Source organism: Isoptericola cucumis, assembly GCF_014635665.1.
Taxonomy (GTDB): Bacteria; Actinomycetota; Actinomycetes; order Actinomycetales; family Cellulomonadaceae; genus Isoptericola; species Isoptericola cucumis.
The window spans coordinates 1-412348 of sequence record NZ_BMDG01000004.1; the positions used below are offsets into that span (position 1 = coordinate 1).

Annotated in this window: 389 protein-coding genes, 3 tRNA genes, 1 rRNA gene, 4 pseudogenes and 2 riboswitches; of the genes and pseudogenes, 241 read left to right on the top strand and 156 right to left on the bottom strand. The window is 74.0% G+C overall.

Features of this window, described 5'->3' with window-relative positions:
* Positions 1–118 precede the first annotated feature (118 nt).
* The 17 genes from rrf (at position 119) to IEW03_RS06295 (ending at position 20353) form a co-directional block, all read left to right on the top strand.
* A 5S ribosomal RNA gene (rrf, locus tag IEW03_RS06215) occupies positions 119–235 on the top strand.
* 291 nt (positions 236–526) lie between these two features.
* Positions 527–2026 (top strand): FAD-linked oxidase C-terminal domain-containing protein, encoded by a 1500-nt coding sequence (locus IEW03_RS06220; RefSeq protein ID WP_443093549.1) that lies wholly within the window; start codon positions 527–529, stop codon positions 2024–2026.
* Positions 2026–3291, top strand: a complete 1266-nt coding sequence (locus tag IEW03_RS06225) for an FAD-binding oxidoreductase (protein WP_188522811.1) — start codon at positions 2026–2028, stop codon at positions 3289–3291. The genes IEW03_RS06220 and IEW03_RS06225 overlap by 1 nt, the downstream gene beginning before the upstream one ends.
* A 16-nt stretch (positions 3292–3307) precedes the next feature.
* A complete protein-coding gene (locus IEW03_RS06230; RefSeq protein WP_188522812.1) occupies positions 3308–4675 on the top strand; it encodes a (Fe-S)-binding protein in 1368 nt (455 codons plus the stop codon).
* Between the two features lie 136 nt (positions 4676–4811).
* On the top strand, positions 4812–6656 hold the full coding sequence (locus IEW03_RS06235) for an L-lactate permease (RefSeq protein WP_188522813.1): 1845 nt from the start codon (positions 4812–4814) through the stop codon (positions 6654–6656).
* 96 nt (positions 6657–6752) lie between these two features.
* Complete coding sequence (locus tag IEW03_RS20345; protein ID WP_229737647.1) at positions 6753–7979, top strand: tetratricopeptide repeat protein; 1227 nt, start codon at positions 6753–6755, stop codon at positions 7977–7979.
* Complete coding sequence (locus IEW03_RS06245; RefSeq protein ID WP_188522814.1) at positions 7976–8989, top strand: HAD-IIA family hydrolase; 1014 nt, start codon at positions 7976–7978, stop codon at positions 8987–8989. The genes IEW03_RS20345 and IEW03_RS06245 overlap by 4 nt, the downstream gene beginning before the upstream one ends.
* Positions 8990–9189: 200 nt before the next feature.
* On the top strand, positions 9190–9417 hold the full coding sequence (locus IEW03_RS06250) for a hypothetical protein (RefSeq protein WP_188522815.1): 228 nt from the start codon (positions 9190–9192) through the stop codon (positions 9415–9417).
* Positions 9417–10325, top strand: coding sequence for a TlyA family RNA methyltransferase (locus IEW03_RS06255; protein WP_188522816.1), 909 nt, complete (start codon positions 9417–9419; stop codon positions 10323–10325). Before IEW03_RS06250 ends, IEW03_RS06255 begins: the two co-directional genes overlap by 1 nt.
* A complete protein-coding gene (locus IEW03_RS06260; protein ID WP_188522817.1) occupies positions 10322–11266 on the top strand; it encodes an NAD kinase in 945 nt (314 codons plus the stop codon). The genes IEW03_RS06255 and IEW03_RS06260 overlap by 4 nt, the downstream gene beginning before the upstream one ends.
* Position 11267: 1 nt before the next feature.
* Positions 11268–13034 carry a DNA repair protein RecN gene (recN, locus tag IEW03_RS06265; protein WP_188522818.1) on the top strand — a complete coding sequence of 589 codons (1767 nt, stop codon included), beginning with the start codon at positions 11268–11270 and terminating at the stop codon, positions 13032–13034.
* Positions 13035–13039: 5 nt separating this feature from the next.
* Complete coding sequence (gene steA, locus IEW03_RS06270) at positions 13040–14233, top strand: putative cytokinetic ring protein SteA (protein WP_188522819.1); 1194 nt, start codon at positions 13040–13042, stop codon at positions 14231–14233.
* Between the two features lie 81 nt (positions 14234–14314).
* On the top strand, positions 14315–15349 hold the full coding sequence (locus IEW03_RS06275; protein WP_188522820.1) for a copper transporter: 1035 nt from the start codon (positions 14315–14317) through the stop codon (positions 15347–15349).
* Positions 15346–16266 (top strand): hypothetical protein, encoded by a 921-nt coding sequence (locus IEW03_RS06280; RefSeq protein ID WP_188522821.1) that lies wholly within the window; start codon positions 15346–15348, stop codon positions 16264–16266. The genes IEW03_RS06275 and IEW03_RS06280 overlap by 4 nt, the downstream gene beginning before the upstream one ends.
* Positions 16263–17939, top strand: coding sequence for a murein biosynthesis integral membrane protein MurJ (murJ, locus tag IEW03_RS06285; protein WP_188522822.1), 1677 nt, complete (start codon positions 16263–16265; stop codon positions 17937–17939). The genes IEW03_RS06280 and murJ overlap by 4 nt, the downstream gene beginning before the upstream one ends.
* A gap of 84 nt (positions 17940–18023) precedes the next feature.
* Entirely contained in the window at positions 18024–19709 is a 1686-nt protein-coding gene (gene pyrG / locus IEW03_RS06290; RefSeq protein WP_188522823.1) for a CTP synthase, read from the top strand.
* Positions 19706–20353, top strand: a complete 648-nt coding sequence (locus IEW03_RS06295; RefSeq protein WP_371870596.1) for an NUDIX domain-containing protein — start codon at positions 19706–19708, stop codon at positions 20351–20353. Before pyrG ends, IEW03_RS06295 begins: the two co-directional genes overlap by 4 nt.
* Before the next feature lie 77 nt (positions 20354–20430).
* On the opposite strand, the gene IEW03_RS06300 is transcribed toward IEW03_RS06295, so the two are convergent.
* From IEW03_RS06300 to IEW03_RS06310, 3 genes are all read right to left on the bottom strand, one after another.
* Complete coding sequence (locus IEW03_RS06300) at positions 20431–21405, bottom strand: COX15/CtaA family protein (protein WP_229737649.1); 975 nt, start codon at positions 21403–21405, stop codon at positions 20431–20433.
* A gap of 92 nt (positions 21406–21497) precedes the next feature.
* A complete protein-coding gene (locus tag IEW03_RS06305) occupies positions 21498–22298 on the bottom strand; it encodes an ABC transporter permease (protein WP_188522824.1) in 801 nt (266 codons plus the stop codon).
* Positions 22295–23287, bottom strand: a complete 993-nt coding sequence (locus IEW03_RS06310) for an ABC transporter ATP-binding protein (protein WP_188522825.1) — start codon at positions 23285–23287, stop codon at positions 22295–22297. The genes IEW03_RS06305 and IEW03_RS06310 overlap by 4 nt, the downstream gene beginning before the upstream one ends.
* Positions 23288–23344: 57 nt before the next feature.
* On the opposite strand from IEW03_RS06310, the gene IEW03_RS06315 reads away from it, so the two are divergent.
* From IEW03_RS06315 to IEW03_RS06355, 9 genes are all read left to right on the top strand, one after another.
* On the top strand, positions 23345–23980 hold the full coding sequence (locus IEW03_RS06315; RefSeq protein WP_188522826.1) for an HdeD family acid-resistance protein: 636 nt from the start codon (positions 23345–23347) through the stop codon (positions 23978–23980).
* Positions 23981–24251: 271 nt separating this feature from the next.
* A complete protein-coding gene (locus tag IEW03_RS06320; protein ID WP_188522827.1) occupies positions 24252–25034 on the top strand; it encodes a helix-turn-helix transcriptional regulator in 783 nt (260 codons plus the stop codon).
* Positions 25031–26491, top strand: a complete 1461-nt coding sequence (sufB, locus tag IEW03_RS06325) for a Fe-S cluster assembly protein SufB (protein ID WP_229737651.1) — start codon at positions 25031–25033, stop codon at positions 26489–26491. Before IEW03_RS06320 ends, sufB begins: the two co-directional genes overlap by 4 nt.
* Positions 26491–27726 (top strand): Fe-S cluster assembly protein SufD, encoded by a 1236-nt coding sequence (gene sufD / locus IEW03_RS06330; protein ID WP_188522828.1) that lies wholly within the window; start codon positions 26491–26493, stop codon positions 27724–27726. The genes sufB and sufD overlap by 1 nt, the downstream gene beginning before the upstream one ends.
* Positions 27723–28070, top strand: coding sequence for a non-heme iron oxygenase ferredoxin subunit (locus IEW03_RS06335; RefSeq protein WP_188522829.1), 348 nt, complete (start codon positions 27723–27725; stop codon positions 28068–28070). Before sufD ends, IEW03_RS06335 begins: the two co-directional genes overlap by 4 nt.
* A 46-nt stretch (positions 28071–28116) precedes the next feature.
* Positions 28117–28884: a Fe-S cluster assembly ATPase SufC gene (sufC, locus tag IEW03_RS06340; RefSeq protein ID WP_188522830.1), complete on the top strand. Its 768-nt coding sequence runs from the start codon at positions 28117–28119 to the stop codon at positions 28882–28884.
* 25 nt (positions 28885–28909) lie between these two features.
* Positions 28910–30232, top strand: a complete 1323-nt coding sequence (locus IEW03_RS06345; protein WP_188522831.1) for a SufS family cysteine desulfurase — start codon at positions 28910–28912, stop codon at positions 30230–30232.
* Between the two features lie 19 nt (positions 30233–30251).
* Positions 30252–30740, top strand: a complete 489-nt coding sequence (gene sufU / locus IEW03_RS06350) for a Fe-S cluster assembly sulfur transfer protein SufU (RefSeq protein ID WP_188522832.1) — start codon at positions 30252–30254, stop codon at positions 30738–30740.
* Positions 30741–30757: 17 nt separating this feature from the next.
* Positions 30758–31117, top strand: coding sequence for a metal-sulfur cluster assembly factor (locus tag IEW03_RS06355; protein WP_188523144.1), 360 nt, complete (start codon positions 30758–30760; stop codon positions 31115–31117).
* 123 nt (positions 31118–31240) lie between these two features.
* Here IEW03_RS06355 and IEW03_RS06360 read toward each other — a convergent pair whose 3' ends face one another.
* Positions 31241–32431, bottom strand: a complete 1191-nt coding sequence (locus IEW03_RS06360) for a zinc-dependent alcohol dehydrogenase (protein ID WP_188522833.1) — start codon at positions 32429–32431, stop codon at positions 31241–31243.
* 189 nt (positions 32432–32620) lie between these two features.
* Between IEW03_RS06360 and IEW03_RS20700 the strand changes: the two genes are divergently transcribed.
* Positions 32621–32938, top strand: coding sequence for a metallothionein (locus IEW03_RS20700; protein ID WP_503826687.1), 318 nt, complete (start codon positions 32621–32623; stop codon positions 32936–32938).
* A 37-nt stretch (positions 32939–32975) separates the two neighbouring features.
* Positions 32976–33395 (top strand): CBS domain-containing protein, encoded by a 420-nt coding sequence (locus tag IEW03_RS06365; protein ID WP_188522834.1) that lies wholly within the window; start codon positions 32976–32978, stop codon positions 33393–33395.
* Between the two features lie 44 nt (positions 33396–33439).
* On the opposite strand, the gene IEW03_RS06370 is transcribed toward IEW03_RS06365, so the two are convergent.
* Positions 33440–34054 (bottom strand): DUF2231 domain-containing protein, encoded by a 615-nt coding sequence (locus IEW03_RS06370; RefSeq protein WP_188522835.1) that lies wholly within the window; start codon positions 34052–34054, stop codon positions 33440–33442.
* A gap of 286 nt (positions 34055–34340) precedes the next feature.
* On the opposite strand from IEW03_RS06370, the gene IEW03_RS06375 reads away from it, so the two are divergent.
* Positions 34341–35699: a cytochrome P450 gene (locus tag IEW03_RS06375; RefSeq protein WP_188522836.1), complete on the top strand. Its 1359-nt coding sequence runs from the start codon at positions 34341–34343 to the stop codon at positions 35697–35699.
* A 179-nt stretch (positions 35700–35878) separates the two neighbouring features.
* Here IEW03_RS06375 and IEW03_RS06380 read toward each other — a convergent pair whose 3' ends face one another.
* Together IEW03_RS06380 and IEW03_RS06385 are read right to left on the bottom strand one after the other, a co-directional pair.
* Positions 35879–38008, bottom strand: a complete 2130-nt coding sequence (locus IEW03_RS06380) for a catalase (RefSeq protein ID WP_188522837.1) — start codon at positions 38006–38008, stop codon at positions 35879–35881.
* A 117-nt stretch (positions 38009–38125) separates the two neighbouring features.
* A complete protein-coding gene (locus IEW03_RS06385) occupies positions 38126–38335 on the bottom strand; it encodes a hypothetical protein (RefSeq protein ID WP_188522838.1) in 210 nt (69 codons plus the stop codon).
* 148 nt (positions 38336–38483) lie between these two features.
* Here IEW03_RS06385 and IEW03_RS06390 point away from each other — a divergent pair, with 148 nt between their 5' ends.
* From IEW03_RS06390 to IEW03_RS06455, 14 genes and pseudogenes are all read left to right on the top strand, one after another.
* Entirely contained in the window at positions 38484–39254 is a 771-nt protein-coding gene (locus IEW03_RS06390) for a PAS and ANTAR domain-containing protein (protein WP_188522839.1), read from the top strand.
* A 63-nt stretch (positions 39255–39317) separates the two neighbouring features.
* Positions 39318–40184, top strand: coding sequence for an SDR family oxidoreductase (locus IEW03_RS06395; RefSeq protein WP_188522840.1), 867 nt, complete (start codon positions 39318–39320; stop codon positions 40182–40184).
* 11 nt (positions 40185–40195) lie between these two features.
* A pseudogene (locus IEW03_RS06400) lies at positions 40196–40666 on the top strand (DUF6098 family protein).
* A 461-nt stretch (positions 40667–41127) separates the two neighbouring features.
* Positions 41128–41973 carry a hypothetical protein gene (locus tag IEW03_RS06405; protein WP_188522841.1) on the top strand — a complete coding sequence of 282 codons (846 nt, stop codon included), beginning with the start codon at positions 41128–41130 and terminating at the stop codon, positions 41971–41973.
* Positions 41970–43001 carry an SRPBCC family protein gene (locus tag IEW03_RS06410; RefSeq protein ID WP_188522842.1) on the top strand — a complete coding sequence of 344 codons (1032 nt, stop codon included), beginning with the start codon at positions 41970–41972 and terminating at the stop codon, positions 42999–43001. The genes IEW03_RS06405 and IEW03_RS06410 overlap by 4 nt, the downstream gene beginning before the upstream one ends.
* Positions 43002–43064: 63 nt before the next feature.
* Positions 43065–43520 (top strand): gas vesicle protein GvpJ, encoded by a 456-nt coding sequence (gene gvpJ / locus IEW03_RS06415; protein ID WP_188522843.1) that lies wholly within the window; start codon positions 43065–43067, stop codon positions 43518–43520.
* Positions 43517–44302, top strand: a complete 786-nt coding sequence (locus IEW03_RS06420; protein WP_188522844.1) for a GvpL/GvpF family gas vesicle protein — start codon at positions 43517–43519, stop codon at positions 44300–44302. The genes gvpJ and IEW03_RS06420 overlap by 4 nt, the downstream gene beginning before the upstream one ends.
* 2 nt (positions 44303–44304) lie before the next feature.
* Positions 44305–44562, top strand: coding sequence for a gas vesicle protein GvpG (locus IEW03_RS06425; RefSeq protein ID WP_188522845.1), 258 nt, complete (start codon positions 44305–44307; stop codon positions 44560–44562).
* A complete protein-coding gene (gvpO, locus tag IEW03_RS20550; RefSeq protein ID WP_188522846.1) occupies positions 44559–44999 on the top strand; it encodes a gas vesicle protein GvpO in 441 nt (146 codons plus the stop codon). The genes IEW03_RS06425 and gvpO overlap by 4 nt, the downstream gene beginning before the upstream one ends.
* A gap of 3 nt (positions 45000–45002) precedes the next feature.
* Positions 45003–45344: a gas vesicle protein gene (locus IEW03_RS06435; protein ID WP_229737655.1), complete on the top strand. Its 342-nt coding sequence runs from the start codon at positions 45003–45005 to the stop codon at positions 45342–45344.
* A complete protein-coding gene (locus tag IEW03_RS06440) occupies positions 45337–46116 on the top strand; it encodes a GvpL/GvpF family gas vesicle protein (protein ID WP_188522847.1) in 780 nt (259 codons plus the stop codon). Before IEW03_RS06435 ends, IEW03_RS06440 begins: the two co-directional genes overlap by 8 nt.
* The gene (locus IEW03_RS06445) at positions 46113–46346 is read left to right on the top strand and encodes a gas vesicle protein (protein WP_229737656.1); all 234 of its coding nucleotides are present in this window, start codon (positions 46113–46115) and stop codon (positions 46344–46346) included. The genes IEW03_RS06440 and IEW03_RS06445 overlap by 4 nt, the downstream gene beginning before the upstream one ends.
* Complete coding sequence (locus IEW03_RS06450) at positions 46343–46636, top strand: gas vesicle protein K (RefSeq protein WP_188522848.1); 294 nt, start codon at positions 46343–46345, stop codon at positions 46634–46636. The genes IEW03_RS06445 and IEW03_RS06450 overlap by 4 nt, the downstream gene beginning before the upstream one ends.
* 48 nt (positions 46637–46684) lie before the next feature.
* Entirely contained in the window at positions 46685–47182 is a 498-nt protein-coding gene (locus IEW03_RS06455; protein WP_229737665.1) for a nitroreductase family deazaflavin-dependent oxidoreductase, read from the top strand.
* A 16-nt stretch (positions 47183–47198) separates the two neighbouring features.
* Here IEW03_RS06455 and IEW03_RS06460 read toward each other — a convergent pair whose 3' ends face one another.
* Complete coding sequence (locus tag IEW03_RS06460) at positions 47199–48671, bottom strand: DUF2809 domain-containing protein (protein ID WP_188522849.1); 1473 nt, start codon at positions 48669–48671, stop codon at positions 47199–47201.
* An 87-nt stretch (positions 48672–48758) separates the two neighbouring features.
* Here IEW03_RS06460 and IEW03_RS06465 point away from each other — a divergent pair, with 87 nt between their 5' ends.
* The gene (locus IEW03_RS06465) at positions 48759–49496 is read left to right on the top strand and encodes a Type 1 glutamine amidotransferase-like domain-containing protein (protein WP_188522850.1); all 738 of its coding nucleotides are present in this window, start codon (positions 48759–48761) and stop codon (positions 49494–49496) included.
* Between the two features lie 116 nt (positions 49497–49612).
* On the top strand, positions 49613–51211 hold the full coding sequence (locus tag IEW03_RS06470; protein WP_188522851.1) for an ABC-F family ATP-binding cassette domain-containing protein: 1599 nt from the start codon (positions 49613–49615) through the stop codon (positions 51209–51211).
* On the opposite strand, the gene IEW03_RS06475 is transcribed toward IEW03_RS06470, so the two are convergent.
* From IEW03_RS06475 to IEW03_RS06480, 3 genes are read right to left on the bottom strand one after another with little or no spacing between them, the layout of a single operon-like run.
* Positions 51184–52209: an SURF1 family cytochrome oxidase biogenesis protein gene (locus tag IEW03_RS06475; RefSeq protein ID WP_229737667.1), complete on the bottom strand. Its 1026-nt coding sequence runs from the start codon at positions 52207–52209 to the stop codon at positions 51184–51186. The two genes, IEW03_RS06470 and IEW03_RS06475, sit on opposite strands and share 28 nt — an antisense overlap.
* Positions 52206–52442, bottom strand: coding sequence for a hypothetical protein (locus IEW03_RS20355; protein WP_229737668.1), 237 nt, complete (start codon positions 52440–52442; stop codon positions 52206–52208). Before IEW03_RS20355 ends, IEW03_RS06475 begins: the two co-directional genes overlap by 4 nt.
* A complete protein-coding gene (locus IEW03_RS06480; protein ID WP_229737670.1) occupies positions 52442–52891 on the bottom strand; it encodes a DUF3099 domain-containing protein in 450 nt (149 codons plus the stop codon). The genes IEW03_RS20355 and IEW03_RS06480 overlap by 1 nt, the downstream gene beginning before the upstream one ends.
* Positions 52892–53150: 259 nt before the next feature.
* On the opposite strand from IEW03_RS06480, the gene fabG (IEW03_RS06485) reads away from it, so the two are divergent.
* The 3 genes from fabG (IEW03_RS06485) (at position 53151) to IEW03_RS06495 (ending at position 55387) form a co-directional block, all read left to right on the top strand.
* Positions 53151–53936: a 3-oxoacyl-ACP reductase FabG gene (gene fabG / locus IEW03_RS06485; protein ID WP_371870597.1), complete on the top strand. Its 786-nt coding sequence runs from the start codon at positions 53151–53153 to the stop codon at positions 53934–53936.
* 105 nt (positions 53937–54041) lie between these two features.
* Positions 54042–54806, top strand: a complete 765-nt coding sequence (fabI, locus tag IEW03_RS06490) for an enoyl-ACP reductase FabI (protein WP_188522854.1) — start codon at positions 54042–54044, stop codon at positions 54804–54806.
* Between the two features lie 35 nt (positions 54807–54841).
* The gene (locus IEW03_RS06495; RefSeq protein WP_229737683.1) at positions 54842–55387 is read left to right on the top strand and encodes a SixA phosphatase family protein; all 546 of its coding nucleotides are present in this window, start codon (positions 54842–54844) and stop codon (positions 55385–55387) included.
* Between the two features lie 21 nt (positions 55388–55408).
* On the opposite strand, the gene IEW03_RS06500 is transcribed toward IEW03_RS06495, so the two are convergent.
* The 4 genes from IEW03_RS06500 to glgC all read right to left on the bottom strand — a co-directional run bounded on the left by IEW03_RS06500 (position 55409) and on the right by glgC (position 59494).
* Positions 55409–55975 (bottom strand): cysteine hydrolase family protein, encoded by a 567-nt coding sequence (locus tag IEW03_RS06500; protein WP_188522855.1) that lies wholly within the window; start codon positions 55973–55975, stop codon positions 55409–55411.
* Positions 55972–57396 (bottom strand): purine-cytosine permease family protein, encoded by a 1425-nt coding sequence (locus IEW03_RS06505; protein ID WP_188522856.1) that lies wholly within the window; start codon positions 57394–57396, stop codon positions 55972–55974. The genes IEW03_RS06500 and IEW03_RS06505 overlap by 4 nt, the downstream gene beginning before the upstream one ends.
* 78 nt (positions 57397–57474) lie before the next feature.
* The gene (gene serB / locus IEW03_RS06510) at positions 57475–58089 is read right to left on the bottom strand and encodes a phosphoserine phosphatase SerB (RefSeq protein WP_229737823.1); all 615 of its coding nucleotides are present in this window, start codon (positions 58087–58089) and stop codon (positions 57475–57477) included.
* Positions 58090–58249: 160 nt separating this feature from the next.
* Positions 58250–59494 (bottom strand): glucose-1-phosphate adenylyltransferase, encoded by a 1245-nt coding sequence (gene glgC / locus IEW03_RS06515; RefSeq protein ID WP_188522858.1) that lies wholly within the window; start codon positions 59492–59494, stop codon positions 58250–58252.
* A gap of 74 nt (positions 59495–59568) precedes the next feature.
* Here glgC and glgA point away from each other — a divergent pair, with 74 nt between their 5' ends.
* Entirely contained in the window at positions 59569–60861 is a 1293-nt protein-coding gene (gene glgA, locus IEW03_RS06520; RefSeq protein ID WP_194446511.1) for a glycogen synthase, read from the top strand.
* A 36-nt stretch (positions 60862–60897) separates the two neighbouring features.
* On the opposite strand, the gene IEW03_RS06525 is transcribed toward glgA, so the two are convergent.
* Complete coding sequence (locus IEW03_RS06525) at positions 60898–61701, bottom strand: Rv1486c family protein (RefSeq protein ID WP_188522859.1); 804 nt, start codon at positions 61699–61701, stop codon at positions 60898–60900.
* A gap of 119 nt (positions 61702–61820) precedes the next feature.
* Here IEW03_RS06525 and IEW03_RS06530 point away from each other — a divergent pair, with 119 nt between their 5' ends.
* The 6 genes from IEW03_RS06530 to IEW03_RS06555 all read left to right on the top strand — a co-directional run bounded on the left by IEW03_RS06530 (position 61821) and on the right by IEW03_RS06555 (position 69101).
* Positions 61821–62618: an ABC transporter ATP-binding protein gene (locus IEW03_RS06530; RefSeq protein ID WP_188522860.1), complete on the top strand. Its 798-nt coding sequence runs from the start codon at positions 61821–61823 to the stop codon at positions 62616–62618.
* 94 nt (positions 62619–62712) lie between these two features.
* Complete coding sequence (locus IEW03_RS06535; RefSeq protein WP_188522861.1) at positions 62713–63192, top strand: NfeD family protein; 480 nt, start codon at positions 62713–62715, stop codon at positions 63190–63192.
* 110 nt (positions 63193–63302) lie between these two features.
* Complete coding sequence (locus IEW03_RS06540) at positions 63303–64511, top strand: SPFH domain-containing protein (protein ID WP_371870606.1); 1209 nt, start codon at positions 63303–63305, stop codon at positions 64509–64511.
* Positions 64512–64663: 152 nt separating this feature from the next.
* A complete protein-coding gene (locus IEW03_RS06545) occupies positions 64664–65407 on the top strand; it encodes a TetR/AcrR family transcriptional regulator (protein WP_229737685.1) in 744 nt (247 codons plus the stop codon).
* A complete protein-coding gene (locus tag IEW03_RS06550) occupies positions 65407–67158 on the top strand; it encodes an ABC transporter ATP-binding protein (protein ID WP_188522863.1) in 1752 nt (583 codons plus the stop codon). Before IEW03_RS06545 ends, IEW03_RS06550 begins: the two co-directional genes overlap by 1 nt.
* Positions 67155–69101: an ABC transporter ATP-binding protein gene (locus IEW03_RS06555; RefSeq protein ID WP_188522864.1), complete on the top strand. Its 1947-nt coding sequence runs from the start codon at positions 67155–67157 to the stop codon at positions 69099–69101. Before IEW03_RS06550 ends, IEW03_RS06555 begins: the two co-directional genes overlap by 4 nt.
* 49 nt (positions 69102–69150) lie before the next feature.
* On the opposite strand, the gene IEW03_RS06560 is transcribed toward IEW03_RS06555, so the two are convergent.
* Positions 69151–69669, bottom strand: a complete 519-nt coding sequence (locus IEW03_RS06560; RefSeq protein WP_188522865.1) for a GNAT family N-acetyltransferase — start codon at positions 69667–69669, stop codon at positions 69151–69153.
* A 49-nt stretch (positions 69670–69718) separates the two neighbouring features.
* Positions 69719–70384: an NAD(P)-dependent oxidoreductase gene (locus IEW03_RS06565; protein ID WP_188522866.1), complete on the bottom strand. Its 666-nt coding sequence runs from the start codon at positions 70382–70384 to the stop codon at positions 69719–69721.
* Positions 70385–70520: 136 nt separating this feature from the next.
* On the opposite strand from IEW03_RS06565, the gene IEW03_RS06570 reads away from it, so the two are divergent.
* The 4 genes from IEW03_RS06570 to IEW03_RS06585 all read left to right on the top strand — a co-directional run bounded on the left by IEW03_RS06570 (position 70521) and on the right by IEW03_RS06585 (position 73334).
* Positions 70521–71549: an AraC family transcriptional regulator gene (locus IEW03_RS06570; RefSeq protein WP_188522867.1), complete on the top strand. Its 1029-nt coding sequence runs from the start codon at positions 70521–70523 to the stop codon at positions 71547–71549.
* Positions 71550–71571: 22 nt separating this feature from the next.
* Complete coding sequence (locus IEW03_RS06575) at positions 71572–72420, top strand: TrmH family RNA methyltransferase (RefSeq protein ID WP_229737687.1); 849 nt, start codon at positions 71572–71574, stop codon at positions 72418–72420.
* Positions 72421–72612: 192 nt separating this feature from the next.
* A complete protein-coding gene (locus IEW03_RS06580) occupies positions 72613–73122 on the top strand; it encodes a DUF488 domain-containing protein (RefSeq protein ID WP_229737689.1) in 510 nt (169 codons plus the stop codon).
* Complete coding sequence (locus IEW03_RS06585; RefSeq protein WP_188522869.1) at positions 73119–73334, top strand: hypervirulence associated TUDOR domain-containing protein; 216 nt, start codon at positions 73119–73121, stop codon at positions 73332–73334. The genes IEW03_RS06580 and IEW03_RS06585 overlap by 4 nt, the downstream gene beginning before the upstream one ends.
* A gap of 103 nt (positions 73335–73437) precedes the next feature.
* Here the strand turns inward: IEW03_RS06585 and IEW03_RS06590 are convergent, their stop codons facing one another.
* On the bottom strand, positions 73438–75408 hold the full coding sequence (locus tag IEW03_RS06590) for a glycoside hydrolase family 84 protein (protein WP_188522870.1): 1971 nt from the start codon (positions 75406–75408) through the stop codon (positions 73438–73440).
* A 172-nt stretch (positions 75409–75580) separates the two neighbouring features.
* On the opposite strand from IEW03_RS06590, the gene IEW03_RS06595 reads away from it, so the two are divergent.
* From IEW03_RS06595 to IEW03_RS06615, 5 genes are all read left to right on the top strand, one after another.
* The gene (locus tag IEW03_RS06595) at positions 75581–76480 is read left to right on the top strand and encodes an ABC transporter ATP-binding protein (RefSeq protein WP_371870598.1); all 900 of its coding nucleotides are present in this window, start codon (positions 75581–75583) and stop codon (positions 76478–76480) included.
* A gap of 120 nt (positions 76481–76600) precedes the next feature.
* Complete coding sequence (locus IEW03_RS06600; RefSeq protein WP_188522872.1) at positions 76601–77593, top strand: ABC transporter substrate-binding protein; 993 nt, start codon at positions 76601–76603, stop codon at positions 77591–77593.
* Positions 77594–77598: 5 nt separating this feature from the next.
* A complete protein-coding gene (locus IEW03_RS06605; RefSeq protein WP_229737690.1) occupies positions 77599–79683 on the top strand; it encodes an iron ABC transporter permease in 2085 nt (694 codons plus the stop codon).
* Between the two features lie 117 nt (positions 79684–79800).
* Positions 79801–80709, top strand: a complete 909-nt coding sequence (locus IEW03_RS06610) for a universal stress protein (protein ID WP_188522873.1) — start codon at positions 79801–79803, stop codon at positions 80707–80709.
* Between the two features lie 100 nt (positions 80710–80809).
* Positions 80810–81844 carry a siderophore-interacting protein gene (locus IEW03_RS06615; protein WP_371870599.1) on the top strand — a complete coding sequence of 345 codons (1035 nt, stop codon included), beginning with the start codon at positions 80810–80812 and terminating at the stop codon, positions 81842–81844.
* 62 nt (positions 81845–81906) lie between these two features.
* Here the strand turns inward: IEW03_RS06615 and IEW03_RS06620 are convergent, their stop codons facing one another.
* Positions 81907–82488: a YbaK/EbsC family protein gene (locus tag IEW03_RS06620; protein ID WP_188522874.1), complete on the bottom strand. Its 582-nt coding sequence runs from the start codon at positions 82486–82488 to the stop codon at positions 81907–81909.
* On the bottom strand, positions 82485–83012 hold the full coding sequence (locus IEW03_RS06625; protein WP_188522875.1) for a YbhB/YbcL family Raf kinase inhibitor-like protein: 528 nt from the start codon (positions 83010–83012) through the stop codon (positions 82485–82487). Before IEW03_RS06625 ends, IEW03_RS06620 begins: the two co-directional genes overlap by 4 nt.
* A gap of 121 nt (positions 83013–83133) precedes the next feature.
* Between IEW03_RS06625 and IEW03_RS06630 the strand changes: the two genes are divergently transcribed.
* The 4 genes from IEW03_RS06630 to IEW03_RS06645 are packed head-to-tail and all read left to right on the top strand — an operon-like array spanning position 83134 to position 86294.
* Positions 83134–83874: an SDR family oxidoreductase gene (locus tag IEW03_RS06630; RefSeq protein ID WP_188522876.1), complete on the top strand. Its 741-nt coding sequence runs from the start codon at positions 83134–83136 to the stop codon at positions 83872–83874.
* 11 nt (positions 83875–83885) lie between these two features.
* On the top strand, positions 83886–84497 hold the full coding sequence (locus tag IEW03_RS06635; protein ID WP_188522877.1) for a TetR/AcrR family transcriptional regulator: 612 nt from the start codon (positions 83886–83888) through the stop codon (positions 84495–84497).
* A complete protein-coding gene (locus tag IEW03_RS06640) occupies positions 84475–85557 on the top strand; it encodes an NADPH:quinone oxidoreductase family protein (protein WP_229737692.1) in 1083 nt (360 codons plus the stop codon). The genes IEW03_RS06635 and IEW03_RS06640 overlap by 23 nt, the downstream gene beginning before the upstream one ends.
* Complete coding sequence (locus IEW03_RS06645) at positions 85554–86294, top strand: SDR family oxidoreductase (protein ID WP_188522878.1); 741 nt, start codon at positions 85554–85556, stop codon at positions 86292–86294. Before IEW03_RS06640 ends, IEW03_RS06645 begins: the two co-directional genes overlap by 4 nt.
* A 350-nt stretch (positions 86295–86644) precedes the next feature.
* Here the strand turns inward: IEW03_RS06645 and IEW03_RS06655 are convergent, their stop codons facing one another.
* Entirely contained in the window at positions 86645–86857 is a 213-nt protein-coding gene (locus IEW03_RS06655; protein ID WP_188522879.1) for a hypothetical protein, read from the bottom strand.
* Positions 86858–87072: 215 nt separating this feature from the next.
* Between IEW03_RS06655 and IEW03_RS06660 the strand changes: the two genes are divergently transcribed.
* Genes IEW03_RS06660 through IEW03_RS06680 form a run of 5 tightly spaced genes read left to right on the top strand, consistent with a single transcriptional unit; the run spans position 87073 to position 91908 of the window.
* Positions 87073–87774 carry an ABC transporter ATP-binding protein gene (locus IEW03_RS06660; protein WP_229737703.1) on the top strand — a complete coding sequence of 234 codons (702 nt, stop codon included), beginning with the start codon at positions 87073–87075 and terminating at the stop codon, positions 87772–87774.
* Complete coding sequence (locus IEW03_RS06665) at positions 87771–88574, top strand: ABC transporter ATP-binding protein (protein WP_188522881.1); 804 nt, start codon at positions 87771–87773, stop codon at positions 88572–88574. Before IEW03_RS06660 ends, IEW03_RS06665 begins: the two co-directional genes overlap by 4 nt.
* 9 nt (positions 88575–88583) lie before the next feature.
* Positions 88584–89462, top strand: coding sequence for a branched-chain amino acid ABC transporter permease (locus IEW03_RS06670; RefSeq protein ID WP_188522882.1), 879 nt, complete (start codon positions 88584–88586; stop codon positions 89460–89462).
* On the top strand, positions 89459–90589 hold the full coding sequence (locus IEW03_RS06675; RefSeq protein ID WP_188522883.1) for a branched-chain amino acid ABC transporter permease: 1131 nt from the start codon (positions 89459–89461) through the stop codon (positions 90587–90589). The genes IEW03_RS06670 and IEW03_RS06675 overlap by 4 nt, the downstream gene beginning before the upstream one ends.
* Before the next feature lie 5 nt (positions 90590–90594).
* On the top strand, positions 90595–91908 hold the full coding sequence (locus IEW03_RS06680; protein ID WP_188522884.1) for an ABC transporter substrate-binding protein: 1314 nt from the start codon (positions 90595–90597) through the stop codon (positions 91906–91908).
* Between the two features lie 84 nt (positions 91909–91992).
* On the opposite strand, the gene IEW03_RS06685 is transcribed toward IEW03_RS06680, so the two are convergent.
* The 5 genes from IEW03_RS06685 to IEW03_RS06705 form a co-directional block, all read right to left on the bottom strand.
* Entirely contained in the window at positions 91993–93582 is a 1590-nt protein-coding gene (locus tag IEW03_RS06685; protein ID WP_188522885.1) for a long-chain-fatty-acid--CoA ligase, read from the bottom strand.
* A 59-nt stretch (positions 93583–93641) separates the two neighbouring features.
* Positions 93642–94859, bottom strand: coding sequence for an acyl-CoA dehydrogenase family protein (locus tag IEW03_RS06690; protein WP_188522886.1), 1218 nt, complete (start codon positions 94857–94859; stop codon positions 93642–93644).
* 1 nt (position 94860) lies between these two features.
* Positions 94861–95934: a phosphotransferase family protein gene (locus IEW03_RS06695; protein ID WP_188522887.1), complete on the bottom strand. Its 1074-nt coding sequence runs from the start codon at positions 95932–95934 to the stop codon at positions 94861–94863.
* Between the two features lie 99 nt (positions 95935–96033).
* The gene (locus tag IEW03_RS06700; protein WP_188522888.1) at positions 96034–96483 is read right to left on the bottom strand and encodes an acyl-CoA thioesterase; all 450 of its coding nucleotides are present in this window, start codon (positions 96481–96483) and stop codon (positions 96034–96036) included.
* A gap of 66 nt (positions 96484–96549) precedes the next feature.
* Positions 96550–97245 carry a QsdR family transcriptional regulator gene (locus tag IEW03_RS06705; RefSeq protein ID WP_188522889.1) on the bottom strand — a complete coding sequence of 232 codons (696 nt, stop codon included), beginning with the start codon at positions 97243–97245 and terminating at the stop codon, positions 96550–96552.
* Between the two features lie 123 nt (positions 97246–97368).
* On the opposite strand from IEW03_RS06705, the gene IEW03_RS06710 reads away from it, so the two are divergent.
* Entirely contained in the window at positions 97369–98637 is a 1269-nt protein-coding gene (locus tag IEW03_RS06710; RefSeq protein WP_188522890.1) for an acyl-CoA dehydrogenase family protein, read from the top strand.
* A gap of 53 nt (positions 98638–98690) precedes the next feature.
* Entirely contained in the window at positions 98691–99926 is a 1236-nt protein-coding gene (locus IEW03_RS06715; RefSeq protein ID WP_188522891.1) for an acetyl-CoA C-acetyltransferase, read from the top strand.
* A gap of 28 nt (positions 99927–99954) precedes the next feature.
* On the opposite strand, the gene IEW03_RS06720 is transcribed toward IEW03_RS06715, so the two are convergent.
* Positions 99955–100800, bottom strand: coding sequence for a helix-turn-helix domain-containing protein (locus IEW03_RS06720; RefSeq protein ID WP_188522892.1), 846 nt, complete (start codon positions 100798–100800; stop codon positions 99955–99957).
* A gap of 101 nt (positions 100801–100901) precedes the next feature.
* On the opposite strand from IEW03_RS06720, the gene IEW03_RS06725 reads away from it, so the two are divergent.
* Positions 100902–101609: an SDR family NAD(P)-dependent oxidoreductase gene (locus IEW03_RS06725; RefSeq protein WP_188522893.1), complete on the top strand. Its 708-nt coding sequence runs from the start codon at positions 100902–100904 to the stop codon at positions 101607–101609.
* A 10-nt stretch (positions 101610–101619) separates the two neighbouring features.
* On the opposite strand, the gene IEW03_RS06730 is transcribed toward IEW03_RS06725, so the two are convergent.
* From IEW03_RS06730 to fabG (IEW03_RS06740), 3 genes are read right to left on the bottom strand one after another with little or no spacing between them, the layout of a single operon-like run.
* Entirely contained in the window at positions 101620–102102 is a 483-nt protein-coding gene (locus tag IEW03_RS06730) for a pyridoxamine 5'-phosphate oxidase family protein (RefSeq protein ID WP_188522894.1), read from the bottom strand.
* A 60-nt stretch (positions 102103–102162) separates the two neighbouring features.
* Positions 102163–102609, bottom strand: coding sequence for a MaoC family dehydratase (locus IEW03_RS06735; protein WP_308808202.1), 447 nt, complete (start codon positions 102607–102609; stop codon positions 102163–102165).
* A gap of 8 nt (positions 102610–102617) precedes the next feature.
* Positions 102618–103379: a 3-oxoacyl-ACP reductase FabG gene (fabG, locus tag IEW03_RS06740; RefSeq protein ID WP_188522896.1), complete on the bottom strand. Its 762-nt coding sequence runs from the start codon at positions 103377–103379 to the stop codon at positions 102618–102620.
* 379 nt (positions 103380–103758) lie between these two features.
* On the opposite strand from fabG (IEW03_RS06740), the gene imuA' reads away from it, so the two are divergent.
* The 3 genes from imuA' to IEW03_RS06755 are packed head-to-tail and all read left to right on the top strand — an operon-like array spanning position 103759 to position 109908.
* Positions 103759–104685 carry a DnaE2-dependent mutagenesis accessory factor ImuA' gene (gene imuA' / locus IEW03_RS06745; RefSeq protein WP_188522897.1) on the top strand — a complete coding sequence of 309 codons (927 nt, stop codon included), beginning with the start codon at positions 103759–103761 and terminating at the stop codon, positions 104683–104685.
* Positions 104685–106358: a Y-family DNA polymerase gene (locus IEW03_RS06750; protein WP_188522898.1), complete on the top strand. Its 1674-nt coding sequence runs from the start codon at positions 104685–104687 to the stop codon at positions 106356–106358. Before imuA' ends, IEW03_RS06750 begins: the two co-directional genes overlap by 1 nt.
* The gene (locus tag IEW03_RS06755) at positions 106351–109908 is read left to right on the top strand and encodes an error-prone DNA polymerase (RefSeq protein ID WP_188522899.1); all 3558 of its coding nucleotides are present in this window, start codon (positions 106351–106353) and stop codon (positions 109906–109908) included. Before IEW03_RS06750 ends, IEW03_RS06755 begins: the two co-directional genes overlap by 8 nt.
* A gap of 287 nt (positions 109909–110195) precedes the next feature.
* Here IEW03_RS06755 and IEW03_RS20635 read toward each other — a convergent pair.
* Positions 110196–110327, bottom strand: a pseudogene (locus tag IEW03_RS20635) (hypothetical protein); the annotation flags it as partial.
* On the opposite strand from IEW03_RS20635, the pseudogene IEW03_RS20640 reads away from it, so the two are divergent.
* From IEW03_RS20640 to IEW03_RS06770, 3 genes and pseudogenes are all read left to right on the top strand, one after another.
* Positions 110277–110657: pseudogene (locus IEW03_RS20640) on the top strand (GNAT family N-acetyltransferase); the annotation flags it as partial. The pseudogenes IEW03_RS20635 and IEW03_RS20640 overlap by 51 nt on opposite strands.
* 106 nt (positions 110658–110763) lie before the next feature.
* Entirely contained in the window at positions 110764–111855 is a 1092-nt protein-coding gene (locus IEW03_RS06765; protein ID WP_188522901.1) for a glycerophosphodiester phosphodiesterase family protein, read from the top strand.
* 243 nt (positions 111856–112098) lie between these two features.
* Positions 112099–112680, top strand: a complete 582-nt coding sequence (locus IEW03_RS06770; protein ID WP_188522902.1) for a small multidrug efflux protein — start codon at positions 112099–112101, stop codon at positions 112678–112680.
* Positions 112681–112731: 51 nt separating this feature from the next.
* Here the strand turns inward: IEW03_RS06770 and IEW03_RS06775 are convergent, their stop codons facing one another.
* Together IEW03_RS06775 and IEW03_RS06780 are read right to left on the bottom strand one after the other, a co-directional pair.
* The gene (locus IEW03_RS06775) at positions 112732–113490 is read right to left on the bottom strand and encodes a zf-HC2 domain-containing protein (protein ID WP_188522903.1); all 759 of its coding nucleotides are present in this window, start codon (positions 113488–113490) and stop codon (positions 112732–112734) included.
* Positions 113487–114029, bottom strand: a complete 543-nt coding sequence (locus tag IEW03_RS06780; protein ID WP_229737705.1) for an RNA polymerase sigma factor — start codon at positions 114027–114029, stop codon at positions 113487–113489. The genes IEW03_RS06775 and IEW03_RS06780 overlap by 4 nt, the downstream gene beginning before the upstream one ends.
* A gap of 183 nt (positions 114030–114212) precedes the next feature.
* Between IEW03_RS06780 and IEW03_RS06785 the strand changes: the two genes are divergently transcribed.
* Both IEW03_RS06785 and IEW03_RS06790 read left to right on the top strand, forming a co-directional pair.
* Complete coding sequence (locus IEW03_RS06785; protein WP_188522904.1) at positions 114213–114683, top strand: hypothetical protein; 471 nt, start codon at positions 114213–114215, stop codon at positions 114681–114683.
* 1 nt (position 114684) lies between these two features.
* A complete protein-coding gene (locus IEW03_RS06790; protein WP_188522905.1) occupies positions 114685–115389 on the top strand; it encodes a cytochrome b/b6 domain-containing protein in 705 nt (234 codons plus the stop codon).
* Between the two features lie 6 nt (positions 115390–115395).
* On the opposite strand, the gene IEW03_RS06795 is transcribed toward IEW03_RS06790, so the two are convergent.
* Both IEW03_RS06795 and IEW03_RS06800 read right to left on the bottom strand, forming a co-directional pair.
* Complete coding sequence (locus tag IEW03_RS06795) at positions 115396–115800, bottom strand: DUF6841 family protein (protein ID WP_188522906.1); 405 nt, start codon at positions 115798–115800, stop codon at positions 115396–115398.
* A gap of 90 nt (positions 115801–115890) precedes the next feature.
* Positions 115891–116766 carry a serine protein kinase RIO gene (locus IEW03_RS06800; protein WP_188522907.1) on the bottom strand — a complete coding sequence of 292 codons (876 nt, stop codon included), beginning with the start codon at positions 116764–116766 and terminating at the stop codon, positions 115891–115893.
* Positions 116767–117051: 285 nt separating this feature from the next.
* On the opposite strand from IEW03_RS06800, the gene IEW03_RS06805 reads away from it, so the two are divergent.
* Positions 117052–117978, top strand: a complete 927-nt coding sequence (locus IEW03_RS06805; protein ID WP_188522908.1) for an MBL fold metallo-hydrolase — start codon at positions 117052–117054, stop codon at positions 117976–117978.
* Positions 117979–117988: 10 nt separating this feature from the next.
* On the opposite strand, the gene IEW03_RS06810 is transcribed toward IEW03_RS06805, so the two are convergent.
* Positions 117989–118828 carry a metal-dependent hydrolase gene (locus tag IEW03_RS06810; protein ID WP_188522909.1) on the bottom strand — a complete coding sequence of 280 codons (840 nt, stop codon included), beginning with the start codon at positions 118826–118828 and terminating at the stop codon, positions 117989–117991.
* A gap of 111 nt (positions 118829–118939) precedes the next feature.
* Positions 118940–120751, bottom strand: a complete 1812-nt coding sequence (locus tag IEW03_RS06815; RefSeq protein WP_188522910.1) for a glycoside hydrolase family 15 protein — start codon at positions 120749–120751, stop codon at positions 118940–118942.
* Positions 120752–120966: 215 nt separating this feature from the next.
* Between IEW03_RS06815 and IEW03_RS06820 the strand changes: the two genes are divergently transcribed.
* The 5 genes from IEW03_RS06820 (at position 120967) to IEW03_RS06840 (ending at position 126373) form a co-directional block, all read left to right on the top strand.
* Positions 120967–121051, top strand: a tRNA-Leu gene (locus IEW03_RS06820).
* A 185-nt stretch (positions 121052–121236) separates the two neighbouring features.
* Positions 121237–122412, top strand: a complete 1176-nt coding sequence (locus tag IEW03_RS06825) for an AI-2E family transporter (RefSeq protein ID WP_229737707.1) — start codon at positions 121237–121239, stop codon at positions 122410–122412.
* 31 nt (positions 122413–122443) lie between these two features.
* On the top strand, positions 122444–123043 hold the full coding sequence (locus IEW03_RS06830; RefSeq protein WP_188522911.1) for a GNAT family N-acetyltransferase: 600 nt from the start codon (positions 122444–122446) through the stop codon (positions 123041–123043).
* A gap of 233 nt (positions 123044–123276) precedes the next feature.
* Positions 123277–124953 (top strand): ABC-F family ATP-binding cassette domain-containing protein, encoded by a 1677-nt coding sequence (locus tag IEW03_RS06835; protein ID WP_188522912.1) that lies wholly within the window; start codon positions 123277–123279, stop codon positions 124951–124953.
* 49 nt (positions 124954–125002) lie between these two features.
* A complete protein-coding gene (locus tag IEW03_RS06840) occupies positions 125003–126373 on the top strand; it encodes a M20/M25/M40 family metallo-hydrolase (RefSeq protein ID WP_188522913.1) in 1371 nt (456 codons plus the stop codon).
* Between the two features lie 32 nt (positions 126374–126405).
* Here IEW03_RS06840 and IEW03_RS06845 read toward each other — a convergent pair whose 3' ends face one another.
* Positions 126406–127236, bottom strand: coding sequence for a fructosamine kinase family protein (locus IEW03_RS06845; RefSeq protein WP_188522914.1), 831 nt, complete (start codon positions 127234–127236; stop codon positions 126406–126408).
* Between the two features lie 53 nt (positions 127237–127289).
* Positions 127290–127568, bottom strand: a complete 279-nt coding sequence (locus IEW03_RS20555) for a DUF5703 family protein (protein ID WP_371870600.1) — start codon at positions 127566–127568, stop codon at positions 127290–127292.
* A 69-nt stretch (positions 127569–127637) separates the two neighbouring features.
* Between IEW03_RS20555 and IEW03_RS06855 the strand changes: the two genes are divergently transcribed.
* Positions 127638–127997 (top strand): primosomal protein, encoded by a 360-nt coding sequence (locus tag IEW03_RS06855; protein WP_188522916.1) that lies wholly within the window; start codon positions 127638–127640, stop codon positions 127995–127997.
* A 17-nt stretch (positions 127998–128014) separates the two neighbouring features.
* Here IEW03_RS06855 and IEW03_RS06860 read toward each other — a convergent pair whose 3' ends face one another.
* A complete protein-coding gene (locus IEW03_RS06860) occupies positions 128015–128989 on the bottom strand; it encodes an aldo/keto reductase (protein ID WP_188522917.1) in 975 nt (324 codons plus the stop codon).
* 72 nt (positions 128990–129061) lie between these two features.
* Between IEW03_RS06860 and IEW03_RS06865 the strand changes: the two genes are divergently transcribed.
* Positions 129062–129934, top strand: a complete 873-nt coding sequence (locus IEW03_RS06865) for an undecaprenyl-diphosphate phosphatase (protein ID WP_188522918.1) — start codon at positions 129062–129064, stop codon at positions 129932–129934.
* Between the two features lie 29 nt (positions 129935–129963).
* The gene (gene mshC / locus IEW03_RS06870) at positions 129964–131244 is read left to right on the top strand and encodes a cysteine--1-D-myo-inosityl 2-amino-2-deoxy-alpha-D-glucopyranoside ligase (protein ID WP_188522919.1); all 1281 of its coding nucleotides are present in this window, start codon (positions 129964–129966) and stop codon (positions 131242–131244) included.
* Positions 131245–131277: 33 nt separating this feature from the next.
* Here the strand turns inward: mshC and IEW03_RS06875 are convergent, their stop codons facing one another.
* Positions 131278–132174: a PAC2 family protein gene (locus IEW03_RS06875; protein WP_188522920.1), complete on the bottom strand. Its 897-nt coding sequence runs from the start codon at positions 132172–132174 to the stop codon at positions 131278–131280.
* Positions 132175–132254: 80 nt separating this feature from the next.
* Here IEW03_RS06875 and IEW03_RS06880 point away from each other — a divergent pair, with 80 nt between their 5' ends.
* Positions 132255–133034 carry an HAD family hydrolase gene (locus IEW03_RS06880; RefSeq protein WP_371870601.1) on the top strand — a complete coding sequence of 260 codons (780 nt, stop codon included), beginning with the start codon at positions 132255–132257 and terminating at the stop codon, positions 133032–133034.
* Positions 133035–133073: 39 nt separating this feature from the next.
* On the opposite strand, the gene IEW03_RS06885 is transcribed toward IEW03_RS06880, so the two are convergent.
* Positions 133074–134000, bottom strand: coding sequence for a RecB family exonuclease (locus tag IEW03_RS06885; RefSeq protein WP_188522921.1), 927 nt, complete (start codon positions 133998–134000; stop codon positions 133074–133076).
* A gap of 146 nt (positions 134001–134146) precedes the next feature.
* Between IEW03_RS06885 and IEW03_RS06890 the strand changes: the two genes are divergently transcribed.
* The 24 genes and pseudogenes from IEW03_RS06890 (at position 134147) to pyk (ending at position 165073) form a co-directional block, all read left to right on the top strand.
* A complete protein-coding gene (locus tag IEW03_RS06890) occupies positions 134147–135265 on the top strand; it encodes a site-2 protease family protein (RefSeq protein ID WP_188522922.1) in 1119 nt (372 codons plus the stop codon).
* A 155-nt stretch (positions 135266–135420) separates the two neighbouring features.
* On the top strand, positions 135421–136359 hold the full coding sequence (locus IEW03_RS06895) for a tRNA (adenine-N1)-methyltransferase (RefSeq protein ID WP_371870607.1): 939 nt from the start codon (positions 135421–135423) through the stop codon (positions 136357–136359).
* 184 nt (positions 136360–136543) lie between these two features.
* Positions 136544–138211, top strand: a complete 1668-nt coding sequence (arc, locus tag IEW03_RS06900) for a proteasome ATPase (protein ID WP_188522923.1) — start codon at positions 136544–136546, stop codon at positions 138209–138211.
* An 89-nt stretch (positions 138212–138300) separates the two neighbouring features.
* Complete coding sequence (gene dop / locus IEW03_RS06905; protein ID WP_188523160.1) at positions 138301–140019, top strand: depupylase/deamidase Dop; 1719 nt, start codon at positions 138301–138303, stop codon at positions 140017–140019.
* Between the two features lie 156 nt (positions 140020–140175).
* Positions 140176–140373: a ubiquitin-like protein Pup gene (locus IEW03_RS06910; protein WP_188522924.1), complete on the top strand. Its 198-nt coding sequence runs from the start codon at positions 140176–140178 to the stop codon at positions 140371–140373.
* Positions 140374–140379: 6 nt separating this feature from the next.
* Positions 140380–141369 carry a proteasome subunit beta gene (prcB, locus tag IEW03_RS06915; protein WP_188522925.1) on the top strand — a complete coding sequence of 330 codons (990 nt, stop codon included), beginning with the start codon at positions 140380–140382 and terminating at the stop codon, positions 141367–141369.
* On the top strand, positions 141366–142088 hold the full coding sequence (gene prcA / locus IEW03_RS06920; protein ID WP_188522926.1) for a proteasome subunit alpha: 723 nt from the start codon (positions 141366–141368) through the stop codon (positions 142086–142088). The genes prcB and prcA overlap by 4 nt, the downstream gene beginning before the upstream one ends.
* 28 nt (positions 142089–142116) lie before the next feature.
* Positions 142117–143478, top strand: a complete 1362-nt coding sequence (gene pafA, locus IEW03_RS06925; RefSeq protein WP_188522927.1) for a Pup--protein ligase — start codon at positions 142117–142119, stop codon at positions 143476–143478.
* Between the two features lie 79 nt (positions 143479–143557).
* Complete coding sequence (locus IEW03_RS06930; RefSeq protein ID WP_229737709.1) at positions 143558–144559, top strand: FKBP-type peptidyl-prolyl cis-trans isomerase; 1002 nt, start codon at positions 143558–143560, stop codon at positions 144557–144559.
* A gap of 156 nt (positions 144560–144715) precedes the next feature.
* Complete coding sequence (gene hisF / locus IEW03_RS06935) at positions 144716–145489, top strand: imidazole glycerol phosphate synthase subunit HisF (RefSeq protein ID WP_188522928.1); 774 nt, start codon at positions 144716–144718, stop codon at positions 145487–145489.
* Between the two features lie 103 nt (positions 145490–145592).
* Positions 145593–147560, top strand: coding sequence for an ABC transporter ATP-binding protein (locus tag IEW03_RS06940; protein ID WP_229737711.1), 1968 nt, complete (start codon positions 145593–145595; stop codon positions 147558–147560).
* Positions 147557–149356, top strand: a complete 1800-nt coding sequence (locus IEW03_RS06945) for an ABC transporter ATP-binding protein (protein WP_188522929.1) — start codon at positions 147557–147559, stop codon at positions 149354–149356. Before IEW03_RS06940 ends, IEW03_RS06945 begins: the two co-directional genes overlap by 4 nt.
* A gap of 33 nt (positions 149357–149389) precedes the next feature.
* Positions 149390–149752 (top strand): annotated as a pseudogene (gene hisI / locus IEW03_RS06950) (phosphoribosyl-AMP cyclohydrolase); the annotation flags it as partial.
* A 107-nt stretch (positions 149753–149859) separates the two neighbouring features.
* Complete coding sequence (locus IEW03_RS06955) at positions 149860–151461, top strand: anthranilate synthase component I (RefSeq protein WP_188522931.1); 1602 nt, start codon at positions 149860–149862, stop codon at positions 151459–151461.
* Complete coding sequence (locus IEW03_RS06960) at positions 151458–152159, top strand: Trp biosynthesis-associated membrane protein (RefSeq protein WP_268236079.1); 702 nt, start codon at positions 151458–151460, stop codon at positions 152157–152159. Before IEW03_RS06955 ends, IEW03_RS06960 begins: the two co-directional genes overlap by 4 nt.
* 38 nt (positions 152160–152197) lie before the next feature.
* Positions 152198–152470: an HGxxPAAW family protein gene (locus IEW03_RS06965; RefSeq protein WP_188522933.1), complete on the top strand. Its 273-nt coding sequence runs from the start codon at positions 152198–152200 to the stop codon at positions 152468–152470.
* A 35-nt stretch (positions 152471–152505) separates the two neighbouring features.
* Entirely contained in the window at positions 152506–153027 is a 522-nt protein-coding gene (locus IEW03_RS06970; protein ID WP_229737713.1) for a DUF2752 domain-containing protein, read from the top strand.
* 143 nt (positions 153028–153170) lie between these two features.
* The gene (gene trpC, locus IEW03_RS06975) at positions 153171–153995 is read left to right on the top strand and encodes an indole-3-glycerol phosphate synthase TrpC (RefSeq protein WP_188522934.1); all 825 of its coding nucleotides are present in this window, start codon (positions 153171–153173) and stop codon (positions 153993–153995) included.
* Between the two features lie 152 nt (positions 153996–154147).
* Positions 154148–155452: a tryptophan synthase subunit beta gene (gene trpB, locus IEW03_RS06980; protein WP_371870608.1), complete on the top strand. Its 1305-nt coding sequence runs from the start codon at positions 154148–154150 to the stop codon at positions 155450–155452.
* A 32-nt stretch (positions 155453–155484) separates the two neighbouring features.
* Positions 155485–156345, top strand: coding sequence for a tryptophan synthase subunit alpha (gene trpA / locus IEW03_RS06985; protein WP_188523165.1), 861 nt, complete (start codon positions 155485–155487; stop codon positions 156343–156345).
* Entirely contained in the window at positions 156342–157385 is a 1044-nt protein-coding gene (lgt, locus tag IEW03_RS06990; protein WP_188522935.1) for a prolipoprotein diacylglyceryl transferase, read from the top strand. Before trpA ends, lgt begins: the two co-directional genes overlap by 4 nt.
* Before the next feature lie 126 nt (positions 157386–157511).
* On the top strand, positions 157512–162080 hold the full coding sequence (gene gltB / locus IEW03_RS06995; protein ID WP_188522936.1) for a glutamate synthase large subunit: 4569 nt from the start codon (positions 157512–157514) through the stop codon (positions 162078–162080).
* Positions 162073–163539, top strand: a complete 1467-nt coding sequence (locus IEW03_RS07000) for a glutamate synthase subunit beta (RefSeq protein ID WP_188522937.1) — start codon at positions 162073–162075, stop codon at positions 163537–163539. The genes gltB and IEW03_RS07000 overlap by 8 nt, the downstream gene beginning before the upstream one ends.
* Positions 163540–163633: 94 nt before the next feature.
* Complete coding sequence (gene pyk / locus IEW03_RS07005; RefSeq protein ID WP_188522938.1) at positions 163634–165073, top strand: pyruvate kinase; 1440 nt, start codon at positions 163634–163636, stop codon at positions 165071–165073.
* 102 nt (positions 165074–165175) lie between these two features.
* Here the strand turns inward: pyk and IEW03_RS07010 are convergent, their stop codons facing one another.
* Complete coding sequence (locus IEW03_RS07010; protein ID WP_188522939.1) at positions 165176–166927, bottom strand: serine hydrolase domain-containing protein; 1752 nt, start codon at positions 166925–166927, stop codon at positions 165176–165178.
* Between the two features lie 441 nt (positions 166928–167368).
* Between IEW03_RS07010 and IEW03_RS07015 the strand changes: the two genes are divergently transcribed.
* From IEW03_RS07015 to IEW03_RS07080, 14 genes are all read left to right on the top strand, one after another.
* Positions 167369–168487: a tyrosine-type recombinase/integrase gene (locus IEW03_RS07015; protein WP_503826688.1), complete on the top strand. Its 1119-nt coding sequence runs from the start codon at positions 167369–167371 to the stop codon at positions 168485–168487.
* A 6-nt stretch (positions 168488–168493) separates the two neighbouring features.
* On the top strand, positions 168494–168817 hold the full coding sequence (locus IEW03_RS07020) for a hypothetical protein (protein ID WP_188522941.1): 324 nt from the start codon (positions 168494–168496) through the stop codon (positions 168815–168817).
* A gap of 114 nt (positions 168818–168931) precedes the next feature.
* A complete protein-coding gene (locus tag IEW03_RS07025; protein ID WP_188522942.1) occupies positions 168932–169123 on the top strand; it encodes an excisionase family DNA-binding protein in 192 nt (63 codons plus the stop codon).
* Positions 169120–169401 carry a hypothetical protein gene (locus IEW03_RS07030; RefSeq protein WP_188522943.1) on the top strand — a complete coding sequence of 94 codons (282 nt, stop codon included), beginning with the start codon at positions 169120–169122 and terminating at the stop codon, positions 169399–169401. The genes IEW03_RS07025 and IEW03_RS07030 overlap by 4 nt, the downstream gene beginning before the upstream one ends.
* Positions 169398–170663, top strand: a complete 1266-nt coding sequence (locus tag IEW03_RS07035) for an AAA family ATPase (protein ID WP_188522944.1) — start codon at positions 169398–169400, stop codon at positions 170661–170663. The genes IEW03_RS07030 and IEW03_RS07035 overlap by 4 nt, the downstream gene beginning before the upstream one ends.
* Complete coding sequence (locus IEW03_RS07040) at positions 170660–170824, top strand: hypothetical protein (protein WP_188522945.1); 165 nt, start codon at positions 170660–170662, stop codon at positions 170822–170824. Before IEW03_RS07035 ends, IEW03_RS07040 begins: the two co-directional genes overlap by 4 nt.
* Positions 170821–171033: a hypothetical protein gene (locus IEW03_RS07045; protein ID WP_188522946.1), complete on the top strand. Its 213-nt coding sequence runs from the start codon at positions 170821–170823 to the stop codon at positions 171031–171033. Before IEW03_RS07040 ends, IEW03_RS07045 begins: the two co-directional genes overlap by 4 nt.
* 391 nt (positions 171034–171424) lie before the next feature.
* Positions 171425–172891 (top strand): terminase large subunit domain-containing protein, encoded by a 1467-nt coding sequence (locus IEW03_RS07050; RefSeq protein WP_188522947.1) that lies wholly within the window; start codon positions 171425–171427, stop codon positions 172889–172891.
* Entirely contained in the window at positions 172888–174213 is a 1326-nt protein-coding gene (locus tag IEW03_RS07055; protein ID WP_188522948.1) for a phage portal protein, read from the top strand. The genes IEW03_RS07050 and IEW03_RS07055 overlap by 4 nt, the downstream gene beginning before the upstream one ends.
* Complete coding sequence (locus IEW03_RS07060) at positions 174210–174818, top strand: hypothetical protein (RefSeq protein WP_188522949.1); 609 nt, start codon at positions 174210–174212, stop codon at positions 174816–174818. The genes IEW03_RS07055 and IEW03_RS07060 overlap by 4 nt, the downstream gene beginning before the upstream one ends.
* Positions 174815–175261, top strand: coding sequence for a hypothetical protein (locus tag IEW03_RS07065; protein WP_188522950.1), 447 nt, complete (start codon positions 174815–174817; stop codon positions 175259–175261). The genes IEW03_RS07060 and IEW03_RS07065 overlap by 4 nt, the downstream gene beginning before the upstream one ends.
* A 268-nt stretch (positions 175262–175529) precedes the next feature.
* Entirely contained in the window at positions 175530–176411 is an 882-nt protein-coding gene (locus IEW03_RS07070) for a phage major capsid protein (RefSeq protein WP_188522951.1), read from the top strand.
* Positions 176411–176731: a hypothetical protein gene (locus IEW03_RS07075; RefSeq protein WP_188522952.1), complete on the top strand. Its 321-nt coding sequence runs from the start codon at positions 176411–176413 to the stop codon at positions 176729–176731. Before IEW03_RS07070 ends, IEW03_RS07075 begins: the two co-directional genes overlap by 1 nt.
* Entirely contained in the window at positions 176731–177135 is a 405-nt protein-coding gene (locus IEW03_RS07080; RefSeq protein ID WP_188522953.1) for a DUF6093 family protein, read from the top strand. The genes IEW03_RS07075 and IEW03_RS07080 overlap by 1 nt, the downstream gene beginning before the upstream one ends.
* Positions 177136–177250: 115 nt before the next feature.
* On the opposite strand, the gene IEW03_RS07085 is transcribed toward IEW03_RS07080, so the two are convergent.
* Positions 177251–177324 (bottom strand) — tRNA-Leu (locus IEW03_RS07085).
* Between the two features lie 282 nt (positions 177325–177606).
* On the opposite strand from IEW03_RS07085, the gene IEW03_RS07090 reads away from it, so the two are divergent.
* Both IEW03_RS07090 and IEW03_RS07095 read left to right on the top strand, forming a co-directional pair.
* Positions 177607–178227: an ANTAR domain-containing response regulator gene (locus IEW03_RS07090; protein ID WP_188523166.1), complete on the top strand. Its 621-nt coding sequence runs from the start codon at positions 177607–177609 to the stop codon at positions 178225–178227.
* A 210-nt stretch (positions 178228–178437) separates the two neighbouring features.
* Entirely contained in the window at positions 178438–179169 is a 732-nt protein-coding gene (locus IEW03_RS07095; RefSeq protein ID WP_188522954.1) for a GNAT family N-acetyltransferase, read from the top strand.
* A gap of 89 nt (positions 179170–179258) precedes the next feature.
* On the opposite strand, the gene IEW03_RS07100 is transcribed toward IEW03_RS07095, so the two are convergent.
* Complete coding sequence (locus IEW03_RS07100; protein WP_188522955.1) at positions 179259–179687, bottom strand: hotdog fold thioesterase; 429 nt, start codon at positions 179685–179687, stop codon at positions 179259–179261.
* 19 nt (positions 179688–179706) lie between these two features.
* On the opposite strand from IEW03_RS07100, the gene polA reads away from it, so the two are divergent.
* On the top strand, positions 179707–182454 hold the full coding sequence (gene polA / locus IEW03_RS07105; protein ID WP_268236080.1) for a DNA polymerase I: 2748 nt from the start codon (positions 179707–179709) through the stop codon (positions 182452–182454).
* Between the two features lie 15 nt (positions 182455–182469).
* Here polA and IEW03_RS07110 read toward each other — a convergent pair whose 3' ends face one another.
* Complete coding sequence (locus tag IEW03_RS07110; RefSeq protein WP_229737714.1) at positions 182470–183279, bottom strand: class I SAM-dependent methyltransferase; 810 nt, start codon at positions 183277–183279, stop codon at positions 182470–182472.
* Between the two features lie 196 nt (positions 183280–183475).
* On the opposite strand from IEW03_RS07110, the gene rpsA reads away from it, so the two are divergent.
* Positions 183476–184978, top strand: coding sequence for a 30S ribosomal protein S1 (gene rpsA / locus IEW03_RS07115; protein ID WP_188522958.1), 1503 nt, complete (start codon positions 183476–183478; stop codon positions 184976–184978).
* A gap of 228 nt (positions 184979–185206) precedes the next feature.
* On the opposite strand, the gene IEW03_RS07120 is transcribed toward rpsA, so the two are convergent.
* The gene (locus IEW03_RS07120) at positions 185207–187084 is read right to left on the bottom strand and encodes an ABC transporter ATP-binding protein (protein WP_188522959.1); all 1878 of its coding nucleotides are present in this window, start codon (positions 187082–187084) and stop codon (positions 185207–185209) included.
* 81 nt (positions 187085–187165) lie between these two features.
* Here IEW03_RS07120 and coaE point away from each other — a divergent pair, with 81 nt between their 5' ends.
* The 4 genes from coaE (at position 187166) to IEW03_RS07140 (ending at position 192302) form a co-directional block, all read left to right on the top strand.
* Positions 187166–187801, top strand: coding sequence for a dephospho-CoA kinase (gene coaE / locus IEW03_RS07125; RefSeq protein WP_188522960.1), 636 nt, complete (start codon positions 187166–187168; stop codon positions 187799–187801).
* 127 nt (positions 187802–187928) lie between these two features.
* On the top strand, positions 187929–190043 hold the full coding sequence (gene uvrB / locus IEW03_RS07130) for an excinuclease ABC subunit UvrB (protein ID WP_188522961.1): 2115 nt from the start codon (positions 187929–187931) through the stop codon (positions 190041–190043).
* 205 nt (positions 190044–190248) lie between these two features.
* Entirely contained in the window at positions 190249–191259 is a 1011-nt protein-coding gene (locus tag IEW03_RS07135; protein ID WP_188522962.1) for a TerC family protein, read from the top strand.
* A gap of 11 nt (positions 191260–191270) precedes the next feature.
* Positions 191271–192302, top strand: coding sequence for a TerC family protein (locus IEW03_RS07140; protein ID WP_188522963.1), 1032 nt, complete (start codon positions 191271–191273; stop codon positions 192300–192302).
* A gap of 41 nt (positions 192303–192343) precedes the next feature.
* Here the strand turns inward: IEW03_RS07140 and IEW03_RS07145 are convergent, their stop codons facing one another.
* On the bottom strand, positions 192344–192640 hold the full coding sequence (locus IEW03_RS07145) for a YciI family protein (protein ID WP_188522964.1): 297 nt from the start codon (positions 192638–192640) through the stop codon (positions 192344–192346).
* Positions 192641–192763: 123 nt separating this feature from the next.
* Between IEW03_RS07145 and uvrA the strand changes: the two genes are divergently transcribed.
* The 15 genes from uvrA (at position 192764) to IEW03_RS07220 (ending at position 210617) form a co-directional block, all read left to right on the top strand.
* Complete coding sequence (gene uvrA / locus IEW03_RS07150) at positions 192764–195733, top strand: excinuclease ABC subunit UvrA (RefSeq protein WP_188522965.1); 2970 nt, start codon at positions 192764–192766, stop codon at positions 195731–195733.
* Positions 195734–195750: 17 nt separating this feature from the next.
* On the top strand, positions 195751–196257 hold the full coding sequence (locus IEW03_RS07155; RefSeq protein ID WP_188522966.1) for an OsmC family protein: 507 nt from the start codon (positions 195751–195753) through the stop codon (positions 196255–196257).
* Positions 196258–196599: 342 nt separating this feature from the next.
* Positions 196600–198045, top strand: a complete 1446-nt coding sequence (gene ngcE / locus IEW03_RS07160; protein ID WP_229737717.1) for an N-acetylglucosamine/diacetylchitobiose ABC transporter substrate-binding protein — start codon at positions 196600–196602, stop codon at positions 198043–198045.
* Positions 198042–199064, top strand: a complete 1023-nt coding sequence (locus tag IEW03_RS07165) for a carbohydrate ABC transporter permease (RefSeq protein ID WP_188522967.1) — start codon at positions 198042–198044, stop codon at positions 199062–199064. Before ngcE ends, IEW03_RS07165 begins: the two co-directional genes overlap by 4 nt.
* Complete coding sequence (locus tag IEW03_RS07170) at positions 199061–199960, top strand: carbohydrate ABC transporter permease (RefSeq protein WP_188522968.1); 900 nt, start codon at positions 199061–199063, stop codon at positions 199958–199960. Before IEW03_RS07165 ends, IEW03_RS07170 begins: the two co-directional genes overlap by 4 nt.
* 80 nt (positions 199961–200040) lie before the next feature.
* Entirely contained in the window at positions 200041–202236 is a 2196-nt protein-coding gene (uvrC, locus tag IEW03_RS07175; protein WP_188522969.1) for an excinuclease ABC subunit UvrC, read from the top strand.
* Positions 202233–203168 carry an RNase adapter RapZ gene (gene rapZ / locus IEW03_RS07180; protein WP_188522970.1) on the top strand — a complete coding sequence of 312 codons (936 nt, stop codon included), beginning with the start codon at positions 202233–202235 and terminating at the stop codon, positions 203166–203168. The genes uvrC and rapZ overlap by 4 nt, the downstream gene beginning before the upstream one ends.
* Positions 203165–204127, top strand: a complete 963-nt coding sequence (locus IEW03_RS07185; RefSeq protein ID WP_188522971.1) for a gluconeogenesis factor YvcK family protein — start codon at positions 203165–203167, stop codon at positions 204125–204127. Before rapZ ends, IEW03_RS07185 begins: the two co-directional genes overlap by 4 nt.
* A 50-nt stretch (positions 204128–204177) precedes the next feature.
* Entirely contained in the window at positions 204178–205158 is a 981-nt protein-coding gene (whiA, locus tag IEW03_RS07190; RefSeq protein WP_188522972.1) for a DNA-binding protein WhiA, read from the top strand.
* A 281-nt stretch (positions 205159–205439) separates the two neighbouring features.
* Complete coding sequence (gap, locus tag IEW03_RS07195) at positions 205440–206444, top strand: type I glyceraldehyde-3-phosphate dehydrogenase (protein ID WP_188522973.1); 1005 nt, start codon at positions 205440–205442, stop codon at positions 206442–206444.
* Positions 206445–206624: 180 nt separating this feature from the next.
* A complete protein-coding gene (locus IEW03_RS07200) occupies positions 206625–207824 on the top strand; it encodes a phosphoglycerate kinase (protein ID WP_188522974.1) in 1200 nt (399 codons plus the stop codon).
* Positions 207825–207917: 93 nt separating this feature from the next.
* Positions 207918–208709, top strand: a complete 792-nt coding sequence (tpiA, locus tag IEW03_RS07205; protein ID WP_188522975.1) for a triose-phosphate isomerase — start codon at positions 207918–207920, stop codon at positions 208707–208709.
* A gap of 189 nt (positions 208710–208898) precedes the next feature.
* Positions 208899–209141 (top strand): preprotein translocase subunit SecG, encoded by a 243-nt coding sequence (gene secG / locus IEW03_RS07210; RefSeq protein WP_188522976.1) that lies wholly within the window; start codon positions 208899–208901, stop codon positions 209139–209141.
* A gap of 135 nt (positions 209142–209276) precedes the next feature.
* Positions 209277–209642: an RNA polymerase-binding protein RbpA gene (locus IEW03_RS07215; protein ID WP_188522977.1), complete on the top strand. Its 366-nt coding sequence runs from the start codon at positions 209277–209279 to the stop codon at positions 209640–209642.
* A 78-nt stretch (positions 209643–209720) separates the two neighbouring features.
* Positions 209721–210617, top strand: coding sequence for a phenylalanine 4-monooxygenase (locus IEW03_RS07220; RefSeq protein WP_188522978.1), 897 nt, complete (start codon positions 209721–209723; stop codon positions 210615–210617).
* 39 nt (positions 210618–210656) lie between these two features.
* Here the strand turns inward: IEW03_RS07220 and IEW03_RS07225 are convergent, their stop codons facing one another.
* Entirely contained in the window at positions 210657–211865 is a 1209-nt protein-coding gene (locus tag IEW03_RS07225; protein ID WP_188522979.1) for an ROK family transcriptional regulator, read from the bottom strand.
* Positions 211866–212029: 164 nt separating this feature from the next.
* Between IEW03_RS07225 and IEW03_RS07230 the strand changes: the two genes are divergently transcribed.
* From IEW03_RS07230 to IEW03_RS07250, 5 genes are all read left to right on the top strand, one after another.
* Positions 212030–213031, top strand: coding sequence for a carbohydrate ABC transporter permease (locus IEW03_RS07230; protein WP_188522980.1), 1002 nt, complete (start codon positions 212030–212032; stop codon positions 213029–213031).
* Entirely contained in the window at positions 213031–213954 is a 924-nt protein-coding gene (locus IEW03_RS07235; RefSeq protein WP_188522981.1) for a carbohydrate ABC transporter permease, read from the top strand. The genes IEW03_RS07230 and IEW03_RS07235 overlap by 1 nt, the downstream gene beginning before the upstream one ends.
* Positions 213951–215327, top strand: a complete 1377-nt coding sequence (locus IEW03_RS07240; protein ID WP_188522982.1) for an extracellular solute-binding protein — start codon at positions 213951–213953, stop codon at positions 215325–215327. Before IEW03_RS07235 ends, IEW03_RS07240 begins: the two co-directional genes overlap by 4 nt.
* 86 nt (positions 215328–215413) lie before the next feature.
* Positions 215414–216388: a Gfo/Idh/MocA family protein gene (locus tag IEW03_RS07245; protein WP_188522983.1), complete on the top strand. Its 975-nt coding sequence runs from the start codon at positions 215414–215416 to the stop codon at positions 216386–216388.
* Between the two features lie 37 nt (positions 216389–216425).
* A complete protein-coding gene (locus IEW03_RS07250) occupies positions 216426–217433 on the top strand; it encodes a Gfo/Idh/MocA family protein (protein WP_188522984.1) in 1008 nt (335 codons plus the stop codon).
* Between the two features lie 70 nt (positions 217434–217503).
* Here IEW03_RS07250 and pgl read toward each other — a convergent pair whose 3' ends face one another.
* From pgl to tkt, 5 genes are all read right to left on the bottom strand, one after another.
* Entirely contained in the window at positions 217504–218334 is an 831-nt protein-coding gene (gene pgl, locus IEW03_RS07255; protein WP_188522985.1) for a 6-phosphogluconolactonase, read from the bottom strand.
* Positions 218331–219266: a glucose-6-phosphate dehydrogenase assembly protein OpcA gene (gene opcA, locus IEW03_RS07260; RefSeq protein WP_188522986.1), complete on the bottom strand. Its 936-nt coding sequence runs from the start codon at positions 219264–219266 to the stop codon at positions 218331–218333. Before opcA ends, pgl begins: the two co-directional genes overlap by 4 nt.
* 112 nt (positions 219267–219378) lie before the next feature.
* Entirely contained in the window at positions 219379–220920 is a 1542-nt protein-coding gene (zwf, locus tag IEW03_RS07265; RefSeq protein WP_188522987.1) for a glucose-6-phosphate dehydrogenase, read from the bottom strand.
* Between the two features lie 83 nt (positions 220921–221003).
* Positions 221004–222128 carry a transaldolase gene (gene tal / locus IEW03_RS07270; RefSeq protein ID WP_188522988.1) on the bottom strand — a complete coding sequence of 375 codons (1125 nt, stop codon included), beginning with the start codon at positions 222126–222128 and terminating at the stop codon, positions 221004–221006.
* Between the two features lie 120 nt (positions 222129–222248).
* Positions 222249–224378 (bottom strand): transketolase, encoded by a 2130-nt coding sequence (tkt, locus tag IEW03_RS07275; RefSeq protein ID WP_188522989.1) that lies wholly within the window; start codon positions 224376–224378, stop codon positions 222249–222251.
* Between the two features lie 417 nt (positions 224379–224795).
* On the opposite strand from tkt, the gene IEW03_RS07280 reads away from it, so the two are divergent.
* The 14 genes from IEW03_RS07280 (at position 224796) to IEW03_RS07345 (ending at position 238318) form a co-directional block, all read left to right on the top strand.
* Positions 224796–225785 carry a heme o synthase gene (locus IEW03_RS07280; RefSeq protein WP_188522990.1) on the top strand — a complete coding sequence of 330 codons (990 nt, stop codon included), beginning with the start codon at positions 224796–224798 and terminating at the stop codon, positions 225783–225785.
* A gap of 58 nt (positions 225786–225843) precedes the next feature.
* Positions 225844–226857, top strand: coding sequence for a site-specific tyrosine recombinase XerD (locus tag IEW03_RS07285; RefSeq protein ID WP_188522991.1), 1014 nt, complete (start codon positions 225844–225846; stop codon positions 226855–226857).
* A 111-nt stretch (positions 226858–226968) separates the two neighbouring features.
* Positions 226969–227919, top strand: coding sequence for a ParA family protein (locus tag IEW03_RS07290; protein WP_371870609.1), 951 nt, complete (start codon positions 226969–226971; stop codon positions 227917–227919).
* A gap of 202 nt (positions 227920–228121) precedes the next feature.
* Entirely contained in the window at positions 228122–228973 is an 852-nt protein-coding gene (locus IEW03_RS07295) for a segregation and condensation protein A (protein ID WP_229737831.1), read from the top strand.
* A 22-nt stretch (positions 228974–228995) separates the two neighbouring features.
* Complete coding sequence (gene scpB / locus IEW03_RS07300) at positions 228996–229718, top strand: SMC-Scp complex subunit ScpB (RefSeq protein ID WP_371870602.1); 723 nt, start codon at positions 228996–228998, stop codon at positions 229716–229718.
* 61 nt (positions 229719–229779) lie between these two features.
* The gene (locus IEW03_RS07305) at positions 229780–230703 is read left to right on the top strand and encodes a pseudouridine synthase (protein ID WP_188522992.1); all 924 of its coding nucleotides are present in this window, start codon (positions 229780–229782) and stop codon (positions 230701–230703) included.
* 47 nt (positions 230704–230750) lie between these two features.
* Positions 230751–231455 carry a (d)CMP kinase gene (gene cmk / locus IEW03_RS07310; protein WP_229737730.1) on the top strand — a complete coding sequence of 235 codons (705 nt, stop codon included), beginning with the start codon at positions 230751–230753 and terminating at the stop codon, positions 231453–231455.
* Positions 231456–231532: 77 nt separating this feature from the next.
* Entirely contained in the window at positions 231533–233110 is a 1578-nt protein-coding gene (gene der, locus IEW03_RS07315; RefSeq protein ID WP_229737731.1) for a ribosome biogenesis GTPase Der, read from the top strand.
* Between the two features lie 21 nt (positions 233111–233131).
* Positions 233132–234175 (top strand): hypothetical protein, encoded by a 1044-nt coding sequence (locus tag IEW03_RS07320; RefSeq protein ID WP_188522993.1) that lies wholly within the window; start codon positions 233132–233134, stop codon positions 234173–234175.
* A gap of 133 nt (positions 234176–234308) precedes the next feature.
* A riboswitch (FMN riboswitch) is annotated at positions 234309–234438 on the top strand.
* Between the two features lie 154 nt (positions 234439–234592).
* Positions 234593–235669 carry a bifunctional diaminohydroxyphosphoribosylaminopyrimidine deaminase/5-amino-6-(5-phosphoribosylamino)uracil reductase RibD gene (gene ribD / locus IEW03_RS07325; RefSeq protein ID WP_229737733.1) on the top strand — a complete coding sequence of 359 codons (1077 nt, stop codon included), beginning with the start codon at positions 234593–234595 and terminating at the stop codon, positions 235667–235669.
* A 3-nt stretch (positions 235670–235672) separates the two neighbouring features.
* Positions 235673–236305, top strand: a complete 633-nt coding sequence (locus IEW03_RS07330; RefSeq protein WP_188522994.1) for a riboflavin synthase — start codon at positions 235673–235675, stop codon at positions 236303–236305.
* On the top strand, positions 236302–237657 hold the full coding sequence (locus tag IEW03_RS07335; RefSeq protein WP_188522995.1) for a bifunctional 3,4-dihydroxy-2-butanone-4-phosphate synthase/GTP cyclohydrolase II: 1356 nt from the start codon (positions 236302–236304) through the stop codon (positions 237655–237657). The genes IEW03_RS07330 and IEW03_RS07335 overlap by 4 nt, the downstream gene beginning before the upstream one ends.
* Positions 237654–238193 carry a 6,7-dimethyl-8-ribityllumazine synthase gene (gene ribH / locus IEW03_RS07340; protein WP_188522996.1) on the top strand — a complete coding sequence of 180 codons (540 nt, stop codon included), beginning with the start codon at positions 237654–237656 and terminating at the stop codon, positions 238191–238193. Before IEW03_RS07335 ends, ribH begins: the two co-directional genes overlap by 4 nt.
* A 51-nt stretch (positions 238194–238244) precedes the next feature.
* Positions 238245–238318, top strand: a tRNA-Pro gene (locus tag IEW03_RS07345).
* Positions 238319–238427: 109 nt separating this feature from the next.
* Here IEW03_RS07345 and IEW03_RS07350 read toward each other — a convergent pair.
* From IEW03_RS07350 to IEW03_RS07405, 12 genes are all read right to left on the bottom strand, one after another.
* On the bottom strand, positions 238428–239429 hold the full coding sequence (locus IEW03_RS07350; protein WP_188522997.1) for a sugar phosphate isomerase/epimerase family protein: 1002 nt from the start codon (positions 239427–239429) through the stop codon (positions 238428–238430).
* A gap of 76 nt (positions 239430–239505) precedes the next feature.
* Positions 239506–241587 carry a PQQ-dependent sugar dehydrogenase gene (locus IEW03_RS07355; protein ID WP_229737735.1) on the bottom strand — a complete coding sequence of 694 codons (2082 nt, stop codon included), beginning with the start codon at positions 241585–241587 and terminating at the stop codon, positions 239506–239508.
* A gap of 250 nt (positions 241588–241837) precedes the next feature.
* Positions 241838–242575, bottom strand: a complete 738-nt coding sequence (locus IEW03_RS07360; protein WP_188522998.1) for a GOLPH3/VPS74 family protein — start codon at positions 242573–242575, stop codon at positions 241838–241840.
* A 44-nt stretch (positions 242576–242619) separates the two neighbouring features.
* Complete coding sequence (locus IEW03_RS07365) at positions 242620–243222, bottom strand: small multidrug efflux protein (RefSeq protein ID WP_188522999.1); 603 nt, start codon at positions 243220–243222, stop codon at positions 242620–242622.
* A 77-nt stretch (positions 243223–243299) separates the two neighbouring features.
* Positions 243300–244076 (bottom strand): helix-turn-helix domain-containing protein, encoded by a 777-nt coding sequence (locus tag IEW03_RS07370; RefSeq protein ID WP_188523000.1) that lies wholly within the window; start codon positions 244074–244076, stop codon positions 243300–243302.
* A gap of 150 nt (positions 244077–244226) precedes the next feature.
* A complete protein-coding gene (locus IEW03_RS07375; RefSeq protein WP_188523001.1) occupies positions 244227–246452 on the bottom strand; it encodes an alpha/beta hydrolase in 2226 nt (741 codons plus the stop codon).
* A gap of 240 nt (positions 246453–246692) precedes the next feature.
* Positions 246693–250505: a PQQ-dependent sugar dehydrogenase gene (locus tag IEW03_RS07380; protein ID WP_229737741.1), complete on the bottom strand. Its 3813-nt coding sequence runs from the start codon at positions 250503–250505 to the stop codon at positions 246693–246695.
* A gap of 169 nt (positions 250506–250674) precedes the next feature.
* Positions 250675–251475, bottom strand: a complete 801-nt coding sequence (locus tag IEW03_RS07385) for an ABC transporter ATP-binding protein (RefSeq protein WP_229737747.1) — start codon at positions 251473–251475, stop codon at positions 250675–250677.
* Positions 251468–252223, bottom strand: a complete 756-nt coding sequence (locus IEW03_RS07390; protein ID WP_188523002.1) for an ABC transporter ATP-binding protein — start codon at positions 252221–252223, stop codon at positions 251468–251470. The genes IEW03_RS07385 and IEW03_RS07390 overlap by 8 nt, the downstream gene beginning before the upstream one ends.
* A complete protein-coding gene (locus IEW03_RS07395) occupies positions 252220–253404 on the bottom strand; it encodes a branched-chain amino acid ABC transporter permease (protein ID WP_229737765.1) in 1185 nt (394 codons plus the stop codon). The genes IEW03_RS07390 and IEW03_RS07395 overlap by 4 nt, the downstream gene beginning before the upstream one ends.
* Entirely contained in the window at positions 253388–254272 is an 885-nt protein-coding gene (locus tag IEW03_RS07400) for a branched-chain amino acid ABC transporter permease (protein WP_188523003.1), read from the bottom strand. Before IEW03_RS07400 ends, IEW03_RS07395 begins: the two co-directional genes overlap by 17 nt.
* 4 nt (positions 254273–254276) lie before the next feature.
* Positions 254277–255518, bottom strand: coding sequence for an amino acid ABC transporter substrate-binding protein (locus tag IEW03_RS07405; RefSeq protein ID WP_188523004.1), 1242 nt, complete (start codon positions 255516–255518; stop codon positions 254277–254279).
* Between the two features lie 185 nt (positions 255519–255703).
* Here IEW03_RS07405 and IEW03_RS07410 point away from each other — a divergent pair, with 185 nt between their 5' ends.
* Both IEW03_RS07410 and arfB read left to right on the top strand, forming a co-directional pair.
* The gene (locus IEW03_RS07410; protein WP_229737767.1) at positions 255704–256735 is read left to right on the top strand and encodes a LacI family DNA-binding transcriptional regulator; all 1032 of its coding nucleotides are present in this window, start codon (positions 255704–255706) and stop codon (positions 256733–256735) included.
* A gap of 234 nt (positions 256736–256969) precedes the next feature.
* Positions 256970–257407 (top strand): alternative ribosome rescue aminoacyl-tRNA hydrolase ArfB, encoded by a 438-nt coding sequence (gene arfB, locus IEW03_RS07415; protein WP_188523005.1) that lies wholly within the window; start codon positions 256970–256972, stop codon positions 257405–257407.
* A gap of 27 nt (positions 257408–257434) precedes the next feature.
* Here arfB and IEW03_RS07420 read toward each other — a convergent pair whose 3' ends face one another.
* The 3 genes from IEW03_RS07420 to IEW03_RS07430 all read right to left on the bottom strand — a co-directional run bounded on the left by IEW03_RS07420 (position 257435) and on the right by IEW03_RS07430 (position 261252).
* Positions 257435–258592 carry a serine hydrolase domain-containing protein gene (locus IEW03_RS07420; RefSeq protein ID WP_188523006.1) on the bottom strand — a complete coding sequence of 386 codons (1158 nt, stop codon included), beginning with the start codon at positions 258590–258592 and terminating at the stop codon, positions 257435–257437.
* Positions 258589–259215 (bottom strand): dihydrofolate reductase family protein, encoded by a 627-nt coding sequence (locus IEW03_RS07425; RefSeq protein ID WP_188523007.1) that lies wholly within the window; start codon positions 259213–259215, stop codon positions 258589–258591. The genes IEW03_RS07420 and IEW03_RS07425 overlap by 4 nt, the downstream gene beginning before the upstream one ends.
* Positions 259216–259356: 141 nt before the next feature.
* The gene (locus IEW03_RS07430; RefSeq protein ID WP_188523008.1) at positions 259357–261252 is read right to left on the bottom strand and encodes a PPC domain-containing protein; all 1896 of its coding nucleotides are present in this window, start codon (positions 261250–261252) and stop codon (positions 259357–259359) included.
* 61 nt (positions 261253–261313) lie between these two features.
* Between IEW03_RS07430 and IEW03_RS07435 the strand changes: the two genes are divergently transcribed.
* Entirely contained in the window at positions 261314–262780 is a 1467-nt protein-coding gene (locus tag IEW03_RS07435) for an MFS transporter (protein WP_188523009.1), read from the top strand.
* A gap of 42 nt (positions 262781–262822) precedes the next feature.
* On the opposite strand, the gene IEW03_RS07440 is transcribed toward IEW03_RS07435, so the two are convergent.
* A complete protein-coding gene (locus IEW03_RS07440) occupies positions 262823–263440 on the bottom strand; it encodes a class I SAM-dependent methyltransferase (RefSeq protein WP_229737770.1) in 618 nt (205 codons plus the stop codon).
* Between the two features lie 120 nt (positions 263441–263560).
* Here IEW03_RS07440 and IEW03_RS07445 point away from each other — a divergent pair, with 120 nt between their 5' ends.
* From IEW03_RS07445 to IEW03_RS07455, 3 genes are read left to right on the top strand one after another with little or no spacing between them, the layout of a single operon-like run.
* Positions 263561–265246 (top strand): hypothetical protein, encoded by a 1686-nt coding sequence (locus IEW03_RS07445; protein ID WP_188523010.1) that lies wholly within the window; start codon positions 263561–263563, stop codon positions 265244–265246.
* A 5-nt stretch (positions 265247–265251) separates the two neighbouring features.
* Positions 265252–265584 (top strand): hypothetical protein, encoded by a 333-nt coding sequence (locus tag IEW03_RS07450; protein ID WP_188523011.1) that lies wholly within the window; start codon positions 265252–265254, stop codon positions 265582–265584.
* 4 nt (positions 265585–265588) lie between these two features.
* Entirely contained in the window at positions 265589–266278 is a 690-nt protein-coding gene (locus tag IEW03_RS07455) for a class I SAM-dependent methyltransferase (RefSeq protein WP_229737772.1), read from the top strand.
* Between the two features lie 39 nt (positions 266279–266317).
* On the opposite strand, the gene IEW03_RS07460 is transcribed toward IEW03_RS07455, so the two are convergent.
* Both IEW03_RS07460 and IEW03_RS07465 read right to left on the bottom strand, forming a co-directional pair.
* Complete coding sequence (locus IEW03_RS07460) at positions 266318–266590, bottom strand: acylphosphatase (protein WP_188523013.1); 273 nt, start codon at positions 266588–266590, stop codon at positions 266318–266320.
* Positions 266591–266599: 9 nt separating this feature from the next.
* Positions 266600–267259 carry a TetR/AcrR family transcriptional regulator gene (locus tag IEW03_RS07465; RefSeq protein ID WP_188523014.1) on the bottom strand — a complete coding sequence of 220 codons (660 nt, stop codon included), beginning with the start codon at positions 267257–267259 and terminating at the stop codon, positions 266600–266602.
* A gap of 120 nt (positions 267260–267379) precedes the next feature.
* Here IEW03_RS07465 and IEW03_RS07470 point away from each other — a divergent pair, with 120 nt between their 5' ends.
* On the top strand, positions 267380–268642 hold the full coding sequence (locus IEW03_RS07470; protein ID WP_188523015.1) for an MFS transporter: 1263 nt from the start codon (positions 267380–267382) through the stop codon (positions 268640–268642).
* A 50-nt stretch (positions 268643–268692) separates the two neighbouring features.
* Positions 268693–270972 carry a glycoside hydrolase family 3 C-terminal domain-containing protein gene (locus tag IEW03_RS07475; protein ID WP_188523016.1) on the top strand — a complete coding sequence of 760 codons (2280 nt, stop codon included), beginning with the start codon at positions 268693–268695 and terminating at the stop codon, positions 270970–270972.
* 4 nt (positions 270973–270976) lie between these two features.
* Here IEW03_RS07475 and IEW03_RS07480 read toward each other — a convergent pair whose 3' ends face one another.
* The 4 genes from IEW03_RS07480 to IEW03_RS07495 form a co-directional block, all read right to left on the bottom strand.
* Positions 270977–272401: a hypothetical protein gene (locus IEW03_RS07480; protein WP_188523017.1), complete on the bottom strand. Its 1425-nt coding sequence runs from the start codon at positions 272399–272401 to the stop codon at positions 270977–270979.
* A 205-nt stretch (positions 272402–272606) separates the two neighbouring features.
* Positions 272607–273275 carry a copper resistance CopC family protein gene (locus IEW03_RS07485; RefSeq protein ID WP_188523018.1) on the bottom strand — a complete coding sequence of 223 codons (669 nt, stop codon included), beginning with the start codon at positions 273273–273275 and terminating at the stop codon, positions 272607–272609.
* Positions 273272–274021, bottom strand: a complete 750-nt coding sequence (locus IEW03_RS07490; protein ID WP_188523019.1) for a YcnI family copper-binding membrane protein — start codon at positions 274019–274021, stop codon at positions 273272–273274. Before IEW03_RS07490 ends, IEW03_RS07485 begins: the two co-directional genes overlap by 4 nt.
* Before the next feature lie 117 nt (positions 274022–274138).
* Positions 274139–274771 (bottom strand): hypothetical protein, encoded by a 633-nt coding sequence (locus IEW03_RS07495; protein ID WP_188523020.1) that lies wholly within the window; start codon positions 274769–274771, stop codon positions 274139–274141.
* Positions 274772–274912: 141 nt separating this feature from the next.
* Positions 274913–275038: riboswitch (TPP riboswitch) on the top strand.
* Between IEW03_RS07495 and thiM the strand changes: the two genes are divergently transcribed.
* The 5 genes from thiM (at position 275029) to IEW03_RS07520 (ending at position 282469) form a co-directional block, all read left to right on the top strand.
* A complete protein-coding gene (thiM, locus tag IEW03_RS07500; RefSeq protein ID WP_188523021.1) occupies positions 275029–276048 on the top strand; it encodes a hydroxyethylthiazole kinase in 1020 nt (339 codons plus the stop codon). It overlaps the preceding riboswitch by 10 nt.
* Positions 276045–276770 (top strand): thiamine phosphate synthase, encoded by a 726-nt coding sequence (gene thiE, locus IEW03_RS07505; protein ID WP_188523022.1) that lies wholly within the window; start codon positions 276045–276047, stop codon positions 276768–276770. The genes thiM and thiE overlap by 4 nt, the downstream gene beginning before the upstream one ends.
* Positions 276767–278500 carry a bifunctional hydroxymethylpyrimidine kinase/phosphomethylpyrimidine kinase gene (locus tag IEW03_RS07510; RefSeq protein WP_188523023.1) on the top strand — a complete coding sequence of 578 codons (1734 nt, stop codon included), beginning with the start codon at positions 276767–276769 and terminating at the stop codon, positions 278498–278500. The genes thiE and IEW03_RS07510 overlap by 4 nt, the downstream gene beginning before the upstream one ends.
* 73 nt (positions 278501–278573) lie before the next feature.
* Positions 278574–280634 (top strand): ABC transporter ATP-binding protein, encoded by a 2061-nt coding sequence (locus tag IEW03_RS07515; protein ID WP_229737773.1) that lies wholly within the window; start codon positions 278574–278576, stop codon positions 280632–280634.
* Positions 280631–282469 (top strand): ABC transporter ATP-binding protein, encoded by a 1839-nt coding sequence (locus tag IEW03_RS07520; protein WP_188523024.1) that lies wholly within the window; start codon positions 280631–280633, stop codon positions 282467–282469. Before IEW03_RS07515 ends, IEW03_RS07520 begins: the two co-directional genes overlap by 4 nt.
* Positions 282470–282514: 45 nt before the next feature.
* On the opposite strand, the gene IEW03_RS07525 is transcribed toward IEW03_RS07520, so the two are convergent.
* Both IEW03_RS07525 and IEW03_RS07530 read right to left on the bottom strand, forming a co-directional pair.
* Positions 282515–284023, bottom strand: coding sequence for a lipase maturation factor family protein (locus IEW03_RS07525; RefSeq protein WP_188523025.1), 1509 nt, complete (start codon positions 284021–284023; stop codon positions 282515–282517).
* Between the two features lie 9 nt (positions 284024–284032).
* Positions 284033–285004: a LysR family transcriptional regulator gene (locus tag IEW03_RS07530; protein WP_188523026.1), complete on the bottom strand. Its 972-nt coding sequence runs from the start codon at positions 285002–285004 to the stop codon at positions 284033–284035.
* A gap of 95 nt (positions 285005–285099) precedes the next feature.
* Between IEW03_RS07530 and IEW03_RS07535 the strand changes: the two genes are divergently transcribed.
* The 3 genes from IEW03_RS07535 to IEW03_RS07545 all read left to right on the top strand — a co-directional run bounded on the left by IEW03_RS07535 (position 285100) and on the right by IEW03_RS07545 (position 288281).
* Positions 285100–286116 (top strand): threonine ammonia-lyase, encoded by a 1017-nt coding sequence (locus IEW03_RS07535; protein WP_188523027.1) that lies wholly within the window; start codon positions 285100–285102, stop codon positions 286114–286116.
* A gap of 38 nt (positions 286117–286154) precedes the next feature.
* Positions 286155–286775, top strand: a complete 621-nt coding sequence (locus tag IEW03_RS07540) for an L-threonylcarbamoyladenylate synthase (protein WP_188523028.1) — start codon at positions 286155–286157, stop codon at positions 286773–286775.
* 99 nt (positions 286776–286874) lie between these two features.
* Complete coding sequence (locus tag IEW03_RS07545; protein ID WP_188523029.1) at positions 286875–288281, top strand: UTP--glucose-1-phosphate uridylyltransferase; 1407 nt, start codon at positions 286875–286877, stop codon at positions 288279–288281.
* A 24-nt stretch (positions 288282–288305) separates the two neighbouring features.
* Here the strand turns inward: IEW03_RS07545 and IEW03_RS07550 are convergent, their stop codons facing one another.
* On the bottom strand, positions 288306–289004 hold the full coding sequence (locus tag IEW03_RS07550) for an IMPACT family protein (RefSeq protein WP_229737774.1): 699 nt from the start codon (positions 289002–289004) through the stop codon (positions 288306–288308).
* Positions 289005–289090: 86 nt separating this feature from the next.
* On the opposite strand from IEW03_RS07550, the gene IEW03_RS07555 reads away from it, so the two are divergent.
* Entirely contained in the window at positions 289091–289876 is a 786-nt protein-coding gene (locus IEW03_RS07555) for a site-specific integrase (RefSeq protein ID WP_229737782.1), read from the top strand.
* Between the two features lie 93 nt (positions 289877–289969).
* Here IEW03_RS07555 and IEW03_RS07560 read toward each other — a convergent pair whose 3' ends face one another.
* From IEW03_RS07560 to IEW03_RS07590, 7 genes are read right to left on the bottom strand one after another with little or no spacing between them, the layout of a single operon-like run.
* On the bottom strand, positions 289970–290539 hold the full coding sequence (locus IEW03_RS07560) for a Dps family protein (RefSeq protein ID WP_188523031.1): 570 nt from the start codon (positions 290537–290539) through the stop codon (positions 289970–289972).
* Between the two features lie 37 nt (positions 290540–290576).
* Positions 290577–291164: a serine/threonine-protein kinase gene (locus IEW03_RS07565; RefSeq protein ID WP_188523032.1), complete on the bottom strand. Its 588-nt coding sequence runs from the start codon at positions 291162–291164 to the stop codon at positions 290577–290579.
* Positions 291161–292489, bottom strand: a complete 1329-nt coding sequence (locus IEW03_RS07570; RefSeq protein ID WP_188523033.1) for a DUF58 domain-containing protein — start codon at positions 292487–292489, stop codon at positions 291161–291163. The genes IEW03_RS07565 and IEW03_RS07570 overlap by 4 nt, the downstream gene beginning before the upstream one ends.
* Positions 292486–293526: an AAA family ATPase gene (locus IEW03_RS07575; RefSeq protein WP_188523034.1), complete on the bottom strand. Its 1041-nt coding sequence runs from the start codon at positions 293524–293526 to the stop codon at positions 292486–292488. The genes IEW03_RS07570 and IEW03_RS07575 overlap by 4 nt, the downstream gene beginning before the upstream one ends.
* Positions 293523–294029, bottom strand: coding sequence for a hypothetical protein (locus tag IEW03_RS07580; RefSeq protein WP_188523035.1), 507 nt, complete (start codon positions 294027–294029; stop codon positions 293523–293525). Before IEW03_RS07580 ends, IEW03_RS07575 begins: the two co-directional genes overlap by 4 nt.
* Positions 294026–294781 (bottom strand): DUF4129 domain-containing protein, encoded by a 756-nt coding sequence (locus IEW03_RS07585; protein WP_188523036.1) that lies wholly within the window; start codon positions 294779–294781, stop codon positions 294026–294028. Before IEW03_RS07585 ends, IEW03_RS07580 begins: the two co-directional genes overlap by 4 nt.
* A 10-nt stretch (positions 294782–294791) precedes the next feature.
* Positions 294792–295928 (bottom strand): DUF3866 family protein, encoded by a 1137-nt coding sequence (locus tag IEW03_RS07590; RefSeq protein WP_229737833.1) that lies wholly within the window; start codon positions 295926–295928, stop codon positions 294792–294794.
* 226 nt (positions 295929–296154) lie between these two features.
* Here IEW03_RS07590 and IEW03_RS07595 point away from each other — a divergent pair, with 226 nt between their 5' ends.
* From IEW03_RS07595 to lnt, 9 genes are all read left to right on the top strand, one after another.
* Positions 296155–297213: a helix-turn-helix transcriptional regulator gene (locus tag IEW03_RS07595; protein ID WP_188523038.1), complete on the top strand. Its 1059-nt coding sequence runs from the start codon at positions 296155–296157 to the stop codon at positions 297211–297213.
* The gene (locus IEW03_RS07600; protein ID WP_188523039.1) at positions 297206–298201 is read left to right on the top strand and encodes a helix-turn-helix transcriptional regulator; all 996 of its coding nucleotides are present in this window, start codon (positions 297206–297208) and stop codon (positions 298199–298201) included. Before IEW03_RS07595 ends, IEW03_RS07600 begins: the two co-directional genes overlap by 8 nt.
* 10 nt (positions 298202–298211) lie before the next feature.
* Entirely contained in the window at positions 298212–298628 is a 417-nt protein-coding gene (locus IEW03_RS07605) for a hypothetical protein (protein ID WP_188523040.1), read from the top strand.
* A gap of 66 nt (positions 298629–298694) precedes the next feature.
* Positions 298695–299066, top strand: a complete 372-nt coding sequence (locus IEW03_RS07610; protein WP_188523041.1) for a twin-arginine translocase TatA/TatE family subunit — start codon at positions 298695–298697, stop codon at positions 299064–299066.
* A 36-nt stretch (positions 299067–299102) separates the two neighbouring features.
* Positions 299103–299840 (top strand): twin-arginine translocase subunit TatC, encoded by a 738-nt coding sequence (tatC, locus tag IEW03_RS07615; RefSeq protein ID WP_188523181.1) that lies wholly within the window; start codon positions 299103–299105, stop codon positions 299838–299840.
* Between the two features lie 55 nt (positions 299841–299895).
* Positions 299896–300951: a diacylglycerol/lipid kinase family protein gene (locus IEW03_RS07620; RefSeq protein WP_229737784.1), complete on the top strand. Its 1056-nt coding sequence runs from the start codon at positions 299896–299898 to the stop codon at positions 300949–300951.
* Positions 300952–301003: 52 nt separating this feature from the next.
* Positions 301004–304057 carry a DEAD/DEAH box helicase gene (locus IEW03_RS07625; RefSeq protein ID WP_188523043.1) on the top strand — a complete coding sequence of 1018 codons (3054 nt, stop codon included), beginning with the start codon at positions 301004–301006 and terminating at the stop codon, positions 304055–304057.
* A gap of 142 nt (positions 304058–304199) precedes the next feature.
* Positions 304200–305870 (top strand): amidohydrolase, encoded by a 1671-nt coding sequence (locus IEW03_RS07630; protein ID WP_188523044.1) that lies wholly within the window; start codon positions 304200–304202, stop codon positions 305868–305870.
* Between the two features lie 57 nt (positions 305871–305927).
* Complete coding sequence (lnt, locus tag IEW03_RS07635; protein WP_229737793.1) at positions 305928–307697, top strand: apolipoprotein N-acyltransferase; 1770 nt, start codon at positions 305928–305930, stop codon at positions 307695–307697.
* Between the two features lie 87 nt (positions 307698–307784).
* Here the strand turns inward: lnt and IEW03_RS07640 are convergent, their stop codons facing one another.
* Positions 307785–308129 carry an RNA polymerase-binding protein RbpA gene (locus IEW03_RS07640; protein WP_188523046.1) on the bottom strand — a complete coding sequence of 115 codons (345 nt, stop codon included), beginning with the start codon at positions 308127–308129 and terminating at the stop codon, positions 307785–307787.
* 419 nt (positions 308130–308548) lie between these two features.
* Here IEW03_RS07640 and IEW03_RS07645 point away from each other — a divergent pair, with 419 nt between their 5' ends.
* The 5 genes from IEW03_RS07645 to IEW03_RS07665 all read left to right on the top strand — a co-directional run bounded on the left by IEW03_RS07645 (position 308549) and on the right by IEW03_RS07665 (position 312899).
* Complete coding sequence (locus IEW03_RS07645; protein ID WP_188523047.1) at positions 308549–309745, top strand: LLM class flavin-dependent oxidoreductase; 1197 nt, start codon at positions 308549–308551, stop codon at positions 309743–309745.
* Positions 309742–310410: an FMN reductase gene (locus tag IEW03_RS07650; protein ID WP_188523048.1), complete on the top strand. Its 669-nt coding sequence runs from the start codon at positions 309742–309744 to the stop codon at positions 310408–310410. Before IEW03_RS07645 ends, IEW03_RS07650 begins: the two co-directional genes overlap by 4 nt.
* 77 nt (positions 310411–310487) lie before the next feature.
* Positions 310488–311510, top strand: coding sequence for a UDP-glucose 4-epimerase GalE (gene galE, locus IEW03_RS07655; protein ID WP_188523049.1), 1023 nt, complete (start codon positions 310488–310490; stop codon positions 311508–311510).
* 75 nt (positions 311511–311585) lie between these two features.
* The gene (locus IEW03_RS07660; RefSeq protein WP_188523050.1) at positions 311586–311906 is read left to right on the top strand and encodes a hypothetical protein; all 321 of its coding nucleotides are present in this window, start codon (positions 311586–311588) and stop codon (positions 311904–311906) included.
* Positions 311907–311924: 18 nt separating this feature from the next.
* Complete coding sequence (locus IEW03_RS07665) at positions 311925–312899, top strand: ribonuclease Z (RefSeq protein ID WP_188523051.1); 975 nt, start codon at positions 311925–311927, stop codon at positions 312897–312899.
* Positions 312900–312935: 36 nt separating this feature from the next.
* Here the strand turns inward: IEW03_RS07665 and ald are convergent, their stop codons facing one another.
* Positions 312936–314045, bottom strand: a complete 1110-nt coding sequence (ald, locus tag IEW03_RS07670; RefSeq protein ID WP_188523182.1) for an alanine dehydrogenase — start codon at positions 314043–314045, stop codon at positions 312936–312938.
* 148 nt (positions 314046–314193) lie between these two features.
* On the opposite strand from ald, the gene IEW03_RS07675 reads away from it, so the two are divergent.
* Together IEW03_RS07675 and IEW03_RS07680 are read left to right on the top strand one after the other, a co-directional pair.
* Positions 314194–314745 carry an Lrp/AsnC family transcriptional regulator gene (locus IEW03_RS07675; RefSeq protein ID WP_188523052.1) on the top strand — a complete coding sequence of 184 codons (552 nt, stop codon included), beginning with the start codon at positions 314194–314196 and terminating at the stop codon, positions 314743–314745.
* 12 nt (positions 314746–314757) lie between these two features.
* Positions 314758–315234 (top strand): DUF2867 domain-containing protein, encoded by a 477-nt coding sequence (locus IEW03_RS07680; RefSeq protein ID WP_188523053.1) that lies wholly within the window; start codon positions 314758–314760, stop codon positions 315232–315234.
* Positions 315235–315252: 18 nt separating this feature from the next.
* On the opposite strand, the gene IEW03_RS07685 is transcribed toward IEW03_RS07680, so the two are convergent.
* From IEW03_RS07685 to IEW03_RS07695, 3 genes are all read right to left on the bottom strand, one after another.
* A complete protein-coding gene (locus IEW03_RS07685) occupies positions 315253–316140 on the bottom strand; it encodes an alpha/beta fold hydrolase (protein ID WP_188523054.1) in 888 nt (295 codons plus the stop codon).
* Positions 316141–316242: 102 nt separating this feature from the next.
* Positions 316243–316743, bottom strand: a complete 501-nt coding sequence (locus IEW03_RS07690; protein WP_229737806.1) for a GNAT family N-acetyltransferase — start codon at positions 316741–316743, stop codon at positions 316243–316245.
* A gap of 91 nt (positions 316744–316834) precedes the next feature.
* Positions 316835–317647, bottom strand: a complete 813-nt coding sequence (locus tag IEW03_RS07695; protein WP_188523055.1) for an alpha/beta fold hydrolase — start codon at positions 317645–317647, stop codon at positions 316835–316837.
* Positions 317648–317757: 110 nt separating this feature from the next.
* Here IEW03_RS07695 and IEW03_RS07700 point away from each other — a divergent pair, with 110 nt between their 5' ends.
* Positions 317758–318777, top strand: coding sequence for an LLM class flavin-dependent oxidoreductase (locus tag IEW03_RS07700; RefSeq protein ID WP_188523056.1), 1020 nt, complete (start codon positions 317758–317760; stop codon positions 318775–318777).
* A 1-nt stretch (position 318778) separates the two neighbouring features.
* Here IEW03_RS07700 and IEW03_RS07705 read toward each other — a convergent pair whose 3' ends face one another.
* Both IEW03_RS07705 and IEW03_RS07710 read right to left on the bottom strand, forming a co-directional pair.
* Complete coding sequence (locus IEW03_RS07705; protein WP_188523057.1) at positions 318779–319396, bottom strand: AAA family ATPase; 618 nt, start codon at positions 319394–319396, stop codon at positions 318779–318781.
* Between the two features lie 181 nt (positions 319397–319577).
* The gene (locus IEW03_RS07710) at positions 319578–320048 is read right to left on the bottom strand and encodes a pyridoxamine 5'-phosphate oxidase family protein (RefSeq protein ID WP_188523058.1); all 471 of its coding nucleotides are present in this window, start codon (positions 320046–320048) and stop codon (positions 319578–319580) included.
* Positions 320049–320071: 23 nt separating this feature from the next.
* Between IEW03_RS07710 and IEW03_RS07715 the strand changes: the two genes are divergently transcribed.
* Positions 320072–321112, top strand: coding sequence for a nitronate monooxygenase (locus IEW03_RS07715; protein ID WP_268236081.1), 1041 nt, complete (start codon positions 320072–320074; stop codon positions 321110–321112).
* 55 nt (positions 321113–321167) lie between these two features.
* On the opposite strand, the gene IEW03_RS07720 is transcribed toward IEW03_RS07715, so the two are convergent.
* On the bottom strand, positions 321168–322472 hold the full coding sequence (locus IEW03_RS07720; RefSeq protein ID WP_188523059.1) for an exo-beta-N-acetylmuramidase NamZ family protein: 1305 nt from the start codon (positions 322470–322472) through the stop codon (positions 321168–321170).
* Between the two features lie 89 nt (positions 322473–322561).
* Positions 322562–324370: a glycoside hydrolase family 3 protein gene (locus IEW03_RS07725; RefSeq protein ID WP_229737808.1), complete on the bottom strand. Its 1809-nt coding sequence runs from the start codon at positions 324368–324370 to the stop codon at positions 322562–322564.
* Positions 324371–324592: 222 nt separating this feature from the next.
* On the opposite strand from IEW03_RS07725, the gene IEW03_RS07730 reads away from it, so the two are divergent.
* From IEW03_RS07730 to IEW03_RS07740, 3 genes are all read left to right on the top strand, one after another.
* Complete coding sequence (locus IEW03_RS07730; RefSeq protein ID WP_188523060.1) at positions 324593–324883, top strand: ArsR/SmtB family transcription factor; 291 nt, start codon at positions 324593–324595, stop codon at positions 324881–324883.
* Positions 324880–325263, top strand: coding sequence for a VOC family protein (locus IEW03_RS07735; RefSeq protein ID WP_188523061.1), 384 nt, complete (start codon positions 324880–324882; stop codon positions 325261–325263). The genes IEW03_RS07730 and IEW03_RS07735 overlap by 4 nt, the downstream gene beginning before the upstream one ends.
* Positions 325264–325360: 97 nt before the next feature.
* Positions 325361–325789, top strand: coding sequence for a VOC family protein (locus tag IEW03_RS07740; RefSeq protein WP_188523062.1), 429 nt, complete (start codon positions 325361–325363; stop codon positions 325787–325789).
* A gap of 141 nt (positions 325790–325930) precedes the next feature.
* On the opposite strand, the gene IEW03_RS07745 is transcribed toward IEW03_RS07740, so the two are convergent.
* On the bottom strand, positions 325931–326494 hold the full coding sequence (locus tag IEW03_RS07745; protein ID WP_188523063.1) for a recombinase family protein: 564 nt from the start codon (positions 326492–326494) through the stop codon (positions 325931–325933).
* A 230-nt stretch (positions 326495–326724) separates the two neighbouring features.
* Here IEW03_RS07745 and IEW03_RS07750 point away from each other — a divergent pair, with 230 nt between their 5' ends.
* Positions 326725–327252, top strand: coding sequence for a DUF2306 domain-containing protein (locus IEW03_RS07750; RefSeq protein ID WP_229737810.1), 528 nt, complete (start codon positions 326725–326727; stop codon positions 327250–327252).
* Between the two features lie 30 nt (positions 327253–327282).
* Here the strand turns inward: IEW03_RS07750 and IEW03_RS07755 are convergent, their stop codons facing one another.
* Positions 327283–327597 (bottom strand): hypothetical protein, encoded by a 315-nt coding sequence (locus IEW03_RS07755; protein WP_188523064.1) that lies wholly within the window; start codon positions 327595–327597, stop codon positions 327283–327285.
* 167 nt (positions 327598–327764) lie between these two features.
* On the opposite strand from IEW03_RS07755, the gene IEW03_RS07760 reads away from it, so the two are divergent.
* From IEW03_RS07760 to IEW03_RS07785, 6 genes are all read left to right on the top strand, one after another.
* Positions 327765–328823: a flavin-containing monooxygenase gene (locus IEW03_RS07760; protein ID WP_229737811.1), complete on the top strand. Its 1059-nt coding sequence runs from the start codon at positions 327765–327767 to the stop codon at positions 328821–328823.
* An 80-nt stretch (positions 328824–328903) separates the two neighbouring features.
* A complete protein-coding gene (locus IEW03_RS07765; protein ID WP_229737812.1) occupies positions 328904–330085 on the top strand; it encodes an MFS transporter in 1182 nt (393 codons plus the stop codon).
* 33 nt (positions 330086–330118) lie between these two features.
* Positions 330119–331129, top strand: coding sequence for a thioredoxin-disulfide reductase (trxB, locus tag IEW03_RS07770; protein WP_188523067.1), 1011 nt, complete (start codon positions 330119–330121; stop codon positions 331127–331129).
* Positions 331126–332259 (top strand): ACR3 family arsenite efflux transporter, encoded by a 1134-nt coding sequence (arsB, locus tag IEW03_RS07775; protein ID WP_188523068.1) that lies wholly within the window; start codon positions 331126–331128, stop codon positions 332257–332259. Before trxB ends, arsB begins: the two co-directional genes overlap by 4 nt.
* Complete coding sequence (locus tag IEW03_RS07780; RefSeq protein WP_188523069.1) at positions 332256–333323, top strand: metalloregulator ArsR/SmtB family transcription factor; 1068 nt, start codon at positions 332256–332258, stop codon at positions 333321–333323. The genes arsB and IEW03_RS07780 overlap by 4 nt, the downstream gene beginning before the upstream one ends.
* Positions 333324–333338: 15 nt before the next feature.
* The gene (locus IEW03_RS07785; RefSeq protein ID WP_188523070.1) at positions 333339–333767 is read left to right on the top strand and encodes an arsenate reductase ArsC; all 429 of its coding nucleotides are present in this window, start codon (positions 333339–333341) and stop codon (positions 333765–333767) included.
* A gap of 418 nt (positions 333768–334185) precedes the next feature.
* Here the strand turns inward: IEW03_RS07785 and IEW03_RS07790 are convergent, their stop codons facing one another.
* Complete coding sequence (locus IEW03_RS07790) at positions 334186–335601, bottom strand: FAD-dependent oxidoreductase (protein WP_188523071.1); 1416 nt, start codon at positions 335599–335601, stop codon at positions 334186–334188.
* 83 nt (positions 335602–335684) lie between these two features.
* Between IEW03_RS07790 and IEW03_RS07795 the strand changes: the two genes are divergently transcribed.
* Positions 335685–336062, top strand: a complete 378-nt coding sequence (locus tag IEW03_RS07795) for an ArsR/SmtB family transcription factor (RefSeq protein WP_188523072.1) — start codon at positions 335685–335687, stop codon at positions 336060–336062.
* 121 nt (positions 336063–336183) lie between these two features.
* Here IEW03_RS07795 and IEW03_RS07800 read toward each other — a convergent pair whose 3' ends face one another.
* Positions 336184–336795 carry a cadmium resistance transporter gene (locus IEW03_RS07800; RefSeq protein ID WP_188523073.1) on the bottom strand — a complete coding sequence of 204 codons (612 nt, stop codon included), beginning with the start codon at positions 336793–336795 and terminating at the stop codon, positions 336184–336186.
* On the bottom strand, positions 336789–337160 hold the full coding sequence (locus tag IEW03_RS07805) for an ArsR/SmtB family transcription factor (RefSeq protein WP_188523074.1): 372 nt from the start codon (positions 337158–337160) through the stop codon (positions 336789–336791). Before IEW03_RS07805 ends, IEW03_RS07800 begins: the two co-directional genes overlap by 7 nt.
* 225 nt (positions 337161–337385) lie before the next feature.
* Here IEW03_RS07805 and IEW03_RS07810 point away from each other — a divergent pair, with 225 nt between their 5' ends.
* From IEW03_RS07810 to IEW03_RS07830, 5 genes are all read left to right on the top strand, one after another.
* Positions 337386–337718, top strand: a complete 333-nt coding sequence (locus IEW03_RS07810; protein ID WP_188523075.1) for an ArsR/SmtB family transcription factor — start codon at positions 337386–337388, stop codon at positions 337716–337718.
* Positions 337715–338425: a cation diffusion facilitator family transporter gene (locus IEW03_RS07815; protein ID WP_188523076.1), complete on the top strand. Its 711-nt coding sequence runs from the start codon at positions 337715–337717 to the stop codon at positions 338423–338425. Before IEW03_RS07810 ends, IEW03_RS07815 begins: the two co-directional genes overlap by 4 nt.
* An 82-nt stretch (positions 338426–338507) precedes the next feature.
* Positions 338508–339233 (top strand): MerR family transcriptional regulator, encoded by a 726-nt coding sequence (locus IEW03_RS07820; RefSeq protein ID WP_188523077.1) that lies wholly within the window; start codon positions 338508–338510, stop codon positions 339231–339233.
* Positions 339230–339565 carry a YnfA family protein gene (locus IEW03_RS07825; RefSeq protein ID WP_188523078.1) on the top strand — a complete coding sequence of 112 codons (336 nt, stop codon included), beginning with the start codon at positions 339230–339232 and terminating at the stop codon, positions 339563–339565. Before IEW03_RS07820 ends, IEW03_RS07825 begins: the two co-directional genes overlap by 4 nt.
* A 375-nt stretch (positions 339566–339940) precedes the next feature.
* The gene (locus IEW03_RS07830) at positions 339941–340237 is read left to right on the top strand and encodes a MafI2 family immunity protein (protein WP_188523079.1); all 297 of its coding nucleotides are present in this window, start codon (positions 339941–339943) and stop codon (positions 340235–340237) included.
* Between the two features lie 66 nt (positions 340238–340303).
* Here IEW03_RS07830 and IEW03_RS07835 read toward each other — a convergent pair whose 3' ends face one another.
* The 3 genes from IEW03_RS07835 to IEW03_RS07845 form a co-directional block, all read right to left on the bottom strand.
* Positions 340304–341632, bottom strand: coding sequence for a Fis family transcriptional regulator (locus IEW03_RS07835; RefSeq protein ID WP_188523080.1), 1329 nt, complete (start codon positions 341630–341632; stop codon positions 340304–340306).
* A gap of 106 nt (positions 341633–341738) precedes the next feature.
* Positions 341739–342098 carry a helix-turn-helix domain-containing protein gene (locus IEW03_RS07840; RefSeq protein WP_188523081.1) on the bottom strand — a complete coding sequence of 120 codons (360 nt, stop codon included), beginning with the start codon at positions 342096–342098 and terminating at the stop codon, positions 341739–341741.
* The gene (locus tag IEW03_RS07845; RefSeq protein WP_229737813.1) at positions 342091–343218 is read right to left on the bottom strand and encodes a tyrosine-type recombinase/integrase; all 1128 of its coding nucleotides are present in this window, start codon (positions 343216–343218) and stop codon (positions 342091–342093) included. Before IEW03_RS07845 ends, IEW03_RS07840 begins: the two co-directional genes overlap by 8 nt.
* A gap of 828 nt (positions 343219–344046) precedes the next feature.
* On the opposite strand from IEW03_RS07845, the gene IEW03_RS07850 reads away from it, so the two are divergent.
* The 3 genes from IEW03_RS07850 to IEW03_RS07860 all read left to right on the top strand — a co-directional run bounded on the left by IEW03_RS07850 (position 344047) and on the right by IEW03_RS07860 (position 347163).
* Positions 344047–344604 carry a methylated-DNA--[protein]-cysteine S-methyltransferase gene (locus tag IEW03_RS07850; protein ID WP_188523082.1) on the top strand — a complete coding sequence of 186 codons (558 nt, stop codon included), beginning with the start codon at positions 344047–344049 and terminating at the stop codon, positions 344602–344604.
* A gap of 115 nt (positions 344605–344719) precedes the next feature.
* On the top strand, positions 344720–345877 hold the full coding sequence (locus IEW03_RS07855) for a tyrosine-type recombinase/integrase (protein ID WP_188523083.1): 1158 nt from the start codon (positions 344720–344722) through the stop codon (positions 345875–345877).
* A gap of 5 nt (positions 345878–345882) precedes the next feature.
* Positions 345883–347163 carry a phospholipase D-like domain-containing protein gene (locus IEW03_RS07860; RefSeq protein ID WP_229737814.1) on the top strand — a complete coding sequence of 427 codons (1281 nt, stop codon included), beginning with the start codon at positions 345883–345885 and terminating at the stop codon, positions 347161–347163.
* Between the two features lie 56 nt (positions 347164–347219).
* Here the strand turns inward: IEW03_RS07860 and IEW03_RS07865 are convergent, their stop codons facing one another.
* The 8 genes from IEW03_RS07865 to clsA form a co-directional block, all read right to left on the bottom strand.
* Positions 347220–347810, bottom strand: coding sequence for a MerR family transcriptional regulator (locus tag IEW03_RS07865; protein ID WP_188523084.1), 591 nt, complete (start codon positions 347808–347810; stop codon positions 347220–347222).
* A 248-nt stretch (positions 347811–348058) separates the two neighbouring features.
* A complete protein-coding gene (locus IEW03_RS07870) occupies positions 348059–348592 on the bottom strand; it encodes a bifunctional nuclease family protein (protein WP_188523189.1) in 534 nt (177 codons plus the stop codon).
* A gap of 171 nt (positions 348593–348763) precedes the next feature.
* Positions 348764–349423 (bottom strand): transcriptional regulator FtsR, encoded by a 660-nt coding sequence (gene ftsR, locus IEW03_RS07875; RefSeq protein WP_229737815.1) that lies wholly within the window; start codon positions 349421–349423, stop codon positions 348764–348766.
* An 83-nt stretch (positions 349424–349506) separates the two neighbouring features.
* Positions 349507–349983, bottom strand: a complete 477-nt coding sequence (locus tag IEW03_RS07880; RefSeq protein WP_188523086.1) for an FHA domain-containing protein — start codon at positions 349981–349983, stop codon at positions 349507–349509.
* A 154-nt stretch (positions 349984–350137) separates the two neighbouring features.
* Entirely contained in the window at positions 350138–351409 is a 1272-nt protein-coding gene (locus IEW03_RS07885; RefSeq protein ID WP_188523087.1) for a DUF881 domain-containing protein, read from the bottom strand.
* Positions 351406–351738, bottom strand: coding sequence for a small basic family protein (locus IEW03_RS07890; RefSeq protein WP_188523088.1), 333 nt, complete (start codon positions 351736–351738; stop codon positions 351406–351408). The genes IEW03_RS07885 and IEW03_RS07890 overlap by 4 nt, the downstream gene beginning before the upstream one ends.
* Positions 351735–352679: a DUF881 domain-containing protein gene (locus IEW03_RS07895; protein ID WP_188523089.1), complete on the bottom strand. Its 945-nt coding sequence runs from the start codon at positions 352677–352679 to the stop codon at positions 351735–351737. Before IEW03_RS07895 ends, IEW03_RS07890 begins: the two co-directional genes overlap by 4 nt.
* The gene (gene clsA / locus IEW03_RS07900) at positions 352676–353272 is read right to left on the bottom strand and encodes a cardiolipin synthase ClsA (protein ID WP_188523090.1); all 597 of its coding nucleotides are present in this window, start codon (positions 353270–353272) and stop codon (positions 352676–352678) included. The genes IEW03_RS07895 and clsA overlap by 4 nt, the downstream gene beginning before the upstream one ends.
* Before the next feature lie 106 nt (positions 353273–353378).
* Here clsA and IEW03_RS07905 point away from each other — a divergent pair, with 106 nt between their 5' ends.
* On the top strand, positions 353379–355394 hold the full coding sequence (locus IEW03_RS07905; protein WP_371870603.1) for a DEAD/DEAH box helicase: 2016 nt from the start codon (positions 353379–353381) through the stop codon (positions 355392–355394).
* Positions 355395–355482: 88 nt separating this feature from the next.
* On the opposite strand, the gene IEW03_RS07910 is transcribed toward IEW03_RS07905, so the two are convergent.
* From IEW03_RS07910 to rpe, 4 genes are all read right to left on the bottom strand, one after another.
* Entirely contained in the window at positions 355483–355980 is a 498-nt protein-coding gene (locus tag IEW03_RS07910) for a PH domain-containing protein (protein ID WP_188523092.1), read from the bottom strand.
* Between the two features lie 58 nt (positions 355981–356038).
* Entirely contained in the window at positions 356039–356887 is an 849-nt protein-coding gene (hisG, locus tag IEW03_RS07915; RefSeq protein WP_188523093.1) for an ATP phosphoribosyltransferase, read from the bottom strand.
* Between the two features lie 116 nt (positions 356888–357003).
* Positions 357004–357267, bottom strand: a complete 264-nt coding sequence (locus IEW03_RS07920) for a phosphoribosyl-ATP diphosphatase (RefSeq protein ID WP_188523094.1) — start codon at positions 357265–357267, stop codon at positions 357004–357006.
* Positions 357268–357411: 144 nt separating this feature from the next.
* A complete protein-coding gene (gene rpe, locus IEW03_RS07925; RefSeq protein ID WP_188523095.1) occupies positions 357412–358074 on the bottom strand; it encodes a ribulose-phosphate 3-epimerase in 663 nt (220 codons plus the stop codon).
* A gap of 38 nt (positions 358075–358112) precedes the next feature.
* Between rpe and IEW03_RS07930 the strand changes: the two genes are divergently transcribed.
* Complete coding sequence (locus tag IEW03_RS07930; protein WP_229737816.1) at positions 358113–358697, top strand: GNAT family N-acetyltransferase; 585 nt, start codon at positions 358113–358115, stop codon at positions 358695–358697.
* A 76-nt stretch (positions 358698–358773) separates the two neighbouring features.
* Here IEW03_RS07930 and IEW03_RS07935 read toward each other — a convergent pair whose 3' ends face one another.
* From IEW03_RS07935 to soxR, 24 genes are all read right to left on the bottom strand, one after another.
* The gene (locus tag IEW03_RS07935; protein ID WP_188523096.1) at positions 358774–360063 is read right to left on the bottom strand and encodes a type II toxin-antitoxin system HipA family toxin; all 1290 of its coding nucleotides are present in this window, start codon (positions 360061–360063) and stop codon (positions 358774–358776) included.
* Positions 360056–360301 (bottom strand): helix-turn-helix transcriptional regulator, encoded by a 246-nt coding sequence (locus tag IEW03_RS07940; protein WP_188523097.1) that lies wholly within the window; start codon positions 360299–360301, stop codon positions 360056–360058. Before IEW03_RS07940 ends, IEW03_RS07935 begins: the two co-directional genes overlap by 8 nt.
* Positions 360302–360423: 122 nt before the next feature.
* Positions 360424–362007 carry an RsmB/NOP family class I SAM-dependent RNA methyltransferase gene (locus tag IEW03_RS07945; RefSeq protein WP_188523098.1) on the bottom strand — a complete coding sequence of 528 codons (1584 nt, stop codon included), beginning with the start codon at positions 362005–362007 and terminating at the stop codon, positions 360424–360426.
* The gene (fmt, locus tag IEW03_RS07950; RefSeq protein WP_188523099.1) at positions 362004–362978 is read right to left on the bottom strand and encodes a methionyl-tRNA formyltransferase; all 975 of its coding nucleotides are present in this window, start codon (positions 362976–362978) and stop codon (positions 362004–362006) included. Before fmt ends, IEW03_RS07945 begins: the two co-directional genes overlap by 4 nt.
* A gap of 84 nt (positions 362979–363062) precedes the next feature.
* Positions 363063–363680, bottom strand: a complete 618-nt coding sequence (locus tag IEW03_RS07955) for an HAD family hydrolase (RefSeq protein ID WP_188523100.1) — start codon at positions 363678–363680, stop codon at positions 363063–363065.
* 1 nt (position 363681) lies between these two features.
* Positions 363682–365916, bottom strand: coding sequence for a primosomal protein N' (locus tag IEW03_RS07960; protein ID WP_188523101.1), 2235 nt, complete (start codon positions 365914–365916; stop codon positions 363682–363684).
* 52 nt (positions 365917–365968) lie between these two features.
* Positions 365969–367186, bottom strand: coding sequence for a methionine adenosyltransferase (gene metK, locus IEW03_RS07965; protein WP_188523102.1), 1218 nt, complete (start codon positions 367184–367186; stop codon positions 365969–365971).
* A gap of 76 nt (positions 367187–367262) precedes the next feature.
* Positions 367263–368540, bottom strand: a complete 1278-nt coding sequence (locus tag IEW03_RS07970) for a bifunctional phosphopantothenoylcysteine decarboxylase/phosphopantothenate synthase (RefSeq protein WP_188523103.1) — start codon at positions 368538–368540, stop codon at positions 367263–367265.
* Between the two features lie 16 nt (positions 368541–368556).
* On the bottom strand, positions 368557–368907 hold the full coding sequence (gene rpoZ / locus IEW03_RS07975) for a DNA-directed RNA polymerase subunit omega (protein WP_188523104.1): 351 nt from the start codon (positions 368905–368907) through the stop codon (positions 368557–368559).
* A gap of 69 nt (positions 368908–368976) precedes the next feature.
* Entirely contained in the window at positions 368977–369603 is a 627-nt protein-coding gene (gene gmk / locus IEW03_RS07980) for a guanylate kinase (RefSeq protein WP_229737817.1), read from the bottom strand.
* 55 nt (positions 369604–369658) lie between these two features.
* Positions 369659–369970 (bottom strand): integration host factor, actinobacterial type, encoded by a 312-nt coding sequence (gene mihF / locus IEW03_RS07985; protein ID WP_188523105.1) that lies wholly within the window; start codon positions 369968–369970, stop codon positions 369659–369661.
* A 200-nt stretch (positions 369971–370170) separates the two neighbouring features.
* The gene (gene pyrF / locus IEW03_RS07990; protein WP_268236082.1) at positions 370171–371040 is read right to left on the bottom strand and encodes an orotidine-5'-phosphate decarboxylase; all 870 of its coding nucleotides are present in this window, start codon (positions 371038–371040) and stop codon (positions 370171–370173) included.
* Complete coding sequence (carB, locus tag IEW03_RS07995; protein WP_188523106.1) at positions 371037–374426, bottom strand: carbamoyl-phosphate synthase large subunit; 3390 nt, start codon at positions 374424–374426, stop codon at positions 371037–371039. The genes pyrF and carB overlap by 4 nt, the downstream gene beginning before the upstream one ends.
* The gene (gene carA / locus IEW03_RS08000; protein ID WP_188523107.1) at positions 374426–375742 is read right to left on the bottom strand and encodes a glutamine-hydrolyzing carbamoyl-phosphate synthase small subunit; all 1317 of its coding nucleotides are present in this window, start codon (positions 375740–375742) and stop codon (positions 374426–374428) included. The genes carB and carA overlap by 1 nt, the downstream gene beginning before the upstream one ends.
* The gene (locus IEW03_RS08005; RefSeq protein ID WP_188523108.1) at positions 375739–376281 is read right to left on the bottom strand and encodes a PH-like domain-containing protein; all 543 of its coding nucleotides are present in this window, start codon (positions 376279–376281) and stop codon (positions 375739–375741) included. The genes carA and IEW03_RS08005 overlap by 4 nt, the downstream gene beginning before the upstream one ends.
* Positions 376278–377663 (bottom strand): dihydroorotase, encoded by a 1386-nt coding sequence (locus IEW03_RS08010; RefSeq protein ID WP_188523109.1) that lies wholly within the window; start codon positions 377661–377663, stop codon positions 376278–376280. Before IEW03_RS08010 ends, IEW03_RS08005 begins: the two co-directional genes overlap by 4 nt.
* Entirely contained in the window at positions 377660–378661 is a 1002-nt protein-coding gene (locus IEW03_RS08015) for an aspartate carbamoyltransferase catalytic subunit (protein ID WP_188523110.1), read from the bottom strand. The genes IEW03_RS08010 and IEW03_RS08015 overlap by 4 nt, the downstream gene beginning before the upstream one ends.
* The gene (gene pyrR, locus IEW03_RS08020) at positions 378658–379257 is read right to left on the bottom strand and encodes a bifunctional pyr operon transcriptional regulator/uracil phosphoribosyltransferase PyrR (protein ID WP_188523193.1); all 600 of its coding nucleotides are present in this window, start codon (positions 379255–379257) and stop codon (positions 378658–378660) included. Before pyrR ends, IEW03_RS08015 begins: the two co-directional genes overlap by 4 nt.
* A gap of 232 nt (positions 379258–379489) precedes the next feature.
* Positions 379490–379906, bottom strand: coding sequence for a transcription antitermination factor NusB (nusB, locus tag IEW03_RS08025; RefSeq protein ID WP_188523111.1), 417 nt, complete (start codon positions 379904–379906; stop codon positions 379490–379492).
* 25 nt (positions 379907–379931) lie between these two features.
* Positions 379932–380495: an elongation factor P gene (gene efp / locus IEW03_RS08030; protein WP_188523194.1), complete on the bottom strand. Its 564-nt coding sequence runs from the start codon at positions 380493–380495 to the stop codon at positions 379932–379934.
* 185 nt (positions 380496–380680) lie between these two features.
* Positions 380681–381121, bottom strand: coding sequence for a hypothetical protein (locus IEW03_RS08035; protein WP_188523112.1), 441 nt, complete (start codon positions 381119–381121; stop codon positions 380681–380683).
* Positions 381118–381810, bottom strand: a complete 693-nt coding sequence (locus IEW03_RS08040; protein WP_188523113.1) for a hypothetical protein — start codon at positions 381808–381810, stop codon at positions 381118–381120. Before IEW03_RS08040 ends, IEW03_RS08035 begins: the two co-directional genes overlap by 4 nt.
* A gap of 60 nt (positions 381811–381870) precedes the next feature.
* Positions 381871–382317: a type II 3-dehydroquinate dehydratase gene (locus IEW03_RS08045; RefSeq protein WP_188523114.1), complete on the bottom strand. Its 447-nt coding sequence runs from the start codon at positions 382315–382317 to the stop codon at positions 381871–381873.
* A 61-nt stretch (positions 382318–382378) separates the two neighbouring features.
* Positions 382379–382876: a redox-sensitive transcriptional activator SoxR gene (gene soxR / locus IEW03_RS08050; protein WP_188523115.1), complete on the bottom strand. Its 498-nt coding sequence runs from the start codon at positions 382874–382876 to the stop codon at positions 382379–382381.
* 60 nt (positions 382877–382936) lie between these two features.
* Between soxR and IEW03_RS08055 the strand changes: the two genes are divergently transcribed.
* From IEW03_RS08055 to IEW03_RS08065, 3 genes are read left to right on the top strand one after another with little or no spacing between them, the layout of a single operon-like run.
* The gene (locus tag IEW03_RS08055) at positions 382937–383932 is read left to right on the top strand and encodes a zinc-binding dehydrogenase (RefSeq protein WP_188523116.1); all 996 of its coding nucleotides are present in this window, start codon (positions 382937–382939) and stop codon (positions 383930–383932) included.
* Complete coding sequence (locus IEW03_RS08060) at positions 383929–385257, top strand: MFS transporter (protein ID WP_229737818.1); 1329 nt, start codon at positions 383929–383931, stop codon at positions 385255–385257. The genes IEW03_RS08055 and IEW03_RS08060 overlap by 4 nt, the downstream gene beginning before the upstream one ends.
* Before the next feature lie 38 nt (positions 385258–385295).
* Entirely contained in the window at positions 385296–386711 is a 1416-nt protein-coding gene (locus tag IEW03_RS08065) for an FAD-binding oxidoreductase (RefSeq protein WP_188523117.1), read from the top strand.
* Here the strand turns inward: IEW03_RS08065 and IEW03_RS08070 are convergent.
* On the bottom strand, positions 386692–387159 hold the full coding sequence (locus IEW03_RS08070; protein ID WP_229737819.1) for a TIGR03668 family PPOX class F420-dependent oxidoreductase: 468 nt from the start codon (positions 387157–387159) through the stop codon (positions 386692–386694). The two genes, IEW03_RS08065 and IEW03_RS08070, sit on opposite strands and share 20 nt — an antisense overlap.
* A 160-nt stretch (positions 387160–387319) precedes the next feature.
* Here IEW03_RS08070 and IEW03_RS08075 point away from each other — a divergent pair, with 160 nt between their 5' ends.
* Positions 387320–388390, top strand: a complete 1071-nt coding sequence (locus IEW03_RS08075) for a sigma-70 family RNA polymerase sigma factor (protein WP_188523118.1) — start codon at positions 387320–387322, stop codon at positions 388388–388390.
* On the opposite strand, the gene IEW03_RS08080 is transcribed toward IEW03_RS08075, so the two are convergent.
* Positions 388335–389771: an MFS transporter gene (locus IEW03_RS08080; RefSeq protein WP_188523119.1), complete on the bottom strand. Its 1437-nt coding sequence runs from the start codon at positions 389769–389771 to the stop codon at positions 388335–388337. The genes IEW03_RS08075 and IEW03_RS08080 overlap by 56 nt on opposite strands.
* 135 nt (positions 389772–389906) lie before the next feature.
* On the opposite strand from IEW03_RS08080, the gene IEW03_RS08085 reads away from it, so the two are divergent.
* Positions 389907–390896, top strand: a complete 990-nt coding sequence (locus tag IEW03_RS08085) for an alpha/beta hydrolase (protein ID WP_229737820.1) — start codon at positions 389907–389909, stop codon at positions 390894–390896.
* Positions 390893–391717, top strand: coding sequence for a glycerophosphodiester phosphodiesterase family protein (locus IEW03_RS08090; RefSeq protein WP_371870604.1), 825 nt, complete (start codon positions 390893–390895; stop codon positions 391715–391717). Before IEW03_RS08085 ends, IEW03_RS08090 begins: the two co-directional genes overlap by 4 nt.
* Before the next feature lie 27 nt (positions 391718–391744).
* Here IEW03_RS08090 and aroB read toward each other — a convergent pair whose 3' ends face one another.
* From aroB to IEW03_RS08150, 12 genes are all read right to left on the bottom strand, one after another.
* Positions 391745–392887: a 3-dehydroquinate synthase gene (gene aroB / locus IEW03_RS08095; protein ID WP_188523120.1), complete on the bottom strand. Its 1143-nt coding sequence runs from the start codon at positions 392885–392887 to the stop codon at positions 391745–391747.
* A complete protein-coding gene (locus tag IEW03_RS08100) occupies positions 392872–393423 on the bottom strand; it encodes a shikimate kinase (protein WP_188523121.1) in 552 nt (183 codons plus the stop codon). The genes aroB and IEW03_RS08100 overlap by 16 nt, the downstream gene beginning before the upstream one ends.
* Entirely contained in the window at positions 393420–394637 is a 1218-nt protein-coding gene (gene aroC / locus IEW03_RS08105; protein WP_188523122.1) for a chorismate synthase, read from the bottom strand. The genes IEW03_RS08100 and aroC overlap by 4 nt, the downstream gene beginning before the upstream one ends.
* Before the next feature lie 61 nt (positions 394638–394698).
* Positions 394699–395583 carry a shikimate dehydrogenase gene (locus IEW03_RS08110; RefSeq protein ID WP_188523123.1) on the bottom strand — a complete coding sequence of 295 codons (885 nt, stop codon included), beginning with the start codon at positions 395581–395583 and terminating at the stop codon, positions 394699–394701.
* A 1-nt stretch (position 395584) separates the two neighbouring features.
* Positions 395585–396730 (bottom strand): endolytic transglycosylase MltG, encoded by a 1146-nt coding sequence (mltG, locus tag IEW03_RS08115; protein ID WP_188523124.1) that lies wholly within the window; start codon positions 396728–396730, stop codon positions 395585–395587.
* A gap of 61 nt (positions 396731–396791) precedes the next feature.
* The gene (gene ruvX, locus IEW03_RS08120) at positions 396792–397325 is read right to left on the bottom strand and encodes a Holliday junction resolvase RuvX (protein WP_188523125.1); all 534 of its coding nucleotides are present in this window, start codon (positions 397323–397325) and stop codon (positions 396792–396794) included.
* An 11-nt stretch (positions 397326–397336) separates the two neighbouring features.
* Complete coding sequence (alaS, locus tag IEW03_RS08125) at positions 397337–400039, bottom strand: alanine--tRNA ligase (RefSeq protein WP_188523126.1); 2703 nt, start codon at positions 400037–400039, stop codon at positions 397337–397339.
* A gap of 96 nt (positions 400040–400135) precedes the next feature.
* Positions 400136–400528: a hypothetical protein gene (locus IEW03_RS08130; RefSeq protein ID WP_188523127.1), complete on the bottom strand. Its 393-nt coding sequence runs from the start codon at positions 400526–400528 to the stop codon at positions 400136–400138.
* A complete protein-coding gene (locus IEW03_RS08135; RefSeq protein WP_188523128.1) occupies positions 400528–400923 on the bottom strand; it encodes a DUF948 domain-containing protein in 396 nt (131 codons plus the stop codon). Before IEW03_RS08135 ends, IEW03_RS08130 begins: the two co-directional genes overlap by 1 nt.
* A gap of 160 nt (positions 400924–401083) precedes the next feature.
* Positions 401084–401710, bottom strand: coding sequence for a 30S ribosomal protein S4 (gene rpsD / locus IEW03_RS08140; RefSeq protein WP_188523129.1), 627 nt, complete (start codon positions 401708–401710; stop codon positions 401084–401086).
* Between the two features lie 222 nt (positions 401711–401932).
* Entirely contained in the window at positions 401933–403360 is a 1428-nt protein-coding gene (locus IEW03_RS08145) for a replication-associated recombination protein A (RefSeq protein WP_188523130.1), read from the bottom strand.
* Positions 403361–403402: 42 nt separating this feature from the next.
* Positions 403403–403984, bottom strand: a complete 582-nt coding sequence (locus IEW03_RS08150) for a TetR/AcrR family transcriptional regulator (protein WP_188523131.1) — start codon at positions 403982–403984, stop codon at positions 403403–403405.
* A 109-nt stretch (positions 403985–404093) separates the two neighbouring features.
* Here IEW03_RS08150 and IEW03_RS08155 point away from each other — a divergent pair, with 109 nt between their 5' ends.
* The 4 genes from IEW03_RS08155 to IEW03_RS08170 all read left to right on the top strand — a co-directional run bounded on the left by IEW03_RS08155 (position 404094) and on the right by IEW03_RS08170 (position 408896).
* Entirely contained in the window at positions 404094–405593 is a 1500-nt protein-coding gene (locus tag IEW03_RS08155) for an FAD-dependent monooxygenase (RefSeq protein WP_188523132.1), read from the top strand.
* A gap of 128 nt (positions 405594–405721) precedes the next feature.
* A complete protein-coding gene (locus tag IEW03_RS08160; RefSeq protein ID WP_188523133.1) occupies positions 405722–406444 on the top strand; it encodes a response regulator transcription factor in 723 nt (240 codons plus the stop codon).
* 7 nt (positions 406445–406451) lie between these two features.
* On the top strand, positions 406452–407894 hold the full coding sequence (locus IEW03_RS08165) for a sensor histidine kinase (protein ID WP_188523134.1): 1443 nt from the start codon (positions 406452–406454) through the stop codon (positions 407892–407894).
* 60 nt (positions 407895–407954) lie between these two features.
* Positions 407955–408896: a TAXI family TRAP transporter solute-binding subunit gene (locus tag IEW03_RS08170; protein ID WP_188523135.1), complete on the top strand. Its 942-nt coding sequence runs from the start codon at positions 407955–407957 to the stop codon at positions 408894–408896.
* 19 nt (positions 408897–408915) lie between these two features.
* Here the strand turns inward: IEW03_RS08170 and galE (IEW03_RS08175) are convergent, their stop codons facing one another.
* The gene (gene galE / locus IEW03_RS08175; RefSeq protein WP_188523136.1) at positions 408916–410013 is read right to left on the bottom strand and encodes a UDP-glucose 4-epimerase GalE; all 1098 of its coding nucleotides are present in this window, start codon (positions 410011–410013) and stop codon (positions 408916–408918) included.
* Between the two features lie 189 nt (positions 410014–410202).
* The gene (gene aspS, locus IEW03_RS08180) at positions 410203–411975 is read right to left on the bottom strand and encodes an aspartate--tRNA ligase (protein WP_188523137.1); all 1773 of its coding nucleotides are present in this window, start codon (positions 411973–411975) and stop codon (positions 410203–410205) included.
* 185 nt (positions 411976–412160) lie between these two features.
* Here aspS and IEW03_RS08185 point away from each other — a divergent pair.
* Positions 412161–412348: hypothetical protein (locus IEW03_RS08185; RefSeq protein ID WP_188523138.1), on the top strand; the 188-nt coding region annotated here is incomplete at its 3' end.

The following is a 412348-nucleotide window of genomic DNA, read 5'->3' on the forward strand; positions in this document are numbered from 1 at the left end:
CAACGGGTTGTGCGAATAGCATGCACGCGTCCACTGTGCGGTTCCCGAGAAACGGGCACCACCCCCCACCACACCCACAGGCGTGGACCCACGGGGGTGCCTGACAACTCGATAAAGTTACGGCGGTCATAGCGAAGGGGAAACGCCCGGTCCCATCCCGAACCCGGAAGCTCAGCCCTTCAGCGCCGATGGTACTGCCCTCGAGAGGGGGTGGGAGAGTAGGACGCCGCCGAACACCCATTCACGAAAGGCCCACCCCCGACCCAGGGGTGGGCCTTTCGCATACCCAGGGACGTCAGGCTTGTGCTTCGGCCCTGGAGGCGGGGTGACCCGTCGGGGCCCTCGTGTGCCCTGCCAGGCTCCGGGCGCACACGCCGGCGCGATCCGTTGACCGGGTTAATCCGGTCCTCTAAGGTTCCACGGAGGAGAGCAACCATTCCGGGATGCGGAATCGTTGGCTCATGGTGGGGCTGCTCGGCGCCTTGCCCAGGACTTGATAGGCAGGGTGGCGACGAGGAGGTCGCACGTGGCAGGACACCGCACCGCAACCCTCGGCCGCGAGGAGCGTACGCCCCTGGCCGCGGCCCGGGAGGAGCTGCTCGCTCGTCTGGGGACCGAGCAGGTGATCGTCGACCGGCAGCGGCTCCGGACCTACGAGTGCGACGGGCTCGCGGCGTACCGCGTGGTGCCCGGCCTGGTGGTCCTCGCCCAGGACGCCCGCGACGTGGAGACGACGGTGCGCGTGTGCGCCGCCCACCGGGTGCCGTTCGTCGCCCGCGGGTCGGGGACCGGCCTGAGCGGCGGGGCGCTGCCGCACGCGGAGGGCGTGCTGGTGGTGATGTCGCAGATGCGCGCCCTGCGCGAGATCGACGTCGAGAACGAGCGGGCGGTGGTCGAGCCCGGTGTGGTGAACCTCCAGCTTACGCATGCGACCACGCCCGACGGTTACTACTTCGCGCCCGACCCCTCGAGCCAGCAGGTCTGCTCGATCGGCGGGAACGTCGCGGAGAACTCGGGCGGGGCGCACTGCCTCAAGTACGGCTTCACCACCAACCACGTCACGGGCGTCGACCTGGTCACCCCTGGCGGCGACGTCGTCGAGCTGGGCGGCAAGGCTCCCGACGCGCCCGGGTACGACCTGCTCGGGGCGGTGGTCGGCTCCGAGGGCACGCTCGGCGTGGTCACGCGGGTGACCGTCCGCCTGACGCGGCTCCCGCAGGACGTGCGCACCGTGCTCGCCGGCTTCCCGGACGTCGATGCCGCCGGTGCCGCGACGTCGGCGATCATCGGCGCGGGGATCATCCCGGCCGCGATCGAGATGATGGACGCGCTGGCGATCGAGGCAGCGGAGGAGGCGGTGCACTGCGGCTACCCCGACGGCGCCGGCGCGGTGCTCGTGATCGAGCTCGACGGGCCGTCGGCGGACGTCGAGCAGGAGCTGGCCGACGTGCTGCGCCTGTGCGACGAGTCGGGCGCCTTCGAGACCAGGCTCGCGGCCGACGACCTCGAGCGCGCGCTCATCTGGAAGGGGCGCAAGTCGGCTTTCGCCGCCGTCGGCCGGATCAGCCCGGACTACATCGTCCAGGACGGTGTGATCCCGCGGACGGCGCTGTCGAGGGTGCTGCGTCAGATCGCCGAGCTCGGCGAGGCCGGCGGGTGCCGGGTGGCCAACGTCTTCCACGCCGGGGACGGGAACCTCCATCCTCTCGTGCTGTTCGACGGCTCGGTCGAGGGCGCGACCGAGCGAGCCGAAGAGGTCGCCGGAGGGATTCTCGACCTGTGCATCAGCAACGGGGGCTCGATCACGGGCGAGCACGGCGTCGGGGCGGACAAGGCCCGGTACATGCCGCGGATGTTCAGCGACGACGACCTGGACGCCATGCAGGCCGTGCGCTGTGCCTTCGACCCGGACAACATCTCCAACCCGGGCAAGATCTTCCCCACCCCGCGGCTGTGCGGTGAGCGACCGGGGCGGCACCAGGGCGCCCACCCGCTGCAGGAGGCCGGGCTGGGGGAGGTCTTCTGATGGGGTCGTCGACGCTGCACGGCCTGGACGTGGCCGCGCTCGAACGCGCCGTCGACGGAGCGGGTGAGGTCCGGGAGGCCGGGCACGAGGACGCCGTCGACGGCGTGCCCGCCCGGGTGGTGGCACGGCCGACGACCGTGGGCGGCGTCTCCGCTCTCCTGCGGGAGGCGGCCGTCCAGGGCCTGGCGACCGTCCTCCGCGGCGGTGGCACCGCGCTCCGCTGGAGCGCGCCGCCCGCACGGGTCGACGTGCTGCTGGACACCACGGGTCTCGACCGCCTCGTCGAGCACGAGGCGGGTGACCTCGTCGTCGTGGCGCAGGCGGGGCTGCCGGTCGCCGAGCTCGCCGACCGGGTGGGCGTCGCCGGACAGGAGCTGGTCCTGGACCTGCCGCCCGACCGTGTCGCCGGTGGTTCGACGATCGGCGGCGCCCTGTCGGTGGGGTACACCGGCCCCCGGCGTCTGCAGCGGCTCGCGCTGCGCGACCGTGTGCTGGGCGCGACCGTGGTGCTGGCCGACGGGACCGTGACCGCCTCCGGCGGCAAGGTCGTGAAGAACGTCGCCGGCTACGACGTCGCCAAGCTCGTCACCGGCGCCTACGGCACGCTCGGGGTCGTCGTGCAGGCGGCGTTCCGCCTCCATCCGGTGCGGCCGGCCCGGGCGTTCGTGGTCCGCTCGGGACCGCTGTCCGACGTCGCGGCCGCCGCGCGCGCGGTCGTCGCCTCGCAGCTCGCGCCCGCGGCCGTCGAGCTCGACCGCCGGGCAGGGGAGGACGTCGCCACCGTGGCCGCCCTGTTCGAGGGCGGCCACGGCGCCGTCGCGACCCGCGCCGCTGCCGCGGCCGTGCTGGTCGGCGGGGAGGTCGACGGCGTGGCGCCCGACTGGTGGGGGCAGGTGCCGACAGGACCGGTGACCGCCAAGGCGACCGCGACGCTCGCCGGCGTCGGCCGCCTGCTGGCGGCCGCTCGGGCGGCCGAGCGGGAGAGCGGGGCCACGGTGGCCGTGCGCGGGTCAGCCATGGGTGCGCTGCTCGTCGGCATGGACGGACCGGACCCGGCCGCGATCGCGGCTGCCGTCGCGCGCCTGCGGGCCGCCTCGCCGACCGTGGGCGACGGCAGCGTCACGGTCCTGGCCGCGCCGCCCGGCGTGCGCGACGGGCTGGACGTCTGGGGGCCCGTGCCGGGCCTGGAGCTCATGCGCAGCGTGAAGGCGCGTCTCGACCCGGGGCGCCTGCTGGCGCCCGGCCGTTTCGTGGGAGGGATCTGATGGGGGGCGGCATCCGATGACGACCGAGGAGTCCAAGCCCGACCTGCTGGGGGGAGCGTTCGACGACCACCACCCGCCGAGCAAGGAGCTGCTCGACGACTGCGTGCACTGCGGGTTCTGCCTGCCGGCGTGCCCCACCTACTCGCTCTGGGGCGAGGAGATGGACTCCCCGCGCGGGCGCATCTACCTGATGGGCGAGGGGCTCGAGGGCGAGCCCATGAGCCCGGCGCTCGTGCAGCACGTGGACGCGTGCCTGGGCTGCATGGCGTGCGTGAGCGCGTGCCCCTCGGGGGTGCGGTACGACCGGCTGATCGAGCAGACGCGGCAGCAGGTCGAGCGGCGAGGTGCCGAGCACCGCACGCGGGGCGACCGGGCACTGCGGTCGATGATCTTCGCGCTCTTCCCGCACCCGGGACGGCTGCGGCTGCTGCGCGGGCCGCTCCGGCTCTACCAAGGGCTCGGGCTGAGCCGGCTCGTGCGGCGCAGCGGGCTCCTCGCGAAGCTCTCGCCGTCCCTCGCCGCGATGGAGGCGGTCGCACCCCCGATCACGCCGCGCGAGCCCGTGCCGCCGCTGGTCCGCGCCCGCGGCGAGCGCCGGGCGACCGTGGGGATGCTGCTGGGCTGCGTCCAGCGGGAGATGTTCCCCGGGGTCAACGCGGCCACGGCGCGGGTGCTCGCAGCCGAAGGATGCGACGTCGTCACGCCGCCGCGCCAGGGATGCTGCGGCGCGCTCTCGGTGCACGCCGGCCGGGAGGCGGAGGGCCTGCGGTACGCCCGGGCGCTGGTGGACGCGTTCGAGGAGGCCGGGGTCGATCGCGTCGTGGTGAACTCCGCCGGCTGCGGGTCGACCATGAAGGAGTACGCCGACCTGCTCGCCGACGACCCCCGGTACGCCGACCGGGCCCGGACCTTCGCGCAGAAGGTCCGCGACGTGTCGGAGATCCTCGTCGAGCTGGGGCCGGTCGCGCGTCGTCACCCGCTCGAGCTGACCGTCGCGTACCACGACGCCTGCCACCTCTCCCACGCCCAGGGCGTGCGCTCGCAGCCGCGCGAGCTGCTGGCGCAGATCCCCGCGCTGCGGGTCCGGGAGATCACCGAGGGCGACATGTGCTGCGGGTCCGCGGGCATCTACAACCTCGTCAACCCCGAGCCCGCCGCCGAGCTCGGCGACCGCAAGGCCCGCAACGTCGCGGCGACCGGGGCGGACCTGCTCGTGACCTCGAACCCCGGCTGCCTCATGCAGGTCACGACCGCTTTGGAGCGGCAGGGCCGGTCGATCGCGACCGCGCACCTCGTGCTCGTCCTCGACGCGTCGTTGCGCGGGCTGGGGCGCGACGCGCTCGTCCCGTCCGCCCGCGGGCCCGGGGACCTGACCGACACCTGACCGACGTCACCAGTCCCGACGTCACCAGACCCCACCTCGCCAAGCCCCGACCTCTCCACGACCCGACGGACACCACGAACCGAAGACCGACCACCCGACCGATCCGGCAACGACGCCGGTCACCCTGGGAGCGCACATGGACAACCTTGCCGTCCTCGCACTGCTCGCCTTCGTCCCCATCCTCGTCGTCGGGGTGCTGCTCGTCGGGTTCCGATGGCCCGCGCGCACGGCGATGCCCGTCGGCCTCGTCGCCGTGGTGATCGTCGCCCTCGCGGTCTGGCAGATCGCGCCGGTGACCATCGCCGCGTCCGCCGTCCAAGGGCTGCTGGTCGCGATCGGGCTGCTCTGGATCATCTTCGGCGCGCTGCTGATGCTCGAGACCATCACCAAGAGCGGCGCCCTGCAGACGATCCGGGCGGGGTTCACCACGATCAGCGCCGACCGGCGGGTGCAGGTGATCATCATCGCCTGGCTGTTCGGGTCGTTCATCGAGGGGTCGGCCGGGTTCGGCACCCCCGCGGCCGTCGTGGCGCCGCTGCTGCTCGCGCTCGGCTTCCCCGCGATGGCGGCGGTCATGGCAGGCCTGATCATCCAGTCGACCCCCGTGAGCTTCGGTGCGGTCGGCACACCGATGATCACCGGGATCGGCACCGGCCTCGCCGGCAGCGACGGGGCGCTGGTCCCGCAGGTGCAGGAGCGGGCCGACGCGCTCGGTCTGGACGCGGGCGGTTTCGTCGCACACACGGCCACGCAGGTCGCGACGGTGCACGCGATCGTGGGCGTCCTGGTCCCGCTCATCCTGGTGACCCTGATGACCGGGTACTTCGGCGAGAAGCGCAGCTTCCGCGCCGGGCTGGCCGTCGCCCCGTTCGCGCTCTACGCCGCCGTCGCGATGATCGTGCCCTACCTGCTGGTCGCCTACCTGCTGGGCCCGGAGTTCCCGTCGATGCTCGGCGGGTTCCTCGGCCTCGCGCTGGTGATGTTCACGTCGTCCAAGGGATTCCTCATGCCGAAGGAGGTCTGGGACTTCCCCGAGCGGTCGCGCTGGAGCGACCGCTGGATGGGAACGGTCGACCCCACGAAGGAGAGCGTGCCCCTGACCCGGCGGATGTCGCTGGTGCGCGCCTGGACGCCGTACGTCGTGGTGGCGGTGCTGCTGCTCCTGACCCGGAACGTGCCGGCGATCAAGGACTTCCTCACCGGCCCGGCCGTGCTGCAGGTGAACGACATCTTCGGCACCGGCATCAGCCAGAACATGGACCTCCTGTACTCGCCGGGCGCCATCTTCCTCCTGGCGTGCCTCGTGACCTACGTCGTGCACCGGATGAACGGCCGCCAGATCGCGGCGTCGTGGAAGGTGGCGGGCGGGCAGCTCTGGGGCGCGGCGTTCGCGCTCCTGTGCGCGCTGCCGCTGGTGCGGATCTTCATCAACTCCGGCCCGGAGTTCAACGCGGCGGGCCTGGAGTCGATGCCGATCACCCTGGCCGAGGCGGCGGCGGACGTCGCGGGCCAGAGCTGGCCCATCGTCGCGCCCTTCATCGGCGCGCTCGGGGCGTTCGTCGCCGGGTCGAACACCGTGTCGAACATGATGTTCTCCCTCTTCCAGTTCTCCACCGGCGAGAGCATCGGCGTCGCGACGCCGGAGACGGTGGTCGCGCTGCAGGCGGTGGGCGGGGCCGCGGGGAACATGGTGGCCGTGCACAACGTGGTCGCGGCGTCGGCCACGGTCGGCCTGCTCGGCCGGGAGGGCGACCTCATCCGCAAGACCGCCCTCCCGGCGCTGTACTACTGCCTGGCCGCCGGCGGGGTGGGCTATCTGTGGATCTACGGCTTCGGTCTCAACGCCGGCCTGTTCGTCGTCCTGCTCGTGGTCGCGTCGCTGGTCACGCTCGGCGTGTGGTTCTCCCGCAAGTCCGATCTGCCGAACCCGGAGGTGGCGCCGGCACCCGTCGGGGCGGGGGAGCCGCGGGCCGGCGCGTGACCTGAGACACGTCGTGGCGCCGAGGGGTGCCCCGGACGTCTCCGACACGGTCCGGCGTGGGAGAATCGGGCGATCCCACCACCCGAGAGGAACACCGTGAACGACTCCGCTCCCGAGCAGGGCCGCGACGACGAGAGGCCGAGCTCCCGCTCCGGCGGCGCCCGCGGCCGTGGGCCCGGCGACGGGCGCTCCGGCGGCGGGCGCGGTGACCGGCGCGGAGGTGGCGGCGACCGCGGCCCCCGGCGCGACGACCGCGGGTCGGCCGGGCGTGACGAGCGACCGGAGCGACGCGACCGCCGCGACGACGGTCGCGGCCGTCGGGAGGACGGTGGCCAGCGCCGGGACGGCGGGCCGAGCCGCCCGCGTCGTGACGACCGGGGGAACGGCCCGGCGCGCCGGCAGGGCTCGGGCGACAGGCCGTACGGTCGCCCCGACGAGCGCGGGGGCCGGCCGACCGAGAGCCGTGACCGCGGTGGCCGGCCGGCGCGTCGTGACGACCGGACCGACCGCCGGGCCGCGCCCCGTGCCACGGACCGCCCGGAGCGCGCGCGGGTCAGCGAGCCCGAGATCGCGGAGGACGTGAACATCGGCCAGCTGAGCCGCGAGGCGCGCGGCCGCATGCGCGGGCTGACGAAGGAGAACGCGGAGCGGGTCGGCATGCACCTCGTGATGGCGGGGCGTCTGCTCGACGTCGACCCCGAGCGCGCCTACGAGCACGCCCAGGCCGCGGTCCGTCGCGGCGGGCGCATCGACGTCGTGCGGGAGGCCGCGGGCATCGCCGCGTACCGTACGGGCCGGTTCGCCGAGGCGCTGCGCGAGCTGCGCACCGTCCGTCGGCTCAACGGGTCGTCGGAGCACCTGCCGATCATGGCCGACGCCGAGCGCGGCCTCGGGCGCCCCGAGCGCGCGCTGGCGCTCGCCGCCAGCGACGAGGCCCGCACCCTGGATGCCGAGGGCCGCACGGAGCTGGCCATCGTCGCGAGCGGTGCCCGTTCTGATCTGGGCGAGCACGAGGCGGCGCTGGCGGTGCTGGACCGCATCCCGGCCGCCGACCAGCAGGGCGACCTGCGGATCCGCGTGCTGCAGGCGCGCGCCGTGGCACTGGAGGCGGCCGGCCGGACGGCCGAGGCCTCGACCCTGCTGGCCCGCGTCGCCCCGGACGAGCTGGAGCGGGTGTCCGGCGTGCTGCCGGCCGACGAGGACGTCGTCGTGTACGACGTCTACGACGAGGAGGCGGACGACGCCGCCGGCGAGCCCGCCGACGCGGCGGACGAGCCCGACCCCCCGGCACCGGAGACGGACGGCCCCGAGGACCGCGCGTGACGGCGAGGCTCCGCGAGAGCGCCACGCCGCTCGCGTCCGCGCACGACCTCGCCCTGGTCGACCTCGACGGCGTCGCGTACAAGGGCCACCTGCCCATCCCGCACGCCGCGGCGAGCCTCGCCGCGGCGCGCGACGGCGGGCTGCGCCTGGTGTTCGTCACCAACAACGCCTCCCGGGAGCCGGAGGACGTCGCCGGCCAGCTGACCGCGCTCGACATCCCCACCGGCGCCGACGAGGTCATGACCGCGGCCCAGGCCTGCGCCGCGCTGCTGCGCACCCGCCTGGAGCCGGGAGCCCGGGTGCTCGTGGTGGGCGGGGCGGGGCTGGTCACGGCGGTGGAGTCCGCGGGGCTCGTCGTCGTGGGTTCCGCGGACGACCGCCCGGACGCCGTCGCGCAGGGCTACGCCCCCGACCTCGGGTGGTCGGACCTGGCGGAGGCGGCGTACGCCGTCGCCGGCGGGGCCTGGCACGTCGCGAGCAACCTCGACCGGTCGCTGCCGACGGCGCGCGGCTTCGCGCCGGGCAACGGCGCGCTCGTGGGCGCGGTGACGGCGGCGACGGGGGTCCGGCCCGACAGCGCGGGCAAGCCGTCGCCGACGATGTACCGGCTGGCCGTCGAGCGCGCGGGGGCCCAGCGGCCGCTGGTCGTCGGCGACCGGCTCGACACGGACCTCGCCGGGGCCCGGTCCGGGGGGATCCCGGGCCTGCACGTGCTCACCGGTGTCTCGTCCGCGCGGGACGCCGTGCTCGCGGAGCCGGGCCTGCGGCCCGACTTCGTCGGTGCCGACCTGCGTGCGCTGCTGGAGCCGCATCCCGTGCCCGTCCCCGCCGACGACGGCTGGTGGGAGTGCGGCGGCCGCGCGGCGCGGGTCGCAGACGGCCGGCTCGAGCTGGACCGCCACGGGCCCCGGGGGATCGACGTCGTCCGCGCGGCGTGCGCGGCCGCCTGGGACGCGGTCGACGCCGGCCGGGCGGTCGACCCGCAGAGCGTGCCGGACCTCGGCGCCTGAGCCCCTCTGTCCCGGTACGGCGCGCGTCAGCCTGTGCGTCGCGCACGGTGGTACCGACCGTTCCGGGTAGCGTGGGCTCCGGCCGCGGGCGCGCCCACGGCCACCACGTGGACGTCCGGCGGCCGCGGGCCCGTGCGCGCGACGCGTCGCGGCGGGAGCGGGGGCCGGGTTGCCCGGGCGAGACCCAGCGAGGAGGGACGATGACGCAGGACACGGGACCGCGGGAGGCCCAGGGCGACGAGCCGACGCCCGAGCCGGCGCCCGACGCCGGGCCGGACGGCGCGGCGGACGTCTCCCTCGAGGGTCTGGACGACCTCCCGCTCACCGAGCACGTCGCGCGGTTCTCCGCGGTGCACGACGCGCTGCGCGACCGTCTCGACAACCCTGTCCGGGAGGGCACCGACGCGTCCCCGGGGGCGGACGACTGATGCCGGACGCGCGCACGGACGCCGAGCTCGTCCGCCGCGGCCTGGCGCGATCCCGACGGCACGCCGCGGAGCTCGTCGCGGCGGGCCGGGTGTCCGTCGGCGGACGGCCGGTGTCGAAGCCGTCTGCGCAGGTCGCTCCCGCGGCCGCGCTCGTCGTCGCGCCGGACGCCGCCGACCCGGGTTACGCCTCCCGGGCGGGCGGCAAGCTCGCCGGCGCCCTCGACGCGCTGGCCTCCCACGACGCGGGACGCGCGCTGACGGGCGCGCTGGACGGCGCCCGTTGCCTCGACCTCGGTGCCTCGACCGGCGGCTTCACGGACGTGCTCCTGCGCCGGGGCGCGGCGCACGTCGTCGCCCTCGACGTCGGGCACGACCAGATCGTGCCCCGCCTGCGGGACGACCCGCGCGTCACGGTCGTCGAGGGCTTCAACGTCCGTGACCTCGCTCCCGCCGACCTCGACGACGCGCCGGACGTCGTCGTCGGCGACCTGTCGTTCATCTCCTTGTCGCTGGTGCTCGGCCCTGTCGCCGGGGTGCTCCGGCCCGGGGCGCACGCGCTGCTGCTCGTGAAGCCGCAGTTCGAGGTCGGCCGCGAGCGGCTCGGCGCGGGCGGGGTGGTCCGTGACACGGCCCTGCAGGTCGACGCGGTGGCGACCGTCGTGCGGGCGGCCGCCGGGCACGGCCTCGCGGCCCGGGCCGTGGTGCCGAGCCCGCTGCCCGGCCCGAGCGGCAACCGCGAGTACTTCTGCTGGTTCCGGGCCGTCGGCGCCCCCGAACCCGCCGCCGACGCCGCCGCGGAGTCGGCGGCCCGCGCGGCGGTCTCATGGGCCGCCGGCCTGGCCCCCGACCTGCCCCCCGGCTCAGCGCCGCCCGTCCCGCCCGTCCTGCCGATCGGAGGCACCCCGTGACCCGTCGAGTCCTCATCGTCACCCACGGGGGGCGGCCGGAGGCCGTGGCGGCGTTGTCCGAGGCGGTGCGCGAGCTGACCGACGCCGGCTTCGAGGTGGCGCTGCACGACGACGACCTCGCGGAGTCGTTCGGCGACCACATGGCCGCGGCCCGCGTGCGGGAGGGCGTCACCGACTCCGAGGCCGTGATGGTGCTCGGCGGCGACGGGACGATCCTGCGCGCGGCCGAGCTCACGCACGGCACCGGCGTCCCGCTGCTCGGGGTCAACCTGGGGCACGTCGGCTTCCTCGCGGAGAGCGAGCGCGAGAACCTGCGGCACGCGGTGCGCCGGCTGGCCGCGCGGGACTACGAGGTCGAGGAGCGGGCGGTCGTCGACGTGCGCGTCCACCTGCCGGACGAGCCCGAGCCGCTGACGGGCTGGGCGCTCAACGAGGCGACCGTGGAGAAGGCGCGGCGCGAGCGCATGATCGAGGTCGGCATCGCGGTCGACGGTCGGCCCCTGTCCTCGTTCGGGTGCGACGGCGTGGTGGTCTCCACGGCCACGGGGTCGACCGCGCACGCCTTCTCCGCCGGGGGACCGGTCATGTGGCCGGACGTCGACGGGGTGCTGCTCGTCCCGCTCTCGGCGCACGCGCTGTTCGCCCGGCCCCTCGTCATCGGGCCCCGGTCGACGTACACGGTCAAGGTGCTGGACCGCAGCCCCGTCGGCGGCGTGCTGACCTGCGACGGCCGGCGCCGGATCGACCTGCCCGTCGGCGCCACCGTCGAGGTGCGGCGCGGGGCGCTCCCGCTGCGGTTCGCCCGGCTGACGCCCGCGCCGTTCACCGACCGGCTCGTGTCCAAGTTCTCCCTGCCCGTGGTGGGCTGGCGCGAGCTGGCGGCGAACCGGCCGGACCACGCGGGACCCCGCACGGAACCCGAGCCCGAGAAGGAGGACTGAGGTGCTCGAGGAGATCGCGATCGAGAACCTGGGCGTCATCGAGACCGCCCGGGTGCCGCTGTCGGAGGGGCTGACGGTCATCACCGGCGAGACCGGCGCCGGCAAGACCATGGTGCTCACCGGCCTCGGCCTGCTCATGGGCGGCAAGGCGGACGCGGGCTCGGTGCGCCCGGGCGCGTCCGGCGCCGTCGTGGAGGGCAGGGTCCGGGTGGGGGACCGCCCGGACGTCGCCCGCCGGGTCGACGAGGCGGGCGGGGAGGTCGACGACGACGGCACCGTCGTCGTGCTGCGGACGCTGGCGGCGGGCGGCAGGTCCCGCGCCCACCTGGGAGGCCGCGGTGTGCCGCAGGCCGTCCTGGCCGAGATCGCGGACGAGCTCGTGACGGTGCACGGGCAGGCCGACCAGCTGCGCCTGCGCACCCCGGCGAAGCAGCGCGACGCCCTCGACGCGTTCGCGGGCCAGGAGCACCTCGCCAACCTGCGGGACTACCGGGCGTCGTGGTCGGAGCGGGCCGGCCTGCAGGCCGAGATCGACGACCTCACGGCGCGGACCGCCGAGCGTGCGCGCGAGGCGGAGCTCCTGCGCCTCGGCCTGGCCGAGGTGGAGCGGGTGGACCCGCAGCCCGGGGAGGACGCCGAGCTCACCGCCCTGGTGGGGCGCCTCGGGAACGCCGAGGCGCTGCGCCTCGCCGCGCAGCAGGCGCACGACGCCGTCTCGGGGGACGACGTCGAGACCGAGGGCAGCGCGGTCGCCGCGGTGGAGCAGGCCCGCCGGGCGCTGGAGCAGGCGGCGGGCGACGACCCGGCGCTCGCAGCGCACGCGACGCGCCTCGCGGAGGCGGGCTACCTGCTCGCCGACGTCGCCACCGAGCTGGCGTCGTACGTCGAGGACCTGCAGGCGGACCCCGCCGGGCTGGAGACGGCGCACGCCCGGCTGGCCGAGCTGGGCGGCCTGACCCGCAGCTACGGCGAGACGATCGACGACGTGCTGCAGTGGGCGAGCGACGCGGGCCTGCGCCTGCTCGACCTCGACGACGGCGGTGAGCGGCTCGAGTCCATGCGGCAGCGCACCGCCGAGCTGGACGCCCGGCTGGCCGAGGACGCGGCCGGTCTCACCCGGGGGCGCGCGGCGGCGGCCGAGGCCCTCGGGGCGTCGGTGACCGAGGAGCTGGCCGGCCTGGCGATGCGCGGCGCCCGCCTCGTCGTGCAGGTGGAGCCCGCCCCGGAGCCGGGGCCGTGGGGCGCCGACCAGGTGACGTTCCTGCTGGAGCCGCACCCGGGTGCGCCGGCACGGCCGCTGGGCAAGGGGGCGTCCGGAGGTGAGCTGTCGCGGGTGATGCTCGCGGTCGAGGTGGCGCTCGCCACGGCCCGCGTGGACGCCGCGGACGCCGCCGGGCCGGGGGCCCGGGGCGAGGGGCCCGCACCCCTGCCGACCTTCGTCTTCGACGAGGTCGACGCCGGCGTGGGCGGCCGGGCGGCGGTCGAGGTCGGCCGGCGCCTGGCGATGCTCGCGGGCCGCACGCAGGTGGTCGTCGTGACGCACCTGGCCCAGGTGGCGGCGTTCGCGGACGCCCACCTCGTGGTGACCAAGTCGCGGCCGGACGACGCGGACCGCGACGGCGAGGGCACCACCGTGACCGGTGTGCGCGAGGTCACGGACGACGACCGGGTCCGTGAGCTGGCCAGGATGCTCTCGGGCCAGGACGAGTCGGCGACGGCGCGCCAGCACGCGCTCGAGCTCCTGGAGTCGTCCGACGTGGGACGATAGGAGCGATGAAGATGATCCTGCGCAAGCCTGCCCGGGGGCCGGAGCCCGGCGCCGACCTGCCCGAGGTGCGGGGGACGGCCCGCGTGGGCTCCCGCACGAAGGACCTCACCAAGCGGCTCAAGCCCGGCGACGTGGCGGTCATCGACCACGTCGACATCGACCGGGTGGCGGCCGACGCGCTCGTGACCGCCGGCCCGGCCGCGGTGCTCAACGCCGCCCGCTCCACGTCCGGCCGGTACCCCAACGCCGGGCCCGGCATCCTCGTCGAGGCCGGGATCGTCCTCGTGGACGACCTGGGCCCGGGCGTGATGTCCCTGCCGGAGGGCGCGTCGGTCACCGTGGACGGCGGGCGCGTGCTCGTCGACGGCGCGACGGTCGCCGAGGGCACCCGGCAGGACGCCGCGACGGTCGAGGCCGACATGGTGACCTCGCGCGAGGGCCTCTCCGAGGAGATCGAGAACTTCGCCGAGAACACGATGACGTACCTGCGCAAGGAGCGGGACCTCCTGCTCGACGGGGTCGGCGTGCCCGACGTGCGCACCCACATCGACGGGCGGCACGTCCTCATCGTGGTGCGCGGCTACCACTACCGGGAGGACCTGGCGATGCTGCGGTCCTACATCACCGAGAACCGCCCGGTGCTGGTGGGCGTCGACGGCGGCGCGGACGCGATCATCGACGCCGGGTGGAAGCCCGACATGATCGTGGGCGACATGGACTCCGTCTCCGACCGGGCGCTGTCCTCCGGCGCCGAGATCGTGGTGCACGCGTACCGCGACGGCAACGCGCCCGGACTGGAGCGGGTCCGCGACCTCGGGGTCGAGCCGGTCGTCTTCCCGGCGACGGGCACCAGCGAGGACATCGCGATGCTCCTCGCCGACGACAAGGGCGCCGAGCTGATCGTCGCGGTCGGCACGCACGCGACGCTCGTGGAGTTCCTCGACAAGGGGCGCGCCGGCATGGCCAGCACCTTCCTCACCCGCCTGCGCGTGGGCGGCAAGCTGGTGGACGCCAAGGGCGTGTCCCGGCTCTACCGCACCCGCATCTCGAACCTGCAGCTGACCCTGCTGTCGTTGGCCGGCGTCGCCGCCGTCCTCGCCGCGCTGTGGTCCACCTCCGCGGGCCAGACGTTCTTCGGACTCGTCGGTGCCCGGATCGACGACATCGTCTCGTGGGTGGGTAGCCTCTTCGGCGTCTGACCGCCGCCGGGCGCGCCTGCGGCGCGTCCGCCCAGCCCGACCACCGACCGCCTCCCACCCGACCAAGGAACCACTGCCGACGTGATCGACTTCCGGTACCACCTCGTCTCGCTGATCTCCGTCTTCCTCGCCCTGGCGGTCGGCATCATCCTGGGCGCCGGGCCCCTGCAGGGCGCCATCGGCGACCAGCTCACCGACCAGGTGGACGCGCTGCGCGGCGAGCGCAACACCCTGCGCGAGGAGCTGTCCGAGGCGCAGACCGAGGCGGGCGAGCAGCGGCAGTTCGTCGTGGCCGCGGGCGACCAGCTGGTCTCGGGCTCCCTGGCGGGTCAGCGCGTGGCGGTGGTGGACGTCGACGAGGTCGGCGACGGCGCCGAGCAGGCCGTCCTCGACCAGCTCGACGACGCCGGTGCCGAGCTCGTGGCGCACGAGTCGCTGACCGACTCGTGGACCGCGCCGGACGAGGCCACCCTGCGCGACACCGTCGCGGGCGGGCTGCGCGAGCGGCTCGCCGAGGTCGACGGCGAGGTCGTGGACGACGAGTCGAGCACCGCCGAGCTGCTCGGCGCGGCCCTGACCGTGGCGCTCACCGACGCCGACCCCACCGACTCGTCGGCGCGGAGCGCGGAGGCGCAGGACCTGCAGGGGCTGCTCGAGAAGGTGGGCCTCGTCGACGTCGAGACGGCCCCGGAGGCACCGGCCGACGCGATCCTGCTGCTGTCGGGCGGCGACACCCACGCCGACGAGGCGCAGGCCGAGGACGCCGACCCCGAGACCACGGGCATGGGCGCCCTGACGACGCTCGCCGGCGCGGCGGCCGACCTGTCCGGCGCCGCCGTGGTGGCCGGCCCGACGGCGCAGGAGGGCGACCTGGTCTCCGCGATCCGGGCCGACGACGAGCTGGTCGACGCGGTCAGCACGGTGAGCGGCATCGAGAGCGTCACCGGTCAGATCGTGGTGCCGCTGGCGATCGCGGCGCAGCAGTCGGGCACCGTGGACCAGTACGGCTTCGAGGAGGGGGCCACCGTGCTGCCGCCCGAGCCCGGCTCGCAGGACGGCGACGGCAGCAGCCAGGACGCGCAGGGCGGCGCCTCGAACCAGGGCGACGGCCAGTGAGCGGCCGCCGTCGCGCCGGAGCCCTGCTGCGCGCAGGGCTGGCCGCCGCGGCCGCCACGGCCGGCGCCCGCCGGCTGCTCGAGACCGACCCGCCCGGCGGGGCCGCACGCTGGACGCGGACGAACCACCGCGGGGAGCCCGTGAGCATGCTCGAGGGGCCCGCGGTCGCGGCCGGCCTGGTGGCCGGGGCGCTCGCCGGCGGCGAGGGCCGCACCCGCAGCGCCATGGCCCTCGCGACGGCGGGCGCCGGAGCGTTCGGGCTCGTCGACGACCTCGCCGAGGACACGTCCACCCGCACCAAGGGGCTGCGCGGCCACCTCGGCGCGCTGGCCGAGGGGCGGCTGACCACGGGCGGGCTCAAGGTGCTCGGGATCGGGGCCACGTCGATGGTGGCGGCGGCCGTCGGCACCCGGCGCACGGGCGGGGCGCTCGGCCACGCGACGGACGTCGTCGTCAACGGCGCACTCGTGGCGGGGACGGCCAACCTGCTCAACCTGCTCGACCTGCGTCCCGGCCGGGCCCTGAAGTCCGGCGTCGCGCTGAGCGTCCCCCTCGCTGCCGGGGGCGGCGGGGCCGGCGCCGCGGCGGTCGGGGCCGTCGTGGGGGCGGCCGCCGTCGCCGCACCGGGCGACCTCGCGGAGCGGGACATGCTGGGGGACGGCGGCGCGAACGCCCTGGGCGCGCTCGTCGGGTCGCAGTGGGCGTTCTCGGCCTCCCGCGGGGTGCGCCTCGCGGCCCTCGCGGGCGTCGTGGGGCTCACCCTCGCCTCGGAGCGCGTCAGCTTCTCCGCCGTGATCGAGCGCACGCCGTGGCTGCACCGCGTGGACCGGGTCGGACGCCGGCCGTCCGCCGGGCCCGCCGCGGAGGCCACGGCCGAAGAGCCCGCCGGGCCCGCGGACCGGGACACGCCGGCTTGACCTCGCCGGCCGGCCGGGCGCGCGCCGGCCAGACGATCGCCGGCGCGGCGGTGCTCATCACCGTCGTCACGCTGGCGAGCCGGGTGGTGGGCTTCGGGCGGTGGCTCGCCCAGGCGCGCTTCGTCGGCACCGACGGCGTCGACGGGGCGCTGAACGCGGCGAACTTCCTGCCCAACCTCCTGTTCGAGGTCGCTGCGGGGGGTGCCCTCGCCGGTGCCGTCGTCCCGCTCCTGTCGGGGTTCCTGGTCCGGGGGGAGCGCGACAAGGCGTCGCGCACCGCGTCGGCGCTGCTCGGCTGGACGCTGACGGTCCTGGTGCCGCTCGGAGCGGTCGTGGCGCTGCTGGCCGAGCCCCTCGTGCGCGTGACGGGACTGTCCGACCCCGTGAACGTCTCCGTGGCGGTGGACTTCCTGCGGGTCTTCGCCGTCCAGATCCCGCTCTACGGCCTCGCGGTGGTGCTCGGCGGGATGCTGCAGGCGCAGAACCGGTTCTTCTGGCAGGCGTTCTCGCCGCTGGTGTCGAGCATCGTGGTCATCGGCGTGTACGCGCGGTTCGGGACGCTCGCCGACGGGAACCAGCAGGACGTCGCGGAGCTGTCGTCGCAGGCCCTCGGCTGGCTGGCCTGGGGGATGACCGCGGGGGTCGCCTTCCTCGCGCTCCCGCTCGTCGTGCCCGTCCTGCGCACCGGGCTGCGGCTGCGCCCCACGCTCCGGTTCCCGGACGGGGAGGGCCGGCGGGCTGCCCGGCTCGCGTTCGCGGGGATCGGCGCGCTGGTCGCCCAGCAGCTCGCGCTGCTGGCGACGATGGCGTCGGGCAACGCGGCGGGCGGCGACAGCACGTGGACGATCTTCCTGTACGCCCAGAACGTGTACTTCCTGCCCTACGCCGTGCTCGCGTTCCCCATCGCGACGAGCGCGTTCCCGCGGTTCTCCGAGCTGGCGTCGCAGGGGCGCCGCGAGGACCTCGCGCGGCTGGCGTCGTCGACCACGCGTGTGCTGGTCGTCGTGTCGGCCGGCGGCGCGGCGGCCCTCGTCGCCGCGGCACCGCTCGTCGAGAACGTGTTCGACGGCATCGCCCAGGGCGGGGCCGCGGGGCTCGGGGCGGCGCTGGCCTGGATGGCGCCCGGGCTCCTCGGGTACGCCCTGATCCTGCAGCTGTCGCGGCTGCTCTACGCGGTCGACGCCGCCCGGGCCGCGGTCGTCACGACGGCCGCCGGCTGGCTCGCGGTCGTCGTCGGCGTCGGGCTGGCGATCCCGGTGTTCGCGGGGAGCGCGCCCGGTGCCGAGACCCGGGCACTGGTGCTGGCCTGGCTCGGGGGCGCGACGACGGTCGGGATGACCCTGGCCGGCGCGGCCCTGCTGACGGCGGTGCGGCGCAAGGTCGGGCCGCACGCGCTGTCCGGCGTGCTGCGGACCGTCGCCGTGGTGGTCGTCGCGGGCGCGGCGGGCGCGCTCCTCGGCCGCTGGGCCGTCCCGGTCGCGGACCGCGCCGCCCCGGCCGGGCCGACGGACGGTGCGTCCCCGCTCGACCTGGGGGCGCTGCTCGCCGACGTCGGGCTCGGCCTGCTCGCCGGCCTCGTCGCGATGGCGGTCGTGCTCGTCGCCGCCGCGCTCACCGACACCACGGTGCGCGGCCGGCTCCTGGGGCTGGCGCGGCGGGTCGCGCGCCGCTGACGGCGGGCGGGTGTGCGCGATCGCACGACGCGCGGGCCGTGTCCGTCACCCCACGGGCCCGGGACTCGGTTAGCATGGAGTTCCGTGGCCGACACCAATCGACTCCAGCCCCGTACCTCCAGCCGCTCCGGTGCGACGCACCAGACTCGGCACATCTTCGTGACGGGCGGTGTGGCCTCCTCCCTCGGCAAGGGACTGACGGCGTCCTCGCTCGGACGCCTGCTGCGGTCCCGCGGCCTGCGGGTCACGATGCAGAAGCTCGACCCCTACCTCAACGTCGACCCGGGCACGATGAACCCGTTCCAGCACGGCGAGGTCTTCGTCACCGAGGACGGGGCCGAGACCGACCTCGACATCGGGCACTACGAGCGGTTCCTCGACGTGGAGCTCCCGGCCTCCTCGAACGTCACCACCGGCCAGGTCTACTCGCGCGTCATCGCCAAGGAGCGCCGCGGGGAGTACCTCGGTGACACGGTGCAGGTCATCCCGCACATCACCGACGAGATCAAGTCGCGCATGCGCGACCAGGCGGGCCCCGAGGTCGACGTGATCATCACCGAGATCGGCGGCACCGTCGGCGACATCGAGTCGCAGCCGTTCCTCGAGGCGGCGCGCCAGGTGCGCCACGAGCTGGGCCGCGACGACTGCTTCTTCCTGCACGTGTCGCTGGTGCCCTACATCGGCCCCTCGGGCGAGCTGAAGACCAAGCCCACCCAGCACTCCGTCGCCGCGCTGCGCTCGATCGGCATCCAGCCCGACGCGATCGTGCTCCGCTCGGACCGCATCGTCCCGGAGCCGATCAAGCGCAAGATCGCGATGATGTGCGACGTCGACAACGAGGCCGTGGTCAACGCGGCCGACGCGCCCAGCATCTACGACATCCCGCGCGTGCTGCACTCCGAGGGCCTGGACGCCTACGTGGTGCGCCGGCTCGACCTGCCGTTCCACGACGTCGACTGGGACGGCTGGAACCGCCTGCTCGAGCGCGTGCACGAGCCGGAGCACCACATCGAGATCGCGCTGGTCGGCAAGTACATCGACCTGCCGGACGCGTACCTCTCGGTGACCGAGGCGCTGCGCGCCGGCGGGTTCGACAACGACGCCAAGGTCGGGATCCGCTGGGTCGCGGCCGACGACTGCCAGACCCCCGAGGGCGCCCAGGAGGCGCTCGAGGGCGTCGACGCCGTCCTGGTGCCCGGGGGCTTCGGCGTGCGCGGCATCGACGGCAAGCTCGGCGCGCTGCGCTGGGCGCGCGAGAGCCTCGTCCCGACGCTCGGCATCTGTCTGGGCCTGCAGTCGATGGTCATCGAGTACGCGCGCAACGTGCTCGGCCTGACCGACGCGTCGTCCACCGAGTTCGACCCGGACAGCACCCACCCGGTGATCGCGACGATGGCCGAGCAGCTCGCCATCGTCGGCGGCGAGGGCGACCTCGGCGGCACCATGCGGCTGGGCGCGTACGAGGCGCACCTGACGCCGGGCTCGGTCGTCGCGAAGACGTACGGCGCCGAGCGGGCCTCGGAGCGCCACCGGCACCGGTACGAGGTGAACAACACCTACCGTGAGCAGCTGGAGGCCGCGGGGCTCGTGTTCTCGGGCACGTCGCCCGACTCGACGCTGGTGGAGTTCGTCGAGCTGGCCGCCGACGTGCACCCGTACTACGTGAGCACACAGGCGCACCCGGAGTTCAAGTCCCGGCCCACCCGCTCCCACCCGCTCTTCTCCGGGCTGGTCGCGGCGGCGCTCGAGCGCCAGGGTGCCCAGGCGTGACCGGGCAGCGGGCGGAGCAGGCCACCGTGCGGGACGAGATCGACCCCCGTCCCGCCCTGCGGAGCGAGACGTTGCACCGCGGGCGGGTCATCGACCTCGTCCGCGACGAGGTGGACCTCGGTGACGAGGGCGTCGTGACGCGCGAGTACGTCGACCACCCCGGCGCGGTCGCGATCGTGGCGCTGGACGACGAGGACCGGGTGCTGCTGCTGCGGCAGTACCGCCACCCGGTGCGGTCGTTCCTGTGGGAGGTCCCCGCCGGGCTGCTGGACGTCGACGGCGAGCCCGCCGTCGACGCCGCGGCGCGGGAGCTGGCCGAGGAGGCCGACGTCGTCGCGTCGCGGTGGGCGGTGCTGACCGACTACGCGACGACACCCGGCAGCAGCAACGAGGCCGTGCGGATCTTCCTCGCCCGAGGGCTGTCCGACGTCCCGGCCGCCGACCTGCACGTGCGCACGGGCGAGGAGGCCGGCATGGAGGTGCGGCGCGTCCCGCTCGACGAGGCGGTGTCGCTCGTGCTGGACGGGAGCCTGCACAACCCGTCGGCCGTGGTCGGGATCCTGGCCGCGGCCGCGAGCCGCGCCGGCGGGTGGGCCTCGCTGCGCGACGTCGACGCCCCGTGGCCCTACCGCCGAGGCGCCTGAGCCCGGACGACACGCCTGAGCCCGGACGACACGAGGCCCCCTCCGCCGTCGGCGGAGGGGGCCTCGTGCGTCGGGAGTCAGGCGCGGGTGCGCAGGCGCAGCACGGCGTTCGCCGTGGCCCAGGTGAGGCAGCCGGCGCCGACGAGGTGCAGGCCGACCAGGAGCTCGGGGAGTCCGGTGAAGTACTGGACGTAGCCGATGCCGCCCTGCGCGAGCGTCACGACGAGCAGCAGCCAGGCGGCGCGGCGCGCCGCCGTCACGTGCCCGGCGTCCCATCGCGTCCCGCGGAGGCGGTGCAGCAGCACGAGCAGCACCAGCAGCGTGAGGAGGAAGACCCACACGGTCGCGGAGTGGGCACGGGTGACCGTCAGCGGGTCGAGCGCGAGGCGGTAGCCGACCTCGGTGTCGCCGGAGTGCGGGCCGGCGCCGGTGACGAGCACGCCCAGCGTGACGACCGGGACCAGGAGCAGGCCGAGCAGGGCGCCCACCGTCATGACCGGGCGCGGGCCGACGGGCACGGCGGGGCCGTCGCCCTCCCCGTGCCGGCGCAGCAGGTAGGCGCTGAACCACACGAGGGCGGCCGACACGCCGAAGTGCAGCGACACCCAGCCGGGGTGCAGGTCCAGCAGGACGACGACGCCGCCGATGACGGCCTGCGCCAGCACGCCGACCAGCGGCACGATGCCGAGCGCACGGTACGACAGGGGCCGCTTCCGGTCGGTCCACACGAGCAGGAGCACCGCCAGGCCGACGACACCGAGCACGAACGCGAGGGTGCGGTTCCCGAACTCGATGTACGGGTGGATGGTCGAGGCCTGGTGGAACGCCGGGGTGAACTGGCCGGGCTCGCAGTTGGGCCAGGTCGAGCAGCCGAGGCCGGAGTCGGTGAGCCGCACGGCCCCGCCCGTGCCGATGATGAGGATCTGGCCGATGACGTTCGCCAGCAGCACGCCGCGGGTCCAGGAGCGGAACCGGGCGAGGCGGTCGGGTCGGTCGGCCGTGGCGCGGGAGGCGTCGGACGAGGGGCTCACGGCGGGACTCGGCGAGGTCACGGGACCACGCTATCGTCCGTGCGGACCCGCTCCCGGGACGGGGGCGGCCGCAGCAGTGTGACCTTGGCCCGTCCGGGCCCGTGCCGGTGAGGTCATTGCCAGCGGAAGAACCGGGCGCCGGCCCACGCGAGCACCGCGGTCCAGCCGGTGAGCACGAGGACCGCGGCCCAGGGCACGCCGGTGCCCTGCAGGGCGCCGCGCATCGCCTCGCCGAGCGCGCCGGACGGGAGGACCGTCGCCAGGTGCGCGAGCGCGCCGGGCAGCTGGTCGGGGGGCACCAGCAGGCCGCCGCCGACCACGAGCAGCACGAGGACGAGGTTCGCGACGGCGAGCACGCCCTCGGCGCGCAGCGTCCCCGCGACGAGCAGCGCGAGCGCGGTGAAGGCCGCGGTGCCGAGGAGGCCGACCCCGAGGGCCGGGAGGATCCCGGCGGCCGCCGGCTGCCAGCCCATCGCGAGCGCGACGGCGCCGATCACCACGGCCTGGACCGCCTCCACGGCCAGGACCCCGAGCACCTTGCCGGCGAGCAGCCCGCCCCGGCCGAGCGGGGTGGTCGCGAGCAGGCGCAGGACGCCGTTGCGGCGGTCGAACGCGGTGGCGATCGCCTGCGACGTGAACGCGGTGGACACGCAGGCGAGGGCGAGCACCCCCGGCGTCACGAAGTCCACCCGGGACAGGCCGCCGGTGTCGAGCTCGATGACGCTCGTGCGCACGAGTCCCACGAGCAGCAGCAGCGGCAGCACCATCGTCACGAGCAGCTGCTCGCCGTTGCGCAGGATGGCGCGCGTCTCGAAGGCCGTCTGCGCGGCGACGCGCCGCCAGGCGGGGGCGGCGCCCGTCGCGGCCGACCCCGTCGTGGTCCCGGTCTTCCCGGTCGTGCTCGTGCCGCTCATCGCAGGTGCCGTCCCGTCAGGTCGAGGAAGACGTCCTCCAGCGTGCGCCGGCCGACGGTGATGCTCCCGGCCAGCAGGTCCCGGTCCGCGAGCCACGCCGTGAGGGCGGCGAGCGCCCGCGGGTCCGTCGGCCCGGTCAGCACGTAGGACCCGGGGGCCGGGGACGTCGCCGACCACGGCGAGCTGCCGTCGGTGCCGTCGCCGGGCATCGCGGCGGCGAGCGCTGCCAGGTCGATGTCGGGCGCGGCGTCGAAGCGCACGGCGCCCGCGACGCCGCCTGCCTCGTCGTCGGGGGTGGTCGTGAGGAGCTCGCGGACCGTCCCGGACGCGATCACCCGGCCGTGGTCGACGACGTGGACGTGGTCGGCCAGGTCCTCGGCCTCGTCCATGAGGTGCGTGGTGAGGACGACGGCGACGCCGTCGGCGCGCAGCTCGCGCACCAGCTCCCACACGGCCTGCCGGCTCTGCGGGTCCATCCCCGCGCTGGGCTCGTCGAGGAAGACGACCTCGGGGCGCCCGACGACGGCCGCCGCGAGGGCGAGGCGCTGTCGCTGACCGCCGGACAGCCGCCGCACCGTGGTGCGGGCGAACGACTCGACCCCCAGGCGGGCGGCGAGCTCGTCGACGTCGCGGGGCGCGGCGTACATGGCGGCGACGTGCCGGAGGACCTCGCCGGCGCGGGCGCCGGTCGGCAGGCCGCCGTCCTGCAGCATCACCCCCACCCGGGGGCGCAGGGCCCGGGCGTCGGAGACGGGGTCGAGGCCGAGGACGCGGACCGTCCCGGAGGTCGGGGTCCGCAACCCTTCGCAGCACTCGATCGTGGTGGTCTTGCCGGCACCGTTCGGGCCGAGCACGGCGGTCACCGCGCCCGCGGGGGCGACGAGGTCGAGCCCGTCGACGACGGGGCGGCCGCCGTACCGCTTGACGAGGCCACGCACGACGACTGCGCCGTGCGACGGGCCGCCGGTTGGCGCGATGGTGGAGGGCACCGGAGGATTCTACGGAAGTACCGGTACCGCACGGGTCCGTCGAGGCTGGGAGAGAGCATGACCTTCTACACGTTCACGCCGCCGCAGGACGTCGCGGCGCTCGCACGGCGCCTCTGGTACTGGCCCGTGGTGCGCGGGGCGCTGATCCTGCTGTTCGGCCTGCTGGCGATCTTCCTCCCCGACAAGACGCCTGGCGTCCTGGTCCAGGTGTTCGGGATCTTCGTGCTGGTCGACGGCCTGGTGAGCGTCGTGGACGGGCTGCGGCGCCGGGGCACGTCGGCGGGGTCCGTGAACTCCGGCATCGGCGTCGTCTCGCTGGTCCTCGGTGCGTTGCTGCTGTTCCTGCCGCAGGTCTTCCTCGGCATCGTGCTGATCCTCGTGGCGATCTGGGCGCTGCTGATCGGGCTGCTGCAGCTGTTCGTGGTGCCGGTGATGCGCCGGCGCGGCGGGGCGTCGTGGGTGTGGAACCTCGTCGCGGGGCTGCTCCTGATCGCGCTCGCGGTCGTCTGCTTCACGAACCCGGCGGATGCGATCGTCGGAATGTCCGTCGTGATCGGCGTGTTTGCCGTGGTGATCGGCGTCGCGATGCTCGGGCTCGGGCTCAAGCTGCGCAGCATCGGCAGGCAGGGGGCGGCGGGCGGACCGCCCACGCGCCGCGGCGAGGTCGTCGAGGGCGAGATCGTCGACGAGTGACGCCGGCCGCCCGACTGCGGCCGGGACGGGAGACGCACGGTCCGCGCGCGGGCGGACGGGCGTGAAGTGCGCGACATCGTGCCCGCGACCGTGCCCGCCACCGGGCCCGCGCGGCGGGTCGGGTGAGGGTTGCCTTGCTTGACATCCTGGATTACGCAACAAGGATGTTCTCTATATCGACGAAGCTGCCCGGGTCGTGGCGTGCCCCGCCCGGGCACCCGTCGGACCGAGCACGAACCGCGCACGCGCAGGACGGAACCCGGAGGTGACCATGACGACGACGCAGGCCGCGCCGCACGCTCCGGCCGCCCCCGTGCTGCCCGTGGCCGTCGACGGGCCCTACGTGGCACCCGGGGACACGGACGGCACCACCCGGCGCCGCGTGCTCGAGCTCGTCGCCGCCGAGGGCCCGGTCACGGCCGCCGAGCTGGCCGCCACCCTCGGCCTCACGTCGGCCGCCGTCCGGCGTCACCTCGGGGTGCTGGAGGACGAGGGCACGATCACCGTGCACGAGGCCGGCCCCTCGGCCGGGCGCCGCGGCCGTCCGGCCCGGCGCTACGTCGTGAGCACGGGCGGCCAGTCGGAGCTCTCCGGGGGCTACTCCGAGCTCGCGGTGCAGGTCATGCGGCACCTGCGCGCGACGGGCGGCTCCGACGCCGTCGCCCGGTTCGCCGCGGAACGGTACGACACCGTCGTCCGTCGCTACGCCCCGCACCTGACCGCCGCGACGCCCGACGAGCGGGCCGCGCAGCTCGCGGCCCTCCTCACCGACGACGGGTACGCGGCCTCGGTGCGCCCCGTCGCCGGGCCGCTGGTCCCCACCGTCCAGCTGTGCCAGGGGCACTGCCCGGTGCAGCACGTCGCCGAGGAGTTCACCGAGCTCTGCGAGGCGGAGGCGAAGGCCTTCTCCCAGCTGCTCGGTACCCACGTCCAACGGCTGGCGACCATCGCGGGCGGCGCCCACGCCTGCGTCACGAACGTCCCGACCGCCCTGACCGCACCGACCCCCACCCCCGCGGACCGCCGCGGCGGCACGCAGGAAGGAACACGATGAGCGCTCCCACCCAGGACGCCGCCCAGGCACCGGACCAGAGCACCGAGAAGCGGTCCGATGACGAGATCATCGACTCGATCGGTGCGTACCAGTTCGGCTGGCACGACGACGACGCCGCCGGCGCGGCCGCCCAGCGCGGCCTCAGCGAGGACGTCGTCAAGAACATCTCGGAGCTGAAGGACGAGCCCGAGTGGATGAGGAAGCTGCGCCTCAAGGCGCTGCGCCTGTTCGGCAAGAAGCCGATGCCGAGCTGGGGCGCCGACCTCACGGGGATCGACTTCGACCGGATCAAGTACTTCGTGCGCTCCACGGAGCAGCAGGCCACCAGCTGGGAGGACCTGCCCGAGGACATCAAGGAGACGTACGACAAGCTCGGCATCCCCGAGGCGGAGAAGCAGCGCCTCGTCGCCGGCGTCGCCGCGCAGTACGAGTCCGAGGTCGTCTACCACCAGATCAACGAGGAGCTCGAGAAGCAGGGTGTCATCTTCCTCGACACCGACACCGCGCTGCGCGAGCACCCCGAGCTGTTCCAGGAGTACTTCGGCACCGTCATCCCGGCCGGCGACAACAAGTTCGCCGCGCTGAACTCGGCCGTGTGGTCCGGCGGGTCGTTCGTCTACGTGCCGCCGGGCGTGCACGTCGAGATCCCGCTGCAGGCCTACTTCCGCATCAACACGGAGAACATGGGCCAGTTCGAGCGGACGCTGATCATCGCGGACGAGGGCTCCTACGTGCACTACGTGGAGGGCTGCACCGCCCCGATCTACTCGTCCGACTCGCTGCACTCGGCCGTCGTCGAGATCGTCGTGAAGAAGAACGCCCGCGTGCGCTACACGACGATCCAGAACTGGTCGAACAACGTGTACAACCTGGTGACCAAGCGCGCCACGGCCGCCGAGGGCGCCACCATGGAGTGGGTCGACGGGAACATCGGCTCCAAGGTGACGATGAAGTACCCGGCGATCTACCTGCTGGGCGAGCACTCCAAGGGCGAGACCCTGTCCATCGCCTTCGCGGGCGAGGGGCAGCACCAGGACGCCGGCGCGAAGATGGTGCACGCCGCGCCGCACACGTCGTCGTCCATCGTGTCCAAGTCGGTGGCGCGCGGCGGGGGCCGCACGTCCTACCGCGGCCTGGTGCAGGTGCTCGAGGGCGCCGCGCACTCGGCGTCGACCGTGCTGTGCGACGCGCTGCTGGTCGACCAGATCTCCCGGTCCGACACCTACCCGTACGTCGACGTCCGTGAGGACGACGTGTCCATGGGGCACGAGGCGACGGTCTCGCGGGTGAGCGAGGACCAGCTGTTCTACCTCATGTCCCGAGGCATGGAGGAGACCGAGGCGATGGCCATGATCGTGCGCGGGTTCGTCGAGCCCATCGCGCGCGAGCTGCCCATGGAGTACGCGCTCGAGCTCAACCGCCTCATCGAGCTGCAGATGGAAGGGTCCGTCGGCTGATGGCCATCACTACCGATCACACTCGCGCCGTGGCCGACGGCGCCCACTCCCACGCCTTCGGGCAGGGCGTCGTGCCGCAGGGCTCGCGCGCCGAGCGCGTGACCTCCTTCGACCTCGCCGACATCCCCGTGCCCTCCGGGCGCGAGGAGGAGTGGCGGTTCTCGCCGGTCGCGAAGCTCCAGCCGCTGTTCGGCGAGGAGCAGGGCGCCGGCGGCGTGCTGACGACGGTCGTCGAGGCGCCCGAGGTCAAGGTCGAGATCGTCGGCCGCGACGACGAGCGGCTGGGCACCGCCGGCAAGCCGGGCGACCGCACCGCCGTCGCCGCGTGGAACGCGTTCGCCGAGGCCACCGTCGTGACGATCCCCGCCGAGGCGGTCGCGTCCGACGTCACCTCCATCCGGATCGAGGGCGTCACCAAGGACGCCACCGCCGGGCACCTGCTGGTGCACGCCGAGCGGCACTCCGAGGCCGTCGTCGTCATCGACCACCGCGGCGACGCGACGTACAACCAGACCGTCGAGGTCGTCGTCGACGAGGGCGCCCACCTGACGCTGGTCTCGGTGCAGGACTGGGCCGACGGCGCGGTGCACGCGTCCAGCCACCGCTCCCGCGTGGGGCGCGACGCGAAGCTCAAGCACGTCGTGGTGACGTTCGGCGGCGACGTCGTGCGCATCACGCCGGACGCGACGTTCACCGCCGAGGGCGGTGAGGTCGAGATGGTCGGTCTGTACTTCGCGGACACCGACCAGCACCAGGAGCACCGGCTCTTCGTGGACCACGCCGTGCCGAACTGCAAGTCGCGCGTCACCTACAAGGGCGCCCTGCAGGGCACCGGCGCGCACGTGGTGTGGGTCGGCGACGTGCTGATCCAGGCCGAGGCCGAGGGCACGGACACCTACGAGCTCAACCGCAACCTCGTCCTCACGGACGGCGCGCGGGCGGACTCGGTGCCGAACCTCGAGATCGAGACGGGCGAGATCGCCGGCGCGGGTCACGCGTCCGCGACCGGCCGCTTCGACGACGAGCAGCTCTTCTACCTGATGGCCCGCGGCATCCCCGAGGTCGACGCCCGCCGCCTGGTGGTGCGCGGCTTCTTCGCCGAGCTGATCGAGGAGATCGGCGTGCCGTCGGTCAAGGAGCGCCTCATCGAGTCCATCGAGGCCGAGCTGGAGAAGTCGATGAGCGTCATCACCGGCGTCGCGCCTGCCCAGGGCGGCGAGGCGGACCCGGCGTGACCGCCCAGCTCGCCTGCCAGACCGGCGACCTCGCCCCGGAGGAGGCCATGCTCGTGGAGCTCGCCGACACGAACGGGACCACGGTCCCGGTCGCGGTCGCGCGCGACTCCGACGGCACCTGGCACGCCCTGTCCGACATCTGCTCGCACGGGCAGGTCTCGCTGTCCGACGGCGAGGTCGAGGGGTGCCTGCTCGAGTGCTGGCTGCACGGGTCGCAGTTCGACCTGCGCACCGGCAACCCGGTGCAGCTGCCCGCCACCCGCCCGGTGCCGGTGTACCCGGTCACCGTGGACGGCGACCGCGTCCTGGTGGACGTCGACGAGCCGCTGGCCGTCGCGTCCTGACCTCATCACCGACCTGCCACAGCTTTCACAACCTGGAGAACTGAGAATGCCCACCCTGGAGATCCGCGACCTGCACGTCAGCGTCGAGACCAAGGAAGGCGCCAAGCCGATCCTGCGCGGCGTCGACCTGACCATCAACTCCGGCGAGACGCACGCCATCATGGGGCCGAACGGCTCCGGCAAGTCGACCCTCGCCTCGGCGCTCGCCGGCCACCCGAAGTACCAGGTGACCGCGGGCACCGTGACGCTCGACGGCGAGGACGTCCTCGCGATGACCGTCGACGAGCGCGCCCGCGCGGGCCTGTTCCTCGCCATGCAGTACCCCGTCGAGGTGCCGGGCGTGTCGGTGGCGAACTTCCTGCGCACCGCCAAGACCGCCATCGACGGCGAGGCTCCCGCCCTGCGGCACTGGGGCAAGGAGGTGAAGGGGGCGATGGAGAACCTGCGCATCGACTCCACCTTCGCCGAGCGCTCCGTCAACGAGGGCTTCTCCGGCGGCGAGAAGAAGCGCCACGAGATCCTGCAGATGGAGCTCTTCAAGCCGCGCTTCGCCATCCTCGACGAGACCGACTCGGGCCTCGACGTCGACGCGCTGCGCGTGGTGTCCGAGGGCGTGAACCGCGCCAAGGACAACACCGACGTGGGCGTGCTGCTCATCACCCACTACACGCGGATCCTGCGCTACATCAAGCCGGACTTCGTGCACGTGTTCGTCGACGGCCGCATCGCCGAGGAGGGCGGGCCCGAGCTGGCCGAGCGCCTCGAGAACGAGGGCTACGACCGCTTCACCAACGGCGCCACCGCGTCGGCCTGACGGCCGGCTCCTGCCGAGGAGGACCATGACCACCACCGACACCGTGCGCCCGACCGGGGCCGCACCCGCCCCCGCGGCGCTCACCGCCGCGGAGCTCGCGGCCGTGCGGGCGGACTTCCCGCTGCTCGGGCGCACGGTGCGCGGTGGTCGTCCGCTGGTCTACCTCGACTCGGCTGCGACCTCGCAGAAGCCGAACGTCGTCCTGGAGGCGGAGGTCGACTTCTACGAGCAGCGCAACGCCGCCGTGCACCGCGGCGCGCACCAGCTCGCCGAGGAGGCGACGGAGGCGTTCGAGGACGCCCGCGCGGCCGTCGCGGCCTTCGTGGGCGCCGACGAGGACGAGATCGTCTGGGCGCCGGGGGCGACCGCGGCGCTCAACCTCGTGGCCTACGCGCTGGGCAACGCGACGGCCGGGCGCGGGGGAGCGGCGGCCGAGCGGTTCCGCCTGGCACCCGGCGACGAGATCGTCGTCACCGAGGCGGAGCACCACGCCAACCTCGTGCCGTGGCAGGAGCTGTGCGCCCGCACCGGCGCCGTGCTGCGCTGGTTCGGGGTGGACGGCGACGGGCGGATCGACCTGACGGACGCCGGTGCGGTGATCACGGATCGCACCCGGGTGGTCGCCTTCGGGCACGTCTCCAACGTGACCGGCGCCGTCGCGCCGGTGGCCGAGCTCGTGGCCGCGGCCCGCCGGGTCGGGGCGCTGACGGTGCTGGACGCGTGCCAGTCGGTGCCGCACCTGCCGGTGGACCTGCACGCCCTCGGCGTCGACTTCGCGGCCTTCAGCGCGCACAAGATGCTCGGCCCCACCGGCGTCGGCGCGCTCTACGGGCGGCGCGAGCTGCTCGAGGCCATGCCGCCCGTCACGACCGGCGGGTCGATGGTCGAGGTCGTCACGATGGCGGAGACCACCTACGCGCCGCCGCCCCAGCGCTTCGAGGCGGGCACGCAGATGGTCGCCCAGGCGGTGGGCATGGGCGTGGCCGCGCGGTGGCTCGACGAGCTCGGCATGGACCGGGTCGCCCGGCACGAGCACGAGCTCGCGGCCGAGCTGGTGCGGATCGCGGAGATCCCCGGCGTTCGCCTGATCGGCCCGGCGGACACCCACGACCGCCTCGCGGTCGTGTCGTTCGTCGTCGACGGCGTGCACGCGCACGACGTCGGCCAGGTGCTCGACGACCGCGGCATCGCCGTGCGGGTGGGCCACCACTGCGCCCAGCCGCTGCACCGGAGCTTCGGCGTCGCGGCGACCGCGCGCGCCTCGGCGTCCGTGTACACGACCGTGGACGAGATCGTCGCGTTCCGGGAAGCATTGTCGGGCGTCCGCGCGTTCTTCGGTGTGGAATGAGAACGGCGGGAGGACGGCATTGAGCGCGCTCGAGCAGATGTACCAGCAGGTGATCCTGGATCACGCGAAGCACCCGCACGGCCGGGGGCTCGCGGGCTCGGCCGACCCTGCGGCCGGCCACCTCGCGGGGGAGTCGCACCAGGTGAACCCCACCTGCGGCGACGAGATCACGCTGCGGGTCGACGTGTCGGACGGCGCCGACGGCCGCACCGTCAGCGGCGTCTCGTGGGAAGGTCAGGGCTGCTCGATCTCGCAGGCCTCGGCGTCGGTCATGACCGAGCTGGTCACGGGGCGCGGCCTGGACGAGGTCGCGCACCTCGACGCCGTCTTCCACGACCTCATGGCCTCGCGGGGCAAGGGGCTGGGCGACGACGACGTCGAGGACGCGCTCGGTGACGCCGCCGCGTTCACCGGGGTGTCGCAGTACCCCGCCCGCATCAAGTGCGCGCTGCTCGGCTGGGCGGCGCTCAAGGACTCGCTCGCGCGCAGCGGTGCGCTGGCAGCATGACGAACCCGGAGGAGACGATGACCGAGAACACGACCCACGAGGTCGCCCCGCCCGCCGCGGCGCCGTCGCCCACCACGGCGGCCGACGTCGAGGAGGCGCTGCGCGACGTCATCGACCCGGAGCTGGGCATCAACGTCGTCGACCTGGGCCTGATCTACGGCGTCCAGGTCGACCAGAACAACCACACCACCATCGACATGACGCTCACGTCCGCGGCGTGCCCGCTGACGGACGTCATCGAGGACCAGTCGGCCCAGGCGCTCGAGGGCATCGTCGACGGGTTCCGCATCAACTGGGTCTGGATGCCGCCGTGGGGCCCGGAGAAGATCACCGACGACGGTCGCGAGCAGCTGCGGATGCTGGGCTTCAACGTCTGAGCAGACAGCGCACGCGCCGCACGAGCGAAGGTCCCGGCCCCCGAGGGTGCGGGACCTTCGCCGTCTGTCGCCCGGGTCGAGGCGCAGGGCGCTGAACCCGACGGCGCGCTCCTTGCCCGCCGGTCACGCCCACGGGTCGAGGACGACCTTGACGCACCCGTCCTCCTTGCGCTGGAACGTGCGGTAGGCGTGCGGGGCGTCCTCCAGCGGCAGCCGGTGCGTGCGCAGGTCGAGGACGCCGAGCGGGTCCGCCGGGTCCTGCACGAGGGGCAGCAGCGCGTCGGTCCAGCGCCGCACGTTGGCCTGTCCCATCCGGAGGGTCACCTGCTTGTCGAAGAGCTGCATCATCGGCAGGGGGTCCAGGGCCCCGCCGTAGACGCCGGAGATCGACACCGTGCCGCCGCGACGCACGAGCGCGAACGCCGTGCGCAGGGCCGCCAGCCGGTCCGTGCCGCCCCGCTCGGTCAGGGGAGCGGCCGCCGCGTCGGGCAGCATCCCCACGAGCCGCTGCGTCGTCTCGGCGATCGGTGAGCCGTGCGCCTCCATGCCGACGGCGTCGATCACGGCGTCCGGGCCCCGGCCGTCCGTGAGGTCGAGCACCGCCTCGCGGACGTCCTCCTCGTCCGGGTCGAGCCCGATGACGCGGTGCCGCTGCGCCATGAAGCGCCGCTCGGCGACCGGGTCGACGGCGATCACCGTCCCCGCGCCGCGGTGCCTCGCCACGCGCGCGGCCATCTGGCCGACCGGCCCGAGCCCCAGGACCACCACGCTCCCGTCGGTGGGGACGTCGGCGTACTCGACGGCCTGCCACGCGGTCGGCAGGACGTCGGACAGGTAGAGATACCGCTCGTCGGGGCTGCCGTCGTCCGGCACGACGACCGGGCCGTACTGCGCCTGCGGCACACGCAGGTACTGCGCCTGGCCGCCGGGCACCTGCCCGTACAGGCGGGTGTAGCCGAACAGCGCCGCACCCTTGCCCTGGCTGCGCACCTGCGTGGTCTCGCACTGCGACTGCAGGCCGCGGGAGCACATCCAGCACCGCCCGCAGGCGATGGTGAACGGCACCACGACACGGTCGCCGACGGCGAGGTCGCCGACGGCGCTGCCCACCTCCTCCACGACGCCCATGGCCTCGTGCCCCAGCACGTCGCCGGCGTCGAGGAACATCCCCAGCACTCCGTACAGGTGCAGGTCGGAGCCGCAGATCGCGGTCGACGTCACCCGGATCACGGCGTCGGTCGCCTCCTGCACGTGCGGCTCCGGCACGTCCTCGACGGAGACGTCCTGGCGGCCCTGCCACGTCACTGCTCGCACTGTCATTCCTTCCGCCGGCGGGGCTCGTGGCCCCGGCTGGCCGGCGGCTGCTTCACCGGACGCCGTCAGTGAACCATCCGACCGCGCTGCTCACCGTGCGAGAGCCGCCGGGAGGTTGCGAGCGCGCGACCCGCTGCGACGGTGGGAGCAGGTCCAGCCACGGGCCGCACCGACTGCCGAGGAGCACGGATGCCAGTCTGCGACACGTGCGGCAACGACTACGCCCGCACCTTCACCATCACCAGGTCCGACGGCGCCGCGGGCGTGTTCGACTCGTTCGAGTGCGCCGTCCACGCGATGGCGCCCCGGTGCGCCCACTGCGGCTGCACCGTGCTGGGGCACGGGGTCGACGTGGACGACGAGACCTTCTGCTGCAGCCACTGCGCACGGCGACGACGGGCGCCGACCTCACCGACAGCGTCGGCACCTGAGAGGCGGGCGCTAACCGTCGCGTCCCTGTCCCGTGCGAGCAGCCGGACCACGAGGCACGGTGGAGGGAGTCGGTGAAGCAGCCCGCCGTCGCGCCCCCGAGAAGGAGGACGACATGGCTTCGCGAACCGTCGCCGAGTGCATGACCCCCGCCCCCACCACCGTCGAGGTCTCGGACACGCTCCGGACCGCCGCCGACACGATGGCCCAGCAGGACGTGGGGGCGCTCGTGGTGCGTGCGGGCCGCCAGACCGTCGGGATCGTCACGGACCGTGACCTCGTGGTCCGCGGCCTCGCCACGGGCCGCGGGCCGGACGAGCGCGTCGAGGACGTCACGAGCGAACGGCTCGTGGCGGTCGGCCCTGGCGACCCCGTCGAGGTCGCCGTCCACGTGATGCGGGACGCCGCCGTCCGCCGGGTGCCGGTGCTCGACGGCGACGTGCTCGTCGGGATCGTGTCGATCGGTGACCTGGCGGTCGAGCGTGACCCGGAGTCGGCCCTGGCCGACATCTCGGACGCCCCTCCGAACCGCTGACCCGCCGCCGCGAGGCGCGGGCCCTCGGGAGGTCCTGGGGGAGGTCAGCTCCGCCCGGTGCCCGTCCCGCCCTCTGTCGGCGGCGCGGGCGGCTCACGCATCGCCTGCGCGAGGTGGCCGCCGAGGTAGCCGCCGGCGCCGACGGCGCCCATCCCGGCCAGCGTCAGCAGCGCGCCCGCGGCGTGCCGGCCCGAGCGACGGGCCTGCCACGAGCCGGCGGCCAGCAGCGTGCCGGCCGTGTTGCACACGGCGTGCACCGCGGCGACGCGTCGCGGCGACGGCCCGGACAGCGCCCGGAAGTCCGTGAGGCCGGTGAGCACCGTGGGCGGGACTGCGAGGAGGCCGAGGCCCACGAGCCGGCGGGCGGCGGCGTCGTGCCCGGCCGGTCGGGTGAGGTCGAGGGCGAGCGCGCCCGCCCACGGCCCGATCGGCAGGTCGGTGAGCACGCTGTGCACCGGGTGACCGACCGACCGGCCCCGGAGCTCGTCCCGCACCGGGCCCTCCCGGGGCACGACCAGGTGTGCGACCCGGCCGAAGAACCCGGCGAGCCGGTCGAGGCGTGGCTCGCGCTCCAGCGCGGCGGCCAGGCGCGGCAATGGCCGTTCCGCAGGGTCGGTGGGCTGGTGGGCCGGCGGGCTGGTGGGCTGCGCGGTGGACATCGGCTGCCTCCTCGACGGTCGTCGCCCGGGCCGTCCGGCCCCGGGGTGTCGGTGGGCGGCGCCCGGCGTCGGCGCCACGCCCCGACCGTAGGAGGCGCCACGCCCCGACCGTAGGACGGGCGCCCGGTGCTCGCCCGTCCGCCGGCCGTCCACGGCTCTGCCGGCACCCTGCAGGTGCTGCCGGCGCACGACCCGACCGGCCCGGGATGCGTCCTGCCGCCGGCCGGACCAGGGTGGGAGGCACGCGTCCAGCCCTGGCGTGACCGCCGTCGCCGGAGGATCCGTCATGTCCCTCGCGCCCGTCGAGCTCACCGCGGCCGAGTCGGCCCGCGTCCTGCGCGCGGTGCTGGCACCCCTGGTCGCCCAGGGCGCCATCGTGCGTCGCCCCCGCATGACCGCCTGGGCGGAGCGGCGGCAGAGCGACCGGGAGTCGCGCCGACTCCTGACCGCCCTGCGGCACCGTCACGACGACGCGCCGCTGGTGCTGCGCCTCGGGCCGCGACGGCTCGTCCTGGTCACCGACCCGGGCGACGTCGAGCGCCTGCTCGTCGGCTCCCCGGAGCCCTTCACGCCCGCCTCGAACGAGAAGCGGGGCGCGCTCGCGCACTTCCAGCCGCAGGGCCTGCTGATCTCCGCGCCCTCGGACCGGCGCCTGCGGCGGCCGTTGAACGAGCGCGCGCTGGACACCCCGCACGCCGTGCACGAGGACGCCCCGTCCCACGTGCGGGCCGTGGTCAGGGCCGCGGGCGAGCTCGAGCGGAGGGTGCGCGACACGGGTTCCCTCGACGCGGGGACGTTCATGGCCGCGTGGTGGCGGCTCGCCCTGGACGTGACGTTCGGGGCCGCGGCGCGCGACGACGACCGGCTGGTGGCCGTGCTGTCCGCCCTGCGCCGGGACGCCAACTGGTCGTGGCTGCGCCCGCGACGCCCGTGGCTGCGCGCGGAGCTGGAGCGGCGCGTCGCCCGTCACGTGGCGCGGGCGCCGTCGACGTCGCTCGCCGGCCGTGCGCGGGACGCCGACCCGGACCAGGCCCCGGGGCAGGTGCCGCACTGGCTCTTCGCCTTCGACGCCGCGGGTGCGACGACGCTGCGGGCGCTCGCCGTGGCCTCGGCACGCGAGGACGTGCGGAGCCGCCTCGTCGACGAGCTGCCCGTGGACGAGCTGGCCGCCGAGGAGCTCGCGGGCGACGAGGACGGTGGCGCCGCGGCGTTGCCGTACGGGCGGGCGTGCCTGCTCGAGGCGGTCCGGCTCTGGCCGACCACGTTCGCGATCCTGCGCGACTCGCTCCGCCCGACCGACTGGGGCGGCACGACGCTGCCGGCAGGGACGGGGTTCGTCGTCGTCAGCGCGTTCTTCCACCGCGACGGGGAGCGGCTGCCGTTCGCCGACGACTTCGTCCCGGAGGCGTGGCTCGACGGCCGGGCGTCGTCGGACTGGGGCCTGGTGCCCTTCAGCGGCGGGCCGGCGGGCTGCCCGGGCCGCAACCTGGTGCTGCTGGTGGCGTCGCACCTGCTCACGCGGCTCGCCCGCCTCGGGCTCGACGTCGACCGGGGGCGGTACCTCGCCCGTGACCCCCTGCCGTGCACGGTCGACCACCTCGGCCTGCGGTTCACGGCGCCGCGTGCGGGTGCCGGACGACCGTGACAGCGTGACGGGCGCGGGCTCGGGGCCGGAGTACCCCGACACCGAACACGGCCACGAGTGGCACCGGACCGGACGGCTCATGGCCCACCACCTTCACGCCGTCGCGACGGCGTTCGCCGAGCGGCCCGTCCCCCCGTTCTCCGCGGGCTGAGCCCTCCGGGGGCTGACGTCGGCCGTGGTCAGGCCTGCGCCAGCGCCATCAGCCGCTCCCACGACCGGTGCATGCCCAGGTCGTGGAGCAGGGCGACGTCCAGGCCGTTGTCGTCCGGGAGCACGTGGACCCCGGGCGACTCGGCCGCCACCCCGGCGGCGTGGAGCAGCTCCGTGCCGTCGCCCACGACGGCGATCGCCTTGCCGTGCCGGTACGCCTCCTGCAGCAGCACCGGCGTCCTCCCGTCCGCCGCGAGCGGCGAGCCGGCCGTGCCGTCGGCGACCACCACGGCGTCGTACTCGACGGAGCGCGTGGCCAGGATCGTCCGGTCGACCGTCTCGCGGACGCCGCCGGAGCCCACCTCGCCGCCGTGCGCCGCGACGACCCGGACCACCACGCGGTGCTCGGCGAGCGCGGACCGCAGGGTGCCCACGACCCCCAGGTCGCCGTCGTCCGCGACCAGCACGCCCACGACCCGGCCGTCGACGCGGGCGGGCGACCGCGGCACCTGGGACAGCGCGGGGGACGGCTCGCCGACCGCGGGCACGTCGCCGGCGGGCACGGGGAGGCCCAGCCCGGCCGCGACGCGGGACGCGAGCTCGTCGTCCACGCGGGCGAGGCTGGCGAGCATGTTCTGCCGCACCTGCACCGAGGCGCACTTGCCCAGCTCGAACGTGTAGGCCTGGGCGATGTGCGCCTGCTCGACGGGCGACATCGAGAGCCAGAACAGCCGCGCCTGGCTGAAGTGGTCGGTGAACGACACGGGGTGGTGCCGGGCCTTCGTGCCGTCGACGGGCGTCGCCACGGTGACGAACCCGTCGCGGGGGGAGGCGGCCGGCAGGTCGCCGTCGAGCGCGTTCGGCTTGTAGGCGACGACGCCGTCGTGGACGGCGGTCTGGTGCATGCCGTCGCGCAGCATGTCGTTCACGGGGGCGTGGGGACGGTTGACGGGCAGCTGTGCGAAGTTGGGCCCGCCGAGCCGCGTCAGCTGGGTGTCCAGGTAGGAGAAGAGCCGCCCCTGCATGAGCGGGTCGTTCGTCACGTGGATCCCGGGCACCAGGTGGTCGACGTGGAACGCGACCTGCTCCGTCTCCGCGAAGTAGTTGGTGGGGTTGGCGTGCAGCGTCATGATCCCCACCCGCTGCACGGGGCAGATCTCCTCCGGCACGATCTTCGTCGGGTCGAGCAGGTCGATGCCCTCGAACGTCTCGTCCGGGCTGTCCGGCATGACCTGCAGCGCGAGCTCCCACTGCGGGAACGCGCCCGCGTCGATCGCGTCGGCGAGGTCGCGGCGGTGGAAGTCGGCGTCCGCGCCCTGCGTGATCTGGGCCTCCTCCCACACCTGGGAGTGCACGCCGAGCACCGGCTTCCAGTGGAACTTCACCAGCGACGTGGTGCCGTCCGCAGCCTCCAGGCGGAACGTGTGGACGCCGAAGCCCTCCATGGTGCGGTAGCTGCGGGGGATGGCGCGGTCCGACATCGCCCACATCGCCATGTGGGTGGACTCGGTGTGCGAGGAGATGAAGTCCCAGAAGGTGTCGTGCGCGCTCTGCGCCTGCGGGATCTCGCGGTCGGGGTGCGGCTTGCCGGCGTGGATGATGTCGGGGAACTTCACGGCGTCCTGGATGAAGAACACGGGGAAGTTGTTCCCGACCAGGTCGAAGACGCCCTCGTCCGTGTAGAACTTCGTCGCGAACCCCCGCACGTCGCGCACGGTGTCGGCCGAGCCCCGCGAACCGAGCACCGTCGAGAACCGGACGAAGACGTCCGTCTCGCGGTCCGTCTCCGCGAGGAACGCCGCCCGGGTGACGCTCGCGGCGTTCCCGTAGGCGCGGAAGGTGCCGTGGGCGCCCGCGCCGCGCGCGTGCACCACGCGCTCCGGGATGCGCTCGTGGTCGAAGTGCGTGATCTTCTCGCGCAGGTGGTGGTCCTCGAGCAGGACCGGTCCGCGCGGGCCTGCGGTGAGGGAGTGGTCCGTGTCGTCGACCCGCAGGCCCTGCGCGGTCGTCAGGCGCTCGCCGCTCTGGCGTCGGGCGTCCGGCTGGGTCGAGGGCTCGGGCACCCCCGTCGGGCTCCGGGGGTCTGGCGGCGCCGTGCGGGGCGGCGGGGCCGCTCCCGGGTCCGGCGCGTCTCGGTGGCTGTCCGTCTGGTCGGTCATGGTGAACCTCGTGGAGACGAGCTGTGTGCCCGTTTCTCGAGCACCCTTCCACCGTCGGTCCTGTGCCCGGTGGACGCCATCCGGCGGGAGGCGTCGCGGCGCGGGCGGCGCCGGGGCCTACGCGCCGTCCGGCCGCTCACCCGTGCGGGGGTTGAGCATGTCCGGGTCGGCGTCGGGGTCCGCCTCGTCGTCCGGCTCCGCCGGAGGGTGGGCCCGCGGCCCCGTGCGGGGGTTGAGCATGTCGGGATCGGCGTCGGGGTCCGCGTCCGCGCGGACGTCCGGCTCCTCCGGCTCCGCACCGGGGCCGGTGCTGGGGCGGTCGTTCATGGCGCTCTCCTGCCGACGACGTCTGTCGCACGATGGCACGACGGGCGGCGGCTCGCACCCGCGCTGGCCGACTCCGACCGTCCGCGCTAGCGTGAGTGATCTCGGAGTCAGGAAGCGGCTTCGGACCTCGCGGTAGGAGGCCGAAATCATGCACCGACGAACGACCGACATCCCCGCTCGTCACGACGACGCCGCCCCCGCCGACCAGAACGGCTCAGGCGCCCTCCGACCCGGTGACCTCGCCCCCGCGCTCGCGGTCGGGACGCAGCTGCTCATCGGCCGGTACCGGGTCGACCTCCGCGCCGACTCGTGGTGGTGGTCCGACGAGGTGTTCCTGCTGCACGGGTACGAGCCCGGGCAGGTGGAGCCGGGCCTCGACGTGCTGCGGGCCCACCAGCACCCCGACGAGCGCGACCGCGTGGTGCGCGAGGCGATCTCGTCGCTGCGGTCGGGCAGGCCGTTCGCCTGCGGGCACCGGTCGGTCGACGCGCACGGGCGCACCCGCACGCTGCTCGTCACCGGCCAGGCGCGCCGCGCCCAGGACGGCCGCTCGTCCGAGGTGGCGGGCTACGTCGTGGACACTACGCCCCTGCAGCGCGAGGCGGTGGCGCGCGACGTGCGGCGCGCGATCGACGCCGCCTTCGTGTCGGCCGCGGCGATCGAGCAGGCGAAGGGCGTCCTCATGGCGACGCGCGGCGTCGACTCGGACACCGCCGAGCGTCTGCTGGCCGAGGCTGCCGGGGCGACCGGGTGCGGCCTGCGCGACGCCGCCGCTCAGCTCATGGCGGCGCTGGCACGCGGAGACGGCTTCGGGGACCTCGCCGACCGGCAGGTCAAGGGCGCGCTCGACAGCGTCCAGCCCTCCCGGCGCCCCCACGTGCACGAGGCGCAGCTCGCACGCCGCCGCAGCGCGGCGTGACGGTCGCCGAACAGGCGTCGGCCCGACCGGCACCACCGACCGACCCGCCCGAGGAGGAGCAGCATGAGCCACGACGACACGCAGGAGTTCTCGCCGCAGCAGCAGGAGCCGCCCGGCCTCACCGGTGCCATGGACCCGACGCCCGACCACGGCGAGCGGTCGTACCGCGGCAGCGGCCGCATGGACGGGCTGCGTGCCCTGGTGACCGGGGGAGACTCGGGCATCGGGCGGGCGGTCGCGATCGCCTTCGCCCGGGAGGGTGCCGACGTCGCGATCTCCTACCTGCCCGAGGAGCAGCAGGACGCGGAGGAGACGGCACGCTGGGTCGCCGAGGCCGGCCGCCGCGCCGCCCTGCTGCCGGGCGACATCACGGACGAGGCCACGGCCCGGGGCCTGCCGGAGCGCGCCGTGGCGGAGCTGGGCGGGCTCGAGGTGCTCGTCAACAACGCCGGCTTCCAGATGGCGCGGCGCGACGCGCTGGAGGACGTGACGACCGACGAGATCGACCGGGTGCTCAAGACGAACCTGTACGCGCTGCTGTGGGTCACCCAGTCGGCGCTTCCGCACCTCGGCGAGGGGGCCTGCGTCGTCAACAACTCCTCGATCCAGGCGTACCAGCCCTCGACGTCCTTGCTGGACTACGCGTCCACCAAGGCGGCGATCAACAACCTCACGGTGAACCTCGCGGCCGAGCTGGGCCCTCGCGGCATCCGGGTGAACGCGGTCGCACCCGGCCCGATCTGGACGCCGTTGCAGCCGGCCACGCAGCCGCCGGAGAAGGTGGCGAAGTTCGGCGCCGACACCCCGCTCGGACGTGCGGGCCAGCCGGCGGAGGTGGCGCCGGCGTTCGTGTTCCTCGCCTCGCCGTCGGACGCGAGCTACGTCTCCGGCACCGTGCTGGGCGTCACCGGCGGCAAGCCGGTGTTCTGAGGGCGCCGACGATGACCGGGACCCGGCAGGACGCACGGCGGGACGCGGGGCACGAGGCGTGGCCGGAGGTGCCCGGCGCGCCCCGTCTCCGCTCGCTCGCCGACGTGGCGGAGCTCGTCGAGGTCATCTCCCCGGCCTACGTGCGCTTCAGCGCCGGCCCGGCGGCGGACCGCTCGACGGTGAGCCGCGACCACGAGAGCGGCTGCCTGCTGCCCGGCCTCAGCGTCAACCCGCTGACGCCGGAGCCGTGGTGGGACCGCCCGCTCGAGCACTGGCTCGCCCGGTAGCTGTGCCAGTACGCCCATCTCATGACGCCGGAACGCTACCCGTGGGTCCTCACCGGGGAGGTCGCCGGGCGCGGCCCCGACTGCGAACCCCTGCTGGTCAGGTCGACCCCTCTCGCGCGGGTGAGCCGCTCGGTGGTCGACGAGGCGACCGAGACGTACGCGCGCGAGTTCGACCGCGGCGAGGACGGGACCTGACGGCGCGCGGGTCACGCGAACGATGCCGGTCATGCAGGGACGACCGGCAGCCCGAGGGTGTCCGGCGCAGGGTGCGCGATGCAGAAGAACCGGCGGTCGACCAGGACCGGCGCCGTCGGAACCCACCCGGTGGCGTGCGTGCAAACGCCGGGTGTGTTGTCGTGAAAGTGCTCGCCGGTGCCGCGCAGGATGGGGAGGTTGGCGGGGCGTATCCGATGCGCTCCAGGTGCGCACGACACGAAATGCGACCTGCGGCCAGGCGACCGAGACGACGAATGTGCAGGCACGATCTCTCGTAGAGATATAGCGATTCCGGGCCATGGCGGCGTCCGCTGTCAGGAATGTGATTCCAGCAATGACAGGACGCTGGGGCGGCTCAATCGAACCCGGGCGCGATAGTGCAATCAGTTTCACCGAGAATTTCGCGACGACTTCATGGCGTCGCCGGAGAAGGAGTACCGATGGATAACACGGTGAAGGTGCTGGGTGCCGTAGCGGCCGGCTACCTGCTCGGCCGCAGGAAGAAGATGAAGCTCGCCATCTTGGCGGCCGGTCTGCTCGCCGGGAGAAAGCTCCCGACCTCACCTCGTGAGATCGGGAAGGAGCTCATGGAAGCCCTGGAGAAGAGCCCAGAGCTCTCCGGGCTGGTCGACCAGGTCAAGGGAAACCTCATGGACTCGGCACGCGCGGCCGCTGTGACGACGGCTCGTGCGCAGGTGGAGCGACTCACCGACACGGTCCGGGACCGCACGTCTGCGTACACCGGCGTGGTGGCGGACACGGCAGGGGAAGCGGGCGAAACGGCGGGAGCCGTCGTCGGAGAGCCTGAGGGTGAGGAGGAGCCCGAAGGTGAGGAGCCCGAGAACGAGGAGCTCGAGGGTGAGGAGCCTGAGGGTGAGGAGCCTGAGGGTGAGGAGCCTGAGGGTGAGGAGCCTGAGGGTGAGGAGCCTGAGGGTGAGGAGCCCGAGGGGGCCGACGAGTCGGCGGTGTCCACCTCCGGACGGACGCGACGGGCCCAGGGGGCGGCGCAGAAGGCCACTGGAGGCGCCGCGAAGAAGGCAGGCGGCACGGCCAGCAGGGCCGGTGGCGCGGCGAAGAGGAGTGGCAGCACGGCCCGGCAGACCGGTGGCACGGCGAAGAAGGCCAGCGGTGGGACCAAGCAGGCCGGTGGCACGGCGAAGAAGGCCGGTGGCACCGCGAGCAAGGCCGGTGGCAGCGGGGCGAAGAGTGCCGGGGGCGCGGCGAAGTCCGCGAGCAGGACCACCAGGAGGACCACGAGCCGTTCGACTGCCAAGGGTGGTAAATGATGAGTGAGCAGGCGCAGCAGGGCGGACAGGACAAGAGCGGTTCGTTCCTGGACGAGATCAATCTCGGCGGACTGATGTCAGAGGTCAAGAAGAGCGTCCAGAGCATCGGCAGCACAGCCGTCTCGAAGGCCGCTGACAAGCTGACCGACATCGGCAACGGCGGTTCGGTGCTCGGCGGAGCGGCCGAGGAAGGCGCCGAAGCTGCGGCGGAGGGAAAGTCTCCCGTCAAGGGCGCCCTCAAGGGCGGGTTGTCCGGGCTCAAGGACAAGGTGACGGACCTCCTCCCTGGCGGGGGCAAGGGCTCGAGCGGTGGTGGCGACCCGCTGAAGGCCATGAACATCGCCGAGTCGATCGACGTCGGTGTCCCGGTCAGCGTGGCCTACAACCAGTGGACGCAGTTCTACGAGTTCCCGGACTTCATGAAGAAGGTCGAGCATGCCGACGCCGAGGAGGGCGAGGAAGGAGAGGAGGTCGCGCTCGACTTCAAGGCTCAGGTGTTCTGGTCGCACCGCACCTGGACGGGAACGATCGTCGAACAGGTGCCCGACGAACTGATCGTGTGGCGCTCGGAAGGGGTGAAGGGGCACGTCGACGGTGCCGTGACGTTCCACGAGATCGCACCGCGACTGACCAGGATCTTGGTGGTGCTGGAGTACTACCCCCAGGGCTTTGTCGAGCGGATCGGCAACATCTGGCGTGCAGCCGGGCGTCGTGCCCGGCTGGAGCTCAAGCACTTCCGCCGTCACGTCATGATGAGCACGATGCTGGCCCCGGACGACGTCGAGGGATGGCGCGGTGAGATCCGGGACGGCGAGGTGGTGGAGACGCACGAGGACGCTCTCGAGCGCGAGGACCAGGAAGCACAGGAAGCGGGCGACGAGGAGTACGAGGAGGAGCCTGCCGGGGGCGAGTACGAGGAGGAGCCCGCCGAGGGGGAGTACGAGGAGGAGCCTGCTGAGGGGGAGTACGAGGAGGAGCCCGCCGAGGGGGAGTACGAGGAGGAGCCCGCCGAGGAGACAGCGCGATAGCCCTGAGGGAACCACCCCGTTGCCGGGGAGATTCCGACACCATTCCAGGCGAAAGGTTGTCCGATGACTGTAGATACCAGTGAGAGCCGAAGCACCACGTCCCGCCGAGGCGGCGGATATCTCGACCGGCCGAGCTCGAGCAGCCTGGCCGACGTCGTCGAACTCATCCTGGACAAGGGTCTGGTCATCGACGCCTATGTCCGGGTGTCGCTCGTGGGTATCGAGATCCTCACCATCGACGCGCGGATCGTCATCGCCAGTGTCGACACCTACCTGCGTTTCGCCGAGGCCACCAATCGTCTTGACCTCTACAAGCAAGGTGGCAAGGACCTGGGCGACATGATGGGCAGCGCCACCGAGAGCACGGCGAAGGGCAAGACGGAAGGCGTGCTCACCGGCGCCAAGAACGCGATCATGGGCAGTGACGACGATGACGAGGCCGAGGGCCACGAGTCGCGGCCCCAGCGCCGACCGGCGAAGAAGCCCACCCAGCGCCGCAAGCAGCAGGAGGACGCGTGACGGACACGGCTGACGCTGACTCCGGCTCGGTGCTGACGGTCGAGGCCGGCCAGGCCTGCTTCGTCTACGGCATCGTGCCCGCGGCGACACGGCTGCCGGAGGACCTCGCCGGGCTCGCCGGCCACCCGCCGCAGCTGCTGCGCCACGGTGACGTCGCGGCGCTGGTCGACGTCGTCGACGTGGACCGCGGGTGGGGGACCCGCGGGGACCTGCTCACCTACAGCCATGTCGTGGACGCCGTGGCTGCGGGCGGCCAGCCGGTGCTGCCCGCCCGCTTCGGCTCCGTGCTCGCCAGCACCGACGAGGTCACCGCCGAGCTGCTGGAGCCGAACCACGAGGAGTTCACCGCGCTCCTGGACGGGCTGCGAGGGCGGTCGCAGTACACCCTCCGGGTGCGCTACCAGCCGGACGTGGCGCTGGCCGAGGTGGTGGCGGAGCGCGCCGACATCGCAGCACTGCGGGAGGAGACGCGCGACCAGCCGGAGGAGGTCACCTACCACGCCCGGATCCGGCTGGGCGAGCTCGTCTCCGACGCGCTCGCGCAGAAGCGCTCGCGGGACGCGGAACCGATCATCGACGTCGTCACCGCGCCGGCCGTCGACTTCCGTGTTCGTGAGCTCGCCGGCAAGGACGACGTGGTGGAGGTCGCCCTGCTGATGGACCAGGCGGCGGTCCCCGCGCTGGAGAAGGCCGCCGAGGCGATCGCCGAGCAGGGGCACGACCGGATGCGGATGCAGCTGCGGGGCCCCAGCGCGCCGTACGACTTCGTCCCGGAGGTCTGAGCGTGGGCCTGCTCGGTGGACTGTTCGGACTGCCCCTGCTGCCGGTACGGGGCACGATCGCCATCGCCGAGGTCGTGCTCAGACAGGCCGAGGACGAGTACTACGACCCGGCGCGCATCCGGGCCCAGCTGGACGAGGTCGACGAGCTCCGTGCCTCCGGGGAGCTGTCGGAGGAGGACGCGGTTGCCCTCGAGGAGGAGCTCATCGCACGGTTGATGGTCTCCCGTACCGTGCCGCACGACCAGAGAGGTGGGACATGAGCGACACCGAGAGTGCGCCGCGGCGGACGAGAGCGTCGCGGACCGGCGAGTCGGACAGGCCTGCGTCCCGCAAGTCGCCGACGTCGTCGAAGAGCGCTGCGGGTGGAACCAGCAGCACGCGCGAGACCAGCCGTCCCTCTCGGCAGGAGCCGTCCTCGGGCGCCTCCGGCCGTGGCACCGCCAAGCCCCGGGCCGTCGCGGCCGAGGCCGTCCGGGCGCTGCAGGAGATGACCGGACGAGAGGCGGAGAGCGTGGTCGGCCTCAAGCGGACCGGCGACGGCTGGCAGGTGCAGCTGGAGGTGGTCGAGTCGCGCCGGATCCCCGACTCGGCGGACCTGCTCGCCCTGTACGAGGTCGACACGGATCCGGCAGGAGAGATGACGGGGTATCGGCGCAGACGTCGATACAACCGCGGCCACACGGGAGAGGAGCAGTGACGCGTGAGCCAAGAGCCCGAGCTGGTCGCACGTCGCGAACGGCCCTCGCCGTACAGCGCGCGCCCGGAGCCTTCGAACCTGGCCGACATCCTCGAGCGGGTGCTGGACAAGGGGATCATCATCGCCGGAGACATCCGGGTGAACCTCCTCGACATCGAGCTGCTGACCGTCAAGATCCGGCTGCTCATCGTCTCGGTGGACAAGGCCGCCGAGATGGGGATCGACTGGTGGAAGAACGACCCGATGCTCAGCACCAGCGCTCAGGAGGTCGCCGAGGAGAACCGTCGGCTCCGGGAGCGGATCGAGGAGCTGGAGTCAGGGGCCGGTGAGCCAGGGGATGAGTGAGTCCGGGGTCTACCTGTACGCGGTGTCGCGCGGGCTGCACGCCGACGACGTCGACGGGCTCGTCGGTCTACAGGGCGACCCGGTGAGGGTGCTGGACGGCCATGGCCTCAGCGCCGTGGTCGGCGACGTGGGCCTCGACGAGTTCGGCGACGAAGGGCTGCGCCGCAACCTCGAGGACCTGGCGTGGCTGGAGCAGGTCGCGCGCCAGCACGACGCGGTGGTGCGGGGGGTCGCGCGGCGGGGCGTGCTCGCGCCGATGAGGCTGGCGACCGTGTTCCTGAACGACGACAGCGTCGTGGAACGGCTGGGCGAGTGGGGCAGCGCGCTGCAGCGGGCGCTCGACCGGGTCGAGGGCCGGTCCGAGTGGAGCGTCAAGGTCTACGTCTCCTTGGAGGAGATCGAGGCGGAAGGGCGCGCCGCCGCGCACTCCCGCCCGGCGGGCGGTGGCGCGGGTGCGGCCTACCTGCAACGCCGCCGGAGCCAGATCACGCAGCGGGAGGACGCCCTCGGGGCTGCGTCGGAGCTCGGTGACTCGATCTACACCCGGTTGGCGCACTCGGTCGCCGCGAGCCGGCGTCTCCCCCCGCAGGACCGCAGGCTCACGGGCCACGAGGGCACGATGGTGCTCAACGCTGCGTACCTCGTCGGACACGACGACGAGGCGACGTGGACGTCGACCGTCGACGCGATCGTCGCCGAGCGCCCGCAGGCTCGCGTGGAGCTGCAGGGCCCCTGGCCCCCGTACTCGTTCGCCACCGTGGAGGACGTGTGAGCACGTCCGGGATCGCCGCGCGCACCGGCGCCGAGACCACGCCCTCCATGGTCGACGACGATGCGCCGAGCCGACCGATCGCACTGGTGGACCTCCTGGACCGGCTGCTCGGCACGGGCGTGGTGCTGTCCGGCGACATCACCATCTCCCTGTCCGGCATCGACCTGGTGGAGATCCATCTGCACGCACTGATCACGTCCGTGCGTGTCGAGGCTGCGAGGACACCATGACGCAGGAACCGCGAGCTCTGCCGGAGCGACTCGAGACCGACGCGGAGTCGGTCGAGCGAGACCTGTTCCGGCTGGTGCTCACCATCGTGGAGCTCGTCCGGCAGCTCATGGAGCGGCAGGCGCTGCGCCGTGTCGATCAAGGCGACCTGACCGATGAACAGGTCGAAGGGCTCGGCCTCGGCCTGATGCATCTCGAGGACGCCATGGCGGAGCTGCGGGGACGCTACGGATTCACGGTGGCAGATCTCAACATCGACCTCGGACCGTTGGGCACGTTGCTTGCCGAGTGAGCTGATCGCCGAGCGACGAGGACGACGGCGGGGGTCGATACTGGCGACGTGAGCAGGATCGTGCAGGGCGTGCGCGCCCTCGTCGCGCCGATGACGCGCACGCGCGCGTTCCGTGCCGTGGCCCCGGCCGCGCTGCCGCCCGTCGAGCGCGCGCTGGCACGGGTGACGCGGGGCCGGCTGCAGTTCAGCGCGGTCCTGGTGCCCTCGCTCGTGCTGCACACGGCGGGGGCCCGCACCGGCGAGCCGCGCGACACCCCGCTGATGTTCACCCCTGACGGCACCGGCGGGATGCTCGTGGCGGGGACGGCGTTCGCGCAGGACCGGCACCCCGCCTGGACGTACAACCTGCTCGCGCACCCGGACGCCGAGGTCAGCGTCCGGGGGCGGCGCTCCCGGGTGCGGGCGAGGCTGCTCGGGGACGACGAGCGCGACGCCGCCTGGGACCGGATCCAGGCGCAGTGGCCCGGGTACCGCGCCTACGAGCGCGACTCGGGGCGCGTGGTCCGCCTGTTCTGGCTGGAGCCCGTGCCGCCGCCGACCCTCTGACCGGCTCGACCCGGCGTCAGTACTCGACCGGGGTCTTCACCGACTGCCAGTGCCACGGCTCGGGGAGCCGGCCGTTCGGCTCCGCCCAGTCGGGGTGGGTCCAGCCGAACTGCTCGGCGTGCTCCTTCAGCCACGCGTACCGGTCACCGTCGAACCCCTCCGGTCCCATGCTGAGGTCGACGGCGGTGCCGAGGCCGTGGTTGGAGCAGCCGGGCGGGGCGGCGAGCGGGTTCGGGTCCTCCGGGTCGTACACCTCGACCTGCTGGTCGTAGCTGCGGTACGCGGAGTTGACGGTCAGGTCCTCGCCGAAGTGCGCGCGGTAGGCGTCGTTGAGCTTCACCAGGCCGTCCACGACGTCGGCGCGGACCGCGTACCCGGGCGCCCAGGGCAGGGGCGCGAGCTCCTTCTCCGAGAGCTTGCCCGCCTGGGGGAACCAGACCTGGTCGGGCTCGGGGCAGACGACGGCGTCCTGGGCGGTCAGGAGGTCGGTGGTGGCACCCTCGAGGTCGCCGAGGCGGACGGCCAGGCCCGCGGCGACGTCCTCCAGCCGGGCGAGCCCGGCCTCGGCGAGGGCCTTCTCGTCGGTCGCGGCCAGGGTCTCGTCCGCCGAGTCGAGGGACGTGCGCAAGGCGGCGCTCACGGCCTCGTTCGCGCCCTGCCCGTCCTCGCGCAGCTCCTGGGTCGCGGCCAGCACGCCCTCGGCGCGCCGGCGGGCCGGCTCCAGCGCGGTGCGGGCCTCGGCGGCCTCGGCGAGCGCGAACTCCACCCGGGAGTCGTGGACGGTCTCGAGCTCGCGGTCCAGGCGCTCGCGGGCGTCGGTGGCGTCCCCCGGGAGCCGGTCGAGGACCGGCGTCCCCGCGAGCACCGTCTCGGCGTCGCCGATCGCCGCCTCGAGGTCGGCCCGGACCGCGTCGTCGGCGACCTTGTCGGCCGAGGCGGCGTGCGCGGCCCGGGCGTCGTCGACCTTGGCGTCGAGGTCCTGCGTCTCGGACCACATGAACCAGCCGACGACCGCGCCGCCCGCGAGCAGGAGCACGAGGACCAGCGGCACGACCCGCGGCCCGCGGCGATGCTTGCCCGCCGAGCGCAGGTGCCGCAGCGACTGGTCGACCACCCGCGGCCGCGGCGTGACGGCCGCGAGCAGCACGCCCCCGACGGCCGCGCCCAGTGCGTACCAGGCCAGGTCGGTCACGGTGAAGGTGGTGCCGAGCACGTACCGCGCCTCGGGGAGCCGCTCGAGCACCTGCGCCGGGTACGGCGTGAGGTGCGAGAGCTCGATCGCCGCGCACACGACCAGGGCGACCACGGCCGCGACGACCGGGGTCGTGCGCGGCCGGACGAGCGCGACGAGGAGGACGACGAGCACGGCGTAGAGGCCGTCGCCGACCGGGCCGCCGACGGCGCCGGGAAGCAGCTCGCGGGCCGCCAGGCCGGCGGCGACCACGAGGAGCACGAGGAGGGCCGAGGCCGTGCGGGGGACGCGGGTCACCCGCGAACCCTACCGAGCGCGCGACCGCCCCCGGACCGCCCGGAAAACGAGGAGCGTCGGGCGGGGGCGCTCAGTAGGGTGCGACGCATGATCGGAACGGTCCTGGCCCTGGGTGGCGGCGGCTTCTCGATGTCCGACGACGGCTCGTCGGCCATCGACGACCACCTGCTCGACCTCACGGGCAGGTCGGTGCCGAAGGTGTGCTTCGTCCCGACGGCCAGCGGCGACGCCGACACGTACGCCCAGCGGTTCGAGGCCGCGTTCGCCGGCCGGGCCGAGACGTCCGTGCTCTCGCTGTTCTGCCACGAGCCGTGGGGCTACACCGACCCGCAGATGCTGCTCGACCAGGACGTCGTGTACGTCGGCGGCGGGTCGACGGCGAACCTGCTGGCGGTGTGGCGCCTGCACGGGCTGCCCGCCCTGCTGGAGAAGGCCGCGGCGGGCGGGACGATCCTCGCCGGCATCAGCGCGGGGATGAACTGCTGGTTCTCGTCGTCGTCGACCGACTCCTTCGGCCCGCTCGCGGCCCTGGACGACGGCCTCGGGTTCCTGGCCGGCAGCGCGTGCCCGCACTACCTCGGCGAGCCGGGCCGGCGGGAGTCGTACCTCGGCTGGGTCGGTGCCGGCGTGCTGCCCGGCGGCTACGCCGTCGACGAGTACGCGGCGGCGCGGTTCGTGGACGGCGAGCTGGTGGAGGCCGTGTGCGAGCGGCCCGACCGGCCCGTCTTCCGGGTCGAGCGGGGCCACGACGGCGCGACCGAGACACCGGTCGCCGTGCGGAACCTCCGGCCCGCGTCCCGGCCCGCGTCCCGACCCGCGTCCTGATCCGGGCCCGCGCGCCACGGCCCGCGACCGCTCCTGTGACCTACGTCCTCGTGGGGCCGGCGCAGGAGGCCTAGACTGACCCGGCCCCCCACCATCGTCCGAAGGACACCCCTGCCTTGATCACCGCCCACGGCGTCGAGCTGCGCTTCGGCGCTCGCGTCCTCCTGCACGAGGCGACCTTCCGCGTCGCCGCCGGCGACCGCATCGGTCTCGTCGGCCGCAACGGTGCGGGCAAGACCACGCTCACCAAGACCCTGGCCGGGGACACCCTGCCGACCGGCGGGAAGATCACGCGGGGCACCGACATCGGCTACCTCCCGCAGGACCCGCGCACCGGCGACCTGGACGTCGTCGCCATGGACCGCGTCCTCAGCGCCCGCGGCCTCGACCGGATCGTCGCCCAGATGCGTGAGACGGAGGGGCTCATGGCGAGCGCCGACGCGGACACGCAGGAGGCGGCGCTGGAGCGCTACCCGAAGCTCGAGGCCCGCTTCCTCGCCGCCGGCGGGTACGCGGCGGAGTCGGAGGCGCACCGGATCACGAGCAACCTCGGCCTCGACGACCGCGTGCTCGCCCAGCCGCTGCACACGCTCTCGGGCGGGCAGCGGCGCCGGATCGAGCTCGCGCGCATCCTGTTCTCCGGTGTGGAGACCCTGCTGCTGGACGAGCCGACCAACCACCTGGACGCCGACAGCATCATCTGGCTGCGCGACTACCTGAAGTCCTACCCGGGCGGCTTCATCGTCATCAGCCACGACGTGGAGCTGCTGCGCGCGACCGTGAACAAGGTGTTCCACCTGGACGCCAACCGGGGCGAGCTCGACCAGTACAACCTCGGCTGGGACGCCTACATCGCCCAGCGCGAGCAGGACGAGCGGCGCCGGCGCCGGGAGCGCGCCAACGCCGAGAAGAAGGCCGGCGCCCTCCTCGCGCAGGCCGACAAGATGCGGGCCAAGGCCACCAAGGCGACCGCCGCGCAGAACATGATGAAGCGGGCCGAGCGCATGATGTCGGGCCTCGAGGGCGAGCGGCGCGCCGACAAGGTCGCGCACCTGCGGTTCCCGAAGCCGGCCCCGTGCGGCCGCACCCCGCTCACGGCCGAGGAGCTGTCCAAGAGCTACGGCTCGCAGGAGGTCTTCGCGGGCGTCGACCTGGCCATCGACCGCGGCTCGCGGGTCGTCGTCCTGGGCTTCAACGGCGCGGGCAAGACGACGCTGCTGCGCATCCTCGCCGGGGTGGAGGGCTCCGACACCGGACGGGTGGTGCCCGGGCACGGGCTCAAGATCGGCTACTACGCCCAGGAGCACGACACCCTGGACATGGACGCGACCGTGGTGGAGAACCTGCGCCACGCGGCCCCCGACCTCACCGACACCCAGGTCCGGTCGGTGCTCGGCTCGTTCCTGTTCAGCGGGGACGACGCCGACAAGCCGGCGAACGTGCTCTCCGGCGGCGAGAAGACCCGGCTGGCGCTCGCGACGCTCGTCGTGTCCAGCGCCAACGTCCTGCTCCTCGACGAGCCGACGAACAACCTCGACCCCGCGTCGCGCGCCGAGATCCTCGGGGCGCTGAACACCTACGAGGGCGCGGTCGTGATGGTCACGCACGACGACGGCGCCGTGGACGCCCTCGAGCCGGACCGGGTGCTCCTGCTCCCGGACGGCGACGAGGACCTGTGGTCGGAGGACTACGCCGAGCTGGTGTCGCTGGCCTGACGGCCGCCGTCGCCCGCCTCGGCGGCGTCCACGAGGGCGTCCTCGTAGTCCTCGTCGAGGCGGCGGCGCGGTGCCCGGCGGGCGCGCACGGCCGCCCCGGTGGTCCCGTCGCCCTCGCCGTCGGGCCGGTCCGCGGCGATGAGGTCGCCCGCGGTGACCGTCGCAGGGCGGGTCTCGCGGCGCCACAGCACGACGTAGCCACCGACGGCGCCGAGCGCGAAGATGCACCACTGGAACGCGTAGCTCAGGTGCGACCCGGGGGAGGTGTCCGGCTCGGGCAGGGCGCCGAGCACCTGGCCCGGCGCCGGGTCCTCCGTGCGCACCTGCCCGTACGCGACCGCGGTCGCTCCGTCGGCCCACGCGGCTCCGTCCGCCCCGGCGGCGAGCACCTGGTCGGTGTTGATCGCCTGCACCTGGCCGGCGGGCGCGCCGCGGCCCGACGACGGTTCGTCGGCGCGCATCGTCATCACCACCTCGACCTCGCCCTCCGGCGGCGCGGGGACGGACGACGGGGAGGCGGCGTCGTCGCCCTGGGGCACGAAGCCGCGGTCGACGACCAGCACCAGCCGCGAGCCGTCGCCGGCCGTGGTCTCGAACGGGACGAGGACGTGGAACCCGGGCTTGCCGCCGACCGGGCGGTTGCGCAGCAGCACGGTGTCCTGCGTGCGGTAGGTCCCGGTCGCGACGGCCGGGTGCCAGACGTCGGCGTCCGCGAGCGTGGTGCCGGGAGCCGCCAGGAGGTCGCCCAGGGGGGCGGGCTCGGCGGCGTAGTTCGCCTCGACCAGGTCGATCTGCGCCTCGCGGTCGGTGTAGCGGTGCCACTGCCAGACGGCGGCGAGCACGCACAGGGCGGCGAGCAGCACGGCCGCGACGCCGAGGGTGACCCACTGGCGGCGGGTCCGCGGCGCCGGGGGAGCGGACGGGTCACCAGCGGCGGGGGACGGAGCGGGCGGCCGGCCTGCGCCGGCGGGGCGGAGCGGGAAGGTGGGGCCGGTCACTCGCGATCGAGCTCCGCGACCGGGACCGTCTGCTTCCAGAACGACCGGGCACCGAGGAACTCCTCGAGGTGGGTGCGGTGGTCGTCGCAGGCGAGCCACACCTTGCGCCGCTCGGGGGTGTGCAGGCGCGGGTTGTTCCACAGCAGGCCCCACTGCGCCTCGGAGCGGCAGCCCTTGGCCGAGCAGATCAGCTCGCCCGCGACGGGGTCGGCGCCGAGCCCGAGCACGTCCATCAACGATCATCCTCCGTCGTGCCCTGCGGGCTCTCGTCCTGCCGGTCGTCCTGGCGCTCGCCCTCGCCCTCGCCCTGGACCTCGCCCTCGGCGTCGCGCTCGTCCTGGTGCTCGATGACCCGGTCCGCGGCCGGGACCGTGCCGCCCGCGGGCGCGGCGGAGGGCTCCGCGGGCAGCGCGGCGGGTTCGCGGCCGGTCACGGGCGACGTGTCGTACGTGACGCGGTCGCGGCCGGCGTTGGCGAACAGCACGGCCGAGTAGGGGAGCACGACGGCGGCCGCGAGGAGCAGCAGCTGCAGCCAGAGCACGTCCTTCGCGAGGAAGATCGCGGACAGGAAGCACACGAGGCGCACGCCCATCTGCACCAGGTACCGCCGCGTGCGCCGGGCCTGGTCCTCGGCGAGCGACTCGGGAGCACCCGTGATCGAGGGCACGTGGGCATTGCTCACCCGGCCAGTCTACGGCGCCGCGCACGTCCCCCGGGCCCCTCAGCGGGCCGCGGCACGCACGTCGGGAACGGCGGACGGCGGCTGCGGAGTTGTAGGTATCCGACAAACAGCCGGGGCCGCCTGTGGCTCGTCGTGACCGGGCGGGCCGTGGCCCGGCAGGTAGCGTCGGGCGAGCGTGCCGGGAGATGCTGCCCCACGCACGCGTCCCGGCAGCACCCCGGCGTCCCGTCGGCCGTCCCAGCGACCAGGCCACCGGGCCATGCCAGCCGGACCGACCACGTCAGCCGACACGAGGAGATCCACCGTGACCGACGCCCCCGCCACGCCGTCCGAGGCCGAGACCCCCCGCGTCGTCGTCGTGACCGGCGCCGCACGAGGCATCGGGCGCACCATCGCCGAGCGCTTCGTCGCCGCGGGCGACACCGTCGCGACGCTCTACCGCGGCGGCGACCTGCCGGCCGGGGTGCACGGCTTCGTCGCCGACGTCACCGACAGCGCGGCCGTCGACGGCGCCTTCGCCGAGATCGAGAAGACGCTGGGCCCGGTCGAGGTGCTGGTCGCCAACGCGGGCGTGACCCGCGACCAGCTGCTCATGCGGATGAGCGACGAGGACTTCGAGACCGTGCTGGACGTCAACCTCACGGGCACCTTCCGCTGCGTGCGCCGCGCCTCCAAGGGCATGATCCGCGCCCGCAAGGGCCGCATCGTCCTCCTCGGCTCGGTCATCGGCCTGTACGGCGGGCCCGGACAGGTCAACTACTCGTCGTCCAAGGCCGCCCTGGTCGGCATGGCCCGCTCGATCACCCGCGAGCTCGGCGGCCGGGGGATCACGGCGAACGTCGTCGCGCCCGGTTTCGTCGAGACCGACATGACCGCGGCCCTGCCGGAGGCGACGCAGAAGGAGTACAAGGCGTCGATCCCGGCCGGCCGGTTCGCCTCCACCGAGGAGGTGGCCGGCGTGGTCCAGTTCCTCGCCTCCGACGCCGCCGCGTACGTGTCCGGCGCGGTGATCCCCGTCGACGGCGGGCTCGGCATGGGTCACTGACCCCGCGCCACCGCTTTCGTCCGTCCGCTGCCCCGGCGCGGCGGCGCCTCCCCTCCCGCGGCCCCGGGCCGCTACGCTCCCACCAGCACCCTCCGAAAGGTCATCATGGCTCTGCTCGACGGCAAGAAGCTCCTCATCACCGGCGTCCTCACCGACAGCTCGATCGCGTTCCACGCGGCGCGGCTGGCGCAGGAGCAGGGCGCCGAGGTCATCCTCAGCTCCTTCGGCCGGCAGATGAAGCTCACCCAGGCGTTCGCCAAGCGGCTGCCCGTCGAGGCGCCGGTGGTCGAGCTCGACGTGACCAGCGCCGAGGACCTCGCCGCCCTCGCCGACCGGGTCAAGGAGCACACCGACCGCCTGGACGGCGTGGTGCACTCGATCGGCTTCGCGCCCCAGTCCGTCATGGGCGGCAACTTCCTCTCCGCCGAGTGGCCGGACGTCGCGACGGCCATGCAGATCTCCACCTACTCCTACAAGTCGCTCATCGAGGCGGCGCGGCCGCTGATGGACGGCGGCGCCTACGTCGGGCTCACGTTCGACGCGACGTTCGCCTGGCCGGTCTACGACTGGATGGGCGTGGCGAAGGCCGGTCTCGAGTCCGCCAACCGGTACCTGGCCCGTGACCTCGGGCCGCACGGCATCCGGTGTAACCTCGTCTCCGCCGGGCCGATCCGTACCACGGCCGCCAAGTCCATCCCGGGCTTCGCGACCATGGAGGACGCCTGGCCGCAGCGTGCCCCGCTCGGCTGGGACCAGACGACCGCGGAGCCGGCGGCACGTGCCGTGGTGGCGCTCCTGTCGGACTGGTTCCCTGCCACGACCGCGGAGATCGTCCACGTCGACGGCGGTGTGCACGCGATGGGGCAGTGATCGGACCGACGTGACGAGACGGAGCGGATGAGAGCGTGGCTCACCCAGAGGATGCGGTGCCGCGTCGGCGGCTCGTGCTGCTGCGCCATGCCAAGGCCGAGCCCGGCCGCGGTGTCGTGGTCGACGACCGGCGTCCGCTGGCCCTGAACGGGCGCAAGCAGGCCGGCCGGGTCGGCATGGCCCTCACCGCCGCCGGGCTGGTGCCCGACCTCGCTCTCGTCTCCTCCGCGCTCCGCACCCGGCAGACCTGGGACCTCGCCTCGGCGCACCTCGACGGCGCGTCCGGGATCGAGCTGCAGGTGCGCGACGAGCTCTACGAGGCGAGCGTCGGCGACGTGCTCGACCTGCTGCGGGAGGTCCCGCCCGCGATGGGCACCGTCCTCGTCATCGGTCACGAGCCCACGATGGCGGCCACGGCCTCCTACCTGGCCGCCGAGGGGTCGGACGACGCCGCCCTCGCGCAGGTGCGCGTGGGCGTGCCGACGGCGACGTACTCCGTCCTGGAGACCGCCGCCGACCGCCCGTGGTCCGACTGGGGCCGCGCGGCCGCGCGGCTCGTGCACGTCGGCCGCCCGTCCTGACGCCGGCGGGTCAGGCGGCGGTCAGGCGTCGCCGAGGACCTCGGCGACGGTCGTGACCTCGACGAGCGGCGCGTAGAGGCGCATCGTGTCGAGGGCTCGCTCGTGGTCCGCGCGGCTCGCCCCGGCGCACGCGTCGGCGACCACCCGCACGTGACGTCCGGCGTCGGCGGCGGCGAGCACCGTCGACAGCACGCAGCAGTCGGTGGACACGCCGGCGACCACGAGCGTGCCCGCCCCTCCGGTCGCGGCGGCGAGCTCCGGCCCCCACTTGCCGAACGTCGCTGCCGTGACCACCGGCGCGCCGCCGGGGTCGAGGCCGTCGACGAGGTCGTACAGCGGGTCGTCCGGCGGCACCAGCGCGAACGGCCACGCGGCGAAGTAGTCGGCCCACGCGCCGCGGGGTTCGGACGGCGCGACGTACCGCGTGTACGCGACGCGCCCCGGGAACGCGGGCAGCAGCCGCCGCACGCCGCTCAGCGCCGCGGGGAAGTCCGGCGACGACCACGGGCTCGGCGGGTCGGCGAAGACGCGCTGCATGTCGACGGCCACGAGCCACGCGTCGTGCGACGCCCCGCCGCCGGAGCTCATCGCCCCTCCTGGCGCCGGACGGCGCGCGAGCTGGCTGCCAGCGTGCCGACGAAGCCCAGCACGAGCGCGACGAGCACGCCGAGGTTCGCTCCCGCCCACGTGCCGTCGCGCCCGCCGAGGCCGAGCGGCCCGAGCAGGTAGCCCTGCCAGGAGAGCCAGCCGGCGTACGTGTTGGTGACCAGCCCCCAGCCGATCGCCGTCCCGACGACCACGAGAGTCACCGCGGGCCATCGCACCCGGCCGTATCGCCCGGCCGCGTCGTAGAGGTCGGCCTCGGCGTAGTCGCGGCGGCGCAGGGCGATGTCCGCCAGCAGCACCCCGCACCACGCGGCGATCGGGACGCCGAGGGTGATGAGGAAGCCCTGGAACGGGCCGAAGAAGTCGTCGGCGACGAAGACGACGTAGACGGCGCCGAGCACCATGAGGACGCCGTCGAGCGCGGCGGCCACCCAGCGCGGGGCGGGCAGCCCGAGGGCCAGGAGCGCCAGTCCCGAGGAGTAGATGTCGAGCGCCGCGCCGCCGACCAGCCCGGCCAGGGCCACGAGCATGAACGGCACCAGGAACCACGTGGGCAGCAGCGTGGCGAGCGCGCCGATCGGGTCCGCGCCGATCGCGTCGGCCAGGGCCGGGTCGGACCCGGCGAGCAGCAGGCCGGCGACCAGCAGCAGCACCGGCGGCAGGGACGCCCCGAACGTCGTCCAGCCGACCACGCCCCGCCCGGAGGCCGATCGGGGCAGGTAGCGCGAGTAGTCGGCCGCCATGTTCACCCAGCCGAGCCCGAAGCCGGTCATCATGAAGACCAGGCCGCCGACGACCTGGGGCGCGGTGCCCGGCGGGATCGCGGCCACGGCCGCCCAGTCCACGTGCCCGGCGACCAGCACGACGTACACGGCCGTGAGCACGGCCGTGAGCACCGTGATCACCTGCTGCAGCCGCATCACGAGCTGGAAGCCGAACACCCCGGCCGCGACCACGACGAGTGCCACGACGCCGAGCGTCACCGCCTGCGTGACGGTGCCCCCGCCCCAGCCGAGCGTGCCCAGCACGGTCGCGGTCGCGAGGGTCGCCAGGGAGACGAGCACCGTCTCCCAGCCGACCGTGAGGATCCAGGACAGCAGCGACGGCAGGGCGTTGCCGCGTACCCCGAACGCGGCCCGGCTGAGCACCATGGTCGGCGCGCTGCCGCGCCGTCCGGCCAGGGAGACGAACCCGCAGAACAGGAACGAGACGACGATCCCGACGACCCCGACGACCACGGCCTGGGCGAACGAGACGTCGAACGCCAGGAGGTAGGAGCCGTACCCGAGACCGAGCACGGAGACGTTCGCCGCGAACCAGGGCCAGAAGAGGTCGCGGGGCCGCCCGTGCCGCTCGGACTCGTCGATGGTGTTGAGCGCGTTGGTCTCGACCGTGGTCGCCATGCCTCGATCCTCCCGCAGGCCGGCCACCCGGCGCTACGGCTGCGGCCCGGCGACCAGGCACGACGGGCGTGCCGGTGCTCAGGCCGGCGGGGGCGTGCGACCTGCTGCGGTGTCGACCTGGTCGATGATGTCGAGCACCGCGTCGATCCGGGGGCCGTCGATGCTGAACGGCGCCTGCGCCCGCACGACGGGCTTCGCGGCGAAGGCGACGCCGATGCCGGCGGCGGCGATCATGTCGAGGTCGTTGGCGCCGTCACCGACGGCGACGGTGTCGACCATGGGCACGCCGCACGCCGCGGCCCAGCGCCGCAGCGTCGCGGCCTTGTCGGCGCGGTCGATCACGGGCCCGACGGTGCGGCCGGTGAGCACGCCGCCCGCGACCTCGAGGCGGTTGGCCCGCCACAGCCGGATGCCGAGCGACGTCGCGAGAGGCTCGAGGATCTCCGCGAACCCGCCCGAGACGAGGCCGAACTCCCAGCCCCGGCGGTGGGTCTCGGCGACCAGCTCCGCGGCGCCCGGGGTGAGCTCGAGGGACTCGCGCACCGCGTCGAGCGCGGAGACGGGCACGCCCGCGAGGGTCGCGACCCGCTCGCGCAGCGAGCCCGCGAAGTCGAGCTCGCCGGCCATCGCGCGCTCCGTGACGGCGGCGACCTGCTCGCGCGTGCCCGCGTGGTCGGCGAGCAGCTCGATCACCTCGGCGGTGACGAACGTCGAGTCGACGTCCGTGACGACGAGGCGTCGCCGTGAGCCGTCCCAGGACCGCCGGTCGGGGTGCGGCTGCGCGTGCGAGCGGACGGGGGCGCCCGGCGTCGAGGCCTGCGTCGAGGGCGGCGCCGGGTCGTAGGAGGTGGGATCAAGCAAGGACGGTGCCCTTCGGGACGACGGTGATCCCCGACTCGGAGACGGTGAACCCGCGGGCCCGGTCCTCGTCGTGGTCGACGCCGACGCGTGCCCGCTCGCCCACCACCACGTTCTTGTCGAGGATGGCGCGGTGGACCTGGGCGTGCCGGTGCACCTGGACGTTGTCCATCACGACGGAGTCGGTGACGGTAGCCCAGGAGTGCAGGTGCGCGCCCGGGGACAGGATGGACCCTGCGACGGTCGCGCCGGAGATGAGGACGCCAGGCGAGACGATCGAGTCTGCGGCGTGCCCCAGGCGGCCGGCCCCCGCGTGCACGAACTTCGCCGGCGGCAGCCCGGTGTAGCCCGTGTACACGGGCCAGTCGGTGTTGTAGAGGTTGAACACGGGCTGCACCGCGATGAGGTCCTTGTTGGCCTCGAAGTAGGCGTCGATCGTGCCGACGTCGCGCCAGTAGTCGCGGTCCCGGTCGGTGGCGCCGGGGACGTCGTTGCGGATGAAGTCGTACACGCCGGCCGTGCCCTCGGCGACGAAGGCCGGGACGATGTCGCCGCCCATGTCGTGGCGGGAGTCCGGGTCGGCCGAGTCCTTCGTGACGGCCTCGACGAGCGCGTCGGCGTCGAACACATAGTTGCCCATCGAGGCGAGCACCTCGGTGGGGGAGTCGGGCAGCCCGACGGGGCTGGTCGGCTTCTCGAGGAAGTCCCGGATGCGGGTCGGGTCCGCGGGGTCCACGTCGAGGACGCCGAACTGGTCGGCGAGCGCGATCGGCTGGCGGATCGCCGCGACGGTGGCCCGCGCCCCGGACTCGACGTGCGCGTCGACCATCTGGGAGAAGTCCATGCGGTACACGTGGTCGGCGCCCACGACGACGACGATGTCCGGCCGCTCGTCGTCGATGATGTTGAGGCACTGGTAGATCGCGTCCGCGCTGCCCAGGTACCAGTGCTTGCCGACGCGCTGCTGCGCGGGTACCGACGAGACGTAGTTGCCCAGCAGCGCGGACATCCGCCAGGTCTTGGAGATGTGCCGGTCCAGGGAGTGCGACTTGTACTGCGTGAGCACGACGACGTGCAGGTAGTGCGAGTTGATGATGTTCGAGAGCGCGAAGTCCACGAGCCGGTAGATGCCGCCGAACGGCACCGCGGGCTTGGCGCGCTGCGCGGTGAGCGGCATGAGCCGTTTCCCCTCGCCGCCGGCGAGGACGATCGCGAGCACGCGGGGGTGGGACGCTGCCATGCCACGACACTAGGGCGTCCGGGCCGGCCGCGCCGGGCGACCCGCGAGCGGGGCCGGGCGATAGGTTGGACGGCGTGAGCACGCCCCCGAGCACGCCGTCGGACACCCTCCGGGTCGACCTGCTGACCCGCGAGTACCCCCCGCACGTCTACGGCGGGGCGGGGGTGCACGTCGCGGAGCTGTCGGCCGTGCTGCGGCCGCACGCCGACGTGCGGGTGCGCTGCTTCGACGGCACCCGGCAGGACGCGGGCGACGGCGTCACGGGCTACGAGGTCCCGGGGCCGCTCGCGCACGTCAACCCGGCGCTCGGCACGCTCGGCGTCGACCTCGCGATGGCCGCGGACGTCGCCGGGGCCGACGTCGTGCACTCCCACACCTGGTACGCCAACCTCGGCGGGCACGTGGCCTCGCTGCTGCACGGGGTGCCGCACGTCGTGACGGCGCACTCCCTTGAGCCGCTGCGGCCCTGGAAGGCCGAGCAGCTCGGGGGCGGCTACGCCCTGTCCTCCTGGGCGGAACGGACGGCCTACCTGGGCGCGGCCGGCGTGATCGCGGTCTCGGCGGGCATGCGCGCCGACATCCTGCGGGTGTACCCGGAGCTCGACCCGGACCGGGTGCACGTGGTGCACAACGGCATCGACCTGGCCGGCTGGCAGCGGCCGCCGGCGGGCGACCCCGAGGCCGAGCGTGTCGTGCGCGAGCTCGGGATCGACCCGGACCGTCCGGCGGTCGTGTTCGTCGGGCGCATCACCCGGCAGAAGGGCCTGCCCTCCCTGCTGCGCGCCGCCGCCCTGCTGCCGCGTGAGGTCCAGGTCGTGCTGTGCGCCGGCGCCCCGGACACGCCGGAGATCATGGCGGAGGTGCGCGCCCTGGTGGCCGACCTGCGACGCGTGCGCGGCGGCGCGGGTGCCGGCACGGGCGGCGCGGGCAGGGCCGCGCACGACGACGCCGGCGTGGTGTGGATCGAGCAGATGCTGCCGCGCCCCGACCTGGTCGCGGTGCTCGCGGCCGGCACGGTCTTCGTGTGCCCGTCCGTCTACGAGCCGCTGGGGATCGTCAACCTCGAGGCGATGGCGGTGGGCCTGCCGGTGGTCGGCACGGCGACCGGCGGCATCCCGGAGGTCGTCGACGACGGCGTCACCGGGGCGCTGGTGCCGATCGAGCAGGCCGACGACGGCACCGGGACACCGCTCGACCCGGACCGGTACGTGGCCGACCTCGCCGCGGCCCTGACCGCCGTCCTCGCCGACCCGGCGCGGGCGGCCGAGATGGGGGCGGCGGGCCGGCGCCGGGCCGCGGAGCGCTTCTCCTGGGCGGCGATCGCCGACCGCACGATGGACGTCTACCGCGCCGTGCTCGCGGGCTGACGTCCGGTGGCCGACGGGCTGACGAGGGGCGGCGGGTCAGCCCGGGACGGACGAGTAGGTCGCCGCCGACAGCGCGTGCCGGGCGGTGCGCTCGACCTCCCGCAGCGCGGTGGAGCGCTGGTCGGACTGCCACAGGTTCACGGCGCCGCCGTCGTCGGCGGTGGCGAGGTCCACGATGGCCAGCAGGCGCGTCGCGAGCTGCACCACCCGCGCCCGGCGCCCGTCCAGCGTGGGCACCGGCCAGCGGGAGGTCGTCGCCTGCCGGACGCGCTCGATCGCGTCGGCGGCGTCGTCGCGCCAGCGGGCCACGTCGAGGGAGTCGAGCGCGTCGGTGGCGACCACGAGGCTCGTGCGCAGCTCGCGCTCGGCGTCGGCGAGCGAGCCGAGCGCCCCGGCGACCAGGGTGGTCCAGGCCGGGACGGCCTGCACCTCCCAGTGGACCAGGTGACCCGGCTCGAGGGCGGTACCGAACGCGGTGACGCGGGGGACGGCCGCCCAGGAACCGGCGGCGGTCGTGACCACGACGCACTCGCCGGCCTCCGTCGCCGCGAGGTTCGCGGCCGCGGGGACGCCGGCGGGGTCGCCGGGCGCGGGCAGGAGCGCGCACACCTCGCGGGGGCCGTCGGACCAGGCGGCGGCCAGGTCCTTGAGCGTGGCGCCGTCGAGCGTGGCGTCGTCGGCCGTCGCGCGACCGGGCGCGGCGAGGGGCAGGCCGGTGACGGTGTGGGGTTCGTCGTCGTCCTGCACGCTGCGGACCACGACCCCGGGGGCGGCGCCCACGGAGCCCAGCCACAGCGCGAGCACGACGCTTCGCGGCAGTGCGTTCGGGTCGGCGTCCACCCGCCACAGGGTAGACGTTCGGGCGGCAGGACCGGGCCTCGAGCGGCGGCCGGGGACACCGCCGCCGCGCCCCGGACGAGGGCCGGAGCGGGGACGTCGCTCGGGTAGGGTCGTGCCTCATGAGCGCGGTTCTCGACCTGAAGGGCGTCACTGTCCGACGCGGCAAGTCCACCATCCTCGACGGCGTGGACTGGCAGGTGAACGAGGGCGAGCGCTGGGTGGTCCTGGGCCCCAACGGCGCGGGCAAGACGACGCTGCTGCAGATCCTCGCGGCCCGGTCGCACCCGACGTCGGGCACCGCCGACCTGCTGGGGGAGCGGCTGGGCCGCGTCGACGTCTTCGAGCTGCGCCCGCGCATCGGGTTCTCCTCGGCGGCGCTCGCCGACCGTATCCCCGGCCACGAGCGGGTACGCGACGTCGTCCTCACGGCGGCGTACGGCGTGACCGGCCGGTGGCAGGAGGACTACGAGGAGTTCGACGAGCAGCGCGCCACGGACCTGCTCGCGGCCTTCGACGTCGCCGACCTGTCGGAGCGGCACTACGGCACCCTGTCCGAGGGCGAGCGCAAGCGGGTGCAGATCGCGCGGGCCCTCATGACCGACCCCGAGATGCTGCTGCTCGACGAGCCGGCCGCCGGTCTCGACCTGGCGGGCCGCGAGGAGCTGGTGGGCGCGCTCTCCGAGCTCGCGACCGACGAGGCGTCGCCGGTCCTGGTGCTGGTGACCCACCACGTCGAGGAGATCCCGCCCGGTTTCACCCATCTGCTGCTGCTCGGGCAGGGCACCGTCCAGGCCGCCGGCCCGATCGCGGAGGTGCTCACCGCCGACAACCTGTCGGCGGCCTTCGGGATCCCGCTGATGGTCGCGCACGGCGGCGGGCGCTGGCTCGCCCGGGCGGCCCGGCCCGCCGCGCGCTGAGTGTTCCCCGAGCCGGGGAATACTTGGTAAAGTCTGTGCAAAACCCTGTGGCTGCGGCATCCGGCCCGGCGGCAGGGGCCAGGCGGAGGTGACCATGGATTCGTGGCTGTGGTGGGTCGGCGCGGCGCTGGTGCTGGGCGCCGTCGAGATGCTGTCGCTCGACCTCGTGTTCATCATGCTGGCCGGTGGCGCCCTCGGGGGCGCCGTGACGGCAGCCGCTGGCGGCGAGCTGTGGCTGCAGTTCGTCGTGGCCTGCGCCGTCGCCCTGCTCCTCATCTTCGTGCTGCGGCCCTGGGTGCTGCAGCACCTGCGCCAGCGCGTACCCCTCGTCGAGACGAACGCCGCCGCCCACGTGGGGCGTCCGGTCGTGGCGCTCACGGAGGTCACCGAGACCGGGGGCCGGGTGAAGCTGGCCGGCGAGGTCTGGAGCGCCCGCCTCGAGGACGACGGGATCCCGAACTCCTCGCCGCGGGTCCCCGAGGGAACCGAGATGCGCGTGCTGCGCATCGACGGCGCGACCGCCGTCGTCGAGCCCGTCGGCTCGTCGCACTCCCAGCACGAGCCCAGCGCGTGACCGTCGCCCGGACCGCCCCGAGGCGGCCGGGCGGCGCGTCGCCGTGCACCACCCGCCGGTCCGCCGGCAGAACCTGATCGACTCCCGAACGACATCGACAGAAAGGGACCATCGTGTCCGACCCCTCTGCCGGGACCATCGTGCTGTGGATCGTGATCCTCGCGCTCGTCATCTTCGTGGTCGTGGCGCTGTTCAAGATGGTGCAGGTCGTCCCGCAGGCCACCGCGCAGGTCATCGAACGGCTCGGTCGCTACAGCAAGACGTTCGAGCCCGGCCTGCACTGGCTGGTGCCCTTCATCGACAAGGTGCGGGCCAAGGTGGACCTGCGCGAGCAGGTCGTCTCGTTCCCGCCGCAGCCGGTGATCACGTCGGACAACCTCGTGGTGAGCATCGACACCGTCATCTACTTCCAGGTCACCGAGCCCAAGTCCGCCGTCTACGAGATCGCGAACTACATCACCGGTATCGAGCAGCTCACCGTCACCACGCTGCGTAACGTCGTCGGGTCCATGGACCTCGAGCAGACGCTGACGAGCCGCGACCAGATCAACGGTCAGCTCCGGGGCGTCCTGGACGAGGCGACCGGGCGCTGGGGGGTGCGCGTCAACCGCGTCGAGCTCAAGTCGATCGACCCGCCGCAGAGCGTGCAGGGCGCGATGGAGCAGCAGATGCGCGCCGAGCGCGACCGCCGTGCCACCATCCTGACCGCCGAGGGTGTCAAGCAGTCGCAGATCCTCACCGCCGAGGGCGAGAAGCAGTCCCAGATCCTGCGGGCCGAGGGTGACGCCCAGGCGCAGATCCTCACCGCGGAGGGCGAGGCGCGCGCGATCCTCCAAGTCTTCGACGCCATCCACACCGGTGACGCCGACCCCAAGCTGCTGGCCTACCAGTACCTGCAGATGCTGCCCCAGATCGCCAACGGCACCGCCTCGAAGCTGTGGGTCGTGCCGACGGAGTTCACAGCCGCGCTCGGCTCGATCGCGCAGGGCTTCGGCGGCGTGCCGGGGACCCCCGGGATCCCGACGCCGCCGTCCGCCGACGACGAGGGTGAGGGGTCGGCGGCCCAGCGTGCCCGGTCGTCGATGCTGGGATCGTCCGGTCTCACCGACCCGGGCGAGGCGCTCGCCGAGGCCCGCCGCCAGGCCGAGGCGGCCACCGCCGAGGCCACCAGTGCGGGGACCCGCTCGGGTGCCCCGTTCGACCCGAGCGAGACCCGCGGGCAGCGCCCGTCGGGCGCCGGGCCCACGCCGCCGGCGACCGGCCCCGAGCCGCGCACGCTCGGCGGCGAGCCGGACGAGCCGGAGGCGCCGCAGCAGTGACCGGTCAGCCGTGACCGTCCGGTGGCCGGGCACGGTCACCACGCGACGAGGGTCGTCATCCGGGCGGATGGCGGCCCTCTCGTCGTGCGTGGCCCGGCCCGGCCGGCCGCACGCCTTGCGGAGTGAGTGCTCACTCAGTTAGGGTCCGAGGCGTGCCCCCGCCTCCCGCAGCCCCCGACCCCGCCGGCCGCGCCGCCCCCATGTCGCCCGACGACCGGCGGGCCGCGATCGCGGCCGCGGTGCTCCCGCTCGTGGGGGAGCGCGGCGTCGACGTGACGTCGCGCGAGCTCGCCGAGGCCGCGGGCGTCGCGGAGGGCACCCTGTTCCGGGCGTTCGGCGACAAGCACACCCTGATCGGGGCGGTGGCGGTCGAAGGGCTGCACCGCGCGTCCGGCCCCGAGGAGACACGGGCCGAGCTCGCCGCGATCGACCTCGGGCTGCCGCTCGAGGAGCGGCTCGCCCAGGTGATCGGCCTGGGCCGGCGCCGCATGGCGGACGTGGTGCGCTGGATGGGCGTGCTGCGGCTGCTGCACCACCGCACCGGTGCCCGCGACGAGGCCGCCCCCGAGCACGTGCTCAAGTTCCGCGTCGAGCTGGCCGAGCAGCGCGAGCGGCAGCGGGCCGCCACGGTGGAGGGGCTGACCGCCGTCCTGACGCCCGACGCCCACCGGCTGCGCGTGCCGGTCGACGTCGCGGTCGCCCTCCTGGAGGCGAGCATCGCGGGCACGCACGGCCGGGTCGACCGGCTCGTGCCCGCGCCGCCGCCCGAGGTCGTCGCCGACGCGCTCGTGCACGGCATCGTGGACGACCGAGAAAAAGAACGGGACCACGAGCCCTCGGCACCCGAGAATCTCCCCGGGGCGACGCCCCCGACCCCCCACCACCAGGAGCCCTGATGCTCGTCTCCCTGGCGCGGACCTACCTGCGCCCGTACTCCGGCGCCGTGGGCCTGCTGCTGGTGCTGCAGCTGCTCGCGACGCTCGCCTCGCTGTACCTGCCGTCCCTCAACGCCGACATCGTCGACAACGGGGTGACCCTGGGCGACACGGCCTACATCATGCGCGTCGGCGGCTGGATGCTCGTCGTGAGCCTCGTCCAGGTCGCGTGCGCGATCGGCGCGGTGTTCCTGGGGGCGCGGGCCGCGACCGCGCTCGGTCGCGACGTGCGCCGGGACCTGTTCGACTCCGTCCAGGGCTTCTCGGCGCGCGAGCTCGGCCAGTTCGGCGCCCCGTCGCTCATCACCCGCACGACCAACGACGTGCAGCAGGTGATGATGGTCGTGCTGATGACCTTCACCATCATGGTGATGGCGCCGATCATGATGGTCGGCGGGGTCATCATGGCGCTGCAGGAGGACGTGGAGCTCTCCGCGCTCCTGCTCGTGGTGGTGCCGGTGCTGGGCATCGCGGTCGGGCTGCTGATGTGGCGGATGGTGCCGTACTTCAAGGCGATGCAGAAGCGGATCGACGCGATCAACGGGGTGCTGCGCGAGCAGATCTCCGGCCTGCGCGTGGTCCGGGCCTTCGTCCGCGAGCGTCGTGAGCTGGAGCGGTTCGGCGCCACCAACGAGGCGCTGTACGACACGTCGCTGAACGCCGGCAAGCTCATGGCCCTGGCGTTCCCGATGGTCATGCTCATCATGAACGCCTCGAGCGTCGCGGTCCTGTGGTTCGGGGCGCAGCGCATCGAGAACGGCGAGATGCAGGTGGGGGCGCTCATGGCGTTCCTCAGCTACATCATGTACATCCTCATGGCCGTCATGATGTCGACGATGATGGTGATGATGGTCCCACGCGCCTCCGTGGCGGCGGGCCGCATCAGCGAGGTCCTGTCCACCGAGACCTCCGTGACCGAACCGGCCGCGCCGGTGGACCTCGGGTCCCTCGCGGACGGGGCGGGCCCCCGGGGCGAGGTCCGGTTCGAGGGGGTCGGCTTCCACTACCCGGGCGCCGACGAGCCCGTGCTGCACGACCTGACGTTCACGGCGTCGCCGGGCCGGGTCACGGCGATCATCGGCTCCACGGGCGCCGGGAAGACGACGCTGCTGGGCCTGGTGCCGCGGCTGTTCGACGCCACCGAGGGGCGCGTGCTGGTGGACGGCGTCGACGTGCGCGACCTCGCGACCGGTGACCTCGGTTCGCTGCTCGGCCTGGTGCCGCAGAAGGCGTTCCTGTTCAGCGGCACGGTGGCCGACAACCTGCGCTACGGCAAGGGCGACGCGACCGAGGAGGAGATGTGGGCGGCGCTCGAGATCGCGCAGGCGCGCGACTTCGTCGAGGCGCTCCCCGAGGGCCTCGAGGCGCCGGTGGCCCAGGGCGGCACGACGTTCTCCGGCGGGCAGCGGCAACGGCTCGCGATCGCGCGCGCCGTGGTGCGGCGGCCCCGGGTGTACCTGTTCGACGACTCGTTCTCCGCGCTCGACTACAGCACCGACGCGCGGCTCCGGTCCGCGCTGCGGCCCCGCACGCAGGACGCGACCGTCCTCGTCGTCGCCCAGCGGGTGGCGACCATCCGTGACGCCGACCAGATCCTCGTGCTCGACCACGGGCGCGTCGTCGGGCGGGGGACGCACACCGAGCTGCTCGCCGACAACGAGACCTACCAGGAGATCGTCACGTCCCAGATGTCCCTCGAGGAGGCAGCATGAGCGCCGACCGTGTGGCGCCCGGCGCCAAGCCGATGAACTTCGTCGGGTCGCTCAAGCGGTTCGCGGGGGTGATGCGGCCCGAGCGGGCGCGCGTCGTCCTGCTCACCCTGTGCGGCGTGGTCTCGGTGGCCCTGACCGTGGTCGGGCCGAAGATCCTCGGCGACGCGACGAACGTCATCTTCGCCGGCGTGGTCGGGGCCGGCCTCCCGGCCGGCGCCACCGTGGACCATGTGGTCGCCGGGCTGCGCGAGTCGGGCAACGACACGCAGGCCAGCCTGCTCGAGTCCATGCCCGGCCTGGTGCCGGGTCAGGGCGTCGACTTCGAGCGGCTCGCGCAGATCCTGATGGTGGTGCTCGCGATCTACGTCGGGGCGTTCCTCTTCGGCTGGTTGCAGGCGCGCATCATGACGATCGCCGTGCAGAACACGATGCGGCGCCTGCGCGACGACGTCGAGGCCAAGCTGCACCGGATCCCGCTGAGTTACGCGGACAAGCAGGCCAAGGGCGAGATCCTCTCGCGGGTCACCAACGACATCGACAACGTCGCGCAGACGACGACGCAGACGCTCGCCCAGCTCGTCACCTCCGTGCTCACGGTGGTCGGCGTGCTCGGGATGATGTTCTGGATCTCGTGGGTGCTGGCGCTGGTCGCCCTCGTCACCGTGCCGCTGTCCGTGATCCTCACCATGCAGATCGCGAAGCGCTCGCAGCCGCAGTTCGTGGCGCAGTGGGCGGCCACCGGCCGTCTCAACGCGCACGTCGAGGAGATGTTCACCGGCCACTCGCTGGTCAAGGTGTACGGGCGGCAGGACGCGGCGGCCGCGACGTTCGCCGAGGAGAACGAGGCGTTGTACGACGCGTCGCGCAGGTCGCAGTTCATCTCGGGCACGATGCAGCCCTCGATGGGCTTCCTGTCCAACCTCAACTACGTGGTCGTCGCCGTCGTCGGCGGCCTGCGGGTGGCGTCCGGCCAGCTCTCGCTGGGCGACGTGCAGGCGTTCATCCAGTACTCGCGGCAGTTCACCCAGCCCCTGACGCAGATCGCGTCGATGATGAACCTGCTGCAGTCCGGCGTCGCGTCGGCCGAGCGGGTCTTCGAGCTGCTGGACGCGCCGGAGCAGGACCCGGACCCGGACGAGCCGCAGCGGCTCGCGCACGTGCAGGGCCGGGTCGCGTTCGAGGACGTGTCGTTCTCCTACGACCCCGAGGCGCCGCTCATCTCCCGCCTCGACCTCGTGGCGGAGCCCGGCCAGACGATCGCGATCGTCGGGCCCACGGGCGCCGGCAAGACGACGATGGTCAACCTGCTCATGCGCTTCTACGAGGTGGACGACGGGCGGATCACGCTGGACGGCGTGGACACGCGGGCCATGACGCGCGACGATCTGCGCTCGCGGATCGGCATGGTGCTGCAGGACACCTGGCTGTTCAAGGGCACCATCGCCGAGAACCTCCGGTACGGGGTGCGCGACGGGTCGACGGTGAGCGACGAGGAGTTCCTCGCCGCCACCGAAGCCACGCACGTCGACCCGTTCGTGCGCACCCTGCCCGACGGCTACGACACGGTGCTGGACGACGAGGCGACGGCCCTGTCGGCCGGCGAGAAGCAGCTGCTGACGATCGCGCGGGCGTTCCTCGCGGACCCGGAGATCCTCGTGCTCGACGAGGCGACGAGCTCCGTCGACACCCGCACCGAGGTGCTGGTGCAGCAGGCGATGAACGCGCTCCGGGCGAACCGCACCTCGTTCGTCATCGCGCACCGGCTGTCGACGATCCGCGACGCCGACACGATCGTCGTCATGGAGCACGGGCAGATCGTGGAGCAGGGCGACCACGAGACGCTGCTCGCCGCGGGCGGCGCCTACGCGCGGCTGTACGCCTCGCAGTTCAGTGCGCCGGCGGTGGATGAGGAGGACGTGGTGGCGGGCCCGGCCGGCGTCTGACCCTGACGGGGGCAGGGCCCGGTCCGGCCGGGCCCGTCGGAACCGCGCGTCAGGTGAGAGCGAGCAGGCGCGCGGGCGGCGTGCCCTCGCCCTGCCAGTGGAACCGGGCCTCCCCGACGACGCGCCAGCCCCGGTGGAGGTACACGGCGTGCGCCACGCCGTCCCGGTCGTCGACGTCGAGCACCGGCGTGCGGCCCGCGTCGCGCAGGTAGGCGGTCGCGGTGTCGAGCAGTAGGCCGCCGACGCCGGTGCCCCGGACGTCGGCGGCGACGAACAGCACGGACACGCACCCGAGCTCGGTGACCGGGCGACCGGTGCCGGCCGACCAGATCGCGCCGTGCTCGTCGTCGTGCACCGTCGTCACGCTGACGTGCCCGACGATCCGCTCGTCACGGAGCGCGACCCAGGCCGCCTCCTCGTCCGGGCGGACGAGGAAGTCACGGACACCGACCATCGGGGGCCAGGTCCTCGGGTAGCCGCTGGTGGGCTGCTGCTCGGCGGCGACCCTGGCGAGGACCGGCACGTCGTCGTGCTCGCGGGGACGGACGTCGGTGGTCGTCGTGTTCACGTCCGCGAGGATAGGCCGGGCCGCTGACACCCGCCGCCGTGGGCGGGCGTCACGACGACACGCTGAGCGTGGCGCCCGCCGTGCGGGGGTCGGCGAGCGCGTCGACGACCGCACGGGCGACCTGCCCGCGCGAGACCGTCATCCCGCGCACGTCGCTGTCGGTGCTCACGTGCGCGCCGTCGTCGGCCGGCTGGTCGGTGAGCGACACCGGGCGCACCAGCGTCCAGTCCGTGCCGCTCGCGCGGACGAGGTCCTCCTGTCGCGCGGAGTCGGCGAGCTGGCGGCCGATGACGAACCGGAACGTGAGCTTCCACGTCAGGCTCAGGTGCCGCCAGGAGTCGCCCAGCCCGTAGGTGGTCTGGACGACGAGGCGCCGGACGCCGGCGTCGCGCATCGCGGCCAGCACCGCGGCGGTGCCGGCCGAGCGCACGTCGAGCGCCGTGCTCGCCCGCCGCAGCCACTGGACCGCGAGCGGGTTGTCGGAGATGCCGAGCGTGACGACGACGGCGTCCTGCCCGACGACCGCCTTGGAGACGGCCTCCGGGTCGAGCACGTCGCCGTCGACGGGCCGCACCGAACCGGGGCCCGGCAGCGGCGCGGCGAACGCGGCGCTCGCCGTCCGGCCGAACGCGGTCACCCGGTGTCCCTCGGCGACGAGCCGGCGCGTCACCGCGAGGCCGCTGCCCCGCGTCGCGCCCACCACGAGAACGTCCATGATCGATCTCCCTCCTGGTGCGAGGCCCCTCGTGGGCTCCGCGAACACCCTCAGCCTGTCGGGCGCCGGTCGGACGGACAATGAACGATCCGCCGAAGGTGTTGACCGATCGTCCGGTGCCGTCGACGATGGGGCGATGACGCAGACCGCGGCCCCGGTTACGGCGCGGGAGCTCGTCCCGGACGTGACGACGCTGACCGAGCCCGGCGCGGGCCGCGACGACCCATGGGGCGGCGTGCTGGGCGCGCTCGAGATGACGGGCGTCTTCTGCTCGACCGGCCGGTTCAGCGAGCCGTGGGGCCTCGAGCTGCCGCCGCTGCCGAGCGTCCTGATGTACCACCTGCTGCTGGCCGGGCGCGCCGTGGTCGACGTCGAGGGGACCGCGCACGAGCTGGTGCCCGGCGACGTCGTGCTGGTGCCGCACGGCACGGGCCACCGCATCACGGGCGGCGCGGACGACCCGGCGGTCGGCCTGTGGGAGGTCGAGCGCACCGTCGTGGCGGAGCGCTACGAGCAGCTGCGGATCGACGGCGGCGGGCGCACGGCGACCCTGGTGTGCGGCGCAGTGGGCTTCGCGGAGCCCGGCGTCGGCCGCCTGCTGGCGAGCCTGCCGCCGGTGCTGAGCGCGCCGCGCGAGGGCCACGCGGGCGCCGGCGGAGTGCGCGCCGTCGTCGAGGCGATCGCACAGGAGGCCCTCCACCCGCGGCCCGGCACGGACGTCGTGACGGCGCGCCTGGCGGACGTCGTGCTGGTGCACGCGATCCGCGGGTGGCTGGAGGCGGACGAGCCAGCGTCGGGGTGGCTGGGGGCGCTGCGCGACCCGGCGCTGGGCCCCGTCCTGCGCGCGGTGCACGCCGCGCCAGGCGAGCCGTGGACGCTGGGGTCGCTCGCCGCCGAGGCGCGGCTGTCGCGCTCGGCCTTCGCCGAGCGGTTCGCCCGGACCGTGGGGGAGCCGCCCATGGCGTACGTCGCCGGGCACCGGATGGACGTGGCCGCCCGCCTCCTGCGCGAGTCCGACGCCTCGGTGGCCGCCGTCGCGCGGCGGGTCGGGTACGACTCGGGGCCGGGCTTCCACCGGGCCTTCGTGCGCCGCCACGGCTCCACACCGGGAGCATGGCGCACCGCGACCGGGCCGCAGAGCCTCGAGGACGTGCTCGGCGCGTGAGCCGCCGGGGGAGAATGCCACGGTGAGCACCACCGAGCCCGACCGCCTCGCCCAGGTCACCGCGATCACCGACCCCGCCGACCCGCGCCTGCGCGACTACACGGACCTCAAGGACGTGAAGCTGCGCACCGTGCGCGAGCCCGCCGAGGGGCTGTACATGGCCGAGTCGTCGTCCGTGATCCGCCGTGCGCTCGAGGCGGGGCACCGGCCCCGGTCGTTCCTCATGGCGGAGAAGTGGCTGGACTCCATGGCGGACGTGCTCGTCGCGCACCCCGACGCGCCCGTGTACGTCGGCCCGGACGACGTCGTGCAGCAGATCACCGGGTTCCACCTGCACCGCGGGGCGCTCGCGGCCATGCACCGGCCCGTCCTGCCGGGCGTGCACGAGCTGCTCGCCGCCGCCCGCGGTGGGGCGGGTGCGCGCCGCGTCGCGGTGCTGGAGGACATCGTCGACCACACCAACGTCGGCGCGATCTTCCGCAGCGCCGCGGCGCTCGGGGTCGACGCCGTGCTGGTCTCGCCGCGCTGCGCGGACCCGCTGTACCGCCGGTCGGTGCGCGTGTCGATGGGCACCGTGTTCCAGGTGCCGTGGACGCGGCTGCCCTCGTGGCCCGGCGGGCTGCACGCGCTGGCCGACGACGGGTTCACCGTCGCGGCGCTGGCGCTCGCCGACGACTCCGTCTCCCTCGACGACCTGGTCGCGGAGCCGCCCGAGCGGCTCGCGACGGTGCTCGGGACCGAGGGCGACGGCCTGTCCCGCGGCGCGGTGGAGGCCGCCGACGTCGTGGTGCGGATCCCGATGGCCGGGGGAGTGGACTCGCTCAACGTGGCCGCGGCGTCCGCCGTCGCGTTCTGGGCGACCCGCATCTGACCTGACCGTGTTCGTCCTGTTCTTCGGCGATCGCGTTGCCGGTGTCGGTCGCACGGAACTCCAGGGCCGCCGTAGTTTGGACGCATGATTCCGAGGCCGGTTGGCGACGTCGAGACGGACAGAGTCGTCGCCACTGCCGGGACGCCGGGCACGGTGTGGACGGTCGGGCACTGGACGTGCCCGCCTTCCGTCGTGCTCGACACGCTCGCGTCCGCGGACATCGACCTGCTCGTCGACGTGCGCAAGATGCCGGGCTCGCGCCGCAGCCCGCAGTTCGACGCTGACGAGATGCCGACATGGCTGGAAGCGGCCGGGATCGACTATCTGCACGTGAGCGAGCTCGGCGGACGACGCCCGAAGCAGAAAGACGTCGACCCGACCCTCAACGCCGGCTGGCAGAACGCGAGCTTCAAGAACTACGCCGACTACACCCTGACGCCGGAGTTCGAGACCGGACTGAACCGGCTCACCGGCATGGCGGTCGACCGGCGGGTCGTGATGATGTGCGGCGAGCCGATGCCGTGGCGGTGCCACCGTCTGCTCATCTCGAACACGCTCACGGCCCGCGGATGGGCCGTCGTGCACCTGCTGAACGACGCGGAGCCGACTCAGCACGTTCTGGGACGGTGGGGCGCGCCGCCCGTCGTCGCCGAGGACGGCGTGGTGACCTACCCCGACGAGACACCAGGAGACGCATCATGAGCGAGAGGTACTCGGTCGGTGACCACGTCGGCTGGAACTCCGAGGCGGGCCGGGTCTCCGGCACGATCACGAGGGTTCACACCCGAGACTTCGAATACAAGGGACACCGCCGTCGTGCGAGCGAGGCCGAGCCCCAGTACGAGATCAAGAGCGACAGGACCGACCACGTCGCCGCTCACAAGGGATCGGCTCTCACCAGGCTCGAGGGCTGATGCGCTCGAGCGTCACGGACGCGCCCGAGCTGTGGTGCGGGCGAGGGGCCGACGCGCGTGCACCGGCCCCTCGCTGTCGTCACGCCTTGTACTCAGCGGCCGCTCAGCCCCGCATCGTGCTGGCCAGGTCCTCGAGGAACACGTCGAGCACGCCGTCGCCGAGCTTCACCGGTGCCGCGCCCCACCGGTTGTCCGGCGGGTCGACGATCACCTCGGCCGCGGCGTCGGCGGACTCCTGCGCCTCGGCGAGGAGGTCGTCGCGGGCGTCCGTGTCGCCGTCGAGGTCGGCCTGCGCCGCGTCGAGCGTCGCCAGGAACGCGTCCCCCCACAGCTCGTTCGCGTCGAGCCAGGGCGCGGCGTCCGCGAGGAACTCGGGGTCGACGTCGGAGTCGCGCAGCGTCGCGGGGATCGAGTCGATCAGCTCGGCGCGCTCGCGCAGGCCGTCGAGGGCCGCCTGCCGGTCGCCCGACTCCCAGTGCCCCCAGAAGTCCTCGAGGTCGGCCGCGAGCGCGGGTGCCTGCGGCTGCCACGGGTCGCCGAAGCTCGGCGCCAGGTGGTTGAGGTCGCCGAAGGCGAGCAGGGCCTCCACCGCCTCGGGGTCGTCGCCGGAGAGGTAGCGCATCGCCTCCGTCCAGCTGCGGTCGGCGTCGTAGGCGCGGTCGTTCCAGGCGAAGTCGAGCATGCCGAAGACGGCGACCTTGCTCGCCGACGCCTGGTTCATCGGGTTGGACACGAGGCCCGCGAGGTGGTCCGACAGACCCGCCTCGCGCTTGTCGTACGGCGCCAGGAGCAGGCGGCCGCTGGACTGCCCGAAGTCGTTGACCGGGTAGTTGTCCCACAGGAAGGTCGGGCCGCCGAAAACGGTGTCGGCCTCGATCGCCTGGTCGACCGAGATGGACTGGGGCACCACGTCGTTGCCGGTCCACATCACCACGACGTCCTCGTCCATCTCGCGCAGCGCGGCCTTGTAGGGCGACTCCGTGGTGTTGTAGTACTCGGTCGGGACCATCTGCAGCGGCTGGGCGCCCTCGTGCGTCTCGATCCACTCCTGCTGCACACGGGTGAGGAAGTCGGCCTGCGCCTTGCCGGCGCTCGCCGGGGTGGGGTCGCCGTACGCCTCCTGGTCCGAGTCGCAGGCCCAGCTGGTGTAGTCGATGTCGTCGAGCGGGATGCTGAAGGCCCGCACGCCGACGTCGTAGAGCGCCTGGAACTTCGCCTCCAGGGCGGCCATGTCGGCGTTGCTCGAGTAGCAGATGCTGTTGCCGGGCGAGAGGGCGAACGTGAACCGGACGTGGTTCGCGGTGGCGGCGTCGACGAGCTCGGTCAGCTGCGCGAACGTGTCGGCCGGGTAGGGCTCGCGCCACTTCTCGCGGTGATAGGGGTCGTCCTTCGGGGCGTACACGTACGTGTTCGCCTTGACGTCGCCGTAGAACGACAGCTGGTCGAGCCGTTCCGCGTGGGTCCACGGCTCGCCGTAGAAGCCCTCGATCGAGCCGCGCAGCGGCATCGCGGGGAAGTCGCGGACCGTGGCCCCGGCGACGGACGTGCCGCCGCGGGCGTCCGTGAGCAGCTGCTCGAGCGTCTGGACCGCGTAGAACTGGCCGGCGGCGTCCGCGCCGGCCAGCGCGACCGTGCCGAGCCGGCCCGCCCCGCGGTCGACGTGGACCGCGTAGGCCTCGTCGTGGTCCGGCACGGTGACGCCGTCGAGCGCGTCCTGCACGTCCGCGCGCGCCTCGTCGCCCAGCACGATCTGCACGGGCGCGCGCCCGGGCCGGGGGTCCTTGCCGGCGTCGCGGCTGCTGATCGACCGGACCCCGTGGCCGAGCAGGGTCTCCTCGAGCGCGGTGCGGGCGGCGGGGTCGGTGTCGTCGCCGACGACGAGCTCGACCCGCGCCGGGAGGGGCACGTCGCGCCCCGTGCGCGTCATCTCCTGCGGGGCGGGGCTGACGACGGGCAGGTCGCCGGGTCCGGGCGGCTCGGCGGCGGCGGGCGCCACCGCCGCCCCGGTGCCGAGCAGCGTCGCGGCGGCGATCAGGCCCGCGCCGATGCGGCGTCTTCCGATGGTCGTGGTCATGCGTACCTCCATTGGTCTAGACCAGGAGTCGACAACGCTGTCAATCGAGGGCGGCGCTGTCAACGACGCCGCGCGGGCGTGGCGCACCCTCGGTCGCCCGGCCCGGTGCTCGTGACCTGGATCACGGACCGGGGGGTTTTCAGGTCGAGCGATGAAGGTTAGCCTCACCTACGTGAGTCAGACCTTGGTTGAGCCGACGCAGGCCCGTGTCGCGCACGGACAGGTCGCGCTGTCCGGACGCGACCTGCGGCTGTCGTACGACAAGCGCACCGTGGTGGACGGCGCGGCCATCGAGCTGCGCCAGGGCGCGGTCACCGCGCTCCTCGGCCCGAACGGCTCCGGCAAGTCGACCCTGCTGCGCTCGCTGGCCCGCCTGCACCGGCCCGACGCCGGCACCGTCCGGCTCGACCGTGCCGACGGTTCCGGCGGTTCCGGCGAGGTGGCGGACGGCGAGGACGCCCTCGCCCTGCACCCCAAGGAGTTCGCGCGGCGGGTCACGCTGCTCTCGCAGAGCCGGCCCACGCCCAGCGGCGTGACGGTGCGCGACGTCGTCGCCTACGGCCGCCACCCGTACCGCGGACGCTTCCGCACCGCCGACCCGGACGGGCCGCGCGCCGTCGCGCACGCCATGGAGGTCACCGGCGTGGCGACGATGGCGGACCGCGGCGTCGACGAGCTCTCCGGCGGCGAGCTGCAGCGCGTATGGCTCGCCACCTGCCTCGCGCAGGACACCGGCGTGCTGCTGCTCGACGAGCCCACCACCTACCTCGACCTGCGCTACCAGGTCGAGCTCCTCGACCTGGTGCGCGACCTCGCGCGCGTGCACGGCGTCGCCGTGGGCGTGGTCCTGCACGACCTCGACCAGGCCGCCGCCGTGGCGGACCACGTCGTGGTGCTGCACCAGGGGGTCGTCCGGGCGTCCGGACCGGCCGCCGAGGTGCTCACCGGCGAGCTGCTGACCGAGGTCTACGGCATCCACGTCGACGTGTACACCCACCCGATCACCGGCCGGACCTGCTGCGAGGCCGTCAGCCGGCACGACGTCCGGCGCGCCGCCGCAGCCGCCGTCTGACCGACGCGACGGCGCCGAGACCACGTCGCCGTGCGCTCACCCGCTTCCCCCCTGGCACGCCCCGCGCCCCACACGTGCGCCGCCGCAGTCCGGCGGCGCGCACCGACCCGAAGGACACCCATGCGCTCCCGCCCCGCCACCCGCCCCCTGCTCGCCGGCGCGACCGCCGCGCTCGCGGCGCTCGCGCTCGCCGCCTGCGGCACCACCGAGGAGCCCGAGGCCGACGCGGCCGCCGAGGCCCCGGCCGCCTCCGGCCCCGTGACGTACACCGACGAGCGCGGCGAGCACACCCTCGACGCGCCCGCGACCGACGTCGTCTCCCTCGAGTGGGGCCTCACGGAGAACCTCGTCGCGCTCGGGGTCGACCCGATCGGCCAGGCCGACGTCGAGGGCTACAACACCTGGGACACCGCGGCCCCGATCGACGCCGAGACGCCGGACGTCGGTACGCGCGGCGAGCCGAGCCTCGACGCGATCTCCGCGCTCGAGCCCGACCTCGTGGTCACGACCACCGACCTGCCGGCGAACGTCATCGCGCAGATCGAGGAGGTCGCCCCGGTGCTCACCCTGCGCGGCTCCGACGGCGAGGACCCGCTGGGGTACATGCGCGAGACCGTCACGACGCTGGGCGAGGTCACCGGCATGCAGGACGCCGCCACGAGCGTGCTCGAGGAGTTCGACGCCAAGGTCGCGGAGGCCAGCACGGCCATCGACGACGCCGGCCTCGCCGGCGCCGAGTTCGCCATGGCGGACGGCTGGATCGCCAACGGCACCGTGTCCGTGCGCATGTTCACCCCGGGCTCCTTCTTCGGGGCGCTCGGCGAGGAGATCGGGCTCAAGAACGCCTGGACGAAGGGCGGCGACCCGGACTACGGCCTCGCGCAGACCGACGTCGAGGGCCTCACCGCGCTCGGCGACGTGCAGTTCGTCTACGTCGCCAACGACTCCGAGGCCGACCCGTACGCCGACGGGCTCAAGGGCAACAAGGTCTGGGAGCAGCTGCCGTTCGTCGCCGCGGGCGACGTGCACCGCCTCCCCGACGGCCTGTGGATGTTCGGCGGCCCGCTGTCCGGCGAGGCGTACATCGACGCCCTCGTCGACGCTCTCGCCTGACCGGCGTGCCGGAGACCCTGACGGCGAAGGCCGCCACCGCGCCCCGGCGCGTGGTGGCGGCCTTCGCCGGCGCCGCGCTCGCGGCCCTGCTCCTCGGCCTCGTGCACCTCACGCAGGGCACGGCCGACGTCGGACCGCTCGACGTGCTGCGGACGCTCGTGGGCACGGGCGACGGCGCGGCCGACCAGACCGTCGCCGTGCTCGTGTCCTCCCGCCTGCCCCGGCTGCTGGCGGGGATCCTCGTCGGCGTCGCGCTGGGCGTGGCCGGGGCGGTGCTGCAGTCCGTCGCCCGCAACCCGCTCGCCTCGCCCGACACCCTCGCCGTCAACGCCGGGGCCTACGTCACCGTCGTCGCCGTGGCGGCCCTGGGCGTCTCGGTGCCGTTCTACCTTCAGGGCGGGCTCGCGTTCTTCGGTGGCCTGGCCGCCGCCGGCCTCGTCCTCGTGATCTCGCGCGCGGGGGCCGACGGCCCCACCCGGCTGGTGCTGGCGGGCTCCGCCATCATGCTCGCCCTGCACGCGCTGACGATGGTGCTGCTGGTGCTGTTCGAGCAGGAGACCACGGGCATGTTCGCCTGGGGGAGCGGCAGCATCGTGCAGTCCGGGACGCGGACGGTCGCGCTCGCCACCCCGGTCGTGCTGGCCGGGCTCGCGGCGTGCGTGCTCGTGGTCCGCCGGCTCGACCTGCTCGCCCTGGGCGACGACGCCGCCAGCGTGCTCGGCATCGACGTGCGCCGCACCCGGGCCTTCTCGGTGCTGGTGGCGGTGCTGCTCGCCGCGGTCGCGGTGACCGTCGCCGGGCCGGTCGGTTTCGTCGGGCTCGCCGCCCCGGTCATCGCCCGGCTCGTGGGCCGGCGGGTGCCGGGGCTCGGGCGGCACGCCCTGCTGCTGCCGTTCGCCGCGCTGGTGGGCGTCGTCGTCGTCATCGGCGCCGACGTCCTGCTGCGTGCGCTGCTGCCCGGCCAGGCATCGGTCGTCGTGCCGACCGGCGTGGTCACGACCGTCCTCGGCGCGGTGATCCTCGTGTGGCTGGCCCGCCGGCTGCGGGACTCCGGGGCCGGCGCCCGCGGCGCAGGCGGGGCGCTCGGGCGGCCCCGCAGCCGCGCCCGCGTCGTGGTGGTGCTCGTCGTGCTGGGGGTCGCGCTCGTCGCGGCCGTCGTCGCGGGCCTGCTCCTGGGCGACCGGATCGTGCTCCTGGGCGACGTGGCGAACTGGGCCCAGGGCGTCGCCGGGCGCCAGGTGGGCTTCGTGCTCGACCAGCGGGTCCCGCGCGTGCTGGCGGCCCTCCTGGCGGGGGCGGCGCTCGCGCTCGCGGGCACGATCGTGCAGGCGGTGTGCCGCAACTCGCTGGCGGAGCCGAGCCTGCTCGGGGTGACGTCGGGCGCCGGGCTGGGCGCCGTCACGATGATCCTCCTGGTGCCCGGGGTGGGCATCTGGGCCATGTCGGCGGCCGCGGGGGTCGGGGCGCTGGTCGTGTTCGGGCTCGTGTACGCGCTGTCGGCGAAGGGCGGCCTCGGCTCGGAGCGGCTGGTGCTGGTCGGCATCGGCGCCCAGGCCGGGACCACGGCGCTCATCTCGCTCGTGGTGCTGGTCGTCGCTCCGTGGGACGTCAACCTCGCGCTGACGTGGCTGTCGGGCTCGACGTACGGGCGGTCGATGAGCCAGCTGCTGCCGGTGGCCCTGGCGCTGCTCGTGGTGGTGCCGCTCGCGGCGACGTACCGGCGCGAGCTCGACGTGCTCACCCTGGACGAGGACACGCCGCGGGTCCTCGGCCTCGCCGTGGACCGCTCGCGCCTCGTCCTGCTGGCGGCCGCCGCGCTCACGACGGCGGCCGCCGTCTGCGCCGTCGGCGTCATCGCGTTCGTCGGGCTCGTCGCCCCGCACGCGGCGCGCGCCCTCGTCGGCGCCCGGCACGGCCGGGTGCTGCCCGTGGCGATGCTCCTGGGAGCGTTGCTGGTCTCCGTGGCCGACACGCTCGGGCGCGTGGTCATCGCCCCCGGGCAGATCCCGGCGGGGCTGGGGACGGCGCTGCTCGGCGCCCCGTACTTCGTGTGGCTGCTGTGGCGCAGCCGGGGGCGCGCGGCGGCCTGACCGTCGGCCGTACCTGGCGCGCGGCCGCTGAGCCAGGCCGCCGGCCCCGGTCACCGACCCGGCCTCGCCCGGCGGCCCGGACTTTCGAGCGGCGGCGACCCGAGAGACGATGGCGCCATGGTGGACGCACCGGTCGTCGTCGGGTACGACGCCTCCGAGCCGGCGAGCGCCGCCCTCGTCTGGGCGGCCCGCGAGGCGCGGGCGCTCGGAGCGACGCTGCGCGTCGTGTACGTGCGCGACGCGCACGACCTCGACGTCGCGGCACATCCGCACGGCGCCGACCTCGGGGAGCGCGGCGACGCCGGCGCCTGGCCGGTCGTCGAGGAGGCGGCCGCGCTCGCGCGCGACACCGTGCCCGGCCTCAGCACCGAGACCACCGTCGAGTACGCGTCGCCGGCGGGTGCGCTCGTCGCCGAGTCGGGCGGCGCCCGGGCGCTGGTCCTCGGCGCGACCCGCCACGGCGGCCTGTACGAGGCCATGCGCGGCACGGTGGTGCTGCAGGTGACCGCGCACGCGCACTGCCCGGTGATCGTGGTGCCCGCCGCGGGCCCGCCTCCGTCCCTGGCGCCCGACGCGCCCGTCGTGGTGGGGTACGACGGCTCGCAGTCCGCGCGCGCGGCGCTCGACACCGCCACGCGGTCGGCGTGGTGGCTCGGGCGGCCGATGCGCGTCGTGGTGGTGTGGCGCCCCGGCGTCACCGAGTGGGTGGTCTCGCGCGGGCCGACCGAGCACGAGGCCCACGACGTCACCGAGGCCGACGCGGGACCGGTCCTCGAGGGCGCGATGGTGCGCGTGGAGGAGCTCCTGCGCGAGCTGGGTGCGTCGGAGGGGGCCGTCGAGGTGACGGGCACCGTCCACGAGGGCCAGGTCGTGCGGGTGCTGCACCACGAGGCGGAGACGGCCGAGCGGCTGGTGCTCGGCACCCGCGGACGGGGCGGGTTCACCTCGCTCCTCCTGGGCTCGGCGACGCACACCCTGGTGCGCACCGCCGCCTGCCCCGTCGTCGTGGCCCGCGCGCCGGCCTGAGCCGGTCCTCGGCCGGCGCCCTTGGCCAGACGCCCCGGCGGGTGTGACTCCGGTCACCAGGGTTGCGCCGAGCGGGCGAAGTGAGGTTAGGCTAACCACCGTGACTGAGACCGTCGACGCGCCCGCCGCGCACACCAGCGAGCCCGCCGGCATGGACACCGTTCCCGTCCAGCCGTTCCGCATGTTCGACGTCACCGTCTCCCGGGTGACCCGGCTGTGCCCGTCGTTCATCCGGATCACCTTCACCGGGGACGACCTCGACCAGTTCGCCGACAACGGGCGCGACCAGCGGATCAAGTTCCTGCTGCCGGCGCCGTGCGGCGGCTGGGAGTACCTCGACCGCCAGAACCCCGACTGGTTCAGCTCGTGGCGGGCGCTGCCCGAGGAGCGTCGTAACCCGCTGCGCACCTACACCGTGCGCACCGTGCGCCAGGACCTGCGCGAGGTGGACGTCGACATCGTGCTGCACGGCGACACCGGCCCCGCGTCGCGGTGGGCCAACGGGGCCCGTCCCGGCGCCCCCCTCGTGATCATGGGCCCCAACGCCGCGTACACCGGCGGGTCGCACGGCGGGCTGGAGTTCAACCCGCCCGAGCGCAGCCACGCCCTGCTGCTGGCGGGCGACGAGACCGCCGTCCCGGCGATCGCCGCGATCTGCGAGTCGCTCCCGGACGACGCCGTCGGCGAGGTCTTCCTCGAGGTGCCGCACCGCGAGGACCGCTGGACCCTGGCCGCCCCGGCGGGCGTGCGGGTCACCTGGCTGCCCCGCGAGGAGCGCGAGCACGGCGAGGTGCTGGTCCCGGCGGTGCAGGACGCCGCCGACCGGCTGCTCGCCATGGGCGTCCAGCCGTCGCAGGACGGTCTGCCCCCGTCGCCGACCCCGGCCGTGACCGCCGCCGGCATCGACCTGGACGGCGAGCTGAGCGACGTCGACATCGACGCGGAGACCCTCTGGGAGGTCCCCGTCGACGACTCCGGGCGCCCGCTCGCCCAGGACACCGTGCTCTACGCGTGGCTCGCCGGTGAGGCCGGCTCGATCAAGACCCTGCGCCGCTACCTGGTCTCCACCAAGGGCGTGGACCGCAAGGCGGTCGCGTTCATGGGGTACTGGCGCCGCGGCCGCGCGGAGATCTGACGCGCGGAGCGCTGATCTGAGCCGCGACCGCTGAGCGACGGCTGAGCGGCCGCACCGGCCGCTCAGCCCCGGGCCACGCCCAGGTCGTCGACCACCTCGACCCCGGGCATCGCGCACAGCAGCTCGCCGGACATGAGCAGCTTCGACCGGCGCAGGCCCGACCCCATCAGCGCCATGGCGCCCGGCGCGGCGAACCGCGCGTCCACCAGCACGCGCCACGCGGCCGGGAGCCCCACGGGCGTGATGCCCCCGTACTCCATGCCGGTCTCCGCGGTCGCGCGGTCCATCGGCAGGAACGACGCCTTGCGGGCGTCCAGGAGCTTGCGGACCCGCGTGTTGACGTCCGCGTACGTGGTCGCGGTGACGACGCACGCGGCGACGCGCTCGACGTCGCCCCGACGGCCGGCGACCACGACGCAGTTGGCCGAGGCCTCGGGCGGCAGGCCGTGCACCTCGTTCAGCGTCGCGGTGTCCGCGTGGTCGGGATCGATCTCTGCGACGGCCACGAGGCCGGCCACCCGGTCGTCGTGCGCGGCCCACTCCTGCAGAGCGTCGGCGACGGACGGCGCCAGGAGGTCGCGGTGGTCGAGGGCCGCGGCCCACCGCAGGTCGCCGAGCGTCGGCAGCCCGGTCGGCCCGCTCATCGGCGGTACGTCCCGGTGAGCGTGGCGCGTGCGAGGGTGTGGAAGTAGGCGTTGAACGCCACGTGGACGCTCGTGTTGTCGGGCGACAGCCCCAGGGTGGGCACGTCGAGGGCGTGCACCGCGAACACGTACCGGTGCGCGTGGTCGCCGGGCGGCGGGCCCGCGCCCTCGAAGCCGGTCCGCCCGCCGTCGGTGGCGACGTGGAAGGCCCCGGCGGGCAGGCCGGAACCGTCGGCGGCACCGGCGCCCCGGGCCAGCGAGGTGACGGTGGCGGGCACGTCGACGAGCGTCCAGTGCCAGTAGCCCGAGGGCGTCGGGGCGTCCGGGTCGAAGCAGCTCACGACGAAGGACTCGGTGCCGTCGGGGAAGCCGCTCCAGGTCAGCTGCGGGGACACGTCCGCACCGTCGACGCTGAAGTCGCGGTGCAGGGCCTGGCCGTCGGCGACGTCCTCGCTCGCGAGCGTGAAGCCCGGGGCGGGGAGCAGGGAGTACGGGTCGGGGGGCAGGGGCCGCTCGAAGTCCATGCCGCCATCGTGCACGAGGTGTCCCCGCGCTGGCCAGGGTGCCGCGCCGTGGTACGGTCGGCGCAAACCGACTGGACGGTACGCCAGGCGACGGCGCCATGGCGGGAGCGAGGAGCCGAGGGTGCGAAGGTTCGAGGGCAGGGTCGCCCTGATCACGGGCGGCAGCCGGGGCATCGGGCTGGCCGTGGCGCGGCGGCTCGTCGACGAGGGGGGCTCGGTCGTGCTCACCGGCCGCAGGCCCGACGCCCTGGAGGCGGCCGTCGCCGAGCTCGGCGAGGAGCACGCCTCCGCCGTGGCCGGGAAGGTCGACGACCCGGCGCACCGCGCGGAGGTGTTCGACCACCTCGCCCGCCGCCATGGGCGCCTCGACCACCTGGTGAACAACGCCGGGACGAACCCCGCCTGGGGCCCGGCGCTCGAGGTCGACGCCGGCGTCGTGCGCAAGATCCTCGAGGTGAACGTGGTGGCCGCGCTCGACTGGACCCGGGACGCCGTCACCGCCGGCCTGGGCCGCTCCGTGGTGAACGTCGCGTCGATCTCGGGGACGTCGTCGAGCCCGAACATCGCCTTCTACGGCGTCTCCAAGGCGGCCCTGATCAACCTCACCCAGCAGCTCGCCCAGGAGCTCGCGCCCGCGCTGCGTGTCAACGCGGTCGCGCCGGCGGTCGTGAAGACCCGGTTCTCCCGGGCGCTCTACGAGGGGCACGAGGAGCAGGCGGTCGCGGCCTACCCGCTGGCCCGGCTCGGCGCGCCCGCGGACGTCGCCGGGCCGGTCGCGTTCCTCCTGTCCGACGACGCGGGCTGGGTCACCGGCCAGACCCTCAAGATCGACGGCGGCGCGAGCATCGCGCCGGTCGGGTGAAGGATGAGCACATGAAGACCACGAACGTCGCCGACCAGGTCACGCGCGCCGCCCTCGAGCTGTTCGCCTCCCAGGGGTACGCCACCACGAGCGTCCAGCAGATCGTCGAGGCCGCCGGCGTCACCAAGGGCGCCATGTACCACTACTTCCAGTCCAAGGACGACCTGCTGTTCGCCATCTACGACCGCATGCTGTCGCTGCAGAAGGCGCACCTCGACGGGATCGTCGCCGCGGGCGGGCCGGTGGCGGACGTCGTGCGGGCCGTGTGCGTGGACGTCGTCGAGACGTCGATCGACTTCCTGCCGGAGGGCACCGTCTTCTTCCGCAGCATGCACATGCTCCCGGAGCCGCGTCTCAAGGAGGTGACGCAGCGGCGGCGCGAGTACCACGACGAGTTCGCGGCGCTGCTGCGGCGGGGGCAGGACGAGGGCCTCTTCCGCACCGACGTGCCCCGCTCGCTGCTGGTGGCGCACTTCTTCAGCGACGTGCACTACCTGTCGCACTGGTACTCGCCGGAGGGCCCGGAGACCAAGTCGCAGGTGGCGCAGCAGCTCACGGAGCTGTTCCTGCGCAGCATCACCGAACAAGGACGAGGAGCCGATGACCGAGCGGACCAGCACTGAGCAGACCAGCACTGAGCAGACCAGCACCGAGCAGACCAGGATCGCCGTCCCGGGCGCCATGCGCGCGTGGCACGTGGTGCGCCACGGGGAGCCGGCCGACGTGCTGGAGCCCGCCGAGGTGCCCGTGCCGGCGCCCGGCCCCGGGGAGGTGCTCCTCGCGGTGCGGGCCGTCGCGGTGAACTTCCCGGACGCGCTGCTGGCGCGCGGGCAGTACCAGGTGCGGCCGGAGCTCCCGTTCGTGCCGGGCATCGAGCTCTGCGGCGAGGTGGTGGCCGTGGGCGACGACGCCGGCGGCCGCCTCGCGGTCGGCGACCGGGTGGTGGGCTCGAAGATCGGCGTGCTGTCGCAGTACGCCACCGTGCCGGCGGACGCCGTGCGGCCCGCACCGCCCGAGCTCGACGACGCGCAGGCCGCGGCGCTCACCATCGCCTACCAGACGGCGTGGTTCGGCCTGCACCGGCGCGCCGCGCTGCAGGCGGGGGAGACCCTGCTGGTGCACGCCGCCGCGGGCGGGGTGGGGACGGCCGCGTGCCAGCTGGGCGCGGCCGCGGGCGCCCGTGTCGTCGGCGTCGTGGGCAGCGAGGCGAAGGCGGACGCGGCCCGGGCCGCGGGCGCGGCGCACGTGCTCGTGCGCGACGCCGACGGCGGGAACGTCGCCGCCGCGGTCAAGGAGCTGACCGGGGGCGCGGGGGCGGACGTCGTCTTCGACCCGGTCGGCGGGTCGTCCTTCGAGCAGTCGACGCGCTGCATCGCCTTCGAAGGGCGGATCGTCGTGGTGGGCTTCGCCAGTGGCGAGATCCCCCCGGTGCGCGCCAACCACGCGCTCGTGAAGAACTACTCCGTGCTCGGCCTGCACTGGGCGCTCTACCAGCAGCGGCGTCCCGAGCTCGTCGACGCCGCCCACGCGGACCTGACGCGCCTCGTCGCGTCGGGGGCGCTGCGGCCCCTGGTCGAGGACGTCGTGGCGTTCGACGACGCGCCCCGTGCGGTGCAGCGGCTCGCCGACGGCCGGACCACCGGCCGGCTCGTCGTCCGCGTCGCGGACGAGGGCGTGTCGTGACGCCGGGACGGCTGGACGGCCGCGTCGTCATCGTGACGGGCGGGGCCCGGGGCATCGGGGCGGCGTACGTCCGCGCCCTGCACGCCGAGGGGGCTCGCGTCGTCGTCGCCGACCTGCTCGAGGCCGAGGGGCGGGCGCTCGCCGCGGGGCTCGGCGAGCGCGCGCGGTTCGAGGCGCTCGACGTCACCGACGCCGAGGCGTGGGAGCGCGTCGTGTCCGCGACCGTGCAGGGCTGGGGCGGGGTGGACGTGCTCGTCAACAACGCGGGGATCGCGAACGCCGGGCCGCTCGAGCACTACACGCGCGCCAAGTGGGACGCGGTCATCGCCGTGAACCTCACCGGCACCTTCCTCGGGTGCCAGGCGGTGGCGCCGGTCATGCGAGCCGCCGGGGGCGGGTCGATCGTCAACGTCTCCTCGGTCGAGGGCCTGCGGGGGAGCGAGGGGCTGCACGGATACGTGGCGGCCAAGTTCGGCGTCCGCGGGCTGACCAAGTCGGTCGCGGTCGAGCTGGGCTCCGCCGGGATCCGCGCGAACTCGGTGCACCCGGGCTGGATCGACACGGCGATGACGGCGCGGATCGACCCGTCCCGCCTGCCGATCCCCCTGGGGCGCGGTGGCGTGCCCGACGACCTCACGGGCACCGTCGTCTTCCTCGCGAGCGACGACTCTGCGTACATGACGGGCGCCGAGCTCGTCGTCGACGGCGGCATGACCTCCGGCGTCGGCCACCGCTGACCCGGGCGGGCCGAGGGGTTCCGGCGGCCCGCGACGGGTCGAGCCCCCACCAGCACCGGGTCGACCACCAGCCAGGGCGCACGAGAGCCGGCCAGGACCTGGCCGTGGTGCAGGTCGCCGTCCACGGCGGACGGCGAGGCGGGGGCGGCGGCGCGGTCGGCCGCGAGCGAGCGCGACGTCGAGCCGGGCCCGGGGCACGGGCTTCCCGAGCGTGTCCCAGTCCCGCTCCGCCGAGCTCTCCAGGCCGGCCGCGACGCCGGCCGTGGACGGCGCGTCGTCCGGCGCGGGCACGACGAGCGTGCGGGTGAGGTCCGCGAGCACCTCGATCGCCTTGTCGAACGGTTCGTGCGTCAGCGTGCGGTCGCCGTCCAGCCGTTCCAGGAGCATCGCCGGACCGGGACCACCAGCGCGTTGGACCCGTGCCAGGGCCGGCCGTCCAGGTCCAGCCCCCAGGCCGCACAGCGATCGGCCACGCGGGCCGGCAGCTCGTCCAGCCAGGACCGGCCGGCGTCGTCGTGCCACCACCGCGGCATCGCACGGGACGACGGCGGTGTGGTGATCACCTCGCCAACCTCGACGCCAGGGCGGCCTCAGGGCTCCTCGTGCAACGTTCTGGGAAATGACATACCGGCCGGTCGGTTTTTCGGCTATCGTGGGGCGTACCCGACACGAAGAGGTGCCGATGTCCCGCTCGACGACCCCCCCGACCGCAGGCTCGAGACCGAGCGCGGGGTCACGCCCCAGCCCGGGTGCGACCGGCCGGCCGCCGCGGCTGGAGGTGGACGCGCTCACCGTCGAGTTCGGCGGCCTGACCGCGCTCGACGACGTCGGCCTCACGGTCGGCGACGGCGAGGTCGTCGCCCTCATCGGGCCGAACGGCGCGGGCAAGACGACCGTCTTCAACGTCGTGTGCGGGCTCGTGCGGCCTCGCTCGGGCAGCGTGCGGATCGACGGCCGGCCGGCCCCGGCGACGTCGCGGCTCGCGGACCGGGGCGTGTCGCGCACCCTCCAGGGGCTCGGCCTGTTCGGCGGCATGACGGCGGCGGAGAACGTCCTGGTCCCGCTGACGGGCCGCCCCCGGCGCTCCGCGGACGGCGAGCGCGCCGTCGTGGCCGTGCTGCAGCGGCTCGACCTGCTCGACCTGGCGGACACCGCGGTCGATGCGCTGCCCTACCCCGAGCGCAAGCGGGTCGCGCTCGCCCGCGCGCTCGTGACCGACCCCCGCCTGCTCCTGCTCGACGAGCCGGCAGGTGGCCTCGGGGCCGACGACATCGCCGCCCTCGCCGACGTCGTGCGCGGCATCGCCGCCGCGGGCACGTCCGTGCTCCTGGTGGAGCACCACGTCGACTTCGTCATGGCGGTCGCCGACCGGGTGGTCGTGCTGGACTTCGGGCGCGTCGTCGCCTGCGGCACCCCGGACGAGGTGCGGTCCGACGCCGCCGTCGAGGCCGCGTACCTCGGGCTGGAGGCCGCCCGATGAGCGCCCCCGCCGCCCGGTCCGCGAGCACGGCTCGGGGCGGGGACACGGGCGGTGGTGCGGTCAGGGGCGGGGGTGCGGGTACGGCCGCCGCGCTCGCCGTCGAGGGCCTCGTCGTCGGGTACGCGGGCGCGCCGGTCGTCGACGGCCTGACGCTGGAGGTCGCGCCGGGCTCCGTCGTCGCCCTGCTCGGCGCGAACGGCGCGGGCAAGACGACGGTGCTGCGCACCCTGTCCGGCCTGCTGACCCCGCGGGGAGGGCGGGTGCTGCTCGACGGCGACGACCTCGCCGCCGTGCGCGTCGAGGACCGCGTGCGCCGCGGCCTCGTGCAGGTGCCCGAGGGGCGCAGCGTCGTCACCGAGCTGACCGTGGAGGAGAACCTGCAGCTCGGGGCGCTGTGGCGCAGCGCCGGACGGGCCGCACGACGCACCGCCGTCGACGAGATGTACGACCTGTTCGAGCCGCTCGCGCGCCGGCGCGCCAGCGCCGGGCACCAGCTCTCCGGCGGCGAGCGCCAGATGCTCGCGCTGGCCCGGGCGCTCATCTCCCGTCCCCGGGTGCTGCTGCTCGACGAGCCGTCGCTCGGCCTCGCGCCCCGGGTCGTCGCGCAGCTCTTCGCCGTGCTGCGGGAGCGGGCCGACGCGACCGGGCTCACCGTGCTGCTCGCCGAGCAGAACGTCACCAGCGCGCTGTCGATCGCCGACCGCGGCGTGGTGCTCGCCCTCGGGGAGGTCGTCGCCGACGCCGGCGCGGCGGACCTCGCCGCGGACCCCGCCCTCCGCCACGCCTACCTCGGCTTCTGAGAGGAACTCATGGACCGGCTCGTCCTGCTCGTCTCGACCGGCGTCGCCCGCGGCCTCGTGATCGCGCTCTTCGCCCTGTCGCTCGTCATCATCTGGCGTGCCGCGCGCATCGTGAACTTCGGACAGGCCGCGATGGCCGTGGTGGCCGTCTACGTCGCCTTCGCGGTGCACGCGGCCACCGGCTCGTACGTGCTGGCGGTGCTCGGTGCGCTCGTGACCGGGGCCCTGCTGGGGCTCGCCGTCGAGCGCGGCCTGATGCGCCGCGTCCCCGGCGCCACCCCGATGCCAGGGATGATCGTGGCGATCGGGCTGGTCATGGTGCTGCAGTCGCTGCTGGGCGTCCTGTTCGGCCCCCGGCACCGACCCATGAGCCCGGTCTTCTCGCAGAGCCCGCTGTACGTCGGGGACGTCCCGGTCCTGTCGCGCTACGACCTGTTCGTGCTCGTCGTGGCGCTCGTGGTCGTCGTCGGGCTCGGCCTGCTGTTCAACCGCTCGACCCTCGGCCTGCAGCTGCGGGCGGCGGCCGTCGCGCCCGAGGTCTCGCGGCTGCTGGGGGTGCGCGTGCCCCGCATGGTCACGATCGGCTGGATGCTGTCGTCCGCGGTGGCGGCGCTCGCGGTGCTCCTGCTGGTGCCCACCGAGCTCGGGCTCAACGCGCACTCCGCGGACGTGCTCTTCGTGCACGCGTTCACGGTGGCCGTGCTCGGCGGGCTCGACTCGCCCGCGGGCGCCCTGGTCGGCGGGCTCGTCGTCGGCGTCCTCATCAGCCTCGTGACGGGGTACGCGTCGGCGGGCCTGGCGCCGCTGGCCGTGCTCGGGTTGCTGACCACCGTGCTGCTCGTCCGCCCGGGCGGCATCTTCGCGACGAAGGAGGCCCGGACGGCATGACTCGGACCACCGCGCGGAACGGCGCACGGAGCAGCACCCGGACCATCGTCCTGCGCGCCATCATGCTCACGGTGCTCGCGCTCGCGGCGACGTTCGCCCTGGACCCGTTCCGCAACTACCAGCTCGCCGTCGTCGCGGCGACGTTCTGCGCGACGGCGGGCCTGACGCTCCTCGTCGGGCTCACGGGCCAGCTCTCGCTCGGCCACGGCGTGCTCATGGCGGCGGGCGGCTACGGGTACGCCCTCGTCGCGGGCCCCGCCGCGGACGCGGGGCTCGGCGGCGTCGGTCGGTTCGCCCTCGGCATCGCCGGGGCGCTGGTCCTGTCGGCGGTCGTCGGCGGGCTGCTCGGCCTGGCGGGGGCGCGACTGCGCGGCCCCTACCTGGCCGGGCTGACGCTCGCGCTCGTCATCGCGCTGCCCGCCGTGGCGACCCAGGTCCCCGGGCTCGGCAAGGACCAGGGCCTAGGCGTCCCGTTCGAGGCGGTGCCGGCGCCGCTGGCGGGCGTGATGGTCGTCGAGCAGTGGCACGCGTGGATCGCGATCGTCGTGGCCGCCGTCGCCGTCACCCCGCTGGTCGTGCTGCGTTCGGGGCCCGCGGGCCTGCGCATGCGCGCGACCCACGGGGACGAGGTCGCGGCCCGGCTCGCCGGGATCTCGCCGGCGCGCGTCAAGGTGACGGCGTTCGTCGCCAGCTCCGTCTCGGCGGGGCTCGGCGGGGCGGTGCTGGCGGTCGTGGCGCAGAACGTCGGCCCGGGACGCTACTCGCTCGCGTTCTCGCTGCTGCTCCTGGTCGCCGTCGTGGTCGGCGGCCTCGGGAGTGTCGGGGGAGCGGCGGTCGGCGCCGCGCTCGTCGTCCTGCTGCCGTGGCTCGTCGACACCGTCGTGTCGGGCGCCGGCATGCCCGCCGACCTCGAGCAGCGGCTGTCCGGCAACCTCGCCGTCGCCGTCTTCGGCGCGCTGCTCGTCGCCGTGACCGTGGCCTGGCCGGGCGGCCTCGCCGGCGCCACCGCCGGGCCGCGCGCCCGCCTGGCCCGCCGACGGCGCCCGGCCCCCGCCCCTGTCCTCGACCCGGATACCGACCCGGCCCAAGAGCCCACGTCCGACCCGCAACCGCTCACAGAGAGGTGACTCCGATGCGGAATCACGCCACCACCCCCACGCCCCGACGCGCCCCCGGGCGCGCGCCCCGACCACCCGCCGTGCGGGCGGCGGCCGCGGCCTCCGCCGGCGTCGTCGGGCTGGCCCTGACCGCGTGCAGCAGCCCCGCGGCCGCCACCCCCGGCATCGACGACGAGACCGTGACGGTCGGGACGCACCAGCCCCTGACCGGCCCGGCGGCCGCCGGGTTCGCGTCGATCTCGGCCGCGACGTCGGCGTACTTCGAGCACGTCAACGCGAACGGCGGGATCAACGGCCGCACCATCGAGTACGTCGTCAAGGACGACGGCTACAACCCCGCCACCACGCAGACCGTGGTGCGCGAGCTCGTGCAGGAGGACGAGGTCTTCGCGATGCTCAACGGGCTGGGCACGCCCACCCACTCGTCGGTGCTCGACTACCTCGACCAGAACGGGGTGCCCGACCTGTTCGTCGCCTCCGGCAGCACCACCTGGAACCAGCCCGAGGAGTACCCGAACACCTTCGGCTTCAACGTGGACTACGTGGTCGAGGGCGCCGCCCTGGGGCAGTACGCGGCCGACCAGGACCCGGGTGCGGTCGTCTGCGTGCTCGGCCAGGACGACGACTTCGGCGAGACGTTCCTCCAGGGCGTCGAGCTCGCGCTCGGGGCGGACGGCGTGGCGACGTACCAGACGTACTCGACGTCGAACGAGGACGTCACCGCGCAGATCGGCGCCATGCGCAAGGCCGGCTGCGAGATCAACCTGCTGGCCACGATCAACGGCTTCACGGCGATGTCCCTCGGCACGGCCGCGAAGATGGGCTGGTTCCCGCAGTGGTACGCCTCGTCGTCCGGCGGCGACTACCCGACCTTGGTCGAGTTCCTGGGCGAGGACGTCGGCCCGAAGCTCCTGGACGGCTTCGTGAGCGCGAACTACCTGCCCAACAGCCCCGGCAGCGACTGGTACGAGCTGTTCCAGCAGATCAACGACGAGCACAACGCCGGCGCGCCGTTCGACGGCAACACGGTCTACGGCATGAGCGTCGGCTACCTGTTCGCCGAGGCGCTGGCGAAGGCGGGCGAGGACCCGACGCGCGAGTCGCTGGTCGAGGCCGTCGAGTCGGGTGAGCTCGCGGGCAACGGGATCCTGCCGCTGTCGTTCGGCCCGGACGACCACGCCGCGTACGACGGCGTCGGCATCGCCGTCGTGTCCGGCGGTGTGCAGGACTTCGTGGACGCGACCTACCGGGTGGACGGCGACACCGTCGAGGCGGTGGAGCCCGAGCCCGTGCCGCTGGAGGACGACGGCGTCCCCACCTCGGACTGACCGTCAGAGCGTGGTGGGGACGACGTCGACGGGAGGCCGGACCGGACTCCCGCCGACGTCGTCCCCACCGGGCTGCAGGACGGTTCAGAGGACGGGGGCGAACTGGTCCTGCAGCGCGCGCTTGAGGATCTTGCCGCTCGGCCCGACCGGCAGCTGGTCGACCACGTGCACGACGCGCGGGTACTTGAAGGCGGCGACCCGCTCGCGCACGTGCTCGCGCAGCGCCTCGGCGTCGACGGTGTGGCCGTCCTTCGCCACGACGGCCGCGTGGATCTCCTGGCCGTGCACGGCGTCGTCGAGCCCGAACACGGCCGCCATCGCGACGTCGGGATGGTCGACCAGCACCGACTCGACCTCCGTCGGATACACGTTGTAGCCGTTGCGGATGATCATGTCCTTCTTGCGGTCGACGATCGTGATGATGCCGTCGGCGTCGACGGTGCCCAGGTCGCCGGTGCGGAACCAGCCGTCGGCGACGACCGCCGCCGACGCGTCCGGACGGCCGAGGTAGCCCTTCATGAGGTTGTGCCCCCGCACCACGAGCTCCCCGAGCACGCCCGGCTCGGTCAGCAGGTCGACCCGGTCCTCGACGAGCGGGTCGGCCGCGGCGACGTCCACGCCCCACATCGAGCGGCCGACCGTGCCCGGCCGGATCGGCTCGTAGATCGTGTTGAAGGACACCGACGGCGACGTCTCGGTGAGGCCGTAGCCCTCGTGCACCTCGGCGCCGTACGCCCGGGCGAAGCCCTCGAGCACCGCCGTCGGCAGGGCGGCCCCGCCGGAGACGGCGTACCGGAGCGGCGGGCGGTCGGCGTTGCGGCCGGCCGCCTCGATCATGCCGACGAACATCGTCGGCACCGCCGTGAACACCGTGGCGCCGTGCGCCACCAGCAGCTCCAGCGCGGCGTCGGGGTCGAACTGGGGCAGCAGGACGATCGAGGCGCCCACGCGGAACGCCATGTTCATCACCGCCATCTGGCCGAACGCGTGGAACAGCGGCAGGCCGCCGAAGACGACGTCGTCGGCCCGCAGGTCGAAGGAGTCGATGAGCGAGCAGTGCACCTGCTCGACCGCCGCCAGGTGCGACCCCACGGCCCCCTTCGGGGTGCCGGTCGTGCCGCTGGTGTACAGGATCGTGGCGGCGTCGGTCGGGTGCACGGGCGTGTGCCGGGCCACGGGCACGGCGGCGGCCGCCTCGTCCTCCAGGCGCGGCAGGTCGGGGCCGCCGGCGCTCGCGGGCGGGGCCAGCACCGTGACCAGCGGGACGCCCGCGGCCCGGGCCGCGGGCAGGGCCTCGCCGAGCAGCGGGGCGGCGGCCACGACCAGGTCGGCGCCGCTGTCGCGCAGCACGAACTCGATCTCGCGCGCCTTGAACAGCAGGTGCACGGGCACGGCGACCGCGCCCAGCACCTGGGCCGCGTAGAACGCCCGGGGGAAGTCGGGGACGTTGGGCACGACGATCGCCACCCGGTCGCCGCGGCCGATGCCCCTGGCCGCGAGCGCGCCCGCGTAGGCGAGGGTCTGGGACCACAGCTCGCCGTACCGGGTGGTCGTGCCCATGAAGTGCAGGGCGGCGCGCCCGGGGGAGCGGGTCGCCGTCTCGGCCAGGATGCTGGCCAGGGACAGGGTGCCGAAGCCGGGGCCGTCGACCGCCTCGTCGGGGGTGTGCGTCATGTCCGGTCCTCTCGTCGTCGTTGATCGTGGACTGGTGGGTCGTGAGCGGGTGCGGTGCGCTACGGGCGGAGCTCCGCCCTGCCGAGCGCGCTCAGGTGCACCTCGTCGGGCCCGTCGGCCAGGCGCAGCGCCCGCGCCCCGGCGAACATCTCGGCCAGGGGCTGGTCGCCGGACAGCCCGGCGGCGCCGAAGAGCTGCATGACGTGGTCGAGGATCGCCTGCACGGCCCGCGGCACGGCGATCTTGATCGCCTGGATCTCCGTCATCGCCTGCTTGTTGCCGACGGTGTCCATGAGCCAGGCGGTCTTGAGCACCAGCAGCCGCAACGCCTCGACCTCGATGCGCGCGTTCGCGACCCACTCGCGGACCACGCCCTGGTCGGCCAGCGGGCGGCCGAACGCCATGCGCTCGCGGGCGCGGTCGGCGGCGAGGGCCAGGGCGCGCTCCGCCGTGCCGAGCGCCCGCATGCAGTGGTGGATCCGGCCGGGCCCCAGCCGGGCCTGGGCGGCGGCGAAGCCCTCGCCCTCGCCGCCCAGCAGGTGCGAGGCCGGGACGCGGACGTCGTCGAAGACGATCTCGGCGTGCCCGCCGTGGTCGCGGTCGTCGTAGCCGAGCACGGTCAGGGGCCGCACGATCGTCACGCCCGGCGTGTCGCGGGGCACGAGCACCATCGACTGCTGGCGGTGCCGCGGGGCGTCGGGGTCGGTCTTGCCCATGACGATCAGCAGCGCGGCGTCCGGGTTCATCGCGCCGGTGGACCACCACTTGCGCCCGGTGACGACGAGCTCGTCGCCGTCGCGGCGGATCCGCGTGCCGATCTGCGTGGCGTCGGACGACGCGACGTCGGGCTCCGTCATGCAGAAGGCCGAGCGGATGCGGGCGTCCAGCAGGGGCTCGAGCCAGCGCTCGCGCTGCTCGGGGGTGCCGAAGTGGGCCAGGAGCTCCATGTTCCCGGTGTCCGGGGCGGCGCAGTTGAGCGCGACGGGCGCCAGGCGCGGGCTCCACCCGGTGAGCTCCGCGAGCGGGGCGTACTGGAGGTTGGTGAGGCCGGCGCCGTACGGCCCGGTCGCCCCGCCGGCGGGCAGGAAGAGGTTCCACAGCCCGTGGGCGCGGGCGGCGTCCTGCAGCTCGCGCACCACGGGGCGCAGCGACCACTCGCCCGGGGTGGCGTCGAGCTGGGCGTCGAGCACGGGCTCCGCGGGCAGCACCCGGTCGTGCAGGAACGCGCGCACCTGCGCGGTGAGCTCGGCGGTGCGGTCGTCGGGGGCGAAGTCCACGTCAGGCCACCGTCCCGTCCGTCGCCCCGGTCGTGGTCCGGGCCGTGTGGGCCAGGCCGTCGGCCGCCAGCGGGGCCACGAGGTCGCCGATGACCGCGAAGCCGTCCCCGACGGTGTCCCCGGCGCGGTAGCGGTAGTGGATCCCCTCGAGGATCACCGCGAGCTTGTACGCCGCGAAGGCGCGGTACCAGCCCAGCTGCGGCAGCGACGTGCCGGACCGCGCCGCGTACGTGTCGACGAGCTCGTCGAACTCCGGATACCCGGCCCCCGCGGTGACGGCGCTGGTGGCGCCGTGCCCGTCGCTGACGGCGTTGATGTCCCAGTACAGGCCGAGCATCCCGAGGTCGACGAGCGGGTCGCCGAGGGTGGCCATCTCCCAGTCGAGGACGGCGGCGAGGCGCGGGGCGTGGGCCGGGCCGGCGACGATCGCGTTGTCGAGGCGGTAGTCCCCGTGCACGATGCCGGTACGCCCGTGGTCGGCCGGCAGCCGGGTGGCGAGCGCGTCCTGCAGGTCGTCGAGGACGGGCAGCTCGCGCGACCGGGAGGCGTCGTACTGGCGCCGCCACGTGGCCAGCTGACGCTCGAGGTAGCCGGCCGGGCGCCCGAAGTCCGCGAGCCCGACGGCCGCCGGGTCGACGGCGTGCAGGTCGGCGAGCGTCTCGGCCAGCGCCAGGCCGAGGCCGTGCAGCCCGTCGGGGGTGTACGCGGCGTTCTGCTCGGGGCGCGCGAGGACGGTGCCGTCGACGCGTTCCATCACGAAGAACACGGTGCCGGTGACCGCCTGGTCGGCCGTGTCGTCGACGACGTCGATCGTGCGCGGCACCGGGACGCGGCTGCCGGCGAGCGCCGAGATGACGCGGTGCTCCCGGCGCATGTCGTGCGCGCTGGACAGCACGTGCCCCAGCGGAGGGCGGCGCAGCACGAGGGGGAGGCGTGCGCCGTCGACCCGGTAGGTGAGGTTGCTCCGGCCGCCGGTGATCACCTCGGCGGTGAGCGGGCCGTCCGCGAGGTCCGGGTGGGCGTCGGCCAGCCATCGGGTGAGGCCGGCGTGGTCCAGGCCGGGCACTTCGGTCATCGTCGACCCTCCTTCCGTCGTTCGTCGTCGGGACCTGGCGAGCATACCGCGCGGTCGGTATGAAGGGCGACTACGTCGCCTCTTGGGTGCCGGTCTCGCTCAGTCCGTGAGCGCGGCGACGGCCGTGCGCAGCAGGTCCGGCACCGGGACCGGCCGCCGCGTCGCGGCGTCGACGAAGACGTGGGTGAAGCGGCCGACGGCGATCGGGCCGGCGGCGTCGTCGGCTCCGTCGGCCCCGTCGGCTCCGTCGGCCCCCTCAGTGGCCCCGGCCCGCAGGATGTGCAGGTCCCAGGTGAGGCTGGTGCGGCCGACCTTCTCCACGCCGATCGCGACCGCGAGCTCCTCGGGGTACGACGCCGACGCGCGGAACTCGCACGACGAGGCGACGCACAACCCGATGACGTCGCCCGCGGGGTCGAGGCCACCGCGCGCGATCATCCAGGCGTTGACCGCCGTGTCCATCGCCTCGTAGTAGACGGTGTTGTTGGCGTGGCCGTACTGGTCGTTGTCGTTCCAGCGCAGCGGGAACGGGTGGCGGGCGCGGGGCATCGGTCTCCTTCGACGCGGGGTGATGGCGGGGGCTGTGGCGGGGTGCCCGCCGGTGGCGGGCGGGCGTCAGGCGACGCGCAGCAGGTGCCGGAAGGCCGTGCGGGCGGCGGCCGGGCTCGGCTCGTCGCCGGCGATGAGGTCGGCGTACGTGAAGGACTCCGAGACCCGCACGAGCAGGTAGGCGAGCGTCGGCGGGTCGATCGCGCCGTCGAACGGCGTGTCGCCGAGGTGGGTGCGCACGAGGCGCTCTGCCGTGGCCGTGTAGCGGCGCTGGATCGGGCTCGCCTTGGTGGTCAGCAGGCGCAGCGCCCGGGCCGGCTCGCGCCGCAGGAAGTCGCGGAAGTAGTCGGCGGCGATGAGGTCCGTCGCGAAGTGCGTCAGCAGCGCGGCCACGCGCTCCGCACCGTCCAGGTCGGCCGTCGCCCGGTCGGCCTGGCCCAGGGTCGGCACGGCGAGGGACCACAGCACCTCGGTGAGCAGGGCGTCGCGATTGCCGACCCACCGGAACACCGAGGTGCGGTCGACGCCGAGCGTCGTCGCCATCCCGCCCATGTCGATCCGGCCGCCGGCGACGAAGATCTCGCGCGCCAGGTCGAACGCCCGCCGTGCGTCGGGGTGCGCCTCGTCGGCCAGCCGTGCGGAGAGCCGGGTGGGCGCGGCGAGCAGCCCGACCGTGCTGATCGAGGGGCTGATCGAAGGGCTGGTCGAGGAGCCGGTCGAGGTGGCGGGCGGCGGGCTGCTCGGAGAATCCGGCGACGGCATGCCCGCAGCCTAGCGCCGGGACGACCGAAGGGTGCAACATAATCAAAGATGATGCACACTGACCGGCAGCCAGCGCACCGCAGCGCACGAGCGGCGCGCGATCGACGACGATCGGAGCACAGCATGACCGCGACACCCGCCACCACGACCCCGACCCCGGCCACAGCCACGACCACGGCCACAGCCACGGACGCAGCGCCGGGCGCCGGCGCCCCGGCGGCGTCCGTCCTGGACGCCGACTTCTACGGCTTCCAGAACCTGCTGTCGGCCCGCGAGCAGGAGACCGTCCTCGCCGTGCGCGAGTTCATGGAGCGCGAGGTGCGGCCCATCGCGGACGACTACTGGGAGCGGTCGGACTGCCCGGTGCACCTGTTCAAGCCGTTCGCCGCGCTCGGCACGGTGGGGGCGGCGTGGTCCGAGACCGCCGGGTTCGCGAGCTCCGCGGTGTTCCGCGGCTGGATCGGCATGGAGCTGGCCCGGGTGGACTCCTCGTTCTGCACGTTCATCGGCGTCTCCAGCGGCCTGGCGATGAGCTCCATCGGCCTGGGCGGCTCGGCCGCCCAGCGCGAGCAGTGGCTGCCGCCCATGGCGCGCGGCGACGTCATCGGCGCGTTCGGCCTCACCGAGCCGCTGTCCGGCTCCGACACGGCCAAGGGGCTGCGGACCACCGCCACGCGCCACGGCGACACGTGGGTGCTGCACGGCGCCAAGCGCTGGATCGGCAACGCGACCTTCGCCGACGTCGTCGTCGTCTGGGCCAAGGACACCGCCGACGACCAGGTGAAGGGGTTCCTGGTGCGTCGGGGCACGCCCGGGTTCACCGCCACCAAGATCGAGCGCAAGCAGTCCCTGCGCATCGTGCAGAACGCGGACATCGTGCTCGACGGCGTCGAGGTCGCCGAGAGCGACCGGCTGCAGGGGATCGACTCGTTCCGCGACCTGGCGAACGTGCTGCGCGTGACCCGCGACGGCGTCGCCTGGCAGTCCCTGGGCACGATGATCGGCGCCTACGAGGCCGCCGTGGCGTACACGGCGCAGCGCGAGCAGTTCGGCCACCCGATCGCCAGCTACCAGCTGGTCCAGGACAAGCTCGCCACGTGCCTGGGCAACATCACCGCGAGCCTCGCCGTCTGCGTGCGGGTGTCCCAGCTGCAGGACGACGGCACGCAGCGTGACGCGCACGCGGCGATGGCGAAGTCTTTCGTCACCACCCGGATGCGCGAGACCGTCGCGCTGTGCCGCGAGGCGTGCGGCGGCAACGGCATCACCCTCGATGCCGGCGTCGCGCGGTTCTTCGCGGACGCGGAGGCCGTGTACACGTTCGAGGGCACCCGCGACATGAACAACCTCATCGTCGGCCGCGAGATCACCGGCCACGCGGCGTTCGCCTGAGCCCGCGGCCACCTCGCACCACCCCGACCTCGCACCGACCCGAAGGAGACACCATGACCGAGGCCTACATCGTCGCCACCGCGCGATCGCCGATCGGCCGCGCGTACAAGGGGGCGCTGGCCACCGCGCGGGCCGACGACCTCGCCGTCCAGATGGTGCAGGCCGCCGTCGGCCGGGTACCCGGGCTCGACCCGGCCCGCATCGACGACCTGATGCTGGGCTGCGGCCTGCCAGGCGGCCGCCAGGGCATGAACATGGCCCGGATCGTGGCCGTGCTGGCCGGCTGGGACACCGTCCCGGGCACCACCGTCACCCGCTACTGCTCGTCCAGCCTGCAGACCACGCGCATGGCGTTCCACGCCATCAAGGCGGGGGAGGGGGACGTGTTCGTCTCGGCGGGCGCGGAGTCCGTGAGCGGCATGGCCGTCGGGTCGAGCGACGACATCCCCGGCGCGACCCTCACCAACCCACGGTTCGCCGGCGCGGCGGAGCGCACCGCCGAGCGCGCCGAGGGCGGCGCGCCGGCGTGGCGGGACCCGCGCGCCGACGGCCTGCTGCCCGACCCGTACATCGCGATGGGCCAGACGGCCGAGAACGTCGCCGCCCTGCACGGGGTCTCGCGCGCCGAGCAGGACGAGTTCGCCGCCCGCAGCCAGCAGCGCGCCGCCAAGGCGATCGCCGACGGCTTCTGGGAGCGCGACATCACCCCCGTGCGGCTCGACGACGGCACGGTCGTGCGCGCCGACGACGGCCCGCGGCCCGGCACCACCGTGGAGAAGCTGGCCACCCTCGAGCCGGTGTTCCGGCCGGACGGCACGGTCACCGCGGGCAACGCCTGCCCGCTCAACGACGGCGCCGCCGCCGTCGTCGTGGTCTCCGACCGGGTCGTGGACGAGCTGGGCCTGACCCCGCTCGCCCGCATCGTGTCCACCGGGGTGACCGGCCTGTCGCCGGAGGTCATGGGCCTCGGCCCGGTCGAGGCCAGCCGGCAGGCGCTCGCCCGCGCCGGGCTGGGTGTCGAGGACATGGGGCTCGTCGAGATCAACGAGGCGTTCGCCGCGCAGGTGATCCCCTCGGCCCGCGAGCTCGGCGTCGACCCCGAGCGGCTCAACACCCGCGGCGGCGCCATCGCCGTCGGGCACCCGTTCGGCATGACCGGCGCCCGCATCACCTCCACCCTGATCAACGGGCTCGAGGCCACCGACAGCCGCTACGGCCTGGCGACCATGTGCGTCGGCGGCGGGCAGGGGATGGCGATGGTGCTGGAGCGGCCTGCCTCGCGGTACTGACCCCGGGACCGCACGCCGGGTGCGCCGATCACCCCACGAGCGTCTGCGTGCCCAGCACGACGGCGAGCGCGAGGCGGTCGGCGTCCTCGGAGCCCGGTTCGGCGCTGTAGACCATGATCCGCAGGTCGTCGCCGGCGACGACGAGCGTGTCGCAGTCGACGGCGATCCGGCCGACCGTCGGGTGGTCGACGACCTTGTGCCGTGACGGGTCCGCGCGACCGGGGACCCCGGCCGCCTCCCACAGGTCGGCGAACCGCGGGCTCCGGGTGGCCAGCTCGTCGACGAGACGTCGCACCCTCGGGTCCGCGGGGTAGCGCGCCGCCGTCATGCGCAGGTCGCCGACGAGCCCGGCGACCAGGTCGGCGTGCTCCTCGGCGGTCTGGACGACCCGGGAGCCGGCGTCGACGACGTGGCGCCAGATCGCGTTGCGCTCGATGCCGCGCCAGCTGGTCGTCGTGCCCAGGAGCGCGTCGTACGGCGGGTTGGCCCGCACGAGGTTCCACATCGCGTCGTAGACGGCGACCGGGTTGCCGTCCAACCGGTCGAGGAGCCGCTGCACGCTCGGCGGGATCCGTGCCGGGACCGCCCCGGCGCCGGGCAGGGCGAGGTTCGCGAGCCGGAACAGGAGCTCCCGCTCGCGGTCCGAGAGCCGCAGCGCCCGGGCGAGCGCCTCGGTGACCTGGGCCGACGGTGCCGTCGCGCGACCCTGCTCGAGGCGGGTGAGGTAGTCCATGGAGATGCCCGCGAGGTCCGCGAGCTCCTCCCGGCGCAGCCCCTTCGCCCGGCGTCGCGTGCCGACTCTGGCACCGACGGCCTCGGGGGCGACGCGGTCGCGCCACCGTCGCACCGCCTGACCGAGCTCGTTGGACACCACCCTCCGAGTGTGCGACGCGGACGACGTCCTGTCCTGGCCCTGGGAGTCCTACGACAACGGGACGACTGTCAGCGACACCGCCGCGGGGCGACGCTCGAGACATGACGACCACACTCATCACAGGAGCGACCAGGGGACTCGGCCAGGAGACGGCCCGCCGGCTGAGCGATGCCGGGCACGCGGTCTGGGTCGCGGCGCGCGACGAGGCCCGCGGGCGCGCCGTCGCGCAGGAGATCGGGGTGCGCTTCGTGCACCTCGACGTGCTCGACGACGCGTCGGTCGAGGCGGCCGCCGCCCGCGTCGAGGCCGAGGGCGGGCTGGACATCCTCGTCAACAACGCGGGGATCGAGCCGCGGATGGCGGAGAACGTGATCCCGGCGGCGTCGGACGAGATGGCCCAGGATGTCCGCCGGACGTTCGAGACCAACGTGCTCGGCACGGTCCGCGTCACGCACGCCTTCTGGCCGTTGCTGCAGCGCTCGTCCGCCCCGGTGATCGTCAACCTGTCCAGCGGGCTCGCGTCGCTGACCCTCCTGAGCGACCCGGACGGCCCGACCCACTTCTACGCGGGCCTGAGCTATCCGGCCTCCAAGGCCGCGGTGAACGCGCTCACGATCCAGTACGCGAAAGCCTTCCCGGCGGCACGGATCAACGCCGTCGAGCCCGGGTTCACGAGCACCGCCCTCAACGGCTTCACCGGCACGCAGACCGTCGCCGAGGGCGCCGCGACCGTCGTCCGGATGGCTCAGGTCGGCCCCGACGGGCCGACGGGCACCTTCGTCTCCCCACGCGGTGAGCTGCCGTGGTGACGAGGGACGCTCAGACCCACTCGCCGTCGCGCATCAGGACGCGTCCGGCGATCTCGTCCACCTCTCGCCACGCCTGGACGCGCTGCGGCCGCAGCACCAGGTAGACGTCGTCGGCGCCGCCCGGGCGCGGGTCCCAGTCCGCCTGGGCGGCGTAGCCCTCGGCAAGGTCCGCCGGCGCCTCGGCGACCCGGGCCGAGCGCTCGAGGACGGCGTCGATCATCACGACGTCGCGCGTCGCGCCGAGCGAGAGCCGCGCGGTGCCGGTGGCGAGCAGGTTGCGGCCGGTGCGCGACGTCGCGTCGAGCGCGAGGACGAGCCGGTCGTCGATCCAGGCCAGCGACAGCGGGACCAGGTACGGCACGGGCGTGCCGTCGGGCGCGTTCGACGCCGTGGCGACCCAGACGTCGCGGACGGGGCTGTCCAGCATCGCCAGCGTGTCGGCCAGGCGCTGCTCACGCGTGCGGGGACCGGGGGCGACCTGCGGGTTCGTCATGGCGCCATCCTGCCCGACCCGGTGCGGGTCGGGCAGGGGCTGGGCAGAGAGCTGGGTGGTTCAGGCCTGCGGGACGTAGAGCGCCAGGGTCTGCGCGACGAGGGCCGGCCTGTCGGTCCCCTCGATCTCCACGGTGACCGTGGAGGCCAGGCGCACGCCCTGGGGGACGTCCTCGGCGCCGGTGACCTCGGTGGTGGCGCGGACGCGGGACCCCGCCGGCACGGGCGTCAGGAAGCGCACCTTGTCCAGGCCGTAGTTCATCGCCATGGCGACGCCGCCCACCTCGACCAGCGACGAGGCGAGGTGCGGCAGCAGCGACAGGGTGAGGAACCCGTGCGCGATCGTCGTGCCGAAGGGCCCCGACGCGGCGCGCTGCGGGTCGACGTGGATCCACTGGTGGTCCGCGGTGGCGTCGGCGAACGCGTCGATGCGCGCCTGGTCGACCGTGAACCACTCGCCCGTGGCACGCTGCCCCACGGCGTCGGCCAGCGCGGCAGGCGAGGCCACGCGGATGCTCATGCCTTCGGCCCGCCGGCCACGTAGAGCACCTGCCCGGAGACGAAGGACGCCTCCTCGGAGCAGAAGAACGCCGCCGCGGCAGCGATGTCCTCCGGCTGGCCGACGCGGCCGACCGGGACGTCCTTGGCCGCAGCTGCGTGGAACTCCTCGGGTGTCATGCCGATGCGCTCGGCGGTCGCGGCGATCATGTCGGTGGCGATGACGCCCGGCGCGATGGCGTTGGCCGTGACGCCGAACTTGCCGAGCTCGATCGCGAGCGTCTTGGTGAAGCCCTGCATCCCGGCCTTCGCGGCGGAGTAGTTCGCCTGGCCGCGGTTGCCCAGCGCCGAGGTGCTGGACAGGTTGACGACCCGTCCCCAGCCGGCGTCGACCATGTGCTTCTGCACGGCCCGCGTCACGAGGAAGGCCCCGCGCAGGTGGACCCGCAGGACGTCGTCCCAGTCGTCCTCCGTCATCTTGAACAGCAGGTTGTCGCGCAGGATGCCGGCGTTGTTGACCAGGATGGTGGGTGCGCCGAGCTCGTCGGTCACGCGGGCGACCGCGGCGGTGACGGCGTCGGCGTCGGTGACGTCCACGCCGACGCCGATCGCGCGCCCGCCGCCCGTCGTGATGGCCTCGGCGGTCTCGGCGGCCTGCTCGGCGAGGAGGTCCAGGACGGCGACGGCGTGCCCGTCGGCGGCGAGCCGGCGGGCCGTCGCGGCGCCGATGCCGCGCGCCCCTCCGGTGACGATCGCGGTGCGGGGCTGGTCGGTGGGCATGCAGTGTCCTCTCGTCGATGATGATGCTGGCGCAGCGGTCCGGCGGGCGCGAGTCGAGGCGTGGGCGAGACGTCGTCGTCCGCGAAGGTCAGCATACCGACCGCGCGGTATGTTGCAAGGGAGGTCGGCCTTCCTGAGGGTAGAGGGTCGTGACGCGCGGCGGCCGCGGGGCGGGGCGAGGGCGGGGTGAGGGCCCCCGGCGGGGCGGTGGCGGCCGTCCGCGAGGGGCTGACCTGCCCGGTTGACAGGGTGGTCGTCCCGGACGAAGACTGAGGTTCTTCGAACAGATGTTCGAAGGCTGACGTCTCAGGTGACCGTCGGCGCGAGACCCACCTCCGGTCCGTGACCGGAGGTGACCGGGCACTGCGGGGGGGAGCGTATGACCGTCGTCGTCCCCGACCGTGCGGGCAGCACGACCAGCACCGCCGCCCGGCACTCCCGGGCGCTGGCCGCGCTGCGGGCCGCGGAGCTGCGCACGGGCGCCGTGCCGGCCGTCGCGCCGGCCGGCACCACGCCCGTCCGGGTGCCGGCGGTCCGCGTCCCGGTCGTCCCGGGCCCTGAGGCCCCGCCGACGTCCGGCGCTCCCGGGCGCCCGGGACGGCCGGTCCACCCGGACCTCGCCGTGCTCCTGCCGGGCGGTGTGCTGCGCGGCGGGTCCACCCTCGCCGTCCGGGGATCGACCACCCTGCTGCTGGCCCTGCTCGCCGGGCCGTCCGCGGACGGCGCCTGGGTGGCGTTCGTCGGTGCTCCGACGGTCGGGATGCTCGCGGCCGCCGAGGCGGGGATCGACCTGACCCGCACGGCGCTCGTCCCGCGCCCCGGGCCGGACTCCCCCCTCGTCCTCGCCGCCCTGCTGGACGGCATGGACGTGGTGGTCGTCGGGCCGCAGGCGGCCCTGTCCGCCGCCGACCGGCGCCGGCTGACGGCCCGCGCCCGGGAGCGCGACGCCGTCCTGGTGTCCCAGACGCCGTGGCCGGGGGCGCACGTCACCCTGGACGCCCGCGGCGGGTCCTGGTCCGGGGTCGACCACGGCGGCGGCTGGCTGCGCCGGCGCACCCTGAGCGTGCTGCGCACCGGCCGCGGGGCGGTGGCACGCCCGGTCGAGATCGACGTCGAGGTGCCGGTACGGGCGGAGGCCGTGGTCCCGGCAGAGACCGCCGCCCAGGAGGTCGCCCAGGACGTCGTTCAGCACGTCGCTCAGGACACCGGGCCTCTCACGGCCCGCGAGACCCTCGGCGCGGACGGGGCACCCGAGGCGGACGGGCCACGGCCCCCCGGCGGCCGCCCACGGCTGCGGGTGGCCTGATGCGCACCGCCGTGCTCTGGGTGCCGGACTGGCCCGTGGTCGCGGCGCTCGCCGTCGCGGGCCTGGACGCGCACGTCCCGGCCGCGGTGCTGGGCGCACGCTCGCGCGGGGGGTCGACGGCGGGGCACAGCGTGGTGGCGGTGTCCGCCGTCGCCCGTGCCCAGGGGGTGCGCCGGGGCATGCGCCGCCGGCAGGCGCAGGAGCGCTGCCCCGAGCTCGCCCTCCTCGACGTCGACGACGCCCGCGACGCCCGGGAGTTCGAGCCGGTCGCCGCGGCGGCCGAGACGGTCGTGGCGGGCCTCGAGGTGGCGCGCCCGGGGCTGCTGCTGCTGCCTGCCGACGGCGCGGCCCGCTACCACGGCTCGGAGCGGGCGCTCGCCCGCGAGCTCGCGGGCGCCGTGGCGGAGCACACCGGCTACGAGTGCCAGGTCGGCGTGGCCGACGGGCTGCTCACGGCGGTGCTCGCGGCGCGCCAGGACGCCGTCGTCCCCGCCGGCGAGGCCCGCGCGTTCCTGGCCGGCCGCCCGGTGGGGGACCTGGTGCACGCGGTCACCGACCCGTCCGGGATCACCGCCGTGCGGGAGGCCGCGAGCCTGTGGTGGCGGCTGGGGCTGCAGACCCTGGGCGACCTGGCGGCGCTGCCCGCGGCCCAGGTGCGCTCGCGGTTCGGGGACCTCGGCCTCTGGGCGCACCGCCTGGCCTCGGGCCAGGACGTGCGCCCGCCCGCCCGGCGACGGGTCGAGCCGGAGCTCGTCGTCGCCGAGGAGCTGGACCCGCCCGCGCTGCGCGTCGACGTCGCCACGTTCGCGGCCCGCCGCCTCGCGGAGCGGCTGCACGGGCTGCTGGCCGCGCGAGGCCTGGCCTGCGGCCGGCTGCGCATCACCGCTCGCACCGAGGACGAGGAGCTCGAGCGGGTCTGGCGCACGGACGCTGCGGCCGGCGGGATGAGCGCCGCCCGCATCACCGACCGGGTGCGGTGGCAGCTCGAGGGCTGGCTCACGGCGTCGGCGGCCGGGCGGGGACGCCCCGGTGGGCCGGGCGCCGGGAGCGCCGTCCCCGTCGTCGCGCCGATCGCGCACCTGGCGCTCGCCGCCGAGGAGGTGGCGCCCGCCGGGGCGCTCCAGCCCCGGCTGTGGGGGCCCGACGCCGGCGAGGACGACCGGGCCCGCCGGGCGCTGGGCCGGGTCCAGGGACTGCTCGGCGGGGACTCCGTCCTCACGGTCGCGCTGCAGGGCGGCCGGGCCGCGCACGAGCGGGTGCACCTGGTGCCGTTCGGCGAGGACGCCGCCCCCGCCCGCGACCCGGCGCTGCCGTGGCCCGGGGCGCTGCCCAGCCCGGCCCCCGCCGACCTGCTGCCCGACCCCGCCCCGGCCCGGGTGCTGGACGACGCCGGTCGTGACGTCCTCGTCGACGTCCGGCTCGCGATGAGCGGCGAGCCGGACGTGGTGACGTGGCTGCCCGGGCTGCCCGGGCAGCCCGGGCAGCCCGGCGCGACGGAGGCCGTGGCACGCCGGGTCGTGGGCTGGGCGGGGCCGTGGCCGCTCGCCGAGCGGTGGTGGTCCGCCGGCGACGGGAAGCGCCGCGTCTACCTGCAGGTGGTGCTCGACGACGGCCGCGGGCTCCTGGTCGCGCAGTCCGGCGGCGACTGGCACGTGGAGGCGGTCTATGACTAGCGCCGGCCGGTACGCCGAGCTGCACGCCCACTCGGCGTTCAGCTTCCTCGACGGGGCGTCCCACCCGGAGGAGCTCGCGGCGGAGGGCGCCCGGCTCGGGCTGGAGGCGCTCGCCCTGACCGACCACGACGGGCTCTACGGCGTCGTGCGCTTCGCCGAGGCCGCCAGGAAGGTGGGGCTGCCCACGGTCTTCGGCGCCGAGCTGCACCTGCACGCCCCGCAGACGCCGGGCGCCGCCCCGGGGACGGCCGGCAGCCGGCCCGTGCTGGACCCGCCGACCGGCGTCCCCGACCCGCGGGCCACCCACCTGCTGGTCCTGGCCCGCGGCGCCCAGGGGTACCGCAACCTGTCCCGGGCGATCGCCACCGCGCACCTGGACGCGGGGGTCAAGGGCAAGGCGCGGTACTCCCACGAGCAGCTCGGCGCCGAGGCGGACGGCGGGTGGCTGGTGCTCACCGGCTGCCGCAAGGGCGCGGTGCGTCAGGCGCTGACGGCGACCGGCCCGGGCGGGGGCGTGCGGGCGGCGCGGCGCGAGCTCGACCGGCTCACGGCCGCCTTCGGGCGGGACAACGTCGCCGTCGAGATCACCGCCACCGGCGACCCGCGCGACGCCGACCTGCACGACGCGCTCGCCGACCTGGCCGCCGCCGCCCGCCTCCCGCTGGTCGCGACGACGAACGCCCACTACGCGCGCCCCCGCGACGCCGACCTCGCCGGGGCGCTCGCCGCGGTGCGGGCGCGCTCGTCGCTGGACGTCATGGACGGCTGGCTGCCCGGCGGGCCCGTCGCCCACCTGCGCTCCGCCGCCGAGATGCGTGCGCTGCACCGGCGCCACCCGGCGGCCGTGGAGACGGCGGCGGCGCTCGCGGCCGAGTGCGCCTTCGACCTGCACCTCGTGGCTCCGCGGCTGCCGCCCTACCCGGTGCCGGCGGGCCACGACGAGGCGTCCTGGCTGCGCGAGCTGGTGCGCCGCGGGGCCACCGAGCGCTACGGGCCCCGGCCCGGCCCGCGAGGGGCGGGGAGCAACGGGGTGGCGAACAACGGGACGGGGAACGGCGAGGCGGGCAACGCCGGGGCGTGGGAGCAGATCGACCACGAGCTGCAGGTGATCACCGACCTCGAGTTCCCCGGCTACTTCCTCGTGGTCTACGACCTCGTGGAGTTCTGCCGGCAGCAGGGGATCCTGTGCCAGGGGCGGGGGAGCGCCGCCAACTCGGCCGTCTGCTACGCGCTCGGCATCACCGCGGTCGACGCCGTGAAGCACGGCCTGCTGTTCGAGCGGTTCCTCGCCCCCGAGCGGGACGGGCCGCCGGACATCGACGTCGACATCGAGTCCGGGCGCCGCGAGGAGGTCATCCAGCACGTCTACGCGAAGTTCGGCCGCAGGCACGCCGCGCAGGTGGCGAACGTCATCTCCTACCGCCCGCGCTCGGCCGTGCGCGACGCCGCCCGCGCGCTCGGGTACGACGCCGGCCAGCAGGACGCGTGGAGCAAGTCGATCGAGCGCTGGGGGTCGCTGCGGGGGCCGGACCCGGTCAGCCCGTCGGCCGACCGGAGGACCAGGGACGCCCGGGCTGCGGCCGGCGCGCCGCCCAGCCGGACGGAGGAGAAGGACGCCCGTCTCGCCGCGCTGTGGGGGCAGGCCGAGGCGCTGCCCGCTCCGGGGCCACGGGTGACCGACCCCCTCGCGCAGGACGAGGGCGAGGTCCGGCGGGCCGACGACGCCCACGACGTCGTGCCCGCCCGGCGGCCGCCCTCGGCCGAGGAGGAGGGGCAGATCCCCGACGCCGTGCTCGACCTGGCGGACCGGATGCTGCGCCTGCCCCGCCACCTCGGCATCCACTCGGGCGGCATGGTCATGTGCGACCGGCCGGTGGTCGAGGTCTGCCCCGTGGAGTGGGCCCGCATGGAGGGGCGCACCGTGCTGCAGTGGGACAAGGAGGACTGCGCCGACGCCGGCCTGGTGAAGTTCGACCTGCTCGGGCTCGGGATGCTCACCGCCATCCGGTACGCGTTCGACTCGATCGCCGAGCACACGGGGGAGCGGCTCACGCTGCACGGCCTGCCGGACGACGACCCGGCGGTGTACGACCTGCTGTGCGCGGCCGACACGGTCGGGGTGTTCCAGGTGGAGTCGCGCGCGCAGATGGCGACGCTGCCGCGCCTGCGCCCGCGGACGTTCTACGACATCGTCATCGAGGTCGCGCTCATCCGGCCCGGGCCCATCCAGGGCGGGTCCGTGCACCCGTACATCGAGCGGGCGCGGGGCCGCGAGCCGGTGACCTACCTGCACCCGCTGCTGGAGAGCTCCCTCGGCAAGACCAAGGGTGTGCCGCTGTTCCAGGAGCAGCTCATGCAGATGGCGATCGACGTCGCGGGGTTCACCGCCAAGGAGTCCGACCAGCTGCGCCGGGCGATGGGTTCCAAGCGGTCGGTCGAGCGGATGGAGGAGCTGCGCGGCCGGCTCCTGGAGGGGATGCGCAAGAGGGGGGTCGACGATGCCGACGTGCGCGAGCAGATCTACGACAAGCTCAAGGCGTTCGCGGACTTCGGCTTCCCCGAGTCGCACGCGTACTCGTTCGCCTACCTCGTGTACGCGAGCTCGTGGCTCAAGGTGCACCACCCGGCCGCGTTCTACGCCGGCCTGCTCGCCGCGCAGCCGATGGGGTTCTACTCGCCGCAGTCGCTGGCCGCCGACGCCCGCCGGCACGGCGTCACCGTGCTGGGCCCGGACGTCAACGCCTCGGCGGCCCTGGCGCGCGTGGAGCGGGACGAGGGAGCGCCGGCCCCGGGTGCGACCCTCGCCGGCGGGGACCAGGGGTTCGGCCCGGAGCCGGACCCGGCCCTCGCGGTGCGCCTGGGCCTCGGCGCGGTGCGGGGGATCGGCGCGGAGCTGGCGGAGCGGATCGTCGCCGAGCGGGACACCGACGGCCGGTTCCGCGACCTGCGCGACCTCGCCCGCCGGGTCGGGCTGTCCACGGCCCAGCTCGAGGCGTTGGCCACCGGCGGGGCGACGACGTGCCTCGGCGTCTCGCGGCGCGAGGCGCTGTGGGCCGCGGGCGCGCTCGGCCAGGAGGGGCCGGGCACGCTGCCGGGCGTGAGCGTCGGGGTGGACGCCCCGGCGCTGCCGGGCATGACGCCGCTCGAGATCGACGTCGCCGACGCGTGGGCGACGGGGATCACCCCCGGCTCGACCTCCCCGCTCGAGCACGTGCGCGACGGGCTCGAGCAGGCCGGGGTGCTGACCGTGGCCCAGGTCGTGGCGACCGAGCAGGGGCGCCGGGTCGCGGTCGGCGGGGTGGTCACCCACCGGCAGCGCCCCGGCACCGCCGGCGGCGTCACCTTCCTGTCCCTGGAGGACGAGACCGGGCTGCTCAACGTCATCTGCACCGCCGGGCTGTGGCGCCGGTTCACGACCGTCGCCCGCGGTGCCCCGGCGATGGTCGTGCGGGGACGCGTGGAGAGCGCCGACGGCGCGGTCAACCTGCTCGCCGAGCACCTCGCCCCGTTGCGCCTGCCCGTGGCGACCCGCTCGCGGGACTTCCGGTGAGCAAGCCTCGTGTCCGTCCCCCGGCGTACGTTCGCACCATGACCGACCTCCGGGTCGAGCCGGCCACCGCCGACCGGTTCGACGACGTGGCCGCGCTGCTCAACCCGCGCGGGCGCGACCAGGCGTGCTGGTGCCTGCACTGGCGCCAGCCGGGCGGGTTGCCGCTCGGCCGGCGCGAGGACCATCTGCGCGAGCTCTGCGGGCGCGCACCCGCTCCGGGCCTCCTCGCCTACCTCGACGAACCGGGCCCCGACGAACCGGGCCCCGACGAACCGGGCCCCGACGAACCGGGCCCCGACGAACCGGGCCCCGACGAACCGGGCCCCGACGAACCGGGCCCCGACGGCCCCAGCGCCCGCGAGGGCACGCCGGTCGGGTGGGTCGGGTGCGCCCCGCGCACGGGGGCGCTGAGCCTGCAGCGGTCCCGCGTGCTGCCGCGCGGCGACCCGGGCGAGTGGCCGACGTCGTGGGTGGTGATGTGCTTCGTCGTCCGGCCCGGGTACCGCCGTCGTGGTGTGGCGCGGGCTCTGCTGCGCGGCGCCGTCGAGTACGCGCGGTCGCAGGGCGGCCGGGTGATCGAGGGGTTCCCGGTCGAGCCGGAGCCGGGCCGGCGGGTGCCGGTCAGCGCCGCGTTCGTCGGGACGGTGCCGTTGTTCGAGTCGGTCGGCTTCGACCGGGTCGGGGACACCGCCGCCACCAGCGGCAGGCTGCCCCGGTGGGTGCTGCGGCGCGACCTCACGGACGCCTGACCCCACCCGGCCGGACGGGAGGGTCGTCGACCGCGTTCACCCGCCCGTCGCCTGCCGGCCGGCGTGGCGCCACGCCGTCGCAAGGCCGCCCGGCGAGGCTCGAGGCATGCAGCCACGCCGCACCGTCGCCACCGCCGCTCTCGTGACCGCCGCCCTCGCCGTGGGGGTCGCGACCGCCGCGCCGGCGGCCTCGGCCCCGGGCAACGGCGGCCGGGACTTCGACCTCCAGGCGCACCGGGGCGGGGTCGCGCTCACGGTGGAGAACACGCTGCCGGCGTTCACGAACGCCCTCGAGCTCGGGGTCAGCACCCTCGAGCTCGACGTGCAGATCACCGCCGACGGCCACGCCGTCGTCACCCACGACCGCGACCCGAACCCGGCCAAGTGCGTCGACACCGCCCCCGCGTTCCCCGGCGACCCCGAGTTCCCGTACGTCCCCGGCGCCACGTACATCAAGGACCTCACGCTGGCCCAGGTGCGCACCATCGACTGCGGCTCGCTGCGCCAGCCCCAGTTCGGTGGCCAGGAGCTGCACCCCGGCGAGCGCATGCCCCTGCTGTCGGAGGTCTTCGACCTGGTGAACGACTACCGGGCGCGACAGGTCACCCTGAACGTCGAGACGAAGGTCGAGGCGGGCGCACCGGAGCAGACCGCGCCCCGCGAGCAGTTCGTGCAGGTCGTCGCCCGGGAGGTCCGCGACGCACGCCTCGGCGGTCAGGTGACGATCCAGAGCTTCGACTGGGGATCGCTCATGCGGATGCGCGAGGTGGCGCCGCGGCTCCCGGTCGTCGCGCTGACCAACGGCCCGCAGTTCCTCCAGCAGGGGCAGGACGGCGCCTCGCCGTGGCTGGGCGGGCTGGACATCGACGACTTCGAGGGCTCGCTGCAGCAGCGGTTCGTCGCGGCGGCGGCGTCGTTCGGCGCCGACGCCGTGTCGCCGGTGCACGGCGACCCGCAGGACGGCGCCGTCGACGACCCCGGCTACGTCCCCTTCACGACCCGCGAGCTCGTGGACGCCGCCCACGCCGAGGACATGCGGGTGATCCCGTGGACGGTCGACGACCGGGCCACGCTCGAGTCGCTCATGGACCTCGGGGTCGACGGCATCATCACCGACCGGCCCGACCTGCTGCGCACGGTCATGGCCGAGCGCGGCCTGCGGCTCCCGAAGGCGTACCCGGCGCCCCGGGGGCGGTAGGGCCCGGCGGCGGCTCCGCCCCCGGCACGGGAGGCCGGCCACCGGACATGGTCGCCGGTCAGTCGCCTGGTCAGTCGCCTGGTCAGTCGCCGGTCATGGTCGCCGGCGATGACACATGTCATGGACGTGGCGTGCGGAGGACACGAAAAGCGGTGACGGCTCGGCACTACTGCGCGGCGCTCGCGGCCGGTGGACTGGTCCCACGACCACACACCCCGACGTCCGCCCCGACAGGAGCACACCATGTCCCTCATCGACACCATCCAGGACCTCGTCGCGCAGGTGCCCGATCTCGTCCAGCCGCTCGTCGTCGCGGCGGCGGGCGCGATCCCGTTCGTGGAGGGCGAGGGTGCCGTGGCGATCGGCATCATCGGCGGCATCCACCCGGCGCTCGCGGCCGTCGCCGCGATGGTCGGGAACTTCCTGTGCGTGGCCGCGCTCGTGCTGCTCAGCTCCGGGGCGCGCAACGCCGTCGTGACCCGGCACCGCGCCAACGTCCGAGCGCGGGAGGCCGTGACGGTCGGCGGCGGGGCGGGCGCGGGGTCGCGGCCGGCCGAGGGATCCGGGACGGCGGCCGGCGAGACGGCCGGCGAGGGCCGAGGGGTCGAGCGCCGGGCGAAGTTCCAGCGCGCCTACGAGCGCTACGGCGTGCCCGGCGTGAGCCTGCTCGGCCCGCTGCTGCTCCCCACGCACTTCACGGCCACCATGCTCGCTGCCTCCGGCGTCGGCAAGGCCCGCATCCTGGTCTGGCAGGCGGTCGCGATCGTCGGGTGGACCACGCTGACCGCGCTCGTCGTCAGCGGGGTCCTCTCCGCCGTCGGATGACGAGGGCTGACGTGACCCCGGCTGACGAGGGGCGAGCGGCCCCGGTCGTCGTCAGTCGCGGGTCGCGGTGGCCCACACCGTGCCGGCCGGGTCGACGAGGCGCACGGCGCGCACGTCGTGTGCCGCGCCGTCCAGCACCCCGCCCGTCGAGCACGACCCCGACGTCACGACGCAGCGCCCGAGCGCGACGTCCCGGCCGGCCGCGCCGCCCTCGGGCCGGTCGTCCTCGGCCCCGTCGTCCTCGGCCCCGACCGTGACGACGACGTCGTAGGCCGCCGCCGCGCCGGGGTCGCGGACCAGCACGAACACCCACGACGGCTCGCCGTCGTAGAGGAAGACCGTGCCGACCGACCTGCCCGGGCCCGTCGACGCGTCCCCGGCGACGAGGTCCGCCGCGGCGAAGTAGTGGCCGTCCGCGACGTCGAGCGTCTCGCGGTACGACGCGGCCAGCTCCCGGTCCGGTGCCGTGGCCCACCACGTGCCGACGCCCCCGGCGACGACCAGGGCGGCGGCCGTGGCCGCGACGAGGACACGCCGGGTGCGGTGCCGCCGGACCGAGGCGGGCCGGGCCGGGCCCGCCGCGTGCAGCCGGGCCAGCACCCGCCCCTCGAAGTCGGCGGAGGGGTCGCGCTCGGGGGCCAGCAGCAGCAGCTCGTCGGCGGTCTCGGCGAGCGACGACAGCTCGTCGCGGCAGCGCCCGCAGCCGGCGAGGTGGGCGGACACGGTGGCGCGGGTGGCGCCGTCGGCGACCCCGGTCGCGACGTCGGTGAGGGCGTCCCGCAGCTCGCCGCACCTCGTGGAGCCGGTCATGGTGCGCCCACCTCCCGCATGGTGGCCAGCTCGTCCCGCAGGTGCCGCAGCCCGAGCCGGACGCGGGTCTTCGCGGTGCCCAGGGGGACGCCGGTCCGCTCGGCGATCTCGACGCCCGTCAGCCCGAACACCGCCGCGAGCACCACCGCCGTCGCCTGCTCGGCCGGAACGCGCGCGAGGGCGGCGTCGAGGGTGGCGCCGTCCGCGACCCGTTCCGCGAGCCGGTCGGGGCTCGCGATCGTCTCGGCCATGACCGCCGGGTCCACGGGCAGGTCCCGGCGCACGCGCAGGACGTCGATCGCCGCGTTCCGGGCGATCGCCAGCAGCCACGTCGTCGCGCGACCGCGCCGGGCGTCGAAGGCGTCGGCGTGCCGCCACGCCCGGACGAAGGCCTCCTGCGCGACCTCCTCGGCGACGGCGGGAACGCCGACCAGCAGGAGGGCGAGCCCGTACACCTTCCCCTGGTGCCGGCGCACGAAGACGGCGGCCGCGTCCGGGTCGTCCGCGGCCATCCCGGCGAGGAGCGTCTCGTCCGACACCGCCATGTCCTCGTCTACGTGCCGACACCCCCTCCTGGATCTCCACGTCCCGGAATCCGTGACGGATGCGCCTCGAGTCGTCGCGGGAGAGATCCGTCGGGCGGTCCGGGCCCGTAGGTACGGGAGAGGGCGGCGGGTGCACGGCCCGCCGTCGGGTCGGGACCGACCCCACGAGGAGGGACCATGTCCAGGCTACGAGGAACCGGGCGACGAGGGGCGAGGACTGCCGCCGCCGTGGCGCTCGTCGCGATGTTCGCCGCGGGATGCGGCGACGACGGCGGAGGCGGCGGCGAGCAGGCGGGTGGCGAGGCCGTCGGCTCCGGCGGCATGACGCTCGAGATCACCGCCCCGGAGGACGGGGCCGAGGTGGAGGTGCCGTTCACGGTCGAGCTGGCGTCGAGCGAGGAGCTCGGGCCGACCGACACCGGCGCGCACCACGTGCACGTCTTCTTCGACGGCGACGACGCGGAGTACATGGTCGTCGAGGGCGACAGCGCCGAGGTGACCGACCTCCCGGACGGGGAGCACGTGGTGAACGCGTCGCTGCGCAACGCCGACCACTCGCCCGCGGGCGTCGAGACCGAGATCTCCGTGACCGTCGGCGGGGGCGGCACCGACGACACCGGGGACGACGGCGGCCTCCCGGGGTACTGACGTGCCTGACGACCAGGTTGCCGACCCGGGTGCCGATACCGACCCGGAGGCCGGCGCCCACGGCACCCTCGAGCGCAACCCGCGGCCGGCCCGCTGGTTCCACGCGGGCGTGTACGTGACCGTCCTCGTCCTGGGGGCCACGGGATGGTGGCTCCTGCTGGGCCGCGAGGGCAGCCCGAGCGCGCTGGCGCGTGCGACGGGCGTCTCGGACGCCGACCTGCACACCGTGACGGGCTGGGTGCTGGCGGCGCTGGTGGCGGTCGGCGCGGTCGCCGGCGCCCGGGGGTGGCGCACCTTCTGGCGCGAGTCGGTGCGCTTCCGCCGCGGCGACGGGGCGTGGTTCCGGCGCTGGCCCGCCGCCGTGCTCACCGGGCGCTTCGGCCGGCACGAGGGGCGCTTCGACCCGGGGCAGCGGGTGGCGAACCTGGTGCTGGTCGCCACGCTGCTCGCGCTGGTCGTCACGGGGGTCGGGCTGGCCCTCGTGAGCGGCGGGCCGGCGTTCGTCTGGCTGGTCCGCGTGCACCGCTGGTCGACGTACGCCCTGACGCCCGTCGTCGTCGGGCACGTGATCATCGCCGCCGGGGTGCTGCCGGGGTACCGCGGGGTCTGGCGGGCGATGCACCTGGGCGGCCGGCTCCGCACGACGGACGCGCAGCGGGTCTGGCCCGGGTGGACGGAGCGGCAGGAGCGTCGTCGACGGCGGTGAGGCCGGTCATCTCGGCAGCGGGACCAGCGCGCAGATCTCGAAGGTGTCCCGCCCGCGGCGCAGCAGGTAGCGGCAGCGCTCGCTCGTGAGCTCGGCCGCGAGCTCGTCGACGTACGACCACCGCACGTCGACCCACAGCAGCGCCCAGCCGACCTCCTCGAGGGACACGACCTCCGGGACCGCGGCGACGGCGTCGCGCGCGTCCGTGGCGGCCGGTCGGCCGTGGTCGAGCTCCCGCACCTGCTCCGGCGACTCCAGCAGCGTCGTGCGGTCCTGCTCGACGAGCAGGGCCGGGAGGTCGAACCGGTCGGAGATGCCCTCGAGGTCACCGGCGTCGAGCACCGCGCGGTGCTGGGCGAGGTACGCGCGCAGGGCGTCGCCGTCGTACCCCGCGACCGGCCGGACCGTCATGCGGACCACGGTAGGCGCGGCCGGGGTGCCCGGCACCCCGGCCGGGGCCTCACCAGGCCCTCACCGGTCCTCACCGGTCCTCACCGGCCATCACCAGGCCTGGGCGAACACGTCGGCGAAGAGCTCGTCGGGGTCGGCGTCGAGCCCGCGGGCGGCGAACCAGGCGCAGACGTTGCGGCAGTCGCGGTGCAGGAGGTCGGCCCCGAACGGGTTCGCCACCAGGTCCACCACCTGCGGCAGGTCGATGATCACCAGGCGCTCGCCGTCGGCGGGGTCGACGAGGATGTTGTAGGGCGACAGGTCGCCGTGCGCCCAGCCGAGCCGGGCGACGACGCCCATGGCGCGACGGAGCTGGTCGAACCAGTCGGCGAGCAGGTCCGGCGCCGGTCTCGCGCGCGCCAGGCGAGGCGCCGCCTCGTACCCGCCGCCGTCGGCCGGGCCGCCCACGAACTCCATGAGGAGCTCCGTCCCGTCGATCTGCACGGGGTAGGGGACCGGCGCGCCGGCGTCCCAGAGCGTCGCGAGGGCGCCGAACTCGGCGTCCGCCCACTGGGTCGCCGCGACCGCCCGGCCCCAGGAGGACTTGCGGTCCTCGACGGCCCGCTGGTCGCGGGTGCGCCGCACGCGCCGGCCGTCGGTGTACTGGCCGTCGCGGTGGAACTGGCGGTGGTCGCGGCCGCGGTACCGCTTGGCGGCGAGCAGGCTGTGCCGCGTCGGGTCGCCGGGCACGGCGCGCTCGACGAGGTGGACGTCGGCCTCCTTGCCGGTCTTGAGGACCCCGAGCTCGGTGTCGAGCGCCGCGTCGGCGACGACGACCCAGTCGGGGCGGGGCTCCGGGCCGCGCTGGCCCTTGGTCACGGACGTCCAGGTCGACCAGCGCTGGCCGGGGCCGGGCTCGGTGACGGTCGTGTCGGTGAGGTCGCCGAGGTGGTCGGCGAAGCGGTCGTGAAGGTGGTGCTCGGGCACGTGAGGTCTCCTCGGTGGGCGAGGAGCCGTACGAGGCTCCTCAGCAGGGGGTGCTGTCCGCCCGCCGGGCCGGTGCCGGGAGGGCGCGGATGACGACGTCGTCCATCGGTCTGCCCTCCTTCTCACGCGTGCTCGCGTGTTCTTGCTCGAATGTTCCCGTGTGCGCTGGCGCGGCCGGTGCTCGCGTGCCGCCACGCTCGCGTGCCGCCACGCTCGCGTGCCGCCACGGAAGACCCTGACAGGCCGGCCGCGCGCGCGTCGAGGGAATTTCCGTACCGTGCGGGGATGGGAGCTCCTGGGGAGGGACGGGCCCGCGGCGGGTTCGTGCCGGTGGCCGACGACGTGCTGGTGCGCACCAGCCGCCGGGCGAGCACGACGACGACGCTGGTGCTCGGTCGCCTGCCCGCTCCGCAGGGCCCGGCCCCCGGACCTGCGGCCCGGCCGGCGCTCCTGGTCGACCCGGCGTGGGCCGCCGACGAGCTCGCGGCGATCGCCGACGAGGTCCGGGCGGGCGGTGTGCGCGTCGTGGCGGGCTTCGCCACCCACGCGCACCACGACCACCTCCTGTGGCATCCGCGGCTCGGGGACGTGCCGCGGTGGGCGACGGCGACCGCGGCGGCCGTCGCGCGGCGGGAGCGCCACCGCCTGCTCGCCGAGGTGCGGCGGGACGAGGAACGCGACGCCGGTCCGCCCGGTCCGCCCGGTCCGCCCGGTCCGCCCGAGCCGCTCCGCGAGGTCCTCGACCTCGTCGCGCGCGTGCGCGCCGTGCCCGCCGGCGCCCCTGGTGAGGACCCGCCGGTGCTCCCCGGTCTCGACGGGCTGCCGGCCGTCCACGTGGTCGAGCACGACGGGCACGCGCCCGGCCATGCCGCGCTGTGGCTGCCGGGGAGCCGCGTGCTGGTCGCGGGGGACATGCTCAGCGACCTCGAGCTGCCGCTGCCGTGCGACGAGATCACCGGGCGGGCGGACGTGGGCGCCTACCTCGCCGGCCTGGACCGGCTCGCGCCGTACGTGGTGAGGGCGCGGGTGCTGGTGCCGGGGCACGGCACCCCGACCGACCGGCCGGGCGAGCGTCTCGACGCCGACCGGCGCTACCTCGACGCCGTGCTCGCCGGGCGGGCCGTGGACGACCCGCGCCTGTCGCACGACGGGATGGCGGCCGAGCACGAGCGCCTGCGGCGCGTCGTGGCAGGCCGGGCGCCGGGCGCCTGACGGCCGGCCGTCAGACGCCGAGCAGCGACTCGCTCGTGGCGAGCGTCCACGCGGTGGCCGACTCCCACACGGCGGCCGTGTCGAAGCCCATCTGGTCGAGCGCGGCCCACCCCACGCCGAGCAGCGCGTACGCGCTGACCGGCGTCATGACCAGCCACTCGCGCCACGACCCGGCGTCGCCGAGGACCGGCAGGGAGATGTTGCCGCCGTCGCGCCACACGTCGTCGAAGGGCATCCACCGGTACCGGCGCACCCAGGTGGGGGAGCGGAACTTCAGCGGCCACAGCAGCGGCACGCCGCGCGTGGTGAGCATGTCGCCGAGGATGTGGACGGCGCAGCCGAGCCCCACGCAGAACGGCATCCAGTACCACTCCTCCGGCGCGAAGACGGCGACGGCCGCGGCGAGCGAGAGGGACAGGGTCCACGTCCACCAGCGGCGCTGGCCGGTGAGCTTGAGCGCGCGCACGGCGAACGCGACGAGCAGCACCGCCATGATGCCGGGGCCGACGAGCACGTCGCCGAACGCCTCGGTGCGCACCGAGACCAGGCCCATGACCCACGCGATCGCGGTGAAGACGGCGATCCCGAGCAGCGAGTGGGTGCCGTTGCGGTGCCCGCCCGAGACGGTCGCGACCAGCTTCGTGACGCCCTCGGACACGGGCGGCAGCGAGTGGGCGATGGTGCCGTTGTGGTGGTCGGCGTCGGGCAGGAGCGCCGCGCCGGCGCACACGAGAGCGCCCGTCATGACCCCGACCTCGGACACGGGGTACCACCCGAAGGCGATCGGTGTCGTCGAGGTCACCGCCACCCAGGCGGCGGCTCCCGATGCGGCGTGGTGCCCACCCATCATGTCGAGGGCGCTCCTTCGTCCAGAACCTCACCCTTGACCGATTGGTCCGGGCCGGAGGTGACCGTACACGAGGGGGCCGACAGCGGGCGGCGGGTGTCGCAGGCCGGGTCGTCACGCCTCGCCGGAGGGCAGGGTCCAGTCGTCGGACAGCATCCCGCCGCTCAGCACGCGCGCGGTGTTGACCAGCCCGACGTGGCTGAACGCCTGGGGGAAGTTCCCCAGCTGGCGGCCCGCCGCGACGTCGTACTCCTCGCTGAGCAGCCCGAGGTCGTTGCGCAGGGACAGCAGGCGCTCGAACAGCGCCACCGCCTCGTCGTGCCGGCCGATGCCCTCCAGGGCGCCGGACAGCCAGAAGCTGCACACCAGGAACGTGCCCTCCGTGCCGCCCAGGCCGTCGACGTCGTCGGCGTCGCTGCGGTACCGCAGCAGGAGGCCGTCCTGCGTCAGCTCGCGCTGCACCGCCTCGACCGTGCCGACCACCCTCGGGTCGTCCCAGGGCAGGAACCCGACCCGGGGCAGCAGCAGCAGCGAGGCGTCGAGCCCCGACGACCCGTAGAACTGGGTGAACGTGCCGCGGCGCGCGTCGTAGCCGTGGGTGAGGACGTCCTCGCGGATCGTGGCGCGCAGGGCGCGCCACGCGTCGACCGGGCCGTCGAGGCCGAAGCGTTCGACCCCGCGCACGGCGCGGTCGACCCCGGCCCAGGCCATCACCCGGGAGTGGACGAAGGCCCGCTGCGGCCCCCGGACCTCCCACAGCCCGTTGTCGAGGTCGTCCCAGTGCCCCTCGAGGAAGTCCATGAGCCCCTGCTCGAGGCGCCAGGTGTCGCCGTGCGGCCCGAGCCGCGCGCTGCGGGCCAGGTCGAGGCACAGGAGGACCTCGCCCCACACGTCGAGCTGGAGCTGGTCGGCGGCGCCGTTGCCGACCCGCACCGGCCGCGAGCCCTCGTAGCCCGGCAGCCAGCCGAGCTCGCCCTCGGGGAGCCGGCGACGCCCGTCGAGGCCGTACATGATCTGCAGGTCCGCCGGGCTGCCGGCCACCGCCCTCAGGAGCCACTCCCGCCACGCGCGCGCCTCGGTGACGTGCCCGGTGCCGAGCAGCGCGAGGAGCGTGAACGCGGCGTCGCGCAGCCAGCAGTAGCGGTAGTCCCAGTTGCGCTCGCCTCCGAGCTCCTCGGGCAAGGAGGTGGTGGCCGCGGCGGCGATCCCGCCGGTGGGGGCGAAGGTGAGGGCCTTGAGAGTGACGAGGGAGCGTTCCACGGCGTCCGGCCAGCGTCCGTCGTAGCGGGTGCCGGCGCGCCAGGCGCGCCAGAAGGCCAGGGTGCTCGCGAGGGCGTCCTCCGCCCGCGCGGGCTCGGGCGGCGGGTGCCAGGAGTCGTGGTGGGTGAGGACGAACGGGACCCGGTCTCCCGCGGCCACCTCGAACCGCGAGCGCACGTCGCCGGTGGGCCCCTCCTCGACCTCCACGGCCACGGGGGTGCTCAGCGTGACGGCGTGCGGTCCGGCGACGGCGCCCACGGCGCCGCGCGAGCGGGTCACCCACGGCACGGAGCGGCCGTAGTCCAGCCGCAGGCGCAGGTCGGAGACGACCGGCACCCGGCCCGACAGCCCTTCGACGATCCGCACCATCCCGGGGGAGCTCTCGCGCGGGGGCATGAGGTCGGTCACCCGGACGCGACCGTCGGGCGTCTCCCACTCGGTGTCCAGGACGAGGGTGCCCTCGCGGTAGGCGCGGGTGGTGCACGGGCCCCCCGACGCGGGGGCCAGCCGCCACGAGCCGTGACTCTCGTCACCCAGCAGGGCCGCGAAGCACGCGGGGGAGTCCATGTTCGGCAGGCACAGCCAGTCGACCGAGCCGTCGCGACCCACCAGCGCAGCGGTGTGGAGATCGCCGACGATGCCGTAGTCCTCGATGCGCTGGGGCACGTCGCCACGCTAGGGCGCGCGAGGGCGGCGCGCGATCGCGCGCGGACGTGACCCCGGCGCGGCGTCTGAGAGGTGCGACGACGCAGGTCGGGCGAGCCCTGCCGCTCCTCGCTCCGGGCGTGCGCGCGGACGGTCGCGGTTTGCGGGCCACCGCCCGTCTCGTGCTATGTTTTTCCCCGCACCGGAACGGCGCAAGGCGCTGGTTCGGTCCACTCGTCCGGGTGGCGGAATGGCAGACGCGCTAGCTTGAGGTGCTAGTGCCCTTTATCGGGCGTGGGGGTTCAAGTCCCCCTCCGGACACTCGTTGAGACAGCGACGACGAAGGCCTCCCGGTCCACAACGGGGGGCCTTCTGTCGTTCTCGCACCGTCACCGTCGACGCAGGTCGCGGCGGCTCGGGCGACACGGCCCCGGCCTGCCGCACCCCGGGCGCCGGGGTACGGCAGACTGGACGGACGGTCGGTCGGTGACGAAGGAGGCCTCGCAGTGGCGCACAGCTCGAGCGAGAACGTCCCCGCCTGGCTGCGGACCTCCGCCGGGTGGTCGTGGCGCCTGATCGCGCTCACCGCCGCCGTCGCGCTGGTGTTCTGGGCGACCGCTCAGGTGCAGCTGGTCTTCGTCGCGGTCTTCCTCGGCCTGGTGTTCGCCTCCGTGCTCAGCCCGGTCGCCGACGTCTACAGCAAGGTGATGCCGCGCCCGCTCGCGACGGCTCTCGCGATCCTCAGCGCCTTCCTCGTGCTCGGGGGGATGCTCACGTATGTCGTGGCGTCGGTCGCGGGTCAGTGGGAGCAGCTCGCCGGGCAGTTCGACACGGGCCTGCAGCAGATCGTGGACTACCTGGAGAGCGGACCGTTCGGGCTGACGGTCACCCTCGACCAGATCAACGAGTGGATCGACCAGGGCCGTCGATGGGTCGGGGAGAACGCGGACGCCCTGGTGGGCCAGGCCGCACAGGGCGCCGGCTCGGTGGCCGAGGGCTTCGCCATCCTGGCGCTGTCGATCTTCTGCACCGTCTTCTTCGTGGCGTCCGGCGCGAAGATGTGGCACTGGTTCCTGGACCAGCTGCCCGAGCGCTACCGCGGCCGCTGGGACGTCGCGGCGGGCGCCGGCTGGTACAGCTTCTCCGGATACGCCCGGGGCACCGTGATCATCGCGTTCATCGACGGCGTGCTGTCGTTCGTGCTGCTGACGATCCTCGGCGTGCCGCTCGCCGCCCCCCTCGCCGTGCTCGTCTTCATCGGCGCCTTCATCCCGCTCATCGGCGCCCCGCTCGCGATGATCATCGCGGCCGTGGTCGCGCTCGCGGCGAACGGCATCGTGACGGCCCTCATCGTGACCGTCGGCATCGCGCTCATCGGGCAGCTCGAGGGACACGTGCTCCAGCCGTGGATCATGGGCCGCCAGGTGGCGCTGCACCCCGTGGTGATCGGTGTCGGCGTCACGACCGGCACGGTCCTCGCCGGGATCCTCGGGGCGATCATCGCCGTGCCGCTGATGGCGGTGGCCTGGACGGTCTTCTCCACCCTGCGCGGCGACCGGCCGCACCCCGAGCTCGAGGAGCTGACGGCACGACTGGGGCCGGGTGACTCCGCGCCGCCGGACGGCCCGGACGGGCCTGACGACCCCGACGGGGCGGGCCGCGACGCCGAGCAAAGAGCGTGATGCGCGCGGCCGGTCGTGCCACCATGCGCGGATGGAGCCGTTCGTCCTCGCCACCGACCGTGTCCGCCTGTCCGTCCCGACCGCGGCGGACGTCGAGCGCGTCGCGGAGGTCTGCGCCGATCCGGAGGTCGCACGGTGGACCACCGTGCCCTCCCCGTACACGCGCGGCGACGCCGAGGCCTTCGTCGAGCGCTTCGTGCCCGACGGGTGGCGGGACGAGACGGCCTTCACCTGGGCGGTGCGCGCCCCCGCCGCGAGCGACGGCCCGGTGCTGGGCATGGTCGGCATGACGCGCGAGGGCGCACCGGGGACCGACCTGTCGGGCGAGCTCGGGTACTGGTGCGCCCCGGACGCGCGCGGCCGCGGCCTGATCACCGAGGCGGCGCGGCTCGTCGTCGACTGGGCGGTCGACCCCGAAGGGCTGGGCCTGGCGGTGGTGCGGTGGCGGGCGAACGTGGGCAACTGGCCGTCGCGGCGCGTGGCGTGGAAGCTCGGCTTCCGGTACGAGGGCTCGCTGCGCCGCTTCGGCCAGCAGCGCGGCGTCCTCGTGGACTCGTGGGTGGGCTCCTACGTCCCGCACGACCCGCGGGTGCCGAACGAGCCGTGGCCGGTCGAGGCGCCGGCGGCCTGACGCCGGGACCGGATTTGCGGTTGCGGAGCGCCGGGGACGGATGGCATGGTCGTCGCCGTCCCCGCGGCCACCGCCGCGCGTGAGAGGGGACGGCCCCCGAGCAGAACGCGAGACGATGACGGACACCACGGCGACCGCCTGACCGCGCGCCCGCACCCCGGCTCCCGGCCCGGCACCTCGCCGAGGCCCGGAGCGGTGTCGGCGCACCCCGCCGTCACCCCTGGAGCCGTCCCGTGCCCGTCACCCCTCCCTCCGTCGTCCTGCGCGACCTCACCTTCTCCTGGCCCGACGGGGCCACCCCGATCGCCGGTGTGTCCGGCGCGTTCTCCCGCGGCCGCACCGGCCTGGTCGGCCTCAACGGTGCCGGCAAGTCCACGCTGCTGCGCCTCGTCGCCGGCCGGCTGCGCCCGACGGCGGGGTCGGTCGCCGTCTCCGGCGTCGCCGACTACCTGCCGCAGCGGCTCACCCTCGACACCCACGCCACCGTGGCCGACCTGCTCGGCGTGCGCGACGTCGTCGACGCCGTGCGCGCCATCACGGACGGCACCGCGCCCGCGGACCGGCTCGAGGAGCTCTTCGAGGTGGTCGGCGACGGCTGGGACGTCGAGGAGCGCGCCGTCGCGGCCCTGGCGGCCACCGGCCTGCCTGCGGCGGGCGATGTCCTCGACCGCCGGGTCGGCACCCTGTCCGGCGGCGAGGCGATGCTCGTCGCCGTCACGGGCGTCCGTCTGCGCGGGGCCGACGTGGCGCTGCTCGACGAGCCGACCAACAACCTCGACGGCGACGCCCGCGAGCGTCTGCACGAGATCGTGCGGACCTGGCGCGGCGCGCTCGTCGTCGTCTCGCACGACCGCGCCCTGCTGGAGCTCGTGGACGACACGGCCGAGCTGCGCACCGGGTCCCTGACGACGTTCGGCGGCACCTACGCGCAGTACGAGGAGCACCTGGCCACCCAGCAGGAGGCCGCGCGCGCCGCCCTGCGGGACGCCGAGCAGGTGCTGCGCCGCGAGAAGCGGGAGCGGATCAAGGCGGAGGAGCGCATCGCGCACTCCGAGCGCCGCGGCCGCAAGGACGTCGCGGAGCGCCGGTATGTCAAGGCGCAGATCAACGACCGGCGCAACTCGGCCGAGAAGTCCCAGGCCGCCCGGCGGGGCCAGGCCGCCGACAAGGAGGCCGAGGCCCGCGCGGCGGTCGAGGCGGCGGAGCGCTCCGTGCGCGACGACGACCGCATCGTCGTCGACCTGCCCGACCCCGACGTGCCCGCGGGCCGCCGCCTGGCCGTGCTGCGCGGCACGGACGGGCGCGAGGTCCTGCTCGCCGGGCCCGAGCGCGTGGCCCTCACCGGACCCAACGGCGTCGGCAAGACGACGCTGCTGGAGCACCTCGTGGCCGACGCGGGTCCCGGCCCGGGCACCGACGGCGCGCACGTCCCCGCCGCCGACGTCGGCGGGGCGACGGCGGGGGCGCTCACCGACCGCGTCGGCTACCTGCCGCAGCGGCTCGACGTGCTCGACGACGACGCGACCGTCCTCGACGCGGTGCGCGCCGGTGCGCCGCACGTGCCGCCCGGGGAGCTGCGGGGCCGCCTGGCGCGGTTCCTCGTCCGGGGGGACCAGGTGGACCGGCCGGTGCGCACGCTCTCCGGGGGCGAGCGGTTCCGGGTGAGCCTCGCGCGGCTGCTGCTCGCCGACCCGCCGGCGCAGCTGCTCGTGCTCGACGAGCCGACCAACAACCTGGACCTCGCGAGCACCGACCAGCTCGTGGGCGCGCTCGCGGCCTACCGCGGCGGGCTGCTCGTGGTGAGCCACGACGCGGCCTTCCTCGCCCGGATCGGGCTGGACGCGAGGGTGGAGCTGCGCAGGGACGGCACCCTGCACCACGAGCGCGAGACGTCGACCCTGCCGGGCTGACGGCGCCACCGGTCCCGCCGGGGGCCGGGCGGGTCGGTACGGTGGGCGCGTGACGTCCCAGCCGATCGCCTCCACCCCGCCCGTGCCCACCGCCGCCGACGAGGTCGTCGGCATCTGCCAGGACCTGCTGCGCATCGACACCTCGAACTACGCCACCGACGACGGGCCGGGGGAGCGGCTCGCCGCCGAGCACGTCGCCGGGCTCCTCACGGAGGTGGGGCTCGACGTCGAGATGTTCGAGCCGTTCCCGCGGCGGACGTCGGTCGTGACGCGGATCGCCGGCACCGACCCCAGCCGGCCGGCGCTGGTGCTGCACGGGCACACCGACGTGGTGCCCGCCGCGGCGGAGGACTGGTCCGTCGACCCGTTCGCCGGCGAGGAGATCGACGGCCTGCTGTGGGGCCGCGGCGCCGTCGACATGAAGGACATGGACGCGATGATCCTGTCGGTGGTGCGCCAGATGGTCCGCGAGGGCCGGCGGCCGGCCCGGGACGTGGTGGTCGCCTTCTTCGCGGACGAGGAGGCGGGCGGCGTCAAGGGCGCGCAGTGGGCGGTGCGGAACCGGCCGGAGCTCTTCGAGGGCGCGACGGAGGCGATCAGCGAGGTCGGGGGCTTCTCCGTCGAGGTCGGCGGACGTCGCGCCTACCTGCTGCAGACGGCGGAGAAGGGCCTGGCCTGGCTGCGGCTCGTCGCCGAGGGGCGGGCGGGACACGGGTCGCAGGTGAACCACGACAACGCGGTCACGGAGCTCGCGGCGGCCGTCGCGCGCATCGGGCAGCACCGCTGGCCGTACACGCTGACCCCGACCGTCGAGCGGCTGCTGCGCGGCGTCGCCGACCTCACGGGGCTGCCGCTCGACCTCGACCCGGGCGCCGGCGACCGGCCCGGGGTGGTCGACCGCGAGCAGGTGGACGCCCTGGTGGCGGCGCTGGGCCCGGCGGCGCGGTTCGTCGGGGCGACGGTGCGGCACACGTCCAACCCCACCCAGCTCGACGCCGGGTACAAGTCGAACGTCATCCCCGGGCGGGCGCAGGCCGCCGTGGACGTGCGCCTGGTCCCCGGCCACGAGGACGAGGGGATGGCGACGCTGCGCGAGCTCGCCGGCCCGCACGTGCGGGTGGAGCCGATCCACCAGGACGTGGCGCTCGAGGTCCCCTTCTCCGGCGACCTCGTGGACACGATGGTGGCCTCGCTCCTCGCCGAGGACCCGGGGGCCGCGGTCCTGCCGTACACGCTGTCCGGCGGCACGGACAACAAGTCGCTGTCCAAGCTGGGCATCACGGGGTACGGGTTCGCGCCGCTGCGCCTGCCCGCCGACCTCGACTTCTCGGGCATGTTCCACGGCGTCGACGAGCGGGTCCCGACCGACGCCCTGAAGTTCGGCACCCGCGTCCTGGACCGCCTGCTGCGCGGCTGCTGAGCAGCGGGCTACGGGTCTGAGGGGCCAGCGCGTCAGTCGCGGGCCAGGGACGCGAGCAGGCGGCGCGTGGCGTCCACGTACCCGCCGCCGAACAACACGGCGTGCACGGCCAGCGGGTACAGCTGGTGCAGCGCCGTCCGCTCCGGCCGGCCTGCCGCGAGCGGGCGCCCGGACTCGAGCGCGGCGGCCTCGTACGCCGCCACGAGCTCGTCGAGGTGCGGGGCGCCGAAGAGGGCCAGCATCGCCAGGTCGGCCTCGCGGTGCCCGCCGTGGGCCGCCGGGTCGATGAGCACCGCCTCCACCTCGCCCGTCCCGGGGACGCCGGACCCTGACGCGCCGGACCACAGGACGTTGCCGGACCACAGGTCCCCGTGCAGGCGCGCGGGCGCCTCGTCGGCCGCGGGACCGGCGAGCGCCGGCAGCCGCACGCACACCCGCTCCACGGTCGCCGCGTCGTGGGCCGTGAGGACCCCGCGCTCGCGTCCCTGCTCGACGACGGGGCGCAGGCGGGCGTCGGCGTAGAACGACGGCCAGTCGTCCCACGACCCGGCGGCCGTCGGCAGCGGGTCGTCGAGCGGGCCGAAGTAGCCACGGCACGGGTCGTCGGCGGTCGGGGGCAGCGCGCCGAACGCCGGGGCACCGGCGTCGTGCAGGACGGCGAGGCGCCGGCCGAGGTCGCGGGCCGCCGCGGGCGTCGGCGTCGTCGTGGCGACGTGCTCCAGGTCCAGGTGGTCGCCGGCGACCTCGACCACGCGCGCGACCCGCGGCCCGCCCGGCACCTCGAGCCAGCGCAGGCCGGCGGCCTCGAGGGCGAAGAACCCCTCGGGCGCGTCCGTGCGGGACTTGCGGAACACCTCGGTCATGGCGGCGGGCCTCGGCGGGGTCTGCGCGACCCCGCGGTCGTCGGTCGGGGGCCTCAGAAGGTGGCGGACACCTTGATGATCTTGCGCCGCAGCCACACCCGGCGCTCCCCGCCCACGTAGAGGCGGGTGCGGGCGAGCTCCCAGCGGCCGTACTCGGCCTCGTCGGTGAGCAGGCGGCGGGCGTCCGGGACGCTCGTCGCCCGGTCGATCGTCACCACCCGGTACTCGTACTGACCGTGCTTGCGCCATGCCGACCCAGAAGCCGACCCCGCGGCCGACCCTGCGGACCCGGATGCAGAACCCGAGCCGGCCCGCGTCGAGCGTGCCACCATCCCTCGTCCTCCCACCTGGTCGGTGTCCTCGTGTGCCCATTGTGCCTCCGAGGGCGCTACGGTCAGAGCATGACCGCAGACCCGCGTGCCGCGCTGGACCGCTTCGTCGCCGCGCTGGAGGCCCACTACCACGCGGTGTCGACCCGCCGCGGGGACGACGACCCGGCGGTGGACGACGCCTACGAGGTGCTCGCCGACGCCTACGAGGTCTACGAGGACTCGCTCGCCCAGGTGTACTCCGAGGTGACGCCGTTCTACCTCGACGACGGCGACGACGACTCGGACGACGACCGGGACGACGACCGGGACGACGACCGGGACGACGACCGGGACGACGACCGGGACGATGCGGACGAGCGGGACGGCGACGACGACCACGACGACGACGACCTCGAGGGCGCGCGCGGCGAGCTCGACCGGAGCCGCTGAGCGGCCCGTCCGGCAGGTCACCAGCGTTCGGGGTAGCCCACCTCGGGCGCGGACACGTCGTCGAGCGCCGCGTGCACCTCGGCGGGCAGGGCGAGGTCCACGGCCGCCAACGAGGTGCGCAGCTGGGCCGGGGTGCGCGCGCCCACCACGGCGCACGCGAGCGTGTCGCGCGCCAGCAGCCACGCCAGCGCCACCTCGAGGGGTGCGCGACCGAGCCCCTCGGCGGCGGTGGCGACCGCCTCCACGACCGCTGACGACACGTCGTCGAGATACGGGTCCACGAAGGCCGCGAGGTGCGGCGAGGCCGCGCGCGAGTCGGCGGGCAGGGACCGGCGGTACTTGCCCGTGAGCACCCCGCGGCCGAGCGGCGACCAGGCGAGCAGCCCCAGCCCGAGCGTGGACGCGGCAGGCACGACGTCGCGCTCGACGCCCCGCTGCAGCAGCGAGTACTCCAGCTCGAGACCGGTGAGCCCGACCCCGTCGCACGACGCACCCTGCAGCAGGGTCGCGGCCCGCGCGGCCGCCCAGGCGGGGTGGTTGGCGAGGCCCACGTAGCGTGCCCGCCCGGAGGTGACGGCCTGCCGCAGCGCGGAGACGGTCTCCTCGAGCGGTGTCGCCGGGTCGGGGCACGCCACGAGGTACAGGTCGACGTGGTCCGTGCCGAGCCGCTCGAGCGAGGAGTCGAGGTCGGCGAGCAGCCCGCCGCGGGACGCGTCGACCTGGGCCCCCGCGGGGCCGCCGCGCACCCCGCCCTTGGTGCACAGCACCAGCTCGTCGCGCCGCACCTTGCCCGCCAGCAACGAGCCGATCAGCCGTTCCGCGTCCCCGTCGCCGTAGGTGGCCGCCGTGTCCACGAACGAGCCGCCCGCGTCGACGAAGTCCCGCAGCTGCTCCGCGGCGTCGATCTCGTCGGTGTCACGCCCCCACGTCATGGTCCCCAGGCCCAGCTCGGACACCCGCAGACCCGACCGGCCCACCGCACGACGCTCCATGGCGGGACAGGCTACCGGCGCCCGGGACGTGCTGGGCGGGAAACGCGCCGCGGCCCGGTAGTGTGGCGGCCCGTGACTGCGTGGGAAGCCATCCTCCTGGGGCTCGTCCAGGGCCTGACCGAGTTCCTCCCGATCTCCTCGAGCGCCCACCTGCGCATCGTCGGGGAGCTGCTCGGCTCGTCCGACCCCGGGGCCGCGTTCACGGCGATCACCCAGATCGGCACCGAGGCGGCCGTGCTGCTGTACTACCGGCGCATGATCCGGGACATCTGCGTGGCCTGGTGGCGGTCGCTGACGGGTGTGCACGGCACCGACTGGAAGTCGCGCCTCGGCGCGCACGACCCGGAGGCCAGGATGGCCTGGTTCATCGCCCTGGGCTCCGTCCCGATCGTCGTGCTCGGCCTGCTGTTCCAGGACGCGATCGAGACGACCCTGCGCAACCTGTGGATCACCGTCTTCACCCTCGCCTTCTTCGGTCTCCTGCTCGGGCTGGCCGACAAGATCGGGCGCCGCACCCGCAAGCTCGACGAGCTCACCGGGTCGCGCGCCGTGGCGTTCGGGTTCGCGCAGTCCCTCGCCCTGATCCCCGGGGTCTCGCGCTCGGGCGGCACGATCACCGCCGGGCTGCTCATGGGGTTCACCCGCAAGGCCGCGGCGGACTACTCCTTCCTGCTCGCGGTCCCCGCGGTCCTGGGGTCGGGCTTCTACCAGCTCGCGAAGGCCGCCGGGTCGGAGCCGACGCCCGGCGCGCCGGGCGCGGTCGCGACGCTCATCGCGACGCTCGTCGCGTTCGTCGTCGGCTACGTCGTGATCATCGGGTTCCTCAAGCTCATCACCACGCACTCCTTCATGCCGTTCGTCTGGTACCGGCTCGGCCTCGCGGCGGTCGTCGTGGTGCTGCTCCTCACAGGGGTCCTGACGCCCAACGGTGGGATCGTCGTCTGACCACGTCGAGGGGCCGGTAGCCTGGGCGCGTGCGTTCCTGGCCCGCCCCGCAGATCCCCGAGCTCCCCCGTCCCACCGAGGGTCACGCCCCGGTCCGGGTGCACGACTCGACCACCGGTGCCCTCGTGGAGGCGGCACCGGGCGACACCGCGCGGTACTACGTGTGCGGCATCACCCCGTACGACTCGACCCACCTCGGTCATGCGAACACCTACGTGGCGTTCGACCTGCTGCACCGCGCGTGGCGCGACGCAGGCAAGGACGTGACGTTCGTCTCGAACGTCACCGACGTCGACGACCCGCTCCTCGAGCGCGCCACGGCCACCGGGGTCGACTGGCGCCGGCTCGCTGCCGAGCAGACCGACCTGTTCCGCGAGGACATGGCCGCGCTCGGGATGGTGCCGCCGCACACCTGGACCGGTGCCGTGGAGTCGGTCCCCGCCGTCGTGGGCGCGGTCGAGCAGCTGCTGGCGGACGGCGCCGCCTACCGCGTGCCCGTCGAGCCGGGCGCCGGGGGAGACGACCCCGGGCTGGGCGACGTCTACGCCGACCTGTCGGCCGACCCAGGCTTCGGCTCGGTGTCGCGGCTGGAGCCCGCGACGATGGCCGCGCTGTTCGCCGAGCGCGGCGGCGACCCGCAGCGCGAGGGCAAGAAGAACCCGCTCGACCCGCTGCTGTGGCGCCGGGAGCGGCCGGGCGAGCCGTCCTGGGACGGGTCGTCGCTCGGCACGGGGCGCCCGGGCTGGCACGTCGAGTGTGCCGTCATCGCCCGCGACGGCCTCGGGCTCCCGTTCGACCTGCAGGGCGGGGGATCGGACCTGCTGTTCCCGCACCACGAGATGTCGACGTCGCACGACCGGCTGCTCGGCGGCGGCGGGGCCCGGGTGCACGTGCACGCGGGCCTGGTCGGCTACCAGGGCGAGAAGATGAGCAAGTCGCGCGGCAACCTGGTCTTCGTCTCCGTGCTGCGCGACGCCGGCGTCGACCCGATGGCGATCCGCCTGGCGCTCCTCGCGCACCACTACCGCACCGAGTGGGAGTGGACCGACGCCGACCTCGAGGCCGGCGCCGCCCGCCTCGAGCGGTGGCGGGCCTCCGTCTCGGGCAACGGCGGGCCCGCGCCCGACGAGACGCTCGCCGCCGTGCGCGCGGCCCTGGCCGACGACCTTGACGCCCCCGCGGCGCTCGCGGCCGTCGACGCGTGGGCGGAACGTTCTCTCGACCCGGCACGTGACACGACCCACGACACCGAGGGCGCGCCCGGCGTGGTCGCGCGGACGATCGACGCCCTGCTCGGCGTCCGGCTGTGACGCGGTCTTAGCCGCGGTGGTGGCGGACGGGGCCTACCCCTTGTCGGTGCCCTTGTCCCCGCCCTTTTCTCCGCCCTTGTCGCCGCCGACGTCGCGGCGGCGCAGGTAGCGCTCAAACTCACGGGCGATGGCGTCGCCCGACGCCTCGGGCAGGTCGGCCGTGTCCTTGGCCTCCTCCAGCTGCTGGACGTACTCCGAGATCTCCGCGTCCTCGCTCGCGAGCTCGTCGACACCGTGCTGCCACGCCTCGGCATCCTCCGGCAGGTCGCCCAGCGGGACGGGCTCGGCCAGCAGCTCCTCCACGCGGGTGAGGATCGCGAGGGTTGCCTTGGGCGACGGCGGGTTGGCGACGTAGTGCGGGACGGCCGCCCAGAGCGACACCGACTGGAAGCCGCGCTCCGCGGCCGCGTGCTGCAGCACCCCGACGATCCCCGTCGGGCCCTCGTAGAGGCTGGGCTCGACGTCCAGGACCGCCTGCAGGCCCACGCTCTCGGTGGTCGCCGTCATCGGGATGGGACGCGTGTGCGGGACGTCCGCGAGGAGCGCGCCGAGGGTCACGACCGTCTGCACGCCGAGCTCCTCGGCGAGGTCGAGCAGCTCGGCGCAGTAGGAGCGCCACCGGAACGAGGGCTCGATCCCGTGCACCAGCACCACCGTGCGGTCCGGCAGCTCGGCCACCGAGACCGTCGTCGTCGGCCACGTGATCACGCGCTCGCCGTCCGGCCCCGACTCCATGACCGGCCGGTTCACCTGGAAGTCGTGGTAGAGCTCCGGGTCCAGCTCGCGCACCTGCGTCGCGCCCCAGATGCCGGCGAGGTGGGTGAGCGCCGAGGTCGCCGCGCTCCCGGCGTCGTTCCAGCCCTCGAACGCCGCCACCATCACGGTCTGTCGTGCGGCGTGGCGCCCGCCGGAGTCCGGCTCGATCGTCATTCGGCCAGCCTATACACGCCCCCGTCGAGCCGACGGCACGACGGCGCCGGGCGGCACACGGAGGTCCGTACGATGGACGGGTGCCTGCCGACCTGACGACCGACCCGACGACCGAGCTGCCGAGGGTGCCGACGACCCAGCCCCCGACCGCGCCGACGACCGCGCGCGCCGCCGCGCCGCGCGACGGCTCCGACCTCCGGCCCGCCGCCGTGCTGTGGGACATGGACGGCACGCTGGTCGACACCGAGCCGTACTGGATCGCGGCCGAGCAGGAGCTCGTCGCCGAGCACGGCGGCACCTGGACCCACGAGCAGGCGCTGCAGCTGGTCGGCAACGCGCTGACGGTGTCGGCGGGCATCCTGCGCGACCAGGCCGGCGTCGACATGGAGCCGGACGCGATCGTGGAGCGGCTGCTCGGACGCGTCGTGGAGCAGGTCCGGGTGCGGGTGCCGTGGCGCCCCGGCGCGGTGGAGCTGCTGAGCGAGCTCGTCGCGCAGGGGGTGCCGTGCGCCCTGGTCACGATGAGCTACGCGTCGCTCGCCCGCGAGGTCGTCGACCGCGCCCCTACGAACGCCTTCCGCACGGTGGTCACCGGCGACCAGGTGACCCGGGGCAAGCCCGACCCGGAGCCCTACCTGACGGCGGCCGCGCGGCTCGGCGTGGAGCCGGCCGCCTGCGTCGCGATCGAGGACTCGCCCACCGGCATCGCCTCGGCGCGCGCCGCCGGCGTCCCGACGCTCGGCGTCGAGGCCGTGGTCCCGGTGCCGCGCCAGGCCGGGCTGAGCCGGGCGACGTCGCTCGCGGACGTCGACCCGGCGACCCTCGGCCGGATCGCCACCGGCGAGGTGCTCGACCTCTGACCTTCCCTCACCGGCAGGGCCGGCAGGGCCGGGCCGGCCTCACGAGACCGGCGCGGCGTCGGGCTCGACACCGAGCCGGGCACGCAGCGCGCCCGCAGGGACGACGGGCGGCGTGCCCCCGAACGCGGGGCAGACGTCCTGGTGCGCGCACCACGAGCACAGGCGGCCGGGACGTGGTTGCCAGTCGCCGGTGCGGGCCGCGGTCTCGATCGCTGACCACAGGGCGGTCACCTTGGCCTGGGTGGCCTCGAGCTCGCGCTGCTCGGGCTCGGCCCGCAGCACCTGCCCGTCGCCCAGGTACACCAGCTGCAGCATCTTGGGCACCACGCCCCGCTCACGCCAGATGACGAGGCCGTAGAAGCGCATCTGGAACAGCGCCGACGCCTCGTACCCCCGCCGAGGGGACCGTCCCGTCTTGTAGTCGACGACGCGGATCGCCCCGTCGGGCGCGACGTCCAGGCGGTCGACGACGCCGCGCAGCAGCGGCCCGCCGTCGAGCTGGGTGGAGACCTTCAGCTCCCGCGCCTCGGGTTCGAGGCGGTTGGGGTCCTCCAGCGTGAAGTACGTGCCCAGGAGGCGCCCGGCGCCGTCCAGCCAGGAGTCGAGGCCGACGTCCGCGGCGTCGCCTCCGGCGGTGAAGAGCTGCGCGTACCGCGGTTCGGCCTCGACGAGCCGCTCCCACTCGGCCGGCAGCAGCTCGAGCGCCGCCTCCCGCGTGCGCTCGCCCAGCGGCGCGTCGTACAGCCGCTCGAGGACGGCGTGCACCAGCGTGCCGCGCGAGGCCGCCGACGACGGCGGCTCCGGCAGGCGGTCCACGACCCGGAACCGGAACAGCAACGGGCACCGCATGAAGTCGCTCGCCCGCGAGGGCGACAGGGCCGGGACCCGCGCGGGCTCCGGCGTGCCGTCCGCGTCGACAGGGGCGACGGCGGTGGGCTCGGCGGTGGGCTCGGCGGTCGTCGTCATGCGCGCCACCCTACGGTCGGCCGCCGACGGTCCTCGCCGGCGGTCCACAGCCCCGGCGAGCACCGCACCGACCGGCATGCTCGTCGGGCGGCGCGACCGGCGGCGTGACCGGCGGCAGGGCACCGCGCGGCGGATAGCCTGGGGCGGTGACCTCACGCTCCTCCGGCTGGGTGGTCGGCCGCATCGCCGGCGCGCCCGTCCTCGTGACACCGTCCTGGTTCCTCGGCGCGGTCGTGCTGACCGTGGTGTTCGCGCCCACCGTCAGCCGCTTCGCGCCCGGGATGGCGACCACGGGGGTGCTGGTGGTCGCGTTCGCGTTCGTGCTGCTGCTCTTCGCGTCGGTCTTCCTGCACGAGGTCGCGCACGCCCTCGTCGCCCGCGCCCGCGGGCACGAGGTGACCGAGCTCGCCGTCACGCTGTGGGGCGGGCACACGGCCTACACGGGGGCCGCTGCGCGCCCTCTGGACGGGGCGCTCGTCGCGGTGGTGGGGCCGCTGACCAACCTCGTGCTGGCCGTGGGGCTGTGGTTCGCCTTCGAGCTGCAGCCCGTGATGACCGTGCCCGCGATGCTCCTGTTCGCGGGGGCGTTCTCCAACGCGTTCGTGGGGATCTTCAACCTCCTGCCCGGGCTGCCGCTCGACGGCGGGCAGATCCTCGAGTCGATCGTGTGGGGGGCGACGGGGTCGCGCACGCGCGGCACGGTCGCCGCGGGCTGGGTGGGGCGGGTCGTCGCGGTCGGGGTGGTGGCCTGGGCCCTGCTGTGGCCGCTGCGGGAGGGGCTGTCCCCGTCGTGGGTCACCGTGATGTGGTCGGCCCTCATCGGCGCGTTCCTGTGGGCCGGCGCGGGCGACGCGATCAAGGGCGCCAGGCGCCGCGACGAGCTGGGCCGGCTCACCGTCCGCGCGCTCGCCGTGCCGGCGATGACGGTCCCCGTGACGACCGTCGTCGCGGGGGTGTCGGCGGCAGCCTCGGCCCGGCCGGGTGCCGTCGTGGTCGTCGTCGACGCGGCGGGGGAGCCGGTGGGCTGGGTCGACCCGGCCGCCGCGGCGAGCGTGCCGCCCGAGGCCGCGGCGACGACGCCCGTCGATGCCGTGGTCGTGCCGTTCCCGCCCGGCTCCGGCGTGGAGGCCGACCTCGGCGGCCCCGACCTGCTGTCCCGGCTCGCGCGCACGTCCGCCGGGTCGCGGGTCGTGCCGGTCCTCGACGAGGGCCGCGTCTGGGGCGTGCTCGACGTCGCCCGCGTGGCGGCCGCCGTGCGCCGGTAGACTCGCCCGTCGTGACTTCCGCCGACTCCGCCGACCTGACGCCGACCCCGACGCCGGACTCGACGCCGGACCCGACACCGCTCCCGACGTCGGACCCGGCGCCCGACGCGCCCGCCGGCGCCACCGGCGCCGAGCTGCGGCGCGGGCCGCTGCGGGTGGGCGACAAGGTGCAGCTGACGGACCCCAAGGGCCGCCTGCACACGATCACGCTCAAGCCCGGCGGGACGTTCCACACGCACAAGGGCTACTTCCGCCACGAGGACCTCATCGGCCACCCCGAGGGGTGGGTCGTGACGAACACGGCCGGGATCCAGTACCTCGCTCTGCGACCCCTGCTCAGCGACTACGTCCTGTCCATGCCCCGCGGTGCCGCCGTCGTGTACCCGAAGGACGCCGGGCAGATCGTGCAGATGGCGGACATCTTCCCCGGGGCGCGCGTGGTCGAGGCGGGCGTGGGCTCGGGCGCCCTGACGATGTCGCTCCTGCGCGCGGTGGGCGACGGCGGGCTGCTGCACTCCATCGAGCGGCGCGAGGACTTCGCCGCGGTCGCCCGCGGGAACGTCGAGGCGTTCTTCGGCGGCGACCACCCCGCCTGGCGCCTGTCCGTGGGCGACCTGGCCGACGTGCTGCCGACGGTCGCCGAGCCGGGCAGCGTCGACCGCGTGGTCCTCGACATGCTCGCCCCCTGGGAGAACATCGACGCCGTGGCCGGGGCGCTCGCGCCCGGCGGCGTGCTCATCTGTTACGTGGCGACCGCCACCCAGCTCTCGCGGACCGCTGAGGACCTGCGCGCCGACGGCCGGTTCGCCGAGCCGACGGCGTGGGAGTCGATGGTGCGCGGCTGGCACCTCGAGGGGCTCGCCGTGCGACCCCAGCACCGCATGATCGGGCACACCGGGTTCCTCGTCACGGCGCGCCGGCTCGCCGACGGGGTCGCGCCGCCCGAGCGGACCCGCCGCCCGGCCAAGGGCTCCTACCCCGGGCCCGAGCAGGAGTGGTCGGAGTCCGACCTGGGCGAGCGGCCCGTCTCGGACAAGAAGGTCCGTCGCGCCCGCCGCGACGTCGGCCAGGACGGGACCGACGCAGGGGCCTGACGGGGTCGCTGGCCCGGCGACGGAGGTCGCGGACAGGTCACCGTCGTGTGTCGAGGTGGTGAAAGACGACCGCTCCGTGAAATGAACCCCGCCGGTGTCGGCGTTCGTGTCTAGGGTGCTGTATCTCGGGGGCGCCTTCCCGCCCGGGGAGGCTGGCCACCCCGGCCGCACGAGAGGGGACGCGATGACCGACGACGCTGCTCGCCAGGAGTACCGCCCGGAGCCCACCACGACGCCTTCCGCACCGAGCCGGGACGCCCAGCTCGCGCTCCTCTCGGCGAAGAACGAGCGGCTCGCGGAGGCGCTGCGCGCCGCCCGCGACCAGATCGTCGAGCTGAAGCGCCAGATCGACGACCTCGCGAAGCCGCCGGGCACCTACGCGACCTTCCTCGGGGTGCACGACGACGGCACGGTCGACATCTCGTCGGCCGGGCGCAAGATGCACGTGCAGGCGAGCCCGGGGCTCGATGCGCACGACCTGCGCCCCGGCCAGGAGGTCAAGCTCAACGAGGCCATGACGGTCGTCTCCGCCGGCGGCTACGAGCGCACCGGCGAGCTGGTGACGGTCAAGGAGGTCCTCGACTCCGAGCGGGTGCTCGTCGTGGGCCGTGCCGACGAGGAGCGGGTCGTCCGGCTGGCCGGGTCCGTGTCGGGGACGTCGCTGCGGGTCGGCGACGCGCTGACCGTGGACGTGCGCAGCGGCTTCGTGTTCGAGGTCGTGCCCAAGTCCGAGGTCGAGGAGCTGGTGCTCGAGGAGGTCCCCGACATCGCGTACGAGGACATCGGCGGGCTGGGGCCGCAGATCGAGCAGATCCGCGACGCCGTCGAGCTGCCCTTCTCGCACCCGGACCTGTTCCGCGAGCACGGGCTGCGCCCGCCGAAGGGCGTGCTGCTGTACGGCCCGCCCGGTTGCGGCAAGACGCTGATCGCGAAGGCGGTGGCGAGCTCGCTGGCGGCCACGGTGGCGGCGGCCCGGGGCGGCGACCCGACGGCGAAGAGCTACTTCCTCAACGTCAAGGGCCCGGAGCTGCTCAACAAGTACGTGGGCGAGACCGAGCGGCACATCCGGCTGATCTTCGCCCGCGCCCGCGAGAAGGCGTCGCAGGGCATGCCCGTCGTCGTGTTCTTCGACGAGATGGAGTCGCTGTTCCGCACCCGCGGCACCGGCCTCTCGTCCGACGTCGAGACGACCATCGTGCCGCAGCTGCTGGCCGAGATCGACGGCGTCGAGCGCCTCGACAACGTCATCGTCATCGGCGCGTCGAACCGCGAGGACATGATCGACCCCGCGATCCTGCGCCCGGGCCGTCTCGACGTGAAGATCAAGATCGAGCGGCCGGACGCCGAGGGCGCCACGGAGATCTTCGGCAAGTACCTCACGCCCGACCTGCCCATCCACCCCGACGACCTCGCCGAGCACGGCCAGGACCGCTCCGCGGCGGTCGAGGCCATGATCCGCAGCGTCGTGGAGCGCATGTACGCCGAGGACGAGGAGAACCAGTTCCTCGAGGTGACCTACGCGTCGGGGGACAAGGAGACGCTGTACTTCAAGGACTTCAACTCCGGCGCGATGATCCAGAACGTCGTCGACCGGGCCAAGAAGACCGCGATCAAGGACTTCCTGTCCACGCAGCAGCGCGGGATCCGCGTCGAGCACCTGCTGAGCGCGTGCGTCGACGAGTTCAAGGAGAACGAGGACCTGCCCAACACGACCAACCCGGACGACTGGGCGCGCATCAGCGGCAAGAAGGGCGAGCGCATCGTCTTCATCCGCACGATCGTGCAGAAGAAGGGCGGGGACGGGGCGCCGCGCACCATCGACACGGTGACCAGCACGGGCCAGTACCTCTGATCCTGCAGACCGGCGGCGGTCTCGGGCCTACCGGCGTCCGGGGCCGCCGCCGGGCGACCTAGGGTGGTGACGTGAGCGTTCGTCGTGTGATGGGAATCGAGACCGAGTACGGCGTGCTGGCGCCGGGGCGGCCCCTGGCCAACCCCATGCTCATGAGCTCGCAGGTGGTGACGACGTACCGGGCCCTCGTCCCGCGCCCGGGGGCCCGGCCGCCGGCGCGGTGGGACTACGACGACGAGGACCCCCTGCAGGACGCCCGCGGCTTCCACCTGCAGCGGGCGTCGGCGCACCCGTCGCTCCTCACCGACGACCCCGCCCGCCCGGCGCCGTCGGGCCCGACGGCGGGCGGCGTGGCGGGCGAGGGCGCGGCCGTGCCGGCGTCGGCGTCGGTGGCCGCGGCGGCGACGGGCGGCCGGGGACGGCGCGGCGACGCGCGGACGGGCGAGCCGCAGGAGGTCGAGCGGCCCTCGGCGGAGGACTACGACGACCCGAGCGCGGCGAACTGCATCCTCACCAACGGCGCCCGGCTGTACGTCGACCACGCCCACCCGGAGTACTCCTCGCCGGAGGTGACGGGACCGCTGGACGGCGTGCTGTGGGACGTGGCGGGCGAGCGCGTGATGCTCGCGGCCGTGCGGTCGATGGCGCAGGTCCCGGGCGGCGAGGTCGTCCTGTACAAGAACAACGTCGACGGCAAGGGCGCCAGCTACGGCACGCACGAGAACTACCTCGTGGACCGGGGGCTGCCGTTCGGCACCCTGGTCGAGGTGCTCACGCCCTTCCTGGTGACGCGGCAGGTCTTCGCGGGCTCGGGTCGCGTGGGGATCGGGCCGACCGGCGCCGAGGCCGGGTACCAGCTCTCCCAGCGCGCGGACTACATCGAGGCCGAGGTCGGGCTCGAGACGACGCTGCGTCGCCCGATCGTCAACACCCGCGACGAGCCGCACGCCGACCGCGCGCGCTGGCGGCGGCTGCACCTCATCATGGGCGACGCCAACCTGTTCGAGGTCGCCACGTATCTCAAGCTCGGCACGACGTCGCTGGTGCTCTGGGTGGCGGAGCACCTGGACGAGCTGGCGGCGGCGGGGGTGCCGGCGCGCGAGGAGATCGCGGCGCTGCGCCTGGCCGACCCGGTGGCCGACGTGCAGCGGGTCTCGCGCGACCTCGACCTCACCGCGACGCTGGAGCTGGCGGACGGGCGGCGGCTCACGGCCCTGGAGGTCCAGCAGGCCTACGTCGACCTGGTGGAGCGGTCCCTGGCGGCGCTGGGAGGGGCCGCGGGCGGCGGGCCCGACGCCGAGACCGCCGCGGTCGTCGAGCGGTGGCGCTCGGTGGTGCACCGGCTCGCGACCGACCCGGCGTCCTGCCTGCGCGAGGTGGAGTGGGTCGCCAAGCGTCGCGTCCTGGAGGGGCTGCGGTCGCGCGACGGCCTGGACTGGGACCACCCGCGGCTGCGGGCGCTGGACCTGCAGTGGTCGGACGTGCGCCCCGAGCGGGGCATCTACCACCGCCTGGTCGCGTCGGGCGCGGTGGAGCGGCTGGTGGACGACGAGAGCGTCGCCGACGCGGTGCACCACCCGCCGACGGACACCCGCGCGTGGTTCCGCGGGGAGGTGATGGCCCGCTATCCGGACGAGGTGTCGGCCGCGAGCTGGGACTCCGTCATCTTCGACGTCGACGGCGCGCCCGCGCTGCAGCGCGTGCCCATGCTCGACCCGACGCGCGGGACGCGACGCCACATCGGGTCGCTGCTGGACGCGAGCGCCGACGCCGCGGCCCTGCTCAAGGGTCTGCGGGGCGAGGGATGAGACGCGTCGCCGGGGCAGGCGTTCAGCCGTGGGCGCACACGGCCCCACGCGACGGCTCAGATGGCGCACGATGTCGTCACCAGCGCATAGGCTCTTGAGCGCGAGACCCCTCGGAGGCTCCCCCGGAGGCTCCGCAGCAGAAGAAGGAGGCGGACCATGGCCGGTCAGGAACGGATCAACCCGCAGCACGAGGACCGCACGCCCGACGACGACGCGGACGTCCCGGCTCCCGCCGCGCCGCAGGCCGCCGAGCGGGACGCGGAGGTCGACGCGTTCCTCGAGGAGATCGACGAGGTCCTCGAGACCAACGCGGAGTCGTTCGTCCGGGGCTTCGTCCAGAAGGGCGGTCAGTGAGGCTTCATGACGCACCCCGCTGACACCTCGGGCCGGCTCCCGGACGCGTTCCTGCGGCCCGGGTCGTCGTCCTTCGTGGACTTCCTCGCCGAGCACTCGCCCGACCTCCTGCCCGGCCGGCGGCCGGCGGCCGGGGGCGCGGCGGGCGGCCCCGACGGCCTCTCGCCGCACGCCACGACCATCGTCGCGCTCACCTTCGGCAGCGACGACCCCGAGGGTGCCGGGGGGCGCGGCGTCGTCATGGCGGGCGACCGCCGCGCGACCATGGGCAACATGATCGCCAGCCGCGAGATGGAGAAGGTCTTCGCGGCCGACGCCTACTCGGTGGTGGGCATCGCGGGCTCGGCGGGCGTCGCGGTCGAGCTCGTGCGCCTGTTCCAGCTCGAGCTCGAGCACTACGAGAAGATCGAGGGCTCGCTGCTGTCCCTGGACGGCAAGGCGAACCGGCTGGCGACGATGATCCGCGGCAACCTGCCCCTGGCGATGCAGGGGCTGGCGGTCGTGCCGCTGTTCGCCGGGTACGACCTGGACCGCGGCACCGGCCGCCTGTTCAGCTACGACGTCACCGGCGGTCGCTACGAGGAGCACGACCACCACACGGTCGGGTCGGGCTCCGTCTTCGCGCGCGGGGCGATGAAGAAGCTGTGGCGCCCGGGCATGGGCGCCGACGAGGCGGTGGCTGTCGCCGTGGAGGCCCTCTATGACGCCGCCGACGACGACAGCGCCACGGGCGGCCCGGACACGGTGCGTCAGCTGTGGCCGGTCGTGACGACCGTGACGTCGGAGGGCGTGCGGCACGTGTCCGACGACGAGCTGGCCTCGGTCGCCGAACGGATCATCACGGAACGGCGCGCCGCGCACGTGGCCGCCCACGGGAACCGCCCGGCGGGCCGGCGCGACCCCTCGGTCGCGCCGGAGGCAGGCGGGCGACCTGGTGGGCAGGCCGGTGAGCAGCCCGGCGAGCAGCCCGGCGAGCAGGGAGGTGCGCGCGCATGACGATGCCGTTCTACGTCTCGCCCGAGCAGCTGATGAAGGACCGGGCGGACTTCGCGCGCAAGGGCATCGCCCGCGGCCGGTCGGTGGTGGTGCTCGCCTACGACGGCGGGATCCTCTTCGCCACGGAGAATCCCTCGCGCGCGCTGCACAAGATCTCCGAGATCTACGACCGCATCGCGTTCGCGGCCGTGGGGAAGTACAACGAGTTCGAGAACCTCCGGGTCGCGGGCGTGCGCTACGCGGACCTGCGCGGCTACTCCTACGACCGGACCGACGTCACGGCGCGCGGGCTGGCCAACGCCTACGCGCAGACGCTGGGCACCGTGTTCACCACCGAGTCCAAGCCGCTCGAGGTCGAGCTGGTCGTGGCGGAGGTGGGGGACACCCCGGCCGCCGACCAGGTGTACCGCCTGTCGTACGACGGATCGGTGGCCGACGAGCGCGGCTACGTCGTGATGGGCGGCCAGGCGGAGCAGCTGGGCGCGCGGCTCGGCGACGACTGGCACGAGGGGATGACGCTGGCCGACGTGCTGCGGCTCGCGGTGCGCACCCTGGGGGCCGTGGGCACGGACGGGACGCTGGCCACGGCGGGCTCCGAGCGCGAGATCGCGCCGGCCGGGCTCGAGGTCGCCGTCCTGGAACGGGACCGCCCGAGGCGCGCGTTCCGCCGGTTGACCGGTGCGGGTCTCGCCGGGCTGCTCGAGCAGCCCGGCGACTGAGGCGGGGCCGAGGCGAAGGAGGACGGACGTGGACCGCAGGATCTTCGGTCTGGAGACCGAGTACGGCGTCACGTGCGCGGCGGACGACGGGCGCGGGCTGTCCGCGGACGAGGTCGCGCGCTACCTCTTCCGCAAGGTGGTGGCGTGGGGACGGTCGTCGAACGTCTTCCTGCGCAACGGCTCGAGGCTGTACCTCGACGTCGGCTCCCACCCGGAGTACGCGACGGCCGAGTGCGACGACGTGCACCAGCTCGTGGCGTACGACCGCGGGGGCGAGCGCATCCTCGAAGGGCTCGTCGCCGACGCCCAGGAGCGCCTCGAGCACGAGGGCCTCGCGGGCAAGGTGCACCTGTTCAAGAACAACACCGACTCGGCCGGCAACTCCTACGGGTGCCACGAGAACTACCTCGTGCGGCGGCAGGGCGACTTCTCCCGCCTGTCCGAGGTCCTCGTGCCGTTCCTCATCACGCGCCAGGTGCTCACCGGCGCCGGCAAGGTGCTCGCGACCCCCCGCGGCGCGGTCTACTGCCTGTCGCAGCGTGCGGACCACATCTGGGAGGCCGTCTCGAGCGCCACGACGCGGTCGCGCCCCATCATCAACACGCGTGACGAGCCGCACGCCGACGCCGAGAGCTACCGCCGCCTGCACGTCATCGTGGGGGACTCGTCGATGGCCGAGCCGACGACGATGCTCAAGGTCGGGGCGACCGACCTGGTGCTGCGCCTCGTCGAGGCCGGCGTCCCGATGCGCGACCTGACGCTCGAGAACCCCATCCGGGCGATCCGGGAGATCAGCCACGACTCGTCGGGGCTGCACCCCGTCCAGCTGGCGAACGGCCGGACGGCGACGGCCGTGGACATCCAGTGGGAGTACTTCAACCGCGTGCGCGAGCACGTGGACGCGCACGTCGAGGTGACGCCGGTCGTCAAGCAGGTGCTCGACCTGTGGGAGCGCGGCCTGCGGGCCGTCGAGTCGGGCGACCTGTCGCTGGTCGACCGGGAGCTCGACTGGGTGATCAAGCTGCGGCTCATCGAGCGGTACCGGGCGAAGCACGGCCTGGAGCTCGACGACCCCCGTATCGCCCGCCTCGACCTCGCCTACCACGACATCTCCCGCACGGAGGGCCTGTACAACCTGCTCGCGGCGCGGGGCATGGTGGAGCGGGTGGTCACCGACCTCGAGGTCTTCGAGTCGACGGCCGTGCCCCCGCCGACCACGCGGGCCAAGCTGCGCGGCGACTTCGTGCGCGCCGCCCAGGAGGCGCGGCGCGACTACACGGTGGACTGGGTGCACCTGAAGCTGAACGACCAGGCGCAGCGGACCGTGCTGTGCAAGGACCCGTTCCGCAGCGTCGACGAGCGGGTGGACCGGCTGATCGAGTCGATGTAGGGGGACGCGACCCGCTCTGTGGGCGCGGTCCGGGTGGACGGAGATCTCTCTCGTCGCTGGGGCGTGGCAGGATGGCGCGGTGCCTCGCCGACTGACGCTCCTGCTCGTCCTGCTCCTCGGCGGCACCCTCGTCCTCGGGGCGTGCAGCTCGTCCGTGCTCGACGAGATGGGGGCCGCCGAGTCGCCGTCGCAGGCACCCGTCCAGGTCACCGGCGCGGTGGGCGAGCCGCCCGCGCTCGACTACGGCACGCCGTACGAGGTGACGCGGCCGGGTGCCCGGTCGATCTGGCCCGGCACCGGGGAGCCCGTCGTCGACGGGGAGCCCGTGCTGCTGAACATGTACGCGGAGGACGGCCGGGACGGCAGCGTCATCTCGAGCACCTTCATCGACGCGCCGGCCTGGTACACGATGTCGCCCGAGTCCCTCGGCACCAACCTGTACGACACCCTGCGGGGCGAGCGCGTGGGCGCACGGCTCCTGCTGGTCGAGGAGGACGACGGCGTGCCCGTGGTGCTCGTGATCGACGTGCTGCCCACCCGGGCGTCGGGCTCCGAGGTGCCGCCGGTCGACGGGCTGCCGAAGGTCGAGCGCAGCGACGACGGCACGCCGTCCGTGACGGTCCCCTCCGACGCCGCGCCGCCCGAGGACCTCGTCGTCCAGCCGCTCGTGCGCGGCAGCGGGCCGCAGGTGCAGGTCGGGCAGGTCGTCACGATGCGGTTCACCGCGGTGCGCTGGAGCAACGGGAAGGTCTTCGACACGACGTGGTCCGCGGGCACCCGGCCGCAGTCCGCCACGGTCGGCATCGGACAGCTCATCGACGGCCTGGACCAGGGGCTGCTGGAGCAGACGGTGGGCTCGCAGCTCATGCTCGTGGTGCCGCCGAGCCTCGGCTACGGTGGCACCAGCAGCGACCTGGCCGACCAGACGCTCGTCTACGTCGTCGACATCCTGGACGCTCATTACCAGGTGACCGACGAGGAGGCCGTCGGCGGCAAGGACGAGGGTGACGGCGGCAGGGGCAAGGACGGCGGCGAGCGCGCCGACGACGCCCCGTCCGACCGGGCCGACGACGCCGGCTGACGCGTTCCGACCCGTCAGGTACCGGGTCCGAGCGCCCGCCCGCCTCCGCACCGGTCGTCGAACCGACCTCCGTATCCGCACCGACCTCGAACCGACCCCGAACCGGCCGCCGGGACGACCGCCCGGCCTGCCCCGACCTGAAGGAAGCGTGAGCACATGCCCGTGGCCGTCCGCGTGATCCCGTGTCTCGACGTCGACGCGGGCCGCGTCGTCAAGGGGGTCAACTTCACCGACCTGCGCGACGCCGGCGACCCGGTGGAGCTCTCGGCCCGCTACGACGCGGAGGGCGCCGACGAGGTGACGTTCCTCGACGTCTCGGCCTCCTCCAGCGGCCGCGAGACGATGATGGACGTCGTGCGGCGCACCGCCGAGCAGGTCTTCGTGCCGCTCACCGTCGGGGGCGGCGTCCGCTCCACCGACGACGTGGACCGCCTGCTGCGGGCCGGCGCGGACAAGGTGGGGGTGAACACGGCGGCGATCGCGCGGCCGGAGCTCATCGCGGAGATCGCCGCCCGCTTCGGCCGGCAGGTGCTCACCCTGTCGGTGGACGCCCGCCGCACCACGGGCGACACGGTGACCGCGTCGGGTTTCGAGGTCACGACCCACGGCGGCCGACGGGGCACCGGCATCGACGCGGTCCAGTGGGCCGAGCGGGCCGCCGGGCTCGGCGCCGGGGAGATCCTCCTCAACTCGATGGACGCCGACGGCACCACGTCGGGGTTCGACCTCGAGATGCTGGTCGCGGTGCGCGAGCGCGTCTCCGTGCCGCTGGTCGCGTCGGGCGGCGCGGGCACGCCGGAGCACTTCGTCGCCGCGGCCGAGGCGGGGGCGGACGCCGTGCTCGCGGCGAGCGTCTTCCACTTCGGCACCCTCACGGTCGGGCAGGTCAAGGACGCGCTGCACGCCGCGGGCATCGAGGTACGGAGATGACCGGTCGTCGGCCCGACGGCGGCCGCACGGCGACAGGCCGCGTGCCGGCCGGGTGCATGACGTCCGGGTGCACGACGTCCGGGTGCATGACCTCCGGCGACCGATGACGGCCGGCCCCGCGGACGCGACCCTGACGGGGTCGCGCCTGCGTCGCTCGGCGACGCTCATGTGGCGCGGCATGCGCTCGGAGCCGCGTCTGTACGTCCTGGCCGTGGCGGCGTCGGCGCTGTTCGGGGCCGCGACGGTGGCCGTGAGCCGCGCCGTCGGCTGGGCGACCGACGCGGTCGTCGTCCCCGCGATCGGCGGCGACGCGGACGCCCGGGCGCGGATCTGGCAGGCCGGCCTGGTGCTCGCCGCCGTCGCGGTGACGCTGGCCGTCAGCGTCGCGGGCCGGCGGATCTGGGCGGGTCTGGGCTTCGCCGCCATCCAGGCCCACCACCGGCGCGGGGTGACGAGGCAGTACCTGCGGCTGCCGATGTCGTGGCACCGCGCGCACCCGACCGGCCAGCTGCTGTCGAACGCCAGTGCCGACGTCGAGGCCGCGACGGGCGTGTTCAACCCGCTGCCCTTCGCCCTCGGCGTCGTGGTGATGATCGGTGTCGCGACCGCGATGCTGCTCGCGATCGACGTGTGGCTGGCGGCCGCCGCGCTGGTCGTGATCCCGGCCGCCGTCGTCGTCAACGTCGTGTTCCAGCGGTACATGACGCCCGCGGCGACGCGGGCGCAGCAGCTGCGTGCCGAGGTCGCGGACGTCGCCCACGAGTCCTTCGAGGGCGCGCTGCTGGTGAAGTCGCTCGGCACCGCGGACCGTGAGGAGGCCCGCTTCGCGGACCGGGCCGACGCGCTGCGGGCCGCCAACGTGCGGGTGGGCGTGGTCCGTGCCTTCTTCGACCCGGCCATCGAGCTGCTGCCGTCGCTCGGCACCCTCGTGGTGCTCGGCGTGGGCGCGTGGCGCGCGTCGACGGGCGCCGTCGACACGGGCGACGTCGTCACGGCGGCGTACCTGCTGACGGTCATGGCCGTGCCCGTGCGGGCCTTCGGCTGGGTGCTCGGCGAGCTGCCGCGCGCGCTCGTCGGGTACGAGCGCATCTCCCGTGTCCTCGACGCGCGCGGTGAGCTGCCGGTGGGGGACGCCGCGCTGCCCCGTGCCGGGGCGGGGCTGGCGGTACGGCTGGCCGGCGTCGGGGTGGACGTGCCCGCGTCCGGGCGCACCGCGACGCTGCTCGACGACGTCGACCTGGAGGTGGCGCCCGGCAGCACGGTCGCGGTCGTCGGGGCGACCGGGGCCGGCAAGACGACGCTCGTGTCGTTGCTGGCCCGGCTGAGCGACCCCACGCGCGGGCGCGTGCTGCTCGACGGCGTCGACGTGCGGGACCTCGCGGCGGGCGAGATCCCCGCGCAGGTGGCGCTGGTCGCCCAGCAGACCTTCGTCTTCGAGGACACCGTGCGGGCCAACGTGACGCTCGCCGACCCCGACGGCGGCACCGGTCCCGGCGACGGTGCCGGGGACGGAGCAGGCGCGTCCGCGGCGCGGGTCCCGACCGACGACGAGGTCTGGGCGGCGCTGCGGGTGGCGCGGGTGGACGACGTGGTGCGGGCGCTGCCCGGCGGGCTCGACGCCCCGCTCGGGGAGCGCGGCGCGAACCTGTCGGGGGGCCAACGGCAGCGGCTCGCCATCGCGCGGGCCCTGGTGCGCCGCCCCCGTCTCCTCGTGCTGGACGACGCGACCTCCGCGGTCGACCCGCGCGTCGAGTCCGAGATCCTGGCCGAGCTGCGGTCGGCCCGCACCGCGGGGGACGCACGGTCGACGACCGTCGTCATGGTCGCCTACCGCATGTCGTCGGTGTCGCTCGCCGACGCCGTCGTGCACCTGGGCTCGGGTCGGGTCGTGGACGTCGGGACGCACGCCGAGCTGCTCGACCGCGACCCCGGCTACCGCGCGCTGGCCACGGCCTACGAGCAGGAGACGGCACGCCGCGAGCGCGAGCTCGCGGACGAGCGCGCCGCGGGGGAGGACGTGCCGACGCCGTGGGACGCCACCGCGGGCGCGACCGAGGAGGAGGCGCGATGAGCGAGTCGCGGATCGCTGCCGCGAGCAGCCTGGGCGTCGTCGCGACCCTGCGTCGCGGCGTGCAGATCTCCCCGCAGATCACGGACGGCCTGTGGCTCACCCTCGCGTTCGCGGTGGTGGCGGCGGGCGGCCGCGTCGTGGTGCCGGTCGCGGTGCAGCGCACGATCGACGACGGGATCCTGGCCTCGCAGGGGCCCGACGCCGGGCGGGTGGCGCTGTTCACCGTGCTCGCGGCGGGCGCGATCGTGGTGGCCGGCCTGTGCTCGGCGATGGTCAACGTCCGGATGTTCCGCAGCACCGAGGCCGGCCTCGCCGCCCTGCGGGTGCGGGCGTTCCGGCACGTGCACGACCTGTCGACCCTGTCGCAGGGCACGGAGCGCCGGGGCGCGCTGGTCTCGCGCGTGACCTCCGACGTGGACACGATCTCGCTGTTCGTGCAGTCGGGCGGGATCATGCTCCTCGTCTCGTCGCTCCAGGTGCTCGTCGCGACGGCGCTCATGGCCGTCTACTCCTGGCAGCTGACGATCGTGGTGTGGCTCTGCTTCGTGCCGCTGTTCCTGGTGCTGCGCCGCGCGCAGCGCCACGTCAACGCCGCGTACACGACCGTGCGCGCCCGGATCGGGGCGATGCTGGGCGCGATCTCGGAGGCCGTCGTCGGCGCCGAGACGGTGCGTGCCTACGGGGTGGCGCGCCGCACGCGGCGACGCGTGGACGCGTCGATCGAGGCGACGCGCTCGTCGCAGGCGCGCGCCCAGGTGCTCGTCGCGTCGGTGTTCTCCGGCGGCGTCCTGGTGGCGAACCTCGTGCTCGCCGTGGTCGTGGTGGTGGGCACGCTGCTCGGGGTCGGCGGCGGGCTGACTGCGGGGCAGGTCGTCGCGTTCCTGTTCCTCGTGCAGCTCTTCACCGGGCCGGTGCAGATGGCCACCGAGATCCTCAACGAGCTGCAGAACGCCGTCGCGGGGTGGCGCCGCGTGCTCGCGGTGGTGGAGACCCCCCTGGACGTCGTGGACGCGCCCGACGGCGTGGTGAGCCCGCGCGGGCCGGCGGCGGTCTCGCTCCGGGGCGTGCGGTACGCCTACCCGGACGGGCCCGAGGTGCTGCACGGGATCGACCTCGACCTGCCCGCCCGCACGAAGGTCGCGGTCGTCGGCCGCACGGGGTCCGGCAAGACCACGATCGCCAAGCTGGTGACGCGTCTCATGGACCCCACGGAGGGCCGGGTGCTGCTCGACGGCGTCGACCTGCGCGACGTGCGCCTCGAGTCGTTGCGCCGGCGGGTGGTCCTCGTGCCGCAGGAGGGGTTCCTGCTCGACGCCACCGTGGGCGAGAACGTCGCCTACGGCCTGCGCGAGCCTGCGGCCGGCGGTGCGGCGGACGCGGCCGAGCAGGTGGCCGCCGCGGTCGACGCGCTGGGGCTGGCCGACTGGGTCGCCGACCTGCCCGCGGGGCTCGACACGCCCGTCGGGCAGCGGGGCGAGGCGCTGAGCGCGGGGGAGCGGCAGCTCGTGGCGATCGCCCGGGCGTACATCGCCGAGCCCGACCTGCTCGTGCTCGACGAGGCGACCTCGGCGGTGGACCCCGCCACCGAGGTCCGCATCGCCCGGGCCCTCGACTCGCTGACCTCGGGCCGCTCGACCCTGACCATCGCGCACCGCCTCTCGACCGCCGAGGCGAGCGACCTGGTGGTCGTGGTCGACGACGGGCACGTGGCCGAGGTCGGGACGCACACGGAGCTGGTGGCGGCCGGCGGCGTGTACGCGCGGATGCACGCGAGCTGGGTGGCACAGACGCGCTGACGTCGGCGCCCCGGGACGTGTCAAGATGCTCGGGTGCAGCACGGAACCCCGCCCTCCCCGCTCGCCCCGGACCTCGCCGCCCGCCTCAAGCGCGACGAGCACGGGCTCGTCGCCGCGATCGTGCAGCAGCACGACTCGGGCGAGGTGCTCATGCTCGGCTGGATGGACGACGAGGCCCTCCACCGCACCCTGACGCAGGGTCGGGTGACGTTCTGGAGCCGCTCGCGCGGCGAGTACTGGCGCAAGGGCGACACCTCCGGCCACGTGCAGCACGTGCGCTCCGTGGCCCTCGACTGCGACGGCGACGCGCTGCTGGTGCGCGTCCACCAGGTGGGCGCGGCGTGCCACACCGGCACCCGCACCTGCTTCGAGGCGGGGGGCGACCTCGGCGCCGTCACGGACCCGGACCTCGACCTCGACCTGAACCTCAGCGACGACCCGGACCGGGCGCCCGCGCGCGCGGCCGATCAAGCGCCCAGCCTTGACAAGGACCAGGAGACCCCGTGACCCCGTCAGCTCCCGCCACGTCCGCGCCTGCCCCGCACGCCGCTGCGCCGGCGCCCACGGCCGACGACCTGACGTGGGGCGCGACGTGGCCGGCCCTGCCCGCGTTCCGCGAGCTGGCGCGCGACCGCCGGGTCGTCCCCGTGGTGCGCCGCGTCCTGGCCGACGACGTGACCCCCGTCGGCCTGTACCGCACCCTCGCCGAGGACCGGCCGGGCACGTTCGTCCTCGAGTCCGCGGAGGCCGCCGGCGGCTGGTCGCGCTGGTCGTTCGTCGGGGTGGCGTCGCGTGCCACGCTGACCGCGCGCGACGGCCGGGCGGTCTGGCGGGGTGACGTCCCGGTCGGCATCCCGACGTCGGGCGACGTCGTGGAGGTGCTCGGCGCGGCGCTGGAGGCGCTGCGCACCCCGCCGATCGAGGGGCTGCCGCCGCTGACCGGTGGGATGACGGGCGCCCTGGGCTGGGACGTGGTCCGCCACTGGGAGCCGACCCTGCCGGCCCGGGCGCCCGACGAGCTCGGCGTTCCGGAGGTGGCCCTGAGCCTGGCCACGGACCTCGTCGCCGTGGACCACCACTCGGGCACGGTCTGGCTGATCGCCAACGCGATCAACGGCGACGACACCGACGAGCGCGTGGACGAGGCGCACGCGGACGCCGTCGCCCGGCTCGACGCGATGGCGGCCCGGCTCGCCGCGCCCACGCCGCCGGTGCGCACCGTGCTGCGCGCGCCGGGCGAGGTCGCCGAGCCCCAGCTCGAGTTCCGCAGCGCCCGTGAGGACTTCGAGGCGGCCGTCCGCGCCGGGCAGGAGGCGATCCACGAGGGCGAGGTGTTCCAGGTCGTGCTGTCGCAGCGCCTCGACCTCGACTGCCCCGCCGACCCGCTCGACGTGTACCGGGCCCTGCGCACGATCAACCCGAGCCCGTACATGTACTACTTCCGCCTGACGGACCCGGACGGCGGGGAGTTCTCCGTCGTGGGGTCCAGCCCGGAGACGCTGGTCAAGGTCACCGAGGGACACGTCACCACCTACCCCATCGCGGGGTCGCGCCCGCGCGGGGCCACGGTCGAGGAGGACGTCGCGCTCGGCGAGGAGCTGCTGGCCGACCCCAAGGAGCGGGCCGAGCACCTCATGCTCGTCGACCTGTCGCGCAACGACCTGGTCAAGGTCTGCGAGCCGACGTCCGTCGAGGTGGTGGAGTTCATGTCCACGCGCCGCTTCAGCCACATCATGCACCTGTGCTCCACCGTGGTCGGACGCCTGCGGGAGGGCCGCACCGCGCTGGACACGCTGCGCGCGACGTTCCCCGCGGGCACGCTGTCGGGGGCGCCCAAGCCGCGGGCCATCGCGCTGATCGACGCGCTCGAACCGGCCTCCCGGGGGATCTACGGTGGCACCGTGGGCTACTTCGACTTCGGCGGCAACATGGACATGGCGATCGCCATCCGCACCGCCTACATCCGCGAGGGGCGCGCGTCGGTGCAGGCCGGCGGCGGCATCGTCGCGGACTCCGTGCCGGCGCTCGAGTACGCCGAGTCGCGCAACAAGGCGGCGGCCGCCGTGCGTGCCGTGCAGCTCGCGGCCCGGTTCGGGGCGCTGTGAGCGGCGCCGGGGCACGCGCGCCCCAGGGCGGTCGAGGGCCCCTGCGATCCCGGTCGCGCGCGGTCTGGTCCGTCGTCCTGCTCGGCGGGCTCGTGCTCGCCACCGCGGCGCCGACCTGGGTGAGCTCGACGGTCTCCACCGCGCTCGAGTCGGAGGTCCCGGTGGCGGTCACCGGCACCGCCGCGTCGCCCGCCGTCGGCGCGGCGGCGCTCGTGGTCGTCGCCGCGGGCGTGGCGCTCGCGATCGCGGGCCGGGTCGCCCGCTGGGTCGCGCTCGCCGTGGTGGCGCTGTCCGGAGCGCTGGCGGCGGCGTCCGCCCTCGGAATCCTGCTCGACCCCGTGCCGGCCGCCACCTCCGGCGCCTCGAGCGCCGAGGGGGTGACCGACCTCACGTCGGCGGTCGCCGTGAGCGTCTGGCCCTGGTTGACGCTCGTGGCCGGGGTGCTGGTGGTCGGCGCGGCCGTGCTCGCGGCGGCCGGCGCGCCCGGGTGGGGCTCGACGTCGGGCCGCCACGAACGGGTCACGCCGGCGGTGCCGCAGCGGTCGGCCGCCGCGGGTGCGAGCCCGACCGGTGCCGACGGCGCCGGGCGTGGTCAGGACCGGCCCCGGCCGGCCGGGGACGACGGCTCCGACCCGCACGACCCGCACGACGCCTGGGACGCTCTCACCCGGGGCACGGACCCGTCCGAGGACCGCTAGGCTTGACCTCGCTCCTCGTCACGAAAGGCTTCCACTCCATGACCGACAACCGCACCTCCGAGGTCGCCTACCTGCCGCCGGCGGCACCGCCCACCAACCACGGCCACACCGTGGCGGCCTGGACCGCCATGATCGGGATCATGCTCGGGGTGGCGATCGGCGCGGTCGGGATGCTCCCGGGCGTGGCGGACGTGGTCCTGTGGATCGGGGTCGTCGTGGTCGTCGGTGCGTTGATCGGCGGGGTGGTGCTGCGCAGCCTCGGCTACGGCCAGCCGAAGGCCTCCGTGCGGCGGGAGCCGGCCACGCGCTGAGCGCCCCCCTGGCGCCGGCCCGTCCGGACGATCACGTGCGCGCGGCGCGTCCCCTCCGACAGGTCGGGGACGCGCCGCGCTCGTCTGCCCCCCGTGGGCCGGGAGCCGCTCCCCGAGGGCCGGGGGCCGGGCGCCTGGCGGCCCCGCTCGGGTGGGGCGCGTCCGTCGCGGTCGCGACCGGCGTCGTCGCCGTCGTCGACCCGCACGTCCCGGGGCGCTACCCCGCCTGCCCCCTGCTCGCCCTGACCGGGCTCGCCTGCCCGCTGTGCGGGGCGCTGCGTGCCACCCACGACCTCGCCCACCTCGACGTCGCCGGGGCCTTCGCGGCCAACCCGTGGTGGGTCGTGGTCGCCTCCGGTCTCGTCGCCGCGTGGGCGGTGTGGACGCTGCGCGCATGGCGTTCCGCCCTCGGTCGTCCCGCGGGACGACGCGCGGGCCCGTGGCCGGTCCGGGTGCCGCCGAGGGTGGTCGCCGTCGCGGTGGGTGCCAGCGCGGCCGTCTTCGGTGTCGCGCGCAACGTGCCAGCGCTCGAGAACGTCCTCGGCCCGGGCGGGTGAACCTCCGCCGCGGCGACGTCAGGTCCCGGCGTCATCGGGCCCTGACGCCGTCTCACGGCCAGAGACGTGTCAGGGGTCACCCCGGCGCGGGCCTACGATGAGAGGCAGGCACCGGCGCGGTGCCGGGGACGGGGAGGCAGAGCATGACGGTCCTTCAGGACATCGTCGCGGGGGTCCGCGAGGACCTGGCCGTACGTCAGGCACGCACGCCGCTGGACCAGCTGAAGGAACGTGCGGCCCGGGTGCCCGGAGCGCTCGAGTGCTGCAGCCGGCTGCTGTCGGAGGACCGGGTCGCGGTGATCGCCGAGGTGAAGCGCTCCAGCCCGAGCAAGGGTTCGCTGGCGCCGATCGCCGACCCCGCGTCGCTCGCCGAGGAGTACGCCAGCGGGGGAGCGAGCGTGATCTCGGTGCTCACCGAGCAGCGCCGGTTCGGGGGCAGCCTCGCCGACCTGGACGCCGTCCGGGCCCGCGTGGACGTGCCCGTGCTGCGCAAGGACTTCGTCGTGACCCCGTACCAGGTCTGGGAGGCCCGCGCGCACGGGGCGGACGTCGTCCTGCTCATCGTGGCGGCCCTCGAGCAGACCGTGCTCACCTCCCTGGTCGAGCGGGTGCACTCGCTCGGCATGACCGCGCTCGTCGAGGCGCACACGGCCGACGAGGTCGCGCGCGCCCTGGACGCCGGGGCTCGCGTGGTCGGCGTCAACGCCCGCGACCTCAAGACGCTCGAGGTCGACAGGACGACGTTCGCGCGGCTCGCGCCGCTGATCCCGGACGACGTCGTGCGCGTCGCGGAGTCGGGCGTGCGCGGTCCGCACGACGTCCTGGACTACGCCCGCGCGGGCGCGCACGCCGTGCTCGTGGGGGAGGCGCTGGTGACCGACGGCGCTCCCCGACGCTCGGTCGCCGACCTCGTCGCGGCGGGGCAGCACCCGGCCGTGTGGTCGGTGCGCCCGGCAGCGAAGCCCTGACGGGCCGGCGCCCGCCGGCCGTCCAGGCCTTCGCCTGCGCCCGAGCCGTCCGACCCGACCCGCCTGACCCGACCCGAACCTGACCTGAAGCTGAACCGCCCGACCCGAACCTCGAGGGAGACCCTGTGCCCGACCAGCCCGTGCGGGACGCGCTGACCGAGTCCCTGGCGCACCAGGTGCTCGGCCGCCTCGCCGACGTGCAGGGGCCGTACTTCGGCGACTTCGGTGGCCGTTTCGTGCCCGAGGCGCTCATCGCGGCGCTCGACGAGCTGGAGACCGAGTACCGCAAGGCGCTCGGCGACCCGGCGTTCACCGGCGAGCTGGCCCGGCTGCACCGTGAGTACACCGGCCGGCCGTCGCCCCTGACCGAGGTGCCGCGCTTCGCGGAGCACTGCGGGGGCGCCGAGGCGGGCCACCGGGTCTTCCTCAAGCGGGAGGACCTCAACCACACCGGCTCGCACAAGATCAACAACGTCCTCGGCCAGGCGCTCCTGGTCAAGCGCATGGGCAAGACCCGCGTCATCGCCGAGACGGGCGCAGGTCAGCACGGCGTCGCCACGGCGACCGCGGCGGCGCTGCTCGACCTCGAGTGCGTCGTCTACATGGGCGAGGAGGACACGCAGCGGCAGGCGCTCAACGTCGCCCGCATGCGCCTGCTCGGCGCCGAGGTGGTCCCCGTGACGATCGGCGCGCGCACGCTCAAGGACGCGATCAACGAGGCGCTGCGCGACTGGGTCGCCAACGTGGAGACCACGCACTACCTGCTCGGCACGGTCACCGGGCCGCACCCGTTCCCCGAGATGGTGCGCGAGTTCCACCGCATCATCGGGGAGGAGGCGCGCGAGCAGATCCTCGAGCGCGCCGGCCGCCTGCCCGACGCCGTCGCGGCGTGCGTGGGCGGCGGGTCCAACGCGCTGGGCATCTTCAACGCCTTCCTGGACGACGACGCCGTCGTCCTGTACGGCTTCGAGGCCGGCGGCGAGGGCGTCGACAGCGGCCGGCACGCGGCCCGGTTCTCCGGCGGCGCGCCCGGCGTGCTGCACGGCGCGCGGTCCTACCTGCTGCAGGACGACGACGGGCAGACGCTGCCCAGCCACTCCGTGTCGGCGGGGCTCGACTACCCGAGCGTCGGGCCGGCGCACTCCTGGCTGCACGACCTCGGCCGCGCCGCGTACGAGCCCGTGACCGACGACGAGGCCATGGAGGCGTTCCGACTGCTGTGCCGCACCGAGGGCATCATCCCGGCCATCGAGTCCGCGCACGCGCTCGCCGGCGCGCTGCGGCTCGGGCGCCGGGCCACCCAGGAGGGCCGGACGGGCCAGGTGTTCCTGGTGAACCTGTCGGGCCGCGGGGACAAGGACGTGGCGACGGCGGGCCGCTGGTTCGGCCTGCTCGACGACGCCGGGACGCACGACGCCGGGCAGGACGCCGGGCACGCCACGGAGGGGGACCGGTGAGCGGGACGACGGGGACGGCAGCACCGGCGGACATGGCGGCCCCCGCCACCGGCTCGCGCACGGGCGACCGCATCGAGGCGCTGCGCGCGGAGGGCCGTGCCGCGCTGATCGGCTACCTGCCGATCGGCTTCCCGGACGTCGAGCGCTCCGTCGAGGCCGTCCTCGCGATGGTCGACGCCGGAGTGGACGTCGTGGAGCTCGGCATGCCGTACACGGACCCCGTGATGGACGGCCCGGTGATCCAGCGGGCCGCCGAGGCGGCCCTGGCGGGCGGCGTCCGCGCGCGCGACGTGCTCCGGTTCGCGGAGGCCGTCGCGGAGCACACCGGCGGCCGGGTGCCCGCGCTCGTCATGAGCTACTGGAACCTGGTCCTGCGCTACGGCGTCGACCCGTTCGCCCGGGACCTGGCCGCCGCGGGCGGCGCGGGGGTCATCACGCCCGACCTCATCCCGGACGAGGGCGCCGACTGGATCGCCGCGTCGGACGCCCACGGCCTCGACCGTGTCTTCCTGGTCGCCCCGAGCTCGACGACCGAACGCCTGCGGCTCACCGCCGCGGCCTCGCGCGGGTTCGTGTACGCCGCCTCCACCATGGGCGTCACGGGCGCCCGCGAGCAGGTGGGCGAGCGCGCCGAGCAGCTGGTCGCGGACACGCGCGCCGCGGGTGCGGAGCGTGTCTGCGTGGGACTCGGCGTGTCCACGGGCGACCAGGCGGCCGAGGTCGGCCGGTACGCCGACGGCGTGATCGTCGGCTCGGCGCTGGTGCGGACGCTGCTCGACGACGACACCCCGTGGGCGGCCCGGCTCGACGCCCTGCAGGCCCGCACCGCCGACCTCGCGGACGGCGTCCGCCGGGCTCGGCCCGGCGCGGCCTCGCGAGGGACGCGGTCGTGACCGGGCTGACGGCCGCCGTGCACGCGGCGATCCCGAGCCCGCCGGAGCACACCTGGTACCTCGGTCCGGTGCCGCTGCGCGCCTACGCGCTGGCGATCCTTGCGGGCATCGTCGTCGCGGTGTGGATGACCATGAGGCGCTGGGTGGCGCGGGGCGGTATCGCCGACGACGTGCTGGACATCGCGTTCTGGGCGGTCCCGTTCGGCATCGTCGGCGGGCGGATCTACCACGTGTTCAGCACGCCGGACCCGTACTGGGGCGAGGGCGGCGACCCCGTCAGCGCGCTCTACGTCTGGGAGGGGGGCCTCGGTATCTGGGGCGCCGTGGCGCTGGGCGGTGTCGGCGCCTGGATCGGCTGCCGCCGCAAGGGCGTGAGCCTCGCCGTCTTCGCCGACGCGCTCGCCCCCGGCCTCCTCGTCGCTCAGGCCGTCGGCCGCCTCGGCAACTGGTTCAACCAGGAGCTCTTCGGCGCCCCCACCACCCTGCCGTGGGGCCTGCAGATCGACCCGGCGTACTTCCCGGTGGACCCGGCGACCGGGGCGGCCTACGCGGAAGGTACCCTCTTCCATCCGACGTTCCTCTACGAGATGATCTGGAACCTTGCAGCAGCAGCGTTCTTGATCTGGCTCGACCGTCGGTACAGGCTGGGTCATGGAAGGGTATTCTGGGCCTACGTCGCGGTCTATACTCTCGGCAGAGTCTGGATCGAGATGCTCCGCATCGACACCGCCGAGCACGTGCTCGGGCTCCGGTTGAACGTGTGGACGTCGATCATCGTGGGTCTCGGGGCCGTCGTGGCGTTCGTCGTCATCGGCAGGCTCCGGTCCGGCCGTGAGGCCGGGGTCTGGCTGCCCGGTCGTGCTCCGGCCGGAGCCGCGGACGAGGCCGACGAGCAGGACAGCAACGAGCAGCACAGCGAGCACGACGGCGCCGACGACAACGGCGCCGACCGGGCGGACATCCCCGCAGGGGGTGACGGCCCGGACCGCGCGGACGTGGACGCTGCCGGGCCCGACAAGGGACCGGCAGCCCACTCCTGAGGTGATCACGGGCCCTGGGGTACCTCCCCGGGGCCCGCGGCGCCCGAGTTCCGACGGGCCGACGACGTCCCGACCACCCATGAGCATGACGCGCCCGCGTGCGGGCGTGGATGGAGGACGGTGTTGATGACCACGCCGCAGCATCGGGTCGCGCGCCCAGGCGCCCAGGGCCTCTACGACCCCGCGGCCGAGCACGACGCGTGCGGTGTCGCGTTCGTCGCGACCCTGCGCGGGACGCCCGGCCGCGACATCGTGGACGCGGGCCTCACCGCGCTGTTGAACCTCGACCACCGCGGCGCGGTGGGCGCGGAGGAGAACAGCGGGGACGGTGCCGGGATCCTCACGCAGATCCCCGACGCGTTCGTGCGCGACGTCGTCGCCGTCGAGCTGCCACCCGCCGGCCGCTACGCCATCGGCATGGCGTTCCTCCCGCAGGACCCGGGCGAGGCCGACGCCGTCGCCCGGCGGTTCGAGGCCATCGCCGCCGAGGAGAAGCTCGACGTCCTCGCCTGGCGCGACGTGCCGGTGACGGCCGACCTCGTGGGCCCGACGGCGCGCGCCTCGATGCCGCTGTTCCGTCAGGTCGTCGTCGCGGACCCGTCGCGCGAGCTGGGCGGGATCGACCTCGACCGCCGCACGTACCGGCTGCGCAAGCGGGCGCAGCACGAGCTGGACCTGTTCCTCGCGTCGCTGTCGAGCCGCACCCTGACGTACAAGGGCATGCTCACCACCGCGCAGCTCGAGCCGTTCTTCCCCGACCTGTCCGACCCGCGGTACGCGTCCGAGATCGCGCTGGTGCACTCGCGCTTCTCGACGAACACGTTCCCGTCCTGGCCCCTGGCCCAGCCGTTCCGCCTCGTGGCGCACAACGGCGAGATCAACACAGTGCGCGGCAACCGCAACTGGATGGCCGCCCGCGAGAGCACCATGGCGAGCGAGGCGATCGGCGACCTGGCCCCGCTGCTGCCGGTGTGCACCGAGGGCTCCAGCGACTCGGCCAGCTTCGACGAGGTCCTGGAGCTGCTGCACCTGTCCGGGCGGTCGCTGCCGCACGCGGTGCTGATGATGATCCCGGAGGCCTGGGAGAACCACGCCGAGATGGACCCGGCGCGCCGGGCGTTCTACCAGTACCACGCGAACCTCATCGAGCCCTGGGACGGGCCGGCGTGCCTCACGTTCACCGACGGCACGCTCATCGGCGCCGTCCTGGACCGCAACGGGCTGCGCCCCGGTCGCTACTGGGTCACCGAGGACGGGCTCGTGGTGCTCGCCTCCGAGGCCGGCGTCCTGGACCTCGACCCCGCGACGATCGTGCGCAAGGGGCGCCTGGAGCCGGGCCGCATGTTCCTGGTCGACACCGACCAGGGCCGCATCGTCGAGGACGACGAGCTCAAGTCGCAGCTGGCCAGCCAGCGCCCGTACGCCGAGTGGATCGCCGACAACACGATCACCCTGGACTCGCTGCCGGAGCGCGAGCACGTCGCGCACTCGCCGGCCTCGGTCCAGCGCCGTCAGCGGGCCTTCGGGTACACGACCGAGGAGCTCAAGATCATCCTGACGCCGATGGCGAACCAGGGTGCGGAGCCGCTCGGCGCCATGGGCTCCGACACCCCGATCGCGGTGCTGTCGAGCCGCCCCCGGCTGCTGTTCGACTACTTCACGCAGATGTTCGCCCAGGTGACGAACCCGCCGCTGGACTCGATCCGCGAGCAGCTCGTCACGGCGATCGACAGCACCATCGGGCCCGAGCCGAACCTGCTCGAGGAGGTCGCCGACCACGCCCGCAAGCTGGACCTGCCCTTCCCGGTGCTGGACAACGACGAGCTCGCCAAGATCGTGCGCATCGACCGCGACCCGCGGCTCGAGGGCGAGTTCCGCGCGGGCATCGTGCGCGGGCTCTACGAGGTGTCGGGCGGGGGCCGGGCGCTCCAGGCACGGCTGGAGGAGATCTTCGAGCAGGTCGACGCCGACCTCGCGGACGGCGTGACGCACATCGTGCTGTCCGACCGCGACTCCGACTCGGAGCTGGCGCCGATCCCGTCGCTGCTCCTGACCAGCGCGGTGCACCACCACCTGCTGCGCCGGGGCACGCGCACCCGGATCTCGCTCGTCGTCGAGGCGGGCGACGTGCGCGAGGTGCACCACGTCGCGCTGCTGATCGGCTACGGCGCGGCGGCGGTCAACCCCTACCTGGCGATGGAGACGGTCGAGGACCTCGCCCTGCGCGGGTACCTCGACGTCACGCCCGAGAAGGCGGTCGCGAACCTCATCAAGGGGCTCGGCAAGGGCGTCCTCAAGGTCATGAGCAAGATGGGCATCTCGACGATCATGTCGTACCGCGGTGCGCAGATCTTCGAGGCGGTCGGCCTGTCCCACGAGCTGGTCGAGGACTACTTCACGGGGACGACGAGCCGGCTGGCCGGCGTCGGGCTCGACGTCGTCGCGGCCGAGGTCGCGGCGCGGCACGCCGGCGCCTACCCGGCGTCGGGCAACCACGACCCGCACCAGGCGCTGACGGCCGGCGGCGAGTACCAGTGGCGCCGCGACGGCGAGGAGCACCTCTTCGACCCGGAGACGGTCTTCCGGCTGCAGCACGCCACCCGGACCGGTCGGATGGACATCTTCCGGCAGTACACGCGCCGCGTGGACGAGCAGTCGCGACGGCTGATGACGCTGCGCGGGCTGCTGCGCTTCGACCCCGAGCGCGAACCGGTGCCGATCGACGAGGTCGAGCCGGTGAGCGAGATCGTCAAGCGGTTCAACACGGGCGCCATGTCCTACGGCTCGATCTCCGCGGAGGCGCACGAGACCCTCGCGATCGCGATGAACCGCCTCGGCGGGCGGTCCAACACCGGCGAGGGCGGCGAGGACGCGGAGCGGCTGTACGACCCGGAGCGCCGCTCGCGGGTCAAGCAGATCGCGTCGGGCCGCTTCGGGGTGACCAGCGAGTACCTCACGGGCGCCGACGACATCCAGATCAAGCTCGCCCAGGGCGCGAAGCCCGGCGAGGGCGGGCAGCTGCCCGGGCCCAAGGTGTACCCGTGGGTCGCGAAGACCCGGCACTCGACGCCCGGCGTCGGCCTCATCTCGCCGCCGCCGCACCACGACATCTACTCGATCGAGGACCTGGCCCAGCTCATCCACGACGCCAAGAACGCCAACCCGAGCGCACGCGTGCACGTCAAGCTCGTGAGCGAGTTCGGCGTCGGCACCGTGGCCACGGGCGTGTCCAAGGCGCACGCGGACGTCGTCCTCATCTCCGGCCATGACGGCGGCACGGGCGCGAGCCCGCTGACGTCGCTCAAGCACGCGGGCACGCCCTGGGAGATCGGCCTGTCCGAGACCCAGCAGACCCTCGTGCTCAACAACCTGCGCGACCGCATCGTCGTGCAGGTGGACGGCCAGATGAAGACCGGCCGGGACGTGGTGGTGGCGGCCCTGCTGGGCGCCGAGGAGTTCGGCTTCGCGACGGCGCCGATGGTCGTCTCGGGCTGCGTCATGATGCGCGTCTGTCACCTGGACACCTGTCCCGTCGGCGTGGCCACGCAGAACCCGGAGCTGCGCAGCCGGTTCACCGGCAAGCCCGAGTTCGTCGTGAACTTCTTCGAGTTCCTGGCGCAGGAGGTGCGCGAGCACCTCGCGTCGCTCGGCTTCCGCTCGATCGCCGAGGCGGTCGGCCACGTCGAGGCGCTCGACACCCGCAAGGCGGTCGACCACTGGAAGGCGCAGGGCCTGGACCTGGCCCCGGTGCTCGCCCGGCCCGCCGCGGCCCCGGGCGCGGTGCTGCACCAGGTGGCGACGCAGGACCACGGCCTGGACAAGGCGCTCGACAACCAGCTCGTGGAGCAGGCGCGCCCGGCGCTCGAGGACGCGATCGGGGTGCGCATCGAGGCGGGCGTGCGGAACGTGAACCGCACGGTCGGCACGATGCTCGGCCACGAGGTCACCAAGCGGTACCGGGGCGCGGGCCTGCCGGACGACACGATCGACGTCACCCTCACGGGGTCGGCGGGGCAGTCGCTCGGCGCGTTCATCCCCCGCGGCGTCACGCTGCGGCTCTTCGGCGACGCGAACGACTACGTCGGCAAGGGCCTGTCGGGCGGCCGGATCGTCGTGCGCCCGGACCGGTCCGCGGTGCTCGAGGGCGCGGCGAACGTCATCGCGGGCAACGTCATCGGGTACGGGGCGACGTCCGGCGAGATCCTGCTGCGCGGTCGCGTGGGGGAGCGGTTCGCCGTGCGCAACTCCGGGGCCACGCTGGTCACCGAGGGTGTGGGCGACCACGGCTGCGAGTACATGACCGGCGGCACCGTGCTGGTGCTCGGCCCCACGGGCCGCAACTTCGGCGCCGGGATGTCGGGCGGCGTGGCGTACGTGCTCAACCTGCGCGACGCCGCGATGAACACCGAGGCCGTGGCGAACGGCGAGCTCGAGGTCGGCCCGCTGGACCACGACGACTGGGACCGTGTCCGTGGCCTGCTGGAACGGCACCACGAGGAGACGGGGTCGCCGGTGGCGGCCGAGCTCCTCGCCGAGGACGGGGCGCGGGCGCGCTTCTCGCGGGTGCTGCCCGCGGGCTGGGCCCGCGTGCGCGCCGCCCTCGCCGACGCCGAGGCCGCCGGGAAGACGCTGGGCGAGGGCGACGACTTCGACCCGGAGATGTGGGAGCAGATCATGGAGGTGGCTCGTGGCTGACCCCCGAGGATTCCTGAAGGTGCGGGAGCGCGAGCTCCCGCCGAGCCGTCCGGTCGAGGTGCGCCTGCGCGACTGGAAGGACACGCACGCCCACCGCGAGGACGGGCAGCCGTTCCTCAAGGAGCAGGCGGGCCGCTGCATGGACTGCGGCATCCCGTTCTGCCACCAGGGCTGCCCGCTGGGCAACCTCATCCCGGACTGGAACGACCTGGTCTGGCGCGGCCAGTGGGCCGACGCCGTCGAGCGCCTGCACGCGACGAACAACTTCCCGGAGTTCACCGGGCGGGTCTGCCCGGCGCCGTGCGAGACGAGCTGTGTGCTCGGCATCAACCAGCCGGCCGTGACCATCAAGAACGTCGAGGTCTCGATCATCGACGAGGCGTTCGCCCGCGGGCTGGTCACGCCCCAGGTGCCCCAGCGTCTCACCGGGTCGACGGTCGCGGTGGTCGGCTCCGGCCCCGCCGGGCTCGCCGCCGCCCAGCAGCTCACCCGCGCGGGGCACACGGTCGTCGTCTACGAGCGCGACGACGCCGTCGGTGGCCTGCTGCGGTACGGCATCCCGGACTTCAAGCTCGAGAAGACGCACATCGAGCGCCGGCTGGAGCAGATGGAGGCGGAGGGCACCCGGTTCCGGCCGGGGGTCGAGATCGGCCGCGACATCACCTGGGACGCGCTGCGCCGTCGCTTCGACGCGGTCGTGGTGGCCACCGGGGCGACGGTCCCGCGTGACCTGCGGCTGCCGGGGCGCGAGCTCGCCGGCGTCCACTTCGCCATGGACTTCCTCACCCCCGCGAACAAGGCGGCGGCGGGGAACCCGGTGCCCGGTGCGCCGAGCGCCGCGGGCAAGCACGTCGTCATCATCGGCGGCGGCGACACCGGTTCGGACTGCCTCGGCACGTCGTTGCGGCAGGGGGCGGCGAGCGTCACCACCCTCGCGATCGGCAAGCAGCCGCCGCTCGAGCGCACCGCGAACCAGCCGTGGCCGACGGACCCGATCCTGTTCGAGGTGTCGTCGTCCCACGAAGAGGGCGGCGAGCGCACCTTCCTCGCCTCGACGGTAGAGTTCGTCGGTGGCGACGACGGGTCGGTGACGGCTCTGCGTGTCGCCGAGACCGAGTACCTGCCGGACGGCCGCCGGGCACCCAAGCCGGGCACCGAGCGGGAGATCCCGGCCGACCTGGTGCTGATCGCGATGGGCTTCACCGGCCCGGAGACGGACCGCATCACCGAGCAGACGGGCATCGACCTGACCGGCCGTGGCCTCGTGCGTCGCGACGACGACTACGCGTCGAGCGTCCCCGGCGTCTACGTCACGGGTGACGCGGGCCGCGGGCAGTCGCTGATCGTGTGGGCGATCGCCGAGGGCCGCGCCACCGCGGCCGCGGTGGACGCCTATCTGCAGGGCAGCACCGAGCTGCCCGCCCCGGTGGGGCCGCGGACGGTCGCGCTGCGGGGTTGAGCAGGACGAGGATGTAGCAGTACCCGGGTGCCGGACGGGCACCCGGTGCCGGCCCCGGCTCGCGCCGGGACCGTTCGACGACGAGGCTGGAGACATGCGCAGAGCGAAGATCGTGTGCACCATCGGACCCGCGACCGCGACCCCCGCCAAGCTCCGGGAGCTGGTGGACGCGGGCATGGACGTGGCCCGGATCAACCGGAGCCACGGTGAGCAGGCGGAGCACGAGGCCGTCTACCAGGGTGTACGGACTGCGGCGAAGGAGGCCGGCCGCAACGTCGCCGTCCTCGTCGACCTGCAGGGCCCGAAGATCCGGCTGGGCCGGTTCGAGGGCGACCAGAAGCACCACCTGAACGAGGGCGACACCTTCACCATCACGACCGAGGACGTCGTGGGCACCCGTGAGCTGGTGTCGACGACCCACAAGGGGCTGCCGGGCGACGCACGCGTCGGGGACCCGATCCTCATCGACGACGGCAAGGTGCGCGTGCGCGTCACCGCGGTCGAGGGCCCGCGCGTGGTCACGACGGTCGAGGTCGCCGGTCCCGTCTCGAACAACAAGGGCCTGAACCTGCCCGGCGTCGCGGTCTCCGTGCCCGCGCTGTCGGAGAAGGACACCGACGACCTGCGGTGGGCGCTGCGCATGGGCGCCGACCTCATCGCGCTGTCGTTCGTGCGGTCCGCCAAGGACTACGACGACGTCGCGGCGATCATGGAGGAGGAGGGCCGCACGGTCCCCGTCATCGCCAAGATCGAGAAGCCCCAGGCGGTGGACAACCTCGAGGAGGTCGTCGCGGCTTTCGACGGCTTCATGGTGGCCCGCGGCGACCTGGCGGTCGAGATGCCGCTCGAGCAGGTTCCGCTCGTGCAGAAGCGCATCGTCGAGCTGGCCCGTCGCAACGCCAAGCCGGTGATCGTCGCGACGCAGGTGCTGGAGTCGATGACCACCAGCCCGACCCCGACGCGTGCGGAGGCCTCCGACTGCGCCAACGCGGTGCTCGACGGCGCGGACGCGGTCATGCTCTCGGGCGAGACCAGCGTCGGCGACTACCCGATCGTCACCGTGGAGACCATGGCGCGGATCATCACCGCGACGGAGGAGATGGGCCGCGAGCGGATCGCGCCCCTCGGCTCCACGCCGCACACCCGCGGCGGTGTCATCACCCGGGCTGCCGCCGAGATCGGCGAGACGCTCGGCGTGAAGTACCTCGTGACGTTCACCCAGTCGGGCGACTCCGCCAAGCGGATGTCCCGCCTGCGGGCCGGGATCCCGCTGCTGGCCTTCACGCCGGAGGAGAGCGTGCGCAACGTCCTCGCGCTCACCTGGGGCACCACCACGTACCAGGTGCCCAAGGTGGGCAGCGTGGACGCGATGGTGGGTCAGGTCGACTCCACCCTGCAGGCGAACGGCCTCGCCGAGCCGGGCGACCGCGTGGTGATCGTCTCGGGCGCTCCGGTGGGCGTGCCCGGCTCGACGAACTCCATCCTGGTGCACAAGGTCGGCAGCCACGGGGACCTCTCCGCGATCACCGAGTGAGCACACCGGCGGGCGGCGCGCGCTGAGCCGCCGTCCCGCCGCCCGCGCACGACGCCGGGGTGCACCGCAGGTCCCGCCTGCGGTGCACCCCGGCGTCGTCTCTCAGCGTTCGACGAGCCGCCAGCTCTCGGCGTCGAAGGCGTCCGGTGTCCGCTCGCCGTCGAGCAGGGTGCCCGAACCGGTCCGGGCGACGACGCCGTCGACGAACACGCCCCGGCCCAGGTAGGCCGGGTCGGTGGTGGTACGCCACCTCAGCAGGAGGTCGCCGGGCGGCAGGTCCGCTCGCACCTGCGTCCAGCGGCGCGTGCCCGACCCGGCGACCGCACCGTCGTGCTCGGTCATGCTGCCGCGGTCGCGCACGACGAACGGCAACGGGTCCCACGTCTCGCCGCCGTCGGCGGAGGTCTCGAGGTGCAGCGGGTCGGACTCCTCCGTGTCGAGGTACAGGTCGAACCGGAGCCGGGCGCCGTCCGCGGGGACCTGGAGCGCCGTGGTCAGCGTCGACGTCGTGGCGTTCGTGTCCCCGGAGAACCAGGCGTCGGCGCCGCGGCGCGGCTCGACGCCCTGGGCGTACGCGAGACCGCGCGCCCACTCCCGGCGGGCGATGTTGTTGCTGCCCGAGTCCCGCGACGGGTGGACCCGGTTCGTGAGCAGGATCGCGAAGGCGTGGGCGTCGAAGTCGATGACCAGCGACGTGCCGGTGTAGCCGGTGTGCCCGGCCGTGCGCGGCCCGGACATCGCGTCCATGTACCACCGCTGGTCGAGCTCGAAGCCGAGGCCGTGCTCGTCGCCGGGGAACGCGGTGGTGAAGTTGGTGATCATGAGCTCCACCGACCGCTTGTCCAGGATCCGCTGCTTGGCGTAGCTGCCGCCGTTGAGCAGCGCCTGCGACAGCACCGCCATGTCGTGGGCGGTCGAGAAGATCCCGGCGTGCCCGGCGACGCCGCCGAGGGACCAGGCGTTCTCGTCGTGCACCTCGCCGCGCACGGCCCCGCGCGGCGGGCTCGCCTGGTACTCGGTCGCGGCCGTGCGGTCCACCTGGGTGGGGTTGAACCCGGTGTCCGACATGCCGAGCGGCCCGGTGATGCGCTCGGCGACGACCTCGTCGAGGGGCGCGCCCCGCAGCTCCTCCACGAGCACGCCGAGGGTGATGAGGTTGAGGTCGCTGTACCGGTAGACGGTGCCGGCCGGGTCGTCCAGCGGTTGCGCCATGACCGCGGCGATGCGCGACTGCTCGTCGGGGTAGCGGCTCCACAGCGGCACCCAGGCGACGAACCCGGAGGTGTGGGTGAGCAGGTGGCGCACCGTCACGTCCTGCTTGCCGCCGGCCGCGAACTCGGGCAGGTAGGTGGCGACCGGCTCGTCGAGGGTGACCCGTCCCTCCTCGACGAGCTGGACGACCGCGATCGACGTGAACAGCTTCGTCACCGACGCCATGTCGAAGATGGTGTCCTCGGCCGTCGGGACCCGCTGGTCCTCGGGCAGGGGCACGCCCTCGTCCCCGAAGGCCACCGCGTACCCGCTGGCGTCCGTGCGCACCACGTGCCCCTCGTAGCCCATCAGCCCGACGGCGCCCGGGTACATGGCGTACGTCCCGTCGGGCTCGGGGACCTCGTGCGCGCGGACCTGGGCGACGGCGGCCTCGATCGGTGCCGGGTCGAGGCCGACGTCCGCGGGGTCGGCCTGGCTCAACGTGGTGCGGGGTGGCATGAACTGCACGGGTCCTCCTTGCGGGTCGCCCGGGGGGACGTCGGTGGCCGACGCGGTCGCGGCGGCGAGGGGTGCGGCCACCAGTGCGGCCACCAGTGCGGCTCCCAGGCCGCCCGCGGCCAGTGCATGGCTGTCCTTGCGCATCGTCAGGGTCCTTCCTGCCTCATGCTGCAGACGTCGGCGGCGGCGTCGTCGCCGTCACCGGAGCGACGGCTCGGTCGCCGCCGCCGAGGAGCCGGCGCGGCCGCCTCGTCGCGGGCGCGCGGATCCGGGTGTGTGAAAAGTTGCCGTCAAGTGCTGACCACCTGAAAGTTACCGACGCACCGGTGCGGGGGCAAGGGCGGCGGCGCGGCCGCGGGACGACCGTGGCGCTGCGGCGGTGAGGGTGCCCCGGGCGGGATTCGAACCGAGCGGCCCCCGTGGAACCGGGAAGACGCAGGTAGACAGGATATCGGCCTGACCTGCACCGGAGCATTCACCCTGTAGACACTCGCAGACACCCGCGTACTCTCGTAGTTCCACGCCCAGTTCCACGAGCGGATTTCCCGTTCCACGGCCGGGCATCTAACACGGGAGACGAGCTCTATGGGCAGACGAGATTTCGGCTCGGTCGAGCAGCTCCCCAGCGGACGATACCGAGCTCGGTACGCGGTGCCCGGCTCGAGGCCGAAGGTGTGGGTGAAGGCGCCCATGACGTTCGAGAGGATCGGCTCGGCACGATCCTGGCTCAACCGCCAGCAGGTCGAGATTGAGGACGGCGTCACCCGCCCGCAGACCGTGGCGACGAGGACCACCCTGGGCGAGTACGCCGAGCAGTGGATCAAGACCCGTCGCAGCGCCAAGGGTGGCCCGCTGAGGGCGACGACCGTCCGCACCTATCGCGGGTACATGTCGAAGCACATTGAGCCCACCCTGGGGCACCTGGCGCTTCCTGCGGTCACGCGCGAGGTGATCCGGGCCTGGTATGCCGCCCTGCCCGACGAGACCCCTACGGGCAACGCGCGCGCGTACGCCTTCCTCAAGTCCGTGTGCGCGACCGCCGTTGAGGACGGGCTCATGCCGTCGCAGCCGTGCACCATCCGGGGCGGGTCGTCGTCCAAGCCGAAGACCAAGGTGACCGTGGCGACCCCGGCTCAGGTTCGAGCCCTGGCCGACAAGATGCCCGAGCACCTGCAGTTGGCCATCCTCCTGGGCGCGTGGTGCTCGCTGCGCAACGGGGAGGTGCTCGAACTACGGCGTCGAGACGTCACGCCCGAGAGCATCCGCGTGGAGCGGGGCGTGACGTTCGTCGACGGGAAGGCGATCATCGGCCCGCCGAAGACGGACGCCGGAGTCCGCACCGTGGCGGTCCCGCCGCACATCTCCGAGGCGATCACCGAGCACCTGGACAAGTGGGTGAACGCCGACGCCGACGCGCTCCTGTTCGTCAGGGCACCGGGAGACCGGACCAACCTGCACACCAACACGTTCGGCTACTTCACCAAGCAGGCGATCAAGCAGACGGACCTGCCCGCGACGTTCCGGTTCCACCACCTGCGGCACTCCGGGCTCACGCTCGCGGCACGCACCGGCGCGACCGTGGCGGAGCTACAGGCCCGGGCCGGACACTCGACCCCGCACATGGCCCTCAGGTATCAGCACGCCGCATCGGAGCGGGACCGTGCCCTGGCGGATGCGTTGTCGGCGCTGGCCGTCGACAACTAGGACCGCATGCTGTTCCTGGACAAGGTGATCGGGTTCGTCATGGAGTACGACATCTACAACCCGTTCCACTGCAAGTGCGACGACATCATCTCGTTCGTGCAGAAGATCGACGAGGGCTTCGTGGTGATCTACCTCAACACCGTCGAGGCGCGGAACTACAAGGAGACGCCGCTCCTGCACTGGCCGATTTCTGCGGTTGCCGGCCCGAGGTGCACAAGATGCCCGCACAGTTCTACGCCGGTCGTGGAGGCGCGGTGCGGGCGGAATGAAGCCGTTTGGCCGTCTCGATCCGAGGCGTGGGCCGACGGTGTGTCGGTAGCCGTCGTCTAGCGTCTTCACCAGACAACCCAAAACCGGGTTGTTGTTCGAAGATGACGGCGGCCTGCCCCTTCACCGCCAAGATCCAAGGCAGGCCACCGTGTGAGTGCCCCTGGAGGCATCTACATGGAATCACAGATTTCACTCCCGGTGTTCCTGTCACCGGTTGAGGCCGCGGTACACGTCGGTGTGTCGCGGCGCACGATCGATCGCGCTATCGCGGACGGGCAGCTCCCTGCCTACCGCGCGGGCTCACGAGTGGTGCGCATCCGCGTCACCGACCTCGAGGGCTGGCTGCGACCGATCGAGGCCGCTTGATCACCCGCGAGGTGTACGTGGTCGACGTCTCGTCGACGGATCGGTTCATCGACGAGCGCCACGCTCACTTGCAGATCGACGACCTGATGCGCGTTGCGCCCCGGGGCTCGAGCGTCCGCCTCGTCGTCGGGCGCACCTGGCCGGTGTTCTCCGCTGCCGAGTTCATGGAGCCCGCGCCGTATTGGGTCCAGCTCGTGCGGGACCACGCGGTACAGCTCGAGGGCGAGGTGCGCACCGTCCGAGCTTGGATGGCCGCGCTCGAGGGGGTGGCGGCATGACAACCCCCGACTACTTCGCCGTGGACACGTACGACCAGCCCGAAATTCAGACAATCCAGACTCGCCAGCCTGACTCTCCAGTCTCGCCCCGTCTCTCTGGCATTGGAGAGTCTGGAGAGTCTGGAAAGTCAGGGAAGCCGCCGCGCCTCTACCGGGCCGACGAGCTCAAGGAGGGCACCCCGACCCGCTGGCTCGCCCGGGGCACCATCCCTCAGGCCGAGGTGTCCGTACTCATCGGGGCGGAGGGCATCGGCAAGAGCTTGTGGTGGGTGCTGGTCGTCTCGTACGTCACCACCGGCCGGAAGAGCAACCTCCTGGGCATCCCGCAGCGCGAGCCGCGCGACGTCGTCCTCATCCTCACCGAGGACTCGTGGGCCGACGTCCGTGCCCGCCTCGTGTCAGCCGGGGCGGACCTGGCTCGCATCCGCGTCTTCTGCGAGGACGACGACGGCACGGGCGCACCGACCTTCCCCGACGACTTCGTGTACATCGCGGACGAGTTGAAGCACAGCCGGCCCGGGCTGATCGTCGTCGATGCGTGGCTCGACACCGTCCGTGCCGGTATCCAGATCAAGGACACCCAGCAGGCCCGGGAAGCCCTGCACCCGTGGAAGGAGTTCGCCGCCCGATCCGGTGCCGGTGTCCTCCTTCTCGGGCACACGAACCGCACCGACAGCGACGACCTGCGCTCCATGATCGGGGCGACGGCCGCGCTGAGGCAGAAGGCGCGGGTGCTCTTGTTCGCCATGGCACCCCCGGAGACCGAGGGCGTCCTGTACGTCGGGTCGGAGAAGTCGAACCACGCTGGACGGTCGACCGCCACCGAGTACCGGATCGACGTGCAGCAGGTGCGCGAGGAAACGGACGACGACCCCGGCACGGTTCCCCGATTGCGCGTCGTCGGTGACACCGGCCGCACCGTGCAGGACCACTTCGCTACCTGGCGCAAGCAGTCGAAGGAGGCCGCACGCCCGCAGACCGCGGACGAGAAGGCCGCGGAATGGGTGAGGGACTACCTCACGGATCGGGGCGGGCAGGCTCTCGCCTCCGAGGTCCAGGAGGCAGCGACGTTCACCGACGTCAACCCGAAGCGACTGCCAGCCGCGGTGAAGTCCCTGGGCGGGTATGTCGGCCCCGGCGACGGCCCCCGGACACCCCACGTCTACCGCCTGACTCTCCAGACTCTCCAGACTCTCCAGCTCTCCAGTGATGGGGAACCCGCTGGCGAGTCTGAGATGTCCGATTCCGAGGTGGCCGCGTGATGGCCGGAGCCGCGTTCTTCCAGAAGTCATCCGGCGCGTGCCCCGACTGCGACGCCGACACCGAGCTCACCACCGACCCGGACTATCCGACCGTCGCGTACCTGACCGTGCGCCACGACGACACCTGCCCGAACCTGCGGGCGCGAAGGGCGCGACCATGACCACGACCACGACCGACCTGGACACCGAGGCCCTGATCCTCGAGGGTGCCCGCTCCCACCTCGTCAAGCGGATGCGACGACTGAGCTACCGCGTGCACGGCTTCGACCGTGAGGCCATCGACGACATGCACGCCAAGCTCGACACCTTCCGCGACGAGCAGCGAGCACGGCTCGAGGCGGCACGGGCCGAGAAGTCGGAGAGCGCATGACGTACCGAGCGTGCGTGGTCTGCGGAGAGCCGAGCCCCGAGAGCAGGTGTGCCGAGCACCAGCTCCCCGAGCCCGCCAAGCCGTCGCGAGTCGCACGAGGCTACGACGCGGCATGGCAGCAGCTATCGAAGCGCGCTCGCCGGTTGCAGCCGTTCTGCTCCGACTGCGGCACGACCGAAGACCTATCGGCCGACCACCTGCCTATCGCGTGGGAAAGGAAGGCAGCAGGTAAGCCGATTCGCTTGCAGGACATCGATGTTGTGTGCCGTTCCTGCAACGCCAAGCGCGGCCGAGCCCGACCCACGGGGGATGGGGTCGACGCCAACGTTAAGCACCCCTGGTGGAAGGCATCGAGGCAGTTACATACCGAGTCACAGAGAGGCGGTGCAGCATGAGGGCAGGCCCCAAGAAGGCGGTAACCGCCGAACCTCTGGACTTCTCCCACCTGGGACCAGTGGGCTGGAAGCGCGTGGATGCATTCGCCCGTGAGTACCTTCTGGTGCCCAAGGGTGAAGGTGCCAAGTCGCCTTTCCGGCTGCGGAAGTGGCAGCTCGATATCGTCCGTGGGCTGTACCCGATGCGCGGTCAGCGTCCGCGTCAGGGCCTTCTCTCCCTGCCTCGAGGCAATGGGAAGACGGCCCTTGCCGCGGTGCTCGGCGTCTATGGCCTCTTTGCCGACGACGTCGAGTCTGCTCAGGTTCTCGTCGTCGCCAGCGACGAGCGCCAGGCAGGGCACGTCTTCAAGGCGGCGGCGCGCATGGTCGAGATGAACCCGCTCCTTGCCGAGCAGGTGCAGGTCTACCAGGACCGCCTCTACGTGCCGAACACGAACAGCGAGCTTCGGACCCTGCCGGCGACGGTCGACGCACTCCAGGGCTGGGACCCGTCGCTCATGATCGTGGACGAGCTGCACGTTGTCACCGAGGCCGTGTGGGACGCCGTGACGTCCGCAGCGGGCAAGCGGCGGTCATCCCTCACCCTGGCCATCTCCACGCCCGCAGACACGCCCGAGAGCATCATGTGGACCCTCGTGGAGCACGGGCGCGCGGACGACGATCCGGCCTTCTTCTTCCGCGAGTGGGCGGCCCCTGAGGGGTGCGCGAAGGACGACGAGAAGGCGTGGAAGATCGCCAACCCGGCGCTCGGTGACTTCAAGTTCGTGGACGCCATGCGCGCCACGATGCGCACGACCCGTGAGCCCGCGTTCCGGCGCTACCAGCTCGGGCAGTGGGTCGGTCAGGCCGAGTCGTGGCTCCCATGGGGCCAATGGGACGGATGCTCCGACGCTGGCCGTGAGGTCCGCGACGGGGAGCGCGTCGTCCTGGCGTTCGACGGCTCGGCGTCCGGCGACTCCACGGCCCTCGTGGGCTGCACCGTGGGCGAGGACCCGCACGTCTTCGTCGTGGACGTCTGGGAAAACCCCGGTGACCGCGGGTGGCGCGTGCCGCGCGAGCAGGTCGACACGTCGGTCATCGCGGCATTCGAGAAGTACGACGTCGTGGAGCTCGCGGCGGACCCGTGGGGCTGGAGAAGTGAGCTTGAATCGTGGTCCAAGAAGTTCGGAGAGCGGCGCGTTGTCGAATACAACACCGCCTATGCCGGGCGCATGGCCCCGGCTACGGACAGGCTCTATCAGGCGACCGCTACTCAGGCCATGACGCACGACGGCGATTCTCGAATGGCCGCGCACGTCGCCAACTGTAAGGCGAAGTCGACTTCCCAGGGTGATCTAGTCACCAAGGACAAGCGCGGTTCACCTCGAAAGATTGACGCCGCCGTCGCCGGCATCGTGGCATTCGATAGAGCGGCATTCCATTCCAACAAGACGACCCGAAAGCGAGTAGTGAGTTTCCGATGAACGATCTTCTCAAGACCCTCTCCGACAAGCTCGACACCACGGCCCCAGCCCTGGCGCGGCTGGACAACTACTACAACGGCACCCAGCCTGCGGCGTTCCTGACCCCGGAGGCCCGCGAGGCGCTGGGCGACCGACTCAAGGTGCTGAGCGTCAACTTCCCCCGGCTGGCCGTGCAGTCCGTGGCCGAACGGCTCCAGGTGACCGGCTTCCGGCTCGAGGGCGACCAGTCCGAGCCCGACGCCGCCCTCTGGTCGACGTGGCGACGGAACCGCATGGAGGACGCGGCGGCTCAGGCGCACGTTGACTCCCTCGTGTACGGGCGTTCGTTCGTGATCGTGTGGGCCGGTGCGAACGGTCAGCCCCTCATCACCGTGGAGAGCCCCCGGCAGGTGGCCGTTCTGCGGGACCCGGCCACTCGTGAGGTGACGTCGGCGCTCAAGCGTTGGCACGCGGACGGACGCGGTCACGCGGTGCTGTACGGCCCCGACCGGATCACGCGGTACGTGTCCCAGGCTCGAGTGACGGACAGCGGCTCGCTCCCGTCGACCGGCTGGGACGTCGTCTCGGAGATTCCGAACCCGCTCGGCGTCGTGCCCGTGGTGCCCATCGTGAACCGAGGCCGTCTGCTCGAGGTGGACGGAGTCTCGGAGATGGAGGACGTGCTGGACCTCGCGGACGCGCTCAACAAGATCATGAGCGACGCCCTGGTCACGTCCGAGTACTACGCCCGCCCGCGACGCTGGGCCACGGGCCTGGAGATCGTGGAGGACGACGAGGGCAACCCCGTCAAGCCCTTCTCCAGCGCGCTCGACGACATCTGGCAGGCCGAGGACCCGGCTACGAAGTTCGGGCAGTTCGAGGCCGCCAGCCTCTCCGGGTACGCCGAGCTGGGCGCGATGCTCACCCAGCAGATTGGCGCGCTCTCCACCCTGCCCCCGCACTACCTGGGGCTGAACGGTGACCAGCCGCCGAGCGCCGACGCCATCCGCTCGGCTGAGGCGTCCCTCGTCTCCCGGTGCTACTCGCTCCAGCGCACGTTCGGGCAGTCGTGGGCCGACGTCGCCCGCCTCGTCGTGGCCGTCCGCGACGGCGTCGACCCGACGACGCTGGACGTCGAGACCGTGTGGGCCAACCCGGAGACCCGGACCCCGGCTCAGGCCGCGGACGCCGCTGCCAAGCTCGCGGGCATCGGGATGCCGCTGACCATCCTCCTGGCCGACCAGCTCGGCATGACCCCGGCTCAGGTCGACCGGGTCCGCGAGGCCATCCGCACCCAGGCACTCGACTCCGCCGGCGTCGACCTCGCCGCCCTCGCGTCGTGACCTACCGCGACGCGCTCCAGGCGCTCAGCAGCGAGACCGAGGCGAAGGTGCTCGCCATCTATGCCGCGTTCTCCGAGGGCAGCATCACCTACGACGAGGCAGCAGCAGCCATCGCGGCCGTCGTCGTCAAGGGCAACGCCCGAGCCGTCGCCCTGGCGGACCTGGCCCTGGCCGCGAACCTCATGACCGCCCTCAGGAAGCCCGTGGCGACCCTGGGGCTGGCCCTGCCGGACGGCGAGCCCGCGAGGCTCCACAAGGCCGCCACGACGCTCCTGGCGATCCGTGAGGTGACCCCGGAGCGCGTGGCCCGTCTGGGCCGCGTGGAACCGCTCGAGGCAGGGCAGCGCGCGTTCTCCGAGGGCATCGCTCGATCCGGCTCGGTGGAGGGCTGGGTCCGCAACAAGAGCGCGAGCGCGTGCCAGCTCTGCACCTGGTGGTCCCGTGACGGTCGAGTCTGGCCAGCAGGTCACCCGATGCCCCGGCACAAGGGCTGTAGCTGCACCCAGACCATCGTCCACGTCGACCGCGTCCAAGAGACCGCAGCGGGCCGCAAGGAGCGCATCGCCCGCGAAGCCGCGACCAACACCCGGAGGTACAACCCATGACCGTTGAGCAGATCAAGCCCGAGGACGAGGCGACCGAGCCCGTCGAGACCGCGACCCCCGACCTCGAGCAGACCGAGCCCGAGACACCGGAGCCCACCGAGGACCCGGAGCCGGAGCCAGAGACCTTCCCCCGCGAGTACGTCCAGAAGCTCCGCGACGAGTCCGCCAAGTACCGGCAGCGGGCAGCCAAGACCGACGAGCTCGCCCACCGTCTCCACGCGGCACTCGTGACCGCCACGGGACGTCTGGCCGACCCCACGGACCTGCCCTACGACGAGGCCCACCTGGACGACCCTGACGACCTCGAGCGGGCGATTTCCGACCTTCTGTCTAGGAAGCCGCACCTGGCCAGCCGTAGGGTCGCCGGAGACGTCGGACAGGGCGCATCGGGCGGCACTGGCGGCGTCAGCCTCGCCGGCCTTCTCCGGGCCGGGGCCGCGTAAGAGGGGGATGAACGATGGGCCATCGTGAAGAAGCACTGGTCAACCTCGGTCGGGCCAAGGAAGGGGACTCGAGAGCCCTCGCGCTTGCCCAGGTCTACGCGACGCTGGCAGTTCTCGACGCGGTCGATGCCCTCAATGACACGCTGAACAGCACGAGCGAGTAATACCCTCCTGGGGTATAGTGAAGGGGTCGGGCCTGGTGCCCGACCCCTTCGCTATGTGGGCCTGGCGTCCAAGCGTGAATCCCTTCTCACGTCTTGGAGACATCATGGCTATTTCCACCACCACCGCCGCCGAGCTCACCGCCGAGCAGGTTCAGAGCATCCTCGTGCAGCCCCTCGAGGCCGCGTCCGTCTTCCTCGCTTCTGGCCCGCGCGTCTTCGACACCAACGGCTCGAGCGTCCGCATCCCCAAGCTGGGCGGCGAGACCTCGCCGGGCTGGGCCGGTCAGAACGCTCAGATCGCTGAGGTGAACCCGGACTTCGACGAGGTCGTGCTCCTGCCGGACACGATGCTCTCGGTCAAGACCCTCACGCGCTTCTCCAACGAGCTGGCCCGCCAGTCCGTCGTGAGCCTGGACGCGGCCCTGCGTGACCGCCTCGTGCGCGACGTCGCCACGGCGCTCGACAAGGAGTTCATCGCGGGCACCACGACCAACGGCACCAAGCCGCTCGGTCTGATCAACTACGCCGACCGTCAGAAGATCACCGGCGTTGGCGCGGTCAGCATCGACGACCTGCACGACGCTGAGGGCCTGGCCCTGGGCGCGGACGTCGACCCGGCCGGTCTGCGCTGGATGATGAACCCCCGCGACTTCGTCGCCATCCGCAAGCTCAAGGCGTCCGGCACCGGTGCGTACCTGGTGCAGCCGGACGTGACCGCTGCGGGCGGGTACACGCTCCTGGGCCACCCGGTGACCGTCACGAGCCGCGTGCCCAAGAACCTGGGCACCGGCACGAACGAGTCCGTCATCGCGCTCTGGGACCCGTCTCAGGTGGCCGTCGCGCGCGACATGGCCCCCTCGGTCAAGATCCTCGACCAGACGTTCGGGGACTACGACCAGCAGGCCATCCGCGTCGTGGCCCGCTACGACGCCAAGCCGCTCAACGGCGAGGCCGTCGTCACGCTCGAGGGCGTCACGGCCGCCTGATGGCCGCTCCCACCTCAGAGCAGGTGGCCGCATACCTCGGCAAGGGTGACGACAGTGGCCTCGTCACCCTTGCCGGGCAGCACCTGCCCATCGTCACCGCGTTCGTACGGGCCTACGTGCGCGGCAACGGCTTCACGGACAACGAGCCGAACGCCGACCTCGAGGCCGTCGTCGTGTCCGCTACGGCACGGCTGACCGCCAACCCGGAGCAGGTCACCCGTCGCCAGCTCGACGACTACGCGGAGAACCCGGCGACGCTCCACGGCTTCACGCTCCCCGAGCTGGCGATCCTCCACCTCTACCGCCGACGGGTCGCCTGATGGACGCCGCCGGCATGATCCGCAACGGCCGCGCCGTCGCGCTCCGGTACATGAAGGCCACGGGGACCACCGTCACCCTGGGCCGCAACACCGGTGCACTCGACCCCGAGACGTTCGACCCGATCCTCACGACCGTCTACAGCGGTCCGGGACGGGTGCAGACGAACGAGGCCGTCGAGCGTGAAGTGGAAGTCGGCGGGGGAACCGTCGTCGTGCAGCGGTACGCCGTGCACATCCCGGTCGGGGACTTCACTCCGGCGATCAACGACGTCGTGACGGTCACCGCGTCCGCGCTCGATGCCAACCTCGTCGGACGGCAGTTCACGGTTCGGTCGCTGCTCCACAAGAGCGCCGCGACCGCATACCGGCTCGGCGTGGAGGACACCAACGGCTTCGGTGCCTGACCAAGTCCGTAGCGGGCTGACGTCCCGCACGGCTAGGCCCCGGTCCCTCACGAGGGGGCCGGGGCCTTAGTTCCATGTAGGTTCCACGACTCTGCATCGTCGCTGGTCAAGTGAGTGCCCCGGGCGGGATTCGAACCCGCACTGGATCGGGTTTGAGCCGATTGCCTCTGCCGGTTGGGCTACCGGGGCGGTGCGAGGCCCATCGAACCACACGCCCAGGTCAGGTACCCAACCCGTCCGAGCCGGCGGTCGGCCGGCGTCGCACGGTGCGCGGCGGCCGCTCCGACCGCCGTCGAAGGAGCGCGGCGGGTGCTGTCCGCGACCGGGCGTCACGCGCGGTGCACGGTCGCGTCGCATGACTCACACCTCGAGCGCACGCGGCCCGCCCGCGTGACGTCTAGGATGTGACACGTGACCGAGAAGCCCAACGACGCGAAGCCCGAGGCGACGGTGCCGCTCGACCTGCCGCCCATGATCGACCAGGAGCCCGAGGCTCAGAAGGTGTCGGCCGAGCGACCGGCGCGCCGCGCCGTCGTCGCCGAGGACGAGGCGCTCATCCGCATGGACGTCGTCGAGACGCTCCGTGAGGCGGGGTTCGACGTCGTCGGCGAGGCCGGTGACGGCGAGACCGCCGTGCAGCTGGCCACCGACCTGAAGCCCGACGTGGTGGTCATGGACGTCAAGATGCCCGAGCTCGACGGCATCTCGGCGGCCGAGCGGATCGGCAAGGCGCACGCCGCGCCGGTCGTCCTGCTCACCGCGTTCTCGCAGACCGAGCTCGTCGAGCGCGCCCGCGACGCGGGCGCCATGGCGTACGTCGTCAAGCCCTTCACCCCGGCGGACCTGCTCCCGGCCGTGGAGATCGCGATCTCCCGGTACCAGCAGATCGGCGCGCTCGAGTCGGAGGTCGCCGACCTCGCCGAGCGGTTCGAGACCCGCAAGCGGGTCGACCGGGCGAAGGGCCTGCTGATGACGAAGATGGGGCTCAGCGAGCCCGAGTCGTTCCGCTGGATCCAGAAGACGTCCATGGACCGGCGACTGACCATGCGTGAGGTCGCCGATGCCGTGATCGAGCAGGTCGGCGGCGCCTGAGCGCTCTGACGGCGGCCCGCCCCGGACCGGGGCGGGCCGCCGTCCGTTGTGCGGCCGGTGCCAGGCGGCTATCGTCACCTGGGGGCCGTGACCATTTCGTGATATTCGCGCTCCACGGGCGCACCCGGGTGACCCGCCCGGAGGTGCGACGGGCAGGGTGGCGGTCGTGCCGTCCCGTGCCGGTGGAGGTTCGTCGTCGAGGAGGTGCTGATGCGGGCAGCCGTCGAGATCAGGGCAGTTGAAGCGGACGACCTGGCCGCGGTCGCGAGCCTCGCCGCCGAGGCGGTCGAGGAGTCGCCCACGAGCGTGCAGGCGGCTCAGGCCGAGCCCGGCCGGCTCGTGGAGCACCTGAGCGTGCTCCTCGCCGCCGGAGGCAACGTGCTGGTGGCGGCGCACGAGGGCGAGGCCTGCGGGTTCCTCGTCGTGCGCATGATCGAGCCGCTGCTGTTCGCCCCCACGTCCAGCGCCTACGTCGACGCGCTCTACGTGACCCCCGAGGCGCGCCGGCGCGGCGTCGGCCATGCGCTCCTCGCCTCGGCCTCGTCGCTCGCCGCCGAGAAGGGTGCGGAGCACGTGTACTGCGCCCCCGCCCCGGGCGCACGCGGCATGCAGCGCTTCTTCGCCCGGCTCGGGTTCGCGCCGGCGTCCGGGCACCGCGTCGTGCCGACGGCGGCGCTGCAGCGCCGCCTCGCGCAGGAGGGGCCGCAGTCTCCGCGGGGCACCCGGTTGAGCCGTCGCGAGGCCACGCGGGCCGCGATCGAGGACCTCGTCGCCCGCCGCCGCCGGGCCCGGGACGCCGGGCTCCCGACCGGCCCTGTCGATCTGCGGGACTTCCAGGCTCAGCGCGAGGCGATGCTCGAGGCGGCGTCGGCCCCCCACGCCGGGACCCGCGACGGCGCGGTGCTCGACCCGGTGGGTCGCGGCGAGTCCCTCGGGTCCTGACGCGCACGTCGTCGGCGCTGTCCCTTCGCGCGTGCTGACCCCGCGCTCCTGACGGAGCGCGGGGTCTGCTGCACGTCAGGTCGCGTGGTTCACGCCGTGCCGAGGATCATGCAGGTGAGCCGCGCCGTGCACACGCGGCGCCCGTCGTCGTCGGTCACCACGATCTCGTAGGCCGCGGTCGTGCGCCCGAGGTGCAGCGCGACCGCCTCGCCGTGCACCCGGCCGTCGCGCACGCCCCGGTGGTGGGTGGCGTTGACCTCGAGGCCCACGGCCGCGCGGGCCGGCCCGGCGTGCTGCTGTGCGGCGATCGACCCGAGGGTCTCCGCGAGCGTGACGGACGCCCCGCCGTGCAGCAGGCCCGCGGGCTGCGTGTTGCCGGCCACCGGCATGCTGCCGGTCGTCCGCTCGGCGCTCACGTCGACGATCTCGATGCCGAGCCGCTCGATGAGGCTGCCGCGTGCGGCGGCCCGCCACTGCTCGGTCGTGGCGGGGAACTCCTGCGCTGGTGTGTCGGTCACGCACGCTAGGTTGGCACCCGTGACGACCTCTGCGCGAACCGGCCCCGGACACACGACCCGCCCCCGGCTCCTGCTGATCGACGGACACTCGATGGCGTACCGCGCGTTCTTCGCGCTGCCGGACACGCTGGTGACCTCGAGCGGCCAGGTGACCAACGCCGTCTACGGCTTCACCTCGATGCTGACGAACCTCCTGCGCGACGAGCAGCCGACGCACGTCGCGGTCGCCTTCGACGCGGGGCGTGTGACGTTCCGCACCGAGCAGTTCGCCGAGTACAAGGGCAACCGCGACGCGACCCCCGAGGTCTTCCGCGGTCAGGTCCCGCTGATCAAGGAGGTGCTCGAGGCGCTGCGCATCCCGTCGCTGCAGCGCGAGGGAATCGAGGCCGACGACATCCTCGCGACGCTCACGCAGCGGGGCACCGAGGCGGGCATGGAGGTGCTGATCTGCTCCGGCGACCGTGACGCGCTCCAGCTGGTCACCGACGACGTGACGCTGCTGTACCCGAAGCGCGGCGTGTCCGACCTGGTGCGCATGACGCCCGGCGCCGTCGAGGAGAAGTACGGGATCCCGCCCGAGCGCTACCCGGACCTGGCCGCGCTGGTCGGCGAGACGAGCGACAACCTGCCGGGCGTCGCCGGGGTCGGGCCCAAGACCGCGGCGAAGTGGGTGACGGCCTACGACGGCCTGGACGGCCTGCTGGAGCACGTCGACGAGCTCAAGGGCAAGGCGGCGCAGAACCTGCGGGAGTCGGTCGACCAGGTACGGCTGAACCGGGTGCTGAACGCGCTCCTGCGCGACGTCGAGCTGCCGCTGACGGTCGAGGAACTCGCGCTCGCCGGGTTCGACCGGGAGGCCGTGCACCGCGTGTCCGACACGCTCCAGTTCGGGGCGCTCCGCGACCGGCTGCTCGCGGTCGACCCGTCGGCGGAGGCGGCCGTCGAGACGGCGAAGGGTGGGGTCGAGGTCGACCTCGTCGCCCTGGAGCCGGGGGAGCTGGCCGCGTGGCTGGCCGCGCGGGCCGGCACCCGGCTGGGGCTCGACGTCACGGGCACCGCCACGCCCGGGGCGTCGGACGCGTGGGAGGTCGCCCTGGCGGCCCCCGCCGGGAACGGCGCGACCGGAGCCGGGACCGCCGTCGTCGTCGACCTCGCGGACGCGGCCCCGGACGACGAGCGGGCCCTCGCCGCCTGGCTGGCCGACCCGGGCGCGCCGAAGGTGGTGCACGGGGCGAAGTCGGCGTGGCACATGCTCGCCGGGCGCGACCTCGAGCTGGCGGGCGTGTCGTTCGACACGGAGCTCGCGGCGTACCTGTGCTACCCGGACCAGCGGGGCTACGACCTCGCGGACCTCGTGGTGCGCCACCTGGGCCGTGAGCTCACCGTGGGCGAGCCGGAGGGTGCGCAGGGTGCGCTCGACCTGGCCATGGCGGACGACGACGACCCGCACGAGGACCCGCGGTCGCGGCAGGCCGCGGTGCGCGCGGTGGCGGTGGCCGACCTCGCGACGGCCCTGACGGGCCAGCTCGCCGACCGCGGCGCCGACGGCCTGCTCACGGACCTGGAGCTGCCCCTGACGGGCGTGCTCGGGCGGATGGAGGCGACGGGGATCGCCGCCGACGTCGAGTACCTCACCGAGCTGGAGCGCCAGTTCGCGTCGGCGGTCGCCGACGCGGCCGCGGAGGCCTACGACGTCATCGGCCGGCAGGTGAACCTGGGCAGCCCCAAGCAGCTCCAGGAGGTGCTGTTCGACCAGCTGGCGATGCCCAAGACCAAGAAGATCAAGACGGGCTACACGACGGACGCCGCGTCGTTGCAGGACCTGTACGTGAAGACCGGCCACCCGTTCCTCGAGCACCTGCTGGCGCACCGGGACGTGACCCGGCTCCGCTCGACCGTGGAGGGCCTGCTCAAGTCGGTCGCGCCCGACGGGCGCATCCACACGACGTTCCAGCAGACGATCGCGGCGACGGGCCGGCTGAGCTCGACCGACCCCAACCTGCAGAACATCCCCATCCGCACCGAGGAGGGCCGCCGCATCCGCCGCGCCTTCCGCGTGGGCGAGGGGTACGAGACGCTGCTCACCGCCGACTACAGCCAGATCGAGATGCGGATCATGGCGCACCTGTCGGGCGACGAGGGGCTCATCGACGCGTTCCGGTCGGGGGAGGACCTGCACCGCTACGTGGGGTCCCGGGTGTTCGACGTGGCGCCGTCCGAGGTCACGCCCGAGATGCGGTCCAAGATCAAGGCGATGTCCTACGGCCTGGCGTACGGGCTCAGCGCGTTCGGCCTGTCGCAGCAGCTGACCATCCCCACGAGCGAGGCGCAGTCGCTCATGGACGACTACTTCACGCGGTTCGGGGGCGTCCGGGACTACCTCACCGGCGTGGTCGAGGAGGCGCGGGCGACCGGGTACACGGCCACGATCCTCGGGCGCCGGCGGTACCTCCCCGACCTCACGAGCGACAACCGCCAGCGGCGCCAGATGGCCGAGCGGATGGCCCTGAACGCCCCGATCCAGGGGAGCGCCGCCGACATCATCAAGGTGGCGATGCTCGGCGTGCAGCGGGAGCTCGACTCCCGCGGGCTCGCCTCGCGGCTCCTGCTGCAAGTGCACGACGAGCTTGTCGTCGAGGTGTCGCCGGGGGAGCGGGAGGCTGCCGAGGACGTCCTGCGTACCCAGATGGGCGCCGCGGTCGAGCTCGACGTCCCGCTCGACGTCTCGGTGGGGGCCGGCGCGACGTGGCACGACGCGGGGCACTGAGGCTGCCCGGGCCGGTCAGTCCTTCGTGGTGACGAACACCGCGGTGCCCGGCAGGTAGGCGCCCCGCTCCGGTCCCCAGCCGCCCCAGACCTGGTCGTTCCACTCCGGCCACTCGGGCTCGACGACGTCGCGCACCCGCAGGCCGGCGGCGACGACGTCACGGACGTGGTCGCCGAGGGTGCGGTGGTACTCCGCATAGGCGACGTGCCCCTGGTCGTCGGTCTCGACGTACGGCCTGCGGTCGAAGTACGGGCGGTTCGCCGTCATGCCGAGGAAGGTCGGGTCGTCGGGGAACGCCCAGCGCAGCGGGTGCGTCACCGAGAAGACCCACCGGCCGCCCGGCCGCAGGACGCGGGCCGCCTCGGCGTGGACACGCTCGGCGTCCGGGACGAACGGGATCGCGCCGAACGAGGTGAAGACGACGTCGAAGCCGCCGTCGGCGAAGGGCAGGGACCGGGCGTCGGCCTGCACGGCGGGCACGCGCGTCCCGGCGGCGGCGTCGAGCACGGCGGCCCGGCCGAGCATCCCCGCCGAGACGTCGGTCGCGACGACCGTCGCACCACGTGCGGCCAGCCACCGGGAGCAGTGGGCGGCGCCCGCCCCGACCTCGAGGACCCGCGCCCCGGCGACGTCACCCAGCAGACCGGCCTCGTCCTCGGTCAGGCCCTCGGGGCCCCAGCGGAAGCCCGCGTCGCCGAGGAACGCCCGGTGCTCGTCGAGGTACTCGGCGGCATTGGCGTCCCACCAGCCGCGCGCCGCGGTCCCGCCCTCGTCGTCCGGCACCTCGAAGTAGCCGGCGTGGGAAGGGGGAAGCGGTGCGCTCACCGTGTCATCCTGGCACGGTGGGTCGGGCCCGGCGTCGGGGTCGACCCGGGTCGGTTCGTGCGCGTTGACCGGCGGGTAGAGCATCGATAAGATAGCGGGCGGTGCCGTGCGCCCGGTGTGACCTCAGGCCACCGCCGCACCCCGGCACCACGACCCTGTTCGCACTACGCCCTGTCCGCATCGGAGCATCCACTCAATGACCATCTCCACCACGAAGTCCGCCCCGCAGGTTGCCGTCAACGACATCGGCACCGAGGAGGACTTCCTTGCCGCCGTCGACGCCACCATCAAGTACTTCAACGATGGTGACATCGTCGAAGGCACGATCGTCAAGGTCGACCGCGACGAGGTCCTCCTCGACATCGGTTACAAGACCGAGGGCGTCATCCCGTCCCGCGAGCTCTCGATCAAGCACGACGTGGACCCGGGCGAGGTCGTCGCCGTCGGCGACGCCGTCGAGGCGCTCGTCCTCCAGAAGGAGGACAAGGAGGGGCGTCTGATCCTGTCCAAGAAGCGCGCCCAGTACGAGCGCGCCTGGGGCACGATCGAGAAGATCAAGGAGGAGGACGGCGTCGTCACCGGCACCGTCATCGAGGTCGTCAAGGGTGGCCTCATCCTCGACATCGGGCTGCGCGGCTTCCTGCCCGCCTCGCTCGTGGAGATGCGTCGCGTCCGCGACCTCGCGCCGTACGTCGGCAAGGAGATCGAGGCCAAGATCATCGAGCTCGACAAGAACCGCAACAACGTGGTCCTGTCGCGCCGTGCCTGGCTCGAGCAGACGCAGTCCGAGGTCCGCTCGACCTTCCTGCAGACGCTGCAGAAGGGCCAGGTGCGCCCCGGTGTCGTCTCCTCGATCGTCAACTTCGGTGCGTTCGTCGACCTGGGCGGCGTGGACGGCCTCGTGCACGTCTCCGAGCTGTCCTGGAAGCACATCGACCACCCGTCCGAGGTCGTCGAGGTCGGCCAGGAGGTCACGGTCGAGGTGCTCGACGTCGACTTCGACCGCGAGCGCGTCTCCCTGTCGCTGAAGGCGACGCAGGAGGACCCGTGGCAGGCCTTCGCCCGCACGCACGCCATCGGCCAGGTCGTGCCCGGCAAGGTCACCAAGCTGGTGCCGTTCGGTGCGTTCGTCCGCGTGGAGGACGGCATCGAGGGCCTCGTGCACATCTCGGAGCTGGCCGTGCGCCACGTCGAGCTGCCCGAGCAGGTCGTCAGCGTCGGTGCCGAGGTCTTCGTCAAGGTCATCGACATCGACCTCGAGCGTCGCCGCATCTCGCTGTCGCTCAAGCAGGCCAACGAGGGCGTCGACCCGGAGTCCGACGACTTCGACCCCGCCCTGTACGGCATGGCCGCGGAGTACGACGAGAACGGCGAGTACAAGTACCCGGAGGGCTTCGACCCCGAGACCAACGAGTGGCTCGAGGGCTTCGAGACGCAGCGGGAGGCGTGGGAGGCGGACTACGCCAAGGCGCACGCTCGCTGGGAGGCCCACCGCGAGCAGGTCCGTGCGGCCATCACGGCCGACGCGGACGCCGCGGTGAGCGACGCCGTCCCGAGCGGTGGCGGCAGCAGCAGCTCCTCCACCCCGGCGTCGACCTCGTCGTCCTACTCGTCGGCTCCGGCGCAGCAGGAGGCCGCGGGCACGCTCGCGTCCGACGAGGCCCTCGCGGCCCTGCGCGAGAAGCTCACCGGCAACTGAGCCGGTCCGGCCGCCAGGAGCGGCCGGCCGAGCATCGACGGCCCGTCACCCCGCGTGGGGTGGCGGGCCGTCGTCGTGCGCGGGGGGCGGCGTCGTCGAGACGGTGGATCCGGACGTGGGTCTCGGGGCGAAGGCGTCGGCCCCGGGCGTCACGGGCGTCAGGACGGGCGTCAGGACGGGCGCCAGGACGGGCGCCAGGACGGGCCTTGAAGGCGTCCGGGCGGGCCGTCAGGGGGCGCGCGGTGCGTCGGCGAACTGTGTCGCGTAGAGCTCGGCGTACAGACCGCCCGCCGCGAGGAGCTCGGGATGCGTGCCGTGCTCCACGACGCGTCCGTCCTCCAGGACCACGATCGCGTCCGCGGCGCGCACCGTCGACAGGCGGTGCGCGATGACCAGCGAGGTCCGCCCGGCGAGCGCCTGGTCGAGCGCGGTCTGCACCGCCGCCTCCGACTCGGAGTCCAGGTGTGCGGTCGCCTCGTCCAGCACGACGACGTCGGGCGCCTTGAGGAGCAGCCGGGCGATGGCGAGCCGCTGCCGCTCCCCGCCGGAGAGGCGGTACCCGCGATCACCGACGACGGTGTCGAGGCCGTCGGGCAGGGCCGTGACGAGGTCCCAGATGCGCGCCTGCCTCAGCGCCTGCTCGAGCTGGTCGTCGGTCGCGTCCGCACGCGCGAAGCGGAGGTTGGCGGCGATCGTGTCGTGGAAGAGGTGCGCCTCCTGCGAGACGACCCCAACAGTGGCGCGCAACGACGCCGCCGTGACCTCCCGCAGGTCCTCGCCCGCGATCCGCACGGCGCCCTGCGTCGGGTCGTACATCCGCGAGACGAGCTGGGACACGGTCGTCTTGCCCGCGCCCGAAGGCCCCACGAGGGCGACCATGGCGCCGGCGGGCACGACGAACGACACGTCGTGCAGGGTATCGGAGACCGGGTCGGCGCGCAGCGTGGCGACGGATTCCAGGGACGCGAGCGAGACCTCCTGGGCGCCGGGGTAGCGGAACGTGACCCGGTCGAGCTCGACGGACGGCCCCCGGTCGGCCACGGCGGCCCGCAGGTCGGCGGCACCCGGCTTCTCGGCGACGGTGGGCTCGAGGTCGAGGACCTCCAGCACGCGCTCGAAGCTCACCAGGGCGGTCATCACGTCGACCTGGACGTTCGACATCGCCGACAGCGGCCCGTAGAGGCGGCCGAGGTACGCGGTCAGGGCGACGACCGTGCCGACCGTGAGCTCGCCGGCGATCGCCTGCAGCCCCCCGAGCCCGTACACCAGCGCGATCGCGACGGACGCGAGCGTGGTCAGCCCGACCCGGAACCATGTGCCCAGCAGGGCCGTGCGCACGCCGAGGTCGCGCAGCTGGCGCACCTGCTCGGCGTAGCGGACGGACTCGCGCTGCGGGTCGCCGAAGACCTTGACGAGGTGCGCGCCCGCGACGTTGAACCGCTCGTTCATCATCTGGCCCGCGTCCGCGTTGAGCTCGTACCCGGTGCGGGCCAGCGCGGCGAGCCGCCTGCCGAACCACCGCGCGGGCAGGACGAAGGCCGGCACCAGGAGCAGCGACAGCAGCGTCAGCTGCCACGACATCACGAACATGGCCGCCAGGGTGAAGGCGATGGTGAGCCCGTTCGACACGACCGTCTGCAGGGTCGAGGTGAACGCCTGCTGGGCGCCGAGGACGTCCCCGTTGAGCCGTTGCACGAGGGCGCCGGTGCGAGCCCGGGCGAAGAACGCGAGCGGCATGCGCTGGACGTGGTCGAAGACGGCGGTGCGCAGGTCGAGGATCAGGCCCTCGCCGACCCGCGCCGACAACCACCGCTCGCCGACGGACAGCGCCGCGGTGACGAGCGCGATCCCGGCGGCCGCGCCGGCAAGGGCGAGGACGAGCGGCCCGTCGCCGGTCGCGATGCCGTCGTCGATGAGGCGCCGGAAGAGGAGCGGGGTGACGGCTCCGGCCGCCGCGCTGAGCACCAGCAGGGCGACGAAGGCCACGAGCAGGCGCGTGTAGGGCCGGGCGAAGCCGAGGATCCGGCGCAGCGTGCGTCGTGCGAACCGGTGCTCCCGCACGGACGAGTCGTGGAGGAACGAACGCATCGCGGGGCCGCCGGCCATTCCACCTCCTGGTCCCCCCGCGGGACGCGCCCACGGGACGTGCTCATGGCGGGAAGCCTACGCCCGGGGCAGGATGACCTCATGCTTCGCATCGGTCTCACGGGCGGTATCGCCGCCGGCAAGTCCGTCGCCGCGCGCCGTCTCGCCGAGCTCGGTGCCGACGTCATCGACCACGACGTGCTCGCGCGCGAGGTGGTCGAGCCGGGCACGGTCGGCCTGGAGGAGGTCGTCGCCGCCTTCGGCGACGGCGTGCTCGCGCCCGACGGCTCGCTCGACCGGCCCGCCCTCGGGCGGCGGGTCTTCGACGACGACGACGCCCGGGCCCGGCTCGAGGGCATCCTGCACCCGGAGATCCGGCGCCTCGCCGCGGAGCGGGAGGCGCTCGCGGCGGCGGCCGAGGCACGGACCGTCGTCGTGCACGACATCCCCTTGCTCGTCGAGACCGGGCAGGCGGACCACTTCCACCTGCTCGTGGTCGTGCACGCGCCCGCGGACCAGCGGGTCGGGCGCCTCGTCGCCGGCCGCGGGATGGACGAGGCCGCCGCCCGGGCGCGCGTCGCCGCGCAGGCGGCCGACGAGGAACGCCTCGCCGCGGCCGACGTCACCCTCGACGGCACCGGGACCGAGGACGACCTGCGGGTCCAGGTGGACGAGCTGTGGCAGCGCCTCGAGCGCGAGGTCGCCGAGGAGGCGGACGCGGAGGGTGCGGGCGCCTGACCCTGCGCGGCTGCCCGTGGGCGGCGGGCACGGCGCGGCGGGCGCGGTGCGGCGGGCGCGGTGCGGTGGGCGCGGTGCGGCGGGCGCGCGACGCGTGCGTGTCGGAGGCGCGCCGTACGGTGGTGACATGCGACCCGTGACCGACCTGCAGCGTGCGGTGGCGCCCTTCGAGGTGGTCTCCGACTTCGAGCCCTCGGGGGACCAGCCGACCGCCATCGCCGACCTGACCGCGCGCGTCCAGGCGGGGGAGAAGGACGTCGTGCTGCTCGGCGCCACCGGCACCGGCAAGAGCGCGACGACCGCGTGGCTCGTCGAGAAGCTGCAGCGCCCGACGCTCGTCATGGCGCCGAACAAGACCCTGGCCGCGCAGCTGGCGACCGAGTTCCGCGAGCTGCTGCCGAACAACGCGGTCGAGTACTTCGTGTCGTACTACGACTACTACCAGCCCGAGGCGTACATCGCGCAGACGGACACCTACATCGAGAAGGACTCGTCGATCAACGACGAGGTCGAACGGCTGCGGCACTCCGCGACGTCGTCGCTGCTCACGCGGCGCGACGTGATCGTGGTCGCGTCGGTCTCCTGCATCTACGGCCTCGGGACCCCGCAGGAGTACGTGGACCGGATGGTCCGTCTCGACGTGGGCGACGTCGTCGACCGTGACGACATGCTGCGGCGGTTCGTGCAGATGCAGTACACCCGCAACGACATGGCGTTCACGCGCGGCACCTTCCGGGTGCGGGGCGACACAGTGGAGATCATCCCGGTCTACGAGGAGCTCGCCGTCCGGATCGAGATGTTCGGGGACGAGATCGAGTCGATCCAGACGCTGCACCCGCTGACGGGCGAGGTGGTGCGCGACGAGAAGAGCGTGTACCTCTTCCCGGCCACCCACTACGTCGCGGGCCCGGAGCGGATGGAGCGGGCGATCCAGGGGATCGAGGCGGAGCTCGCCGAGCGGCTGGACGAGCTGGAGAAGCAGAACAAGCTCCTCGAGGCGCAGCGGCTGCGCATGCGCACCACGTACGACATCGAGATGATGCGCCAGATCGGCACGTGCAGCGGCATCGAGAACTACTCGCGCCACATCGACGGGCGCGACCAGGGCACCCCGCCGAACACCCTGCTCGACTACTTCCCCGAGGACTTCCTGCTCGTCATCGACGAGTCGCACCAGACCGTGCCGCAGATCGGGGCGATGTTCGAGGGCGACATGTCCCGCAAGCGCTCCCTGGTGGAGCACGGCTTCCGGCTGCCGAGCGCGATGGACAACCGGCCGCTGCGCTGGGAGGAGTTCACCGAGCGCATCGGGCAGACGGTGTACCTCTCCGCCACGCCGGGGGACTACGAGCTGTCGATGTCGGACGGCGTGGTCGAGCAGGTGATCCGGCCCACCGGGCTGGTGGACCCGGAGGTCGTGGTCAAGCCGACGACCGGTCAGATCGACGACCTGCTCCACGAGATCCGGGACCGGGTCGCCCGGGACGAGCGCGTGCTGGTCACGACGCTCACCAAGAAGATGGCCGAGGACCTCACGGACTACTTCCTCGAGAAGGACGTCCGCGTGCGGTACCTGCACTCCGAGGTGGACACGCTGCGCCGCGTGGAGCTGCTGCGCGAGCTGCGGATGGGGGAGTACGACGTCCTGGTCGGGATCAACCTCCTGCGTGAGGGGCTCGACCTGCCCGAGGTCTCCCTGGTGGCGATCCTCGACGCGGACAAGGAGGGGTTCCTGCGCTCGGAGCGGTCCCTCATCCAGACCATCGGCCGTGCGGCGCGCAACGTCACCGGTCAGGTGCACATGTACGCGGACAAGGAGACGCCCGCGATGCGGTTCGCGATCGAGGAGACGAACCGGCGGCGCGAGAAGCAGGTCGCGTACAACACCGAGCGCGGGATCGACCCGCAGCCGCTGCGCAAGAAGATCGCGGACGTCACGGACATGCTGGCACGGGAGGACATCGACACCGCCGAGCTCCTGGCGGGCGGCTACCGCAAGGCGCCGGCCTCGGCGCAGGGCAAGGGCCGGGCGCCCGTTCCGGGCGGGCCGAAGGAAGGCGCCGCGACGGGCAACCGGCTGGCCGGCGTCGCCGCGGGCGAGCTCGCCGAGCTCATCCAAGAGCTCAGCGACCAGATGCACGCCGCGGCCGGCGAGCTGCAGTTCGAGGTGGCGGCGCGCCTGCGCGACGAGATCGGCGGCCTCAAGAAGGAGCTGCGCCAGATGCAGGCGGCCACCGCCTGACCGGCGTCCGCGACACGGACACCCGGCGCGGAGCGGAGGCGGACGTGCCGTATGCTTGCTCGACGTTGAGGGGGAGTACTCCGCAAGCGGTGAGGTCGTCATCCCGACCGGCGTGGACGCCGGTCCGGCCTCACTCGCCCGCGCCGTACACGGACGGGTGGAGAAGACCTTCGGTGCACCGTGCTACGTACCGGAGGAGTCTTCTATGAACGTGCCCCTGTGGGTCTGGATCGTCACCGTCGGGGTCATCCTGGCGATGCTCGCCGTGGACTACGTCGGCCACGTCCGCACCCCGCACACCCCCACGCTGCGCGAGTCCGCGATCTGGTCGGGCGCCTACGTGGCGGTGGCCGTGGTCTTCGGCGTGATCGTGTGGCTGGTGTGGGGCGGCACGTACGGCGGGGAGTACTTCGCGGGCTACATCACCGAGAAGAGCCTCTCGGTCGACAACCTCTTCGTCTTCGTGCTCATCATGACGAGCTTCCGCGTGCCACGGGAGTACCAGCAGCGGGTGCTCCTCATCGGCATCACGATCGCGCTCGTGCTGCGCACGGTCTTCATCGTCGCCGGGGCCGCGATCATCGCGAACTTCGCGTGGGTCTTCTACATCTTCGGCGCGTTCCTGATCTGGACCGCGATCGCGCAGGCCCGTTCGGGCACGGGCCACGACGAGGAGTGGAACGAGAACGGCGTGCTGCGCCTGACGCGCCGCCTGTTCCCCACGACCGACTCGTACGTCGGGGACAAGATGATCACGAAGATCGACGGCAAGCGGTTCATCACGCCGATGCTCATCGTCATGGTCGCGATCGGCAGCGCCGACCTGCTCTTCGCCGTCGACTCGATCCCGGCGATCTTCGGGCTGACCCAGGAGACATACCTGGTGTTCGCGGCCAACGCCTTCTCGCTGCTGGGCCTGCGTCAGCTGTACTTCCTGGTCGACGGGCTGCTCGACCGCCTCGTGTACCTCAACTACGGGCTCGCGGCCATCCTCGGCTTCATCGGCGTCAAGCTGCTCATCCACGCGCTGCACACCAACGAGCTGCCCTTCATCAACGGGGGCGAGCACGTGGACGCGATCCCCGAGATCTCCACCACGCTCTCGCTGTCCTTCATCGTGGTGGCGCTCGCGATCACGACCGTCGCGTCCCTGATGCGCGACCGGCGTGACCGCCGTGCGAGGATCGACGCCGGCACGCCGCACTCCGACTCCTGAGAGGCTGATGGATGATCCACGAGCTCCCGTACTGGTTCGAGGCGGTGTCGCTGGTCTCGCTGATCGTGCTGCTCACCGCGGACCTGGTGATCGTCGGACGGCGGCCGCACGTGCCGAGCATGAAGGAGAGCGGCATCTGGGTCGCCTTCTACGTGGGCCTGGCGATCGTGTTCGGCCTGATCGTGCTGGGGGTCGGCGGGGTCACGCCAGCGGGCGAGTTCTTCGCGGGATGGCTCACCGAGTACTCGCTGAGCATCGACAACCTGTTCGTCTTCGTCATCATCATGTCGAAGTTCGCGGTCCCGCGGCAGCACCAGCAGCGGGTGCTCATGGTCGGCATCATCATCGCGCTGGTGCTGCGGGCGGGATTCATCCTGGCCGGTGCGGCGATCCTCGAGCAGTTCGTGTGGGTCTTCTACCTCTTCGGCGCGTTCCTCATCTACACGGCGGTCAAGCTCGTGGCCGGGGACGACGACGAGGACGAGTACAAGGAGAACGTCGCGATCCGGCTGCTGCGACGCGTGCTGCCGGTGAGCAAGGACTACGACGGCGCCAAGCTGCGCACGGAGATCGACGGGAAGAAGCTCTTCACGCCGATGGTCGTCGTGTTCGTGGCGATCGGCACGACCGACCTGCTGTTCGCGCTCGACTCGATCCCGGCGATCTTCGGGCTGACGAAGGACCCGTTCATCGTCTTCACGGCGAACCTGTTCGCGCTCATGGGGCTGCGCCAGCTCTACTTCCTGCTGGGCGGGCTGCTCGAGCGCCTGGTGTACCTGCCGATCGCCCTCGCGGTGATCCTCGGGTTCATCGGCGTGAAGCTGATCCTGGAGGCGCTGCACACGAACACGCTGCCGTTCATCAACGGTGGCGAGCACGTGGCCTGGGCACCCGAGATCCCGATCTGGTTGTCCCTGGCCGTGATCCTCGGCTCGATCGCGATCGCGACGGTCGCCAGCCTGCTCAAGACGGGCCGCAGCGCCGTGGTCGAGCAGGCCGGCGAGGGGCAGGACCGGGACACGGCCCCCACCAGCCGGCCCTGAACGCCGTGGTCCGTCCGGTGGCCCGGACGGACCACGGCGGGTCAGTGCGCGAAGCCGCCGATCACCGGCACCCACTCGCGCGCGGACCGCTCCGCGACGAGGCGGGCGCGGTGCATCGGGTCGTCCGCCAGCAGGCGCAGCGCATCCGTCGCGTCGTCCGCCTCGAGGACCAGGAGGGCGCCGCCGGGCTCGCCCGCGGGTGTCGGCGGGAGCGGGCCCGACGCGTGCAGCATGCCGTCGGCGTGCAGGCCGCGCAGGAACTCCCGGTGCTCGGGCCGCACCTCGGCGAGGCGCTCGTCGTCGGAGACGTAGACGTAGGTGATCGCGAAGACTGCCATGGACGGCATCCAACCAGGCCGCAGGGCGCCCGGCGTGCGGCCGTCCGCACCGCGGTCCGGGGAGTCCGACCTCACACCTCGAACGTCTGTACGAATGTCGGTGGACGGTCGTAGGATGCTCCGGTGAGCAACCGCCTCGTCATCTCCGGCGCCCGCGAGCACAACCTGCGCAACGTGGAGCTCGACCTTCCGCGCGACCGGCTCATCGTCTTCACCGGCCTGTCCGGCTCCGGCAAGTCGTCCCTCGCGTTCGACACCATCTTCGCGGAGGGGCAGCGGCGCTACGTCGAGTCCCTCTCGGCGTACGCGCGCCAGTTCCTCGGCCAGATGGACAAGCCCGACGTCGACTTCATCGAGGGGCTGTCGCCCGCGGTGTCGATCGACCAGAAGTCGACGAACCGCAACCCGCGCTCGACCGTCGGCACCATCACGGAGGTCTACGACTATCTCCGCCTGCTCTTCGCGCGCGCCGGCACGCAGCACTGCCCGGTGTGCGGGGAGCCGGTGCGCTCGCAGACCCCGCAGCAGATCGTCGACAAGCTCCTCGAGCTGCCCGAGGGCACCCGCTACCAGGTGCTCGCCCCGGTCGTGCGCGGCCGCAAGGGCGAGTACGTGGACCTGTTCAACGAGCTGCAGTCCCAGGGCTTCGCGCGCGCCCGCGTGGACGGCGAGGTCGTGCAGCTGACCGACCCGCCCGCGCTCGAGAAGAAGCTCAAGCACGACATCGAGGTGGTCGTCGACCGTCTCGTCTCGCGCGAGGGGGTGCAGCGCCGCCTCACGGACTCCGTCGAGACGGCGCTGTCGCTCGCCGGCGGGCTCGTGCTCGTGGAGCTGGTCGACGCCGACACGGACGACCTGGACCGCGTGCGGAAGTTCTCCGAGAAGCGGGCGTGCCCCAACGACCACCCGCTGACGCTGGACGAGATCGAGCCGCGGACGTTCTCCTTCAACGCGCCCTACGGCGCCTGCCCGGAGTGCACCGGCATCGGATTCCGCCTCGAGGTCGACCCCGACCTCGTGGTCCCGGACGAGGAGAAGTCGCTGCGCGACGGCGCGGTGGTGCCGTGGGCGCAGACGTCCTCCGAGTACTTCGAGCGCGTGCTCAACGCGCTCGCGGAGGAGATGAGCTTCTCGATGGACGTGCCGTGGCGCGCGCTGCCCAAGCGTGCCCGCGACGCCATCCTGCACGGGCGCAACCACCAGGTGCACGTGCGCTACCGCAACCGCTGGGGTCGCGAGCGCCAGTACTCCACCGGGTTCGAGGGCGCCGTGACGTTCCTCGAGCGGCGGCACCGCGAGACCGAGTCCGACTGGTCGAAGGAGAAGTACGAGGCCTACATGCGCGAGGTCCCGTGCCCGGTGTGCTCGGGCGCGCGCCTCAAGCCCGAGGTGCTGGCCGTCACGGTGGGCGGCAGGTCCATCTGGGACGTGTGCCGGCTGCCGATCGACGAGGCCAAGTCGTTCCTCGACGGCCTCGAGCTCGGCCAGCGCGAGCAGGCGATCGCGTCGGAGGTCCTCAAGGAGATCCACGCGCGCCTGGGCTTCCTCGTCGACGTGGGGCTGCACTACCTCTCTCTCGAGCGCGCGGCGGGCACCCTCTCCGGCGGCGAGGCGCAACGGATCCGGCTCGCGACCCAGATCGGGTCGGGGCTCGTGGGCGTGCTCTACGTGCTCGACGAACCGTCGATCGGGCTGCACCAGCGCGACAACCGCCGGCTCATCGACACGCTCACCCGCCTGCGCGACCTCGGCAACACCCTGATCGTCGTGGAGCACGACGAGGACACGATCCGCGCCGCCGACTGGATCGTCGACGTCGGCCCGGGGGCGGGGGAGCACGGCGGCCAGGTCGTGCACTCGGGCGACTACGCGGGCCTGCTCACCGCGGAGCGTTCGATGACGGGGGCCTACCTCTCGGGCCGGCGGTCGATCCCCCTGCCTGCCGCGCGCCGCGACACCGACCCGGGCCGACAGGTCACGGTCGTGGGTGCGCGGGAGAACAACCTGCGGGGGATCGACGTGTCCTTCCCGCTGGGGGTGCTCACGGTGGTGACCGGGGTGTCCGGGTCGGGCAAGTCGACCCTGGTGAACTCGATCCTGCACACGGTCCTCGCGAACGAGCTCAACGGCGCCCGGCAGGTCGCCGGACGGCACACCCGGGTCACCGGCGCCCAGGACCTGGACAAGGTCGTGCACGTGGACCAGGGGCCGATCGGGCGCACGCCCCGGTCCAACCCCGCGACGTACACCGGGGTCTGGGACCGCATCCGCAAGATCTTCGCCGAGACGGAGGAGGCGAAGGTGCGGGGCTACGGTCCCGGCCGCTTCTCCTTCAACGTCAAGGGCGGGCGGTGCGAGGCCTGCGCCGGCGACGGGACGCTCAAGATCGAGATGAACTTCCTGCCGGACGTGTACGTCCCGTGCGAGGTCTGCCACGGCGCCCGGTACAACCGCGAGACCCTCGAGGTGCACTTCAAGGGCAAGACCGTGGCCGACGTCCTGGACATGCCGATCGAGGAGGCCGCGGAGTTCTTCGCCGCGTTCCCGGCGATCTCGCGCTACCTGTCCACGCTGGTGGACGTCGGGCTCGGCTACGTGCGCCTGGGGCAGCCGGCGCCGACGCTGTCGGGCGGCGAGGCGCAGCGGGTGAAGCTGGCGAGCGAGCTGCAGAAGCGCTCCACCGGCCGCACCATCTACGTGCTGGACGAACCCACGACGGGCCTGCACTTCGAGGACATCCGGCGCCTGCTGGGGGTGCTGCAGTCGCTCGTCGACAAGGGCAACACCGTGCTGGTGATCGAGCACAACCTCGACGTCATCAAGAGCGCCGACTGGATCGTCGACATGGGCCCCGAGGGCGGTTCCGGCGGTGGCACGGTGGTGGCGCAGGGGACGCCCGAGGACGTGGCGGCGGTCGAGGCGAGCCACACGGGTCGCTTCCTCGCGGACGTCCTGTCCGCGCACCCGCCGGTCGTGGTCGAGGCGCCCGCGGCGCGCCGAGGCACCGCGGCGGCCGGTGGCTCGGGGCCGGGTGCCGGCGCCGTGAAGGCGAAGGCGAAGGCGAAGCGGTCCAGCAAGCGCAGCGCTGCCTGACCCTCTAGCGTGTGGCCATGGGTGCGCACCACAACTACTCCGTGACGGTCTCGTGGCCCGACCCGGCGACCGTGTACGACGCGCCGGTCGGCACGACGTCGTACACGGCATACCCCCGGGAGCACCAGGTGGTGCTCCCGGGAAAGCTCCCGCTGCCGGGCAGCGCCGACCCGGCGTTCCGGGGCGACCCCGCCCGGTACAGCCCGGAGGAGCTCTTCGTCGCGAGCCTGGCGCAGTGCCACATGCTGTGGTTCCTGCACCTCGCGGCCGAGCGCGGCCTGGTGGTGCGCGAGTACACGGACGACACCACGGGCACCATGCGGGTCGAGACGCGCGGCGAGGGGCAGTTCACGGACGTGACCCTCCGTCCGCGGGTCACGGCGGACCCGGGTGCCGCGGCGACGGACGAGTCGCTCGACGAGCTGCACCGTCGAGCGCACGCGCTGTGCTTCATCGCGCGCTCGGTCAACTTCCCCGTCATCGTCGAGCCGGCGCCGATGCGTCTGTCCGACCCCGCCGTCTGACGTCCCTTCGGGGGGCACACGGGCGGACTACGGGGCTCGCAAGGTTCCATTCCGGTCACAGCATCGCGCCACCCATTGACGTGGTGCCCGGTCCTGAATACTTTCCTTCCATCCCTGTGGATCGATGGGAGGATTTTTTCATGGTGGGATCTCTCGTCGGGAGCGGCGGCGCTCCTGGTCCGGTTCTGGCGTAGCCTGCCTGGCCGGAGGTACGACGCAGGACGACCGTCACTGCACGAGACGACGAGGAGGTCGTTAGCAGGGCTCCAGGCGCTCGGGTGCCGAGCGCTCGACCGAGGGGGCGATGATCGGCGCTCCCTGAAACGAAGGGCATCAACGACGATGACCAAGAAGCTCACGTCCGAACCCAGCCAGCTGGCATCCCAGCCCAACCGCAGGACCGTGCTGCGCGGCCTGATGTACACCGCGGCGGCCGTGCCGCTCGGACTTCCCCTCGCGGCGTGCGCCACCGGCGGCGGCGGGGGCGAGGAGGAGACCAGCGCGGCCCCGACCGGGAACGCGGACCCGAAGAACCCGTTCGGGATGGCGGAGAACACCACCGTCGACGCCGTGATCTTCGACGGCGGCTACGGGGTCGACTACGTCGAGTTCGCCGGGGAGGTACTGGCGGCCGCGCACGCCGGGTCCTCGGTCAAGGTCTCCCCGTCCACGCAGATCGCCACCGAGCTGCAGCCGCGGTTCGTCGGCGGCAACCCGCCCGACCTCGTGGACAACTCGGGCGCCCAGTCCATCGGGTTCAACACGATCCTCGACCAGCTCGAGGACCTCACGGACGTGATCGACGCGCCCAACATGGAGGGCACCGCGATCCGCGACACCCTCTACGAGGGCGTGCTCGCCCCCGGGACGTACGGCGACAAGTTCGCGGCCATCAACTACGTCCTCACGGTCTACGGCGTGTGGTACTCCGGGAGCCTGTTCGAGAAGAACGGGTGGACCGCCCCCACCACGTGGGAGGAGGCCAAGGCGCTCGGCGCCGAGGCCAAGAAGCAGGACAAGTACCTCTTCCTGTGGGGCACGGAGGCGGCGACGTACTACCAGACCCTCGCGATCGAGTCCGCGATCAAGGAGGGCGGCGACGAGGTCCGCCTCGTGCTGGAGAACCTCGAGCCGGAGTGCTGGTCGCACGAGGCGCTCCAGGCGACCTTCGAGATCATGAAGGAGATCGTCGACCTCGGGTACTTCAAGCCGGGCGGCTCCGGCACGCAGTTCACCGCGGCGCAGGCGCAGTGGAGCAACAAGCAGGAGGCGCTGCTCTACCCGTCGGGCTCCTGGATCGAGAACGAGATGAAGGACCAGACGGCGGACGGCTTCGAGATGATGGGCGTGCCGAGCTTCTCGGTCACGTCGGGCGCGGCGATGGCGCCGACCGCCCTGCACTCGACCGCCGGCGAGCCGTTCATCGTGCCGTCCGACGCGAAGAGCGTGGCGGGCGGCAAGGAGCTGCTGCGCGTCATGCTCTCCAAGGACGCGGCGACGAACTTCTCGAAGGAGAAGCTCGCGCCGACCATCGTCAAGGACATCGTCCCCGCGGACGGGTTCGGGTCGACGGCGCTGGTCTCGCAGACCGACATGCTGAGCGCCGCGGGCAGCGACATCTTCACGTTCAACTTCGTCAACACGTACGGCATGAACCCGGAGCAGCTGCCCATCTGGAACTCGTTCCTGGACGGCAAGAAGTCGGTGGCCGACCTGACCAGCGAGCTGCAGGCGATCACCGACCGCATCCGCGACGACGACACCATCGACAAGATCGAGGTGTCATGACCGCCATTCCTCCGGCGGGTCGGGTACTGCCCTCCTCGGAGGGTGCTCTTGCGGGGCCCGGCGACGGGCCCCGCAAGAGGCGGTTCGGCAAGGCGTCCTTCGACAGCGTCAGCTTCTTCGTCGTCTTCCTCGGCATCCCGCTGGCGCTGTTCCTGATCTTCGTGATCTGGCCGTTCGTCCAGGCGTGCTTCTACGCCCTCACGGACTGGTCCGGGTTCTCGGCGGAGTTCAACGTCATCGGCCTCGACAACTTCGCCACGCTCCTGTCCGACCCGAGGTTCGTCAACGCCGTCGGCAACAGCGTGATGTTCGGGATCTTCATCCCGCTCATCACCATCGCGATCGCCCTGACCTTCGCGATCCTCATCACCGTGGGCGGGTCGGGCAAGGGGCAGATCCGGGGGGTGCGGGGGTCGGGCTTCTACCGCGTGGTCTCGCTCTTCCCGTACGTCATCCCGGGGATCGCGGTCGCCATCATGTGGCGCCTGATCCTCGACCCGAGCAACGGCCTCGTCAACGGGATCCTCACCGGCCTGGGCCTGGAGAGGTTCCAGTCGTTCGCCTGGCTCGGCAACGTCGCCACCGCGATGCCGGTGACGATGTTCGTGGTCGTGTGGGGCTTCGTGGGCTTCTACATGCTCCTGTTCATCGCCGCGATCAAGGGCGTGCCCGCCGAGACGTACGAGGCGGCACGGATCGACGGTGCCGGGCGCATGCGGATGTCGTGGTCGATCACCCTCCCGCTCATCCGGGACAACGTGCAGACGGCGTACATCTACGTCGGGATCATCGCGCTCGACCTGTTCGTCTACGTCCAGGGCCTCAACCCGCAGGGCGGTCCCGACAACAGCACGTTGGTGATGTCCCAGCAGCTGTTCCGGTCCGCCTTCACGGAGGGCAAGTTCGGCTACGCGAGCGCCATGGGCGTGTCGATGGCGATCGTGACGCTGGTCTTCGCCGCGCTGGTGTTCGGCGTCAACCGCCTCACCGGGGGCAAGGACGAGGGAGGGAAGCAATGAGCGCCGCGACGAGCACGGCGGCCGAGGCCGCGACCCCGCAGGTCAGGCCACGGCGGGCGTCGGACCAGCGCGGCGACCGGACGGTGGCCGGCGTCTCCCACACGGTGCTGGTGATCTGGTGCATCCTCGTGATCGCCCCGATGATCTGGGTGTTCATCGGGTCGTTCAAGACGAGCGAGGAGATCTTCGGGTCGCCGTTCTCCCTGCCGGCCGAGTGGGGATGGACCAACTACGTCAGCGCGTGGACCGACGCTGAGATCGGCCGGGCGTTCTTCAACACGATCATCGTGGTCGGGACGTCGCTGGTCCTGGTCATGATGTTCGGCGCGATGTGCGCCTACGTGCTGGGACGGTTCGAGTTCCCGGGCCGGCGCGCGATCTACTACCTGATGCTCGCGGGGCTGACGTTCCCCGTGTTCCTCGCGATCGTGCCGCTGTTCTTCGTGCTGGACAACATCGGCATGCTGGGGACGTTGCCGGGGCTGATCATCACCTACGTCTCGTTCGCGCTGCCGTTCACGGTCTTCTTCCTGTACGCCTTCTTCCGGGGGCTGCCGGGCGACATCGCGGAGGCCGCGGCGATCGACGGGGCCGGGCACTGGCGCACGTTCTTCCAGGTGATGCTGCCGATGGCGCGCCCGGGGATGGCGTCGGTGGCGATCTTCAACTTCCTCGGTCTGTGGAACCAGTTCCTCCTGCCGGTGGCGCTGAACCCGAACTCGGACAACTGGGTGCTCTCCCAGCGGCTCGCGGCGTTCGTGTCGTCGGCCGGCTACGCCGTGGACTTCGGGGCGATGTTCGCGGCCGTGGTGATCACGATCGTCCCGGTGCTCATCGCGTACCTGGTGTTCCAGCGCCAGCTGCAGGGCTCCGTGTCGGCGGGGACCATGAAGTAGCGGGACCCACCTCGACGAGGGGAGGGCCACCGGCGGAGCGACGCCTCGCACCGTCGGTGGCCTGACCTACGCTGACCTCCATGGCAGACCCAGCGACGTACCGCCCGAAGCCGGGGGAGATCCCGACCTCGCCCGGGGTCTACCGGTTCCGGGACGTGCACGGGCGCGTGATCTACGTCGGCAAGGCGAAGAACCTGCGGGCGCGGCTGTCGAGCTACTTCCAGGACGTCGCCCACCTGCACCACCGCACCCAGACCATGGTCACCACCGCGGCGTCGGTGGAGTGGACGGTCGTCGGCACGGAGGTCGAGGCGCTCGCGCTCGAGTACTCCTGGATCAAGGAGTACGACCCCCGCTTCAACATCAAGTACCGCGACGACAAGTCGTACCCGTACCTTGCGGTGACGATGGCGGACGAGGTGCCCCGTGCCCAGGTGATGCGGGGCGCCAAGCGCCCGGGCACCCGCTACTTCGGGCCGTACGGGCACGCGTGGGCGATCCGCGAGACCCTCGACCTGCTGCTGCGGGTGTTCCCGGTGCGGACGTGCTCGGCGGGCGTCTACAAGCGTGCGCATCAGACGGGCCGGCCGTGCCTGCTCGGGTACATCGACAAGTGCTCGGCACCGTGCGTCGGGCGTATCTCGGTGGACGACCACAAGCAGCTCGCCCGCGACTTCTGCGACTTCATGGCGGGGGACACGGGCCGGTTCGAGCGCCGCCTCACCCGGCGCATGCAGGAGGCCGCCGCGAACCTCGAGTACGAGCAGGCGGCACGCCTGCGCGACGACATCCAGGCGTTGCGGCGGGCCACGGAGAAGAACGCCGTCGTCCTCCCGGACGCCACGGACGTGGACGTCTTCGCGCTGGCCGGTGACGAGCTCGAGGCCGCGGTGCAGGTCTTCCACGTGCGCGGCGGCCGTATCCGCGGCCAGCGCGGCTGGGTCGTGGAGAAGGTCGAGGACGTCACCGACGCGGAGCTCGTCGAGCACCTGCTGCAACAGGTCTACGGGGCGGTCGCCGACGCGCGACCCGCCTCCGACGATCCCGCGGACCGCGCGGCCGCGCGGCAGCAGGCCCGGGACGCCGTGCCCCGCGAGGTGCTGGTCCCGGTGCTGCCGCCCGACCCGGAGCAGCTGTCGACCTGGCTCCGGGGGCTGCGCGGCGGGAAGGTCGACCTCCGGGTGCCGCAGCGGGGCGACAAGCGCGAGCTCGCCGCGACCGTGCTGGCCAACGCCGAGCACGCGCTCGCGCTGCACCGCACCCGCCGGGCGGGCGACCTCACGACCCGCAGCCAGGCGCTGCGCGAGATCCAGGAGGCCCTCGAGCTCGACTCGGCCCCGTTGCGGATCGAGTGCTACGACGTGTCCCACACCCAGGGCACCTACCAGTCGGCGTCGATGGTCGTCTTCGAGGACGGGCTGGCGCGCAAGAGCGAGTACCGCACCTTCTCGGTGCGGGGACCGGACGGCGACGGGGCGCGCGACGACACCGCCGCGATGCACGAGGTGATCACCCGGCGCTTCAAGAGATACGTCGCCGACCGGCTCGCGGCAGGTGACGTCGAGCTCGACGACGCCGACGAGCGTGGCGACGACGCCCAGGACTCGGGGGCGGGCGGCGCCGCCGCCCTGGCGCCGGGGCGTTCGTCCGGAGAGGTGGGGCCCGAGGTCGAGCCCGAGAAGAAGCGCTTCGCGTACCCGCCGAACCTCGTGGTCGTCGACGGAGGCCCGCCCCAGGTCGCCGCCGCGGCGCGCGCGCTCGACGAGCTGGGCGTCACGGACGTCGCACTGTGCGGCCTGGCCAAGCGGCTGGAGGAGGTCTGGGTCCCCGGCGAGGAGTACCCGGTCATCCTGCAGCGCTCGTCGGAGGGCCTCTACCTGCTGCAGCGGGTACGCGACGAGGCGCACCGCTTCGCGATCGCCCAGCACCGGCGCCGGCGCAGCAAGGGGATGACGGCGTCCGTCCTCGACGACGTGCCCGGTCTCGGCCCGGCCCGGCGCAAGGCCCTCCTGGACCGGTTCGGGTCGGTCAGGAAGCTGCGCACGGCGAGCGTCGAGGAGATCGCCGCGGTGCGGGGCATGGGCCGACGGACCGCGGAGGCGGTCGTCGCGGCGCTGGGGGGCGACCAGGCCGGTGGCGACCAGCCCGGCGGCGACCAGCCCGGCGGCGACCAGCCCGGCGGCGAGGCCGCTCGAGCGCAGCCCGACCGGGGGAGCGCCACGTCCAGCGCGCCGGGTGCCGGCGGGGGTGCGCCCGCTGGCATGCTGGACGCATGACTGAGCCGTCGCCCACCACCGTTCCCCAGGGCATCCCCGAGATCGAGGCTGCGACTCCTGCCCCGGAGCGCAGCGAGCCGGAGGTGCTGGTCATCACCGGGATGTCGGGCGCGGGCCGCAGCCGTGCGGCCGGTGTCCTCGAGGACCTCGACTGGTTCGTCGTGGACAACCTGCCGCCGCTGATGATCGTGCCGCTCGTGGACCTCATGACGCGCGCGGGCTCCTCGGTCGAGCGGCTCGCGGTCGTCGTGGACGTCCGCGGCCGGGAGTACTTCGCGGAGCTCTCGCAGGCGCTGCAGCACCTGAACGACGCCGGCGTCTCCTACCGGATCCTGTTCCTCGACGCGCGCGACGAGACGCTGGTGCGGCGGTACGAGAGCGTGCGCCGGCCGCACCCGCTGCAGGGGGAGGGGCGCATCCTCGACGGGATCGCCGAGGAACGCCGCCGCCTCACCTCGATCTCGGAGCGTGCCGACGTCGTCATCGACACGTCGGAGACGTCCGTGCACGACCTCGCGCGCGAGGTGCGGTCGGCGGTCGCCAACGGCAGCGCCGACACCCTGCGCGTCAACGTGGTGGCGTTCGGGTTCAAGTACGGGCTGCCGCTGGACGCGGACCACGTCGCCGACGTGCGGTTCCTCGCCAACCCGTACTGGATCACCGAGCTGCGGCACCTGACGGGCCGCGACGAGCCGGTGCGGGACTACGTCCTCGCGCGGCCGGGCGCGCTCGAGTTCGTGGAGCGGTACGTCTCCGCGCTGGAACCCGTCCTGGCGGGCTACCTCAGCGAGGAGAAGCGGTACGTGACGATCGCCGTGGGCTGCACGGGCGGCAAGCACCGGTCGGTGGCGATCGCGGGGGAGATCGCGGCGCGGCTGCGGGACGCGGGGCAGCGGGTGACCGTGACCGCTCGCGACCTCGGGAAGGAGTGACGGTGCCGAGCGCGGCGCCGGCCGTCGTCGCCCTGGGGGGCGGTCACGGGCTGTACGCGAGCCTGTCGGCCCTGCGGCTGATGTCCGACCGGCTGACGGCGGTGGTGACGGTCGCCGACGACGGCGGGTCCTCGGGCAGGCTGCGAGACGAGCTCGAGGTCCTGCCGCCGGGCGACCTGCGCATGGCGCTCGCCGCGCTGTGCGACGACTCCGACTGGGGCCGCACGTGGAGCGGGCTCCTGCAGCACCGGTTCGTCTCGGCGGGCAGCCTGGACAACCACGCCATGGGCAACCTCATGATCGTCGCGCTGTGGGAGCTGCTCGGCGACACCGTGGAGGGCCTGGACTGGGTGGGCCGGCTCCTCGGCGCGCGCGGCAGGGTCCTGCCGATGGCGTCCGTCCCGCTCGTCGTGGAGGCGGACGTGCAGGGGGACGGGTCCGACGGGTCGCCGACGACGGTCGTGGGGCAGAGCCGCGTGGCCGTGACCGACGCGCGCATCGAGCAGCTGCGGCTGGTGCCCGCGGACCCGCCGGCGTGCCCGGAGGCCGTCGCGGCGGTGCGGGACGCCGACTGGATCGTCCTCGGCCCGGGGTCCTGGTACTCGTCGGTCCTGGTGCACCTGCTGGTGCCCGAGCTGGCGCGCGCGCTGCACGAGACCGACGCGAAGGTGTGCGTGACGCTCAACCTCAGCGCGGAGCGGGGCGAGACACAGGGCCTGACCGCGACCGACCACCTCGCGGCGCTGCACAAGCATGCTCCCGGCCTGCGCGTCGACGCCGTCCTCGCGGACCCGTCGGCGGTCGAGGACGTGTCCGAACTCGCGGCCGCCGCCAACGGGATGGGCGCGCGGCTCCTCATGCGCCAGGTGCGGCGGGGTGACGGCACGGCCCAGCACGACGCGCTCCGGCTGGCGGCCGCCTACCGGGACGTCTTCGAGGGGGTCTACGGCGATGTGTGACGTGCTGCCGGTCGGCGGGCACCGCTGTGGCGCCGTGGCAGGATGACGCCATGGCGCTGACGGCAGAGGTGAAGGACGAGCTCGCGCGGATCAAGGTGACGCGGACGTCGTGCCGCAAGGCCGAGGTCTCGGCGATGCTGCGGTTCTCCGGCGGCCTGCACATCATCTCGGGGCGGGTCGTGATCGAGGCGGAGCTGGACACCGAGTCCGCGGCTGCCCGGTTGCGGCGCGCGATCACCGACCTGTACGGGCACACGAGCGAGCTGATCGTGGTTCAGGCGGGCGGGCTCCGCAAGAACAACCGGTACGTGGTGCGGGTCGTGCGCGACGGGGAGTCGCTCGCGCGCCAGACGGGGCTGCTGGACTCCCGCGGGCGCCCGGTGCGAGGCCTCGCCCCCGAGGTGGTGTCCGCCGGCGTGGCCGAGGCGGAGGCGGTGTGGCGGGGCGCGTTCCTGGCGCACGGTTCGCTGACGGAGCCGGGTCGTTCGATGGCCCTGGAGGTCACCTGCCCCGGCCCCGAGGCGGCGCTGGCCCTGGTCGGGGCCGCGCGACGGATCGGCGTGCAGGGCAAGTCGCGCGAGGTGCGCGGCGTCGACCGCGTCGTGGTGCGGGACGGCGAGGCCATCAGCGAGATCCTGCGGAGGATGGGCGCGGTGACCACGCGCCAGGTGTGGGAGGAGCGGCGCGCGCGGCGCGAGGTGCGCGGCACCGCGAACCGGCTGGCGAACTTCGACGACGCGAACCTGCGCCGGTCCGCCCGGGCGGCCGTGGCGGCGGGGGCCCGGGTGCAGCGGGCGTTCGAGATCCTGGGGGAGGAGCTGCCGGAGCACCTGCGGCAGGCGGGCGAGCTCCGGCTGGCGCACAAGCAGGCCTCCCTCGAGGAGCTGGGTCAGCTCGCCGACCCGCCGCTGTCGAAGGACGCGGTCGCCGGCCGGATCCGCCGGCTGCTGTCGACCGCGGACAAGAAGGCGATCGAGCTCGGCATCCCCGACACCGAGGCGGGCCTGTCGCCCGATCTGCTCGACCTCTGAGCGCGGGCACGAAGACGGTCCGGGGCAGCCCGCAGGGGCGGCGCGACCACATGGTCAGACCACACGTCTCACGGGTTGCGTCAGGGTCGGCGGCGGGTACGGGTTGGGTATAGGCTCGTCCTGTCAGGTGACGACGGCGTGACCCCAGGCACATCGCTCGGAGGCATGACGTCGACGGCGGCCGGGGTCACGGCGGGCATCATCAGCGCGTCAAGGCGCGCGGAAGTCGGCATCAACCGTGTGCGTCGGACCCTCTCCGGCGCGCCCTGAGGAGGGCAATCGTGACCATCCGCGTCGGGATCAACGGCTTCGGTCGGATCGGACGGAACTTTTACCGCGCTCTTGTGGAGTCGGGTGCGGACATCGAGGTCGTCGGCGTCAACGACCTGACCGACAACAAGACTCTGGCTCACCTGCTCAAGTACGACACGGTGCTCGGGCGCTTCCCGAAGACCGTCGAGTACGACGACGACAACATCATCGTCGGCGGGTCGAAGATCCGTGCGCTGGCCGAGCGCGACCCCGCGAACCTGCCCTGGGGCGAGCTGGGCGCGGACATCGTCATCGAGTCCACCGGCTTCTTCACGGACGCGACGAAGGCCAAGGCGCACATCGACGCCGGCGCGAAGAAGGTCATCATCTCCGCCCCGGCGAAGAACGAGGACGCGACCTTCGTCATGGGCGTGAACAACGACCAGTACGACCCGGCCGCGCACCACATCATCTCGAACGCGTCGTGCACCACGAACTGCCTCGCCCCGCTGGCGAAGGCGCTCAACGACTCGATCGGCATCGAGCGTGGCCTGATGACCACGATCCACGCCTACACCGGCGACCAGAACCTGCAGGACGGCCCGCACAAGGACCTGCGTCGCGCCCGCGCTGCCGCGCAGAACATCGTGCCGACCACCACGGGTGCCGCCAAGGCCGTGGCCCTGGTGCTCCCGGAGCTCAAGGGCAAGCTGGACGGCTACGCGCTGCGCGTCCCGGTGATCACGGGCTCGGCCACGGACCTCACGTTCGAGGCGCCGAAGGAGGTCACGGTCGACGAGGTCAACGCCGCCGTGAAGGCCGCCGCCGAGGGCCCGCTCAAGGGCACCCTCGAGTACGTCGAGGACGAGATCGTGTCGTCGGACATCGTCACCAACCCGCACACGAGCATCTTCGACTCGAAGCTCACCAAGGTGATCGGCAACCAGGTCAAGGTCGTCTCCTGGTACGACAACGAGTGGGGCTACTCCAACTCGCTGGTCGCGCTGACGGTCCACGTCGGCGAGAAGCTCTGACGCCTCCGGCGCACGACGCCGCTCGAGCGTGAGCCACGACGTCCGCGTGCGCGCCGCATCCCGGCCGCGCACGCGGACGTCGTCATGTACGGAACCGATCATCCCGGCCCCGACCGGTCGACTGCCAGGACACTCGCCAGGTCGAGCGACCGCCGGGACCACGAAGGACAGGTGTGCTGCATGAAGACCATCGACACTCTCGGGGACCTGCGCGGCCGGCGCGTCCTCGTCCGCTCGGACTTCAACGTGCCGCTCGACGGCACGACCATCACCGACGACGGGCGCATCCGCGCCGCGCTGCCCACCCTGCGCCGGCTGGCGGACGCCGGTGCGCGCGTGGTGGTCACCGCCCACCTGGGGCGCCCGAAGGGCTCGCCGGACCCGCAGTTCTCCCTCGCGCCCGTCGCCGCGCGCCTGGGCGAGCTGCTGGGCCAGGACGTCGCCCTCGCCGACGACGTGACCGGGCTGTCCGCCCGAGCCACCGTCGACGGGCTCGAGGACGGCCGCGTGGCCCTGCTCGAGAACGTCCGCTTCGACGCGCGCGAGACCTCGAAGGTCGACGCCGAGCGCGCGGAGCTCGCCGGCGAGCTCGCCGCGCTGGCCGACGCGTTCGTCTCCGACGGCTTCGGCGTCGTGCACCGCAAGCAGGCCTCGGTCTACGACGTCGCGAAGGTGCTGCCCGCCGCCGCCGGCGAGCTGGTCCTCGCCGAGGTCAAGGCGCTCTCACGCGCGACGACCGACCCCGAGCGCCCGTACGCCGTCGTCCTCGGCGGCTCGAAGGTCTCGGACAAGCTCGGCGTCATCGAGAACCTGCTCACCAAGGCCGACCGGCTGCTCATCGGTGGCGGCATGGTCTTCACGTTCCTCGCGGCGCAGGGGCACTCGGTGGGGTCGTCCCTGCTCGAGGCGGACCAGGTGGACACGGTCAAGGGCTACCTGAGCCAGGCCGCCGAGGCGGGCGTCGAGATCGTCCTGCCCACGGACATCGTGGCCGCGGACTCGTTCGCCGCGGACGCCCCGCACCGCACGGTGCCGGCCGACCAGATCCCCGACGGCACGATGGGCCTGGACATCGGCCCGGAGTCGGGCGCGCTGTTCGCCGCCCGGCTCGCCGACGCGAAGACCGTCGTGTGGAACGGCCCGATGGGGGTCTTCGAGTTCGACGCCTTCGCCGCCGGCACCCGTGCCGTCGCGCAGGGCATCGTCGACGCGACCGCCGCGGGCGCCTTCTCCATCGTCGGCGGCGGCGACTCGGCCGCGGCCGTCCGCGCGCTGGGCTTCGACGAGGCCGGCTTCAGCCACATCTCCACGGGCGGCGGCGCGAGCCTGGAGCTCCTGGAGGGCAAGGAGCTCCCGGGGCTCGCCGTCCTCGAGGGCTGACCGAGTCCCGACCGCACACCTGACACCGACCACCCCCTGCCGCGTGCCCGGGCGACCGGGCACGCGGCGACCGACGAGATCGAGGAGCCCATCGTGGCCACCACCCGCACGCCCCTGATGGCGGGCAACTGGAAGATGAACCTGGACCACACCGAGGCCATCGCCGCGGTGCAGAAGCTCGCCTGGACGCTCAAGGACGCGAAGCACGACTTCGACGACGTCGAGGTCGCGGTGCTGGCGCCGTTCACCGACCTGCGCTCGGTGCAGACGCTGGTCGTCGCCGACAAGCTGGAGATCCGCTACGGCGCGCAGGACCTGTCGCAGCACGCGTCGGGCGCCTACACCGGCGAGGTCTCCGGGCCGATGCTGTCCCGCCTGGGCTGCACGTACGTGGCCGTCGGTCACTCGGAGCGCCGGGAGTACCACGCCGAGGACGACACCGTCGTGAACGCGAAGGTGCGCGCGGCGTTCGAGCACGGCCTCGTGCCGATCCTGTGCGTGGGGGAGGGGCTGGAGGTCCGCAAGGCGGGCGACCAGGTCTCCCACACCCTCGCCCAGGTCGACGCCGCGCTCGCGGGCGTCACGCCCGAGCAGGCGGCGACCGTCGTCATCGCCTACGAGCCCGTGTGGGCGATCGGCACCGGCGAGGTCGCGACGCCCGAGGACGCGCAGGAGGTGTGCGGGGCGATCCGTGGCCGCCTGGCCGAGCTGTACGACGCGGAGCTCGCCGGCGGCGTGCGCGTGCTGTACGGCGGCTCCGTGAAGTCGGGCAACGTCGCGCAGATCATGGAGCAGCCGGACGTGGACGGTGCGCTCGTGGGCGGCGCCAGCCTCGACCCGGTCGAGTTCGCGAAGATCGCACGGTTCCGGTCGCACGTCGCCTGACGTCCGGCCCAGCAGGCCTCCCGGGGCGTCACGCGGTGGAAACACCGCTGTTCGCCTCGGGAGGCTTTCGTCACTTACTCTTGACCCGGCCGGGGAGCACCTCGGCCGCCAGGCCTCATCCCGTGGGGCCACGGGCCGTGCGTCCTGCGCGGCCGCACCGGACGACGACGACAGCCGAGGAAGCACATCGTGGACGCGTTGCAGATCATCCTTCAGGTCGTGCTGGTGCTGACCAGCGCCTTCCTGATCCTGCTCATCCTCATGCACAAGGGCAAGGGCGGCGGTCTGTCCGACATGTTCGGCGGCGGGATCTCGAGCGCCGCGGGCAGCTCCGGCGTCGCCGAGCGCAACCTCAACCGGATCACGGTGAGCTTCGCGGTCGTGTGGTTCGTCGTCGTCGTGCTTCTCGGTCTGATCACCAAGGTCAGCTGACACCGACCTGGGCCCGGGCAGCATGGTCGCCCGGGGCGCAGGGGGCAGCGAGACGACCGGACTCGGGGGAGCCGGCCGAGACGAAGATCGTCCGTGGGCGCACGCCCACTGAGTCGAAGGTGAGGACGACACGACGTGGCTACTGCTGGGCATGCAATCCGTGGATCGCGCGTGGGCGCGGGTCCGTTGGGAGAGACCGAGCGCGGGGAGGCGGCCCCTCGGGTCCGCGTCTCGTACTGGTGCGCGAACGGTCATGAGACCACCCCGAGCTTCTCGGCGAGCGAGGACGTCTCGCCCCCGGAGGTCTGGGACTGCCCGAGCTGCGGGTTTCCCGCGGGTCTCGACGCGGCGAACCCTCCGGAGCCGTTGCGCAACGAGCCGTACAAGACCCACCTCGCGTACGTGAAGGAACGCCGCTCGGACGACGAGGGGGCGGCCCTTCTCGAGGAGGCGCTCGAGACCCTGCGCGCCCGGCGCTCCGGGCTGCAGCGGGCGAGCTAGCGGCACCGGCCGGCGGGCGTCGCGGGCGTCCTCGTACCCACCATGGTCGTGGGGCCGTACCCGGCGTAGTCTGGCCGCATGTTCGAGGAAGGACAGCTCTACGCCCCCGTCACCGAGGACGAGAACGGCGTCACCGTCCACCTGACCGACGACCATCCCGGCGCGAACGATCCCGAGTACCGGCGGCGTCGCGAGGTGATCGCGGGCCCGGCGCTGCGGTGGCGGCCGGGTGACCCCGTGCCGCAGGTGGAGTACACCGACGCGGAGAACGCGATCTGGCGCACGGTGTGCGCGGAGCTCGCGCCGAAGCACGAGCGGCTCGCGATCCGAGGTTTCCTCGAGGGCAAGGAAGCCCTCGGCCTGCCCACGGATCGCGTGCCGCAGCTCGACGAGGTGAGTGCCGGCCTGCAGCCGCTGAGCGGTTTCCGGCTGCATCCCGCGGCCGGGCTCGTGCCCCTGGACCAGTTCTACGGCTCCCTCGCCGACGGCGTCTTCCACTCGACGCAGTACCTGCGGCACGGTTCGCAGCCCCTGTACACGCCGGAGCCCGACATCATCCACGAGGTCGTGGGCCACGGGAACCTGCTCGCGAACCCGGCGATCGCCGAGGTGAAGCGTCGAGCCGGGGAGGCGGCCCGGCGCTGCGAGACGGAAGCTGGCCTCCAGTTCGTCGCCGACGTCTTCTGGTTCACGATCGAGTTCGGCGTCATGTACGAGGACGGCGAGCTGCGCGCCTACGGCGCGGGGCTGCTCTCCTCCTACGGCGAGATCGAGGAGTTCCGGGGCGCGACGATCCTGCCGCTCGACTTCTACTCCATGGGGACCGTGGAGTACGACATCTCGCACTACCAGCCGACGCTCTTCGCCTGCGACGGGATGAGCGAGCTGACCGAGCGTGTGGGGGAGTTCTTCGCCGAGTTCGACGACGACACCCCGGGCCGGCTGCTGGCCGCCCGCAACCGGACCGCCAGCTAGGCGCACGGCCCGCGTACAGGCGGCGACCGTCGCCCCTCCTCAGGTGGCGGGGGAGAGCTCCCGCTCGAGGAAGAGCGTGGCCGCCCCGATCGCGCCCACGTCGTCGCCGAACGTCGACGACGTCACCAGGACCTCGTGCGCGCCGCCCCGGGCGCGAGCCGCGCCCCGGGTCACCTCAGGGGTCGCGTGCTCGTCCAGGTACCCCCAGTAGGGGCCGCCGATGATGATGCGGTGCGGGTCATGGATGCTGATGAGGGTGCGCGCGGCCTCGCCGAGCGCGGCCCCGTACTCCTCGATCAGGCCCCGCGCGGCGGCCTCGCCGCCGCGCGCCGCGCGCTGCAGGTCGGCGAGCGCGGACGCGTGGCCGGTGCGCCGGTCGAGGGGGAGGCCCGCGCGCCGTGCCTTCGCCAGGAAGCGGTCCATGTCCGTGTAGAGGCCCAGGCAGGACATGCGACCACAGCCGCACCTGGCGTCGTCGACGCCTGTCGGGAGGTGCCCGATCTCGCCGGCCTGGACCGTGCTGCCCCGGTGGATGGTGCCGTCGCCGGCCACGGCCGATCCCACGCCGGCACCGACGTACAGGTAGAGCACCGTCTCGCCCGCGGCGAACCGCCCCGGCCAGTACTCGGCCGTGAGCGCAGCGTTGGTGTCCTTGTCCAGCACCGCCGGCAACCCGGTCCGGTCGCGGATCAGGTCGAGCAGGGGCACCCCACGCCACCCCGGCAGCCACGGAGGATCGAGCACCTCGCCGCGGGCGGCGTCGAGCCCTCCGGGCGCCGCGACGCCGATCCCCTGGACGCTGCGGTGCACCGCCTCCTTCTCCTCGTCCGACAGCCCCGCCCCCAGCTCCCGGAGCATGTCCTCCAGGGCCGTGGCGATGCGCTCCACGTCAGCGGCCGGGTCCTCCCCTGGCCGCGCGAGTGACCGCTTGAGGATCGGGCGGGCGAGCATGTCGACCAGGGTGACGGTGATGTGCGCGGGGTCCAGGTGGGCTCCGGCGGCGAGCATCGCGCGGGGCTCGACCTGCATCGACATGGCGGGCTTCCCGCGCCGTCGGGTGTGCACCGGCGCTGCGCGCACCAGTCCGCGGTCGATCAGCCGCCGGGTGATCTGGGAGACCGCCTGACGCGAGAGCCCGCAGCGCTCCATCAGGTCCGACTGGTCGACCCCCTCCGGGGACACCCGGATCGCCCGCAGCACGACCAGCTCGTTGCGGGCCCCCACCTGCGGCATCGTCGTCGCACGCATCGCTCTCCTTCCGCCGGGTCCATCATGCCTCTTTGAATATTTCCATCAGTATGAGTAATCTCTCGCCGCGGAGGACACTGTGGTCCACATCACCCCCTCGGTGCTGCGAACCCCTGTCCAGACCGCGACGGACCGTGCTCCGCCGCCGTACCGAAGGGAGAGCGATGACTGCAACCGGAGTGAAGGCCAGGGTCCCCGTCGGGGACGCCCCGCCCGAGGCAGCGGACGGCACGGCGGAGGGACCGCCGCCCGAGCGCGGGAGACGCAGGCTGTCGCGGACGGACAGGCGCGACCTGGCCCTCGGCCTGAAGTACATCTCGCCCTGGATCGTCGGCATCCTGGTCTTCGTCGTCTACCCGGTCGGGTACTCGATCTACCTGAGCTTCACGCGCTACTCGGGCATGGGGGCCCCGACCTGGGTGGGGCTGGGCAACTACGTCACGGCGTTCGCCGACCCGCTCGTCGCCAAGTCGACCGGCAACACGCTGTTCTACGCCATGATCGCCGTGCCGCTCGGGCTGGTCGTCGCGCTCGTGCTCGCGCTCGCGATGAACCAGAACGTCCGCGAGGTCGCCTGGTACCGGACGATCTTCTACGCCCCGTCCTTGATCCCGGCCTTCGCGATGTCGTTCATCTTCATCGTGTTCCTGAACCCGCAGTTCGGCGTGTTCAACCAGGTGCTCAACATCTTCGGCGACGGCGCCAACGTGAACCTGCTCGGTGACCCGACCGGCGTCAAGATCGCGATCATCATGATGGCCCAGCTCGGCGCGGGGAACGCGGCGCTGATCTTCCTGGCCGGGCTGCGCAACGTCCCCAAGACCGTCTACGAGGCGGCGCGGGTGGACGGCGCGGGCCCGATGCGACAGTTCCGGTCGATCACGCTGCCGCTGCTCTCCCCGGTCCTCCTGTTCAACCTGATCACGGGCGTCTCCGGCGCCCTCCAGGTCTTCACCGAGGCGTACATCGTCACCAACGGCACCGGCGACCCCGACGCGGGCGCGCTCTTCTACATGATGTACCTCTACAAGAACGCCTTCGGCTTCGCCGAGCTCGGGTACGCCTCCGCCCTGGCGGTGCTGCTGTTCCTGGTCGGGCTCGCCCTGGCCCTGCTGATCTTCTGGTGCTCGCGCCGGTTCGTGAACTACGACGTGGAGGCATCCTGATGAGCACGACGCTCCGCACGGAATCGCCCAGGAACCGGCGGTCCGCCGCCCGGTCCGTGGACGCCGACCAGCTGAACCGGAGGGCCGACGGCACGCGTCGCCCGTGGTACTCCTCCGTCATCGCGCGCGTGGTGATGGTGGTGCTGTCCGTCATCTTCCTGCTGCCGCTGTACTGGATGGTCATCTCGTCCCTGAAGTCGGACGAGGAGCTCGCGAAGTTCCCGCCGACCTTCATCCCCCAGTCGTGGCAGTTCGGCAACTTCGTCGACGCGGTGTCGGCGATGCCGTTCCTGCAGTTCTTCATGAACTCCGCGATCATCACGGTCTCGGTCGTGATCTTCTCGGTCATCTCGAACTTCGTCGTCGCCTACGGCTTCGCATGCCTGAAGTGGCCGGGGCGTGACCTCGTGTTCTACCTGGTGATCGCGACGCTCTTCCTGCCGTTCCCGGTGACGCTCATCCCGATGTTCGACATGTGGGCGCGGCTCGGGCTGGTCAACACCATGTTCCCGCTGATCATCCCGGCGATGTTCGGCTCGGCGTTCTACGTGTTCCTGCTGCGCCAGTTCCTCCTGCAGATCCCCAGGGACATGCTCGACGCGGCCCGGATCGACGGCGCCAGGGAGTGGACCATCCTGTGGCGCCTCGTGTTCCCCACCGCCAAGCCGGCGCTGACGACCGTCGCCATCTTCGCGGCTGTCGCGTCGTGGAACGACTTCATGGGGCCGCTGATCTACCTGCAGGACGAGAGCGTGCAGACCCTCTCGATCGGCCTGCAGTCGTTCCGCTCGGTGCACGCGCAGGACGTCTCGTTCAACCAGCTGATGGCCGCGTCGTTCCTGGTCATCCTGCCGCTGCTGATCCTGTTCTTCGTGTTCCAGCGCCACTTCATCCGGGGCATCACCATCGGAGGCTTCAAGTGATCACTCGCCGTACCTTCTTGAGCGCCGCCGCCGCGTCGGCCGCCGCCCTCTCGCTCGGGGCGTGCGCGCCCCGCGGGTCCTCGAGCGACACCGTCATCCGCTACTGGGGCATGCAGGCTGCCGACGCCGACAAGGACCTCAAGGTCATCGACGCCTTCAACGCCACGAGGGCGGGGTCCCGCATCACGATCGACGTCAACCAGGTGCCGAGCAACGGCGTGGCGGACATGAGCCAGATCATCACCGCCGTCCGGGGCGGCACCGCCCCGGACGTGTGGCAGATGGACCGGTTCAACGCCGTCCAGAACGCCTCCATCGGGCTGCTCGAGCCGATCGACGACCTGATCGAGGAGTACGAGGGCGTGTCCGTCGAGGAGTTCACCTCGCAGTGGCTGCAGTTCGCCGTGGACGAGCTCACCTACGACGGCCGCCTGTACGGGCTGCCGATCAACACCGATGCCCGCGGGATCATGTACAACGAGGACATCCTGCGCGGCGCGGGCATCGACCTCGACATGTTCGACCCCCAGCAGCACGTGCTCACCTGGGACGAGCTCCGCGAGGTCAGCCGCAAGATCACCACGACCGACTCCCGCGGCAACTTCGAGACGCTCGGGTTCGTGCCGTGGGACGGCGAGGGCTGGCCCTACACCTGGGCCTTCGGGCTCGACGCGCAGCTCTACTCCAACGAGACCGCGTCGGTCACGCTCGACTCTCCCCAGTGGCGGGCCGTGTTCGAGCTGTACGCCGACTGGGCCGAGGAGTTCCCCTACGCCAAGGCTGACGCCTTCTTCGCCACGTACCAGCCGCCGAACGCCCCGCCCAGCCAGACCGCCATCTTCAGCGAACGCCTGGGGATGTCCACCACCGGGCCGTTCTCCATCCGCAGCAACGAGAAGTACGCCCCGAAGCTGCCGCTGAAGTTCACGTGGCTGCCCGTCGGCGCCGAGGGCGACGAGACCTACTCGTGGTCCGGCGGCGCGTCCCTCGTGGTGCCGAAGGGCGCGAGGATGACGCGCAACCTCTGGGAGTTCATGAAGTTCTACACGGGGTTCGAGGGCCAGAGCATCGTGCAGCCGCTGCTCGGCGACCTGCCGACCAACCTGAGGACGATCCAGGCCCGGAACTACAACCCCAAGGCGGAGCTCTTCCGGCAGATGCTGCCGACCTCGACGTCGCGGCCCCCGCTGCCCGTCGGGTCCGTGGCGTGGGACACGCTCCAGCGCTCCCGGAGCTCGGTGATCATCGGGTCGCAGACGCCGCAGGAGGCGGTCGCGATCAACCAGCTGAGCGTCGGTCCCAAGATGGCGCTCTTCGAGGGGTATCAGATGCCCGCGACGTACGGGCAGAACAGCGTCATCCCGGAGGCCTGAGCCGAGTCGACCCGAGCCCACGAACGAACCGCCCGACCCGGCGCGACGCCGGGCGGAACACCACGAACGTCCTGGAGCTGAATCCCATGAACCATCCCCTGCGGATCGCCGTCCTCAGCGCGTGGCACGTGCACGCCGAGGAGTACGGGCGCGCAGCGCTCGACCACCCCGACACCGAGCTCGTCGCCGTCTGGGACGACGACGCCGAGCGCGGCCGCGGCCTCGCCGCGCGGCTCGGCGTCGAGGCCACGACGGATCTCGACGCGCTGCTGGCGCGCGAGGACCTCGACGGCGTGACCGTCACCGCCGCCACCAGCGACCACGTCGAGGTGATCGGCAAGGCCATCGGTGCCGGCAAGCACGTCTTCACCGAGAAGCTGCTCGCCCCGACCGTCGAGGAGTGCGACAAGCTGGTCGCCGCGGCCCGGGACGCGGACGTGCGCCTGACCGTCTCCCTGCCGCGGCTCACGCACGGCTACACGCTTGCCCTGCGCGAGATCCTCGACGCCGGGAGCCTCGGCCGGCTTACGTACTCGCGGGTCCGGCTGGCCCACGACGGCTCCACCCGCGACTGGCTGCCCGCACGGTTCTACGACGCCTCCGAGGCGCTCGGCGGCGCCTTCTCCGACCTGGGGGCGCACCCCGTCTACCTCACCCAGCTGATCCTGGGCGACGACCTCACGGCCGTGCGACCGACCTACACCGACCAGACCGGTCGTGGCGTCGAGGACAACGCCTCCGTCACGGTCACCACGCCCGACGGCGCGATCGGCGTCGTCGAGACCGGCTTCGTCACGCCGGCGAGCCCGTTCTCGATCGAGGTCCACGGCACCGAGGGGTCCGTGCTGTACGGCTTCGAGACCGACGACGCGGGCGAGGCCGTGATGCGCCTGGCCACGGCCGACGGGTCGTCCCGCGTCGATCTGCCCGCCGACCAGCCGATCCTCTTCGCGCAGTGGGCGGACTCGATCCGCTCGGGCACCACGCTCGAGGACAACCTCCGGCGCGCCCGGTCGCTGACCGTGCTCGTCGACGCGGCGAACTCCGCCGCGCAGCACTGAACGCCACACCCGTACCACCACAGAACAGGGCTCTTCCATGACCGTGACACCTCCCGTCCGCATCGGCCTCATCGGCGCCGGCGGCATCGCCGGCGCCCACCTCGCGGGCTACGCCACCATCCCCGACCGTGTGACGATCACGGCGATCGCCGATGCCGTGCCCGACACCCTCGCCCGGCGCGTCGAGGAGGCCGGCGCTCGCGGGTACGCCGACTTCCTCGACCTGGTGACCGACCCGGAGGTCGACGCCGTCGACATCTGCCTCCCGCACCACCTGCACCGGGACGCGATCGTGGCCGCGGCCAAGGCCGGCAAGCACATCCTCTGTGAGAAGCCCCTGTGCCTGACGGCCGAGGAGGCGGCCGAGGTGCGCGCCGCGGTGGACGCGGCGGGCGTCACCCTGATGTGCGCGCACAACCAGCTGTTCATGCCCGCCGTCGCGAGGGCCAAGGAGGTCATCGACTCCGGGGCGCTCGGCGACGTGTACGAGGTGCGCACCACCGACTCGTTCCACAACGACTTCGACCCGTCGACCATGGGCTGGCGCGCCAAGGCAGCCACGAGCGGCGGCGGCGAGTTCATCGACACCGGGTACCACCCGACGTATCTGCTGATGCACCTCGCGGGCGGGCGTCCGGTCAAGGCCTTCGCCATGATGTCGACCCATCGGCTGACGTTCATGGAGGGGGAGGACTCCGCCCAGGTGCTCGTGCGCTTCGACAACGGCAGCGTCGGCCAGCTCGTCACGTCCTGGGCCTACGACGCCGCGCCCGGCACGGACCGGTTCAGCGTCGTCGGGGAGAAGGGGTCGCTCAGCTCGGACGGCACGACGCTGCGGGTGAAGCTGCGCGGCCAGGACGAGCAGGTCTTCGAGCACGAGGCCGTGAACACGTTCGCGGCCGAGATCGTCGACTTCGTCGACTGCCTGGAGACCGGCCGGCGCCCGCTGAACACCGAGGCCGAGGGCATCTCCGTGCTCGGCATCATCCTGGCCGCCTACGAGAGCGCGCGCACCGGCGAGGCGGTCGACGTGCTCGGCGTCTGAGCTCGTGACGGGGCGGCCGCGGCCGCCCCGTCACCCGCGCTGTCGGCCGACCCGTGACGACGGTCCGTCGTCACCCGGCGGTCGACGCCGCGGCGGCGTCCAGCAGCCACAGCGTGCGCGCGGTGCCCCGCGCGCCGGCGGCCGGGACCTCGGTCACCGGGGCGCCTGCCAGGGCGGCGGCGGCCGGGCCGGACTTCTCCGCGCCTGCGGCCACGACCCACACCTCGCGCGCCCGGCCGATCGCCCCGAACGTCAGCGAGACGCGCTCGGGCGGCGGCTTCGGCGACCCGTGCACGCCCACCGTCGCGCCGGTGGCGCCCAGCGCGACGTGGCCCGGGAACAGGGAGGCGACGTGGCCGTCCGGGCCCATGCCGAGCAGCAGCACGTCGAAGCGGGGGACCGGCGGCCCGTCGGGGGCGTCGCCCGGCTCGCCGGCGTCGTCCGGGCCGCCCGCGTGCCGGGCGAGCTCGGCGGCGTAGGCGGCCGCGGACTCCTCGGGGGTGTCGACCGACCGTCCGTCGACGACGGCGCCGAGCGCCGGCATCGCGTGCACGTGCGCCTCGGGCAGGCCCGACCGGGCGACGAGGGAGCCGACGAGCGCGTCGCGGGCCTGGGTCTCGTTGCGGTCGGGGTCGCCGTCGGCGAGGAAGCGCTCGTCCCCCCACCACAGGTGCACCTGGGTCCAGTCGACGGCGTCGCGCAGCGGGCTGTCCGCGACGGCGGCGAGGGTGCGGATCCCGACCGTGCCCCCGGTGAGCACCAGGTGCACCGGGGCTCGCACGGACTGGACGTCGAGGACCCGCAGCAGGAGGCGGGCGGCCGCCGCCTGCGCGAGCACCTCCGGGCCCGGGTGGACCACGGCCAGGGGAGCGGCGCCGCCGGGCGCCGCGGCCGCGGTCACGCGGTCTCCCGGACGGTCTCGACCTTGGTGAGGCCCTTGGTGAGGACCTCGCCGTACAGCTCGTCCGGGTCGAGCCGCCGCAGCTCCTCGATGAGGGCCTCGCTGAGGGCGCGGATCGGCAGCGCCATGCGCCGGTCGGGCTTGCCGGGCTGCTGGATCGTCACGGTGCGGCCGTCCGGCCGGTCGAGCACGATCGGCCCGCTCTTGCGCTCCAGCACGACGCGGGTGATCGCGTCGTCGCTGTCGGTGCGCACGACCGTCGACGGGCAGCGCAGCCGCCGGCCGAGCCAGCCCGCCAGCAGGTCCAGCGACGTGTGCTCGTCCTGGCCCTCGACGCGCACCGCGGTCACGGGGTCGTAGGGCGGCTGCTCGACCGCCGCCGCGAGGAGGCCGCGCCACAGGGTCACGCGAGCCCAGGCGAGGTCCGTGTCCCCGGGCCGGTACGACGTCGCGAGGCGGTGCAGCATCGCGACAGGGGAGCCGGACGTGGTGGTGTCGGTGATCCGGCGCTGCGCCATCGCCCCCATGGGGTCGGACGACGGGTCGTCGGGGCCGCCCGCGGGCCACCACACGACGATGGGGGCGTCGGGCAGGAGCAGCGGCATGACGAGGGTGTCCGTGTGTGCGGTCATCGGGGCCGACCCCCGCAGCACCACGACCTCCGAGGCGCCCGCGTCCCCGCCCACCCGGATCTCGGCGTCGAGACGCGCGGGACCCTCGTGCTCGGGCAGCGCGGCGACGACGACCACGCGGCACGGGTGCTCGTGGCTCGCCTCGTTCGCGGTGCGGACGGCGCCCTCGATGTCCGCCTCGGACGCGATGACGACCAGGGTCAGGACGCGGCCGAGCGCCACCGCGCCCCCCTCGTCCCGCAGGTGCGCCAGCCGCTTGCCGACGGCGTTGGTCGTCGTGTCCGGCATGTCGATGATCATCGGGGCTCTCCAGTTCGGGGGCCAGGTCGGTCGCCAGTTCGGGGGCCAGGTCGGACGCCGGAGCGGGACCCTGTCGGCGCTGTCGGCACGGCGGGGCGGGCGTGCGCGGCGCTCACGGGCGCCGCCAGACGCGGCCGTCGCGCGCCATCATCGCGTCGGCGGACGGCGGCCCCCACGACCCGGCGGGGTACGGCTCCGGGCGTCCCTTGCCGGCCCAGTAGTCGATGATGGGGTCGAGCACCTTCCAGGACAGCTCGACCTCCTCGCGCGTCGGGAAGAGCGGCGGGTCGCCGAGCAGGACGTCCAGGATGAGCCGTTCGTAGGCCTCCGGCGACGACTCGGTGAACGAGTGGCCGTAGCCGAAGTCCATCGTGACGTCGCGGACCTCCATCGCGGTGCCGGGCACCTTGGCGCCGAAGCGCAGGGTGACGCCCTCGTCGGGCTGCACCCGGATGACCAGGGCGTTGCTGCCCAGGTCCGAGGTCAGCGACGACTCGAACGGCAGGTGGGGCGCCTTCTTGAAGACGACCGCGACCTCGGTGACGCGCCGGCCGAGCCGCTTGCCGGTGCGCAGGTAGAACGGCACGCCGGCCCAGCGCCGGTTGTCGATGTCGAGACGGACCGCGGCGAACGTCTCCGTCGTGGACTCGGGGTTGAAGCCCTCCTCCTCGAGGAAGCCCACCACCTTCTCCCCGCCCTGCCAGGCACCGGCGTACTGGCCGCGCGCCGTGTGCCGCCCGAGGTCGCGGGGGAGGCGCACCGAGGAGAGCGCCTTGATCTTCTCGGAGCGCAGCGCGTGCGCGTCGAAGTTCACCGGCTCCTCCATCGCCACCAGGGCGAGGAGCTGCAGGAGGTGGTTCTGGATGACGTCCCGGGCTGCGCCGATGCCGTCGTAGTAGCTGGCGCGCCCGCCGATGCCGATGTCCTCCGCCATCGTGATCTGGACGTGGTCGACGTAGTTGTTGTTCCAGATCGGCTCGAACATCTGGTTCGCGAACCGCAGGGCGAGGAGGTTCTGCACCGTCTCCTTGCCCAGGTAGTGGTCGATGCGGAAGACCGACTCGGGCTCGAAGACCTCGGAGACGACGGCGTCGAGCTCCTTCGCGCTCGCGAGGTCGTGGCCGAACGGCTTCTCGATGACCACCCGGCGCCAGGCGTCCTCCTCCGACCGGGACAGCCCGGACTCCGAGAGCTGCCGGCACACCAGCGGGAACGCGCTGGGCGGCACCGACAGGTAGAAGGCGTGGTTGCCGCCCGTGCCGCGCTCGGCGTCGAGGGTCTCCACCGTCTGCCGGAGCCGCTCGAACGCGTCGGGGTCGTCGAAGGAGCCCTGGACGAACCGGATGCCCTCCGCGAGCTGGCGCCAGGTCGCCTCCCGGAACGGGGTGCGCGCGTGCTCCTTGACCGCGTCGTGCACGACCTGCGCGAAGTCCTGGTCCTCCCAGTCGCGCCGGGCGAACCCGGTCAGCGCGAAGCCGGGGGGCAGGAGCCCGCGGTTGGCGAGGTCGTACACGGCGGGCATGAGCTTCTTGCGGGACAGGTCGCCCGTGACCCCGAAGATCACCAGGCCGCAGGGCCCTGCGATCCGGGGGAGGCGCAGGTCCAGCGGGTCGCGCAACGGGTTGTGCTCAGCGGTGATCTTGGCCGGTCTCACGGTGTCCCGTCTCTCGTGCGGTGTCGGTCGTGCGGGTGCTGGTGCGGGGCAGGTGCTGCGGGGGTCGCTGAGGCACCGGGCGGTCAGGCGCCCGCGTCGTCGAGCCCGGCCTTCGTCGTGGTGAGCAGCTCGTCCCAGCTCACCTCGAACTTGTGCACGCCCTCGTCCTCGAGCTGCCGCGTGACCTCGTCCATCGAGATGCCCTGCGCCTCGATGGCGGCGATGGTCGCGGCGGAGGCCTCCGCCGTGCCGGAGACGGTGTCGCCGACGACGAGGCCGTGGTCCGCGAACGCGTCGAGGGTGCCCTGCGGCATGGTGTTGACGACGCCGGGGGCGACCAGCTCGTCGACGTAGAGGGTGTCGCGGTACGACGGGTCCTTCACCCCGGTGGAGGCCCACAGCGGACGCTGCGGCTTCGCGCCTGCGGCGGCGAGGGCCTTCCAGCGGTCGGTGGCGAAGACCTCCTCGTAGGCCGCGTAGGCGAGCCGGGCGTTGGCGATCGCGGCCTTGCCCCGCAGCTCGAGGGCGTCGTCGGTGCCGACCTCCGTCAGCGCCTTGTCGACGGCGGCGTCCACGCGGGAGACGAAGAACGACGCCACCGAGCCGATCGGCGCGAGGTCGTGCCCGTTCGCCCGCGCCTGCTCGAGGCCGGCGAGGAAGGCGTCCATGACGCCGCGGTAGCGCTCGATCGAGAAGATGAGCGTGACGTTGACGCTGATGCCCTCGGCGAGCGCGGCCGTGATCGCGGGCAGCCCTTCGAGGGTCGCGGGGATCTTGATCATGGCGTTCGGGCGGTCCACGGTGGCCCACAGGCGCGTCGCGGTCTCGACCGTGGCGGCCGTGTCGCGGGCCAGGCGCGGGTCGACCTCGATCGACACCCGCCCGTCGACGGTGCGGGTCGCGTCGTACACGTCCCGCAGGACGTCGGCCGCGGCGCGCACGTCGTCCGTCGTGATGCGCTCCACGGCGGGCTCGACGTCGGTGCCCGCGAGCTCGGCGAGCGTGCCGTCGTAGGCGTTCCCCTCGGAGAGCGCCTTGGCGAAGATGGTGGGGTTGGTGGTCACGCCGACGACGTCGCGCGTGCGGACCAGCTCCGCGAGGTTGCCGGTGTCCAGGCGCTCGCGGGACAGGTCGTCGAGCCAGATGGAGACACCCGCCTCGCTGAGCCGCTGGGTGGGTCGGGCCGGGTCGGTGGGGTTCTCGGTCATCTCGGGTTGCCTTCCCTCTCGTCCTCGGATGCTGCGACGACGACCTGCCGACCGGTCGTCGGGCGGGCCGTCGAGCGGGGGCGGGGCGGCCGCGCGGGCGCGGCCACCCCGCCGGGGCCGTCAGCCGCGGGCGTCGGCCGCCGCGGCGATCGACTCGCGGGCCGCGGCGGCCACGGCCTCGGCCGTGATGCCGTACTCGCGGTACAGCGTCTGGTAGTCGGCGGACGCGCCGTAGTGCTCGAGCGACACGCTGCGTCCGGCGTCGCCGACGACGTCGCGCCAGCCCTGCGCCACGCCCGCCTCGACGGACACGCGGGCCTTCACGCCCGCCGGCAGCACCTGCTCGCGGTACGCAGCGTCCTGCCGGTCGAACCACTCGCGGCTCGGCATCGACACGACGCGGGCGGCGACGCCCTCGGCGGCGAGCAGCTCGCGCGCCTCGACGGCGAGCTGGACCTCCGAGCCGGTGCCGACCAGGACGACGTCCGGCACACCGGTCTCGTCGTTGGACCCGTCCACGAGCGTGTAGGCGCCCTTGAGGGTGCCCTCGGCGGACGCGAAGCCGTCGACGTCGCGCGGGAACGTGGGGACGTTCTGGCGCGTGAGGACGAGGCCCGCAGGGTTGCTGGTGTTCTCCAGGATCCCGCGCCAGGCCCAGGCGGTCTCGTTCGCGTCGGCGGGCCGCACGATGTCGAGGTTCGGGATGGCGCGCAGCGCGGCGAGGTGCTCGACCGGCTGGTGGGTCGGGCCGTCCTCGCCGAGGCCGATGGAGTCGTGCGTCCAGACGAACGTCGTCGGGATCTCCATGAGCGCCGCGATGCGGACCGAGGCGCGCATGTAGTCGGAGAACTGGAGGAAGGTGCCGCCATAGGGGCGCGTGAGCCCGTGCAGGACGATGCCGTTGAGGATCGAGCCCATGCCGTGCTCGCGGATGCCGAAGTGCAGCGTGCGCCCGTACTCGTGCCCGGGGAACTTCTTGGTGGAGTGCTCGACCGGGATGAACGACGGCTGGCCGTCCATCGTCGTGTTGTTGGAGCCGGCGAGGTCGGCGGACCCGCCCCACAGCTCGGGCAGCACGTCGGCGAGGGCGTTGAGGACCTTGCCCGACGCGGCGCGCGTCGCGACGCCCTTCTCGGACGCCTCGAAGACGGGGAGCTCGTCGGTCCAGCCGGCCGGGAGCGTGCGGGAGACGAGCCGGTCGAGCAGTGCCGCGCCCTCGGGGCTGGCGGTCCGCCACGCGTCGTACGACCGGTCCCAGGCCGCGCGCTCCGCGGACTGCCGCTGGGCGACCGCACGGGTGTGGGCGAGGACGTCGTCGTCGATGTGGAAGCTGACCTCGGGGTCGAGGCCGAGCTCCTTCTTCAGGCCCGCGACCTCGTCGACGCCCATGGCGGAGCCGTGGATGCCGCCGGTGTTCTGCTTGGTGGGCGACGGCCAGCCGATGATGGTGCGCAGGGCGATGAACGACGGCTTGCCGGTCTCCGCCTTGGCCGCGTCGAGGGCCGCGGCGAGCGCGTCGACGTCCTCGGCGTACCCCGTGCCGCCGACGGTCCAGTCGACGCGCTGGGTGTGCCAGCCGTAGGCCTCGTAGCGCGCGAGGACGTCCTCGGTGAACGAGATGTCGGTGTCGTCCTCGATGGAGATCTTGTTGTCGTCCCAGATCACCACGAGGTTGCCGAGCTTCTGGTGGCCCGCGAGCGACGACGCCTCGGAGGTCACGCCCTCCTGGAGGTCGCCGTCGGAGGCGACGACGTACACGTGGTGGTCGAACGGCGACTCGCCGGGCGCGGTGTCGGGGTCGAGCAGGCCCCGCTCGCGGCGGGAGGCGAACGCCATGCCCACGGCCGACGCGAGCCCCTGGCCCAGCGGTCCCGTGGTGATCTCGACGCCGTCCGTGTGCTTGTACTCCGGGTGGCCCGGGGTCTTGGAGCCCCAGGTCCGCAGCGCGGCGATGTCGTCCATCTCGAGGCCGTAGCCGGCCAGGAAGAGCTGCAGGTACAGCGTGAGGGACGAGTGCCCCGCCGACAGCACGAACCGGTCGCGGCCGACCCAGTGCGGGTCGGCGGGGTCGTGCCGCATCGCCTTCTGGAACAGCAGGTACGCGGCCGGGGCCAGCGAGATCGCGGTGCCGGGGTGGCCGTTGCCGACCTTCTGCACGGCGTCCGCGGCCAGCGCCTTGATGGTCTTCACCGCGCGGTCGTCGAGGTCGTTCCACTCGAGCGGGGCGACGGCGGGGTCGAACGCGTTCACAGATGTGCCTCTTTCCTGCCCGGGCGTGCCCCGGGTGCTTGCTGCTGCTCTGCCGGTACCGGGCGCCGTCACGCACCGACCAGGGGTCGGGCCGTGGCGGCCGGCACGATGGTGGTGCCGCGTCGCCGCCGGACGGGCCGGCTCGCGGCTCCCTCATGTGCAGCACCACACTAGCGCCGAGCATTCCCGGGCGCGCCAGGCGTCGCGGCGCCGTCCCACCAGGTGGGCGGGCGTGGGCACCGGAGGGCCCGCGGCGGGCGACGGCCGGTGCCCCGGTGCGGGGCGGGCCTTTCTCACACCCCCGGCGGCGCTGCCAGGGGCAACGCCGGGCGGGCCCCCGGCGTACGATGAGGCGACGAGCGGTCCCTGACGCCCGATCTTCCCGGACCCCCAGCCGAGAACGGAACCTGAACGCGCGTGAGCACCACCAGCCCCACGACGTCCCACCCGTCGACGCCCACCCGTGCCCAGGCGCACCGGTCGCGCCGGGATCCGGCCGCCGCCGCGCCCGGCCGTGATGGCGGCTGGCGGGACCGGCTCGGGGCGTACGTCGCCCTGACGAAGCCGCGGATCATCGAGCTGCTGCTCGTCACGACGCTGCCCACGATGATCCTTGCCGAGGGCGGGCTGCCGGACCTGTGGCTCGTGCTCAAGACGCTCGTCGGCGGCACCCTCGCGGCGGCGTCGGCGAACGTCTTCAACTGCTACCTGGACCGTGACATCGACCAGGTGATGAACCGGACGAAGCGGCGCCCGCTGGCCACCGGGCAGATCACGCCCCGTGCGGCGCTCGTGTTCGCCACGGCGCTGGGCGTCGTGGCGCTGCTGTGGTTCGCTCTGCTGGTCAACGTCCCGTCGGCGTGGCTGACGTTCGCCGCGATCGCGATCTACGTGGTCGGGTACACGATGATCCTCAAGCGGCGCACGCCGCAGAACATCGTGTGGGGCGGCATCGCCGGCTGCATGCCCGTCTTCATCGGCTGGGCGGCGGTCACCGAGTCGCTCAGCTGGTCCGCGCTGGCGCTGTTCGGCGTGATCTTCTTCTGGACCCCGCCCCACTACTGGCCGCTGTCCGTGAAGTTCAAGAAGGACTATGCCAACGCCGGCGTCCCGATGCTGCCCGTCGTCGCGACCGACCGCCGGGTCGCGATCGAGATGGTCGCGCACACCGTGGCGATGATCGCCTGCTCGCTCGCGCTGGTCCCGCTGGCGGACATGTCCTGGGTGTACACCGTCGTCGCCGTCGGCCTGGGGGCGTGGTTCCTCGGGCTCGTCGTCGCGATGCTACGACGGGCCGAGCACCCCGAGCGCGGCAAGCTCGGCGCGATGAAGGTCTTCCACGGGTCCATCACCTACCTCACCCTGCTGTTCATCGCCGTCGCCGTGGACGTCTTCCTGCCGTTCTGACGACGCCGGCGGGCGCCGCCTCGTCCTGGACGTCGCCCGGGCGCGGCATGATGGTCGCGTGCCGGACGTCCGACCCGCCCCCGACAGGCAGCTCCCACCCGCCCCTGACGGGCAGCTTCCTGCTGCGCTCGAGCGGGCCCTCCGGGACTACCTGGCCCACCTCGGCGTCGAGCGCGGCCTGTCGACCCACACGGTCGCGGCGTACCGCCGCGACCTCGGTCGTTACGCCGGCCACCTGGCGAGAGCCGGCCGCACGCGGCTGGACCAGGTGACCGAGGCGGACGTCACCGACCACGTCACGGTGCTGCGACGCGGGTCGGACGGCGCCGCCGCCCTCTCGCCGTCCTCGACCGCGCGGGCGCTCGCGGCCGTGCGCGGCTGGCACCGGTTCGCCCAGGCGGAGGGCCTCACCGCCGGCGACCCGGCGGCGCAGGTGTCCGCGCCGAGCTCGCTGCGCCGGCTGCCGCACGCGCTGTCCGTGGACGACGTCGCCCGGCTCCTCGACGCCGCCGGCACCGGGGACGGGCCGCTGCCGCTGCGCGACCGGTCGCTGCTCGAGCTGCTGTACTCCACGGGCGGGCGGATCAGCGAGGTTGTGGGCCTGGACGTCGACGACGTCGAGGGCGTCGTCGGGGCGGCCTCGACGTCGTCACCGGGCGGCGGGACCGTGCGGCTGACCGGCAAGGGCGACAAGGAGCGCGTGGTCCCTGTCGGCTCGTTCGCGCGCACCGCGCTGGAGGCGTACCTGGTGCGGGCGCGGGGGCCGCTGGCCGCGAGCGGGCGCGGGACGCCGGCGCTGTTCCTCAACACGCGCGGGGCACGGCTGTCGAGGCAGAGCGCCTGGGCGGTGCTCCAGGGCGCGGCGGAGCGCGCGGGGCTGACCCAGCACGTGTCGCCGCACACGCTGCGGCACTCGTTCGCGACCCACCTGCTGGCCGGGGGCGCGGACGTGCGCGTCGTGCAGGAGCTGCTCGGGCACGCGTCGGTGACGACCACGCAGATCTACACGATGGTCACCCCCGACACGCTCCGCGAGGTGTACGCGGCGGCGCACCCGAGGGCGCTGCGCTGAGCCGGAGGCGCGGGGGCCGGGGGATGCGCGCCGCGCCCGGCGCGCCGCCCGGACCCCGTGGGGCGCTGGGGTAGCGTGACGGACGTGAGCGAGGGACTCGGGAGCGACATCATGACGCAGACGACCACGAGCGACGCCTCACCGACCGCCGCCTCGGCGACGGGTCCGGCCGCGGGGACGCCGCTCTTCGGCGGCCCCGGGGGCGAGAGTCCGGCCGAGCCCCGGACGGACGTCGTGGGGCGTCCGCTGCCCGACTTCGCCGAGCCCGCACCGCTGGCGTCCCACGGACCGGCGCGCATCGTGGCGATGTGCAACCAGAAGGGCGGGGTGGGCAAGACCACCACGACGATCAACCTGGGAGCCGCCCTCGCGGAGTACGGCCGGCGGGTGCTGCTGGTCGACTTCGACCCGCAGGGCGCGGCGTCCGTCGGCGTCGGGGTCAACCCGCACGAGCTCGACCTGAGCGTCTACAACCTGCTGATGGACCGGGACGTCACCTTCACGGACGTGCTGCAGACCACGGCGATCGAGGGCCTCGACGTGCTGCCGGCGAACATCGACCTTTCGGCCGCGGAGGTCCAGCTCGTCGGCGAGGTCGCCCGCGAGTCCGTCCTGGCGCGTGCCCTGCGGCCTGCGCTCGACGACTACGACGTCATCCTCGTCGACTGCCAGCCGTCGCTCGGGCTCCTCACCGTCAACGCCCTCACGGCGGCCCACGGCGTGCTGATCCCGCTCGAGTGCGAGTTCTTCGCCCTGCGCGGCGTCGCGCTGCTCGTCGAGACGATCGAGAAGGTGCGCGACCGGCTCAACCCCGCCCTGGAGATCGACGGCATCCTGCCCACGATGTACGACGCGCGGACCCTGCACTCGCGCGAGGTCGTGGCGCGCGTGCACGAGGCCTTCGGCGAGACCCTCCTGCACACCATCATCGGGCGCACCGTGAAGTTCCCGGACGCGTCGGTCGCGGCGGAGCCGATCACCAACTACGCGCCGGCGCACGCCGGCGCCGCGGCCTACCGGCAGCTGGCCCGTGAGCTCGTCGCCCGCGGTGACACCGCCTGACGCGGAGGCGCAGCGGAGGTTGGAGGCCGAGGAACGAGGCATCCGGCCGCAGCGCAGCCGCAGCGGCGGGCGGGACCAGGCCGAGCCTGACGCGGAGGCGCAGCTGGAGGACGAGGAACGAGGCATCCGGCCGCAGCGCAGCCGCAGCGGCGGGCGGGACCAGGCCGAGCCTGACGCGGAGCCGCAGGGCTTCGAGGTCCACCTGGAGAACTTCAGCGGGCCTTTCGACCTGCTGCTGTCGCTGATCGCCAAGCACGAGCTGGACGTCACGCAGGTGGCGCTCGCGGTCGTCACGGACGAGTTCGTGGCGCACATCCGTGCGGGGGAGGAGGCGGCCCGGGCGGCTGCGGACCGGGGCGAGGAGCACCCGTCCTGGGACCTGGGCACGGCGAGCGAGTTCCTCGTGGTCGCGGCCACGCTGCTCGACCTCAAGGCCGCCCGGCTGCTGCCCGGCGTGGTGGAGGAGGACGCGGAGGACCTCGAGCTCCTGGAGGCGCGCGACCTGCTCTTCGCCCGGCTGCTGCAGTACCGGGCGTACAAGGAGATCTCGGGCGTCCTCGCGGAGCGGCTCGCGACGGAGGGGCGGCGCGTGCCCCGGTCGGTCCCGCTGGAGCCGGAGGTCGCGGCGCTGCTGCCGGAGCTGGTCTGGACGCTGGACGGGGTCCGGCTCGCGGAGCTCGCTGCCCGCGCCCTGGAGCCCCGGCTCCCGCCGGTCGTGGCCCTGGAGCACCTGCACGGCTCGGCGGTGAGCGTGCGCGAGCAGGCCGCGCTGGTTGCCGGGCGGCTGCGGCGCGAGCACGTGGTGACCTTCCGCACGCTCGTGGCCGGGGAGGAACGGATCGTCGCGGTGGCGCGGTTCCTCGCGCTGCTGGAGCTGTTCCGGGCCGGGCAGGTCTCGTTCGAGCAGGCGGCGGCGCTCGCCGAGCTCACGGTCCGCTGGTCGGGCGACGACGGCGCCGACGACGAGGGCCTGTCGGCCGACTTCGAGGAGTTCGACGGTGTGCCCGTCGCGGTGCCCGCGGCGGCGGCGGGCGAGGCGGGCTCAGCACCGTGACGACGAGGCAGGGAGGCAGGACGTGAGCGCGGCGACGACGAGCGGGCCGGACGACGTGACCGGCACCGACGACGTGACCGGCACCGACGGGGCCGAGGGCGCCGAGGGCGCGGCGGAGCCGGCCCGGGTCGACGTCGACGACCTGCCCGGCGGGCTGCCGGCGGCGCTGGAGTCGGTGCTCATGGTGGCCGAGGGGCCGGTGCCCGTCGAGCGGCTCGCGGTCGGTGTCGACCGGCCGGTGCCCGAGGTGGCGCGCGTGCTGGCGGACCTCGCGGCGGAGTACCGGGGCGACGGCGACGGCCGTCCGCGCGGCTTCGAGCTGCGGGAGGGCGCCGGCGGGTGGCGCGTGTACTCCTCCCGTGCGCACGCGGACGTGGTGGGCGCGTTCGTGCTCGAGGGGCAGTCCGCGCGGCTCAGCCAGGCGGCTCTCGAGACGCTCGCGGTGGTCGCGTACCGCCAGCCGGTGACGCGTGGGCAGGTGTCGGCGGTGCGCGGGGTGAACGTGGACGGGGTCGTGCGCACGCTCCTCGCGCGCGGACTCATCGCGGAGACCGGGCAGGACCCCCTGTCGGGCGCGGCCCTGTTCGGCACGACGGGGGAGTTCCTCGACCGGATGGGATGGTCGTCCCTCGACGAGCTCCCGCCGCTGGCCCCGCACCTTCCGGGGGTCGAGGACGCGGTGGGCCTGGACCCGTCGTCGGCGCGCGCCGTGCTGGCCCATGTCGACGACTCCACGGACGGGTGACGGGACGGATGGCGGGGCCCACGTCGGCCGCAGCCCGGGCGACCTGAGAGAATCGGGGACCATGAGCACCGAACGCCGCGGCGGGAGCCGCCGCACCTCCAGGCCCCAGGGGTCGTCGTCGGCCTCGGCCGGCCGTCCTCGTACCCAGCCCGGATCGGGACGGTCGTCGTCCGGCCGCAGCGGGGGCGGTCGTGGCAAGCCCCGCGCGCCCCGGGCGGGCGTCCCGGCGGGGGACCCCAACCGTGACGTCCACGTCGCCGACGGCGTGCGCCTGCAGAAGGTGCTCGCCCAGGCCGGCCTGGGCTCGCGGCGCAAGTGCGAGGAGCTGATCGCGGAGGGTCACGTCGAGGTCGACGGCGTGCTCGTGACCGAGCTCGGGGTGCGCGTCGACCCGGCGTCCGCCGTCGTGCACGTGGACGGCATGCGGATCCAGCTCGACGCGTCGAAGCTGACGCTGGCGCTGAACAAGCCGCTGGGCGTGGTCTCGACGATGAGCGACCCCGACGGCCGGCCCACGGTGGCCGACCTCGTCAAGGACCGTCCCGAGCGGCTGTTCCACGTGGGCCGGCTGGACACCGACAGCGAGGGCCTCCTGCTGCTCACCAACGACGGCGAGCTGGCGAACCGGCTGTCCCACCCGAGCTACGAGGTCCCCAAGACCTACCTCGTGACCGTCACCGGCGGGGAGTTCCACCCGCGCCACGGCAAGCAGCTGGTCGCCGGCGTCGAGCTGGAGGACGGGCCGGCGCGGATGGACAAGGTGCGGGTCGTGGACGCGGTCCCCGGCACGACGATGCTCGAGGTCGTGCTGCACGAGGGACGCAACCGGATCGTGCGCCGGATGTTCGACGCCGTCGGGTTCCCGGTGGAGCGCCTGGTGCGCACGCGCATCGGCCCGATCGCGCTCGGCGACCTGCGGGCCGGGCGCTCGCGCGTCCTCGGACGCACGGAGCTCGGCACCCTCATGCGCGCCGTCCAGATGTGATCCCGCGGCACGCACCGCAGTCCCCGCAGCACACGAAGCAACAGAAGGTGAGCAGTCACGTGGTGGTCATCGCCATCGACGGCCCGTCCGGGTCGGGCAAGTCCAGCGTCTCGAAGGCCGTGGCCGCACGGCTCGGGCTCGCGTACCTCGACACGGGCGCGATGTACCGGGCGGCGACGCTGTGGTGCGTCGGGCGCGGGACCGACCTGGCCGACGAGGCCGCCGTCGCGCACGCGGTGCGGGTGATGCCGCTGGTCTCGGGCCTCGACCCGGACGCACCCACCGTGCACCTCGACGGGCGGGACGTGTCCGAGGCGATCCGCACGACCGAGGTCTCGACGGCCGTGTCGCAGGTGGCGACGAACCTCGAGGTCCGCGCCGAGCTGCGCCGGCGCCAGCGCCGCACCATCGAGGCGGAGGCCGCCGCCGACGGGTTCTCCGGGGGCCGCGGCATCGTCGCGGAGGGTCGTGACATCACCACCGTCGTGGCTCCGGACGCGGACGTGCGCGTGCTGCTCACGGCGAGCGAGGAGGCGCGCCTGCGCCGCCGCTCCCTCGAGGTGCACGGCGCCGCGGACGAGTCCGCGGTCGAGGCCACGCGCGACCAGGTGCTGCGGCGCGACCGGGACGACGCCACGGTGAGCCAGTTCGAGGTGGCGGCGGACGGCGTGGTCACGGTGGACTCGTCCGACCTCGACTTCGACCAGACCGTCGACGCGGTCCTCGCGGTCGTCACCCAGGTCACCGCCTGACGGTCCCGCCCGGGCGCCGGACGCGGTGACGGGGGTCTCGTTCGTGCCATGCGCCCGGTACTGGGAGAATGGTCCGCATGACCCCTCCTGCCGACGGCTTCGAGCCTGCTGCCGAGCCCGCCGACGAGCCGACCCTCGACACCGCGGCCGACGTCCCGGCGCCCGCCGACGACGTGCCCGCCGTGTCCGTCGACGACGTCCCGCTGGAGTCGGGCTCGGACGACGACCACGCGCGCGAGCGTGCCCTGCGGGCGGGGCTCGAGGACTTCGAGCTCGACGACACCGACCGTGCGCTGCTGGACGCGGACTGGTTCGAGGACGACGCCGCCCCCGGCCGGGCGCCGCTGCCGGTGCTCGCCGTCGTGGGCCGCCCGAACGTCGGCAAGTCGACGCTGGTCAACCGCATCCTCGGGCGCCGTGAGGCGGTCGTGGAGGACAAGCCGGGCGTGACCCGTGACCGGGTGAGCTACCCGGCGGAGTGGTCCGGCCGCGAGTTCACCCTCGTGGACACCGGCGGCTGGGAGGTGGACGTCGCCGGCATCGAGTCGAAGGTCGCGGAGCAGGCCGAGGTCGCCGTCGCGCTCGCCGACGCCGTGCTGTTCGTCGTCGACGCCACCGTGGGTGCCACGTCGACCGACGAGCGTGTGGTCGAGCTGCTGCGCCGCTCGGGCAAGCCGGTCGTGCTGTGCGCCAACAAGGTCGACGGGCCGTCCGGCGAGGCCGACGCCGCGTACCTGTGGGCGCTGGGACTCGGCGAGCCGCACCCCGTCTCGGCGCTCCACGGCCGTGGGACGGGCGACCTCCTCGACGCCGCGATGAAGGCGTTGCCGACGACGTCGGCGCACGCTGAGCTGCGGCCGGAGGGGCCGCGCCGGGTCGCGCTCGTCGGGCGCCCGAACGTCGGCAAGTCCTCGCTGCTGAACAAGATCGCGGGCGCCGAGCGCGTGGTCGTCGACGAGACCGCGGGCACCACCCGCGACCCGGTCGACGAGCTCGTGCTGGTCAAGGGCGTGCCGTACTGGTTCGTCGACACGGCGGGCATCCGCCGTCGCGTGCACCAGACGCGCGGCGCCGACTTCTACGCGTCGCTGCGCACGCAGGCCGCGATCGAGAAGGCGGAGGTCGCGGTCGTGCTCGTCGACGCGTCGCAGCCGATGACGGAGCAGGACACGCGGGTGATCTCCCAGGTCGTGGACGCCGGCCGCGCGCTGGTGATCGCGTACAACAAGTGGGACCTCATGGACGACGACCGTCGCCCGTTCCTCGAGCGCGAGATCGAGAAGGACCTGGTGCAGGTCCAGTGGGCGCCGCGCGTCAACGTCTCGGCACGCACCGGGTGGCACACCGACCGGCTCGAGCGCGCCCTGGAGACGTCGCTCGACTCGTGGGACACCCGCATCCCGACGGGACGGCTCAACGCGTTCCTCGGGGAGCTCGTCGCCGCGCACCCGCACCCGCTGCGGGGCGGCAAGCAGCCGCGGATCCTGTTCGGCACGCAGGCGTCCACGCGCCCGCCCCGGTTCGTGATCTTCGCGACCGGCTTCATCGAGGCCGGCTACCGGCGCTTCATCGAGCGTCGCCTCCGGGAGACGTTCGGGTTCGAGGGGTCGCCGATCGAGATCAGCGTGCGCGTGCGGGAGAAGCGCCGGCGGTGAGGCACGACCGATGAGTCGTCGATGAGCGCCGCCCCGTCCGCCCGGCGCGGCCGGATGCTGCGCCTCGGCGCGGCGCGCGACACGTCGGCGGTGCGGCACCTCGTGACGTTCCTCGTCGTCACCGTCGCGACCGTGCTGGCGACGAGGTTCCTCCTCGCCGTCTCCGGGTACCCCCAGGTGGGCGGTGGCGAGCTGCACGTCGCGCACGTCCTGTGGGGCGGGCTGGCGATGGCGCTGGCCGTGATGGTGCTGCTGTCCTGGGTGGGACCGGCGCTGCGGTCGCTGGGCGCGGTGCTCGCGGGGATCGGCTTCGGCCTGTTCGTCGACGAGATCGGCAAGTTCGTCACCGCGGACAACGACTACTTCTACGAGCCGACGGCGGCGCTGATCTATGCGGTCGTCGTCGCGCTCGTGCTGCTGGTCGAGGCGCTGCACGGGCGCCGCGCGCACCACCCGGCGGAGTACCTCGCGGTGGCGACCGACCGTGCCGCCGCCGGCGTCGCGGGCGGGTTCACCGACGCCGACCGCGAGGAGGCCCGGACGCTCGCGGCCCGGGGGAGCGGCGAGCCGGGCGCGGTCGAGGTGGCCGCGCTCGTGGAGGCGGTCCCGAGCGACGACCTGGCGGTGCCCGACCCCGTGCGTGCCCTGGTGCGGCGCACCTCGCGCTGGTTCGCGGACGTGCTGGAGCGTCGCTGGGCGGCCGTCGCCGTGACCGTGGCGGTGCTCGCCACCGCGGGCGGCTCGCTGGCCGTCGGGCTGCGGGTCGTGGTCGGCGACGTGGACGTCCCGACCTGGGTGGGGGCCGGCATCCTGGTGGGCGCCGCGGTCACCGTCGGCTGCGTCGTCCGGGGGATCGTGGTGGGCGCCGGCAACCACCGTGCCGGGGCGGTGTGGGTGCGTCGGGGCGTGCTGGTGAGCCTGCTCCTGACCCAGCTGCTCGCGTCGCGCGCCGTGCAGTGGGTGGCCGTGGCGGGCCTGGTCGTGGACCTGCTGGTGCTCGTCGCGCTCGGGGTCGCCCTCGGGAGCGACGACGAGAGGCGCACCACCCGGCAGCAGTCGCGCTGACCGCACCCGCGTGGCACGCACCCGTCTCGGCGGGGGCGCGACGTCGCCGTGCGGGGCGTCGGTGAGACGTGCGCCACTCGGGCTTGCCAGCGCCCCGATCCCGTGACACGGTCGGCGGTGACGAGCGAGAAGCTCGCGTGCTCTGGGGTCGGTGAAAATCCGAGCCGGCGGTGAAAGTCCGCGACCCGGCCACCTCCAGTGGCCGGTTGACCAGGTGGAACTCCTGGACCGACGGTCAAAGTCCGGATGGGAAGCGCACGCGACGGCTCTCGTCCGGCCCGTCCCCGGCTCCCGCGAGCCGGCGCCCCGTCCGGTGCACCTGTGCACCCGCCGCGGCGACCACGGCGCCGGCCCGTGAGCCCGTCCGACCCCCGCCTTCCTGCCCCCGGGGTCCGCGACCGGACGACAGGGGCAGGGATGACGATCACGCCGGCGGAGCACGCCGCGATGGGCCGTGCGCTGGAGCTGGCCGCCCGCGGCCCCGCCCGAGGCCCCAACCCCCGTGTCGGCTGCGTCCTGCTGGCCCCCGACGGCCGCGTCCTCGGCGAGGGCCACCACCGTGGCGCGGGCACCCCGCACGCCGAGGTCGACGCCCTCGCCGGCGTGCGCGCCGCCCACGGGGAGGGCGCCGCGCGCGGCGCGACCGCCGTCGTCACCCTCGAGCCCTGCAACCACCGCGGCCGCACGGGCCCGTGCGCAGGCGCGCTGCTGGACGCGGGCGTCGCGCGCGTCGTGCACGCCCAGCACGACCCGAACCCCGCCGCCGCGGGCGGTGCCGCGCGGCTGCGCGCCGCCGGCGTCGACGTCGTCGGCGGCCCGATGGCGGACGACGCACGCACCCTCAACGCGACCTGGACGCGGGCCGTCGAGCTCGGCCGCCCGGTCGTCACCTGGAAGCTCGCGACCTCCCTGGACGGCCGCTCCGCCGCCGCCGACGGCACGTCCCGCTGGATCTCCGGCCGTGCCGCCCGCCACGACGTGCACCGCCTGCGCGCCGGTGTCGACGCGGTCCTGGTCGGCACCGGGACCGCCCTCGCGGACGACCCCGACCTGCGCGTGCGCCACGTGCCCGTCGAGGGGGCACAGCCCGCGCGCGTCGTCGTCGGCGTGCGCGACCTGCCGCCGTCGTCCCGGCTCGCGCAGGCCGCGAGGTCGGGCGAGCCCGTGCACCACCTGCGCACCCGCGACCCGCGCGCGGCGCTCGACGCGCTGTGGGCGCTCGAGCACCGGCACGTGCTGCTGGAGGGCGGGCCGACGCTCGCCGCCGCGTTCTGGCGCGCCGGGCTGGTCGACGAGGTGGTCGCCTACGTCGCGCCCGTCCTGCTCGGGGCCGGCACACTCGCCGTCACCGACCTCGGGATCGGCACCATCGCGGACGCCGTCCGCCTCGACGTCTCGGACGTCGCCGTCCTGCCCGCCGACACCGGCGACCCGGCGGACCCCACCGACACCACCACCGTGCGGCTGACCATGCGGCCGCGGAAGGAGAGCTGAGCCATGTTCACCGGGATCGTGGAGGAGCTGGGCGTCGTCGTCGCCCTCACCAGACCGGACGACGGGGGCAGCGCCCGGCTGACCGTCGCGGCCGACGCCGTGCTCGGCGGCACGCGGACCGGCGACTCCGTCGCCGTCGACGGCTGCTGCCTCACCGTCGTCGAGAACGGCGACGGCCGCTGGACCGCCGACCTCATGGCCGAGACGCTGGAGCGCACCAGCCTGGGGGAGCGGGTGCCCGGCGACCAGGTCAACCTCGAGCGCGCGCTCGCGGCCGACGGCCGCCTCGGCGGGCACGTCGTGCAGGGGCACGTCGACGGGGTCGGCACGGTGCTCTCGCGCACGCGGGGCAAGCGGTGGGAGGTCGTGGAGATCGCCCTGCCGGCCGAGCTGGCGCGGTACGTGGTGGGCCAGGGGTCGATCGCCGTCGACGGCGTGAGCCTCACCGTCGTGCACGCCGGCGACGACTCGTTCACGGTGAGCCTCATCCCCGAGACGACGGAGCGCACGACCCTCGGGCGGCGCGAGGTCGGGGAGCACGTCAACCTCGAGGTCGACGTCCTGAGCAAGTACGTCGAGCGGCACCTCGCCCACGGCGCCGGCCTGCGGACCGCCGCGCACGGGGGTGCTCGATGAGCGCCGGCACGGCGACCGCGCGCGTGGAGCGGGCGATCCAGGACGTCGCGTCGGGCCGTGCCGTGGTCGTCGTCGACGACGCGGACCGGGAGAACGAGGGCGACCTGATCCTCGCGGCGTCGGCCGCGACGCCGGAGCTCTTGGGCTTCCTCGTGCGGCACACGAGCGGGCTGGTGTGCGTCGCGGTCCCGGGCGAGCGCCTCGACGGGCTCGGCCTGCCGCTCATGGTGGCCGACAACCAGGACGCCTACCGCACCGCCTACACCGTGACGGTCGACGCCGCCCGCGGCGGGTCGACCGGCATCTCCGCCGCGGACCGGGCGCGCACCGCCCGCCTGCTCGCCGACCCGTCGACGGCGCCGCACGACCTCGCCCGGCCCGGGCACGTGCTGCCCCTGCGCGCGCGCCCCGGCGGGGTGCTGGAGCGCCGCGGGCACACCGAGTCGGCCGTCGACCTCGCCCGCCTGGCCGGCCGCGGCGACGCGGGCGTCCTCGCCGAGCTCGTGCACGACGACGGCAGCATGATGCGCCTGCCCGCGCTGCGGGAGTTCGCGGCCCGGCACGGCCTGACGCTGATCAGCGTGGACGACCTCGCCGCGTACCGGCGGGCCACCGAGGTGGCCGTCGAGCGCGTCGCCGTCACCACCCTGCCCACCCGGCACGGGGAGCTGACCGCCGTCGCGTACCGGGACCCGCTCTCGGGCGACGAGCACGTGGCCCTGGTCGCCGGGCCGCTGGAGGCGCTCGACGCGCCGGGCGGCGACCCCGTCCTCGCGCGCGTGCACTCGGAGTGCCTCACCGGCGACGCCCTCGGCAGCCAGCGCTGCGACTGCGGCCCGCAGCTCGACGAGTCGCTGCGGCGCGTCGTGGCGGCCGGGCGTGGCGTCGTCGTCTACCTGCGGGGGCACGAGGGGCGCGGGATCGGCCTGGCGGCCAAGCTCGCCGCGTACGCGCTGCAGGACGCGGGGCTCGACACCGTGGACGCCAACCTCACCCAGGGGCTGCCCGCCGACGCCCGCGACTACACGCCCGCCGCGCACGTGCTGCGCGACCTCGGCGTCGGGCACGTGCGGCTGCTCACCAACAACCCCGCCAAGCAGACCGGCCTCGAGGCCGGGGGAGTGGCCGTGGCCGAGCGGCTGCCGCTCGCCGTGCCGGCCGGCCCCCGGGCCGACGGCTACCTGCGCACCAAGCGCGACCGCATGGGCCACGACCTGCCGCACCTGCCCGACCTCCCCGCCCGCCAACCGGCCGACCACGCCGACCACGACGACACCGTAGGAGACCCGATGACGCCCACCGTCCCGCCCGCGATCCCCACCGTCCCGCAGACCGCCGGAGCCGTCCGATGAGCGGCGCGGGCGCACCGGCCGCCGCACCCGTCGACTGCTCCGACCTGCGCGTCGCCGTCGTCGCCGCGAGCTGGCACGAGACCGTGATGGACGGCCTGCTCGACGGCGCGCTGCGGGCGTGCACCGACCACGGCGTCCGCGACCCGCGCGTCGTGCGCGTGCCGGGCTCCTTCGAGCTGCCCGTCGCGGCGCAGGCGCTCGCGGCCGCCGGCTACGACGCCGTCGTCGCCCTGGGCGTGGTGATCCGCGGCGGCACGCCGCACTTCGACTACGTGTGCGCCGCCGCTACCGACGGCCTGTCCCGGGTCGCGCTCGACCACACCGTGCCCGTCGGCTTCGGCCTGCTGACGTGCGACGACGACGCGCAGGCCCTGGATCGTGCAGGCCTCGACGGGTCGAAGGAGGACAAGGGGTACGAGGCAGCCGCCGCCGCACTGGCCACGGCGCGGGTGCTCGGGTCGGTGGCGGGCGATGCTCCCGCCGCGGTGGATGGCGCCGCTCACACCGGTGCAGGAGCAGTGTCCGACCTGGGGTAGTATTTCGGTCGGCCCTTCGCGGTGGCACCACGGTGTCGCACGACGGGCCGACGGGCTGTGGCGCAGCTTGGTAGCGCACCTGACTGGGGGTCAGGGGGTCGCAGGTTCAAATCCTGTCAGCCCGACCGTGTGACGTCTCAGGATGTCGGAGGACCCGGACCTACGAGAGTAGGTCCGGGTCCTTTCTTTCTCGTTCTCTCGCGCCCGTCGCGGTCGTTCGTCGAGCGCCGGTGGTCAGAAGCGGATCCTCCTGAGGTAGTCGTAGCCGACGTCCGCCGTCTGGAGGTACGTCACGTCCGGGGTGTCGTTCTCGACGATGTACTCCTCCACCTGCTGCGCGCGGAAGAACCGCTCGAAGTCGATGAACCCTGTGCCGAGGTCGGCGTGGCTCGTCTCCTCCGGGCCGGTGGTGTGCCGGTCCTTGACGTGGTACTGCCGCACGGCCAGCGGTGACCTGCGGATGGTGCGGAGGGCGAACCGCTGGGCGTCGTCGTTGGAGAGCCCCAGGTTCACGCCTCCGGTCACGACCCAGTAGATGTCGATCTCGAGGTGCACATAGCGTCGGTCGAGCCGGGACGTCAGGACCTCCCAGGGCGTGATGCCGCCACCGAGGTCGGTGGTGAACTCGTGGGCGTGGTTGTGGTAGCCGTACGCGAGGCCGTACTTCCGTGCGAGCCGGGCCTCGGCGTTCATCTGCTCGGCCCACTGCGTCCATTCCGACAACGACGCGGAGTCCAGGAACGGCACCACGACGTAGCGCTGACCGAGGGTGACGGCGTTCTGGAACTTCTCGTGCGCGGCAGCCCGGGACTCGGAGATGCCGTCGTGTGACGACGACGCTCGCACGCCGATGTCGCGGTAGAAGGCGCGAAGCTCCCTGGCGGTCCTGCCGAAGTAGCCCAGCGCCTGCTCCACCCGGGGGTATCCCATCTCGGCGACGGCAGTGAGCGTCTCGTCGTAGTCGCCGGGCCCCCACGGCTCGCCGAGGCCCTCGCGCACCGTCCACAGCTGGAGGCTGATGCGCCCGGGCGGGACCCGGCGGCCCCTGGGGTGCCCGCGGTGCCGATGCGGGGCGGCGGCCGCCGACCCCACGGCCGTGCCGGTGAGGGCGAGCCCGGCCGCACCGGTGACGGCGCCCCGCAGCAACGTGCGGCGGGACGGACCACCGGGCTCGGGCACCTCCCGTGTGTCGAGCGAACGACGCAACGCGTCGTCGCCGTCGTAGCCGTAGCACATGATTCCACTCCTCTTCGTCGAGGCATCCGGGAAAGTGACGTGCTCGGCCGTCTCCGGCCGGGCACGTTTCGTGCCGTCATTCGGTGGGGACGAGCACCACCTCGTCGCTGCCGGTGAGGCCGGGGAGGCCGTCGGTGCCGGGGTCCGTGTACTCGGCGACGAAGACCCCGCGGAGGGTGTCGTTCTCGGGGTCGTGGCCCGACGGCACCGTGGTGACGATCGACCCCGTGCACCCGGACGCGGTCGTCTGGGGGTGGCCGTGGTCGTCGTGCCCGACGACGAAGGTCACCTCGACCTGGGCGCAGTCGACCGGCTGGTCGTCGGTGACCGCGACCTCGTAGGCCACGGTGTCGCCGAAGGAGAACTCCTGGTCCGCGACCGGGGTCACGAAGCTGACCTGCGGGGTCTCGTTGCCCACGACGACGTCGACGTCGGCCGAGGCGTGGCGTCCGCGGTCCCGGCCGCCGACGTCGGTGACGGTCAGGGTGGCGCGGTAGACCCCGGGCTCGTCATAGGTGTGGGTCGCGCTGGTTCCGCGCGCGTCCCGGTCGCCGTCGCCGTCGAAGTCCCACGCGTACCGGAGCCGGTCGCCGTCGGGATCGGTCGTCCCCGCGCTGGAGAACGTCACGGTCAGCGGCGGGAGCCCGGCGGTGACGTCGGCGCCGATGACCGGCACCGGGCTGTGGTTCCCGCGTCGGCCGATGTGGTCGTACCGCGAGAGCTGGGCGTCGGGGTTCTCGGCGAAGTACCCGTCGCCGTACTCGAGGACGTAGAGCGCGCCGTTGGGCCCGAACTCCATGTCCATCGGGTTGTCGAACACGAGCGAGGGCAGCACCGGTTCGATGTCCGCCAGGTCACCGCGCCGGTCGAGGTGCATGGCCTTGACGTAGTCGCGCGTCCACTCGTAGAAGAGCGGGACGTCGTCGTAGTACCGCGGCCACGCGACCGGCTGCGGCCGCAGGGTGTCCTTGCGGTCGAACTGGTACACGGGACCTGCCATCGGGCCGATGCCGTCACCTTCCCCGGCGCTGAGCTCCGGGAACTGCGGGGAGACGCCGTAGGAGTACCAGACGTCCGGCTGGCGCACCCGAGGCAGCAGGTTCTGCCCGGTGTTGTGCGCCGAGTCGTTGACGAGTCGGGAGCAGTCGAACGGCTCGCCCGACTCGCCCGACGCGAAGTCGTAGTCGACGTAGGGCAGCTCCGCCGTCGCGCAGAACGGCCAGCCGTAGTTGGCGGGCCTGTCGACGACGGTCCACCTCCCGTGCCCTGCCGGACCGCGGGCGGGGTCGGCGACGGCGGCGTCGGGCGAGTAGTCCCCGACGTAGACGGCGTCCGTGTCGGGGTCGATCTCGATGCGGAACGGGTTGCGCAGCCCCATGGCGTAGATCTCCGGCCGCGTGCCCGGCGTGCCGGGCCTGAAGAGGTTGCCTCTGGGGACCGTGTAGCCGCCGCCGCGCTCCGGCGTGATCCGCAGGAGCTTGCCGCGCAGGTCGTCCGTGTTGCCGGCCGTGCGGCGCGCGTCGAACGCGGGGTTGGTCCCGGGGGAGTCGTCGATCGGGGCGTACCCGTCCGAGAAGAACGGGTTGGTGTCGTCGCCCGTCGAGAGGATGAGGTTGCCGTCGGAGTCGAAGACGATGTCGCCGCCGACGTGGCAGCAGATGCCCCGGTCGACCGGGACGTCCATGATCTGCTGCTCCGAGCCGAGGTCGAGCTCGTCGCCCCGGTATTGGAACCGCGAGAGGCGGATGAGTCCCTCGAACGGCTCGAAGTCCTCCGGCGTGCCGGTCAGGGGCGCGTCGCCCTCGTTGACGTCGGGGGTGGCGGGGTCGTCGACCGGGGTGTCCAGCGGCGGCGAGTAGTACATGTAGACCCACCGGTTGTTCGCGAAGTTCGGGTCGAGCGCGATGCTCTGCAGACCCTCCTCGTCGTGCTGGTAGACGTCGAGCTCGGCGATCATGCGGTTGACGCCGGTGTCCGACTCGTTGAGCCAGACCTGGCCGGCCCGGGTGACGTGCAGGACGTCGTTGTCGGGCAGCACGGCGAGGTCCATGGGCTCACCGGGCCGGTCGTTGAGCGTGACCTTCTGGAATCGGTTGTCGGGCGGTGGGCCGTCGGCCGTGGGGGCCGCCTGTCCGGTGGAGATGAAAGTGACTGTCAACAGCGCGGCCGCTGCGCCAGTCGCGACGTTGCGACGAGCAATGCTGCGCACGGTGCCTTCTCCCGTCTGGCGACGACTCACCGGTGGTGCGGGTGGTTGTCACCGTGGTCGAGTCAGCAGGACGACTTGATCATGCCGCGCGCAGGTGCCGGTCGCGACCCCTCGGACGAACGGCCTCAGGTGGTTGCCCGGGGCGCTGTGGGCGGGCCCCGGTCGTCGTCGGGTTCGGGACGGGGACGGGTGGGTGGCGTCAGGCGCGGGGCGGCACCGTGGCCGCGATGACGACGCTGCTGACGATCGTCGCCGTGACCGTGCGTGCCACGGCTTCGGCGGTGGCGTCCGCTCCCCAGTGGCCTTGCTCGAGCTCCTTGGCCCGGGCGATGACGGTGCTGGTCCACGGGATCTCGCGATGGAACTGCGGGAGCGTCCCACTCCCCGAGAGCAGTGCGGCGAGTGCGGCGGTCCGGGGCGTGGGGACGGTTCCGTCGACGAGGACCTGGTGCACGTCCGAGAGCAGGCGCGCCCGGCGCCCGCTGCCGTCCTCGAGGACGGTGGTGTTGAACAGGCCGAGCGCCTTGCGCGTCCTTCGACGGATGTCGCCGCGGTCCACGAGCCGGTCCAGCAACGGGCCGCGCAAGGGCGGGCCGACCGCGGCGAGCGCGGTCTGGACACCGCGAGGCTTGTCGGTGACGTACTCCCACGCGGAGCGCAGGACGTGGTCCGACGGGGGACGCTCCTCGACGGCGACCACCGTCGTGGTGCCGCCCCGCCCGGTGCAGGTGCGGACGTGCTCGCCGAGCCCGAGGTCGGCGAGCACCGCTCCGCCCAGCACGTAGAAGAGGGTGTTCTCGCCGGCGATCGTGCCGGAGTCCGGCTGGAACAGGAGGAGGAGCAGGTCCTCCGCCAGTGACGGTGCAGCGAGGTCGGTCGTCGTGTCGGGCAGGCCGTCGTCGGTCCCGGTAGGAGGACGTCCGGGCTGTCGGGTCATGGGTCGTCTCCTTCGCGTGCCGCTGGATCAGCGTGCCCGGTCGTTCAGCCGGCGACCACCTGGAGCGCGAGCCAGACCGAGACGGTGGCGACGGTCGTCCAGACGACGATCGCCGCGGCCTGCCACAGCAGCACCCAGCGGCGCGGGACGCCCGAGGCGACGAGCACGGCGGCGGTGAACTGGGTCGGGATCACCAGCGGACCGAGGAGGCTCGCACCGGGGACGCCGAAGCGGACCAGCAGGCTCCGCAGGCGCCGCCGCCCCTTCGACTCGGGCCTGGCTCCCATGGCGTGGGGCTCGCCGTCGGACATGGTCCGCTCGGTCTCGGGGACCTGGAGCCCGCCGACCGATGGTGCGGGCACGGCCCCTGCGCGGGCGCCGACCCGGGCCTCGCGACGACTGACGGCCGCCGAGCGTGCCCGCGAGCCGCCGAGCACGACGAGCAGCACGCTCAGGAAGTTTCCCGCTGCTGCGGCGACGGCCGCGACGACGGGGGAGAGCCCGCCGACGACGCCGATGATGGCCGCCCCCTCGCCCTCGACGAACGGGATCACGCCGGCGAGCATGACGACGAACGGTCGGACGATCTCGGGGACCTGGGCGACGAGTTCCTGGAAGCTGGTGACGAGCTCTGCGACGGGGTTCATGACGCTCCTCATGTGCGACTGGACGTCGGGCCGGCCCCGACGAGAGGCCGAGGAGACACCCTGTTGTCGGCACAGGGTCAAGCCCTGTCGCCGCCGCCGTCCTGCGGTGCCGCGGCCTGAGCCGCGCGCAGGGCGCTCACCTGCTCGTTCGCCCGGATCCCCGCGCGCGCGAAGACGTCGAGCTGTGCGGGGTTGTACAGCTCGGTCACCGCCTCGACGAACGTGCTCTGGGTGACGCGCTCGCTCTTCGACAGGTGGGACGCCGGATCGCTCAGCCAGGGGTAGTCGAGGATGTTCTGCGCCAGGGAAGGGGCGAGCCTCTCGGCGAGCGACTCCCGGGTCTCCTCGTCCGCGTCCGGTGCCAGCGCGTCGACCTCGTCCTTCACCGCGTCGTCGTCGGTCTCCACCATCGCGCGCAGGTCCGCCAGGGCCTGCTCGTCGTACAGCCGGGTGTAGATGTGGACGATCGAGCTGTCGGCCTCGGACAGGCGTGACCCGACGGACTCGAACCCCGACGGGCTGTCGGCGGGCGCGCCGTCGCGCAGGATCGCCGCGATGTCGGCCCGCGCCTGCTGCAGGCGCTCGATGCTGGCCGCGAGCTCCGCGTCGACCGCCTGCAACGCCTGCGGCGCGCCGTCACCGGCCCCGGCGACCGCACCGATCTGGCCGAGAGGGACCCCCAGGTCCGCGAGACGGCGGATGCGCAGGAGCCGCACCAGGTGCCGCACCTCGTACTGCTTGTAGCCGTTGTACCGGCGCTCCGGCTCCTCGAGCAGGCCGAGCCGGTGGTAGTGCCGGACGGTGTTCACGGTCGTGCCCGCCAGGTCGGCGAGCTCACGCGTGCTCCAGGCCATGGGGTGCTCTCCTCGCCGGCGTCGTCTGTCGACGGTGCGAACGTCGGGCCCGGCGTCGTTATGCCGCCGAGGGTCCGGCCCCTCGGGCGCGCGGTGTCGGTGCGGCCGGCGGGTGACCCGCCGGCCGCACCGTGACGACGCCTCGAGCCGCTAGGCGCCGGCGTTCTCCTGGAACAGCCGGGGCAGGAAGTCGATCACGGACTTCTGCCAGACGTCCCAGCTGTGGGGCCCGGGGATGATGGGCGCGAACTCGTGGTTCACGCCCCGGTCCTCCATGGCCGCGACCAGCTGCAGGGTCGCACCGTAGGTGAAGTCCTGGACGTCGCCCGAGTACACGCGCAGCAGCCTCGTGCCCTCGTTGATGGCCTCGACGTCCGCGTCGGCGGGCGGGCCGCCGAACGCCGACATGGCACCGATGTAGCCGAACTCGCCCGGGTGCGCCCAGAGCGTGCTCAGCGTGTGGCCCGAGCCCATCGAGAGCCCGGCCAGTGCGCGCTGGTCGCCGTCGGAGCTGACGTTGTACTGCTCCTCGGCCGTCGGCGCGATGCGCGTCGTGATCTCCGCGGGGAAGTCCACGCCGTTCCCGTTGGCCATGACGACCACCATCGGCTCGATGGTGCCCTGCCGGTAGTGGTTGTCGAGGATGCGGTCGATGAACCCGACCTCGAGCCAGTCCGTCCACGTCTGCCCGCCGCCGTGCTGGAGGTAGAGCACGGGGTACGCCTCGGCGCGGTCCGCGTCGTAGTCCGGGGGCGTCCACACGTACGCCGAGCGGTCCCGGTCCGCCGCGGTGCTCGTGTAGCTCATGACGCTGACGTCGCCGCGCTCCTCGGCCGGCACCTCGGCGGTGTACCGGCCGCGGACGGTGTCACCTTCGACGGCGAAGGTGCTCCACGTGGGCTCGGAGAACACGCTCGTGGGGTTGCCCTCGTCCTTGAGGTCGACGCCGTCGACCACGAACTTGTAGTAGTACGAGCCGCCCTCCACGGCCACGGAGAGCCGCCACGACCCGTCTTCCTGCCGGACCATGGGGGTGCGCGGCCAGCTGCCGGCCGGGCCGAAGTTGCCCCAGACGGTGATGTTGTTCGCGTCGGCGTGCTCGGGGCCGAGCTCGAAGGTGACGACGCCGTTCTCGTCGATCCACGGGGTCGGGGTCGTTCCCGGCGCGGGCAGCTCGTGCTGCACGAGCGGCAGGTGGCCCTCGCTCGGGCCGTCGTCGTCGACGTCACGGAAGACCCGCTGCGCGAAGTCGTGCAGGTTCTTCTGCCACGTGTCCCACGTGGCGCCGGTCTCGGGGTCCGACCCGTCGGACTGGAAGTCCACGCCCGCGCCGGTCAGCGACCCGGCCAGGGCGACAGTGTCGTCGTACGCGGGGTCGGTGACGTTGCCTGCGTACAGGCGCAGGACGTCGGTGGAGCGGTTGATCTGCTCGGCCTTGCCCGGGGAGAGCCGTCCGTCGTAGGCCCCCGAGAACGCACCGACGCCGGCGAAGTCGCGGGGCCTCGCGACCTTGGCCGCCAGCGCCTGCTGGGCGCCGCGGCCGATCCCGGCGATCGCGCGGCCGGCCCCCTCGTCGGAGACGTTGAGCTCGTGCTCGGCGGCGGGCAGCAGGTCCTTCGTCACGCCGGCGGGGCCGGGCCGGGCGCCGTCGCCCATGACGACCACCATCGGCTCGGCGTCGCCGTCGAGCACGAGGTTGTCCATGATCTGGCCGAGCCTGCCCAGCTCCACCCACTCGCGGTGGCTCTGGCCGTCGTCCTGCAGCAGGTACAGCACCGGGTAGGGCTCGGCGCGGTCCTCGTCGTAGCCCGGCGGCGTCCACACGAGCGCCTCGCGCTCGTGCGGTCCCTTGCCGTACGCGAGCGTCTCGGTCTCGCCGCCGCCGGGCACGTCGGCGAGCCACTCGGCCCCCGGACCGGGGACGAACAGCGTGCTGTAGGTGGGCTTCGACGTCACCTCCTGCGGGGCGTCGGGGTTGCGGAAGGCGACCGCGTCCTGGTCGGCCGCGGGCCGCGCGGCGTACTGGTAGTAGTACAGACCCGGCTCGAGGGGGCCGACGGTCGCGGTCCGGTTCGACCCGCTGGTCCCCGTGTTGAGGTCGGTCCAGGCCTTGCCGGGCCCGAAGTTGCCCTGCACCGCGACGGGCCCGTCCTCGATACCGGTCGCCTTTGTCACCGCGGCCGACGGCACCGTGAACCGGTAGACGTCGGAGATCGGGTTGTCGGGGACCTCGCCCACCCACGGGTCGGCGCTCACCGCGTCGGCGGCCGCGGGCTGCGCCACCAGCAGCGCGCCCGCGCCCATCGCGGTCGCGGCGAGGGCCGCGAGCGTTCTTCGCCCCCGTCGGAGCCCCGGTCGGTCCGGCCGGATGGTCATGCCTGACTGAGATCTCATCGCCATTGACTTGCCTCTCATCCGCATGTCGGTGTCATCGAGCACGAGGGGCCTCCGAGCACCCCGGAAGGCGGCTCGCGCCGCTGACGCTAGCAACGAAACCGAGATCTGTATATCGATAAAGTTCCCCAGCGCCGACGGCGGGCCCCGATCATGCCGGAGCATGCAGGAAGGGCCCGGACCTCCGAGCGGAGGTCCGGGCCCTCGGCCGTTCCCGGCGGGCTACGGCGTCGTCGGCTCCAGGACGAACCTCACCGTGGTGGTGTTGCCGGCGACGTCGTGGACGACGAGGGTGTTGTCGCCCTCGACGGCTCCGAAGGCACCGGGCACGACGAAGTTGAGGTCGGACCAGACGTCGTCGACGAGGTCCTTCTCGACGCCGTTGAGGGTGAGGCGGTCGATCTTGCCGGTGTCGTGGAGCTTGAACGAGACCTTGCGGTAGGCGCCGTCCGTGCCGGCGGTGAACTGCGACCCTTCCTTGACGGTCACCGTGGGGTCGGTCGAGTCGACCGGCGTGCCGGTGACCGTGAGGTCCCGGAGGCTGCCGGTGTTGTCGAACGAGCCGAACCCGACGCGCCCGCTGGGGAAGGTCGTGTCGCTCGCGGTGAGCAGCGGCGTGTCGAGCCCGTCGACGTACACCGCGACGTCCCCGCTGTCCGCGCACCGGACCACGCGCACGTCGTGCCACTCCTCGTCCGTGACGGCGGGCGGCGCGCCGACGGCCCCGTCCCACTGGTCGTCGATCCGCTCCCGGTCCTTCCCGTCCACCTTGAAGATGCCGTTGTGGGCGTAGATCGTGTTGTCCTGCGAGAGGTGCGCGTAGTAGTACTCCGTGTCCGACTGCCAGCCGAAGACCACGATCACGTCGCGGTTGTTCACCGACGCGGGGGCGTCCAGTCGGACCTCGCCGGTGAGCTCGAACGAGCCGAGCTCCGGGCCCTCGGTGAGGGTGGCGTACTCGAACGGCCGGCGGATGCCGTCGCCCGGGTCGACGCCCGCCGCCGCGAGGACGACGCGGTCGCCGGGGAACTGCCACTTGGACGGCGTCCGCGGTGCCCAGTCCTCCGGCGCCATGACGTCGGTGAGCGGCTCACCCTCGGGCTCGCAGGACGGCGGGGCGGGCGGCTCGGCCGGCTCGGCGCCGAACAGCGCGTACTGCGCGGCGACCTGCTCGGGCGTCGGCACGACGTCGAGGAACATGAGGTCGTCCATCCGCCCGTCGAACGGGTTCGCCTCCCGCGTGTCCTGCGGGAAGCTGCCCCCGATCTTGATCCCGGCCGGATCGGTGGGGGACGTGGACCCCGCCCCCCAGGGGTTGGCGGCCGTGTACTCGCCCTCGAGCTCCTCGCCGTTCATGAACAGCTGCATCTCGCCGCCCGCGAAGTCGAACGTCGCGGCCAGGTGCACCCACCGGCCCTGCTCGAGGATCTGGTCCCACGGCAGGTCGGCCGCGAAGGTCCAGGACCCGCCCCCGTCGACTCGACGGCCGAGGGCGACGAGCTTCAGCTCGCCGTCGACCGTGATGACCTCGAGGAGCGCCCGCACGGCGTGGCCGTCGGAATCGCCGGTCAGCACCCCGGCCAGGCCGATGGCGTTGTACCGGTCGTCGGGGTCCGCCGTCCCGGAGTTGAGGGCGGGGTGCGTGCCGGTCGGCTTGAACCACCCCATGACGGCGGCCTCGTCCGCGCCGGCGAAGGCGCCGAGCGAGCCCACGCCGTCGGGGTCGTGGACGCCGGCCTTCCAGTCGTCGTTCGAGGACGTCCCCGGGCTCATCTGCTGGGTCTGCAGGGCCTCGCCCGCTCCCGGGTAGGCACGGTCCGCGACGCGCATCTCGACGCCGCCGTTGACGAGCCCGATGTCCGTGCCGGACAGGCCCTGGTCGGCCTCCGCCGTCGGCGCGCCCGCGACCGGGTGGTCGAAGTCGTAGTGCGCGACGAGGTTCGGCGCCAGCTCCGGCAGCGCGACGGGTGACGACGCCCCGACCTGCCGGGCGCCGGTCACCTTCCAGACCTTCCCGTTCGCCTTGGAGATGAGGTAGAGCTCGCCGTCGGCGTCCGAGCCGAAGCGCAGGTCGACGCGCTCGTCGCCGACGAGCTCCTGGAACGTCGTCTCCGCACCGTCCGCGAACACGCGCAGGTGCTCGATCCGGGCGAGGTCGTCGAGGTCGCCGTCGTTGCGCTCCATCTCGTCGGCCCGGGTGCTCAGCACCCAGCCGCGCACCAGGTCGGTGAACAGGTAGCGTCCCTGCAGCTCGGGGATGTCGCCGCGGTAGACGAAGCCGCCGTTGAGCGCGACGCCGGCGTCACCCGTCTGGCCCGGGTCGCGGTTGTGGTCGTACGCGGCCACCGGATAGGTGAAGCCGTGCTGCGCGTCGTCGGCCGGCAGCGGGTAGATCTGCCGGCTGTCGGCGAGGAAGGGGCCCTCGCGCTCGGACCAGCCGAAGTTGTCGCCGGGTTCGACGGCGTAGACCGACTCGACCTGCCACTCGCCGATGTGCCCCAGGTACATGGTGTGGTCGCCCTCGGGATCCCAGCTGATGCGGTGCGGGTCGCGCATCCCGACGGCGTAGATCTCGGGCAGCGCTCCGGCCTCGTCGAGGAACGGGTTGTCCTGCGGGATCCCGTACCGGCCGTTCGCGCCGTCGTCGCCCGACGGGTCGATGCGCAGGATCTTGCCCTGCGGCGTGGCCAGGTCCTGCGGGTTGCCGTTGCCGACGCCGTTGCCGCCGTCGCCGGACAGGACGTAGAGGTTGCCGTAGTCGGCGTCTCCCTCCGCGACCGTGGGGTTGAACGCGATCTGCTGCACGGTGTGCACCCGCCCGGCGAACGGGACGCGCAGGATCTCGCGGCTGGTGCCGGAGAAGACCTCGGCGGCCGGGTCGGTCGCGGTCCACTCGGTGACGACGCTGTGGAAGCCGGTGCTGCCGTACTCCGGGAAGTCCGGGGTGTCCTCGGTCAGGGCGGTGCCGCCCTCCGTGTGCACCGTGTAGAACTTCCCGTTCTCGGCGAAGTCCGGGTGGAACTCGGCGGCACCAAGGCCGGTGCCCAGGCCGGCGCTGTTGTGGAAGTTGTCGACGAACTCCTCCCGGACGTCGAGGTACGGCACGTGCGCGCCCGACTCCTTGTCCACCAGGTACAGCGTCCCGTTGTTGTCCGGGACCATGAGCCGGCCCGAGCCGTCCGGTACCTCGTCGAGGTGCGTGATGCGGTTGTGCCGGACCAGTCGCGGGTCCTGCGCCGCGGGCGTCGTGTGCGACTCCGGGAGCTGGGCGAGCTCGGTCACCTCGATCCCGAGCGTGGAGCGCTCCGGGTCGGGCAGCGGGTTGAGCAGCGGGTCGGTCGGTTCGTCACCCCCGGCGGCGCAGTCCGCGGGGTTCCCCGTCGGGACGTCGAGGTTCTGGCCGGCGGTGTCGACGGCGACGTCGTCGAGCATGAGCGTCCCGGCGCTGCTCGCCCCGTTGATCCAGAAGAACCGGTCGAGCGCGCCGCTGACCCCCTGCCGGAACCCGAACCTCTCCTCGGCGCCCTCCGGCAGGCGCGTGACCTCCTCGTACGGCCCGCCCTGGCTGTAGACGGCGACCTCGTCGGCCGCGTTGTCGGCGACGAGCCAGACACACTGCCAGGTGTCCTTCGCCCAGGTGCCGACGGGCTCGAAGGCGCCGCCGTCACGCACGAGCATCGTGTCGCTGTTCTGGTTGTTCACGTAGGCGCGGCTGTGCGCGTAGTCGGAGGGGGCGTCGACGTCGGTGACCCCGAAGGACGTGTCGACGCTGCCGGTGCGCAGGAACCGGAAGAACACCGTGCCGGTGTCGCCGTCGGCGATCTCCGGGATGGCGCGGGACGACCGCTCGCCGCCCCCGACCGACTCGAGGACCTGGTTGTTCCCGTTGAGCGGGTCGGTGACGACGCGGGGCGCCGCGGAAGCCGACCAGCCGTCCTGGCCGTCGAGCGCGGACCGTTCGTACTGCTCGAAGTCGAGCGTCTCCGTGAACTCGCGGGTCACCGGCTCCTCGGCCGAGGCGGGGGCGGTGGTCACCAGCGCCCCGAGGAGTGCGGTCGCGGCGAGTGCCGCCGTGCCTCGTACCGTGCCTGACCATCTGGTGCGGTCGTCCATCCGGGTTCCTTTCAACGTCGTCGTCGATCGGGGGCGAACAGGGGCGTACCGGCCCGGCGGCGTCGCCGGGCCGTGGGGGCGTGGTCGGTCCTCAGCCCTCCTTGCGCAGCGCCGACTCGGCCGGCCGCCCGCCGAGGTACAGCTCGGAGAGCTGCGGGTCGTCGAGGAGCTCGCGGGCCGGGCCGGTGATGTGGACCCGGCCGAGGTCGAGGACGCAGCCGATGTCGGCGGTCTCGAGCGCCCGACGGGCGTTCTGCTCCACGAGGAGCACGGCGACGCCGGCGTCCCGCATCCGGACCACCTGCTCGAAGACCGTCGCGGTCGTCTTCGGGTCGAGGCCCATCGACGGCTCGTCGAGGAGCACCACCTGCGGGCTGACCATGAGGGAGCGGGCGAACTCCACCTGCTTCTGCTGCCCGCCGGACAGGAGCCCCGCGAGCTGCTTCCACCGTTCGCCGACGATGGGGAACAGGTGCTGCACGAAGGCGACGCGCTCGGCCACCTTCGCCTTGTCCCGGAGCGTGTAGGCGCCCAGCAGCACGTTCTCGGCGACCGTCATCTCCCGGAACACGCTGTGCCCCTGGAGCACGTGCGCCAGCCCGGACGACAGCATCTCCTGCGGCCCCTGGCCCGTGACGTCCCTGCCGCCGACGAGGATCTCGCCCGACCGCGGTCGCAGCAGCCCGCTCGCGACCTTCAGGACGGTGGACTTCCCGGCGCCGTTCGGCCCGACGAGGCAGACCACGGTCGCGGCCGGGACCTTGATCGTCAGGCCGCGCAGCACCATCGCCGCCCGGCCGTAGCCGGCCTGGATGTCGTTCAGCTCGAGGAGGTTCCCCGTGCTGTGCGCCGGCCCGGACGGGGCCTGCGGTGCGGGGATCGGCTCAGACACCAAGGTAGGCCTCCAGGACTCGCGGGTCGGACTGCACGACGGCGGGGCTGCCCTCGGCGATGGGCCCGCCGCGGTCGAACACGATGACGTGGTGCGACAGGCTCATGACCATCTCCATGTTGTGCTCGACGACGAGGAAGGTGCGCCCCTCGGCGTTGAGCTCCTGCACCAGGGTCCCGATCCGGCCGACGAGCGCGGGGTTCACGCCGCCGGCCGGCTCGTCGAGCATGATCGTGTCCGGGTCGCCCATGAGGACGCCGGCCAGCTCGAGGAGCTTCTGCTGGCCGTAGGAGAGGTTGCGCGCCTCGATGTTCTCGAGGTGGTCGATGCCGACCCGCACCAGGAGGGCGCGGGCCTTGTCGATCTCCTCGGCGTTGCGGGCGCCCTTGAGGAGCTCGCGCCGCCTCGTCCGGCGGACCGCGGCGAGCATGTTCTCCAGGACGGTCATGCGCGGGAAGATCCGGCAGAGCTGGAAGCTGCGGCCGATGCCCGCCTGGGCGATCTTGTGCGGGGCGCGGCGGGTGATGTCCTCCCCGCGGAACGTCACCGTGCCCGCGTCGGGCTTGATCATCCCCGTGACGCAGTTGAAGAAGGTGGTCTTGCCCGAGCCGTTGGGTCCGATGAGGGCGTTGATCTTGCCGTGGCGGAACGTCACGGTCGCGTCGCGCACGGCATGGACGCCGCCGAAGGACTTGGTGAGCCCGACGGTCTCGAGGTTGCGCGTGGCGGGTGGAGCGGCGGTGGTCATCGTCCGTCCTCCTGGCGGGTGGTCGGGGTCGCTGGGGCGGTCGCGGCCGCCGTGGTCGACGCGGTGTCACGGGACGGGGCGTCGTGGGACGCGGTGCGGTTGCGCTCGAGCAGCTCGGCGGCCGTGACCTCCCGGATGGAGGAGTCCTCCGGGCCGAACCGCTTGAGCAGCGCCCGGACAGCCGGGATGATCCCGTCGGGCATGAAGAGGACGACGAGGCCCAGCAGCAGCGCCGTCGCGACGAGGTGGAGCTGGGTGTCGCCGAACTCGAGCTTGAAGTACTCCAGGCCGCTCCCGACGATGAGGGCGCCGAGGGCCGGGCCGAACAGGTGCCGCACGCCGCCGAGCAGCGCCATCAGCACCATGTACGAGCCGAGCATGATCGAGAACTGGAAGATCGGGTCGAGGTCGCCGAACCACAGGGCGTACATGCCGCCCGCCAGCCCGGTGAACGTCGCGGAGACGACGTAGGCGACGAGCTTGTAGTTGCGGGTGGGGATGCCGAGCGCCTGCGCCTTGTCCTCGTCCTCGCGGATGGCCTTGAGCCCGGTGCCGAACCGCGACCGGTCGATCGCCCACCAGACCACGAGCATGACGGCCAGCAGCGCGGCGAACAGGTAGAAGAACACCTGGTGGTGCTCGGGCCGCAGCAGGTCCGGGAACGGCCGCGGCACGACGAGGCCGTCCGAGCCGCCCGTGAACGAGCCCCAGGCCTGGAAGACGAGCAGCAGGATGAGCACGAACGCGATCGAGACGATGACGAAGGACGCGCCGCGCACGCGCAGCGCCGCGATGCCGACGGGGATGGTCACGAGGAGCACGAGCGCTCCCGCGACGATCCACGCGACGAAGCTCGACAGGCCGACGTCACGGATCAGCAGGCCGGTGCCGTAGGCGCCGAGGCCGAAGAACGCCGCGTGACCGAGCGAGACGTAGCCCGTGAAGCCGCCCATGAAGTTCCAGGCGGTGGCGGTGCAGGCGTAGCTGACCACGACGATGCCGGCGGACAGGATGTACGCGTTGGGCACCATCGTCGGGAACGCGAGGACGAGGGCGACGCCGACCACGAGGGCGGCGACGCGCACGATCCGGCCCCACGGCCGCCCGGCGGCGACGGCCCGGTCGTCGGGGGCCCGCCCGGACGTGCCCGGGGCGGGTCGGGCGTCAGAAGCGTTGAGCAAGGCGACCTCCGAAGAATCCCTGGGGCCGCAGCATCAGCGTCGCGAACAGCGCGACGTAGAAGATGGTCTGCGCCCACGTCGTGCCGAGCGGCACCTGGAGCAGGCTCTGGCCGATCCCCAGGATCATCGCGGCGATCGCCGCGCCGGGGATCGACCCCAGCCCGCCGACCACGATGATCGCCATCAGCGGCCCGATCCAGTGCCAGTGCAGCGACGGGTAGATCGTCGCGTCGAGGGACAGCGCGGTCCCGCCGACGGCCGCCGTCGCGAGCCCGATGCCGAAGCCGAAGCCGGCCACGCGGTTGGTGTGGATGCCGATGAGCTGCGCGGCCTCCCGGTGCTGGATCGTGGCGCGCAGCGCCTGGCCGAACCTGCTGTGCTTGAGCAGCAGGTACAGCCCCGCGAGCGAGAGCGCCGCGAGCCCGAACGCGATGAGCTTCACGACGGCGATCTGCGCCCCGAAGAAGGAGACGCTGTCGCCGGAGTAGGGCAGCTGGATGCGCCGCTGCGTCCCGCCCCAGACGAAGCCGATCATGCCCTCGATGAAGAGGGCGACCGCGAACGTCAGGAGCACCGACATCATCGTGATCGTGGCCGGCCGCAGCCGGGTGATCAGCAGCCGCTGCATCCCGACGCCGACCGCGAAGAACAGCGGGACCGTGATCACCAGCGACAGCATGGGGTCCATGCCGGTCTGCTGGTGGAAGAACCAGGCGAGGTAGGCGGCGAGGATGAGGAACGCCGAGTGGGCGATCATCACGACCCGCATCACGCCGAAGTAGAGGGTCAGGCCTGCCGCGAGGAGGGCGTAGAGCCCGCCGAGCAGCACGCCGAGCACGAGGCTCTGGAAGAGGAGCGTCCCGGTCACGTGCTCACCACTTCGGCTTCGGGTGGATGAGCTCGGCCTCCTGGGCGTCCTTCGGCAGCACGATCTGGATCTCGCCGTCGACGTACTGCTGGATGAGGTGCGCGCCCTGCGGCTTGCCGGTCTCGTCCCAGGTCAACGGGCCCACGACCGTGTCGACCTCGTTCTCGCGCAGCCAGTCGATGAGCTGCTGCTGGCACTCGCCCTGCTCGGCGCAGCCCACGGCCTCGACCGCCGCCGCGACGACCTGGCCGGTGGTGTAGGCGTTCGCCTCGTCCTCGCCGGGCGGGTTGCCGTGCAGCTCGGTGTACCGCTTGACGAAGTCGACGTTGGACGGCCAGCTCGCGGTCTCCGTGTACCCCGTCGGGGAGAGGATGCCCTCGGTCTTGTCACCGATCGCGTCGGCGAACTCCGGGTTGGTCGGCGCGGTCGAGAAGGCGGCGAGCTGGGGCTGGTAGTCGAGCTGCTGGAGCGCGACGATGAGGTTGACCGCGTCCTGGTACTGGGTGCCGCCGATGACCATGTCGGCGCCCGAGTCGTCGATCTTGGCGGCGATCGACGAGAAGTCGGTGGTGTTCGGCGGGTAGACCTCGTCGACGACGACGTCGAGCCCGCCCTCGGCCAGCTTGTCCCGCAGCCCGTAGGCCGTGCCCTGGGCGAACGGGTCGTCCATGGAGGCGACCGCGACGGTCTGGGGGCGCTCGCCGTCGGGCATGGCGAGGATCTGCTCCGCGAGGTAGTTGTAGTGGTCGTCCGCGACGGCGGGAGCGGCGTAGAAGAGGTTCTCGAAGCCCTGCTCGAACACCTCGTTGGCCGCTCCGGCGGGCTCGACGTAGAGCATCCCGTACTCCTCGGCCACCCGGGCGCTGGGGACGACGAGGCGCGTGGAGAAGGGGCCGAAGACGAGGTCGACCTCGTCCTGCGCGATCAGGGCCTCGTAGTCCTGCACGACGCGGTCGGCGCTCGACTGGTCGTCGAGGATCTTCAGCTCGACCTGGCGCCCGAGCAGGCCGCCGTCCTCGTTGATGAACTCGGCCCACGCCTCGTAGCCGCGCTGGACGCCCTTGCCGGGCTCGGAGAAGTCGCCGGTCAGGGGGAGGGAGATGCCGACGACGATGGGGTCGTCCGCGCCCCCGCCGGTCTCGCCGTCGTCGGAGCAGGCGGTGAGGACGAGCGCCGTCGCGGCCACGCAGGCGGCGGCGGCCACGCCCCTGCGCCGGGGGTGGAGAGGGGTGTGCAGTGGGGACATGAGGGTGACTCTCCCTACTTCGTCGTAGTGAGGACCCCGGCCGCCCGGTACGGGCGACCGAGGAACGAAAGCGCTTGCAGGAAGCGCTTCCGGTAAGCGCTTTCGCTACCGTAGGGTACGGAGATCGGCTGTGGCAAGGGTCACAACGGGATCGAGCGAGCGGAGCAGGGGTGCGTCGAGATGCGGTGGCGGGACGGCCCCACTCCAGGCCGCGACTGATCGACGTCGCGGCACAGGCCGGCGTGTCGATGGCGACGGCGTCGCGGGCGCTGGCCAGCCGCGAGGGGGTCTCGGAGCGGGTGGCGGCCCGCGTGCGCGACGTCGCCGCCGAGCTCGGGTACGTGGCGAACCCCCACGCCCGCACCCTGGCCGGGGGGCCGACGTCCGTCGCCGGGCTGCTGGTGTACGAGATCGGCGACCCGTACTTCTCGGAGATCGCGAGCGGGGTGGTCGGCACCGCCGCCGAGCACGGGTGGAGCGTGCAGATCAGCCACACCGAGCGCGACTCCCGGGCCGAGGCCGCGCAGATCCGGCTCATGCGGGCTCACCGGGTCGGCGCCATCATCGTCGCCGGGTCGGGCTACGTGGACCCGGCGATGGAGGCCGAGGTCGCGCGCGAGCTCGACGCGTTCCAGGAGACCGGCGGGCGCGCGGTCGTGATCGGGCGGCACCACCTGCGGTGCGACGCCGTCCTGCCCGACAACAGCGCGGCCGCGGCGAGCGTCGCGGAGCACCTGCTCGAGCTCGGGCACCGCCGGCTGGCGGTCGTGGCGGGCCCACGGCACCTGAACACCGTCACCGACCGGCTGGGCGGGGTCCGGTCCGCCGTGGCCGCGCGCGGGCTCGACCCCGACGACATGCCGGTGGCGTACGTGCCGTTCACGCGCGAGGGAGGGCGCGCCGGCGCCGCGCAGATCCTCGAGCAGCATCCCGGCACGACGGCGATCCTCGCCCTGAACGACGCCATGGCGACCGGGGTGCTGTCGGTGCTGCGCGAGCGCGGCGTCGCCGTGCCGGCCGAGGTGTCGGTGACCGGCTTCGACGACATCCAGGTCGCCCAGGACCTCGCGCCCGCCCTCACCACCGCGCGCCTGCCGATGTCGGAGATGGGGGTCGCGGCGTTCGAGCTCGCGCTGCGCCCGCCGGTGTCGCGCCCGCGCCGGAAGCCGACCAGCCACGGGCTGGTGGTCCGCGACTCCACGGCGCCGCCCGCCTGAGGGCGCCGGCGACGTCCGTCAGGCGGGCGCGGCGATCCTGCAGGTCCTCGACGAGGTAGGCGTCCATGGTGTCGGCCCCGGTGGGACAGTAGCCCGCGATGGAGCAGCGGCCGCCGAAGACGCGGTCGGTGCGCTCGACGTCGGCGGGGCGGACGGACCTGACGGACCGGGCGTGAGCGGGGCGTCCGTGCAGGTGAGCGGCAGGATACCGGCAGCGTCCGGCATGATGGACGGGTGTCCGACCCGACCCGCCCCGGCCTGCGCGTGACGACCGCCGTCGTCATCCCGGACGCCGAGCTGTCCTGGCGGTTCTCGCGCGCGTCGGGGCCTGGCGGGCAGGGCGTGAACACGACGGACTCGCGGGTCGAGCTGTCCTGGGACGTCACCACCTCGGCGGTGCTGACCGAGGTGCAGCGCGCCAGGGTGGTCGAGCGTCTCGGGCGGCGCCTGGCCGGGGGAGTGCTGACGGTCGTCGCGTCCGAGCACCGCGCACAAAGGCGCAACCGGGAGGCCGCCAGGTCGCGGCTTGCCGCCCTCGTCGCCGACGCCCTGGCGCCGCCCGGGCCACGCCGGCGGGCGACGCGCCCGACGCGCGGCTCCCAGCAGCGGCGTATCGACGCGAAGAAGCGCCGCGGGAGCGTCAAGCGCATGCGCCGCCCACCACAGGACTGACCTCGGCGCAGGACTGACCCCGGCCCCTCAGGCGCGTTCGGCCAGGGCCTGGAAGTCGTCGAACAGCGGCTGCAGCCGTGCTCCCACCTCGACCTGGGTCGCCAGGACGCCGGCGGCGCCGCCCGGGTCCACGAAGAACGTCGTGCCCAGGCCGCCCGACCAGCCGAAGCGGCCGGCCCGCGGGCCCTCGACGTCGACGCCGACACCGAAGCCCCAGCCGGTGCCGTCCCAGAACCCCGGGAAGAAGCTGTCGGGTGCCTTGGCGGCCGCGGGGACCTGGTCGCTCGTCATGAGCCGGAGGTGCTCGGGCGACACGACCTGCCGCCCGTCGGACCGCCCGCCGGCGGCGAGCATCCGCGCGAAGCGGGTGTAGTCCCGGACGGTGGAGACGAGCTCGCGGTGGCTGACGTCGAACGGCGGACGCCCGGCGTACGTGCCGCCGGCGGCCGGCTCGAGCTCCACCGGCCCGGAGCCGGTGTGCCGGTACGCGGCGGGCAGCCGGGCCAGGTCGTCGTCGGGCACCCACAGGCGCGTGTCGCGCATGCCGAGGGGTCCGAGCAGGTCGTCCGCGAGGTGGTCCTGCAGCGGCCGGCCGGCCACGCGCGAGACCAGGACGCCGAGCACGCCGAAGGAGTGGTGGTACCGCCAGCCGTCGCCCGGCTGGAAGGCCAGCGGGAGCGCCGCCAGGCGCGTGAGCCACTCGTCGGCGCCGACGGTCACCGGGCGGTCGGGTGCCACGTCGAGACCCGCGGCGGCCATCGCCCGCCGGAGCGGGGAGTCGGTCATGACGAGGCCGTAGCCGGACGTGCAGGTCAGCAGGTGACGCAGCGTGATCGGCCGCACGGCCGGCGCGGTGTCGGTCAGGGGCGCCGTCGGGCTCGTCAGCACCCGGCGGTCCGCGAGCTCCGGCAGCCACCGGTCCACCGGTGCGTCCAGGCCGAGGCGGCCGGCCTCGACGAGGCGCAGGGCCGTCACCGCGGTGACGGCCTTGGTCATCGACATCACGCGCACGAGGGCGTCGGGCGGCATCGGCGGCCCGCCCACGGACATCGCCCCGGACGCGACGGCCTCGGGTTCTGCGCCGTCGGGTACCGCCAGGAGGGAGGCGACCGCGCCGGGCGCGGCGCCGGCCAAGACGTGCCGGTCGAGCAGGGCCTGCAACACGCCGGCCGCTCGCGCGGTCATGCGTTCGGCGGCGGCGCGGCCGTCGTGTACTGCGGACGACCGGTCGGCCGGTAGACCTGGACGGTGACGCCGCCCGGCGTGCTGCGCGAGCCGACCAGGTCGAGCGCCGCGTCCGGGCCGTCGTCGGGGAACAGGCGCGTGCCCTGGCCGACGACGACGGGGCACACGAGCAGGGTGATCTCGTCCACGAGCCGGTGGTCCAGCAGCCAGCGGACGAGCTGGCCGCTGCCGTGCACCTGCAGCTCGCCGTCCGGGCCCGCCTTGAGATCTCGGACGGCGGTCGCGACGTCCCCGGACAGGACGGTCGTGGGCGCCCATCCCGGGTCGGTGAGCGTCCTCGACGCGACGTACTTGGGGCGGGCGTTCAGGGGCCCGGCGATCGGGTTGGCCTCGGGGTCCGGCATGACCCCCCACGAGCCGGCGAAGATCTCGTACGTCCGCCGGCCGAACAAGAACGCGTCCGCGCGCTGGTAGACGCCGCTGAGGTACGTCATGGCCTCGTCGTCGAACACGTCGGCCACCCAGCCGCCGCGCGCGAAGCCGCCCCGGCGGTCCTCGTCCGCGGCGCCCAGTCCCTGCATCACGCCGTCGACGGTGGTCATCGTGATCGTGGTCAGCTTCATGGTGGCTCCCGGTCCGTGTGCGGTCGGTTCGTCCGACCGGGGCGTCGCGCCGAACTCATCGGTGACCCCGCGGTGGCCCCCGCGGTGGCGCCACGGTGGACGCTCCGGCGCTCGAGATCGGGACCGGCGCGACGTCCGGCGTCAGCGGAGCGCGACCGAGGTGCGGCCGATCGTGTCCTCGATGCCCGAGATCCCCTGGAGCGGGTCGTACCGGCTGGTGCGCATGGCGATGTGGTCGTCGTCGACGGTTCCGGCGACGCCGTCCGGGCCGACCGCGTAGAACTGCAGGCGGTTGCCCGTGTTCATGACGTTGGTGGGCTCGTCGTCGTCATCGGTGTGGAAGCTGCCGAGGAAGTGCCCGATCTCGTGGCCCGTGGTGTTCCCGAGCCCCTGGGCGACGGCGCGCACCCGGTCGCTGTCGTCGGTGAGGAAATGGTTGAGCGAGATCGGGGACTCGTCACCGCTCATGGGCCCGGGCATCACGATCGCGGTCTCTGCGCGGGCGAAGTTGCCGGGATCGACGGACTCGGACAACCCGAGCGCGGGAATGATCCCTGCTTCCTCGGGGTCGCCGCCGATGATCACCCGACTGACCCCGGGCTTGCCGAACAGGTCGGGGTGCTCCAGCGAGGTCACCACCCGCACCTGCGAGCCCGGGATCTCGTCGCGCAGCATCTCGCGCACCCGCGCGGTGGTCGCTTCGATCACGGCCCGCTCGTCGGACTTCTCGAGCCCCCACCGCGGGAGGAAGTCCCGCATCGGGCTGATGTCGCGCACGCCCGGCTCCACGGCCGACGCGCCGAAGATCCGGTTGTCGAACGACGGCCCGGAGAAGTCGAGCAGGACGGTCTGCGGCCGCTCCCGCTGCGTCGAGGGCGCGCGGTGGGCTCCGACCGTGAGCTCGTAGTCGCCGCTCCCGTCGGCGACCGAGACGAGGTACAGCCCGGACTTCTCGACCACGTGGTTGCCGGTGGCGTTGCCGCCCCGAGGAAGCGGTGAGTCGTCCGGGTAGATGACCCCGGGATCGGTGGAGGACGCCTGGACGAGCTCGCCGCTCAGCTCGTGGATCGCGACCTGCCGCGCCGCGCCGCGCACCGTCGTGCCGAGCACGTCGCCTTGGCGCAGCGGGACCACGAAGGTGTCGGTGTCGGCCTCACCGCGAGCATGGACCGTGATGTCGAGGTCGTACGGCCCCTCGGTGATGACGGCCGGCCCGGAGGCAGGATCGAACGGGTCCGCGGGGTAGTGGTTGCCGACCGCCACGTAGTACGCCCCGGGCTCCGTGATCCGCTCGGAGAGGTGCACCGCGCCGTCCCCGGTCATGTCCTGGGCGCCGACGACCAGGTTGCCGTCCGCGTCGTACAGCAGTGCGTTCGCCGCCAGCTCCCCGCCCGGCGCGAGGTCGACGGTGAGGGTCTCGCCCTTCGACGCGTCGAGGCGGTAGAAGTCGTAGTCGCCGGTCTTGGTGCCTTCCGATCCGTGGGGCCCGTCCCCGATCGTGCCCGTCGTGCTGATCCCGTCCCGTTCCGCGCCGAGCCTCAGGTCTCGGGCGAGGGGGATGGCCCCGTCGTCCTCGTCGTTCGGTGCGATCGGCTCCGGGTCGATGGCCTCGGTACTGAGGCTCCCGTCGACACGCACCTCCCAGCCGCTCGGTGTCCGGGGTGCGGGGAGGCGCTGGGCCTCCTGGCCACCGTCGTCGGCGGTGTCGCCCGAGTCCTTCTCCTGCACGCGCAGCGCGTCCTCGTCGGCGCGGAGCCCGGGCGCGTTCTTTCCCGGGCTCTCGTGCATGATCCGCTGGCGCATCGCCTCCCCGTCGATCCCACCGGTGCGGTCGGGGTGCTCGTCGTCGCCGGGCGACGCGCTCGGGCCGCTCGCAGGGCCCGGAGCCGCCGGCGCGGCGACCGTCTCGGGCGCCGCGCTGCTCGTGCTGACGCCCACCAGAGCGAGCGGGGCGGCGAGCGCTGTCGCGCCCGCCAGGACCATGGCCCGGCGCGGCGCGCGTCGTGCGAATTGTCGTCTGTCCTCGGGAGCAACCATGTGATCGAAGGTACAAGCCGTCGGCGTGCCTGCATCTTGGAGCGGGCGTACAAACCGGAGGATGTCTTCGACGGGGAACGAGGCGACGACGCTGCGGACCATCACGACGGACATTCCCGCGCGCATGGACCGGCTCCCGTGGTCGCGCTGGCACTGGATGATCGTCATCGGCCTCGGGACGGTCTGGATCCTCGACGGGCTCGAGGTGACGATCGTCGGCAACCTGTCCGACGCTCTCAAGAGCGAGACGGGTCTCGGCCTGACCAGTGCGGACATCGGGCTCGCCGGCGCCGTCTACGTCACGGGCTCGTGCGTCGGTGCGCTGGTGTTCGGCCAGCTCACGGACCGGTTCGGTCGCAAGAGGCTGTTCATCCTCACGCTGCTCGTCTATCTCACGGGCACGGTGCTGACCGCGTTCTCGATGAACCCGCTCTACTACTTCGCGATGCGGTTCGTGACGGGGCTCGGCATCGGCGGCGAGTACGCGGCCGTGAACTCGGCGATCGACGAGCTCATCCCCGCCAGGTACCGCGGGCGGATCGCCATCACGATCAACGGCTCCTACTGGCTCGGCGCCGCGGGCGGCGCGCTGCTGACCATCCCGCTGCTCAACCCGGAGCTCATCCCCGCGTGGGTGGGCTGGCGGCTGTGCTTCGCGCTCGGCGCGGTGCTCGGTGTCGCCGTCCTCCTCGTACGGCGCAACGTCCCGGAGAGCCCTCGGTGGCTGTTCATCCACGGGCGCCAGGACGACAGCGAGCGGATCGTGTCCGACGTCGAGAGGCGCTTGGCCGACCAGGACGGCGTCGAGCTCGACGAACCCGAGGGCACCATCAGGGTGCGTCAGCGCCGCACGGTGAGCCTCGTCCGGGTCGCGCGCACCGTGTTCGCGGACTACCCGCGGCGCACCGTGCTGTGCCTCGCGCTGTTCATCGGTCAGGCCTTCTTGTACAACGCCTTCTTCTTCACCTTCGGGGACACGCTGCAGACCTTCCTGGGCGTCGGCCAGACCGGCGCGTACATCGCGCTGTTCGCCGTCAGCAACTTCCTCGGGGCCCTCGCGCTGGGGCCGCTGTTCGACAAGGTCGGGCGGGTGCGCATGATCTCCGGGACGTACATCGTCTCCGGGGTGCTGCTCGCCGTCGCCGGCGTGGTGATCGGCGGGCTCACGGCGTGGACGCTCACCCTCTTCGGCATGGTGATCTTCTTCGTCGCCTCCGCCGGCGCGAGCTCGGCCTACCTCACCGCGAGCGAGGTCTTCCCGCTCGAGACGCGCGCCCTGTGCATCGCGTTCTTCTACGCGATCGGCACGGCCGTCGGCGGCATCACTGGGCCGCTGCTGTTCGGGCGGCTCATCGAGTCGGCGAGCGCCGAGCAGGACATCACCGGGATCGCGGTCGGCTACTACATCGGGGCGGCGCTCATGATCGGAGGGGGAGTCGTGGCGATGTTCCTCGGCGTCGGAGCGGAACGGCGGTCGCTCGAGGACGTCGCCACGCCGCTCTCCGCCCAGGATGTCGACGACGGTTGAGGCGACGGTCGAGGCGGCGGACGGCGGCGGGAATGCCGACCCTCAGGCGAGGCGCAGCCGGTACCACCGCGGCGACGTCCGGTTCATCGGCCAGCCGAGCCCCGCGGTGTCGGCGGCGCGGACGTCGTCCAGCGTCCAGCCCGTGAAGGCGGACTCCACCTCGGCCTGCGAGACGCCGCCGATGCGCGAGCGCAGGCGGGTCGGCCCGAACGCGAGCATGAGGACGGTGGCTCCAGGGGCGGCCAGGGCCGTCACGCTCCGTGCCTCGCCGCCCCGTGCCCGCGCGTCGAACCCCTGGAAGCAACCGATGTCGAGGAAGAAGTCCACGGAGCCCGGCTCGGGCGCCCCGGCCACCGAGGCGAGGTCGGTGACAAGGTCGGTCACGTCGCCCACCAGGTACGTGACGCCCGGTCCGGCCCGGCGCCGGGCCGCCTCGATCGCCTTCGGCACGACGTCGACGCCCACGGCCCGCCAGCCCCTGCGGGCGAGCTCCGGGGTGAACTGGCCGCGGCCGCAGCCCAGGTCGAGCGCCGTGCCCAGCGGGCGGGTCCGGTCGGACTCCTCGCGGTCGAGCACGGCGGCGATGCTCGGCGCCGCCGCCTTCGCGTACCCCTCCCAGGGCGTGACACCGAAGCGGTACATGCGGGCGTAGTCCGGCATCCCTGGCCTCCTCGGCCGTCGTGGCGGTGCGGTACGAGCCACCGTAGCCGAGCGCCGCCGCCGGTACAGTGACGCCGCTCGACGACGAGCACCCGACCACGAGGGGAACGACGAGGGACCGTGCACCGACCGAAGGCCCGCCGGCGTCCGCCCGGCTCCCGCCGCCCGACCCCCACGCTCGCGCTCGCCCTGGGCGGCGTCCTCGGCGCCGGCCTCGCCGTGCCCGCGACGGCACCTGTCGCGGTCGCGGACGACGGCCTCGACGAGAGCACGCACAGCCGTTACGAGCTGCGGGCGGAGGCGGGCGAGGTCACCGCCGACGTCACGACGACCATCCGCAACACGACGCCGCCCGCGGGCAGCTACCTCTACTACTACGACTCCTACGGCATCGCCGTCCCCGCGGGCGCGACCGACGTGCAGGCGACCAGCGCCGGCGCGGCGCTCGCCGTCGAGCTGCGGGCGACGGACGACCCGAGCACCGCTCTCGCGGTGGCCTCGTTCCCTGCCCTGCACTACGGCAGCTCGCGCACCGTCGAGTGGAGCTTCGTCGTCCCGGGGGAGCCGGTGCGCTCGCCGGACGCCACCCGGGTCGGCCCCGGGTACGCCACCTTCGCGGTCCAGGCCGCGGGCGATCCCGGCGAGGTGTCGGTCGAGGTCGAGCTCCCGGCCGACATGACGTTCGACGCCACCTCCGACGCCTTCGCCGCGGAGCCCGGCGGCAGGACGACCACGTACCGCGCCACCCGCGGCACCGGCGACCAGGGCATCTGGGCGGTGGTCTCCGCGCGGGACCCGGGGCAGGCCGACGAGCGCACGGTCGAGGTGGACGGCGACACCCTCACGGTGCAGGGCTTCCCCGGCGACGAGCGGTGGTTGCGGTTCGCCTCCCGCCAGCTGCGCCAGGGGCTCCCCGCGCTGGAGGAGCTGGTGGGCCAGCCGTGGCCCGGCGGCCTGAAGACGATCCGGGAGGACGTGTCCCCGCAGGCAACCGGGTACGCCTGGTTCGACACGGGCGCCGACGAGATCGTCGTGCCCGAGGACCTCGACGCCGCGCTCCTCTTCCACGAGCTCTCGCACGCCTGGTACAACCCCGACGAGATCGGCGGCCGGTGGTTGTACGAAGGGCTGGCGGAGGTGGTCGCGCGGCGCGTCGCGGCGGACGTGGACGCGCGGTCGGGACCGCCGCGCGAGACCCCGGACAGGGGTGCCGACGTGGCCCTGCCGCTCACCGCCTGGTCGGAGGGGGAGGACTCGGCCCAGGTCGAGAGCTACGCGTACGCGGCGTCGTACACCGCCGTCCGGCGCCTGCTGCGCGACCTCGACGACGAGGCCGTCGCGGAGGTGCTGGCCGCCGCGTACGCGGGCGAGAGCGCCTACGAGCCGCCGGGGGACACCAGCCACCACCGGGGGCGCACCCAGTGGCAGCGGTTCCTCGACCTGGTCGAGGTCCGCGGCGGGGTCACCGGCGGCGCGAAGGTCTACCGGCAGTGGGTCGTCGACGGCGAGCAGCGGGCCGAGCTCGGCGCACGCCGGTCGGCGCGCGCCGCGTACGTCGCGCTCGACGAGGCGGACGGCGGCTGGCAGCCGCCCCGCGGGCTGCGCGGCGCGATGACCGGCTGGGAGTTCGCGGACGCGAAGGACGTGCGGGCCGCCCTGGGCGACGCCCCCGGCCTGGCGGGCCAGGTACAGGCGGCGGCGCGCGAGGCCGGGCTGCCCGACCCGCCGCGGTCCGAGCCGCGTACCAGGACGCCCGCACGGCGCAGGAGTACGCGGACCTGGCGGGCACCCTGCCGCGGGCCCTGACGGCGGTGACCGAGGTCGGGGCCGCGACGCACGCCGCCACCGCGGACCGGGACGTCGTGTCGGCGCTGGGTGCCGCCGTCCTCGGCCTGGACGCCTCGACGCGGGAGGCGCGGGCGGCGCTCGACGCGGGCGAGCTCGACGAGGCGACGTCGTTGGCGGACGGCGTGCAGCAGCGGGCCGGCTGGGCCACGGTCGCGGGAGCCGGACTCGTGCTGCTGGCCCTCGGCCTGCTCGGCGGCACGGCCGCGGCCGTGCGTCGGCGGCGCGGTCGTCGCACCGACCGGCTCGGTCGCGACGGCCCGGCCCGGGGGATGCCCGACCACGATGTGCGACTCTGAGCGCGTGACCGACGACACACCCGACGCTCCCGACGCGACTCCCGACGCGACTCCCGACGGGCGCGCGGGGCGGCTGCGCCGGCGCTGGGACCGGGAGGCGTCGGGTTACGACCGTGCCTTCGCCGCGGCGGAGGGGCGGATGTTCCCCGACGTGCGCCGTCGCCTGTGCGCCCTGGCGCGCGGCGACGTGCTCGAGGTCGCCGTCGGGACCGGCCTGAACCTGCCGCACTACCCGCCGGCCGTCACGGGCGGGCACCTGGTGGGCGTCGAGTGGAGCCCCGGCATGCTCGACGTCGCCCGGCAGCGGGCCGACGGGCTGGGCGTCGACGTCGACCTGCGCCTCGGTGACGCGCAGCGCCTGGACCTGCCGGACTCGTCCGTCGACACCGCGGTGTGCACGTTCTCGATGTGCGCGATCGCCGACGAACGTGCGGCGCTCGCGGAGATGGTGCGCGTGCTGCGCCCGGGCGGCAGGCTGCTGCTCGCCGACCACGTGACGTCGACCTTCTGGCCGCTGCGCGCGCTGCAGGCGGTCGCCGACCTGGTGAGCGTGCCGTGGGCGGGGGAGCACTTCGGGCGCCGCCCGATGCGCTGGGTCGCCGCCCGGGCGGACGCGGGCGAGCTCGTCGTCGAGCAGCACGAGCGCACCCGCGCGGGGGTCATCGAGTGGGTCGCGGCGGCAGTCCCGGCCTGAGCCGGACCGTCGTCACGGCGCGCCGCCGGTGGCGGGCGGTCAGCCCCGGACGTCGAACCCCGCGCCGCCGCGGGGCGGGATCTCCTGCACGGCCACGTCCGCGACGGCGGCGCCGGGAGGTCCCGTCCGCAGCAGCGCCAGCATCGCGTCGACGTCGGACCGGTCGCCCTCGACCTCGGCCTCGACGCTGCCGTCGGGCAGGTTGCGCACGAAGCCGGTCACGCCGTGCCGCGCGGCCCCCTGCGCGGTGGTCCAGCGAAAGCCGACGCCCTGGACGCGCCCCGTGACGACGGCCCGCACCCTGATGCCCATCCGGCCAGGCTAGTCCTGGCCCGGCGTCGGCCGGGAGCGCGTCGGGGGCTCCGGCTCGAGGCCCAGCAGCCCGGCGAGCGTCTCGAGCGGTGCGGACAGGTCGCGCGCCGGGTCGACGAGCCACTGCAGCTGCGCGCCGTCGGCGACGGCGATCACGAGGTCGGCGAGGGCGTCGGGGTCGGCGCCGGACGGCAGCAGGCCGGCGTCGCGGCGGGCGCGCAGCAGCGGGACGGCGGCCGCACGGAGCCGGTCGTACCGGGCGGCGAGGGCGTCGTGCGCCGGATGGCTCGTGTCGCGGGCGGCGGCGGTGAGGGTGACGAACAGCTCGACGAGGCCCGGCCGCTCGGCGTTGCGGCGCACGGTGGCCAGCAGCTCGTGCCACCCGTCGTCCGGGCCGAGGTCGGCGGGGGAGGCGGCGGGAGCACGGGAGTCGTCGGGGGAGGCGGGTTCGAGGGCGGTGTCGTCGTCGCGGGCGAGGATCACCTGCGTGAGCAGGTCCTCCCGGGAGTCGAAGTAGTGCATGACGCCGGCGACGGACAGCTCGCAGCGTTCCGCGACCTCCCGCAGCGTCGTGCCGCGATAGCCCTCGCGGGCGAAGACGTCGAGGGCCGTGCGCAGGATCTCGGCACGCTTCTCGACGCCCTTGGCGTACCTGCCCCGGCCACTCATGCGCCGCATGCTACCGGGGCGTCGTCAGGCCCTTGGCGCAGAAACCGAATGCCGTTAGGCTTTCGTCGCCGTGACGACGCCGTCGGGCTCTCACCGAGGAGAAGGCATGCCAGGTACGCCATGACGTCCACCGCACCCACCGCCGGCGACGCCCCCGCCCGGCCGCCGTTGACGCCGGCCCTGCGCCGCGTCCTGGTCACCCTCCTGCCCGCGAACCTGTCCGTCTTCTGCGTGTGGGGCGCGACCACCGGCGTGATGCTCCAGGCCCAGGTCGAGGCGATCGACCCCGCGTCGAAGGAGTCGGGCTACGCCCTCGTCGCCGGGCTCGGCGCGGCCGTCGCGCTCGTGGCCCAGCCCGTGGCCGGCATCGTGTCCGACCGCACCCGCTCCCGGTTCGGGCGCCGCGCGCCGTGGATGGTCGCGGGCGCCCTCGTCGGCGCCCTGATGCTGGTCGGCCTGGGCAGCGCGAGCACCGTGCTGCAGCTCGCCCTGGCGTGGTGCGGGGTGCAGCTCGCGCTGAACGTCGTGCAGGGCCCCCTGTCCGCGGTGCTGCCCGACCGGGTGCCCGCCTCGCGACGCGGCGTGTTCTCCTCGGCGATGGGCCTCGGGGTGCTCGTCGGGATGATCGGCGGGCAGGTCGTGGGCGCCGCCCTCGTGCCGCACTTCCTGCGCGGCTACGCCGTCCTCGGCGGCCTCGTGGTGGTCGCGGTCGTCGCCTTCGTGCTGGTCAACCCGGAGCCGTCGAGCGTCGGAGCCCCCCGGCCGCCGTTCCGCGCCGCCGACCTGCTGCGGACCTTCTGGGTGAACCCCGTGGCGCACCCCGACTTCGCGTGGGCCTTCACCGGCCGGTTCCTGCTGAACACCGGCATGACGCTCACCACCACCTACAGCTACTTCCTGCTCCAGGACTACGTCGGCCTCGACCGGGGCGAGGCGCTCGCGACCGTCCCCGTCGTCGCCGGGGTCGGCGCCGTCGGGTCGATCCTCACGACCCCGTTCGCCGGCCCGCTGTCGGACCGGGTGGGCCGCCGTCGCCCCTTCGTCTTCGCGGCCGCGGCCGTCGTCGCGCTCGGGCTCGCGATCCCGCTCGCGTGGCCGACCGTGCCCGGCATCGTCGCCTACGCGTTCGTCGCCGGCCTCGGGTCCGGCATGTTCCAGGCCGTCGACACGGCGCTCATCACGCAGGTGCTGCCGTCCGCCGACGACTACGGCAAGGACCTGGGGGTCGTGAACGTCGCCGCCACGGCGCCGCAGGCGATCGCGCCCGCCCTCGCGGGCCTGGTCGTGCTGCAGCTCGGCGGCTACGGGGCGCTGTTCCCCGTCGCGATCGCCCTCGTGCTGCTCGGCGGCCTCAGCGTGTGGCGCATCCGCTCCGTGCCCTGACGCGCGACCCGACCACCGACCACCGACACCGACCACCGAGAGGGACCGCCATGACCCCGAGCACCGCCTCCGCCCCAGTCCCGTCCCGCCGTGCCGCCGACGCCGTCGCGCGGCTCGACACGGCGCAGAAGGCCGCCCTGACCACGGGCGCGTCGTTCTGGCACACGGCCGACCTGCCCGCCGCCGGGCTGCCGTCGGTCATGGTGACGGACGGGCCCCACGGCCTGCGCAAGCAGGTCGAGGGCGGCGACCACCTCGGCCTGCTCGACGGCGTGGCGGCCACGTGCTTCCCGCCCGCCGTCACCCTCGCCTCGACGTGGGACGCGGCACTGGTGCAGCGCGTGGGCGACGCGATCGGGGCCGAGGCGCTCGCGGAGCAGGTCGCCGTGGTGCTCGGCCCGGGCGTCAACATCAAGCGCTCGGTGCGCTGCGGGCGCAACTTCGAGTACTTCTCCGAGGACCCGTTCCTCGCCGGCCGGCTGGGCGCGGCCTGGGTGCGGGGGGTGCAGGCGCGCGGTGTCGGCGCGTCGCTCAAGCACTTCGCCGCCAACAACCAGGAGACCGACAGGCTGCGGATCAGCGCCGAGGTCGACGAGCGCACGCTCCACGAGATCTACCTGCGGGCCTTCCGGCACGTCGTCACCACCGAGCAGCCGTGGACCGTCATGTGCGCGTACAACGCGCTCAACGGCGTCTTCGCCGCGGAGAACCGCTGGCTCCTGACCGAGGTGCTGCGCGAGGAGTGGGGCTTCCAAGGCCTCGTCGTCTCGGACTGGGGCGCGGTGCACGACCGGGCGGCGGCGCTCGCGGCCGGCCTCGACCTCGAGATGCCGGGCACCGGCGGCCGGACGGCCGCCGAGGTGGTGGCCGCCGTCGCCGCCGGCTCCCTGGCCGAGGGCGACCTCGACCTCGCCGCGCAGCGCGTCGCCGACGTCGTGCTGCGCGCCGGAGACACCGCGCGCGCGACCGCGGCCGCGCGCCCCGACCTCGACGCCCTGCACGAGACGCACCACGAGCTCGCCCGCGAGGCGGCCGCCGCCGGCGTCGTCCTGCTGACGAACGACGGCGTGCTGCCGCTCACCGCCGGGCAGGGCCGGGTCGCGGTGGTCGGGGAGCTCGCCCGCACGCCGCGCTACCAGGGGGCCGGCAGCTCGCAGATCACGCCCACCCGGCTGGACGACGCGCTCACCGCGCTCACGGGCCGGCTCGGGGCCGACGCCGTGCGGTTCGCCCCCGGCTACCGGCTCGACGGCGACGCCGACGACGCGCTGGACGACGACGCCCTCGCCGCGGCCGAGGGTGCGGACGTGGTCGTCGTCTTCTGCGGGCTGCCGCCGCAGGACGAGTCCGAGGGCTACGACCGCGAGCACATCGAGCTGCCGGACGTCCAGACCGCCCTCCTCGAGCGGCTCCTGGCCGTGCACGACCGGGTCGTCGTGGTGCTCTCCCACGGGTCGGTGGTGCGCGTGTCCGGCTGGGCCGGCCGGGCGGCGGCCGTCGTCGAGGGCTGGCTCGGGGGCCAGGGCGGCGGCGAGGGCACGGCGCGCGTGCTGCTGGGCGAGGTGAACCCGTCCGGGCGCCTGGCCGAGACCGTCCCCGTGCGGCTCGAGGACACCCCGGACTACCTCGACTTCCCCGGGGAGCAGCGCACCGTGCGCTACGGCGAGGGGGTGTTCGTGGGGTACCGCTGGTACGACGGGCGCGACCTGCCGGTCGCGTTCCCGTTCGGGCACGGCCTGTCGTACACGACGTTCGGCTACGCGGACGCGACCGCGCGGCTGGTGGGCGACGTCGTGCGCGTCGAGGTCGACGTCACGAACGAGGGCGACCGCGACGGCCGCGAGACCGTGCAGGTCTACGCGGGTCTGCCCGGCTCGTCCGTGCGCCGGCCCGTGCGGGAGCTGTGCGGCTTCGCCCAGGTCGACGTGCCGGCCGGCGCGACCGTGCGCGCCCGGGTCGACGTGCCCCTCGACGAGCTGCGGTACTGGTCGGTGGGCGCCCGTGGCTGGCGCCTGGAGGGCGGCACCTACCGGTTCGCGGTCGGCGCGTCCTCGCGCGACCGGCGGGCCGCGCTCGACGTGTCCGTGGCGGGCGACGGCCCCGTCTTCCCGCTCACCGTCGACTCGACCGTAGGGGAGTGGCTGGCCGACCCGGTGGTCGGGACGATGGCCCGCGAGCGGGCCGTCGCGTTCGGCCTGGACCCGGACAGCCCCGCCTTCGAGATGGCGAAGCAGATGCCGATGCGCGGCGTGGTCGGCTTCGCACCCGGGCTGGTCGACCTGGCGGAGCTGGAGGAGGCGGCCGCCGCGGCCCGCGCCGCGACGGCGTGAGGGGCTAGAAGTCGCCGAAGTCGCCCAGGTCGCCGAGGTCGTCGAGGATGCCGCCGAGCACCATGCCGCCCAGCACCGCGCCGAAGACGTCGGAGCCGGAGCCGCGCCGCCCGTACCCGCCGCGGCCGCCCTGGGGGCCGTTCCAGCCGCCGTCCCAGCGCTGGCCGTGCCCGCCGCGGGCGATGTCCCGGTGCGCGAGCGTTGCCGCCTCCGCCGCGAGGGCGGCGGCCCGACGGGCGGCCGCGACCGCCCGCTCGGGGTCGTCGTCGGCCCGCGCGGCGGTGAGCTCCCGCTCGGCCTCGGCGAGGCGCGTGCGGGCGTCCGGGCCGGCTGGCGCGCGGTAGTCGTCGATGACGCCGCGCGCGGACGCGACCTGGCGCTCGGCGTCGTCCAGCGCGGGCGCGAGCTGCGCCTTCATGCGCCGCTGGCGCGCGTCGTGCTGCACGCGGTCCGCGACGGCGTCGTCGAGCGCGGTGTTCGCCTGCCGCACCCGCGACAGCGAGGCGACGGGGTCGGCCGGCTCGCCCGGGCCGGGCAGCGCGGCGAGGGAGTCCTCGAGGGCGGCGATCGCGGTGTCGACGCGACCCTCGCGCTGCGGGGCGGGGAGGGCGCGCGCCTCGGCGAGCTCGGTGCGGGACTCGGCGACCATCGCCCCCAGCGCGGACTCGGCGCGCAGGGCCTCGGACTCGAAGTCGGCGACGGCGGCGAGGAGCCCCTCGGCCCGGCGGACGGAGTCCTGGGCGGCGCGCGCCGCGGCGGACGCCTCGCCCGCCTGCTGGGCGGCGAGCCGGCGGCGCGCGGCGGCGGTGCTGCGGGTGGCGAACTCGAGCAGCCGCTCGGCCTGCTCGGGGTTGTCCGCGACGGGGCGCAGCGCGTTCTCGCTGTAGGCCTGCCGCAGGCGTGCGACGTCGTCGTGCGCGCCCGCCACGCCCTTGCGCACCCGCTCGACCTCGCTGTCGACGCCGTCGACGACGTCCGGGGTCGCGCGCACGGCCGAGCGTCGCTCCCGCAGACCGGCGTCGAGCTCGTCGAGGAACCCGTCGGCCGAGCGGCAAAGGTCGGCGATGCGGGCGAACCACTCGCGACGCTGCGCCTCGGTGTCCGGCACGTGGTCGTGCAGCAGCTGGTGCAGGTGGAACGCCTCGCCGAGCCGCTCGCGGGCCCGCCGGTGCAGCGGGGCCAGGTCGGCGGTGTCGCGCTCCCCGAGCTCGGCGACGGCGAAGGACAGCTCGTCCTCGGCGAGCCGGGCGCGCTCGTCGGCGCGCACGAGCGCCGATCCCGCTACCGTGCCGAGCTGTTCGAGCTCCGCCTCTGCCGCGCGTTCGCGCTCCTTGCGGCGCCGGCGCAGCCGCGCCGCCACCACGGCGACCACGACCACCGCCGCGATCACCACGCCCGTCACGATCCCGACGACCTGCCCCGCGTCCATGGACCGCATCGTACGGCCCGCGGCGCTCCCTCCACGACGTGGTGCGCCCGAGCGGCGCGGCCGGCAGGAGTGCCGTCGGTCCTGAGCGGCGACCGGTCCGGAGCCGGCCGAGGCGCCGTCAGGCCCGGGCGCGCGGCGGGTGTGCCGGGCGCCCGGGCCTGACGGTGGGTCGTGGACCGTCCGCGGACGGTCCGCTCGGGGCGGGTCAGCCGCGCCGGCGGCTCACCCGCAGCGCGACCAGCACCCCGGCCCCGGCGAGCACGACGACCCCGCCGGCGATCCCGAGGGCGACCGGCAGGTCGCTCGAACCGGCGCCGGCGGCGTCCGCTCCGGCCGCCTCCGGCTGGTCGTCGCCGGCGGCCTGCTCACCCTCGCCCGCGCCGCACCCGGCCTGGGCGTCGCTCGCGCCGGGCTCCGCCGACGCGTCCTGCGGGGCCGCGCCGTCGGCGGGCGCGTAGGTGAAGGAGAACTCGCCGCTGGTCGGGTGGCCGTCGGCGGAGACGATCCGCCACGCGACGGTGTACTCGCCGGGGTCGTCGAGCGACACCGGCACCGAGACGGTGCGGTCCGCCATCGTGGGGCAGCCCGTGGCGTGCTCCCGGCCGTCCTCGCCGGTGACCTGCACGACCGTGCTCGACCCGTCGGCCCCGAGCTCGAGGACGACGTCGTCGAAGGTCACGGACACCTCGGACGGCGCCTCGGCCACGGTGGATCCCGTGCCGGGCGTGGTGTCCACGACGACGTTGTGGGCCGAGGCGGGGGCGGCGAGCGTCGCCGCGGCGACGGCGCCCAGGACGGCGGTCAGCCCTGCCGTCAGCCCCGCCGTCAGCCCTGTCCTCGCGCCTGCCGTCCGTCCGGTGCGCGTGCCCCTCATCGGTCCGCCCGCCGCATGCGCGACAGCGCGACGACGCCGGTGACGGCGCCGACGAGGCCGAGGCCCAGGCCCACCGCCCCGAGGGTGAGCGCGACGCCCGAGCCGTCGTCGCCGGACGAGGCGGCCCCTGCGGTGTCCGCGGAGGCCTGGCTCTCGGCGGCGGCGTCCCCGGAGGGTTCCCCGGTGACGGGCAGCAGCGGAGCGGGGTGCTCGGGCTCGGTGCCGTCGGCGGCGGCAGGCTCGTCCCAGGCGACGACCTCGCCGTCCGAGTAGGTCTGCGTCGCGGGAAGGAGGAGCTCGTCGACGCCCTCCGGGACGGGCCCGGCAGAGATCGTGAACCGCTGGAACTGTCCGGCGCGGACGCCGGCGCCCTCGTCCGCGGTCCACACGACGCGCGTCGGCGCCTCGGTGACCTCGGTGCCGTGCACCTCGACGGGCTCGGGCAGGTCGGCGCTCGTGACCTCGGCCGTCCAGCCGGGCACGGGCTCCACCGAGACGCTGGTGAAGGGGGTGTCGGCGGGCAGATCGACCTCGACCTTGGTGGTGGCGGCGTCGGCCGACTCGTTGGGGACCTTGAAGGTCAGGGTGGTGTAGCCGCCTGCGACGGCACCGTCGGCGCCGTCGGGCGTGACGGTGACGTGGGCGGACGCGGCGCCTGCGGACAGGACGGCGGCCGCGAGCGTGAGGCCGCCGACGGCGCCGGCGCGCGCGAGGGCGCGGCCGCGGGAGTGCTGGTGCGTGGGCATGACGAAGTCTCCTGAGGTTCTGGTGTCGCTCGTGCAGAGGGTCGCGGACAGGCCCGAGGGCACCGGCGACCGTGCAGGACGCTGCAGAAGGCTGCGGGACGCTGCGGACGCCGGGAGTCAGGCCGGGACGACGCCGCGCGGCGGTCCGCGCAGCCGCAGCCCGGAGCGTCCGACCCAGGAGCGCGGGACCCGGCCGGCGGCCCGCGCGGGCACGCGCGGGCGCCGGTCGCGCGCCAGGCCGGCCGGAGGCCCGGCGACGAGCAGCGCGACGGCGCCGAGCCACACGAGCACCCACGCGGCGGCCCGGTCGCCCGCCGTGAGCAGCAGCGCCGCGGCGACGACCGCCACGGCGTGCGCGGCGAGCATGAGCGAATCGGTGCCCGGGTCGCCGGAGTGGTGCAGGTGGGCGGCCTCGGGCGGCGGGGCGAGCGACCCGGGTGCGAGGGCGTGCCCCGCGTGGGCGCCGGTCGCCGGCGTCGACGACGCGGGCGCGGCCGGCGCGGCCGTCATGACCGACAGCGCGGTGTGGGCCACCACCTGCAGGAGGGCCATCGCGGGCAGCAGCCGCGGCAGCGTGAGGCGGCGGCGTGCCGTCCACACGACGACCGGGAGCATGAGCGCGACGGTCACGACCCAGCCCGCCGCCGACGTCGGCAGCGCGCCGCCGGCGAACAGGTGCGCCGCCGCGGCGATGCCCAGCGTCGTGCTCACGACGAGCAGCTCGCGCACGCGACGGACGACCTCAGGCACCCGCACACCCTATCCGGCGGGCGCGGGGCGCACGCCCGGCGCGACGGTCCGGCGAGCGGCCGTCGGCCCGACGTGGCGGGGGTCACGTCCGTCCTGCGGGACGGCCGCAGACCGGCGCCCGCCGAGGGCGTTACGGTGGCGCTGAACGACACGGGGTGCGCCCCGACGCCGTGGGACCGCCGGTCGCCGCGACGCCGAGGCGCTGAGATCACACCCGTCGAACCTGATCTAGCTCGTACTAGCGAAGGGATGTCGGCATGAGCGTGCACCCGCACGGCGACGACACCGCACCGACCGAACCGTCCACCGAACCGTCCACCGAGCCGTCCACCGAGCCGTCCACCGAGCCGTCCACCGAGCCGTCCACCGAGCCGTCCACCGAGCCGTCCACCGCGACGTTCCGCGACCCGGCCGCGACCGCGGCGGACCTGCTGGGTGACCTGCGGGCCCGCGAGCCGCTGGTGCAGGTCGTCACCAACGCGGTCGTCACGAACGTCACCGCGAACGTGCTCCTCGCGCTGGGAGCCTCCCCGGCGATGTGCGACGTGCCCGGCGAGGCGGGCGGCTTCGCCCGCGTCGCCGACGGCCTGCTCGTCAACCTCGGCACCCCGCACGCCGAGCAGCGCACCGCCGCGCTCGAGGCGGCACAGGCCGCCGACGAGGCCGGCACCCCGTGGGTGCTGGACCCGGTCGCGGTCGGCTCCCTGCCCGTGCGCACCGAGCTGGCCCGGCGCCTGCTGACCCGTCGGCCCACGGTCGTGCGGGGGAACGCGAGTGAGGTCCTCGCCCTCGCCGGCGACGGGGCGGGCGGCCGCGGCGTCGACACCACCGACGCCCCCGAGGACGCGCTGCCCGCCGCCCTGCGGCTGGCGGCCGGCGGCGCGGCCGTCGCCGTCAGCGGCGCGGTGGACCTGCTGGTGGATCGCGGCCCGGGCGGCGGTGCCACCGGCGGCGCGTGCGTCGTGCGCGTGCACACCGGGCACCGCTGGCTCACCCGCATGACCGGCGGCGGCTGCGCGCTCGGCGCCGTCATGGCGGCGTTCGCGGGTGTCGCCCGCCGCACCGGCCGCACGCCCGCCGACGCGGCGCTCGCGGCGACCGTCGTCTACACCCTCGCCGCCGAGCGCGCGGCCGAGCGCGCGGACGGGCCCGGCAGCTTCGCCGTCGCGCTCCTGGATCACCTGGACCGGCTGCAGCCCGCGGACGTGCGCCGCGACGCGCGCGTCAGCGTCGGCACCGAGGACGCGGACCGGCGTGCCGTGGAGGTGGCCCGATGAGCGCCGCGACCGGGACCACCCCGGACGCCGTGGTGGCGGCGAGCGCTCCCGACCTGCGGTCCCGGCTGGCGACGTACCTCGTCACCGACACCGCCCAGTGCGGGGACCGCGGGGTGGTGGACGTCGTGACGGCGGCGCTCGCGGGCGGCGTCACGACGGTCCAGGTGCGGGACAAGACGGCCTCCGGGCGGGACCTGCTGGCCCTGACCCGGGCGGTGGCGCACGCCGCGGCCGGCCGGGCGACCGTGCTGGTGGACGACCGCGTCGACGTGTTCCTCGCCGCGCGCGCCACGGGGGCTCCCGTGCACGGGGTGCACGTCGGCCAGCGCGACCTGCCGGCCGAGGTCGTGCGGCAGCTGGTGGGCGCGACGAACCCGGACGGCAGCCGGGCCGTGGTGGGGCTGTCGGCGAGCACGCTCGACGAGGTGTCCGCCGTGCACGACCTGCCCGCGGGGACGGTCGACTACCTCGGGGTGGGAGCCGTTCGACCGACGGCGACCAAGCCCGACCATCCGGCGCCCCTGGGCGTCGACGGGTTCGCCGCCGTGGCGCGCGCGACGTCGCTGCCGTGCGTGGCCATCGGCGGCATCGCGGTCGACCTCGTGGGGCCGCTACGTCGCGCGGGTGCGGCGGGCGCGGCGGTCGTCTCGGCGGTCTGCGCCGCGCCCGACCCGGCGGCGGCCGCCGCGGCGCTGGCCGCCGCGTGGGAGGGGGCCCGATGAGCGCGGGGACCACGAGCGCCGTCCCGGCCGGGGCCGCCACGACCGGGGCCGCCACGACCGGCGCCGTCGCCACCGGCCCCGACGGCTCCGCGCGAGCCGTCGCCGGCCCGGCGGGTCGCGCCGTCCCGCGGGTGCTCGCCGTCGCGGGCTCGGACCCGTCGGGCGGCGCGGGGATCCAGGCGGACCTGAAGGCGGTCGCCGCGGCGGACGGCTACGGGATGACGGCGATCACGGCCCTGACCGTGCAGAACACCCGCGGGGTGCGCGACGTGCACGTGCCGCCCGCGTCCTTCCTCGCGGCCCAGCTCGACGCCGTCACCGACGACGTGGCGCTCGACGCGGTGAAGATCGGCATGCTGGGCGCGCCCGAGGTGGCGGAGGTGGTCGGCGCGTGGCTGGACTCGCTGCCGCGGGGCGCCACGGCCGAGCGGCCGGCGGTCGTGCTCGACCCGGTGATGGTCGCGACCAGCGGCCACCGGCTGCTGAACCCCGGCGGCGAGCGGGCCGTGGCCGACCTGCTGCGCCGGGCCGACGTCGTCACGCCGAACCTGCCGGAGCTGGCGGTGCTCCTGGACGAGCCGGTCGCCCGCGACTGGGCGGGGGCGCTCGAGCAGGCGGCGCGGCTGGCGCGGCGGCACGGCGTGCTGGTCGTCGCCAAGGGCGGGCACCTGGACGGCGAGGTCGCCCCCGACGCGCTCGTCGGCCCGGACGGGCTCCTGGCGCAGGTGGACGGGCCCCGGGTGGCGTCGAGCGCCACCCACGGCACCGGGTGCTCGCTGTCCAGCGGGCTCGCCGTGCGCTACGCCCGGTCGCGCGACTGGGTGGCGGCGCTGCGCGAGACCAAGCAGTGGCTGACGCGCGCCATCCGCGCCGGGGAGGCGCTCGAGGTGGGCGGCGGGCACGGGCCGGTCGACCACCTGGCCGACGTGCGGACGGTGGTGGCCGGCTCGCGGGCCGCCACGCTGCCGGGGCGGCTCCCGGGGGACGTCGCGCGACGGTTCGCCGGCCACGACGGTTCCCCGGGCACCGTCCCGGGCACGGCTGCGGAGGACGGTGCGGCGCTGGTCGGCCGCTGGTGGGACGAGGCGGCGGGGCTGCGCGCGCAGATCGACGCGCTGCCGTTCGTGCGTGCGCTGGCGGACGGCACGCTGCCGGAGCACGCGTTCCGGTACTACCTCCAGCAGGACGCGCTGTACCTGCGCGAGTACGCGCGGGCCCTGGCGCGGGCCGCGGAGCTCGCGCCCACCCGCGCCGAGCAGGCGTTCTGGGCGGGCGGCGCGCACGGCGCGCTGGTCACCGAGCTCGACCTGCACACCTCGTGGCTGGGTGGGGAGCCAGGTGGAGAGGCGCGCGGGGAGCCGGGCGGGGAGCTGCCGGACGTGCCGGCCAGCCCGACGACGCGGGCCTACCTCGACCACCTGCGGGCGGCCGGGTCGGACTACGCGACGCTCGTGGCCGCGGTCCTGCCGTGCTACTGGATCTACCAGGACGTGGGGGAGCGGCTCGCGGCCGGCAACCACGACGCGCACCCGTACCGCGCGTGGCTGGGCACGTACGCCGACGACGAGTTCGCGGCGGCGACCCGGCAGGCGGTCGCGGTCCTGGAGCGCGTGGCCGCGGACGCGACCGGCGAGCAGCGGCACCGCATGGCCGAGGCGTTCGCCCGCGCCTGCCGGCACGAGGTGGCGTTCTTCGACCAGGCGCACGCCTGGGGGCCGGCTCCCGCCTGACGAGGCGCCCCGGCCCGGGCCGAGGCGCGTGTCCCGGGCAAGCGTGTCGGTGGTCGGTGGGAAGATGGATGTGATGCCCGACACCACCCGCAGCCCGAGACCGTCCTCGGCTGACCCGTCCGACAGTCCCGACCAGAAGAAGCGGACCCGGCCCCGGCGCGCCTCCTCGGAGAGCGCTCGCCGGGGAGCGTCCCCGCAGGGGGCGCCGCCCGGGGCCGCCGCGGTCCCGCCGCCCGTGGGCTCGCAGCTGTCCACGTGGGCGTCGGTCCGCCGGCTGTACCCGTACGTGCGCCCGGCGGTGCCGCGCCTGGTCGGCGGCCTCCTCTCGGCCCTCGGCGCCAGCCTCGCGGCCCTGGCGATCCCGCGGGTCCTGCAGACGCTGGTCGAGGGGCCGCTCGCCGAGGGCGCCGCCGCGCACGACCTGGGCGCGCTCGTGGTGCCCGTCGTCCTGGTGCTGGTCCTCGGCGTCGCGGAGGCGGGCTTCGTGCTGCTGCGCCGCAACCTGGTGATGTACCCCGGCACGCGCATCGAGGCCGTGATGCGCATGGCGCTGTTCCGGCACCTGCAGGACCTGCCCGCCGCGTTCCACGACAGGTGGCCGGGCGGGCAGCTGCTGAGCCGCATCATGGGCGACCTCGGCCTGCTGCGCCGCTGGCTGATCTTCGGGCTGCTGCAGCTCGTCGTGAGCGCGGTGACGATCGTGGTGGGCGTCGGGATCCTGCTCGCCACGGCCGGGTGGCTCGGCCTGGTCTACCTCGCCGGCGCGATCCCGGTGACGGTCATCGCGTTCCGGTTCTCGCGCCGCTACCGGGTCATCGCCCGGCTGTCGCAGGACCAGTCCGGCGACCTCGCGACGACGGTGGAGGAGTCGGTGCACGGCATCCGCGTCCTCAAGGCGTTCGGCCGCGGGCGGGACGCCCTGGAGTCGTTCACCGGCCAGGCGGAGGAGCTGCGCCGCACCGAGATCCGCAAGGCGGGCAACCAGGCGACGGTGACCACCTCCCTGCAGCTCATCCCCGAGGTCACGCTGGCGGTCTGCCTCGTGCTGGGCTCCGTCCTGGCGGCCCGCGGCCAGATCTCCCTCGGCGACCTGGTGGCGTTCTTCCTCACGGCCGCCGTGATCAACGGCCCGGTCGTGGACCTCGGCATGACCCTGTCGATGACGCTCAACGCCCGCACGGCCGTCGACCGCTTCTTCCAGGTGATGGAGACGGCCAACCCACTCGCCGACCCGGCGGACCCGGTGGAGCCGGGGCCGGTGCGGGGGCACGTGGAGCTGCGCGACGTGACGTACCGCTACGACGACGCGTCCCCGCCGGTGCTGGACGGGCTCGACCTGGAGCTGCCCGAGGGGACCACCACGGCGCTCGTGGGGCTCACGGGGTCGGGCAAGTCCACGCTGGCGATGCTGGTGCCGCGCATCGCCGACGTGACGTCCGGGGCGGTGCTGCTCGACGGCGTGGACGTGCGGCGCCTGCGCCGCACCGACGCGCGCCGGCCCGTCGCGGTCGCGTTCGAGGACCCGACGCTCTTCTCGGCCTCCGTGCGCGACAACGTCCTGCTCGGCGTGCAGGAGTCCGGCCCGGACGCCGTCGACGAGCAGGAGCGCGAACGGCGCCTGCACGAGGCGCTCGAGGTCGCCCAGGCCGGGTTCGTCGCCGACCTCCCGGACGGGGTCGACACCCGCATCGGCGAGGAAGGGCTGTCCCTGTCCGGGGGGCAGCGGCAGCGGCTCGCGCTCGCGCGCGCCATCGCTGCCCGCCCCGCCGTCCTCGTGCTCGACGACCCGCTGTCGGCGCTCGACGTCACCACCGAGGAGGCCGTGACCGCGCGGCTGCACGAGGTGCTCGCGGGCACCACGACCCTCGTCATCGCCCACCGCCCCTCGACCGTGGCGCTCGCCGACCGTGTCGCCGTCCTGCAGGACGGCCGGATCACCGCCGTCGGGACGCACGCGCACCTGCTGGCGACCGACGCGCACTACCGGTACGTGATCTCCAACCTCGAGCAGGACTGGGAGCACTACCCCGACCACGCCGCCGCGCCCGACGACGCGGCTCCCGACCGGACGGCTCCCGACCGGACGGCTCCCGACCGGACGGCTCCCGACCCGAGAAGCGAGGACGCCCGATGAGCGGCGCGACGCACAGCCCCCGGCCCGCGCGCCGGCCGACCGACGCGACCGCCGACGACGCCACCCGCCTCGACAGCGCGACGTCGAAGAGCGTCCGGTCCCGGTCGCTCCGCCTCCTCGGCGACCTGCTGCGGCCCCGCGCCCGCTCGCTGGCCTGGGCCGGCGTGCTCGTCGTGCTCGCCACGCTCGGGCAGGTCGCCGGCCCGTGGCTGGTCTCGCTCGCCATCGACGACGCGGTCCCCGCGCTGATGGACGGCGACGCGTCCACGCTCGCGCTCGTCGGCTCCGCGTACCTGGTGGCCGCGGTCGCCGGCGGGCTCTGCGCGGGGGCGTACGTGCGGGCCGCGGCCCGCATCGCCCAGAGCGTGCTGCTCGACCTGCGCCGCCGCGTGTTCCGCCACACGCAGCTGCTGAGCCTGGAGTTCCACGAGTCGTACACGTCGGGCCGCATCATCAGCCGCCAGACCTCGGACCTCGAGGCGCTGCGCGAGCTGCTCGACGGCGGCCTGACCGGCGTCGTGTCGTCGCTGATGCTGATGATCTTCACCGGCCTGACGCTGTTCCTGATGGACTGGCGCTCGGGGCTCGTGCTGGCCGCGGCCCTGGTCCCGGCCTGGCTGCTGACCCGGTGGTTCCAGAAGCACTCGCAGGTGTTCTACCGCGAGCAGCGCACCACGTCCGCGCGGCTCATCGTGAAGTTCGTCGAGACGATGACGGGCATGCGGGCGGTGCAGGCGTTCCGCCGCGAGCCGACCACCGAGGCCGAGTACGACCGGCTCGGCGAGGAGTACCGCGACGCCAACCTGCGGATCTTCAGCGTGAACGGCCGCTACCAGCCGGGCCTCGTGCTCATCGGCAACGTGGCGGTCGCCGCGGCGCTCGCGGTCGGCGGCTGGCGCGTCTACTCCGGCGCCCTCGACGTCGGCGTGCTCGTCGCGGCGCTGCTGTACGTGAAGCGGTTCTTCCAGCCGATCCAGCAGCTCGGCATGTTCTACAACTCGCTGCAGTCGGCGGTGGCGGCCCTCGAGAAGGTGTCGGGGCTGCTCGCGGAGGAGCCGACCGTCGTCGAGCCGCGACGCCCCACGCCGCTGCCGCAGGCCCGCGGGGCGCTGCACCTGGCGGACGTGACGTTCCGGTACGGCGACGGCCCGGTCATCCTGCCGGACCTCGACCTGGCGATCCCGGCCGGGCAGACGGTGGCGCTGGTCGGCACCACGGGTGCGGGCAAGTCCACGGTCGCGAAGCTCGTCACCCGCTTCTACGACGCGACGCAGGGGCGCGTGCTGCTCGACGGGGTGGACGTGCGCGACCTGTCCACCACCGACCTGCGGCGCGCGGTGGTGATGGTGACCCAGGAGGCGTACCTGTTCAGCGGGTCGGTGCGGGAGAACATCGCGCTCGGCCGCCCGGGCGCGCCGCAGGAGGACATCGAAGCAGCCGCCCGCGCGGTCGGCGCGCACGACTTCATCATGGCGATGCCGGACGGCTACGACACGGAGGTGAACAAGCGCGGCGGTCGGGTCTCGGCCGGCCAGCGGCAGCTGCTGTCGTTCGCGCGGGCGTTCCTCGCGGACCCGGCGGTGCTGGTGCTCGACGAGGCCACGTCGTCCCTCGACCTGCCGGGCGAGCGCCTGGTGCAGCGGGGCCTGCAGACGCTCCTGGCGGACCGCACGGCGATCATCATCGCCCACCGGCTGTCGACGGTCGACATCGCCGACCGGGTCCTCGTGATGGAGCACGGGCGCGTGATCGAGGACGGGGCGCCCGCCGATCTCGCGGCCGGCGACGGCCGGTACGCGGCGCTGTACGCCGCGTGGCGGGACTCGCTGGTCTGACCCGCGACGTCGTCCCCGCGCTGCCGCGAGGCGAGGCGGGCGACGTCATGCGGACCGGCCGGCGAGGTCGGCGAGCCGGACGGGGTCGACGAGCGGTCCGAGCTCGTGGCGCACCCACCAGTCGCCGGTCCGCCGTCGCTCGTCGGGCGTCGTGTAGCGGTACCGGAAGAGCCGCAGGCGTACCCACCGCGGCGCGGCGCCGTCGAACGGGTCGCGCCGCAGCAGCCGCAGGACGGCGGGGTCGGCCTCCAGCAGCCGCCGGCACAGCCGGCCGATCCACGGGCCGGAGACCCCGAGCGGGACGAACCACAGCACCCAGTCGAGGCGCAGGTGGTACGGCGCGACCTGCGGTGGCCGGCGGCCCACCTCGCCGGGCTTGCCGCGGAAGGCGTACTCGCGCCAGTCGTCCGGCCCCGGCCGCTCGGCGAGGGAGCCCTCGACGACCACCTCGTCGCGGCGGCGGGTGACCGACCCGAACGCGCCGTACGCGTTCACCAGCCGCAGCGGCTCGAAGCTCGCGTTCATCTTCTGGTGCGCGGACGCCAGGTTGGCCGCGGGCCGCGCCGAGAGCACCAGCAGGACGAGGACGACGGCGCCCACGACGACGACGTACGCCGCGGGTGCCGTGGGCGCCCCGGCTGCGCCCGGCGCCGGGGCGTCGCCCGCGGCACCTGCGATGCCCACCCAGCCCCCCAGGGCCGCCCACACGCCGTCGGACACCATGGCCGCGCCCAGCACGATCGTCGCCCAGTTCAGCCAGGCGAAGTTGCCGGTGAGCACCAGCCAGCCCTGCGTGAGGACGACGACGCCGCCCGCGACCGACGGCAGGGGCTGCGGCAGCCACAGCAACCACGGCACGAGGAGCTGCGTGACGTGGTTGCCCACGACCTCGGTGCGGTGCCACCACCGGGGCAGGTGGTGGGCGTGCCAGCTGAGGGGCCCGGGCATGGGCTGCGTCTCGTGGTGGTAGTCGAGGGCGGTGAGGTCGCGCCACGCCGGGTCGCCGCGCCACTTGATGAGGCCGGCCCCCAGCTCCAGGCGGAAGAGCAGCCAGCGGGCGGCGAGCACCAGCAGGAACGGCACGGGGACGTCGGGGGAGCCGAGCCACGCCACCAGGAAGGCCAGCTCGCACAGCAGCGTCTCCCAGCCGAAGGAGTAGAAGCGCTGCCCGACCTGCACGATCGACAGATAGCCGGCCCAGCAGGACAGGAGCACGACGGTGGTCGCCCACCACGGGCCCGCCTGCGGCAGCCCGACGACGACGGCTGCGGCGGCGAGGGCGCCGGCCGCGGCGACGACGACCAGCAACCGGTCGCTGTAGTGCAGGTGGAACAGCGACGGCGCGTCGCGGAACCTCGTCCGCGCGACGAAGGCGGGTACCGGCTGCAGCCCGCGTTCTCCGAGCAGCGGGCGGAACTGGCCCAGGGCCTGCAGGAAGGCCAGGCACAGCAGGGTCGCGACGCCGCGCTGCAGCACCTCGCGGGCGACGTCGTAGTCGGCGGTGCTCCACCAGCCGGGCAGCCAGGACGGCCAGGTCGTGAGCCCCGTGGGCATCCTCCGACGCTAGCCGGGCGGCGGCCCGTTCGACATCCGGGCCCCGGCCGGCTCGGCCCCGGCCGCGACCAGCCGCGCGACGAGCGCCGCGGCCGGCGGTGACGGAGCGCCCACGGTGAGCGCGAGCACGCGACGGGCGGCGCCCGGCAGCGGGTCGGTCCGCACGTCCGGGTTGCGGTGCGCGCGCAGCGCGAGCTCCGGGAGCACGCTCACCCCCGTCCCCGCCGCGACGAGCGCCTGCACGGCCACGTAGTCGTCGGTCTCGAACGCGATGCGCGGCACGAACCCCACCGCGGCGCACCGCGCGACCAGGTCGGCGCGACAGCGCTCGCAGCCGGCGATCCAGTCGGCGTCCTGGAGGTCGGCGAGCGTGGGCTCGCCGAGGGCCTCCGCGCCGGGCGGGCCCGCCGGGCGCACGAGGGTGACCGGCTCGTGGCACACGGGCGTCACCTCGAACGGGGAGAGGTCGTTCACCGTCCGCGCGTGCCGGACGTCGGTGTGCTCGAACACGAGCGCGACGTCGACGTCACCGGCGGCGAGCGCGGCCACGGCCTCGGGCGGCTCGGCCTCGACGAGCCCCACGCTGAGCCCGGGGTGCTCGGCCCGCAGGCGCGAGACGGCGTCCGGCACGAGGGTGGCGAGCGCGGACGGGAAGGACGCGAGCCGTGCCCGACCGGCGCGGAGGCCGGCGAGGGCGTCGAGCTCGCGGCGCGCGCCCTCGACCCGCCCCAGGATCTCCTCCGCCCGGTCGGCGAGGAGGCGGCCCGCCTCGGTGAGGCACACCCCGCGCCCGGCGCGGCGCAGCAGCGGGATGCCGGCCTCGGCCTCGAGCCGTGCCAGGTGGTGGCTGACCGACGGCTGGGCGTAGTGCAGCTCGCGCGCGGCCGCCGTCACCGAGCCCGTGCGGGCGACGGCGGCCAGCACCCGGAGCCGGGTGAGGTCGAGGTGCGGGGGCGAGGGGGAGCCGGACGACACGGACATCCCGCGAGCCTAAGCCAGACGTATCGAGAACGTCTATCGTCCCCAGCAGGAACCGGCATTGGACCTATGCGTCGTGCCTGGCCATGCTGGCAGGCATGAGCACCGCGAGCCTCGTCACCGCCGCCGCCGGCCCCGTCCCCGCCCCGCCGACCGTCCGCGACGTGCTGGCCGCGGCGCGCCGGCTCGAGGGCCTCGTCGTGCGGACCCCGGCGCTCTCGCACCCGGAGGTGGACGCCGCGGCGCGGGAGGCGGGGGCGGACGGCGCGAGCGTCGTCGTCAAGCACGAGAACCTGCAGCACACCGGGGCCTTCAAGGTGCGCGGCGCGCTCAACCTGCTGCTCGGCTTCGACGCCGAGGCCCGGCGCCGCGGCATCGTCGCCTACTCCACCGGCAACCACGCGCAGGCGCTGGCGTACGCGGCACGGCACGCGGGCACGCCGTGCACCATCGTCATGCCCACGGACCCCAACCCGGTCAAGGAGCGGGCGGTGCGCCACCTCGGGGCGGACGTGGTGCTGCACGGCAGCACCTTCGACGACGCCCGGGCCCGGGCGGGCGAGCTGTCCGAGGAGTCCGGGGCGCGGCTCGTGGGCGCGGCCAACGAGCCGCTCCTGGTCGCGGGGGTCGCCACCGCGACCCTCGAGCTCCTGCAGCAGGCACCCGACCTGGACGTGCTCGTCGTCCCCGTCGGCGGCGGTTCCGGCGCGGCGGCCGCGTGCCTCGTCGCCGGGGCGCTGGCGCCGGGCCTGGAGGTCGTCGCCGTCCAGGCGGCGGCCTCGCCGGCGGCGCACGACTCGTGGCGCAGCGGCGACCTGCGCACGGCCGCCAACACCACCCGAGCGGAGGGCCTCGCCGTCGGGTGCGGCTTCGGCCTCACCCAGCAGGTGCTGCGGGAGCGCCTGGCCGACTTCCTGCTCGTGTCCGACGGCGAGATCGCGGCCGCGCAGCGCACGTTCCTCACCGCCGCGCGGACCGTCGCCGAGGGGGCGGGCGCCGCCGCGCTCGCCGCGGTGCTCACGCACCCCGCGCGGTTCGCCGGGCGACGGGTGGGCGTGGTCTGCTCCGGCGGCAACGCCAGCGAGGCGGAGCTGCGGCGCGCCCTCGGCGTCTGACGGGCCGCCCTCGGGCCGTCGGGGATACGCTGCCCCGCATGGCCCGATACCTCGACGTGCACCCCGTCGACCCCCAGCCGCGGCTCGTGTCGCAGGTCGTCGCGATGCTGCGCGACGGCGGGCTCGTCGCCTACCCGACGGACTCCGGCTACGCGCTCGGCTGCCGCGTGGGCCAGCACGACGGCACGGAGCGGATCCGCCAGATCCGGCACCTCGACGCCAAGCACCACTTCACGCTGGTCTGCGCCGACTTCGCCCAGCTCGGCCAGCTCGTCATCCTGGACAACAGCGCGTTCCGGGCGATCAAGGCCGCGACGCCGGGGCCGTACACGTTCATCCTGCCCGCCACGTCCGAGGTGCCTCGCCGCCTGGCGCACCCGAAGAAGAAGACGGTCGGGGTGCGCATCCCGGACTCGCGGGTGGTGCAGGCGATCCTGCGCGAGCTCGGCGAGCCGCTGCTGTCGTCCACCCTCATCCTGCCGGGCGCCGACCAGCCGCTCACCGACGGCTGGCAGGTCAAGGAGGAGCTCGACCACGTCGTCGACGCCGTCGTGGACGCGGGCGAGGTGGTCGCCGAGCCCACCACCGTCGTCGACTGGTCCGACGGCTACCCCGAGGTCGTGCGTGTCGGGGCGGGTGACCCGGCGCGCTTCGAGTGACCGCGCCGCCTCGGGCGACCGCGCCGGACGCGCGCAGGAGCCGGGGACGAGCCTGAGACGTCACGGTCGGGCGCGCGGACCCCGGTTAGGGTGCTGGTCATGAGCGACCGCGGACTCGAGCTGGCACGGGACAAGATGACGACCGCGGGCGTGGCGCCCGCCGCGATCGAGACCTTCACCCGGTTCTACCGGCTGCTGGAGTCGGGGGAGACGGGCCTCGTGCGCGAGGACGACGTCGAGCCCCTGACGGGCCTGGAGCGGCACGCGGACCTCACGTTCTCCGCCGCTGACACGGCCGAGGCGCTGTCGCGCACCGCGATCATCAAGCTCAACGGCGGGCTCGGCACGTCCATGGGCATGGACCGGGCGAAGTCGCTGCTCACGGTGCGCCGCACGGCCGAGGGCGAGGACCTCTCGTTCCTCGACGTCATCGTGAAGCAGGTGCAGGCGGCGCGCGCCGCCACCGGGGCCCCGCTCCCGCTCCTCCTCATGAACTCGTTCCGCACGCAGGACGACTCGCTCGCCGCGCTCGCGCGCCACGACGGCGTGGGCGTGGACGGGCTGCCGCTCGACTTCCTGCAGAACCGCGAGCCCAAGCTGCGCGCGGACACGCTCGAGCCCGTCGAGTGGCCCGCCGACCCCTCGCTCGAGTGGTGCCCGCCCGGCCACGGCGACCTCTACCCGGCCCTGCACGCCTCCGGCGTCGTGCGTGCCCTCCTGGACGCCGGCTTCCGGTACGCGAGCGTGTCCAACTCCGACAACCTCGGCGCCGCCCCCGACGGCGAGATCGCGGCCTGGTTCGCGGCGTCCGGGGCCCCGTACGCCGCCGAGATGTGCCGCAAGTCGCCGGCCGACGTCAAGGGCGGGCAGCTCGTCGTGCGCAAGGCGGACGGGCGGATCATGCAGCGCGAGACGGCGCAGACCCACCCGGACGACATGGACGCCGCGCTCGACGCGTCGCGCCACCCGTACTTCCACACGAACAACCTGTGGTTCGACCTGGAGGCGCTGGCCGCCGAGCTCGACCGCACGGGGGGCGTGCTCGAGCTGCCGCTCATCCGCAACGACAAGACCGTGGACCCGACGGACGCGTCGTCGACGCCCGTCGTGCAGATCGAGTCGGCGATGGGCGCGGCGGTCGCCGTGTTCGAGGGGGCGACGGCCATCGAGGTCGGGCGCGAGCGCTTCCTGCCGGTGAAGAAGACGTCGGACCTGCTGCTCATGCGCTCGGACGTGTACGACCTCACCGACGACTTCCGCCTGGTGGCCCAGGTGGACGCCCCGCTCGTCGAGCTGTCCGGCACCTACAAGGCGATCTCGCGCTTCGACGAGCGGTTCGCGGCGGGCGCGCCGTCGCTGCGGTCGGCGACGTCGCTCACCGTCGCCGGCGACTGGACGTTCGGCGCGGACGTCCGCGTCGTGGGCGACGGGGTGCTGGCGGACGCGGGGGAGCGGGGGAGGGTGCCGGACGGCGCCACCGTCGGCCCGTCCGGCATCACCGCCTGACCGCTCCCACCGTCGCTCCCTCCGTCAGCCCCGCGGCCGCGGCCCGGCAGGGAGGTCGACGACGCGGTCCTCTCCCGCGGCCGGGACCAGGCGGCCCGACGACGCCGCGGCGAGGTCGGCGCGCAGCCGCGCCACCTCGCCCGGCGGCACCAGCACCGTGAAGCGGGCCGCCTGGGCGTACGCCACGTCCTCCAGGACGGCGTCGTAGGTGCGGGCCCAGTCGCGCAGCAGGTGCTCGATGCGCCCTGCGTCCGCGTGCGGCACGTCGAGGCGCACGACGGTGCGCCGCGCGCGTCGCAGCAGGAGGCCGCCGCCGGCGGCGGCGTCCAGCGCCCCGGAGACGGCGCCCGAGTAGGCCCGCACCAGCCCGCCCGCGCCCAGCAGCACGCCTCCGAAGTAGCGGCTGACGACGGCGACGACGTCGGTCACGTCCCGGTGCCGCAGCACCTCGAGCATCGGCACACCGGCGGTGCCGGAGGGCTCGCCGTCGTCGGAGGAGCGCTGCGCGTCGGCGTGCGTGCCGACGACGAGGGCCACGCAGTGGTGGCGGGCGTCCCACAGCTCCTTGCGCACCCGCGCCACGACGGCGTCCGCCTCCTCGACGGTCCGGGCGGGGGCGAGGTGGGCGAGGAAGCGGGACTTCTTGATCACCAGCTCGTGGTCGACGGCGGCGGCGAGGGTTCCTGGGAGGCCGCGGCCGGCGTCGTCGCTGGTGGAGGTCACGGGTCGAGGGTACGTCGCGCCCGGAGTGCCGGGACACGCCGCCACCATTCCTCTTGAAAAAGTGTGCCAAGCGCCAGGATGGACCCATGACGGCCGACGACCCCACCACACCCGCCCCGACCGACTCCCGCTCCGCCGAACCGCCTTCCGGACGGCCGGCCGGACCTGCGGGCGACCCGGGTGGGGGAGCGGGGCGCTACCCGCGGCCCCCGGTGGCGCTGGACGAGGCGGAGTGGGTCTGGCGGGAGCTCTCGGTGGAGGCGCTGCGCCCCGGCGGTAAGCCGGAGGTGGTGCGCCTGGCGGTGATCGCGGGCCTGACCCGCGCGACGGGTGCGCGGTACGGCGACCTGCTGCGCGTGCGCGCCGAGGACCTCGACCTGGGCCCGGAGCCGGGGGTGGCGACCCGTCGCGCCCGCGCGCAGGGCGGCCCGGAGGCGGGGGAGGGGAGCGTGCTCGTGCGGCACGGTAAGCATCGCACGGTGCGCACCCACCGGCTGCCGCCCGAGGTGGTGCTCCTGCTGCGGCACTGGATGGTGGTGCGCACGGAGCTGGCGGCCGAGCTGGAGGGCTCGGTGCCGCGGGCGCTGCTGCTCACCGTGCACCACACGCACGACAACGGCACCACCGTCTCGAGCGGGCTCCCGATCACGAGGCAGGGGCTAGTGCTGTCGTGGCGGAGGTTCGTACACCGCACCAACGCCCGCTACGGGGCGGTGCGGTCGCCGTTGCCCACCCGGTTCGAGCAGGTGCGGCGCGCCTGGGTGGAGGCTGGCGTGCACGACCCCGGCAGAGAGATCGCCGCAGTCGACTCTTCGTCGTCTTCCGAGATAAATAGTGTGCCAAGCGTGGAGAACCAGCCCCAGCGCCGCTGACACCCCACCGCAGCAGGGGCAAAGGGACCCGGCCCGCGAGAAGGGCCCTGCCTCGTTCACCGAGGCAGGGCCCTTCCGTCCGCGCGGTCGCGATCAGCCGGTGGAGTCGCGCGCCTGGCGGGCGGCGTCGAGCTCGGTGGTGGCGCCCGCCGTGGACACGTCGCCGCCGGCGGACTCGAGGTGCGCACGGACGAACCAGTGGAAGAGCTCGAGCTCGTGCAGGTGGCCGATGAGCAGGTCGTTGGTCACGTCGTCCAGCTCGGCCGTGTCCTTGGCCGCCTTGCGGTGCGACTCGATGACGCCCTGGTAGACCTCGTCGAGCGCGCCGAGGTGCTCGATCGCCGTCGCCCGCCCGAGGTGGTAGTCGTCCCAGGTGCGGGCGGCGACGAGCGCGCCGGGGGTGCCCACGGGGGCGACCCCGAGGGTCGCGATGCGCTCCGCGACGGCGTCCGTCATGGCGCGCACGGCGTCGACCTGGGGGTCGAGCATCTCGTGCACCGCGATGAAGTGCGGGCCCACGACGTTCCAGTGGACGTGCTTGAGCGTGAGGTGCAGGTCGGTGAGGGAGTTGAGGCGCTGCTGCAGGATCCGGGCGACCTGGTCGCCGTCCTCGCGGGAGAGCGACGGCACGGTGTAGCGGGGGAGGTCCGGGGAGTCGGCCATGGGGGGTCTCCGTCCTGATCGTTCTCGCTGGGTCTCGTCACCGGCCATCGTGCAGCCGGACGACGAGCCACGCGAGCCCAGCGAGGCCCACCACCCCGAGCGCGACGAGCGCCTCGACCGGGCTGCCGGCCAGCGCCTGGGCGCCGAGGCCGAGCGCGGCGGTGGCGCCGAGCACCACGAGGTCGCGGGCGGCGGCGTGCCGGAGCAGGTCGAGCTCGACGCGGGAGCGGGGCGCCGCCTGGGCGGACCACCAGCCGAGCCGGACGGCCGCGTACCCGAGCGGGGCGAGCCACAGTGCGGCGGGGTCGAAGGGCGCGTCGCCGGATCCGAGCAGCAGGACGGCGGTCACCACGACGGCGACGTGCGCCGGCCCCGGCCCGGGCCGGACGGCGACCCACGCCCCGAGCGCGAGGGCCGTCGCGACGCCGACCCCGGGCAGCACGTCGGTGCGGGCGGCGCCCAGCAGGACGGTCGCCGGCACGAGGACCACGGCCGCGACCCGGAGCGCCCAGCCGGGGACCCACGCCCGCAGTGCCACGTCGACGGGCGGCAGCGGGCGGGGCCGCCGTGCGAGGGCGCGCCATCGGGCGGTGAGGGAGCGGGGGCGCTGGCCGAGGCGGGTCATCGGGGCCGGCCGCCGCTCGCGACGCGGGGCGGGGGCGCGCCGGCGTGCCGCTCGCCGGCCCGCACGAGCGCCTCGAGGGCCATGGGCGCGGTGTCGCGCGCGGGGCCGGCCCACCGCACGACGGGGACGCCCTCGGCCGCGATGTGCCGCAGGCGGTCGTCGCGCTCCATGCGGGTGACGCGCCAGGCGAGGCGCATGTGCTCCTCGTGGGCTGGCCGGACGTCCGGCAGGGTGTCGACGACCACGACGGGGTGTCCGTGCGCCCGCCAGGCACGCACCAGGGCGAGCGGTTCGTCGTCGAGCGCCGTGGTGAGCAGGTAGACGATGGCGTCGGCGGGCAGGCGTGGCGGGCGCAGGCGCCGCGCGGGGGAGCCGACGGGGTGGCTGAGCGCGAGGGCGTGCAGCATGCGCCGCAGGTGCCGCCGGCCGGAGGCGGGCGGGACGGGGTGGCGGCTGCGACCGAGGTCCTCGAGGCCGACGCGGTCGCCGGAGGCGACGAGCGCGGCGGCGACCGAGGCGGCGGCGTGCCGGGCGAGGTCGAGGGAGGTGGCCTCGTCGACGCGCTGGTCGCCGGTGCCGCGCCAGGTCCGCAGGTCCGGGCCGACGTCGTCGCGCGAGTCGAGGACGAGGACGGCCGTGGCCTCGGCGGTCGCGTAGGTGCGCCGCACGTACAGGGTGTCGAGGTCCGGCGAGCGGCGGGCCGTGGTGCGCCAGTCGACGCGGCGCAGCCGGTCGCCGGGGACGAACGGGTGGACGTCCCGCAGCTCGTCCCCGTCGCCGAGCCGACGGGCGGTGTGGGGGCCGGTGAGGCCGCGCAGTCGGCGTGGGAGGGGCACCCGGCCGAGGGGCATCGCCGTGGGGAGCACCACACGGTCCGGGGCGACGACGGTGACGACGTCGGTGACGGTCGTCCCGCCGGCGCCGTGGCCCCGCACGTCGGCTCGGAAGGTCTGCTGCGGCCCGGTGCGGACGGTCCGCAGCCGCAGGTCGAGCGGCCGCGGTCGCGCGGCGACCAGCACCTCGGTGGAGCGGTGGCCGGGGGCGGAGACGCGGGCGTGGGCGACCTCGGTGCCCGGCGGTGGGTCCAGGTGCAGGGTCGCGGTGAGCTCTCCGGGCGCGCCGGGCCGGTCGTCCGTGGCGACGTGCGTGCGGTCGACGCCCGTCGGGGGCGCGGCGAGCCAGGCGCCCGGCCGCCCGCTCCAGGCAGCGCCCAGCAGGAGGGGGATGCCGAGCAGGGTGACGTCGGCGCGGCCGGCGAGCAGGCCCAGCCCGAGCACCAGGACACCGGCCGCGATCCCGGCCACGGCGTGGGAGCTGCGGCTCATCCCCGGTCGCTCGCCACGGTCGCGGGCCCGGGGACGGTGGCGAGCAGCTCGCGCACGACGTCCTCGGCGCGCACGGCCGACGCCCACGCGGTCGGGGTGAGCGTCAGCCGGTGGGCGAGCACCGGCACTGCGACGCGCTTGACGTCCTCCGGCACCACGAAGTCGCGGCCGGCGAGGGCCGCGGCCGCCCGGGCCACCAGGAGGAGGTTCTGCGACCCGCGCGGGCTCGCCCCGACCTCCAGGGCCGCGTGCTCGCGCGTCGCGGCGGCGAGGTCGACGCAGTAGCCGGCCACGTCGGGGTCGACGGCCGTGGCCTCCACCCCCGCCTGCATCCGCCGGACCGTGGCGGCGTCGACGACCCGCGCGACCGGCGCCGCCTCCCGGCGCCTGGCGACGCGGCGCAGCAGCACCTGCCGCTCCTGGTCCCGGGTGGGGTACCCGACGGACAGGCGCACCATGAACCGGTCGAGCTGCGCCTCGGGCAGCGGGTAGGTGCCCTCGTACTCCACCGGGTTGGACGTGGCCATGACGTGGAACGGCACCGGCAGCGGGTGGCTGACGCCGTCGACGGAGACCTGTCCCTCGGCCATCGCCTCCAGCAGCGCGGACTGGGTCTTGGGCGGCGTCCGGTTGATCTCGTCCGCGAGGAACAGCCCGGTGAAGACCGGGCCGGGGCGGAAGACGAGCTCCCGGCTCGCGGGGTCGTACACGGTCGAGCCGGTGATGTCGCCGGGCAGGAGGTCGGGGGTGCACTGCAGCCGGGCGAAGTCGAGGCCGAGGGCGGCGGCCAGGGACCGGGCGGCGAGCGTCTTGCCGAGGCCCGGCACGTCCTCGAACAGCACGTGCCCGCCGGCGAGCACCGTGGCCAGGGCGAGCTCGAGCGTGTCGCGCATCCCCACGACGGCGGTGCCCACGGCCTCGAGCACCCGCTCCGACAGGGCTGCCACCTCGTCGAGCGGCAGCGGCACCGAGGGCCCAGCGGGCTGGGCGGGCGCCGGCCCTGCCGGGGAGGACGCGGGAGCGGGGTCGGGGGTCATGCGGCGTGCCTTCCGTCGGGGTCGGGGGTGGGTGGTGCGAGCCGTTCGACGGCGTCGAGCCAGCGCTCCACCTGGGCGCGGGTGGCCTCGCCCCGGGACGTCATCGTGGCCACCACGTCGGGTCCGAGGAGCCGCTCGGCGGCGGCGCGGTCGCCGGGGCCGTCGGCGCCCAGGTCGACGCCGTGCTCGGCGAGCCGGGCCGCCGCGAGCGCCACGATCCTGGCGCGCATCCGGTTCCCGACGGCGCCGTTGCGGGTGAACGTGGCCCAGCCCAGCTCGCTCACGTCGTTGCGGGCTCCCGCCCGCCGGGCCTCCGGCACGGGCGGCCAGCCGGCGTCCTCGCCTTCTTCGAGGGTGCGCCACACGTACACCACGGCGGCGACGACCACGACGAGCAGCGCGGCGTGCACGGCGTCGAGCACACCGAGGCCGGCGAGGAGGCCTCCGGCCGCGAGCGCCGGCAGGGTCGTGAGGAGCAGGGTGCGTGCGCGGAGGGCGGTCATCGTCCGTCCTCGTCCCTCGGTGGCGGTCCCGCGGTCGGCGAGGTCGGCGCGGGTCCGTCGTCCAGGGAGCGTGCGACGTCGTGCAGGGCGTGGCGCGCCCGGTCGACCTGGGCGGGTGCGACGGGCCGGCGGGTGAAGCGGGCCTCGGCGTACAGGGCGCGCAGCTCGGCGACGCTGGCCGGGGGCGCGGGGGTGGCGGCGAGCAGGCGGCCGGTGAACTCGGTGGGCGTCTCGGCGGGGTCGCGGGTGGTGCCGTGGTCGGCGGCGGCGTCCTCGAGGGCCACCCAGGCGGCGACGACGGCGTCGTGCGGGGTGGCGGCGTCGTCGACGTGCCGCAGCGCGCGCTGCACGGCGTCCTGCAGGTCGGCGAGCGGGATGGCGGGGGCGTCCCCGGCGGCGACGGCGTCGCCGCCGGGCAGGTCGTCGGTCTCCTCCTCGGCGGGCGCGGCGAGAGCGGTCATGACGCGGCGGGCGAGCAGGACGAGGAGGGCGAGGATCAGCAGGGCGCCGGCGACGGCGAGGACGACGGCGACGACGGTGAGGGCGTCCGGCGTGCTCTGGGCCTCCGGCGCGCCGGTGGGCGCGGGTGCCGGTGGCGGGGTGGTGGCCTCGGCCTCCCCGGTGGGGAAGAGGCGGTCGGGCAGGGCGAACCGCCACGGTGTGGCGGTGGCGGCGCCGGCCAGCACGGTGGCGGCGAGGGCGCCGACGAGCAGCGCGCGTGCCGCGGGGGACGTCGGTGACCGCGCTGCCATGCCCCCGACGCTACCGGGCGCCGGTGCCGGGCGGGAGGCCTGCGGCGGCGTGCACCCCGGCGACGGCGGCGGCGACGAAGGCGGCGGGGTCGGCGTCGAGGCCGCGCCCCATGGTGGACAGGCGGGCGGGGGAGCCGCGCAGGGCGTCCAGGAGGGCGCCGTCGGCGGGGACGTCGACCAGCCGGTGGGCGGCGGGCGCGGTGGCGAGCGTGGCGGCCTGCGCGCGGAGCCGGGTGGTGAGGTCGGGGCCCCAGGCGTCCAGGGACTCGACCTGCGGCGTGGGGTCGGGCACGACGACGTCGGCGGCCGCGAGCGCCACCCGGCCGTAGGCGGTGAGGCTGTGGTGGGAGACGCCGAGGTGCCGGTCCCGGGCGTCGGCGCCCGAGACGCGCAGGGAGGCGACGGGTCGTCCGCCGAGGGTGGCGGCCGCGTTGAGGACCTCGCCGGCGGCGACGCCGGAGAAGCCCCACCGGGTGCCGGTGCCGAGGTTGCCCGGCCCCTGGGTGACGACGACGAGGTCGACGCCCGCGACGTGGCGGGCGGCCAGCAGCCCCGTGTGCACGGTGACGGCCTCGAGGTCGCCGCCGAAGGCCTGCCCGACGGTGATGCAGGTGGCGAGCCAGCCGGCGTCGCGCAGGGTGGCGACGGTGCGGGAGAAGGCGGCGGGCAGCGCGCCGCCGTCGGTCATGACGTACGCGACGGCCGGCGGGCGTCGGCCGGCGAGGGCGGCGGCGTGCCGGGCGCCGGCGACGATCGCGGGCAGCGCGGAGTGCAGGTCGGCGACGACGACGGGCATCCCTTCGAGGTCGTCGGCGTACCGCAGGGCGTCGTGGTGCGGGGACTCCTGCTCGTCGACGCCGAGCACCATGGCCTGCAGGGGCGTGTAGCGGGCCTTGACCAGGTGTCCGGGTCCGGGAGCGGGGTCGGCGGGCAGGGGGGTCCCGGGCGGGCCGGCGGGGCCGACGACGAGCCCGTAGCCGCCGGTGCCGAGGCCCCGGGCCAGGGCGGAGACGTTGAGCAGGAGCCGGTCGCCGACGTCGGGGTCGCCGACGAGCGTGGTGTACGCCAGGCCCCGCACCTGTGTCACCTCGGGTCGGTCCGTGGCGGCGTCGGCGTTCGGGAGGGCGGCGTCGAGGCTCACGGTCACCTCGCGGGCGCCGGACCAGGCGCGTCCCCGGGCGGCGACGGTCCCCGCGCGCCACGTGACGTGGCTGGTCGGGTGCTCGGCCGGGGAGGTGGCCGGGGAGGTGGCCGGTGCCGTCCCGGGTTCGGTCGTCGGTGCGGTGCGAGATCGGTCGTCCGGCGGGACGTGGTGTGCGCTGTTCGGCCCTGTCGTCACCCGCCCGAGGCTACCGGCCGCTAGCGTGGACCCGATGCCTGCGAACCCCGACGGCCCTGATGCCGGCCGCCTGGCGCCCGCGCGCGGGACCCCGCCTGCCGAACGCCTCCTGAACCTGGTCATCGCCCTCGTGAACACGAGCGCCGCGATGACCAAGCAACAGGTGCGCGCCGGCGTGGCCGGGTACGGCGACGCGCCGTCCACGGAGGCGTTCGAGCGGATGTTCGAGCGCGACAAGGACACGTTGCGCGCGCTCGGCATCCCGATCGTCACCGTGGACGCGGGCGGGCACAGCGACGACGTCGGGTACCGCATCGACAACGACGCGTACGCGCTGGGGCCGGTGGACCTGACGCCGGCGGAGCTGGGCGTGGTGGCGCTGGCCGCGCAGCTGTGGTCGGACAAGACGCTGCGCACCGACATGTCGCGCGCGATGACGAAGCTGCGGGCGGCGGGGGCGGGGGAGGCCGCCTCGGACGCGGTGGCCGGGCTCGCCCCGCGCGTGCGCGCCGCGGGCGACGCGTACGTGCCGCTGCTGGAGGCGATCTCGGAGCGGCGCGATGTGTCGTTCCGGTACCGGGCGGCGAGCACCGGGCAGGAGCTGACGCGGCACGTCGAGCCGTGGCGCATCGCGGCGCGCGGCAGCGGCTGGTACCTCGTGGGCTTCGACCGCGGCCGGGGTGCGCCGCGGGTGTTCCGCATGTCGCGCATCGCCGGCCGGGTCAAGGTGGGGTCCCGTCCGGGGGCGTTCGACGTCCCCGCCGAGGTGGACGTGGACGCCATGCTCGGCGCACGGGTGGGCGCGGTGCGTCGGGCGCGGCTCGCCGTCGTGCCCGAGCGGGCGCAGGCGCTGCGGGCGCGCGCGACCCCCGCCGACGGGGCGGGCCCGCGCTCCGACGGCCGCGACCTGCTCGACGTCGAGTACCGCAGCCTGTCCGCGTTCGCGGACGAGGTCGCCGCCTACGGTCAGGCGGTCGTGGTCGTGGAGCCGGACGACCTGCGCGCGGACGTCGTGCGGCGGTTGACGGCGGCATCCGGCCTCGACGCCACGGCGGGCGCGGGGCCCCGCGAGGAGGAGGAGCACCGTGGCTGAGCGCGCGGACGACCGCCTGGTACGGCTGCTGGGGCTCGTCGCCTTCCTCGACGACGCGGGTCCGGTGCGCGTGGAGGAGCTGGCGCAACGCTTCGGCGTCACCCCGCAGCAGGTGCGCGAGGACGTGGACGCGCTGTGGGTCTCCGGCACGCCGGGCTACATGCCCGACGACCTCATCGACTTCGACGCGTACTCCCTCGAGGGCGGCCTGGTCGCGCTCACGCAGGCGCGCGGCATGACCCGGCCCCTGCGCCTGGGCACCCGCGAGGCGGTGGCGCTGGTCGCCGCGCTGCGCGCCATGCACGCGTCGCCGGCCGTGCAGGCCGACCCCGGCCGGGCGAGCGTCGTGGCCTCCGCGCTGGACAAGCTCGCCGCGGCGACCGGGGAGGCCGCGAGCGCCGTGGACGTGCGCCTGGCCGGTGACGGGGACCCGCAGGTCGTGGCGGCGGTGACGTCGGCCCTGGGCGAGCAGCGGCGGCTGCACCTGCGGTACGTCAATGCCGCGGACGTCGCGAGCGAGCGCGACGTGGACCCGCTGCGGCTGGTCACCCAGGACGGCTCGATGTACCTGGTCGCGTGGTGCCTGCGGGCCGAGGGGCGGCGCACCTTCCGGGTGGACCGGATCCTCGCCGCGCAGGTGCTGGACACCCCGGCGGCGGAGCACGACGTGCGCGACCCGGACGCCGACGTGTGGGCGTCCGTGGCGCACGAGGCGGCGCCGGTGGCGACGCTGGTGCTGGCGTCGGCAGGCCGGTGGGTGGCGGAGGAGGTCCCGGCGGAGTCGGTGCGGGACCTGCCGGACGGGTCGGTCGAGGTGCGGCTGCGGGTGACCAACCCGGCATGGCTGCGCCGGCTGCTGCTCGCGAACGCGCCGGACGTGCTGTCCGTGTCGCCGCCGGAGGTCGCGCGCGACGCCGCGTCCGCGGCGCGGGACGCCCTCGCGGCGTACGGCCCCGCGCCGGGCGGTACGCCCGCCGGACGGGCCTAGGCTGGCGCCCATGTGGTGGTGGGTGTGGGTGCTGCTGGTCCTGGGCGCGCTGGCGGCGGTCGCCGCGCTGGCGTGGATGCTGTGTCGTGCGGGCGTGCGCACCCTGCGCGAGGCCGGGCGGGCGAGCGAGACGTTCTCCGTGGTCGGGGAGCGCGCCGCCGCGGCGGCGCAGGGGGCGACGCCCCCGGACACCTCGCCCACGATCTTCGACGACCCCGTCGACCTGTCCGCACGGGTCGCCGACGTGCGCCGCCGCCGCGCGGAGCGCCGCGGGAGGCGACGGGCCCGGTCCGAGCGGACGTGGCAGGAGTGGGCGACCGGCCCGTCGGCCGGAGAGTCCTGGTTGCGGCGACGAGAGGTCTCGAAGGAGTCACGACGCGCTCCGCAGGCGCCCGGGGGTGGCGGGGACCACACCCGCCTGCCCTAGACTGTTCGGGACAGTGCCGCTCGTGCCCCACGAGCGAGCACACGAGCGAACACGGGAGCGGTCTTCGTGAACATTCTCCGTCACCCCGCGGTGATCATCGTCCTGATCCTGCTGGTCGTCCTCCTCTTCGGCTCCAGGCGGCTCCCGGACCTCGCGCGCAGCGTCGGGCAGTCGCTCAAGATCTTCAAGAAGGAGGTCAAGGAGCTGAAGGACGACGGCACCGAGGCTGGCAAGGACGGCAAGGGCGCCGACGGCGAGCAGCCCGCGGACGACGCGGACGGCACCTCGACGCCGGCCTCGTCCTCGTCCACCTCGTCGACACCGGCGTCGACACCGGCGAGCACGCCCAGCGCCACCACGGCGTCCGCGCCGTCACCGGACGGTGCCGCGTCGCAGCAGGTCCCGGGTCTGACCGACCCGACGCAGCCGCGAGCGTAGGCGGTGTCGCGCACCACCCGCGACGCCGAGGGGCGGATGCCCCTGCGTGAGCACCTGCTGGAGATCCGCAAGCGGGTCTTCCTCGCCGCGATCGGCGTGCTGCTCGGCGCCATCCTCGGCTGGATCCTGTACGACCCGCTGTTCCGGGTGCTGGTCGATCCCCTGCAGGACGTCGCCGAGCACCGGGACGCGCTCATCGGGCTGAACTTCGACGGCGTCGCCACCGCGATCGACATGCGCGTCAAGGTGTCGCTGTTCCTCGGCGTCCTCGTGTCGAGCCCGTGGTGGCTGTACCAGCTCTTCGCGTTCATCAACCCTGGTCTCACGGGCAAGGAACGACGGTACGCGTACGGGTTCCTCGCCGCGGCCGTGCCGCTGTTCCTCGCCGGCGCCGGCCTGGCGTGGTACCTGCTGCCGCGTGCCGTGGCGCTGCTCAACGAGTTCGTCCCCGAGGGTGGCTCGAACCTCATCGGCGCGCAGGTCTACCTCAGCTTCGTCATGCGGCTCATCCTGGCGTTCGGGCTGGCCTTCCTGGTGCCCGTCGTCATGGTCGCGCTGAACTTCATGGGCACGGTCCGGGCCGCCCAGTGGCTCGCCGGGTGGCGGTGGGCCGTCCTGGTGTCGTTCCTGTTCGCCGCGATGATGACGCCGACGCCGGACCTGCTCACGATGTTCTCGGTCGCGCTGCCCATCTGCGGCCTGTACTTCGTCGCGTACGGCGTGTGCGTGCTGCACGACCGGCGGGTCGACCGGAAGCGCGTGGCCGTCACGTGACCGGTCCCGCATGACGGGCGCGCCGCCTCCCGCGGCGCGCCCCCTCGGTGTGGTCGTGAACCCCACGGCCGGCAAGGGGAGGGCCGTGCGCGCGGGCGCCGTCGTCGTCGACACGCTGCGCGAGGCCGGGCATCTCGTGCACGACCTGTCGGGGCGCACCGCGGACCTGGCCCTGACCCGCGCCCGCCGCGCCGTCGACGCCGGCGCGGTGCGCGCCCTCGTCGTGGTGGGCGGGGACGGCATGGTGCACCTGGGCGCGCAGGCGGTGGCGGGCACGGGCGTGCCGCTGGGTGTCGTCGCCGTCGGCACGGGCAACGACTTCGCGCCGACGCTCGGGCTGCCCGTGGGTGACGTGGGCGCGTCCTGTCGGGCGCTGCTGGCGGCCCTGGACGCCGGGGAGCGCGGCGTGCGCGCCGTGGACGCGGCCTTCGTGTCCGGCCCGGGCCTGGTCGCCGGGCCCGACGCGGTCGGCGGCCAGGGCCGCTGGGTGGCGGGCGCGGTGTCCGCCGGGCTGGACGCCACGGTCAACGCCCGCGCCAACGCGATGCGCCGGCCGCGCGGCAGCTCCCGCTACACGATCGCCGCGGTGCGGGAGGTCGTGGGCTACCGGCCCTGGTCGTACCGCTTGACGTTCGACGGCCTGCAGCCCACCGGGGCGCACGAGCACCCGGGGGTGGGGACCGCCGCCGGGCTGCACCTGCGGTCCGACGGCGACGGCACCGCCACGTGGACGGGCCGGGCCGCGCTCGTGACGGCCGCGAACGGGCCCCGCATCGGCGGCGGCGTCCTGGTCGCCCCGCACGCACGGGTCGACGACGGCTACCTCGACGTGGTGATCGGCACCGACCTCAGCCGGCCCGCCGCGGCCGCCGTCTTCCCGTCGATGTTCGTCGGCGCCCACCTGCGCCACCGCAAGGTGCACCTGGTGCGGGCCCGCGCCGTGACCGTCGAGCCCGGCCCCGACGCCTGGGCCTCCGGGGAGCGGCCGATGCCGGTCGCGTTCGGCGACGGCGAGCGCCTGGGCGCGCTGCCGCTGCGGGTCGAGGCCCGCGCGGGCGCGCTGCACGCGCTCGTCCCGGCGGGCCCGGCGGCGCCGTCGAGAGCGGGCTGACCGGGCCGGACGCCGCGCGAGACGACGGCCGGGCGCGCCGTAGGCTGGCGACATGACCGCCGACCCCCAGCACCACGGCAGCCCGGCCGAGCGGTACGCCGCGTCACGCGCCCGCCTGGACCAGGACCGCGCCGACCACTCCGGCGAGCTGGGCCGGTTCCGGCGCGTCGTCGGTTTCGAGCTCGACCCCTTCCAGGTGGACGCGTGCGTCGCGCTCGAGGGCGGCCGCAGCGTCCTGGTCGCGGCCCCCACGGGCGCCGGCAAGACGGTGGTGGGCGAGTTCGCCGTCCATCTCGCCCTCGTCGGCGGCGGCAAGGCGTTCTACACGACGCCGATCAAGGCGCTGAGCAACCAGAAGTACACGGACCTCGTGGCCCGGCACGGCGTGGCGAACGTGGGCCTGCTGACCGGCGACACGTCCATCAACGCCGGCGCCCCCGTGGTCGTGATGACCACCGAGGTGCTGCGCAACATGCTGTACGCCGGCTCCTCGGCGCTCGACGGGCTCGCGTACGTGGTGATGGACGAGGTGCACTACCTCGCCGACCGGTTCCGCGGGCCGGTGTGGGAAGAGGTGATCATCCACCTGCCCGACCATGTGCAGCTCGTGTCGCTGTCGGCGACCGTGTCCAACGCGGAGGAGTTCGGCGACTGGCTCGCCACCGTCCGCGGCGACACGGCGGTGGTGGTCAGCGAGCGCCGGCCGGTGCCGCTGTGGCAGCACGTCAGCGTGTCGGCGCCGGAGCCCCGGGGGGTGCCGAGGCTCATGGACCTGTACGCGGGGCACGTCGACCCCACCGACCCGGGCACGAACCCGCCCATCAACCCGGACCTGCAGGCCGTGTTCCGCACGTCGGCGCGCAGCGGGCCCCGGGCGGGCGGCGGGCACGAGCGGCACGGGCACCGGGGCCGCGGAGACCGCGGGTACCGCGGCCGGGGCGGGCACCGCCCGGGCGCGGGCGCGCTGGTCGCGTCGCGGCGCACCCCGCCCCGGTTCGCCGTCGTGGACGCCCTGGACGCCGACGCGTTGCTGCCCGCGATCTACTTCATCTTCTCCCGTGCGGGCTGCGAGGGGGCCGTGCAGCAGTGCCTGCGGGCGGGTCTGCGGCTCACCGACGCGACCGAGGAGGCGACGATCCGGCAGGTGGTGGAGGAGCGCACGGCCGCGATCGCGCCGGAGGACCTCGAGGTGCTCGGCTACTGGTCGTGGGCCGAGGCCCTGGCCCGCGGGGTGGCGGCCCACCACGCGGGGCTGCTGCCGGTGTTCAAGGAGACCGTGGAGGAGCTGTTCTCCCGCGGGCTCGTCAAGGTGGTCTTCGCGACGGAGACGCTGGCGCTCGGCATCAACATGCCGGCCCGTTCGGTCGTGCTGGAGAAGCTCGTCAAGTGGGACGGCACCGCGCACCAGCCGGTGACGCCGGGGGAGTACACGCAGCTGACCGGCCGTGCCGGGCGGCGGGGGATCGACGTCGAGGGGCACGCCGTCGTCGTCGACCACACGGGCCTGGACCCGGTGGCGCTCGCCGGGCTGGCGTCCAAGCGCCTGTACCCGCTGCGGTCGAGCTTCCGCCCGACGTACAACATGGCGGTCAACCTCGTGGCCCAGGTGGGTCACGACCGGGCCCGCGACGTGCTGGAGACGAGCTTCGCGCAGTTCCAGGCGGACCGTGGCGTGGTCGGCCTGGCGAAGCAGGCGCAGGCGCACGCCGAGGCGATGGAGGGGTACGCGGGCGCGATGGCGTGCGACCGTGGCGACTTCGCCGAGTACATGGCGCTGCGCCGGGCGATCACGGAGCGGGAGAAGGAGCTGTCGCGCGCCTCCTCGGGGGCGCGGCGGGCCGAGGCCGTCGAGTCGTTCGAGCGCCTGCGCCGCGGTGACGTGGTCGAGGTGCCGGCCGGGCGGCGGCGCGGCTACGTGGTGGTGCTGGACCCCGGGCACGACGAGCGGGGCTTCGACGGCCCGCGCCCGACCGTCCTCACCCAGGAGAAGCAGGTCAAGAAGCTCACGCTGGCGGACGCCCCGGGCGGGGTGCAGGTCGTCACCACGGTGCGCATCCCGAAGTCGTTCAACCCGCGCCGCCCCGACCAGCGGCGCGACCTCGCGTCCAGCCTGCGCAACGCGCTGGGCGCGTTCCGTGACGACGCCGGCACCGGGCGGGGCCCGGGTCGCGGCAAGGGCGGCGGCAGCGGGAAGGGCGGTGGTGGGGGTCGGGGTGGCGGCAAGGGCGGCCGCCCGGACGCGGCGTCCGACCGCGAGCTGCAACGCCTGCGTGCCGCGCTGCGCGCCCACCCCTGTCACGGCTGCCCGGAGCGTGACGACCACGCCCGGTGGGCGCAGCGGTGGGAGCAGCTGCGCCGCGAGCACGCACAGCTCGTGCGCCGGGTGGAGGGCCGCACGGGCACCATCGCCCGCACCTTCGACCACACCTGCGAGGTGCTGCTGCGGCTGGGCTACCTCACGACCGACCCGGTCCCCGCGGAGGAGCCGGACGCGGAGCACGACGCCGCCGCCGAGACCACGGACCAGACCGAGGACGTGGCCGAGGATGCAGGGCCTGCGCTGGAAGGTCCGCCGCCAGGCGCGGGGGAGCTGCGCGTGACGGACGACGGGCGGTGGCTGCGCCGGCTGTACGCGGAGGACGACCTGCTGCTGGCCGAGTGCCTGCGCCGGGGGACGTGGGACGGGCTGGACCCCGCCTCGCTCGCGGCGGCCGTGTCGACGGTCGTGTACTCCGGCCGCCGCGAGGAGGCCGCGGAGCCGTACGTGCCCGGCGGGCCGCAGGGGCGCCTCGCGCGCGCCCTGGACGACACGACTCGCGTCTGGTCGGAGGTGACGGACCTGGAGGCGCAGCACAAGCTGGAGTCGACGGGCCCCCTGGACCTGGGGCTCGTCGCCCCCGTGCACAAGTGGGCGTCGGGCCGCGGGCTCGAGGCGGTGCTGCGCGGCACGGACGTCGCGGCGGGGGACTTCGTGCGCTGGTGCAAGCAGGTCGTCGACGTGCTCGACCAGCTCGCGTCGGCGGCGCCCCGCCCGGAGCTGCGCACGGCCGCTCGCAAGGCCCAGCGGGCGGTGCTGCGGGGCGTCGTCGCCTACTCCAGCGTCTGACCCTGGGCGGCAACTTGACGGGAAGCCCGCGGCGGAGCACTCAGGAGCACTCAGGAGCGTGGAGGAGCGCTGAGGCGCCCTGCGCGGGCGCTGTGGGGGATCCGTGAAGGAATCGGGCCGCGAGTGCCCTAGAGTGCAGGCCGTGACGTCCACCCTGTATCGCAACGGAGTCGTCCACTCGCCCGCCGACCCCTTCGCCGAGGCCCTCCTCGTCGACGACGGCGTCGTGACGTGGCTGGGCGCCGAGGACACGGCCGCCGGGCTCGCCGCTCGCGCCGACCGCGTGATCGACCTCGACGGGGCGCTGGTGACGCCGGGTTTCGTCGACGCGCACGTGCACGTGCTCGAGACGGGGCTGGCGGCCGAGTCGGTCGACCTGAGCGCGCACGCGGGCGTGACGACCCACGCCGCGGCCCTCGACGCGCTCGCCGCGGGAGCCCGCGAGCTGGACGGGTCCGACCCCGGCGGCGCGGAGGTGCTGCTCGCCTTCGGGTGGGACGAGCAGGCGTGGCCCGAGCGCCGCCCCCTCAGCCGCGACGACCTCGACGCCGCCTGCGGCGGCCGGCCCGTGTACGCGTCGCGGGTGGACGGCCACTCGGCGGTGGTGTCCTCCGCGCTGGCGCGCGTCGCCGGCCTCGAGTCCCTGCCCGGCTGGGACCCTTCCGGGACCGGCGTGGTGACCGGCGAGGCGCACCACGCCGTCTCGGGCGTCGTGCGGCAGGTGTCGCCCGGGCGCCGCAGCCGCGCCTACCGCACGGCCCTGGCCGCCGCGGCGGCCCGCGGCATCGTCGGCCTGCACGAGATGAGCGAGCCGAACATGGACACCCGCGACGGGCTGCGCGAGCTCGTCGCCCTCACGGCCGACCCGGCCGGGGCGCTGCCGCACGTCGTCGCCTACCGCGGCGAGCTGTGCGAGACGCCGGACGACGCCCGCCAGCTGCTGGCCGACCTGCCGTTCCTCACCGGCATCGCCGGCGACCTGTGCGCCGACGGGTCGATCGGCTCCCGCACGGCCGCGCTGCGCCAGCCGTACGCCGACGTGCTGCCGGGGCCGGCCGGGGCGCCCGCCGACGGCCGGCTGTTCCTGAGCGCCGAGGAGATCGCCGCGCACCTGGCCGCCTGCTCCGCCGCCGGCACCCAGGGCGGGTTCCACGTGATCGGCGACCGCGCGATGGACGAGGTCGTGCGCGGCCTGGAGCTCGTCGCCGACGAGCACGGCCCGTCCACGCTGCGCGCGGCCCACCACCGCCTCGAGCACGCCCTGTTCGTCGACGCGTCCGCGCTCGCGGCGCTGCTGCTGTACGGGGTGGCGCTGTCGGTGCAGCCGGCGTTCGACTCGACGTTCGGCGGCAGCCGCGGGATGTACGCCGGCCGGCTGGGCGTGGCGCGCGCCTCGAACCTGTCGCCCTTCGCGGACCTGGCGAGCGCCGGGGTGCCGCTGGCGTTCGGCTCGGACACGCCCGTGACCCCGCTCGACCCGTGGCAGGGCGTGCGCGCCACCCTGACCCACGAGGACACGACGCAGCGGATCTCGGCGCGGTCCGCGTTCCGGGCCCACACCCGCGGCGGCTGGCGGCTCGCCGGGCTCGACCACACGGGCGCGGGCGAGCTGCGGGTCGGCGCGCCCGCCCACCTGGCGGTGTGGCGGGCGGAGCAGCTCGCGGTGCAGTCCGCCGAGGGCCGGCTCTCGCAGTGGAACCCGGAGGCGCGCGCCGGGCAGCCGCTGCTGCCCGACCTGTCCGAGGGCGCGCCCGAGCCGCAGTGCCTCCAGACGGTGCGCGACGGTGTCGTCCTGCACGACACGTTCGACTGACCGATGAGCTCCGCCGCGACCAGCACCGGGCCCAGGGACGTCACGTACCCTGCGGGGGTGTCCCAGCCCAGCACGACCGCCACCACCGCCGCGGTACCGACACCGCACGCCGACCGCTGGACCTCGAAGCCGGTCACGCTGCTGCTCGCGGTCGCGGCCGGTGCCGCGCTGTGGGCGTCGTTCCCGGACGTGGGCGCGTGGCCGCTCGCGTTCGTCGCGACGGGGCTGCTGTACGCCGCCATGCGCCGCGGCGGACGTCGCGCGGCCAGCTGGAACGCCCTGGTGGGCCTCGTCGCGGGCCTGACGTTCTGGCTGCCGCACATCTGGTGGGCCTGGTTCGCCACCGACCCCGTGCCGTGGGCCGCGCTGTCCGTGCTCGAGGCGGCGTTCCTCGCCGGCTTCGGCGCGCTGTGGACCTGGGCGCGCCGCTGGCGGTGGGTCGGGCGCAACGCCGCCACGCAGGCGGTGGTCTTCGCCGTCCTGTTCGTCGCCGTCGAGCAGTGGCGCTCGGAGATCCCCTTCGGCGGCTTCCCCTGGGGCCGGCTCGCGTGGGCGGTCGCCGCCGCGCCGACCGGCCAGGCGGCCTGGCTCGGCTCGACGACGCTCGTGTCCCTGCTCGTCGCAGCCACCGGGGTGCTGCTCGCCCTCGCCGTCGGGCGCCTGCTGCAGCTGCGCCGCGGCGTCGTGCCCGCGCGGCGTGCGGCCGCGAGCGCCGTCGCCCTGGTCGCGGCCGCCGGCGTGCTCGTGGCCGGTCCGGGCCTGCTGCCCGTCGCCTCCGACGCCGGCACGCGCGAGGTCACGGTCGCCGACGACCCGGGCCACGTCGGCACGGTGGTCGACGCGGGGACGGCGACGGCGCAGGCGGGGGTGCTGCGTGCCGGCGCGGTTCAGGGCAACGTGTCCGAGCCGGGGGAGGGTTCCTTCGCGAACCGGGCGGAGGTGCTGGGCAACCACCTGGCCGGCACCGACGCGATCGCGGCCGAGCAGGACGCGGGCGACTACGCGGCGGGCCCGGACGGCGACCGGGACGTCGACGTGGTGCTGTGGCCGGAGAACGGGTCCGACCTGGACCCGCAGCAGGCGTCGGACGTGGGGGCGGCGATCGACGCGTCCGCGCGCGGCGTGGGCGCGCCGATCCTCGTGGGCGCGCAGGAGTACCCGGCCTCGGGCGGCAGGTACAACGTGTCCCTGCTGTGGGAGCCGGGCGAGGGCGTGACCGACCGGTATGCCAAGCAGCACCCGGCCCCGTTCGCCGAGTACATCCCCATCCGCGACATCGTGCGGGTGTTCAGCGCCCAGGTCGACCGGGTCACCACCGACATGATCGCGGGCACCGAGCCGGCGCTGATCGACCTGCCGGTCGACGGCGCGGCCCTCGGGCGCGCGCCCGGCCCGACGACGGTGCCGATGGCGACGGTGATCTGCTTCGAGGTGGCCTACGACGAGATCGTGCGCGACGCCGTGGAGCGCGGCGCGCAGGTGCTGGTGGTGCCCACCAACAACGCGTCCTTCGGGTACACGGCGGAGTCCACGCAGCAGCTCGCGATGACGCGGCTGCAGGCGATCACCACGGGGCGTGCGGCCGTGCAGATCTCGACCGTCGGGGTCAGCGGCGTGGTGGCCCCCGACGGCACGCTGGTGGCTCGCACCCAGCTGTTCACCGCGGACCACCTCGTGGCGGACCTGCCGCTGCGCACCGAGCTGACGCCCGCCGTCCGCGCGGGCTTCTGGCCGGGGTGGGTCGTGGGCGCCCTGGCGGTCGTCGTGGTGGTGGGCGGCCTCGTGGCCGGCCTGCGCCGTCGCGGGGCGGCGGAGCGCTCCGTGTGACCCTCGCGGCGGCGAGACGCGCGAAGGGCGGGCACCCGGTGGGTGCCCGCCCTTCGCGGTTCGTGACGTGTGCCGCGTGGGCCGCCGTCAGGCGCTGCGGCGCAGCTTGCCGGCCCGCAGCAGCTCGAGGCGCTCGTCGAGCAGCTCCTCCAGCTCGGAGACCGTGCGGCGCTCCAGCAGCATGTCCCAGTGGGTGCGCTGGGGCTTGCCCGCCTTGGGCTCCGGGCGCTCGGCGTCGCGCAGGAGCGCCTCCTCGCCGCAGCGGCACTCCCACACCGGCGGCACCTCGGCCTCGGTGGAGAAGGGCAGGATGATGGTGTGACCGTTGGGGCAGTCGTAGTGCGCCTGGAACCGCGGGGCGAAGTCCACGCCCTCGTCGGACTCCATGCTCTTGCTGCCGATGCTCATGCCGCGCAGGGACCGGTCCGGCATGTCGTCCTCCTGAGGTCGATGGGAATGGGGCCTGAGGGTCCAACGCGAGCCGTGCGACGCTTGTTCCGCAGGTGCGTGAAGGTCCCGTGAAGTGAGGTCCGGTTCGTCCAGCGGCGAGGTCCCGCGCGGGGCGCGGGTGCCGGTGGACGCAGCGGTGCACCTCAGGCTGGCCAGTCGCGGCGCCGTACGCAACTCGAGACCCCCGCAGGCGCCCGGTTTGTGCGGGACGTCACGCCGCGCGGCCCGTCCCGGTCGAGAGGGGGACGGTCTCGACAGAGCTCGGACAGAGCTCGGACGGGGCGGGAACAACGGGACACCCCAGCCTGTTGGGGACCGTGTACATGTATTTGCATGAACCGCCGCGTGGTCCGTCAGGCCCGCACACGGCGAGCACAGGACGACGAGCAGGGAGCCACATCGTGCAGTTCGGGATCTTCTCCGTCAGCGACGTCACCACGGACCCCACCACCGGCCACACCCCGGACGACACCGAGCGCGTGCGCAACATGCTCACGATCGCCCGGCACGCCGACGAGGCCGGCCTGGACGTGTTCGCGACCGGGGAGCACCACAACCCGCCGTTCGTGGCGTCCTCGCCGACCACGATGCTGGGCTACCTGGCCGGCGTCACGAAGCACATCACGCTGTCGACGGCGACCACCCTGATCACCACGAACGACCCGGTCCGCCTGGCCGAGGAGTACGCGATGCTCCAGGTCATCTCCGACGGCCGCATGGACCTCATGATGGGCCGCGGCAACACGGGCCCCGTCTACCCCTGGTTCGGCAAGGACATCCGCGAGGGCATCCCGCTCGCGATCGAGAACTACGCCCTGCTGCGCCGCCTGTGGACCGAGGACGTCGTGGACTGGGAGGGCAAGTTCCGCACGCCGCTGCAGGGCTTCACCTCCACCCCGCGCCCCCTGGACGGCGTGCCCCCGTTCGTGTGGCACGGCTCCATCCGCAGCCCCGAGATCGCCGAGCAGGCCGCGTTCTACGGTGACGGGTTCCTGCACAACAACATCTTCTGGCCCATGCACCACACCCGGCAGATGGTGCGCTTCTACCGCCAGCGCTTCGAGCACTACGGCCACGGGCGCGCCGACCAGGCGATCGTCGGCCTCGGCGGCCAGGCGTTCATGCGCAAGCGTTCGCAGGACGCGTGGAACGAGTTCCGGCCCTACTTCGACAACGCCCCCGTCTACGGGCACGGGCCGTCGATGGAGGACTTCACGCAGCAGACCCCGCTGACCGTCGGCTCGCCGCAGCAGGTCATCGACCGGTACGCGTCGTTCGTCGAGGAGGTCGGCTACTACCAGCGCCAGCTGTTCCTCGTCGACCACGCGGGCCTGCCCCTGAAGACCGTGCTGGAGCAGATCGACCTGCTCGCGGGCGAGGTCGTGCCCGAGCTGCGCCGGATCGCCGAGGCCAAGCGGCCGGCGGACGACGTGCCGGCGAACCCGCCGTCGCACGCCGAGCGCGTCGCGGCTGCGGCCGCCGCCGGCGAGGCCGGCGCCACGCACGTGGGCGACACGGCCGACCCGTACACCGGTACCGTTGCCGAGGGCACGCAGCAGCCCGCGTCGCAGCACACCCAGCAGGAGGCACGCGCATGACCACCCCCGAGATCCCCGACACCTTGGGCGCACCGGGCGCGACCGGCACGCGGCGCACGCTCGCCGTCGTGTCGGCCGGGCTGTCCCAGCCGTCGTCCACGCGCCTGCTCGCCGACCGGCTCGCCGACGCCACCGTGCGCGAGCTCGAGGACCTCGGGCACGAGGTGCGGGTGGAGACGGTCGAGCTGCGCGACGTCGCCCACGCCGTCGTCGACGCCATGCTCACCCGCTTCCCGACCGGTGACCTGGCGCGCGCCCTCGAGGACGTGACGGGCGCCGACGGCCTGATCGCCGTCAGCCCGGTGTTCACCACGAGCTACTCGGGGCTGTTCAAGTCGTTCTGGGACGTGGTCGACCCCGACGCGCTGACCGGGATGCCGGTGCTGCTCGGCGCGACGGGCGGCACCGCCCGCCACTCGCTGGCGCTGGAGTACGCGATGCGGCCGCTGTTCACCTACCTGCGCGCCGACGTCGTACCGACCAGTGTGTTCGCCGCCACCGACGACTGGGCTGCGAGCGCCGACGACCAGGGCGCCGGACTGCCGCGACGGATCGCCCGCGCGGGGCGCGAGCTGGCCCGCCGGGTGTCCGTGCGCGAGAACGACGGGCCGGCCGACCCGTTCGCGGCGACGCCGAGCTTCACGGAGCTCCTCGGCGGCAACTGAGGCGCGAGACCGGGCCGCGAGACCGGGCCGCGAGACCGGCGGCAAGCGTCAGCGGCGGCACCTCTAGGCTGGGGCCCATGCGCGTTCTCGTCTCCGGTGGGGCCGGCTACATCGGCTCGCACACCGTCCTCGCCCTGCTCGCCGCCGGTCACGACGTCGTCGTGGTCGACGACTTCTCCAACAGCAAGCCCGCCGTGATCGGGCGCCTGGAGTCGTTGTCGGGCACCCATGTCCCGGTGCACGCGTTCGACCTGACCGACGCCGACAAGACCGAGCGGCTGTTCGCGCACGAGCAGCTCGACGCGGTGATCCACTTCGCCGGGTTCAAGGCGGTGGGGGAGTCGGTCTCCAAGCCGCTGGAGTACTACCGCAACAACCTGGACTCCACCTTCGCGCTGGTGGACGCGATGAACCGGCACGGCGTGACGAAGTTCGTGTTCTCCTCGTCCGCCACGGTCTACGGCGAGAACGCCCCCGTGCCGTACCAGGAAGACTACGAGCACCTGTCCTCGTCGTCCCCGTACGGGCAGACCAAGGTCATGGTGGAGCGCGTGCTGTCCGACGTCGCACACATCAGCGAGGGCTGGAAGGTCGCGCTGCTGCGCTACTTCAACCCGGTGGGCGCGCACGCCTCGGGCCGGATCGGGGAGGACCCGCAGGGCATCCCGAACAACCTCATGCCGTTCATCGCGCAGGTGGCCGTCGGCCGCCGCGAGAAGCTGACCGTGTTCGGAGACGACTACCCGACGGCGGACGGCACCTGCGAGCGCGACTACCTGCACGTCGAGGACCTCGCCGCGGGCCACGTCGCGGCGCTGGAGCACCTGGACGCCATGACGCAGCCGGTGCGCGCGTTCAACCTCGGCACCGGCACGGGGACGTCCGTGCTGCAGATGCTGCACGCGTTCGAGCGGGCCGTGGGCCGCGAGCTGCCGTACGAGGTCGGCCCGCGCCGCGCCGGCGACCTGCCCGCCTTCTGGGCCGACCCGGCCCGGGCCAACACCGAGCTGGGCTGGCGCGCCACCCGCACCATCGACGACATGTGCGCCGACACGTGGCGCTGGCAGTCCGCCAACCCGCAGGGCTACCCCGACGCCTGAGCGCCGCGGCGCGCGACGCCCGGGAGCGTCGCCGGCCCCCTTGCGGCGCTCGCGGGCCGGGGCCACGATGTGGGCATGTCCCACGACGGTCGTGCCCACCCCACACAGCGCGGTGACCTGCGGTGGGACCCGGGTGCCCGCTACCGGCCCTCGGTCCTCGCCGGGCGGGTGACGTCGAGCCAGGCCCCCGCGCCGACGGCGCGGCTCACGGGGCGCCTGCGCCGCGGGCCCGTGCGTCGCACCGCGGTCTTCGACCGTGCCCTGTGGTCGCGCGGGCGGGGCGGCGTGCGTCCGGGCGTCGCCGAGGCGGTCGCCGCGGCCGCGGCCCGCTACCGGCACGGCGCGCTCGACACCACGGGGCTGGTGCGGGCCGTCGGTCGCGCGCTGGCCTCCTGACGTCGCGCGGCGGGCGCCGTGTCCCGGCGTGAGCTCGTCGTGCTCGGCACCGCGAGCATGCTGCCCACCCGCGACCGCAACCACAACGGGTACGTGCTGTTCTTCGACGACGCGGCGATCCTGTTCGACCCCGGCGAGGGCACCCAACGGCAGATGACGCGCGCGGGAGTCTCCGCGACGGACCTGACGCGGATCGCGATCACCCACCTGCACGGCGACCACTCGCTCGGGCTGGCGGGCGTCGCCCAGCGCCTGTCCGGCGACCAGGTGCGCCACACCGTGCCGGTGTCGTTCCCCGCGTCCGGGGAGCCGTGGGTGCGCCACCTGCTGGACGCCAGCGCCTACGACCACCACGAGCGGGTCGTGCTCCAGCCCGTCCCGGCCGTCGCGCCGGGCGCCGTCGTGCTGCCGCGGGTGCCCGGCGAGCGGGGCGACGAGCCGGGGGCGCCGGTGCTCAGCACCCGGCCGCTGGCGCACCGCATCGACACGATCGGCTACCGGCTCGACGAGCCGGACGGCGTCTCGCTCGACCCGGCGGCGCTGCGGGCCGCCGGGGTGCCGCACGGGCCGGCCGTGGGCCGCCTGCGCCGCGACGGGGTGCTGGCGCTCGACGACGGGCGCACCGTCCGGCTCACCGACGTGAGCGTGCCCCGGCGGGGTCAGTCGGTCGCGTTCGTCATGGACACCGGCCTGTGCGAGTCCGTGCACGCCCTCGCCGACGGCGTGGACCTGCTCGTCGTCGAGTCGACGTTCCTGCACCGCGACGCCGACCTCGCCGAGCGGTGGGGGCACCTGACCTGCCGGCAGGCGGCCCTGGTCGCCGCGAGCGCCGGCGTGCGCCACCTGGTGCTGACCCACTTCTCGCAGCGCTACCGGGTGCCCGAGGAGCTGCCGGAGGCGTTCGAGCGCGAGGCGCGGGAGGTCTTCGACGGCACCCTGACGGTGGCGGCCGACCTCGACCGGGTGCCCGTGCCGCCACGCCGCCGGCCCTGACGCACGAGGCCGCACGGGCATACGAGGCGGGTGGGGTCAGACGACCTCGGCGAGGTCGAGCGGGTCCAGGCTGTGCGCCTCGGCGACGCCGGGGTTCGTCACCCGTCCCGCGTGCGTGTTCAGGCCGCGCGCCAGGACGGGGTCGCGGCGCAGCGCCTCCTGCCACCCCCCGTCGGCGAGCGCCACCGCGTAGGGCAGCGTGACGTTCGTCAGCGCGTACGTGGACGTGCGGGGAACGGCGCCGGGCATGTTCGCCACGCAGTAGAAGACGGTGTCGTGGACGGGGTAGGTCGGCTCGGCGTGCGTGGTGGCGTGGGTGTCCTCGAAGCAGCCGCCCTGGTCGACCGCGACGTCCACCAGGACGGCGCCGGGCTTCATCCGGGCGACGAGCTCGTCCGGCACCAGCACGGGCGCCCGGGACCCCGGCACCAGCACCGCGCCGACCACCAGGTCGGCGTCCAGGACGGACTCGGTGACGTTGAGCCGGTTCGACGCGAGCGTCTGCACCCGGCCGCCGAGCTCGCGGTCCGCGGCCTTGAGCGCGTCGGCGCTGGTGTCCAGCACGGTGACGCGCGCCCCGAGCCCGACCGCGATGCGGGCGGCGTTCATCCCGGCGACCCCGGCACCGATGACCACCACGTGCCCCGCCTGCACGCCGGGCACCCCGGCGAGCAGCACGCCGCGCCCGCCGGCGGCGCGCAGCAGCGTCGCGGCACCCACCTGCGGGGCGAGACGCCCGGCGACCTCGGACATGGGGGCGAGCAGCGGCAGTCGCCCGTCGGCGGTCTGCACGGTCTCGTACGCGATCGCGGTCACCTCGCGGGCCAACAGCTCCTCGGTGAGGGCCTTGTCGGCCGCGAGGTGCAGGTAGGCGAAGAGCACCTGCCCGGGACGCATCCGCCCGTACTCCGAGGCGACCGGCTCCTTGACCTTGAGCACGGTCTCCGCCGCCCACACCTCGTCGGCGTCCGCCACGACCACGGCGCCCGCCGCGCGGAACTCGTCGTCGCCCACCGACGAACCGGCCCCCGCGCCGGCCTGCACCAGCACCTCGTGGCCGTGCGCCGAGAGCTCGTGCACCCCGGCCGGGGTGATCGCCACCCGGTACTCGTGGTTCTTGACTTCCTTCGGGACGCCGACGCGCATGAGGTCCGCCTTCGTGGGCTCGGGGGCCGCGGCTCGTGGCCCGGCCGGGATCGTCGCGCGGGAGATGGTGACCCCGCTCACACCCCAGTCTGACGGCGCGATTCGATGCGGCACCACAATTCCGCACATCATTCGATAGATTGACCGGATGCCGACCCGAGGCTCTGCTAACCCCGTTCCCGGCCAGCCGCGACCGAAGGATCTTCGCCACGACCGGTCCTGGGGCCTGGACCGACGCGCTGGCACGTCCGAGCGCCTCGACGACGTCGACCAGCGGCTCCTGACGGCGCTCGCGGAGGACGCCCGCATCCCGAACAACGCGCTCGCGGCCAAGGCGGGCATCGCGCCGTCCACCTGCCTGACCCGGGTGCAACGCCTGCGCGAGCGGGGCGTGATCCGGGGCTTCCATGCCGACGTCGACCCCGCGCGGGCCGGGCACCCGCTGCAGGCCATGATCGCCGTGCAGATGCGTGGCACGGCGCGTACCCGCCTGAGCGCCTACCTGCAGCGCCTGGCCGAGCTGCCCGGCGTGCTCAACGTGTTCCTGCTCGGCGGGGCCCACGACTTCTTCGTGCACGTCGCCGCCGCGGACAGCGACGCCCTCAACGACTTCGTCATCGAGCACCTGTCCACCGACCCGGACGTGGCGCTCACCGAGACCAACCTCATCTTCCAGCACGCCCGCGCGGGCTGGTACTGAGCCGTGCCGTCGATGCCGAGGTCGCTCGCCGTCGAGGCGTGCCCGGACGCCGACGTCATCGACGTCCAGATCGTCCGGCTCCCGGTCCTCGCCACCGGCTCCCGCCTCCCGGCGTCGCCGCGCTGGTGGCTGCACCAGATCTTCGACTTCCGCTCGGCGCCACCGCCCGTGGTCGCCCTCATGGCGGTGCGGCAGGCGACGGCGTGGGTCGTCGGGGCGAACACCCGCCGCAGTGCGGCCGACGTGTTCGCCGTGGCGGCCGAGGACGAGCGGGAGGTGCTGTCCCACGAGCACGACCGGCACCTGGAGTTCTGGGTCGGGGTCGCGGTCGACGACGGGATGCTGCAGGTCACCACCGTGGTCCGCCTGCACGGCTGGCGCGGGCGGCTGTACTGGCTGCCGGTGGGCGCGCTGCACGGGCCCGTGCTGCGCTCGATGATGCGCCGGGCCGTCGCGCGGTCCCGACGGGACGCCCCCGACGCTCGCTGACCCGCGCGCGGCCGGTGCTCAACGGCGGCCGGCGCCGACCTCGGCGAGCCAGCCACGCAGCTCGGTGGCGAGCGCGACCGGGGCGTCCAGCTGGATCAGGTGCCCCGCGTCCGGGATCAGTCGCGCCTCGGCGTGCCCGAGGGCCGCGGACAGCCGGCCGGCGCGGTCCGCGGGGATCCAGGTGTCCTGCTCGCCCCACAGGACGCGGGTGGGGACGTCGAGGTCACCCAGCAGCGGCTCCAGCTCGGCGGTGTACCGCTCGTCGGCCTGCGCGATCTGCCGGTAGAAGGCCGCCTGCCCGGCGTCGCCGAGCCACGGGACGACCAGCGCCTCGAGCTCGTCGTCACGCAGCCCCCGGTGGCTGGCCGTGCCGACGTACGCCTCCAGCGCCCCGCGGTGCACGGCCGGCGGCAGCCGGCCGAACACCGGTGCGTGGTCGCGCACCAGCCGGAAGAAGGGGGAGCCCCAGGGCCGCAGCGCCACCACGTCGACCAGGCACAGCGACGCGTACCGGGCGTCGTGCAGGAGGGCGGCCCGCAACGACACCGCGCCCCCGTAGTCGTGCGCGACGACGTGCGGCGCCTCGCCCCAGCCGTCGCCCCAGTGCGCCAGCAGCGCGGCGAAGGCCTCGCCCTGCACCCCCAGGTCGACGTCGTGCTCCGGGAGCATCGACGACGCGCCGTACCCCGGCATGTCCCACAGGTGCACCGTGAACTGCGCCGACAGGGCGCGCGCGTACGGGGCCCACAGCCACGACGACCACGGGGTGCCATGGCAGAACACCAGCGGCGGGCCGTCGCCGAACGCCGTCCACGCGATCTGGCGACCCCGCCAGGAGAACCGCCGGCCGAGGCCGCCCGGCAGCGCGTCGGTCGGGGAGGGAGCAGCAGGCCGCGGGGTCGTCATGCCAGGGATGCTAGGCGCGGGCTCCCACACCGTGCTCCGTGCGGTGTCGTGCGCGGTGTCGTGCGCCCGGTCGCGTGCCCTGGTCCGGTCTCACACCGGGTCTCACACCGGGTCGCGCCCCGGGAGCGCGAGCGTCATGAAGACGCTGTGCGCGTCGGGCCCGTACCCGGCGAACGGCCCGCACTCGACGAACCCGTGCCGCGCGTACAACCGCCGGGCAGGGGCGAAGTGCTCCTGCGCCCCCGTCTCGAGGCTCACCCGCGCGTACCGCCGCTGCGCCGCGAGGTCGACGAGTGCCGCGAGGACGCCACCGCCCACGCCGCGGCCGCGAGCGCCCCGCGACGTCCGCATCGACTTCAGCTCGCCGTGCCCCCGCCCGCGTGCAGCACCCCGGCCGGTCGAGAGCTCGGCGAGCGCGCCGCAGCCCAGCAGCGCACCGGCGCCGTCCCGAGCGGTCAGAAAGGTGATCGACGGCGCCAGCAGCGCTCCGTGGTCCAGTGCGTGCACCGACCCGGGCGGGGACGTCGCCCGCATCTCCGCGAGGTGCTCGTCCAACAGCTCCCGCACGTCGGCACGGTCCGGTGGTTCGGGGGCGATGATCACGGCGGCATCCTCGCCCGCCGGTGTTTCACCGGTGTGACACCGGCGAGGGGCGGACGCCTCCGGCAGGGGGCGCGGACCCTGCCACGGAGCCTCAGGGGGCGTGCACGGTCGGGTCGTCGCGCAGGACGTCGAGCAGGAGCGCGCGCACCGCGTCCGGGCGCTCCAGCACCGGCAGGTGCCCCGCCCACCCCAGGACCGTGTGCTCCGCGCCCGGGACCTGCGCGGCCACGTGCGCGGCGCACGCGCGCAGCAGGTCCATGTCGTGGGCCCCCGACACCACGTACGTGGGCACCTTCACCCCCGGCAGGTCGATCTCGACCTCGCGCGGCCCGGGCTCCGGCTCGCCCGCGGCGCTCGCGGCCGCGTCGGCGGCGAGCTGCACCTCGAACGCCCGACGCTGCATGGCCGCGAGCGCCGTCCGCGTGTCCTCGTCGGCGTCCGGGCCGAGCCACGTGTCGACGTTGAGCCGCACGGCCCCCTCGACGTCGCCGTCGCTCAGCAGCCGGTGCTCCGCGGCGTCGAAGGCGTCCGACGCCGCGGTGTCCGGGACGCCCGGGGCCGCGGGGCACAGCAGCACCAGCTCGCGCACCCGTGCGGGGTGCGCCGTCGCGAGCTCGAGGGCCACCTGTCCGCCGAACGACGCGCCCACGACGGCCGCGTCCTCGATGCCGAGCTCGTCCAGCAGCGCGGCGACGTCGCCCGCGTTCGTGTACCCGCCGCCGTCCGCGTCGTCGAGGGACAGGGGGGACTCGCCGTACCCGCGCAGGTCGGGACGCACGACCCGGAACCTGTGCTGCAGCGACGGCACGACGGCGTCCCACATGCGCCGGTCGGCGACGCCGGCGTGCAGGAGGACGACGGCAGGGGACTCGGCGGCGCCAACGGCGTCGTGGACGAGGATCATGAGGTCACCGTAGAGGGCCCGGAGCGCGGCAGGCACCACCATCTGCGGTCCCTCGTGCCGCGAGGACGCGCGCGACAGGGCAGGATCGACCGCGAGGAGGTGGGCGCAGCATGAAGCGCATCGGATTCCTGTCGTTCGGCCACTGGACGCCGCACCCGCAGTCGGCGACCCGGTCCGCCGCGGACGCGCTGGCGCAGTCGATCGAGCTGGCGGTCGCCGCCGAGGAGCTCGGCGCCGACGGTGCCTACTTCCGGGTGCACCACTTCGCCCGCCAGCTCGCGTCCCCGTTCCCCCTCCTGGCGGCCGTGGGCGCGCGTACCCACCGGATCGAGGCGGGGACGGCCGTCATCGACATGCGCTACGAGAACCCGCCGTACATGGCCGAGGACGCCGGAGCGGCGGACCTCATCGCGGGCGGGCGCCTGCAGCTCGGCATCTCCCGCGGGTCCCCGGAACAGGTGATCGACGGGTACCGCCACTTCGGGCACCTGCCCGCGGCCGAGGAGTCGGACGCCGACATGGCGCGCCGGCACACCGCACGTTTCCTCGAGCTGCTCGACGGCGAGGGCTTCGCCGAACCGAACCCCCGGCCCATGTTCCCCAACCCGCCGGGGCTGCTGCGCCTGGAACCGCACTCGCCCGGTCTGCGCGAACGCGTGTGGTGGGGCGCCGGCTCCCGCGCCACCGCGCAGTGGGCGGCCGCGCAGGGGATGAACCTCATGAGCTCCACCCTCCTCACCGAGGACACGGGGGTGCCGTTCCACCAGCTGCAGGCCGAGCAGATCCAGCTCTTCCGCGACGCGTGGGCGGCCGCGGGGCACCGGCGGGAACCTCGCGTGTCCGTGTCGCGCAGCGTCTTCCCGATCACCGACGACCGCGACCGCGCCTACTTCGGCGCCGAGGCGGGCAGCACCGACCAGGTGGGGATCCTCGAGGGCGGGCGCGCCCGGTTCGGCAAGACCTACGCCGGAGAGCTCGAGCAGGTCGTGGCGGACCTCGCCCGGGACGAGGCCGTGGCCGCCGCCGACACCCTGCTGCTCACCGTGCCGAACCAGCTCGGCGTCGAGTACAACGCCCACGTCCTGGAGAACGTCGTCCGGCACGTCGCACCCGAGCTCGGCTGGCGCTGACTCACCGCGCCTGGCGGGCAAGTGCCTCCAGCACCGTCGACGCCGACCGGCGGTCGACCACGTGGACGGCGTCCCAGCCGCCCGCCGGGCGCCGCGTCGTCGACGCCCGCACCAGCCGCGCGCGCTGCGCCTCCCAGCGGCGCCAGTGCCGCCCGAACGCGCCGCCCCGCACCACGCGACCCCGCTCGTGCTGCCCCCGCCGCGCCTCGTCGAGACCCACGTCCAGCATCACGAGCACCGGCGACCAGCCCCGCACCCGCGCCAGGAGCGCCAGAGCCCCGCGGCGCAGCCGGCGCGTGCCCGGGTCGTGCACCAGCAGGACCCACCCGCCGGACGCCTCCCGCACCCCGCCCGGGCCGGCGGCCACCGCACGCAGCACCTGCACGCCGTGCCACGTGTGCACCAGGGGCCGCAGCACCGGGTACGGCACCTGCGGGAACCAGCCCCGCAGCCGGCGCCGAGCCGCCTCCGAGTCCAGCACCCGCACCCCCGGCACCGCCGCCGACATCCGGGCCAGGGCGGTGCTCTTGCCCGCACCCGGCACCCCGCCGACCAGGACGAGCCGCGCACGACCGGCACCCGCCCCGCTCGGCCGCACGCCCGCTACCGCCCCGCTCACCGGGGCAGGAGGAACGAGCAGGGCAACACCCTCGGCGGGGGCCGCGGACGCAGGGGTGCGGGTACGGCGGGTCATCCTGTCCTCTCGCTCGGTCGTCGGCGGGCACAGGATGCCATCCCCGCATGAGGGCCCCCTGCACGACGACCTGCACGACGACCTGCGCACCCGGCCGAGGCGGCCCTCAGGACAGCTCGGCCCCCGCCGCCTCCCGCACCAGCGGGGGAGCGGACCGGTAGTCCCCGAACCGCGCCCACGACAGCCGCACCCGCACCACCACGACCCCCGGGTCCCGCAACGACCCCGCGAACTGCGGGAACGCCGACCGGTACGCCGCAGCACACCGCTCCCGCTCCGCACCCTCCGGCACGTCCGCGACGCCCTCGCACTGCAGCGTGCGCCCGTCACGACCCCCGACGACCACCGCCACCCGCGACTCACCGACCAGGTTCGCCACCTTCCGCGACGACGCACGCGCGTCCAGCACCAGCACGCCGTCGTCCGTGACCGCCAACGCCAGGTACGCCGCCTGCGGCCCACCGTCCGGCCCCACCGTCGACAGCACGCCGTCCCCGTGCTCACGCACGAACGCCACCAGCACACCCCGGCCCAGCCGGTCGGTGTCCTCTCCAGTGTCCCCGCCAGGTCCCGTCATGCCCCGGATCCTAGGGTGGGGGAGTGACCACCCGCCGCCCCCTCCTCGACACACCTCTGCCGATCGTCGCCGCCCCCATGGCCGGCGGGACCACCACCCTCGCTCTCGCCTCCGCCGTCACCCACGCCGGCGGCCTCGCCTTCCTGGCCGGCGGCTACCAGACCACCGACGCCCTCGCCGACCAGGTCGCCGCCGCCACCCGCTGGGACCGCCCCTTCGGCGTCAACCTCTTCGTCCCCGGCCCCGACGACGCCGACCCCGCGGCGCTCGCGGCCTACGCGGCGCGGATCGCGCCCGACGCCGCCACGCACGGGGTCGAGCTCGCCGGCGCCCCGGACGCGCTGGCCGCGTACGACGACGACGGGTTCGCGGCGAAGGTGGCGCTCCTGCTCGAGCGGCCGGTGCCCGTGGTCTCGTTCACGTTCGGCCCGCCGCCGGCCCGCGACGTCGACGCTCTCCGCGCGGCCGGCTCCGTGGTCCTCGTGACCGTCACGACGCCGGACGAGGCCCGGGCCGCGGAGGCGGTCGGCGCCGACGGGCTCGTCGTCCAGGGCCCGGCCGCAGGCGGCCACAGCGGCACCTGGGACCCGGCGCGGAGCGTCGTCGACGCCGACACGGCGGACGTCGTGGCGGCCGTGGCGGCCACCACCCGTCTGCCGCTCGTCGCGGCCGGCGGGGTCGACGGGCCGGCGTCCGTCGCACGCCTGCGGACGGCAGGGGCGCAGGCCGTCGCCGTCGGGACGCTCCTGCTGCGCACCGACGAGTCCGGGGCGTCCGCGACGCACCGTGACGCGCTGGCGTCCCCGCGGTTCACCGGTACGGTCGTGACGCGCGCGTTCACCGGCCGGCCGGCCAGGGCCCTGCGCAACGACTTCGCCGCGCGGCACGACGCCCTCGCACCCGCCGGCTACCCGCAGGTGCACCACCTCACGCGCGAGCTGCGCCGTCGCGCGGGCGCCGCCGGCGACGCGGACCGCCTCCACCTGTGGGCCGGCACCGGCTTCCGTGCGGCCGAGGCCGTGCCGGCCGCCGACGTCGTCACGTCGCTGGCCACGCGATGGTGACGACCCGGCCGCGCCAGGTCGTCACCATCACGTGGCCCGTGCCCTGCCGTGACGATCAGCGGCGGTAGAGCCGGTACGGCTCCGCACCCTCCTCGAACTCCTCGAGCCCGTCCTCCCAACCCGCGACGATCGTGTCGGGGTCGACACCGGCCTCGAGCTGGGCGCGGACGTCCTTCGACCCGCTCAGCAGGTCGATCCAGCACTCGTCCTGCGCGGTGCGGCAGGCCGTCCCTTCCCGCCAGTCCACCTCGTCGATCTGCGTGAACAAGGCGTCCAGGACGTGCAGGCCCACCCGCAGCGACTCGTACTCCTCGGCGTCGGTGATGTGGATCTCCAGACCGCCGGAGAACTTCCCGGCGTGCTTGCTGGCCGACGGGGTCGCCGACGCCGGACGGAAGGTCACGCCATCCAGCCCGCGCGCGTTGAGGTCCTGCGCGAGCGCGTACGACTCCGTCTCGTCGATGTACGGCGCCCCGAACCACAGGAAGGGCTTCGTGGTCCCGCGGCCCTCCGACACGTTGATCGACTCGATGAGACCCGTCCCCGGGTACACCAGCGCCGTCTCCCGGGTGGGGATGTTCGGCGAGGGCAGCACCCAGGGCATGTCCCAGTCGGTGCGGATGTCACCCGAGCGGTAGCCGGACATCCGCACGACCTCGAGGTCCGCCGGCGTCTCCAGCAGCTCACCGTTGAAGTACTGCGCGAGCTCCCCGACGGTCAGGCCGTGCTCCAGCGGGATCTCCCGCAGCCCGACGAACGAGCTCAGCTCGGGGTAGTCGAGGATCGGGCCGTCCGCCTCGTCGCCCAGCGGGTTCGGCCGGTCGAGGACGACGAACTCCTTGCCGTTCTCCGCCGCGGCCTCCATCGCGTAGTACATCGTCCAGATGTACGTGTAGAAGCGGGCGCCGATGTCCTGGATGTCGAAGACGAGCACGTCCACGTCCTCCAGCATCTCCGGCGACGGCTTCCGCGTCGGCCCGTACAGCGAGTACACCGGCAGGCCGGTGCGCTCGTCGACGTAGCTCTCCACGTAGGCGCCCGCCGGCACGCCGCCACGCACCCCGTGCTCCGGACCGTAGAGGGCCGTCACGTCGTAGCCGCCCGCCTCCTCACCCGCCACGAGCGCGTCGATGGTGGACGTCAGGTCCTGCGTCACGCCCGTGGGGTTGGTGACGAGACCCACCCGCTGCCCCTCCAGCAACCCCGGGTCGTCCAGGAGCCGCTCAACCCCGAGCTCGAGCTGCCCGCGTCCCTTCGAGGGCCATCCGCGGTCTGCCGGCTCACCCACCGCGAGCGGGGCGGTGACCCCCACCGCGAGCGCGGCCCCCACGGCCACGCTCTTCCAGTTGCGTCGATTCATGTCAGCTGCCTTCCACGAGGTCGTGCGAGAGGGAGTCGGCGGGCGCGGCGCTCGCTGCGCCCGCCGACACTGTGACCGTCCGCGGCCCGTCAGCCCCGGCCGTGGCCCGGGCCGCCGTAGCGCAGCCCGTACCCGAGCGGCAGCAGCTCACCGCTGCCGTCCGCCGTGGGCACCGCGACCGGGAGCGTGCCCCGCAGGTTCATGTCGCCCGCCAGCGCCCGCACCACTGCGGCGTAGTTGACGACGTTGTACCCGTAGCTGTTCAGCACCGCGTCGGCGTCGTCGAACACGTTGACGTCGTACGGGTTGCGAGCCGCGACCACGATCACGGGCTTGCCGGTCGCGGCCAGCGCTTCGACCATCTGCTGCTGCGCCGTGTTGCCGCTGGCGTTGTACGACGCGAAGACGACCGCGTCGGCGTCGGCCGCGGCGGCCACGGCGCGGGCGCGGTAGGCCGCGGACGGCGAGCTGCCGTTCTCGTAGTCCTCGCTCACGTCGAACCCACGGTCGGCGAGCATCGGGCCGAGCCGTTCCGGCCATGCGGCGCCGGCGCCGACCATGAGGACGGTGTCGTCGTCGGCGTCCAGCGGGAGGGTCCGCTGCTCGTTGCGCAGCAGCGTGATCGAGCGGTCCGCGATCTTCGCCGCCTGCTCCAGGTGCTCGTCGTTCCCGACGACGGCGTCGACCTCGGCGGGGTCGGCGAACGGGTCGTCGAGGACGCCGCGCTCGGCCTTCCACTCGAGGATGCGGGTGACCGACTCGTCCAGCCGCTCCTCGGTGATCGCCCCGTCGGCCACCGCCTGCTTGACGCCGGCGATGGAGGCGTCGACGTCGGGGGAGTTGAGCAGGATGTCGGAGCCGGCCTGGATCGCCATGACCGACATCTCCGCCTGCGACCAGTTGTCGGTCATCGCGGCCATGTCGAGGGCGTCGGTGGTGATGATCCCGTCGTAGCCCATCTCCTCGCGCAGCAGCCCGGTGAGGACGGCGGGGGAGAGGGTGCCGGGCAGGTCGGGGTCGATCGCCTCGACGATGATGTGCGCCGTCATGATCATGTCGACGTCGGCGGCGATCGCGGCCCGGAACGGCGCGAGGTGGTCGTCGAGCGTCTCCCGGTCGTAGGTGACGACCGGCAGCCCGTAGTGGGAGTCGGTCTCGGTGTCGCCGTGACCCGGGAAGTGCTTCGCCGTCGCGCCGATGTGCTTCTGGATGCCGGCGATCTGAGCGACGCCGAGCGCGCTGACCGCGGCCGGGTCCGCACCCATCGACCGGATGCCGATGACCGGGTTCTCCGGGTTGGTGTTGACGTCGAGCACGGGCGCGAAGTCGACGTTCACGCCCATGGCGTCCAGCTCGGAGCCCAGGATCTTGCCCTGCTTGAACGCGAGCTTCGGGTCGAACGTGGCGCCGAGGGCCATGTTGCCGGGCAGCTGGGTGGCCGGCGGCCCGATGCGTGCGACGAGGCCGCCCTCCTGGTCGATCGTCACGGCCAGAGGGATGCCCGGCCCGTCGTCGCCGAGGGCCGCCTCCTGCAACCCGTTCGACAGCCCGTTGACCTGCTGCGGGTCGGCGGTGTTGCCCGACCAGGCGAAGTAGAGCACGCCGCCGAGGTCGTACTTCTCGACCACCTCGGCGGGCGTGTCCACGCCGTAGCGTGCCTGGTTGCTGGCGGACATGGACGTGTCGTCGGCGGACGAGCCGTAGACGTGCGTCCACGTCATCTGGCCGATCTTCTCGTCCAGCGTCATGGCGTCGACCATCGCGGGGATGTCCGCGGCGTCGCCGCTCGACGCGTCGTGGGTGCTGGCCTGCGCGGGCGTGACGGCCGCGAGCAGCAGGCCGGCGCCCGCCACCATCGCCGTCGAGCGCACGAGGCGCCGGTTTCCTGGATCCTTCACGAGATCCTCCTGTGTCGGACGGCGCGACGGTGGTGACCGCTGGACGTCGTTGTCCAGGTGCGCCTGTGCTGGACGTTAGGAGCCGGGCGGGTCGACGTCAAGAGTTTCCCCATGTGGATCCAACTGATGAAGGAAGTTTCATACCGTTGTCGGCGTGGGCAGGGCGGGGGAGCGGCGGCGATCCCTTGACATGCAAGTGTCCGCTTACCTATCGTCGTCGGCATGGCGGACGAACTCTTCAAGGCGTTGGCCGACGCCACGCGCCGGACCATCCTCGACGAGCTCGCCGAGCGGTCCGGGCAGACACTGTTCGAGATCTGCACGCGCCTGAGCCAGAAGCACGGGCTCGCCATCTCGCGTCAGGCCGTGTCGCAGCACCTCGCCGTGCTCGAGGCGGCCGGGCTCGTCGTGAGCCGGCGCGAGGGCCGCTACAAGTTCCACGACCTGGACGCCGCGCCGCTCGAGCACCTCGCCGAGCGCTGGACCCGACCCCACCGGGAGGACACCGCATGAGAATCCACCTGACGAGCGTCTTCGTCGACGACCAGGAGCAGGCCCTGCACTTCTACACGGACGTGCTGGGCTTCACCACGAAGCACGACGTGCCGGTCGGGACGGACCGGTGGCTCACCGTCGTCTCGCCGGAGGAGCCGGACGGCGTCGAGCTGCTGCTGGAACCGTCCAGCCACCCGGCGGTCGGCCCGTACAAGGAGGCCCTGGTGGCCGACGGCATCCCGGCCGCGTCCTTCGCCGTCGACGACGTGCACGCCGAGTACGACCGGCTGCGCCTGTTCGGCGTGGAGTTCACCCAGGAGCCCCTGGATGCGGGCCCGGTCACCACGGCGGTCTTCGACGACACCTGCGGCAACCTCATCCAGATCCAGTCGACCTGAGCCGGCCCGGCGGGCACGCGCCGACCGGGGGGAGCGATGACTCCTTCGCCCTGGCGGGGTCGACAGGACGACACCGACCACGACGAAGGGTTTCGCCATGGACATGACTCTGGAGGTCGTCATCCTCCCGGTGAGCGACATCGACCGCGCGGTCGCTTTCTACCGCGACCAGGTCGGGTTCCATCTCGACCACGACACCCGCACCGAGCACATGCACGTCGTGCAGCTGACGCCCGAGGGCTCGGGATGCTCGGTCGTGGTGGGCGACCTGCCGGCCCAGCGGGAGATGGCGCCGGGGTCGATGCACGGGCTGCAGCTGGTCGTCGCCGACGCGGCGGCCGCCAGGGCCGAGCTCGTGGCGAGGGGCGTCGACGCGTCGGAGGTGCGGCAGGTCGCACCCGGTGACGGCGGCACGTTCTTCGGGTTCACCGACCCGGACGGCAACACGTGGGCGGTCCAGGAGATCGCGGCTCGCGGCAGGACGCCGTTGATCCCGCTCGAGGCGCGCGGAGCCTCCGGCTCCTAGAGCACGTTCCGACCTCGGGACGGCCGGCAGAACGGCCCTGCTGCACACCTCCTGCAAACTGGTAGGGGTGCGTGCTCGTGAGGTGCGAGTTCCTGGGCCGACCGAGCCTCGCGCAGCGGTTCGGCGGCGATGCCTTGAACATCACGCATGGCCGGCGAGGTGTCGGCGGACCGTGGATACCGACACTCCGAGCGCCCGCGCGACGGCGGCCACAGACTGTCCGCCGGCGACGGATGCTCGCGCCGTGGCGAGTCGTTCCGGCGACATCACGGTCGGGCGCCCGCCGACCCGTCCGCGCGAGCGCGCGGCCGCCAGGCCGTCGAGGGTGCGTTCCCGGATGAGGTCGGCCTCCATCTGGGCGAGCGCGGCGAGCATGTGCACCATGAACCGGCCGGCCGACGTGCTGGTGTCGATCTGCTCGGACAGCGACCGCAGGGCGACTCCGCGGCGCTCCAGCTCGTCGACGACGCGCACGAGGTGGGACACGCTTCGCCCGAGGCGGTCGAGCTTCGTCACGACGACGGAGTCGTCCTCGTCGAGCTCGGCCATGAGCGCTGCAAGGACCGGTCGGTCGTCGTGGCGGCCGGACGCGGTTTCGACCCGCAGATGCCGCGCGTCGACGCCGGCCGCGAGGAGCGCGTCGCGCTGTCCGTCGAGGTTCTGCGTCGACGTCGAGACCCGCGCGTAGCCGAAGGTGATCGCCATGCCACGACCGTAGCGAAAACCCCCGCCGGAGGTTCTGAACCGGCGGGGGTTTTGAACGGGGTTTTTGAGCGGCGTGTCGTCGGCGCGTCGAGCGCGCGGTCCGGCCGCGTCAGAAACGGTCAGTTTTGACTGGGTGGGCGCGCTTGTTGGAGTTCGCCAACGCTGGGACCAGCGGAGCTGATCGGTGAGACTCTGGAGCCGGGGCGGCAGCGGAGCCTTCGGAGGCAATCGTGGTCGACATTCCCGGTCTTCCTGTGCCGGACGCGGGGCCGGTGTTCGCGTTCGCCCTCCTTGTGCACATCGCGGCCGGGGTCACGGCGGTTCTCGCGGGCCTGGTCGCGATGCTGACTCGCAAGGGTGGCGCCTGGCACATGGGTGCAGGACGCGTCTTCCTCGTCGGAATCGTCGCGTTGTTTGCCACGATGGCCGTCATGACGGTGATCCGTTGGCCCGCGACTGCGCATCTGGCGGCGCTTGGTGCGAGCGCGCTATCGGCCGCAGCGCTCGGGTGGCGCAACCGGCGCCGTGGTGGGAGCGACGGCGCGCATATCGCGTGGATGAGCCTGGCGTACGTCGCGATGCTGACGGCGTTCTACGTCGACAACGGGCCACATCTGCCGGTGTGGGAACGGTTGCCGGACTGGTCGTTCTGGTTCCTGCCCGCGGCCGTTGGCGCTCCGCTGACGATCCGAGCGATCCGGCGTCACCAGGGGGGTAGTCCTGCTTCTCCGGCTGTGAGGGGCCGTTCCGAAACGTGAGCAGCGTTGGGGTGACGGTCGGTTGGGGCGTCAGTGCGCGGCGTGCTCTTCGAGCGCTGCCGTCAGCTCATGGTCGGCAGGCACGCCGCGCAACCCTCCCGCGGGCGAGGGGTAGACGCGGCAGGCAACCCCTGGGTGCGCTTGGGGCGCAGGAAAGAGGTCCCGGCCGTCGATGTAGAACGACGGCGACCCGACGAAGCCGCGCGCCTGGGCCTGGTCCGCGTCGCCGATCATCACAGTGGCGATCGGCGCGTTGATCCCGGCGTGATCCAGGGCGCGTTGTAGTGCGGCGCGGGCGGGTGCCTCGTTGGGGCAGGAATCGACGACCAGGAGCTCAACCTTCACCGCTCAATTGTCCCTCGGGCTCCAGTCGCGCGCTGGCGGGCTGCGATGCCACCGCTTGATCGAGGAGGCTGCAGGCAGCGACGATCCGGGCCGTCGCTACCCGTCCCATTGATATATTTACAGATGTCGATAGGTTGTCCCGTGTGACTACGTCTTCAACGCATCGGGTGATCATCGTCGGCGCCGGGCAGTCTGGTCTTGCGGCAGCGCGGGCTGTGCAAGTTCGCGGCTTGGAACCGCTCGTGCTGGAGGCTGAGGACAGGCCGGTGGGCTCGTGGCCGTCGTACTACGACAGTCTGCGGCTGTTTTCCCGGGCGAAGTACAGCGGCTTCCCCGGGTTCGTGTTCGGCGGCGATCCTGACCGCTACCCGCACCGGGACGAGGTGGTCGACCATCTGGCGCGGTACGCCGACCACCTCGGCGTGGAGATCCGCACCCGCACCCGTGTGGACACGGTCTCGGCGACCGGGGCCGGGTACGCGATCCGCACGGAGACGGGTGACGAGCTCGAGGCCGATGGGGTGATCGCAGCGACAGGCTCGTTCCCTAATCCCGTGTACCCCAAGCTGCCCGGCCTGGAGTCCTTCACCGGCGACGTGGTCCACGCCGCCGACTATCGCAACCCGGAGCCGTTCGCCGGGCGACGGGTGGTCGTGGTGGGTGGCGGGAACTCCGGGGTGCAGATCGCCCACGAGCTGGCGGCGGTGAGTGATCTGACCCTCGCCACGCGTGCTCCGGTCGCGTTCCTCGGACAGCGGCCGTTGGGCCGAGACGTGCACTTCTGGTTCGGCGCGTTGGGCTTCGACCGGCTGCCGCCGGCTGTGCTGCGGCGCTTGGTGCGCGGGCCGTTGGTGCTGGACACCGGCTCCTACCGGGCCGCGCTCGAGAGCGGCTCGGTGCGCCGTCGACCGATGTTCGCTGCTCTGGACGGTGACGAGGTGGTGTGGAGCGACGGGACGCGGGAGCACCTGGATGCGCTTGTCCTGGCGACCGGGTATCGGCCCGCCGTGGGGTATCTGCGCGACCTGGGCGCCGTGGACGAGCAGGGCGCACCGCACCATCGTGGCGGGATCTCCCTCACGCATCGCGGCCTGGGATACGTCGGCCTCGAGCTGCAGCGCTCGTTCGCGTCCAACACGCTGCGCGGGGTGCACCGCGACGCCGCCCATGTCGCGGCCGCGGTGACGGCGCAGGCCCGCAGCGCGCCCACCTTGGTCGGCTCGTGAGCGCGACCGCGACTGTGGCCGGACAACCACCTCGCGGGCCGCTGGTGACGCTGTGCCTGACGCAGGTCGTGGGTTGGGGCGTGCTCTACTACACCTTCCCGGTCGCCCTGCCGGCCATCACCGCCGACACGGGATGGACTCAGGCCAGCACCATGGCTGCGTTCTCCGCGGCACTGGTCGCCGCGGCGGCTTTCGGGCTCGTGGTGGGCCGGCGCATCGACCGGGTCGGGCCCCGTGCGGTGATGACTGCCGGATCGGTGCTCGGGACCCTCGCCATGCTCGGCGTCGCGCTCGCCCCCACCTTGGCGTGGTTCGTTGCCGCTTGGGTGCTGGCCGGGGTGGCGCAGTCGATGGTGCTGTACGCGCCGGCGTTCACCGCGATCACCCATTGGTACGGCGCCGGGCGAGCTCGGGCGCTGCTCGTGCTGACCTTGGTCGGTGGGCTGGCCAGCACGATCTTCGCGCCGGTGACCACGGCCCTGATCGAGCACGTTGGCTGGCGCCAGACCTACCTCGTCATGGCCGCGGCCTTGGCGATCGTCACCGTCCCGGCCCATGCGATCGGGCTGCGCGCCCCCTGGCCACCGCGCGAGCCTGCCGAGCCCCGGTCCCTAGGCGGGTGGCGACCCATCGCCCGGTCCCGGGCGTTCGTCTGCCTGACCGTCGCCACCTCGCTGGGAGCGTTCGCGATGTATGCCGCCACGATCCATCTGGTTCCGATGCTGACCTGGCGTGGCATGAGCGCCGCCGCCGCGGCCTGGGCGCTCGGGCTGTCCGGCGCGGGGCAGCTGCTCGGGCGTCTGGCCTATGGTCCTATCGCGACCCGCACCACGCCTGCACCGCGCGCGAGCATCATCCTGGCCGCCGTCGGCCTCGCGATCGCGGCCGTGGGACTGCTGGGAGGGCCGCCCGTCGCGTTGATCGCGGTCGCGGTCGTCCTCGGCCTCGGTCGCGGCGCCTACACGCTCCTGCAGTCCACCGCCATCAGCGACCGGTGGGGCACCGCCGGGTTCGGTGCCCTGTTCGGCATCCTCAACGCCCCCACGACCCTCGCGATGGCACTCGCTCCATGGGCTGCCGCAGCCCTCGAGGAAGCCACCGCCTCCTACCCCGTGACCTTCGTCTTCCTGGCCGCCGTCGCCGGCCTTGCCGCCCTTGCCGCCCTCGCTACCGGTGTGAGACCGCTGGCCAGGCCATCGGCCGACGGGGCCCGGCTGAGCGAGGCGCGACGATCGGTCGCGCCCGCCGGTTGGCGCGAGTAGACAAACTGTATCGACAAGTCTCAATATAGAGGTATGTCGATACAGCAGGTGGAAGAGTTGGTCATCGTCGGGTCGGGTCCCGCCGGGTACACGGCGGCCGTCTATGCCGCGCGGGCGGGTCTGGCGCCGGTCGTCATCGCCGGCTCCGTGACCGCGGGCGGCGCGCTGATGAACACCACCGAGGTGGAGAACTTTCCCGGCTTCCCGACCGGCATCCAGGGCCCCGACCTCATGGAAGCCATGCGTGAGCAGGCCGAGAGCTTCGGCGCCACGGTGCTGTGGGACGACGCCGAACAGGTCGAGCTCACCGGCGACCTCAAGACCATCGTCACCGGCGGCGGCGAGACCTTCAAGGCCCGCGCCGTCATCCTCGCCACCGGCTCCGCCTACCGCGAGCTCGGCCTGCCCGAGGAGAAGCAGCTCTCCGGACGCGGCGTCTCCTGGTGCGCCACCTGCGACGGCTTCTTCTTCCGCGACCAGCACATCGCCGTGGTCGGCGGCGGCGACTCCGCGATGGAGGAGGCCACCTTCCTCACCCGCTTCGCGTCCAAGGTCACCGTCGTACACCGCCGAGACTCCCTGCGCGCCTCCAAGATCATGGCCGACCGCGCCCAGGCGAACCCGAAGATCGAGTTCGCCTGGAACAGCGAGGTCGCCGCGATCGGCGGCGAGAACAAGGTCACCGGCGTCACCCTGCGCGACACCGTCACGGGCGAGACGCGCGAGCTCGACGCGACCGGCCTGTTCGTCGCCATCGGGCACGACCCGCGTACCGACCTCGTCAAGGGCCAGATCGACCTCGACGACGAGGGCTACATCCTCGTCGAGGGCCGCTCCACCCGCACCAACCTGCCCGGCGTCTTCGCCTGCGGCGACGCCGTCGACCACACCTACCGCCAGGCCATCACCGCCGCCGGCTCCGGCTGCGCCGCCGCCATCGACGCCCAGTCGTACCTCAGCGCATTTCTCGACATCGAAGGCCACGACGATCTCGAGGGCGCGCCCACGGACGCGCTCCCCGCGGCGCTGGAGGAGGTCCGATGAGCAAGGCGCCGACCACACAGGCCGCCGCGCGGCGACTGTCCACCCTCGACCGGTGGCTGCCGGCCTGGATCGGGCTGGCGATGATCGCGGGCCTGCTGCTGGGCCGGTTCGTCCCGGCGCTGTCGGACGTGCTGGCCTCGATGGAGGTCGGCGGCATCTCGGTGCCGATCGCGCTCGGCCTGCTGGTGATGATGTACCCGGTGCTGGCCAAGGTCCGCTACGACAAGGTCGCCACCGTCACCGGGGACAAGAAGCTGCTGGCCAGCTCGCTGATGCTGAACTGGATCGTCGGGCCGGCGCTGATGTTCGCCCTGGCCTGGACGTTCCTGCCCGACCTGCCGGAGTACCGCACCGGGCTGATCATCGTCGGGCTCGCCCGCTGCATCGCGATGGTGGTCATCTGGAACGACCTCGCGTGCGGGGACCGGGAGGCCGCCGCCGTGCTGGTGGCGATCAACTCCGTGTTCCAGGTCGTCGCGTTCTCCCTGCTCGGGTACTTCTACCTGACCGTGCTGCCCGGCTGGCTCGGCCTGGACACCCAGGGCCTGGACATCTCGATCGGGCAGATCGCGCTCAACGTCCTGGTCTTCCTCGGCATCCCGCTCGTCGCGGGCTTCGCCTCCCGCCGGCTCGGCGAACGCGCCAAGGGGCGCGACTGGTACGAGGAGAAGTTCGTCCCACGCATCGGCCCGTGGGCCCTGTACGGGCTGCTGTTCACGATCGCGCTGCTGTTCGCCCTGCAGGGTGAGCAGGTGACGTCCCACCCGCTCGACGTCGCCCGCATCGCGCTGCCGCTGCTGGTCTACTTCGCCGTCATGTGGGGCCTCGGGATGGTCCTCGGGCGAGCGCTGCGGCTCGGGTACGCACGCTCGGCCACGCTGGCGTTCACCGCGGCGGGCAACAACTTCGAGCTCGCCATCGCGGTCGCGATAGGGACCTTCGGCGCCGCCTCCGGGCAGGCGCTGGCCGGGGTCGTCGGGCCGCTCATCGAGGTCCCCGTCCTGGTGGGCCTGGTCTACGTGTCCCTGTGGGCCGCCCGCCGTTGGTTCGGCGTCGACCCCTGCGCCACCCCCGACACCACCGGCGCCGCCGACGGTGCCAAGCAAGAGCTGGACGAGGTGAGGTCATGACCACCACCGATGGGACCGACACGAAGCGGGCGGACCTGCCGCTGACCGTGCGCGACCCGGACTGCGGGCCCAGCATCGAGACGCACGCGATCGGCACCGAGGCCGCCGGCGTCGTCGCGAGCACGCTCAAGGCCCTGGCCGAGCCGCTGCGGCTGCGGATGCTGTCCTTCCTGGCCACCGCTCCGGGCGGGGAGGCATGCGTGTGCGACCTGGCCGAGCTGACCGACGTGTCCCAGCCGACGGTGTCCCACCACCTCAAGGTGCTGCGCGACGTCGGCGTGCTCGCCTCCGAGCGTCGCGGCACCTGGGTCTGGTACCGCATCACCCCCGGCTACAAGGCCGCGATCAGCACCCTGCTGGAGTCCTTCGCCCCGGCCGCCTTGGACGCCCTCGGCCCGCACCCACACCTGACCGGGCTCGAGGACGCCGACGGCGCCCTGGACCGGCTCGCCCGCGAGCTCACGATGGCGCACTCCGACCTGGGTGCCGACGTCATCCTGCGCACCGTGCGCGAGTCCTACACCGCGCTGGCGCGCTCGGCCAAGGTCTCCGCCCACCTGCTGACGCTCACCGAGCGGTTCGCCCTCCAGCGCCTCGCCGACCTGACCCGCGACGCCTCTCGCGGCGACTCCACCGGCGGCGCCGAGCATGCCGGTCCGCCCCAGGTGCTGTTCGTGTGCGTCGCCAACGCCGGCCGCTCCCAGCTCGCCGCCGCGCTCGTGCGGCACTACGCCGGCGACCGGGTCGTCGTCCGCTCCGCCGGCTCCACCCCGGCCGCCGACGTCCACCCGGCCGTGCGGCCCGAGCTCGCCGCCCTCGGCGCCGACGAGCCGTTCCCCAAGCCGCTGACCGACGACGCGGTCCGCGCCGCCGACGTCGTGATCACCATGGGCTGCGGCGACGTCTGCCCGATCCTGCCCGGCAAGCGGTACGAGGACTGGCTCGTGGGCGACCCCGCCCTGGCCTCGCCCGCGGGCGTCGCAGCCATCCGCGACGAGCTCGACACCCACGTGCGAGCCCTGCTCGTCGACCTGCTGCCCGACCTCGGCCTGCCCACCCCCTGACCTGACGGAGCCACCATGACCGACACCACCACCACGAAGCCGTCCGCCCTGTTCGTCTGCGTGCACAACGCCGGCCGCTCCCAGATGGCCGCGGGCTTCCTGCGCGCCCTGTCCGGCGGCGCCGTCGAGGTGCGGTCGGCCGGCTCGATGCCCGCCGACCGCATCAACCCCGTCGCCGTCGAGGCCATGGCCGAGGCCGGCATCGACATCACCGCCGAGCAGCCCAAGGTGCTCACCACCGACGCCGTGCAGGCCTCCGACGTCGTCATCACCATGGGCTGCGGCGACGCCTGCCCGATCTTCCCCGGCAAGCGGTACGAGGACTGGGAGCTCGACGACCCCGCCGGGCAGGGCCTCGACGCCGTCCGACCCATCCGCGACGACATCGAGCGTCGCGTCCGCGGCCTGCTGGCCTCGCTGGACATCACGCCCGTCGCGCACTGACGCGGCATCTGGCCGGCCCGCCCGCCCTGGAGCGACGACGGGGCCACACCCTCAGGGTGCGGCCCCGTCGTCATGTCCTGCTCGAGGTGAGGATCGACGTCAAGCCGTCGCGCAGCACGGCGCCGGCTCAGCGCTGCGCGGCGCGAGACGGGCAGCGGCACCCGAAAGCCGATCGGCCCCCCATCCTCGCAGCCGGATCCACCCAGCCACAGCCCGCGTCGCTCGCACCTCCATGTCGCCGCGTTCACGTGCGACACGCAGATACTCACGTTGCCGTTCCTGCTCGCGTTCCTCCTGCTCGAAGACGAACTTCGCCAGTTCAGGGTCCATGGGCTCGATCTCCTCCTCGATCCACGCGGCGCGTCAGCGGCGCACCGCACACCTCAGCGACATGGCCATCGGGGCATGCCCGACGGATTCAGTCCTCGCCGTCGCCCGAACGCCCGTGCACGATGCCGGACGCGAAGCCAACCCCGGCCGGTACGCCTACGCCGAGCGTGACGAGCTGCGGCTCGGCCGGTGCGGTGCCGCAGCACGACCCGGCTGCGGACTCGCCGTCAGCCTCCAGGGCGAGGTCGCTAGAGCAGACGCCGGTGGCGGGCAGGTTCAGCTCGACGGCGTCGGCCGCGGCCCGGTCGCCGGCCAGCGCCGCGGCGACGGACCGGACCTGCTCGTACCCCGTCGCGAGTAGGAACGTCGGCGCGCGGCCGTAGGACTTCATGCCGACGAGGTAGAAGCCGTCGTCCGGGTGGGACAGCACCTGCTCGCCGTGCGGGGGCACGGTGCCGCAGGAGTGCTGGTTCGGGTCGATGAGCGGCGCCAGAGCGCTCGGGGCCTCGACGACGGGGTCGAGGTCGAGGCGCACCTCGCGCAGCATGCTCAGGTCGGGCCGGAAGCCGGTGGCGTTGACGATCGCGTGCACGTCCAGGGCCAGCGGCTCGTCCTTCGCGGTGCCGAGCACCTGCACGGACTCGGCCCCCGGGACCAGCTGCTCGACCGAGACCCGGGTGAGCAGGCGCAGGCGGCCGGCGTCGACGGCCTCGCGCAGGCGGGTGCCGAGGAGCCCACGGGCGGGCAGCTCGTCGTCGGTGCCGCCGCCGAACAGGCGGCGCGCGGACCCTCCGCGGATCGCCCACGTGATCGTGGTGCCCGGCGACGTCTCGGACAGCTCGACCAGGCTCAGCAGGGTGTTCGCCGCGGAATGCCCCATGCCCACGACCAGGGTGTGCCGGCCGGCGAAGCGGTCACGCTGCGCGCCGAGGACGTCGGGCAGCGGCCCGGTGACGAACGGCGCAGCCTCGGACTCGCCCGCGGCCGGCAGACCGGAGACCCCGAGCGGGTTGGAGGTGTCGTACGTCCCGGAGGCGTCGACCACCGCGCGGGCCAGGACGTCGGCGACGCGACCGGCAGCGTCGACCGTGCGGACCCGGTAGCCGCGTCGCTCACGCCCGAGCGAGCGGGTCTTGTCTGCACCGTCGCGGGCGACGGCGAGCACGCGGGTGCCGGTGCGCAGCCTGGACGCGATCTGCGGGGTCGCGGCCAGCGGAGCGAGGTAGCCCTCGACGAGCTCTCGCCCGGTCGGCAGGGCGTCGGCGTCGGGCGCCGTCCAGCCGGTCGGCTCGAGCAGGCGACGGGCCGCGGCGTCGACGTCGTACCGCCACGGCGAGAAGAGCCGCACGTGACCCCAAGACGCGACGGCCGCGCCGGCGCTCTCGCCCGCTTCCAGCACCAGCGGTTCCAGGCCGCGCTCCAGCAGGTGTGCCGCCGCGGCCAGCCCTACCGGGCCGCCGCCGATCACGACCACGGGCAGGTCGTTCCGAGCAACCTCGCTCATCACCACTCCTCACATCGAGAACCATCGATACGGCGATCCTGAACCACCCATCGACGAATGTCAATCTATGCGAGAATAGGGTCATGACCACGACCGCGCCCGCTCTCTTGCCCCTCGCCGCATCTGCGGACGGCGGCTGCTGTGCTCCCGCGCTCACCCAGGCAGTCGAGCCCGAGGTCGCCCAGGAACTCGCCCGGTCGTTCAAGGCACTCGCCGACCCCGCCCGCGTCCAGCTGCTAGCCATCGTCGCCACCCAGCCCGGCGCCGAGGCCTGCGTCTGCGACCTCACCGAACCCGTCGGCCTCTCGCAGCCGACCGTCAGCCACCACCTCAAGATCCTCACCGAGGCCGGCCTCCTCAAGCGCGAGCAGCGCGGCCGCTGGGCCTACTTCTCCCTCGCATCCGGCGCCCTCCCCGCACTCGTCGGCTCCCTGTCGTCGGTGACGCAGGTCGACGCCTAGCCTCCGGGCGGCCCGAGGTTTTTGAAACCTCGAAACCCGATTCTGACGCGCCTCAGAATCGGTCAGTTCTGACGCGGGCGAAACCCTTGGCGAGTTACGACAAGCGGGTCGCGTTGTGGCGTCACAGAAGGCTCCCGATGTGCGCCAGGGTCCCGGACTCGATCAGGATGAACACGCCGAGGCCAATGAAGACCGCAGGCACGAGCCAGTGCTCGACTTTCTCCAGCGCCTCGGTGACCTTCTCGTTGGTGCCGATCGTGCGTGCGAGCAGGCACCACAGGGCGAGCAGGACGAGGAAGACGACGATCGTGACTAGGGCGTCGGTGGTCGACATTGTGCGGAACACCGGGGTGTAGATCGCGATGTTGTCGCCGCCGTTGGCGATCGTGATCCCGGCAACGCCGAGGAGACCGACGGCCTTGAGCGCGGACTCCGCCTCGTCGTCATCGTCGTTCCCGCGCAGGGTGCGCACCAGCGCCAGGACGCCGATAGCCAGCGGGATTAGGCCCAGCAGGCCAACCCACTCGTCCGGGACGATCGTCAGGCCGAGAGCGGCGAGGAAGCTGACCGCGATTAGCGTGACGAGACCGAGGTACTGCCCGGCGACGATCTGCCACCCGCGTAGCCGTGAGGTCCCGCGCGCGGCGACGGCGAACAGGACGGTCAGTACCACGATGTCGTCGATGTTGGTCGCGACGAACAGCCCGGCCGCGGCCGCGATCGTGCTCAGCATGCGGAGTCCTGCCCGTCCATGCCGTAGGTCGGGCACAGCGCGACGGCACTGCCCGTCGCAGCGAGCAGCGTCTCTGCCGCAGCGAGCATGTCCAGCAGCTCGGGGCGCGCCAGGGAGTAGTAGACCCGACGGCCCTCCATGCGCCCGTCGACCAGCCCGCAGTCCTTCAAGCAACCCACGTGCGAGGACACCGTCGACTGCGCCAGGCCAAGGTCTCGCGTCAGCTCTGCTACCCGAGCCTCGCCGACCGCCAGTCGTCGCACGATCGCCAGCCGCGCCGGGTCACCCAGTGACCGGAACAGCGCAACCGCCGGCTCCGCGTCCGCCCTGCTCGCAACCTGCGCCTCGCGCTCTATGATCGACATGAAACGATGATAGCCGGGTTATATCGATGGGTCGTCCAGTGAGAGCGCCCAGAGCTCCGGATGCCCTGCCCCGAATCCCCGCGCGCCAGTCGCGCAGAATGGGCCGTTCGTGGTGGATGCAGAACCTTCATTTTTGCGGGCTACAAGCGGTCGGGTTCTGACCGAGGTGATCCCACCGGGGATACAGGCTGTTGTGTATACACGATTCCGTGTACCGTCGCGCTCATGGAGACGGTCACGCTCACCCACACCGCCGCGCTCGCTCGGCTCGGGCATGCGCTGTCGGACGAGACCCGCACTCGGATCATGCTCACGCTGCGGGAGGCGCCTGCCTACCCGGCGGACCTTGCCGACGCCCTCGGGGTCTCGCGGCAAGTGATGTCGAACCAGCTCGCATGCCTGCGCGGTTGCGGCCTCGTCGAGGCGATCCCGGACGGGCGGCGAACCTGGTACCGGCTGGCCGACTCGCACCTTGCCCCGGCTCTCGACGACCTGCTTCGCCTGGTCGTGACCGTCGATCCGACCTGCTGCTCGCCCGAAGGGTGCACCTGCTCATGACCTCGATCTCGCTCGGCCCTCGCCCGCTGCCGGCCGCCCGTCGCGCGCTCCTCGAACGCCGGGTGCGGTGGATCGTCGCCGCGACGATCACCTATAACGTGATCGAGGCCGTCGTCGCGATCACCGCCGGCCGCATCGCGTCGTCCGCGGCCCTGGTCGGGTTCGGGCTCGACTCCGTCGTCGAGGTACTGTCCGCGGCCGCGGTCGCCTGGCAGTTCGCCGCCCCCGACCCGCATCGGCGCGAGCGGGTCGCGATGCGGCTGATCGCGGTGTCGTTCTTCGGCCTGGCCTTGTTCGTCACCGTCGATGCCGTTCGCACGCTGTTCGGCGCCTCGGAGCCGGACCACTCCACTGTCGGCATCGTCCTGGCCGCCGTCAGTCTCGCGATCATGCCGTTCCTGTCCTGGTTCGAGCGCCGCACCGGCCGCGAGCTGGGCTCAGCCTCCGCGGTGGCGGACTCCAAGCAGACCCTGCTGTGCACCTATCTGTCAGCGGTCCTGCTCGTCGGTCTCGTGCTCAACTCCACGCTCGGCTGGTCCTGGGCCGACCCGCTCGCTGCGCTCGTGATCGCCGGGTTCGCGGTCAAGGAAGGCGTCGAGGCGTGGCGCGGCGACGCTTGCTGCACGCCGGTCGGTGCGCTTCTCGCCCACGACGACGAGGACGGCGACGGCTGCACCGATGGGTGCTGCGCGCCTAACGCGAAGTAGCCGCGTCGGGCGCGGCCGTCGGAGAGTTTCCCGGACCCGAGGGCTTGACCTTCAAGCCAAGTCGAAGGTTTACGGTCGCGTCATGAGGATCTCCGAGCTGTCGACGCGCACCGGTGTGCCGGCGTCGACGTTGCGCTTCTACGAGTCCGAGGGCCTGCTGCCAGCCGACCGCGCGGAGAACGGGTACCGCGTCTACGGCGAGGCCGCCGTCGACCGGCTCGCGTTCATCGCCCAGGCCAAGCACCTCGACCTCCCGCTGCCCGCGGTGCGCGAGCTCGTCACGGCATGGGAGTCCGAGCCGTGTCACAGCGTGCGCGCGAAGTACCGGCCGATGCTCGTCGAGCACGCGGCCCAGGTCGACGAGCGCATCGTCTCGCTCGAAGGGCTCCGCTCGACCCTGGCGACGGCGGTCGAGCGGCTGGACGCGCTACCCGACCGCGACGAGCCCTGCGACGCCGGCTGCACCTTCCTCGACCGCGCACGGCCCGCCCTGCCGATCGCCACCGCACCGCGCACACCAGTGGCCTGCACCCTCGAAGGGGAGGACTACGGCACCCGCGTCTCCGACTGGCGCGACCTGCTCGGCGGGGCGCCGCGGGCCGACGTCGCCGGCGGGGTCCGCGTGACGCTTCCGACGAGCGAGCTCGGGCGCGCCGCCACCCTCGCGCAGGCAGAACAGAGCTGCTGCGCGTTCTACACGTTCCGGATCGACCTGCACGGCCTGACTTTCGATCTGACGATCACCGCGCCTCCCGAGGCGCGGCCCATGCTCGACGACCTGCTCCCCGCCGAGGAGGCCGCCCGATGAACCTCGCTCGCTCGATCCTGCTGTTCGGCGCCGCCGCGATCTTCGAGATTGGCGGCGCTTGGCTCGTGTGGCAGGGGGTACGCGAGCACAAGGGTTGGGCCTGGATCGGCGCCGGCGCCATCGCGCTCGGGCTATACGGCTTCTTCGCCACCCTCCAGCCCGACGCCCACTTCGGCCGCATCCTCGCCGCCTACGGCGGCATCTTCGTCGCCGGCTCCCTCGCCTGGGGCATGGTCGTCGACGGCTTCAAACCCGATCGGTGGGACGTCACCGGCGCCCTCATCTGCCTCGCCGGCGTCGCCGTCATCATGTACGCCCCGCGACCCACCTGAGCCGCAGCACTGGACTTTTCGAGACGTCCAGAACCCGATTCTGACGTGCCTCAGAATCGGTCATTTCTAGCGCATCTGGCCCGGCAGCCGGCCCAAGGCAACTCGAACGCGTTAGCTGGTAGAGGTGCGTGTTGCTGAGGTGCGTGTTCGAGCGGCGCTCCTGCCGCCGCGGCCGAATGGGGACTCGACTGATCAACTCACCCTGGCGCATGGGGCAGGTCCGGCGTCGCGGCGGGTGATGAGTGGCGCTGTCTCTCTGCAACGATGGGCCCGGGGACGGATCCTTGATCCTTCTGGACGGTCGATGATTGCGGCAACCGCCAGTAGGACGACGCTCCCGATGAATCGTCATGACAGGGCCAGAAGGACGTGTTGATGGAGCTCAGGGTCAGCGTTCTGCTGTCGCTTCAGCGGGCACTGTGGGATCTCGTGGGTCCGAACCTGCGTGGTGTCACCGCGACGTTCGACTATCCCGTGGTGACGGCAAGGTTCCTCTTCGAGAACGATCCCACGGAGGATGACCTCGAGGACGTCTCGCTGGCGGAGACCCATGTGATTGCGGACTTCCTCGAAGACGTAACGGTTGACTTCACGCCCGTATGGGCCCCGGTCTCGGGATCTCGAGAACTGCTTCCGGGTGAGCACTGGGTCTTCCTTCGGAAGGAGCCGTAGGAGAGGAAGGTCGGTTCGTCAGGTGGCTGACCGGCTGACCTCAACGAGCAGGAGGCCCCTCGGGGGCTATGCCTGCGCGATGTCGGAGACGTACTTCCCGTAGTCGGCTCCCGAGACGGCGGCGTGCTTCTCAAGTGTGGCGGCCGTGTAGCCGAGTGTCTCGGCGAGGATCGCGACGGGGTTCTGTCTGCTGAGTTCGGTGAGTGTGCCCAGGCGCGCGGCGAGGGAGGAGAACAGTGGACGCAGTTGCTGCCGCAGGTGCATTGCGGTGATGTGGTTGCCGGGCATGGCGCCGCGGAAGATCCACGGCGAGTCGCGGTGTGCCGCCGTGTTCGCTTGTCCTGGGTTGGCTGCGAGGTCGCGCACCGGGGCATCGAGCGGGTGGTCGAACAGGATCGGCATGCCGGAGACGTTCACGGTCACGCTGTCGGGCGCGATCGTGACGTCGTCCCAGCGCAGCTGCACGATGCGTGCGATGGGCTGTGCGAAGACGAGGACGAGGAGTGCCGCGAGCTGGTTGCGGGCGGACCAGTCCGACGATGTCAGGACGTGGTCGAGCGCTTCTGCCTGGTCGTCATGGGGCAGTCGGGCGGCGGTTCCGCGACGATGCCTCGGGACGGTCAGGGCGGGGTCGGTGATCCGCGCCGTGCGCGTCCAGGTGAGGAACCAGGCGACCATGAGTCGCGTCGTGGCGCCTTCCGCGAGCCAGGTGTCGAGGTCGCCCTGGGTGGCTGATGGGAGCGTCTTGCTGTTGTCGGTCAGCCAGTTGCAGAACTCGATTGCGACCGTCGTGACCTGCTTGGCGCGCAGGAACGTGCCGTTGCTGATGGGGGACTCTGCGCGCATGTGCCGCAGGTGCTTCCAGCGGAGGTAGCGGTGGATGATCGCGCGGTGCTCGGTGTCGGTGAGCCGGTCTTCGGCGTCGTCGGCCCACTCGGTGAAGCGGGCGATGAGCTCGTCGCGCGGCTCGAGGACGCCGTGCTCGACGAGGAGGCCTCGGATGTAATCGCGGGTGCGGCCGCGGTCGAGCCGGTCCATCGACGCGTGTGTCACGGGGCTGGTCGCGGCGATCTTGCGCAGCATCGCGAGAACGTGTTTCTGGCGAATCCAGGTGAGCCCGGAGTTCGCCCGTTCCATCGACTTGATCGCGTCGGTGACCGGTCTGAGCTGCGCTGACACCTTGCCTGTGCGGGGGTCGGCGAACGCCGCATCGACGAGGTCGGCCAAGACGCACCGCAGGCACATCTGGTTGCGGTAGAGCTCCGTCTCGGCGCCGCAGTGTTGGCAGTCGATGTTGACGCGGACTCCGGAGCAGGCGCGGCAAGCGGGGCGTCCGTCGACGATGCCTGGTAGGACGCCCTCGTGCCCGCAGGCGCAGGTCCCGGTCGTACGCATGGCGTTCATCCGGCACGAGACGCAGAGGCGCCCGTCGGGCCAGGTGACGCTGAGCGGGTAGTGGCCGCCGCACCGGGCGCAGGGCGTGGGGTAGGCCTCTGGGTCCTCAGGCTTGCGCGGGCGGGCCATCATCGCCCTTCACGAGTCGGATGCGGTGCGCGACGGGTGCCGTGGTGTCGCCGTCGAGGGGGAGTCGCGGTGCGTTCGCGGTCTTCGCGGCGCGCAGCTCGACCTTCGTTTCGATGAGGTCGGCGGGGGAGCAGTCGAAGATGTCGCAGAGCGCGACGAGGACGCTCAGGGAGATCCGCTCCGGTGTGCCCGTCACGAGACGGTAGATCTGCGTATCGGACAGGTTGATGCCGCGGTCGCGCAGGAGCGGGCGCAGCTCGGTCGACTTCCAGAGGTTGTGCTGGGCCATGATCTGCCGCAGGTGCCAGGTGTAGCCGAGGCGCTTGATCTCATTCATCGGGTTCTCCGGTCCGGGTGCGCATCCGCTGGGCGATCATCCGCTGCACGACCTTCTGCTTGTAGTCCGACGAGACCGAGGTGTAGAGCGCCGTGGTCGACGAGTACGAGTGCCCGACCTGCTGCTGGACGAACAGCGGGTCATAGCCGGCCTCGATCAGGTGGGTCACATAGGAGTGTCGCAGCGCGTGCAGGCTGAGTTCCTCCGGAAGGCCCGCGAGATCGCGAAACCGCGCGAACGAGCGACCCAGGCCGCTCATAGTGATGCGATCGCCGCGTTCGGACGGCCACAGCGCGTCGGAGCGGGCGGCGGTGGCGAACTGGTCGCGGCCGCCGGGGGAGTGCCAGGTCTGGAGCACGCTGGTGACCCAGTCGAACTGCGGAGTGGTCAGGACCGTTCTTCGACGTGGGCCGGTTCCGGCCATTCCCTTGGCCCAGCGCACGGTGATGGCGCCGAAGCGCCCGTAGTCCGGCACATGAGGGTTGGGGCCAAAGTCGGTCACGTCGAGCATGACCAGCTCCCGTCGGCGCAGCCCGTAGGCGTAGCAGACCTTGAATGCCATGGAGTCACGCATCGCCGTCAACCAGGTCTTGGACCGGGCGTGGTGATGGGCATCGACGAAGTCATCGACGGTGTCGAAGAAGCGCTGCAGCTCGTCGATCACGAAGGCGCGTCGGCCCGGGCCGACGGCGTCGTCGGTCTTGTGCCGCGGGGTGTTCCACTCGAAGACGATCTGAGACGGCAGGTCGCCGAAGCGCTGCTCGCACAACGTCGCCCAGCCGTAGCGGCCGTCGCAGATGAACGAGCAGAACATCGCGATCGCGTTCGACTCCGCACGCAAGGTGGTTAACGCCAGCGTCCGGCCGCCCGAGCGGCGCTCGGCAAAGTACTCGTCCAGGTCTGAGGCCTGCCAGGACCACGGAAAGTCGTTCGTGAACTCCTGGAAGCGTTCGACCACCCGGTTGCGGCTCTTGATCGTCGCGACCGTCAGACCTCGCGCCAGCATCTGGTTGCGCCATCCAGCCAGCATCGCCTCGAACACCTGCAGCTCTGCGCGCAGGAGAGGGACGTTCGCCGCGCCTGTGAGGCGCATCGGAACCGACCCGGGAGTCTCGAGCACGCGACCATCCTTCCGAGGAATCGTGCATCTGATGCACGAAACCTAGGGTGACCTGCGGCGAGGCGGCAAGAGTCGACCGGTGTCGGCACACCCACGACGGCGGAGATGTGCCTGCTGACCTGCAGCGACGATGTCATCGCACCGAGGTGCGAGTTCTTGCATCTGATGCAACTCGCACTAGTCCCGCGCCGATAATGCACATTATGTCATTACGCGCGGAACGTGGGCCCGGAGAACCTCCCCTCCGGCTCGCGCTCCAGCGGCACGATCGGTCCTGATCGACCCTGATCGACCCTGGTCGGCCCTGTCGAGCGCCGTCCCCGCGACATCGCCCCGGACCGCACTCGTGCAGCTCGACGCCGCGGCGCATCGTGGGCGTCGACCTGCCACGGCGTCACTGTTCTCTGGCGCGTGTCGACCGCCGGGCGCTGGCGTCCGGCGACGCCGTGTCGACCATGTCGGCGACGCGTGTCGCCCGTCGATGCTGTCCAGGCCGGCGATTCGACCTGACAACGCACGTCTCCGCCCGTGATCCCCCGCCTGGCAGCCAAGCTGACACCCAGCCTCGACGCTCGGGGTCGCCCGCAGGCCGGCGCCGGCTGCGCCCAGGATGCCTCGTGGCCACCCGGCCCGACAGGCGCACCCAGGTCTCGCCACGAGGCCCGGGGCGCGCTATCCTGAAACGGACATACACTTCAAACCATTGTGTATGCCACAACACAGTGGTGTGACGACGGAAGCTCGGGCCGCTCCTCCGCACCTGAGGCCGGCCTGGTCTGGCATGCGTCGCCCCCCGGCCGCGTGGGTGTCTCGCTCTACCGTGAGCACATGGACGCCAGCGCCAGCCCACTCGCCTTCGCGCTCTTCCCCACCGCGATCGGCACCTGCGCGGTCGTCTGGCGGCCGGACGGCGCGATCGTGGGCTCCGCACTCCCCCACGACTCGCCGTACGGGCTGCGTCGCACGGTCACCCGGTGGTACCGCGGAGCCGTCGAGGCGAATCCCCCACCTCCCGTCGCCCGCGCCACCGACGGCGTCCGCGAGCTGTTGACCGCCGGCACCGGAGACCTCGCCGACGTCGAGCTCGACCTGCGCACCGTGCCCGACTTCGACCGGCGCGTGTACGAGGTCGTGCGCACGATCCCCCCGGGCGACACCCTCACGTACGGCGAGGTGGCGCACCGGCTCGGAGCGCCCGGCGCAGCCCAGGCCGTCGGGCAGGCGCTCGGGCGCAACCCGTTTCCCCCGATCATCCCCTGCCACCGCGTGCTCGCCGCAGGCCGCCAGGTCGGCGGCTTCTCGGCGCGCGGCGGGCGGCGCACCAAGCTCCGTCTGCTCGCCACCGAGGGCGTGCACCTCGAGCAGCCCACGCTCTTCGACCTCTGAGCGCCCCCGCACCGGCGGTGTCGGTGGCGCAACTTAGTCTGTGCACGGCGTCGCCGCAGGTCATCACTGTGCACCGCCGCGGCGAACCCGGCGCCGCACCGACAGGAGGGACACGATGGTCGCACCGCCCCGGCTCAACCGCGTCACCGTCGCCGAGGCCACCGACCGCTACCTCGCCTCCGTGCGGGTCGAGACCGTGCGGGGTGTCCTCTCCCCCGCCACCGCCCGCAGCTACGAGCGCGACATCACCGAGCTGAGGGCGCTCCTGGGCGCCGCCCGCGTCCTCGACGACGTGACCGGCGACGACGTCGACGACGCCCTGGTGCGCTACCAGACCAGTCCCGACGGGCGGTATGCCGAGCCCGCCCGCAAGGGCGCCCCGGGCCGGTCCACGGCGACCGTCAACAGGTTCCGCCAGTCCGTGACCCGGTTCTTCACCCACGCGGCGCGGGAGTGCTGGGTGCAGGCGGACCCGATGCAGTGGGCGTCGCCACCCGCCCGGGTGCGCGGCGGCCTGCGCGTGGCCCGTACGGCGTTGTCCGCGTCCGCCGCCGAGGCGCTCCTGCGCACCGCGAGCACCCCACCGTCCCCCGTGCGCGCCGTCCCGACCACCGGCGCCCGCGCGCCGCGGACGGACCAGGCGCTCGCGGTGCGCGACCGGCTCGTCATCGCCCTGCTCCTCGTGCTCGGCCCGCGGGTCTCGGAGCTGGCGCGGGCCGACGTCGCCGACTTCACGCGCGAGCCCGACGAGACCCGGTGGCGGATCGTCGGCAAGGGGGGCACCACCCGCACCGTGCTGCTCTCCGGCCCGCTCGCCGACGCGCTCGAGGAGTACCTCGCCGAGCTGCGGCCCCGGCTGGCGGCTCGCAGGAGCGACGACGCCGACGCCCGGCGCGCGCTGCTCCTGACCTGGCGGGGTCGCCGGATCGACACGCAGGCGATCCGCGCGCTGCTGGCGCGCGCCGTCGACCGCATGCCTTCGCCGTACCGGCGCCCCACCACGCCGCACGCCCTGCGGCACACGACGGCCACGCTGCTCGTGGCCGAGGGCTGGGACGTCAAGGTGGTGGCCGAGCTCCTCGGGCACCGCTCGATCGCCACCACGGGCGTGTACCTGGACCGGATCGAGGGCGAGCTCGGTGCCGCGATCCGGTCGCACCCCCTGTCGGCGGGCCTGCTGCGGAGTGAGGAAGCCGACTCGCGCAGCGAACCGCCGGATTCGGGCGAACACGACAGGTCGGCGCGCGCGGAGCCGGACCCGTCGGTACGGTGAGCACCGTGCCGTTCCGCTCCATGAAAGATGCCAGCCCCGTGCGGGTCCAGGTCGACTGGCGACGCGTGCGGCGCTTCGCCGCACGGACCGCCCTGCTCGCAGCGGCGGCCCCCGTCGCTGCCGCCGGCGTCGTCATGGGCCTGGAGCGGGTCCGGCGCCACCAGTACCCCCTGGACTCCCCGTTCCCCACGGCGCCGCCGTCCTCGACCGACGTCGACGACACCCAGGCCACCGTGTACACCTTCGGGGCCGACCTGTACGCGGCGATGCTCGACGCGATCCGCGGCGCTCGTCACCAGGTGTTCCTCGAGACGTACATCTGGAAGGACGACGAGGTCGGCCGCGAGTTCAAGCAGGCGCTCGTGGAGGCCGCCGACCGCGGCGTCGAGGTCTTCGTCGTGTACGACGGCTTCGCGAACCTCGTCATCCCCCGCAGCTTCTACGACATGCCGCCCGGCGTGCACGTGCTGCGGTTCCCCGCGATGCGTCCCGGGCTGCTCATGCTGGACGTCCGCCGCTCGGGCCGGGACCACCGCAAGATCCTCGTGGTGGACGACGAGGTGTCGTTCGTCGGCGGGTACAACATCGGCACCCTGTACGCCACGAAGTGGCGCGACACGCACCTGCGCCTCGTCGGCCCCTCCACGTGGGAGCTGCGCAACGCGTTCGTCGACATGTGGAACCGCTGGCGCAGCCCGCACCAGCCCCTGCTGCAGGACGTCGGCTCCCAGCTGTGGATGCCCCGCCTGCGGGCGGCGCGCAACGCGCCGTCGGAGCTCGTCTTCCCGATCCGCGGCATCTACCTCGACGCCATCGACCGCGCGTGCTCCCACATCTACATCACGCAGGCGTACTTCATCCCCGACGAGGACATCCAGGCGGCGCTCCTGGCCGCGGCGGCCCGCGGGGTCGACGTGCGGGTGCTCGTGCCGGAACGCTCCAACCACGTCGTCGCCGACTGGCTGGCCCGGGGGCACTACGACACGCTGCTGCGCGGTGGCGTGCGGATCTTCCTCTACCAAGGGGCGATGATCCACGCGAAGACGGCGACCATCGACGCGCAGTGGTCCACCGTGGGAACCGCGAACATCGACCGGCTCAGCCTCACCGGCAACTACGAGATCAACCTCGAGGTCGTGGACGAGGGGCTCGCCGCCCAGCTCGAGTCCGCATTCCGCATGGACGAGTCCAACTCGCGCGAGCTCACGCGCGACGAGTGGCTGCGCCGGCACCCGCTGACGAAGGTCGCCGAGCGCGTCATGGCCCCGCTGCGCCCGTTCCTCTGAGCGTCAGCGGGGTGCGGGTGTGGGACCGCGCGTGTCGGGACCTCGAGGCCGGCGGGTCAGCCGGCGGTCCGGGCGGCCCGCCGCGCGGCGAGCTCGTCGCCCTCGTGCGCGGCCGGCTCGTCCACGTCCTCGAGCGACTCGGTCGGCATCGACGACAGCGTGCCCTCGATGTCGCGCCAGACGCGACCCACGGCGATCCCGAACACGCCCTGTCCGCCCTGGACCAGGTCGACCACCTCGTCCGGCGACGTGCACTCGTAGACCGACGCCCCGTCGCTCATCAGCGTGATCTGCGCCAGGTCGTCGACGCCGCGCTCGCGCAGGTGCGTGACCGCGCTGCGGATCTGGTGCAGCGAGACACCCGTGTCCAGGAGCCGCTTGACGACCTTCAGCACGAGGATGTCGCGGAAGCTGTACAGCCGGTGGGTCCCTGATCCCGTCGCCGGGCGGATCGACGGTTCGACGAGGCCGGTCCGCGCCCAGTAGTCGAGCTGGCGGTACGTGATCCCCGCGACGCGGCACGCCGTCGTGCCGCGGTAGCCGGTCCCGGCGTCCTGCTCCGTGAGGTCCTCACCGAAGAGGAGCCCCTGAGCGCCGTGCGGCACGGACGCACCCGTGGGGACGCTTGCCTCACCGCTGCTGTTCACTGTGCCTCCTGAGATGTCTTCTCCACGCTAGGTCGACCTCGTAGGGCCGTCAACGACGTGCGGCCTGAGCAGTTCGGCGTGTCGCGCCTCGCGACCGCCTGGCCGTGACCTGCCGGGCCGCCCTGCAGGCCGGTAAACCTTCGACCTCGACCTGAAGGTTCTGGGGTCCACGTTATCCGAGACGGACCCTCGACCGAAGGTTGAGGGTCACGTCGGCGTGGCGCCGACGTGCGCGGCGCGGCGGAGGGCTAGGGCGGGGCGTCGTCGGGGCGGTCCCCGCCGTCCGGCCGGGCGCCGGGCTCGCTCGGCCCCCCGGGGGCGGTGAAGTCCGCGGCCGTGACGTGGTCGAGGAAGTCACGGAACCGCTCGACCTCCCGCTGCTGCTCCACGTCCACCACCTCGACCCCTGCGACCGCGACGATCTCCGCCGAGCACAGCACCGGGCTCTCGGTCCGCACCGCCAGGGCGATGGCGTCCGACGCCCGGGAGTCGAGCCGCGTCCCGTTGGACAGCACGAGCTCGGCGAAGAAGATGCCGCCGTCGAGGGCGACGATCTCCACCCGCTCCAGCTCGACACCGACCGCACCGAGCAGGTCGCGCAGCAGGTCGTGCGTCATGGGTCGGGGGGTGACGAGGCCCGCCTGCGCCATGGCGATGGCGGACGCCTCGCGCGCGCCGATGACGATCGGCACGGCCAGGTTGGCGGCGGCGTCCAGCAGCAGCACGACGATCTCCTGGTCGCGCTGCTGCTGCCTCACACCCATGACCTCGACCGGGACCATCGGGGCGTCGCTCGGCTCGTTGCCGTCCACCCGATCCACGGTACGACGCCCGCCGCCCACCCGTCGTGCGGGGGCGCGCACCGATTCGTGCAGACACCGTGACGGGGTGCGTCCCGGCGAGGATGCTCCGGGTCTCGGCGTTCGTGCCCGCCCGGTGCCGCCGTCAGGACGTCACATGAGGTCGCCGGTGCCGCGCCGCACCCACGCCGTGTGCAGCCGGGCGAGCAGCTCACCGATCTCGGCGGCGAGCTCGGCGCCCTGCGCCCGCGCCGACGGGGTCTGCTGGCTGCGGTACGGGGCGACGAGCTGGTCCACGAGCCCGACGTGCCGGTCGGCCGACGTGCGCAGCGACCGCAGGTGACGCGGCTCGATGCCGTGCTCCGCCAGCCGTGACGCGATCCGCACCACGTCGGGGGCCCCGGCGTCGAGCTGACCGCCCGCGCCCTCCCGCAGCACACCGGCCGACACGAGCTGCTGCACGAAGCCCGTCGAGGTCCCGGTCGCCTCCGCCACCGACTCCGCCGTCCACCGGCGACGGGCGGGAGAGTCCGCCGAGGTCGCCTCCGCGAGGCGCGGGGCCGGCCCGGGCGCGGGCTCCCCCGCGTCCATCTCCGCCAGCCGCTCCTTGATGACCTTCAGCGGCAGGTAGGAGTCGCGCTGCTCGGTGAGGACGAACCGCAGCCGCTCGACGTCTGCGGCGCTGTACTGCCGGTACCCGGACGGGGTGCGCACCGGCTCGATCAGGCCCTGGTCCTCCAGGAACCGCAGCTTCGAGTGCGACACCGACGGGAACTCCGGGCCGAGCAGGGCCAGGACGTCCGAGATGCGCATTGTCGCCTGACGCGAGATGCCACGCGGCCAGGCCTCGGGGGTGTCGTCCGCCGGCGGCTCGCCCTGCGCCGCCCGCGCCACCGTCACGACGCCGGCGCCTGCGGGTCCCGCGGCGCCTGCGGGCTGGCGTGGAACGACATGCGGAACTTGCCGATCTGGACCTCGTCGCCCGTGGTGAGCGGGGCCGCGTCGATCCGCTCGCGGTTGACGTACGTGCCGTTGAGGGAGCCGATGTCGCGGACCACGAACCGGTCCCCCTCACGGACGAACTCCGCGTGCTTGCGCGACACCGTGACGTCGTCCAGGAAGATGTCCGCCCGCTCGCTGCGCCCGGCGACCGACCGGTCCGTGTCCAGCAGGAACCGCTCGCCCACGGCCCCCGAGCCGTACTGCACGACCAGCAGGGCCGAGTGTCGCGGAAGAGCGGCGACCGCGGCCGCCTCCTCCGCCGTCAGCGGGATGCGGAACGCCTGCTCCTCCGCGGGCGCACCGACACGGCCCAGGTGAGCCGTCGTGTCGGCTGCAGCCTGGTGCGGCGGAAGAGCGCGGGGGTCGGTCATCAGTCCTCCATCAAGGTAGGGCCGGGTGGTCGGGCGACGCTGCTGCCGAGGCGGTCCCGGTGCGCGGTGCCCCACGGAAGGTTGTGCGTCCGACGTGCGCCGTCGTCCGCCCAACCTACCCCGTGACGCCCGCAGGCGGGAAGCCCGCCCGGCGTCACTCGGTGGGCTCCTGCGGCGTCGCGAACTGCGGTTCGGCCGGTTCGCGCACCGCGGTGATCTCCACGCGGTCGCGCGTGGTCGTGGTGGCCTCGGCCCCCGCGGTGCGCACCGTGGCGAGCGCGCCACCGGGGATCTCCAGCGCACGGTCCATCGTCTGCGGGTCACCGATCACCGTCCACACGTACGGGGACTCGAGCGGCTCGTCGTCGACGACGATCGCCCCGTCCTCGTCGCGGAACCAGGTCGAGGTCACCAGCCGCACGCCGTTGACCTCCACGACCTCCGCGCCCGCGTTGCGCAGCTCCTCGAGCACGTTGAACAGCTGTGCCGCCTCCAGGACACCGCCCGGGTCGGCGATCTCGATCCGCACGCCGGGCCCCTCGGCAGGCAGGCGCCCCGACAAGATGCCTTCCGACTCGGCCCGCTGCTGCGCGAGCTCGAGCGCGGACTGCGCCTGACCGGACCCCGACTCCAGGTCGTCCCGCGTGTCCTCCAGGCCGGCGACCTCCGCAGAGAGCTGCTCCGCCCGGTTCGTCACCTCGTCCAGGAGGCGTACCAGGTCCTCCTGACGTGCCGACGAGAGCTGGTCCGACGCCGACTGCTGCACCTGGACGACGAGGGCGAACCCCAGGGCCGCGCACAGCACGCCCGCGAGGATCTGCGACCGCGCCGCCCGGGGGCGCAGCGCCGCACCCAGACGCCGCCACCCGCTCGTGGGCCCACCCTCCGCAGGCGTGCCGGCGCTCGCGGCCGCCGCCTGCTCGTCGGCGGCGGGGCGGACAGGCTCGCCGTCGGGGTCGGGTTCCGTGTCGTCGTGCGTGTCGTCGCGCCGCCCGGCTCGGTCGTCGTCCTCGGGTGCCGGCTCCGCCGTCCCCGGCGCGACCGGGGCGTGCGTGCCGTCCGGTTCCGCATCCTCGTCGGCGGCGCGCTCCGTCGGCGGCGCGTCGACGACCTCCGGCTCGGTCTCCGGCTCGTCCGCGGTGCCGTCGCGGTCGGAGTCGTCCGCCGTGACGTCGGGGGGCGACGGGAGGTCCTCCTCGGGGACGGGGTCCTCCGCCGGATCCTCGACGTCGTCGCCGGCCTCCTCGTCGGGGCCGTCGGTCTCCGGCTCGACGTCGTCGCCACGGGGGTCGACGTCCTCCGTGGCGGACGCGCCGTCGCCGTGCTCGGTCGCTTCGTCGGGCGTTCCGTCGGTCGCGGGTCCGGCCTCGTCCTGCTGCGGCTCGTCCGGCTCGTCGCCGGGACGCCCCGGGGTGCCGCTGCTCATGCCTTGAACAGGTGCCGGCGGATGGCGGCGGCGTTGGAGAAGATCCGGATGCCGAGCACCACGACCACGGCGGTCGACAGCTGCGAGCCCACGCCGAGCTGGTCGCCGAGGAACACGATGAACGCCGCGACGACGACGTTCGACAGGAACGACACCAGGAAGACCTTGTCGTCGAACAGCCCGTCGAGCTTGGCGCGCAACCCGCCGAAGAGGGCGTCGAGCGCCGCCACCACCGCGATAGGGAGATACGGCTGCAGCGCGACAGGCACGGTGGGCTGCAGCACCAGGCCGGCGACCACGCCGACCACGAGCCCGACCACGGCGATCATGGGCGTTCCTCCTGCGTCTCTTCCTCGGTCTCATCCTCGGTACCGGTCACGCTGTCGTCGCCGCTGCCGCCCACCGGGCTCGCGTGACGCAGAGTCTGCGTCCCGACCCCCGGCAGCTCGAGCTCGCTCTGCGGGACCACGCTGGAGGAGATCCCGTAGCGCGACCCGAGGAGCTGCAGGTACGCCGGAGCGCCGGTCCGAGCGTACGCGGTCTGCATCGAGTCCTGGTCACCCACCGCGTGGATGACGTAGGTGGGCCCGGACAGCGGCACGAGGTCCACGAGGATCGCGTCCCCGGCGTTGCGGATCGCCGACATCGACGTGAGCCGCTGGCCGTCCACCGCGATCGCCTCCGCACCCGACGCCCACAGCGCGTTGACGACGGTCTGCACGTCGGCGTCGCGCACGCGCGAGCTCGGGTCGGTCTCCGCGTCCTCGAGCCCGCCGCCCCCGTCGGAGACCGTCACGACCAGCCCCGGCCCCGTCACCGGCGTGGACCCGTTCACGACGCCGTCGAGACGGAGGGTCTCCAGCAGCGCCGGGTCCTGACTCTCCAGCGCCGTGTGCTGCAGGGCCTCGATCTCGGCGCTGAGCCGCACCGACCGCGCCCGCAGGTCGTCGCCCGTCTCCCGCCGCTCCACGATCTGGTCCTCGAGCACCTGACGGGCCTCGGAGACCCCGGCCTCGGGCGCTCGCAGCTCGCGCGCGGCAGAGACGGTCAGCAGGCCCAGCAGAACGCCGAGCAGGAGGAGCAGGACCACACCCGAACCGCGCCGGCGGCGAGGCACGTCGTCGCCTCGGGCCGCGCGACGGGCGGCAGCCTCCGCGTAGCCCGGGTCGAGCGGCTTCTCCATGACCTCGACGAGGAGCGTCATCGACTCGTCGGGGCGGCGCGCCCGCGGGCCGGCCGCCCCGGGCCGCGTCGGGGTCGGTGCGGTCATGCCTGTGCCTCCCCCGGGGCGTCGTCCGCGACGACGAGATCACGCGTCTGCCGCGCGTACTGGACCCCGGCCACCCAGTACAGTCCCACGCCCCACCACGTGAACGCCCAGCCGACGACGCTCGCCACCGCCCCGAGCGCCCCGGGCGCCGTCGCGAGCAGCAGGAGCGGGAACGCGTACAGCAGGGCGAACGTCGCCGCCTTGCCCACGAAGCTGACCTCCAGCGGCCCGTACCCGCGGCGCGCCAGCACCGGCGCCAGGCAGGCAAGCATGACGTCACGCGCCAGGATCACCACCACGAGCCACAGCGGGACGATGTCCCGCCACGCCAGGCCCACGAGGCTCACGAGGATGAACAGGCGGTCGGCGGCGGGATCGAGCACCTGCCCGAGCCGCGTGACCTGGTTCAGCCGCCGCGCCAGCACGCCGTCAAGCCAGTCCGAGAAGCCGGAGAACGCCAGCACGGCGAGGGCCCACACGTCCTGACCGACCACGATGAGCACCGCGAAGACCGGCACCAGCGCCAGACGCACCAGGCTCACCAGGTTCGGGACCGTGAGGACCGCACTGCTGATCTCCTGGCCTGGCTGCACGCGCACATCCTACGCAGCGGGGACAAGCCGATTCCGCACCGCAACGACCGAGCAGTGGCCGAACTCACCGAGCCTCGCCGACCGGCCGGGCCGCCGACCGCGTACGATGGGAGCACCTTCGGAGTTCGTCGTGCCTCCCGTGTGTTCGTGCGACCTCGGCCCAAGAGCCAGGTCTGGTGTGTGTCCGGGAACCAGCGACCGCCTCGCCCCTCCGGCGTCGCAGGACTCCTCCCACCACCGAACGAACGGCATCTTCTTGAGCACTGACTCGACCCTGCCCACCGACGCCCCCACGGCGACGACCGACTCCACCGACTCCCCCGCCGGCCCCACGTTCAGCGACCTGAACCTGCCGGCCCCCCTGCAGGCCGCCGTCGACGACCTCGGCTTCGCCACCCCCTCCCCGATCCAGGCCCGCGCCATCCCCGCGCTGCTGGACGGCCGCGACATCACCGGCGTCGCGCAGACCGGCACCGGCAAGACCGCCGCCTTCGCACTCCCCCTGCTCGCGGCCGTCGACCCCGACGCCAGCGTCGCCCGCGGTCACGTGCAGGCCCTCGTCCTCACCCCGACCCGCGAGCTCGCCATCCAGGTCGCGGAGGCCGTCGAGTCGTTCGCCACGCACCTGCCCGGCCTGCACGTCCTGCCCGTGTACGGCGGGTCGCCGTACCCCCCGCAGCAGCGCGCCCTGCGCGACGGCGTCCACGTCGTCGTCGGCACCCCCGGCCGTGTCATGGACCACCTCGAGCGGGGCGTGCTCTCCCTCGAGGACGTCAAGTTCCTCGTGCTCGACGAGGCCGACGAGATGCTCCGCATGGGGTTCGCCGAGGACGTCGAGACGATCTTCAGCCAGGCTCCCGCCAAGCGCCAGGTCGCCCTCTTCTCCGCGACCATGCCGCCCGCGATCCGCGCCGTCGCCGACCACCACATGACCGACCCGGTGCAGATCACCGTGGACCGGCAGTCGAGCACCACCAGCACGGTCGAGCAGACCTACGCCGTGGTGCCCTTCCGTCACAAGGTCGGCTCCCTGGTGCGGGTCCTCGCCACCTCCGACGCCGACGCCACCATCGTCTTCACGCGCACCCGCAAGGACGCCGAGGAGGTCGGCGCCGCCCTGGTGGAGCGCGGCACCTCCGCCGCCACCATCTCCGGCGACGTCGCCCAGAAGGAGCGCGAGAAGATCGTCGAGCGCCTGCGCTCCGGCGCGCTCGACGTCCTGGTCGCGACCGACGTCGCCGCCCGCGGGCTCGACGTCGACCGCATCGGCCTCGTCGTCAACTTCGACATCCCCCGCGAGCCCGAGGCGTACGTGCACCGCATCGGCCGCACCGGCCGCGCCGGGCGCAAGGGCCGCGCGATGTCCTTCGTCACGCCCCACGAGCGGGGCAAGCTCAAGCACATCGAGCGGACCATCCGCACCCAGCTCACCGAGGTGGAGATCCCCTCCCCCCGCGACGTCTCGCAGCACCGCGCACGGCGCCTCCTGGACGCCGTCGGCACTCGTGTCGAGGCGGGCCGCCTCGACCTCTACACGCAGATGCTCCGTGAGCGGGCCGCGGCGACCGGGACCGACGCTCCCGTGGGCGATGCACCCTCCGACGCACCCTCCGACGGGCAGGACGTCCTGCAGGTCGCGGCCGCCCTCCTGGCGCTCGCGGTCGGCGACGACGGCCCCCAGCAGCGGGCCGCACAGGAGGAGCACGACCGTGAGCGCGCCGAGGCCAAGGGCGGTCGCAACCGCGAGACGCACCGTGCGGAGCGCGACGGCGACCGCGCCGTCCGGCACCCGCGTGCCGACGGCGACCGGGGCCGGCCCGTCCGGCGCTCGCCCGACGGCACCCGGTACCGCATCTCGGTCGGTCACACGCACGGCGCGCAGCCGCGCGGCATCGTCGGCGCCCTCACCCACGAGGGCGGCCTGTCCGGCAGCGACATCGGGAAGATCGACATCTTCGGGAACTTCTCGCTGGTGGACATCTCCCGGCCGCTCGACGACGCGACGATGAGCCGCATCGGCCGGGCGCACGTCGCCGGCAAGGCCCTGCGGATCTCCCTCGACAAGGGGGCGCCGGAGCGTCGCGCCCCGCGCTCCGAGCGCCGGCCCGCCGCGGCCCGCTGACGCGGCCGCACCACCGACGCACGAGGCCCGCCCCGGGATCACCCGGGGCGGGCCTCGTGCGTCTGGGGAGCTGCGTCAGACCGGTCGGTCAGGCGGGGTCGGTCGCCTCGCCGAGCTCGGTGACCAGCCCGCGCAGGCGGCGCGCCTCGCCCATCCCTCGCTCGCCGTCGGCCCGCTGGACCGCCATCACGGCGAGGGTGCCGCCGTCGGCCAGGTCGAGCCGGACCCACGGGTCACCTGGCCCGAGCCGGACCTCGACGATCTCCGGCCAGGCGAGCCGGCGGGTGTAGATGAGGTTGCGGACCGTGAGCACCTCCGGCGCCGGGACGGCGTGGACTCCCCCCAGCCGCCACAGCAGCCAGGTCACCGCCAGGGCGAAGGCGACGAAGGAGATCTTGGTGGCCGCCGAGGCGCCGAGCGGGCCGTTCGCCGTCAGGCCGACGACGACGCTGCCGCCCGCGGCCACCACCCACACGAACCATGCCGACACCCGGCCCCAGAGCGGTCGGAAGGTGCGCCAACGCTCGTCGTCACGCCCCGGGCCGACGGGGCCGGGCCCCGAACCGTCGCGATCGGTCGTGCGCATGCTCACCACGCTGCCACCACGGCCAGGTGCTCGACACCCGGCCACCCCGGCAGGCGCGTCACAGCCTGCTGGCGTGGATCGACGTCACGATGATCCCGCGCGCCCCGACCTCGTACAGCGCGTCCATGACGCGGTTGGTGTCGCCCCGGCGGACCATCGACCGCACCGCGGCCGACTCCCCGTTGTGCAGCGGGGACACCGTGGGCGACTCGAACCCGGGCGTCACGGCCACGGCGGCGTCGACGAGCTCGATCGGCACGTCGTAGTCCATGAGCACGTACTCGTGGGCGGTGATGACGCCCTGCAGCCGGCGGGTCACGACCTGGAGCCCCTCGGGCTCGACGGCGTCCGCGTGCCGGATCAGCACGGCCTCGGAGCGCAGGATCGGCTCGCCGAAGATCTCCAGGCCCGCGGCCCGCAGCGTCGTGCCCGTCTCGACGACGTCGGCGATGACGTCGGCGACGCCGAGCTGCACCGAGCTCTCCACGGCGCCGTCGAGGTGCACGACGGCGGCGGGCTCGATGCCCTGCTCGGCCAGGTGCGCCCGGACGAGCGTCGTGTACGACGACGCCACCCGCTTGCCGGCGATCTGCGCCACCTCGGTGACGGTGCCGGCCGGGGCGGCGAACCGGAAGGTCGACGACGCGAAGCCGAGCGGCAGGTGCTCGACGGCGTCCGCCCCGGAGTCGAGGAGCAGGTCGCGGCCGGTGATCCCGGCGTCGACCGTCCCCGCCCCGACGTACACGGCGACGTCGCGGGGCCGCAGGAAGAAGAACTCGACCCCGTTGTCGGGGTCGGTGAGGACCAGCTCGCGGGTGTCGCGGCGCTGGCGGTAGCCGGCCTCCCGCAGCATCTCGCTGGCGGGGACGGACAGGGAACCCTTGTTGGGGACGGCGATACGGAGCACGGAAACCTCTTCGGTCGGATCAGGTCGGCGGGACGGAGGCGGGTCGGCGGGCTGCGAGGCGCGCTCGGTGGTCGCGTGGACGGGCTCGTGGTGTGCGAGCGTCACGCGCCGGGCGCTCACAGATGCGCGTACACGTCCTCCAGGGTCATCCCCTTGGCCAGCATCAGCACCTGAAGGTGGTACAGCAGCTGCGAGATCTCCTCGGCCGCTGCCTCGTCGCTCTCGTGCTCGGCGGCCATCCAGACCTCGGCGGCCTCCTCGACGATCTTCTTGCCGATCGCATGCACGCCGGCGTCCAGCTCTGCGACGGTCCCCGATCCTGCGGGGCGGGTCGCGGCCTTCTCGGACAGCTCGGCGAACAGGGAGTCGAAGGTCTTCACCGGACCAGCGTAGACGCCGGACCGGGCCCGTCCGGGCTTCCGTTCGTTCTCCGGGACGGAGGTCACAGGGGTTTCTCGGCGCTTGGCACACTATTTATTTCGGAGAAGCGAGGAGTGGTGTGCCCTCACCCCGCCTGGCGCCGGTCAGTGCGTGTGCCGGCTCGCCAGCCCGCGCAGCGTGGCGATCTCCTCGGGCACGCTCTCCGCCCCGTACACGGCCGAGCCCGCCACGAAGACGTCCGCCCCCGCCTCCGCGGCGCGCTCGATCGTCTGCCGCGACACTCCCCCGTCGACCTGGATCCACACGTCGAGGCCCGCGGCGCTCACGGCCTGCCGGGCGCGGCGGATCTTCGGCAGCGTCCCGTCGATGAAGGACTGGCCCCCGAAGCCCGGCTCGACCGTCATCACCAGGATCATGTCCACCTCGGCCAGCAGGTCGAGGAAGGGCTCGACGGGGGTCGCCGGGCGCAGGGCGACCCCGGCCCGCGCCCCCAGCCGCCGCAGCTCCCGCGCGAGCCGCACCGGCGCTGCCGCGGCCTCCGCGTGGAACGTCACGGACGCGGCCCCGGCCTCGGCGTACTGCGGCGCCCAGCGGTCAGGGTCGTCGATCATCAGGTGCGCGTCCAGCGGGACCGGGGAGACCTGCGCCAGGCGCTCGAAGACCGGCAGCCCGAGCGTGAGGTTCGGCACGAAGTGGTTGTCCATGACGTCGACATGCGCGTAGTCCGCGGTCGCGATCGCGCCCAGGTCGCGCTCGAGGTTGGCGAAGTCGGCCGACAGGATGCTCGGGTTGATCAGCGCAGGCATGGACACAGCGTAGGCGTGCGATCCACTACGCTCGCTCCGTGCTTCCGCTCCACTCCCCCGCCGGACCCCCGGCCGGCACGCCCGACGACGACGTCGACGCGCCGCAGGCGGCCGCCCCGGCCCGGCCCGCGGTGCGCGCAGCCGAGGCCGGCGACCTGCCGGCCGTGGCAGCCATCCTCGAGCCGTACGCCACCCGCACCGCCGTGACCTTCGACGAGGAACCGCCGTCCCTCGACGCCTGGTCCGCGCGGTTCGCCGACCTCGCCGCGCGCGGGCTCCCGTTCCTCGTGGCCGAGCTCGACGGCGAGGTCGTCGGCTACGCGTACGCGTCGCCCTGGCGGCCGAAGACCGCGTACCGCTACACGGTGGAGGACTCCATCTACCTCTCCCCCGCGGCGCAGGGCCGCGGGGTCGGCACCCGGCTGATGTCGGCGCTGCTCGACGCGTGCTCGCTCGCCGGGGTGCGCCAGGTGGTGGCCGTCGTCGCGGACGACCCGGCCGCCGCAGGCTCGCTGCCGCTGCACCGGCGGTTCGGCTTCGAGGTGGCCGGCGTGCTGCGCGACGTCGGCGTCAAGCACGGCCGCAGCGTCAGCACGATGCTGCTGCAGCGTTCCCTCGGCTGAGACGGAGGCGGAGCGCAGGGTGGGGGCCGAGGGACGAGGCACGCGCCCGTGGCGGAGCCGCAGTCTCGGCTGACCCCTACGCGGGCAGCCCGGCGCGCAGGGCGTCGGTGCGCTCCACGACGGTGCGCCACGCGAGCGGCCCGACGCCCGGGTGGGCGTCGCGGTCGATCTCCCCGAGGGCCGAGCGCAGGTCGTCGAGCGTGCGTGCGACGACCCGGGCCGCACGACGCGCCGGCAGCCCCCACGACTCCCCCTCCGCGACGAGGTGCCCCGCGGTGATCCGGTCCATGTCCCGCTCGCCGGCGACGTCCATCGCGAACACCCGCGAGGCGTACTCGTGGTGCAGGTGCATCGACACGTCGTAGGCCGGGGCGAGCACAACCGTGCCGTCCTGGCGGCGCAGCATCGAGATGTTCTTCGCGTGCGCGTCCGTGTTGCCGACGGCGAGGTTCAGGACGGTGAGCGCCAGCAGCGGGTCGGGCCGGGCGCCGTCGTCGCGCAGGACGCGTGCGACCCGCTCCAGGGACGGCAGGGTGCGCCCGTGCTGGAACTTGCGCTCCGGGTCGCGGGTGTTGATGCCGAGGGCCTGTGCCGCGTCCTCCTGGTGCACGCGGCGCTGGCCGCCGGGCGCGCCCGGGTCGGGCACCCGGTCGTAGCGGGAGACGACGATGCAGCGCACGTCGTCGAACGTCTCGACGCGTGCGTCGACGGTCGTCAGCCCGACCCTGCGGGCGAGGTCGATCGCCGCAGCCTCGGTGTCGACCAGGTCGGCCGTGGGCGAGCCTGGATCCCGCGCGACCTTGAGGATGTGCGTCGTGGGCTGCTCGTCGGAGGCCCGCGACCACCCCTCGCCGTCGTGCACGAGCCCGATCTTGGGCTCCATCCCCGGCAGGGAGCTGGTGAGGCGCTGCGCCCGGCCCTGGCCGCCGGCGCGGGCGATGCTCTCGCGCAGGAGCGCGGCCACGCCGGCGTCGTCGAGCCGTGTGCCCGGCCGGCGGTCGGCCGCCGGCTCGGCGCCGGGGGCGACGAAGACGAGCGCGCCGACCGTGTCGCCCCCGTACGCGCGGAAGAAGGCGACCGGGTCGTCCGGGTCGACGCCGGCGTCGATCGCCATGTGCTCCCGGATCCGGCCTTCCGGCATGAGCCCGTCGAGCCATGCAGCCACGCGCGCGGGCGCGGGCGGCTCGTCGGGGTCGATCGGCAGGAGGTGGGACAGCAGCCGCGACCGGTAGCCCCACCTGCGCAGCGCGCCGTCGTCCCACTCGAGCTCCACCCGGCGCGCGTCACGGCCGACGTCGCGCGAGGAGAACCGCGCGACCCTGCTCCCGTAGAGCCAGGCGTCGAGCTCGGTCGCCCGCTCAGTCATCCGACCCTCCCCGCTCGACGAGGCGGACGTCGACGTCCAGGTCGTCGAGGATCTCGAAGAGCCGGGTGATGTAGAGGTTGCCGGCTCCCGACTCGACCTCGGACACGTACTGCCGGGTGAGGCCGAGCTCGTCCGCGAGCGCCGCCTGGCTCAGTCCGCGGCGGCGGCGCGCCTGGCTGACGAAGCGTCCGAGGTCGCGGGCGCTGCGTGCGGTGGTCCAGCGTTCGGTGTCGGGCATGCCACTCCTGGTGTCAGGTTTTCCTTGCCGGCAATAGTGGTCAGGTTATCCTGACATCCACTCACGTGCAAGGATTTTGCGACAAGAGGTGGTGGCCCGCCAGGCCCCCAATGGACGACGGGTCAACGGGTACGGCGCAGCAGGGTCAGGTGCATCGCGTCCGTGCCGTGCACGTGGGGCCACAGCTGTGCGTCGAGGCCCCCCGCCCCGCCGTCGGGGGCCCCGAGGTCGAGGTCGGCCCCGGAGACGGTCACGGCCCGCAGGGCGCCGCGGGCGTCGAGGCGCTCGACGTCGTCACGACGGCGCAGCACGTCGTCGACCACGAGCCGGGTCTCGGCCAGGTGCGGCGAGCACGTCACGTAGGCGACCACTCCCCCGACCCGGACGGCCTCCAGCGCGGAGGCGAGCAGCTCGCGCTGCAGCACCGTGAGCTCGCCGAGGTCCGACGGCGTGCGCCGCCAGCGCGACTCGGGGCGCCGGCGCAGCGCACCGAGGCCGGTGCAGGGCGCGTCGACGAGCACCCGGTCGTACGCGCCGGGCTCCTCGGCGCCGAGCTCCCTGCCGTCCCCCGTGCGCACCTGCTCGAGGACCCCGGGCGGGACGGCGCGCAGGGCGCGCTCCACCAGGCGGGCACGGTGCGGCTGCACCTCGTTGGCGACGAGGGTGGCGCCCCGGGAGGCCGCGAGCGCCGCGAGGAGCGCGGCCTTGCCCCCGGGCCCGGCGCAGAGGTCGAGCCAGCGGGCGTCGTCCCCCTCCAGGGGGGCGTCCGCGAGCGCCAGGGTGACGAGCTGGGAGCCCTCGTCCTGCACGCCGGCGCGGGCGTCGGCGACGGCGGGCAGCCCGGCCGGGTCGGAGCCGCCGGCGAGCACGAGCGCGGTCGGGGCGAGGCGGCCGGGCTCGAGGCGCACGTCGGCGTCGGACGCCTCGCGGCGCAGCACGTCCGGGTCCGCGAGCCCGGGGCGTGCGACGAGGGTGACCCGTGGTGCGGTGTTGTCGGCGTCCAGCAGGTCGCCGACCTCGTCGGGGCCGCGTCCGTGGCCGGCGAGGGCCTCGCGCAGGGCGCGCACGATCCACACGGGGTGCGAGCCCGTGACCGCGAGCGCGCTCACGGCGTCGGGGGCCTCGTCGGTGAGGCGGGCGAGCCACCCGTCGAGGGGGGTGCGCCCGACGGCGCGCAGGACGGCGTTGACCATCTGCGCCGGCCCGGCGCCCACACGGTCGCGCGCGAGGGCCACCGTCTCCGAGACGGCCGCGTGCGCGGGCACCCGCATGCCGAGGACCTGGTGGGCGCCGAGGCGCAGCACGTCGAGCACCTCGGGCTCCACCTGGTCGAGCGGCCGGGTGACGCACCGGGCGAGGATCGCGTCGTACCTCCCCTGCAGGCGCAGCGTCCCGTACGCGAGCTCGGTGGCGAAGGCCGCGTCGCGCCCGGAGATCCGGCGCTCGCGCAGCAGGGGCGGGAGCACCAGGTTGGCGTAGGCGTCGGACCCGTCGACCTGACGCAGGACGTCGTACGCGGCCGTGCGGGCGGGGTCGGTGCGCCGGCGACGTGCGGACGGCGCCTGCGACGTGCGGTGCTGCGCCCCGCGCGACCGGGCGGCCCCCCGCTGGCGTCCGCGGGAGTCGCGGCGGTCCCCGCCCTGGTCCCTGCCCTGGTCCCCACCACGACCCTCGCCGCGGTTCGTCCCGTGCGTGCGGTCGTTCATCGTGCCTCCTGCCCGAGGACGGCGCCGCCGGCGGCGTCGAGGACCCCGCGGAGCCCGCGGGCCCAGTCGGCGGCCACCATGGGCTTCTTGCCCTCCGGGCGCACCTGCCCGAGCTCGACGGCGTGGCTGGAGGTGCCGACGAGCACCTCCCGCTTGCCGGCCCGCACCTGCCCGGGGGCGAGGTCGGTGACGTCGGGGCGCGGGGTCACCGGGCCGAGGCCCAGGCGCACACCGGGCGCGGCGTCCACCCCCGGCGTGGCGGGCAACGTGGTCCACGCTCCCGGGGCCGGGGTGACCGCCCGCACGCGGCGGTCGACGGCGTGCGCCGGGTCGTCCCAGCGCACGCGGGCGTCGTCGGTCGTGATCTTGGGCGCGACGCTCACGCCGTCGGCGGGCTGCGGCTGGGGCGCCAGGGTCCCGTCCTCGAGCGCGTCGAGGGTGGCGACGAGGAGGCCCGCCCCGCTGGTCGCGAGCCGCTCCAGCAGGTCGCCGGAGGTGTCGCGGGGCCGGACGGTCTCGGTGGCCGTGCCCAGGACCGGGCCGGTGTCCATGCCCTCGTCGAGGAGGAACGTCGTGGCGCCGGTGACCTCGTCGCCCGCGAGCACCGCGTGCTGCACCGGGGCTGCGCCGCGCCAGGCGGGCAGCACGGAGAAGTGCAGGTTCACCCAGCCCAGCCGGGGCACGGCCAGCACGTCGGGGCGCAGCAGGTGGCCGTAGGCGACCACGGGGGCGGCGTCGACCTCGAGCTCGCGCAGCCGGGCGACGAAGTCCTCCCCCCGGGGGACGTCGGTGAGCACGGGCACCCCCGCCTCCTCGGCCGCGGCCCGCACCGGGCTGGGCACCAGCCGGCGACCGCGTCCGGCGCGCGCGTCGGCGCGGGTCAGGACGGCGACGACCTCGTGGCGGGACGCGAGCAGCGCTCGCAGGGAGGGGACGGCAGGTTCCGGGGTACCGGCGAAGAGCAGACGCACCACCCGATCGTAGTCGGGCCGGCGACGCACGCCGTCAGCGGCACGTGGCCCGGGCCGGCGCCCGCGGTGCGTGCGGCGCGTGGCTCAGCCGACGCCGACCGGGACCCCCATGGCGTGCAGCCGCGAGCGCAGGGCGTCGGTGCCCGTGAAGAGGACGGCGTGGAACCCGAGCTCGCGGGCCGTCGCGACGTTGGCCGCGCTGTCGTCGACGAAGACGGCGCGGGCGGGGTCGACGTCGTGCACGCGCGTCAGGTGGTCGAAGATCGCCGGGTCCGGCTTCGCGAGCCCCACGCGCCCGGAGACGACGACGGCGTCCATCAGCGCGGTCGCCGGGGCGGCGGGCGCGGCGTGCTCGAACAGCTCCGCCGACCAGTTGGTGAGCCCGATCAGCCGCAGCCCGAGGTCGCGCAGCTCCTCCACCAGGGCCGCCGATCCCGGCATCGGGCCGGTGAGGGTGCCGGCGAAGCCCGCCACATATTCGTCGAGCATCGGCACCAGGTGCCGGCGGTCCGCGAGCGCCTCCCGGGCCTGTGCCCAGGTGCGGCCCGCGTCCTGGGCGCGGTTGAACGACGGGAAGTCGATCTCGGCCATCCAGGCGTCGACCTCGTCCCGGTGCCGGCCCGGGAACGCGCCGTAGGGGTCCCAGCCCACGAGCACGTTGCCGAAGTCCAGCACGACGGTGTCGATCGGGTCGTCACCCATCTCAGAGCATCTCCTTCGGGTCGAGCTGCACGCGCACGCTGCCACCCTCTCTCCGGGCGGACCGGACCGCGAGCGAGGCGCGCAGCTGGCGGGCCAGCTCCGCCCCCGACGCCAACGGCACGCGCAGGACGACCCGCACCGACGGTTCCAGGGCAGCGGCGCGACCGCCCGGGTCCGGGGGCAGCTCGACAGGGCCGAGGAGGGCCTCGCCCGACGCGAGCCCGACGCGTCCCACGAGCGCCGACACGGCCCCGCGGTCGCCGGTGACCGCGGCGATCCGGACCGCCGGGGGCAGGGCGAGCTCGCGCCGCTCGGCGAGCTCCCGCTCGGCCAGCGCGGCCGGGTCGAAGCGCACGAGCGCGCCGGTGGGCGCCGGGGCCGCGTCGCCGACCAGCAGCACCTGCCCGCCGTGGGCGGCAGGTCGCACGAGGCCGGCGGCCGCGAGCCACCGGTGCAGCGCCTCGGTCGCCGTCGCGAGCCCGGTGCCGGACGTGGCGACCGCCGCGTCGAGGAGCAGCGCGGCCGCGTACCCGCCGTCGGCGACCGGCTCTGCGCCCGGGGTGCACACGACCAGCGCCGGCGCGGCGGCGACCCGGTCGAGCACGCCGCCGGGGGCCGTGGACGCCGACACCCGCACCGGGACGCCGGGGAAGGCCCGCCCGAGCTCCTCGGCGGTGCGGTCGGAGCCCACGCGCACGGCGCGCAGCCGGGTGTCCCCGCACTCGTCGCAGCGCCATCCCCCCGCGAGGCGACCGCACCAGGTGCACTGCGGGGCGGACGTGGCGCGCGGCAGCCCCAGCGGGCCGTGGCAGTGACCGCAGCGCGCGGCGGTGCGGCACCGGCCGCACGCCACGACGGGCAGGTACCCGGTACGGGGCACCTGGACGAGGACCGGCCCGACCTCCAGCGCGCCACGGGCGGCCCGCCAGGCCGCGGTCGGCAGCCGGGCGGCCGCTCCCGGCCCCTCGGCGGCCAGCTCCACCGACGTCAGGGCACGCACCCGCGGGGCGCGGGCACGCAGGACGTCGCGCGGTGCCGCGATCTCGCGCGCCCACCCGGACGCGAGCATCGCCTGCGCCTGCACCGTCCGGCCCGGCGACCCGACCAGCGACGCCGCACCCTCCAGCTCGCTGCGCAGGGCCAGGACCTCGCGGGCGTGCGGGTACGGCGCGTGCGGCTCGGCGAGCGTGTCCTCCCCGTCCCCCCACAGCACGACGAGGCCCAGGTCCGGCACGGGCGCGAACATCGCCGCCCGCGTGCCCACCACCACCGACGCGAGCCCGTGCCGGGCGCGCAGGAACGCCCGGTACCGGGGCGCCGGCCCGTCGTCGGCCAGGAGGCGCACGTGGTCCTCGACGCCCGCCGCCTCCAGGGCCGTGCACACCCGGTCCGCGTCCCGCGCGTCCGGCACGACGACGAGGCCGCGGCGCCCGCCCGCGACGGTGGCCCGGACCGCGAGGGCGATCGCATCGGCCCAGTGCGGCACCGTGCCCGCCGCCGCGCCCGTCCCTCCCGGGTCGCCCGGGCCGGCCTGCCCTGAGGGCGGCGCCAGGCCCGGCAGGGGAGTCCACACGGCCCGCGGAGCGCCGCCGGCCAGCAGGTGTCGGCAGAACGCCTCCCCGCCGCGGTAGGGGGCCCAGGCGTCGCCGTGCGCCCCTTCAGACGCCGGCGCGCCCGTCCCCGGCCCGCCCGGGTCACCCGCAGGGTCACCTGTCACGGGGCTCGCCGCGGGGCTCGCGGGCGGCTCGGCGTCCGCGGCCAGCGACGCCAGCACCTCCTTCTCCACCCGCGCGTGCCGGGGCGGTACCGCCAGGCGCAGGACGTCGGACAAGGTGCCGGCGTACCGGTCGGCGACGGCGCGGGCCAGGCGCAGCACGGGCTCGCTGAGCACCGGGTCGGCCGAGACCACGCGCTTCAGGGGCATCAGGCGGCCGGTGTGGTCGGACGTCGCGGCGCGGGCGACGACGTACCCGGACACCTCCTGCGGCCCGAACCGGGCGCGCACCCGCACGCCGGGCCATGCCTGGTCGGCCATCGACGCGGGCACCAGGTAGTCGTACTCGCGGTCCAGGTGCGCGGGCTGCAGGTCGAGCACGACCCGCGCCACGGGCAGCTCGTCGGCGATCTCCTGCGCGCCGAGCGCGGCCTTGCGCCGGGACCGCCCGCCCCGGGACGGCCCCTGGACGTCGTCGAGCCCGAGCAGCGCGGGCTGCTCGGGCTCAGGGGTGTCGCTCACGGGGCTATCTCATCACGCCCCGCCGACCACGAGCCGCAGGTCCCCACGCAGCTCAGACGGCGGCGCGCAGCGCGTCGACGCGGTCGGTGCGCTCCCAGGTGAACCCGGGCAGCTCCCGCCCGAAGTGCCCGTAGGTGGCGGTCGCCGCGTACACCGGGCGCAGCAGGTCCAGGTCGCGGATGATCGCGGCCGGGCGCAGGTCGAAGACCTCGCTGATCGCCGCGGTGATGCGCTCCACCGGCACCGTCTGGGTGCCGAAGGTCTCGACGTACAGGCCCACCGGGTGCGCCTTGCCGATCGCGTACGCGACCTGCACCTCGCAGCGCCGTGCGAGGCCGGCGGCGACGACGTTCTTCGCCACCCAGCGCATCGCGTACGCGGCGGAGCGGTCGACCTTCGACGGGTCCTTGCCCGAGAACGCGCCGCCGCCGTGCCGCGCCATGCCGCCGTAGGTGTCCACGATGATCTTGCGGCCCGTGAGGCCGGCGTCGCCCTGCGGGCCGCCCACCACGAACTTGCCGGTCGGGTTGACGATCAGCCGCGCACCGGCGGTCTCGATGTCCACCTGCTCGGCGACCTCCGCCAGCACCGGGCCGATGACCCGCTCGGCGACCTCGCGCTGTAGCTTCTCCTGCACGATGTCGGCGTCGTGCTGGGTGGACAGGACCACCGTGTCGACCGCCACGGGGCGGTCGCCGTCGTACCCGATCGTCACCTGCGTCTTGCCGTCGGGGCGCAGGCCGGGCAGCTCGCCGGTGCGGCGCACGGTCGCGAGCCGCTCGGACAGGCGGTGCGCCAGCCAGATCGGCAGCGGCATCAGGGCCGGGGTCTCGTCGCTCGCGTACCCGAACATCAGGCCCTGGTCGCCCGCGCCCTGGGCGTCCAGCGGGTCGCGGGTCTGCTGGGGCCCGGAGGCGTCGTCACGGCCCTCGAGGCTCTTGTCGACGCCCTGCGCGATGTCCGGCGACTGCTGGCCGATCGACACGGACACGCCGCACGAGTCACCGTCGAACCCGATCGCGGACGAGGTGTAGCCGATGCGGCGCACCACCTCCCGCACGAGCTGCGGGATCTCGACGTACGCGTCCGTGGTGACCTCCCCCGCCACGTGCACGAGGCCCGTCGTGACCATCGTCTCGACCGCCACGCGCGAGTGCGGGTCCTGCGCCAGCAGGGCGTCCAGGATGGCGTCGGAGATCTGGTCGCACACCTTGTCCGGGTGGCCCTCGGTCACGGACTCGGACGTGAAGAGGCGCAGCGCATCGCTCATGGCGGACAGCCTACGGGCACGAGCCGCGAGGGTCACCGTCCCCGGAGGGTCAAACCGCCCACACCCTGAGAACGTCTCACATGCTGGGCAGGAGCTTCGTCACGACGCCCCAGATCGCGTCCGCGACCTCGCGCTTGGTGCCGGCCGCCTCCGCCACGACGTCGCCCTGCGCGTCCAGGACCGTGACGTCGTTCGTCTCGGCACCGAACCCGCGGCCGCCGCCCACCGCGTTCACCGCCAGCAGGTCGGCGCCCTTGCGCCGCGCCTTCGCCTTCCCGTGCTCCAGCACCGACCCGTGGGCGTCCCCCGTCTCGGCGCCGAACCCGACGACGAGCTGCCCCGGCCGGAGCCGGTCACGGACCAGCTCGGCCAGCACGTCCGGGTTCTCGACCAGCGCGATCGGGGCGGGCCCGCTGCCCGGCACCTTCTTGATCTTCGCGTCCACCACGGACGCGGGCCGGAAGTCGGCGACCGCCGCGGCCATGACCACGACGTCGGCGCCGCCCGCCGCGCGGCGGACCGCGTCGCGCAGCTGCATGGTCGTCTCCACCGGCTCGACCTCCACGCCCGCGCCGCGCGCCGCGGCGACGAGCGTCTCGTCGAGGTTCGCGGCGACCAAAGTGACCCGCGCGCCGCGCGCCCGGGCCGCGTGCGCCAGGGCGACCCCCTGGCGCCCGCTGGACCGGTTGCCGATGAAGCGCACCGGGTCCAGCGGCTCACGCGTGCCCCCGGCCGAGACCACGACGGTCCGTCCCGCCAGGTCGCCCGCCTCCTCGCCAGCAACGGCGGGAGCGCCACCAGCGGCAGCGCCGGCGGCCGGCCCACCGGCGGCCGTGACGGCCGCGAGGGCCACCCGGGCGATCTCCTCCGGCTCGGGCAGCCGGCCGGGGCCGGTGTCGACGCCGGTGAGGCGGCCGCTTGCCGGGTCGATCACGACGACACCGCGCTCGCGAAGGGTCGCGACGTTGGCGCGGGTCGCGGGGTGCTCCCACATCTCCGTGTGCATCGCGGGGGCCATCACCACGGGACAGCGGGCCGTGAGCAGCGTGGAGGTCAGGAGGTCGTCGGCACGACCGGTGGCCGCGCGGGCGAGCAGGTCGGCCGTCGCCGGGGCGACGACGACGAGGTCGGCGCCCTGGCCGAGCGCCACGTGCGGCACGTGGGCGACGTCCTCGAAGACCTCGGGGGTCACGGGCTCGCCCGACAGCGCCTCGAACGTCGGGGCGCCCACGAAGCGCAGCGCGGACGCCGTCGGCAGCACGCGCACGGCGTGCCCCTGCTCACGCAGCAGGCGCAGCAGGAGGATCGCCTTGTACGCGGCGATGCCCCCGCTGACGCCGAGCAGGATCCTCATGCGGGACCTGCGGGACTCAGAGGGCCGGCTCGTCGCCGAGGCCGGTGATGCCCGCGTCGCCGAAGTCGATGACGGGCTCGGCGGCGGCGGTCGCGTCGGCCGGCTTCTCCTCGACCGGCGTCGAGACGAGGAGGCCCTCGTTGATCTCGCGCATGGCGATGGACAGCGGCTTCTCCTGGTTGCGCGTCTCCACGAGGGGGCCGACGTTCTCCAGCAGGCCCTCGTTCAGCTGCGAGTAGTACGCGTTGATCTGGCGCGCGCGCTGCGCGGCGTACAGCACCAGGCCGTACTTCGAGTCGGTGCGCTGCAGCAGCTCGTCGATGGGCGGGTCGGTGATGCCGATGGGCTGGGCCACGGTTCCGGCCATGGGTCACTCTCCAATGAACACGTCGGAGCGGGAAAAGTTCTCGGGGTCAGCGACCCATCCTACCCGCCTTCAGCGGGCGACCTGCGGTGCGGTGGAGGTCACGCCCATCACGCACGCGAGCTCGTCGGTGGCACGCGTGACGTCGTCGTTGACGATCGTCACGTCGAACTCCTGCTCGGCCGCGAGCTCCTCGCGTGCCGTCGCGAGCCGCCGCTCGCGCTCCTCGGCGCTCTCCGTGCCGCGGCCCACGAGCCGACGCACCAGCTCCTCGTAGCTCGGCGGCGACAGGAAGACGAACTGGGCGTCCAGGCCCAGGGCGTCCACCGCCGCACGCACCTGGCGCGCGCCCTGCAGGTCGATCTCCAGCAGCGTCGGCGTGCCGGCCGCGAGCCGCTCCGCGACGGGGCCCCGCGGGGTCCCGTACCGGTGCCGGCCGTGCACGACCGCCCACTCGAGCATCTCCCCGGCCGCGACCATGCGGTCGAACTCCTCCGGGGAGACGAAGAGGTAGTGCACGCCGTCGACCTCGCCGGGGCGCGGGGGGCGTGTGGTGGCGGACACGGACAGCCACACCTGCGGGTAGCGCGCCCGGATGTCCGCCGACACCGTGCCCTTGCCGACCGCGGTCGGCCCCGCGAGCACGGTGAGGCGCACCGGGTCGGGCCCGTGCCCGCCGGCGTCCGGTCCGCTGGGCACGTGGGTGCCCTGATGATCACGCGGTGCCGGGCGTCCGGCGGGTGGTGCGGAAATGTCAGCCAAACCTCTCGATGAGGGCGTCCCTCTGGTGCGGCCCGAGGCCGCGGACGCGACGAGTCTCGGCGATCCCGATCTCCTCCATGATCGCCCGGGCCTTCACCTTACCGACTCCCGGCAGCGACTCGAGCAGCGAGACCACCTTGAGCTTGCCGACGACGTCGTCGGACTGCCCCTGGGTGATCACGTCCTTGAGGGAGCCCTGGGAGTACTTCAACCGGTTCTTGATCTCCGCGCGAACGCGTCGAGCCTCGGCCGCCTTCTCGAGTGCCGCCGCACGCTGTTCCGGGGTCAGAGGGGGGAGAGCCACGCAAGTCACCTACTCAAGTCGAGCCGCTGGAAGTGTGAACTGCACCCCTCGAAAGTAGCCACGACCTGCAGGGTCGGCAATCGGGCGCGCGGTTCTCGCGCCGCGGGCCGGGGCGCGAACGGGCCATACCGCCCGAAGCCGGGCACGAGAACGCCCGGCACCCGCCCTTCGGGGGTGCCGGGCGTCCTGCGACGGTGCGCTCAGCCGCGCAGCGCGGCGCTGGCCTCGTCGGCCGCACGACGTGCGGCCGACCGCAGCGCCGCCGTGTCCGGGCCGGCGGCGAGCACGCCGCGCGACGACGACGCGAGCACCTGGCGTCGCGCCCGGCCGAAGACGGCGGTCAGCTCGCGCTCCCCCGCCCCCTGCGCGCCGACGCCCGGCGCGAGCAGCGGCCCGTGCACGGCCTGCAGGTCCGTGCCCGTCGCCCGGGCGGCGTCGCCCACCGTGGCCCCCACGACCAGCCCGACCGAGCCCATCGGCAGCCCGTCGTCCACCGCCCCCGCGTTGAGGAGGGCGGCCTGCGCGGCGATCGAGGCGGCCACGCTCACACCGTCCGGCCCGAGCGCGTGCTGCACCTGCGAGCCCTCCTTGTTCGAGGTGAGGCACAGCACGAAGATGCCCCGGCCCGTGCGCGCGGCGAGCTCGGCCGCCGGCGTGAGCGAGCCGAACCCGAGGTACGGCGACAGCGTGACCGCGTCGCCCGCCAGCGGCGAGCCGTCCGCGAGGAACGCGTCGGCGTAGCCCGCCATCGTCGAGCCGATGTCGCCCCGCTTCGCGTCGACGACGCAGAGCGTGCCCGCCGCGCGGGCGGCGGCGATCACCTCCTCCAGCGCCGCGACGCCGGCGGAGCCGTGCCGCTCGAAGAACGCCGCCTGCGGCTTGACCGCCGCGACGTGGCCGCCGACGGCGTCCATCACCCGCAGGCCGAACTCGCGCAGCCCGGCCGCGTCGTCGGGCAGGCCCCAGTCGTCGAGCAGCGACACGTGGGGGTCGATGCCCACGCACAGCGGGCCGGCCTCGTCCATCGCGGCCGCGAGCCGGGCGCCGAACGGCACCGGCGCGCCGGTCACGCCGGCACCCCCGCCGCGTCGGCCGAGGAGACGGGCACGCCCGCCAGACGGGCACGGGTCGCGGCCGTGTGCTCCTGCAGGCTCGCGACGTCGAACGCCCCGGCGCGCACCACCTCGATGCCCTGTACCGCGGCCGCGAGCTGGTCCACCGTGGTGATCATGGGCTTGTCGGCCGCCGTCGTGGCCGCGCGGATCTCGTAGCCGTCGGCGCGGGCCCCCTGCCCGGACGGCGAGTTCACCACGAGGTCGACCTCGCCGGCGGTGATGAGGTCGACGACCGTCGGCTCGCCGTCGGCGCCCCGGCCCGCGGAGAACTTGCGGACCACCTGGCAGCCGATGCCGTTGCGGCGCAGCACCTGCGCCGTCCCGGCGGTGGCGAGCACCTCGAAGCCGAGCTCGGACAGGCGCTTGACCGGGAAGACGATGGACCGCTTGTCGCGGTCGGCGACCGAGACGAACACCCGGCCCTCCGTGGGCAGCCCGCCGAAGGCGGCCGCCTGCGACTTGGCGAAGGCGTGCGGGAAGTCCTTGTCGAAGCCCATCACCTCGCCGGTGGAGCGCATCTCCGGGCCGAGCACTGTGTCCACGACGAGGCCGTCCGCGGTGCGGAACCGCTTGAACGGCAGCACCGCCTCCTTGACGGCGAGCGGCGCCCCCAGGTCGAGGGTGCCGCCGTCGCCCGCCGCGGGCAGCACGCCGTCGGCGCGCAGGTCGGCGATGGTGTCGCCGACCATGATCCGGGCGGCCGCCTTGGCCAGGGAGCTGCCGGTGGCCTTGGAGACGAACGGCACGGTGCGCGACGCGCGCGGGTTGGCCTCCAGCACGTACAGCACGTCGGACACGAGCGCGTACTGCACGTTCAGCAGACCGCGCACCCCGACGCCCTTCGCGATCGCCTCGGTCGAGCGGCGGATGCGCTCGATCTCCGAGGTCGACAGCGACACGGGCGGCAGCACGCAGGCCGAGTCGCCGGAGTGGATGCCGGCCTCCTCGATGTGCTCCATCACGCCGCCCAGGAACAGCTCCGTGCCGTCGTAGAGGGCGTCGACGTCGATCTCCATGGCGTCGTCGAGGAACCGGTCGATGAGCAGCGGCGCCGGCAGCAGCCCGCCCGCGGTGCGCTCGTCGGCGGCCGCGGCCGCGAGCGCCCGTTCGACGTACTCGGTGAGCTGGTCCACGGAGTACACGATCTCCATGCCGCGCCCGCCCAGCACGTACGACGGGCGCACCAGCACGGGGTAGCCGATGCGCTCGGCCACCTCCCGCGCCTGCCCGAGGGAGCGGGCGGTGCCGAAGGCGGGGGCGGGCAGCCCGGCGTCCATGAGGACCTGGCCGAAGATGCCGCGGTCCTCGGCGGCGTCGATGGCCTCGGGCGAGGTACCGAGGATGGGCAGGCCGGCGTCGGCGAGACGCTGGGCCAGGGCCAGCGGCGTCTGTCCCCCGAGCTGGACGATGATGCCCTTGACGGGGCCGGCCGCCAGCTCGGCGGTGTAGACCTCGAGCACGTCCTCGAAGGTGAGCGGCTCGAAGTACAGGCGGTCCGAGGTGTCGTAGTCGGTGGAGACGGTCTCGGGGTTGCAGTTGACCATGACGGTCTCGTAGCGCCCGGAGAGGGTCAGCGCCGCGTGCACGCAGGAGTAGTCGAACTCGATGCCCTGGCCGATGCGGTTGGGCCCGGAGCCGAGGATGATCACGGCCTCCCGCTCGCGGGGGCGCACCTCGGTCTCGGAGTCGTACGACGAGTAGTGGTACGGGGTGGTGGCGGCGAACTCGGCGGCGCAGGTGTCGACCGTCTTGTAGACCGGCCGGACGCCGAGGGCGTGCCGCACCTCGCGGACCGTGGACTCGCCGCCCGGGCCCATGCCGCGCAGGCGGGCGACCTGCGCGTCGGACAGGCCGTGCTTCTTGGCGCGGCGCAGCACGGGCTCGGTGAGGGTCGGGCTGGCGGCCACCTCGGCGGCGACCTCGTTCATCAGCAGGATCTGGTCGAGGAACCAGGGGTCGATCTTGGTGGCGTCGAAGACCTGCTCGAGGGTGGCGTGGCCGGCGTGCACAGCGCGCAGCGCCTGCTGGACGCCGACGAGGCGGTGCTCGGTGGGGCGCACGATCTCGGCGAGCAGCTGGTCGAGGTCGGCGCCGGCGGGGGCGTCGCCGTCCCAGTGGAAGGAGACGCCGCCCTTGTCGATGGAGCGCAGCGCCTTGCCGAGGGCCTCGGTGAAGTTGCGCCCGAGGGCCATGGCCTCCCCCACCGACTTCATGGTGGTGGTGAGGGTGGGGTCGGCGGCGGGGAACTTCTCGAACGCGAACCGCGGCACCTTGACGACGACGTAGTCGAGCGTGGGCTCGAAGCTGGCCGGGGTGACGCGCGTGATGTCGTTGGGGATCTCGTCGAGCGTGTAGCCGACGGCGAGCTTCGCGGCGATCTTCGCGATCGGGAAGCCGGTGGCCTTCGACGCGAGGGCCGAGGACCGCGAGACGCGCGGGTTCATCTCGATGACGATGACGCGCCCCGTGTCCGGGTCCACGGCGAACTGGATGTTGCAGCCGCCGGTGTCGACCCCGACCTCGCGGATGACGGCGATGCCGATGTCGCGCAGCTTCTGGTACTCGCGGTCGGTGAGCGTCATCGCGGGGGCGACGGTCACCGAGTCGCCGGTGTGCACGCCCACGGGGTCCACGTTCTCGATGGAGCACACGACCACGACGTTGTCGTCCTTGTCGCGCATGAGCTCCAGCTCGTACTCCTTCCAGCCGAGGATGGACTCCTCGAGGAGCACCTCGGTGGTCGGCGAGTAGTGCAGGCCCTGGCCGACGATGCGGCGCAGGTCGGTCTCGTCGTAGGCGAAGCCCGAGCCGAGGCCGCCCATGGTGAACGACGGGCGCACCACCATGGGGTAGCCGAGGTCGGCGGCCGCCGCGACGGCCTCCTCGACGGTGTGCACGATCAGCGAGCGCGCGGACTCGCCGCCGCACTTGGCGACGACGTCCTTGAACTGCTGGCGGTCCTCGCCCTTCTGGATGGCGGGGATGTTGGCACCGATGAGCTCGACGCCGTACTCCTCGAGCACACCCGCCTCGTCCAGCGCGATGGCCGCGTTGAGCGCCGTCTGCCCGCCCAGGGTCGGCAGCAGGGCGTCGGGCCGCTCCTTGGCGATGATGGTCGTGAGGACCTCGGTGGTGATCGGCTCGACGTACGTCGCGTCGGCGAACTCCGGGTCGGTCATGATCGTGGCGGGGTTCGAGTTCACGAGCACGACCCGCAGGCCCTCCTCGCGCAGCACGCGGCACGCCTGGGTGCCGGAGTAGTCGAACTCGCAGGCCTGGCCGATGACGATCGGGCCGGAGCCGATGACCAGGACGGAGGAGAGGTCGGAACGGCGGGGCATCAGTTCTCCTTCTCGGCGGTGGGGCCGGCGGCCAGGGCCGCCAGGGCACCGTCGGGGACGGTCACGGGCTCGCGGGTGGTCATGAGCGCGACGAAGCGGTCGAACAGGTAGGCGCTGTCGTGCGGGCCGGCGGCGGCCTCGGGGTGGTACTGGACGGAGAAGGCGGGCACGTCCAGGGCGGTGAGGCCCTCCACGACCCGGTCGTTGAGGCCGACGTGGGAGACGATCACGCGCCCGTAGGCGCGGCCGTCGGTGCGCTCGTCGTCGTACGGCGCGGTGCTCACGGCGTCCACCGGCGCGTCGACGGCGAACCCGTGGTTGTGCGCGGTGACCTCGACCTTGTTCGTGGTGCGGTCCATCACCGGCTGGTTGATGCCGCGGTGGCCGTAGCCGAGCTTGTAGGTGCCGAACCCGAGCGCGCGCCCGAGCAGCTGGTTGCCGAAGCAGATGCCGAAGAAGGGGACCCCGCGGTCCAGCACGGCGCGCAGCAGCTCGATCTCGTGCGACGCGGACGACGGGTCGCCGGGGCCGTTGGAGAAGAACACGCCGACCGGCGAGCCGTCGTCGGGCAGCCGCTCGGTGACGTCGTCGATCGTCGCGGACTGCGGCACGACGTGCACCCGCACCCCGCGCTCCGCGAGACGCACGGGCGTCATGGCCTTGATGCCCAGGTCGACCGCCACGACCGTGGCGACGGGCTCGGAGCCCGCGAACGGGCCGGCCGGCTCGACGACGTACGGCTCGGCGGTCGTGACCTCGGGCGCGAGGTCGGCGCCGGCCATCAGCGGGGAGCTGCGGACCTCGGCGACCAGCTCGGCCACGGGGCGCTCCAGCCCGTCGCGCACCAGCGCGTCGCCGGAGAAGATCCCGGCACGCATGACGCCCAGCTCGCGCAGGTGCCGGGTCAGGGCGCGGGTGTCGACGTCGCTGATGCCGACGACGCCCTGCGCGGCGAGCTCGCTCTCGAGGGACCGGTCCGCGCGCCACGAGGACACGCGGCGGGCGGGGTCGCGCAGCACGTAGCCGGAGACCCAGATCTTCCCGGACTCCGGGTCCTCGTCGTTGACGCCCGTGTTGCCCACGTGGGGCGCGGTCATCACGACGATCTGACGGTGGTAGGAGGGGTCGGTGAGCGTCTCCTGGTAGCCGGTCATGCCGGTGGAGAAGACGATCTCGCCGAAGGTGGTGCCGCGGGCGCCGTAGGCGCGGCCGCGGGCCACGGTGCCGTCCTCGAGGACGAGGACGGCCGAGGCCTGGGCGGTCTCGGAACCGGTGTCGGGACCGGTGGTCGGACCGGTGGTGGTGCTGGTGGTCACGGGGCGTCCTTCGGTGCGGGGGCGGAGGTCATGAGGTGGCGCACGGCGTCGACGAGCCGCGAACGGTCCGTCGCGTGCCGGGTGCGCAGCCCGGTGTCGAGGGTCACGGCGGGCACGTCGTCGGCGGCGGGGTCCTCCCAGGTGATGACGACCAGTCCGTCGGTGCCGACGTACTTGCCCGCCATCCCGGGCGCGAGGCCCACCCCGCGCAGCGACGTCCTCGGGACGAAGACGCTCGGGGCCCCGCTGCGCTCGACGAGCACGCCGGTGTCGTGCACGGTCACGGTCGCGGTGGAGCGGTCGCCCAGCGTGTGGGCGCCGACCCGGGCCAGCCAGTCCCCGCTGAGCGTGCTGGAGACGTAGGTCGCCGCCAGGGGCTCGAGGCGCACCGGCCCGAGGGCGGCGGGCACCGGCGGCGGCACCGGCACGGTGTGCCTGGTGCGCGCCACCAGCCGGCGGCGGCCGACGAGCACGAGCAGGAGCAGCACGACGCCGAGGACGACCCAGACGCCGACCGCGACGGGTACGGGCAGGTTCACCGGTGGCCTCCCCTGGTCGGGGCACCGGCCGAGGAGCCGGCGGGGGCGGCGACCGGTGCGCCGTCGAGGACCGTGGCCCGTCCGCGCAGGAACGTGGCGACGACCCGCCCGGGTAGCTCGCGGCCGGCGAACGGCGTGTTCCCGCTCGCGGTGGCCTGCGCGCGGGCGTCGACGGTGCGGGTGGCCGACGGGTCGACCAGCACGACGTTCGCCGGCTCCCCGACCTCGAGCGGCCGGCCCTGCGGCGCGGCGCCCGTGTCGATGCGGCCGATGCGGGCCGGCGCGCTCGACAGCACGCGGGCCACGTCGGACCACGTCATGCGGCCGGTGTCGACCATCGTGTCCTGCACGACCGCGAGCGCCGTCTCCAGGCCGGTCATGCCGAACGCGGCGGCCCCCCACTCGCAGTCCTTGTCCTCGCGGGTGTGCGGGGCGTGGTCGGTGGCGACGATGTCGATCGTGCCGTCGGCCAGCCCGGCGCGGACCGCCTCGACGTCGGCGGCCGTGCGCAGCGGCGGGTTCACCTTGTAGGTGGGGTCGTAGGTGCGCGCCAGGTCGTCGGTGAGGATCAGGTGGTGGGGCGTCACCTCGGCGGTGACGTCGATCCCACGACCCTTGGCCCAGCGGACGATCTCCACGGAACCCGCCGTCGACAGGTGGCACACGTGCAGGCGCGAGCCGACGTGCTCGGCGAGGAGCACGTCGCGGGCGATGATCGCCTCCTCGGCGACCGCGGGCCAGCCCGCGAGGCCGATCTCCGCGGAGACCACGCCCTCGTTCATCTGCGCGCCCTCGGTCAGCCGCGGCTCCTGCGCGTGCTGCGCGACCACGCCGTCGAACGCCTTGACGTACTCCAGGGCGCGGCGCATGAGGATCGGGTCGTGCACGCACTTGCCGTCGTCAGAGAAGACCCGCACGCGGGCGGCCGAGTCGGCCATGGCGCCGAGCTCGGCGAGGCGCTCGCCGCCCAGGCCGACGGTGACAGCGCCGATCGGGTGCACGTCGACCCAGCCGGCCTCCTGGCCGAGGCGCCAGACCTGCTCGACGACGCCCGCGGTGTCCGCGACCGGCGACGTGTTCGCCATGGCGTGCACGGCGGTGAAGCCCCCTGCGGCAGCCGCCCGGGTGCCGGACGCGACGGTCTCGGCGTCCTCCCGGCCGGGCTCGCGCAGGTGCGTGTGCAGGTCGACCAGCCCGGGCAGCAGCACGTGGTCCGTGGCGTCGATCTCCACGACGTCGACCGGCGCGCCTGCCGCGTCGCGGTCGGTGACGCTCGCCGCGCCCGGGGCGGCGACGTCGGCGATGACGCCGCCCGCGAGGACGACGTCGGCGGGGTCGCCGCCGAGGGGGCGCACCCCGCGCAGCACGTAGGTGGTGGTCACAGGCTGGTCCCTTCGGTGTGGGCGGCCTCGGTGTGGGCCAGGAGGAGGTAGAGCGCGGCCATGCGCACGGCGACCCCGTTGGCGACCTGCTCCACGATGACGGCGCGGTCGGAGTCGGCCGCCTCGGCGGAGATCTCCAGGCCGCGGTTCATCGGCCCCGGGTGCAGGACGATGGCGTGCTCCGGCAGGAGTGCCAGGCGGCGGCCGTCGAGGCCGAAGTAGCGGGTGTACTCCAGCGGGCTCGGGAAGAAGGCCCCGGAGCCGCCGGACATCCGCTCCCGCTGCACGCGCAGCATCATGACGGCGTCGGGCTGCCAGTCGGCGAGCGTGGCGTCCAGGTCGTAGGAGGTGCGGCACGGCCACGCCTCGACCCCGACGGGCAGGAGCGTGGGCGGCGAGACCAGCGTGACCTGGGCGCCGAGGGTGTGCAGGAGGCGCACGTTCGCGCGGGCCACGCGCGAGTGCAGCACGTCTCCCACGATCGCGACCTTGAGCCCCGCGAGGTCCGAGCCGACGCCGTCCCTGTCGGCGCCGCCGCCCCGCAGGCCCACCAGGTGGCGGCGGATCGTGAACGCGTCCAGCAGCGCCTGGGTGGGGTGCATGTGCGTGCCGTCGCCCGCGTTGAGCACGGCGGCGTCGAGCCAGCCCGCGTGCGCGAGCTGCGCCGGCGCGCCCGAGGCCCAGTGCCGCACGACGACGGCGTCGGCGCCCATGGCGTGCAGCGTCAGGGCCGTGTCCTTGAGGGACTCGCCCTTGGAGACGCTCGACCCCTTGGCGGAGAAGTTGATGACGTCGGCGCTGAGCCGCTTCGCCGCGGTCTCGAACGAGATCCGCGTGCGGGTGGAGTCCTCGTAGAACAGGTTCACCACGGTGCGCCCGCGCAGGGTGGGCAGCTTCTTGATCTCCCGCGACTGCGTGGCCGCCATCTGGGCGGAGGTGTCCAGCAGCAGGAGGGCGTCGTCCTTCGACAGGTCGGCGGTCGACAGCAGGTGCTTCATCGGGTCGCCTCCCCGCGCTCGGCCGCGCCGGGGGCGTCCGCGGCCCGGCCGCTGATCACCACGGCGTCCTCGCCGTCCACCTCCGCGAGGCGCACGCGGACGCTCTCGGACGTGGCCGTCGGCAGGTTCTTGCCCACGAAGTCCGGACGGATGGGCAGCTCGCGGTGCCCGCGGTCCACCAGGGCGGCGAGGCGCACGGCGCGCGGGCGCCCCAGGTCGCCGATCGCGTCGAGCGCGGCCCGGATGGTGCGTCCGGAGTAGAGGACGTCGTCCACGAGGACGACGGTCTTGCCCTCGATGCCCGCCTCGGGCAGGCGGGTGACGCCGACGGCGCGGGTGGGTTGGCGGCGCAGGTCGTCGCGGTACATCGTCACGTCGAGCTCGCCCACGTCCCGGGCGGGGTCGAACGCGGGGTCGATGGCGGCGAGGCGCTCCGCGAGGCGGACGGCGAGCGTCACGCCGCGGGTGGGGATGCCGAGCAGGACGACGTCCTGCGCCCCCTTGGCGCGCTCCACGATCTCGTGGGCGATGCGGGTCAGGGCGCGGGCGACGTCGCTCGCGCCGAGGACGGTGGTGCCTTCGGGTGTTCCGGGCATACCGGTGCCAGTGCTCACTGGCGACCTCCTTCTCCGCCTCACGGGACGGGTTTAAAGGGTGTCGTTGACGGCCCCAGCCTAGACCTCCCACCCGCCGCAGCGGCGCCGGCGCCCACCATCCGGGCGCGGCATGCGTCACACCCCGGCCGGACGCACCGTGCACGGACGACGACGGCGAGGACCCGGAGCGGGTCCTCGCCGTGTCGTGCCACCGCTCGGGGAGGCCGGCTGCTCAGGCGAGCAGCGTCGGCTTGATGTCCAGCAGCCGCCCGAGCAGCCCGTTGACGAAGGTCGGCGACTCGTCCGTCGACAGCTGACCGGCCAGGTCCACCGCCTCGTCGACCGCGACGGCGTCGGGCACGTCGTCGTTGAAGAGCAGCTCCCACGCCCCCACGCGCAGCAGCGCGCGGTCGACGGCGGGCATCCGCTCGACGGTCCAGCCGTGGGAGTAGGTCGCCAGCAGCTCGTCGATCCGCTCCTGGTGCGCCAGCACGCCCTCGACCAGCTCGACGGTGTACTGCGGCACCGACGCCTCCTGGTGCGGCTCGATCACGCGGTCGGCCAGCAGCACCTGCGGGTCGACGCCGCGCTGCTCCGCCTCGAAGAGGATGTCGACGGCGCGCCTGCGCGCCTTGGTCCGTGCTCCCATGGTCGTCAGTCCAGCCCGTCCGGCGTCAGTCGTTCACGCGGCCGAGGTACGACCCGTCCCGGGTGTCGACCTTGACCTTGGTGCCCTGCTCCAGGAAGAGCGGGACCTGGATCTCGGCGCCGGTCTCCAGCGTGGCGGCCTTGGTGCCGCCGGTGGAGCGGTCACCCTGCAGGCCGGGCTCGGTGTAGGTGATCTCCAGGACGACCGACGGCGGCAGCTCGACGTACAGCGGCTGCCCCTCGTTCGAGGCGACCATGATGTTCATGCCCTCGAGCATGTAGTCCTTCGCGTCGCCCACGGTCGCCGCCGGCACGGTGATCTGGTCGTACGTACCGGTGTCCATGAACACGAAGTCCTCGCCGTCCATGTACAGGTACTGGAAGTCGCGACGGTCCACGTTCGCGGTCTCGACCTTGGTGCCGGCGTTGAACGTCTTGTCGACGACCTTGCCCGAGAGGACGTTCTTCATCTTGGTGCGGACGAACGCGCCACCCTTGCCCGGCTTGACGTGCTGGAACTCGATGATCGACCAGAGCTGACCGTCGATGCGGAGCACGGTGCCGTTCTTGATGTCGTTGGAGGTTGCCACGTTGTCGAAGTCCTCAGGGTCGGGTGCAGGGGATCGCACGACGCCGACGCCAGGGTCGACGGTGCTCGGTGGTGCTCGTGTGGTGCCGGCGCCAGGGGGCCGTGGGCCGCAGAGAGCCCGCGCAAGTCTACTCGCTCGGCCCGCACCGTGGGACGTCGCCGTCGGCACGCTCGGACGAGCGCCCTTCAGAGCGTGAGGTCGACGGGCACCTCGCCCGACGGCAGCACGTCGAGAGGCACCTCCCCCGTGACCACCAGGTGCACGACCAGCCGGGCCACGAGCCCGATCGCCGTCGCCCACACCAGGGAGGCGAGCGTGCCCACCACGAACCGCTCGCTCGCCACGGGATGGTCCCGCAGCTCGGCGAACCGTCCGAGCCCCTTGACCGCGACGACGATGGCGACGCCCGCCGGGAAGCCGGCCAGGATCGTGCCCGTGACGGACAGCCGCTCGAGCAGGCCGATCCAGGTGCCCCCGCGCAGCACCGTCACGGCCTCCGCCCCGACCGGCGGCTCCGACTCCGCGTGCCGCAGCACCCACGGGACGAGCCACGCGCCCGCCCCGACGCTCACCGCCAGGGCGACCACCCAGACCACCGCCACCCACACCAGCTCCGCACCGCTCACGCGCGCGCCTCCTCGTCGTCGTCACCGTCGTGGCCGCCGCCCTCCGGGGCGTCGAGCCCGCCCGCCCGCAGCAACCGGGCCGCCAGGGGGCGCGCAGCCGACTCCTCGGCCCACAGGGCCGCTCGCAGCCGCTGGCTCACCGCCTGCTCCGACACCCCCAGCGCGAGGGCCGTCGCGCGCTGCGGTGCGCGCGAGCCCGCGTGCTCGGCGAGCGTATCGACCGCCTCCCACCCGGAGGACGACCGGCGCGCCACCACGGCCCCGAGCAGCCGCAGCAGCGCCTGCGCGTCGCCGGCCACCGTCGCGTACGGCTCGTCGGCGGCCCCGTCGACCGCGACCGGCACGCCGGGCCCGCGCACCTTCGCGCGCTCGACGGCCGCGCGCGCCCGGACGAACGCGGGCCCCGACGCCGCGCGGGAGGCGGCGGGCAACGGCCGGTCGACGTCGCCGAGACCCACGCCCACGGACCAGCCGCCGTCACGCACGAGGTCGAGCACGACGTCGACCGCGAGGCCTGCCCCGTCGTCCGTCGCCGCCAGGACGCCCTGCACCTCGTCACCGACCGTGCGCTCGAAGGGCAGCACGAGGCCGGCGCGCCCCCGGGCCCGCACGTCGAGCAGTTCCAGCGCGGCCGGGACCAGGTCCCCGCGACGCGTGCTCCCCCGCTGGTCGGCGGTGATGACGATCATCCATCCAGGATGGCACCTTGATCACTATGCATCAAGGTTCACGCCTTGTTTGTCGACGATCTAGTCTGACAGCTTGGTGGCGATCGCCGAGAGCGCGAGCCGGTACGAGTCGAACCCGAAGCCCGCGACGGTGCCCGTCGCGATGCCTGCCACCACCGAGTAGTGGCGGAACGACTCGCGTGACGCCGGGTTGGACAGGTGCACCTCGACGAGCAGCAGCCCCGCCGACGTCACCTGCGCGGCCGCGTCCCGGAGCGCGTAGCTGTAGTGGGTAAAGGCTGCAGGGTTGAGCACGACGTGCGCGCGGGCGTCCACGGCCTCGTGCAACCATCCGACGAGGGTCGACTCGTCGTCGGTCTGGCACACCCCGACCGACAGGCCGAGGTCGTCGCCCCAGCGCGCCCCCTCCCGCTCGAGGTCGGCCATGGACGCGTGCCCGTAGATCTCCGGCTCGCGCACGCCGAGCCGGCCGAGGTTCGGACCGTTGAGGATGAGGACCTGGGTCATGGACCCGAGGTTACGGGCAGACAGGTCCGTCCCCCGGTCGCGACCACGCCGGCGACCGGGGTCAGTCCGGTTCGTCGACGAGCAGCCGCCTGGGGCCCGGACCGTCCTGCCCGAGCGCGTCCTTCGGGTTCGCGAGCACGCAGCGGCTCAGGGACAGGCAGCCGCAGCCGATGCAGTCCGTGAGGTCGTCGCGCAGCCGCTGGAGCTGCTCGATGCGGGCGTCCAGGTCGGTGCGCCACGCCCGCGAGAGCCGCTCCCAGTCGCGCACGTTCGGCGCGCGGTCCGCGGGCAACGTGGCCAGCGCCTCGGAGATGCGGGCGAGCGGGATCCCGACGCGCTGGGAGACGCGGATGAACGAGACCCGGCGCAGCACGTCGCGCCGGTAGCGCCGCTGGTTGCCGGACGTGCGGCGGCTGCTGATCAGCCCTCGCCGCTCGTAGAAGTGCAGCGCGGACACGGCGACGCCGCTGCGTGCGGCGACCTCGCCGACCGTGAGCTCGACGTGGTCCCACGGCACCCGCTCGATGTCCGGCTCGGTGTCCGACGTGTTCCCCCGCATGTCCCCTCCGACCCGCACGACCCTTGACCTCAACCGAGATTGAGGTTACAGGCTGCGGCCATGGACGCCATCCGACACCACTCCTTCGGCCCTCCCGAGACCCTGGTCCTCGAGCAGGTGACCGACCCCGTCCCCGGCCCCGGCCAGGTCCTCGTCGCCGCCGAGGCGCACGGGGTCCATCTCCTCGACACCACGATCCGGCGCGGCGAGGCGTCGGGCCCGCTGCCGCTGCCGGGCCTCCCGACGATCCCCGGGCGCGAGGTCGCCGGCACCGTCACTGCCACCGGACCGGACGTCGACCCCGCCTGGGTGGGCCGCCGCGTCGCCGCGCACCTCGGCGCCACGCCCGACGGCGGCGGCTACGCCCGCCTCGCCGTCGTCGCCGAGGCGTCGCTGCACGCGCTGCCCGACGGCGTCGACCTGCCCGACGCGATCGCCATGATCGGCACCGGGCGGATGGCGCTCATGACCCTGGAGGTGGCGCAGATCGGCGCCGACGACGTCGTCGTGGTCACCGCCGCGGCCGGCGGCCTCGGGTCCCTCTTCGTGCAGGCGGCGCTCGGCGACGGCGCGCGCGTGCTCGCCCTCGCGGGCGGCCCTGCCAAGGTGCGCGCGGTGCGGGCGCTCGCCCCGGACGCCGGGCAGCGGCTCGCGGTGGTCGACTACCGGGCGCCGGGCTGGGCGGACCGGGCGCGCGAGGCGCTGGGCCGGCTCGACGCCCCCGGGGCGACGGTGGTGCTCGACGGCGTGGGCGGCGAGGCGGGCGCTGCGGCGGCCCGGCTCCTCGGCACCGGCGGGCGGCTCGTCGTGCACGGCTGGTCCTCCGGCAGCCCCGCGACGACCGCCGAGACCGCCAGCGACGTCGACGTCCGCGACGTGCTCGGCCCGAACGCCCCGTCCTTCGGCGACCTGCGGGCCTACCAGCAGCGCGCGCTCGGGCTCGCCGCCGCGGGCGCGTGGCGCGTCCTCACCCACCGGGTGCCGTTCGCCGAGGCGGCGCGGGCGCACCGCGAGCTCGAGGAGCGTCGGACCACCGGCAAGGTCGTGCTGGTGTGAGCGCGCTCCTCGACGCCCGCGCACAGCGCACGGTGCTGGTCGGCATGGTCGCGTACATCGCGCTCGGCGCGTTCGAGTCCCTCGCGGTCTCCACCGCGATGCCGACCGTCGCGGCCGAGCTCGACGGGCTGCGCCTGTACACGTACGCGTTCGCGGCCACGGCGGGCGCCGGCGTCCTCGGCATGCTCGTGGGCGGGCGGTGGACCGACCGCGCGGGCCCCGCGGCTCCCCTGTGGGCGGGCATCGGGATGTTCCTCGGCGGCCTCCTCGTCGCCGGGCTGGCGCCGTCCATGGGCGTGCTGCTCTCGGGACGGGTGCTGCAGGGCACCGGCGCCGGGCTGGAGAGCGTGGCGCTCTACGTCCTGGTCGCGCGGGTGTTCCCGGAGGAGAGCCGGGCACGGGTCTTCGCCTGGTTCGCCGCGGCCTGGGTGGTGCCCGGGGTCGTCGGGCCCCTGGTCGCCGGGCTCGTCACGCAGCACCTCGGGTGGCGCTGGGTCTTCCTCGCCGTGCCGGCCCTCGCCCTGCCCGCGCTGCTCGCCCTGCGGCCCGCGCTGGTGGCCGCCCGCGGCGCCGACGACGGCCCGCGCACCGCTGCCGGCGCTGCCGGCGCCGACGACGCCGGCGATGCTCCGCCCGCCCGGGTGCGCGACGTCGCCGTGCCCGTGCTGCGGGGCGACCGCGGCCTCGGCACGGTCGTGCAGGTCCGCGCGCTCATGTCCGCGGCGTTCGTCGGCGCGGAGGTGCTGGTCCCGCTCGCGCTCGTCCGCGAGCGGGGCCTGAGCCCCGCGCTCGCCGGCGCCGTCCTCACGCTGCACGTCCTGGGCTGGTCGGCGGGGTCGTGGCTGCGCGGGCGCGGGGTGGCGGCGCTGTCCCACGCCGCCTACCTGCGCCTCGGCGGCGTCAGCCTCACGCTCGGCATCGCCGGGATCGCGCTCGTGACGCTGCCCGGCCTGCCGCTGCCCGTCGCCGCGACGCCCTGGGTGCTGGCCGGGCTCGGCATGGGCCTGTCCTACCCGACCCTCAACCTGCTCGCCCTCGAGCTCGCCCCCGGCGGCGGGCAGGGCACCGCCATGTCGGCGATGCAGGTGGCCGACGCCGCCGCGGCGACGCTCGCCCTCTCCGGCACGGGGGCTCTGCTGTGGACGCTCCACGACCGCATCGGCCTCGCCGCCTACGCCGTCTGCCTCGCCGGCGCGGCCGTGCTCGCGCTCACCGCGGCGGTCCGCGCCGGCCGCACGGCGCCGGCCGTCACGAAATCCCTCGCGCGCACGTCGTCCCTCCGGGAGGCTGGCGATGAGTCTGCCGCCGCTCCGGCGTCCCTCTGAGATCACTTCCTGCACCACCCGAGCCCCCAGGAGTCCTCATGTCCCCCCAGACCGCGTCCACCCCCCGCTCCGATCCCCCGGCGCTCTCGGCCGAGCGCCTGCGCGCCGCTCTCGACGGTGCCGCGTCCGTGTTCGCGCCCGACGACGACGGGTACGAGACGGCGCGGACCCTCGAGCACGGCGGCGTCGAGCACCGGCCCGCCGCGATCGTGCGGCCCGCCGACACGGCCGGCGTCGCGCGCGCCGTCCGCTTCGCCCGCGACGCCGGGACCCCCGTCTCGGTCCGCTCGGGCGGCCACTCCGTGTTCGGCCTCGGACATGCCGACGGCGCCCTGACGATCGACCTCCGCGGCCTGGAGGGCATCGACGTCGACGTCGACGGCCGCACCGCGTGGGCCGGTGGCGGCATCACCGCCGGCGCGTACAGCACCGCCGCGGGTGCCCACGGCCTGGCCACCCCCTTCGGCGACACCGGCGGCGTCGGCGTCGGCGGGATCACCCTGGGCGGCGGGGTCGGCCTGCTCGCCCGCTCGCGGGGCATGACCATCGACAGCCTCCTCGGAGCCGAGGTCGTCACCGCGGACGGCGAGGTGCTGCGGGTGGACGCCGAGCAGCACCCCGACCTGTTCTGGGCGCTGCGCGGCGGCGGCGGCAACTTCGGCGTCGTCACCCGGTTCCGGTTCGCGCTCGGCGAGGTGTCCGACGTCGTCGGCGGGGTCATGCTGCTGCCGGCGACGCCGGCGAGCGTCGCCGGGCTCGTGGCCGCGGCCGACGCCGCCCCCCGGGAGCTCACGATGATCCTCATGGTGATGACCGCACCGCCGATGCCAATGATCCCCGCCGAGTGGCACGGCCGCGTCGTCGTCATGGCGAACCTCTGCTGGTCGGGCGACCTCGACCGCGCGGACGCCGCCCTCGCGCCCGTGCGGAACGTCGCCGCCGCCGCGGGCGGCGCCATCCTCGACGGGCTGCGGACCGGCCCCTACGCCGCGCTGCTGGAGGGCGGGCCGCCGGCGGGGTCCACCGTCGCCGTCGGCCGGACGTTCTTCACCGACGGCCTCGACGAGCCGGCCGCCGCCCACCTGCTCGGCGAGCTCGAGTCCGTCGACGCGATGATGCGCGCCGTCCAGCTGCGCGTCCTCGGGGGCGCCGTCGCCGACGTCGCGGACGACGCCACCGCCTACGCGCACCGCGGCGCCGCCGTCCTGGGCAACGTGGCGGCCGTCGCACCGACGGCCGCGGCCGCGGCGGGCTACACGCCCTGGGTGGAGACGCTCGCCGACCGCCTGCGCGGGACGAGCGAGGGCGTCTACGCGAACTTCGCCCTCGACGGCGGCCCCGCCACCGCCCGCGCCGCGTACCCCGGCACGACGTGGGACCGGCTGGCGGCCGTGAAGCGCACCTACGACCCCGCCAACGTGTTCCGCGGCAACGTCAACGTGCTGCCCGGGTAGCCGCCTCCCAGCCCGTCCACCGCTCCACCCGGACGCGGACGACCGGGCCCGCCGGCGGGCGCTCGCGGTACTGCGGATAGCGGTCCGCGAGCGCCGCCAGCCCCCGGGCGGTGGCGGGCGCGCCCTCGGCCGGGTCCTCGGTCGTCGTCGTGCCGTCGGCCCGCACCCACCAGAGCCTGGACCAGTCGTCGTCGTAGAGGTCGGCGAGGACAGCGGCGCGAGGGCGGGCTGCGAGGTTGCGCAGCCGCTGGAGGGCCCCGGTCGTCTTGGGTTTGTGGTCGACGGCGGTCACGATCTCGCCGGGGTCCCCGCCCTCCCCGGCGGGCAGGACGAGCGCGAACGTGACCGGGACGACGTGCGGGGCTCCGTCGTCGCGGGTCGTGGCGAGGTACGCGTGCCGGGCGCCGGCGAACCGGCGGCGGCACTCGGCGGCGTCCAGGCGGGGCACGACGGCTCAGTGCCTCACGGAGGTCGTGACGTCGAGGCTCATGGGCACGATCGTGCCCGGCGGGCCCGCTGCGCGCGACCCGCGTCACGGCGGCCGCTGCGCGGGGGCGTCACGGCGCGGGGGCCTGTGTCGTCGATGGGTCATGAGAGACGATGGCCGTATGCCCTCCCCGACCTCCCCCGGCCCGGTCCCGCGCGGCCCGGCCGTCACGGACGACGTCCTCGCCGGGCTGCGCGCGGTCGCGTTCGCCGCCGCGTACCGCATGCTCGGCAGCGTCACGGAGGCGGACGACGTCGCGCAGGACGCCATGATGCGGGTCGCGCCCGACGGCACCGTCGCGGCGGACGTGCGCAACCCCGAGGCCTTCACGACGACGGTGGCGACGCGGATCGCGCTCGACGTGCTGCGGTCGGCGCGGGTGCGGCGGGAGAGCTACGTCGGCGAGTGGCTCCCCGAGCCGCTCGTGACGGACGCGGTCGCGACCGGCACGCCCCCGGTCGACGCGGCCGCGCACGCCGAGCTGGCCGACGACCTGTCGACGGCGTTCCTGGTGCTGCTCGAGGCGCTCACCCCGAGCGAGCGGGCGGCGTTCCTGCTGCACGACGTGCTGGGGTACCCGCACAAGGAGGCGGCCGACGTGATCGGGACCACGGAGCTCGCGGCACGCCAGCTGGCGTCGCGCGCCCGACGCCGGGTGGCGCAGCGCCGCGGCGGCGAGGGCTCCGGCGCCCCGGGCTCGGGCACGGCCGCGGCCCCGCGGGCACGCGACCCGCACGCCGCCGAGCTCGTCGAGCGGTTCATCGCGGCAACGACGGACGGGGACATCGAGGCCCTGCTGGAGCTGCTCGCCGACGACGTGGTGATCGTCGGGGACAGCGGCGGCAACGTCCCCCCTGGTCTGTCCATCACGCGGCCCGTGTCCGGCCGCGAGGCGGTGGCCCGCCTGCTCGTCGGATTCGTCCGCCGCGGCGCGCCCGCACGGCTCGTGGCCGCCGAGGTCGGCGGGGTGCCGGGCGTCATGGCGTACGCCGACGACGCGATCGGCGGCGGGCTCATCGGCACCTACGCCGTCGACGTCGCGGACGGGCGCATCGCCGCCCTGCACGGCGTGGTCAACCCCGACAAGCTGCAGCACCTCGCCCCGTTGGCCGACCTGGAGGCGGTCGCCGACGTGCTCAGGCGGCAGGCAGCGCGGCGGCGCGAGGGATCGCGTCGCGACCGCCGGGAGTGACCACGAGCATCAGCACCAGGCCCGCCGCGAGCACGAAGACGATGCCGAGGGTGCCCCAGATGGTCGCGCCGGTGACCGCGATGAGGAGGGTCCACAGCGACGGCGAGAGGAACGACACGGCGCGGCCGGTCGTCGCGTAGAGGCCGAAGATCTCCGACTCCCGGCCGGGCGGGCTCATGCGGGCCAGCATCGAGCGCGACGCGGACTGCGCCGGGCCGACGAAGCAGGTCAGCAGCAGGCCCGCCACCCAGAACACGACGGGGCCGACCGGGTGCAGGGCCACGACGACCAGGCCGCAGCCGACGAGCCCCGCGAGGGCGGCGACGATGACGGCCCGGGGGCCGAACCGGTCGTCGAGCCGCCCCGCGAGGATGGTGCTCACGCCGGCGAGCAGGTTCGCGGCGATGCCGAAGGCGAGCACCTGCTCGTCGCCGAAACCGAACGACACGGCGGCGATCACGGCGCCGAACGTGAAGACGGACGCCAGCCCGTCGCGGTACACGGCACTGGCGAGCAGGAACCAGAACGTGGGGCGCGCCGTGCGGTACAGGTCGACGACGTCGCGCGCCAGCGCGGCATAGCTCGCGAAGAAGCCGACCTTCGCGCGGTCGGGCGCCGCGGGCGCCTCGGGCACGTACCGGAACAGGGGCCACGCGAACGCGGCCGCCCAGACGGCGCAGCCCACGGCGATGACGCGGTAGGCGAGGCCGTCGTCGGTGGGCATCCCCCACCAGTCGAATGCCGTCGCGACCACGACCACCACGAGTGTGAGGATGCCGCCCACGTAGCCCAGCCCCCAGCCGAGGCCGGAGACCTTCCCCACGGTCGCGGGCGTCGAGACCTGCACGAGCATCGCGTTGTAGTTCACCCCGGCGATCTCGCTGGCGACGCTGCCCAGCGAGATCAGCGCCGCACCGAGCACGAAGTACGCCGGGTCGGCGCGCACGGCCCACAGCCCCAGCATGCTGACGACCATGACGAGGGTCGCGCCGCCGAGCCACGCCTTGCGCCGCCCGGTGACGTCGGCCCGTCGGCCCAGCACGGGCGCCAGCAGCGCGATCAGCACGCCGCCCACCGTGATCCACGCGCCCAGCCCGCTGGCCAGGCCCGCGAGCGCCCGCTCCCTCGCGGGGTCGTCCGCGCCGAGCGCCGCCACCTCGGGGGTGAGGAACGCGTCGCTGGTGAGGTACAGGGCGGTGAAGACGAACGTGAGGATCACCGTGTTGAACGGCTGCGTGGCCCAGTCCCACAGCGCCCACGCCAGGACCTCCCGGCGGCCGGCGGCGGGTGCGCGGCCCGGCTGCTCGCCGGTCGCGGGCCCGGGCTGCGAGGACGGGCGGGGCGCCGGCGGCGGCGTCGGCGCCGCGGAGGTGTCGCTCATGGCCGTGAGTCTGCCGCACGCCGGCGACCGGCAGGTGACGACACGGCAACGGTCTCGACGGGTCTCGGCGGGTCTCGACGGGTCTCGGCGGGTCTCGAGGGGCGCCGGGGCGGGGCCGCGGCCTAGGATCCCAGCGTGCCGACCTCGACCGCCCTGCGCTGGGAACCCGACACGCTCCTCGGGGCGGGGTACGAGCAGGCCGCGCTGGGCGCCGCCACGCTCGTGCGTCCCCCGCAGAGCCCCGGGTCCGGCCCGGTGGCGGCGATGCTGCACGTGCACGGCTACAACGACTACTTCTTCCAGGCGCACCTCGCCCGGGCGGCCGAGGCCGCAGGGCTGGCGTTCTTCGCGGTCGACCTGCGGCGCGCGGGCCGCTCCCTGCGCCGCGCCGACGACGGCCTGCCGCCGCACTACGCCACGAGCCTGCGGGAACCGGGCGCGGACCTGGGCGACGCCGCCCGCGCGGTGCGGGCCCTCGCCCCGGGCCTGCCGCTCGTCGTGCACGCACACTCCACCGGCGGCCTCACCGCGGCCCTGTGGGCGCACGACGTGCGGGACGACCCCGGGTCGGCACCCGACCTGCTCGTCCTCGACTCCCCGTTCCTCGACCTCACCGGCTCGTGGCTGCAGCGGGCGGCGCGCACGCCCGTGCTGGAGGTGCTGGGCCGCCGCCGCCCGCTGGCCGTCGTCAGCACGGCGCCGTCGATGTACGCGACGTACCAGCACGTCTCGTCGGGCGGGCGGTGGGACTTCGACACCGGCCTCAAGCGCCCGGCGGGGCTGCCGGTGCGGGCGGCCTGGCTGCGGGCCGTGCGGCGGGCTCAGCTGCGCCTCGCCCGCGGGCTGGGCGTCCCGTGCCCGGTGCTGGTGGCGCGGGCGGCCGAGTCGGGCCCCGACAGCCCCGCCAACCCGCGCCTGGACGCGCAGGACACCGTCCTGGACGTCGCCCGCATCGCCGCCCTCGCGCCGCGCGTCGGCGCCCGCGTCACCCAGCTCGTGGTCGACGGCGGCGTCCACGACCTCACCCTGTCGGCGGACGGACCCCGCGAGCGCTACCTGGCGGAGATGCTCGGCTGGGTGCGCGCGCAGCTCCCCGCGGCGGGCGGCCAGGGGGCGACGCCGTGAGCGCCGGGCCGGGCCAGCTCCCCGCCTACTTCGACGCGCCGCGCCCGCCCGACGCCCGGCGCGGGGTGGCCGCGCTGGCCCACCGGGGCTTCGCGCGGCCCGGCGGCGTCGACGACGGCCTCGAGAACTCGATGGCGGCGTTCGCCGCGGCGGTCGACCTCGGCTACCGGTACGTCGAGACCGACGCCCACGGGACGGCCGACGGGGTCGCCGTCGCCCTGCACGACGAGTCGCTCGACCGCACCACCGACTCTCGGGGCCTGGTGGCCGACCTGCCCTGGTCGCAGGTGCGCCGGGCGCGGATCGGCGGCGTCGAGCCGGTGCCGGCCCTGGAGGACCTGCTGGGCGCGTGGCCGCACCTGCGGGTCAACGTCGACGTCAAGGGCGACAGCGGCGTGGCACCCGTGGCCGCGGCGATCGAGCGCACGGCCGCCCACGACCGGGTGTGCGTGACGTCGTTCGACGTGCGCCGCCGCCGCGCGACCCTCGCGCACCTGACCCGGCCGGTCGCGACGTCCGCCGGCCGCGCCGAGGTCGCCGGCTTCCTGGCGGGGGCCCGCCTGCGTACCGACGCGCTCGCCCGGCGGGCGCTGCGGCACGCGCACGCCCTGCAGGTCCCGGTCCGCGACGGCCGCCTGACCGTGGTGGACGCGACCACGGTGGCCGCCGCGCACCGCGCCGGCCGCGCGGTGCACGTGTGGACCGTCAACGACCCGGACGAGATGCGTCGCCTCGTGGACCTCGGCGTCGACGGCATCGTCACCGACCGCGCCGACCTGCTGCGCGACGTCCTGCGCGAGCGCCACCTCTGGCCCGCCTGACGCCGCGGGTACGACGCAGGGTTCAGCTCAGAGGCCGAGCTGGACCTTCACCTCCGCGTTGCCCGTCGGGGGCTCCTTGGAGACCTCGGCATAGGCGGCGGCCAGCAGCGTCGGGTCCGGCCCCTCGAGCCGGGTCGGCCGGGCCACGTCGTCCAGGACGACGAAGCGCAGCAGGTCGCCGCGGGTCTTCTTGTCCCGGCGCATCGCCCCGAGGAGCTTGTCCCACCGGTCGCCGCGGTAGCTCGTCGGCAGGCCGAGGGACGTGAGGATCTCGCGGTGCCGGTCGACGACGGCGTCGTCGAGCTTGCCGCCGAGGCGCGCCAGCTCGGCCGCGAAGACCATCCCGACGGCGACCGCCGCGCCGTGGCGCCACTGGTACCGCTCCGTGAGCTCGATGGCGTGCCCGAGGGTGTGGCCGTAGTTGAGGATCTCCCGCAGGCCCTGCTCGGTGAGGTCCTCCCCGACCACCCGCGCCTTGACGCGCACCGACCGCTCGACCAGCTCCGCCAGGACCGCCCAGGTCTCGTCCGTGGCGTCCGGGCCCTTCCAGCCGCGCAGGTCGTCGGCGTGCGCCTCGACCAGCTCGAGGATGCGCTCGTCGGCGATGAAGCCCGTCTTGACGACCTCCGCCATCCCGGCCACGAGGTCCCACCGGTCGAGGGACTCGAGCGCCGCCAGGTCGCACAGCACCCCGGCCGGCGGGTGGAACGCGCCCACGAGGTTCTTGCCCTCGGCGGTGTTGATGCCCGTCTTGCCGCCCACCGCGGCGTCCACCATCGCCAGCAGCGTGGTCGGCATGTGCACGACCCGCAGCCCGCGCAGCCAGGTCGCCGCCACGAAGCCGGCGAGGTCCGTGGTCGCGCCACCGCCCACCGACACGATCGCGTCGGAGCGGGTGAAGTCCGCCTGCCCGAGCACCTGCCAGCAGAACGCGGCGACCTGGGCCGTCTTCTGCTCCTCGGCGTCCGGCAGCTCGACGACGAACGCCTCGTAGCCCTGCGCCACGAGGTCCTCGCGGACGGCCTCCCCCGTCGCGGACAGCGAGGCGGGGTGCATCACCAGCACCCGCCGCACCCCGGTGCCGAGCATCCCCGGCAGCTCACCGAGCAGGTGCCGCCCGATGACGACGTCGTACGGGGCGTCCCCGTTCACGGTCACGCGGACCGACATGCCTCGACCTCCTGTGCCACGTTCTTCGCGACCTCGTGCGGGTCGCGCTCGTCGGAGACCACGTGGACCGTGGCCAGCCGTTCGTAGGTGGGGCGGCGCTGCTTCATCAGCTCCGCCCAGCGGGCGCGCGGGTTGCCCACCAGCAGCGGGCGCGCCTGGTTGAAGCCGACGCGCGGGGCGGCGACGGCGAGGGACACGTCGAGGAAGACGACGACGCCCCCGCCCGCCGCGTAGCCCTCGAGCGCCCGCTGCGTGTGCGCGTCCATCACGGCGCCGCCCCCGAGGGCGAGCACGCCCGGGTGGGAGGCGAGCGCCGACGTCACGGCCTCGCGCTCCAGCTCGCGGAAGCGCGGCTCGCCGTCGTCGACGAAGATCTCGGGCACGGACTTGCCGGCCGTCGCCTCCACGTCGGAGTCGGTGTCCCGGAAACCGACGCTCCAGCGTCGCGCGAGCAGCGTGCCGATCGTCGTCTTGCCGCTGCCGGGCGGGCCGATCAGCACCGCCGCCGGGCCCGGGCCGGGCAGGCCCCCGCTCATCGCAGGAGCTCGGGGATCGACGCCAGGTAGGCGTCGGCGTTGCGCCGCACCTCGGCGACCGAGTCGCCGCCGAACTTCTCCACCGCCGCCTGCGCGAGCTCCAGGGCGATCATCGCCTCCGCGACGACGGCCGCGGGCGGCACCGCGCACACGTCCGAGCGCTGGTGGTGCGCCGTGACGGCCTCACCCGTGGCGACGTCGACGGTGGCCAGGGCGCGCGGCACGGTGGAGATGGGCTTCATCGCGGCCCGCACGCGCACGACCTCGCCGTTGGACATGCCGCCCTCGATGCCGCCGGCGCGGTTGGAGCGGCGCTCGATGCGCCCGTCCGGACCGCGCTCGATCTCGTCGTGGGCGGCCGAGCCCCGGCGGCGCGCGGTGCGGAAGCCGTCCCCGACCTCGACACCCTTGATCGCCTGGATGCCCATCAGCGCGGCGGCGAGGCGGGCGTCGAGACGTCGGTCGCCCTGCACGTAGGAGCCGAGGCCGGACGGCACGCCGTAGGCCAGCACCTCGACCACGCCGCCCAGGGTGTCACCGGCCTTGCGGCACTCGTCGATCTCGGCGACCATCGCCGCGCTCGTGGTGGCGTCGAAGCAGCGCACGGGGTCGGCGTCCAGCGCCGCCACGTCATCAGGGGCCGGGAGGTCGGCCCCCAGGGGTGCCTCGACCGGACCGATCGCGACGACGTGCGACACGAGCCGCACGCCCAGCGCCTGCTCGAGGAACTTCGCGGCGACGACGCCGAGGGCCACCCGGGTGGCCGTCTCGCGCGCCGAGGCCCGCTCCAGCACGGGCCGGGCGTCGTCGAAACCGTACTTGCGCATCCCGACCAGGTCGGCGTGGCCGGGACGGGGCCGCGTCAGCGGGCGGTTGCGCGCGATCTCCCGCTCGTCGCCGGTGCCGGCGTCCACCAGGAGGGCGTCGCGGGGCACCGGGTCGGGCGACATCACCTCGGTCCACTTGGGCCACTCGGTGTTGCCGATCTCGAACGCCAGCGGCCCGCCCTGCGTCACGCCGTGCCGCAGACCGCCGAGCACGCGCACCGCGTCCTGCTCGAACTTCATGCGTGCACCGCGCCCGTAGCCCAGGCGCCGCCGGGCCAGCGCCGCCTGGAGGTCGGCGGTGACGAGCTCCACCCCGGCGGGCAGACCCTCCATCACCCCCACCAGCGACGGACCGTGCGACTCCCCCGACGTCATCCAGCGCAGCATGGCTCCGATTCTTCCACGCGCGAGAGGCGCGCCCGACCGGCGATCACGGTGCGGGACGGCGTCAGCCCGCGGCCGGGGCGCCGAGCACGGCTCCCAGGGCGGCGTCCATCGCCGCGAGAGGGGCCGGGCGCCCCGTAATGAGCCGGACCTGCTCCACGGCCTGGTGCAGGAGCATCCGCTCCCCGCCGACGGTCGTGCCGCCGGCAGCGGCCCACGCCGACTGCAGGGCCGTGGGACGCGGGTCGTAGACGACGTCGAGCAGGACCCCCGACGGCGTCGCGCCGTGGGCCGCGACCGCCGCCGCCACCGGGTCGGCCGCATACGCCGGCATGGTCGAGACCACGACGTCCGCCTCCCGCAGCGCCGCGAGGGACGCGGTCGCGTCCAGCACCTCGAAGTGCGGCGTCACGCCCATCCGGGCGGCCGCCTCCTGCAGCGGGCCGGTGCGTCCCAGCGAGCGGACCAGCACCCGCGGCGACGTGCACCCCAGCTCGCCGAGCGCGGCGAGCGTGGACGCCGCGGTCGCGCCACCGCCCAGGACGACGGCGCTGCCGGCCACGGCGCCCGCGCCACGCCCCTGCGCGGCCAGGCCCTCGCGGAGAGCCGCGACCAGGCCGTACACGTCCGTGTTGGTGCCGGTGAGCGTCACGCCGCACCGGGCCGGCGCCACGAGCACCGTGTTCACGGCGCCGACGACGACCGCCAGCGGGTCGACGTGGTCGACCAGCGGCATGATCGCCTGCTTGAGCGGCATCGTCAGGCTCAGCCCTGCCCAGCCCAGGTCGAGTTCGCGGACCAGCCCCGGCAGGTCGTCGATCGTCGTGTCGATCGAGGAGTACGTCCAGCCGTCCAGCCCGAGCGCCTCGTACGCGGCGGTGTGGAGCACGGGCGACAGCGAGTGCGCAACCGGGTGCCCCAGCACCGCGGCCCGACGTGCGGCGGCCATATCAGCTGTTCTCCGCCGCCCACGCCTGGTACTCGGACTTGAACTGCTCGAACTCGCTGTAGCTGTCCGTGAACTTCGTCTCCCCGGTGTCGAGGTTGACGGTCACGTACCACATCCACTCGCCCTGCGGCGGGGAGATCACTGCCTCCACCGAAGCAGTGCCGGGGTTGCTGATCGGCGTCGGGGGCAGCCCGATCTGCTCGCGCGAGGCGTACGGGAACTCGGAGTCGTTGAACTCGTCGACCGTGATCTGATCCGCCGGCTTGCCCCGGCCGTAGGCGTCGATGGCGTCCATACCCAGCGGAGACCCTCGGTCGAGCCGGTTCTGGATCACGCGGGCGACCTCGCCCTGGTAGCCGTCGGGTGCTTCCTTCTCGACGATGGACGCCTTAGTCAGGGTGTCGTGCCACGCGTCCTTCGGGACCCCGAGGTCGGAGAGCTCGGTCTTCGTCTGCTCGACCATCTTCGTGAGGAGGGACGTCGCGTCGTCGCCCGGCTGCACCGTATAGGTCTTCGGGAAGAGCCAGCCCTCGGCGTTGCCCCCGGCCTGCTTCGGCAGCCCGAACGAGTTGGGCTTCTTCAGCGCCGCCTGCAGGTCCTCGGCCGGGATCGTCGTGACGGACCCGACGCGCTCGACGATCTGGTCGACCGAGTAGCCCTCCGGGATGGTGACGTCCGTCTGGATCTTCTCGTTCTTGACGAGGGCGGCGACGGCGTCCGACGCCTTCATCTGCGTCAGCAGCTGGTAGGTGCCCGGCTGGATGCCCGCCGCTGCGGGGTTGGCGCCGAAGGCCTCGTTGAAGGCAGCCGTGCTGGCGACCACGTCCGCCTCGACGAGCGCGGCACCCATCTGCGCGCCGGTGGCGCCCTCGGGGATCTCCACCTCGACGGGCGCGTCGCCCGGGCCCGGGTAGTCCTCCGCCTGCGAGCCGATGAAGGGCAGGTCGCCGACCATGTCATCCAGGCGGTCCCACAGCAGGTAGCCGCCCGCGCCCACGACGCCCAGCACCACCACCAGCACCACGGCGGTGCGCTGCTGCCGCCGCCGCCGGCGCTTGGCCGCGGCTCGCTTGGTCGCCGCAGAACGGCGCCGCGTGGGTGGTGCGGCGGCCTGCTGCTGGGCCTGGTGCTCGAAGAGGTCCGTCACGCCGGGGTCTTCCTTGTGCGAGAGCCGGAGATGGTCAGGTGCTGGTCGGGTGCCGCGACGCTCACGCGTCCGCGGCCTGCGCGTCGACGTGCTCGCCGGCTCGCGTGCCCGCTGCCCGCTCCGCGTCGAGTGCAGATTGCAGAATGATAACGGCTGCGGCCTGGTCGATCACGGACCGGTGCTTTTTCGTCTTCCGGCCCGCCTGGCGCAGCTGCGCGTGCGCGGACACGGTCGTCATGCGCTCGTCCACGAGGCGGACCTCGACGGGCGCGACGGCCGCGGCCAGCCGGCCCGCGAACTCGCGCGCGTCCGCCGTCGCCGCGCCCTCCGCCCCGGACAGGTGCCGGGGCAGCCCGACGTAGACGACGGCGGCGAACCGGTCGGCCACCTCGGCCGCGATGCGCGCGACGTCGGAGGTCACGACCGGGACTCCGTCGGCCCCTGCCGGGACCTCGAGGACGCGCGCGACCGTCTCCACGGGCGTGGCCACGAGGCCGTCGGGGTCGCTGCCCGCCAGGCCGACGCGGGCCTTGCCCACGTCGACCCCGAGGCGGGCGCCCCGCGGCAGGGACCGGTGCTCGTCAGGCTCGGCCATCGAGGACGCCGTCACGCCCCGGCGAGGGCGGACGACACGCCGTCGGCCACGCCCGCCAGCGCCGCGGGCAGCGCGGACGCGTCCGTGCCGCCGCCCTGGGCGAGGTCGGGCTTGCCGCCGCCACCGCCGCCGAGGGCCTTCGCGGCGGTCTTGACGAAGTCGCCGGCCCGCAGCCCGGCGTCCCGCGCGCCCGCGTTCGTGGCGACCACCACGAGCGGACGGCCGCCCGCGAGGCCGCCGACCGCCACGACCACCGGCTCGGCCTCGCCGAGGCGGCCGCGCACGTCGAGCGCGAGGGCGCGCAGGTCGTCCGCGGAGGCGACCTCGCCCGCGTCGTGCGTGACGACCCGGGCGCCACCGATCCGGGGCGCCTGCGCCGCGAGCTCCCCCGCGGCGGCGAGCAGGTTCGCCTGGCGCATGCCGGCGAGCTCCTTCTCGGTCTCCTTCAGGCGGGACAGGAGCGAGCCGACCCGGTCGGTGAGCTCGTCGGGCCGGGCGCCGAGCAGGCCGGTGAGCTGGCCGACGAGCGCGTGCTCCTTGGCCTGGAAACCGTACGCGCCGTCGCCGACGAGGGCGTCCACGCGCCGCACCCCGGAACCGATCGACGCCTCGCCGAGGAGCGCGACGCGGCCGACCTCGCCCGTCGCCCTCACGTGGGTGCCGCCGCACAGCTCGCGCGACCAGTCGCCCCCGATCGAGACGACGCGCACGCGGTCGCCGTACTTCTCGCCGAAGAGCGCCATCGCGCCCAGCTCGCGCGCCTGCGCGAGGGACATCACGTCGTCCGTGACCTCGAGGTTCTCCACGAGGCGCTGGTTGACGCGCTCCTCGATGTCGCCCAGTGCCGAGGAGTCGACGGCCGTCGGCGAGCGGAAGTCGAAGCGCACCCGGCTCGGGGCGTTCTCCGAGCCCGCCTGCGTGCGGTCCGGCCCGACCATCTCGTGCAGCGCCTTGTGGATCATGTGCGTGGCCGAGTGGGCCCGGCTGATCGCGACCCGGCGGTCGACGTCGATCGTCGCGGTGCCGGGGTCGCCGAGCGCCACGGCCCCCTCGGTGAGGCGACCCCGGTGCACGGTCAGGCCCGCGACCGGGCGCTGCACGTCGTCGACCTCGATGGTGGCGCCGCCGTCGAGCACGATCGTGCCCTGGTCGGCGAGCTGACCGCCCGCCTCGGCGTAGAACGGGGTCTTGTCGAGCACGACCTCGACCTCCGCCGGCGCGGTGGCGGCCGGGGCCGGCACGCCGTCGACCAGGAGACCCACGACCGACACGGCCGCCTCGCGGTCGGTGTAGCCGAGGAACTCGACGGGCGTCACCAGGTCCTTCGACAGCGACTCGTACGCGCGCAGGTCGGCGTGCCCGGTCTTCTTGGCCAGGGCGTCGGCCCGGGCGCGCTGCTTCTGCGTCGCCATGAGGTCGCGGAAGGCCTTCTCGTCGACCTGCACGCCCTGCTCGGCGGCCATCTCGAGGGTGAGGTCGATCGGGAAGCCGTACGTGTCGTGCAGCTGGAACGCCTCCGCGCCGCCGAGCACGGGGGTGCCCCCGGTGCTGCCGGCCTTGGCGCGGCTCACGGCCGTGTCGAGGATGGTGGTGCCGGCCGCCAGGGTGCGCCGGAACGCGTCCTCCTCGGCGTAGGCGACGTCGCTGATGCGCGTGAAGTCGGTCTCGAGCTCGGGATAGGAGGCCTTCATGGCGTCCTTGGAGACGGGCAGCAGGTCGGGCAGCGCCACCCCGTCGACGCCCAGCAGGCGCGCGGCGCGCACGCCCCGGCGGATCAGGCGGCGCAGCACGTAGCCGCGGCCCTCGTTCGACGGCCGCACGCCGTCCCCGATGACCATGAGCGACGAGCGCACGTGGTCGGCGACCACGCGCATGCGCACGTCGTCCTCGGCCGAGCCGGCGCCGTACCGCTTGCCCGTCATCTCCTCGAGGCGGGAGATGACCGGGAAGACCTCGTCGATCTCGAAGAGGTTCTCCTTGCCCTGCAGGAGGTAGGCGATGCGCTCCAGCCCCGCGCCGGTGTCGATGCTCTTGTGGTCGAGCTCGCCCAGCAGCGGGTAGTCCTTGCCCTGCCCCTCGCCGCGCACGAACTGGTCGAAGACGAGGTTCCAGATCTCGAGGTAGCGGTCGCCGCCGGGGTCGACGTTCCCGCCCACGGCCTCCGGGCCGTAGGCCGGGCCGCGGTCGTAGTGCCACTCGGCGCACGGGCCGGCCGGGCCGGGCCGGCCGGTGTCCCAGAAGTTCTCCTCGCGCGGCAGGCGCACGATGTGCTTCGGGTCGAGCCCGACACCCTTCGTCAGGGCGTCGAACGCCTCGTCGTCCTGCTCCCAGACCGTCACCCAGAGGCGGTCGCCGTCGAAGCCGTAGCCGCCCTTGCCCTGGTCGGTGGTGAGGAGCTCCCAGGCGAAGTCGATGGCCTCGCGCTTGAAGTAGTCGCCGAACGAGAAGTTGCCGTTCATCTGGAAGAACGTGCCGTGCCGCGTGGTGCGCCCGACGTTCTCGATGTCGTTGGTGCGGATGCACTTCTGCACGCTCGCGGCGCGCGGCCACGGCGCGGTCTCCGTGCCGAGGATGTACGGGATGAAGGGCACCATGCCCGCGATCGTGAACAGGATCGACGGGTCGGGCGAGACCAGCGGGACGCTGGGCACGATCTCGTGCCCCTTCGACCCGAAGTAGTCGAGCCAACGCTGACGGATCTCGGCGGTACGCATGGTGTCCTTCGGGGGTGTGACGGCAGGGGTGGGGCGGGGCCGGCGACGGCCTGCGCCCATTCTCCCGCCTGCCGGGAGGTGGTCAGAACGGAATTGTCAGAACGAGTAGCCGAGGTCGGCCTCGTCGGCCTCGATCTGCGCCGTGGGGTCGACGGCGTCGTCGGGGCGCGCCGCGTGCCTCGCGCGGGCACCGCGGTCGCCGCGCAGGTCACCCGGACGCAGCCCGCTGGCGCGCACGTCCGCCGGGTCGGGCTGGCCGTCGGCGAGCAGCGCCGCCGTGAGCTCGGACTCGCGCCGCTCGCGCGCCCGGGCGAACTCGTCGCGGAACGCGCCGACGAAGGTCTCGGCCCGCCGGCCGGCGTCCTGCGCCGCCTTCTCGGCCCGCTCGACGACGGCCTCGGGCGCGTACCGGGCGGCCACCTGGCGGCCCTTGCGGACCACGACGACGGTCACGGCCACGCCGACGCCCACCCAGAACAGCCGGCGCATCAGCGTGCCGCCCCGGCGTCCGGGCCGCCGGCGGTGCGGCGCGCCTTGCGGGACGCGCCCGCGAACGCCTGCCGCACGCCGTAGGAGAACGCGGCGACCTTCACCAGCGGACGGCCCAGCGTCGCCGCGTACAGGCCGGTGAGGGCCGACACGTTCTCGCTGACCTGCGCGGCGGCGGTCGTGATCGTGTCGACCTTGACGAGCTGGTCGTTCGTCGACGACACGGTGGTGGCCGCCTCGTCGAGGATCGGCACCGAGTGCTCGGTGACCTCGCGGATGCTGCGGGTCGCCTCGTCGAAGACGCGGCCCAGCTTCACCAGCGGCACCGCCAGCAGGCCCACGAGCAGCACGAATGCGACGGCCGCGATGAGCCCGGCCACGTCACCCACGGACATCAGTTCTCTCCTCGCACCGGGGACCGAAAGACGGTCGTCACCCTATCCTCACCGTGGCCCGCCCCGGTCGGGGGACACGACGGTCCCCCCGACGACGGACGCCCCGCCTCCCGCGCTGCGGGTGACGGGGCGTCCGGGCGGGCGTCCTGAACGACTCAGGTCAGCGGGCGTAGAACTCGACGACCAGCTGGACCTCGCAGGTCACGGGGACCTCGGCGCGCTTCGGCGCACGGGTCAGCGTGGCCGACAGCTTCTCCAGGTTGACGTCCAGGTAGCCCGGCAGGGCCGGCAGCACGTCGCGGTGCGCGCCGGCGGCGGCGACCTGGAACGGCGTGGTGGCCTGCGACTTGGGCTTGACCTGGATGGTCTGGCCCGGCTTCACGCGGAACGACGGGCGGTCCACGATCTTGCCGTCGACCAGGATGTGACGGTGCGTCACGGCCTGGCGCGCCTGGAGGATCGTGCGGCCGAAGCCCGCACGCAGCACGATGGCGTCGAGACGGGTCTCGAGGTCCTCGACCATGACCTCACCGGTCAGGCCCGGGTGCTTGCGGGCGTTCTCGTAGACCTTGAGGAGCTGCTTCTCGCGCAGCGCGTACTGGGCGCGCAGACGCTGCTTCTCGCGCAGACGGACCGCGTAGTCCGACTCGGTGCGGCGACGGGCGCGGCCGTGCTCGCCCGGGGGGTACGGACGCTTCTCGAAGTGCTTGACGGCCTTGGGGGTCAGCGCGAGGCCGAGCTTGCGGCTCAGGCGGACCTGGCGGCGCGACTTGGTGACGGAGCTCACTGTGCTTCCTGTCCTGTGGTGATGGATGAGGTCACACCCGACGCGAACGGACTCCGACGACGTGGGACGACATCGGGGCCGAGAGCTCGGGTGCGGGACCAGCCGACGGGGTCCGTGCGCTGCTCACCGAGGTGCGCTGCGCCGGTGCCCACGGGGCCGAGGTCCCAGGCGGTCGCCGTGACGGCAACCGCAGCATCTTATCGCATCCGGGCGCCGGACCGGTCAGCGCCCGTCGCCGGGGGCCGCGCGCCCGGCGAGGAGCGCCCGCACCCGTTCCAGCCTCTCGGAGACCTGCCGCTCGTAGCCGCGGTCGCTGGGCGTGTAGTACCGGCTGCCCGCCAGCTCGTCGGGCAGGTACTGCTGCGCCGCGACGGCGTGCGGCGCGTCGTGCGCGTACTGGTAGCCCTTGCCGTGCCCGAGCCCCTGCGCCCCGGAGTAGTGCGCGTCGCGCAGGTGGGGCGGCACGACGCCGGCCTTCCCGGCACGGACGTCGGCGAGCGCGGCGTCCACCCCGAGGTAGGCCGCGTTCGACTTCGGGGCGGTCGCCAGGTGGACGACGGCCTCGGCGAGCACGATCCGCCCCTCGGGCATCCCGATGAGCTGCACGGCCTGGGCCGCGGCGACCGCGGTCTGCAGCGCGGACGGGTCGGCCATACCGACGTCCTCCGCGGCGGAGATCACGATCCGGCGCGCGATGAACCGGGGATCCTCCCCCGCCGCCACCATCCGGGCCAGGTAGTGCAACGACGCGTCGACGTCCGAGCCGCGGATCGACTTGATGAACGCCGAGACGACGTCGTAGTGCTGGTCGCCGTCGCGGTCGTAGCGCACGGCGGCGACGTCGACGGCCCGCTCCACGGTCGCGAGGTCGATGACGACCGTCGCCCCGGTCTCGCCGCCGGTCGCCACCGTCGGCCGCGGCCCGGCGTCCGCGAGCGCCGCGCCCGCCGCCGCCTCGAGAATGGTGAGTGCCTTGCGCGCGTCGCCGCCTGCCATGCGGACGAGCTGGTCCTCGGCGTCCTGCTCGAGGGTGACCGTGCCCGCGAGCCCGCGCTCGTCCGCGACCGCGCGCCGCACGAGCGCGCGCACGTCGTCGGACGTGAGGGGCTTGAGGGTGAGGAGCAGGGACCGGCTGAGCAGCGGGGAGTTCACCGAGAACGAGGGGTTCTCGGTGGTGGCCGCGACCAGGGTGACCCAGCGGTTCTCGACGCTGGGCAGCAGGGCGTCCTGCTGGGTCTTGGAGAACCGGTGCACCTCGTCGATGAACAGGACGGTCTCCTCGCCGCCGGCGACCAGGCGGCGTCGGGCGTCCTCGACCACCTGGCGCACGTCCTTGACGCCCGCCGTCACGGCGGAGAGCTCCACGAACCGGCGCCCGGAGACCGTCGCGACGAGGTAGCCGAGCGTCGTCTTGCCCACCCCCGGGGGGCCCCACAGGATGACGGAACCCGGCGCGGCGCGGCGGGTGGCCTCGTCGGCGGGCTCGACGAGGCGTCGCAGGGGCGACCCGGCGACGAGGAGGTGCTCCTGGCCCGCGACCTCGTCGAGGGCGGCGGGGCGCATGCGCACCGCGAGCGGTGCGCCCGGGCCCGGTCGTGCGGTCACCGGGGTCCCGCTGGTGCCGGTGGTGGCCGTGTCGAACAGGTCCATGGGCCTCAGCCTACGGACCGCCACCGACGTGGCCGGCACGGCTCAGGCGGCCGCCGCGGGCGACGGCGCGGTGATGTACCGCTCGACGGTGGGCGCCAGCCAGGCGACGAGCTCGGCGCGGGGCATCTCGGCGGCGGGCCCGAACCGCAGGACGTAGCGCAGCAGCGCCATGCCGAGCACCTGGGACGCCACGAGCATCGCACGGCGCGGCGCGTCGGCCGGGTCGTGGCCGAACCGTTCGGCGGCGGGCACGAGCTGGTCGCGGAAGACGTCGCGCATCCGTTCGGCGCCGGCCGGGTGGGTGACGCCGACCCGCAGGAGCGTCACGAGCACGGCGTCACGCTCCCACAGGTCCAGGAAGTGTTCCACGAGGACGGTGCCGAGCTCCTCGGCCGCGATCTCGCGCGGGTCGGGGATGCCGAGGGCGACGTCGACGACGCGGGCGAACAGCGCCTCCTTGGTCCCGTAGTAGCGGATCACCATCGACGGGTCGATGCCGGCCTGGCGGGCGATGGCGCGCACGGTCGCGCGCTCGTAGCCGTCCTCGGCGAAGCGCGCCCGGGCGGCGTCGAGGATGGCGGCTCGGGTGGCATCGGAGCGTCGTGGCGGGAGGGGGTCGCTCATGACGCCCGAGCATATGCCAACACCTGTTGACTCCGTCGGGTGGCGCGACCTACGGTCGAATCAGGTCAACACCTGTTGGCATACTCGGCAGAGGCGCGCGGAGGACACCATGGACGCACCGACCGGCACATCCACCGACACGGAGACCGACACGGACGTCGTCGTCGTCGGGGCGGGGCCGACGGGGCTGCTGCTGGCGGGCGACCTGGCATCCGCTGGGGTACGCACCGTCGTCGTCGACCGACGGCCCGCGACCCTGAGCAACCTCACCCGGGCCTTCGCGGTGCACGCCCGCACCCTCGAGGTGCTCGACGCGCGCGGCCTCGCCGACGACCTCCTCGTCACCGGGCGCCGGGTCACGACGGTGCGCCTCTTCGACCGCATCGAGGTCCACCTCGACGCGCTGGCGAGCCGCTTCCCCTTCGTGCTCGTCACGCCCCAGTACGAGGTGGAGCGGCTCCTGCGCCGTCGTGCGCAGGACGCCGGGGTCGTCTTCCGCCACGACACCCGGGTGACGGACCTCGCCCAGGACTCAGGTGGGGTCACCCTCACCACGGTCCCGGGAGCGGGGGCGGCCGACGCGGCGGCGACGGAAGACGCGGCGGCATCGGGCGCGCCGACGACCACGCTGCGTGCCCGCTGGGTGGTCGGCGCCGACGGCGTGCGCTCGACCGTCCGCGACACCGTCGGGATCCCGTTCCCGGGCGAGACCGTCATCCGGGCGATGATCCTGGCCGACGTGCGGCTGGCGACGCCGCCGCCCGACGTCCTCACCGTCGCCACGGCACGCGGGTCCCTCGGCTTCGTCGCCCCGTTCGGCGACGGCTGGTACCGGTTCATCGGTTGGGCGGGCGAGGAGCGCACGGACCGGCCCGTCACGCTCGACGAGGTCCGCGCGGTGGCACGGGCGACGCTGGGGGACGACCTGGGAATGCACGACCTGCGGTTCGCCGACCGGTTCGCGGCGGACGAGCGCCAGGCGCCGACCTACCGCGCCGGTCGGGTGCTGCTCGCGGGCGACGCCGCCCATGCGCACAGTCCCGCCGGCGGGCTCGGCATGAACACCGGGCTGCAGGACGCGGCCAACCTCTCGTGGCGGCTCGCCGCCGTCGTGCGGGGCGCGCCGCCGGCGCTGCTCGACGGCTACGCGTCGGAGCGGCACCCGGTCGGGCGGCAGGTGCTGCGGGCGAGCGGGACGATCCTGCGCCTCGCGACCCGCCCGGGGCCGCTGGTCGCCGCGGCGCGGCAGGTGCTCACCACGGCGCTGTCCCACGTCCCGGCGGCGCGACGGCGCGCAGCCGGGATGATCTCCGCCCTCGGGGTCGCGTACGACGCTCCCCCGGGCGCCCACCCGCGCGCCGGCAGCCGCGTCCCCGACCTGCCGCTCGACGGCGGCCCGGCCGGTTCCCGGCTCGCGGAGGCGCTCCGGGCCGGCCGGTTCGTCCTGGTGCTGCCCGCGGACGCGAGCGACGTCTCCGCCGCGGGCCTCCCGGCGTCCGACGGCGAGACCGACGTCGCCGACCGGGTCGTCGTCCGGCGGGCCGACCACCGGCCGGCCACGCTGCTGGTGCGCCCCGACGGGTATCTCGCCGACGCGCGCGTGCCGTGAGGTGCGCCGGCCGCGAGGAGCAGCGGCGGGTCCGGTGGCCGTCCGGGTCCCGGCCCGCGGACGCCCCTGCGTCGTGACCGGGCCCGCTCCGCTACCCTCGGACGCCGGAGCGGAGTGAGGTGGGACACGTGCGGCTGCTGGTGGTGGAGGACGATCAGCACGTGGCGGCAGCCCTGGTCTCGGTGCTGCGCCGGCACGGCTTCGACGTCGTGCACGCCGCCGACGGCGCGAGCGCCCTGGCGGCCCTCGACCCGCGCACCGACCTCGTGCTGCTCGACCTCGCCCTGCCCGACCTGGACGGCTTCGAGGTCTGCCGGCGCATCCGGGCCGTGTCCGAGGTCCCGGTCATCATGGTCACCGCCCGCACCCGGCTCGACGCCCGGGTGCGGGGCCTGCGGATGGGTGCCGACGACTACGTGACCAAGCCGTACGACATGCCGGAGGTGCTCGCGCGCATCGACGCCGTGCTGCGCCGCAGCCGGACGCCCCGGCACGAGGTGCCGGCACCCGCCGCGCGGCTGCAGGTCTGTGGCTTCACGGTGGACCTCGCCGCCCTCGAGGTGCGCACGGCAGGCGGCGACGCGGTGCCGCTGTCCCGCAAGGAGTACGACCTGCTGGCGCTGCTCGCCCGGCACGCCGGCGCCGCGCTCCCCCGCGAGCAGATCCTGCGCCAGGTCTGGGGGTCGAGCTGGAAGGGCCTCGGCCGCACGCTGGAGGTGCACGTCGCCTCGCTGCGACGCAAGCTCGTCGCCGCGGCGGGGACGCCCGTCGACGTCGTCCAGACCGTGCGGGGGGTCGGCTACCGGGTCCCCGGCCCGGCTCCCGACCCGTCGATCGCCGGCCGGGCCTGAGACCGCCGTGCGCACCCGGCTCGCGGTGATCCTCTTCGTGCCCCTGCTGCTCGTGCTGGCGGTGGTCGGCACCGCGTACGTCACCAGCGTGGCCCGCGCGGACCAGCAGGAGGTCTTCCTCGACCGGCTCTCTGACACGGGCTACCTCGTCATCACGGCCCGTCAGTCGCTCATCGCCGACGACCCCGACATCGTCGCGGGGGACCTGGAGCGCTACCGGGAGGTCTACGGCATCGGCGCGGCGGTGCTCGACCAGGCCGGCACCACGTGGGCCTCGAACGGCCTCGACGTGGCGGACGTCGAGGAGCGCGCGACGGCGCTGGCCGGACGGCGCAGCGAGCTGCGCACGGGGCTGCTGCCCTGGACGGTGGACCGGGTCGTGGTGGCCGAGCCGGTCTTCGACGGCGGCGACCTCGTGGGGGCCGTCCTCACCGTGTCCGACGCCCACGCGCTCTCCCGCGGGATCTGGGTGAGCTGGGGCCTGCTCGCCGTCGGCGGCCTCGCCCTGTGCGCGCTGGCCGCGCTGCTCGCCCACCGCACGGCCGGCTGGGTGCTGCGGCCCGTGGCGGCCGTCGACCGGGCGATGACGCAGATCGGCGCCGGCCGGCTCGACGCGCGCATCCCGACGTCGACCGGTCCCCCGGAGCTGCGCGCCGTGGTCACCCGCTTCAACGAGATGGCGGCCCGGGTCGAGCACCTCATGCACCGTCAGCAGGAGTTCGTCTCGAACGCCTCGCACGAGCTGCGCAACCCCCTGAACGCCCTCATGCTGCGGATCGAGGACCTCTCCCTCACCACCGGCCCGGCGCATGCCGCGGAGGTCGCGCACGTGCGTGCCGAGGCCGTACGGATGAAGCAGATCCTCGACGCCCTCCTCCTGCTGGCCGACGGGGCCGACCGCAGCGCCGGCGTCGTGACGCTGGACGCCGGCGACCTCGTGACGCACCGGGTCGACTCGTGGCGCACCCTCGCCCCCGGGCGTCCGATCGTGCTCGACCTCTCGGGCCCGCCGTCGTGGGTCCGGTCGGACGTGACCGCCCTGGAGTGCGCCTTCGACGCCGTCATGGACAACGCCGTGAAGTTCGGCCCGCCCGGCGCGCCCGTCGAGGTGGCGGTGCGTACCGTCGCGGACGTGGACGGCGCGACCGGCACGACGAGCGGCAGCACGGCCGGTCACGTCGAGATCGTCGTCCGCGACCACGGTCCGGGCGTCCCCGCCGACCAGCTCGAGCACCTCACCGAACGGTTCTGGCGCAGCCCGGGCCACAGCGCCGTGCGCGGGACCGGGCTCGGCCTGTCGATCGCCGCCGAGCTGCTCGCCGCGGGCGACGGCGCCCTGCAGCTCGAGCTGCCCTCCGGCGGCGGCCTGCAGGTGCGGCTGCGCCTCCCCCGGGCCGGCGCCCCCGAGGAAGCACCGGGCGTCGTCCCCCACCACGAACGGGAGGGCTGACCCATCTCCGGTCCCACGGCGGAACGTCCGCCTCGCCGACGCGCCCTCCTGGTCGCGGCCGTGGTCCTGGCCGTCGTCGCCGTGCTCGTCGTGGTGCGGTCGATGAACGACCGGGGCGGCGACCCCTGGGAGGGGTCACGCCCCGACTCGCTGGTCGTCACGACGGGCGGGACGTCCGGGATCTACCACGGGTACGGCGTCGCGGTCGGCGACGTGCTCTCCCAGGAGCAGGTCCCCGTCGACGTGCTCGACTCGGGCGGGTCGGTCGAGAACCTCCAGCGGGTCGCCGACGGCACCGCCCAGCTGGGGTTCAGCGCGGCCGACGCGGTCGCGGACGCCGTCGCCGGACGCGGCGCCTTCGACGAGCCGCTGCCGCTGTGCGCGCTGGCCCGGGTGTACGACGACTTCGTCCACCTGGTGGTGCGCGAGGACTCTCCCGTGCGCACGATCGAGGACCTGGCGGGCCGCACGGTCTCCCTCGGGGCGCCCCGTTCGGGGACCGCCCTCATCGCGCACCGGCTGCTCGACGCCGCCGGGGTCGAGCAGGACGACCTGGACGGCCGCTCGCTCGGCCTGGCGGAGTCGATCGACGCGCTCCGCAGCGGCGACGTCGACGCCTTCTTCTGGTCCGGAGGCCTGCGCACCCCGGGCATCGACCGGCTCGCAGAGTCCGCGCCCGTCCGGCTGGTGCCGCTCGGCGAGATCGTCGAGGACGTCCGGGCGCGCCACGGCAGCGGCTACCGGCACGGGGTCGTGCCGCAGGGCATGTACGGGTCCACGGAGGAGGTCGCCACCCTCGCGGTCCCGAACTTCCTCGTCGTGCGCGCCGACATGCCCGACCCCGTGGCCCGCATGCTCGTCACCACGCTCTTCGACGCGCGCTCGCAGGTCGCCCGGACGGTGCCCGCCGCGGCGCACCTCGACCGGGCCCGCGCCATCTTCACCGAGCCGTTGGACCTGCACCCGGGGGCGATGGAGTACTACCGGGAGACGAAGAGCTGAGCCGGGCGCGGCGGGCGGGTCATGCCCCCCACGGTGTTCCGGACGACACCAGCCGCAGGCGGTGCCCCACGCCGCCGCGCCACGGACGCTCCCCGCCCACGAGGCCCGGGTAGCCCGACGGGTTGCGCATCTGCCAGCGCCAGTGGTCGGCGCAGACGTCGGCGACGGTGCGCACGGGCCGCCAGCCCAGCTCCTCCTCCGCGAGCGAGGGGTCGGCGTAGGACACGGACGCGGTTCCCGCGGGCACGGCGGCCGTGCGGTACGCCACGCGGCGCCCCGTGACGGCCTCGAAGGTGCGCACGACCTCCAGCACGCTCGTCGGCCGGCCGCTGCCGGCGTTCCAGACCGAGTACGGCCGGTCGACCTCGCCGACGGCGTCCACGGCCGCGACGAACGCCGCCGCAAGGTCGTCGACGTGCACGATGTCCCGCATCGGCGAGCCGTCGGGCGTGGGGTGGCCGTCACCGTGCACGTCGAGCTGGTCGCGCACGCCGAGCACCACCTGCCCGAGCTGCGTGAGGAGCCCGCCGCCGCGCGGCGCGTCCTCGCCGATCGCCCCCGACGGGTGCGCGCCGCCCGCTGTGAAGCAGCGCAGCACCCCGACCCGCAGACCGCGCTGGGAGCGCGCGACGTCGGCCAGCACCTGCTCCGTCATGCTCGCCGTGCGGCCGAACGCCGAGTCCGTGCTCGTCGTCGGCAGGTCCTCGCTGGACGGGACGGTCGGCGCCGACCCGTAGACGGCGGCGGACGACGCGGCCACGAGCCGGTCCACGCCGTACCAGACCATGCACCGCAGCAGGGTGAACGTGGCGCCCAGGTTGGTCTCGTAGAAGTCGAGCGGCCCCTGGCCGCGAGACCCGGTCGGCCGCCGGCCCGCGAGGTGCACGACCGCCTCCACCCGCTCGGTGTCGAAGATCCGCTCGAGGGCGTCGATGTCCGCCACGTCGACGACGTGCAGGGGCACGTGCCGGCCCGTCAGCGTCTCCGCGCGGCTCACGGCCGCCGGGTTGCCGTTCGACAGGTCGTCCACGACGACCACGTCGTGCCCCGCCTCCACGAGGGCCACCACCGTGTGCGAGCCGACGTAGCCCGCGCCGCCGGTCACCAGGATGCGCACCTCGCCACCTCACCTCGCGTCGTCGACCGATCGGGCGTACGACGACACCCCCCGACGTCGTCGTCGCGCACCCATCATGGCGCCGGCGATGTGACCCGTGACACCCACTTGAGGAGGTCCAGAGGTGTCGTCGGGCCCGGGCAGCACGACGGGGCGCCCCCGGAAGAGGGCGCCCCGTCGCGGACGGCGTCAGTCCTGCGGGGCCTCCGCCCCCGCGTCGACGCCTGCCTCCTTGCGCTGCTCCGGCGTGATCGGCGCCGGCGCGTCGGTCAGCGGGTCGTAGCCGCCGCCCGACTTCGGGAAGGCGATGACGTCGCGGATCGACGCCGACTTCGTCAGCAGCGCGACGATCCGGTCCCAGCCGAACGCGATGCCGCCGTGCGGCGGGGCGCCGAACTTGAACGCGTCGAGCAGGAAGCCGAACTTCTCCTGCGCCTCCGCGGGGCCGATGCCCATGACGTCGAACACGCGCTCCTGGACGTCCCGGCGGTGGATACGGATCGAGCCGCCGCCGATCTCGTTGCCGTTGCACACGATGTCGTAGGCGTACGCCAGCGCGTTCCCGGGGTCGGACTCGAAGCTGTCGAGCCACTCGGGCTTGGGCGACGTGAACGCGTGGTGCACCGCCGTCCAGGCGGAGTGCCCCAGGTCGACGTCGTCGTCCTCGCCGGTGGGCTTGAACAGGGGCGCGTCCACCACCCACACGAACGCCCAGGCGTCGTCGTCGATCTGTCCGGTGCGCTCGGCGATCTCCACGCGGGCCGCGCCCAGCAGGGACCGCGACTCGGTGGTCTTGCCGGCGGCGAAGAACACCGCGTCGCCCGGCTGGGCACCGGTCGCGGCCGCCAGGCCCTCACGCTCGGCGTCGGACAGGTTCTTGGCGACAGGGCCGCCCAGGGTGCCGTCCTCGGCGAACGTCACGTACGCGAGCCCCTTGGCGCCGCGCTGCTTGGCCCACTCCTGCCACGCGTCGAACTGGCGGCGCGGCTGCGACGCGCCGCCCGTCATGACGACGGCGCCCACGTACTCGGCCTGGAAGACGCGGAACGGCGTGGCCGCGAAGTAGTCCGTCAGCTCGACGAGCGGGTTGCCGAAGCGCAGGTCCGGCTTGTCGGTGCCGTACAGGCGCATCGCGTCGGCGAACGTCATGCGGGCGATCGGCGTGGGGATCTCGACGTCGACCAGCTTCCACAGCGCCACCAGGATCTGCTCGGCGAGCGCGATGACGTCGTCCTGGTCGACGAAGCTCAGCTCGACGTCCAGCTGGGTGAACTCCGGCTGCCGGTCCGCGCGGAAGTCCTCGTCGCGGTAGCAGCGCGCGATCTGGTAGTAGCGCTCGAGGCCGCCGACCATGAGGAGCTGCTTGAACAGCTGCGGGCTCTGCGGCAGCGCGTACCAGGAGCCCGGTGCGAGGCGGGCCGGGACCAGGAAGTCACGGGCGCCCTCCGGGGTGGAGCGGGTGAGCGTGGGCGTCTCGACCTCGACGAAGTCGTGCTCGTCGAGCACCCGGCGGGCCGCGGCGTTGGCCTTCGAGCGCAGCCGCAGCGCGTGCGCCTGCTGCGGGCGCCGGATGTCGAGGTAGCGGTGCCGGAGGCGGGCCTCCTCGCCGATCGTCTCGGTGTCCGCGAGGGCCGTGGAGACCTGGAACGGCAGCGCCTCGGACGTGTTGAGCACCTGGACGTCCTTGGCGACGACCTCGATCTCGCCCGTGGCCAGGTTGGTGTTGGCGTTCCCCTCGGGCCGGCGGCCGACCTCCCCCGTGACCTGCAGGACGAACTCGGCCCGCAGCGGGTGCGCGACCGCCTCGTCGCGGATGACGACCTGGGCGATGCCCGAGGCGTCACGCAGGTCGATGAACGCCACTCCCCCGTGGTCCCGGCGCCGATCGACCCACCCCGTGAGGGTGACGGTCTGGCCGATGTGCTCGGCCCGCAGAGAGCCGGCCGTGTGGGTGCGGAGCACGGAGGATTCCTTTCGTACGGATGGGGACGTCGCGCGCAGAGACACGACGTGGCGAGTTTAGTCGCTGCCCACGGGCCCGAGTCCTGCGAAATTCGCACCCGCGCGTCGCCGTGGTGCATCACAGATGCCCGTGGCTACTCTCTCACCTGGCAGAAGGACGATCGGACGGGGCGAGGGAGGCGGGCGTGAGGCCGACGGACTGGTCGCCGGTCGGGCTGGACGCTGACCCGACGCCGGGCGACCCGGTGCTGGTGCTGTCCGGGGGGCAGGACTACCTCGAGGTCGCCGGCTCGATCGACGACGCCGCGGGGGCGATGTCCCGCCTGGACGTCGCGGGCACGGTCTCGGCGGCGGTGGACGCGTTGATGGAGAC

What these genes read in the sequence shown, in the direction of transcription:
- IEW03_RS06685 (WP_188522885.1), bottom strand. Translation starts at nt 93,582, where the DNA reads ATGACGCACACCCCCGACGAGGCGGTCGACGGCCCCGGCTTCGGCACC.
- thiE (WP_188523022.1), top strand. Translation starts at nt 276,045, where the DNA reads ATGAGCGCCGCGACCGGGACCACCCCGGACGCCGTGGTGGCGGCGAGC.
- IEW03_RS06635 (WP_188522877.1), top strand. Translation starts at nt 83,886, where the DNA reads ATGAAGACCACGAACGTCGCCGACCAGGTCACGCGCGCCGCCCTCGAG.
- IEW03_RS06370 (WP_188522835.1), bottom strand. Translation starts at nt 34,054, where the DNA reads ATGTCCACCGCGCAGCCCACCAGCCCGCCGGCCCACCAGCCCACCGAC.
- IEW03_RS08145 (WP_188523130.1), bottom strand. Translation starts at nt 403,360, where the DNA reads ATGGACCTGTTCGACACGGCCACCACCGGCACCAGCGGGACCCCGGTG.
- IEW03_RS06255 (WP_188522816.1), top strand. Translation starts at nt 9,417, where the DNA reads ATGCCGGACGCGCGCACGGACGCCGAGCTCGTCCGCCGCGGCCTGGCG.
- arsB (WP_188523068.1), top strand. Translation starts at nt 331,126, where the DNA reads ATGAGCAAGGCGCCGACCACACAGGCCGCCGCGCGGCGACTGTCCACC.
- IEW03_RS07305 (WP_188522992.1), top strand. Translation starts at nt 229,780, where the DNA reads ATGAGCACCGAACGCCGCGGCGGGAGCCGCCGCACCTCCAGGCCCCAG.
- gltB (WP_188522936.1), top strand. Translation starts at nt 157,512, where the DNA reads ATGACCACGCCGCAGCATCGGGTCGCGCGCCCAGGCGCCCAGGGCCTC.
- IEW03_RS08080 (WP_188523119.1), bottom strand. Translation starts at nt 389,771, where the DNA reads ATGAGCGACACCTCCGCGGCGCCGACGCCGCCGCCGGCGCCCCGCCCG.
- IEW03_RS06355 (WP_188523144.1), top strand. Translation starts at nt 30,758, where the DNA reads ATGACCGAGAACACGACCCACGAGGTCGCCCCGCCCGCCGCGGCGCCG.
- IEW03_RS20355 (WP_229737668.1), bottom strand. Translation starts at nt 52,442, where the DNA reads ATGGACGTGCTCGGGCTCGGCGCCGACCCCGTCGCGGGCGAGCTGATC.
- alaS (WP_188523126.1), bottom strand. Translation starts at nt 400,039, where the DNA reads ATGCGTACCGCCGAGATCCGTCAGCGTTGGCTCGACTACTTCGGGTCG.
- IEW03_RS06700 (WP_188522888.1), bottom strand. Translation starts at nt 96,483, where the DNA reads ATGCCCCGCGCCCGCCACCCGTTCCCGCTGCGCTGGAACGACAACGAC.
- IEW03_RS07685 (WP_188523054.1), bottom strand. Translation starts at nt 316,140, where the DNA reads ATGACGACCCCGCGGCCTGCTGCTCCCTCCCCGACCGACGCGCTGCCG.
- IEW03_RS06705 (WP_188522889.1), bottom strand. Translation starts at nt 97,245, where the DNA reads ATGCCGTCGCCGGATTCTCCGAGCAGCCCGCCGCCCGCCACCTCGACC.
- IEW03_RS06405 (WP_188522841.1), top strand. Translation starts at nt 41,128, where the DNA reads ATGGATAACACGGTGAAGGTGCTGGGTGCCGTAGCGGCCGGCTACCTG.
- IEW03_RS06345 (WP_188522831.1), top strand. Translation starts at nt 28,910, where the DNA reads ATGACCACCACCGACACCGTGCGCCCGACCGGGGCCGCACCCGCCCCC.
- IEW03_RS07810 (WP_188523075.1), top strand. Translation starts at nt 337,386, where the DNA reads ATGGAGACGGTCACGCTCACCCACACCGCCGCGCTCGCTCGGCTCGGG.
- IEW03_RS08040 (WP_188523113.1), bottom strand. Translation starts at nt 381,810, where the DNA reads ATGATCGTCATCACCGCCGACCAGCGGGGGAGCACGCGTCGCGGGGAC.
- IEW03_RS06730 (WP_188522894.1), bottom strand. Translation starts at nt 102,102, where the DNA reads ATGACGAACCCGCAGGTCGCCCCCGGTCCCCGCACGCGTGAGCAGCGC.
- IEW03_RS07135 (WP_188522962.1), top strand. Translation starts at nt 190,249, where the DNA reads ATGAACGTGCCCCTGTGGGTCTGGATCGTCACCGTCGGGGTCATCCTG.
- ribH (WP_188522996.1), top strand. Translation starts at nt 237,654, where the DNA reads ATGAGCGGCGCGGGCGCACCGGCCGCCGCACCCGTCGACTGCTCCGAC.
- glgC (WP_188522858.1), bottom strand. Translation starts at nt 59,494, where the DNA reads ATGGCAGCGTCCCACCCCCGCGTGCTCGCGATCGTCCTCGCCGGCGGC.
- IEW03_RS07720 (WP_188523059.1), bottom strand. Translation starts at nt 322,472, where the DNA reads ATGAATCGACGCAACTGGAAGAGCGTGGCCGTGGGGGCCGCGCTCGCG.
- ribD (WP_229737733.1), top strand. Translation starts at nt 234,593, where the DNA reads ATGACGATCACGCCGGCGGAGCACGCCGCGATGGGCCGTGCGCTGGAG.
- IEW03_RS07825 (WP_188523078.1), top strand. Translation starts at nt 339,230, where the DNA reads ATGAACCTCGCTCGCTCGATCCTGCTGTTCGGCGCCGCCGCGATCTTC.
- IEW03_RS06860 (WP_188522917.1), bottom strand. Translation starts at nt 128,989, where the DNA reads ATGGAGCGTCGTGCGGTGGGCCGGTCGGGTCTGCGGGTGTCCGAGCTG.
- opcA (WP_188522986.1), bottom strand. Translation starts at nt 219,266, where the DNA reads ATGATCATCGACATGCCGGACACGACGACCAACGCCGTCGGCAAGCGG.
- IEW03_RS06365 (WP_188522834.1), top strand. Translation starts at nt 32,976, where the DNA reads ATGGCTTCGCGAACCGTCGCCGAGTGCATGACCCCCGCCCCCACCACC.
- IEW03_RS07935 (WP_188523096.1), bottom strand. Translation starts at nt 360,063, where the DNA reads ATGACTGAGCGGGCGACCGAGCTCGACGCCTGGCTCTACGGGAGCAGG.
- IEW03_RS07525 (WP_188523025.1), bottom strand. Translation starts at nt 284,023, where the DNA reads ATGCCCACGGGGCTCACGACCTGGCCGTCCTGGCTGCCCGGCTGGTGG.
- gvpJ (WP_188522843.1), top strand. Translation starts at nt 43,065, where the DNA reads ATGACTGTAGATACCAGTGAGAGCCGAAGCACCACGTCCCGCCGAGGC.
- trpA (WP_188523165.1), top strand. Translation starts at nt 155,485, where the DNA reads ATGGCGGCCCCCGCCACCGGCTCGCGCACGGGCGACCGCATCGAGGCG.
- IEW03_RS06845 (WP_188522914.1), bottom strand. Translation starts at nt 127,236, where the DNA reads ATGACCGAGGTGTTCCGCAAGTCCCGCACGGACGCGCCCGAGGGGTTC.
- IEW03_RS07425 (WP_188523007.1), bottom strand. Translation starts at nt 259,215, where the DNA reads ATGAAGCTGACCACGATCACGATGACCACCGTCGACGGCGTGATGCAG.
- IEW03_RS07025 (WP_188522942.1), top strand. Translation starts at nt 168,932, where the DNA reads ATGGAATCACAGATTTCACTCCCGGTGTTCCTGTCACCGGTTGAGGCC.
- rpe (WP_188523095.1), bottom strand. Translation starts at nt 358,074, where the DNA reads ATGCCTGCGCTGATCAACCCGAGCATCCTGTCGGCCGACTTCGCCAAC.
- IEW03_RS07740 (WP_188523062.1), top strand. Translation starts at nt 325,361, where the DNA reads ATGGACATGACTCTGGAGGTCGTCATCCTCCCGGTGAGCGACATCGAC.
- prcA (WP_188522926.1), top strand. Translation starts at nt 141,366, where the DNA reads ATGACGATGCCGTTCTACGTCTCGCCCGAGCAGCTGATGAAGGACCGG.
- IEW03_RS08045 (WP_188523114.1), bottom strand. Translation starts at nt 382,317, where the DNA reads ATGACCCAGGTCCTCATCCTCAACGGTCCGAACCTCGGCCGGCTCGGC.
- IEW03_RS06755 (WP_188522899.1), top strand. Translation starts at nt 106,351, where the DNA reads ATGACTAGCGCCGGCCGGTACGCCGAGCTGCACGCCCACTCGGCGTTC.
- rpoZ (WP_188523104.1), bottom strand. Translation starts at nt 368,907, where the DNA reads ATGGCCGGAACCGTGGCCCAGCCCATCGGCATCACCGACCCGCCCATC.
- IEW03_RS07230 (WP_188522980.1), top strand. Translation starts at nt 212,030, where the DNA reads ATGACTGCAACCGGAGTGAAGGCCAGGGTCCCCGTCGGGGACGCCCCG.
- IEW03_RS07805 (WP_188523074.1), bottom strand. Translation starts at nt 337,160, where the DNA reads ATGTCGATCATAGAGCGCGAGGCGCAGGTTGCGAGCAGGGCGGACGCG.
- IEW03_RS07695 (WP_188523055.1), bottom strand. Translation starts at nt 317,647, where the DNA reads ATGATCCTCGTCCACGACGCCGTTGGCGCCGCCGAGTCCCCTGCCGTC.
- IEW03_RS07520 (WP_188523024.1), top strand. Translation starts at nt 280,631, where the DNA reads ATGAGCGGCGCGACGCACAGCCCCCGGCCCGCGCGCCGGCCGACCGAC.
- IEW03_RS07365 (WP_188522999.1), bottom strand. Translation starts at nt 243,222, where the DNA reads ATGAACCCCGTCGCAGAGCTCGTCACCAGCTTCCAGGAACTCGTCGCC.
- IEW03_RS06600 (WP_188522872.1), top strand. Translation starts at nt 76,601, where the DNA reads ATGCGCTCCCGCCCCGCCACCCGCCCCCTGCTCGCCGGCGCGACCGCC.
- imuA' (WP_188522897.1), top strand. Translation starts at nt 103,759, where the DNA reads ATGACCGTCGTCGTCCCCGACCGTGCGGGCAGCACGACCAGCACCGCC.
- IEW03_RS07515 (WP_229737773.1), top strand. Translation starts at nt 278,574, where the DNA reads ATGCCCGACACCACCCGCAGCCCGAGACCGTCCTCGGCTGACCCGTCC.
- IEW03_RS06715 (WP_188522891.1), top strand. Translation starts at nt 98,691, where the DNA reads ATGACCGAGGCCTACATCGTCGCCACCGCGCGATCGCCGATCGGCCGC.
- IEW03_RS06305 (WP_188522824.1), bottom strand. Translation starts at nt 22,298, where the DNA reads ATGAGCGGCACGAGCACGACCGGGAAGACCGGGACCACGACGGGGTCG.
- IEW03_RS06710 (WP_188522890.1), top strand. Translation starts at nt 97,369, where the DNA reads ATGACCGCGACACCCGCCACCACGACCCCGACCCCGGCCACAGCCACG.
- IEW03_RS07470 (WP_188523015.1), top strand. Translation starts at nt 267,380, where the DNA reads ATGACGTCCACCGCACCCACCGCCGGCGACGCCCCCGCCCGGCCGCCG.
- IEW03_RS06725 (WP_188522893.1), top strand. Translation starts at nt 100,902, where the DNA reads ATGACGACCACACTCATCACAGGAGCGACCAGGGGACTCGGCCAGGAG.
- IEW03_RS06875 (WP_188522920.1), bottom strand. Translation starts at nt 132,174, where the DNA reads ATGACGATCGAGCCGGACTCCGGCGGGCGCCACGCCGCACGACAGACC.
- IEW03_RS07940 (WP_188523097.1), bottom strand. Translation starts at nt 360,301, where the DNA reads ATGCCCGACACCGAACGCTGGACCACCGCACGCAGCGCCCGCGACCTC.
- IEW03_RS07650 (WP_188523048.1), top strand. Translation starts at nt 309,742, where the DNA reads ATGACCACCCCCGAGATCCCCGACACCTTGGGCGCACCGGGCGCGACC.
- sufB (WP_229737651.1), top strand. Translation starts at nt 25,031, where the DNA reads ATGAGCGCTCCCACCCAGGACGCCGCCCAGGCACCGGACCAGAGCACC.
- IEW03_RS06855 (WP_188522916.1), top strand. Translation starts at nt 127,638, where the DNA reads ATGACCGCAGACCCGCGTGCCGCGCTGGACCGCTTCGTCGCCGCGCTG.
- IEW03_RS07800 (WP_188523073.1), bottom strand. Translation starts at nt 336,795, where the DNA reads ATGCTGAGCACGATCGCGGCCGCGGCCGGGCTGTTCGTCGCGACCAAC.
- ruvX (WP_188523125.1), bottom strand. Translation starts at nt 397,325, where the DNA reads ATGGCCGAGCCTGACGAGCACCGGTCCCTGCCGCGGGGCGCCCGCCTC.
- IEW03_RS06395 (WP_188522840.1), top strand. Translation starts at nt 39,318, where the DNA reads ATGAGCCACGACGACACGCAGGAGTTCTCGCCGCAGCAGCAGGAGCCG.
- IEW03_RS07595 (WP_188523038.1), top strand. Translation starts at nt 296,155, where the DNA reads ATGCCTGCGAACCCCGACGGCCCTGATGCCGGCCGCCTGGCGCCCGCG.
- tatC (WP_188523181.1), top strand. Translation starts at nt 299,103, where the DNA reads ATGCCCCTGCGTGAGCACCTGCTGGAGATCCGCAAGCGGGTCTTCCTC.
- IEW03_RS07585 (WP_188523036.1), bottom strand. Translation starts at nt 294,781, where the DNA reads ATGGCAGCGCGGTCACCGACGTCCCCCGCGGCACGCGCGCTGCTCGTC.
- IEW03_RS07555 (WP_229737782.1), top strand. Translation starts at nt 289,091, where the DNA reads ATGACGGCCGACGACCCCACCACACCCGCCCCGACCGACTCCCGCTCC.
- IEW03_RS07245 (WP_188522983.1), top strand. Translation starts at nt 215,414, where the DNA reads ATGAACCATCCCCTGCGGATCGCCGTCCTCAGCGCGTGGCACGTGCAC.
- IEW03_RS07680 (WP_188523053.1), top strand. Translation starts at nt 314,758, where the DNA reads ATGCCGAGGTCGCTCGCCGTCGAGGCGTGCCCGGACGCCGACGTCATC.
- soxR (WP_188523115.1), bottom strand. Translation starts at nt 382,876, where the DNA reads ATGCGGGGGAACACGTCGGACACCGAGCCGGACATCGAGCGGGTGCCG.
- IEW03_RS07640 (WP_188523046.1), bottom strand. Translation starts at nt 308,129, where the DNA reads ATGCCGGACCGGTCCCTGCGCGGCATGAGCATCGGCAGCAAGAGCATG.
- IEW03_RS07350 (WP_188522997.1), bottom strand. Translation starts at nt 239,429, where the DNA reads ATGTGCTACGGCTACGACGGCGACGACGCGTTGCGTCGTTCGCTCGAC.
- IEW03_RS08100 (WP_188523121.1), bottom strand. Translation starts at nt 393,423, where the DNA reads ATGAGCGGGGGCCTGCCCGGCCCGGGCCCGGCGGCGGTGCTGATCGGC.
- IEW03_RS06765 (WP_188522901.1), top strand. Translation starts at nt 110,764, where the DNA reads ATGCAGCCACGCCGCACCGTCGCCACCGCCGCTCTCGTGACCGCCGCC.
- IEW03_RS07955 (WP_188523100.1), bottom strand. Translation starts at nt 363,680, where the DNA reads ATGGGTGACGACCCGATCGACACCGTCGTGCTGGACTTCGGCAACGTG.
- IEW03_RS07370 (WP_188523000.1), bottom strand. Translation starts at nt 244,076, where the DNA reads ATGGCCTGGAGCACGCGTGAGCTCGCCGACCTGGCGGGCACGACCGTG.
- IEW03_RS06440 (WP_188522847.1), top strand. Translation starts at nt 45,337, where the DNA reads ATGAGTGAGTCCGGGGTCTACCTGTACGCGGTGTCGCGCGGGCTGCAC.
- IEW03_RS07795 (WP_188523072.1), top strand. Translation starts at nt 335,685, where the DNA reads ATGACCACGACCGCGCCCGCTCTCTTGCCCCTCGCCGCATCTGCGGAC.
- IEW03_RS06965 (WP_188522933.1), top strand. Translation starts at nt 152,198, where the DNA reads ATGACCGACAACCGCACCTCCGAGGTCGCCTACCTGCCGCCGGCGGCA.
- IEW03_RS06585 (WP_188522869.1), top strand. Translation starts at nt 73,119, where the DNA reads ATGAGCGAGAGGTACTCGGTCGGTGACCACGTCGGCTGGAACTCCGAG.
- IEW03_RS07460 (WP_188523013.1), bottom strand. Translation starts at nt 266,590, where the DNA reads ATGGGCATCAGGGTGCGGGCCGTCGTCACGGGGCGCGTCCAGGGCGTC.
- IEW03_RS07045 (WP_188522946.1), top strand. Translation starts at nt 170,821, where the DNA reads ATGACCACGACCACGACCGACCTGGACACCGAGGCCCTGATCCTCGAG.
- fabG (WP_371870597.1), top strand. Translation starts at nt 53,151, where the DNA reads ATGCCAGCCGGACCGACCACGTCAGCCGACACGAGGAGATCCACCGTG.
- IEW03_RS07055 (WP_188522948.1), top strand. Translation starts at nt 172,888, where the DNA reads ATGAACGATCTTCTCAAGACCCTCTCCGACAAGCTCGACACCACGGCC.
- ald (WP_188523182.1), bottom strand. Translation starts at nt 314,045, where the DNA reads ATGCGCGTCGGCGTCCCGAAGGAAGTCAAGAACCACGAGTACCGGGTG.
- IEW03_RS07335 (WP_188522995.1), top strand. Translation starts at nt 236,302, where the DNA reads ATGAGCGCCGGCACGGCGACCGCGCGCGTGGAGCGGGCGATCCAGGAC.
- nusB (WP_188523111.1), bottom strand. Translation starts at nt 379,906, where the DNA reads ATGGGAGCACGGACCAAGGCGCGCAGGCGCGCCGTCGACATCCTCTTC.
- IEW03_RS07785 (WP_188523070.1), top strand. Translation starts at nt 333,339, where the DNA reads ATGACCGACACCACCACCACGAAGCCGTCCGCCCTGTTCGTCTGCGTG.
- IEW03_RS07220 (WP_188522978.1), top strand. Translation starts at nt 209,721, where the DNA reads ATGTTCGAGGAAGGACAGCTCTACGCCCCCGTCACCGAGGACGAGAAC.
- IEW03_RS06465 (WP_188522850.1), top strand. Translation starts at nt 48,759, where the DNA reads ATGATCGGAACGGTCCTGGCCCTGGGTGGCGGCGGCTTCTCGATGTCC.
- IEW03_RS07010 (WP_188522939.1), bottom strand. Translation starts at nt 166,927, where the DNA reads ATGCGCAAGGACAGCCATGCACTGGCCGCGGGCGGCCTGGGAGCCGCA.
- IEW03_RS08110 (WP_188523123.1), bottom strand. Translation starts at nt 395,583, where the DNA reads ATGGCCGCCGCACGTCGGGCCGCGGTGCTGGGGCACCCGGTTGCGCAC.
- IEW03_RS20700 (WP_503826687.1), top strand. Translation starts at nt 32,621, where the DNA reads ATGCCAGTCTGCGACACGTGCGGCAACGACTACGCCCGCACCTTCACC.
- IEW03_RS07885 (WP_188523087.1), bottom strand. Translation starts at nt 351,409, where the DNA reads ATGAGCAGCGGCACCCCGGGGCGTCCCGGCGACGAGCCGGACGAGCCG.
- IEW03_RS08015 (WP_188523110.1), bottom strand. Translation starts at nt 378,661, where the DNA reads ATGAAGCACCTGCTGTCGACCGCCGACCTGTCGAAGGACGACGCCCTC.
- IEW03_RS07080 (WP_188522953.1), top strand. Translation starts at nt 176,731, where the DNA reads ATGGACGCCGCCGGCATGATCCGCAACGGCCGCGCCGTCGCGCTCCGG.
- IEW03_RS06640 (WP_229737692.1), top strand. Translation starts at nt 84,475, where the DNA reads ATGACCGAGCGGACCAGCACTGAGCAGACCAGCACTGAGCAGACCAGC.
- IEW03_RS06775 (WP_188522903.1), bottom strand. Translation starts at nt 113,490, where the DNA reads ATGACCGGCTCCACGAGGTGCGGCGAGCTGCGGGACGCCCTCACCGAC.
- IEW03_RS06500 (WP_188522855.1), bottom strand. Translation starts at nt 55,975, where the DNA reads ATGAGCTCCGGCGGCGGGGCGTCGCACGACGCGTGGCTCGTGGCCGTC.
- IEW03_RS07140 (WP_188522963.1), top strand. Translation starts at nt 191,271, where the DNA reads ATGATCCACGAGCTCCCGTACTGGTTCGAGGCGGTGTCGCTGGTCTCG.
- IEW03_RS07710 (WP_188523058.1), bottom strand. Translation starts at nt 320,048, where the DNA reads ATGACGGGACCTGGCGGGGACACTGGAGAGGACACCGACCGGCTGGGC.
- IEW03_RS08075 (WP_188523118.1), top strand. Translation starts at nt 387,320, where the DNA reads ATGCCCTCCCCGACCTCCCCCGGCCCGGTCCCGCGCGGCCCGGCCGTC.
- ngcE (WP_229737717.1), top strand. Translation starts at nt 196,600, where the DNA reads ATGACCAAGAAGCTCACGTCCGAACCCAGCCAGCTGGCATCCCAGCCC.
- IEW03_RS07200 (WP_188522974.1), top strand. Translation starts at nt 206,625, where the DNA reads ATGAAGACCATCGACACTCTCGGGGACCTGCGCGGCCGGCGCGTCCTC.
- IEW03_RS06530 (WP_188522860.1), top strand. Translation starts at nt 61,821, where the DNA reads ATGAGCGCGGTTCTCGACCTGAAGGGCGTCACTGTCCGACGCGGCAAG.
- coaE (WP_188522960.1), top strand. Translation starts at nt 187,166, where the DNA reads ATGCTTCGCATCGGTCTCACGGGCGGTATCGCCGCCGGCAAGTCCGTC.
- IEW03_RS06670 (WP_188522882.1), top strand. Translation starts at nt 88,584, where the DNA reads ATGGACCGGCTCGTCCTGCTCGTCTCGACCGGCGTCGCCCGCGGCCTC.
- IEW03_RS06590 (WP_188522870.1), bottom strand. Translation starts at nt 75,408, where the DNA reads ATGACCACGACCATCGGAAGACGCCGCATCGGCGCGGGCCTGATCGCC.
- IEW03_RS06945 (WP_188522929.1), top strand. Translation starts at nt 147,557, where the DNA reads ATGAGCGAGTCGCGGATCGCTGCCGCGAGCAGCCTGGGCGTCGTCGCG.
- IEW03_RS07375 (WP_188523001.1), bottom strand. Translation starts at nt 246,452, where the DNA reads ATGACCATCCGGCCGGACCGACCGGGGCTCCGACGGGGGCGAAGAACG.
- IEW03_RS07945 (WP_188523098.1), bottom strand. Translation starts at nt 362,007, where the DNA reads ATGAACGACCGCACGCACGGGACGAACCGCGGCGAGGGTCGTGGTGGG.
- IEW03_RS07575 (WP_188523034.1), bottom strand. Translation starts at nt 293,526, where the DNA reads ATGACCCCCGACCCCGCTCCCGCGTCCTCCCCGGCAGGGCCGGCGCCC.
- uvrC (WP_188522969.1), top strand. Translation starts at nt 200,041, where the DNA reads ATGGCAGACCCAGCGACGTACCGCCCGAAGCCGGGGGAGATCCCGACC.
- IEW03_RS06620 (WP_188522874.1), bottom strand. Translation starts at nt 82,488, where the DNA reads ATGAGCGGGCCGACCGGGCTGCCGACGCTCGGCGACCTGCGGTGGGCC.
- IEW03_RS07465 (WP_188523014.1), bottom strand. Translation starts at nt 267,259, where the DNA reads ATGAGTGGCCGGGGCAGGTACGCCAAGGGCGTCGAGAAGCGTGCCGAG.
- IEW03_RS06805 (WP_188522908.1), top strand. Translation starts at nt 117,052, where the DNA reads ATGGGAGCTCCTGGGGAGGGACGGGCCCGCGGCGGGTTCGTGCCGGTG.
- IEW03_RS06555 (WP_188522864.1), top strand. Translation starts at nt 67,155, where the DNA reads ATGAGCGCCGACCGTGTGGCGCCCGGCGCCAAGCCGATGAACTTCGTC.
- IEW03_RS07545 (WP_188523029.1), top strand. Translation starts at nt 286,875, where the DNA reads ATGAGCGACCGCGGACTCGAGCTGGCACGGGACAAGATGACGACCGCG.
- IEW03_RS07700 (WP_188523056.1), top strand. Translation starts at nt 317,758, where the DNA reads ATGAAGCGCATCGGATTCCTGTCGTTCGGCCACTGGACGCCGCACCCG.
- IEW03_RS06570 (WP_188522867.1), top strand. Translation starts at nt 70,521, where the DNA reads ATGACGCAGACCGCGGCCCCGGTTACGGCGCGGGAGCTCGTCCCGGAC.
- IEW03_RS07330 (WP_188522994.1), top strand. Translation starts at nt 235,673, where the DNA reads ATGTTCACCGGGATCGTGGAGGAGCTGGGCGTCGTCGTCGCCCTCACC.
- IEW03_RS07835 (WP_188523080.1), bottom strand. Translation starts at nt 341,632, where the DNA reads ATGCGTACGACCGGGACCTGCGCCTGCGGGCACGAGGGCGTCCTACCA.
- IEW03_RS06380 (WP_188522837.1), bottom strand. Translation starts at nt 38,008, where the DNA reads ATGACCGACCAGACGGACAGCCACCGAGACGCGCCGGACCCGGGAGCG.
- IEW03_RS07910 (WP_188523092.1), bottom strand. Translation starts at nt 355,980, where the DNA reads ATGCGCACGACCGATCGCGACGGTTCGGGGCCCGGCCCCGTCGGCCCG.
- IEW03_RS06695 (WP_188522887.1), bottom strand. Translation starts at nt 95,934, where the DNA reads ATGACCGAAGTGCCCGGCCTGGACCACGCCGGCCTCACCCGATGGCTG.
- IEW03_RS07070 (WP_188522951.1), top strand. Translation starts at nt 175,530, where the DNA reads ATGGCTATTTCCACCACCACCGCCGCCGAGCTCACCGCCGAGCAGGTT.
- IEW03_RS06250 (WP_188522815.1), top strand. Translation starts at nt 9,190, where the DNA reads ATGACGCAGGACACGGGACCGCGGGAGGCCCAGGGCGACGAGCCGACG.
- IEW03_RS06675 (WP_188522883.1), top strand. Translation starts at nt 89,459, where the DNA reads ATGACTCGGACCACCGCGCGGAACGGCGCACGGAGCAGCACCCGGACC.
- IEW03_RS07580 (WP_188523035.1), bottom strand. Translation starts at nt 294,029, where the DNA reads ATGACCGCCCTCCGCGCACGCACCCTGCTCCTCACGACCCTGCCGGCG.
- IEW03_RS06940 (WP_229737711.1), top strand. Translation starts at nt 145,593, where the DNA reads ATGACGGCCGGCCCCGCGGACGCGACCCTGACGGGGTCGCGCCTGCGT.
- carB (WP_188523106.1), bottom strand. Translation starts at nt 374,426, where the DNA reads ATGCCCCGCCGTTCCGACCTCTCCTCCGTCCTGGTCATCGGCTCCGGC.
- der (WP_229737731.1), top strand. Translation starts at nt 231,533, where the DNA reads ATGACCCCTCCTGCCGACGGCTTCGAGCCTGCTGCCGAGCCCGCCGAC.
- IEW03_RS07480 (WP_188523017.1), bottom strand. Translation starts at nt 272,401, where the DNA reads ATGGACGCGGGGCAGGTCGTCGGGATCGTGACGGGCGTGGTGATCGCG.
- fabI (WP_188522854.1), top strand. Translation starts at nt 54,042, where the DNA reads ATGGCTCTGCTCGACGGCAAGAAGCTCCTCATCACCGGCGTCCTCACC.
- IEW03_RS07905 (WP_371870603.1), top strand. Translation starts at nt 353,379, where the DNA reads ATGGGAGCACCTTCGGAGTTCGTCGTGCCTCCCGTGTGTTCGTGCGAC.
- IEW03_RS07165 (WP_188522967.1), top strand. Translation starts at nt 198,042, where the DNA reads ATGACCGCCATTCCTCCGGCGGGTCGGGTACTGCCCTCCTCGGAGGGT.
- IEW03_RS06795 (WP_188522906.1), bottom strand. Translation starts at nt 115,800, where the DNA reads ATGACGGTCCGGCCGGTCGCGGGGTACGACGGCGACGCCCTGCGCGCG.
- IEW03_RS07895 (WP_188523089.1), bottom strand. Translation starts at nt 352,679, where the DNA reads ATGACCGCACCGACCCCGACGCGGCCCGGGGCGGCCGGCCCGCGGGCG.
- IEW03_RS07510 (WP_188523023.1), top strand. Translation starts at nt 276,767, where the DNA reads ATGAGCGCGGGGACCACGAGCGCCGTCCCGGCCGGGGCCGCCACGACC.
- IEW03_RS07145 (WP_188522964.1), bottom strand. Translation starts at nt 192,640, where the DNA reads ATGGCAGTCTTCGCGATCACCTACGTCTACGTCTCCGACGACGAGCGC.
- IEW03_RS06550 (WP_188522863.1), top strand. Translation starts at nt 65,407, where the DNA reads ATGCTCGTCTCCCTGGCGCGGACCTACCTGCGCCCGTACTCCGGCGCC.
- IEW03_RS07440 (WP_229737770.1), bottom strand. Translation starts at nt 263,440, where the DNA reads ATGCCGGACTACGCCCGCATGTACCGCTTCGGTGTCACGCCCTGGGAG.
- IEW03_RS06375 (WP_188522836.1), top strand. Translation starts at nt 34,341, where the DNA reads ATGTCCCTCGCGCCCGTCGAGCTCACCGCGGCCGAGTCGGCCCGCGTC.
- IEW03_RS06450 (WP_188522848.1), top strand. Translation starts at nt 46,343, where the DNA reads ATGACGCAGGAACCGCGAGCTCTGCCGGAGCGACTCGAGACCGACGCG.
- IEW03_RS07970 (WP_188523103.1), bottom strand. Translation starts at nt 368,540, where the DNA reads ATGAGGATCCTGCTCGGCGTCAGCGGGGGCATCGCCGCGTACAAGGCG.
- IEW03_RS07095 (WP_188522954.1), top strand. Translation starts at nt 178,438, where the DNA reads ATGCGGGCAGCCGTCGAGATCAGGGCAGTTGAAGCGGACGACCTGGCC.
- IEW03_RS06565 (WP_188522866.1), bottom strand. Translation starts at nt 70,384, where the DNA reads ATGGACGTTCTCGTGGTGGGCGCGACGCGGGGCAGCGGCCTCGCGGTG.
- IEW03_RS07660 (WP_188523050.1), top strand. Translation starts at nt 311,586, where the DNA reads ATGTCCCACGACGGTCGTGCCCACCCCACACAGCGCGGTGACCTGCGG.
- IEW03_RS06810 (WP_188522909.1), bottom strand. Translation starts at nt 118,828, where the DNA reads ATGATGGGTGGGCACCACGCCGCATCGGGAGCCGCCGCCTGGGTGGCG.
- IEW03_RS08150 (WP_188523131.1), bottom strand. Translation starts at nt 403,984, where the DNA reads ATGAGCGACCCCCTCCCGCCACGACGCTCCGATGCCACCCGAGCCGCC.
- IEW03_RS06410 (WP_188522842.1), top strand. Translation starts at nt 41,970, where the DNA reads ATGATGAGTGAGCAGGCGCAGCAGGGCGGACAGGACAAGAGCGGTTCG.
- IEW03_RS08135 (WP_188523128.1), bottom strand. Translation starts at nt 400,923, where the DNA reads ATGTCCGTGGGTGACGTGGCCGGGCTCATCGCGGCCGTCGCATTCGTG.
- metK (WP_188523102.1), bottom strand. Translation starts at nt 367,186, where the DNA reads ATGAGCGATGCGCTGCGCCTCTTCACGTCCGAGTCCGTGACCGAGGGC.
- steA (WP_188522819.1), top strand. Translation starts at nt 13,040, where the DNA reads ATGAAGATGATCCTGCGCAAGCCTGCCCGGGGGCCGGAGCCCGGCGCC.
- IEW03_RS07320 (WP_188522993.1), top strand. Translation starts at nt 233,132, where the DNA reads ATGAGCGCCGCCCCGTCCGCCCGGCGCGGCCGGATGCTGCGCCTCGGC.
- IEW03_RS08155 (WP_188523132.1), top strand. Translation starts at nt 404,094, where the DNA reads ATGGACGCACCGACCGGCACATCCACCGACACGGAGACCGACACGGAC.
- IEW03_RS06390 (WP_188522839.1), top strand. Translation starts at nt 38,484, where the DNA reads ATGCACCGACGAACGACCGACATCCCCGCTCGTCACGACGACGCCGCC.
- IEW03_RS07540 (WP_188523028.1), top strand. Translation starts at nt 286,155, where the DNA reads ATGGCCCGATACCTCGACGTGCACCCCGTCGACCCCCAGCCGCGGCTC.
- IEW03_RS07485 (WP_188523018.1), bottom strand. Translation starts at nt 273,275, where the DNA reads ATGAGGGGCACGCGCACCGGACGGACGGCAGGCGCGAGGACAGGGCTG.
- IEW03_RS07890 (WP_188523088.1), bottom strand. Translation starts at nt 351,738, where the DNA reads ATGATCGCCGTGGTCGGGCTCGTGGTCGGCGTGGTCGCCGGCCTGGTG.
- IEW03_RS07780 (WP_188523069.1), top strand. Translation starts at nt 332,256, where the DNA reads ATGACCACCACCGATGGGACCGACACGAAGCGGGCGGACCTGCCGCTG.
- IEW03_RS07605 (WP_188523040.1), top strand. Translation starts at nt 298,212, where the DNA reads ATGTGGTGGTGGGTGTGGGTGCTGCTGGTCCTGGGCGCGCTGGCGGCG.
- IEW03_RS06230 (WP_188522812.1), top strand. Translation starts at nt 3,308, where the DNA reads ATGACGACCGAGGAGTCCAAGCCCGACCTGCTGGGGGGAGCGTTCGAC.
- IEW03_RS06885 (WP_188522921.1), bottom strand. Translation starts at nt 134,000, where the DNA reads ATGACGACGACCGCCGAGCCCACCGCCGAGCCCACCGCCGTCGCCCCT.
- IEW03_RS06665 (WP_188522881.1), top strand. Translation starts at nt 87,771, where the DNA reads ATGAGCGCCCCCGCCGCCCGGTCCGCGAGCACGGCTCGGGGCGGGGAC.
- IEW03_RS06505 (WP_188522856.1), bottom strand. Translation starts at nt 57,396, where the DNA reads ATGGCGACCACGGTCGAGACCAACGCGCTCAACACCATCGACGAGTCC.
- IEW03_RS07065 (WP_188522950.1), top strand. Translation starts at nt 174,815, where the DNA reads ATGACCGTTGAGCAGATCAAGCCCGAGGACGAGGCGACCGAGCCCGTC.
- prcB (WP_188522925.1), top strand. Translation starts at nt 140,380, where the DNA reads ATGACGCACCCCGCTGACACCTCGGGCCGGCTCCCGGACGCGTTCCTG.
- IEW03_RS06315 (WP_188522826.1), top strand. Translation starts at nt 23,345, where the DNA reads ATGACCTTCTACACGTTCACGCCGCCGCAGGACGTCGCGGCGCTCGCA.
- IEW03_RS06750 (WP_188522898.1), top strand. Translation starts at nt 104,685, where the DNA reads ATGCGCACCGCCGTGCTCTGGGTGCCGGACTGGCCCGTGGTCGCGGCG.
- rpsA (WP_188522958.1), top strand. Translation starts at nt 183,476, where the DNA reads ATGACCATCTCCACCACGAAGTCCGCCCCGCAGGTTGCCGTCAACGAC.
- IEW03_RS07745 (WP_188523063.1), bottom strand. Translation starts at nt 326,494, where the DNA reads ATGGCGATCACCTTCGGCTACGCGCGGGTCTCGACGTCGACGCAGAAC.
- IEW03_RS07235 (WP_188522981.1), top strand. Translation starts at nt 213,031, where the DNA reads ATGAGCACGACGCTCCGCACGGAATCGCCCAGGAACCGGCGGTCCGCC.
- IEW03_RS06785 (WP_188522904.1), top strand. Translation starts at nt 114,213, where the DNA reads ATGTCCAGGCTACGAGGAACCGGGCGACGAGGGGCGAGGACTGCCGCC.
- IEW03_RS07225 (WP_188522979.1), bottom strand. Translation starts at nt 211,865, where the DNA reads ATGCGTGCGACGACGATGCCGCAGGTGGGGGCCCGCAACGAGCTGGTC.
- IEW03_RS06225 (WP_188522811.1), top strand. Translation starts at nt 2,026, where the DNA reads ATGGGGTCGTCGACGCTGCACGGCCTGGACGTGGCCGCGCTCGAACGC.
- IEW03_RS07430 (WP_188523008.1), bottom strand. Translation starts at nt 261,252, where the DNA reads ATGGTTGCTCCCGAGGACAGACGACAATTCGCACGACGCGCGCCGCGC.
- IEW03_RS07490 (WP_188523019.1), bottom strand. Translation starts at nt 274,021, where the DNA reads ATGCCCACGCACCAGCACTCCCGCGGCCGCGCCCTCGCGCGCGCCGGC.
- IEW03_RS07435 (WP_188523009.1), top strand. Translation starts at nt 261,314, where the DNA reads ATGTCTTCGACGGGGAACGAGGCGACGACGCTGCGGACCATCACGACG.
- sufC (WP_188522830.1), top strand. Translation starts at nt 28,117, where the DNA reads ATGCCCACCCTGGAGATCCGCGACCTGCACGTCAGCGTCGAGACCAAG.
- IEW03_RS07830 (WP_188523079.1), top strand. Translation starts at nt 339,941, where the DNA reads ATGGAGCTCAGGGTCAGCGTTCTGCTGTCGCTTCAGCGGGCACTGTGG.
- fabG (WP_188522896.1), bottom strand. Translation starts at nt 103,379, where the DNA reads ATGCCCACCGACCAGCCCCGCACCGCGATCGTCACCGGAGGGGCGCGC.
- IEW03_RS07290 (WP_371870609.1), top strand. Translation starts at nt 226,969, where the DNA reads ATGACGCAGACGACCACGAGCGACGCCTCACCGACCGCCGCCTCGGCG.
- IEW03_RS06830 (WP_188522911.1), top strand. Translation starts at nt 122,444, where the DNA reads ATGGAGCCGTTCGTCCTCGCCACCGACCGTGTCCGCCTGTCCGTCCCG.
- IEW03_RS07405 (WP_188523004.1), bottom strand. Translation starts at nt 255,518, where the DNA reads ATGTCCCCACTGCACACCCCTCTCCACCCCCGGCGCAGGGGCGTGGCC.
- rapZ (WP_188522970.1), top strand. Translation starts at nt 202,233, where the DNA reads ATGACTGAGCCGTCGCCCACCACCGTTCCCCAGGGCATCCCCGAGATC.
- IEW03_RS06610 (WP_188522873.1), top strand. Translation starts at nt 79,801, where the DNA reads ATGGTGGACGCACCGGTCGTCGTCGGGTACGACGCCTCCGAGCCGGCG.
- whiA (WP_188522972.1), top strand. Translation starts at nt 204,178, where the DNA reads ATGGCGCTGACGGCAGAGGTGAAGGACGAGCTCGCGCGGATCAAGGTG.
- IEW03_RS07790 (WP_188523071.1), bottom strand. Translation starts at nt 335,601, where the DNA reads ATGAGCGAGGTTGCTCGGAACGACCTGCCCGTGGTCGTGATCGGCGGC.
- IEW03_RS07090 (WP_188523166.1), top strand. Translation starts at nt 177,607, where the DNA reads ATGATCGACCAGGAGCCCGAGGCTCAGAAGGTGTCGGCCGAGCGACCG.
- IEW03_RS07250 (WP_188522984.1), top strand. Translation starts at nt 216,426, where the DNA reads ATGACCGTGACACCTCCCGTCCGCATCGGCCTCATCGGCGCCGGCGGC.
- IEW03_RS07735 (WP_188523061.1), top strand. Translation starts at nt 324,880, where the DNA reads ATGAGAATCCACCTGACGAGCGTCTTCGTCGACGACCAGGAGCAGGCC.
- IEW03_RS07120 (WP_188522959.1), bottom strand. Translation starts at nt 187,084, where the DNA reads ATGGCCGGCGGCCCCGCGATGCGTTCGTTCCTCCACGACTCGTCCGTG.
- galE (WP_188523049.1), top strand. Translation starts at nt 310,488, where the DNA reads ATGCGCGTTCTCGTCTCCGGTGGGGCCGGCTACATCGGCTCGCACACC.
- IEW03_RS07625 (WP_188523043.1), top strand. Translation starts at nt 301,004, where the DNA reads ATGACCGCCGACCCCCAGCACCACGGCAGCCCGGCCGAGCGGTACGCC.
- IEW03_RS07035 (WP_188522944.1), top strand. Translation starts at nt 169,398, where the DNA reads ATGACAACCCCCGACTACTTCGCCGTGGACACGTACGACCAGCCCGAA.
- IEW03_RS07840 (WP_188523081.1), bottom strand. Translation starts at nt 342,098, where the DNA reads ATGAATGAGATCAAGCGCCTCGGCTACACCTGGCACCTGCGGCAGATC.
- IEW03_RS07730 (WP_188523060.1), top strand. Translation starts at nt 324,593, where the DNA reads ATGGCGGACGAACTCTTCAAGGCGTTGGCCGACGCCACGCGCCGGACC.
- gvpO (WP_188522846.1), top strand. Translation starts at nt 44,559, where the DNA reads ATGAGCGACACCGAGAGTGCGCCGCGGCGGACGAGAGCGTCGCGGACC.
- IEW03_RS07560 (WP_188523031.1), bottom strand. Translation starts at nt 290,539, where the DNA reads ATGGCCGACTCCCCGGACCTCCCCCGCTACACCGTGCCGTCGCTCTCC.
- aroB (WP_188523120.1), bottom strand. Translation starts at nt 392,887, where the DNA reads ATGTCGGTCCGCGTGACCGTGAACGGGGACGCCCCGTACGACGTCGTC.
- IEW03_RS06385 (WP_188522838.1), bottom strand. Translation starts at nt 38,335, where the DNA reads ATGAACGACCGCCCCAGCACCGGCCCCGGTGCGGAGCCGGAGGAGCCG.
- IEW03_RS07565 (WP_188523032.1), bottom strand. Translation starts at nt 291,164, where the DNA reads ATGACCCGCCTCGGCCAGCGCCCCCGCTCCCTCACCGCCCGATGGCGC.
- IEW03_RS07050 (WP_188522947.1), top strand. Translation starts at nt 171,425, where the DNA reads ATGAGGGCAGGCCCCAAGAAGGCGGTAACCGCCGAACCTCTGGACTTC.
- IEW03_RS06320 (WP_188522827.1), top strand. Translation starts at nt 24,252, where the DNA reads ATGACGACGACGCAGGCCGCGCCGCACGCTCCGGCCGCCCCCGTGCTG.
- aroC (WP_188523122.1), bottom strand. Translation starts at nt 394,637, where the DNA reads ATGCTGCGCTGGATGACGTCGGGGGAGTCGCACGGTCCGTCGCTGGTG.
- IEW03_RS08130 (WP_188523127.1), bottom strand. Translation starts at nt 400,528, where the DNA reads ATGCGCCGGCTGTTCTGGGTGGGCGTCGGCGTGGCCGTGACCGTCGTC.
- uvrB (WP_188522961.1), top strand. Translation starts at nt 187,929, where the DNA reads ATGCGACCCGTGACCGACCTGCAGCGTGCGGTGGCGCCCTTCGAGGTG.
- IEW03_RS08055 (WP_188523116.1), top strand. Translation starts at nt 382,937, where the DNA reads ATGGACGCCATCCGACACCACTCCTTCGGCCCTCCCGAGACCCTGGTC.
- pyrR (WP_188523193.1), bottom strand. Translation starts at nt 379,257, where the DNA reads ATGCCCGGAACACCCGAAGGCACCACCGTCCTCGGCGCGAGCGACGTC.
- IEW03_RS07880 (WP_188523086.1), bottom strand. Translation starts at nt 349,983, where the DNA reads ATGACCGACCCCCGCGCTCTTCCGCCGCACCAGGCTGCAGCCGACACG.
- IEW03_RS07015 (WP_503826688.1), top strand. Translation starts at nt 167,369, where the DNA reads ATGGGCAGACGAGATTTCGGCTCGGTCGAGCAGCTCCCCAGCGGACGA.
- IEW03_RS06770 (WP_188522902.1), top strand. Translation starts at nt 112,099, where the DNA reads ATGTCCCTCATCGACACCATCCAGGACCTCGTCGCGCAGGTGCCCGAT.
- IEW03_RS07530 (WP_188523026.1), bottom strand. Translation starts at nt 285,004, where the DNA reads ATGTCCGTGTCGTCCGGCTCCCCCTCGCCCCCGCACCTCGACCTCACC.
- IEW03_RS07170 (WP_188522968.1), top strand. Translation starts at nt 199,061, where the DNA reads ATGAGCGCCGCGACGAGCACGGCGGCCGAGGCCGCGACCCCGCAGGTC.
- IEW03_RS07020 (WP_188522941.1), top strand. Translation starts at nt 168,494, where the DNA reads ATGCTGTTCCTGGACAAGGTGATCGGGTTCGTCATGGAGTACGACATC.
- pyk (WP_188522938.1), top strand. Translation starts at nt 163,634, where the DNA reads ATGCGCAGAGCGAAGATCGTGTGCACCATCGGACCCGCGACCGCGACC.
- IEW03_RS07570 (WP_188523033.1), bottom strand. Translation starts at nt 292,489, where the DNA reads ATGAGCCGCAGCTCCCACGCCGTGGCCGGGATCGCGGCCGGTGTCCTG.
- IEW03_RS07870 (WP_188523189.1), bottom strand. Translation starts at nt 348,592, where the DNA reads ATGGTCCCGGTCGAGGTCATGGGTGTGAGGCAGCAGCAGCGCGACCAG.
- hisF (WP_188522928.1), top strand. Translation starts at nt 144,716, where the DNA reads ATGCCCGTGGCCGTCCGCGTGATCCCGTGTCTCGACGTCGACGCGGGC.
- arc (WP_188522923.1), top strand. Translation starts at nt 136,544, where the DNA reads ATGACCGACGACGCTGCTCGCCAGGAGTACCGCCCGGAGCCCACCACG.
- IEW03_RS07675 (WP_188523052.1), top strand. Translation starts at nt 314,194, where the DNA reads ATGCCGACCCGAGGCTCTGCTAACCCCGTTCCCGGCCAGCCGCGACCG.
- IEW03_RS06910 (WP_188522924.1), top strand. Translation starts at nt 140,176, where the DNA reads ATGGCCGGTCAGGAACGGATCAACCCGCAGCACGAGGACCGCACGCCC.
- IEW03_RS07420 (WP_188523006.1), bottom strand. Translation starts at nt 258,592, where the DNA reads ATGACCGCGCGAGCGGCCGGCGTGTTGCAGGCCCTGCTCGACCGGCAC.
- trpC (WP_188522934.1), top strand. Translation starts at nt 153,171, where the DNA reads ATGACGGTCCTTCAGGACATCGTCGCGGGGGTCCGCGAGGACCTGGCC.
- trxB (WP_188523067.1), top strand. Translation starts at nt 330,119, where the DNA reads ATGTCGATACAGCAGGTGGAAGAGTTGGTCATCGTCGGGTCGGGTCCC.
- IEW03_RS07855 (WP_188523083.1), top strand. Translation starts at nt 344,720, where the DNA reads ATGGTCGCACCGCCCCGGCTCAACCGCGTCACCGTCGCCGAGGCCACC.
- dop (WP_188523160.1), top strand. Translation starts at nt 138,301, where the DNA reads ATGGGAATCGAGACCGAGTACGGCGTGCTGGCGCCGGGGCGGCCCCTG.
- IEW03_RS07475 (WP_188523016.1), top strand. Translation starts at nt 268,693, where the DNA reads ATGACCCCGAGCACCGCCTCCGCCCCAGTCCCGTCCCGCCGTGCCGCC.
- IEW03_RS06625 (WP_188522875.1), bottom strand. Translation starts at nt 83,012, where the DNA reads ATGGACTTCGAGCGGCCCCTGCCCCCCGACCCGTACTCCCTGCTCCCC.
- IEW03_RS20555 (WP_371870600.1), bottom strand. Translation starts at nt 127,568, where the DNA reads ATGGTGGCACGCTCGACGCGGGCCGGCTCGGGTTCTGCATCCGGGTCC.
- IEW03_RS07360 (WP_188522998.1), bottom strand. Translation starts at nt 242,575, where the DNA reads ATGACCCGACAGCCCGGACGTCCTCCTACCGGGACCGACGACGGCCTG.
- IEW03_RS07155 (WP_188522966.1), top strand. Translation starts at nt 195,751, where the DNA reads ATGGGTGCGCACCACAACTACTCCGTGACGGTCTCGTGGCCCGACCCG.
- IEW03_RS07390 (WP_188523002.1), bottom strand. Translation starts at nt 252,223, where the DNA reads ATGACCACCGCCGCTCCACCCGCCACGCGCAACCTCGAGACCGTCGGG.
- ftsR (WP_229737815.1), bottom strand. Translation starts at nt 349,423, where the DNA reads ATGCGCATCTCGGACGTCCTGGCCCTGCTCGGCCCGGAGTTCCCGTCG.
- IEW03_RS07535 (WP_188523027.1), top strand. Translation starts at nt 285,100, where the DNA reads ATGAGCACCGCGAGCCTCGTCACCGCCGCCGCCGGCCCCGTCCCCGCC.
- IEW03_RS07850 (WP_188523082.1), top strand. Translation starts at nt 344,047, where the DNA reads ATGGACGCCAGCGCCAGCCCACTCGCCTTCGCGCTCTTCCCCACCGCG.
- sufD (WP_188522828.1), top strand. Translation starts at nt 26,491, where the DNA reads ATGGCCATCACTACCGATCACACTCGCGCCGTGGCCGACGGCGCCCAC.
- IEW03_RS06535 (WP_188522861.1), top strand. Translation starts at nt 62,713, where the DNA reads ATGGATTCGTGGCTGTGGTGGGTCGGCGCGGCGCTGGTGCTGGGCGCC.
- IEW03_RS07075 (WP_188522952.1), top strand. Translation starts at nt 176,411, where the DNA reads ATGGCCGCTCCCACCTCAGAGCAGGTGGCCGCATACCTCGGCAAGGGT.
- IEW03_RS08065 (WP_188523117.1), top strand. Translation starts at nt 385,296, where the DNA reads ATGTCCCCCCAGACCGCGTCCACCCCCCGCTCCGATCCCCCGGCGCTC.
- IEW03_RS06235 (WP_188522813.1), top strand. Translation starts at nt 4,812, where the DNA reads ATGGACAACCTTGCCGTCCTCGCACTGCTCGCCTTCGTCCCCATCCTC.
- IEW03_RS07815 (WP_188523076.1), top strand. Translation starts at nt 337,715, where the DNA reads ATGACCTCGATCTCGCTCGGCCCTCGCCCGCTGCCGGCCGCCCGTCGC.
- tal (WP_188522988.1), bottom strand. Translation starts at nt 222,128, where the DNA reads ATGACCGAGAACCCCACCGACCCGGCCCGACCCACCCAGCGGCTCAGC.
- IEW03_RS07820 (WP_188523077.1), top strand. Translation starts at nt 338,508, where the DNA reads ATGAGGATCTCCGAGCTGTCGACGCGCACCGGTGTGCCGGCGTCGACG.
- IEW03_RS06680 (WP_188522884.1), top strand. Translation starts at nt 90,595, where the DNA reads ATGCGGAATCACGCCACCACCCCCACGCCCCGACGCGCCCCCGGGCGC.
- thiM (WP_188523021.1), top strand. Translation starts at nt 275,029, where the DNA reads ATGAGCGTGCACCCGCACGGCGACGACACCGCACCGACCGAACCGTCC.